396 protein-coding genes, 2 tRNA genes and 3 pseudogenes (2 of these 401 running past the window's edge) are annotated in these 461,373 nt (G+C 49.8%); 217 read left to right on the forward strand and 184 right to left on the reverse strand.

The window, feature by feature from the left end:
* From nuoF to CLV60_RS03785, 11 genes are all read right to left on the reverse strand, one after another.
* Nucleotides 1-1,212, reverse strand: partial view of an NADH-quinone oxidoreductase subunit NuoF gene (nuoF, locus tag CLV60_RS03735; RefSeq protein ID WP_106594068.1) — the 5' portion only. It extends 129 nt beyond the left edge of the window; the window shows 1,212 of its 1,341 coding nt (coding positions 1-1,212); its start codon is at nucleotides 1,210-1,212; its stop codon lies off the left edge, out of view.
* Nucleotides 1,213-1,242: 30 nt separating this feature from the next.
* Nucleotides 1,243-1,740, reverse strand: coding sequence for an NADH-quinone oxidoreductase subunit NuoE (gene nuoE / locus CLV60_RS03740; protein WP_106594069.1), 498 nt, complete (start codon nucleotides 1,738-1,740; stop codon nucleotides 1,243-1,245).
* A 24-nt stretch (nucleotides 1,741-1,764) separates the two neighbouring features.
* Nucleotides 1,765-2,991, reverse strand: a complete 1,227-nt coding sequence (nuoD, locus tag CLV60_RS03745) for an NADH dehydrogenase (quinone) subunit D (protein ID WP_106594070.1) — start codon at nucleotides 2,989-2,991, stop codon at nucleotides 1,765-1,767.
* Nucleotides 2,992-3,008: 17 nt separating this feature from the next.
* Nucleotides 3,009-3,509, reverse strand: a complete 501-nt coding sequence (locus CLV60_RS03750; RefSeq protein ID WP_106594071.1) for an NADH-quinone oxidoreductase subunit C — start codon at nucleotides 3,507-3,509, stop codon at nucleotides 3,009-3,011.
* 6 nt (nucleotides 3,510-3,515) lie between these two features.
* Nucleotides 3,516-4,058, reverse strand: coding sequence for an NADH-quinone oxidoreductase subunit B (locus CLV60_RS03755; RefSeq protein WP_015813533.1), 543 nt, complete (start codon nucleotides 4,056-4,058; stop codon nucleotides 3,516-3,518).
* 27 nt (nucleotides 4,059-4,085) lie between these two features.
* On the reverse strand, nucleotides 4,086-4,460 hold the full coding sequence (locus CLV60_RS03760) for an NADH-quinone oxidoreductase subunit A (protein WP_090375516.1): 375 nt from the start codon (nucleotides 4,458-4,460) through the stop codon (nucleotides 4,086-4,088).
* A 197-nt stretch (nucleotides 4,461-4,657) separates the two neighbouring features.
* Nucleotides 4,658-6,685, reverse strand: a complete 2,028-nt coding sequence (locus CLV60_RS03765) for a T9SS type A sorting domain-containing protein (protein ID WP_229210805.1) — start codon at nucleotides 6,683-6,685, stop codon at nucleotides 4,658-4,660.
* Between the two features lie 388 nt (nucleotides 6,686-7,073).
* Complete coding sequence (locus CLV60_RS03770) at nucleotides 7,074-10,259, reverse strand: T9SS type A sorting domain-containing protein (RefSeq protein WP_106594073.1); 3,186 nt, start codon at nucleotides 10,257-10,259, stop codon at nucleotides 7,074-7,076.
* Nucleotides 10,260-10,334: 75 nt separating this feature from the next.
* Nucleotides 10,335-11,342, reverse strand: coding sequence for a GTPase ObgE (gene obgE, locus CLV60_RS03775; protein ID WP_106594074.1), 1,008 nt, complete (start codon nucleotides 11,340-11,342; stop codon nucleotides 10,335-10,337).
* 25 nt (nucleotides 11,343-11,367) lie between these two features.
* A complete protein-coding gene (locus tag CLV60_RS03780; protein ID WP_106594075.1) occupies nucleotides 11,368-11,940 on the reverse strand; it encodes an adenylate kinase in 573 nt (190 codons plus the stop codon).
* A 158-nt stretch (nucleotides 11,941-12,098) separates the two neighbouring features.
* Nucleotides 12,099-12,938 carry a T9SS type A sorting domain-containing protein gene (locus CLV60_RS03785; RefSeq protein ID WP_229210806.1) on the reverse strand — a complete coding sequence of 280 codons (840 nt, stop codon included), beginning with the start codon at nucleotides 12,936-12,938 and terminating at the stop codon, nucleotides 12,099-12,101.
* A gap of 169 nt (nucleotides 12,939-13,107) precedes the next feature.
* Between CLV60_RS03785 and CLV60_RS03790 the strand changes: the two genes are divergently transcribed.
* The 5 genes from CLV60_RS03790 to CLV60_RS03810 all read left to right on the forward strand — a co-directional run bounded on the left by CLV60_RS03790 (nucleotide 13,108) and on the right by CLV60_RS03810 (nucleotide 21,115).
* On the forward strand, nucleotides 13,108-14,949 hold the full coding sequence (locus tag CLV60_RS03790) for a sensor histidine kinase (protein WP_106594076.1): 1,842 nt from the start codon (nucleotides 13,108-13,110) through the stop codon (nucleotides 14,947-14,949).
* Nucleotides 14,950-15,027: 78 nt separating this feature from the next.
* The gene (locus tag CLV60_RS03795; RefSeq protein ID WP_106594077.1) at nucleotides 15,028-17,670 is read left to right on the forward strand and encodes a valine--tRNA ligase; all 2,643 of its coding nucleotides are present in this window, start codon (nucleotides 15,028-15,030) and stop codon (nucleotides 17,668-17,670) included.
* Nucleotides 17,671-17,935: 265 nt separating this feature from the next.
* Complete coding sequence (fbp, locus tag CLV60_RS03800; protein ID WP_106594078.1) at nucleotides 17,936-18,931, forward strand: class 1 fructose-bisphosphatase; 996 nt, start codon at nucleotides 17,936-17,938, stop codon at nucleotides 18,929-18,931.
* A gap of 37 nt (nucleotides 18,932-18,968) precedes the next feature.
* Nucleotides 18,969-20,306: a DEAD/DEAH box helicase gene (locus CLV60_RS03805; RefSeq protein WP_106594079.1), complete on the forward strand. Its 1,338-nt coding sequence runs from the start codon at nucleotides 18,969-18,971 to the stop codon at nucleotides 20,304-20,306.
* 68 nt (nucleotides 20,307-20,374) lie between these two features.
* Nucleotides 20,375-21,115, forward strand: a complete 741-nt coding sequence (locus CLV60_RS03810) for a tetratricopeptide repeat protein (protein WP_229210807.1) — start codon at nucleotides 20,375-20,377, stop codon at nucleotides 21,113-21,115.
* Nucleotides 21,116-21,193: 78 nt separating this feature from the next.
* Here CLV60_RS03810 and CLV60_RS03815 read toward each other — a convergent pair whose 3' ends face one another.
* A complete protein-coding gene (locus tag CLV60_RS03815) occupies nucleotides 21,194-22,270 on the reverse strand; it encodes a DUF5074 domain-containing protein (protein WP_229210808.1) in 1,077 nt (358 codons plus the stop codon).
* Nucleotides 22,271-22,280: 10 nt separating this feature from the next.
* On the reverse strand, nucleotides 22,281-24,251 hold the full coding sequence (locus CLV60_RS03820; RefSeq protein ID WP_229210809.1) for a TonB-dependent receptor plug domain-containing protein: 1,971 nt from the start codon (nucleotides 24,249-24,251) through the stop codon (nucleotides 22,281-22,283).
* Between the two features lie 70 nt (nucleotides 24,252-24,321).
* Between CLV60_RS03820 and CLV60_RS03825 the strand changes: the two genes are divergently transcribed.
* Nucleotides 24,322-25,242, forward strand: a complete 921-nt coding sequence (locus tag CLV60_RS03825) for a DMT family transporter (protein ID WP_229210810.1) — start codon at nucleotides 24,322-24,324, stop codon at nucleotides 25,240-25,242.
* Here CLV60_RS03825 and CLV60_RS03830 read toward each other — a convergent pair.
* On the reverse strand, nucleotides 25,239-25,601 hold the full coding sequence (locus tag CLV60_RS03830) for a glyoxalase superfamily protein (RefSeq protein ID WP_106594081.1): 363 nt from the start codon (nucleotides 25,599-25,601) through the stop codon (nucleotides 25,239-25,241). The genes CLV60_RS03825 and CLV60_RS03830 overlap by 4 nt on opposite strands.
* Nucleotides 25,602-25,707: 106 nt before the next feature.
* Between CLV60_RS03830 and CLV60_RS03835 the strand changes: the two genes are divergently transcribed.
* From CLV60_RS03835 to CLV60_RS03845, 3 genes are all read left to right on the forward strand, one after another.
* A complete protein-coding gene (locus CLV60_RS03835) occupies nucleotides 25,708-26,274 on the forward strand; it encodes a thioredoxin family protein (RefSeq protein WP_106594082.1) in 567 nt (188 codons plus the stop codon).
* Nucleotides 26,275-26,373: 99 nt separating this feature from the next.
* Nucleotides 26,374-26,571, forward strand: a complete 198-nt coding sequence (locus CLV60_RS03840; protein WP_106594083.1) for a type II toxin-antitoxin system HicA family toxin — start codon at nucleotides 26,374-26,376, stop codon at nucleotides 26,569-26,571.
* Entirely contained in the window at nucleotides 26,568-26,798 is a 231-nt protein-coding gene (locus CLV60_RS03845; RefSeq protein ID WP_106594084.1) for a hypothetical protein, read from the forward strand. The genes CLV60_RS03840 and CLV60_RS03845 overlap by 4 nt, the downstream gene beginning before the upstream one ends.
* A gap of 16 nt (nucleotides 26,799-26,814) precedes the next feature.
* Here the strand turns inward: CLV60_RS03845 and prfA are convergent, their stop codons facing one another.
* The gene (gene prfA / locus CLV60_RS03850; protein WP_106594085.1) at nucleotides 26,815-27,888 is read right to left on the reverse strand and encodes a peptide chain release factor 1; all 1,074 of its coding nucleotides are present in this window, start codon (nucleotides 27,886-27,888) and stop codon (nucleotides 26,815-26,817) included.
* A 132-nt stretch (nucleotides 27,889-28,020) separates the two neighbouring features.
* On the opposite strand from prfA, the gene CLV60_RS03855 reads away from it, so the two are divergent.
* Both CLV60_RS03855 and CLV60_RS03860 read left to right on the forward strand, forming a co-directional pair.
* Nucleotides 28,021-28,605 carry a hypothetical protein gene (locus CLV60_RS03855; RefSeq protein ID WP_106594086.1) on the forward strand — a complete coding sequence of 195 codons (585 nt, stop codon included), beginning with the start codon at nucleotides 28,021-28,023 and terminating at the stop codon, nucleotides 28,603-28,605.
* Between the two features lie 42 nt (nucleotides 28,606-28,647).
* Nucleotides 28,648-29,256 (forward strand): Uma2 family endonuclease, encoded by a 609-nt coding sequence (locus CLV60_RS03860; RefSeq protein WP_106594087.1) that lies wholly within the window; start codon nucleotides 28,648-28,650, stop codon nucleotides 29,254-29,256.
* Nucleotides 29,257-29,321: 65 nt separating this feature from the next.
* On the opposite strand, the gene CLV60_RS03865 is transcribed toward CLV60_RS03860, so the two are convergent.
* Complete coding sequence (locus CLV60_RS03865) at nucleotides 29,322-30,197, reverse strand: aldo/keto reductase (RefSeq protein WP_106594088.1); 876 nt, start codon at nucleotides 30,195-30,197, stop codon at nucleotides 29,322-29,324.
* A gap of 30 nt (nucleotides 30,198-30,227) precedes the next feature.
* Nucleotides 30,228-30,584 carry a DNA gyrase inhibitor YacG gene (locus CLV60_RS03870; protein ID WP_106594481.1) on the reverse strand — a complete coding sequence of 119 codons (357 nt, stop codon included), beginning with the start codon at nucleotides 30,582-30,584 and terminating at the stop codon, nucleotides 30,228-30,230.
* Nucleotides 30,585-30,834: 250 nt separating this feature from the next.
* Here CLV60_RS03870 and CLV60_RS03875 point away from each other — a divergent pair, with 250 nt between their 5' ends.
* Nucleotides 30,835-31,170, forward strand: coding sequence for a single-stranded DNA-binding protein (locus CLV60_RS03875; protein ID WP_106594089.1), 336 nt, complete (start codon nucleotides 30,835-30,837; stop codon nucleotides 31,168-31,170).
* Nucleotides 31,171-31,237: 67 nt separating this feature from the next.
* Here the strand turns inward: CLV60_RS03875 and CLV60_RS03880 are convergent, their stop codons facing one another.
* Entirely contained in the window at nucleotides 31,238-32,725 is a 1,488-nt protein-coding gene (locus CLV60_RS03880; RefSeq protein WP_106594090.1) for a xylulokinase, read from the reverse strand.
* 306 nt (nucleotides 32,726-33,031) lie between these two features.
* Between CLV60_RS03880 and CLV60_RS03885 the strand changes: the two genes are divergently transcribed.
* The 5 genes from CLV60_RS03885 to CLV60_RS03905 all read left to right on the forward strand — a co-directional run bounded on the left by CLV60_RS03885 (nucleotide 33,032) and on the right by CLV60_RS03905 (nucleotide 38,569).
* On the forward strand, nucleotides 33,032-34,495 hold the full coding sequence (locus tag CLV60_RS03885; protein WP_106594091.1) for a M20/M25/M40 family metallo-hydrolase: 1,464 nt from the start codon (nucleotides 33,032-33,034) through the stop codon (nucleotides 34,493-34,495).
* A 24-nt stretch (nucleotides 34,496-34,519) separates the two neighbouring features.
* Complete coding sequence (gene ispE / locus CLV60_RS03890) at nucleotides 34,520-35,329, forward strand: 4-(cytidine 5'-diphospho)-2-C-methyl-D-erythritol kinase (protein WP_106594092.1); 810 nt, start codon at nucleotides 34,520-34,522, stop codon at nucleotides 35,327-35,329.
* A gap of 88 nt (nucleotides 35,330-35,417) precedes the next feature.
* Nucleotides 35,418-36,029 (forward strand): cytochrome c oxidase subunit 3, encoded by a 612-nt coding sequence (locus CLV60_RS03895; protein ID WP_106594093.1) that lies wholly within the window; start codon nucleotides 35,418-35,420, stop codon nucleotides 36,027-36,029.
* A 75-nt stretch (nucleotides 36,030-36,104) separates the two neighbouring features.
* Nucleotides 36,105-37,280, forward strand: coding sequence for a helix-turn-helix domain-containing protein (locus tag CLV60_RS03900; RefSeq protein WP_229210811.1), 1,176 nt, complete (start codon nucleotides 36,105-36,107; stop codon nucleotides 37,278-37,280).
* A gap of 89 nt (nucleotides 37,281-37,369) precedes the next feature.
* Complete coding sequence (locus CLV60_RS03905; protein WP_106594094.1) at nucleotides 37,370-38,569, forward strand: acyltransferase family protein; 1,200 nt, start codon at nucleotides 37,370-37,372, stop codon at nucleotides 38,567-38,569.
* Here the strand turns inward: CLV60_RS03905 and CLV60_RS03910 are convergent.
* The 5 genes from CLV60_RS03910 to ettA form a co-directional block, all read right to left on the reverse strand.
* Nucleotides 38,550-40,130, reverse strand: a complete 1,581-nt coding sequence (locus tag CLV60_RS03910; RefSeq protein ID WP_106594095.1) for an OmpA family protein — start codon at nucleotides 40,128-40,130, stop codon at nucleotides 38,550-38,552. The two genes, CLV60_RS03905 and CLV60_RS03910, sit on opposite strands and share 20 nt — an antisense overlap.
* A gap of 16 nt (nucleotides 40,131-40,146) precedes the next feature.
* Nucleotides 40,147-40,743: an LOG family protein gene (locus tag CLV60_RS03915; RefSeq protein ID WP_106594096.1), complete on the reverse strand. Its 597-nt coding sequence runs from the start codon at nucleotides 40,741-40,743 to the stop codon at nucleotides 40,147-40,149.
* 44 nt (nucleotides 40,744-40,787) lie between these two features.
* A complete protein-coding gene (locus CLV60_RS03920; RefSeq protein WP_106594097.1) occupies nucleotides 40,788-42,170 on the reverse strand; it encodes a UDP-N-acetylmuramate--L-alanine ligase in 1,383 nt (460 codons plus the stop codon).
* 71 nt (nucleotides 42,171-42,241) lie between these two features.
* Nucleotides 42,242-44,509, reverse strand: coding sequence for a T9SS type A sorting domain-containing protein (locus tag CLV60_RS03925; RefSeq protein ID WP_106594098.1), 2,268 nt, complete (start codon nucleotides 44,507-44,509; stop codon nucleotides 42,242-42,244).
* Between the two features lie 366 nt (nucleotides 44,510-44,875).
* Nucleotides 44,876-46,543 carry an energy-dependent translational throttle protein EttA gene (ettA, locus tag CLV60_RS03930; RefSeq protein WP_106594099.1) on the reverse strand — a complete coding sequence of 556 codons (1,668 nt, stop codon included), beginning with the start codon at nucleotides 46,541-46,543 and terminating at the stop codon, nucleotides 44,876-44,878.
* 72 nt (nucleotides 46,544-46,615) lie between these two features.
* Between ettA and CLV60_RS03935 the strand changes: the two genes are divergently transcribed.
* Nucleotides 46,616-47,896, forward strand: a complete 1,281-nt coding sequence (locus CLV60_RS03935; protein WP_106594100.1) for a DUF349 domain-containing protein — start codon at nucleotides 46,616-46,618, stop codon at nucleotides 47,894-47,896.
* An 11-nt stretch (nucleotides 47,897-47,907) separates the two neighbouring features.
* Here the strand turns inward: CLV60_RS03935 and CLV60_RS03940 are convergent, their stop codons facing one another.
* Nucleotides 47,908-48,930 carry a LacI family DNA-binding transcriptional regulator gene (locus CLV60_RS03940; RefSeq protein WP_090156108.1) on the reverse strand — a complete coding sequence of 341 codons (1,023 nt, stop codon included), beginning with the start codon at nucleotides 48,928-48,930 and terminating at the stop codon, nucleotides 47,908-47,910.
* Between the two features lie 281 nt (nucleotides 48,931-49,211).
* Between CLV60_RS03940 and CLV60_RS03945 the strand changes: the two genes are divergently transcribed.
* From CLV60_RS03945 to CLV60_RS03965, 5 genes are all read left to right on the forward strand, one after another.
* On the forward strand, nucleotides 49,212-49,823 hold the full coding sequence (locus CLV60_RS03945) for an RNA polymerase sigma-70 factor (RefSeq protein ID WP_106594101.1): 612 nt from the start codon (nucleotides 49,212-49,214) through the stop codon (nucleotides 49,821-49,823).
* A 137-nt stretch (nucleotides 49,824-49,960) separates the two neighbouring features.
* A complete protein-coding gene (uxuA, locus tag CLV60_RS03950; RefSeq protein WP_106594102.1) occupies nucleotides 49,961-51,148 on the forward strand; it encodes a mannonate dehydratase in 1,188 nt (395 codons plus the stop codon).
* A gap of 17 nt (nucleotides 51,149-51,165) precedes the next feature.
* Nucleotides 51,166-52,593, forward strand: coding sequence for a glucuronate isomerase (uxaC, locus tag CLV60_RS03955; RefSeq protein ID WP_106594103.1), 1,428 nt, complete (start codon nucleotides 51,166-51,168; stop codon nucleotides 52,591-52,593).
* A 153-nt stretch (nucleotides 52,594-52,746) separates the two neighbouring features.
* Nucleotides 52,747-53,742, forward strand: coding sequence for a sugar kinase (locus CLV60_RS03960; RefSeq protein ID WP_106594104.1), 996 nt, complete (start codon nucleotides 52,747-52,749; stop codon nucleotides 53,740-53,742).
* A 17-nt stretch (nucleotides 53,743-53,759) separates the two neighbouring features.
* Nucleotides 53,760-54,425: a bifunctional 4-hydroxy-2-oxoglutarate aldolase/2-dehydro-3-deoxy-phosphogluconate aldolase gene (locus tag CLV60_RS03965; RefSeq protein ID WP_106594105.1), complete on the forward strand. Its 666-nt coding sequence runs from the start codon at nucleotides 53,760-53,762 to the stop codon at nucleotides 54,423-54,425.
* Here the strand turns inward: CLV60_RS03965 and CLV60_RS03970 are convergent, their stop codons facing one another.
* The gene (locus tag CLV60_RS03970) at nucleotides 54,426-55,007 is read right to left on the reverse strand and encodes a Uma2 family endonuclease (RefSeq protein WP_106594106.1); all 582 of its coding nucleotides are present in this window, start codon (nucleotides 55,005-55,007) and stop codon (nucleotides 54,426-54,428) included.
* 102 nt (nucleotides 55,008-55,109) lie between these two features.
* Between CLV60_RS03970 and CLV60_RS03975 the strand changes: the two genes are divergently transcribed.
* On the forward strand, nucleotides 55,110-55,829 hold the full coding sequence (locus tag CLV60_RS03975) for a DUF3784 domain-containing protein (RefSeq protein ID WP_106594483.1): 720 nt from the start codon (nucleotides 55,110-55,112) through the stop codon (nucleotides 55,827-55,829).
* Here CLV60_RS03975 and CLV60_RS03980 read toward each other — a convergent pair.
* The 6 genes from CLV60_RS03980 to CLV60_RS04005 form a co-directional block, all read right to left on the reverse strand.
* Complete coding sequence (locus CLV60_RS03980; protein WP_106594107.1) at nucleotides 55,807-57,297, reverse strand: tagaturonate reductase; 1,491 nt, start codon at nucleotides 57,295-57,297, stop codon at nucleotides 55,807-55,809. The two genes, CLV60_RS03975 and CLV60_RS03980, sit on opposite strands and share 23 nt — an antisense overlap.
* 108 nt (nucleotides 57,298-57,405) lie before the next feature.
* Complete coding sequence (gene lon, locus CLV60_RS03985) at nucleotides 57,406-59,883, reverse strand: endopeptidase La (RefSeq protein ID WP_211302185.1); 2,478 nt, start codon at nucleotides 59,881-59,883, stop codon at nucleotides 57,406-57,408.
* 174 nt (nucleotides 59,884-60,057) lie between these two features.
* A complete protein-coding gene (locus CLV60_RS03990) occupies nucleotides 60,058-60,639 on the reverse strand; it encodes a DUF6702 family protein (RefSeq protein WP_229210812.1) in 582 nt (193 codons plus the stop codon).
* 20 nt (nucleotides 60,640-60,659) lie between these two features.
* Nucleotides 60,660-61,976: an RIP metalloprotease RseP gene (gene rseP, locus CLV60_RS03995; RefSeq protein ID WP_106594484.1), complete on the reverse strand. Its 1,317-nt coding sequence runs from the start codon at nucleotides 61,974-61,976 to the stop codon at nucleotides 60,660-60,662.
* 151 nt (nucleotides 61,977-62,127) lie between these two features.
* Nucleotides 62,128-63,957 carry a MutS-related protein gene (locus CLV60_RS04000; RefSeq protein ID WP_106594110.1) on the reverse strand — a complete coding sequence of 610 codons (1,830 nt, stop codon included), beginning with the start codon at nucleotides 63,955-63,957 and terminating at the stop codon, nucleotides 62,128-62,130.
* Nucleotides 63,954-65,783 (reverse strand): ABC transporter ATP-binding protein, encoded by a 1,830-nt coding sequence (locus tag CLV60_RS04005; RefSeq protein ID WP_106594111.1) that lies wholly within the window; start codon nucleotides 65,781-65,783, stop codon nucleotides 63,954-63,956. The genes CLV60_RS04000 and CLV60_RS04005 overlap by 4 nt, the downstream gene beginning before the upstream one ends.
* 290 nt (nucleotides 65,784-66,073) lie before the next feature.
* Here CLV60_RS04005 and CLV60_RS04010 point away from each other — a divergent pair, with 290 nt between their 5' ends.
* The 5 genes from CLV60_RS04010 to CLV60_RS04030 all read left to right on the forward strand — a co-directional run bounded on the left by CLV60_RS04010 (nucleotide 66,074) and on the right by CLV60_RS04030 (nucleotide 70,244).
* Complete coding sequence (locus tag CLV60_RS04010) at nucleotides 66,074-66,643, forward strand: RNA polymerase sigma factor (protein WP_106594112.1); 570 nt, start codon at nucleotides 66,074-66,076, stop codon at nucleotides 66,641-66,643.
* Entirely contained in the window at nucleotides 66,624-68,204 is a 1,581-nt protein-coding gene (locus CLV60_RS04015; protein ID WP_106594113.1) for a hypothetical protein, read from the forward strand. The genes CLV60_RS04010 and CLV60_RS04015 overlap by 20 nt, the downstream gene beginning before the upstream one ends.
* 76 nt (nucleotides 68,205-68,280) lie before the next feature.
* Nucleotides 68,281-68,772, forward strand: coding sequence for a QcrA and Rieske domain-containing protein (locus CLV60_RS04020; RefSeq protein ID WP_229210813.1), 492 nt, complete (start codon nucleotides 68,281-68,283; stop codon nucleotides 68,770-68,772).
* Between the two features lie 12 nt (nucleotides 68,773-68,784).
* Nucleotides 68,785-69,672 (forward strand): DUF5777 family beta-barrel protein, encoded by an 888-nt coding sequence (locus tag CLV60_RS04025; RefSeq protein WP_106594115.1) that lies wholly within the window; start codon nucleotides 68,785-68,787, stop codon nucleotides 69,670-69,672.
* 8 nt (nucleotides 69,673-69,680) lie between these two features.
* Nucleotides 69,681-70,244, forward strand: a complete 564-nt coding sequence (locus tag CLV60_RS04030; protein ID WP_106594116.1) for a YceI family protein — start codon at nucleotides 69,681-69,683, stop codon at nucleotides 70,242-70,244.
* 113 nt (nucleotides 70,245-70,357) lie between these two features.
* Here CLV60_RS04030 and lacZ read toward each other — a convergent pair whose 3' ends face one another.
* A complete protein-coding gene (lacZ, locus tag CLV60_RS04035) occupies nucleotides 70,358-73,753 on the reverse strand; it encodes a beta-galactosidase, LacZ type (protein WP_106594485.1) in 3,396 nt (1,131 codons plus the stop codon).
* A gap of 177 nt (nucleotides 73,754-73,930) precedes the next feature.
* On the opposite strand from lacZ, the gene CLV60_RS04040 reads away from it, so the two are divergent.
* Nucleotides 73,931-74,698, forward strand: coding sequence for a type III pantothenate kinase (locus CLV60_RS04040; protein WP_106594117.1), 768 nt, complete (start codon nucleotides 73,931-73,933; stop codon nucleotides 74,696-74,698).
* Here the strand turns inward: CLV60_RS04040 and CLV60_RS04045 are convergent.
* Nucleotides 74,688-75,086, reverse strand: coding sequence for a gamma-glutamylcyclotransferase family protein (locus CLV60_RS04045; RefSeq protein WP_106594118.1), 399 nt, complete (start codon nucleotides 75,084-75,086; stop codon nucleotides 74,688-74,690). The genes CLV60_RS04040 and CLV60_RS04045 overlap by 11 nt on opposite strands.
* Before the next feature lie 93 nt (nucleotides 75,087-75,179).
* Here CLV60_RS04045 and CLV60_RS04050 point away from each other — a divergent pair, with 93 nt between their 5' ends.
* From CLV60_RS04050 to CLV60_RS04075, 6 genes and pseudogenes are all read left to right on the forward strand, one after another.
* On the forward strand, nucleotides 75,180-76,640 hold the full coding sequence (locus CLV60_RS04050) for a nicotinate-nucleotide adenylyltransferase (RefSeq protein WP_106594119.1): 1,461 nt from the start codon (nucleotides 75,180-75,182) through the stop codon (nucleotides 76,638-76,640).
* A gap of 52 nt (nucleotides 76,641-76,692) precedes the next feature.
* A complete protein-coding gene (locus tag CLV60_RS04055; protein WP_106594120.1) occupies nucleotides 76,693-78,015 on the forward strand; it encodes an Nramp family divalent metal transporter in 1,323 nt (440 codons plus the stop codon).
* A gap of 133 nt (nucleotides 78,016-78,148) precedes the next feature.
* Nucleotides 78,149-79,456, forward strand: coding sequence for a Gfo/Idh/MocA family protein (locus tag CLV60_RS04060; RefSeq protein ID WP_106594121.1), 1,308 nt, complete (start codon nucleotides 78,149-78,151; stop codon nucleotides 79,454-79,456).
* 79 nt (nucleotides 79,457-79,535) lie between these two features.
* The gene (locus CLV60_RS04065; RefSeq protein WP_106594122.1) at nucleotides 79,536-79,868 is read left to right on the forward strand and encodes a type II toxin-antitoxin system HigB family toxin; all 333 of its coding nucleotides are present in this window, start codon (nucleotides 79,536-79,538) and stop codon (nucleotides 79,866-79,868) included.
* Nucleotide 79,869: 1 nt separating this feature from the next.
* Nucleotides 79,870-80,298, forward strand: coding sequence for a helix-turn-helix domain-containing protein (locus CLV60_RS04070; RefSeq protein WP_106594123.1), 429 nt, complete (start codon nucleotides 79,870-79,872; stop codon nucleotides 80,296-80,298).
* Nucleotides 80,299-80,322: 24 nt separating this feature from the next.
* Nucleotides 80,323-80,694: pseudogene (locus CLV60_RS04075) on the forward strand (DUF5618 family protein).
* A gap of 76 nt (nucleotides 80,695-80,770) precedes the next feature.
* On the opposite strand, the gene accC reads toward CLV60_RS04075, so the two are convergent.
* The 9 genes from accC to CLV60_RS04120 form a co-directional block, all read right to left on the reverse strand.
* The gene (accC, locus tag CLV60_RS04080; protein ID WP_106594124.1) at nucleotides 80,771-82,114 is read right to left on the reverse strand and encodes an acetyl-CoA carboxylase biotin carboxylase subunit; all 1,344 of its coding nucleotides are present in this window, start codon (nucleotides 82,112-82,114) and stop codon (nucleotides 80,771-80,773) included.
* 29 nt (nucleotides 82,115-82,143) lie between these two features.
* A complete protein-coding gene (gene accB, locus CLV60_RS04085; RefSeq protein WP_106594125.1) occupies nucleotides 82,144-82,626 on the reverse strand; it encodes an acetyl-CoA carboxylase biotin carboxyl carrier protein in 483 nt (160 codons plus the stop codon).
* Nucleotides 82,627-82,630: 4 nt separating this feature from the next.
* Nucleotides 82,631-83,197, reverse strand: a complete 567-nt coding sequence (gene efp / locus CLV60_RS04090; protein WP_106594126.1) for an elongation factor P — start codon at nucleotides 83,195-83,197, stop codon at nucleotides 82,631-82,633.
* 48 nt (nucleotides 83,198-83,245) lie between these two features.
* Nucleotides 83,246-84,241 carry a beta-ketoacyl-ACP synthase III gene (locus tag CLV60_RS04095; RefSeq protein ID WP_106594127.1) on the reverse strand — a complete coding sequence of 332 codons (996 nt, stop codon included), beginning with the start codon at nucleotides 84,239-84,241 and terminating at the stop codon, nucleotides 83,246-83,248.
* 89 nt (nucleotides 84,242-84,330) lie between these two features.
* Nucleotides 84,331-85,269 carry a phosphate acyltransferase PlsX gene (gene plsX, locus CLV60_RS04100; RefSeq protein WP_106594128.1) on the reverse strand — a complete coding sequence of 313 codons (939 nt, stop codon included), beginning with the start codon at nucleotides 85,267-85,269 and terminating at the stop codon, nucleotides 84,331-84,333.
* Nucleotides 85,270-85,400: 131 nt separating this feature from the next.
* Nucleotides 85,401-85,595 carry a 50S ribosomal protein L32 gene (gene rpmF, locus CLV60_RS04105; protein ID WP_015813599.1) on the reverse strand — a complete coding sequence of 65 codons (195 nt, stop codon included), beginning with the start codon at nucleotides 85,593-85,595 and terminating at the stop codon, nucleotides 85,401-85,403.
* A 155-nt stretch (nucleotides 85,596-85,750) separates the two neighbouring features.
* The gene (locus CLV60_RS04110) at nucleotides 85,751-86,359 is read right to left on the reverse strand and encodes a YceD family protein (RefSeq protein WP_106594129.1); all 609 of its coding nucleotides are present in this window, start codon (nucleotides 86,357-86,359) and stop codon (nucleotides 85,751-85,753) included.
* Nucleotides 86,360-86,404: 45 nt separating this feature from the next.
* Complete coding sequence (locus CLV60_RS04115) at nucleotides 86,405-87,037, reverse strand: acetyltransferase (RefSeq protein ID WP_106594130.1); 633 nt, start codon at nucleotides 87,035-87,037, stop codon at nucleotides 86,405-86,407.
* 84 nt (nucleotides 87,038-87,121) lie between these two features.
* Nucleotides 87,122-87,787 (reverse strand): hypothetical protein, encoded by a 666-nt coding sequence (locus tag CLV60_RS04120; protein ID WP_106594131.1) that lies wholly within the window; start codon nucleotides 87,785-87,787, stop codon nucleotides 87,122-87,124.
* A 107-nt stretch (nucleotides 87,788-87,894) separates the two neighbouring features.
* On the opposite strand from CLV60_RS04120, the gene CLV60_RS04125 reads away from it, so the two are divergent.
* The gene (locus CLV60_RS04125) at nucleotides 87,895-89,394 is read left to right on the forward strand and encodes a M61 family metallopeptidase (RefSeq protein WP_106594132.1); all 1,500 of its coding nucleotides are present in this window, start codon (nucleotides 87,895-87,897) and stop codon (nucleotides 89,392-89,394) included.
* A 27-nt stretch (nucleotides 89,395-89,421) separates the two neighbouring features.
* Here CLV60_RS04125 and CLV60_RS04130 read toward each other — a convergent pair whose 3' ends face one another.
* Both CLV60_RS04130 and CLV60_RS04135 read right to left on the reverse strand, forming a co-directional pair.
* Entirely contained in the window at nucleotides 89,422-90,333 is a 912-nt protein-coding gene (locus tag CLV60_RS04130; RefSeq protein WP_106594133.1) for a TIGR01777 family oxidoreductase, read from the reverse strand.
* A gap of 29 nt (nucleotides 90,334-90,362) precedes the next feature.
* A complete protein-coding gene (locus CLV60_RS04135) occupies nucleotides 90,363-91,193 on the reverse strand; it encodes a lysophospholipid acyltransferase family protein (protein WP_106594134.1) in 831 nt (276 codons plus the stop codon).
* Between the two features lie 377 nt (nucleotides 91,194-91,570).
* Between CLV60_RS04135 and CLV60_RS04140 the strand changes: the two genes are divergently transcribed.
* The 5 genes from CLV60_RS04140 (at nucleotide 91,571) to CLV60_RS04160 (ending at nucleotide 99,353) form a co-directional block, all read left to right on the forward strand.
* The gene (locus tag CLV60_RS04140) at nucleotides 91,571-93,040 is read left to right on the forward strand and encodes a M48 family metalloprotease (RefSeq protein ID WP_106594135.1); all 1,470 of its coding nucleotides are present in this window, start codon (nucleotides 91,571-91,573) and stop codon (nucleotides 93,038-93,040) included.
* A 157-nt stretch (nucleotides 93,041-93,197) separates the two neighbouring features.
* Nucleotides 93,198-93,665 (forward strand): MarR family winged helix-turn-helix transcriptional regulator, encoded by a 468-nt coding sequence (locus CLV60_RS04145; protein ID WP_106594136.1) that lies wholly within the window; start codon nucleotides 93,198-93,200, stop codon nucleotides 93,663-93,665.
* An 83-nt stretch (nucleotides 93,666-93,748) separates the two neighbouring features.
* The gene (locus CLV60_RS04150; protein WP_106594137.1) at nucleotides 93,749-95,080 is read left to right on the forward strand and encodes a TolC family protein; all 1,332 of its coding nucleotides are present in this window, start codon (nucleotides 93,749-93,751) and stop codon (nucleotides 95,078-95,080) included.
* A 72-nt stretch (nucleotides 95,081-95,152) separates the two neighbouring features.
* On the forward strand, nucleotides 95,153-96,205 hold the full coding sequence (locus tag CLV60_RS04155; protein ID WP_106594138.1) for an efflux RND transporter periplasmic adaptor subunit: 1,053 nt from the start codon (nucleotides 95,153-95,155) through the stop codon (nucleotides 96,203-96,205).
* Nucleotides 96,206-96,230: 25 nt separating this feature from the next.
* On the forward strand, nucleotides 96,231-99,353 hold the full coding sequence (locus CLV60_RS04160) for an efflux RND transporter permease subunit (RefSeq protein ID WP_106594139.1): 3,123 nt from the start codon (nucleotides 96,231-96,233) through the stop codon (nucleotides 99,351-99,353).
* Between the two features lie 91 nt (nucleotides 99,354-99,444).
* Here CLV60_RS04160 and CLV60_RS04165 read toward each other — a convergent pair whose 3' ends face one another.
* Nucleotides 99,445-99,666, reverse strand: coding sequence for a hypothetical protein (locus CLV60_RS04165; protein WP_106594140.1), 222 nt, complete (start codon nucleotides 99,664-99,666; stop codon nucleotides 99,445-99,447).
* 489 nt (nucleotides 99,667-100,155) lie between these two features.
* Between CLV60_RS04165 and CLV60_RS34955 the strand changes: the two genes are divergently transcribed.
* Complete coding sequence (locus CLV60_RS34955) at nucleotides 100,156-100,356, forward strand: DUF2625 family protein (RefSeq protein ID WP_106594142.1); 201 nt, start codon at nucleotides 100,156-100,158, stop codon at nucleotides 100,354-100,356.
* Here the strand turns inward: CLV60_RS34955 and CLV60_RS34200 are convergent.
* The gene (locus CLV60_RS34200; protein ID WP_170118708.1) at nucleotides 100,317-100,463 is read right to left on the reverse strand and encodes a hypothetical protein; all 147 of its coding nucleotides are present in this window, start codon (nucleotides 100,461-100,463) and stop codon (nucleotides 100,317-100,319) included. The genes CLV60_RS34955 and CLV60_RS34200 overlap by 40 nt on opposite strands.
* A 271-nt stretch (nucleotides 100,464-100,734) precedes the next feature.
* Between CLV60_RS34200 and CLV60_RS04180 the strand changes: the two genes are divergently transcribed.
* Nucleotides 100,735-101,514: a hypothetical protein gene (locus CLV60_RS04180; RefSeq protein WP_229210814.1), complete on the forward strand. Its 780-nt coding sequence runs from the start codon at nucleotides 100,735-100,737 to the stop codon at nucleotides 101,512-101,514.
* Between the two features lie 63 nt (nucleotides 101,515-101,577).
* Here CLV60_RS04180 and CLV60_RS04185 read toward each other — a convergent pair whose 3' ends face one another.
* Together CLV60_RS04185 and CLV60_RS04190 are read right to left on the reverse strand one after the other, a co-directional pair.
* On the reverse strand, nucleotides 101,578-104,061 hold the full coding sequence (locus CLV60_RS04185) for a glutaminase family protein (protein ID WP_106594143.1): 2,484 nt from the start codon (nucleotides 104,059-104,061) through the stop codon (nucleotides 101,578-101,580).
* 81 nt (nucleotides 104,062-104,142) lie between these two features.
* Nucleotides 104,143-106,254: a protein-disulfide reductase DsbD family protein gene (locus CLV60_RS04190; RefSeq protein WP_106594144.1), complete on the reverse strand. Its 2,112-nt coding sequence runs from the start codon at nucleotides 106,252-106,254 to the stop codon at nucleotides 104,143-104,145.
* Between the two features lie 195 nt (nucleotides 106,255-106,449).
* Here CLV60_RS04190 and argB point away from each other — a divergent pair, with 195 nt between their 5' ends.
* From argB to CLV60_RS04205, 3 genes are all read left to right on the forward strand, one after another.
* Nucleotides 106,450-107,238, forward strand: coding sequence for an acetylglutamate kinase (argB, locus tag CLV60_RS04195; RefSeq protein WP_106594145.1), 789 nt, complete (start codon nucleotides 106,450-106,452; stop codon nucleotides 107,236-107,238).
* Between the two features lie 694 nt (nucleotides 107,239-107,932).
* Nucleotides 107,933-111,262, forward strand: coding sequence for a SusC/RagA family TonB-linked outer membrane protein (locus CLV60_RS04200; protein WP_106594146.1), 3,330 nt, complete (start codon nucleotides 107,933-107,935; stop codon nucleotides 111,260-111,262).
* Between the two features lie 19 nt (nucleotides 111,263-111,281).
* The gene (locus CLV60_RS04205; RefSeq protein ID WP_310589263.1) at nucleotides 111,282-112,871 is read left to right on the forward strand and encodes a SusD/RagB family nutrient-binding outer membrane lipoprotein; all 1,590 of its coding nucleotides are present in this window, start codon (nucleotides 111,282-111,284) and stop codon (nucleotides 112,869-112,871) included.
* A 98-nt stretch (nucleotides 112,872-112,969) separates the two neighbouring features.
* Here the strand turns inward: CLV60_RS04205 and CLV60_RS04210 are convergent, their stop codons facing one another.
* Together CLV60_RS04210 and argH are read right to left on the reverse strand one after the other, a co-directional pair.
* Nucleotides 112,970-114,523, reverse strand: a complete 1,554-nt coding sequence (locus tag CLV60_RS04210) for an FG-GAP repeat domain-containing protein (protein ID WP_106594148.1) — start codon at nucleotides 114,521-114,523, stop codon at nucleotides 112,970-112,972.
* Nucleotides 114,524-114,533: 10 nt separating this feature from the next.
* Complete coding sequence (gene argH, locus CLV60_RS04215; RefSeq protein ID WP_106594149.1) at nucleotides 114,534-115,868, reverse strand: argininosuccinate lyase; 1,335 nt, start codon at nucleotides 115,866-115,868, stop codon at nucleotides 114,534-114,536.
* 209 nt (nucleotides 115,869-116,077) lie between these two features.
* Between argH and tnpA (CLV60_RS04220) the strand changes: the two genes are divergently transcribed.
* Nucleotides 116,078-116,515: an IS200/IS605 family transposase gene (gene tnpA, locus CLV60_RS04220; protein WP_106594486.1), complete on the forward strand. Its 438-nt coding sequence runs from the start codon at nucleotides 116,078-116,080 to the stop codon at nucleotides 116,513-116,515.
* A 156-nt stretch (nucleotides 116,516-116,671) separates the two neighbouring features.
* Here the strand turns inward: tnpA (CLV60_RS04220) and CLV60_RS04225 are convergent, their stop codons facing one another.
* A complete protein-coding gene (locus CLV60_RS04225; protein ID WP_106594150.1) occupies nucleotides 116,672-117,178 on the reverse strand; it encodes a C40 family peptidase in 507 nt (168 codons plus the stop codon).
* Nucleotides 117,179-117,434: 256 nt separating this feature from the next.
* On the opposite strand from CLV60_RS04225, the gene CLV60_RS04230 reads away from it, so the two are divergent.
* From CLV60_RS04230 to CLV60_RS04255, 6 genes are all read left to right on the forward strand, one after another.
* Nucleotides 117,435-118,601 carry an AIR synthase-related protein gene (locus CLV60_RS04230; RefSeq protein ID WP_106594151.1) on the forward strand — a complete coding sequence of 389 codons (1,167 nt, stop codon included), beginning with the start codon at nucleotides 117,435-117,437 and terminating at the stop codon, nucleotides 118,599-118,601.
* Between the two features lie 157 nt (nucleotides 118,602-118,758).
* Nucleotides 118,759-120,474 carry a PQQ-dependent sugar dehydrogenase gene (locus CLV60_RS04235; RefSeq protein WP_106594152.1) on the forward strand — a complete coding sequence of 572 codons (1,716 nt, stop codon included), beginning with the start codon at nucleotides 118,759-118,761 and terminating at the stop codon, nucleotides 120,472-120,474.
* Nucleotides 120,475-120,754: 280 nt separating this feature from the next.
* A complete protein-coding gene (locus CLV60_RS04240; protein WP_229210815.1) occupies nucleotides 120,755-121,801 on the forward strand; it encodes an SGNH/GDSL hydrolase family protein in 1,047 nt (348 codons plus the stop codon).
* An 85-nt stretch (nucleotides 121,802-121,886) separates the two neighbouring features.
* On the forward strand, nucleotides 121,887-123,545 hold the full coding sequence (locus CLV60_RS04245; RefSeq protein WP_106594154.1) for a hypothetical protein: 1,659 nt from the start codon (nucleotides 121,887-121,889) through the stop codon (nucleotides 123,543-123,545).
* A gap of 12 nt (nucleotides 123,546-123,557) precedes the next feature.
* Nucleotides 123,558-124,325 carry a helix-turn-helix domain-containing protein gene (locus tag CLV60_RS04250; protein WP_211302186.1) on the forward strand — a complete coding sequence of 256 codons (768 nt, stop codon included), beginning with the start codon at nucleotides 123,558-123,560 and terminating at the stop codon, nucleotides 124,323-124,325.
* Between the two features lie 25 nt (nucleotides 124,326-124,350).
* A complete protein-coding gene (locus CLV60_RS04255; RefSeq protein WP_106594155.1) occupies nucleotides 124,351-125,499 on the forward strand; it encodes an FAD-dependent oxidoreductase in 1,149 nt (382 codons plus the stop codon).
* A 4-nt stretch (nucleotides 125,500-125,503) separates the two neighbouring features.
* On the opposite strand, the gene CLV60_RS04260 is transcribed toward CLV60_RS04255, so the two are convergent.
* From CLV60_RS04260 to CLV60_RS04310, 12 genes are all read right to left on the reverse strand, one after another.
* On the reverse strand, nucleotides 125,504-126,145 hold the full coding sequence (locus CLV60_RS04260; RefSeq protein WP_106594156.1) for a response regulator transcription factor: 642 nt from the start codon (nucleotides 126,143-126,145) through the stop codon (nucleotides 125,504-125,506).
* 2 nt (nucleotides 126,146-126,147) lie between these two features.
* Nucleotides 126,148-127,923 carry a sensor histidine kinase gene (locus CLV60_RS04265; protein WP_170118709.1) on the reverse strand — a complete coding sequence of 592 codons (1,776 nt, stop codon included), beginning with the start codon at nucleotides 127,921-127,923 and terminating at the stop codon, nucleotides 126,148-126,150.
* Nucleotides 127,924-128,003: 80 nt separating this feature from the next.
* Nucleotides 128,004-129,305 (reverse strand): glycosyltransferase, encoded by a 1,302-nt coding sequence (locus CLV60_RS04270; protein WP_106594158.1) that lies wholly within the window; start codon nucleotides 129,303-129,305, stop codon nucleotides 128,004-128,006.
* Between the two features lie 75 nt (nucleotides 129,306-129,380).
* The gene (locus CLV60_RS34115) at nucleotides 129,381-129,599 is read right to left on the reverse strand and encodes a hypothetical protein (protein ID WP_146151519.1); all 219 of its coding nucleotides are present in this window, start codon (nucleotides 129,597-129,599) and stop codon (nucleotides 129,381-129,383) included.
* Between the two features lie 202 nt (nucleotides 129,600-129,801).
* On the reverse strand, nucleotides 129,802-130,383 hold the full coding sequence (locus CLV60_RS04275) for a class I SAM-dependent methyltransferase (protein ID WP_106594159.1): 582 nt from the start codon (nucleotides 130,381-130,383) through the stop codon (nucleotides 129,802-129,804).
* A gap of 207 nt (nucleotides 130,384-130,590) precedes the next feature.
* A tRNA-His gene (locus tag CLV60_RS04280) sits at nucleotides 130,591-130,667 on the reverse strand.
* A 127-nt stretch (nucleotides 130,668-130,794) separates the two neighbouring features.
* Entirely contained in the window at nucleotides 130,795-131,403 is a 609-nt protein-coding gene (locus tag CLV60_RS04285) for a superoxide dismutase (RefSeq protein WP_106594160.1), read from the reverse strand.
* Nucleotides 131,404-131,467: 64 nt separating this feature from the next.
* Complete coding sequence (locus CLV60_RS04290) at nucleotides 131,468-131,920, reverse strand: nucleoside deaminase (RefSeq protein ID WP_211302187.1); 453 nt, start codon at nucleotides 131,918-131,920, stop codon at nucleotides 131,468-131,470.
* Nucleotides 131,921-131,991: 71 nt separating this feature from the next.
* Complete coding sequence (locus tag CLV60_RS04295; RefSeq protein WP_106594161.1) at nucleotides 131,992-135,909, reverse strand: Ig-like domain-containing protein; 3,918 nt, start codon at nucleotides 135,907-135,909, stop codon at nucleotides 131,992-131,994.
* A 77-nt stretch (nucleotides 135,910-135,986) separates the two neighbouring features.
* Entirely contained in the window at nucleotides 135,987-139,046 is a 3,060-nt protein-coding gene (locus CLV60_RS04300) for a serine hydrolase domain-containing protein (protein ID WP_106594162.1), read from the reverse strand.
* A 174-nt stretch (nucleotides 139,047-139,220) separates the two neighbouring features.
* Nucleotides 139,221-139,931 carry an ATP-binding cassette domain-containing protein gene (locus CLV60_RS04305; protein ID WP_106594163.1) on the reverse strand — a complete coding sequence of 237 codons (711 nt, stop codon included), beginning with the start codon at nucleotides 139,929-139,931 and terminating at the stop codon, nucleotides 139,221-139,223.
* Nucleotides 139,932-140,096: 165 nt separating this feature from the next.
* Complete coding sequence (locus CLV60_RS04310; protein WP_106594164.1) at nucleotides 140,097-141,212, reverse strand: acyltransferase family protein; 1,116 nt, start codon at nucleotides 141,210-141,212, stop codon at nucleotides 140,097-140,099.
* A gap of 232 nt (nucleotides 141,213-141,444) precedes the next feature.
* Between CLV60_RS04310 and CLV60_RS04315 the strand changes: the two genes are divergently transcribed.
* Together CLV60_RS04315 and CLV60_RS04320 are read left to right on the forward strand one after the other, a co-directional pair.
* Entirely contained in the window at nucleotides 141,445-141,918 is a 474-nt protein-coding gene (locus CLV60_RS04315; protein WP_106594489.1) for a hypothetical protein, read from the forward strand.
* Nucleotides 141,919-142,032: 114 nt separating this feature from the next.
* Nucleotides 142,033-143,166 (forward strand): ATP-binding protein, encoded by a 1,134-nt coding sequence (locus CLV60_RS04320; protein ID WP_106594165.1) that lies wholly within the window; start codon nucleotides 142,033-142,035, stop codon nucleotides 143,164-143,166.
* A 34-nt stretch (nucleotides 143,167-143,200) separates the two neighbouring features.
* On the opposite strand, the gene CLV60_RS04325 is transcribed toward CLV60_RS04320, so the two are convergent.
* The 5 genes from CLV60_RS04325 to asnS all read right to left on the reverse strand — a co-directional run bounded on the left by CLV60_RS04325 (nucleotide 143,201) and on the right by asnS (nucleotide 150,878).
* The gene (locus tag CLV60_RS04325) at nucleotides 143,201-144,868 is read right to left on the reverse strand and encodes a complex I subunit 4 family protein (RefSeq protein WP_106594166.1); all 1,668 of its coding nucleotides are present in this window, start codon (nucleotides 144,866-144,868) and stop codon (nucleotides 143,201-143,203) included.
* Between the two features lie 29 nt (nucleotides 144,869-144,897).
* The gene (nuoL, locus tag CLV60_RS04330) at nucleotides 144,898-146,850 is read right to left on the reverse strand and encodes an NADH-quinone oxidoreductase subunit L (protein WP_106594490.1); all 1,953 of its coding nucleotides are present in this window, start codon (nucleotides 146,848-146,850) and stop codon (nucleotides 144,898-144,900) included.
* Between the two features lie 62 nt (nucleotides 146,851-146,912).
* Nucleotides 146,913-148,124, reverse strand: a complete 1,212-nt coding sequence (locus CLV60_RS04335) for a serine hydrolase domain-containing protein (RefSeq protein WP_106594167.1) — start codon at nucleotides 148,122-148,124, stop codon at nucleotides 146,913-146,915.
* A gap of 96 nt (nucleotides 148,125-148,220) precedes the next feature.
* Nucleotides 148,221-149,354: a T9SS type A sorting domain-containing protein gene (locus tag CLV60_RS04340; RefSeq protein WP_106594168.1), complete on the reverse strand. Its 1,134-nt coding sequence runs from the start codon at nucleotides 149,352-149,354 to the stop codon at nucleotides 148,221-148,223.
* Nucleotides 149,355-149,438: 84 nt separating this feature from the next.
* Nucleotides 149,439-150,878 (reverse strand): asparagine--tRNA ligase, encoded by a 1,440-nt coding sequence (asnS, locus tag CLV60_RS04345; protein ID WP_106594169.1) that lies wholly within the window; start codon nucleotides 150,876-150,878, stop codon nucleotides 149,439-149,441.
* Nucleotides 150,879-151,004: 126 nt separating this feature from the next.
* On the opposite strand from asnS, the gene CLV60_RS04350 reads away from it, so the two are divergent.
* From CLV60_RS04350 to CLV60_RS04370, 5 genes are all read left to right on the forward strand, one after another.
* The gene (locus CLV60_RS04350; RefSeq protein ID WP_106594170.1) at nucleotides 151,005-151,709 is read left to right on the forward strand and encodes a hypothetical protein; all 705 of its coding nucleotides are present in this window, start codon (nucleotides 151,005-151,007) and stop codon (nucleotides 151,707-151,709) included.
* 18 nt (nucleotides 151,710-151,727) lie between these two features.
* Complete coding sequence (locus tag CLV60_RS04355) at nucleotides 151,728-152,507, forward strand: enoyl-CoA hydratase/isomerase family protein (RefSeq protein ID WP_106594171.1); 780 nt, start codon at nucleotides 151,728-151,730, stop codon at nucleotides 152,505-152,507.
* Between the two features lie 89 nt (nucleotides 152,508-152,596).
* Nucleotides 152,597-152,670 (forward strand) — tRNA-Arg (locus CLV60_RS04360).
* A 301-nt stretch (nucleotides 152,671-152,971) separates the two neighbouring features.
* Nucleotides 152,972-153,529, forward strand: coding sequence for a hypothetical protein (locus CLV60_RS04365; protein WP_106594172.1), 558 nt, complete (start codon nucleotides 152,972-152,974; stop codon nucleotides 153,527-153,529).
* Nucleotides 153,530-153,531: 2 nt separating this feature from the next.
* Nucleotides 153,532-153,843 (forward strand): helix-turn-helix transcriptional regulator, encoded by a 312-nt coding sequence (locus CLV60_RS04370; RefSeq protein WP_170118710.1) that lies wholly within the window; start codon nucleotides 153,532-153,534, stop codon nucleotides 153,841-153,843.
* A 22-nt stretch (nucleotides 153,844-153,865) separates the two neighbouring features.
* Here the strand turns inward: CLV60_RS04370 and CLV60_RS04375 are convergent, their stop codons facing one another.
* The 4 genes and pseudogenes from CLV60_RS04375 to CLV60_RS34960 form a co-directional block, all read right to left on the reverse strand.
* Entirely contained in the window at nucleotides 153,866-154,246 is a 381-nt protein-coding gene (locus CLV60_RS04375; RefSeq protein WP_106594174.1) for a transcriptional regulator, read from the reverse strand.
* A 95-nt stretch (nucleotides 154,247-154,341) separates the two neighbouring features.
* Entirely contained in the window at nucleotides 154,342-154,572 is a 231-nt protein-coding gene (locus CLV60_RS35140; protein WP_445438690.1) for an HNH endonuclease, read from the reverse strand.
* Between the two features lie 126 nt (nucleotides 154,573-154,698).
* Nucleotides 154,699-154,887 (reverse strand): annotated as a pseudogene (locus CLV60_RS35145) (group II intron reverse transcriptase/maturase); the annotation flags it as partial.
* Entirely contained in the window at nucleotides 154,803-156,011 is a 1,209-nt protein-coding gene (locus CLV60_RS34960; protein WP_445438691.1) for a reverse transcriptase/maturase family protein, read from the reverse strand. The gene CLV60_RS34960 and the pseudogene CLV60_RS35145, both read right to left, overlap by 85 nt.
* A gap of 957 nt (nucleotides 156,012-156,968) precedes the next feature.
* Here CLV60_RS34960 and CLV60_RS04395 point away from each other — a divergent pair.
* The 8 genes from CLV60_RS04395 (at nucleotide 156,969) to CLV60_RS04430 (ending at nucleotide 163,772) form a co-directional block, all read left to right on the forward strand.
* Nucleotides 156,969-158,120 (forward strand): tail fiber domain-containing protein, encoded by a 1,152-nt coding sequence (locus tag CLV60_RS04395; RefSeq protein ID WP_106594176.1) that lies wholly within the window; start codon nucleotides 156,969-156,971, stop codon nucleotides 158,118-158,120.
* Between the two features lie 195 nt (nucleotides 158,121-158,315).
* Nucleotides 158,316-158,645: an ArsR/SmtB family transcription factor gene (locus tag CLV60_RS04400; protein ID WP_015811411.1), complete on the forward strand. Its 330-nt coding sequence runs from the start codon at nucleotides 158,316-158,318 to the stop codon at nucleotides 158,643-158,645.
* Nucleotides 158,646-158,699: 54 nt separating this feature from the next.
* Entirely contained in the window at nucleotides 158,700-159,281 is a 582-nt protein-coding gene (locus tag CLV60_RS04405; protein ID WP_106594177.1) for a DUF6428 family protein, read from the forward strand.
* A 23-nt stretch (nucleotides 159,282-159,304) separates the two neighbouring features.
* Nucleotides 159,305-159,799: a GNAT family N-acetyltransferase gene (locus tag CLV60_RS04410; RefSeq protein ID WP_106594178.1), complete on the forward strand. Its 495-nt coding sequence runs from the start codon at nucleotides 159,305-159,307 to the stop codon at nucleotides 159,797-159,799.
* A gap of 6 nt (nucleotides 159,800-159,805) precedes the next feature.
* Nucleotides 159,806-160,222, forward strand: coding sequence for an arsenate reductase ArsC (locus CLV60_RS04415; protein ID WP_106594179.1), 417 nt, complete (start codon nucleotides 159,806-159,808; stop codon nucleotides 160,220-160,222).
* Nucleotides 160,222-161,295 carry an ACR3 family arsenite efflux transporter gene (gene arsB / locus CLV60_RS04420; protein WP_106594180.1) on the forward strand — a complete coding sequence of 358 codons (1,074 nt, stop codon included), beginning with the start codon at nucleotides 160,222-160,224 and terminating at the stop codon, nucleotides 161,293-161,295. Before CLV60_RS04415 ends, arsB begins: the two co-directional genes overlap by 1 nt.
* Before the next feature lie 138 nt (nucleotides 161,296-161,433).
* Nucleotides 161,434-162,042: a gluconate 2-dehydrogenase subunit 3 family protein gene (locus tag CLV60_RS04425; RefSeq protein WP_106594181.1), complete on the forward strand. Its 609-nt coding sequence runs from the start codon at nucleotides 161,434-161,436 to the stop codon at nucleotides 162,040-162,042.
* 14 nt (nucleotides 162,043-162,056) lie between these two features.
* Nucleotides 162,057-163,772, forward strand: coding sequence for a GMC oxidoreductase (locus CLV60_RS04430; RefSeq protein WP_106594182.1), 1,716 nt, complete (start codon nucleotides 162,057-162,059; stop codon nucleotides 163,770-163,772).
* 5 nt (nucleotides 163,773-163,777) lie between these two features.
* Here the strand turns inward: CLV60_RS04430 and CLV60_RS04435 are convergent, their stop codons facing one another.
* The 7 genes from CLV60_RS04435 to CLV60_RS04465 form a co-directional block, all read right to left on the reverse strand.
* On the reverse strand, nucleotides 163,778-164,629 hold the full coding sequence (locus CLV60_RS04435; protein WP_106594183.1) for a DMT family transporter: 852 nt from the start codon (nucleotides 164,627-164,629) through the stop codon (nucleotides 163,778-163,780).
* A 5-nt stretch (nucleotides 164,630-164,634) separates the two neighbouring features.
* Entirely contained in the window at nucleotides 164,635-166,800 is a 2,166-nt protein-coding gene (locus tag CLV60_RS04440) for a glycosyltransferase family 39 protein (protein WP_106594184.1), read from the reverse strand.
* A gap of 162 nt (nucleotides 166,801-166,962) precedes the next feature.
* Nucleotides 166,963-167,910 carry a D-2-hydroxyacid dehydrogenase gene (locus CLV60_RS04445; RefSeq protein ID WP_106594185.1) on the reverse strand — a complete coding sequence of 316 codons (948 nt, stop codon included), beginning with the start codon at nucleotides 167,908-167,910 and terminating at the stop codon, nucleotides 166,963-166,965.
* Between the two features lie 11 nt (nucleotides 167,911-167,921).
* A complete protein-coding gene (locus CLV60_RS04450) occupies nucleotides 167,922-169,076 on the reverse strand; it encodes an ATP-binding protein (protein WP_106594186.1) in 1,155 nt (384 codons plus the stop codon).
* A gap of 168 nt (nucleotides 169,077-169,244) precedes the next feature.
* A complete protein-coding gene (locus CLV60_RS04455; protein ID WP_106594187.1) occupies nucleotides 169,245-171,626 on the reverse strand; it encodes a M1 family metallopeptidase in 2,382 nt (793 codons plus the stop codon).
* Nucleotides 171,627-171,651: 25 nt separating this feature from the next.
* Complete coding sequence (locus CLV60_RS04460; RefSeq protein ID WP_106594188.1) at nucleotides 171,652-172,278, reverse strand: HupE/UreJ family protein; 627 nt, start codon at nucleotides 172,276-172,278, stop codon at nucleotides 171,652-171,654.
* Nucleotides 172,279-172,411: 133 nt separating this feature from the next.
* Nucleotides 172,412-173,905 (reverse strand): M14 family zinc carboxypeptidase, encoded by a 1,494-nt coding sequence (locus tag CLV60_RS04465; protein WP_106594189.1) that lies wholly within the window; start codon nucleotides 173,903-173,905, stop codon nucleotides 172,412-172,414.
* Nucleotides 173,906-174,186: 281 nt separating this feature from the next.
* On the opposite strand from CLV60_RS04465, the gene hisH reads away from it, so the two are divergent.
* The 13 genes from hisH (at nucleotide 174,187) to CLV60_RS04530 (ending at nucleotide 186,019) form a co-directional block, all read left to right on the forward strand.
* Nucleotides 174,187-174,774: an imidazole glycerol phosphate synthase subunit HisH gene (gene hisH, locus CLV60_RS04470; protein WP_106594190.1), complete on the forward strand. Its 588-nt coding sequence runs from the start codon at nucleotides 174,187-174,189 to the stop codon at nucleotides 174,772-174,774.
* Between the two features lie 22 nt (nucleotides 174,775-174,796).
* Complete coding sequence (hisA, locus tag CLV60_RS04475) at nucleotides 174,797-175,519, forward strand: 1-(5-phosphoribosyl)-5-[(5-phosphoribosylamino)methylideneamino]imidazole-4-carboxamide isomerase (protein WP_106594191.1); 723 nt, start codon at nucleotides 174,797-174,799, stop codon at nucleotides 175,517-175,519.
* 3 nt (nucleotides 175,520-175,522) lie between these two features.
* Nucleotides 175,523-176,296, forward strand: a complete 774-nt coding sequence (gene hisF, locus CLV60_RS04480; protein ID WP_106594192.1) for an imidazole glycerol phosphate synthase subunit HisF — start codon at nucleotides 175,523-175,525, stop codon at nucleotides 176,294-176,296.
* A gap of 62 nt (nucleotides 176,297-176,358) precedes the next feature.
* On the forward strand, nucleotides 176,359-177,000 hold the full coding sequence (gene hisIE / locus CLV60_RS04485; RefSeq protein ID WP_106594193.1) for a bifunctional phosphoribosyl-AMP cyclohydrolase/phosphoribosyl-ATP diphosphatase HisIE: 642 nt from the start codon (nucleotides 176,359-176,361) through the stop codon (nucleotides 176,998-177,000).
* Between the two features lie 13 nt (nucleotides 177,001-177,013).
* A complete protein-coding gene (locus CLV60_RS04490) occupies nucleotides 177,014-177,349 on the forward strand; it encodes a phage holin family protein (protein ID WP_106594194.1) in 336 nt (111 codons plus the stop codon).
* 60 nt (nucleotides 177,350-177,409) lie between these two features.
* Nucleotides 177,410-177,748 (forward strand): phage holin family protein, encoded by a 339-nt coding sequence (locus CLV60_RS04495; protein WP_106594195.1) that lies wholly within the window; start codon nucleotides 177,410-177,412, stop codon nucleotides 177,746-177,748.
* Nucleotides 177,749-177,845: 97 nt separating this feature from the next.
* Nucleotides 177,846-178,250 (forward strand): hypothetical protein, encoded by a 405-nt coding sequence (locus tag CLV60_RS04500; protein ID WP_106594196.1) that lies wholly within the window; start codon nucleotides 177,846-177,848, stop codon nucleotides 178,248-178,250.
* Nucleotides 178,247-179,020 (forward strand): phosphoglycerol geranylgeranyltransferase, encoded by a 774-nt coding sequence (locus CLV60_RS04505; RefSeq protein ID WP_106594197.1) that lies wholly within the window; start codon nucleotides 178,247-178,249, stop codon nucleotides 179,018-179,020. Before CLV60_RS04500 ends, CLV60_RS04505 begins: the two co-directional genes overlap by 4 nt.
* A 149-nt stretch (nucleotides 179,021-179,169) precedes the next feature.
* Nucleotides 179,170-179,358 carry a PG1828 family lipoprotein gene (locus tag CLV60_RS04510; protein WP_106594198.1) on the forward strand — a complete coding sequence of 63 codons (189 nt, stop codon included), beginning with the start codon at nucleotides 179,170-179,172 and terminating at the stop codon, nucleotides 179,356-179,358.
* 68 nt (nucleotides 179,359-179,426) lie between these two features.
* Nucleotides 179,427-180,041: a hypothetical protein gene (locus CLV60_RS04515; RefSeq protein WP_229210817.1), complete on the forward strand. Its 615-nt coding sequence runs from the start codon at nucleotides 179,427-179,429 to the stop codon at nucleotides 180,039-180,041.
* A gap of 10 nt (nucleotides 180,042-180,051) precedes the next feature.
* Nucleotides 180,052-183,399 carry a type IX secretion system sortase PorU gene (porU, locus tag CLV60_RS04520; protein WP_106594491.1) on the forward strand — a complete coding sequence of 1,116 codons (3,348 nt, stop codon included), beginning with the start codon at nucleotides 180,052-180,054 and terminating at the stop codon, nucleotides 183,397-183,399.
* 103 nt (nucleotides 183,400-183,502) lie between these two features.
* Nucleotides 183,503-184,660, forward strand: a complete 1,158-nt coding sequence (porV, locus tag CLV60_RS04525; protein WP_106594199.1) for a type IX secretion system outer membrane channel protein PorV — start codon at nucleotides 183,503-183,505, stop codon at nucleotides 184,658-184,660.
* Nucleotides 184,661-184,738: 78 nt separating this feature from the next.
* Nucleotides 184,739-186,019, forward strand: coding sequence for a M16 family metallopeptidase (locus CLV60_RS04530; protein WP_106594200.1), 1,281 nt, complete (start codon nucleotides 184,739-184,741; stop codon nucleotides 186,017-186,019).
* Here the strand turns inward: CLV60_RS04530 and CLV60_RS04535 are convergent, their stop codons facing one another.
* Nucleotides 186,020-187,348, reverse strand: coding sequence for a cryptochrome/photolyase family protein (locus tag CLV60_RS04535; RefSeq protein WP_106594201.1), 1,329 nt, complete (start codon nucleotides 187,346-187,348; stop codon nucleotides 186,020-186,022).
* Nucleotides 187,349-187,515: 167 nt separating this feature from the next.
* Between CLV60_RS04535 and CLV60_RS04540 the strand changes: the two genes are divergently transcribed.
* On the forward strand, nucleotides 187,516-188,379 hold the full coding sequence (locus CLV60_RS04540; RefSeq protein WP_106594202.1) for a 3-keto-disaccharide hydrolase: 864 nt from the start codon (nucleotides 187,516-187,518) through the stop codon (nucleotides 188,377-188,379).
* Between the two features lie 68 nt (nucleotides 188,380-188,447).
* Here CLV60_RS04540 and murA read toward each other — a convergent pair whose 3' ends face one another.
* From murA to CLV60_RS04560, 4 genes are all read right to left on the reverse strand, one after another.
* Complete coding sequence (gene murA / locus CLV60_RS04545) at nucleotides 188,448-189,755, reverse strand: UDP-N-acetylglucosamine 1-carboxyvinyltransferase (protein WP_106594203.1); 1,308 nt, start codon at nucleotides 189,753-189,755, stop codon at nucleotides 188,448-188,450.
* A 45-nt stretch (nucleotides 189,756-189,800) separates the two neighbouring features.
* Nucleotides 189,801-190,523, reverse strand: a complete 723-nt coding sequence (locus tag CLV60_RS04550) for a DUF4290 domain-containing protein (protein ID WP_229210818.1) — start codon at nucleotides 190,521-190,523, stop codon at nucleotides 189,801-189,803.
* A 92-nt stretch (nucleotides 190,524-190,615) separates the two neighbouring features.
* A complete protein-coding gene (locus CLV60_RS04555; RefSeq protein ID WP_229210819.1) occupies nucleotides 190,616-193,399 on the reverse strand; it encodes a C25 family cysteine peptidase in 2,784 nt (927 codons plus the stop codon).
* 44 nt (nucleotides 193,400-193,443) lie between these two features.
* A complete protein-coding gene (locus tag CLV60_RS04560; protein ID WP_106594206.1) occupies nucleotides 193,444-193,947 on the reverse strand; it encodes a dihydrofolate reductase in 504 nt (167 codons plus the stop codon).
* Between the two features lie 365 nt (nucleotides 193,948-194,312).
* Between CLV60_RS04560 and CLV60_RS04570 the strand changes: the two genes are divergently transcribed.
* From CLV60_RS04570 to CLV60_RS04610, 9 genes are all read left to right on the forward strand, one after another.
* The gene (locus CLV60_RS04570; protein WP_090151757.1) at nucleotides 194,313-194,687 is read left to right on the forward strand and encodes a PadR family transcriptional regulator; all 375 of its coding nucleotides are present in this window, start codon (nucleotides 194,313-194,315) and stop codon (nucleotides 194,685-194,687) included.
* 29 nt (nucleotides 194,688-194,716) lie between these two features.
* Complete coding sequence (locus CLV60_RS04575) at nucleotides 194,717-197,257, forward strand: PspC domain-containing protein (RefSeq protein WP_106594208.1); 2,541 nt, start codon at nucleotides 194,717-194,719, stop codon at nucleotides 197,255-197,257.
* Between the two features lie 69 nt (nucleotides 197,258-197,326).
* Nucleotides 197,327-198,022, forward strand: a complete 696-nt coding sequence (locus CLV60_RS04580; RefSeq protein WP_106594209.1) for a head GIN domain-containing protein — start codon at nucleotides 197,327-197,329, stop codon at nucleotides 198,020-198,022.
* Between the two features lie 119 nt (nucleotides 198,023-198,141).
* On the forward strand, nucleotides 198,142-198,987 hold the full coding sequence (locus CLV60_RS04585; protein WP_106594210.1) for an outer membrane beta-barrel protein: 846 nt from the start codon (nucleotides 198,142-198,144) through the stop codon (nucleotides 198,985-198,987).
* Between the two features lie 18 nt (nucleotides 198,988-199,005).
* Nucleotides 199,006-199,524, forward strand: a complete 519-nt coding sequence (locus tag CLV60_RS04590) for an acyl-CoA thioesterase (RefSeq protein WP_106594211.1) — start codon at nucleotides 199,006-199,008, stop codon at nucleotides 199,522-199,524.
* 54 nt (nucleotides 199,525-199,578) lie between these two features.
* Nucleotides 199,579-199,947: a Rid family detoxifying hydrolase gene (locus CLV60_RS04595; RefSeq protein WP_106594212.1), complete on the forward strand. Its 369-nt coding sequence runs from the start codon at nucleotides 199,579-199,581 to the stop codon at nucleotides 199,945-199,947.
* Nucleotides 199,948-200,144: 197 nt separating this feature from the next.
* Nucleotides 200,145-201,695, forward strand: a complete 1,551-nt coding sequence (gene gltX / locus CLV60_RS04600; RefSeq protein WP_106594213.1) for a glutamate--tRNA ligase — start codon at nucleotides 200,145-200,147, stop codon at nucleotides 201,693-201,695.
* A gap of 105 nt (nucleotides 201,696-201,800) precedes the next feature.
* Nucleotides 201,801-202,055 carry a hypothetical protein gene (locus CLV60_RS04605; RefSeq protein WP_019941656.1) on the forward strand — a complete coding sequence of 85 codons (255 nt, stop codon included), beginning with the start codon at nucleotides 201,801-201,803 and terminating at the stop codon, nucleotides 202,053-202,055.
* 22 nt (nucleotides 202,056-202,077) lie between these two features.
* A complete protein-coding gene (locus CLV60_RS04610) occupies nucleotides 202,078-202,857 on the forward strand; it encodes a TIGR00266 family protein (protein ID WP_106594214.1) in 780 nt (259 codons plus the stop codon).
* Nucleotides 202,858-202,933: 76 nt separating this feature from the next.
* Here the strand turns inward: CLV60_RS04610 and CLV60_RS04615 are convergent, their stop codons facing one another.
* From CLV60_RS04615 to CLV60_RS04635, 5 genes are all read right to left on the reverse strand, one after another.
* Nucleotides 202,934-203,929: a ligand-binding sensor domain-containing protein gene (locus tag CLV60_RS04615; protein ID WP_106594215.1), complete on the reverse strand. Its 996-nt coding sequence runs from the start codon at nucleotides 203,927-203,929 to the stop codon at nucleotides 202,934-202,936.
* Between the two features lie 103 nt (nucleotides 203,930-204,032).
* Nucleotides 204,033-206,075 carry a sialate O-acetylesterase gene (locus tag CLV60_RS04620; protein ID WP_106594216.1) on the reverse strand — a complete coding sequence of 681 codons (2,043 nt, stop codon included), beginning with the start codon at nucleotides 206,073-206,075 and terminating at the stop codon, nucleotides 204,033-204,035.
* A gap of 132 nt (nucleotides 206,076-206,207) precedes the next feature.
* Nucleotides 206,208-207,776, reverse strand: coding sequence for a RagB/SusD family nutrient uptake outer membrane protein (locus tag CLV60_RS04625; RefSeq protein WP_170118711.1), 1,569 nt, complete (start codon nucleotides 207,774-207,776; stop codon nucleotides 206,208-206,210).
* A gap of 38 nt (nucleotides 207,777-207,814) precedes the next feature.
* Nucleotides 207,815-211,045 carry a SusC/RagA family TonB-linked outer membrane protein gene (locus CLV60_RS04630; protein WP_106594218.1) on the reverse strand — a complete coding sequence of 1,077 codons (3,231 nt, stop codon included), beginning with the start codon at nucleotides 211,043-211,045 and terminating at the stop codon, nucleotides 207,815-207,817.
* Nucleotides 211,046-211,745: 700 nt separating this feature from the next.
* Nucleotides 211,746-212,837: a Gfo/Idh/MocA family protein gene (locus CLV60_RS04635; protein WP_106594219.1), complete on the reverse strand. Its 1,092-nt coding sequence runs from the start codon at nucleotides 212,835-212,837 to the stop codon at nucleotides 211,746-211,748.
* Between the two features lie 215 nt (nucleotides 212,838-213,052).
* Between CLV60_RS04635 and CLV60_RS04640 the strand changes: the two genes are divergently transcribed.
* The 7 genes from CLV60_RS04640 to CLV60_RS04670 all read left to right on the forward strand — a co-directional run bounded on the left by CLV60_RS04640 (nucleotide 213,053) and on the right by CLV60_RS04670 (nucleotide 223,674).
* Nucleotides 213,053-215,092 carry a DUF3858 domain-containing protein gene (locus CLV60_RS04640; protein WP_146151520.1) on the forward strand — a complete coding sequence of 680 codons (2,040 nt, stop codon included), beginning with the start codon at nucleotides 213,053-213,055 and terminating at the stop codon, nucleotides 215,090-215,092.
* 15 nt (nucleotides 215,093-215,107) lie between these two features.
* Nucleotides 215,108-217,042, forward strand: coding sequence for a DUF3857 domain-containing transglutaminase family protein (locus tag CLV60_RS04645; protein ID WP_106594221.1), 1,935 nt, complete (start codon nucleotides 215,108-215,110; stop codon nucleotides 217,040-217,042).
* A 109-nt stretch (nucleotides 217,043-217,151) separates the two neighbouring features.
* Nucleotides 217,152-218,084, forward strand: a complete 933-nt coding sequence (locus CLV60_RS04650) for a dihydrodipicolinate synthase family protein (protein WP_106594222.1) — start codon at nucleotides 217,152-217,154, stop codon at nucleotides 218,082-218,084.
* 239 nt (nucleotides 218,085-218,323) lie between these two features.
* Nucleotides 218,324-219,793, forward strand: coding sequence for an aldehyde dehydrogenase (NADP(+)) (locus CLV60_RS04655; protein ID WP_106594223.1), 1,470 nt, complete (start codon nucleotides 218,324-218,326; stop codon nucleotides 219,791-219,793).
* A gap of 19 nt (nucleotides 219,794-219,812) precedes the next feature.
* Nucleotides 219,813-220,814 carry a 4-hydroxyproline epimerase gene (locus tag CLV60_RS04660; RefSeq protein ID WP_106594224.1) on the forward strand — a complete coding sequence of 334 codons (1,002 nt, stop codon included), beginning with the start codon at nucleotides 219,813-219,815 and terminating at the stop codon, nucleotides 220,812-220,814.
* Between the two features lie 53 nt (nucleotides 220,815-220,867).
* Nucleotides 220,868-222,127 carry an NAD(P)/FAD-dependent oxidoreductase gene (locus CLV60_RS04665; protein WP_106594225.1) on the forward strand — a complete coding sequence of 420 codons (1,260 nt, stop codon included), beginning with the start codon at nucleotides 220,868-220,870 and terminating at the stop codon, nucleotides 222,125-222,127.
* A 122-nt stretch (nucleotides 222,128-222,249) separates the two neighbouring features.
* Nucleotides 222,250-223,674, forward strand: a complete 1,425-nt coding sequence (locus CLV60_RS04670; protein ID WP_106594226.1) for an APC family permease — start codon at nucleotides 222,250-222,252, stop codon at nucleotides 223,672-223,674.
* A gap of 79 nt (nucleotides 223,675-223,753) precedes the next feature.
* Here CLV60_RS04670 and CLV60_RS04675 read toward each other — a convergent pair whose 3' ends face one another.
* Nucleotides 223,754-224,248: an SRPBCC family protein gene (locus CLV60_RS04675; RefSeq protein ID WP_106594227.1), complete on the reverse strand. Its 495-nt coding sequence runs from the start codon at nucleotides 224,246-224,248 to the stop codon at nucleotides 223,754-223,756.
* On the reverse strand, nucleotides 224,238-224,564 hold the full coding sequence (locus CLV60_RS04680; protein ID WP_106594228.1) for an ArsR/SmtB family transcription factor: 327 nt from the start codon (nucleotides 224,562-224,564) through the stop codon (nucleotides 224,238-224,240). The genes CLV60_RS04675 and CLV60_RS04680 overlap by 11 nt, the downstream gene beginning before the upstream one ends.
* A gap of 159 nt (nucleotides 224,565-224,723) precedes the next feature.
* Between CLV60_RS04680 and CLV60_RS04685 the strand changes: the two genes are divergently transcribed.
* On the forward strand, nucleotides 224,724-225,749 hold the full coding sequence (locus CLV60_RS04685) for a hypothetical protein (protein WP_146151521.1): 1,026 nt from the start codon (nucleotides 224,724-224,726) through the stop codon (nucleotides 225,747-225,749).
* A 128-nt stretch (nucleotides 225,750-225,877) separates the two neighbouring features.
* Nucleotides 225,878-227,269: a S8 family peptidase gene (locus tag CLV60_RS04690; protein WP_106594492.1), complete on the forward strand. Its 1,392-nt coding sequence runs from the start codon at nucleotides 225,878-225,880 to the stop codon at nucleotides 227,267-227,269.
* Between the two features lie 274 nt (nucleotides 227,270-227,543).
* On the opposite strand, the gene CLV60_RS04695 is transcribed toward CLV60_RS04690, so the two are convergent.
* A complete protein-coding gene (locus CLV60_RS04695; protein WP_106594230.1) occupies nucleotides 227,544-227,987 on the reverse strand; it encodes a DUF6934 family protein in 444 nt (147 codons plus the stop codon).
* Nucleotides 227,988-228,404: 417 nt separating this feature from the next.
* Between CLV60_RS04695 and CLV60_RS04700 the strand changes: the two genes are divergently transcribed.
* Nucleotides 228,405-228,656 carry a hypothetical protein gene (locus CLV60_RS04700; RefSeq protein ID WP_106594231.1) on the forward strand — a complete coding sequence of 84 codons (252 nt, stop codon included), beginning with the start codon at nucleotides 228,405-228,407 and terminating at the stop codon, nucleotides 228,654-228,656.
* An 8-nt stretch (nucleotides 228,657-228,664) separates the two neighbouring features.
* Here CLV60_RS04700 and CLV60_RS04705 read toward each other — a convergent pair whose 3' ends face one another.
* The 12 genes from CLV60_RS04705 to CLV60_RS04765 form a co-directional block, all read right to left on the reverse strand.
* Nucleotides 228,665-229,501, reverse strand: a complete 837-nt coding sequence (locus tag CLV60_RS04705) for a DUF4062 domain-containing protein (protein WP_106594232.1) — start codon at nucleotides 229,499-229,501, stop codon at nucleotides 228,665-228,667.
* A gap of 107 nt (nucleotides 229,502-229,608) precedes the next feature.
* Entirely contained in the window at nucleotides 229,609-231,189 is a 1,581-nt protein-coding gene (locus CLV60_RS04710; protein ID WP_106594233.1) for a glycoside hydrolase, read from the reverse strand.
* 7 nt (nucleotides 231,190-231,196) lie between these two features.
* Nucleotides 231,197-232,354 (reverse strand): NRAMP family divalent metal transporter, encoded by a 1,158-nt coding sequence (locus CLV60_RS04715; RefSeq protein ID WP_106594234.1) that lies wholly within the window; start codon nucleotides 232,352-232,354, stop codon nucleotides 231,197-231,199.
* Nucleotides 232,355-232,378: 24 nt separating this feature from the next.
* Complete coding sequence (locus CLV60_RS04720) at nucleotides 232,379-236,155, reverse strand: hydantoinase B/oxoprolinase family protein (RefSeq protein ID WP_106594235.1); 3,777 nt, start codon at nucleotides 236,153-236,155, stop codon at nucleotides 232,379-232,381.
* A 116-nt stretch (nucleotides 236,156-236,271) separates the two neighbouring features.
* Nucleotides 236,272-237,144 (reverse strand): AraC family transcriptional regulator, encoded by an 873-nt coding sequence (locus tag CLV60_RS04725; protein ID WP_106594236.1) that lies wholly within the window; start codon nucleotides 237,142-237,144, stop codon nucleotides 236,272-236,274.
* 323 nt (nucleotides 237,145-237,467) lie between these two features.
* Nucleotides 237,468-238,451, reverse strand: coding sequence for an arabinan endo-1,5-alpha-L-arabinosidase (locus tag CLV60_RS04730; protein ID WP_106594237.1), 984 nt, complete (start codon nucleotides 238,449-238,451; stop codon nucleotides 237,468-237,470).
* Nucleotides 238,451-239,140, reverse strand: coding sequence for a DUF3823 domain-containing protein (locus CLV60_RS04735; RefSeq protein ID WP_106594238.1), 690 nt, complete (start codon nucleotides 239,138-239,140; stop codon nucleotides 238,451-238,453). The genes CLV60_RS04730 and CLV60_RS04735 overlap by 1 nt, the downstream gene beginning before the upstream one ends.
* 12 nt (nucleotides 239,141-239,152) lie before the next feature.
* Nucleotides 239,153-241,000 carry a RagB/SusD family nutrient uptake outer membrane protein gene (locus CLV60_RS04740; protein ID WP_106594239.1) on the reverse strand — a complete coding sequence of 616 codons (1,848 nt, stop codon included), beginning with the start codon at nucleotides 240,998-241,000 and terminating at the stop codon, nucleotides 239,153-239,155.
* Between the two features lie 9 nt (nucleotides 241,001-241,009).
* On the reverse strand, nucleotides 241,010-244,201 hold the full coding sequence (locus CLV60_RS04745; RefSeq protein WP_106594240.1) for a SusC/RagA family TonB-linked outer membrane protein: 3,192 nt from the start codon (nucleotides 244,199-244,201) through the stop codon (nucleotides 241,010-241,012).
* A 278-nt stretch (nucleotides 244,202-244,479) separates the two neighbouring features.
* On the reverse strand, nucleotides 244,480-248,226 hold the full coding sequence (locus CLV60_RS04750; RefSeq protein ID WP_106594241.1) for a PVC-type heme-binding CxxCH protein: 3,747 nt from the start codon (nucleotides 248,224-248,226) through the stop codon (nucleotides 244,480-244,482).
* A 46-nt stretch (nucleotides 248,227-248,272) separates the two neighbouring features.
* Complete coding sequence (gene tnpA, locus CLV60_RS04755; protein ID WP_106594242.1) at nucleotides 248,273-248,746, reverse strand: IS200/IS605 family transposase; 474 nt, start codon at nucleotides 248,744-248,746, stop codon at nucleotides 248,273-248,275.
* A 385-nt stretch (nucleotides 248,747-249,131) separates the two neighbouring features.
* Nucleotides 249,132-250,256, reverse strand: a complete 1,125-nt coding sequence (locus CLV60_RS04765; protein ID WP_106594244.1) for a Gfo/Idh/MocA family protein — start codon at nucleotides 250,254-250,256, stop codon at nucleotides 249,132-249,134.
* 302 nt (nucleotides 250,257-250,558) lie between these two features.
* On the opposite strand from CLV60_RS04765, the gene CLV60_RS04770 reads away from it, so the two are divergent.
* The 5 genes and pseudogenes from CLV60_RS04770 to bioB all read left to right on the forward strand — a co-directional run bounded on the left by CLV60_RS04770 (nucleotide 250,559) and on the right by bioB (nucleotide 256,829).
* Nucleotides 250,559-251,110, forward strand: coding sequence for a GNAT family N-acetyltransferase (locus CLV60_RS04770; RefSeq protein WP_106594245.1), 552 nt, complete (start codon nucleotides 250,559-250,561; stop codon nucleotides 251,108-251,110).
* Between the two features lie 27 nt (nucleotides 251,111-251,137).
* Nucleotides 251,138-252,409 carry an acyltransferase family protein gene (locus tag CLV60_RS04775; protein ID WP_106594246.1) on the forward strand — a complete coding sequence of 424 codons (1,272 nt, stop codon included), beginning with the start codon at nucleotides 251,138-251,140 and terminating at the stop codon, nucleotides 252,407-252,409.
* A gap of 124 nt (nucleotides 252,410-252,533) precedes the next feature.
* Entirely contained in the window at nucleotides 252,534-253,964 is a 1,431-nt protein-coding gene (locus tag CLV60_RS04780) for a glycoside hydrolase family 125 protein (protein WP_106594247.1), read from the forward strand.
* Nucleotides 253,965-254,084: 120 nt separating this feature from the next.
* Nucleotides 254,085-255,636 (forward strand): annotated as a pseudogene (locus CLV60_RS04785) (IS1182 family transposase).
* A gap of 221 nt (nucleotides 255,637-255,857) precedes the next feature.
* Nucleotides 255,858-256,829: a biotin synthase BioB gene (gene bioB, locus CLV60_RS04790; protein WP_106594248.1), complete on the forward strand. Its 972-nt coding sequence runs from the start codon at nucleotides 255,858-255,860 to the stop codon at nucleotides 256,827-256,829.
* A gap of 11 nt (nucleotides 256,830-256,840) precedes the next feature.
* Here bioB and CLV60_RS04795 read toward each other — a convergent pair whose 3' ends face one another.
* The 6 genes from CLV60_RS04795 to CLV60_RS04820 all read right to left on the reverse strand — a co-directional run bounded on the left by CLV60_RS04795 (nucleotide 256,841) and on the right by CLV60_RS04820 (nucleotide 263,008).
* A complete protein-coding gene (locus CLV60_RS04795; RefSeq protein WP_106594249.1) occupies nucleotides 256,841-257,224 on the reverse strand; it encodes a helix-turn-helix domain-containing protein in 384 nt (127 codons plus the stop codon).
* Nucleotides 257,221-257,565: a type II toxin-antitoxin system HigB family toxin gene (locus CLV60_RS04800; protein WP_310589268.1), complete on the reverse strand. Its 345-nt coding sequence runs from the start codon at nucleotides 257,563-257,565 to the stop codon at nucleotides 257,221-257,223. Before CLV60_RS04800 ends, CLV60_RS04795 begins: the two co-directional genes overlap by 4 nt.
* Before the next feature lie 61 nt (nucleotides 257,566-257,626).
* Nucleotides 257,627-258,802 carry a PepSY-associated TM helix domain-containing protein gene (locus CLV60_RS04805; RefSeq protein ID WP_106594251.1) on the reverse strand — a complete coding sequence of 392 codons (1,176 nt, stop codon included), beginning with the start codon at nucleotides 258,800-258,802 and terminating at the stop codon, nucleotides 257,627-257,629.
* Between the two features lie 24 nt (nucleotides 258,803-258,826).
* The gene (locus CLV60_RS04810) at nucleotides 258,827-261,301 is read right to left on the reverse strand and encodes a TonB-dependent siderophore receptor (RefSeq protein WP_106594252.1); all 2,475 of its coding nucleotides are present in this window, start codon (nucleotides 261,299-261,301) and stop codon (nucleotides 258,827-258,829) included.
* Nucleotides 261,302-261,503: 202 nt separating this feature from the next.
* Complete coding sequence (locus CLV60_RS04815; protein ID WP_106594253.1) at nucleotides 261,504-262,331, reverse strand: sugar phosphate isomerase/epimerase family protein; 828 nt, start codon at nucleotides 262,329-262,331, stop codon at nucleotides 261,504-261,506.
* A 248-nt stretch (nucleotides 262,332-262,579) separates the two neighbouring features.
* On the reverse strand, nucleotides 262,580-263,008 hold the full coding sequence (locus CLV60_RS04820) for an META domain-containing protein (protein ID WP_106594254.1): 429 nt from the start codon (nucleotides 263,006-263,008) through the stop codon (nucleotides 262,580-262,582).
* 259 nt (nucleotides 263,009-263,267) lie between these two features.
* Here CLV60_RS04820 and CLV60_RS04825 point away from each other — a divergent pair, with 259 nt between their 5' ends.
* Entirely contained in the window at nucleotides 263,268-264,128 is an 861-nt protein-coding gene (locus CLV60_RS04825) for an AraC family transcriptional regulator (protein WP_106594255.1), read from the forward strand.
* Between the two features lie 28 nt (nucleotides 264,129-264,156).
* Here CLV60_RS04825 and CLV60_RS04830 read toward each other — a convergent pair whose 3' ends face one another.
* The 6 genes from CLV60_RS04830 to uxuA (CLV60_RS04855) all read right to left on the reverse strand — a co-directional run bounded on the left by CLV60_RS04830 (nucleotide 264,157) and on the right by uxuA (CLV60_RS04855) (nucleotide 269,298).
* Nucleotides 264,157-264,483 (reverse strand): helix-turn-helix domain-containing protein, encoded by a 327-nt coding sequence (locus CLV60_RS04830; protein ID WP_223401895.1) that lies wholly within the window; start codon nucleotides 264,481-264,483, stop codon nucleotides 264,157-264,159.
* A 2-nt stretch (nucleotides 264,484-264,485) separates the two neighbouring features.
* Entirely contained in the window at nucleotides 264,486-264,827 is a 342-nt protein-coding gene (locus tag CLV60_RS04835; RefSeq protein WP_211302188.1) for a type II toxin-antitoxin system RelE/ParE family toxin, read from the reverse strand.
* 91 nt (nucleotides 264,828-264,918) lie between these two features.
* Entirely contained in the window at nucleotides 264,919-266,352 is a 1,434-nt protein-coding gene (locus tag CLV60_RS04840) for a Gfo/Idh/MocA family protein (protein ID WP_106594256.1), read from the reverse strand.
* 42 nt (nucleotides 266,353-266,394) lie between these two features.
* Nucleotides 266,395-267,252, reverse strand: coding sequence for a ThuA domain-containing protein (locus CLV60_RS04845; protein WP_106594257.1), 858 nt, complete (start codon nucleotides 267,250-267,252; stop codon nucleotides 266,395-266,397).
* Between the two features lie 23 nt (nucleotides 267,253-267,275).
* The gene (locus tag CLV60_RS04850; RefSeq protein WP_106594258.1) at nucleotides 267,276-268,067 is read right to left on the reverse strand and encodes an SDR family NAD(P)-dependent oxidoreductase; all 792 of its coding nucleotides are present in this window, start codon (nucleotides 268,065-268,067) and stop codon (nucleotides 267,276-267,278) included.
* Between the two features lie 25 nt (nucleotides 268,068-268,092).
* Nucleotides 268,093-269,298 (reverse strand): mannonate dehydratase, encoded by a 1,206-nt coding sequence (gene uxuA / locus CLV60_RS04855; RefSeq protein ID WP_106594259.1) that lies wholly within the window; start codon nucleotides 269,296-269,298, stop codon nucleotides 268,093-268,095.
* A 169-nt stretch (nucleotides 269,299-269,467) separates the two neighbouring features.
* Between uxuA (CLV60_RS04855) and CLV60_RS04860 the strand changes: the two genes are divergently transcribed.
* Nucleotides 269,468-270,496: a LacI family DNA-binding transcriptional regulator gene (locus tag CLV60_RS04860; RefSeq protein ID WP_106594260.1), complete on the forward strand. Its 1,029-nt coding sequence runs from the start codon at nucleotides 269,468-269,470 to the stop codon at nucleotides 270,494-270,496.
* 71 nt (nucleotides 270,497-270,567) lie between these two features.
* On the forward strand, nucleotides 270,568-271,137 hold the full coding sequence (locus CLV60_RS04865) for a Uma2 family endonuclease (RefSeq protein ID WP_106594261.1): 570 nt from the start codon (nucleotides 270,568-270,570) through the stop codon (nucleotides 271,135-271,137).
* On the opposite strand, the gene CLV60_RS04870 is transcribed toward CLV60_RS04865, so the two are convergent.
* From CLV60_RS04870 to CLV60_RS04890, 5 genes are read right to left on the reverse strand one after another with little or no spacing between them, the layout of a single operon-like run.
* Nucleotides 271,134-272,510, reverse strand: a complete 1,377-nt coding sequence (locus CLV60_RS04870) for a DUF3748 domain-containing protein (RefSeq protein WP_229210821.1) — start codon at nucleotides 272,508-272,510, stop codon at nucleotides 271,134-271,136. The two genes, CLV60_RS04865 and CLV60_RS04870, sit on opposite strands and share 4 nt — an antisense overlap.
* 8 nt (nucleotides 272,511-272,518) lie before the next feature.
* Nucleotides 272,519-274,738, reverse strand: a complete 2,220-nt coding sequence (locus CLV60_RS04875) for a ligand-binding sensor domain-containing protein (RefSeq protein WP_106594263.1) — start codon at nucleotides 274,736-274,738, stop codon at nucleotides 272,519-272,521.
* Nucleotides 274,739-274,751: 13 nt separating this feature from the next.
* Nucleotides 274,752-275,801 carry a polysaccharide deacetylase family protein gene (locus CLV60_RS04880; protein WP_106594264.1) on the reverse strand — a complete coding sequence of 350 codons (1,050 nt, stop codon included), beginning with the start codon at nucleotides 275,799-275,801 and terminating at the stop codon, nucleotides 274,752-274,754.
* Nucleotides 275,802-275,815: 14 nt separating this feature from the next.
* Nucleotides 275,816-278,059 carry a ligand-binding sensor domain-containing protein gene (locus tag CLV60_RS04885; protein ID WP_106594265.1) on the reverse strand — a complete coding sequence of 748 codons (2,244 nt, stop codon included), beginning with the start codon at nucleotides 278,057-278,059 and terminating at the stop codon, nucleotides 275,816-275,818.
* Nucleotides 278,059-279,984, reverse strand: coding sequence for a PfkB family carbohydrate kinase (locus tag CLV60_RS04890; protein ID WP_106594495.1), 1,926 nt, complete (start codon nucleotides 279,982-279,984; stop codon nucleotides 278,059-278,061). Before CLV60_RS04890 ends, CLV60_RS04885 begins: the two co-directional genes overlap by 1 nt.
* A gap of 572 nt (nucleotides 279,985-280,556) precedes the next feature.
* On the opposite strand from CLV60_RS04890, the gene CLV60_RS04895 reads away from it, so the two are divergent.
* Entirely contained in the window at nucleotides 280,557-281,096 is a 540-nt protein-coding gene (locus tag CLV60_RS04895; RefSeq protein WP_106594266.1) for an RNA polymerase sigma factor, read from the forward strand.
* A gap of 80 nt (nucleotides 281,097-281,176) precedes the next feature.
* Here the strand turns inward: CLV60_RS04895 and CLV60_RS04900 are convergent, their stop codons facing one another.
* Together CLV60_RS04900 and lgt are read right to left on the reverse strand one after the other, a co-directional pair.
* The gene (locus CLV60_RS04900) at nucleotides 281,177-281,791 is read right to left on the reverse strand and encodes a hypothetical protein (RefSeq protein ID WP_106594267.1); all 615 of its coding nucleotides are present in this window, start codon (nucleotides 281,789-281,791) and stop codon (nucleotides 281,177-281,179) included.
* 85 nt (nucleotides 281,792-281,876) lie between these two features.
* Complete coding sequence (lgt, locus tag CLV60_RS04905) at nucleotides 281,877-282,707, reverse strand: prolipoprotein diacylglyceryl transferase (protein WP_106594268.1); 831 nt, start codon at nucleotides 282,705-282,707, stop codon at nucleotides 281,877-281,879.
* Between the two features lie 50 nt (nucleotides 282,708-282,757).
* Here lgt and yidD point away from each other — a divergent pair, with 50 nt between their 5' ends.
* A complete protein-coding gene (gene yidD, locus CLV60_RS04910; RefSeq protein ID WP_106594269.1) occupies nucleotides 282,758-282,967 on the forward strand; it encodes a membrane protein insertion efficiency factor YidD in 210 nt (69 codons plus the stop codon).
* 1 nt (nucleotide 282,968) lies between these two features.
* On the opposite strand, the gene CLV60_RS04915 is transcribed toward yidD, so the two are convergent.
* Entirely contained in the window at nucleotides 282,969-283,922 is a 954-nt protein-coding gene (locus tag CLV60_RS04915; RefSeq protein WP_106594270.1) for an AAA family ATPase, read from the reverse strand.
* 27 nt (nucleotides 283,923-283,949) lie between these two features.
* Entirely contained in the window at nucleotides 283,950-284,810 is an 861-nt protein-coding gene (gene prmC, locus CLV60_RS04920; RefSeq protein ID WP_106594271.1) for a peptide chain release factor N(5)-glutamine methyltransferase, read from the reverse strand.
* 90 nt (nucleotides 284,811-284,900) lie between these two features.
* Between prmC and ribD the strand changes: the two genes are divergently transcribed.
* Complete coding sequence (gene ribD / locus CLV60_RS04925) at nucleotides 284,901-285,965, forward strand: bifunctional diaminohydroxyphosphoribosylaminopyrimidine deaminase/5-amino-6-(5-phosphoribosylamino)uracil reductase RibD (protein WP_106594272.1); 1,065 nt, start codon at nucleotides 284,901-284,903, stop codon at nucleotides 285,963-285,965.
* On the opposite strand, the gene CLV60_RS04930 is transcribed toward ribD, so the two are convergent.
* Nucleotides 285,962-286,735: a shikimate dehydrogenase family protein gene (locus CLV60_RS04930; RefSeq protein WP_106594273.1), complete on the reverse strand. Its 774-nt coding sequence runs from the start codon at nucleotides 286,733-286,735 to the stop codon at nucleotides 285,962-285,964. The two genes, ribD and CLV60_RS04930, sit on opposite strands and share 4 nt — an antisense overlap.
* Nucleotides 286,736-287,022: 287 nt before the next feature.
* On the opposite strand from CLV60_RS04930, the gene CLV60_RS04935 reads away from it, so the two are divergent.
* A complete protein-coding gene (locus tag CLV60_RS04935; RefSeq protein ID WP_229210822.1) occupies nucleotides 287,023-292,380 on the forward strand; it encodes a S8 family serine peptidase in 5,358 nt (1,785 codons plus the stop codon).
* Nucleotides 292,381-292,476: 96 nt separating this feature from the next.
* On the forward strand, nucleotides 292,477-293,451 hold the full coding sequence (locus CLV60_RS04940) for a nucleoside hydrolase (protein WP_106594496.1): 975 nt from the start codon (nucleotides 292,477-292,479) through the stop codon (nucleotides 293,449-293,451).
* Between the two features lie 5 nt (nucleotides 293,452-293,456).
* Here CLV60_RS04940 and CLV60_RS04945 read toward each other — a convergent pair whose 3' ends face one another.
* Genes CLV60_RS04945 through CLV60_RS04955 form a run of 3 tightly spaced genes read right to left on the reverse strand, consistent with a single transcriptional unit; the run spans nucleotide 293,457 to nucleotide 297,823 of the window.
* Nucleotides 293,457-294,284 carry an HpcH/HpaI aldolase family protein gene (locus tag CLV60_RS04945; protein ID WP_106594275.1) on the reverse strand — a complete coding sequence of 276 codons (828 nt, stop codon included), beginning with the start codon at nucleotides 294,282-294,284 and terminating at the stop codon, nucleotides 293,457-293,459.
* A 14-nt stretch (nucleotides 294,285-294,298) separates the two neighbouring features.
* Nucleotides 294,299-296,719: a beta-N-acetylhexosaminidase family protein gene (locus tag CLV60_RS04950; RefSeq protein ID WP_106594276.1), complete on the reverse strand. Its 2,421-nt coding sequence runs from the start codon at nucleotides 296,717-296,719 to the stop codon at nucleotides 294,299-294,301.
* Between the two features lie 3 nt (nucleotides 296,720-296,722).
* Complete coding sequence (locus CLV60_RS04955; RefSeq protein ID WP_106594277.1) at nucleotides 296,723-297,823, reverse strand: acyltransferase family protein; 1,101 nt, start codon at nucleotides 297,821-297,823, stop codon at nucleotides 296,723-296,725.
* Between the two features lie 157 nt (nucleotides 297,824-297,980).
* Between CLV60_RS04955 and CLV60_RS04960 the strand changes: the two genes are divergently transcribed.
* From CLV60_RS04960 to CLV60_RS04975, 4 genes are read left to right on the forward strand one after another with little or no spacing between them, the layout of a single operon-like run.
* Nucleotides 297,981-300,587 (forward strand): family 20 glycosylhydrolase, encoded by a 2,607-nt coding sequence (locus tag CLV60_RS04960; protein ID WP_106594278.1) that lies wholly within the window; start codon nucleotides 297,981-297,983, stop codon nucleotides 300,585-300,587.
* Between the two features lie 47 nt (nucleotides 300,588-300,634).
* Nucleotides 300,635-301,465: an ROK family protein gene (locus tag CLV60_RS04965; RefSeq protein ID WP_106594279.1), complete on the forward strand. Its 831-nt coding sequence runs from the start codon at nucleotides 300,635-300,637 to the stop codon at nucleotides 301,463-301,465.
* 51 nt (nucleotides 301,466-301,516) lie between these two features.
* The gene (locus CLV60_RS04970) at nucleotides 301,517-302,773 is read left to right on the forward strand and encodes an MFS transporter (RefSeq protein ID WP_106594280.1); all 1,257 of its coding nucleotides are present in this window, start codon (nucleotides 301,517-301,519) and stop codon (nucleotides 302,771-302,773) included.
* A gap of 12 nt (nucleotides 302,774-302,785) precedes the next feature.
* Nucleotides 302,786-303,946: an AraC family transcriptional regulator gene (locus tag CLV60_RS04975; protein WP_106594281.1), complete on the forward strand. Its 1,161-nt coding sequence runs from the start codon at nucleotides 302,786-302,788 to the stop codon at nucleotides 303,944-303,946.
* A 112-nt stretch (nucleotides 303,947-304,058) separates the two neighbouring features.
* Here CLV60_RS04975 and CLV60_RS04980 read toward each other — a convergent pair whose 3' ends face one another.
* The 8 genes from CLV60_RS04980 to CLV60_RS05015 all read right to left on the reverse strand — a co-directional run bounded on the left by CLV60_RS04980 (nucleotide 304,059) and on the right by CLV60_RS05015 (nucleotide 314,216).
* A complete protein-coding gene (locus CLV60_RS04980) occupies nucleotides 304,059-306,098 on the reverse strand; it encodes a M13 family metallopeptidase (protein ID WP_106594282.1) in 2,040 nt (679 codons plus the stop codon).
* A gap of 37 nt (nucleotides 306,099-306,135) precedes the next feature.
* Nucleotides 306,136-307,629 carry a peptide MFS transporter gene (locus tag CLV60_RS04985; protein ID WP_106594283.1) on the reverse strand — a complete coding sequence of 498 codons (1,494 nt, stop codon included), beginning with the start codon at nucleotides 307,627-307,629 and terminating at the stop codon, nucleotides 306,136-306,138.
* A 157-nt stretch (nucleotides 307,630-307,786) separates the two neighbouring features.
* Complete coding sequence (locus tag CLV60_RS04990; protein WP_106594284.1) at nucleotides 307,787-308,695, reverse strand: DUF8428 domain-containing protein; 909 nt, start codon at nucleotides 308,693-308,695, stop codon at nucleotides 307,787-307,789.
* Nucleotides 308,696-308,844: 149 nt separating this feature from the next.
* Nucleotides 308,845-309,627 carry a TPM domain-containing protein gene (locus CLV60_RS04995; RefSeq protein ID WP_106594285.1) on the reverse strand — a complete coding sequence of 261 codons (783 nt, stop codon included), beginning with the start codon at nucleotides 309,625-309,627 and terminating at the stop codon, nucleotides 308,845-308,847.
* Between the two features lie 3 nt (nucleotides 309,628-309,630).
* Nucleotides 309,631-310,074 carry a TPM domain-containing protein gene (locus CLV60_RS05000; protein WP_106594497.1) on the reverse strand — a complete coding sequence of 148 codons (444 nt, stop codon included), beginning with the start codon at nucleotides 310,072-310,074 and terminating at the stop codon, nucleotides 309,631-309,633.
* Between the two features lie 69 nt (nucleotides 310,075-310,143).
* Nucleotides 310,144-310,725, reverse strand: coding sequence for a LemA family protein (locus CLV60_RS05005; RefSeq protein WP_090152000.1), 582 nt, complete (start codon nucleotides 310,723-310,725; stop codon nucleotides 310,144-310,146).
* A 147-nt stretch (nucleotides 310,726-310,872) separates the two neighbouring features.
* Nucleotides 310,873-312,063: a deoxyribodipyrimidine photo-lyase gene (locus CLV60_RS05010; RefSeq protein ID WP_106594286.1), complete on the reverse strand. Its 1,191-nt coding sequence runs from the start codon at nucleotides 312,061-312,063 to the stop codon at nucleotides 310,873-310,875.
* 131 nt (nucleotides 312,064-312,194) lie between these two features.
* A complete protein-coding gene (locus tag CLV60_RS05015) occupies nucleotides 312,195-314,216 on the reverse strand; it encodes a CHU_0125 family OmpA-like outer membrane integrity protein (RefSeq protein ID WP_510185970.1) in 2,022 nt (673 codons plus the stop codon).
* A gap of 419 nt (nucleotides 314,217-314,635) precedes the next feature.
* Here CLV60_RS05015 and rpsL point away from each other — a divergent pair, with 419 nt between their 5' ends.
* The 34 genes from rpsL to carA all read left to right on the forward strand — a co-directional run bounded on the left by rpsL (nucleotide 314,636) and on the right by carA (nucleotide 335,089).
* Entirely contained in the window at nucleotides 314,636-315,049 is a 414-nt protein-coding gene (gene rpsL / locus CLV60_RS05020; protein WP_026350530.1) for a 30S ribosomal protein S12, read from the forward strand.
* Between the two features lie 120 nt (nucleotides 315,050-315,169).
* Nucleotides 315,170-315,637: a 30S ribosomal protein S7 gene (rpsG, locus tag CLV60_RS05025; RefSeq protein ID WP_015813785.1), complete on the forward strand. Its 468-nt coding sequence runs from the start codon at nucleotides 315,170-315,172 to the stop codon at nucleotides 315,635-315,637.
* A 228-nt stretch (nucleotides 315,638-315,865) separates the two neighbouring features.
* The gene (gene fusA, locus CLV60_RS05030) at nucleotides 315,866-317,986 is read left to right on the forward strand and encodes an elongation factor G (protein WP_106594288.1); all 2,121 of its coding nucleotides are present in this window, start codon (nucleotides 315,866-315,868) and stop codon (nucleotides 317,984-317,986) included.
* Between the two features lie 135 nt (nucleotides 317,987-318,121).
* Nucleotides 318,122-318,427, forward strand: a complete 306-nt coding sequence (gene rpsJ / locus CLV60_RS05035) for a 30S ribosomal protein S10 (protein ID WP_015813787.1) — start codon at nucleotides 318,122-318,124, stop codon at nucleotides 318,425-318,427.
* A 282-nt stretch (nucleotides 318,428-318,709) separates the two neighbouring features.
* A complete protein-coding gene (gene rplC, locus CLV60_RS05040) occupies nucleotides 318,710-319,330 on the forward strand; it encodes a 50S ribosomal protein L3 (protein ID WP_015813788.1) in 621 nt (206 codons plus the stop codon).
* A gap of 5 nt (nucleotides 319,331-319,335) precedes the next feature.
* The gene (rplD, locus tag CLV60_RS05045) at nucleotides 319,336-319,965 is read left to right on the forward strand and encodes a 50S ribosomal protein L4 (protein WP_106594289.1); all 630 of its coding nucleotides are present in this window, start codon (nucleotides 319,336-319,338) and stop codon (nucleotides 319,963-319,965) included.
* 2 nt (nucleotides 319,966-319,967) lie between these two features.
* A complete protein-coding gene (gene rplW / locus CLV60_RS05050) occupies nucleotides 319,968-320,255 on the forward strand; it encodes a 50S ribosomal protein L23 (RefSeq protein ID WP_015813790.1) in 288 nt (95 codons plus the stop codon).
* 37 nt (nucleotides 320,256-320,292) lie between these two features.
* A complete protein-coding gene (gene rplB / locus CLV60_RS05055; RefSeq protein WP_090152019.1) occupies nucleotides 320,293-321,120 on the forward strand; it encodes a 50S ribosomal protein L2 in 828 nt (275 codons plus the stop codon).
* Nucleotides 321,121-321,127: 7 nt separating this feature from the next.
* Nucleotides 321,128-321,406 (forward strand): 30S ribosomal protein S19, encoded by a 279-nt coding sequence (gene rpsS / locus CLV60_RS05060; protein ID WP_015813792.1) that lies wholly within the window; start codon nucleotides 321,128-321,130, stop codon nucleotides 321,404-321,406.
* 50 nt (nucleotides 321,407-321,456) lie between these two features.
* Nucleotides 321,457-321,831 (forward strand): 50S ribosomal protein L22, encoded by a 375-nt coding sequence (rplV, locus tag CLV60_RS05065; protein WP_033402484.1) that lies wholly within the window; start codon nucleotides 321,457-321,459, stop codon nucleotides 321,829-321,831.
* A gap of 19 nt (nucleotides 321,832-321,850) precedes the next feature.
* Entirely contained in the window at nucleotides 321,851-322,675 is an 825-nt protein-coding gene (rpsC, locus tag CLV60_RS05070) for a 30S ribosomal protein S3 (RefSeq protein WP_019941739.1), read from the forward strand.
* 44 nt (nucleotides 322,676-322,719) lie between these two features.
* Complete coding sequence (gene rplP / locus CLV60_RS05075) at nucleotides 322,720-323,148, forward strand: 50S ribosomal protein L16 (protein ID WP_019941740.1); 429 nt, start codon at nucleotides 322,720-322,722, stop codon at nucleotides 323,146-323,148.
* Between the two features lie 39 nt (nucleotides 323,149-323,187).
* Nucleotides 323,188-323,382, forward strand: a complete 195-nt coding sequence (rpmC, locus tag CLV60_RS05080; protein ID WP_015813796.1) for a 50S ribosomal protein L29 — start codon at nucleotides 323,188-323,190, stop codon at nucleotides 323,380-323,382.
* Between the two features lie 14 nt (nucleotides 323,383-323,396).
* Nucleotides 323,397-323,660: a 30S ribosomal protein S17 gene (gene rpsQ / locus CLV60_RS05085; protein ID WP_090380017.1), complete on the forward strand. Its 264-nt coding sequence runs from the start codon at nucleotides 323,397-323,399 to the stop codon at nucleotides 323,658-323,660.
* A 2-nt stretch (nucleotides 323,661-323,662) separates the two neighbouring features.
* Entirely contained in the window at nucleotides 323,663-324,031 is a 369-nt protein-coding gene (gene rplN, locus CLV60_RS05090; RefSeq protein ID WP_015813798.1) for a 50S ribosomal protein L14, read from the forward strand.
* Between the two features lie 41 nt (nucleotides 324,032-324,072).
* A complete protein-coding gene (gene rplX / locus CLV60_RS05095) occupies nucleotides 324,073-324,414 on the forward strand; it encodes a 50S ribosomal protein L24 (protein ID WP_106594290.1) in 342 nt (113 codons plus the stop codon).
* Nucleotides 324,415-324,488: 74 nt separating this feature from the next.
* Nucleotides 324,489-325,043, forward strand: a complete 555-nt coding sequence (gene rplE / locus CLV60_RS05100; protein ID WP_019941743.1) for a 50S ribosomal protein L5 — start codon at nucleotides 324,489-324,491, stop codon at nucleotides 325,041-325,043.
* 29 nt (nucleotides 325,044-325,072) lie between these two features.
* Nucleotides 325,073-325,342, forward strand: a complete 270-nt coding sequence (rpsN, locus tag CLV60_RS05105) for a 30S ribosomal protein S14 (protein WP_015813801.1) — start codon at nucleotides 325,073-325,075, stop codon at nucleotides 325,340-325,342.
* A gap of 77 nt (nucleotides 325,343-325,419) precedes the next feature.
* Nucleotides 325,420-325,818 (forward strand): 30S ribosomal protein S8, encoded by a 399-nt coding sequence (rpsH, locus tag CLV60_RS05110; RefSeq protein WP_026350532.1) that lies wholly within the window; start codon nucleotides 325,420-325,422, stop codon nucleotides 325,816-325,818.
* A gap of 21 nt (nucleotides 325,819-325,839) precedes the next feature.
* Nucleotides 325,840-326,397 carry a 50S ribosomal protein L6 gene (gene rplF, locus CLV60_RS05115; RefSeq protein WP_106594291.1) on the forward strand — a complete coding sequence of 186 codons (558 nt, stop codon included), beginning with the start codon at nucleotides 325,840-325,842 and terminating at the stop codon, nucleotides 326,395-326,397.
* Between the two features lie 47 nt (nucleotides 326,398-326,444).
* Nucleotides 326,445-326,798 (forward strand): 50S ribosomal protein L18, encoded by a 354-nt coding sequence (gene rplR / locus CLV60_RS05120; RefSeq protein ID WP_106594292.1) that lies wholly within the window; start codon nucleotides 326,445-326,447, stop codon nucleotides 326,796-326,798.
* Between the two features lie 14 nt (nucleotides 326,799-326,812).
* Complete coding sequence (rpsE, locus tag CLV60_RS05125; protein WP_015813805.1) at nucleotides 326,813-327,328, forward strand: 30S ribosomal protein S5; 516 nt, start codon at nucleotides 326,813-326,815, stop codon at nucleotides 327,326-327,328.
* Nucleotides 327,329-327,361: 33 nt separating this feature from the next.
* Nucleotides 327,362-327,541, forward strand: a complete 180-nt coding sequence (gene rpmD / locus CLV60_RS05130; protein ID WP_090152043.1) for a 50S ribosomal protein L30 — start codon at nucleotides 327,362-327,364, stop codon at nucleotides 327,539-327,541.
* A gap of 12 nt (nucleotides 327,542-327,553) precedes the next feature.
* A complete protein-coding gene (rplO, locus tag CLV60_RS05135; protein ID WP_015813807.1) occupies nucleotides 327,554-328,000 on the forward strand; it encodes a 50S ribosomal protein L15 in 447 nt (148 codons plus the stop codon).
* Nucleotides 328,001-328,060: 60 nt separating this feature from the next.
* Nucleotides 328,061-329,374, forward strand: a complete 1,314-nt coding sequence (gene secY, locus CLV60_RS05140) for a preprotein translocase subunit SecY (RefSeq protein WP_106594293.1) — start codon at nucleotides 328,061-328,063, stop codon at nucleotides 329,372-329,374.
* A 1-nt stretch (nucleotide 329,375) separates the two neighbouring features.
* Nucleotides 329,376-330,173, forward strand: a complete 798-nt coding sequence (gene map, locus CLV60_RS05145; protein WP_106594294.1) for a type I methionyl aminopeptidase — start codon at nucleotides 329,376-329,378, stop codon at nucleotides 330,171-330,173.
* A 12-nt stretch (nucleotides 330,174-330,185) separates the two neighbouring features.
* Complete coding sequence (gene infA, locus CLV60_RS05150; protein ID WP_015813810.1) at nucleotides 330,186-330,404, forward strand: translation initiation factor IF-1; 219 nt, start codon at nucleotides 330,186-330,188, stop codon at nucleotides 330,402-330,404.
* 39 nt (nucleotides 330,405-330,443) lie between these two features.
* Nucleotides 330,444-330,560, forward strand: coding sequence for a type B 50S ribosomal protein L36 (ykgO, locus tag CLV60_RS05155; RefSeq protein WP_015813811.1), 117 nt, complete (start codon nucleotides 330,444-330,446; stop codon nucleotides 330,558-330,560).
* 5 nt (nucleotides 330,561-330,565) lie between these two features.
* Nucleotides 330,566-330,943 carry a 30S ribosomal protein S13 gene (gene rpsM, locus CLV60_RS05160; protein ID WP_090152054.1) on the forward strand — a complete coding sequence of 126 codons (378 nt, stop codon included), beginning with the start codon at nucleotides 330,566-330,568 and terminating at the stop codon, nucleotides 330,941-330,943.
* 45 nt (nucleotides 330,944-330,988) lie between these two features.
* A complete protein-coding gene (gene rpsK / locus CLV60_RS05165; RefSeq protein WP_015813813.1) occupies nucleotides 330,989-331,384 on the forward strand; it encodes a 30S ribosomal protein S11 in 396 nt (131 codons plus the stop codon).
* Between the two features lie 90 nt (nucleotides 331,385-331,474).
* Complete coding sequence (gene rpsD, locus CLV60_RS05170; RefSeq protein WP_106594295.1) at nucleotides 331,475-332,080, forward strand: 30S ribosomal protein S4; 606 nt, start codon at nucleotides 331,475-331,477, stop codon at nucleotides 332,078-332,080.
* Between the two features lie 134 nt (nucleotides 332,081-332,214).
* Nucleotides 332,215-333,204, forward strand: coding sequence for a DNA-directed RNA polymerase subunit alpha (locus tag CLV60_RS05175; protein ID WP_019941751.1), 990 nt, complete (start codon nucleotides 332,215-332,217; stop codon nucleotides 333,202-333,204).
* 72 nt (nucleotides 333,205-333,276) lie between these two features.
* A complete protein-coding gene (gene rplQ / locus CLV60_RS05180) occupies nucleotides 333,277-333,828 on the forward strand; it encodes a 50S ribosomal protein L17 (protein WP_015813816.1) in 552 nt (183 codons plus the stop codon).
* A gap of 151 nt (nucleotides 333,829-333,979) precedes the next feature.
* On the forward strand, nucleotides 333,980-335,089 hold the full coding sequence (carA, locus tag CLV60_RS05185; protein WP_106594296.1) for a glutamine-hydrolyzing carbamoyl-phosphate synthase small subunit: 1,110 nt from the start codon (nucleotides 333,980-333,982) through the stop codon (nucleotides 335,087-335,089).
* 73 nt (nucleotides 335,090-335,162) lie between these two features.
* On the opposite strand, the gene CLV60_RS05190 is transcribed toward carA, so the two are convergent.
* The gene (locus CLV60_RS05190; RefSeq protein ID WP_170118712.1) at nucleotides 335,163-335,864 is read right to left on the reverse strand and encodes a rhodanese-like domain-containing protein; all 702 of its coding nucleotides are present in this window, start codon (nucleotides 335,862-335,864) and stop codon (nucleotides 335,163-335,165) included.
* 128 nt (nucleotides 335,865-335,992) lie between these two features.
* Here CLV60_RS05190 and eno point away from each other — a divergent pair, with 128 nt between their 5' ends.
* The 5 genes from eno (at nucleotide 335,993) to CLV60_RS05215 (ending at nucleotide 341,144) form a co-directional block, all read left to right on the forward strand.
* Nucleotides 335,993-337,264: a phosphopyruvate hydratase gene (gene eno, locus CLV60_RS05195; RefSeq protein ID WP_106594298.1), complete on the forward strand. Its 1,272-nt coding sequence runs from the start codon at nucleotides 335,993-335,995 to the stop codon at nucleotides 337,262-337,264.
* Nucleotides 337,265-337,323: 59 nt separating this feature from the next.
* A complete protein-coding gene (locus tag CLV60_RS05200; protein WP_106594299.1) occupies nucleotides 337,324-337,656 on the forward strand; it encodes an FtsB family cell division protein in 333 nt (110 codons plus the stop codon).
* Between the two features lie 40 nt (nucleotides 337,657-337,696).
* Nucleotides 337,697-339,229, forward strand: a complete 1,533-nt coding sequence (gpmI, locus tag CLV60_RS05205; protein ID WP_106594300.1) for a 2,3-bisphosphoglycerate-independent phosphoglycerate mutase — start codon at nucleotides 337,697-337,699, stop codon at nucleotides 339,227-339,229.
* A 77-nt stretch (nucleotides 339,230-339,306) separates the two neighbouring features.
* Entirely contained in the window at nucleotides 339,307-339,882 is a 576-nt protein-coding gene (locus CLV60_RS05210; RefSeq protein ID WP_106594301.1) for a hypothetical protein, read from the forward strand.
* A 308-nt stretch (nucleotides 339,883-340,190) separates the two neighbouring features.
* Entirely contained in the window at nucleotides 340,191-341,144 is a 954-nt protein-coding gene (locus CLV60_RS05215) for a DUF8428 domain-containing protein (RefSeq protein WP_106594302.1), read from the forward strand.
* Nucleotides 341,145-341,207: 63 nt separating this feature from the next.
* Here CLV60_RS05215 and CLV60_RS05220 read toward each other — a convergent pair whose 3' ends face one another.
* The 4 genes from CLV60_RS05220 to CLV60_RS05235 all read right to left on the reverse strand — a co-directional run bounded on the left by CLV60_RS05220 (nucleotide 341,208) and on the right by CLV60_RS05235 (nucleotide 344,834).
* Nucleotides 341,208-342,101 (reverse strand): polyphosphate kinase 2 family protein, encoded by an 894-nt coding sequence (locus CLV60_RS05220; RefSeq protein ID WP_106594303.1) that lies wholly within the window; start codon nucleotides 342,099-342,101, stop codon nucleotides 341,208-341,210.
* A gap of 31 nt (nucleotides 342,102-342,132) precedes the next feature.
* Nucleotides 342,133-342,708: a non-canonical purine NTP diphosphatase gene (locus CLV60_RS05225; protein WP_106594304.1), complete on the reverse strand. Its 576-nt coding sequence runs from the start codon at nucleotides 342,706-342,708 to the stop codon at nucleotides 342,133-342,135.
* A gap of 132 nt (nucleotides 342,709-342,840) precedes the next feature.
* Nucleotides 342,841-343,752 carry an FKBP-type peptidyl-prolyl cis-trans isomerase gene (locus CLV60_RS05230; RefSeq protein WP_106594305.1) on the reverse strand — a complete coding sequence of 304 codons (912 nt, stop codon included), beginning with the start codon at nucleotides 343,750-343,752 and terminating at the stop codon, nucleotides 342,841-342,843.
* Between the two features lie 47 nt (nucleotides 343,753-343,799).
* A complete protein-coding gene (locus CLV60_RS05235; RefSeq protein WP_106594306.1) occupies nucleotides 343,800-344,834 on the reverse strand; it encodes a DHH family phosphoesterase in 1,035 nt (344 codons plus the stop codon).
* A gap of 205 nt (nucleotides 344,835-345,039) precedes the next feature.
* Between CLV60_RS05235 and CLV60_RS05240 the strand changes: the two genes are divergently transcribed.
* Complete coding sequence (locus CLV60_RS05240; RefSeq protein ID WP_106594307.1) at nucleotides 345,040-345,459, forward strand: nucleoside-diphosphate kinase; 420 nt, start codon at nucleotides 345,040-345,042, stop codon at nucleotides 345,457-345,459.
* A 75-nt stretch (nucleotides 345,460-345,534) separates the two neighbouring features.
* On the opposite strand, the gene CLV60_RS05245 is transcribed toward CLV60_RS05240, so the two are convergent.
* Entirely contained in the window at nucleotides 345,535-346,119 is a 585-nt protein-coding gene (locus tag CLV60_RS05245) for a fasciclin domain-containing protein (protein ID WP_229210823.1), read from the reverse strand.
* Between the two features lie 29 nt (nucleotides 346,120-346,148).
* Between CLV60_RS05245 and CLV60_RS05250 the strand changes: the two genes are divergently transcribed.
* The 10 genes from CLV60_RS05250 (at nucleotide 346,149) to CLV60_RS05295 (ending at nucleotide 358,923) form a co-directional block, all read left to right on the forward strand.
* Entirely contained in the window at nucleotides 346,149-346,784 is a 636-nt protein-coding gene (locus CLV60_RS05250; RefSeq protein WP_106594309.1) for a 3-keto-disaccharide hydrolase, read from the forward strand.
* Nucleotides 346,785-346,914: 130 nt separating this feature from the next.
* A complete protein-coding gene (locus CLV60_RS05255) occupies nucleotides 346,915-349,074 on the forward strand; it encodes a TonB-dependent receptor (protein WP_106594310.1) in 2,160 nt (719 codons plus the stop codon).
* Between the two features lie 37 nt (nucleotides 349,075-349,111).
* The gene (locus CLV60_RS05260) at nucleotides 349,112-349,768 is read left to right on the forward strand and encodes a hypothetical protein (protein WP_106594311.1); all 657 of its coding nucleotides are present in this window, start codon (nucleotides 349,112-349,114) and stop codon (nucleotides 349,766-349,768) included.
* 25 nt (nucleotides 349,769-349,793) lie between these two features.
* On the forward strand, nucleotides 349,794-351,242 hold the full coding sequence (locus CLV60_RS05265; protein WP_106594312.1) for a histidine kinase: 1,449 nt from the start codon (nucleotides 349,794-349,796) through the stop codon (nucleotides 351,240-351,242).
* Entirely contained in the window at nucleotides 351,226-352,008 is a 783-nt protein-coding gene (locus CLV60_RS05270; RefSeq protein WP_106594313.1) for a LytR/AlgR family response regulator transcription factor, read from the forward strand. The genes CLV60_RS05265 and CLV60_RS05270 overlap by 17 nt, the downstream gene beginning before the upstream one ends.
* Nucleotides 352,009-352,325: 317 nt before the next feature.
* Entirely contained in the window at nucleotides 352,326-353,078 is a 753-nt protein-coding gene (gene uppS / locus CLV60_RS05275) for an undecaprenyl pyrophosphate synthase (RefSeq protein ID WP_106594314.1), read from the forward strand.
* 6 nt (nucleotides 353,079-353,084) lie between these two features.
* Nucleotides 353,085-355,682: an outer membrane protein assembly factor BamA gene (gene bamA, locus CLV60_RS05280; protein ID WP_106594315.1), complete on the forward strand. Its 2,598-nt coding sequence runs from the start codon at nucleotides 353,085-353,087 to the stop codon at nucleotides 355,680-355,682.
* A gap of 54 nt (nucleotides 355,683-355,736) precedes the next feature.
* The gene (locus CLV60_RS05285) at nucleotides 355,737-356,390 is read left to right on the forward strand and encodes an OmpH/Skp family outer membrane protein (RefSeq protein WP_106594316.1); all 654 of its coding nucleotides are present in this window, start codon (nucleotides 355,737-355,739) and stop codon (nucleotides 356,388-356,390) included.
* Between the two features lie 11 nt (nucleotides 356,391-356,401).
* The gene (locus tag CLV60_RS05290) at nucleotides 356,402-357,046 is read left to right on the forward strand and encodes an OmpH/Skp family outer membrane protein (RefSeq protein WP_106594317.1); all 645 of its coding nucleotides are present in this window, start codon (nucleotides 356,402-356,404) and stop codon (nucleotides 357,044-357,046) included.
* Nucleotides 357,047-357,324: 278 nt separating this feature from the next.
* Nucleotides 357,325-358,923: a hypothetical protein gene (locus tag CLV60_RS05295; protein ID WP_106594318.1), complete on the forward strand. Its 1,599-nt coding sequence runs from the start codon at nucleotides 357,325-357,327 to the stop codon at nucleotides 358,921-358,923.
* Nucleotides 358,924-358,953: 30 nt separating this feature from the next.
* Here the strand turns inward: CLV60_RS05295 and CLV60_RS05300 are convergent, their stop codons facing one another.
* On the reverse strand, nucleotides 358,954-359,679 hold the full coding sequence (locus CLV60_RS05300) for a lipoprotein signal peptidase (RefSeq protein ID WP_106594319.1): 726 nt from the start codon (nucleotides 359,677-359,679) through the stop codon (nucleotides 358,954-358,956).
* Between the two features lie 51 nt (nucleotides 359,680-359,730).
* Complete coding sequence (locus tag CLV60_RS05305; protein WP_106594320.1) at nucleotides 359,731-360,933, reverse strand: proline dehydrogenase family protein; 1,203 nt, start codon at nucleotides 360,931-360,933, stop codon at nucleotides 359,731-359,733.
* A gap of 188 nt (nucleotides 360,934-361,121) precedes the next feature.
* On the opposite strand from CLV60_RS05305, the gene CLV60_RS05310 reads away from it, so the two are divergent.
* On the forward strand, nucleotides 361,122-362,216 hold the full coding sequence (locus CLV60_RS05310; protein ID WP_106594498.1) for a chorismate mutase: 1,095 nt from the start codon (nucleotides 361,122-361,124) through the stop codon (nucleotides 362,214-362,216).
* A gap of 74 nt (nucleotides 362,217-362,290) precedes the next feature.
* Here CLV60_RS05310 and CLV60_RS05315 read toward each other — a convergent pair whose 3' ends face one another.
* Both CLV60_RS05315 and CLV60_RS05320 read right to left on the reverse strand, forming a co-directional pair.
* Nucleotides 362,291-362,932, reverse strand: a complete 642-nt coding sequence (locus CLV60_RS05315) for a GDSL-type esterase/lipase family protein (RefSeq protein WP_106594321.1) — start codon at nucleotides 362,930-362,932, stop codon at nucleotides 362,291-362,293.
* An 8-nt stretch (nucleotides 362,933-362,940) separates the two neighbouring features.
* Entirely contained in the window at nucleotides 362,941-363,528 is a 588-nt protein-coding gene (locus CLV60_RS05320; protein WP_106594322.1) for a thymidine kinase, read from the reverse strand.
* 103 nt (nucleotides 363,529-363,631) lie between these two features.
* On the opposite strand from CLV60_RS05320, the gene CLV60_RS05325 reads away from it, so the two are divergent.
* A complete protein-coding gene (locus CLV60_RS05325; RefSeq protein WP_106594323.1) occupies nucleotides 363,632-364,756 on the forward strand; it encodes a DUF8457 domain-containing protein in 1,125 nt (374 codons plus the stop codon).
* Between the two features lie 55 nt (nucleotides 364,757-364,811).
* On the opposite strand, the gene CLV60_RS05330 is transcribed toward CLV60_RS05325, so the two are convergent.
* Entirely contained in the window at nucleotides 364,812-365,657 is an 846-nt protein-coding gene (locus CLV60_RS05330) for a hydroxymethylglutaryl-CoA lyase (protein WP_106594324.1), read from the reverse strand.
* A gap of 297 nt (nucleotides 365,658-365,954) precedes the next feature.
* Nucleotides 365,955-367,016, reverse strand: a complete 1,062-nt coding sequence (locus CLV60_RS05335) for an NAD-dependent epimerase/dehydratase family protein (RefSeq protein ID WP_106594325.1) — start codon at nucleotides 367,014-367,016, stop codon at nucleotides 365,955-365,957.
* Nucleotides 367,017-367,245: 229 nt separating this feature from the next.
* On the opposite strand from CLV60_RS05335, the gene CLV60_RS05340 reads away from it, so the two are divergent.
* From CLV60_RS05340 to CLV60_RS05360, 5 genes are read left to right on the forward strand one after another with little or no spacing between them, the layout of a single operon-like run.
* The gene (locus tag CLV60_RS05340; RefSeq protein ID WP_106594326.1) at nucleotides 367,246-367,974 is read left to right on the forward strand and encodes a hypothetical protein; all 729 of its coding nucleotides are present in this window, start codon (nucleotides 367,246-367,248) and stop codon (nucleotides 367,972-367,974) included.
* Entirely contained in the window at nucleotides 367,971-370,742 is a 2,772-nt protein-coding gene (locus CLV60_RS05345; RefSeq protein ID WP_106594327.1) for a TonB-dependent receptor, read from the forward strand. Before CLV60_RS05340 ends, CLV60_RS05345 begins: the two co-directional genes overlap by 4 nt.
* A gap of 15 nt (nucleotides 370,743-370,757) precedes the next feature.
* On the forward strand, nucleotides 370,758-371,888 hold the full coding sequence (locus CLV60_RS05350; RefSeq protein WP_106594328.1) for a DUF4249 domain-containing protein: 1,131 nt from the start codon (nucleotides 370,758-370,760) through the stop codon (nucleotides 371,886-371,888).
* On the forward strand, nucleotides 371,888-373,087 hold the full coding sequence (locus tag CLV60_RS05355) for a DUF4249 domain-containing protein (RefSeq protein WP_229210824.1): 1,200 nt from the start codon (nucleotides 371,888-371,890) through the stop codon (nucleotides 373,085-373,087). Before CLV60_RS05350 ends, CLV60_RS05355 begins: the two co-directional genes overlap by 1 nt.
* 25 nt (nucleotides 373,088-373,112) lie before the next feature.
* Nucleotides 373,113-375,515 carry a hypothetical protein gene (locus CLV60_RS05360; protein WP_106594329.1) on the forward strand — a complete coding sequence of 801 codons (2,403 nt, stop codon included), beginning with the start codon at nucleotides 373,113-373,115 and terminating at the stop codon, nucleotides 375,513-375,515.
* Here the strand turns inward: CLV60_RS05360 and CLV60_RS05365 are convergent.
* The gene (locus tag CLV60_RS05365) at nucleotides 375,512-375,973 is read right to left on the reverse strand and encodes an Lrp/AsnC family transcriptional regulator (protein ID WP_106594330.1); all 462 of its coding nucleotides are present in this window, start codon (nucleotides 375,971-375,973) and stop codon (nucleotides 375,512-375,514) included. The two genes, CLV60_RS05360 and CLV60_RS05365, sit on opposite strands and share 4 nt — an antisense overlap.
* A gap of 172 nt (nucleotides 375,974-376,145) precedes the next feature.
* Here CLV60_RS05365 and CLV60_RS05370 point away from each other — a divergent pair, with 172 nt between their 5' ends.
* Nucleotides 376,146-377,096: an NAD-dependent epimerase/dehydratase family protein gene (locus CLV60_RS05370; RefSeq protein ID WP_106594331.1), complete on the forward strand. Its 951-nt coding sequence runs from the start codon at nucleotides 376,146-376,148 to the stop codon at nucleotides 377,094-377,096.
* A 125-nt stretch (nucleotides 377,097-377,221) separates the two neighbouring features.
* On the forward strand, nucleotides 377,222-378,409 hold the full coding sequence (gene kbl / locus CLV60_RS05375; protein WP_106594332.1) for a glycine C-acetyltransferase: 1,188 nt from the start codon (nucleotides 377,222-377,224) through the stop codon (nucleotides 378,407-378,409).
* 174 nt (nucleotides 378,410-378,583) lie between these two features.
* Here the strand turns inward: kbl and CLV60_RS05380 are convergent, their stop codons facing one another.
* Nucleotides 378,584-379,378 (reverse strand): transglutaminase domain-containing protein, encoded by a 795-nt coding sequence (locus CLV60_RS05380; protein ID WP_229210825.1) that lies wholly within the window; start codon nucleotides 379,376-379,378, stop codon nucleotides 378,584-378,586.
* Between the two features lie 189 nt (nucleotides 379,379-379,567).
* Between CLV60_RS05380 and CLV60_RS05385 the strand changes: the two genes are divergently transcribed.
* From CLV60_RS05385 to CLV60_RS05400, 4 genes are all read left to right on the forward strand, one after another.
* Nucleotides 379,568-380,101 carry a YceI family protein gene (locus CLV60_RS05385; RefSeq protein WP_106594334.1) on the forward strand — a complete coding sequence of 178 codons (534 nt, stop codon included), beginning with the start codon at nucleotides 379,568-379,570 and terminating at the stop codon, nucleotides 380,099-380,101.
* A gap of 128 nt (nucleotides 380,102-380,229) precedes the next feature.
* Nucleotides 380,230-381,597 (forward strand): neutral/alkaline non-lysosomal ceramidase N-terminal domain-containing protein, encoded by a 1,368-nt coding sequence (locus CLV60_RS05390; RefSeq protein ID WP_106594335.1) that lies wholly within the window; start codon nucleotides 380,230-380,232, stop codon nucleotides 381,595-381,597.
* A 13-nt stretch (nucleotides 381,598-381,610) separates the two neighbouring features.
* Entirely contained in the window at nucleotides 381,611-382,696 is a 1,086-nt protein-coding gene (locus CLV60_RS05395) for a Gfo/Idh/MocA family protein (RefSeq protein ID WP_106594500.1), read from the forward strand.
* 9 nt (nucleotides 382,697-382,705) lie between these two features.
* Nucleotides 382,706-383,263: an acyl-CoA thioesterase gene (locus CLV60_RS05400; RefSeq protein WP_106594336.1), complete on the forward strand. Its 558-nt coding sequence runs from the start codon at nucleotides 382,706-382,708 to the stop codon at nucleotides 383,261-383,263.
* Nucleotides 383,264-383,338: 75 nt separating this feature from the next.
* Here CLV60_RS05400 and CLV60_RS05405 read toward each other — a convergent pair whose 3' ends face one another.
* On the reverse strand, nucleotides 383,339-384,904 hold the full coding sequence (locus tag CLV60_RS05405; protein WP_106594337.1) for a helicase HerA-like domain-containing protein: 1,566 nt from the start codon (nucleotides 384,902-384,904) through the stop codon (nucleotides 383,339-383,341).
* A gap of 221 nt (nucleotides 384,905-385,125) precedes the next feature.
* Between CLV60_RS05405 and CLV60_RS05410 the strand changes: the two genes are divergently transcribed.
* From CLV60_RS05410 to CLV60_RS05425, 4 genes are all read left to right on the forward strand, one after another.
* Nucleotides 385,126-386,130: an alpha-E domain-containing protein gene (locus CLV60_RS05410; protein WP_106594338.1), complete on the forward strand. Its 1,005-nt coding sequence runs from the start codon at nucleotides 385,126-385,128 to the stop codon at nucleotides 386,128-386,130.
* A gap of 48 nt (nucleotides 386,131-386,178) precedes the next feature.
* A complete protein-coding gene (locus CLV60_RS05415; RefSeq protein ID WP_106594339.1) occupies nucleotides 386,179-386,919 on the forward strand; it encodes a proteasome-type protease in 741 nt (246 codons plus the stop codon).
* A 181-nt stretch (nucleotides 386,920-387,100) separates the two neighbouring features.
* Nucleotides 387,101-388,504, forward strand: a complete 1,404-nt coding sequence (gene glmM, locus CLV60_RS05420; protein WP_106594340.1) for a phosphoglucosamine mutase — start codon at nucleotides 387,101-387,103, stop codon at nucleotides 388,502-388,504.
* 77 nt (nucleotides 388,505-388,581) lie between these two features.
* Nucleotides 388,582-389,730, forward strand: coding sequence for a cysteine desulfurase family protein (locus CLV60_RS05425; RefSeq protein ID WP_106594341.1), 1,149 nt, complete (start codon nucleotides 388,582-388,584; stop codon nucleotides 389,728-389,730).
* A gap of 42 nt (nucleotides 389,731-389,772) precedes the next feature.
* Here the strand turns inward: CLV60_RS05425 and hemH are convergent, their stop codons facing one another.
* From hemH to CLV60_RS05480, 11 genes are all read right to left on the reverse strand, one after another.
* Nucleotides 389,773-390,846, reverse strand: coding sequence for a ferrochelatase (gene hemH, locus CLV60_RS05430; RefSeq protein ID WP_106594342.1), 1,074 nt, complete (start codon nucleotides 390,844-390,846; stop codon nucleotides 389,773-389,775).
* A gap of 78 nt (nucleotides 390,847-390,924) precedes the next feature.
* A complete protein-coding gene (locus CLV60_RS05435; protein ID WP_106594343.1) occupies nucleotides 390,925-391,872 on the reverse strand; it encodes an N-acetylornithine carbamoyltransferase in 948 nt (315 codons plus the stop codon).
* A gap of 70 nt (nucleotides 391,873-391,942) precedes the next feature.
* Nucleotides 391,943-393,079, reverse strand: a complete 1,137-nt coding sequence (locus CLV60_RS05440; RefSeq protein WP_106594344.1) for an aspartate aminotransferase family protein — start codon at nucleotides 393,077-393,079, stop codon at nucleotides 391,943-391,945.
* Between the two features lie 14 nt (nucleotides 393,080-393,093).
* Entirely contained in the window at nucleotides 393,094-393,480 is a 387-nt protein-coding gene (locus CLV60_RS05445) for a type II toxin-antitoxin system VapC family toxin (RefSeq protein ID WP_106594345.1), read from the reverse strand.
* Nucleotides 393,459-393,686 carry a hypothetical protein gene (locus CLV60_RS05450; RefSeq protein ID WP_106594346.1) on the reverse strand — a complete coding sequence of 76 codons (228 nt, stop codon included), beginning with the start codon at nucleotides 393,684-393,686 and terminating at the stop codon, nucleotides 393,459-393,461. The genes CLV60_RS05445 and CLV60_RS05450 overlap by 22 nt, the downstream gene beginning before the upstream one ends.
* A gap of 51 nt (nucleotides 393,687-393,737) precedes the next feature.
* The gene (gene argC, locus CLV60_RS05455; RefSeq protein WP_106594347.1) at nucleotides 393,738-394,721 is read right to left on the reverse strand and encodes an N-acetyl-gamma-glutamyl-phosphate reductase; all 984 of its coding nucleotides are present in this window, start codon (nucleotides 394,719-394,721) and stop codon (nucleotides 393,738-393,740) included.
* Nucleotides 394,722-394,727: 6 nt separating this feature from the next.
* On the reverse strand, nucleotides 394,728-394,931 hold the full coding sequence (locus CLV60_RS05460; RefSeq protein WP_106594348.1) for a DUF2281 domain-containing protein: 204 nt from the start codon (nucleotides 394,929-394,931) through the stop codon (nucleotides 394,728-394,730).
* A gap of 8 nt (nucleotides 394,932-394,939) precedes the next feature.
* Complete coding sequence (gene argG, locus CLV60_RS05465; RefSeq protein ID WP_106594349.1) at nucleotides 394,940-396,142, reverse strand: argininosuccinate synthase; 1,203 nt, start codon at nucleotides 396,140-396,142, stop codon at nucleotides 394,940-394,942.
* A 47-nt stretch (nucleotides 396,143-396,189) separates the two neighbouring features.
* Nucleotides 396,190-396,594, reverse strand: coding sequence for a helix-turn-helix domain-containing protein (locus CLV60_RS05470; RefSeq protein WP_106594350.1), 405 nt, complete (start codon nucleotides 396,592-396,594; stop codon nucleotides 396,190-396,192).
* Nucleotides 396,595-396,607: 13 nt separating this feature from the next.
* Nucleotides 396,608-396,904 carry a type II toxin-antitoxin system HigB family toxin gene (locus CLV60_RS05475; RefSeq protein WP_106594351.1) on the reverse strand — a complete coding sequence of 99 codons (297 nt, stop codon included), beginning with the start codon at nucleotides 396,902-396,904 and terminating at the stop codon, nucleotides 396,608-396,610.
* 167 nt (nucleotides 396,905-397,071) lie between these two features.
* On the reverse strand, nucleotides 397,072-397,803 hold the full coding sequence (locus CLV60_RS05480) for a GNAT family N-acetyltransferase (RefSeq protein WP_106594352.1): 732 nt from the start codon (nucleotides 397,801-397,803) through the stop codon (nucleotides 397,072-397,074).
* Between the two features lie 384 nt (nucleotides 397,804-398,187).
* On the opposite strand from CLV60_RS05480, the gene aat reads away from it, so the two are divergent.
* From aat to CLV60_RS05505, 5 genes are all read left to right on the forward strand, one after another.
* Nucleotides 398,188-398,796, forward strand: coding sequence for a leucyl/phenylalanyl-tRNA--protein transferase (aat, locus tag CLV60_RS05485; protein ID WP_106594353.1), 609 nt, complete (start codon nucleotides 398,188-398,190; stop codon nucleotides 398,794-398,796).
* A 126-nt stretch (nucleotides 398,797-398,922) separates the two neighbouring features.
* Complete coding sequence (gene proB, locus CLV60_RS05490) at nucleotides 398,923-399,954, forward strand: glutamate 5-kinase (RefSeq protein ID WP_106594501.1); 1,032 nt, start codon at nucleotides 398,923-398,925, stop codon at nucleotides 399,952-399,954.
* Complete coding sequence (locus CLV60_RS05495) at nucleotides 399,954-401,204, forward strand: glutamate-5-semialdehyde dehydrogenase (RefSeq protein ID WP_106594354.1); 1,251 nt, start codon at nucleotides 399,954-399,956, stop codon at nucleotides 401,202-401,204. Before proB ends, CLV60_RS05495 begins: the two co-directional genes overlap by 1 nt.
* The gene (locus CLV60_RS05500; RefSeq protein WP_106594355.1) at nucleotides 401,198-402,280 is read left to right on the forward strand and encodes a M20 family metallo-hydrolase; all 1,083 of its coding nucleotides are present in this window, start codon (nucleotides 401,198-401,200) and stop codon (nucleotides 402,278-402,280) included. The genes CLV60_RS05495 and CLV60_RS05500 overlap by 7 nt, the downstream gene beginning before the upstream one ends.
* Before the next feature lie 39 nt (nucleotides 402,281-402,319).
* Nucleotides 402,320-403,147, forward strand: a complete 828-nt coding sequence (locus CLV60_RS05505; protein ID WP_106594356.1) for an enoyl-CoA hydratase-related protein — start codon at nucleotides 402,320-402,322, stop codon at nucleotides 403,145-403,147.
* A 65-nt stretch (nucleotides 403,148-403,212) separates the two neighbouring features.
* Here CLV60_RS05505 and CLV60_RS05510 read toward each other — a convergent pair whose 3' ends face one another.
* The 3 genes from CLV60_RS05510 to CLV60_RS05520 form a co-directional block, all read right to left on the reverse strand.
* Entirely contained in the window at nucleotides 403,213-404,775 is a 1,563-nt protein-coding gene (locus CLV60_RS05510) for an Rne/Rng family ribonuclease (protein ID WP_211302190.1), read from the reverse strand.
* 267 nt (nucleotides 404,776-405,042) lie between these two features.
* A complete protein-coding gene (locus CLV60_RS05515) occupies nucleotides 405,043-405,900 on the reverse strand; it encodes a tetratricopeptide repeat protein (protein WP_106594358.1) in 858 nt (285 codons plus the stop codon).
* 29 nt (nucleotides 405,901-405,929) lie between these two features.
* Nucleotides 405,930-406,235, reverse strand: a complete 306-nt coding sequence (locus tag CLV60_RS05520; RefSeq protein WP_015813879.1) for an HU family DNA-binding protein — start codon at nucleotides 406,233-406,235, stop codon at nucleotides 405,930-405,932.
* Nucleotides 406,236-406,394: 159 nt separating this feature from the next.
* Between CLV60_RS05520 and mutY the strand changes: the two genes are divergently transcribed.
* From mutY to guaB, 6 genes are all read left to right on the forward strand, one after another.
* Complete coding sequence (mutY, locus tag CLV60_RS05525) at nucleotides 406,395-407,477, forward strand: A/G-specific adenine glycosylase (RefSeq protein WP_106594359.1); 1,083 nt, start codon at nucleotides 406,395-406,397, stop codon at nucleotides 407,475-407,477.
* Between the two features lie 106 nt (nucleotides 407,478-407,583).
* Nucleotides 407,584-408,441 carry a phytanoyl-CoA dioxygenase family protein gene (locus CLV60_RS05530; protein WP_106594360.1) on the forward strand — a complete coding sequence of 286 codons (858 nt, stop codon included), beginning with the start codon at nucleotides 407,584-407,586 and terminating at the stop codon, nucleotides 408,439-408,441.
* A gap of 225 nt (nucleotides 408,442-408,666) precedes the next feature.
* Nucleotides 408,667-409,872, forward strand: a complete 1,206-nt coding sequence (locus CLV60_RS05535; RefSeq protein ID WP_106594361.1) for a Gfo/Idh/MocA family protein — start codon at nucleotides 408,667-408,669, stop codon at nucleotides 409,870-409,872.
* Nucleotides 409,873-409,938: 66 nt separating this feature from the next.
* Nucleotides 409,939-410,433 (forward strand): single-stranded DNA-binding protein, encoded by a 495-nt coding sequence (locus CLV60_RS05540; protein ID WP_106594362.1) that lies wholly within the window; start codon nucleotides 409,939-409,941, stop codon nucleotides 410,431-410,433.
* A gap of 127 nt (nucleotides 410,434-410,560) precedes the next feature.
* Complete coding sequence (locus tag CLV60_RS05545) at nucleotides 410,561-411,877, forward strand: transporter associated domain-containing protein (RefSeq protein ID WP_106594363.1); 1,317 nt, start codon at nucleotides 410,561-410,563, stop codon at nucleotides 411,875-411,877.
* Between the two features lie 76 nt (nucleotides 411,878-411,953).
* Complete coding sequence (gene guaB / locus CLV60_RS05550; RefSeq protein ID WP_106594364.1) at nucleotides 411,954-413,426, forward strand: IMP dehydrogenase; 1,473 nt, start codon at nucleotides 411,954-411,956, stop codon at nucleotides 413,424-413,426.
* Between the two features lie 211 nt (nucleotides 413,427-413,637).
* Here guaB and CLV60_RS05555 read toward each other — a convergent pair whose 3' ends face one another.
* Together CLV60_RS05555 and CLV60_RS05560 are read right to left on the reverse strand one after the other, a co-directional pair.
* Complete coding sequence (locus CLV60_RS05555) at nucleotides 413,638-414,294, reverse strand: DedA family protein (protein ID WP_106594365.1); 657 nt, start codon at nucleotides 414,292-414,294, stop codon at nucleotides 413,638-413,640.
* 41 nt (nucleotides 414,295-414,335) lie between these two features.
* Nucleotides 414,336-415,130: a phosphosulfolactate synthase gene (locus CLV60_RS05560; RefSeq protein ID WP_106594502.1), complete on the reverse strand. Its 795-nt coding sequence runs from the start codon at nucleotides 415,128-415,130 to the stop codon at nucleotides 414,336-414,338.
* A 166-nt stretch (nucleotides 415,131-415,296) separates the two neighbouring features.
* On the opposite strand from CLV60_RS05560, the gene CLV60_RS05565 reads away from it, so the two are divergent.
* From CLV60_RS05565 to CLV60_RS05580, 4 genes are all read left to right on the forward strand, one after another.
* A complete protein-coding gene (locus CLV60_RS05565) occupies nucleotides 415,297-415,779 on the forward strand; it encodes a PaaI family thioesterase (protein ID WP_106594366.1) in 483 nt (160 codons plus the stop codon).
* A 24-nt stretch (nucleotides 415,780-415,803) separates the two neighbouring features.
* Nucleotides 415,804-416,637: a nucleoside triphosphate pyrophosphohydrolase gene (gene mazG, locus CLV60_RS05570; protein WP_106594367.1), complete on the forward strand. Its 834-nt coding sequence runs from the start codon at nucleotides 415,804-415,806 to the stop codon at nucleotides 416,635-416,637.
* 107 nt (nucleotides 416,638-416,744) lie between these two features.
* A complete protein-coding gene (locus CLV60_RS05575) occupies nucleotides 416,745-417,509 on the forward strand; it encodes a hypothetical protein (RefSeq protein WP_106594368.1) in 765 nt (254 codons plus the stop codon).
* The gene (locus tag CLV60_RS05580) at nucleotides 417,509-418,174 is read left to right on the forward strand and encodes a thiamine diphosphokinase (protein WP_106594369.1); all 666 of its coding nucleotides are present in this window, start codon (nucleotides 417,509-417,511) and stop codon (nucleotides 418,172-418,174) included. Before CLV60_RS05575 ends, CLV60_RS05580 begins: the two co-directional genes overlap by 1 nt.
* Here CLV60_RS05580 and CLV60_RS05585 read toward each other — a convergent pair.
* The 8 genes from CLV60_RS05585 to CLV60_RS05620 all read right to left on the reverse strand — a co-directional run bounded on the left by CLV60_RS05585 (nucleotide 418,169) and on the right by CLV60_RS05620 (nucleotide 432,402).
* On the reverse strand, nucleotides 418,169-419,812 hold the full coding sequence (locus CLV60_RS05585) for a M1 family metallopeptidase (RefSeq protein ID WP_106594370.1): 1,644 nt from the start codon (nucleotides 419,810-419,812) through the stop codon (nucleotides 418,169-418,171). The two genes, CLV60_RS05580 and CLV60_RS05585, sit on opposite strands and share 6 nt — an antisense overlap.
* A 27-nt stretch (nucleotides 419,813-419,839) precedes the next feature.
* Entirely contained in the window at nucleotides 419,840-420,820 is a 981-nt protein-coding gene (locus tag CLV60_RS05590) for a Kelch repeat-containing protein (protein ID WP_106594371.1), read from the reverse strand.
* A 126-nt stretch (nucleotides 420,821-420,946) separates the two neighbouring features.
* Entirely contained in the window at nucleotides 420,947-422,326 is a 1,380-nt protein-coding gene (locus tag CLV60_RS05595; RefSeq protein WP_106594372.1) for a glucoamylase family protein, read from the reverse strand.
* A gap of 34 nt (nucleotides 422,327-422,360) precedes the next feature.
* The gene (locus CLV60_RS05600; RefSeq protein WP_106594373.1) at nucleotides 422,361-424,031 is read right to left on the reverse strand and encodes a glucoamylase family protein; all 1,671 of its coding nucleotides are present in this window, start codon (nucleotides 424,029-424,031) and stop codon (nucleotides 422,361-422,363) included.
* Complete coding sequence (locus CLV60_RS05605; protein ID WP_106594374.1) at nucleotides 424,031-424,873, reverse strand: LamG domain-containing protein; 843 nt, start codon at nucleotides 424,871-424,873, stop codon at nucleotides 424,031-424,033. The genes CLV60_RS05600 and CLV60_RS05605 overlap by 1 nt, the downstream gene beginning before the upstream one ends.
* Nucleotides 424,874-424,893: 20 nt before the next feature.
* The gene (locus tag CLV60_RS05610; protein ID WP_106594375.1) at nucleotides 424,894-426,387 is read right to left on the reverse strand and encodes a RagB/SusD family nutrient uptake outer membrane protein; all 1,494 of its coding nucleotides are present in this window, start codon (nucleotides 426,385-426,387) and stop codon (nucleotides 424,894-424,896) included.
* 13 nt (nucleotides 426,388-426,400) lie between these two features.
* A complete protein-coding gene (locus CLV60_RS05615; protein WP_106594376.1) occupies nucleotides 426,401-429,433 on the reverse strand; it encodes a SusC/RagA family TonB-linked outer membrane protein in 3,033 nt (1,010 codons plus the stop codon).
* A 167-nt stretch (nucleotides 429,434-429,600) separates the two neighbouring features.
* A complete protein-coding gene (locus CLV60_RS05620) occupies nucleotides 429,601-432,402 on the reverse strand; it encodes a triple tyrosine motif-containing protein (RefSeq protein ID WP_229210826.1) in 2,802 nt (933 codons plus the stop codon).
* Between the two features lie 185 nt (nucleotides 432,403-432,587).
* On the opposite strand from CLV60_RS05620, the gene CLV60_RS05625 reads away from it, so the two are divergent.
* Nucleotides 432,588-433,964, forward strand: coding sequence for a hypothetical protein (locus CLV60_RS05625; protein ID WP_106594377.1), 1,377 nt, complete (start codon nucleotides 432,588-432,590; stop codon nucleotides 433,962-433,964).
* Between the two features lie 50 nt (nucleotides 433,965-434,014).
* Here CLV60_RS05625 and CLV60_RS05630 read toward each other — a convergent pair whose 3' ends face one another.
* Nucleotides 434,015-436,807, reverse strand: a complete 2,793-nt coding sequence (locus CLV60_RS05630) for a TonB-dependent receptor (RefSeq protein WP_106594378.1) — start codon at nucleotides 436,805-436,807, stop codon at nucleotides 434,015-434,017.
* 174 nt (nucleotides 436,808-436,981) lie between these two features.
* Entirely contained in the window at nucleotides 436,982-437,908 is a 927-nt protein-coding gene (gene mdh, locus CLV60_RS05635; protein WP_106594379.1) for a malate dehydrogenase, read from the reverse strand.
* A 208-nt stretch (nucleotides 437,909-438,116) separates the two neighbouring features.
* On the opposite strand from mdh, the gene CLV60_RS05640 reads away from it, so the two are divergent.
* From CLV60_RS05640 to CLV60_RS05705, 14 genes are all read left to right on the forward strand, one after another.
* Entirely contained in the window at nucleotides 438,117-438,533 is a 417-nt protein-coding gene (locus tag CLV60_RS05640) for a YkvA family protein (protein ID WP_106594504.1), read from the forward strand.
* A 70-nt stretch (nucleotides 438,534-438,603) separates the two neighbouring features.
* Nucleotides 438,604-438,804 carry a Sec-independent protein translocase subunit TatA/TatB gene (locus tag CLV60_RS05645; RefSeq protein ID WP_015813903.1) on the forward strand — a complete coding sequence of 67 codons (201 nt, stop codon included), beginning with the start codon at nucleotides 438,604-438,606 and terminating at the stop codon, nucleotides 438,802-438,804.
* Between the two features lie 92 nt (nucleotides 438,805-438,896).
* On the forward strand, nucleotides 438,897-440,339 hold the full coding sequence (gene gatA, locus CLV60_RS05650; protein ID WP_106594380.1) for an Asp-tRNA(Asn)/Glu-tRNA(Gln) amidotransferase subunit GatA: 1,443 nt from the start codon (nucleotides 438,897-438,899) through the stop codon (nucleotides 440,337-440,339).
* A gap of 251 nt (nucleotides 440,340-440,590) precedes the next feature.
* Complete coding sequence (locus tag CLV60_RS05655; RefSeq protein WP_229210827.1) at nucleotides 440,591-442,159, forward strand: lytic transglycosylase domain-containing protein; 1,569 nt, start codon at nucleotides 440,591-440,593, stop codon at nucleotides 442,157-442,159.
* 33 nt (nucleotides 442,160-442,192) lie between these two features.
* Nucleotides 442,193-442,783 (forward strand): Holliday junction branch migration protein RuvA, encoded by a 591-nt coding sequence (gene ruvA, locus CLV60_RS05660; RefSeq protein ID WP_106594381.1) that lies wholly within the window; start codon nucleotides 442,193-442,195, stop codon nucleotides 442,781-442,783.
* A 99-nt stretch (nucleotides 442,784-442,882) separates the two neighbouring features.
* Entirely contained in the window at nucleotides 442,883-450,091 is a 7,209-nt protein-coding gene (gene sov, locus CLV60_RS05665) for a T9SS outer membrane translocon Sov/SprA (RefSeq protein WP_106594382.1), read from the forward strand.
* 76 nt (nucleotides 450,092-450,167) lie between these two features.
* Nucleotides 450,168-450,548: a glycine cleavage system protein GcvH gene (gcvH, locus tag CLV60_RS05670; RefSeq protein WP_106594383.1), complete on the forward strand. Its 381-nt coding sequence runs from the start codon at nucleotides 450,168-450,170 to the stop codon at nucleotides 450,546-450,548.
* 81 nt (nucleotides 450,549-450,629) lie between these two features.
* A complete protein-coding gene (locus CLV60_RS05675; protein ID WP_106594384.1) occupies nucleotides 450,630-451,913 on the forward strand; it encodes a dihydroorotase in 1,284 nt (427 codons plus the stop codon).
* Entirely contained in the window at nucleotides 451,910-452,473 is a 564-nt protein-coding gene (locus tag CLV60_RS05680; protein WP_106594385.1) for a DUF4199 domain-containing protein, read from the forward strand. The genes CLV60_RS05675 and CLV60_RS05680 overlap by 4 nt, the downstream gene beginning before the upstream one ends.
* Nucleotides 452,474-452,479: 6 nt before the next feature.
* Nucleotides 452,480-452,995, forward strand: a complete 516-nt coding sequence (locus CLV60_RS05685; protein WP_106594386.1) for a DUF4199 domain-containing protein — start codon at nucleotides 452,480-452,482, stop codon at nucleotides 452,993-452,995.
* A 36-nt stretch (nucleotides 452,996-453,031) separates the two neighbouring features.
* Nucleotides 453,032-453,760, forward strand: coding sequence for a gliding motility-associated ABC transporter permease subunit GldF (gene gldF, locus CLV60_RS05690; RefSeq protein WP_106594387.1), 729 nt, complete (start codon nucleotides 453,032-453,034; stop codon nucleotides 453,758-453,760).
* 252 nt (nucleotides 453,761-454,012) lie between these two features.
* On the forward strand, nucleotides 454,013-454,558 hold the full coding sequence (locus tag CLV60_RS05695; protein WP_229210828.1) for an RNA polymerase sigma factor: 546 nt from the start codon (nucleotides 454,013-454,015) through the stop codon (nucleotides 454,556-454,558).
* On the forward strand, nucleotides 454,555-455,466 hold the full coding sequence (locus CLV60_RS05700; RefSeq protein ID WP_106594388.1) for an anti-sigma factor: 912 nt from the start codon (nucleotides 454,555-454,557) through the stop codon (nucleotides 455,464-455,466). Before CLV60_RS05695 ends, CLV60_RS05700 begins: the two co-directional genes overlap by 4 nt.
* A gap of 91 nt (nucleotides 455,467-455,557) precedes the next feature.
* The gene (locus CLV60_RS05705) at nucleotides 455,558-457,267 is read left to right on the forward strand and encodes an FAD-dependent oxidoreductase (RefSeq protein ID WP_106594389.1); all 1,710 of its coding nucleotides are present in this window, start codon (nucleotides 455,558-455,560) and stop codon (nucleotides 457,265-457,267) included.
* A 43-nt stretch (nucleotides 457,268-457,310) separates the two neighbouring features.
* Here the strand turns inward: CLV60_RS05705 and CLV60_RS05710 are convergent, their stop codons facing one another.
* From CLV60_RS05710 to CLV60_RS05730, 5 genes are all read right to left on the reverse strand, one after another.
* Nucleotides 457,311-457,895, reverse strand: coding sequence for a Swt1 family HEPN domain-containing protein (locus CLV60_RS05710; RefSeq protein WP_106594390.1), 585 nt, complete (start codon nucleotides 457,893-457,895; stop codon nucleotides 457,311-457,313).
* A 5-nt stretch (nucleotides 457,896-457,900) separates the two neighbouring features.
* On the reverse strand, nucleotides 457,901-458,536 hold the full coding sequence (locus tag CLV60_RS05715; protein ID WP_106594391.1) for a DUF5343 domain-containing protein: 636 nt from the start codon (nucleotides 458,534-458,536) through the stop codon (nucleotides 457,901-457,903).
* A gap of 52 nt (nucleotides 458,537-458,588) precedes the next feature.
* Nucleotides 458,589-459,518 (reverse strand): putative phage abortive infection protein, encoded by a 930-nt coding sequence (locus tag CLV60_RS05720; protein WP_106594392.1) that lies wholly within the window; start codon nucleotides 459,516-459,518, stop codon nucleotides 458,589-458,591.
* A gap of 449 nt (nucleotides 459,519-459,967) precedes the next feature.
* Complete coding sequence (locus tag CLV60_RS34465; RefSeq protein ID WP_211302192.1) at nucleotides 459,968-460,132, reverse strand: hypothetical protein; 165 nt, start codon at nucleotides 460,130-460,132, stop codon at nucleotides 459,968-459,970.
* 150 nt (nucleotides 460,133-460,282) lie between these two features.
* On the reverse strand, nucleotides 460,283-460,699 hold the full coding sequence (locus CLV60_RS05730; RefSeq protein WP_106594393.1) for a helix-turn-helix domain-containing protein: 417 nt from the start codon (nucleotides 460,697-460,699) through the stop codon (nucleotides 460,283-460,285).
* Nucleotides 460,700-460,840: 141 nt separating this feature from the next.
* Between CLV60_RS05730 and CLV60_RS05735 the strand changes: the two genes are divergently transcribed.
* On the forward strand, nucleotides 460,841-461,137 hold the full coding sequence (locus CLV60_RS05735; RefSeq protein ID WP_229210829.1) for a hypothetical protein: 297 nt from the start codon (nucleotides 460,841-460,843) through the stop codon (nucleotides 461,135-461,137).
* A gap of 138 nt (nucleotides 461,138-461,275) precedes the next feature.
* Here CLV60_RS05735 and CLV60_RS05740 read toward each other — a convergent pair whose 3' ends face one another.
* Nucleotides 461,276-461,373, reverse strand: the 3' end of a protein-coding gene (locus CLV60_RS05740) for a Uma2 family endonuclease (RefSeq protein ID WP_106594394.1). 496 nt of this gene lie beyond the right edge of the window; the window shows 98 of its 594 coding nt (coding positions 497-594); its start codon lies beyond the right edge, outside the window; it ends in the stop codon at nucleotides 461,276-461,278.

Raw genomic sequence — 461,373 nt, forward strand, 5'->3', positions numbered from 1 at the left:
GCCGAGCGGACAAATGGTGTTACCTTCTATTTTCTTTGAAATATCTACGAGCAAATCGATGTCGTGCATGCTGCCATGGCCATGCTCGATGCGGTGGAGGACTTTCTCCATCCAGCCTGTTCCTTCGCGGCACGGGCTGCATTGTCCGCAGGATTCGTGGTGGTAAAAACGCGAGAAATTCCAGGTGTTGCGAACGATACAGGCTGTTTCGTCAAAAACGATAAATCCGCCTGAGCCCAGCATGGTACCCGTTGCGAAGCCACCGTCCGACAGCGATTCGTACGTCATCAGACGATCTTCGCCTGCTGCGGTCTTCGTGATGAGGTTGGCAGGAAGAATAGGTACAGACGAACCGCCTGCCACCAATGCTTTCAAATAGTGCCCTTTACGGATACCACCGCAATATTCGTCCGAATTCAAAAACTCATCCACACTCACACCCAGCTCGATTTCGTAAACGCCCGGCTTCTTAATGTGGCCTGATGCGGAAATCAACTTGGTACCGGTACTCCGGCCAATCCCGATTTGTGCATAAGCATCGCCGCCATTGTTGATAATCCATGGCATATTGGAGATCGACTCCACGTTGTTCACCACGGTAGGACTTTGGTAAAGACCTTTCACCGCAGGGAATGGCGGCTTGTTGCGTGGGTTACCTCTTTTTCCTTCGAGTGATTCGAGCAATGCGGTTTCTTCACCGCAAATGTAAGCGCCACCACCCGGCTGCACGACCAATTCAAGGTCGTAACCCGAGCCAAGGATATTTTTACCTAAAAACCCTTGCGCTTTCGCCTCGGCAATCGCTTTTTCCAGAATGCGGATCACGTACATGAGCTCGCCGCGCACGTAGATGAACGACTTGTTGGCGCCCAACGCGAAGCTGGAAATGATCATACCCTCGATCAGCAGGTGAGGAATGCATTTCATCAGATGGTGATCCTTGAAAGTACCCGGCTCCGATTCGTCGGCATTACATACCAGGTAACGGGGAACACCCTCGGGCTTGGCCAGGAAGCCCCATTTCATTCCCATCGGGAAACCAGCGCCACCACGACCGCGCACGCCTGATTTTTTTGCTTCTTCCACCACCTCTTCCGGGGTCATGGTTTTGATAGCTTTTTCAACGGCAGTATAGCCTCCCTGTTTGCGATAAACATCGAAGGTTTCGATACCGGGGACATTAATATGCTCCGTTAAAATTTTTCTAGCCATTTGAGGATAATATTTTCAGCTCCTGAAAGCTTATTTACTTAAATCTTCTATGATTTGGTCGACCTTTTCGTTGGTCAGGTTCATGTAGAACTGCTCGCGGATCTGGAAAACAGGCCCCCAGCCGCATGCGGCGAGGCATTCTACTTCTTTCAATGTAAACTTGCCGTCGGCAGTGGTTTCACCCGCTTCGATACCCAGTTTCTTTTTCAGGTGTCCGTACACATCTTCACCGCCCATTAAGCAGCAAGGTCCTGTACGGCAATATTCGATCACATGCGTGCCAACCGGATCGAGGTGGTACATGGTATAAAAGGTAGCAACCTCGTAAACCTCGACAGGTTTTATATCTAAAATACCGGCTACATAATCCATTACTTCGCTGCTCAGCCAGCCCCATTGTTCCTGGGCCACGTGCAAAACGGGTAAGAGAGCCGATTTTTGGCGGCCCTCCGGATAACGTGCGATAATTTCTTTTACTGTTTCAAGTCGTTCGGGTGTGAACGCAACCAGATTAGGTGATTCGGTCATTTCTAAATAGGTCTTTAACAAACTTTAAGCGTCCAGTTCACCTGCAATTACGTTCAGGCTACTCATCGTCAGGATGGCATCCGACAGTGATGAGCCTTTGCACATTTCAGGGTATGCCTGATAATAAATAAAGCTTGGTCTGCGGAAATGCAGACGGTACGGAGCCCTGCCGCCATCGCTGATCAGGTAGAAGCCCAGCTCGCCGTTTCCTCCTTCCACAGCATGGTAAACTTCGCCTGCCGGTGCGTCTATTTCACCCATTACAATTTTGAAATGGTAAATAAGCGCCTCCATATTACGGTAAACCTCGTTTTTCGGAGGTAAGTAGTATTCGGGGGCATCGGCGTAATAAGGTCCTTCGGGAAGGTTGTTGATGGCCTGCTCCACGATGCGGAGGCTTTGCCACATTTCTTCGTTACGGACCATGTAACGGTCGTAAGTATCACCATTCTGTCCGATAGGGACGTCGAATTCAAAATCCTGGTAAGAGGAGTACGGGTTCATCACGCGCACGTCATAATCCACGCCCGCTGCACGCAGGTTGGGGCCGGTGAAGCCGTATGACAATGCTCTTTCCGCTGAAATAGGGCCTACATTAATCGTCCGGTCCATGAAAATCCGGTTACGGTTAAGCAGCTTTTCGAGCTCCCGGAGTACCGGAGGGAAAGATTTGATGAATTCCTTAATCTTGCGGATAGCCGTGCTCGAAAGGTCACGCTCCATGCCACCGAGGCGGCCCATATTGGTTGTAAGGCGCGCGCCGCAAACTTCCTCGTAGATTTCGTACACTTCTTCGCGCTTCTGCATCACATACAGGAAGCCGGTGAATGCGCCGGTATCCACGCCGAGAATACTGTTACAGATAATATGGTCGGTAATGCGTGCGAGCTCCATCATAAGCACGCGGATGTACTGCGCGCGCTTGGGAACTTCCACCCCCAAAAGCTTCTCGACCGTCATGTGCCATCCCAGGTTGTTGATCGGGGAGGAGCAATAGTTCATGCGGTCGGTCAGCGTGGTGATCTGGTAAAAAGGCCTTCTTTCGGCAATTTTCTCAAATGCCCGGTGGATATAACCGATCGTCTGCTCGCCCGAAACGATCTTTTCGCCATCCATTTTCAGGATGTTCTGGAAAATACCGTGGGTAGCTGGGTGTGTCGGGCCGAGGTTGAGGGTGGTCAGTTCTTCTACGAGTTCAGGCAACTCGCCTTGAGAAGGAACATTATGCGGTAATAATTCAATATCTGCCATATCTTACTCAATATAGATCATCGGCCGAAAAGGGCGTCAATTTTATCTTCACGGGTCGCATCTTCCAGCGGATATTCCTTGCGCATCGGGAAGTAATCCATTTCCTCGATGTTCAGAATACGTTTCAGGTTCGGGTGCCCGTCAAACAAGATACCAAAAAAATCGTAGGTTTCGCGCTCCATCCAGTTGGCGCTGGCGAAAAGGCCGGTCGCTGTCGGAATGTGGATATCGGCAGCCGGAATGGCCACTTTAATGCGGATGCGGAAGTTATGCACGAAGCTGTGCATATGATAAACCACCACGTATTCCTTGCCGGTATTTTCAGGATATTGGATACCTGTAATGTCGGTGAGGAATATGACCTGGTAGTTCTTATGATCTCTCAGGAACTCCATCAATGGAAGAATCTCTTCGCGGGTCGTTGAGAGCGTCAACAAACCATATGGCTCCTCAAAGTCGAAAACCTGATCACCGAATTTTTCCAAAAGCCCTTCGGCTACCTCCTGGTTAGTAAGCATAGGGGGTTACTGAATATTATATGATGCCAATAGTTCCTGGTATTCGTCGGTATTACGACGGCGAAGCTTTTCGTTCTGTGCCAGATACTGGATCTGCATCAGGCCATCGATGATTTGTTCCGGACGCGGCGGGCAGCCGGGTACGTATACATCCACTGGGATAATGCGGTCGATACCCTGCAATACACTGTAAGTATCAAAAATCCCGCCGCTCGACGCGCATGCGCCAACGGCCATTACCCAGCGGGGCTCAGCCATTTGAAGGTAAACCTGCTTCACAACCGGCGCCATCTTCTTGGCGATGGTTCCCATTACCATCAGCAAATCGGCCTGACGTGGCGAGAAGCTCGGGCGTTCGGAACCGAAACGCGAAATATCGTAATGCGCGCCCATGGTGGCCATGAACTCGATTCCGCAGCATGAGGTAGCGAAAGGCAACGGCCAGAGTGAGTAACTGCGTGCCAGACCGATCGCTTCGTCGAATGAAGTTGCAAAAAAACCGGATCCGCTATGTCCCTGCGGAGCCTCCACTATCTTTACTTCTTTCATAATTCTTTGTATTTCAATGTTCGAAGCCTATTCCTCCCAGTTCAGTACGCCCTTGCGGATCACGTAATAGAAACCGGACAGCAAAAGGGCCATGAACAACAACATTTCTACAAATCCGAACATTCCCAGGCCTTTGAAATTAACTGCCCAGGGATACATGAAAATCACCTCCACGTCGAACAAAACAAAGAGAATCGCCACCAGAAAGTACTTCACGGAAATGGGCGTCCTGGCGTCACCAACTGACTCAATACCACATTCGAACGGATCGTCTTTCTTTTTGCTTTTGCGGCTCGGACCGATAAGGTGAGTGACAATCATTGTGCCACCAATGAAGCCGGCGGCGAGCAAAAATTGCACAATGATGGGCAAATAATCGGAAGGGAGATATTCGTTTTTCATTATTATGATCCGGTTACAGAGGGTCAGGAATGCGAAAAAAACTGTTGCCAGCGGGTTACATTCCTCCCCGTCTCTCAAAATTAGGCTTTGCAAATTTATCAATCAAATTCTTTCCTTTTTGTTTTGTCTAATTAGTATCATACTAAATAAGCCCCGTGGTGGCGGGGCTTATTTAGTACTTAATCAAGAAGGAATATTTATCTTATCACAATTTGCTTCGTGAGACTCTGTCCCTGGCCGGTTACACGGAGAATGTATTTGCCCGTCGGTAACAGGCTTACATCGATCTGCATCCGGCCGCTGAGCAGCTGCGGAGAAGTCGTTTTGATTACGTTGCCGCGGATGTCGAAAAGCTCAATCGCCGCATCTTTCACATTGTCCCGTGACTCGATGTAAATGTAGGCGCCTTGGCTTGGATTCGGGTAAATCACCACCTCGTTTTGCTCATTGGTTTTGAACTCTCTGGAAGCGGTGTCGGAGTAACAAACCAGATTGTTGCTGCCGATGGTGTAGGTCACTTTCGCTTTGGTGGTATAAACCCCTGATTTGAGGATTTTAACCAGTGAAGCTGTTGTGTCGGTTTCGGACCCGGGGCGTCTCCACAAGAATACTTCATTCACTTCATTGCCTTCGGGAATGCTCGCCGAGACGCTGAATGGTCCGGACGGCTCGATGGTCGGCTTGGTTATTTTAGCACGGATAATCAGCGAGGAAGCCGAAGAGTTGTCGGAAGTACACCCGAAAATATTCCGGCTTTTGACAAAATAGTTGCCGCTTTCTCCCAATCGGGCAGATGCTCCCGTCGCAATGGCCGTATTGGAGCCTTCTTTGTACCAGCTATATATTTCGCCGCCATTCTGTACGGAGAATTGGAATGTAGAATCCGCACACGCCTGCTGCTGGCCTTGCTGGATAATGCTCGGTTGTACCGGCTTCGCATCGTTTTCCAACACGATGAGCGGCGTCAGGATGGAGTTTCCGGAAGCATCTTTTACGGTTGCGCGGTACGTGCCGGCTTTTGAAACCTTAATCGAGCTGGAAACCTCGCTGGTATTCCATTTGTAAGAAGCGTAACCTGCGGGGAGCGTTAGGGTAACACCATTGTTGTCGGTAACGCAAGCTGCCGTTACAGCAGGCACCTCTACCGGGTTAACCGGTGTGACGGTGGAGAAGAACTTGGCATCCAGTGTTCCGAACCACGCATTCGCCAGGATCGTCAAAGCTCTGATGGTTCCTTCTTTGTCATTCACGCCCTTGCCCACGAAGTGCGTGCCATCGCCGCGGTTAGGTACGAGGGGATCTGTTTCAGGCCCCGGATAAGTAGGGTTGAAATCCGTGTTGAGTACAGCGTTTTGCGCGGCAACGATTTCCGGGTTGATGTCCGATTCAATATTGAATCCAGCGGATGTCCGTGAGGTACGGGCAATTACCCAGGTAAGTCGTTTGCCGGTATCCGCACCGAGGCGGTTCATGATCGACTGAAGGTCACGGCTGTAATTGGCACGTGGCGTCTTATACAATGCGTCGGTTTCGCCCTGCATCCAGAGAATGGCTCTAACCCCATATTGGTTGGCATAGTTGCGTGCAGCAATGCGAAGGTTGGCGTAAGGCATTTCGGGAGCATACACAAAACCGCCGTACATATTTTTGGTGGGCAAGCCTTTTGAACTGCTCGCCCAGTTTTCTATCGATGTGCCTTCCCAGGCAGTGTTGATAAATACGACAGGCACGTTCAGTCTCTGAACGAGGAGGTCACCAAGGATACCCCAGCACCAGGCAGACTGCCCGCGCGGCGACATAATATCGAGGTTCTGATTGATTTTGCTAAACTCAGCCGGAGTAGGATCGGTAAGGTTGTCGACGGAGTCGTTGCTGTAATTGGAAATATACAGTACGCGGTCGTCGTTGGCGGACGGTCCAGGGTAATTCCGGAGACCTTGTGCATTCGACTGCCCTGCGATGAGGAAAACTTCACCTACACCAAAACGGCTTAGAACATCGCGGCCTATGACCTTTCCGTCAGACACGCCCCGAACTTCCAGGGAGTACCAGCCGCCTAGGAGCGTAATCGTTCCGGAGAAAACGCCGCCCTGGGGAGCGACCTGCAAAGGTTCCCAGGGTGTTTCAAGACCCTGCCCCTGAATGACCGGCACCGCCCTCACCTCAATTTTTTCAACAGGCATGGTGAATGTACCTGTCACCTGAATCTCCCTCTGACCAGCCATGTTTCGTTGGTAGACAGACTGAAAAACGGGGGAAGTAATTCTGATGGGGGATTTTTCTTGGGAAAATGCTGCTGATGAAAAAATACAAATTAACAACAACACTTTGGCCATTACCGGAAGAATAAATCTACTACGCATTGGGAATTCTGATACAGGTAAAGTTTCTGAGCTCTAACGAAGTATAATTTTGTTAAAGTGTTCAATTACAAAACGGTCACAAATGTAATGGAATATTTTCGCTAAAATATCACTATTCCGTTTTTTTGATCAATCGGGTGTTTACACGGCGTGTTGCGGTTTGGGGCCCTTACATTTTAAAATACAAAAAAGACGAAGCGTGGGATATGCAACGCTTCGTCCTCCCGGCGCACCCGGGCAGCTCATTTGCCTATTTGGCGATGACCAGCTTTTGCGTCTCACTGAAAGTCCCCGAAATCACGCGGATAATATACACGCCACTCGACAGACCCGTCAGGTTGAAATATTGCGGGCGATCGAACTTTTGCACACGGAAAGTCCGGTGGATGATACCCCGGCTGTCGATGATCTGAACATCGGCATTCACCAGATTAGCAAATGTCTCGACGGTCACTCTTTCGCTGGCATTCGGGTTGGGATAAGCTACAAAACCCGGGTTATTTGTGTCAAGATAAAACAGGAACGGCTCTGAGAAATCGGAATAGCATGTGAGCGTTGCGCTGTACACAATGGTGTTATTGACGACATAATTACCCGCCTTCACGGCCTTAAGGGTCGCGCCGGTTTCCGGTAATTGCTCGTCGTTATATTTCCATACGTGATCACCGGCATTCAGGTTGTTTTCCGCAAATAGGGTGTAAACGCCGGTTTTACGGATTACAGGCACGCTTGGTGTTGGTTTCACATCAATGGCCACCGCTGCGGAATAAGGCGAGTAACACCCGTGATCATCCTGAATGCGGGCGGAATAATCGCCCGTTGCGAAAACTTCAATGCTTTCGCCTTCCAGGCCGTTGTTCCAGAAAAATTGATTGCCGTTGGCAGCCTTCAGCATAATGGTGTCGCCGTCACAGAATGTAGTGGGCTGTAATGCTGTCACCGCCGGCGCTGGTGGTAGTGCCAGCGTTTGAGTCGATATCTGGTTGCTCGGATCTGAATAGCATTGAAACTCATTGATCGTTTGCACGGAGTAAGTTCCGGCAGCGGTTACTTTCAGTGTTTGAGAAGAAACGCCGTTGCTCCATAAATACCCGGCAGCATTCGTTGAAACCAGGTTCACACTCAGATCCGCACAGAATGTGGTCGGACCGTCAGCGGTGATCGCCGGCGTAGGCGGCAATGGATTCATCACTACGACAACGACCGGAGAAACGGGCGAAATACAGCCGTTTTCGTCTTTTGCCGAAATTGTAAAATTGCCTGATGACCGTATTTCGATCTCGCGGTCGGTGGAGCCGTTGCTCCACTGGTAGGAAAACGCTTCACTGCTGCGCAATGTGGTATAGTCGCGTTCGCAGAACGTGGTAGCGCGCAGCGCTGTGACGGTGGGTGTTGCAGGGAGCGGATTAACTTTCACATTCACCTCATCCGAAGTGGATTCGCATCCGTTTCCATCCCTTTGCTTCAGGGTGAATTTCCCGGTAGTGGTTACCGCAATGGATTTCGTAGTAGCATTGGTGCTCCAGATGTTTCCTGAATCGTAGCTGGAAGTCATCGTAACGTTTCCGCCGTCGCAGAATGTCGTTTCTCCGCTCAGGGAAATCGAAGGCTTGGCAGGAAGCGGGTTTACCTTCACAGTTACGGGATCCGACTCAGGAGAGAAGCAGCCGACGTTGTCTAGCGCTCTTACACGGAAGTCGCCCGAGTTGACAACGGTAATAGTGGCATTATTCGCGCCGTTGGACCAGACGCTTTTCACTTTTGAGTCCGAAGTCAGATTCACTTCTCCACCCTGGCAGAAAGTGAGTGCGCCAGAGGCAGAAATCTTCGGTTTGTCCGGCAATGGTGAATTGAGCACCTGCATGGCTACTTTCTGAGAAGTAGACTCACAGCCGTAAATATTTTTGACCGTGACGAAGTACTCGCCTCCTGTGGTGACAGGGAGACGGTCGCCCGTAGCGCCCGTGTTCCAGACTGCATTTGTGGAAGTGCTTGATACCAGCGTAGCCGTATTACCGATACAAACCGGGTTGCTACCTTCGATAGTCACCGTCGGCTGGTTGGGCTGAATTTGCTCATTTACACGGATTTCCGGCGAGAAAATGTAATTGCCTTTATCATCGCGCGCTTTCACATAGTAGGTTCCGTTACCGACCGTTACACTGCTGGAAGATTGTCCGTTGTTCCAGTTGAACGAGTTCAATCCAACCGGATCGGCGTTGATCGTCACATTACCGTTCCCGGCACAATCTACGGTAATTCTGAGCGGTCTTTGAGCCTGGTAGGGCTCGGACTTTGCAAAAAAATCGTCCGTGAGGGAATTGGACCAGGCATCGCCAAGCTGCATTAAGCCGTCACCGGAAAAATGGACGCCATTGGGGGCGCCATCCTCGCGGGGAATCTGGATAACATCGGTGTTAGGCCCTTCGAAAACATTCGGTACATTAAGGATAACCTGCCTTTGTCCATTGGTAACGTTCACATCGACGAGGCGTCCATTGTCATAGGAAGTAAGGGATACCATCCACGATATATTCCGTCCTGATTCGTTGCGGCTCGTTTCAATGACGGTTTTCAGCTCGTTAAAATACCTGTCGGTTGACGTTTCTGCAAAATTGTCGGCCTCGCCTTGAAGCCACAGCACTCCGCGCAGGCCAGTAATTGGAGTATATCGTTGAATGACATTGCGCAGGTTACCATAAGGCATGCCGTCAGGTTTAATCCAAACTGACGCGTAGACCGATTCGGTCGGGCCGCTAATGCTTTCTTTCCAGTTGCGTGAAGCCATCCCAGTCCAGCCCGTGTTGAAAAACAAAATCGGGACATTGAGCCGCGATGCAAGGCGATCACCCAGGCGCCCCCAGCACCATGCGGCAGGTCCCCGGGGAGAAATGCGGCTTTGAGCGTCGATATGATGGAAAGATGGGCGCTCCGGCAATTCAAATGGATAGTCGCCTGTTTCGTAGTTATTGATGGAGTTGACACGATCGTCCTGTGCGCCCTGGTTGTTATATTTGGGGTCTTCAAAACCCTGCGCATTGGATTGCCCGGCGATCAGAAATACTTCGCCTACCCCGACGTGCTCGACGGTTTTCGACCCCACCAGTTGGTCCCCTTTCCAGCCTCTTACTTCCAGGCGGTACCAGCCGCCCTCGGCAGTAATGTAGCCAGAGAAAAAACCTCCTTTAATGCTGGCGTCGCTCAGGCTGGTCCAGTCTTTGTCTTTGCCCTGGTTGGGTGCCAGCGCAGATACTTTGGCTTCGACACGATCGACAGGCTGCGTGTAACTGCCTGCAATGTTGATGTTCGCGTTATTAGCTTTGTCTCGCTGAAGTACGATACGGTCCGAAGGGAAATCAATGCTGATTTGTCCGTATGCGGTAAAGGAAATAATACTAAATACTACCAGATAGAAATACGGTAGATAGTGTCTCATGGTGACTATAAATTCTTTGAAATAACTACTTGGACACACAATTTGCATCGAAAGGTTGCCTCTTTCAAGAAATTATTATTGTACGGGGAACGGTGAATTGATCATTTCCCATACTTTGTCTTTTAATTGTTCAATACCTTCTTGGGTTATTGCAGAAATTAAAAGCGTTGGGATACCGTTTGGTAGATTTTCTTGTAATGTAACCCGTTCTTCCTCAGAGATTACATCCATTTTGGAGATAGCCAGCAGGCGGTTTTTGTCGAGCAGCTGCGGGTTATATAAGCGCAGCTCTTGCACCAGCGTCTGGTATTCGGCCTGGATGTCCTCACTGGTAGCAGGTACGATAAAAAGCAGGATGGAGTTGCGTTCGATGTGCCGCAAGAACCGTAAACCAAGTCCTTTGCCTTGTGAAGCACCTTCGATAATACCCGGAATGTCGGCCATTACGAAAGACTTGTAATCGCGGTAAGGTACTACGCCCAGGTTCGGTACAAGGGTTGTGAAGGGATAATCGGCAATTTCGGGCTTGGCGGCCGAGACGACCGACAGCAATGTGGATTTGCCCGCATTCGGGAAGCCTACCAGACCCACGTCGGCCAGTACTTTCAGTTCAAGAATGAACCACTCTTCTTTGCCGGGCTCACCGGGTTGAGCGTATTGGGGCGTTTGGTTGGTCGCCGATTTGAAATGGTCGTTACCCATTCCGCCACGTCCGCCGCGGAGCAGGATCATTTCCTGCCCGTCTTCGGTGATCTCGAAAAGCTGTTCGCCGGTTTCGGCATTTTTGGCGATCGTGCCCAGCGGTACTTCCAGAATAATATCCTTTCCGATTGCCCCCGTGCGCCGCCCGCCTTCGCCGCCTTTTCCGTCGAACGCTTTTACGTGCTTGGTGTATTTCAAATGCAGCAATGTCCAGAGCTGGGCATTGCCTTTCAATATCACGTGACCTCCGCGTCCGCCGTCACCACCGTCCGGTCCACCTTTCTCGACGTGTTTTTCACGCCTGAAATGCATAGAGCCGGCACCGCCGTTACCGGAGCGCGCATTGATTTTTACGTAGTCTATAAAGTTAGAGGAGGCCATGTGAGTATAGTGAAAAAAATAGAAATCAGGCTGCTTCGATCGCGTTCGAGATTTCCCCGAAGATAAAATCGATTTCACCTATTCCGTTGATAGCGATAAACTTACCTTGTCCCTGGTAATAGTCGGCAACGGGTTTTGTTTTGCTGTTATATTCCTGAATGCGTTTCGCAATCAGTTCTTCGTTCTGGTCGTCGGGACGGCCGGATGTTTTGCCGCGGTTCAAAAGGCGTGCCAGCAGCTCGTCGTCGTCAACAGACAATGCTACCATCACCGAAATGCCTTCGTTGTAGCTTGCCAGCAGATTGTCCAATGCTTCGGCCTGCTTCACCGTTCTCGGGAAACCGTCGAAGATGAAACCTGCCGCGTCGCGGTGCTCTTTCAGCTTGTTGTCGATCATCCCGATCACCACTTCATCCGGCACCAGAATGCCCTGGTCCATCAAAGTTTTGGCTTTCAATCCCAGCTCTGTACCAGCCTGAATTTCCGAGCGTAGCAGATCTCCTGTCGAAAGGTGGATCAAATTGTACTTTGCAATTATTTTTTCACTTTGGGTACCTTTCCCGGCGCCCGGAGGGCCAAACAGTATAAGATTCAGCATAGTTGCTTCAAAAATTGATGTCGCGGTAGATTGGTGAATAAGCGGCAAATTTACAACTCTTACTATGATGTCTGCGAAATTGTTGCATAATTTTTACAAGAAAAATCCCCTTTACCATTTCGGGCAAAGGGGATTCGCTATCGTAAAAGTGGCTCCATTCAGGGAATAACCACCCTTTTCACCGCTCCATCTTCATTCTGAACCACCGTTACGAACAGCGTTCCTTTTGTATTTTTCTTAAGTTCGACCTGGCCTACGTACTCGCCTTCGAACTCGTGAATCTCTTTTTTACCTACTTCTTTGCCTTTGGTGTCGGTGACCGTTACCGTCACATTACCCTTTTGCGGTACGCTGAAACGCAGGTTTAGGACGTCGTCGGCGGGATTGTTGGTATAAGCATTCAATGACCGGATGCTTGCGCTTTTTGCATTGTCATTGTTATCCCAGGCATAATCGAAGCTTTTTCCGAAATTCTTCCCGAAATCCTCCATGTCGCGCATCATCATTTTGGCTTTGGGATGGAAGTTTTTGTCGAAATTTTTCTGAATCGACTTCATGCTTTCGTTGAACTTCTCGGAATCCCAGTCGAGGTCATGTTTGAAATCGCCGTCCCAGTGAAATACCATCGGCTCACGCGGATCGCGGTGGTCGACGATCACTTTTTTGCGCTTTCTGGCAGCTATCACGCCGTCGGCGCCGTCATCAACCGTAATGGAAATGGTTTGCTTACCCTTTTTGTCGACGTTCAATGAATCCAGCACTTTGTCGATGAATTTCTGCCTTTCGTCATCGCTTAACGCACCCACTTTGTAACTCTTCTCGATGTCGCGGGTTTTGCCGTTATCATCCTCGGTTACCCTGATCCGGATGCTGGTCTTTGCGTCGTCGTCGTCCTTTTTAGGTTTTTTGTCGGATTGGGCCTGCGCAACGGATAGCAGAGCGGGTGCCGCCACGAGCAGCAGCGACCATGTCAGTTTTTGAATTGAAACAGTTTTCATAAGCATTGTTTGTTTTGAGTCTGAATGAATTGCAAAACCATGGCTATGTTGCTTGGGGCGTTGTTAAATAATGTTAAAAACACCTTGGGCCGGGGGCGAAACATTAAATTTGTTCTTGGCAAAATGTCGGGCAAAGCACAGCCCGCGTTGCATTTGGGAAGCGGAAATTATGACCAAACGGAAAATACAAATTATCGTAGGGCTGATGTGTCTCGCATTGATCGGGCTCATCGGTTTTCAGTGGTACTGGATCAGGGAGGCGATTGCGATCAGGAACGACCAGTTCAACCAGAAGGTCTCGGAATCGGTACAGCAGGTGGTGCACCGGCTGGAAAAGCAGGAAATGATGTACCTCCTGCAACGCCGTATCGAAGCTGAACAGCAGAAGAGCAAGCTCGATCGCATTGCGCAGCTGCGCGACATGCCCATGAAGCGGACCACTCCGCCGGCCCCCAAAACACCTGCTCATGAAGCGGTACCGCGCGTGCAGCCGCGGATGGAGGTCGCCATCGGCCCGAATGGCGAGGAAATACACTATCAGATCATTACCGAAGCAGCTCCTACCGACGTACTCAGCCCGAATATCAGGGTGATGGTGGATCATCAACAGCGCATTATAGAGGAATTTTTCCAGGCCCAGCAATATGGTATGGCCGGGATCGACGAGTTTATGCGCCGCCGGCTGGACGACGAGCGCCGTTTGGGAAATGCGATGCGCGGCATGGCAGATCCCGAAATCCGTCGGAAAGGAGCCGATTTCCTAAAAAAGGATTCGGTTTCCAGAAATATCGCCAACCGGAAGGTGGCCTTGCCGGACAACGCCAAAGGCAGCAAGCAGAAGTCGCGGGCGATCCTCAGTACCGGGGAACCCGACCGTGCGGAGCTACTGAAAGAGGTGATGAAGGATTTTGTCTACACCCAAAGACCGATCGAACAGCGTGTGAACCGCTTTTTGCTGGATACATTATTGAAAAAACAGCTGATTCAAAATGGCGTCACATTGCCTTACGAGTTTGCCGTGAGGGGTGCCGTGCGCGGGCAATCGCCGGATAGCCTCATTTTCTCGACCGTGAGTATGCGCCGGAGTGAGTGGGAAGAGCGGTCGTACAAAGCGGCGTTGTTCCCGAACGAGACACTGACTGCGCAGAACGCATTATATGTGTATTTCCCGGATCAGCAGCGCTATATTCTCAGTAATATGGGGGTGATGTTTGGTGGCTCGGGCATTCTGATCATCGTAATTATGGCCTGTTTCTACCTGGCCGTTACGACCATTCTGCGTCAGAAAAAGCTTTCCGATATTAAAAATGACTTCATCAACAATATGACTCACGAGTTCAAAACGCCCATTTCCACCATTGCATTGGCGGCGGAAATGGCGCAGGAGAATTCGGCCTCATTATTGGATAGCCCAAAAGGCTCACGGCTCGACCGCTACCTGGGCATTATCCGCGAGGAAAATAAACGGCTCGGAACGCATGTCGAGAAGGTTCTGCAAATGGCGTTGCTGGATAAAGGGCATGTAAAACTCAAAATCACCGAAACGAACATTCACGACCTCATCGGCGCTGCACTGAATGGTCAGAGCGTGCAGATCGAGCAGAAGGAAGGGGAAGTAGACCTGAACTTCGATGCCGAGGAGGATGTAGTGGCGGCGGACGAGGTGCATATCTCCAATATTTTGAATAACCTCATCGACAATGCGATCAAGTATTCACCGGAGAAGCTGTATTTGAATATCAGTACCAAAAATGAAAACGGCGGCATCGCGATTTCCATTGCCGACAGGGGCATAGGCATGAACCGCGACCAACAGCAGCGCGTTTTCGATACTTTCTACCGTGTGCCTACCGGCAATGTGCATGATGTGAAAGGCTTCGGGCTTGGGTTGAGTTATGTCAAAAAGATGGTCGAAGCACACGATGGTACCGTTCGTCTGCTAAGCAAACCGGGTGAGGGGAGCACATTTACGATCTGGCTGCCGGTCCGCAAAGAGGAGCAAATAGTTTAGAAATATCGCCCGTAACCGCTAACTTGCCGTCTTTTTAAGATGACTAACCGACAGTTACGGTAAATTTCTGAACACGCAATGATTTCCAAAACTTATGCCCCTCAGGAGATAGAGGATAAATGGTACTCCTACTGGATCGAGAACAAGTTCTTTCAGTCGAAACCCAATCCTGACAAAGAACCCTACACCATCGTGATCCCGCCGCCGAACGTCACAGGTGTGCTGCACATGGGGCATATGCTCAACAATACCATTCAGGATATTCTGGTCCGCAAGGCGCGGATGGAAGGCAAAGAGGCTTGCTGGGTGCCCGGTACCGACCACGCTTCCATTGCTACCGAGGCCAAAGTAGTGGCGATGCTCAAAGAGCGCGGCATTAACAAGCGTGACCTTACCCGCGACGAATTCCTTGAATATTGCTGGGAATGGACGCACAAATACGGCGGCATTATCCTCAAACAACTTCGTAAGCTGGGCGCTTCCTGCGACTGGGATCGCACGCGCTTCACCATGGAGCCGGATTTGTACGATTCGGTGATCGACGTTTTCATTGACCTGTATAATAAGGGAGAGATCTACCGCGGTCACCGGATGGTGAACTGGGACCCTCAGGCGCGCACGACCGTGTCCGACGAGGAGGTGATCATGAAGGAAGTGAACCAGAAGCTGGTTTATCTGCGCTATCCTTTAGAAGGGGAGAATGGAGGAGGGAGTATGGAGGAAGGGGTTACTATTGCTACTACGCGGCCGGAGACTATTATGGCCGATGTGGCGATCTGCGTGAACCCGGCCGATGAGCGGTACCAGCATTTGATTGGTAAGAAAGTACTCATTCCATTGATCAACCGGGCTATTCCGATTATCGCGGATGATTATGTGGAAATGGAGTTCGGAACGGGCTGCCTGAAAGTGACGCCTGCGCACGATACGAATGACTATGAACTTGGAAAGCGTCATAATCTGCCGATTATTGATTTGTTGAATGAGGATGGTACTCTGAATGAAAAAGCGCAGATCCTGGTAGGCGAGGACCGTTTCATTGCACGCAAGAAGATCATCAAGTTGCTCGAAGAATCGGGTAACCTCGTGAAAGTGGAGGAATACCGGTCGAATGTAGGGCATTCGGAGCGTACCGATTCGGTGATCGAGCCGCGGCTTTCGGAGCAGTGGTTCCTGAAAATGGAACAGATCAGCAAGCCCGCATTCGAGAATGTGATGAACGATACGGTGCAATTGATCCCCGCGAAATTCAAGAATACCTACCGTCACTGGATGGAAAACGTTCGTGATTGGAATATCAGCCGCCAGCTTTGGTGGGGGCACCGCATTCCGGCTTACTACCTGAACGACGGCACGATGATCGTCGCGAAGTCGAAGCGGGAGGCATTGCGCAAGGCGCAGCACGAATACCAGCTTTTTGCATTGACCGAGGAGGATATCAAGCAGGATGAGGACGTGCTCGACACATGGTTCTCGTCGTGGCTTTGGCCGATCTCCGTGTTCAACGGGATTAAAGAGCCGGAAAATGAAGAAGTGAATTACTATTACCCGACCAATGACCTCGTAACGGCCCCTGAAATCCTTTTCTTCTGGGTGGCGCGGATGATCATCGCGGGCTACGAATACCGCGGCCAGTATCCGTTCAAGAATGTATACCTGACCGGTATCGTTCGCGACAAGCAAGGCCGTAAAATGTCGAAATCGCTGGGTAACTCCCCCGATCCGATCGATCTCATCGATAAATATGGTGCTGACAGTATCCGTACCGGTATGCTTTTCAGCTCCCAGGCGGGTAACGATTTGCCTTACGATGAAAAGCTGATTGAGCAGGGCCGGAATTTTGGTAACAAAATCTGGAATGCATTCCGTTTGGTTAAGGGCTGGACTGTGGACAGCGAGCTTCCTGTTCCGGAAGGTTCGAAACTGGCCGTACAGTGGTTTGAAAGCAAATTGAACCAGACATTGGCCGAAGTGCAGGACCACTTCTCTAAATTCCGCATTTCGGATGCATTGGGTTCCGTTTACAGGCTGATCTGGGACGATTTCTGCGCACAATATCTCGAAATGATCAAGCCGGGCTTCGAGCAGCCGATCGACCTGTCGACCTATGACTCGACGCTTGACTTCTTCGATCGCCTGATGCGTTTGCTGCATCCGTTTATGCCTTTCATTTCGGAGGAAATCTGGCAGAACATCATTGAAAGGGGCGAGAAAGAGTCTATTTGCGTCGCGCATTTCCCGCAGGCCGGAGAGTTTGACCAGGCATTGCTGAATGACTTTGATATATTGTTCGAACTCGTTTCGTCGATCCGTAACCTGCGCAATGCAAAAGGCATTAGCCCCAAAACCGCATTGCCGCTTGCGATCCGCGCCGAATCGAACGAACGTTACAACGCATTGACGCCGCTGATTGAAAAGCTGGCGAATGTAGAGGGCATTAGTTACGTGGTCGGAGAAGCGGAAGGAACGTCATTCCGGGTGAAATCGGATGAGTTCTTTGTGAACCTGGCCGACGAGCTGGATGTAGAAGCGGAGCGTGAAAATCTTCAACGTGAATTGGAATACACCAAAGGCTTCCTCGACTCGGTAATGAAAAAGCTTTCGAACGAACGCTTCGTGGCTAATGCAAAAGGTGATATCGTCGAAAAGGAGAGGGCGAAGCAGGCAGATGCCGAAGCTAAGATCGCCACATTGACCGAGGCGCTGGCACGACTCAAATAAGCGTCAGAAATACAACTTTTTTGTAAAGCACAGGGCATTAGCGCCTTGTGCTTTTTTATTATGCAAGAATACGGTTTTATGTCTGTGTGACATTTAAAAAGTGCAACGGGACGACCACGTAAATGGCTCACCCTTAGGATTAATCAATGAATTAATGGAGATAAAATTATATTCATTTTTAAAAAATTTTATTAGTTCAAACTGTTTGGAAATAGGAAAAATCCGGGTGTAAATTTCCCGCCAATCTCATGTAATTCAATTGACTATGGCGACGAAAACAGTACAGGACCTGGTGGTGCCGGTGGGTGTCACCCTCGACCGGTTTATCATGCACAGCCAAAGCGCGTTTCCCTACGCGACGGGCGAGTTGTCGCAGCTGCTCCGTGACATTGCGCTTGCGGGGAAGATTATCAACCGGGAAATTAACCGCGCGGGGCTGATCGACATTGCGGGCGGCAACGGGACGGAAAATGTGCAGGGTGAAGACCAGCAAAAGCTCGATATCGTCGCCAACGTACGGTTCATTCGTGCTTTGAAGAATGGGGGAGAGGTTTGCGCCATTCTTTCGGAAGAGGAGGAAGATATTATCCACACCGGCAACAATCATGGGAAGTACGTCGTGGCTATGGACCCGCTCGATGGTTCGTCCAACATCGATGTGAATGTTTCGATCGGTTCGATTTTCTCTATTTACAGACGAGTGACGCCTATCAACGGCCCGGCATCGATGGAGGATTTCCTGCAAGGCGGCCGGAAGCAAATCGCGGCGGGCTATATTCTCTACGGCTCATCAACAATGCTCGTTTATTCTACCGGGGATGGTGTGAACGGGTTCACCTTTGACCATTCGCTGGGGGAATTCATTTTATCACACAAAAACATGGGTACGCCCGCCGATGGCAGGATTTACTCGGTGAACGAGGGGCATTACCACAGCTATCCGCCATTTGTACAGCAATATATTGCCCAATGTAAAACCAGAAGTTTCAGCGCACGATATATTGGCTCGCTTGTTGGTGATTTTCATCGGAATATGCTCAAAGGCGGCATTTACCTTTATCCATCCACTAAAAAAGACCCGAAAGGCAAATTACGTTTGCTTTATGAATGTTATCCGCTGGCATTCATAGCTGAAAAGTCGGGTGGTAAGGCGAGCGACGGTTTCGGGAGTATTCTCGATATTGTGCCGCAGTCGTTTCACCAGCGTTCGCCGCTCTACATCGGCTCCGCTGGGCTTGTGGACGACGTTGTGAAGGGCTGATTACCGGCTACCGTTTTAGTTTTCGTAACTTTGCGGAATGCAGACTACGCAAAACTCATTCGAGCAGTTTAAGCTCAACCGCCAATTGCTCAACGCGATTGAAGAAGCAGGTTACACTGAACCAACCCCCATTCAGGAGCAGGCGATACCCGTGGCGCTGGCCGGGCAAGACATTTTGGGCATTGCCCAGACAGGCACCGGCAAGACCGCTGCCTATACATTACCCTTGTTGATGCGCATCAAATATGCCCAGGGACAGCATCCCCGGGCATTGATTTTGGCTCCCACGCGCGAGCTCGCGATGCAAATCTCCGAGGCCATTACGCAGCTGGGCAAATACACCGACATCCGTACGGTGGTACTATATGGCGGCGTAGGCCCGAAAACGCAGATCGAAGCATTGCGTAAAGGCGTCGATATTATTGTGGCGACACCGGGCCGGTTCATGGATTTGTATTTCCAGGAAGAGATCGTCGTCAAGCATTTGAATGTAATGGTGCTCGACGAGGCCGATAAAATGATGGATATGGGCTTTATGCCGCAGATCCGCAAGCTGCTGGAAGTGATTCCGCGCAAAAGGCAGAATATGCTTTTCTCGGCCACGTTTTCAGGTAAAGTAGAGAATCTTTCCTACGAATTCCTCGAATTTCCTACGCGCATCGAAGTCACCCCACAGGCTACTGCCGCGGAAATGGTGACGCAGGCCCTTTACGAAGTGCCTAATTTCCGCACGAAAATCAATCTGTTATCCTATTTATTGGAAGACAAAGAGGCCTTCACACGCGTGCTCGTGTTCACGCGCAGCCGCGAGGTGGCCGGGTTGGTGCATCAAAATTTGTTGAACCGGGTAGTCCCCGAGGCAGAACTTCGCGTAATCCATGCGAACAAAGGCCAGAATACGCGCATTAATGCGATGGAGGCGTTCAGGGAGGGGAATATCAGGGTGATGGTTGCGACGGATGTCGTGGCGCGTGGTATCGATATTACCGAAGTAAGCCATGTGATCAATTTCGACGTGCCTTTAATTTACGAAGATTATGTGCACCGGATCGGCCGGACGGGGCGGGCTAACACCGTGGGCAATGCGATCACCTTCATGACCATCGCGGATGAATACCATATCCGCAAAATCGAAGCGATGATACGTATGGAAATTCCGAGAGCGGAGTTTCCGGACGATGTTTACATTGCCGAGACGCCCTTTCAGGAACGGCAGGATATGCTGCGTGAAATCGATAATCAGCGACGCAAGGAAGATCCGACATTCAAAGGAGCATTTCATGAGAAAAAGCATAGTTACCCGCCTGCCAAGAAGAGTTCGGGGAATACCACTAAGGGCCGCAGGGCTGCGGGCGGAAGAAGTAAACGCCGGTAATGCAATACAATTCCAATAAAACCGTTTAACTTGGACAATAGAAAACCTGTCTTCTATTAAAGTCAATTATGAAAGAGTCTGTTGTAATTTGGCTTGCCCTTTTGATTCCTGTGCTGAGCTTTGCTCAAAACACGCATCTGGCAAGCGCGGGTCCAAGCACAGATACAAACGTTGCCCCCAAAAAGCCCCTTGATTTAAAGGAAAGGCGTATTATCCCGCTCTTCGGGGAAGTGAGTAAGACATCGGAGCAGATTGATGAAGAGATCAAATTCCTGAGCGAATGTGACAAATCATTTTCTAGCCGCACAGAGGCCAGCAGTTTTTTTGCGACCCGTGCGTGGGAATATTTGCAGGAAGGTTCTCTGGATACAGCCTGCTATCGTTTCAATCTCGCCCAACTGTTGAACGACAAGAACGTGGAGGCGTATTGGGGACTCGGGGTTGTATCGTACCAGCGCGAAAACTGGGTGGATGCCAAAAGAATGCTGAGTAAGGGCGTAAGCCTGCAAGGCGACAACGTGCCGCTGCTGGTGGATTTATCGACGGTTGAACTCAAACTGTATGCGATTACCAGCCGGAAAGAGGAGTTGGACGAGGCGGGAGAATTGCTGAAACATGCAGTTTCCATTGATTCCACGTACGCACTTGGGCAGTACAATCTGGCATTGCTGCATTATAATCTCAATGAATTGGATAAGTCATGGGAGCATTTGCATAAAGGCCGGACACTGGATTTCAGCCAGCTCAACCTCGACTTTGTGGAACTTTTAAAAGCCAAGATGCCCGATCCGCAAGGATTTTTCAAATAAGGGGCATGGTTCCGAAATTGGAAAGTCTCCCAAGCGGGAGACTTTTTTTGTTTCTGACGCTCAGTGTGACATTCCACATTATTGGAAGAAGAATCCGGACGGTGCGATTCCAACTTTGACGGAGTCGACCAAACTTCCATCAGCGCGATAACGAACCGCGTAACCTGCCTGCTTGTACGACGGGCTCACGCCGGCGTAAAGTAACCCTTGCGACGGATCGACCGCGAGACCGTAGAACGGCCGTGGGATCAAAGGTGTGACCATGGCGATCTGCGTATCGGAAATGGAGAACTTGTAGGTCGCGCCATGTTCCTTGAAAGCGCTATCATACCATGAAAGCACGAAGAAAATGGATTTCAGGTCGTTGCTGAGTGTAAAATTGCCGGCTGTTTTAGTGCCGCCGGTAGCGATTGGGAGCGTTGCTTCGGTCGCGTTGGTTTCCGTATTGATGCGCAGCATCTTATCGCCCACGTTCACCCACAGTTTCCCATTGGCGTCGATACCGACCGGATTGGCAATACCTGGTGTAGCAATAGGCGATGTTGCTTCATCGGAGTTGGTATTGATAATCGCCAGCTTGTTTCCTACACCCCATTGGGTAGTTCCTACGTAAAGTTTTGCATTGGCATAGGTCAGGTTTTCGGGCCCATCGGATACATTAATTTTCTTCGTAACCTTCTTGGTGGTAAGGTCGATAACCGCAATATAACCAGTCGAATATTTGTCGACGTCGGTTCCCCAGCACGAAACATATGCCTTTCTGCCGACGATCACTACTTCGCGGGGGTTCTCGATATCCGGTGCGCCGATGGTACCTTCGTCTTTGAAAGTGTACCGGTGCACAAACTGCACCTTATCCTGGCCAGTCACGGAGTTATCGACGAGAATAATGCCCTGTTCTTCGGACGCAGCATAATCCTGCACTCCACCTTTCAATGCAGTTCCGTTAGCAGCGGCGAAAATATCAGCGTCGGCTGTGGTACTTTCCCGTGCAAAGTATGATATCCCACCATTATTGTCCTGGAAATTACCTTCATTCGATACGAAAACGCCGCTTATGTAATCGCCCTTCGGAGCGGGGTCGCTTTGGTTACAGGACCATATTGCTAGGGTAGAAAAAGCTATTGCTAATGAACTGGCTAACTGTCTTTTCATTTTCATTGATTTATTGAGAATCGTAACTAAAGGTTAAACTTAATGCAAAACTTCTTCCCGGCATCGCATTATTTCTGACATTTAAATAAAACGTGTCCGTGATGTTGCGGACCTGCCCTTGCAAAACGAGCTTGAATTTGTAAAAGGCAAAGGTGTGCTCGGCCAGGAGATTAAGCAGACCGTAGCCGTCCAGAAACTGTGAATTGTCGAACGTTGTATAGCGTTTGCTGGCCGCCTGCAACTGGCCTGTTAGCTTCGTAGATTTGAACTGGACGAATGCATTGGCATTAGCTGTATGTTCAGGCACATACACCAGCTGTTTACCGATAATGTCCTGCGAGTAATTATCGTAAGCTTTCTCCTGGCTGCTTTTGTTGAATGCATAGCCCGCTTCCAGACCTGTTCGCCAAGGCCCGGTTTGGTGCTGATAGTTCAGTTGCAATTCGATTCCCCGTGCCAATACCTGTTGCAGATTCTCGACGCGGTAGTTTCTGGTAGGGTTCCAGTAAGTCCAGTCTTTAATGCGGTTATGGTAGAAAGTTGCCGAGGTTCGTAATGTGCCGCCGAAAGCCGCTTTAAAAGTCTGTTCAAGGCCTATTTCCTTGTTCCAGCCCGTTTCCGGACGGATATCCGGGTTACCGAGATCTTTCCAGTAACGTTCGTTCAAAGTAGGCACCCGATAGCTGCGGCCATAAGAGCCTTTCGCGACTAGGTTGTAAAGCGTTTTTTGAATTAAACCATATTCCAAGCCAACTGATGGGGTGAATGGGGGATTAAAACCGGTAACGAGCCCCTGCCTGAGGTTAAATGAGGTCGTGACCCTTGCTGTCGGTTGCCAGCGGGTCAGCAGGAAAAAATCGGTGCGGTTCTCGCTCACGGGCGAGCGTGCATACCCGGGCACGCGCGAGCGGTAATGCGTCCATTCTCCACCGGTTTTGACGGCGACGGGATTTAAATCTCCTCCAATATTTAGCGTAAAGTCCTTTTCAATTCTCGAAGAGAACTTATCGGTTACCGAATGATCGGGATTAGCGAGGTCGCCTTTGGCGTAATCGATGATATCGCGCACCCACGCGGTGCGTAGCGTGAGCGTCCGCACCTGATAGCGCACCATCGTACGATAGGCAGTGGTGCGGGTCATTTCACGGCCTTGTACATCGTCGGGCGTGAGCGTCAGCTTATTGTCGGTGAGCCAGGCATGTACAGAAATTTCCTGGTCGTTACGAGAGAGCAGGAACAGATCCTGTACGATGCCTTTTTGAAAAGTTTCCGTAGGTAGGAGTGCGTACGTATTCCGGGTCGGTTTCGGATAATCATTGTTCATCCTACCGTTGTAAAGTGCCGTTTTACCCGAGAAAGCCCATTGGTCACTCAATCGCGCCGCATAACGGACGTCTGTTCTGCTCTGATGATTACGGAAGCTTTCCCGTTGTCTGCCGTCAGACACATGAAATGGCGTGGCCGATGCACGGCTTTCAAGCAAAATACTCCCGCCTACGGCATCGGAACCCACGACGCTTGCCGCAGAGCCATATTGAACCGAAAGCTGGTCGAAACCGGCCACGGGAATGGTGGAAAAATCCGTTTGTCCAAGAGTAGGCGCATTGATATTGAGCCCATTCCACAGTACCGCAGTGTGGTTTGCCGATGTGCCGCGGAATGATGCCGTGCTGAGCTGGCCAGGCCCGTAGTTTTTAAATGCAATAGGAGTATATGCCGATAAAACGTCGCCGATATTCTGATAGCGAACTTGCGTGAGCGAAGCAGAATCGATACGCTGGATTTTCAGGCCGCTCATGAATTTTTGAGGGACAAATCCCTTCACGGTTACCGGGTCAAGAGCGATGGAGTCTTTTTGTGCATAGGCAGTTACTGTGAATGCAAAACTTGCCCACAATATCGAATAACGCACAAATCTTAGGATGGTAAACACGCTGAACCGCAGTGAATTGGCGGTGATCTTTCTGTTTTTTGGGTGCAAAGGTAGGTATTTCCCCTGACTTTCCGTTCTGTGCGATAACTGCTATCTTTGTGCCAAATTCTGATTGCTTTTGGCCGCTTCTACTGAAAATTTCCCGACTGCATCTTCCCTGAAAGGTATTTACCTCATGCTGGGGGCCGCATTTTTCTTCTCGCTTACATCCGCAATTTCGAAATGGCTGGGAAAGGAGTTTCATATCGTGCAGCTGGTTTTTTTCAGGAATATTGTCGGGGTGGTTTTTATTGTTAGTAGTATCTGGCAACGACCGTTAAGACAGGAAGGTGGGAAGTTAGGCTTGCTTATTTTCAGGGGTGTGGTAGGGACATTGTCGCTCTACATGCTTTTTTATGCAATCCAGACGCTTGGACTCGGTCGTGCCTCTACCTACCAATATACCTACCCGATTTTTCTGGCGCTTTTTTCCTGGCTGCTCATCGGCGAAACGCTGAATGGAAAGGAGTGGATGGCCATATTTGTCGGATTTACCGGCATCCTGTTTGTATTCCGGCCCGATCTTTCGTCGTCGCTGCGGGATAATGCCTTGGGACTTGGCAATGCATTGCTGACGGCTATTTCCTACCTGTCGATCCGCCAGCTCGGCGTCGTGTATGATACGCGCGCGATCATCCTTTCATTTATGCTAAGCGGGATTGTAATGCCTATTCTGTCGATGCTGGTCGGGACGTATTATCCCATGGAGCATTTGGATTTTCTGATAGGCACATTCAAATGGCCTGAAAATGTTTGGCATTGGTTGGGTTTTCTCGCATTGGGCCTTACGGCGCTTTTAGGTCAAAAAATGCTTACGCAGTCGTTTACCTACGACAAAGCCGGTCGCGTCGCAGCGGTGGGCTATTCCAATATCCTTTTTTCTGTATTGATTGGCTTTTTGATGGGCGAAGCAATTCCAACATTATCCATGCTGACGGGCATGCTGCTGATCATCACCGGAGGTATTCTGGTGTCTTTGGCTAAAACCAAAAATGCTTAAAGCCGCTCGTTGAATGCCAACCGGTTCATGAACGGATCGATGACGGTTACAGAGATGGCGTCCCAAGGTTCGTGTTCAAGTCCGGGGTGATTGTATTTGTACTGTTTGTCATTCAGCTCCTTGTGGAAATCCCGTACGCCAGTGCATTCGATGAAGACTTTGGCCCCGGGTGTGCTATCGCCGTGATGTTCGGAAAGGTGGAGAACCACACCGCCTCGGGAAACCTGCATGTATAACGGCGCGTCGTTGGAAAACCGGTGTTCCCAATCGATCTGGAAGCCGAGCCAGCCGATGTAAAACTCCCGTGCTTTGGTTTCGTCAAAAATGCGTAAAATTGGGATGACTTTGCTGGCTTCCATGTCGATAGCGTTTTGAGGCTTGGTGCCGGGCGCCGCAAGCGGGCGCCGGGTACGGCAATGATTTGTGGCTGAGATTTGTTAAAGAGAAGAAATCTAAAAAATTACCATGAAACGACTCCTGTCATCACTGATAATATTTCCGGCCATGCTGGTGTTCCTTGCCGGTTTCAAGGCTGATACCGGTAAGGAGCGTGAGGCGGCGGAAGGCATTCAATGGCTGACCATTGAAGAAGCATATGCCAAAATTCAGAAAGAACCCCGCAAAATCCTGATTGACGTCTACACCGACTGGTGCGGATGGTGCAAAGTGATGGATCGGGAAACGTTTAAGGACAAGGCCGTTACTGAATATATCAACAAGAAATATTACGCCGTGAAGCTCGATGCAGAGCAAAAAGGGACGATCAAGTTGGGCGACAAGCAGTTCAAATACCTTGAACAAGGCGGGCGTGGCATCAACGAGATCGCACTGGCATTAACCAACAATCAACCAAGCTACCCTACAACGGTTTTTCTGGACGATCATTTCAACATGATCCAGCCCCTGGCCGGTTACCTGAAAGCCAAAGAGTTTCACCAGATCATCACCTTTTTTGGCGAGGATTACCACAAAAAGCAAGACTTCGAAAGTTATAAATCGAAGACTTACGCGCAGTTGTATCCTGCGAGATAGGCATAATTCATTTCACTCGACTTCCTTATAAATAGTCTTTAATCGACAGTAGCAGATTTGATGCTCTCAAAACTGTATTCTGTTATTTAACTAATTTATATGAAGTGTAGTGAGCTCATCAGAATACTAAAAATTGATGGTTGGTTTATTGTCAGGCAAGAAGGCAGTCATGTCATAATGCGGCATCCCACTAAGAAGGGGCAGGTGTCCGTTCCTAATCATGGCTCGAAAGAAGTGAAGAAAGGACTGTTGGTAGCGTTGTTTAAGAAGGCGGAAATAAAAACCAATAAGAGATGAAGAAGCCTAAAATAGTTTTGGAAGTTATCAGGGAAGAGGAAGGTTTTAGCGCCGTTGCCGACATTGCGGACAAATTCATTGGCACGCAGGGCGATAACATGGAGGAATTAAAACAAAACATCCTCGAAGTGGTCAATCTGACCTTCTCCGAGGATGGCTTCACTTATAATATGGATGAGATCGAATTAAGGTTGCCTATTGAAAAGTCTGCAACTTCACTGCATTAGTTAACGGGGAACATTCTTAAACCGCTTCACCCTCCTGCATTCTTTCCGCATTCTCTGCAATGCGCAGTTTTTCGATCAGCTCCGCTATATCTCCTTCCATTACAGCAGGGAGATTGTAAACGGTATAACCGATGCGGTGGTCGGTAATGCGGCTTTGCGGGTAGTTATAAGTCCGGATTTTGTCGGAACGGTCGCCGCTGCCGACCATCGATTTCCGTTGTGAGCTGATCGCGTCGTTGTGCTTTTTCAGCTCGATCTCATACAGGCGCGAGCGCAGTACACTTAATGCACGATCTTTGTTTTTGAGCTGCGAACGTTCGTCCTGGCAGCTTACTACCAATCCGGATGGAATGTGCGTAAGACGCACCGCAGAATAAGTCGTGTTTACCGATTGTCCTCCCGCACCCGAAGATTGGAAAGTATCGACGCGAATGTCGTTCATATTGATCTGCACATCTACTTCCTCGGCCTCGGGAAGTACGGCCACCGACGCGGCCGATGTGTGGATACGGCCTTGCGATTCCGTTTGAGGCACACGCTGCACGCGGTGCACACCCGATTCGAATTTCATTTTACCGTACACATCTTCTCCCTCGACTTTGCAGATAATCTCTTTATAACCGCCATTAGTGCCTTCGGTGTAATCCATTACCGATGATCGCCAGCCCATTTTCTCGAAGAAGCGCTGATACATCCTGAAAAGGTCACCGGCAAAAATAGCAGCTTCGTCGCCGCCGGTACCGCCGCGGATTTCCAGGATGATGTTCCGGCTGTCGTTAGGATCTTTTGGGATAAGCAATTCCTTAATGGTCTGTTCGAGTTCTTCAAGTTTGGGAACCAGTTCGTCGAGCTCCTCTTTGGCCATTTCGCGCAGATCTTCGTCTTTTTCAGTCGCTATAAGTTCTTTGGTGCCGGCAATGTCCTTCTGCAATTTCTGGTAAAGCGCATATTGCTCCACGATCTTGCCGAGGTCCTTGTATTCCTTGCTGATCTTGGAATAACGTGTAGAATCGGAGACCACTTCCGGTTGTATGATTTGTTGAGAAACCTCTTCAAACCGTTCTTTTATAGCTTCTAATTTATCGATCATCTTTATTGAATATCTTTGGCATCTCGCATTCGGGGCACAAAGATACGCATTTTAGCTAAATGAATGGTTTCAAGGAACTGGCTGCATGCTGTAAGAGAAACCGTTTGATGGATTAAACTAATATTTGGAACAATGAAAAGAATCATATGCATTGCCATGTTGGCGGTCGCCTTCACAGGCTGCGATTTTAAAAGCGGCCGCATCGAAAACACGAAGGAGTTAAGCAGGGAAATAAAAGCCTCGCAGATCAAACGGGTTACCAATGTACAATTGATATCATCGGCCGACGAATGGGGGAAGAAGATCGCACAGATCGCCGAGAAATCGCTGAAAGGCGAGCTCGAAAAGAACCCTGATACCGGACTGGCGCATTGCCGCGATTTGAGCGGCATTCCGGTTATTGCCGCATTGGAAAAGGAATATGGCGTTAAAGTCGAATTGTTTGGCATTAACGACGTAAAGCGCGCTGATTTACACGCCAAGGAACGGGAAATACTCGACGCATACGCTTATAGCGCTAAAAGCAACACCCAGGCGGGCGATAATTTGCAGCAGTTGAACGACAGCTTGCTTGTTTACAACGCGCCCGTTGCCGCAGGAAGCGTCATTTGCAAAAAATGTATGGCTAGTCAGGACACCACTTTCGCCGTCTGGCGACTGCTTTTCAACAAAAAGGAGATTATCAGAAAGCTGGACGCCAAGCAGTTGAAAGATTGATTCCCGTGTGATTTTTTGCTTACTTTAAGAAAACAAAGGATCATGATTACTCAGCAGAAAAAGGGCCTCTCTTACCGGGAAAATGTCTCAGATCCCCTCGTTTTGGAGGAATGGGATGGTAAAATCTATTACCGGAAAGGATACCGCGAGGTTTTGAGCGGAGCCAAAACTGTTGAAGAAATCATGGGAAGCAGTAGCTTACAAGCTGAAATTATTTCCTATATCCTGCAAGTTATCCTGCGGTCTGCCGATCTACGTAAGTATCGTGTGCATACGAGCGAGCCAGGGATTCATATATCGAAACAGGCCAATATGGCTGGGGATATCCTGGTCTACGATAAGTCCGTCCTTACTCCGGAGAAAATCTCGCGGAAATATGCGGACGTGCCTCCGAAAATAGTCATAGAAGTTGATATTAGTATTGAAGCAGAAGGAATTACCGAGATGGGTTATGTTTTCCAGAAATCGGAGCGGCTTATCGACTTTGGTTGTGAAAGGGTGATCTGGGTGTTGAGTGAAATACAGAAAGTGGTCATCTTCACGCCCGGGGCCGAAGCGGAAATTCTGAACTGGTACAGCGATATAGCTGTGCTGCATTATATAACCTTCAATATTGGTACTTATCTGGACTCGGAAGGCATCAGCATTTGATCTGGAAGTCGGTATTGTCGTAAAAATGAAGGGACACTGTTACAATTAGCAGTGTCCCTTCATTTTTATTTCCCTACAACCTGGTAAATATCATACCAATCCTCCCGGCTCAGCTTAATATCCGAAGCGCTCGCTCCATTGCGAATGCGTGCTTCGGATAGCGACCCAATGATGGGTAATGTGCCCAGTTTCATGAGCCAGGCAACCGCGGTTTGTTCGATATTGGCATCGTATTTTTTGCCGACTTCATCCAGTTTGGCCCGCAGCCGCACGGCTTTTTCGTCGGTACCATTCAGAATTTTTCCTCCTGCGAGGGGAGCCCAGGCGAGCGGTTTGCTGAAACTTTGTTTGATAAAATCGATACGGCCGTCTTCGATCGCGGTCGTATTCATCAAATTCAGCTCGATATGGTTCGTAACGATCGGAATCCGGAGGTATGACGCGAGTAGCTGATGCTGGAAAACTGTAAAATTGGCGATGCCAATATGTTTTGCTTTCCCTGAGGTTACGATTTCAGCCAACGCCATCGCTGTTTCTTCAGGATCGGCAAGCAAATCGCTTTGGTGCAGCAGAAAGATATCCAGATAGTCGGTCTTGAGCCTTTTGAGCGAGCCGTTAATGCTATTGATGATGTGCTCACGCGAATTATCGTAGTACGTCAGGTATTTATCATCCGACATCCTGATGCCGCATTTACTGAATAGCACAATATCCTCTCGCTTGAAGGATTTGTTGGCGATGATCTTTCCGAAATGCTCTTCAATCGTATGGTCGCCGTAAACATCAGCATGGTCGAACGTATTAATGCCCAGATCGAGGCAGAGGTTGACCGTTTTTTCAATTTGCGTGGTGGTAACGGCACCTTCGTCGGTCCATCTCCAAAAACCATAAATTGCTTCCGAAACCTTCGGGCCGGAATCACTGAGGCTTACTTTTTTCATCGGTGGTAGTTTGAATTCCTGCAAAAGTATCTATTTCTCCAATCGTTTATCCCTTACGATCAGATAAAAATCATTGTCCAGTTCAAGGTAGCCATAGTCGTAAACGAAGCGGTAAATGCTTCCTTTGAGGGTCGGACGGATGTTCGTAATCAGGTTAAAATCAAAGCCTTTCGCCAGTAAAATGTGCTTGGTCGTTTTGGATTTGTCATCGGGACAAAGCTCTTCCAGAATCCGGCGGTTCTTTCGGAGCTGATTGTTGATGTTCCTCACAATGTTGTAAGAATCCGAATTGAGCCGGTTATTGAAGCTGTTCCGGCACATATCGGAACAAAATTTTTTATCGACCCTACCCGTGAGGGGTTTCCCGCATTCCTGGCAATTGATCATATCCTTTTCGTTTCGCCGGACCGCTTGTAATCCGGGCAGTGTGCATAGATTTTCCTGAACTGCAATATAGTAAAATTCATTTGTGAGGGTCGCCAGCCTGTATTTTTCCGTTTGCAAACGGCTGCAAATACTTTCATATGACTATAAGCGGTTAAAAACCGACTACTGTTTTCCGCTCGCTACACCTTTGCATTGCCGGTTCGCATTGTTTAATCCGGCATTCGTATCCATCATCTAAACATTAGTGAAAATGAACTCGGTAAAATTAATCGGAAATGTAGGTCGTGAAATCAATGTAAGGGAATTTGATGGCGGCAAAATGCTTAGCTTTTCACTGGCGACAGACGAAGGCTATGTTAATAAGGATAAGGAAGAAGTCAAGAATACAGTCTGGCACACGGTAGTCGTGTGGCGGGAACTGGCGCAGCGCTGCGAAACATTTCTGACCACTGGTAAAATGGTCTCTATCGAAGGTCGGCTAACTTATCGGCAATATGTTGACAAGGACAATCGTACGGTAAGACGCACGGAGGTAACCGCGCATAAAGTGGAGGAGATCCAGAAGAAGCAGGAGGCGGCGGTGTGATGTTATGCCCGTGGTGCGAGCGATAACAGGCCTCATGCCTGGTTTCGACATGAGGCCTGTTTTGTGCTTATGAAAGACTTTTTTCGAGAGTCGCTTTCCAGTTACTGTATGCGTCGCGTGTTGCCTGTGCGAGATTTGCGTCGGGCTCGATCGTGCGTAGCGCTGTAAGCCCGACGAATGCCTCTTCGCGGTTTTTGTAATAGCCAAGTCCGAAGCCGGCTGCACGGGCTGCTCCCTGTGCGCCATCGGTATTGTAAAGCTCAACAGTGGCACCGGAGACGTTGGCAAAAGTTTCCCTGAAAACAGGGCTGAGGAACATATTGGCTTCCCCGGCGCGGATGTTCTTGAGAGAAACACCTACCGTTTCCATGATTTCCATGCCGTAATACAGTGCGAAGACAATGCCTTCCTGTGAAGCACGCGTGAAATGGCTTAATCCGTGACGGCTGAACTGAAGTCCTTTAAATGTGCTTCCGGGATCCTGGTTTTCGAGCATACGCTCCGCTCCGTTACCGAATGGAAGACAGAACAGGCCGTCGGAACCCACTGGTGCCTGTGCAGCGAGGTTGTTCATTTCAGGATAAGAGATGTTCCCCTGGAAGAGCGCATTGCGGAGCCAGCCATTCAGGCTTCCGGTCCCGTTTACGCATAGCAAAACGCCATAACGGGACGCCGAAGAAATCGGGTTCACGTGCAGGAAGGTATTGACGCGTGATTTCGGATCGAATTTGATTTGATCGCTGACACCGTAGACTACCCCGGAAGTGCCGGCCGTAGCAGCAACTTCCCCCGGTTCGAGGACATTGAGTGAAAAGGCGTTGTTAGGCTGGTCGCCTGCGCGGTAAGTGACGGGGATGCCTGCCCGCAAACCAAGTTCTGCCGCCGCCGCCGCACTTACTTTTCCTTGTTCGGCGAATGTTGGGAGTATCTCTGGAAGAATGCTTTGGTTGAATCCGAAGTGATCAAAGAGGAAATCGGCCGGACGTTGGTTCACGAAGTCCCAGAAGATTCCCTCGGAAAGTCCCGATGGGGTCGTCACCACTTCCCCCGTCATACGGGCAGCGAGGTAGTCGCCGGGAAGCATGAATTTATGCACTTTCGCGTAAACATCGGGCTCGTTCTGTTTTACCCAACCCAGTTTGGATGCCGTGAAATTGCCCGGGGAGTTGAGTAAATGAGGCAGTACATATTCCTCACCAAGTGCTTCCATGGCCTGGTTACCCACTTCCACAGCGCGGCTGTCGCACCAGATAATGGATGGACGAAGCACATTCAGATTTTCATCCACGACTACCAGCCCGTGCATTTGGTACGATATACCTATTGCACCGACCTCGTCAGGGGATACGTTTGCTTTTTTGATAACAGCCTGAGAGGCAAGACATGCATTTTCCCACCACATCTGAGGCTGCTGTTCGGCAAAACCCGGCTTTGGGGCTGCAATGGTCATTTCCCTTTCAGGATAGAATGCGGAGGCGGCAACTGCCCCGGTATCTGCGTGAATCAAACAAGCTTTGACGGACGAACTGCCTAAATCGAATCCAAGGAAATACATTGCGAAATATGATTATTTTGATTTAAAATGCTTCAATGTTTAAATATAAGTGCTAAAAAGTACAAAAATGTTCAAATAACTTTAAGAAAAGAAACATAATAAGTGTAATTTTTACACTTAAATATAAATGTACTGAATACATACGGGAAAGTGATGTCAGAACAGTCAGAAATTGGGTATATTAATGACTTGATGAAACTAAAGGGTTGATTTTAGGGTCTCCTTTGTGTTTATCTTGCAAGAGGTCAAATATCTATGCGATATTTGAGGAAAATTTCCAGTTGCTGACATCCTTTATCGGGAATTATGAAGAAAGTTGTACAAGTCGTTCTCATTGGTGGGCTGTTTTTGTTGTTTTCGGAGTTTCGTACCGTAGATAGAAAATGGGAGAAGCAGTTCTCCCGCCTCGATCGGGAAGTCAGGGAAAATAGCAAAGCCTATGCAACACTGGGGGATGCAACCAAGACCATCGGGCACCGGCTTACCGGAAGTGTCAATGGAGAAAAGGCTGAGGAATATGCATTCAAGCTTTTGAAAAGCTATGGCTTCACCGATGTGGTCTATCAGCCATTTGAAGTGGAAGCCTGGATGCGGGACACAGTGACACTCTCCATCGCCCCTGGAAGCAGCGACAATTTTCGCGATGTTCCCGTTGTGTCCCTGGCGCATTCGCCCGTAGAGGCTATTCTGCAGGGCGAAATTGTGGATGTAGGCAATGGATTGGAAGAGGATTTTCTTGCCTTGAAGGATAAAGTGAAAGGCAAGATTGCGATGGCGAACATCAATCTGGTGGACGCAACAGGCAAAAAGAACCTTCATCGGTCAGAAAAGACGGCATTGGCGATCAAATATGGTGCAAAGGGAGTGATCATGGTCAATGGTGCGCCGGGCAAGATTTTGCTTACCGGGACTGCATCGGTTACAGGAGCCATTATTTCCATTCCCGCGGTGTGTATATCCAACGAAAGCGGCCATGAGATCAGAAAGTGGATTAAGGACGAAGGTCCTTTGGAAGCGCATATAGACATGCACAACATTTCGAAGCCTATCAAAGCGCGGAATGTAATTGCAACGCTCAAGGGGAAATCGGATGAGAAAGTAATTATCGGCGGTCACCTCGATTCATGGGACCTGGCTACCGGTGCGATTGATAATGGAATCGGCTCATTTGCAGTCATTGACGTGGCCAGAGCATTTAAGGCATTGAAGGTGAAACCGGAGCGGACCATTCAATTTGTGTTGTTCATGGGAGAAGAGCAGGGGTTGCTAGGCTCCAAGCATTTTGTGAACGAACTCAAAAAGTCCGGGACGATCGATAAGGTTTCTTACATGATGAATCTCGACATGACCAATGACCCGAATGGTGCGAATACATTCGGACGGGATGAGATGACTGAATTCTTTGCGACGGTAGGGCAAGCCATTCGTTCGGTAGACAGCGACTACAAAAACGAGACGACGAACAGGGCCGGCCTGCACAGCGACCACCAGCCATTTATGCTGGAAGGTGTTCCCATTGCAGGTTTGTCGGGACACCTCGACCCGAATGTTTTGCAATGCTACCATGCGGATTGTGATGATTTCAGCCTGGTGAACAAGGATCAGCTGGAAAATACCGTGCGCATTGCTTCTATGTACCTGTACGCACTATCCAATGCAGAGAATATTGCGGTGAAGAAATTGTCGGACCAGAAAACCCGCGACTACCTGATATCGCAAGGACTGAAAGAAGAATTGATTATCGGCCAGGAGTGGCGCTGGGAACAGTAGCTACCTGCCGCAATAGAAAGTACAATGCTAGTATTTCCGAATGCCAAGATCAATATCGGTTTAAATATCGTCGAAAAGCGCCCGGACGGGTTTCATAACATCGAGTCCTGTTTCTATCCCGTAGGTTGGTCGGATGCTCTGGAAATTACTTTGGCGGAGAAATTTTCGTTTCATTCCGACGGGATCACTATCCCGGGGAATGCTGATGACAACCTTTGCACAAAGGCTTACGAAATGCTCAGGCGTGATTTTGACTTGCCTGCCGTCAAAATACATTTGCTGAAAACGGTGCCTATCGGCGCAGGACTTGGTGGGGGATCGGCAGACGCTGCTTTTACGATCAAAGCATTGAATCAGCTGTTTGATCTAGGGATTTCTATTGAAGGGCAAGAGAAATATGCCAGACTTATTGGCAGCGATTGCGCCTTTTTTATCCGCAACAAACCGGTATACTGCTTCGAAAAAGGCGACCAGTTCGATACAATCGACATTGACATTTCCGGAAAATGGATCGCACTCGTGAATCCCGGGATCCATATCTCCACCGTTGAAGCATATTCCGGCGTGGTCGCGAAACGAAGCACCGAAAATTTACGTAATATACTTCGGGAGCCGATTGCTGAATGGAAAGGCCGTGTTACGAATGATTTTGAAGCAGCTCTTTTTATAAAATACCCCTCTTTGGAGGAAATAAAGGAAAAGTTATATGGCCTTGGGGCGGAGTACGCAGCCATGTCCGGTTCAGGATCTACCCTGTTCGGCATTTTCGGGCAGGAGCAAAATGTAAAAGAGCATTTTCCTGACTTTCGTCTTTGGCAGGGTTTTCTTAAATAAATTTAACCTTCACGTTATGTATTAAGGTGCAAAATAGTCGTTATATTCACTTTGAATTGCGCTTTTCGAAGATATCAATGATTGCGAGATGAGTCCGAAGCACACAACTAAGCAAACCGAAAATCCTTTCACCAAACGTCGTGAGCCGCTTGGCTTTATGCTTTGGTTAGGAGTTGCTGGGAGCTCAGTGCTTTTTACTTCGATCTTCGTCATTTTTCTTCTGCGGGCACACAAAGAGACGGCGCACCTGGTTGCGTTGCCGGATATGTTCTGGCTCAGTACGCTGGTTATCCTTTTCAGCAGTATTACACTTCACGAAGCGAACCTCGCCTTTACAAACGAACGTTTCCTGCATTATCGGGTGTTTTTGGGTGCAACGCTTTTGCTTGGGTTTACCTTTATTGTGCTGCAAACGGGAGGATGGATGGAGATGGTTAATTCCGGCGTTTTTAGCGGTGTCAATACTTCCGAAGGATTTATTTACCTGTTGACGGGCCTTCACCTGCTACACATGATAGGTGGTGTGCTATACCTCAGCTACCTGTTCAGAAAAGCCCTCAAAAACAGGAGCTATGTGGACTCTTTCGTGTATAGCGTCAATCCTCCGAACCGCCTACGCATTAAACTTTTTACCCGCTACTGGCATTTCACAGGGGCGCTCTGGCTTGTGGTATTTATTTTCCTGATCGTGCTTTACTGAGTACCGGGGCGGATAAGGCACCTTCGCCCAATTGCATTCCCGAATTCGTATATTTGGAATCCGAGATGTAACAACATGATCCCCGCTCCGCCGCCGATTCGTACCGACCTTTTTTCATTGTTCATTCTTCTGGGTTGTGTGCAGGGGTTGATACTCTCATACGTTTTCCTGTCGCATGCAAAGGGTAGCAACCGCGCGAATCTCTTCCTCGGAATTCTTATCCTGGCAATGTCGGTTATTATCAGTGACGTCTGGTTGGGATATACCCATTACATGTTCCGCGTGTTGTGGCTGGTTGATTTCAGCGAACCGCTCAATCTCCTGATGGCGCCGACTGCGTTTCTCTACACCCAAACCGGGGTGAACCAGAAAATGCCCAGGCGTGCATGGCTGCATTTTTTACCATCGCTGGTGTACCTGGTGTACATGTGCGTGCTCATATACCCGCAGGACCTGACATTTAAATATAACTCGAACATAGGCTCTTTCCATCCAGAATTGGAGAGGATCGAGGCATTGAGGTACGGCAGCGACTGGATGTTTTATCCGAAATGGCACATCAACGACCTCACGTTCGCCAGCATGATCATTTACAGCATTGCCGGTTTCTGGTTTTTGACGAGAGTATTTCGGCAACGCAGTATTTCCTTCTTTACGGGTGAAAAGAACTCGCTGACCTGGTTCAGGGACATGTCTTTGCAGCTCACATTCCTGATCGTGGTTTTCTTTATCGTCCGCACATCCTTCCCGCACGATCTCGGCGACCATATTATCGCCGCATTCATTTCCCTTATCATCTATATTATCAGCTTCACGGTTCTGAGAAGATCGCTGTTTTTTCACGAACCGATTGAACGGACGACCCGGAAATATGAAAAATCATCATTGACGGAGGAAATACAATCGGCGACGCTGGGTAAGCTGGAAGCAGTAATGCTGGCGGAAAAGCCTTTTCTGGATCCCGGATTTTCTCTGCCGGCACTTTCCAAAAGACTCGGCGTGTCGACCCACCATTTATCACAGATACTCAATGAGGAATTGAAGCAAAGCTTTTTCGACTTTTTGGGCGCATACCGCATTCAGGAGGCGCAGCGGTTGCTAGCCGATCAGGAGAACGCTTACATCAAAATTGAGGAAATAGGACAGATGGTCGGTTACAATTCGAAATCTGCATTCAACACGGCTTTCAGGAAGATAACCGGCACCACTCCCTCCGAATACCGTAAGAAACAGGCGAATCAGAGGTTCTGACTTATCGGGAAGAACATCGAACGTATCAGAACGGTCGTTTTAGCCCTATTACAGGCGCTAGTTTTGGGCATCATTCAAAACTATTCGTCATGGAAACAAAGCCCAACCAATTCAATCCCGCATCATCCCAAATCCGCCGATACGACCTCGACTGGCTCCGTGTAATCGCCTTCGGAATTCTGATCTTCTTCCACGTCGGAATGTTTTTTAACCACTGGGGATGGCACATCAAAAACAATGTGGTTACGGACGCCGTAGAATGGCCGATGCGGTTCAGCAGTCAATGGCGCATGTCACTGCTATTCATGATTTCGGGTGCAGGCGTGTATTTCGCTCTCGGAAGTCGTGGGCCGGCAGCTTTTCTGAAAGAGCGTTTTGTACGAATTTTCATACCACTCGTTTTCGGGATGTTTGTCATAGTACCACCGCAGATATTTTTCGAGCGGCTAACACAAGGGCAAACCTACGGCTACCCGGATTTCTACAAAACCGTATTTCAATTCGTCCCTTATCCGAATGGTAGTTTCAGTTGGCACCATTTATGGTACCTGGTTTACATTTTCTGCTATTCCTTAATAGGACTGCCACTACTGCTTTTGCTGCGTCGCTATACGGGCTTTACGCAGCGTGCGGCGGCATTCTTTGCCAATCCATGGACTTTGATCGCCGTGCCGGTACTCTGGCATGTGGGCGGAAGTATTTTGCTGGAAGAACATTTCCCTACCACTCATAACCTGGTGAAGGATTGGAACGAACATTTTCATGATTTTACACTCTTCGTGACCGGTTTTGTGATTTGCACACAAGCCCGCTTCTGGGATACGCTCCAACAATACCGGCGATTAACACTAGGCATCTGGATTACGCTGACTATCGCACTCTATGCGTATTACTGGACCGTCGACAGGGATATGAACGCGACGCAGTGGCTTGTTTATGATGTGATCAAAACTACGAACGCGTGGTGCATTCTACTTTCGATCTTCGGATATGGTTATACTTACCTGCAATTCACGAATCCATTTTTGAGATACGCTAATGAGGCGGTGTACCCATTTTACATCCTGCATCAGACGGTAATCATCTGTCTGGCATACCCGCTGATCCAATCACCAGTGCATTGGTTTGTGAAGTTTATATACCTGTGCGTCGCTACGTTCGTGATTTGCCTCGGCACGTACCACTTTCTGATCCGGCGAAGCAACCTTCTCAGGATATTGTTTGGAATGAAAGCAATGAAATATCGAAAAAGCAAGGAGCCCGTGGCGGCTATTTCTTCAGTATCTTGAATTCCACACGGCGGTTCTGCTGCTGGCCTTCCGGTGTGTCATTTTTGGCCACCGGTTTGGTCTCGCCGTAGCCTTTGCTGGCAATTCGATCGGGTTCGATACCTTTTCCGATCAGGTATTCGCGCACGGCGTCGGCCCGTTTCTGTGAAAGGTCGATGTTGAATTCGGCGCTACCGGTATTGTCCGTGTGGCCGCCGAGCTCGATAGAAAGCGTCTTGTTCTCTTCCATCGAGATGGCAATGCGGTTCAGCTCGCCAAACGATTCGTCACGCAACGTAGCTTTTCCCGTGGCGAAGAAAATGTTGTTGAGGCGTACAATTTGCCCTTCTTCAATCGGGATCAGTTTCAGCGATTTATTCGCGATTTCCTTGAAACCTTTATTGCCGTTGCTGGTGGAATCAGTAAGGTCGATATTTTCTCCTTCCGCAATAAAATTGGGGGCTACGGCCCGCCAGCTATATTTCTGACCGTATGGAAGTACGAGTTTGTACTCGCCGGTAGTAGGGTTGGTCGTCGCGGTGCCTACTTCTTCACCGGTAGCGAGGTCTTCGTAAATGATGGTTGCCTCGACAGGTTTCCCGGTTTTGGAATCGATTACTTTCCCGCTGATCATCACCACAGGATCCGAAGGCGGCACGACGGCCACGGGAGCTTCGGTGGTCGAATCAGCAGGTGAAGGTTTGGGTTGAAGGTTATAGCGGACAATATCGCCTTTGCCTTCCGTGTCTTTAAAGGATACCATGTAGGCGAAATCGCCCAAAGCGGAAATGGTGTAATAAGCGTCGTAGCCGTCGGTATTAATGGCAGGGCCGAGGTTTACGGGCCTGCTCCATCTTTTCCACGATTTGTCGATCCGCTTGCTATAATAAATGTCGTTGCTGCCCTGCCCGCCTTTCCGGTCGCTCGAAAAATAGAGCGTTACACCATCAGGCGCGAGGAATGGGGTGGTTTCGGTGAAATCCGCGGTGTTGATTTCAGAGCCCAGGTTCAATGGTTTCGACCAGGTACCGTCTTTTTGTTTAAAACTCACATACAAATCGTCGACTTTGCTGTTTTTCTTTTCGCTGAAAGACATGACCAACGTTTTGCCGTCATTGGACAGATAACCGCAGTCGAACTGACCTTTGCTGAGCTTGGTATAACCGGGAATGTCCAGCTTGTTCGGGGCGGACCAGCCCCGGGCTGTTTTTTTACTGGTTGAAAACCCGCGTGTCTCGTAAGTGCCGTTTTTATATGAACCTTTGATTAACAGGGTATTACCGTCGGGTGTAATGCTGTAAAGGCTGTTGTAGTCTTCCTTATTGAGCGGAGAAGGCAGCCTCCTTGCAGGCGTCCATTTATCGCTTTTGAGTTCTGAAAACCAGATATCCTGGCTGCCTTTCGGGCCGTGCGTGTTCTGCGGATGGCTTACCCTTGAAAAATAGATCGTTTTGCCGTCGGGAGAAATGATCGGACTGATTTCATTGTATTCGGTATTGACCGATTTCCCGAGGTTTTCCAGCTGCGCATAGGCAGAGATGGAAGTAACGACCGTAATGGCTAATAGGCAGAAAGCACGCATTGTTCTGACAGGATGGCTAGTTTTTATCTACATACAACGACCCGTCCAACGGCTTATTTTCCGCGTTTTGCAAACGGAAGGCTTCCATTTTTTCAAGGAGCATTGCAGGATCTTCCGCAACCACCAAAAGTGCGCGGTTATCGGGCCTCAAAAAGCCTTCTTCCACCATCTTATCAAGTTGCAGAAGCAAAAGATCGTAAAATCCGTTGACGTTCAAAAGCCCGACGGGCCCGTGGAATATGCGGAGCTGCGCCCAGGTCAGGATCTCGAAAAGCTCATCGAAAGTACCGTAACCGCCCGGTAATGCAATGACACCGTCGGACATCGATACCATTTTGGCTTTGCGCTCGTGCATGGTGTCTACGAAATGCAGCTCCGATAACGTCTTATGCGCCACTTCGAGCTTCGCCAGGAAGTTCGGGATAATGCCCGTAACAAACCCAGCATTGTCCATCGCACCGTCGGCAACGCGGCCCATCAGGCCCATATTGCCGCCGCCGTAAATGAGTTTGATATTCCGCTTTGCCAGTGCTACGCCCAGTTCGTAGGCGGCTTCGGCATACAGCGCTTTCTTTCCCGGATTTGAACCGCAGTATACAACTATGGATTGCATCGGATGAACGGATTTAGTATAACAAGGCAGGATTATGCGGCAGGTTATGCCAGAATATCCGCTGCCAGTTTTTTCAAGTCAATATCGCCGAAGGTGCCGGAGCTCATCAGCAACAGATTGGCGTCTTTCCAGGTCAGCGATTTTAAAAATGTTTCCAGTTCGGCAGAATTGGTGAACACCTTCAGATCATCGCGCTTGAATGCCGCTTTGATATCGTCTTCCGACAGACTTTCCAGGCGTTTATGTTCCAATGTCAGTGGATTGAAATACACGACTGCTACATCGGCCGCTTTTAGTTTGCGGCGATATTGGGATAAAAATCCCTTATTAAGACTGCTGAAAGTGTGAAGTTCGGCACAGGCTACCAGTGTTCTGTTGGGAAACTGCTCTTTCAGGGCATTGGTAGTTGCCTCTACCTTGGAAGGCGCATGGGCGAAGTCACGATAGACGTTCACTGTTGCATTTGTTCCAAGGAGTTCCAGGCGTTTCGAGGCTCCTTTGAATGTGCGGATCGCGTTGTAAAACTGCTCGTCGGTCACGCCCAGCCGTTCGCAGACTTCGCGCGCGCCGCTGATATTTTTCATATTATGGCTCCCGAAAACGAGTACCGGAACTTCGCCTTGCTCGGCAGTGATCAATATCGTCTTGTTGTCCTCGATCCGGTGCGGATGTACGGCATATGGCGTGCTGACCACGTCCGGACGTTCCTTCTGGCCGATCACGTCGAGCATATCGTCCGTTTCGTCGAAGATGATCGCACCGGCTTTGGGTAAAGAATCCGCCAGCAGTTCGAACTGCTTCACATACGATTCCCAGGTCGGGAATACATTGAAATGATCCCAGGCAATACCGCTGATTAATGCGATGTGCGGCTGGTAGTGGATAAATTTCGGAGTGGGATCTATTGGTGAAGTGAAATACTCATCGCCCTCGATCACGATCAGCGGAGCATTCTCGGAAAGCTTCACCATATTATCGAAACCTTCGATTTGTGCGCCGACCAGGTAGTTGAAATTCCTTTTATTGTATTTCAAAACGTGGAGTATCATGGAGGTAATGGTTGTTTTTCCATGGCTGCCCGCGATCACGACGCGTTGTTTGTTCTGGCTTTGTTCAAAAATATACTCGGGATAGGAATATACTTTGATCCCCAGCTCTTTCGCTCTCGCGAGCTCGGGATTGTCCTGTCTGGCGTGCATACCGAGAATCACGGCTTCCAGGTCGGAGGTGATTTTCTCCGGAAACCATCCTGTAACAGGTGGAAGCAGGTCATATTGTGCGAGGCGGCTGGACGATGGCTCATAGATCTCATCATCCGATCCCGTCACAATGAATCCTTTTAAATGTAATTCGATGGCCAGGTTGTGCATGACGCTGCCGCCAATCGAAATGAAATGTATTTTATGCAAAGATGAAGATTGACTCATTGACAATTTTAAAAACTGATTCCGTTCGAAAGTTAGCAAGAATTGGCCTTCGGGCAAATCCCGCCCGTATCCTATTTGCCGGCTTCCTTTACGAACTTGATATTTTCCTGCGTACCGTTGTCGTGCACAAGGCCGATTATGTAGGAGCCCGAAGCGAGGTTCCGTATATCGATCTCGCGCCGCGGCTTGTCGGAACTATAAACTATCTGACCTGAGACGTTGACAATCCTGACGGTTCTCATATCTTCCCAGTCATCCGCAGCGATCGTTATCCTGTCGCTGGCAGGATTAGGATAGGTGCTCGCTACCGAGAACGTTTTGAAATTCAGGTTGACGATCTTGCTGTACGAGAAGGTCTGGTCGCGGTCCACCATTTTCAGTCGGTATAAATTTTCGCCGGCCACCGGGCTAATATCGGTGAAATTATATCGGGTAACGGCATTCAATATGTCACCTCCTGCCGGTAGAGAGACAATGCGCACCCATTTCTTGCCATCGGTGCTCCGCTCCACATCGAACTTTTCGCTATTCACCTCTTCCGACGTCGACCAGGCAAGTTGTGCTTGCTGGCCTTCCTTCACGGCAGTGAAGTCGATCAGCTTCACCGGTAACGCGCGGGCGACCGGGACGATTTTCGCTGCGGATTTGGCAACACACCCACTGCGGGTCGATTTCGCAGAATAATTGTAGTCACCAGGAGAACTGGGGGCATTGATCGTAATGGAGTTGCCTGTCCGGTTATTAGCGCCCTCGCCACTCCATACATAGTTGGCGGTATTGCATTCTGGCCCCTGGCAATTGATGCTGAGCGTAACCGGAGTGCCTACGACAGGCTTGCTCGGCGAATTGTTCACATTCACGGAGTAGGAGCACGGCAGGTAATTGCCGCTATCCCAGACGTTTTCCCAATAGCCCGTGTCCGTCATCCGGATGGATTTTGGTTGAAGGTCTGTTTGTCCGAAATTCTGCCCGCCGATCTGGTTCCAGGTTTCAAAAAGGAAATTTCCGGTGAATACATTCGGGAAAATGTTGACCGTCACAGCCTCTGCACGTGCCGGAGGCTGGTAGGAAGGCTTAAGATATTGCTCGCGGCATAACGCAAGTGTGGGCGCGAGCTGGGCCATTTCAATATCATTAAAATGCATGGCAATATGCACGTAGTCCGCGCCGTGCTTGTAGGCACGGGGAAACCACTCGTACGGAATGCCGCCATTGATCCCCGAGCCTCCGTCGGGTTGGCCGAGGTCGGTTGGGTCGAATTCCAGGCCTGCTATTTTATTGGGATAAGTGCCTTTTATGACGTCGATCCCCATTATTTTTCTCCAAAGGTCCCATTGATGACTGCCGTCGGTATGGTAAATGCCGTCTGAAAGTTCCAATGCGAGGAGGAGCGTGCTGCTGTGCAAATGCCAGTTGTTACCCTGCACAGAACCGAAGTCGGATATGAAATGCAGTACTTTGATGGAAGAATTACGGTTTTTGACGGTTTCATAAAAACCTTTGAAAAGCTTCAACAAACCCCACCCTGCAAAGCGATGCAGGTCACGGCCCATCTCAGAATTGTAATTTCCGTCGGTTGGCTGGGGGGCGGTAGCGATGGGGTAGGAGGTCCGGCCCCAGGTAGCATTGGTTTGGCCCGGAAATCTCATCGGAAGAAACTTGGTACGCCAGGCTTGCAATGCCTTAGCTTCGAACATCCCGGCGTAGTTGACCGAGTTGACGACTTTGTTAGGCATATAAAATTCTTCGGATCCGTTGTTTCCCATCGCGACGTACAAAATCCTCGACGAATAACCCTGCACCTGAGCGAGCGCGTCGTCTACAAATGCCAGAAAGCGGCCGGTGGCATATTCGGAGAAGACAGACGGGACCGTGTGGGAAATGGCCTCGCGCATGAGCGAGCCGTTGGAGAGCTGAGCCACGTCTACCGTCGAAAGAAAGTTGTCGTTCCAGTACCCGGGCCGGAGATAGGAGAAGTGAAGCGCGACCTTGATGTTCGGGTTAATGTCCAGAATGGCCTTGACGGCCTGGGCCATCTTCGCGCGCTGGTAATTACCGAGCGTCGGCTCATAATGTTCCCATTGGATGTGCAGCCTGACAGCCGTTGGACTGGCGTCCTTTCCGTTGTATTTGAGGTTCGCAAATTTCAGGATATACTGCCATTGCTCGGTATTGATACCGTTGGGCGCCGTTCGGTCGAATCCGTAGCCTGTGGTATTGAGGATCAGCTCCCTTTGCGCCAGAAGCGCGGTCGGCCGGCTGGATAACAGGGCCAGAAAAAGTGCGATGGTTAATAAACGTGGGTGGTTGAGCGGCGACGTCAGACGTATGAAGCGCATAAAATTTTAGTTCAGTGGGCGGTTATAGCTTTTTAGGATTCGTTGAGACAGGTTTAATTTTCTCTATAATCGATATAGAAGTTTATGGAGTTACATGCGGCTGCCAGATTGGGACGGTCGTTTGCAAAACCCTGTTGAGTGTCAGGATGGAAATAGAAGAGGAATTTCAGTTTTTAAGCCTGATAGGCTAACAGCTCAATATAATTTGAATTGACAACTTGATAAAGGATGGTATGAATATGATAGAAAGGTAGAATATTAAAACTAGATTTCAAGAGAAATAGTAAATAAATTCTACAAGCGGTCACAAAAAAAGTGCTCACCTGTGTAGGTAAGCACTTATTAAGCGGTAAATCCGGACGGTTACTATGCCAGTTTCTTGTATTTGATACGCGTCGGCGTAGCGTCGGTACCGAGTCTTTTGCGGCGGTTTTCTTCGTATTCGGAGAAGTTACCTTCAAACCAGTAAACCTGTGAATCGCCTTCAAAGGCCAGAATGTGGGTTGCAACGCGGTCGAGGAACCAGCGGTCGTGGGAGATGATCACCGCACAGCCTGCAAAGTTTTCGAGACCTTCTTCCAATGCGCGGAGCGTGTTAACGTCCAGGTCGTTGGTAGGTTCATCGAGCAGGAGCAGGTTCCCGCCCTCTTTCAATGTCATGGCAAGGTGTACGCGGTTACGCTCACCGCCGGAAAGCGTTCCTACTTTCTTCTCCTGGTCGCCGCCGCCGAAGTTGAACCGGCTCACGTAAGCACGCGCGTTCGACTGCTTGCCCCCGAGAATGATCCAGTCGTTGCCGTCCGATACGCTCTGGTATACCGTCTTATTCGGGTCGAGATTGTCGTGTTCCTGGTCTACGTAAGCGAGTTGCACGGTCTCACCTACTTCGAAATGGCCTGTCAGCGGTTTCAGCTGGCCGGTAATGAGTTTGAACAGGGTGGTTTTACCGGCACCGTTTGGCCCGATAATGCCCACAATACCATTTGGCGGCAATGCGAAGCTGAGGTTTTCGTAAAGTAACCTGTCGCCAAAGCCCATCGATACATTATGCGCTTCGATAACCTTGTTCCCCAGCCTAGGGCCTGAAGGGATGAAGATTTCCAATTTTTCTTCCTTCTCCTTGCCTTCCTCGCTGAGCAATCTCTCGTAAGCGCCCAACCTCGCTTTGGATTTGGCCTGGCGAGCCTTTGGTGCCAAACGCACCCATTCCAGCTCACGCTGCAATGTTTTCTGGCGCTTTGATTCGGTTTTTTCTTCTTTTTTCAGGCGCTCCTGCTTTTGTTCCAGCCAGGAAGTGTAGTTGCCTTTCCACGGAATACCTTCGCCGCGGTCGAGTTCGAGGATCCAGCCGGCTACGTTGTCGAGGAAGTAGCGGTCGTGGGTTACGGCGATAACCGTTCCTTTATATTGTCTCAAATGCTCTTCGAGCCACAGGACCGACTCTGCATCGAGGTGGTTGGTAGGTTCATCCAATAAGAGTACATCCGGCTGGCGCAGCAGGAGGCGGCACAACGCAACCCGGCGCTTTTCTCCCCCCGAAAGGGTCGATATCAATGCATCCGACGGCGGGCAGCGGAGGGCATCCATCGCTATTTCGAGGCGGTTGTCAAGATTCCACGCATCGGATGCGTCGAGTTTTTCCTGCACTTCGCCTTGTCTTTCCAGCAATTTGTCGAAATCTGCGTCTTCTGCACCGAAAGCCTCATTGATCTCGTCGAATTCTTTCAATAGATTTACAATTTCTTGTACACCTTCTTCTACAACTTCGCGAACGGTCTTGTTCGGATCGAGTTTCGGTTCCTGTTCTAGCATGCCGACGGAGTAGCCCGGGGAGAAAACTACCTCACCCTGAATGTCTTTGTCGATACCGGCGATGACGCGAAGGAGTGTCGACTTACCGGAACCGTTCAGACCGAGGACGCCTATTTTGGCACCGTAGAAAAAGGATAAATAAATGTTTTTAATAATATGTCTGTTGGGAGGAATGATTTTGTTAACCCCCGACATTGAGAAAATAATGGTTTCGTTACTCATTTTTTGTTTAATTTGTGCGTAACAAATATCGTTATATATCCCTACACTTAGCAGATAAAAAAAATTGAAAGAATGGAAAATGCCACATTGAATGATGAATACGGCTACGTTAAGGACAGCAAAGTATTTTTAAAGGGGTATCTGGATTTCCCCGACCGGCAAATTGGAGAAGTAAAAAGGACTGAGCAGGAAGCGATTGACTATTTCAAGAATCGTTTTAACATTGTCCTGAACAAAGTAGAGCAGCTGGAACGCGAAATTGATGAAGCACTTAATAAGGGCTCCTATCTTACCAAACTGATCCAGTTACAGCGCAAGTTGAAAAGTTTTGATGCATTGGGCGATTTTGTGCCTTTGCTCAGAAGGCTCGAAGAAAAAGAAGAATATCTCAAAAGCCTGATCGAGGTTAACCAGCTCAAAAACCTGGAAATCAAACGCGCACTGATCGAAGACGTGAAAGTTGCCGCCGCTGTTACCGACTATGCCACCGCGACAGACCAGATTCAGGAAATCAAAGCTAAATGGATTCGTACCGGGCCGGTCGACAAGGAATATCAGGAGGAAATCGAAACGACATTCCAGCAAATCCTGGATGATTTCTTCCAGCGCCGTCGTGATTACTTCGACGAGCAGAACAAATTGAACCAGCATCGTATAGAAGAATACGAGAAGCTGATCAAAATCACCAAAACGCTTAGCTACGCCAAAGATCTGGACGAAGCCTACGCCAAAGCGAGAGATGTACGTAATGCGTGGAACAATATAGGAGAGGTTCCGCCGAAGCGTTTTTTCAAAGTCAACAAGGCTTATCGCCACTTCCTCAAACTGTTCTACGATAAATATAATGCGGCCAAAGGCATCGAACCGAAAGTTCGCGTTGACCCGCGTATTGTTGAACAGCAAAAGCTGCTTGCCCAGGCCGAAACATTGCTGAGATCGCCGGATATCATCGAGGCGTCGCAGGAAGCCAAAGTCCTGCTTAGCAAATGGAAGGAGATCAAGATTCCATTCAAGCTGGCAGACAAGGAATTGGCAGAACGCTTCCGGATGGTTTGCGATAAGATATTCGAGTTGAGCTACCTCGCCCGCGTGATTAGCCGCAAATACCCGGCTTTCGACCTGAAAAGCCCTGAAGAGCAGCTTCGTACGAAATACCGCGAGCTCGAATGGCTTACCAAGCGCGAGAAAAGCGACCTGGAATTCGCGCAGCTGGAATTTGACCGTACCGCTACCGGCGATCCCGAGCAGGATAAGCAGGCAGTAGGCCGGATCAACATCCAGAAACGCAAGGTTCAGATGAAAGAGCGTATCCTGATTGAATTCGAAAGAAAACTGAAAGCTATAACCGGTTAATATCGTCCGCGCTAGTGTCGCATAGACGACTTATTGATCACCAAATTAGATTGCAATACCCTGGTCTCAAATTCGGCCGGGGTATTTTTGCTTTCAATGAGGTCCAAAAGCAGTGAAGTCGCCTGCTGCCCCATTTCAAACGACGGCTGGGTGACCGAGCTCACCGGCGGATCGAGGAGAGAGGACATGGCGATGTCACAAAAGCCTACTACCGCTACGTCGTCGGGCATTTTGTAGCCGAGCTGCCGCAATGCCCAGTGAATACCCATGGTAATGCGGTCGCTTGCACCGAAAATAGCGTCGGGACGCTCGCGCAGGGCCATGAGCTGGTAGGTACGCTCGGTACCGCCTGCCTGGGTGATCTCGCTGTGCAGCACCCACTCTTCCTGGAAATCGATTCCGTATTTCCGCAATGCATCCTTATATCCTTCCAAACGAAACCGTGTAATGGACACCGGTTTCGGGCCGGCAATGTGCGCAATGCGCCTGCATCCCCGCTTGATCAAATGCTCCGTGGCATCGAATGCGCCCTTATAGTCGTCCACGCGTACCTTATGGGTGTGCATGGCGTCGCTCACGCGGTCGAAAAACACAACGGGAATGCCCTGTTCCTGTAAAGATGCGAAATGGTCTATATTCTCCGACTGGCTTGAAATGGCCACCACGAGTCCATCCACCCGCCGCGATGCGATATGGCGTGTGGCAGAGCGCTCCCTTTCGAGCAACTCGTGGCTTTGATAGATCATGGTATGATAGCCGCGGCTGTAAGCAATATCCTCCACTCCGCCGATTGCCGAGGAGTAGAACCGGTTGGCAATATCCGGCACAATTACGCCGATCGTTTGCGTGCGGTTTTTGAGCAGGCTGATCGCGATCGGGTTGGGGTAATAGTTGAGCTGCTCGGCCAGATCGATCACCTTTTGCTTGGTTTCTTCACTGATCTCACTGCTGTCGCGCAGCGCCCGAGACACGGTCGATTTGGAAATACCGAGTTGTCTTGCAATCTCTTTAATGGTGATAGAAACCTTTTTCATAGGGCTATATTGAAATAGTACAATCTTACTAAAAATCGGCGAAAATCGCCCGGCGGTCAATGTTGCACAATGTAGCCGGTGTTCGCACAAAGTTCCGGGAAAAATTGCGGGAATGGGAACGGTTCCGGGAACGGTTGCGTAAATTTATTGCTTTTTTTCAAGATTTATTTTTGTGTATCAGCGAATCAGTATTTAAACTAGGTAAATCATCGACGAAGACAAGGGGCTAAATACCACTACAATTCCAGGAAATTTTCTATAATTAACCTAGCTCAGCTAACATGGAGACAAACTCATTTGCCAGTGCATTACCATCAGCCTGTTCCCAGAAAAGTATACTGGAAACCCTGTTTGGCAGAGTGGTGACTAACGGTGATTATAATGCTTTCCGCGAGTTGTTCACGCGCCATTACCGGTCGCTTTGCAACTACGCCATGCGCGTGGTGGTGACGCGGGAGATCGCGGAAGAAGTGGTATCCGATGTATTTGTAAAACTTTGGAAAAATCGTGAGCAGATTGAAGTGCATACTTCGTTTCAGGCTTACATTTACAGAGCTGTGCGCAACCAGGCTTTGGATTACCTGAAACTGCGTATCCATCGTCAGAATGAGCGTGATTCGCTGGAATCGGTGCAGTGGAATATGAACCACGCCGACCATTTTTCACCCGCGGAAGAGCTGTCGTACAACGAATTTTATTCGCATATAGAAGATTGCATCCAGGCGTTGCCGCGCCAGTGCCAGCTCATTTTCCGCCTGAGCCGCGAAGAAGGCCTTCGTTACCGCGACATTGCGGAGCGTTTGGATATTTCCGTCAAAACCGTGGAAACGCAAATGAGCCGCGCATTGAAAGTATTGCGAGAGCGCGTACCGGAGCATCGCCTGGTAGCATAGTATTCGGCGGTCGGCTGTCTATGGTCGGCGGTCAAACATAGTATTTCGGCGGTCGGCTGTCAGCGGTCGGCGGTCAATTTGAATGTTGTTAATAATTAAACCCTGGCCAATGGGAAACCAGAAGCCAAAGTACCTCAATGGCATTAGAACAAACCTGGCGTTGGTTCGGGCCTAACGATCCTGTTTCGTTGCAGGATATCCGTCAGGCCGGAGCAACCGGAATCGTAACCGCATTACATCACATTCCCAACGGCGAAGTTTGGGAAGTATCAGAAATTCAGGCGCGCAAGCAGTTGATCGAAGACGCAGGCCTTACATGGTCGGTCGTGGAAAGCGTGCCCGTGCACGAGTCGATCAAAACACGCTCCGGCGATTTTGAAAAACATATTCTGAATTATCAGCAGTCGCTCCGTAACCTGGGGCAATGCGGTATCGACACCGTGTGCTATAATTTTATGCCCATTCTCGATTGGACGCGCACCGACCTGGACGCGCCGATGAAGGATGGTTCCACGGGCTTGCGGTTCGATGCAACGCAATTCGCGGCATTCGATCTTTACCTGTTGGAAAGGCCGGAGGCAGGAGAGCTGTATACCGACGACCAAAAGCGCGCCGCTAAAATTTGGTTGGATACGTCGTCAGAGGAAGAGAAGCAAAAACTCGTCCGTAACATTATAGCCGGTCTGCCGGGCTCCGAAGAGAGCTTTACGGTGGAGGAATTCAGGAAAGTGCTGAAAACCTACGAGCATATCGGAGACTTTGAGCTGCGTACGCATTTGTACCAGTTCATCCAGGCCATCGGGCCGGTGGCGGAAGAGGCGGGAATCCAATTAGCGATCCACCCGGACGATCCTCCTTATCCGATTCTGGGTCTGCCGCGTGTGGTAAGCACCGAAAATGATGCGGAAATGCTGTTGAAAGCATATGATAAGCAGGCGAACGGCATTTGTTTCTGTACCGGGTCATACGGCGTGAGGCCGGACAATGATTTGGCCGGAATGGTCGACAGGTTGGGCAGCCGCATTCATTTCATCCACCTGCGCGCTACCAAGCGTGAGCACGACGGCAGTTTTTACGAAGCCGATCACCTGGATGGTGACGTGGATATGTACGGTGTGATGCGGGCGTTGGTGTTGGAGCAGAAAAGGCGTGAAAATGAAGGTAGAACCGATTTGAGAATGCCTTTCCGTCCTGATCATGGCCATCGTATGCTCGACGATCTGTCGGCGACGAAGCGTACCAACCCGGGTTATACGGCTATCGGACGCCTGCGCGGGCTTGCGGAGCTGCGCGGCCTCGAATACGGGATTGAAAGAAGTTTGTGATTGTAACAAGAAAGAGAATGGAAACGATTAGCACCGCTGTACAAAAGACCTTCATTTCCGATGATTTCCTCCTCCGTTCGGAAACCGCGCGTATCCTTTACCATGACTATGCAAAGGAAATGCCGATCATCGATTACCACTGTCACCTGCCGCCCGATCAGATCGCGGAAGACAAGCAGTTTGAGAACCTGACGCAAATCTGGCTTTACGGCGACCATTATAAATGGCGGGCCATGCGTGCGAATGGTATCAACGAGCGGTATTGCACCGGCGATGCAAGCGACTGGGAGAAGTTCGAACAATGGGCGGCTACGGTACCGTACACAATGCGTAATCCGCTCTATCACTGGACGCACCTCGAACTGCTCCGCTATTTTGATATTGACATTGTTTTAAATAAACATACAGCCCGCGAGATTTACGATGAGTGCTCGGCGAAGCTGCGCCAGCCCGATTACTCGGTGAAAAGCCTGCTGAACCGCATGAACGTGAAGGTAATCTGCACCACGGATGATCCGACGGACTCGTTGAATTACCACAGCGCGATCAGCGAAAGCGGTTTCGATATCCGCGTATTGCCGACATTCCGGCCGGATAAAGCCATGCTGCTGATTGATTCGCCGGAGGACTTTAAACAATATCTGGCAAAACTGGCGCAATCGGCAGGGACTGGCGAGATTGCTTCTTATGATGCATTGCTGGCCGCATTGCAGAACCGTCATGATTTCTTCGCTTCAATGGGCGGCCGTTTGTCGGATCATGGTTTGGAGCATATTTATGCAGAATTCGACGAGGTTGCGGCACGCGAGGCATTTGCGGCTGCATTCAGAGGCGAGAAACCTTCGGCAAGCCAGGCGCTGGCGTTCAAATCGGTGCTTTTGTATGAAATGGCCAAAATGGACCATGCCAAAGGCTGGACGCAGCAATTCCACCTCGGTGCGTTACGCAACAATAATGAGCGAATGCTCCGGGAACTCGGCCCGGATACCGGCTGGGATTCCATCGGCGATTACAGCCAGGCGCAGGCGCTTTCCAAGTTTTTGAATAAACTCGATTCGACCGACCAACTGGCCAAAACGATTTTGTATAACCTCAATCCGGCCGATAATGAAGTGCTGGCTACGATGACGGGTAACTACAACGACGGTACCGTTGCCGGTAAAATGCAGTTCGGCTCCGGCTGGTGGTTCCTCGACCAGAAGGATGGCATGGAGCGGCAGATGAATGCGCTTTCGAATATGGGCTTGCTAAGCCGTTTCGTGGGAATGCTGACGGATTCACGCAGTTTCCTTTCGTACCCGCGTCATGAATATTTCCGTCGTATTTTGTGTAACCTCATCGGCCAGGATGTCGAGAATGGAGAGTTACCGAACGATATCCAGTGGCTGGGTAAGATGGTGCAGGGTATTTCTTACAACAATGCCAACAAATATTTTGGCTTTTGATTAAAATCCGAATTTAAATACGCTAATAAAAGGAATAGCCCAGACATTTGTTGTGGGCTATTTTAATGTTAATACTTAATTTTGGCGCGTAATCATTTTTCAATGGCCCGTCAGGGAGCTTCATTCTTTGGCAAACGGGCAATAGTTTAAAATATGGCTCAGATAGTATCCTTCGGGGAAGTCCTTATGCGGCTTTCCACTCCTGGTTTTTCCCGTTTTGAACAAGCCCGTCAATTGAATGTAACATATGCTGGTGGCGAAGCGAACGTTTCGACCGCGCTGGCATATTGGGGACACAGCACGGCGCACGTTACCCGTTTCCCTGACTCGCCCATCGGACGTGCGGCGGCTCAGTACCTGCATTTTCATGGCGTCGATACGTCGCATATCCTTTTCGGAGGGCCGAGAATGGCCGTTTACTTCCTTGAAACCGGCGCTGCCATGCGTGGTAGCCAGATCGTATACGACCGGGCCAATTCATCCCTGGCAACGATCGATCCGAAGGAACTGGATTGGGATAATATCCTGAAAGACGCTAAATGGTTTCACTGGGCGGGTATAACCCCTGCATTGTCGCAAGAAGCGGCCGATGCATTGCTGGACGGAATTAAAGCGGCCCGCAAACGCAACATTACCGTGTCGGGTGACATTTTTTACCGCGCCAACTTGTGGAAATATGGTAAAAAACCATCCGATATTCTGCCCGAACTGACTGCCGGAACAGATGTTGTGATTGCCAACAGCATCAATATCAAGGAGATTTTTGACATCGACGGAAACGATTTTGTCGAATCCTGCGTCAATTTACAGAAGGCTTTCCCGCAGGTGAAAACGGTAGTGGATACGAAAAGAACGTCGATCAGCGCGTCGCATAACTTGTTGAGGGCGTTTTTGTGGAATGGCAAGGAACTGCTCGAAACGGAAGACATTGAAATTAACCCGATCATCGACCGCGTAGGCGGCGGCGACGCATTTATCGCGGGTCTTATCCACGGCCTCATTACCTTCGACGACCAGCAAAAAGCACTGGAATTCGGGGTGGCGGCTTCTGCATTGAAGCATACTATCGAAGGCGATGCGTTGATCTCGACGATCGCCGAAGTGGAAGCCATCCGGCAGGGAGAGACCTCAGGAAGAATCAAACGCTAGTAATCTGGCCAACAATCATGGATAAAGAAACAACACTGATATTATTGAACGAAGTGGGCGTATTGCCGCTGTTCTATCATGCAGATATCGAAATCGCCAAAGAGGTGATCAATGCGGCATACCGCGGAGGTGCGCGTGCATTCGAATTCACGAATCGCGGCGACAATGCCTTTAATGTGTTTACGGAGCTTTTGGCTTATGTAAAGGAAAGCCTTCCCGGCCTGTCAATGGGAATCGGGACGATTTATGATGCGGAAACCGCACAAAAATTCATCGATGCCGGTACGGATTTCATCGTGACGCCTTGCCTCAATCCGGCCGTAGGTGAAGCTTGTTTGAAAGCAGGTATTCCCTGGATCCCGGGTATTTCTACCCTGACTGAAATCTACAATGCGCAGCAAGCCGGTGCAGAAGTAGTAAAGCTGTTCCCGGGCGAAGTGGTAGGTTCCGCGTTCGTGCGTGCGATCCGCGGGCCTATGCCGAAGGTGAAAATCATGGTTACGGGCGGCGTACAGCCTACCAAGGAAAGCATCAACGAATGGTTCGGCGCGGGAGCTTACGCTGTTGGTTTAGGCTCAAACCTGTTCCCGAAAGATGTGGTAGCACAAGGTAATTACCCCTGGATCGAACAAAAAGTAGCAGAAAGCATCGCGCTCGTGAAGGAGTTCCGCGCGAATAGCTGATTAGTATTCTAAAATATCGCTCAGGCGGGTGGAGAAATTGAGAAGTACTTCACCGCCTGAAAGCGTTTCTTCAAAATGTACTGCAAGCGGAGGCTTGCCCGGTTCGTAAATGTAGGTTGTCTGGCTTTTCGGACACACAAGCCAGGCAAGCCTCACGCCGTTTTCAATCCACTTCAGCATTTTTCGTTCCAGGTAACGGAGGCTATCTGTTTTGGATTGTAATTCAATCACAAAATCCGGCGCCATGTATGGGAACGAATTCTTTTCATCGTCTGTCAGCGCATTCCAGCGGTCTATTTGTATCCAGGCAACGTCCGGCACCTGCATGGACCTGTCTTGAAGAAAAAAACCTCCATTTGATTCAATTACCCTTCCTCCCTTTTTCTTGCGGTTCCAAATAGCTATTTCGGCGATTAATTCACTGTTGTTAGAACTGCCAAGGAGAAAGGTGGGTGTCATAGTGATGTGTAGTTGACCATTTTCATCCCTTTCCACCATCAATTCGGGATTGGCCACACAGAATGCGACCAACTCGTCGTCGGTGAAATACGGATGTGCAGGTATGTTCAATGGGAGAATCATAATGTGCTTTTTATCAAATATAAGCATTTACCAAAATGAATGCCAATTGACTTTCTCCCGCATAATTTTGTAACTTATAAGGCAATTAGCCGTGACAAAATTATGCTTACCGTTGCCATCATCATTTCGCTGGTCCTGTTTTCGCTCGGGTTTATCGTGACGCCCGGTAATGCGAAGTACCTGTTATCGGGGTACAATACGATGTCCGAGGCCGATCGCGCGAAGATGGACATCGTTTCCTACGTCAAGTTTTTCAATCGGTTCCATATATTTCTGGGTATTAGCGAGTTGGCTGGAGTGCTGATTCTGAACGCTTTTAATCCCAACTGGGCTACGGTGTTCATGGTGATGTACCCGCTGCTGGCGTATGTGTACATGATCGCCGTGGGCAACCGCTATTACACGGGAACGAGCGGTCAGCGTGTGGGAACCTACATCGTTATGGCCATTATCCTTGTGGTGGTGGTAGGCGTAGGTTATCTGATGTTTACAGGAATGAAGAACAGCGAGATATCTATGACTGCCGACGCTTTGGAGATCAAAGGGCTTTCGGGGATCAAAGTAGCACGTGATGAAGTGACGGGTTTCGATGTGACGGACAGTCTGCCCGATATTACGAGTAAAGCAAACGGCTTCGCAGGCGGAGAATTTGCCAAAGGTGCATTCAAGACAGGCGATGGACGCATTGTCAGATTGTATATCAATAAAAAATCCCATCCCTACCTGCTGATCAAGACAGTTGGGGATGAGATCTATTTCAGTTCTGATGAAATCTCGGCTACCGAGCTATACAATCACCTTAAAGCGTGGAAGTCCCGGTAAAGACCGGCTCGGTTATATAACCTTTCACGGCGTCGGCAAAGCCCGGCAGGAGCGTGAGGTCGGTATCCCAAAGTGATGCGTCGCTCAACACCTGTTGCGCCAGATCTACCGGTGATGCGGCATTCTTCCATTTTTCATCGAAATAAGCCGCAGCATCGCAGCGGATCGGGTACGACTGACCGTCGCGTTCGCCGAAATAGGCATTGTCCTTATGCACGACAGGCTTCATAAACCGCAGAAATGCCGCAAATCCTTTGGCAAACAGTGCAGGCACTTCGTCGGACTTCTGGTAATGGCTCAGAAGCGTCGGAATGTTGCGCATTTTCATCTTGGCAGTGTATTGCACGGTAATGTCGATCAGCTGGTGGCGGATGAACGGGTTCCGGAAGCGATCGAGTACCTGGTTGCCGAATTCCTGCGCCTTCGCAGGGTCGACAGCGTACGGGATCGCGGGTGCAAGTTCTTTCAGCATCACATCCGCGATAAATTGTGCAGTTTCGGCATTTTCCATTGCCTCGCGAACTGTGTCCAGGCCGTGCAGGTAAGCAAGCCCAGATGCCAGCGTATGAGTGCCATTCAGTAATCTCAATTTGAGCTCCCGGAACAGGTCTATATCCGGCTCGATGACCACGCCTTTGTCGGCCTTGGCAAAGCTCAGTACGTCGCGCACGTGCTGGTCACCTTCGATGGCCCAGAGGCGGTAAACCTCGGAAACGATCAGCAAATCATCTCGGAAACCATGTTTTTCGGAAAGTGCTGCCACTGTTTCCGCATCGGGCTTGCCGGGAACAATGCGGTCGACCAGCGAGCTGCAAAAGTGGTTATGGTTTTCAAGCCAATAAATAAACGCCCTGTCTAGGTCATGCCGCTGAGCCTGTTCGAGAACGATGGCTTTCAGTTTAGGGCCATTGCCGACGATCAGCTCCGTAGGAACGATTACCATACCCGACTCTGGCGCACCGTTGAATGCTTTGTAGCGTTCCAGCAAATAGGCTGTCAGCTTGCCCGGAAAGGACACCGGCGGATTGGCGAAAATATCGTCGTCGGCCAGTTGAATACCGACTTCAGTTGTATTTGAAATAACAATATTAAGCTCTGAGCTGTGCGCACATTCGAGAATATCGGCCCAGTCACTGGCGGCCGCTAGCGTGCGGCTAATGCTGGTGTTGATGAGGGATTCATCGACTTGGCTGCCGTTTTCAATTCCGCGGATGCTGTGGGAGAAAACATTCTGCTGTTCCGCAAATGCGTCGGTTCCCCCGGTGCTGGTCGATTTCACGACGACGATCCGGCCGTTGAATATGCCCTGGGCATTGGCCTTGTTTACAAAATAGTCGGGCAGGCCGCGCAATAGCACACCCGTACCGAACTGGATGATTTTTTCAGGCAATGCAAGAAGTTTCCGGTGATCGGGAAGAAGTTCCGGCTGCTGGTCGAGCAGTTGGGGAGATAGCTGCGGTAACGACATTTTTTAGTAGATAAAAGGTTTGACAATATGACGCCGTTTGGAAAGCATAACCCCTAAACAAAAAGAGGCACCTTTTCGGTACCTCTTTCGCATATTCTTAAGTCTGGCCTAAACCGTCATGGTAGCAAATCCGCTTTCTTCTTTTTCTTTCTTTTCATCGGGAAAAACGAAGTTCATCGGGTTATTCACTTTTTCGGGAAGCAGCGCGATACCAAGTACCTCATCGACCTGATCCACATAATGGAAGGTCAGGTCCTTGATGTAATTCGCCGGTACTTCCTCCACGTCCTTGCGGTTCTTCACGCAAAGAATGATTTCCCGTACACCCGCGCGACGGGCTGCCAGGATTTTCTCTTTCACGCCACCCACGGGAAGTACTTTTCCGCGCAATGTGATCTCGCCGGTCATCGCGATATATGGTTTCACGCGACGCTGTGTAAATATCGATGCCATCGAAGTGGCCATCGTCACACCCGCGCTAGGGCCGTCCTTGGGCACTGCGCCCGCTGGCACGTGTACGTGGAGATCGTAATGGTTGAAAATGCGGTAATCGATGCCCAGCCTTTCTGCATTGGCTTTGAGATACGATAATGCGGCAACAGCCGATTCTTTCATCACATCGCCCAACTGGCCGGATAGTGTCAGCCCGCCTTTTCCGCGGCTCAGGCTCGTTTCGATGAACAGGATTTCTCCGCCTACCGAGGTCCATGCAAGGCCGGTCACGACACCTGCAAAGTCATTGTCCTGATACAGGTCTTTATCAAAAATTTCTGCACCGAGGTATTTCTCTATTTGGTCGGCTTTAACGGTCTTGGGATAATCCTGCTCCATCGCCACCGATTTTGCAATCTTGCGGACAACTGTGCCTACCTTTTGTTCGAGGTTGCGCACACCCGACTCACGGGTATAGCCTTCGATCACTTTCAGCAATGCCGCGTCGTCCACTTTCACATCCGTCGATTTCAAACCGTGATCCTTACGCTGCTTTGGAACGAGGTAGCGTTTCGCGATCTGCAATTTCTCTTCGATGGTGTAGCCGGTCATTTCGATGATCTCCATCCGATCGCGCAATGCGGGATGAATGGTGTCCAGCGAGTTGGCAGTGGCTACAAAAAGGACTTTCGAAAGGTCGTACTCTACTTCGAGATAGTTGTCGGTAAATGACGAGTTCTGCTCTGGGTCGAGTACTTCCAGCAATGCGGAGGAAGGGTCGCCGCGGTAATCGGAGCTCACCTTATCGATTTCATCGAGGATGAACACCGGATTGGCAGAGCCTGCCTTTTTAATATTCTGAATGATCTTACCCGGCATCGCACCGATGTAAGTTTTGCGGTGGCCGCGGATTTCGGCTTCATCGTGTACGCCGCCGAGCGCCATACGGATATACTCCCGGTTCAATGCCTTTGCAATAGACTTGCCGAGCGAGGTTTTACCCACACCCGGAGGGCCATAAAGGCAAAGAATCGGCGCTTTCAGATTACCTTTTAGCTTCAACACTGCCAGGTATTCAATAATGCGCTCTTTCACCTTTTCGAGTCCGAAATGATCGGCGTCGAGGATTTTTTGCGCCCTTACCAGGTCAAAATTGTCCTTGGTATATTGTCCCCATGGCAAATCCACCAGTGTTTCCAGGTAATTCATCGTTACCGGGTATTCCGGGGCCATCGGATTAACGCGCTGCAACTTGCTGAGCTCTTTTTCGAAATGTGCCTTCACGGGCTCCGACCATTTTTTCTGGCTGGCTTTCAGGCGGATCTCGTCGAGATCGCGCTCCGGGCTGTCCATTCCGAGTTCGTCATGCAAAACTTTGATCTGCTGGCGAAGGAAGTAGTCGCGCTGCTGCTGGTCGATATCCGAGCTCGCTTTGGTCTGGATCTCCCGTTTCAATTCCAGCATTTCGATTTCGCGCATCATGTATTGCAGCAAAAGCGTAGCCTGCTTGTGGCCATTGCGTTCTTCGAGCAATTTCTGCTTATCGGCGATTTCGACATTGATATTCGACGACAGGAAATGGATCAGGAAGATCGGGCTTTCGATGTTGTCCAATGCAATGCGTGCTTCCTGCGGGATTTCCGGGTTCAGGCGCATGATCTTGTGCGCACCATCACGCAGCGATTGCAGTAATGCTTTCGCTTCTTTTTTGGTGGGCCCTACGAATGAATCCTCGATCGGACGCACTTCGGCGGTCAGGTAAGGTTCTTCGTTTACAATGGCTTTGATTTCGAAGCGCTGGCGACCCTGCACGATGATCGTTACGTTGCCATCCGGCAGGGTAATCATTTTCAGGATCTGCGCGACGGTACCAATGTTGTAAAGGTCCTCAGCCGTAGGGTCTTCCTTGTTGGGAATGGCCTGAGTGACGGCACCGAGAATACGCTGATTGATATCGGAGTTGCGGTATATCTTTTTTACAAGCCTGATGGCTTTCTGGCGCACCACTGTCACGGGAATGACCATCCCCGGGAAGAGCACCGTTTGCCTGATCGGAAGTATCGCTAATTCATTGGGAAGTTCAAAGGGCTCGTCAGAGCCGTCGGGGCCACCAAGAGGAACGATTTCAAGGCTATCCATGTCCGAGTCAGACATCAGCAGCCGGCTATATAGATCAGAAGGTTCAAATTTCATAGGCATTCTGTCAAATTGACAGATATTCTTTTCCCAATATATAAATAATGACTTTCAAAAGAAAGGCATTATAAAACAAAATAGCCGTGCCACTACACATTATGTCATGCATTTTTATGAGCGGTCACAAACCTATTACAGCAGGTGAGAAGTCTGTCCTTTCTTAAATAAAAGTGTCTTTTTTTCGGACTGGAACTTAACGTTGGTCATATTGACCTGATCGTCAAAAACTTCCATGAGCGTAACGTTCAAAAGTTTGCAGCCGTTCAAAGCGCCCTGGAAAGGGATTTCGAGATACACCCACGTTGCATCAGCTTCCTGTTCTTTCCCGACATATTTGATAGGGGTATTTTTTTTCTGACTATCTGTCAAAACAAATGATTTGCGAATGTATTCTTCAACGAAACGATCATTTTGATCATTGTCTTTGATCACAAAACGTTGTTTGGAGTGGCTTTGCGACAATGCTTTTTCAAGATCGTCAGTGAATATCCGGATACTTACTTCGAACGATTTGGACGAAGCATTGTATTGCATTTGCGTCACCGAAACGTGGTAGTCGTGTTTCGGGTTGAAGGACGTCAGGAGGAGGAGGAGGGAGGAAAGGAGGAAGGGGAGGAAGGGGAGGAAGGAGGAAGGGGAAAAAGTCAGAAAGTCAGGAAAGTGAAATGACCCTCCTGACCCCCTGACTACTTTCCTTTCTTCCCTTTCCTCCATCCTCCCTTTCCTCCCTTTTCTTAAAATACCGCTTTCCATACGTCGTTGAAAATGGCGAATGCCATCAGGCCTAAAAGCAGTACCATACCAACTTTCTGAGCGTTTTCAAGGAATTTGTCGGAAGGCTTGCGGCCTGAGATAATTTCATAGGAAAGGATCACCGCGTGGCCGCCGTCCAATGCAGGGATAGGCAGTGCATTCATGAATGCGAGCACCATCGATAGCAGGCCGGTGAGTTGCCAGAAACGGCCCCAATCCCAAACGCCACCAAACATACGTGCGATGCCGATTGGACCACTCAGCGCCTTGGAAGCGGATACTTCACCGCGGAATATTTTGCCGAAACCTTTGATATTGTTATACACTACGCCGAAGGCATTCTCTGTGCCAATCGCTACCGCTTCGCCGAAAGTATACTGAACGACCGTCGAATGGAGAAGACTTTCAGGGTAGAACCCGAGCGTTCCGTCTTCGGTTATGGCCGCTTTCAATGATTTTTGTGCGCCACCGCGCTGCACCACCAGGACAGCTTCTTTTCCTTTCAGTTTTTCCAGTTCCGCCTGCAATTCGTGGAAGAAACGGATAGGCGTGCCGTTGATGGAGGTAATCTGGTCGCCCACTTCTACGCCCGCTTTTTCGGCTGGCATTCCCGGGATCAGTTCGGCGATCTTGAAAGGCTCCATCGCACGGATGAAATTCCGTTTCTCGTCGGGGTCAGATAGTTTCTCAATGAAATTGTTGGGAATCTCGATCTGTACATCCTGTCCGTTGCGGTCAACGGTGTAGGAGCTGTTGCTTCCCAGGAAAACCTCTGAGCTGATCACATCACTGAAATCCGTGAAAGGCTTGCCATTCACTCGGACTATTTTGTCGCCTGTTTTCAGGCCGATCTCTTGTGCAAGCTCACCTGCCACGATACCATATTTATTGACTTCGTCGATCGACAGGAATTGTCTGCCGTCGTGATAAGCGATAGCGATGAAAATGATGATACCGACGACCACGTTCACGATAATCCCGCCTAGCATCACGATCAGCCGTTGCCAGGCTGGTTTCGAACGGAATTCCCACGGTTGCGGCTCCTGGTTCATCGCCTCGGTGTCCATCGACTCGTCGATCATCCCGGAAATCTTTACAAACCCGCCCAGCGGGATAGCACCTATTCCATATTCTGTTTCGCCTTTCTGAAAACTGAAAATTTTAGGAGGAAAGCCTATAAAGTATTTTTCAACCCTCATTCCGAACAATTTTGCGGCGGCCATGTGCCCCCACTCATGCAACCCCACCAGGATCGACAGGCCGAGGATAAGCTGCCCTGCCATGATCAATATTTCCAATGCTTTCTGTAATTCCATTCAGGTTTTGTAATCGTTACGGGTTAATTGTTAATCAAAAAAGTTCGATCTCCGCTACCGGATCAGTGTTTTAAACGTAAATGTAAACAGTAAAGTTACGCAAATCCGCAAACAACCGTACAAATGCCCGGTATCAGTGTGCAAGCGGGGTTTTGTCGGGGCCGATAGCAATGCCCATCATCCGCATCAGCTCCGACGCGTTGAAACTTCGGCAAATGCCTTCGTGCAAACGATAATCGAAATGCAGCTGGCCATTCTCCACATCCGACCGGAAATGGAAGTTATGGATGTAGGTTTCGGTCGCGCCCCATTCGCCGAGTTCGAGATCGTGGGTGGATACCATACCGGACGCTTTTTTGGAATGCAGCTGGCGGATCAGCGCCTCCGCGCCCCGGTGGCGGTCGGCGGAGTTAGTGCCTTTCAATATCTCGTCGAGCAGATAGAAAACCGGCGCTTCGGCATTTCCATCCGACAATTCGAGCAGTTTCCGCAGGCGTTTAAGCTCTGCATAAAATGACGACGTGCTTTCTTCCAGCGAGTCTTGCGTACGCATGCTGCTGAACACCCGCACAGGCGAGCAAACGAATGCGCCCGCGCTCACGACCGCGCCCATTTGCGCAAGGACGAGGTTAAGGCCAATCGTTCTCAAAAAGGTACTTTTTCCCGACATATTTGAGCCGGTTACGAGTATCGTCTTTCCTGTTCCCTGCATTGAGAAGTCATTACTGATCCGTTTTGCGGTGGGAATCAGCGGGTGGCCGAGCGAAGTAGCGGCGATTGTAACCTCGGCAGTGTCGTTGACAGCGGGCACAATATATTCCGGGTTAGCAAATGCGTGACCTGCCAGGCTGTTCATTGCCTCGGTATCGGCCAGTACGTCGAGCCAATCGGTGAGATGCTGGTGATGCACGGCTTTCCAGTCTTCGAGGCTGGCGAGGCAATGCATGTCCCAGAGTGTGGGAATGCCGATGAAAATGGCGAAGTAGGGATTGTTGCGGTAGTCCAGCTTTTCGAAGAGGTTACCGACCTTCGCCAATGCTGCCGAAGAGCCGGTGATCTGCGCCTTTCTCACCTGCCACCACGCCGATTGATACGGTGCGTGCTCCGCTTTTTTCAACAAATCGGAATAAGCGGTGAGCGTTTGGCCCATCGAGGTCGTGCGGTTGGCGAGCAATTTCACAAAGTCGGCATAGCGGCCTGATATGAAAAGATGAATCCCAAGGCTGATCAACACAGCAATGCCTGGCACGATACCTGCGAAATACAATACCGCGATCACCAGAGTAAGCAGCGGGTACCAGCGCAGCGGTAACGCGTTTTTCAATGGCATGGGAAATGGCTCCACTACCCATGCCTGGAACTCGCCCACGTGTTTGGCCGCGTGCTCGTGAAGCAATGCGGTCGCTTCCCATTGCTGGATGAGCTCGGGATGTTGGCTGAAATCGGTGGCGGCTGCTTGCCGAAGGCCTACCTCGGTTGCATTAGCCGGGTTTTTGAGCCAGTTCGCCAGTCGGCGGCTTCCTTCTGAGGTGCGGCTGCGGTTGAGAAGTTTGAAAAGAGAAAAGTCGCCGAAAATGTCCAGATCGTCCGAGTAATTATGGTCTTTTTCACGGAATTCGGAACCCGTTTCGGGCCTTTTAAAGCGCAGATCTAGCCGGGCCAGTTCGTCGTCGTTAATGGCTACCAGGTTTCGCTGAAAGTTCCGGTTGGTTCGGGCTTCCTGCTGTTTCCGCATCAGGATAAGGAACACCACAAGGAACACCAATATCCCTATTCCCCAGTAGGCAATGCCGGTTTTGTTCCAGACCACCGCCAGTATCACCATGCCCGCGAATGCAGCCAGGCGCAGCAGAGCTATATTTTTAAACCTTTCATGTTCCCTTTGTTCCGATATGGCCGCTTTGTCTTTTTGTGCCTGAAAAAATGTGCGTGATTCGGACCGGGTTGTTTCAGTATTTTTCATGAAAGGGTTTCAACGTTTTCAAATTGTAGTTTGATAAGGTTGGCGTATAAGCCGTCGGGAATGGTGCTTAATGCCTGGTGTGTTCCCGATTCCGCAATCCGGCCTTCACGCAGGACGTAGATCATATCGACCTTACGAATGGTGGCGAGCCGGTGCGCGATCACGATCGTCGTGCGGTTTTTCATCAGCTCATCCAATGCGACCTGAACGAGCTTTTCGGATTCCGCGTCGAGCGAGCTGGTCGCTTCGTCGAGAATGAGGATTTTAGGGTCTTTTAAAATAGCCCTTGCAATGGCAATGCGCTGCCGCTGGCCGCCGGAGAGCTTAATGCCCCGCTCGCCTACGATAGTCTCAAACCCTTCGGGAAAAGACTCGATAAATTCCAGTGCATGGGCGCGCGCGGCGGCATCGATAATGGCTTCACGAGAGGCCGAAGGTTTTCCGTAAGCAATGTTTTCGTAGATCGTTCCGCCAAAAAGCATCACTTCCTGCGGCACGATCGCGATGTTTTTCCTTAATGCCGAAAGGCCATATTCCCGGACAGGCTTGCTATCGACGAGGATTTCGCCGGATTGATATTCATAGAAACGCATGAGCAGCTGAACGATGGTAGATTTGCCCGCGCCGCTGTATCCTACCAAAGCTATTTTCTCGCCTGCCTGAATATCCAGCGAAACGCCTTTTAAAACCGGCAGATCGGGACGCGATGGATAAGCAAAATGGATATCCTGATAAGTCACACGGCCTTCTACGTGACTTGCCACCGCATTTTGCGCTTCATCCACCGAAACCTCGGGCGTTTCTGCCAAAATTTCGAAAATGCGTTCGGACGCTCCCACCGTGCGGCTGATTTGAGCATACAAATCACCCATTCCGCTGATCGACGCGCCGATGAAAGTGGTGTAAAGGATAAATGTAAACAGATCCGAAAGTCCGAACTCGCCCGCTTGTACCAATGCCGCGCCATACCATACCACGCCTACGATCCCGCCGAATGTAGCGAAAATGATAAACGACACGAATCCGCCCCGGAACCGCGCCGCGTACAACGTCAGGTCAACCACCCGGTCGAGAATTGTCCGGTACCGGTTGATTTCCAGCGGCTCATTGGTAAATGCCTTTACGACATTTACGGATTGCAACGTTTCTTCCACCACCACGTTCGCAGCCGCAAGCTGATCCTGTGCCTTGCGCGAGAGCCTGCGCGTATGCCGTCCGAAGAATACCGAAGCCACGCCCAGAATGGGTACCGTCGCGAGCATGAAGAGCGTCAGTTTCCAGGAAGTATAAAACAAAATGGACATTCCGACGATCAGCGTGGCCAGCTGCCGGAAGAGTTCCGCGAGTGTAAATGACAGCAAACCTTGCAGTTGCGAAACATCGGAAGTAATGCGGCTGGTGAGTTCACCCACGCGACGTTCTTCGAGAAACGGCACGGGCAATGTGATGATCTTGCTGAAAACATCGAGCCTGATGTTATTAACAGCCTTTTCACTGACTTTGGAAAAAAGATAGATCCGAAAGAACGAAAATATGGCCTGGCCCAGCAACACCACGAAAAGCAGTAGGGTGATTTGATTGATCGTGAACCGGGATTTGCCCTCAATGACCTCGATAATGCTTCCAACGAGTTTCGGAAATGCCAGGGACGTACCGGTGGACAATGCCAGGAACAGCATCCCCGCCGCGAACATCATACGATAGGGCCGCAGGTAACGCAGCAGCCGGAGTGTAATTTTCAATCCTTCCCACCTGATTTTTTTTACGGCAAATGGAGAGGGGGTTTCCTTGTCGGGCAAGGACTTGCCAGTTTCATTATTGGCCATTGGATATGAGGTACACCGGGAATCAGCTTAAACCCGGTTTGGATAAACATTCGATAGCTGGTCTGCAAAAGTACGCATTATTTAAAAGTCACCCGGGCAGGGCCTCCCGGTAGGTTTACTTCCGGCAGGGCATTACCACCAAGTTTACGTGCGATTGTCCTTAAAAATTCCTAATTTTTCAATGAACGGACGATGTGTCTTTTTGCCGGTGTAAAAATGTTGTAAAAAACTTTTCAGCCCCAGGCAACCCTGTGCCGGATTCCCTCGTATAGGCTAAAAAAGCAAATAGCATGCCCGAGTATAACTCCGCCGTTCTTCAAGAACTACTCGACGGCTGTTTACAGAAAAACCGCCGCAGTCAGGAGCTGTTGTACAAGCAGTTCTACGGCTATGCTATGAGCATTTGTTTACGCTATACACGCAGCCGGGAAGAGGCGAAAGAAATACTCAACGATGGATTCCTGAAGGTTTTCACGAAGCTCGAAAGTTTCGATGCAAGCCGACCATTCAAAACCTGGTTGAGCAGAATCATGATTAATACAGCCCTCGATCATTACAGACAGGAAGTTCGCAGAGATGTTTTTGACGACGTGGAAGTCGCGGAGCAGGTGTCCGTTGACGAAACGGTTATCAGCAAGCTTTCACACGAAGAGCTGGTCGGACTGATCCAGCGTCTGACACCGGCATACCGGCTGGTATTCAGCTTGTCGGTTATCGATGGCTACACACACGAAGAAATTGCAGAACAACTGAGTATTTCGGTTGGGGCGTCAAAATCCAATTTGTCGCGTGCAAGGGAAAAGTTGAGAGAAATGTTATCCAAGATTAATATTGACGACTATGATAGAGTTGCCAGATGACGAACTGGACAAGCTCTTCAGAAAGTCATCAGAAGAGCTTGATCCGACATACGAACCCGACGATTGGAATGACCTGCGGAAGTTACTCGATAAGCAGGACGGGAAAACTCCGGCCGGATGGTGGCGGAAATGGTGGCCGCTGGGCGTACTGGCGCTGCTGATACCCGTGGGGATTGCGCTTTATTCTCTCGAAGGGGAGAAGGGAGGAAAGGAGGATGGAGGAAAGGGAATTGCTTTGAAAGGTCTTGAAACGGAGGATGGAGGAAGTGAGAGAGGGGTAGTGGAGGATGGAGGCGTGAAGGCTGCTGGCGACGAGTCAGGTGTGGTCAGAGAGTCAGGTATTGTCAATGAGTCGGGCAGTTCGTTGGAAAAGGTTGGGAAGCCGGGTGGTTCAGGAGAAGAAGCCGTAAAATCGGCTGCGAGTGTGGATAAAGGAAATCCTGCTGTGGATAATACAAACGAATTGGTTGCTAAAAGAAATGAGGCTGTTCGGAACGGCAAAATAGCTATTGGTGACAAACTGAAAACCAGTGAAAAAGAGGCTGGTAAATCTTCCTCGAAATCAGAATTGAATAATGCCGCGAGTAACGGCAGAAAACCATTGCCCCGGAGCCAATCTAAGGCAGGCGGAGTGTTCTTAGAGCCTAACCGCTCAAAAGTGGAAGGAGGCGACGGGGCTCTTTCTTTGAAAAACAATGCGAATACGGAAGGCAGGGAGACGTCCTTGCCGCAAGCAGCCAGTCGGCAGGATGGCAATGCTGGTTCAAAAGCGCTGACGGGATCGGAAGGTGAGCCTTTGATAAAAGCCGGTGAGTCGGGCCGTGCATTAATCTCTGCATCTGCACTGGATAGTAAAACATTGAAATGGAGTGTGCTGTCATTGCCCGGGATTTCCGCGCCCGAGCAGGAGATCATGGCAGAGCCTGCGCCCAGGGAATCCTCCATGTCTGCAGATGATCAGCCTTTGATGGCTGTCAGGTTTGGCTATTCACCGGATTTGAGCACGGTGGGGTTGAAGGATTTTTCAAAACCCGGTACGTCTGTGTCGCTATTGGTAGAGTATTCAGTTTTACCAAGATTGTATTTACAAAGTGGGGCGGTTTGGAGCAGGAAAGATTACTCTGCATCGGCGGAGGCATACCAATTGCCCAAGCACAAGTATTACCCCCCGTTGGCATTGAGTGGAATAGACGGCGTGTGTAAAGTGCTGGAAATACCGCTGAATGTGAGATATGATATAGCATCTGGAGAACGTTCTCGCTGGTTTGCAACAGGCGGCTTCTCGTCCTACCATATGAACGGTGAAAAATATAAATACTATTATATCGACCCGAATGATCCCAGTGCGGAAAAGTGGCCGGGCTGGAATGGCAAAACCGGCTGGTACTGGCTAAGTCACGCCAATGTCTCAGCGGGCTACGAATACAGAATTTCCCGTAAACTCTCCCTCCTCGCAGAGCCGTCAATACGGATGCCGCTCAAACGCGTGGGTTACGGAAAAGTGAATCTTATTACTACCGGCCTCTGGCTATCGGTGCGCTACACCCCTGTTTTCAAGTGAGCACTATGCCCACATTATCATTGCATTCTATCTTCTAATTAATTTATTCATTATGAACTCAATTGACCAAGGAAACATGAAAAGAGGCGAGTTCCTGAGAAGCCTCGGGCTCAGCACCTCAACGTTAATGGCATTCTATTGCCTCGGCACCACTATGACCGCTTGCGGATCGAAAGACGATGATCCGAATCCAGATCCGGATCCGAATCCGGGCACTGGTTCAGGCTCCGGAATATCGGGTACAACCACCGGCACAGCGATCAATTTCACGGTTGATTTGACCAATTCGGCCGTTTCCAAGCTGAAAACCAACGGAGAGTCCATCATTACGGGCGATGTACTCGTGGCGAAAACGACTGCCGGCAGCTATGTAGCTTTGACCAGAATCTGTACGCATGAAGGAAATGAAGTCCGATACAGATCGACCTCCAACGATGTTTTCTGCCAAACACACGGTTCCACATTCACCACGGCCGGTGCAGTAACCAATGGTCCTGCCACAACTGCGCTTAAAACGTATAATGTGACCGTTTCTTCGGACGGAAACACTTTGACCGTGAAAGCTTAATCTCAACCAGTCATGAAAGTACTCCGCCTATTCGTGATGTTGATGTGTTCATCAACAGTATTATATGCACAGGACTACTTGCTGAACGAGTTGTCGAAACAGGACAGCGCGCAAACCGTACCGGTTACCGCCACTTTCAAATCGACCCGCGTAGTGAATGGACAGTCGGTGGAAACGATGAAAAAGAAGCACCTTGATTTCCGCATTTCGCACCGTTTCGGGAAGCTGAACTCGGGCGCCTACCAGTTCTTCGGCCTCGACCAGGCTACGATGCGGCTGGGATTCGAATACGGATTGACGGACGATCTGATGATCGGAGTGGGCCGCAGCACGTCGCAGAAGGTGTATGATTTTTTTGGTAAATATAAATTACTGAAACAAAGCACCGGCGCGCGCAATATCCCGGTTTCGGTGACATTGTTTGGTGGAACGGGCGTGGCTACGGTGGATAAGGAGCGTGATTTTCAGGACAAACTGTATTACACCGCGCAGGTACTCGTAGCACGGAAGTTTGGGGAACGCTTGTCGCTTCAACTGTCGCCCACCTATTTGTACCGCACCATGCCGGACGTGACGGGAGATGAAAAAGTACTCTTTGCGGTGGGTATCGGCGGTCGTTTCAAGCTCTCGAAACGTGTTTCGCTCAACGGTGAATACTTTTACACCGCCCGCGAAAAGAACACGGTTACTGCTCCTTACCACGACTCGATGTCGTTCGGCGTCGATATCGAGACCGGCGGGCACGTTTTCCAACTGCACTTTACCAATTCCCTCGGCATGATCGAGAAACAGTTTATCGGTGAAACCACCGGCAGCTGGGGCAAAGGGGATATCCATTACGGGTTCAACATTTCCCGTACATTCAGCTTTGACAAGAAGAACAAGAAGCAGCCAAACTGATCCAGACTATGAAACCGCATTTTTATCGCGTGGCCTGCCTGGCCATGTTCAGTACCGCTTTGCTTTCCGGAACTGCATTTGCCCAAATGTTTGCCACTTCGGGCGGCAATACGCAGTTCTCGGCGTCGACACCTTTGGAGAATATTGAAGCGGAGAATAAAAAATCGCAGGTGATCCTGAACACGGCTAACAACGAGATCGCGATCCGGATGAACATGCGGGACTTTTCCTTCCCCAATAAGCTGATGCAGGAGCATTTTAATGAAAACTACATTGAATCGGTGAAATACCCGACGGCCACGTTCTCGGGCAAGGTCGATAAGGCGCCGGATTATACCAAGGACGGCGACTACGATGTGTCGGCGACCGGCAAATTCACGGTTCACGGCGTTACCAAGGAGCGGACGATCAAAGGGAAGATGAAGATTGCGGGAGGTAAGATCACGATCAGTTCCGATTTCGAGGTAGCGCTGGTGGATCACAATATCGAAGTGCCGAAGGTGGTTTTCGTGAAAATCGCGCAGATCATCAAGGTGAAGGCGCAATATGCATTAGCTCCTTATAAAAAATGATAAAGACCTACGTTCCGCCGGAACGCCGGAACGCCGGAACGTAGGTCTTTATTAAAACTGTGGGGTGTTACAGACTTGGTAAGCCTTTCTTGAACTTGCCAAGTCTTTTTCATTTATCTTCTGCGACGCCGCCGGGCAGGTTTTCTTTTTCGTACCGGCTTTTTCCGCACAGGCGCTTTTTTGACGGTCGTTCTGCGCGTAGGTGTTGCCACAGCCTCTTCTTCTTCCTCGTCTTCGCTTACCGCTTCTTCGGTAGGAGCAGCTGTTTCAGTGATGGCTACGGTTTCATTGGTTTCTTTCTGATCCACATATGGCAAGCGCACGGCTGCAATTTGCTCGATGTTGGACGTGTTTTCGATCGGCCTCAGCCTGAATGAGTAGGAATAGGCTTTCGCGGGTAGCAGATATGCGTCGTGTACGCGTGGGGACCAACTGTCGTCGCCGCCAAGTCCCATTTGCGCGTGGTCGATGTTGACGACGGTTGCAGTACTACGGCTCAACACGGCGGCGTGGCGTTTGGCAGCGAGAAGATCTTTGTCCGTATAATCATGGACGTTGAAATTGAATGCGGTGTCGCTCAGCACCAGCAATCCTGCTCCTTCCGCATTGGTTACCGTAGCCCAGCGGACGCCGGTTTTATTGCCGTTTTCCTGCGGCGTGATGTATGGAAAATGCTGCTCAGCCACAGTACCGGCATAAATGCCTATTCTTCCACTCGTTTTGCGATCGGCATAAGTCTCGTGCGGGCCGTTGCCGTACCATTGTGTTTTGCTGAATGTGGCGGGCATTTTCAGCTGCATTCCTACTTTGGCAAGCGGTGGCCATTCTCCCCGCGGGGTATATGTGTTTTGTACATGAATATCCCCCGAGGCATAAACCATATACACCGATTGCACATCCACTTCGCCTTTGGATTGCTTTAAGGTCTGGTTGAGCGTCACCTTGTAGATCTGGGCGGTCAATCGCTGGGTTTTCATTTCCGAAGACACGCGTTCCAGCGTATCGAGGCCGAAATTACGCCATTGGGTGGCATAGCTTTTCGCAGCGCCGCCTTCGTCGTTATCGGTCGGCACGCGCCAGAAATTGGCATATGGGCCGCTGTCGAGCATTTCTTCCTTTTTGTTTTTGAAAGAAATCATCCGGCCCTCGTTTTTGTCGAAAACTACCGTGAAATCCTGCCCGGAAATCTGCACGCGCGCGGCGGTTACCTGTGCAATTCGGAGCGGGCGCTCGCCGTACAAGCTCAGGTTGGGGCGCGGAGCGGCCGGTTTCACTACCGGTACCTGATGCCAGGCAACTTCATGGCCTTTGGGCGCCCAGCGCGTAGCTTCTTTTAATCTTATGCTGAGATTGAGAAAATACTCGGCATTGGGTTTTGCCGAAGCAGGAAGCTCATAAGGAATGGTAATCTGCTGTTTCTGCCGTGGCAAAGCGGCCAGATTAGCAATGCTTCCGCCTTTGCCCACGGGTTTACCATTTTCCATGAGCGACCACACGAGCTCGTAGCCGTGCAGCGACTGAAAGTCATAGGCATTATGCAATGTGATATTCTTTGCACCGGCTTTCAGGGTGTCCGGCATTTCGAATTTGATGTATTGATACACCTTCTTCACCTCGCTTAGCTCGGGCTGGGGCGTGCGGTCGGGGTTCACGAGACCGTCGCCGGCATTGGCGCCGTCGATGTAGTTGAAATAATCCCAGTACTCTGTGCCGTCAGCACGTTTCAGTTTTAAGCCCTGGTCAACCCAATCCCAAATGAAGCCGCCCTGCATGGTCGGATATTTTTCGATCAGGTCCCAGTAGTCTTTCAGGTTACCAATGCTGTTGCCCATCCCGTGCGCGTACTCGCATACGATGAGCGGGCGGGTCTTGTCCTTTTTGACCAGTTCCGTCATATCCTGTGTGGACGGGTACATCACTGAAACAATGTCGAAACTGCTCAGCGTCGTTGGTTTGTAATCCTTCCGGCCTTCGTAATGAACAGGCCGGGTAGGGTCGGCGAGCTTGATAAAATCACCCATATCCACGAAATTCTGGCCCATTCCCGATTCATTCCCGAGCGACCAGATGATCACCGACGGGTGGTTTTTGTCCCTTTCGACCATCGCATTGCCTCGCGCGAGGAATGCAGCGCGCCATTGTGGATTGTCGGCCAGGATAATGTTTTTGCTCCACAGCTCGTGGCTTTCGATATTCGCTTCGTCCATCACGTACAAGCCATACTGGTCGCAGAGGTCGTACCATTCGGAAGCATTGGGGTAATGCGAGGTTCTCACAGCATTGATATTATGCTGTTTCATGAGCGTAATGTCCCTGATCATCGACTCGCGGCTGATCACCCGGCCAGTTTCGGGATCGAATTCGTGGCGATTTACGCCTTTGATCGTTACCGCTTTGCCATTCACCAACAGCTGCCCGCCTTTGATTTTCACATCCCTGAACCCAACACGCTGGCTCGTCGCTTCGAGGACTTTGCCGTCGGAGTTCATCAGTTGAACCGTCAACGTGTACAGGTTCGGCGTTTCTGCGCTCCATTTGGCAGGGTTAGGCACGGGCATTTCGGCGCGTATGGCCCCTTCTTTACCCATTTCAAGCGTGCCCACCATCTGGCTCACCGGGGTAGTTACTACCGCTTTCGAGGCATCATATAATGTGAAAAGCACCTGGTGCGCGTGAATGGGCTGTTCGCCGTAATTTTTTACATATGCGCTCAGTTTCAGCGTGGCATGCTCGTGGTTGGCATCCAGGATTGTTCTTACAGAATAATCGGTTAATACGACTTTGGGCAGAAGCAGCAGGTCCACATCGCGGAAAATGCCCGAAAGCCGCCAGTAGTCCTGGTCTTCGAGATAGCTGCCGTCCGACCAGTTGATCACTTCCACCGCGAGGTTGTTTACTCCGGCCTTCACATCCTCCGTCACATCGAATTCGAACGGGGTCATGCCATCCTCGTGATACCCGATCGCGACGCCGTTCAGCCATACATAGCAGGCCGATTGCACGCCTCCGAAATGCAGGAATACCTGTTTGTCCTTCAAATCCTGCGAAACTGTGAAAGTTGTGCGGTACATCCCCACGGCATTGGTATCGGCGGTAATGCGGGGCGGTGTGGCTTTGAACGGGTGTTTGATATTGCTGAAAATCGGGCGGTCGTATTTGCGGCCCTCGCGCGCACCTACGACCTGCCAGTTGGACGGTACGGGGATATTGTCCCAGCCCGCATCGGCGATTTTGGGATCATAGAAATTCAGTTGCGCTTTCGAAGGATGCTGCGCCCATTTGAATTTCCAGGTACCATTCAGCGACTGTACGAAAGGCCCTTTTTTGTCCATGGCCAACGCGGCTTTTTCCGTCGCATATGGGAAGAAATCGGCGCGGGGCTTTTCTGTATTGATGCTGATCACCTGCGGGTCCTGCCATTCGGGAATGGCCTGGGCGTGAACCGTGTGGTTCAGAATTTGTATTAAAAAAAGTAGTACCGGAAATCCGCAACGGGTAGAGAATTGCATATTACTTTCTGTGGTGATATTGGTGCGGTGCTTTGTTTGAATGCAGGGCGAGCACGCGTTTTTATTTCGGAGGTTAAAATTAGGTATAATCAAAAAGAAACGGACGCAAAACCGGGGTACCATGAAGTTTTATTTGAAGAATGCCTTTATTTTGCCTCTACATGTAAATTCTCTGTTATGCTGTTAGCCGTCGACCTTGGCAATACCGACACTGTTTTCGGGCTTCATGATTCCGGTAACTGGGAGCACATCTGGCGGATGCGCTCGTTGGTGCAGGAAAACGAAGCGCATTACGAGTCGAAGCTCCGGCTGCATTTCCTGGAAGCCGGGTTGTGGTTTGGGGATGTGGAAACGGTGGTACTGAGCAGCGTCGTGCCTGCATTGACGCCCGTGATACTGAGAATGCTCCGCTCGCTGTTCGGCGACGGTGTGATCGTGGTCGGGCCGGAGATTTATCCTGCATTGTCTATCGAAATCGATCATCCGCATGAAATCGGCGCGGACCTGATCGCCAATGCGGTAGCAGTATCGACACGATATAAGGAAAATTGTGTGGTGGTCGATTTTGGCACTGCATTGACATTCACGACTGTTTCCAAAGACAGCAAGATTCTCGGCGTAGCCATATTACCGGGTCTGGTCACCGCTGTAAAAGCCTTGTTTGCCAACACGGCACAATTACCAGAAGTGCCGCTTCAACTGCCGCCATCGGCCATCGGGAAGAATACCGTGGAAGCTATTCAGGCGGGTATTCTGCTGGGTTATGAAGGGCTGGTCAAATCGCTTTTGGGGCGCATACGCGCAGAGCTTGGAGGCGAATGCATTGCCGTAGCGACGGGAGGCTTGTCGTCTATCATTGATACGCTGCGCGACGAGTTCATCGAAATCGACAGAAAGTTAACATTGGACGGCCTGCGCATTATCGGCGAAAGTCTCAGGGCTTAGTTTTGAAATATCCTTCTTCAATTAAAGGCAAATCGGAAACCGGCTGGTTATATAAATACACCCAACAATCCCTGACCACCTCCTGACTATCCCTGACAGGAACGACTTTTCTAAGATACAAACTGGCCGACTCATCTTCCATAACATCCTCATATTCATCCAGTTCTTTGAGTATTTCGAGGGAATGTAACTGATAAATCTCCCCGTGCACGGGCGTAGGCGCATCGGGCTCGTACAACGCGCCCGGGTACCACTCTACGCGGAACAATTTTCCATTGAAATACCCTTTTCCTATATAGTTTGAAGACAACCGGAGCTTCCGTGCATAGGGGTTGTCAAAAGCCTGCATCAAAGTGCCGTAAGTGAATAAATTATATAACTTTTCCATTCTGCTGGCAGAAGATCAGAAATTCCGCTTAATGCAGAACTGTATTTTTCTTATATTTACATGTAAGCTTCTTCATTATACTAATATACCGTTATGTACGAAAAGAATCTTGGTACAAAACAAAAAGCACTAAGGATCAACCTCGACCGCCGGATCTACGGATCGTTTGCGGAAATCGGGGCGGGTCAGGAAACGGCGGCTTACTTTTTCAAAGCCGGCGGCGCATCCGGAACCATCGCTAAGACGATGTCGGCCTACGACATGACGTTCAGCGACGCGATATACGGGACAGAGGAGGGCGGACGATACGTGGTAGAATCCCGACTGATGAAAATGCTCAACCGCGAGTACAACCTCGTAGAAAAGCGGCTCTCGGAAAAACGCGGTGTCGACAGCACCTTTTTTGCCTTCGCAAACACAGTTGTAGCCCTCAATTTTCAAAAAACAAACGAATCACACGGCTGGATCGGTCTTCAATTCCAGCTCACGCCCATGGGCCCCACGAACTACGTCGTGATCCACGTGCGGATGCGCGATGATGAGAATATCCTGCAACAGCAGGCGCTCGGGATCATCGGTGTAAACCTGATTTACGGTTGCTACTACTATTACAAGTCGCCTGAAATATTGCTCATGTCGCTGATGGACGATCTGACGATCGACCGGATAGAGATCGATATGGTGCGTTTCAGCGGCCCTGATTTTGCCAAAGTGGATAACCGCCTCATGAGCCTGCGGCTGGTGAAGAATGGTTTTACGGATGCGGCATTGTTCGGCAGCGACGGCGGTGTTTTGCAGCCTTCCGAGGCATTGTACAAAAAGCACATCCTCATGATGCGCGGCCGCTTGCGCCCGATCACGAATGTGCATATCGACCTGATCAGCAATGGTCAGCGGCAGTTCCTCGCCGAAGAAGATGTGGATGAGTCGAAAGTGGTGCTCATTTCAGAGCTCACATTGCACAACCTGAAAGCCGGGGACCGCGATATCGACGAAAAGGACTTCCTCGACCGCGTGGATATTCTCTGCTCGCTGGGGCATATGGTAATGATTTCCAACCACCATGAATATTACCGGTTGGTGGCGTACTTGTCGCGATTGACGAAACTGAAATCCGGTTTGTTGCTCGGTAGCCCGAATTTGCAGGATATTTTCGAAGAAAAGCATTACCAGTTCCTGCAAGGCGGCATTCTGGAGTCCTTCGCGACGTTGTTCAGCCGAAAGGTGAAATTGTACATTTACCCTACGTTGCAGCCCGATGGTTCGGTTTACAGCTGTGAGAACTTCCGCGTGCCGGATCACTTACGGCCGTTGTTCCAGTATCTGATTGTAAATGACAAGATCGAGGATATTAAAAACTACAATACCGAGCACATGCACATCACGACCGACCTCGTACTTGAAATGATCAAGCGCGGTGAGCCGGGGTGGGAAAAGCTGGTGCCGGAGAATGTTGCCCAGATGATCAAGGAGAAGTCGCTTTTCGGCTTGCCTAGTGAGAATAATTATGTGGATACCGTGAAGCAGATTCACCAGGCTGTGGGGAATTTGTAGGAACGGCATTAAATATTGATTGATCTTAGCTTTTGGACATAAATTCTCGTTTATGTCCAAAATTTTATCCCCGCCTACCACATTCGTGGGCAGGCTCAAATATCTCGGGCCCGGTTTCATTCTTTCGGCTGCTATCGTAGGTTCGGGCGAACTCATTGCTACCACCGCATTAGGCGCCAAAGCCGGCTTCGTCATGTTCTGGCTCATTATTCTGAGCTGCCTTGTCAAAGTCGCATTGCAGCTGGAATTTGGTAAGAACGCTATTTACACCGGCACATTCATTATGCACAACTTCAACAATCTGCCGGGGCTAAGGCTCGGCAAGGCGCATTGGAGCATTTGGCTGTGGCTTTCTTTGCAGGGGTTGAAACTGTTGCAAGTGGGTGGCATTGTCGGAGGTGTCGCTATCGTGCTGCATATGGCATTCCCGCTCATTTCCGTCAATTTTTGGGCGATCATTTCAGTGCTGATCACTTCTTTCTGGGTTTATAAGGGCAATTATGGCGCGGTTGAAAAAGGCTCACTTGTGATGATCATTCTCTTTACGGCCATCATCCTCATATCCGTCATTTCGCTTCAATGGACTCAATATGCCATCACCTGGCCGCAGTTTGAAAGCGGGTTACAGTTTTCGCTGCCTACCGCGCTGGTCGCGACGGCGTTCGGGGCATTTGGCATTACAGGCGTCGGGGGAGATGAAATTATGTATTACAATTACTGGTGTATCGAAAAAGGCTACGCCGCTTACACCGGCCCGAACGACGGCACAAAAGAATGGTCTGAGCGTGCCAAAGGCTGGTTTCAGGTCATGTACCTTGATGCCGTATTGTCGATGGTGGTCTATACCATTGTAACGGCCGCGTTTTATCTCCTGGGCGCTGCGGTACTGCACACGGGCGGTGCTGTACCGGAGGGTTACCAGATGGTCGATACCCTATCCCGCATTTTCACGGAAACGCTCGGTCCCTGGGCGAAGAACATATTTCTGATCGGTGCATTCTTTGTGCTCTATTCCACATTATTTACTGCCGCTGCGAGTTGGGCGAGGGTTTGGAGTGATGCTTTCGGACAGATCGGCTGGATGAAGTTCGGCTCGGAGCAGGAGCAAAAGCGGAGTATCGGCATTATGTCCTGGGTACTGCCTATTGCCTGGTGTTTGTTGTTCCTGTTTTTCCAGGCGCCGGTGAGAATGGTAATACTCGGAGGCATCGCGACTTCCGTACTGTTACTGCTTGTCGTATATGTCTCGCTCGTATTTCGTTATCGCAACTTGCCGATCGCATTGAAACCCTCGACGATGTACGATGTATTTTTCTGGATTAGTGTGCTTTCGATCCTGTTTGTAAGCGGGTATGGTATTGTTCAAATTATTTAGGAGAGAATAGTACTTAATTTCAAATGAGTAGTACTTTTTGATAGCGAACGAATAAGGGAGTTACTTCTGAATTTCGTCTAACTGATTGCCGGTCAGGTAAAATACATTCTTTCGAAATCCTAAATTCTTTCATATGGACAAACCAAACGAAGTATCGAGAAGAAACTTTATCAAAAACACAACAGGCGCCGCGGTTGCACTTTCCATTCCGGCCATTATTCCTGCGAGTGCATTTGGCGCGAACGACCGCGTACGCGTAGCGGTGCTGGGCGTTAACGGGCGTGGGCAGAGCCATATTTCGGGTTTTAATGCCCTGAGCAATGTGGAAGTAGCCACGCTCTGTGATCCCGATAACAACATTTTGCAAAAGCGGGCACAGGAATTCGAGCAAAAGACCGGCAAGAAGGTCAAAACTGAAAACGATCTCCGCAAAGTTTTTGATGACAAAACCATCGACGCTGTGAGTATCGCCACACCAAATCACTGGCACGCATTGGCGGCAATCTGGGCTTGCCAGGCTGGAAAGGACGTGTATGTCGAGAAGCCTGGCTGCCATAACCTCCACGAAGGCCGCAAGCTGGTCGAAGCGGCTCACAAATATAAAAGAGTAGTGCAGCATGGGGTCCAGCTTCGCAGTTCGGAAGCATTGAAGGAAGCGGTGAAACACCTCCGCGACGGGTTGATTGGAAACGTCTATATGGCCCGCGGTCTGGTATACAAATGGCGCCCGGACATTGGCGATAAAGGTACCGAGCCAATTCCCGCAGGTCTCAATTACGACCTTTGGACAGGCCCCGCGGAAATGAAGCCATTCTCCCGCAACTACGTGCATTACGACTGGCACTGGCATTGGAACTACGGCAATGGCGACATCGGTAACCAGGGTATCCACGAAACCGACATGTGCATGTGGGGCCTCGGCGTGGAATCATTCCCGGACAAGATCACGTCCTCCGGCGGCAAATTCCTCTGGAACGACGCCAAAGAAACGCCCGAAGTACTGAGCTCTTCATTTGTGTATACCAAAGAAAAGAAGATTATCGAGTTTGAAGTACGGCCATGGATGACGAACGACGAAGGCGGGGTAGGTATTGGTAACATCTTTTATGGTTCGGAAGGTTATATGGTGGTGAAAGGATATGACTACTACGAAACCTTCCTGGGCAAAGACAAAAAAGCCGGCCCATCGCGCAAAGCCGGAGGGGATCACTATAAGAATTTCATTGACGCGGTGGTAGCCAAGGATCCAAAGCTGCTTAATGGGCCGGTTGAAACAGCGCATTTATCGTCGGGTCTCGCGCATTTGGGCAACATCGCCTACCGCGTCGGTCGAGCATTAACATTCGACAACAAGACGGAGAAATTTGTGGGAGATGACGAAGCTAACAAGCTGCTGACGAGGAAATACCGCTCGCCTTATGCGCTGCCGCAGGTGGTGTAGGCGAGGCATTGATTTGATTTAATAATTGTTCACGGAAAAGTTCTCTTTATGAGAACTTTTCTTATATTCACACACTTGTATGAAAGTACATTTGATTAGAAAAGAGAGCATTGCAGGATTTGTCGCGGATCATGCTCGAAGTGCGTCATCGTTTGACGAATGGCGCAATAGATTGAAAGGAGCAAATTGGAAAGCTCCGGAGGATATCCGAGTCAATTATCCGACGGTAGATTTTCTCGGCAATGGATGTCCCCGGGTAGTGTTTGATATCGGCGGCAACAATTACCGCATGATTTGTAAATATGTATTTGGAAAAAGTTTTGTGCGCTTATATGTGAGCTGGATTGGCACTCATGCTGAGTATACGCATTTATGTAAACGTGGACTGCAATATTCTATAAATCAATTCTGACATGGGAGAGCTGAAATATAAGGTCATTAAGACCAGGGAACAATACTACGAATATTGTAACGAGTTGGAAAGACTAGATGATTCAGGAGAGTCCGAGGGGAAATATCAGGACGAAGCTGAGCTCTTAATGGTGCTCATCGAACATTACGATGCAGCGCACACTATTTTCAAAGGTGAGTTTGATCCTGTTGAATTGCTCAAATCACTCATGAAGGATCATAAGATGAAAGCTAAGGACATTGCCGAGTTGCTGAATGTCAGCAAAGGTTACGTGTCCGAGATTCTTAACTACAAAAAGGGAATGTCTAAAGATGTCATCCGCAAGCTGGCCACGCGTTTTGCGATGCGGCAGGAGGCATTCAACCGCCCTTACCGATTGGAGGGTGAAAGAATGATGGAGGAAGAGCAGGAAGAAGCTGTTTTGCAGTGAATATTAATTAAAACCACTATATCCATGAATCACTATCAGGAAATCACACGCTATCTCGACAATGCGCGGGAGATTTTGAGTACGAAGGCAAATAAGGAAGGCCAAGTGTACAAAGACGTTAAGTACGTGCAAATGGCGTCAGGAACAGCTTACAATGCTGCACTGATGATTGCGGATGAATATTTAAGGAAGAAAGAGGGGGCGAAGTTCACAAAGCCCAGCAGCATTGACGAATACCGTCTCCGGTTGAATAAACACAACAAAACTTTGATGGCTTAACTGAACCAGGCTTACGACCTGCTGCATTTAGCAGGTTATTATCATGCTACGCCTTCCGTGCGAACGATTAAGCAAGGTATGGAAGCTGCGCAGAAAATGCTGGCATTAATTGCTTAGAATTACATTCAGTGGAAACAAAAAAACGGCCGACAGGTAATTCCTGCCGGCCGTTTGCTATCTATTGCGAGGCTCTTTAGAGCGTCGTAAAATCAAATGATTCCAGATATTTCGTCGTGAAATTGCCGGATTTAAATCCAGGATCATCCATCAGTTTAATGTGGAAAGGGATCGTGGTTTTAATACCTTCAATCACGAATTCCTGCAATGCGCGTTTCATACGGGTAAGCACCTCCTCGCGCGACTGCCCGCTGACGATCAGTTTCGCGATCATCGAGTCGTAGTTTGGCGGAACGGTGTAGCCGCTGTACACGTGGCTGTCGATGCGTACGCCGTGACCGCCGGGGAAATGCAGGTTGGTGATTTTACCCGCCGCCGGACGGAATCCGTTGGAAGGATCTTCCGCGTTGATACGGCACTCCATTGCGTAAAGCTTTGGCGTGTAGTTCTTACCGGAGATTGGTTCACCCGCCGCTACTTTGATTTGCTCCTTAATGAGGTCAAAATCAGTAACTTCTTCGGTGATCGGGTGCTCCACCTGGATACGGGTGTTCATTTCCATGAAGTAGAAATCGCCGTGCTTGTCGACCAGGAACTCGATCGTACCGGCACCTTCGTAACCGATAGCCTGGGCACCTTTGATGGCCGCAGCACCCATTTTCTCACGCAACTCAGGGGTGATAATAGGGGATGGTGTTTCTTCTACCAGCTTCTGGTGACGACGCTGGATCGAGCAGTCGCGTTCCGAAAGGTGGCAAACTTTACCGAATTGGTCGCCGATGATCTGGATTTCGATGTGACGGGGCTCTTCCACGAATTTTTCGAGGTACAAACCATCGTTTCCGAATGCAGCTGCAGATTCCGTACGGGCGTCGTTCCACGCCTTTTCGAATTCTTCCGGCTTGTTGATCACGCGCATCCCGCGTCCGCCGCCACCTGCTGTCGCTTTCACGATCACAGGGTAACCGATGCCTTCTGCGAGTTCTTTGCCTTGCTCCAATGATTCGAGCAAGCCTTCCGAACCCGGTACAACCGGTACTCCGGCCGCGATCATCGTCGCTTTTGCGGTAGCCTTGTCGCCCATACCGTTGATCTGAGCGGCGGTGGCTCCGATGAATTTGATGCCATAATCCGCGCAAATCTGCGAGAATTCAGCGTTTTCCGACAAGAATCCGTAACCCGGGTGGATCGCGTCCGCGCCGGTTACTTCCGCTGCCGAAATGATATTCTGGATGCTCAGGTATGATTGCCTGCTGGGCGGAGGACCGATACAAACGGCCTCGTCGGCAAACCGTACGTGAAGGCTGTCGCGATCGGCTGTCGAGTAAACCGCGACAGTCTTAATGCCCATTTCACGACAGGTCCTGATTACACGCAGGGCGATTTCGCCCCGGTTAGCAATGAGTATCTTTTTAAACATGTAATTCAGTGAGTTTTCGTTCGCTGCAATTATGCAGGTTCAACCAGGAACAATGGCTGGTCGAATTCTACCGGAGTTGCGTTTTCAACCAGGATCTTCACGATTTTACCTGATACTTCGGATTCGATTTCGTTGAACAGTTTCATCGCTTCGATCACGCAAACAACTTTTCCGGGTTTGATCTCATCACCGATGTTAGCGAATGCCGGTGTTTCCGGGCTCGACGCGCGGTAGAATGTACCGATCATCGGGGATTTAATCGTAATGAGGTTCGAAGAAGCTGGTTCTTTGGAAACCGCTGGCTCAGCCGGAGCGGCCGGTGCAGCTGCTGCGGGAGCCGCAGGAGCGATCGCAGGCGCAGGTGCCGCAACAGGTGCCGAAGTGTAGGCTACTACCGGTGCGGTGGCAAAGCGTTTTACCTTGATTTTCAGGTCTGCCGTTTCAATATTCACTTCATCAAGTCCCGACTGGGCAATGAAGTCAATCAGTTTTTGGATTTCTTTGGTTTCCATTTAATTAAGATTTAACCCTTTCTACGTATTCGTATGTGCGTGTGTCAACTTTGATTTTTTCACCTTCGTCGATGAAAAGAGGTACCATAATGCGCGCACCGGTTTCTACTTCGATGGCTTTCTTGGGAGAGTTGGCGGTGTCGCCCTTCAATCCCGGCTCCGAATAAGTTACCACAAGCTCCACGAAAGGAGGAAGTTCGCAGGTCAGCGCTGCATCGTTTTCAGTGTTGATCAGGATCTCAACTTCCTGGCCTTCCTTCATCAGGTCGGCGTTGGTCACCAGCTTTTCGTCGATCAATACCTGGTCGAATGTCTCGGAATTCATGAAGTTGTAACCAACCTCATCTTTATATAGGAACTGGAATTTGTGTCTCTCCACACGCACGGGCGTGATGCCTGCGCCAGATGAGAACGTATTATCCAGTACTTTGCCGCTAGTAAGGCTTTTCAGTTTGGTACGTACGAACGCGTTGCCTTTTCCGGGTTTCACGTGTTGGAATTCAATCACCTGAAAAAGATCATGGTTGAAATGGATCACCAAACCGTTACGCAAATCTGCAGTAGTTGCCATTTTTATGCTAATGAATTGTATGATAATGCTTTATTGAAAATCACATGCCTAAGATTCGATACCCCATTTGAGGTACATAGCGCCCCAGGTAAAGCCTCCGCCGAATGCGGCAAGAATCAGGTTATCGCCTTTTTTAAGTTGTGATTCATAATCCCACAGGCAAAGCGGAATAGTTGCCGCTGTGGTATTTCCGTATTTGTGAATGTTCATCATGACTTTGTCCATTCCCACGCCCATCCGGTTGGCGGTTGCCTCGATGATCCGGCGGTTGGCCTGGTGTGGCACGAGCCATGCTACGTTATCGCTGTTCAAGCCGTTGCGCTCCATGATGTCGGCAGCAATGTCGGCCATATTGGTGACGGCAAATTTGAACACCTGCGCACCATCCTGATAAACGTAATGCAGCCTGTTTTCTACCGTTTCGTGGGTAGGCGGGTAGCGGCTTCCCCCGGCTTTCTGGTTGAGGTAAGGATAACCCGCCCCATCCGACTTGATGATCGAATCCAGGATGCCGTTTCCGGATGTGTCCGGTTCGAGCAACACAGCGCCCGCGCCGTCTCCGAAGAGAATACAGGTCTTGCGGTCGGTGTAGTCGACGATGGCAGACATTTTATCCGCAGCTACGACAATCACCTTTTTATATTTTCCGGTCTCGATAAATTGTGAGCCGAGTGTCAATGCATAAATAAAACCCGAGCAGGCAGCCTGGATGTCGAAGCTTCCGATGTTACGGATGCCGACCATATCGCAGATGAGGTTGGCTGTGCACGGGAAAACAAAATCGGGTGTGGTAGTAGCGCAGATGAGCAGGTCGATTTCTCCGGGACTTGTATTGGTTTTGGCCAGCAAACCCTTTACTGCCTCCGCACCCATATGTGAACTTCCTAAACCTTCGCCTTTAAGAATACGTCTTTCTTTGATGCCTGTGCGGCTAACGATCCATTCGTCGTTCGTCGCAACCATTGTTTCCAACTCTGCATTAGTCAAAACATAATCAGGCACATAACCTTGTATTCCTGTTATAGAGGCTTTAATATGGGTCATGATAAATCAACTATTCAAAATCCGAATAGATTTGGTAAAAAGGGACAGTTTCAGTTTTTTCATAGTCATGTGGTTGTCAGCATCCGTTGTTAGCTCAATGCCTGGGCGATGTGCAGGTACGCTTTGGATTTCACCTGCTTGTAAGCCCAGTCAACCATATTTTTGATAGCCAGAGGTGTCGATACCCCGTGCGCGATCATCACATTTCCATTCACCCCGATAATGGGACTGCCTCCAATGGACTCGTAGTTCGTTTGGTCGATAAAATCGTCCTGGAAACCTCTTTTCTTCGAAATCTCGTACAGAGATTCTCCGAGTTTAAACAAAATATTGCCGGTAAAGCCGTCGGTAACGATCACGTCAGCTTTGTTGGTGAAGAGATCTTTCCCTTCAATATTCCCGATAAAATTGATGCGTTTGTTTTGTTTCAGCAGGGGATAGGTAGCCTGTGAAGTGAGGGAGCCTTTTTGCTCTTCTTCCCCGATATTCATCAACGCAACCCTTGGCTTGTCGATCTGGAAAGTATGCTGGGCGAAAATCGAACCGATTTCACCAAACTGCGAAAGGACCTCCGGCTTGCAATCGGCATTGGCACCGATGTCGAGCATTACGGCGTATCCTCCTCCTACCTGCGGCACGAGGCCTGCGATGGCGGGGCGAAGAATGCCTTCAATAGCTTTAATGCTGAAAAGGGCGCCCACGTGCATGGCACCTGTGTTTCCTGCACTGCAGAATATATCTACCTCTTTTTCTTTCAGAAGCTTGAAACCCACGCCAATGCTGGAATTGGGCTTTTGAGAAAGGGCTTTGGTAGGATGTTCCCCCATCTCGATTACATCTTCTGCGTGAACGACGTCAACATTAGTAGGAGTGAAATTGTGCTGGTTGAAAATCTCCCAGATCACGTTTTCACGGCCAATTAAAACGATTCTCGCCTCGGATGGTAGCTCAGAAGAGGCTTGAATGACCCCTTCAACAATTGCTTGCGGAGCTAAATCTCCCCCCATAGCATCTACCGCAATTTTCATTTACACGCTGTTATTTTGACAAATAAGTTAGAAACCGAAGGTGTAAATTTAGCAGATGTGCCGCAGTAAAAAAGAATTTCGCAACAACTTTTATAGGGCTGCTGCGAAATTGAATTGCTCATCGACTGAAACTAAACCGTTTTAGTATAGTTCTCAACTACAACTTTACCTCTGTAAACCAGATTGCCTTCGTGTACGTGTGCACGGTGCAATTGGTGGATTTCTCCGGTTGTAGCATCAGTTCCCAACTGCTTTCCGGTAAGGAAATCGTGCGCTCTGCGTGAATCGCGACGGGTGCTGGAATGTCTCCGCTTAGGATGTGCCATGATATTTTTGGTCTATTGTTATTTACTTTTTTATAATCTGAGCTGTTGTGCTCTATCTTTTTATCCGTCAGCTGAAGCTGGCGGCAAATTGATTCTTTTTCTGCCCCTTCAATCCTCTACCGTCGGTTTTAACCGACGGATCGAAAGAGAAGGTTTTACTTTTTCAGGTTTTTTAGCGCTTCCCAGCGAGGGTCGATCTTCTCTTCATCCTCCCCTTCTTCCCCTTCCTCCTCTGCTCCCGAGGTATACACCAGCGTTCCCTCTTCCTCGCCATCCTCCAAATCGAAATCATCCTCTTCGGTACGCAGGCTCGGGTGGAGCTTTTTAACCGGTAACGACAGCGCGATGAAATCGAAAATATAACGTGCTACGTTGATCCTGTTGGTGTTACGGCTGATGATCTCGATCTCTTCCGTGAGCTCCTCATTGTGATCGCCGAACTTCAATATGATGCGTTCGTCGGAATCAATCGGTTCTTCGAACGTTTCCAGGCTGCGGTCGCAAGTCAGGGTTACGCTTCCTGTTGTGTGAAAACGAAGCTGGATCATCGTTGCCGATTTGCTTAGGATCACGTGCGTTTTGAAGTGCCCGTGCTCGATCAGATCCTGCTCCATTTCCTCAAAAAAAGCATCGCCAGACTCCATATCATAGTCATACTGTTTGTCTTCCAAACCGTAAATGTCTATGTTGTATTTACTTAGCTCTTTCACTTTTTCTGTCAAAAGGAGTGCAAAGGTAATGTGTTTCAGTTTAATAAAAAACATTGGGCCGGAAAATTGTTGCCCGTCCGCCGCTATTCTTTGGCGTTATCAGATTTTCCGCGCCGGATTCCCGAAATAGGTAGCACCGGCCGGTACATTTTCCACCACCACCGATCCCGCACCGATCCGGGCATTCTTGCCTACCTGAATACCGGCCACGATCACCGCACCTGAACCGATGAATACGCCGTCACCGAGTGTCACACGGTCGTTCACGATCGCGCCCGCACCGATGGTTACGAAATCGCCTACAATGGCCGATGTATCGATGATAGCACCGGTTTGCACCAGGCAATGATGGCCGACTACCGTACGTGCGCCGATGGTCGCGCGGGCCCCAATGAGGTTACCATGCCCGATCGACGCCATGCCCGAAATCACCGCCGTGTCGTGGATCGCGTTTACCGGCATATTCTTGTATTCCTCGTTCAGCGATTCTACGAGGCGTTCGCGCACCGAGCGCTCGCCGATCGCGATGAATGCCTCGCATTTGGAGCCTATAATGTTGAGGTAGCTCGTGTCGTCGGTATTGCCGAGCACGGTCACGTCGCCGAACTCTTTACCGTGCAGCTCCGCGTGGTCGTCGAGGAAACCGTACACGAGTACATTATTTCTTCTGAAAATATCCAGGGCCTGCATTCCGAGGTCGCCGGCGCCGAAGATTAATACGGGGTTTTCCATAATTGATGTTGCTATTGAATAAAAAGTCTTCATCTGAATGGTTAGTTCAAATGAAGACTTAAAAATTAGGTCCAAATATAATGTTTACAGGAATGTTACCCTGAAAACAAACGGGCTGCCGTAGGGCGATAGATTTTGGCCGCTGTATTTATCGATCTGACTGTCGTAACTGAAATTGTACAGCGCCGTCAAATGTACCGCTTTAATAAACTTCCCGCCGATGGGTTGTGAGTAGGATGCTCCCGCCATCGGGGAACCGAGCCATTGCCGCTTTTGATACGAGCCTTCGACATTCAGCGCTTCGTATTCCGCGATGATATTGACGGGCGGAACCACATTATACATCATAAATGCACGGCCACCATAGTAAGCAGTGTTGATATCATAATATTTGTAACGGAAATACATGATGGTGGCACCCACGCCGCCTACAAGCTTTTCGGTAAGTTCATAGCCAGCCATGGGCGAAAGGTTGATATTCGTAACCGTTCCGAGACTCAGCCCGAAGCTGCCTCCGAGGCGCAGTCTTTCGATGAACTTTTTATCTTCAAAATCTGCCAGCTTCTTCTTTTCCGCCAATACGGGTTTGTCGTTTTGTGGTTTTCTTTCAACCGGAGGTATTTCCTTTCTTTCCGGCTGTTCCTTCCGAAGCGAATCGGGGCGGTAGTATTCGTCGTTCTGCGCCATCAGCGAAGGACTGATCAAAACCGCCAGGAGAAACAGGAATGGCAGGAGAATTTTACTTTTCATCTTAAAATCGTTTATTTTATAATGTTGTAACTGGTAACGTAGGACTATCTGATTTTTGTCTACTGAAACTGCGCTTCCGGCTCCTCTTAACACCACGCGTTTCGTCTATGCTTTATCACATTTCGGTTCCTGACCCACAATCCTGTTTTCTTGACATTACCTACACCATCCCCGAAATCCATAGCGAACAGATCGAAATCCAGCTGCCGGCATGGCGCCCGGGGCGGTACGAGCTTCAAAACTTCGCCAAAAATATTCAATTTATCGAAGCGACCTCAACCGCTGGTCACAAACTGCCCCTCCATAAGGTAACCAAAGACCGTTGGCGGGTTGGAACGGCTGGTCAAGACGAGGTACGCATTCACTATACCTATTACGCATCCATTCAAAATGCGGGCAGCAGCTATGTAGACGAAGAATTGTGGTACCTCAACTTCATCAACTTCTGCATGTACACCGAGGGCCGGATCACCGAACCCTATCGTGTGGAACTCGATTTACCTGAAGGTTACCAGATTGCCTGCGGATTACCATCGGCAGGGAAGAATGCATTAGCGGCAAGAGATTTTTACCAATTGGTGGATAGCCCGATGCTCGCCTCCGGAACTTTGCAGAAATGCGAATACGAAGTCCGCGGCATTCAGTTTAAGATATGGATGCATGGCAATCTCAAACCCAACTGGCGGCGCATCGAGCGCGATTTCCGGCGTTTCTCGCGGGAGCAGATTGCCATGATGGAAGAGTTTCCGGAAAAGGATTACCATTTCCTGAACCTGATATTGCCCACGGCATTTTACCATGGCGTAGAGCACCAAAACTCCACGATGATCGTACTCGGCCCCGACGATGAAGGCGAGGGCCTCTATTCCGACCTCCTGGGCGTGAGCTCGCACGAGCTTTTCCATGCCTGGAATATCATCCGCATTCGCCCGGCAGAGCTTTTACCTTATGATTTTACCAAAGAAAACTACTTCCAAACCTGCTTTGTTGCCGAAGGTTGCACGACCTACTATGGCGACCTTTTCCTGAGACGCGCCGGTGTGTTCAACGACGATGCCTACGTCAAGGAATTACAGGTATATATGAAGCGCCATTTCGAAAGCAGCGCCCACGCGGCGCAATCGCTCGCGGAATCGTCGTTCGACCTTTGGCTGGATGGTTATGAAAAGGGCATTCCGAACCGGAAAGTGTCGGTGTATCACAAAGGCGCGTTGGTAGCACTCATTCTGGATCTGTATTTGAGGAAGAAAACCAATCATGCTCAGTCGCTGGACGATGTCATGAAGCTGCTTTGGGTGCGCTTCGGGAAGCCGTTTGTCGGTTATACGCTGGAAGACTACATCAGTATTGTAGAAGAAGTAGCCGGCGAATCACTGGAATGGTATTGGGATGAATGCATTTTCAGCGCTGCCCCACTCGAAGAACGCCTGAACGAAGCACTCGCATTTGTAGGATTACAAATGTCGGTTTTTAGCAATGGTAATGTGCAGCTGAATGTGCTCGATGATTTTAAGGCGCAGGTACAGCGGGAGAAATGGCTCGAAACTGTACAGGTATTGACGGTGGAGGAGGAGGAGTTGGAGGATGGGGATGAGGAGGAAGAGTGACGGCCGTGGATCGTCAGCCGTCGGCGGTCAAGAAAGCTCTTCTCTCAACGCACTTTCCAAATCGCCATACCGATACACAAACCCCGTTTCATCCGCAATTCGCTCATTCACTACGTAATTCCCCCCCAATACTACTGCTGCCATTTCCCCGAAGGCCAGTTTTAAGGCAAATGCAGGGACGTTAGGGAGCCATTGAGGGCGATTTAGGGCTTTGCAAATGGCTTTTGTAAGCGCTTCGTTGGTTACCGGCGGTGCTGCAACGGCATTATAGGCCCCATGCCAGCTTTCATTTTCCAGCGCTTGGATGTATAAGCGGCACATATCGTCGAGGTGGATCCATGACATCCATTGCTTCCCGGAGCCAAGCGGGGCACCTGCGCCGAAGCGGGCAGGCAATGCCATTTTGGGGATAGCACCGCCGTCTTTGCTGATAACAATGCCGGTTCGGAGCTTGACCGTCCGGACGCCCAATGCGGCAATTTCGTTCGCCGCCTTTTCCCATTCGATACTTACATGCGCGAGGAAATCGCGGCCTGCGGGCGTGGTTTCGGTATTTCTGGCATCGCCGGTATCCTGGCCGTAGTAGCTGATGCCCGACGCCGACACGAATGCAGCCGGTTTTATCTGCTTTTCGGCGAGCATACGGGCGATGAGGCGGATCGATTCGGTGCGGCTTTCGAGAATGGATTTTTTTCGTTCTTCCGTCCAGCGACCTTCGCCGACATTGGTACCGGCCAAATGCACCAGGAAATGCAGGTTATCGAGCGCACCTTCTTCGACATAACCCTTTTGAATATCCCACTCAAAAACCTGAACGGACGGGATGTTCGACTTTTCCCTGCTCAGGAATGCCACTTCGTAGCCATTTGTGAGTAACATTTGCGTCAGCCGCTGGCCGATGAGGCCCGTTCCGCCGGTGATCAGTACTTTCTTTCCCATGGTATCAGGTTTGAAAAAAGTATACCAGGTCAGGCTTCCGGTTGCGGCGTGGCGTCGCCCGGCGAACCGTCGCCCGGAGGCTCCTGCTCGATCGCCTGTGTAACGCGTGCAACCATTTCTTCCACCGATTCGTCGGGGTGGAAATGCATGGGCGGTTTGAATTGCACCGTCAGCCGGGTGTTACGTTTTTTGAAACGCAATCCTTTTTTGTCAAAAGCCCTTCTGAAACCATTGATGACGACTGGGATCACGATCGGGTGATGGTCGTTGATCAAATGCGCTGTGCCCTTGCGTACAGGGGCATACGGTTTGGTGGTTCCCTGGGGGAAGCTCACGACCCAGCCATGCTGCAAACCCATGCCGATGCGGTCCTGCGCCGAGGTGTCGAGCTGGCGCTTCACATCCTCGCCATTGGCGCGCCAGGAACGTTCGATAGTAATGGCCCCACCCATACTGAACACTTTGGGTAAAAAACCACCTTTCATGGTTTCGGCGGCTGCCACGTAATACATTCTGGCGCGCGGCGAGAGCAGGTAAAATGGCGGGGACATGGTGTCTTTATAGCCCCATTTGACGGCACAAAAAATATGGAAGAACGCGATGACGTCGGCGAAATAAGTCTGATGGTTCGAAAGGAACAGCACGCCCTGGTCGGGCAGGTCCATCAGGTTTTCGGTGCCAGTAATGCGGATTTTATTGACGGCCGTGTAACGGTAATAGGTAAACCAGCCCAATATAAAAATAAGTAATCTTTTAACAGCCAGGTAGTTGCCAAACGGGTCCTTCTCGAAAAGACCCAGGAAATCCAGTCGGGCGAGCCAGGAGGGAAGCGCGCTATATGTGATCTTTTTAAAACTCATAGTGCAGTAAATGGTGCGTCATGCGATGTGCGATAAGGGCTTTGTGTTAAAAGTTTTGTTCCACCTGAGTCGTGGACGAAGACGTAATTTATAGAATATTTTTCATTGACCGCCGACTACCGACCGCCGAATAGCGTTTGGCTATCGGGCATTGTCATGTGTTGTCATTTATAGTCAGGTATTGTCATTGGTGATTCACTGACTACAAATGACAACAAGTGACTATAAATGACTTTCACGCGCAACCATTCAAAAACATACCATTGATCGTCGGCCGTCGGTGGTCAACCGTCATATTTGGCATGATTCTTTGCATATAATTGGCGAGAACATTTAATTTTGACCATCTCCTTCTAACAAGTCATTTTTCAAGTTTTATGAAAATGAAATACGCATTTCGCATTCTGCCGGCTTTTGTGGTGGCTGGAATGCTCGCAGGTTGTTCCAAAAATCCGGTGACGGGCAAAAAAGAGATCGTCTTCATGTCGCAAGAGAAAGAGATCGCGCTCGGAGCCGAATCGCACCCGTCTATCGTGGCCACTATGGGCATTTACGACGATAAGAACCTGCAATCCTTCATCAACGAAAAGGGTATGGCCATGGCGAAGATCTCGCACCGGCCCGACCTGCCCTACAAGTTCTTCATCGTGGACTCGCCGGTCGTCAACGCATTTGCAGTACCCGGTGGTTACGTATACTTCACAAGGGGAATTATGGCGCATTTTAATAATGAGGCCGAATTCGCCGGCGTTCTCGGGCACGAGATCGGGCACATTACCGCACGCCACTCGGCGCGGCAGCAAACTTCGCAGATCTTTGGCCAGGTGGGTCTGGCAGCAGGGATGATCCTCTCCCCGCAGGTACGTGCGATGGGCGAGCAGGCGCAGCAGGCATTAGGCTTGCTCTTTTTGAGTTACAGCCGCGATCATGAGACAGAGTCTGACAGAATCGGGGTCGATTATTCGAGCAAGATCGGGTACGATGCGAAAGAGATGGCCGATTTCTTTGGTACTCTCAAAAGAATCTCTGAAAAAGCGGGCCAGTCCATTCCTACATTCCAGTCGACACACCCCGATCCGGGCGACAGGATGCAGAAGGTAGGCAAGTTGGCCGCTGACTATCAGACCGCACACCCAGGCAAGTACAATGTGAACCGCGATGTGTACTTGCGCAAGATCGATGGCATCATTTATGGCAATGATCCGCAGCAGGGCTTCGTGGAAAACAACAATTTCTACCATCCTTCCTTGAAATTCCAGTTCCCGGTACCCAGCGGCTGGCAATACGAAAACTCACCCGTACAGTTCCAGATGGCGGCCAAGGATGGCAAATCGATGATGCTGTTCACGCTCGCGCAGGGAAAAACATTGGAGGAAGCGTCGCAGGCGGTGGTGAAGAATTACGGTCTGAAAGTGCTGGACAATGAGAAGGCGACTATCAATGGCAATCCGGCGTTGGTAATGGTGTCGCAGCAGGTGGAGCAGGCGGCAAATGGGCAGGCAGCGGCCGCGACGGCCAATACCATTCAGGTGGGTACCTGGCTGATCCAGTACGGCGGTAACATTTATGCCATTCACGGCGTGGCTTCGGTGGGCAACTACGCGGCCAACGCCAGCCAGTTCCGTTCGGTGGCGCAGGGTTTCAAATCGGTTTCCGACCCGAATATCCTCAACCGCCAGCCGGAACGTATCCGCATTAAAACCGCACAGCGCGAGGCGACATTGCGCGACTTGCTGAAAGACAATAACCAGCCCGACGGCAAGCTCGACGAACTGGCGATCATCAACGGCATGGCGCTTACCGACAAGGTTACGAAGGGTACACTTTTCAAAACCCTCGGGAAGTAAGACGTACTTAGAAAATCATGAGAGCGGCGGCATGATCGATGTCGCCGCTCTTTTTGTTGACCGTTCATCCTGACCATACTACCATTAGTCCTGAGATCAGAAACTTTTCAATTTAAAATTTGGTTGACATATCAACACAATATACCTTTGCATTACCATGAGCACTAACATAGATAGCTGGCAGAACCTTCGGGAAGAATTGAAGAACTCTTTGCAATTCAAATTGGGCGCCGTAACCAAGACGGTTTTCAAGAAAATGAATGCGGAGCTCGTCAACGAGGGTATTCCAGTACTTGCCGAGCAGCTGCCGATTCTGATGGTTGTATATTTCCAGGAACAGGCTCGGACGCAGCAGGACATTGCCAATATTTTACAAAAAGATAAAGCGGGAATTCAGCGCTCTGTGCAGACTTTGCACAAGGATGGGTTCCTGAAAATTGAAAGTGATATTGAGGATAAAAGAAAGAACCTGATATCGCTTACACCGAGTGGAAAGTTTGTCTGCGAGCGCATCCAGTCATTGGCGATCGCATTCAACAACCAGATTATGGAGCATTTTACAGAGCAGGAATGGACGACGTTCCTGGGTTATCTGGATCGCGTCGTCAAGGTAGTAGACAAATAATTTTTTTGAATTAATAGTTGACATATCACCAGTAGAGGTATCAACTATCTATCATTAGCCACAAATAATCAACAACAGGTCCAATGAAAAGTAAATGGATAGCCGCAATCATCGCAGTAGCCGCCTCGGTGGCGCCGGGTTGGGCGCAAACGCGCCTGACGCTTAAAGATTGCATTGCGTACGGAATCAAGAATAACGGAAACGTTAAAATAGCTCAGTATAAGGAGAGTACGGCGGTGCAGCAGGGACGGGAGGCATTAGCAGGCTATCTGCCGCAGGTGGCAGGTAACGCGTCGCTGGATGATAACCTGAAACTGCAATCGACCGTGTTGCCGGGTGCGCTTTTCGGAGGCGAGGACCGCCGCGTGGCGCTGGGTACCAAATACCAGAGCAATGCATCGGCGCAGGTAGACCAGGTGATTTTCGACCAGTCGCTGCTGGTGGGTATTCAAGCCAACAAGCCGAACCAGGAGAATGCGGCCCTGAACTCACGCAAGACGAAAGAGACGATTATTTATAATGTAGCGAACGCCTATTACCAGGTGTTTGTAACCTCGCAGCAGATCGCGCTTTTAAAGGATAACCTCGATAAAACCAGCCAGATTCTGAGCACTTTGAAGCTGCAACTCGATAATGGCGTGATCAAGAAAGTGGATTACGACCGCACGCAGGTGAATCTGAACAATATTAAATCTCAGCTGACACTGGCGGAGAGCAACCTTACGCTGTCCGAAAACCAGTTGAAATTCCAGATGGGTATGCCGCTGAGCGACCAGCTCGCGCTGGCGGATAATCCGCTCGACCAGCCTTTCAAAATCGTGGAGCCTGGCGCATTCGATGCTTCCAATCTGACGGATTTCAAAATACAGAACCTGAACATGGACTTGCAGCAACTGGAAAAGGCGCGGATCAAAGCGGGTTATTTGCCCAAAGTATCGGTTTACGGTCGCTATGGTGTGCAGGCGCTGGGTAATGACCTCGGTACTTCCTGGGGCAACTGGTTCAGCTACGGTGCTATCGGTTTGAAGGTAAGCATCCCGATTTTCGACAGCTTCCGCCGCGACGCGCAATACAAACAGGCTGACTTGAACCTGATGACGCAGAAAGAGCAGTTGAAACTCAATGTACAGAATTACGAGCTCCAAAACAGCAACGCATTGACCCAGATGCAAAAAGCGAAATCGAACCTGGCAAGCGACGAAAATAACGTGACGCTCGCGAAAGAGGTGTATGATGTGACCACATTGCAATACCGCGAGGGCACTGTGCCGCTGACGGATTTGCTCAATGCCGAAACTTCGTACAAAGAGTCGCAAAGCAACTATATCAACTCGATGCTGAGCTACTACCAGGCGAAACTGGGCCTCGAACAGTCGACCGGCAGCCTCAACGAGTTTTACACAGCATTACCATAGCACTTCATCAACAACAAAAATTGACCTATTCGGTCATTCAATCATTCAGTCATTCAACATTGAATCATACCCATGAAAAGAAAACTTATCATCATAGGCTCGATTGCACTCATAGGCGTTCTGATCGGCCTCAGACTGGTAGCCAACAAGGCGAAGATCGACGAGAAGAAGAAAATGCCCGATAATAAAAATGTGACTATTCCGGTGACGGCCGTTGCCGTGCAGGAGGGGAGCGCCGACCAGCAGTTGATCCGTACGGGTAGCCTTATTCCTTTCAAGGAAGCGGAAATTATGGCTACTGCGGCCGGTAAGGTGTTGGCAGTTAAATATGAGCTTGGTACGCACGTAAGCCAGGGCGCGACGATCGTGAAAGTGGATAGCCGTTTGAAAGAGCTTTCATTGGAAGCTACCGAATTGAATATCAATAAACTGAAAAAGGATACCGACCGTTACTCCAAATTGCTGGCAGGTAATGCGGCGACTGAAATTCAGGTGAATGATACCAAATACAACTACGAAAATGCCTTGAACCAGGCGGAGCAGATCAAACAACAGATCACCGACGCATCCATTCAGGCGCCGATCAGCGGCCGCATTGTGAAGAAGAACATCGAGCCGGGCGAATATGTAAATGTGGGGACTTCGCTGGGAACGATCCTGGATGTATCGCGCCTGAAAGTGCAGGTGATGATCAACGAGAATGATGTTTACAAACTCAAAGAAGGTCAGCACGTGCAGGTGAGCACCAGCATTTTCCCCGGTAAGAAGATCGACGGCGTGATTTCCTACATCGCTCCGCAAGGCGACGAATCGCATAACTATCCGGTGGAAATCGTGGTGAAAAATTCTACCGAACTGAAAGCCGGTACATTCGTAACCGTTGAATTCCAGCAGAAAAGTAGCTCGCAATCGCTCCTGATCCCACGCAGCGCACTCGTGGAGAGTGTGCGTAACCCGTACGTGTATGTAGTGGAAGGCGGCGTGGCGAAGCAGCGTAAAATCGAAGTGGGCCGTGAGGTAGGCGACAATGTGGAAGTGTTGGCGGGCCTGAAATCGGGCGAGACGGTGGTTACGACCGGCCAGATCAACCTGAGCGAAGGCGCAGCGGTTACCGTTACAAAATAATCTTCATCAGCAAACTGAAAGAATTATGTCAATTACCGAAGTAGCCGTAAAGAGACCGCTCTTCATAACCGTAGTATTCGTAGTACTGATATTATTCGGTTTGATTAGCTACAACCAGTTGTCTTACAATTTGTTGCCTAAATTTGAGGCCAACGTTGTGAGCGTGATGACGACCTATCGCGGAGCTTCTGCGGATGAGGTCGAAACGAACGTGACGAAGCATATCGAGGACGCGGTATCGGCCATTGAAGGTCTGGATCAGATCAACTCGACTTCGCAGGAAGGCGTGTCGTCTGTAATTATCCAGCTGAAACAAGGCATTAGCGTCGATTTGGCGCAGCAGGAAGCGCAGCGGAAAGTGGAGCAGGTGATTTCGCTCCTGCCGGATGATGCGGATCGCCCTGTGATCAACAAATTCTCGACCGACGAAATCCCGGTTTTGAGAATGGGTGTGACCGCGAACCTTTCGCCGTCGGAGCTTTATGATTTGATCGACGACAAGCTGAAACCACAGCTTTCGAACGTAACCGGTGTAGGCCAGGTGACCATTATCGGTGGTACCGAGCGCCAGATCCAGGTGAATATCAGCCAGGCCAAATTGAAGGCCTACCATTTGTCGATCAGCCAGGTTTCGGCTGCGATCAACAATGCGAATACTTCTTACCCGGCCGGTCAGGTGAAAACCCAGGAAGACCAGTTGTCTATCCGTTTCGACGCGAAGCTAACTACTGTTGCCAACCTGAGAAATGTGATTGTAGGTAAATCCTCGAACGGCGGGCAGATCTTCCTGCGCGACATTGCCGAGGTGTATGATGGCGTGGCAGATGCTACGGCTGTAAACCACATCAATGGCCGTCCATCTGTTGCATTGCAGATTCAGAAACAATCCGATGCGAATGCGGTGGACGTGAGCAAGCTTACCCGCGAACGCCTGACGAGCCTTGAAAAACAATATGAAGCACAAGGTTTGAAGTTCAATATCGCTTCTGACCAATCCATTTACACACTGGCTTCGGCGGATGCGGTCGTATTTGACCTTGGCCTCGCGGTACTGATCGTATCCGTGGTGATGCTCCTCTTCCTGCACAGTTTCCGCAGCTCGATGTTCATTCTAGTGGCATTGCCGTCGTCGATGATCCCGACATTCATATTGATGAGCCTAATGGGCTTCTCGCTGAACCTGATGACGCTGATGGCGCTCTCGCTCGTGGTAGGTATCCTTGTCGATGACTCCATTGTGGTTTTGGAAAACATTAACCGTCACATGGAAATGGGCAAAAGCCGCTGGCAGGCTGCATTGGACGGTCGGGCCGAGATCGGCTTCACCGCACTGGCGATTACCCTCGTGGACGTGGTGGTATTCGTGCCGCTTGCATTGACGCAGGGCCTCATCGGTAACATTCTCCGTGAATTCTCCCTTGTAGTCGTGTTCTCGACATTGATGAGCTTGCTCGTGTCATTTACACTAACCCCATTGCTTGCCTCGCGTTTCGGTAAATTGGAGGTTTTGGATAAAAACAGTCTCTGGGGCCGTTTAAACCTGGGTTTCGAAAGATTCCTGGATAATGTAAAAGAAGAATATGGCCGCATTCTGACCTGGGTACTGGGCCACAAACGCTATATTTTCCTGCTTTCGATTTTCCTGATCGTCGGTTCCATCGCATTGGTGCCGGGTGGGTTCGTAGGAGCGGCGTTCATGCAGCAAAGCGACCGAGGCGAGTTGAATGTGTCGATTGAACTGGCACCGACGGCATCTGTTTACCAAACTAACCAGGTAGCGCAGCGTGTAGAGAAAATCCTTTTGGCAAAACCAGAAGTAACCAAAGTATTTACCAACGTTGGTTACAGCAGCACCGGTTTGGGAACTACTTCCAACAGTAACATTGCTGACCTGACTGTTCAGCTGGTGGATAAAAAGGAGCGGGCTATTTCGTCCGAAGAATTCGGGCAGGGTATTCAAAAGGAAATCCTGCAAATCCCGGGCGTGAAAGTGACCGTCGCACCGACTTCGATTACGGGAAATGCCAACCAGGCGCCGATCCAGGTAGCTGTGAAGGGAACCGATATGGCGGTGATCCGTAAAACTGCCGAGCAAGTGAAAGAGATCGTCTCTTCTGTGCCTGGTACGTCCAACGTAGATTACTCCGTGGATGATCCAAAACCGGAGGTAGGCGTAACGCTCGACCGCGAGAAAATGGCGCAACTCGGTATTAATGCCGCCGAAGTAGGGGCAACCTTGCAAACCGCATTCCGCGGCGACGACCGTTCGAAATTCAAGCAGAATGGCAAGGAGTACGACATTATGGTCAACCTCGACCAGTTCGACCGCTCCAAAGCCGACGATATCCGTCACCTGACATTTGTGAACAGCCAGGGCCAGACCTTCGAGCTCTCACAATTCGCGACCATCCGCGAAGGAATGGGTGAAAGCGTGCTGCAACGTATCGACCGCCTGTCGTCGATCACCATCAACTCGCAGGTAGTAGGCCGCCCGTCCGGTTCCATCGGTGCCGACATTCAGGCCAAAATGGCGAAAGTGAAGCTCCCTGAGGGCATCAGTATCGAATACCGCGGTGACCTGAAAAACCAGGCCGACGCATTCGGCAGCCTTGGAGTGGCATTGTTGCTCGGTATCGTGCTCATCTACCTTATTATGGTGGCGCTTTACGAAAGTACCATTTACCCATTCGTCGTGCTCTTTTCGATCCCCGTCGCATTGGTAGGTGCCCTCACAGCCCTCGCGCTCACGATGGAGAGCTTAACGATCTTCTCGATCGTCGGTATGATCATGCTCCTCGGTCTGGTAGCCAAAAACGCGATCCTGATCGTCGACTTCGCCAACCAGTTGAAAGAAGAAGGATACGCATTGAAGGAAGCCCTCATCGAAGCCGGCAAGGAACGTCTCCGCCCGATTTTGATGACCACCATTGCGATGATCGCGGGTATGCTCCCCATCGCCCTCGCGTCCGGCGACGGTGCCGAGGTGAAGAATGGCATGGCCTGGGTGATTATCGGCGGCCTCACCAGCTCTTTGCTGCTGACCTTGTTCCTGGTTCCTAGTGCTTATTATGTGGTGGATCGGATTAAGGAGCGGTTTACTAAGCGTAAGACGCGGAGAGTAAAGGAGGAAGCGCTTTTGGAGGCTTGATAATGCCTTGAAACAATGCTCTGATGGTTTTTTGAACAAAAGCAACGCCCCGCTGTCGGTTGATAGCGGGGCGTTGTTATTAAAAACTATTCTATTCGAATTTAAGATTTGCAGATAAACGACCACCGTTCTCAGCCCACCATATGCTATGCACTTCGCGTGCGAGTTCCGCAGCTTGCTCCTCCGTGCCGTTATTCTGGGCATTAGATTCAATGAAGCGAAAATAGCTGGTAAGTTTTTGTACTTCTTCCATATTGATGAGAGAAGCGTTGAGCCGTATGACGATGTCCTCGTTTTGTCTTTCGATTTTCATAATCGCGTCGTAGGTTGTAATCACAATTTAACCAAATTCGATGAGATATGGCGCTCCAAATAAGCAGAAGGCTAGCGATCAACTATTAAAAGGGCCAGAAATCGCAACCTCGCGAGTTCTTTTACTTGCCTGCCATAGGCGAGGCATACCGAATCCTCGGATTCGGTTGTGTGTGATGAAGGTGTCATGTTGATAATGTGGTAGGATGAATGAAAATGCCCTGCATTAGGTGTCCTAACGCCATTATCAGCGTCCGGGGGACTTTCGAACCACCCACACCATAGCAGGGCAATACGTTGTTGCTTTTTCACGATAGATAATGTTTAAGAAGGGTATAAGTTGGGGAGCTACTTAGAGAAATGCAAAGCGAATCGCTGGCAATTTTCAAACGGTAAGAATGAGCAAAAATTGGTACTTTTCGGTTTAACCTAAGCTTCCACCAACTTGAAAGCTAAAATTTATCTTACATCATTATTGATCATTACCCTAATGAATGTATTCGGGCAACAAAAGCAGCGGCCAGTCGAATCATTGATTAACAGGGAAGATCCAGGCTGGCCCTTGGTTTTAGAATGGATTGAAAAGGCGACAAATTCAGTTGAGATCTTACCCGCCGATAGCCTTCGTGCGCGGCAAGCAATATATGATATTCAGGTTACAACGTTCAACTTCTCGGCAGCCTGTTTCTGAGTCAGGTTGTTTTCTTCCATGTACGTGTTGAGCAGGTTGAAAACCCGGATCTGCACTTTTGCGAGCCAGTAGCCGATACCTCTCAAAATTTCCTCTCGTTCGGTCATGAGCACTGTTTAGTTAGTTCCGCTTTCCAGAATAACTGCTGGCCAGTTTTTAAGCAGAAGACTCACTTAGCCTCAACATAACGTTGTTTCGAATTCCAACCAGCTTCCGGCATGTTTCGTTGAGCCATCGGCAAATCATCCTTGCAGATTTAACATCGATCGTTAAATTTACTAGGATGGCGAACGCTGACCAGCCAGCCCAAAGATGCACAACACGAGTATGAGTTGCGCGCGAATAAGCAGTAGAATTTACTTTAGGGCATAATCGAATATGAAAACATACTTTTTCTTAGGCCTGATGGCTATTTCTTGCGCTGTCGTCCGCGCGCAACAGGCATCGGACGTAGGTTTGCAAAATCGCTACATTCAGCTCATGAAGGGAAGCGAACAATCGGACTTTCGCAGGATAGAGCTGCGTTCCGATATCGATACCACCTGGTTCCGCTGGAAGGAACGGGGATACAGCTTTGGATTTGTCCCGGGTAAAACGCCTATGTACACGACCGTGGACGGTATTCTGAGTACACCATATATGATCCAGGTCCGGGGTAATGTGGAGGAGCGGAACAAGAAACGCTGGGGTTATCATGTATTCGAGGGGTATGCCAAAGACGATAAATCCCGCATCACCATGCTTGTCAACAAGCATGTGGAGGCCGAGCGACCGGTGGCAGAGCTTTACTATTACTCCACCGTCTATAACCACGACGAAACGGCCTATAACTGGTTTAAAATCGGCTCCGACGTTCGGCAGCACTCATTTATGTTCGGGCGTGATAAGGCGCTGTTCTACGGCTCGCTCAAACTGACCAACGCATTAACGCTCGGCGCTATCGGGAAGGAAGATATTTTGACGACAAAGCCCGCCGGTGACGACGAACAGAATGCGGATAACAACGCCAGGTATGTCAATTATAAAGAGCTGAAAAGCGGCGGAGATGGGACGATCTTTTACGATAAAGACCGCGACATCGTAGTGATCAAAATCAAAGGGAAGTGGATGAAAGTCGCTGTGGAAGCGCTTCCGGATGGAGTTAGTTATGATTTTTGAAGAGGCCAGAAACCGCCAAACCTGACAACTCCTGACCCTTTGACTTATTGACTTTGAAACTCGTTACTTCCAGCGTTCCCCAAGCACCTTCATCCAATACCCCCCAACCACAGACCGTGCACGAAACCCAACGGATTTCCCATTCGTAGTCTCATGCCAGTCCGAAAGCGGAATACGATCGGTAGTACCATTGGCATACTTAAAAACAGGCTGAATCAATGCCTGGAAATCCTCCGGCTTTTCGGCCAGGGTGGCGGTCCAGACAATCCAGTCGGATTTGGAATAGGTTTTGCGGCTGTCCAGTGGCAGGCCGAAAGGCTGTTGTTTGGTGAGGTAATAGGCGATTTCCTTTTGTGCGACGGTTTTGGGAAATACATTTAAGCCGAGCAGTTTGTCCCAAACGAGGTTGTATTTCTGGCTCCACGTGCCTTTTTTATCGAAAGTCAATGCGTAGTGATCGCCATCTGCTGCCATTTGTACCCATTTTTGAGCGAAGTCTTTGGTTAATGCATTTACTTCTGCGACTTCTTTGGTGTCGCCCAGTTGCTCTGCGAGTTTGGCGTAAGAGGCGAGGCCCATGATGGCCTTGATGGACAGGTTGGTGTTGCGTGCCAAATGGCCTGCAAAATCATCGGTACATAGCTGGTTGGCCGGGTCGAAACCTTCTTTTTTCAGGTAGTTGGCCCAAACGCTGAGGGTTTCCCAATGCTTTTTGGCATAGTCGGCGTTGCCTTCGGCTTTGGCTATGGCGTAGGAAAGGATGAGCATGTTGCCGGATTCTTCCACGGGCATATCCTCGCCGTACGTCTGCCCGTTTGCGAGTGGATAGGTGCCTACGTCGTGCGCGGCGAAAGGTTTGGTCCATTTACCGCTCTCGGAATAATGGAAAATGGGTTCCATCATGCCTTTGAGCAATGTCGGGTTGTAGAGCAGGAACAATGGGGCCGATGGATAAGTGATATCAACCGTTCCGATGGAGCCGTTGCTGAAATTCTCTTTGGAAAAAAACAATGGCGTTCCGTCCTGTCCGGCTACGAGCTTGTGGGCGGCAATGGCCTGGCGGTAGGCGAGCACGCAGAGCTCGGCATATTGCTTGCCGCCTGCATTGAACGCGTCGTCGTAAATGGCCTTGTCGGTATCGTCGCAGGTTTGCAGGATTTTGGTAAAATCGGCCTCGGCACTTTTCAGCTCGCCGGCGATGGTTTTGTTGCCGTCTTTGTTCCACCAAGGACGAAGGTTTTGTCCAAAATACTGAACGGAATAGCCATCATCATAAGCCAGCAATGCATGCAGCGATTTGCTTTCAGCCCCCACTTTTCCCGCATTCAATATCAGCCCCATTGACTTGGTATCGGCGAGTGCTGCGCCCGCTTGGTCGACGCTCAGTGAGCCTTTGGAAGCAAATTCCTTAATAATATCCGTGGAAATGCCGACGCCGGAGCCTTTAACCGTGTTTTGCGGAGCAGCGAGATAAGCCTGGCCCCAATCAATGCGGACGTCGTCGCCTTTCCTGGCCAGCAGATTCTGGACAGCATTACCGAGTGATAATGTCGTCAAACCATCCTGATTGGCTTGTTTGCCGACCACCGATTGGCTCGCATCGTTGGTAGCCCAAAGGCCGGACACCGAATTGAGAATGCTCACGTCATGCTGCTTGCCGTCCGCTGATTTGACTTCGTACACAACATAATTCACCGGTCGGGATAACAGCACCAAATCACGCATGATCAAAGGTGCTATAAAGCGGACGGTCAGTTGCACCGGCCCTGCTTCGAAGCGGTAGACCGATTGTGTAGCCTTCATTTCAAAGTTGGTCTGCTTTGCGAGTGCCACCGCTTCGGGACCTTTCGGGGCGATTTCATCCGCGAGGCCAATGTCGATATAACCTGGTCCGGCGCCATTTTTGACATAGGCGGCTAATGTATTTTTCCCTTTTTTTAAAGCCTTCACCGCCGCAGGGCTGATCGGTTTGAACTCGTAATCGCTCGTAAAGCAGGGCGCACAGTCAAACGCAGGCACGCCGTTGATGAACACCTGCACATCGTCGTCGTGGAAGATATTCAAGACCGGTTTTTCAAAATCGACATTGGTGAGATTGAAATCGCGACGGTACCAGAGCTCTTGTGGAAACTCAGTCCCACCTTTCAGCATGGCGTCGTTGCGCTCGTGCGTACCGAATGGCGCCGGGCCCTGTTTCCAGGTGCTGATATTGTAGCCTTCCTTGAACCACCATTTTGGATCGGGCTTGGTGATTGTGAATTTGGCGGTGTAGGCTTGTTGCTTGGCCGTCGGCAGGATGGTTTTCATCTCTGCAGTGGCAGCGCCCATGAAGCGGTAGGCTTTGCCGTCGACACGGATGAGGCCGTCCATCGGATGCGGTTTGCCGGTCCAGTGTTTGGTCACGGAGCCCGCAAGCTCGTCGCCGAACGACCAAACGCTTGTGTAGGAATCGATGGTCACCAGCGGCGTGGCCGGCGGCCGGATGGACTGTGCAAAAATCGTTGAGGAGGTAAGCAGCGTAAGCGCAGCAAGCCAGCGTTTGGGCATAGTTTCAGCAGGTTTTGTGGAAATAGTGTAGGAAATCCCTGTAATGATAGGGGATTAGTTCAATAACGAACAACCTGACACTTATTTCTTCAAAAACGCTGCCTTCCCGCTATCCAGGAACGACGCAAACTTGGCAGGATCCAGATCGTAGTTTTTAGGCGCTACGAGCAGGTTGCCTTCATGATCCACGAGGCAGTAATGCGGCTGTGCATTGTTGTTGTACTTCACGATTTGCAAGTCGGCATTCTGGGCTCCGATGGTTTTCTTCACCTTGTTGTCGTATTTGGAAGTATACCATTGCGCTTCGGGAAGCTCGGTCTTGTCATCGACGTACAATGCGACGATCACGTAGTCATTATTCAAACGTTGCAACACGGCCGGATCGACCCACACACGGGCCTCCATTTCACGGCAATTGACGCAGCCGTGACCGGTGAAATCGATGAAAACAGGTTTGTTTACTTTTTTGGCATAGGCCAATGCTTCCTGGTAATCATAGAAGCCTTCGAGTTCGTGGGGTAAATGGAAGAGGTCGGAGTACTTGCGGGTTTCGCCTGCAATGGCGGATGGCGTTGCAGCTGCCGCGCTTCTTTTATTCAGGTCAAAATCCAGTGTTGATTGCGGAGGTAGGTAGCCGGCCAATGCTTTCAGGGGTGCGCCCCACATACCCGGGATCATGTATACCACGAATGTGAAGGTAACGATCGCCAGCATCAGACGCGGAACGCTTACTTTTTCAATAGGCGAATCGTGCGGCGTGCGGATCTTGCCGAGCAGGTAGAAGCCAAGCAGGGCAAAAATGACGATCCAGAATGCGAGGTATACTTCGCGGTCGAGCAAATGCCAATGATAGACCTGGTCGGCAATGCTGAAAAATTTCAGTGCCAATGCCAGTTCAAGGAAACCAAGCACCACTTTTACGGTATTCAACCAACCGCCGGATTTGGGCAGCGATTTCAGCCATTGCGGAAACAATGCGAATGACGTGAATGGGATCGCAAATGCCGCCGAGAATGCCGCCATACCGACAATAGGCTTCACGACTTCGCCGCCTGCCGATGCTACCAGCAAACTGCCGACGATCGGGCCGGTGCAGGAGAATGAGACGAGGACCAGCGTAAATGCCATAAAGAAAACACCCGCATAGCCACCTTGGTCAGCCTTCTGGTCCATCTTATTTACAAAACCACTCGGCAGCACGATCTCGAAAAGGCCCAGGAACGACAGACCGAATGTGATGAAAATCGCAAAGAACAGCAGGTTAGGCAGCCAGTGCGTGCTCAGGAAGTTCGCAAATGCAGGACCGTTCAGTCGCGAAACGACGGTACCTATTAATGTATAGATCAGAATAATGGATATGCCATATACGAATGCCTTGAATTTGCCCTTCTCCTGGTTCGTGAAAAAGCTTACGGTCATCGGGATGATCGGGAAAACGCAGGGCGTAAGCAATGCGACCAGACCAGAGAGGAATGCCGCGAATGCGAAACCCAATAGGGAGCCGCTGGTCGCAGGCTCGGAAACGGGTTGTTGTGCGGCTTCGATAGTGGCTGTGGCGGTGCCGGAGCTGTCGGTGGTTGCAGGAATGTCTCCGGCCGAAACGGCTATCGCTGTGTCGTTGGACGCGGCAGGGGCAGTGGTTGGTTCAACACTCGGTTTGTCAGCCGGTGTGACAACCCCAACGGTGGGCTGCTCAGTCGTGGAAGTTGCGGCTGAGGCAACTTTCAATCCCTTAAACTCAAAATCTTCGCCTCCTGGAATACACAGCCCGCTTACATGGCTGCAAGTCTGGTACTCGGAAGTTCCTTTGATAACGGGGTTATCAGAGAGGATTTTGACGGTTTGCTTGAAAACACCCTTTCCTTCGAAATAGCGCACATTACCCTGCCACACTTCTTCGAACTTGGTTTTCGGGTTCTGTGGTTTGAGCTTGCCTACCGTTTCGAAGGTATTATTCTTTTCAAAGGTAAATGTGGTCAGCATCGGACCCAAATCGGGATCGAAGTCGGAGGAATACATATACCAATCCTTGTCGATGGTTGCGGTAAAAACCAGGTCGACAGTCTCACCCTTTTTAACTTCCGGTTTGGAAAACGAATAGGTCCAGTGCGCTTTGGCTTTCTGGACTTGTGCCTGCGCGAAGCCGGCTGCAAAAAGGCAAATGGTGAGAATGAGTATTATACCGCGTTTCATGTCGATGTTTGGGGTAATGCTTTGGGCGGGCGATATGGTCAGCAGACCGCCGGACGATAATCTATAATTTTGATAGAGCTTTATTAACCAACGTAATTTTCACAAAAAAATTCATCAATTGAAATTCCCTTTTCAGCGATTCGCGTTTCTGCTACCTTTGTCGCCTCAAATCCAGATAAGTTAACAGTTATTAACATGTCCCAGACCTTATACGTAGTTAAAATCGGCGGTAACGTGATCGATAATCCCGAAGCATGTGTCCGTTTTCTGAAAGCCTTTGCGCAGCTCGATGCACCCAAAATCCTCGTCCACGGCGGCGGGAAGGTGGCGACACAGGTCGCGGCCAAGTTGCAGATCGAAACGCAGATGGTCGATGGCCGCCGCATTACCGACCAGCCGATGCTGGACGTGGTAACGATGGTGTACGGAGGGCTTGTGAACAAAAACCTCGTGGCGCAACTGCAAGCCGCCGGCTGCAATGCGATCGGGCTCACGGGCGCCGATGGCGGGATCATCCGCTCGGTCAAGCGACCTGTGAAAACGATCGACTACGGATTTGTAGGTGATATCGAAGCGGTAAATGGTGACCAAATCAATGCAATCCTGTCCAGCGGCCTGACGCCAATCATCGCGCCGTTAACATACAGTGCCGAAGGGCTGCTGCTCAATACCAATGCCGATACGATGGCCTCCGCAACAGCCGTAGCGATGTCCGAAGCATTTGAAGTAAACCTGATTTATTGCTTCGAGAAAAAGGGCGTGCTTTCCGACCCGGACGACGATGACGCAGTGATCGGTAAACTGGTTCCGGCGACCTATGAAGAGTACAAAGCAACCGGTGCTATTAATAAAGGTATGATTCCCAAACTCGATAATGCATTTGCCGCGCTGCACTCGGGTGTGACGCAGGTGACGATCTGCCACGCGGACGAGCTTGGAAACGCGGTCTCTGGCGGTGCTGGAACTGCAATCGTGCTCGCTTAGCTACCTGCGAACCCCTAAACCGGCGGTGGGCCGGCTTAGGGGTTACTTTTTGATTTAATATTCCCCGCGGATCAGCTTCCCGATTTTTATACGTATATATATAGACGTTTCTGTTTTCTGCCCGACAGGTAGCTGCTGATATCAATATTTGAACAGTTACAGTTAATATTTAGCCAATATTGAGGACGATAAGGGGTACTCAGCTGTTCATGCCCGTTCAGCAAAATTAATTTTATTAAAAGCGGTTACATACAAATAATATATAGCTAAGGCTGCCGCAATACCAAATACTCTATCCTATTTAGGGACTATTTATTAATTTTTTTTAATAAATCTTGCTGAGTTTGTTAATAATATATTTATATTTGACATCCGAATATTACGGTAGTGTGAAGCCCTTTGACGCCGCCGGTACGTCCGGAACAGTAAAGAAGAAAATGACCCGGTTAAACCATCTAAAATTCATTAAGGGACTGTATGACAAAACTAAAAATCTACTATTAATCCTTCTCGAACCCGCCCGACGTCGTATCCGGATGTTTCCATACCCCCGAAGGCAACCAAGTCCAATCGCACAGTTTGCAATCTGTCGAACGTGTATGTATTAGTAAAAAATTTAATTAATACACGATATTATACTAAATAATATTAAAATTGTATCCATTTTAATACCTTAATTAATCTAGCTTAACTCATGGGAAAAAATCTACTAAGACTTATCGTCATGTTGCTGATGGTAAGCGCCCCGGTTCTCGCCCAAACGATCACCGGAAAAGTAACCAGCGGTTCTGACGGCTCCACGCTGCCGGGCGTTTCCGTTCTGGTAAAGGGTTCCACCACCGGTACCACCACTGATGCCGATGGTACTTATAGCGTTGCTGCTTCTGGCAAGGCTACCCTCGTATTTTCTTACATCGGGTACAAAACCCAGGAAGTAGCGGTAGGCAATAGCAACGTATTGAACGTTACGCTGGTCGAAGATGCTTCTGTTTTGCAGGAAGTAACCGTAACAGCGTTGGGTATCCCTAAAGAATCGCGTGCGCTGGGTTATGCGACTACGACGATCAAGAACGATGCGTTGATCAAAACCGCTTCTCCCAACTTTGCAACAGCACTTTACGGTAAAGCGCCGGGTGTAACTATCAATGCTACTCCGGGTGGTGCGACATCCGGTGTGAGTATCAGCGTTCGTGGGTTCAACTCCATCAACGGTAACACTCAGCCATTGATCGTATTGGACGGTATCCCCATTCGTAATGGCGAGTCCCGCAATGGCGACTACTGGGGTGACCAGCGTATTCGTGGTAACGGTCTTCTTGACTTGAACCCGGCTGATATCGAGAATATTACCGTATTGAAAGGTGCTTCGGCGGCTGCATTGTACGGTTCGGAAGCGGTGAACGGGGTATTGCTCGTGACTTCCAAAACCGGTAAAGGAAGAAAAGGAATAGGCGTTGATTTCAGCGCAAGTTACAGCGTTGATAAAATTGCTTACCTGCCACGTTATCAGGATGTAAGAGGTCCTGGTTACCTGAAAAACTATGTAGATGCAGGCCAGGATGCAAACGGCTTCATTTATTATGATACAGATGGAGACGGAACCAAAGAAACCCGCGGCTTGCTGGGAGCGACTGTAAACTTCGGTCCTAAATTCGATGGTCAGCCTGTAATGGCATTCGATGGTAAAATCCGCCCTTACTCTCCATCAGGAAACAGCTACGCAGATTTGTTCCAGAACGCGAACAGCTCCAACATCAACCTTTCGGTGTCGAAAGCTACGGATAACTCTACAGTTCGTTTCTCTTTCACTCGTCAGGACAACGGCATGATCAGCTACGACGCGAAAAACAGCAAGAACATTGCTAACCTGAACGCAAGCTTTAATGCGAACAAGAAGTTGAAAACGGATTTGATGGTGAACTACATCAACCAGAAAACGCACAACCGTCCGTTCAAAGTTGACCGTCTGATCAACAACTTCACCGGTATGATGAACCGTTTCGAAGCTGCTGACTGGTATTTTGATAAATATCAAACCAGCCAGGGCTACAAGTATGTGACGCAGTCATCAGGTAACCCAAGCTTGACACCGGCTGAAAACATCAGGTACAACGGTTTCAAAACTGACCTTGCTGACTACGTTTGGAATACCAGAAAGAACACTGCTGACGAATGGAGCGACCGCGTGATCGCGAGCATTACGCAACACTGGCAAATCACCGACGAATTGAAACTCCGTGGCCGTATCGGTACTGACTTTACTTCGGAGCGTTTGCAAAACAACAATGCTACCGAGAAGCCATTGGCGTTCGGTTACACTGGTAGCTTCAGCATGGCCAACAACATGTACAGAAACGTGTACGGAGAAGCATTGGCGACTTATAACAAAAAGTTGACTGACGATATCTCTGTTGCATTGATGGCAGGTTACAACGCCTACAAGCAGATGGATACCAAAATAAGCAACAGCACCGACGGCGGATTGAGTACTGAGAACTTCTTTGACCTTTCGGCTTCTGTGAATAACATTACCACTTCAAGAGAACGTAACAACTGGACGCGTGACGCGATTATCGGAACGGCACAATTCGACTATAAAGGAATGTTCTTCATTGAAGGTACCATCCGTCGTGACCGTACGTCGACACTTGCTCCCGGAAACAACGCATTCGTTTACCCATCTGTGAACGCATCTTACGTATTCACCGACGGACTGAACCTGCCTGCTTTCTTTAGCTATGGTAAATTGCGCGGATCATGGGGTGAAGTAGGTAACTATCCTCCGACCTACGGCGCGAACGTTGCTTACAAGCAAGGTACATTGAACATTCAGCAAAATGGTGGCCAGTCGGTATTGTATACTTATATGGATGCTGCCTTTGGTAATGATAAAATCCGTCCTGAAAGAAAGCGCGAGTTTGAATTCGGTTTGGAGACTAAATTCTTCAACAACCGTGTAGGCCTCGATGTCGCTTACTATAATGCACAGATCGTAGATCAGATTCTGCCACTTACTATTGCAGCTACAACAGGAGCGCGCTCTATTCTGGCTAACGTAGGTACTTTGAGAAACCAGGGTGTGGAATTGGCATTCAATGTTTCACCGATCCAGGGTAAAACACTGAACGATTTCAACTGGGATCTGACTTTGAACCTTGCGAAAAACGTGAACAAAGTAGAGAAACTGGCTAACAACTCTACCGAGTTGCTTCACTCCGACCTTGATGGTAATGCAGCGCAGATTCGTTCGGTAGTAGGTCAGCCAATGGGTGATATTTATGCGCACGGCATCCTTAAAAACGAAAAAGGTCAGGCTGTTGTAGGTCCAAACGGTCTTTACCAACTGGACGGAGCAAACTGGATTAAAGTAGGTAATGCAATGCCAAAACTGACCGGTGGTTTGATCAACAGCTTCTCATGGAAAGGTTTCACCCTTGATGCGATTACCGACTTCCGTTTCGGCGGTTCTATCATGCCGACTGGTATCAACTGGATGACCTCACGCGGTTTGACCAAAGAAAGCTTGAACTACATGGATGCAGAGCACGGCGGAATGAGCTATTACCTCGATGCAAACGGAAAAGGTATTCCTACAACCGCAGCGACAGGCCCTGCCGGACAGACTGTTTACCACGATGGTATGTTGATGGACGGTGTACTCGCTACCGGCGAAGCCAACACCAACATCGTTTCGCAAGCCGTGTACTACAACGCTACTTACAACTGGGGTGGTCCTCAATACGGTAACGCACGTTACGAACTGTACGTGAAGAAAAACACTTACATCAAAATGCGTGAGATCTCACTTGCATACCGCCTGCCTTCTTTCATCGGAAGCAAGATCGGCGCTTCGAACGTGACCCTCTCGGTATTCGGACGTAACCTGTTCTTCATCTACCGTACTATCAAAGACCTCGATGCAGAACAGACCAACACTTCTACAAGATGGTATGAAAACATCTCCAACGCAGGTGCTAACCCATCGTTCCGTACTGCGGGTGTAATGTTGAGAGCCAGCTTCTAATTTCAATCAGACTATGAAAATGAAAAAGATATCATCAGTTATTTTGGCGGGGCTCATGCTTGTGGCAGCGTCCTGCAAGGAGTCCGATTTCAGCGACATATATCCTGATCCTTCGAAGATCTCTGCAACGACGGTCGAGAAGCAATTCACAGGGTTCCTTCAATCCAATAAGGACTATGTATTGCCGGGCTACACGCATTACTTCACAATGCTCCGCATTACATTGAACCAATACAACCAGTCGATCGGCTGGGTGAACGGTTCAGGTCAGTATGTGCCGGGTTCGGCGGGTGTGGAGAACATTTGGTTCAACTATTACAACCTGCTGGCTCAATACCGCGAGCTGCAAAAGGTTTACAATTCGAAAACTGCCGATGAGCAAGCTGACCGCAAGTTCTTCATGACAGTTGCGAAGATCTATCTCTACGATCAGACGCAAAGAATGGTAGACGTATTCGGTGCAATCCCTTTCACCGAAGCGGGTATGGTAAGTACAAATGGTGGTGACTACAATTCTTCGGCTGCGAAATTCGACGATCCGCAGGTACTTTATACGCTGATGCTTGACGATCTGAAAAGCATTGCTGCCGAGCTGAATGCAACGACTATCAATGCAGGTTATCAGAAATCGTTCCAGACGCAGGACTTTATCAATAAAGGAGACCTGACTGCCTGGAAACGTTACTGCAACTCGCTGCGTCTTCGTATGCTGAACCGTGTTTCGGACGTAGCTGCATTCCAGTCACGCTCTAACTCGGAAATCGCAGAGATTTTGGGCAATGCAACAACATATCCAACTGTTGAAACCAACGACCAGAATATCCAGATCAATGTTTACGATATCAACAGCCCTATCAACTCGAAAGGCTTCCAGGAAGGTATGGGCCCTGGTACATGGTATGGTAACACTGCTGGTAAGAAGTTGATCGACTTCCTGAGCAACAACGCTGACCCACGTTTGCGCATGTTGTTCGAGCCGGGTGCTAATGCTGGCGGAAAGTATATCGGTATTGATCCAATGGCTACTGCTCAGGCACAAACCGAACTTTCTAATGCAGGACAAGTTGCGATTTACAACCGTTACGTAACCAACTACAATCAGTTCTTCCCAGGTATCATCATCAATGCACCCGAGGTAAACCTGATCAAAGCGGAGTATTACCTGAGATCGGGTAACGATGCGTCTGCAAAAACGGCTTACGAAACGGCGATCGGCCAGTCAATGGATTTCTATAACCGTATCAACAACGTGAGCAACGCGGCGCAAGGAGTCAAACCTGCGAACGTAACAACCGCAGAAGCTACGGCGTACATCGCTGGAAACGGCGTAAGCTGGGCAAAAGCAACTACCGCTGCTCAAAAACTGGAACTGATCGCAGGACAGAAATGGGTACACTACAACCTGGTGCAGCCGTACGAGAACTGGGCAGATATCCGTCGTTTGAACATGCCGACATTGAGCTTCTGGGTTGACAACAACAACAACCAGACACTCCCTCCGGTAAGATTGAACTACCCAGGTAACGAGATCACTTACAACCCTGCCAATTACGCGGCGGTTCGTGAAAACGATAAACTCACTACCAAGCTTTTCTGGGACGTGAAATAATAATACCCGGATTGATAATACCAATCAGATTTAGTTAGGAAAGGAAAGAGGCGGTCGTTTGACCTGCCTCTTTTTTTGCTTTAAACCGGAGCGGGACTTTATCTGCGCCTGTTGGTAAGTACGAGTAGCTGTGGAAATGACAACTGGCCGCGGGAGATCAGTTTGGTCATTTCTCCGATGGTATGAAAATAGGAACCCAGTACAATATCCGTGTCGCCGTCCTGGTCAAAATCGGCGGCTTCCATGGTGAGCCATTTGCCGGCCGCGGCCATCGGGGTTGAAAATGCTTTGAAGCTCATTTTGCCCTCATTGGATAAATAGATGAAGCTATGCGCCGGATTAGCGAGGTCTGAGTAAAATGCGGTGGCGGCAATGTCGATATCACCATCGAGGTCGAAATCGCGGGCAACGGCCTTGCTGGCACCATAGAGTGGGAAAAACCAGGCGAGTTTGAAGTTGTCTTTTCCGTCGTTCAGATACAACCGCACGCCGTGGTAGTTTTTGTCGATGGGCGAGAGATCCCAGTTGTCGCCATTGGTGAGCAGAATGTCCTGAAAGCCGTCTTGGTTGAAATCCACCATTTCAAAATAGCTCATGCCATAGGAAGGTGGAAACTGCAAAACGGTTTTCTCTTTGAATTTTCCGTTCCCAAGGTTATAAAATACGGTTACCTGCTCCCATGCCTGAGCCATAAGGGCTATGATGTCCGGCTTTTTATCGCCATTCAAGTCGCGGATTTCGGCTCTTCTGGCACCCGGCAGTTCTTTTAATATATGCTCCTTGTCTTGCTCGAAATTGTCCAGCCAGAACAGTTTACCCGAATGATTGCCAAAGCCGCAGATCAGCGCGTCTTCTTTTCCATCCATATTTAAGTCCCCGGCTGTGAACTGTACAGGGCGGGGAAGATGCTGTATGTTTACAAGCGACGGGTCTGTCGTTTTGGATAGCGGCATGAGCCTGCCCGTACGCTGGTCGGATGGCTTGAAAACACCGATGGAAAGCAAGCGCGGCGGGGCGTTTTTAGGGAAATCAATATCGGTCGGGGCGGAATCGATCCACCAGGTGTCTTTCAATCCGGCCTTCCCGAATACATACAATGCATTCTGATCATCGCCGATGTAGAGCTGCGATGAAGCCGGATCATATTTCAGGAGCGAAGTTTTAGGAACTTCTTTGTCTCCTACGGTCAGGTCGGAGACATGGAAAAGCCGTAGGGAGTCCGTTATGGGCAGTGCTTTTTCCTGCGGAAGCGGTACCTCAGGGGCCGTAGAGCGGTAATAGGCCAGGATCTTTTTCCATTCACTTTCCGAAATGAGTTGTGCTTCGGGATAAACATTCAGCTCCTGCATTACGCGCTTTTCTTCCGGGATCAGGTCCGCGTAAGGATCCTCGCCGTTTGCCCGGATACCCAGCCGCAGCCCCATATTAGGCAGCACGCTGGTTGCCCATGTTTTTTTGTCCAGCAGGGAAGGGTCGGGGAACAAATGGCAGCGCTGGCAATAATCCATCGCCAGTTTTTTTCCTTCCTGGACCGAATCGGCTAGTGGCGTGCGGGCCGATTCAGATCCCGGTATTCCCGCCTGAAAAGAAAGCGAAAGCCCCGCCATTCCGATGGGTACAGAAATGAGCAGGGCCTTTTTCAAAAGTATCATGACGGATCGCTTAACGGATCAGATTATCGAGCGTTTCCAAAACTTTATCGTAACCGAACGCCCCAATCTCCCGCTCCATCCGCGCACGAATGGCCTCCGTTTGCAAATTGCCGATGCTTCCCTCATGGTTATGTTTCAATTCGCGTGGTGCGGTATAGGTGCCGTCGCCGATTTCGGCCCCTACCTGCTTGTAGGCGTCGCGGAAAGGTACGCCGGCGATCACGAGCTCGTTCACGCGCTCGACGCTGAACAACAGGTCGTACTTAGGGTTGTCGAGCAGGTTTTGTTTTACTTTCAAATGTTCCAGCGTGAATGCGGCGATGTCGAGGCAATCGAGGATTTCGTCGAATGCCGGCATCAGGATTTCTTTCAGCAGCTGCATATCACGGTGGTAGCCGGAAGGCAGGTTACTCAGCACCATCGTGACCTCCATCGGCAATGCTTTCATGCGGTTGGTTTTCGCGCGGAGGAGCTCGGCCACGTCCGGGTTCTTCTTGTGCGGCATAATGCTGCTACCGGTCGTGAGGTCGTCGGGTAATACGATGAAGCCGAAGTTTTGGCTATTGTACAGGCAAACGTCCATAGCAAGCCTGGAAACAGTAGCGGCCAGCGACGCAATGGCGCTCAATGCGGCCTGTTCCGTGCGCCCGCGGCTCATTTGCGCGTAAACAACATTATGGTGCATGCCTTCAAAGCCCAGTAATTCGGTAGTGAGCTGGCGGTTCAGCGGGAACGACGAGCCATAGCCTGCACCCGAGCCCAGCGGGTTGCGGTTGGCGAGGCGGTAAGCGGCATTCAGCTGGATAATATCGTCGATGAGCCCCTCGGCGTAAGCGCCAAACCACAGCCCGAACGACGACGGCATGGCAATCTGCAAATGTGTATAACCCGGGAGCAGGTCGTTTTTATGCTCTTCCGATTTGCGCGTCAGCACGTCGAAAAGCTTTTGAGTAGCTTCTACCACCTCGAAAAGCCGTGCACGTGTGTACAACTTCATGTCCACCAACACCTGGTCGTTACGCGAGCGGCCCGAATGGATTTTTTTGCCCGTATCGCCGAGCTTACGGGTAAGCAACAGCTCCACCTGCGAATGCACATCCTCGATACCTTCCTCGATGACGAATTCGCCTTGCTGGATTTGCCCGTAAATGGCTTTGAGTTCGGTTTTCAATGCGGCCAGATCATCAGCCGTGAGCAAGCCGATGGTTTCGAGCATGGTGGCGTGGGCGATATTGCCCAGCACATCAAATTCGGCCAGATGCAAATCCATCTCGCGGTCGCGGCCAACCGTGAAACGTTCTATTTTTTCAGAAGTAACAGTATTTTCCTTTTGCCAGAGTTTCAAAATGCGGGAGTATTAAATTTATCCATTTAAAATTCATCACAAATTTAACATCATTAGCTCATTCCTTGCCTTTTTCCGTCGACTGAAGTCGACGGCCAGGGGGATTTTTTGTGGTGATGGGTTTTATTGTGTTACCAAATGTGGGATTTAGCGTATCAATGAAGACCGCCAGGGGTTTATTGTTGGATGCGTTTAAATCTTCTATTGGTATGAGTTGGAGCCGGATTTGGATTCATGTTGTTTTTTCTACGAAATACCGCGCACCGGTACTGAGGGACGAGATTCGTATGAAGGTATTTATGCATATTAAAGAATATGCCATATCGAAGGGAATCGAGGTGGATGTGGTGAATGGGTATCTTGACCATACACATTGTCTCATATGCCTTGCCCGCGGGCAGACGCTCTCAGATGTAATGAAGATCATCAAAGGAGAGTCGGCATACTGGATAAATAAGAATAAGCTGACGACGACCAAGTTTGTCTGGCAGGACGACTATTGGGGTGTAAGTGTGAGCGAGCGCCATGTGCCCCTTGTGAGGCGGTACATTTTGAAGCAGGAAGAGCACCACAAAGGCAAAACCTTCGAAACAGAAATCAACAGATTCATGCAAAAATATGGCTGGACAAATGCAAACAAAAACTGAGCCATTTTTTATCTCTCTATCTCTTTATAGTCAGTTTAAAGTCAACTGCAAAAGATGGCTGGAACAGTCACCATCAAAGACTGAAAAGCAATCATCCTGCCGTCGACTTAAGTCGACGGATCAGAAGAGAAAGAAAATAATTTGTTGATTTTTAGATCATTCCATCATTCTTTTGATCGCCACAAAGCGCTTGCTATAATATGCTGCATTCAGCAGATCATACCGGATGCCGCCTTTCCAGGCCGAATGGATGAATTTGACATAGCCGGGCGCTACTTCGGTGATAATACCGACGTGTCCGATACGCTTGCTCTTCGTGCTGTTGCCTTTGAAAAAGATGAGATCGCCGGGCTTGGCATCGTCGAGTTCTACGGCTTCACCGTGCTCGGCCTGCGCGGCGCTCGAATGCGGCAACGTAATATTCCATTGATTGAAACAATACCGGACGAAGCCGGAGCAATCAAATCCTCGTTTGGACGAGCCGCCGGAGCGGTAGGGAATATGTAAATGCTGGGTTGCGAAGGTTACCAGCGATTGGATCGGGTTGAGGCTGTCGGCAGCGGCTGTCGGTGTGCCGGGTGCTTTGGCGTAAGACGGGATACTGAGTGTATTGGCTGCAAAAAATAGGATTATTACAACGGCAATGCGAATCGAAAAATGCATGAAATCGAAAGTGGGTTCAGGACTTTAAATGGTCAAACAAGAGATTCTACGGTTTTTGCGGATGCATACCGCACAATTGTAAAGCTAACGACTTTTTTGCATTTGTCTTATTTTAAGAAATCGTTATTTTTTGCAATATTTTGTAAATCACTGATTTGCCAGTTTTAGGACTACTTTCATTAAAGTAAAGGTTTAAGCCCCCATTTTGACTACTTTTGTGGCGGAATCAGGATAGCTTACTAATTAATACGCTCAGATGAAAACTACCGACCGTTATCTCCAGCGCGGTGTATCGGCTTCAAAGGAAGATGTGCATAAGGCCATTGAAAAGATCGACAAAGGGCTTTTTCCAAAGGCTTTTTGTAAAATAGTACCGGATACCCTCGCTGGCGATCCCGAGTATTGCACGATCATGCACGCCGACGGCGCCGGTACCAAAACTTCCCTCGCGTATTTGTATTGGAAAGAAACGGGCGATATCTCTGTCTGGAAAGGCATTGCGCAGGATGCTATCGTGATGAATACCGACGACCTGCTTTGCGTGGGTGCAACCGGCCCGATGCTCTATTCATCGACGATCGACCGTAATAAGAACCGCATTCCCGGCGAGGTAATCGCGGAAGTGATCAACGGGGCGGAGGAAGTGCTGGACATGCTTCGCAGCTACGGCGTCGAGATTTACAGTACCGGCGGCGAAACGGCCGACGTGGGCGACCTCGTACGGACTGTTACTGTGAACAGTACGGTAATCGCTCGCATGAAGCGCTCGGAAGTGGTGGATAATGCCAATATCCAGGCCGGCGATGTGATCGTAGGGCTCGCTTCTTACGGACAAGCCAATTACGAAAGTGAATACAACGGTGGGATGGGCAGCAATGGCCTTACCTCCGCAAGGCATGATATTCTGGGTAAATACCTTTCAAAATATACCGAAAGCTTCGATCCCGAAGTAAGCGAGGACCTCATTTACAGCGGCAGCAAAAAACTGACCGACGAAGTAGCGGGCGCGCCTTTGAATGTAGGTAAGCTAATCCTCTCGCCTACACGTACGTATGCGCCCGTGGCCAAGGCTTTGCTCGACGAGATGCGTCCGCAGATCCATGGCATGGTACATTGCAGTGGCGGGGCTCAGACGAAAATTCTACATTTTGTTGATAACCTTCACATTATCAAAGACAACCTGCTTCCGGTACCTCCCTTATTCAGGCTCATTCAGGAAGAAAGCGGAACGAGCTGGCAGGAGATGTATAAAGTGTTTAATATGGGGCACAGGCTGGAAATTTACCTTCCGGAAGCCCACGCCGCACGCGTGATCGAAATATCGAAATCGTTCGGGATCGATGCGCAGGTGATTGGGCGCGTGGAAGCTGCCGACGAGAAAAAACTGACAATCAGCAGCGAATACGGTACTTTCTATTACTGATCGTTCTTGATTGTTGCAAAATACTGAGCCTCCGGAAGTTAACTTCCGGAGGCTTTTTTGTTTCCCGTATTTCCGGCGGTAAAACTCAGGCACGACAATTGTAGTACAATTTTGTAGTAATAGTAGAAGTAGTGTTGTTTTAATAACCATATTTCATATGAAACATATCAACAACTATCAAATACTGCGGAGCCATGTCCTGGTATTATGCTTCGTTCTCGCCGCCATGCGCATTTCCGCGCAAATTCCGGATATCAAGATTAACGCGACACCCGTTATCAGCGGGTTGACTTCGGGTATGCAGCTCGTACATGCGGGAGACAATTCCAACCGGATTTTCATCGCCGAGCGCTCCGGTGTTATCACAGTACTTAATCCGGGGGCTTTAACGACCCCTATTCAATACCTGAACATGAACAGCGGCGGACAGGTGGTTTCTCAGTCGGGAGAGGGAGGTTTGCTGAGTATTGCCTTCCATCCCAATTTTTCTACCAATGGATTTGTTTACACCTATTATACCGATACAAACGGCGACCTGGTGTTGGCGCGTTACACCTCTGCAAATCCGTCGGGAAACCTGGTTCCTGCGAACACGCGGGTGGAGCTCCTGAAAATCCCGCATCCTGTCAATACCAACCATAATGGAGGGGAACTGCATTTTGGGCCGGAAGATGGCTATTTGTATCTCTCTACCGGTGACGGCGGGGCTAGCTATGATCCCAACATAAACGGGCAGAGCACGACCAGCCTTCTGGGGAAAATACTGAGGCTGAACGTGGACCCTCCGCTGGGTTCCGGGCTTCCTTATGTGATCCCGCCTTCCAATCCGTTCGGGAATGAAATCTTTATCCGTGGATTGCGAAACCCGTTCCGGTGGAGTTTCGACCGTGAAACCTTTGATTTGTGGATTGGTGACGTAGGCCAGGATACCTGGGAAGAGATCAACCACGTAACGGCCGGGAATGCTTCCGGGGCCAATTTCGGTTGGCGGTGCTTTGAAGGAAACGGCTATACGCCGGGGATCGCCATCAACGAATGCCCCGATTCGGCCAGTTTTACCAAGCCGGTTTACATTTATCCTACGCGCACAGCAAGAGGCAATTCCGTGATCGGCGGGGTGGTGTACCGCGGCAATGCCTGGCCGGTGATGAAGGGTTATTACATCGGGATGGATTACGGGTCGGGGGATATTCATAAAATCAATTCGGATGGGTCGGTGAAGGAGTATGAAACCTCGACATTCACAGGCGTGAGGGATATTGGAGAAGACCAGTCGGGCGAGATCTATGCCGTTACAGCCACAGCTGTTTACCGCATTGAGGCTGAGAACCCATTGCCTGTAACGCTGGTCGATTTCTCCGGGGCTCCCAGCGCGGAGGGTGTCCGGCTTACATGGCAGACTTCCATGGAAAAAGACTTCAAATCGTTCGATATCCAGTACAGCCTCGATGCCCGTCAGTTCGACCGTATCGGCTCGATTCAGGGCGCCAATGCGCCGGCGGGTAACCTGTATTCATTTACACATAGTACTCGGGAAGGCGGGGATCTTTACTATCGCCTGAAAATGACGGATATGGATGAGAGTTTCAGGTATTCTAAAATAATCACGGTCAACCGTGGTGCCGAGAGCCCGGGCGACCTGTTTGTGCGGCCTTCGCTGATCAGCACCAGCGAAATGAATTTGTTTGTGGAAGAGCCTTTTCAAACTGTTGAAATTGTGAATGCGGGTGGGCAGGTGGTGCTCACCGAGAAAATCGGGGGCAGGAGCGGGTCTGTAAACATCCCGCTCGGCAATACGGCTTCGGGTATCTATGTGGTGCGCATGGCCGGCGCCGACCGGGTTATCCAGCAAAAGGTTTTGGTATGGAGATGATCCCAAAACAGACATTCCGGAAGCATCGCTTCCGGAATGTGATCATTATACAACCCTAAAACCCAATTTATGTATGGCAATATTGGATGATCAAAGATAGTGGAATTAATCCATATTATTGGATATAATCCAAATTGTTTTGACCGAAATCTTGTAGAAATTTCCCGACGCTAAACAGGACGTCCATGTGCCATTTCTGGAACGATTATTGCGATAATGCTTTGCACGCATAGCTGCGTGTACCCGAAAGCACCTTTACAGCAACGTTCCATCCATGAAAATGAATTCATTCCGACACACTAACCCCTGCCAGAAGGCGGACAGGGGAATGAGCCGCAGACGCTTTTTTCGTCAATCTGGGGCGGCGGCCTTGTCCACAATGCTCCTGACATCCTGCGATAATCTGCTCGACAAAATCATCCCTTCCAAAAAGGACAAACGCGACAAAACACTCGCATTCTTTGGCGATAGCCTCACCATCGGCACCGGCGGCAGCAGGCCCATGGGCGCGTGGGTAGGCGACGTTTTTTCGGAACGGCCGGTGTACAGTGACGGCATCAACGGCCAGGTCGCATTGTCGATTGCGATACGGCAGGGTGGGGTGCCTCTGACCTTGTCCGTGGCCGGCGGCAAATTCAATGGCGCGAAGCCGGTAGCAGTTACAAAAATTAACAACGAGTTCCTCTCGACGCCGCTGAATGGCAACGTTTACACCCGTACGGGTGCGCTCGCGGGCGTGCAATGCACCATTAAGCGACAATTCGTGCCGGACTTAGGAGATCGTTATACCGTAGAGCCGTTGGCGCAAAGCGATACGGAGGCGTCGGCCGAAACGCCGGTCGATGTCGCGGTTCCCGATGATTCGGTTTTTGAGCTGGATGACGCGGTGAAGATGCGGACGGCGACGCAGGTCCTTTGGTACGGGCGGAACGACATCGGCCAGGGGAAACCGCACGAGGGGATCCTCGCCGCAATCAAGAGTTCGATAGATTATATTGCGGAACCTAGGCGGTATCTTGTACTGGGCATATTGCCCGCAATCACCGAAAGCAAAGGAACCCCAGGCTACGCGAGTCTGACCGCATTCAACGATGAGCTCGCGCTGTTGTACCGCGATACGTACGTTCCGATGACTCCGCCCACCGAGTCGGAGATGAACGATATCGGGTTTGCAGCGACCGCCACCGATTTGGAGGACATTCAAAAAGGCATTTTCCCTTCCCGAATGCGCCCGGCCAATAAGTCGGATGAGATCCACCTGAATGACTCCGGTTATCGGATCATAGCGAACAGGGTTGCTCAAAAAATCAGGGATTTGAAGTATTAGACTGAAATTCAAGGGGAGATCAGGTACGAAAAGTATTTTTGGGAGAAGGCGTCTTTTGAAACTAATGGCGACTAAACTAACCCTTATGACAAAATACAGACTCCTGATCTCCTTTTTGTTAGCCTTCCCGTTGGTAACACAAGCTCAGCAAAAAGGCCCGGTTGAAAATGTAACGGTCACCTCCGAAAACACGAAAACCGGCGTGTATACCAACGATAAGGGCGAATTGCAATTGAATGTGGTGCCCGGGGACGTCCGGAAATACAAGGCGGCGGGCGTGGTGCGCTATGGTGATTTTGGTGCACGGGGCGACGGGAAGATGGACGACGTGGACGCGATTGCCGCAACACACGCATTTGCTAACATGCACGGCCTCCCGGTGAAAGCCAACGACGGTGCCACTTACTACATTGGCGGAAAAGAACGCACGGTGGTCATCCAAACTGACACAGATTTTGGAAAAGCGGCATTCATCATCGACGATGGTGAAGTGGAAAACCGGAATGCGTCGGTTTTCACGGTGAGCTCAGGGCTCAAACCTTTTAAACTGGAAAAAATTACTTCATTAAAAAGAAACCAGGAAAAGATAGACGCGTCTTTGCCTGGCCCGTGCCTGGTTACGGTCACCAATTCGAATGTAAAGCAATACATCCGGTTTGGGCTGAACCAAAATAATGGATCTTCGCAAACGGATATTTTTGTGGTAGACAAAAACGGGAAGGTGGATATGAATGCGCCTATTATCTGGGATTTCGACCAGATCACCGACATTACCGCGCTGCCTATCGACGAAAAACCGCTGAAAATAACCGGCGGGCGATTCACCACCATTGCCAATAAGGCCGAATCCAAATACACGTATTATAACCGCAACATCGCGGTCCGGCGATCGAATGTGCTCGTGGAGGGGCTGGAACACCGTATTATGGGTGAAGGAGATCACGGTGCGCCTTACAACGGATTTATCAATATCGGCGACTGCTCCTATGTGACGGTGAAGAATGCGATCCTGACAGGTCATAAGACTTATAATACCATCGGAACGGCGGGTAAGCCTGTTTCAATGGGTACCTACGATCTTTTAGCCAACCGTGCACTCAATGTGTCGTTTATCAATTGCACCCAGACCAACGACATCAACGACAATACCTACTGGGGCATACTGGGATCCAATTTCTGTAAAAACCTGCTTTACGACCATTGTACGCTCTCCCGGTTTGATGCCCATCAGGGCGTCGCCAATGCCACCATCCGAAATTCGACGCTGGGGCATATGGGTATTAACGCAATCGGGAGCGGGCTGCTGCTGATCGAGAACTCGACCATCAGGGGCAGAAGTATCGTCAATCTCCGGCCCGACTATGGCAGCACCTGGCAGGGGGAGGTGGTGATCCGTAACTGCGTATTTGTTCCGATGAACGGTAAATCCGCCAATGCTTCCCTGGTCAGCGGTTCCTATTCGGGGCAGCACGACTTTGGTTACACCTGCTACATGCCTGAAAAGATTACCATTGAAAACCTTCGTATCGATGATGCAGCCCATCCTGAAAATTACCAGGGCCCGGCGATATTCGCGAATTTCAACCCGGAAATGACGGACACGGCTTACCAGGAAAGGTACCCTTATGTTAAAACCAAAAGTGTTTTGCTGAAAAATGTAACCACAGCCAGCGGCAAGGCAGTGAGAGTTAGTGATAATGCATTTATGTTTAAGGATGTAAAAGTGCGTGGTGAGGGGAAGTAACCAGCCTTATTGATGGAACCGCTGCTGTATCAAAAGGACGATATCGATTATTGGTCAATGCCGCCGGCTGAGGAGATCAGCCATTTGGTGGAAAGCTTTTGGATGCTGACTAACAAATCGGCAGCACCTTTGGCGGTAACAGTATTGCCGGATGGCCGGATCGATGCGAGTTTTTCGTTCGGGGACAGGCAGGGTATTGTACTGCTCGGGTTAGAGAGCGGGCCTTCGCGGGCGGAGATTCCGCCGGATTTCACGCTTTTCACCATCAGCTTCCGGCCGCTTGCCGCTACGTATTTATTCAAAGACTTCCTGCCGATCCTGCCCGATACGGCTACTGTGCTGCCCGCCGATTTCTTTGGGGTAACCCTGGGTGGGTTTCAGGATATCGAACTGTTCTGTGCGAAGCTCACTGCGAACATAAAAGGTATGCTAAAAAAGAGTATCGATGAGCGAAAGAGGAAGCTTTTTGACCTGATTTATTCCACCAATGGCTCCATAACCGTAGGCGAATTATCCGAAAAAACTTCCTGGACCAGCCGGCAGATCAACCGCTATTTCCGTGATACCATCGGCGTATCCTTGAAGACCTATTGCAATATCATCCGATTTCGGGCTTCGTTTCAGCACATCCGGGAAGGAAGGCTGTTTCCCGATGAAAACTACGCCGATCAGTCCCATTTCATCCGGGAGATCAAAAAGTATGCGGGAGTTGTCCCCAAAGAACTTGCGCGAAACAAAAACGACCGATTTATCCAATTTTCAACCCTGCCGCCAGCCTAGTTTTGTGTCATAAACAATTGAAATTATGATACATAACGATAAAAGAATAGCGATTGTGGGCGGAGGCCCAGGTGGGCTGACATTGGCAAGACTGCTCCAATTGTCGGGGGCTGAGGTGCACGTGTACGAGCGCGATTTCGGCAAAGACGCGCGCGTACAAGGCGCCACGCTCGACCTGCATGAGGAGTCGGGATTAGAGGCGCTCCGGCGAGCAGGCCTGCTGGATGCGTTTTATGCTAACCACCGTCCCGATGCCGGGCGAATGCGGATTTTAGATAAATATGGCGATATCCATGTAGACGACCACGCGGTCGAAAACGCATTTGCCGAGGATCGGCCGGAGATCGACAGGGCTCCTTTGCGAAAGATTTTGCTCGAATCGTTGCGGGAAGGTACGGTGGTGTGGGACAGCCAGTTTGTTTCAATGGAAAGGCAGGACACCGGCTGGCTGATGCATTTCAAAAACGGGGTGCATGCTTACGCCGATGTCGTCATTGCCGCGGATGGTGCCAATTCCAAAATACGGCCTTACATAACTGCGATACAGCCCGTGTATTCCGGTGTGACGATCGTGGAAGGGAACATTTACAATGCGTCGATCAATGCGCCGCGTCTCTGGGAGTTGGTAAAAGGCGGGAAGATTTTTGCCTTTGGCGACGAGCAGTCGTTGATACTCAGTGCCAAAGGCGAAGGAAGCCTGTCGTTTTACACCGGTTGCAAAGTGGGTGAAAACTGGGTGCAGGAAAGCGGAATAGATTTTAACAAAAAGGATGCGGTATTCGCCTGGTTTAAAGAAGCATTCGGATCTTGGAACGACGTGTGGCAGGAGTTGTTCGCCAGCGACGAAATAGGGCTCATACCCCGGCCCCAGTACCATTTCCCCCTCGACCAGCATTGGGAATCCCTCCCCAACCTCACCATGCTTGGCGATGCCGCGCACAGGATGCCTCCCTACGCCGGTGAAGGCGTAAACATGGCCATGCAAGACGCATTTGAACTGGCAGAATGCCTGACATCGGACGCATTTACCGATATCCACGCTGCGATTGCGGAATATGAGCGCCGGATGTTGAAAAGGGCATCGGAAATTACGCAAATGAGCCTGGAAATGACGGAAATGCTGCATTCGGCTGATCCGATAGCTCAAATGGTAGCGATGATGAGCGGGGAGTAGCCCTTTACCCCCAGTTTTGCTCCAACGCAAACCGCAGCAGACTGTTCTTTCCGGTCAGGTTCAGCTTTTTGGCAATGTTCATCCGGTGATTAGACACCGTTTTTTCACTGATAAAAAGCGCGTCGGCGATTTCCTTACTGGATTTGTATTCCGAGATCAATTTCATAATGTGCGTTTCGGAAGGCGTAAGCAATGCTTTCAGGTCATTTTTCGATTGCCGTTGCAGCGCCGATGTCTTTTTAAGGAGATAGGCGGAGATTTCGGGGCTCAGGTATAGGTCTCCGTCTTTGGCCTTGTAAATGGCATGTACAATGTCCGAAACGGCGTTTTCTTTGAGCACGTAACCCAATGCACCTATTTCCAAGGCTCTCAGGAAGGGAGCCTTTTCCTTATGCATTGTAAGAAAAATGATTGGAAGGGTCGGCTGGATTTGGAGCATTTGCTCGGCAGCTTCGAGCCCGTTCATGCGCGGCATGTCGATATCCAGTACCACAACATCCACATTCTGGGACTGAAATGAATGCAGCGCTTCCAGGCCGTTTTTCGCGCTGACGATCACTTTCAGATCGGCATCCATTTCGATTACCTCTTTGAGCCCTTTCAGAAAAATGGGGTGGTCGTCGGCAATCAGCAGTCTGATTTCCATGGTCAGAAGGGAATTTGAATGTAAATAATGGTACCGGACGGATTGTTTTCCAGGATTTCGATCTGGCCGTTGAGGATGTTGAGCCGTTCCCGGATACCGATCATGCCGAAGCCTCCTTTGCCGGTTGAGGCGGGTCCTATGCCGACACCGTTGTCTTCTATACGTATGGTTATCATTGCATCAGTTTGGTTAATCCGAATGCGCGCCGCCGTCGCCTGCGCGTGTTTGAGAATGTTATTAAAGCACTCCTGTACGATCCTGAAAACATTCATTTCATTGGATTTGGAGAGAATATTATCAAAGTTTTGAATATCGGTTTCCACTTCGATCTGACCAGTTTCCATCACATCTTCCAGCAAGCTATGCAGCGATTGCGTGATCCCCAGCAATTCCAGATGCAGCGGACGCAAGTTGTAGGAAATATTCCGGACTTCCTGAATGGCTTCCGTGACCATTTCTTCGAGATCTCTGAGCTGCTTTTCACGCAATTCAGGCTTTTGAGTGTCTCTTTTGATCATCAGGACCTTGTTTTTGACCATCCCAAGGCTTTGTCCCAGACTATCGTGCAGTTCCGCGGCCACACGCTTGCGCTCGCTTTCCTGCGAACCGATCAGCTGCTGCGAAAAGAGCGTTGCCTGCGCCAGCGCCTCTGCCTGGGTGAGTTCTTTTTCCCTTTTAAATGTATTGAGCTTGTTGGCCAATGCAAAGGAAAGGATAATGGCTTCCAGGCCGGACCCAATCTGATAAGCGCCCTCCGTAAACCAGTTTTCAGGGAAAATGGCCATATCCTTCATCATGAAAATGAAAATGCCTGCCAGTAGTGCGGTAAAGCCCATCAGGTAGTATCTGGCCGGTTTGAATCCCTGTTTCAGTACCGTAAAGCCGACAACGTTGGAGTAAATCAGGAAGAAGCCCACCGTGAGCCAGCTCAATTGAAAACCCTCTAACAAATGCCCGCCCAGTGAAAGTCCAACTACGCCCACGCAGGACACGACGATCAGCCAGCCCAATTTCCTCAGCCGGGGGCAATAATGCCTCGTGTTCAGGAATGAATTGGTGAAAAGCAATGCGAATATAAAAGCGAGGCTACCCGTGTAGTTGGAATGATTGGCCTGTGGGAAATCAGGAACGATAAATTGCAGAAAAAGACCCTTGCTGTAACCAATATTCAATGCGACGAAGAAAATGTAAAACACGTAATACAGATAAGTTCGCTCCCGTATTGAAATGAATACGAACAGGTTATATATGATCAGCGCGGCAATTAACCCGTAATAGAAGCCATGGCCGATGTCGGTCTTCTGGCTGTTTTCATAGATGTGTTGGAGGTTCGATATTTCAAGCGGCACGCGTATGATCGAGTTGCTGCGTACCCGCAGGTAGATCGTCGTAGTGTCCTTCCTCTCCAGATGGAGTGGCAGGATTGTCTGATTGCTGAGGACGGGCCGGTCGTGATAAGACAATGCTGAGCCGACGTTCGTGATATAATTAATCATATTGTCGTAACTGGGCTGCGTTGCTACAAACAGGTCGACCTGTTGCAGGAATGGCGCTTTTACGTGCAGAAACCATTCCCCCGGTGTTTGGCTGACTACCCGCAATTTCAGCCAGAAAGTGGAAGCGCTCGGGCCCACATTCAGTGTTTCCTGGGTCATTGGCCGGAATAACTCCGGCTTGGCCTCCACGTCGCTGTGCTGTAATGCATGGGTGGGGTCTTCCAGTACCAGCATGTTTCGTCCGATGGGATAATTGGACCGCCCGTAGACCAGTTCGATCACAGGCGGTTCTAAGCTTTGACCCATTGCAGTCATGACGGACAGCAAGTATAGCATGAATACGAATCGACCGGCGGGTAACATCAGATCAGTTGAGGTGTTTGGATATCGAGAAGGTCATCAATGTATTGTGTACAAAGCGACTGAGGGTTATAATCTTTGAATTCCCGGCTGAGTTTTTTGACATTGCTTTTGTAAGTACCATCCGCCAGCACCTTTTCCACGCCCGCTTTGATTTGCGCCGGCGTCGGGAATTCCGTTTTAAGGTCGACACCTAATTTGAAATAGCCGATCCTGGCATTGATTTCATTTTTACCTTCATGAATACCTGCGGCAACCAGCGGGAGCTGATTTTGTATACCCAGCATTACACCGCCATAGCCTCCGTTCGTGACGTACACATCACAATGCGGCATGATGTCGTTGAAAGGGATAAAGTCACGGATAAGGATATTCTCCTGCGGGTACCGCGCCTGCAACTCCGGTGTACCCATTCCGCCAGTAGTCGCGATCACCAGCACGGACGTGTCTTTGAAGGCTTCCAATGTAGGGACGAGTATCTTCTCAGGGTCTCTTTCCAATGTACCCTGCGTAACCAGAATCACCGTTTTATATTTTCCGAGCTGTTCCCCGAGATCGATGGCGTGCTTGCTGCCTTTTGAGTAGGGTAACAGCGGTCCTACAAACCGGACTTTCTTACTCAGGTCGGAACGGCTGTATTCGAATCCCGGTGTACCGCTTTGCAAGAGAAGGTCCGTTTTTTTACCCAACACATCGAAAATATTACCCTTTACGGGCACCAGCCCGTGCTCGCGGAAAAGGCTGGCGAAGAGATTGGCGGCTTCACGGAAGATAATCTTGTTGGCGAAAAAGCGAAGCAAGTCCTGCTTTCTGCGCCCGAGAAAGCTGGTCGAAGGCGTCATGGCCAGCCCGGTCGGCGGTAAATCCCGGGAGGTTTCCACAAGCGGGAACACGCCTACCGACACTACTTTTTTGTTCAGCTTTTCTTTTACAAACGGCATCCCTGTGAATGCAACGTCGCTGATTAACAAATCGAAGGACCACGACTCGTTAATCTCCCGAATATCTTCATAGAACTCGGTTGATCTGAGTATGAATGCGGTTTTCAGATCATATTTGAGCTTGCCGATAGTCCCGGGGATTTTGTCGCGCTCGGGAAAGAGGATGTGCACATTATGCTGATTGAAATCCAGGGCATTCTTAAAAGGGTAGTAGGGGATACCCAGCCCCTCGATCTTGTCTTTAAAAATGCTTCCTGAATACCACCTCACGTCGTGGCCGAGTGATTTCAGATGCATGGCAATACTCGTCAGGGGATTGAAGTGACCTTCATAAGGCATGTTGGCAAATAGTATTTTTTTCATGGCTAAATGGGAATTGATGTTATGGGGGATGTTTGTATCTGATTGATTAATAGTGAATTGGTGCGAGCTGGCGAATCAATTTATATTCGTTAGGACGAATGCGATCGCAACGCTTTTTGTCCCGTAAAGTGTGGTAGAAGGAGCTCTCTGCTCACTCGCGAAAGTTCCGTGGCTGATCTGCACGGACTGAGCCGAAGCTGCCCCGGCGGGAGTCACACATTCAGTCCCGGTTTCGCAGGATTGGCTCAGAATAGACAGCGATATACTCAGGAGAAATTTGAAGAATGTTTTCATGGCTGACAGACTTTGTGATTCGGATAAATGTCCTTGTCTTTCGACATCACAAAATTACCAGCCCGACTACCCCCGTAAAATGGAGGCTACCACCCATTTTCATAGGTAGTAATGCTCATATTGGAGAATAGGGTGTTGTTTCTAATGGGAGCGGAACTAGGCTTGAATTGCCTTTCCAGCTCTTGAAAGGCGGTATTGAAGTTTAATGCTTAACTGCATGGTAGTAATGATTTTCCCCTTCGTCCTCAAATTCCTCGACAAGCGAAAGCCCTGCCGCAGTTAACAACGCTTTGTATTTCTCCGCTCCAAGCGATCTCGATGGTACTGCTGTAATGGCATCTTCCCATTCCATTTTCTGAGAAGGAGCCGTAAACAGCAACCTCCCGCCAGGATACAGCGCATGGGCCATTTTTTGAATTACAACTTCCTGCGTTTCGACAGGTAAAAGGAACAGCAGCCCCCAGGCAATGACGGCATCGAACTGCCGGTTGAAAAAGGAGGAATCTTCGGCGGCCTCACACGCGACGGGGCTATCGGGGAAGTTTTGCTTGAAGGTTTCAACCATCGAAGGCGAGGCGTCAATCCCATAAACCGTCAAACCTGCATTGACCAATGCCTTCGAAATCGGGTCGCCCGCGCCACAGCCTACATCCAAAACCGTGGCATTGGGAGGCAGTGACTTTGCCCACTGCCGAACTGATGGCGCACCGACTCCATCGAGACCTTTAGAGCGACAGCGAATGAATGTGGCGGCGTTAGCTTCGTATCCGTTTGATTTGTCCATTGCGGTAGCTTGTTAACCATTGTGAGGCCGTAGCGCTTGGTTGTAGCTACTTTTGGCTGCCTTTCGTTTGTTGAGCTGAGACTCTTGTTAGCTCTTCAATCAATGGCAAAATACGAGGATTTTGGGAGGATGAGAGAAGCATTTTTATTGTAGTTCCACTCCATTCAAGAACACAAAAAAGGTCCTGAATTTTCAGGACCTTTAAACTGGGGAGGGAGACGGGTCTCGAACCCGCGACCTCCAGAACCACAATCTGGCGCTCTAACCAACTGAGCTACAACCTCCATTTTTTGACAATCCCATTGGACTGCCCCGTTTTCGGATTACAAAAGTAGGAAAAGGTTTGCAGCTTGCAAGAAAATTCTGAAAATTTTTTGCGGACTGCAAACCCCTTCGCAAGCCGGAGCTTGATTATTTAGCCGCAGTGTACAGTGCGTCAGCAGCTTTCCAGTCTACAACGTTCCAGTAGGCGTCGATGTAGTCGGGGCGCTTGTTTTGATATTTCAGGTAATATGCGTGCTCCCATACGTCGAGGCCGATCACCGGAGTGCCTTTTACTTCCGCGATGTCCATCAATGGGTTGTCCTGGTTAGGAGTTGAAGTTACAGCGATTTCTCCGCCTTCCTTCACGATCAGCCACGCCCAGCCTGAGCCGAAACGGCCGATTGACGCTTTTTTGAATTCGTCTTTGAATGCCTGGAATGAACCGAATTTCGCAGTGATGGCTTTGCCCAGTTCACCGGTCGGTTCGCCGCCGCCCGTTGACGAGAGTGATTTCCAGAAAAAAGTGTGGTTCCAGTGACCGCCGCCATTGTTGCGTACAGGAGCCGGAGCTTTGCTGATGCCAGCCAAAAGTTCTTCTATGGTTTTGCCTTCCAGCTCAGTGCCCGCTACTGCTGCATTCAGGTTGGTAACATAAGCCTGGTGGTGACGGTCGTGATGTATCTCCATGGTCAATGCGTCGAAGTGGGGCTCCAATGCATTGTTTGCGTAAGGTAAGGGATCCAGTGTAAATGCCATTTTCAGTGTAGTTTAATGATTAATAAAATTGTTTTAACAGATAGGCTAACAGCAGAATGCCGCTTTATGTTCTTAACTCCCTGAAAAATTTGAGGAGTAACTGCTGGGATTCTATTGCCATAATGCCGGTTATGAGCTTGGTTTTCGGGTGTAGAAGGGGCTGGCCGATCCTCGAAAATCCTCGTTTCTCGTCCGTTGCACCTACAACCACGCGCTTCACCTGCGTCCAGTATAGGGCACCCGCGCACATCACGCACGGTTCCAGGGTCACGTAGAGCGTGCAATCGGTGAGGTATTTGGAGCCGAGGTGGTCGGCGGCGGCGGTGATGGCGATCATCTCGGCATGGGCCGTTACGTCGTTGAGCCGCTCGGTCTGGTTATAGCCTCTTCCAATGATCCTGTCTTTGGCGACCACAATGGCTCCCACGGGGATTTCGCCTTCTTCATATGCCTTATGGGCGAGCGCGAGGGCTTCTTCCATAAAGTAGTGGTCCGCAATGTCTGCTTGTATATCCATAGGGCGGTAAAGAAAACGGGACATCCATTGCATTGCAATAAATGTCCCGTAGTATATTATAAAATCAATGATCAGGGCTTCATCACACGTTGGACGGTGGTGAGATTGCCATTCTGGATTCGCAACAGGTAAAGTCCCGAAGGATAGTTAGCGAAATCTACCTCTGTTTTTTGCTGTTTGATAGCCTGGGTCGAACGCGGGCGACCGTTGAGATCAACCACTTCGATTTTCGCTTGCTTTGGCGAAATGGTACCGGTTACTTCCACGGTGCATTTGCCGTTGATCACGGTCGGATAAACTTTCGCCCAATCTGCGGGAGCCGGTGGCTCTACACCCAAAATCGGGTCAACTTGTACTCTCGCTGTGCCTACACCCGTTCCGATGCCGCAACCATTGCTCACCTTGGTGATCGCGTAGGTGGTGGTCGTTTTCGGAGCCAGCTTGAAATTGAAAGGTGTTGCTGTTGCCGTAATCAGCGTATCCTTGGTGCCGTTGTTCAAAGTGATCGTCCACGGTGCTTTTCCGGTGATGTCGGCTTTCAGGTTGGCGGATTCGCCTACGAGAATGGTTTGTGTTCCCGTCAAAGTAGCAACCGGCAGCGGGCTTACATTGATCGTGATCGAGCTCACGCTTCCTTTTACCGTGAAATCGGGATTAGCACCTGAGCTGATTACCCTTACGAAATAGGTCCCGCCTTTGGTGGTGTCGGGGAATGTGGCTGAAATGGAATTCGCTGTCGCCACGGACGCGATCGTATAGAACTTGGCATCCGCATTTTCCTTCGCTACCTGCAATTTAAAGGTATTGCCCGAAGGGAAATCACCCGACTGCTGGAATGGCACTGTAAATGGCTTGCTCGCGCAGATTTCCGAAACGGACGGGCTTCCCGAGTTGATGGTCGGCACTTTTACCGTTACGACCGCCAAACCGTTGATAGTACCTTTACCGCAGGCATTGGAAACTTCGGTAAGGAGGTAGCTCGTAGTGGTGCTTGGCTTAACTTGTACCTGGTGGTCGGCCTGGTCGGTGGTGTCGGTCAATCCGCTAGACAAGATGTAAATCCAAGGCCCGTCGCCGGTGAATTTGATGTTGATGGTAGCAGTCTGTCCGAGATCGATGGTTGGGTTACCCGAAATCGTCGCCGAAGGCAATGACTTGATATGGATCTTGATCTCTTCTTTCGGACTTTCGCAGCCATTAGAGCCCGTTTGCGTCACATAGAAAGAATAATCCTGAACCTTCTCTGTAAACGGCGTAAATGGAATTCCCTGGAAGTCGGTATCATTTGCGCCACGGTACCATTTCAGGATTGAGCCGGTTGCGTCCAGCACCGGAGCTACTTCGTTCTGGCAGTATTCCAAATATGTTTTGGTGGTAGGCTTGGGAGTCGTGTTGATCTTGACATCGATCTTCGCACGATCGCCCGCGCAACCTGCCAGCGTTTGTCCTACATAATAGGAAGTCGTTCCACCCTCAGCGGTCGACGGGGTCGGTGCGTTAGGGCTTGCGGAGCCGCCGGAAGCATTGGTTCCGTACCAGTCCAAAGTCGCATTGGCGGATGGCGTAGCTGTCAGCGGTTTCGCTGCGATAAACTGGCAATATTCGATCAGCGATTGCGAGATACCCGGCAAGCCTGGAAGGGGTTTAACGAGGACTTTCTGCGCCACACGACTGGTGCTTTCGCAGCCTTTGTTGCTCAGTTGGGTTACGTAAAAAGTAGTTTCTTTCGGTTCCTTCAGGTTAATCGAAGGTGTTGCTGTGCTGGCAGTTCCGCCAGTGGTAGCTGTATACCAATTCAGCGTGTTACCTGCTGATGCCTGTGTAGGGAAAGTATAGTTTTTATCCGTGCGCTCCTGGCAGAATTCCTGCGACAATGGGGTTACTCCACCGGGAGTTGCATTGACAGTCACATCCAGCTTCGCGCGTGAGCTTTCGCAGGTAAGGCTTCCATACGTGTTGGATTGCGTAACATAGTAGGAAGTTGTTCCAACGGTCGTGGCAGTAGGTGTCGGAGCTGTGGTTGTTCCTGTTCCGCCGGTTGGCCCCGTATACCATTTGTAAACGGCACCTGAAGGGGTTAGCGCAACCGGTTTCGCGCCAACGCAGTAGTCAAGCGGTGTAACGGTTGGAGCGGCAGGAGTATCTTTAATTACTACATCGATTTTTGCTCGCGGGCCTTCGCACAATCCTGCCGCCGTTTGGCTAACGTAATAGCTGGTAGTGCCCACAGCTGTGGTAACAGGTACAGGGGCGCCAGCCAATGGAGTGCCTCCGCTTTGATTAGTATACCATTTAAGGGCAGTACCTGTCGCAGTCAGAGCTGTTGCGGTAGAGTTCTGGCAGAGGTTTACTGTGGCCGTTACGGTAGGGGCAGTCGATGGATTTTTGACCACAACCGCAACTTCCTTTCTCTGCTGGCTTTCGCAGCCATTTACAGTTTGTGAAACGTAATACCGGGTAGTGCCTGCTGCGGTGGTTACGGGCGTAGGTGTACCGGACAACGCGGTGCCGCCAGAAGGCAACATATACCATTTCAGAGTGCTGCCGGTGGCGGTTAGCGGCGATGCGGTTTCATTTAAACAGTATTCAATCGGCGATGTAGCTGTGGGAGCCGGAGTTTCGTTGATTGTCACTTTGATTTCAGCCCGGGCACTCTCGCATGAACCTACCGTTTGAGATACAAAGTAGCTTTTGATTCCAGCTTCTGAGGTTGACGGGGTCGGAGCGGTGGCAGATCCAGTTCCGCCAGTCGCTTCTGCATACCATTTCAAATTGGTTCCGGTAGCAGTAAGCTTCACCGCTGTGGCGTTAATGCAGTAAGATATGTTGCTCACGCCAGGGGCTGCTGGTGGAGTACATGCCGAAACGATAACATCAATTTTCGCTCTTTCACTTTCACATCCACTGACTGTTTGACTTACGTAATATGAAATAGTTCCGACAGTATTTGTGGAAGGTACGGTAGGAGTTGTTACAGCTGTACCTCCGCTAGCGTTTGGTCCATACCAATTTTGCGTGGCTCCTCCTAGGAAAGTTGCCTGTAAGGCACTTGGTGTGGCGTTCACTACATAATTTACTGGTGTGGTTACCGTTGGTTTTGCCGGTGGTGTACATGCCGAAACGACAACATCAATTTTCGCTCTTTCACTTTCACATCCACTGACTGTTTGACTTACGTAATATGAAATAGTTCCGACAGTATTTGTGGAAGGTACGGTAGGAGTTGTTACAGCTGTACCTCCGCTAGCGTTTGGTCCATACCAATTTTGCGTGGCTCCTCCTAGGAAAGTTGCCTGTAAGGCACTTGGTGTGGCGTTCACTACATAATTTACTGGTGTGGTTACCGTTGGTTTTGCAGGCGGCGCACACGCAGCAACCACAACGTCAATTTTGGCACGCTCGCTTTCGCACCCTGCGGGTTTTTGGGATACATAATAGCTCGTGGTTCCGGCAGCAGCCGTGGATGGCGTTGGCGCAGTCGCAGAGCCAGTTCCACCAGTGGGATCGGTATACCAAAGCAACCCGGTCAAAGGAGTGGCGGATAAAGCCGTCGCAGCATTGCCCTGGGTATAATTTACCGGTGTAACGACGGTCGGTGCAAGAGGAGTTGCATTGATTGGCAACGCAACACTTTCTGAACCGGTAATCTGAATTACTGCCGCGAGTTTGGACACCACGCGAACCTTGTATCCTGCGCCCGCAACGGTACCGGCGGGAATGGTTGCGGCAATCGGTGAAGTAGCGGAAGTGCCGATTTCTACCGGAGTGGCGCTGAACGCACCGGCCGCGTCGGATAGCTGCGCAACAAAGACAACAGCCGGAGCCACAGTGCCCGTAGTGGTGTAGGGAACAGAAATGTCTCCTCCCACGCAAGCAGGTGATGGAGTAATGGTCCCCGTGGTAATCGTAGTTTGTCCGAATGAAGCTGCCAGGCAGAATAGCGTGGCGAAAATGGTAAGGAAACTCTCTTTAATAAATGTTTTTTTCATGTATCTGTCTAAATATCTTTCCGCTAACCTTTTGACTGGTAAAGTTAGAGATATTTTTCAAATACGCTGAAGGTGATTTAAGGAAGCTGGCTTTTCCGTTGAATCAATGAACTGTACACGGCGTCCTGGATTTTTCGGCGTGTACGCTGGGTGGTGATCGCCGTATTTTCGGCGTCGGGATTGACGCGGTTTGATAGAAAAATAAACACGAGGTCTTCCTCCGGATCCACCCACACCATGGTGCCCGTGAAGCCGGTATGGCCAAATGAGTTCACCGAAGCTTGCGGCGAAACGTAGGAACTGTTGCCATCGGCCGGCGCCTTGTCCCAGCCCAGTCCGCGATGATGCGATTCGTCATACATACGCGAGAAGAATGGCACCGTTGCCTGTTCGTAATAGCGTTTTCCGGCGTAATTGCCCTTCCAGAGGTTCATTTGGAGTAAAACAGCCAGGTCGCGGGCGGTACCGAAAAGTCCGGCATGGCCCGAAACGCCACCCATGATGGCGGCCATCTGATCGTGCACGGTTCCTTGCAGCAGTTGCCCGCGGAAACGGTAGTCCTGTTCGGTAGGCGCTATTTGCTTTTCTGGAAAACGGCGCAGCGGGTTGAAGCCGAGGTAAGGCAGTCCAAGCGGCTCGTAAATGTTGGCAGCTACAAAAATATCCAGCGGTTGCGCGGTCACTCTTTCCACGATTTTTTGGAGCGTCAAAAAGCCGAGGTCGCTGTACAAATAGCCGTAGTTACCAGCCCGGTCGCGGCGGTTGTTCATGGGCGATTCCACCACCCATTTCCAGACAGAATCCCGCAATGCGCCTTTGGCAAACAGTTTGGGAGCCACTTGCAGATAGTATGCGGTGTCCTGTTTCGAGCTGTAATATTCAGGCAGTAATCCGCCGGCGCTGGTTTTGGTCCTGTCCCACAGTGATGGGTAGAAAGAGATCAGGCCTGACCGGTGCAGTAGCAGGTCCCGGACGGTGAAGTTCTGTTTGTTGGTCCCTGTCAGCTCCGGGAGGTATTTGGATGCCTTTTCGTCCAGACTGATCTGCTTCCGGTCATAAAGCAGCATCACAGCCTGCAATGTGGCCGAAACCTTTGTGAGCGAAGCCAGGTCATAAATCGTTTCGGGCGTAACGCGGTCATTGGTACGGTAGCTCAGCCCGCCGAATTGTTTTTCATAAATGATCTTGCCCTGTCTGGCCACCAATATCTCACAACCTGGGAAAACATGGTCATTCACCGCCGCCGTAGCGATTTCGTCGATTTTTTTAAGCGAAATACCATCCATCCCCACGCTTTCCGGTGTGCCGAATGCAATGCGGTTGATGGAAGTAGTGCTCACGCCTGCACCCGTTTTGTAAGCCAATACCGACACGGGAAGGCGGCCTTTCGAGCTCAATGCGCCGAAAATAATCTGCGGCACGATCTCCTGCTGATCCTTCCCGTCCTGGCTCGCGCAGATCAGCGCATCGGTGGCGGGGAAGTACTGAATGGCGTAAGGCGTGCCGAAGAGACATAGAATGACTTTCTTGTTCTGCTGTTTGAGCTGGTTCACAAAATCGACCATGCCCGTGGTAACGCCATAGTTACGGCCCGGCTTGGAGCTGATACCGTGAATGTCGACGATAATGGTATTGTAAGGTTCCAGGTAACCCAGCATTTCGGTGATCTGCTCCTGCGACGACGGCCCGTCGTAAAACGAGTAGTTACGCATGGGTTTGTAGGTCGAAAGCATTTTCTGGAACGCCGTGCTGCTGCCTTCTCCAATGCTGACCGACGCGATATTATTGTCGATTACAGAGCCGATCGGGAGCAGGTTATTGTCGTTTTTCACGACGGTCACGGCAGCCTCGCACAACTCGCGGTAGAGTTCCTTGCTCTTTTCGCTATTCAGGTCGGAGTATAGATTGTTAATGTCAATAGGCTGGTATTTGCTCAACCCGGCCCAGTATTTGGCTTGCAAAATACGTTTGACCTTATCATCGATGATCTTCTCGCTGATCTGTTTTGTGTTAATAGCGTCCTTGATGCGCGCCACCGTCTCCGCAATGCTTTCGGGGTAAAGCAACACGTCGTTGCCTGCAACCAGTGCTTTGAGGTTTACATCGGCAGGTTTGCCGTTTTTGAGTACACCACGCATATTCATCGCATCGGTAAATACCAGCCCGCGGAAGCCGAGGTCTTTGCGCAGTAAGCCATTTACGACCTTATCCGAAAGGGAGCTGGCCTGGTTGGGTGTGTTATCCAACGCTGGAATGTACAAATGGGCATTCAGAACGCCCATAAGGCTGTCCGCAATCATCTCCCGGTAAGGGTAGAGGTCGGTGTTATTGAGTTGTTCCAAAGAGTGCGTCAGTACCGGCAATGTGAAATGCGAATCTGCATCCGTATCACCGTGACCGGGGAAATGCTTGGCCGTGGCGATAATGCGGTTGTGCTGCAAGCCCTTCATGTAGGCGATCGACTTCCGTGCGACATTCTCTTTGTCCTCACCGAACGAACGTATACCGATTACCGGATTGGCCGCATTGCTGTTCACATCCGAAACCGGCGCGAAGTTGATCTGAATGCCGAGGCGCTTGCACTGACGTGCGATATCGTCGCCCATGCGGTAAATCAGCTGATCGTCCTGAATCGAGCCGAGCACCATTTGTTTCGGGAAGGAAATCGTGCTATCGAGGCGCATGCCGAGGCCCCATTCGCCGTCGATACCAATGAAAAGCGGGATATTCGAGTGCGATTGGTAGCGGTTGGTAAGCTGCGCTTGTCCGACCGGGCCGCCCTGGAAGAATATCAGGCCGCCGATCTGGTAGTCGTTGATCAGCTTGTCAATGTATTTGTAATGGGATTCGTCACGGTTCGAGAAGGTCGCCACCATGAAGAGCTGGCCGATTTTCTGCTCGATGCTCAGGGATTTGAGGGTGCTGTCTACCCATTGGTTTTCGGGGAGGACAATAACCGGGTCGCGGTGCTTTTTAGGGGCTTTTTGCTTCGGTTCGAAAACGGCAACAGGCACAGGGTTGACAGCCACTGTTTTGACCGTCATCATTTTCCACGCAACAGAGGCCATGGAGGTGAGCACTACCAGCGCCACTACAATCACTACAACACGAAACCGGCCGAACCACCAATTTTTCATACCTGAAAACACTGACTTAACGAGGGAATGTTAGGTTTTACAACTTCAACAACTGATTATCAAAAGTTACAATAATAACAATTTTCCGGCGCTTTGAGTCCTGCAAAATATCGTTTTAATGCAATTCTAATATTTGCCTGGCCGAATATCGTCTTGGTAATTACTGTCGGAACATTAAACTTGCTGCGTAAGCTTTTTGAAAATATCTTCCAGTGAATCGCCCGTTTCACGCAACGCCTGCAATGAGCTGTCACTTACCACTTTTCCCTTATTAATGATGATCACGCGGTCGCACAATGCTTCTACCTCCTGCATAATGTGTGTGGAGAAAAGTACGGTTTTGTCTTTGCCGGCCGTGCGTATTACTTCGCGGATCTCCTGGATTTGATTGGGGTCGAGGCCGGTCGTAGGCTCGTCGAGGATCAGCACATCCGGATTGTGCAAAAACGATTGCGCTAAGCCTACCCGCTGCCGGTAACCTTTCGAAAGCTGCCCGATTTTTTTCTTGCGCTCCGGTTCCAGCCCGCACATCGCAATCAGTTCGTCGACCCGCGCATTCAATGCGGCGCCATGCATTCCGTATAGTTTCCCCGAAAAAAGCAGGAACTCCGTCACGTACATATCCAGGTAGAGCGGGTTATGCTCGGGTAGGTACCCAATGGCCCTGCGTGCCGGCATAGGCTGCTGTATCACATCGAAATCCGAAACTTTGGCCGCGCCCTCGGTAGGTTTGAGGTAACCCGTCAGAATTTTCATAGTAGTCGATTTTCCCGCCCCGTTGGGACCCAGGAAACCTACGATTTCGCCCTTTTTGAGGGTAAATGAAATCCCATCGACCGCGCGCTGCGTTCCGTAAACCTTCGTCAGATTGGTGACTTCGATCATGCTTAATTTTGAATGATTGAATGATTGAATAAAGGAGTCATGAATTGTCATGTATGGTCATGTGTCTTTTTTTTCTGGCATAATAGGCTATTCCTGACTACCACCTGACCATTCTTGATTACCCCTTGACTACAAATGACCATTCCTGACCACTCTTGACATCAATTATACTTTCAAGAATAACTTGTTGCGGTAAAGTAAATACATAAACGCCCATTGTACCGCGATAAATGCAATTACTTCACCCACCATTTCCACCGAATGCGGGAAATAGCTGAGCAGGCCGCCGAACAACGCACGGGCCGTATAGCCGAAGTCGATGAACCGGCCAACCATGTAAATCACAATCGAATTCATGCCTATTACCACGAAAAACAGCGTCCATTTGCGGTAATTGAGCACGTCGACGATCCAGTAAAACAACGCCAGCAGCAAAGTGCTGAACCCGCCTGCGCAGAGCACGAACGAGCTCGTCCAGAGGTTTTTGTTAATCGGGAAAAAGTAATCCCACACGAGGCAGACGAGCAGACTGACGATTCCTGCGAAAACCAGGTAGGTAACTTTACTTTTTTGAGAGATGACTTCACCGCTCGTACGCAGCAGCTCGCCCGCAAAAATGCCCATCAACCCGGTGGCAATGGCCGGAATGGTCGAAACGAGTCCTTCCGGATCGTGGATGGTGAGGTGCAAGCGGCCCGGGATCAACATTTTGTCGATGTAGCTGGCCGGGTTGCAATCGATGGTCAGCATGCCGGCGCCGCAGCCCGGTACGGGGTAGAACATCATGAACAGGTAATAGCCGATCAGCAACCCGCCGAACCAGATCCAGCGTGCGCGGTAGCCGAAATAGAGGTAAATAATCTGTGCGAACATGCCCGCGAGCCCGATGCGTGCGAGTACGCTCGGGTAGCGCATCTGCGACCATTCCGTTTCGAAGAGGCCGTTGTTATAAACGATCCCTAAAATGACGAGGATAATGCCGCGCTGGATCACCTTGCGGATCAGCTGCGACGGCGGTACGCCTTTTTCGAGGCGGCTTCCGAGTGAGAAGGGTGTCGAAACACCTGCCATGAAGAGAAATGTGGGGAAAATGAGGTCGTAAGCCCGGAAACCATTCCAATCGGGGTGGGTAAACTGGTGAGCCAGGAATATCGCCCACGACCAGCCGGTCGCTTTGGCGAGCACATGGAAAATTTCTTCGCCACCCGAAATCCAGAACATATCAAAACCACGCAACGTATCCAGGGACAATAACCTTTGTGAAGGAGCACTATCTTTCATCTGACAAAACAGGGTGTAGGGAAATAAAATTTGGAAAATAGAATGGAGTTTGAAATAAAACCAATAGCAACTACTGTAAAGATTGCAAAAAATACCATCCGTGCTCCTGCACAAAACCATATTTATTTGAATAAGCCTAAAACTCTGGGAGATAATGAAAAAAGAGGAGCATTATATACTACCGCTTCCAAATGCCGTTATAAGCATCGAATTTTTAACCCATTATCACCCCATGAAAAGAATCCTGACGCTGACCTTCGCCCTCGGCCTGTTATTAGGCAGCTTTGTAACTTCCAGCTCATTCGCTCAAAACCGCCGTGGAGACGGTCGCCGTGAAGACGGTCGCCGTGAAGACGGCAAACGATGGAGCGAGGTTCGCCGGGATGACGACGCTTTCCAAAACGACGAGACGGTCACCAACAGCAAGCTCAACAACCGGCGCCTCGAAAAGAACATGGACAAGTACGCGGACCAGCTTCAACTCACAAAGCGTCAGCAGAAACAGCTCAAAAAGATAGACCGCCGTTACGCCAGAATGGAAAGGAAAATGAAGCGCCGCGGCGATAACAAACGCAGCGATCGCCGCCGCCTCGCAGAAGAAAAGCGTCTCGAAATCATTGAAGTACTAACCCCCGACCAGCAGCAGACGCTGGAAGCATTGTCGAAGAAGGGAAGGTTTAGTTTGGATCAGTTGTTCGGGAGGTAGTCCAGAATCTCCGGTCGGATCATAATAATTTAGGATTCAAATCCAGAGTAATCATAATATTTTTGGAATTGAATCCTTAAATATCATAATTTTATTGGAATCAACTCCTGAATTATGATAATAAGAAGTCAACAAGATGCTGCATTAGCTTATCTCTTTAAAGGGAAAGCCCTTATTATCTATGGCCCCAGGCAAGCGGGTAAAACCACATTCTCGGAACAACTGCTTAAAATTGTTGCTAGAAAGACGTTGAGACTCAATGGTGATGACGCAGATATACGGGAAGCGTTTCTCCGGCCGAATGCCACGCTCATCGAAAGGATCATCGGGGACAACGAAATTGTGTTCATCGATGAAGCACAGCGAATCCAGGATGTCGGGCTTGTGATCAAGATTATTGTTGATCGATTTAAGCATGTGCAGGTGATCGCGACGGGCTCTTCGTCATTTGAATTGGCTGGCAATATCAATGAACCACTCACCGGTAGGCGGTACGAAATGCAGTTGCTTCCCATTTCATATGAGGAATTGGTCAAATACACAGATTACCTCACTGAACAACGGCTTTTGGAACAACGGCTGATTTATGGCTCGTACCCGGAAATCGTCACCGATCCCGTGAATGCCGAAAAGCATCTTAAACTAATTGCTAACAGCTATTTGTATAAAGATTTGCTAGTGCTCGAACAGATCAAAAAGCCTGTTTTGCTGGAAAAAATCGTCAAAGCGATTGCATTGCAGGTGGGGAGCGAGGTGAGCGTTACAGAAATCGGGCGGTTGGTCCAGGCAGACAACAAGACCGTGGAAAAGTACATCGATCTGCTAGAAAAGGCATTTGTACTCTTCACCGTTCCCGCATATTCAGGGAATGTGCGGAACGAGATCAAAAAGGGGCGTAAGATTTACTTTTACGACAACGGGATCATCAATGCGGTTATCAATAATTTCAACCCTATACAAAACAGGAACGACGTCGGGGCGCTGTGGGAAAATTATATTATCAGTGAGCGGAAGAAACTTCTCAATTCGAAAGAGCTTGATGCAAGGATCTATTTCTGGCGGACAACCCAGCAGCAGGAAGTTGATTATATTGAAGAGGTTAAAGGTCAAATACGGGCCGTGGAGTTCAAATGGAACCCAGATGCGACGGCACGTGTCCCTGCCACTTTCCTAAACAACTACCCAAACTCGAAGACAGAACTGGTAACCCCGGCAAACAGAGATCAATTCCTGACAAAAACGGACTGACTATACTTGACCACAACTGACCACTCCTGACCATTTACTTCAACCGTTCCAACCAAGCCTCAACGGTCGGACCTGATAGATCGAATAACAACCCCGGTAATATCCCTACCAGGATGGTCAAAATCACCAGTGGTACCAGCATGAGCGTTTCGCGACGGGTGAGGTCGGTAAGTACTTGCGTGGTGGCGTTTTTGTACCAGAATGAACTGAAAAACATCCGCTGGTAGGTCCATAGGAAGTAGCCGGCGGCCAGGACGATGCCAAGCGTGGATACTGCCGGAATCCAGACGGGCAGGGCATCGGACTGGAATGCGCCCATAAGAGTGAACAATTCGCCAACGAAGCCCGAGAAACCCGGAAGGCCGAGCGAGGCGAAGAATGCAATGCCGGTGACGACGGTGTATTGCGGCATGACGGTGATCAGACCGCGGTAATGATCGATGCGGCGGTCGTGGGTGCGGTCGTAGAGTACGCCGGTGAGCAAGAAGAGCATCGCCGACAATATGCCATGGCTAACCATCTGGTAAATGGCGCCATTGAAGCCTTCGGGCGTGAATGCGGCGATCCCGAGTAATACGAAGCCCATGTGCGAAACCGACGAGTAGGCGATCAGCTTTTTCAGATCGCTTTGGCCCAATGCATTGAAACCACCGTAAACGATCGAAATCATCCCCAGAATGGCGAGCGGAATGGCGCTGTACAAGGCTTCGGCCGGGAAGAAACCATCGACGATCCGGATGAAACCATAACCACCGATTTTAAGCAAAATACCTGCGAGCACGACGGATATGGGCGTAGGCGCTTCCACGTGCGCGTCGGGCAGCCACGTGTGCACGGGCACGACGGGCAGTTTTACCGCGAACCCGATAAAGAGGAACCAGAACGCGAGCAGGCGCACCGGAATGTCGGCGATGAAAAACTCCGAAGCAGCGCTCAGGATCGAACCGGGAATGTAGTTGCCGGGGTCGGCCAGGTAGGTGAAACGGAATGTATGGATGAGTTGCTCCGGTGCGATTTTTCCGTCAAAAAGCCATTGCTGTATCTGCGGGATCATATCGGGATGTACCACGTCTTCGGGGCCGATGAGGCCTACCATGCGTGCGGTTTCGACCGGATCGATCACCGAAAGGTAGAGACCGATCATAACGATCAGGATCAGCAAGGAGCCGAGGAATGTGTAAATAAAGAATTTCAATGCAGCATATTCCCGCCGCGGGCCGCCCCAGAGGCCGATGAGGAAGTACATCGGCAGGAGCATAAATTCGAAGAACAGGTAAAACAGGAAGAAATCCTGCGCCAGAAAACAGCCCATTACACTTCCGCTGAGCAGGAGGTAAAGGCCAAAGTATGCCCTCGATTTGTGATTGACATTCCACGAACTGACAACGCCCGCCAGCAATACCACCACAGCCAGCAGCACCAGCGGAAAGCTGATCCCGTCAACAGCCAATGCATAATCAATGGAAACAACACCCAGCGAACCGATCGGCAGGGTAATCCAGTCTCTGACTTCGGAGAGTTGCAGTGCAGCGTTCTGACTATTGAATGACAAATACGATACTGCAACCACCACTACTTCCAGCAGCAATGCTACCAGCGCGATAAGCCGGAAATTGTGCTGGCTATCGACCGGCCAGAATGCGACGGCAGCTGCGCCCAGTAACGGTATGGCAATTAAGAAGGTGAGTATATGATCAATCATCAAGCATTAATTTAACCGGCGGGGCTGCATTACATCGCAACCAGCCACAATATCAACAAAAAGACGCCCATTACCGTCACGATGTAATACGACTGTATCCGACCGCTCTGCATATTCCGCGCGGCCTGGCCGGCTGAGCGGATGGAGAATACGGTGAGGTGTACCGCGCCATCGACAAACATCCTATCGAACCAGGCGATGAAGTGACCGAACACCAGGCTACCTTTGGCAACCAGATCGACAAGGGCGTCGACAATATTTTTTTCGAAGGCTTTGAGATACCTCGCAATCAGTTCGAAGGGAATGAGGAAATAACGCTCATTGGAATAACCGCGCAACCAGTTGAGCGGGCTTTGCACAGGCTCGCCGGCTGGTATCGGGTCATGCACTTTGAATGGATTCTCAGCATTGGATTCGCGGTAAGCCAGGAAAATCGAAACGAACGTAACGGCACTCGCTACGAATGGTACCCAAGTCAAATGCTCGCCATGTTCCTTCCCGATCCAGTGCAGGAACCACCCTTCGGCATTAAATGGATTAATCGAAAACCAGAAGAACAGCGACAACGCCGAAAGCAACGCCATTGGTAACCACATGGCCACCGGCGACTCATGCGGGTGTACGCTCGCGGGGAAGCGTTTCTCTCCAAAAAATACCAGCCAAACCTGACGCGTCATGTAAAATGCGGTTAACCCTGCCGATGCGATGACCAGCACTGGGAATAAGTAGCCCAACGCACCAAATTCCGAAGCCCAGAAGAAACCTTCCGTGATAATGGCATCCTTGGAAAGGAAGCCCGAAAAGAACGGTAAACCCGCCAACGCAGCCGCGCAAATCAGGTAGCAAATAAATGTAATAGGCAATGCCTTGCGCAGACCGCCCATGGCGCGCATATCCTGCGGGTCATAACCAGGCAATTCATTGCCTGGACTCACGGCGTGGATAACCGACCCTGCCGAAAGGAACAAGCCTGCTTTAAAGAATGCGTGCGTTGCCAAATGGAACAATGCCGTTTGCCAGCTTCCGAAACCCACAGCCATGACCATTAAGCCAAGCTGTGACATCGTAGAATAGGCCAGGACTTTCTTGATATCCCAACCCTTTAATGCTTTCACGGCGCCGGTAACCATGGTAATGGCCCCGATGATGAGAATTACCAATCGGGCGTCGATAGTGAGCAAAAAGGATATTCTTGCCAAAAGGAAAATACCAGCAGCCACCATCGTAGCGGCGTGAATCAATGCAGAAACGGGGGTAGGTCCTTCCATTGCATCAGGCAACCACCCCGACAGCGGGAATTGCGCCGATTTGCCCACACAACCGCCGAAAAGGCAAATGCCGATAGCAGTGAGTATGCCCGGCGGAATGGTGCCGATTTCGAGGGAAAGCACTTCAAAGTCCGTAGAACCGATATAGTAGAAGAGCATCAAAATACCCGTCAGAAAGGCGGCATCACCAATGCGGTTGAGCACAAATGCCTTCTGCGCTGCCCACACCGGTCTTTTTTGGGTATACCAAAAACCAATCAGCAGGTAGGACGATAGCCCCACAAGCTCCCAGAAAATGTACATCACCAGCAAACTGCCGGAGAGCACAATGCCGAGCATCGAAAAAAGGAAGAGCTGAATGAATGCAAAATAGCGGTTTACATTCCGGTCGTCGTGCATGTAGGCCGTCGAAAACAGCTGCACGAGCAATGCCACGAAATGCACGATGACGAGCATCATCGCGGACAGCGTATCGAAACGGAAGGAAAGATCAATAGGATGGCTGCCGATGGTAAGCCAGTGAAACCGGATGTAGTGGTTGGCCCCCGGGTCAGCGGAGGTTAAACTGACGAACAGTCCCGCCGCAGTAACCAATACCCCGATCCAGCCTGCGAATTTATTTAGACTTTTTCCACCAATCCACAGCAACAAAAAGCACGAAAACGGCAAGCCCAACAGCAAATAAGCAGGTAAGTGGAATGCGGTGTCGGGCATAAGTGCGGGAATGCGTTTAATTTCGGCAAATATCCTGAATTCGCGGCCGAATTCAAACAATGCTAGATGTCTTTCTCAATATCGTCGATCTTCACAGCGCCGTGGACAACTTCCAGCAGTTCGCGCAGGTCGTACGTGGAGCGGTTATACGTATTGCCGAGGACAATGATCACCGCGTCGTCTTCGGGGCACACCCATAGCATGGTGTTATAGCCCTTCCACCAGCCACCATGGTAAATAAACCGCGGTGTATGATCCTCCTTGATGTGCATCCGGAAACCGTAACCATAATTGCGGATACCATCGCGTTCGAAGCTGCGGGGCTTGAATGCCTCGTCGAGCATTTTCTTTTCGAGGATCAGACCCTTGGTGAGGCCATTGTAGAACCGGTAAATGTCCAGCGTGGTCGAATAAAGGCCTTTGTCTCCAACGACATCATCGTAGTAATCCTTTTCCAGCCTGCGCCCGTACTGGTGTCCGTCGGTGCGGTTTTTTGTAGCGGCAATGGTCGTGTCGGTTACCAGGTAGGTATTTTGCATGCCCAACGGCGTGAAAATCTGGCTGTTCAGGTATTTCCCGAACGAATCTCCCGTCACTTTTTCGACGATTGCGGCCAGGACGCAGTAATTGGTATTGCAATAGTTGAACGAACGGCCCGGGCGATTGTAGGGCGTCGGGGTAGGCACCACTTTGGCATACCAATCCATGATTCTGAGGTTATCCGGATACTTCCGGCCATGGCGAACACTGTCGTTGAATGAATAGATGTAATTCGGCAGTCCGCTGCGGTGGCTGAGCAGCATATCGACTTTCACGCCGTGATAGGGGAAATCGGGGAAAAAGCGCTGCACCGAATCGTCGAGCGCCACACGGCCTTCCTGGATAAGTTTCAAGACCGCTACCGCCGTAAATGGCTTTGAGAGCGACGCCAGCTGAAAACGGGAGTCGGCCGTGAGCGTGTCTTTCGCCTTCATATGCGCGAAGCCGAAGGAATTCCGGTAAAGTATTTTGCCTTTTTGAACGACGAGCACATTGCCGTTGAAGCCGGCGTTGCGCTTGCGCCTGAAAATGTCCTCGATCTTCGCGATTTTCTCCGCTGTTTCGGCATCAGGATTCGTTACCGGTACGGGATCGAGGTTTTTGACAGACTTGCCAGACACGGCCACGTCCGGGGAATCGGCTTTGTTTTTTCTGACTAATCCCCAGGAGATCAACAAAATAACCAGGACGGCAATCGCCATCCACCACACTTTCGGCTGCACTTTTTTCAACATAGGCTTTTGGCCTTTAATAATCGGAACGTTGCCATGCTAACGACGGATCGAAAGCATTTTCTATACTTTACTCTTACAAATTAAGCGCAGAATGCCTTACGGAACCAACACTTTCAAATGTTCTTTTCGACCATCCTTTTCATACATAACAAAATAAATGCCAGAAATGAGCGCACGTATAGGGATAAGATGAATGTATCCGCGGGCGCCGTCTTCGCGCCGGAATGGGACAGGAGTACCCCAGGATGTGAATAAAGCCAGTGCCGCATCACGACTGTCGGGTACTACGAGGGTAATGCGTTGGGAAGTAGCAGGATTAGGGGCGATCCGGATGTCGGCTGTTATCAATGGGTTTAAAACTGAAATTGGTTTGCAGGTAGTGAAGCGCCCGTCCTGATCTACCAGTTTCAACCTGTAATAACTGGTCCTTGCCGGTGGATCAATGTCCATGAAGGAATAGGAGGTTCGCCCGGTGGTTTCGCCGGAGGCGGCTATTGTTCCAACCCCGGTGAAGTTTTTCATATCGCTGCTTCGCTCAATCACAAATTCGCTGCTATGCTTTTCCCATGCAGTTTCCCATTCCAATGCGGTCTGCCCGTTTTCCGAATGGCCTTTAAAATACGTAATGTCAACCGGCAGGATAATAGCCTGTACATCGCCATTCACGGAGATTTCATCAAACCATAATGTGCCGTAAATGTCAATCGAATTGTAGGCGTAAATACGGAGTGTGAAGGTGTTGTTCGAAAGGTTTGTGAAGCTCACCGGGATGTTGTAAGTATTGAATGTCCCGTTGTTGCTGATCACGAATGCATTCAGGTCGGCCGCGAAGCCATCCATACTCGTTCGGACTTTGATGCTGTTGGGGCCGTTATTCGAGCGGCGGAGGCGGAAACCGATGGAGGTAATGTCGTATTTAAATGAGTTGGCCGTAAAAGTGAACTCCATGTACCGCGAATTGGAGAATATTACTGGCCAGGGCCTGATAATGTAGCCAACTACAATGGCGCCGCCGCTGCTGTAAACGGTGGGCAATGTAAATGTGTTGGGCCCGCCGGCGAGCATAGCGTCGGTTGGAGCGAAATTGGCATGGTCCGAAACCCCGGCCTGGGTGTAATCCATCGTCCATTTGACATGGAACGGCTCCTGCGCATTTGCATTCAAAACAAAAAGCAGTACTGCGGCCACGGCCACAATACTGCTCTCAAAGAATGGTATGTTCCTTTTCATGTGCGTGTTGTTTAAAGTAAAACTTACACTTACTGCTTTACTTTTTACGTAAAGCCATGAAAAAGGTAACAGCTTGTAGAATAATTAAAATTCTGCGCTCTTAGGGTAACGAGGGAACGGGATCACGTCGCGGATGTTACCCATGCCGGTTACGAATTGTACGAGGCGTTCGAAGCCCAGACCAAAGCCCGAATGCGGCGCGGTTCCGAACTTGCGGGTTTCGAGATACCACCACAGGTTTTCAGGATCGATACCGATCTCCTTCACGCGGCCGAGCAGTTTCTCATAGCTTTCTTCGCGCTGACTACCGCCGATGATCTCGCCGATGCCGGGGAACAATACGTCCATCGCACGCACGGTTTTACCGTCCTCATCGAGTTTCATGTAGAATGATTTGATCTCGCGCGGGTAGTTGGTGAGGATCACCGGTTTTTTGAAATGCTTCTCCACCAGGTAACGCTCATGCTCGCTCGACAAATCAATGCCCCAGCCAGTCACCGGGAACTGGAATTTGCCTTCTTTTTGCGGCTTCGATTTCAACAAGATCTCGATCGCTTGGGTATAAGTCAGCCTTTCGAACGGGTTATCCACCACAAATGCCAGTTTTTCCAGCAATGGCAGTGAGCGCTCGTTCTGTGGCTTGTTCTTTTCTTCTTCTGTCAGGCGGTTTTGGAGGAAATTCAAATCGTCCTTGCAGTTGATCAATGCATAAGTGATCACTTTTTTGACAAAATCCTCTGCCAGGTCCATGTTGTCTTCCAGCTCGAAAAACGCCATTTCCGGCTCGATCATCCAGAATTCCGCGAGGTGGCGGGTGGTGTTGGAGTTTTCCGCACGGAATGTCGGACCGAAAGTATAAATCTTTGAAAGCGCCATCGCGCCCAGCTCGCCTTCCAGCTGGCCGGAAACGGTCAGGTTAGCCTCACGACCGAAAAAGTCTTCTTTGAAATTGATCGCTCCTTCTTCCGTACGCGGCAGGTTGTTCAGGTCGAGCGTCGTCACGCGGAACATTTCGCCCGCACCTTCGGCATCGGAAGCGGTAATAACCGGCGTGTGCAGGTAGAAAAAGCCTTTTTCATTGAAATACTGGTGCACTGCGAATGCCAATGCGTGGCGGATACGCAGGATCGCGCTGAACGTGTTTGTGCGAGGGCGCAGGTGGGCGATCTCGCGCAGGAATTCCAGTGAATGCTTTTTGGGCTGCAACGGATATTCCTCAGGGTCAGCCGTTCCGTACACCTCGATGTCGGTAATTTTCACCTCCACTGTCTGTCCCGCACCTTGCGACGCGATCAGCTGGCCGGTTACTTTAAGGCATGACCCGGTGGTTACTGTCAGGAGCAGTTCGGCAGAAAACTGACCGGGTTCAGCCACTGCCTGGATATTATTGATGGTCGACCCGTCATTCAACGCGATGAAAATCGCGTTTTTGCTTTCTCTTTTTGTTCTTACCCAGCCCTTTACGACAACCGATTGGTTTTCAGGCGCAGTCTGTAAAATGTCTTTGATTTGCAACGGTCCCATTTTGTTCAATTCAATCTTTAAAATGTCAGCCGGGAATGCCCGGTTTTTTACGAATGAGGCGCAAAATTACAAATTCAGCCTCGAAAACCTATTGTAGCGCTGTAACTTACTTTTCTGTGGAACCCAATGATTGTACAGTCTGGTTTTCAACGTAATTTTGCCCGTATCATCCTGATTAAAGACCCCATTACCTTGAATAACCGATTTGCCATGATATTATCGGTGGTTTTCCACCCGCTGATACTCACCACATACCTGTTTGCATTGCTCTTTTTCCTCGCGCCCGACCTCGTGGGCGTGAGCGCATTCGAGCTGCCCGCGCTGGGGAGCCTGCTGCTTTTGCTTTGGCTGAATACCTTCATTGCGCCGGCTATCATGATGTTCTATTTTAAAAAGATGGGCATGATTACCTCACTATACGTGGAAGATGCCGCCGAGCGTCGCATTCCCTACCTTGCCTGTGTGATCATTTACGGGTTGGCAACTTACCTGTTCGGTTGGCAACTGCAACCGATCGGCGAGATTGCACCTCAGATTTCCGTCATTCTGGCGAGTGTAACGCTTTCGCTCATCCTCGTGGCCATGGTGAGCTATTTCTGGAAAATCAGCGCCCACGCCACCGGGATAGGCGGCGCCATTGGTATGCTTTCGGGGTTGATGATCCGTTTCGATGAAAGCGCATTGCTGTTGCCGTTGCTGCTCACGATACTCATCGGCGGCTGGCTCATGAGCGCGCGGCTGCAACTGAATGCGCACACACCCTCGCAGATCGTTGCCGGTGTATTTTGCGGACTCCTCGTCAGTAGCGCCACTGTGTATTTCTACTTTTGATAGAAAACACTTCATGGCATGTATCAAAACCTCATTTTCGACAACCGCGACGGTGTCGCCCGCATTACGCTCAACCGCCCGGACGTTTTTCACGCCCTGAGCCCGGCACTCATTGCCGAAATCACCAGCGCCATCCAGACGGCGGCCAATGATGATACCGTCCGTGTAGTGCTCCTGACGGCCACCGGCGAAAAGGCATTCTGCTCCGGTGCTGATCTCAAAGAAGCGAATGCGTCCGGCAAAAGTGCGGGTGAAATTCTGAGGGATTATTACGAGCCGATGATCACTGCGATCCGGGACATTCCCAAACCCGTACTATGCCGTATGAACGGCCTCGCCGTTGGCGCTGGGTGCTCGCTTGCATTGGCCTGCGATGTAATTATCGCTGCCGATGACACCTACCTGAGCTTGTTGTTCGTGCAGATAGGCCTTATGCCCGATGCCGGCGCCACATTCATGCTGCCCAGGCTTGTCGGTATGGCCCGCGCTTTCGAACTGGCATCCACCGGCCGTCGCATCCCCGCCGCAGAGGCCCGGCAAATGGGCCTGATCGCCCATTCGGTTGCCCGCGAAGCCCTCGAAGATGAAACCGAAAAGCTCATAGCCTACTACCGCCACGCCCCGACGCAGGCGATCGGTGCGATGAAGCATGCATTCAACCAATCGATGCACTCGAACCTTCCGCAAATGCTGGAAAACGAGCGCGAGAGTCAGGAAATGCTGTTTGGTACGCGCGATGTGCGGGAAGGTATTGCTGCTTTTCTTCAAAAAAGGAAGCCTGATTTCCAGGGTAGTTAGAAGATTTTGCGAAAATTTTCTTTAAATTTATCTGTCAGGATTTGCGACTGTAAAATTCATCTCATACATTTGCAGTCCAATTCGGAAACGGTTGCGTAGCTCAATTGGATAGAGCACCTGACTACGGATCAGGAGGTTTGGGGTTCGAATCCCTACGTGACCACAAGTTAAAGCATCTGAGAACTCTCAGGTGCTTTTTTGTTGTATTGCCCCTGGGTGGCCCGCTACCGCGGTACGGATCAGGAGGTTTGGGCCGGGCCGCCGGGCGGTTCGAATCCCTACGTGACCACAACTAAGGCGCCTTTCGCGAGATTGGCGCTTTTTTGTTTTACCTTAGGCCACGGAAGAGGTGTTTTTATACCTTAAAAATCAGGTTTTAATCTGATTTTAGGAATTTTTATTAGCTTTGAGTTGCAGTATCAGTTAGCTCAGCACACACATTGATTAGACTTAAAATACACACTATGAAGGTTATTGAGCTTATACGCATCATTCCCGAAACGCTTTGGGCGGCGCGGTTTGAAGGGAATGAGGAAAACGAGTTTGATCGCGCGTTCAATTGCTGGAATGATTCAGAATATTTGGATACTTTTTTTACAACGCATGAACAAGATTTGGTCAAAGACTTTTATGGATATTGTTCAGTGAGTCAGGCTATTTCTATTACGCTGTCGGAAGCTGACGAGTTTGAAAGGCAACTGCTGAGCGTGGCGCAAGGACAAGAGTCCGGAAAGAGGTTGGGAGATATTTTTAAACCACTGGATAAAGCCGTGAGGCTCAAAATTGTAAATGAGAAGAGCAAAGCCTACGGAACTGGTGCAAAGTCGTGGCTCAGAATTTATGCCGTCAGACTGAATTACGGCTTTTTTGTGATTTCTGGCAGTGCTATCAAACTGACAAAAACCATGACTGAACGAACACATTTGAAAGAAGAACTTACAAAACTGGATGTGCTCGTGAAATTTTTGAAGGAACTGAATATTGAAACGGTCGAAGATTGGGGATACATTGATTTTGAATGACTATGCAAACAAGAGATGATATATTACAAAAATTAGAGTCGGTCACCGCCGTAGAATCCAGCAAATGGAAAGAACGCGTGGCCCGCAAAGCAGAGAACCCCAAAGTCCTTGAAAAATCTAGGATTATCGCCATTAATATTCTTGCCCATCTGCGAAAACTTGGAATGAGCCAAAAAGATTTGGCGGAGAAATTGCAGGTAACGCCTCAGACTGTGAATTCCTGGGTGAAAGGGGATGCTAATTTTACCATTGAAACTATTGTGCGGATTGAGGAGGTGTTGGGGGTGGAGTTGATTGGGGTAAATGTTGGTTGAATTTTGTTGATATGTAATCTCCCTAATTCGTCACCCTTCCAACCAACCGCTCCAACGCCCTAATCGTCTCATCTTTCGCTTTCAGCAGCTCCGCGTTCAGGCGTTTGTTTTCTTCCAGCGCTTCAAGCCATTTTTCAATCGGATTGATATTATAAGTCGGCTGAAAATTGATACCGCCCGACTGGTCATGAAATTCCTGAAAGGTATTGGCAATAATATTCACAGCCTTCTCCTCGTCAAAATTCCGAATCGCCTCTGCAGGGATTTTAAGAATAGCCGCTACTTGCTCCAAAATCTCGGAATCGATTTTTTCCTTCTGTTCCAACAGGGATACTTTTTGCTGGTTCCAGTCATCGCCGAGCTCGAATGCGATGGCATCCTGTTTGATTCGTAGGCTAAGCACCCGGCGCCTTGTTTACTTTCATAACCAGGTTTCCAAGTGCTCGCCTCCAAACCGTACGTACATCTCTCAATGTATACGGCTTTCCACCATTATCTTCAGTCCAGCGCTCCATTGTGTATCTTCCTGTGGCAAGCATGACAAACGGCCATCGTTTTCCTCTTGCGGGCGATCATCATGATTTCCCATTTCTTTTTTCCTTTCAGCTCGCTCAGCTTGCGGACATGGTGCATTTGCAGGTCGCTTTCCGATTTGCAGATTTCGCAACACCTGGCGCTGAGCCTGTCAATCAGACTGGTCCGGGCCGTGATGTAAGCCGTTTCCGGCATTTTCCCTACTTCCTGGATTTTGCCCTGCAACTTTCGCTTAAAGCTCTGCTTGACAAATATATTCCTTTTTTGCTCTCCTTTGCCGTTGTAGTAGGTTACGGCGAAGTCTTTTTTGTAGCGGTATTTGTGTAGTACCTTCCTTATTGAACACCTGTATTTCCTTCCGAATGTCTTGTACATGCTGTATTCCATAATGTACCGGAAGTTGTGCAGGGATGCGGCGTTGTTGGCTATGGAGTAGTAGTTGGCAAAGCCCCGGACTTCTGCATTGTAGCAGTTGAGGATTTCCAGATCGTCATTATTGAGCAGCCTTGCGCGGCCGGTGGGCTTCCATTTTTCTGCCCCGTAAGTTTGGCAATTTTCATGGCCTTGTAGGCCAGTAAGCGTTTGCGGACTGTGGCCGTTGGCATGGTCAGCACTACCTTTCCATTGTATGCCCGTCTGAGTGCCCCGGTTGCCTTGCTGCGTTTTGTGTCCAAACATTTTCGGACATGGACGTGGTAGCCCAGGAATTTGGCAGGCTTTGCTGCATGGGTGACCAGCGTCTTGGCGGGCGAGAGGGTTAGTTTTAGTTTCTCTGCCAGGAAACGAGCGAGGTCTTCCTTGATGCGCAGGCAGTCGTTTTTGCTGCCTATTACACCGACAAGAAAATCGTCGGCGTAGCGGACGTATTTTATCCTTTTATAGCCGCTGTCCATCCCGTCCGTGTAGGGCAGGGCAAGCTTTGCCGTCTCAATGGTTTTGATCCTTTCCTGCCATGTTTTGCGTATCTGGCTATCTGGCTGCTCTTTAAGCCTGCGCGATAGGTGGATTTTTTCCATCGAAAGCCGGTTGTAGGCTGGGTTAACAACCCGTCTTTTTCCGGTTAGGAACCCTTCTGCATACTCATTGAGGTATTTATCGAATTTGTCCAGATAGATATTGGCCAAAAGCGGGCTGATAATGCCGCCCTGGGGCGTGCCGCTGTAAGTGGGCCGGAAGGTTTGGTTTTCCATGTACCCCGCTTTGAGGAACTTGCCGATCAGGCGAAGAAAACGCTCATCGCTGATGCGCTCGCGGAGCATAGCAATCAGCAGATGGTGGTCGATGTTGTCAAAGAAGCCTTCGATGTCCCCTTCTATAAACCACTTAACACCGGTGAACCGGTTCTGTACCTGTTTGAGGGCAGTATGGCAGCTTTTCCCGGGCCTAAAACCGTGCGAACTGGGTTCGAACTGAGGCTCGAAAATGGCTTCCATGACCATGCGTGCAACCTGCTGGACGAGTTTGTCGTTGAAGGATGGGATGCCTAGCGGACGCGTCTTCCCATTGGCTTTTGGAATGTATATCCTTCGTGAGGGACAGGGCTGGTAAGTCTCATTGCGTAGGCTATCGATAAGACTTCTAATTCGTTGCAGGCTGGTGCCGTCGATGGTTTCCCCATCGGACCCTGGCGTCATATTGCCCGGTTTGGCGTAGATACGCTGGTAGGCCAGATGGAACAAGTCTTCCCGGAAGAGGTTGCGGTACAGCCGGTGGTATTGGTAAGAAGGGTCTGTGCGGCGTTTGGCCAGACTGTTTAGTATTGCTGCCGGATTTCTCAATGTCTCTCACATCTTCCGTCAGCACCTACTAAACGATAATAGCTGCTTCCCTTCGCCATGTACAGGGCTTTCCCCTGCGCGGACTACTACGGAAGCTCCGTTGCCCTGCCGGATATTCAGAAGCCTTTGCTTCATAGCTTTTGTTGCGCATTCCGGTTTAGGCAATCCCCGTTTACTCACTTGATAATAGCTTGACAGATTGTCGGATATGTTTTCTGTCCTTTTCTGCTTATTGCAGTTACGCTGTAACTTATTCCAGCCGCCTGTCCTGCTCGGGTGGACCGACGTTGTTACAGTGCGACGCTTGCAGGTACCTTGCGCCGCAGGTGCGAGGCCCCCCGCTTGGACTAACATTGAATCAGTCTGGATTTTATCCTCATATCTGTCTTTCATCTTGACATTCAGTCGCAGAATGGTACCTTCCTGACTTATGTCTTCTCCGGCATGCTGCACTCCCCTTTGGGTTTCCCCTCAGGATAAGCCGGATGATGACAGGCTCTCGGAATACTTGCCTGGTACTTGCCAAAGTACAATTATCAAATGGCCTTTACGGGCGCACCAAGCATTTCGCGGAAGCGCTTCAAGTTGCGGCCTTCGTGGATCTTCGGGTTGGAGGTAGTATGCGGCATGCGGAGATGTGTTTGTTAAAAAGGCAATTTATAGAATCCGTCGGGAAGTTTCCAGATAATTTATGAGCATAGCGACCTATGATGCTCGATGGTTTTGTAAAAAGGAGTTTACTTACAGCAAGATATGGCATTAGCAGTTGTAGCACTCGTCTATCGCTTTATGTGGTACAACTGCTTTTGAACAATGGAAGTACAGCAACAATCGAATTCATCAAACAATAACCTATTTAAACTCAGTTCAGAAATGGAAAACTTAAATACTGCAAACTTTCAGCTTGGAATGCGTCTCAAATCATTAAATCATCTGGCAGCACTCATCGTGCTGCTCCTTATTTCATTACAGGTCCAGGCCCAGGTGGGGATAGGTTTAACACAACCCAAAGCTTTTTTGAATGTTGCGGCGGGAAAAACAGTACTATTCGGAGCCGATACTGCAGGTGTAAAATCACCGATCCCAAACTCGTCACGGACTATACCCAAAATGATCTGGTATGGTAGCAAGGGTGCCTTTCGGGCCGGCGGGATCTCTAATGACGAAAACAACTACACCCGTTGGGATAATGCGAATACAGGCTGGTATTCCTTCGCCAGCGGTGCGATGACCAAAGCTAGCGGGGACTATTCAACGGCTATGGGATTTGGCCCGCAGGCAAGTGGGGAAAGTTCAACTGCCTTGGGTTATTTTACAACGGCAAGTGGGAATAAATCAACAGCTATGGGTTCTTCTGTCATAGCAAATCACAGAGGGTCATTTGTTATTGGCGATGATAGTAATTGTTTGGGCTGTACCTACAACACCACAGCTATTAACCAGATGATGATGCATTTTGCAGGCGGTTATATGTTGTATACCAGCAGCGCCCGGCAGGAGAATTCCCCGGTCGGAGCACAGCTCTTACCCAATGCCAATGCGTGGTCGGTGATATCCGACTCGACACGCAAAGAAAACTTTCGTACTACCGATGGCGCGCTGTTTCTGAAAAAGATAAGCGGCATGCGGCTGGGAAGCTGGAACTATAAGGGGCAGGACGCGAAGCGATACCGCCACTATGGACCGATGGCACAGGACTTCTTTGCAGCCTTCGGGCACGACGGATTGGGAACAATCGGGGAAGATAAGTCCATTAACCAGGCCGATTTTGACGGCGTAAACCTGATTGCAATCCAGGCTTTAATCAAAGAAGTTGAAGCTTTAAAAGCAGAGAATAAAAGCCTGAAACTTGCAGAGGCGTCCATGAAAGCCGAAACGCAGTCATTGAAGGAGAAAATGGAGCAATTTGAAAAACAACTTTCCACATTAATGACCGCCGGCACCGTTTCGACGATATCGAAATAGGGGGTAAAAATAAATTTGCGAAGGGGCCGGGAGATTCTCGGCCCCTTTTCATTTCTATCGGTCTGGCATTCCGGGAGGGGCCTTTGGTAAGACAATGGATCACAAGTCTATCGTAGATATGATGCTCCCGTAAATTTATTCGGGGAAAATGAATCGTAATATTGCGATGCAATTTTTTTCTCTTATGTTTGCATCATGGGAGTTACGAAAACGGAAATATTTACCGAGCAACAAAACCGGATCGCGGATCTGGCGAAGGCATTTGCACACCCTGCGCGGGTGGCAATTTTGCAGCTGCTCATTGCGCGCAAGGCATGTGTTTGCGGCGACCTGGTGGATGAACTGGACCTTGCCCAGGCAACCGTGTCTCAGCATTTGAAGGAGTTGAAGCGAATAGGCATCATCCAGGGAGAGATTAACCCTCCACGCGTTTGCTATTGCATCAATCCACCGGTGTGGGAAGAGGCAAGACAGGCCTTTGGCTCAATACTGGAATCCTTTGAACAGGTTACCTGCTGCAATTAAGCGGGTATTTTTTTGAGTAAATTAATCGTAATATTACATTATAACAATTGAACTATGGCAAATCAACCAAATCCGGTGACGCGGCGTCCGGTGACGTGGGGCGACTTCAAAAGTATGCTCGAGCAAAATGCTGACCTGCACCTGCAATTTGAATATGAAGCAGGGAAATTCGTAGACAGCTCGTATCATATTACCGAAATCAAGCAGGCGCCGATCGTGTCGGTCGATTGCGGCGGTCAGATGAACAGCTGGACCGAGGTTATCGTGCAGCTTTGGGAGCCGTCGGTGAAAGAAGCTGACCGTTCCATGAAAGTGGGCAAGGCGCTTAAAATCGTCGGGATCGTAGAGAAATCATTGCCTTTGGACCCCAATGCCATAGTGAAGATTGAATTCGGCAATTCGAAGTTCGACACGCGGCAAATGTACCCCGGCGAGTTCGTTACCGAAGGCGAGACATTTACGGTAAATTTGGTTCCCGACTTCACGCAGTGTAAGGCACTTTCGCGCAACCAAAGCTGCGGAACATCGTCGGCCGACGCGTCCTGCTGCGCTCCCGCCGAAAAAAAGGAAGAGCCTAAGTTGGTTGTAGTCGCTGAGGAAGCGTCTTGCTGCACACCGGGAGGGGGTTGTTGCTAATTAACCATCATAACAACATATCGATGACGATCAGAGAACTGTTACCCAGCGATTGGCCTGCGGTCCGGGATATCTACGCCCAGGGCATTGCAACCGGTCAGGCAACGCTCGAAACAAGCCCGCCGGAATGGGCGGTGTGGGATCAGTCCCATGTGGCGAATCTCCGGTACGTTGCCGTTTCCGATCATGGCGAAGTGGCGGGCTGGGCTGCCCTGACACCGGTTTCAGGACGCTGCGTTTATACAGGAGTGGCCGAAGTGAGCATTTATATAGCCGAAGCTTTCAGAGGGCAAAAAATAGGGGATCTGCTTTTGAAGCATTTAATCATCGAAAGCGAGGGCAAGGGTTACTGGACATTACAGGCCGGTATTTTCCCGGAAAATCCTGTAAGCATCAGGCTCCATGAAAGCAATGGTTTCCGTATCATCGGCTACCGTGAGAAAATCGGCAAAATGAAAGGAGTCTGGCGGGATGTTAATCTGCTGGAGCGCAGAAGTAAAACCATAGGAATCAATTAAACAAACATGAAAAAAGTATTAGTGCTATGCACCGGCAACAGCTGCCGGAGCCAGATTGCCGAAGGGTATTTGAGGCATTTTGCCGGAGACAAGGCCATCGTATACAGTGCCGGGGTAGAGACGCACGGCGTGAATCCCAAAGCGGTCGCGATCATGGCGGAAGACGGAATAGATATTTCCAATCATACGTCGAACAACGTGGATGAATATGGCGACATCGATTTTGATTTCGTCATCACCGTTTGTGACAATGCCAAAGAGCGCTGCCCTTATTTCCCCACTAATGCCAAGAAATTCCACTACAACTTCCCTGATCCGGCAAAAGCAACGGGTACTGAGGAGGAGATTCGGAATGCGTTCCGGGCCGTCCGTGAGCAGATCAAAACATACTCTGAAAACTTTGTAAAGGATAATCTGAAGTAATGTCCGCCAACAACTGCGCTCCCGCGGCCAACCGCAAGAAACTCGGATTCCTCGACCGGTACTTGACGTTGTGGATTTTCCTCGCGATGGCCTTTGGGGTCATTCTTGGGAATGTCGCGCCATCAGTACCCGGGTATATCAATCGATTTTCCAGCGGCACTACCAACATCCCTCTGGCCATCGGTTTGATTCTGATGATGTATCCGCCGCTTGCCAAAGTGAAGTACGACAAAATGGGGGAGGTTTTTCGAAACACCCGGGTAATGACTGTTTCCCTTCTGCTGAACTGGATCGTCGGCCCGGTGCTGATGTTCGTGCTTGCGGTGGTCTTTTTGCCCAATCATCCTGATTACATGGTTGGATTGATACTGATCGGCCTCGCGCGCTGTATTGCCATGGTGCTCGTGTGGAATGAACTTGCAGAAGGCAGCCGGGAATATGCAGCGGGGTTGGTCGCGCTGAATAGCGTGTTTCAAGTATTGCTGTATAGTTTCTATGCCTATTTCTTCATTACGGTTTTACCGCCGTTGATCGGTTTGAGAGGACTGGCTGTCGATATTACCGTTACTGAAATTGCAATAAGCGTTGGGATCTACCTTGGCATTCCCTTCGCGGCCGGAATGCTAAGTCGTATCGGACTGACAGCCTTGAAGGGGGAGGAGTGGTACGAGACGAAATTTCTACCCCTCATTTCTCCCATTACTTTAATAGCGCTGCTGGCTACCATTATTTTAATGTTCAGCCTGAAAGGGACGCTGATTGTCCAGTTGCCGGGGGATGTGGCGTTGATAGCGATACCGCTCGTGGTGTATTTTGTAGTGATGTTCCTGATGAGTTTCTTCATTGCAAAATCACGCGGGGCCGATTACGCACAGAACGCGTCCATTGCGTTTACCGCGTCGGGAAACAATTTCGAGCTGGCGATCGCCGTCGCGATCGGTGTGTTTGGCATCAATTCCGGTCAGGCATTTGTGGGCGTAATTGGCCCGTTGGTAGAAGTACCGGCCTTGATAGCGCTGGTTAATGTGGCCTTTTGGCTGAGAGATAGATATTATAAATCAACAATCGCTTAGGCCTTTCGCAAGAATGACGCTTTTTCACCATTTCATTTGACGAAAATGGCGTGGCATAGGTAAAGGCAAATAGCACAGTGCTTTTTAACTCGTCGTACTGACACTTATTATAGCCCGGTCATTTAGCCAAACCAATCCATGAACAGAAGAACTGCCATTACCCATGTTGCGATGATGCTCGGCGGGGCATTGTCTGCTCCGACGCTGCTGGCCATGAAGCGACGGGACGACCGCGCGCCCTCAGAAGGTTTTGCGATTGGATTTAGCCTGACAGAAAGCCAGAAAATGATTGTGGCGGAAGTCGCTGAAATGATTATTCCGAAGACGGCAACGCCCGGAGCAAAGGACGTTGGCGTTCCGGCGTTCATTGGGATGATGTTGCAGGATTGTTATAAAACGCCGGAGCATAAGAGTTTCCTGGCCGGATTGGATAATCTGGAAAAGAAGCAATTCCTGAACTTGAATGCGGAGCAAAAAATGGCGGTGTTGAAGCAGGTCGAAATGGATTCCGTTGAGGAAATGAAGGCATATCAGGTGCAGCAGACCAAAATGGGCGATAATGAAGACCGGGAACAAATGGCGGCCCAGGCAAAAGGGTTGCCATTCTGGCGCCTGATCAAAGAGCTCACAATGCTGGGGTATTTTACTTCCGAAGAAGGCATCAAATCGTCCTTCGAATATGTGCCGATTCCCGGCAAGCTGGAAATGATCAAAATGAAGCCTAATCAGAAATCTTTCGCATACTAATTGCCTATCTCACCATGAACTTGAATTTAAAGTCAGATAAAGCGCATACGTTCGACGCGATTGTGGTCGGATCGGGAATGACCGGCGGTATGGCGGCAAAGGAACTCACCGAAAGAGGCTTGCAGGTACTCATGATCGAGCGCGGACGTGAAGTGAAGCATATTGAGGACTATGACACGGCCATGAAAGGCCCGTGGGAGTTTGAGCACAGAGGAAGGGTCTCGATCCATTCGGCGGAGGAATATTGGGCAAATAACCGTTTTGGCACGCTGGCCAATGAGGAAACGGGACCGTTTTTTACAGATGATAAAAAGAATCCGTACATAGAGAAGCGTCCTTTCGACTGGATCAGAGCCTACCACACCGGCGGGAAATCGATGCATTGGGGTAGGCAGTCGTACCGGATGAATAAAAAGGATTTTGAAGCGAATGCCAGGGAAGGCATTGCAATTGACTGGCCGATCCGCTATGAAGATCTTGAACCGTGGTACACGCATGTCGAAAAATTTGTGGGCATCAGCGGTCAGGCGGAAGGCTGGGAGGTTTTGCCCGACGGCCACTATCTGCCCGCCATGCCGATGAGCGCTCCCGAGCGGTATTTCAGGGAGGCAATGATGAAAAAGCTGAATCGCCCCGTGACGATCGGGCGCGTCGCCAACCTTACCAAGCCGCAGCCATGGCATACGGATCTCGGACGGGCATCGTGCCAATACCGCAGCAAATGCGCGAGAGGATGCCCTTATGGTGGTTATTACAGCTCGTTGTCGGGCTCCATACCGGCCGCGAGGAAGACGAACAAGCTGACTGTCTTACACGATACGATCGCCAGTGAGATTATCTATGACGAAAAAACGCAGAAGGCCAAAGGGGTGCGGGTGATCAACCAGCATACGATGGCTGTGGAAGAGTTTTTTGCAAAAATCGTATTCCTGAATGCGGGGTCGATGAACTCGGCGGCATTGCTGTTGAACTCGAAGTCCAGCCGTTTTCCAACCGGACTGGGTAACGATAGCGATCAGGTAGGGCGGAATATCATGGATCATCACCTGGGCGTGGGCGCGAATGCGACGGTCGAAGGTTTTGAAAATGATTACATTTTTGGTCAAAGGCCTAATGCATTGTACATACCGCGTTTCAGAAACTGGGGATCCGATAAGAAGGACTTCCTGCGCGGATACGGGTACCAGGGAGGTGCAAGTAAATCGGACTGGAAACGCGGGATCACGATGAACGGTTTCGGTGCCAGTTTCAAGGAGGATATGTCGCACCCTGGCACGTGGACAATGGGCTTTGGCGGTTTTGGGGAAATACTGCCGGATCCGTCGAACCGGATGTTTCTGGATAATGACAAGAAAGACAAATGGGGCATTCCGATGATCGTTTTCGATGCCGCTTTTGGGGAGAATGAACTGGCGATGCGAAAAGATATGATGGCTTCGGCGGTAGAAATGCTGGAAGTGGCGGGTTTCAAAAACGTGGCCGGGTTCAACCGGCAGGACACGCACCCGGGCCTGGGCATTCACGACATGGGTACGGCGCGCATGGGTAAAGACCCGAAAAACTCTGTTCTGAATAAATTCAATCAGGTGCACGCCTGCAAGAATGTGTTCGTGACCGATGGGGCGGCTATGGTATCCTCTTCCTGCGTGAACCCGTCCATTACTTACATGGCTATGACGGCAAGAGCGGCTGATCACGCTGTGAACGAATTAAAGAAGCAGAATTTGTAAAGGGATCAGCCCCGTTTTCTTCCCAGGATTACCAGCGCTATGCCTCCCAGGATCGCGACGGATGCAATCACGAGGTTGAAAGTAACGTGTTCGCCTAAAATGAAAACGGCGGCCGTAGAGGCAATCACGGGTACGGTCAGTTGTACGGAGGCAGCCTGCGTAGCTTTGAGCGAAGGCAGAATGCTGTACCAGATCGCGTAGCCGACACCGGAGGAAACGCTGCCGGATATTACTGCGAAGATGGCACCCTGAGCGTCGATGGAGTTGGCTAATGGCAGGAAAAGCAACGAAACCGGCGCTGCTTTGAGGAAGTTACCGGCGGTCGCGGTGAGTGGGTCGCCCTGTTTTCTTCCGAGCAACGAATATACACCCCAGGCCATTCCGGCGATGGCCATAAGCAACGCGCTGAATGGATCGGGCGCGTGAATTCCCGGGGCAACGAGGATTATCAGGCCCCCAAAAGCAGTTAGCAGGCCAGTCCATTGGATGATGCGTAAATGCTCGCCCTGATAGAGGCCGGTGATAATCATGGTGGCCTGTACCGTGCCGAACAGGAGCAAAGCCCCGGTTCCGGTGGGTAAATTCACGTAAGCAAACGAAAATGCAATGGCGTAGGTCAGGAGGCTGAATGCTCCCTGCCAGGTGCCGGCGTTACGTAGCGTACCCTTGCGCAGCAGGATTATCAAACTGAGCGTGACCGCCCCTGCCAGCAGCCGGATAATCGTAAAAGCCGCCGGATCCGTCGAGGTTTGGCTGAGCGCAATTCTGCATAAGAGAGAATTAGCGGCAAATGAAGCCATTGCCAGTGCTACTTGCAGCATAATCCGTACGGTTACCGATCGAGCAGCCTGGGTCATTTTGTTTAAAAAGGATATTTCTCACAACTGACCTTTTTCAACTCCACCAAATGAAGCGCCTCGCTCGAATAAATGCGGGCAATGTTGCCTTTGGGGATGAACGAGTCGATCAGCGTCGGGTCGTCGGAGAGGATGTATTCGTAGCAGAATTTTTTCTTCGCGTTTTTCAATGGGGCCAATTCTTTCATGTAACGGATGTAATCCATCTGGCCCGGGCGCTGCACGTCGTTATCGGTAGCGCTCCAGAAGTGGTAGTAACCCACATTTCTGCGGAACATCACACCTACATTTCGATCCGCCGGGATGTGCGGGCGGAGTTCTTTAAAGCTGAGGTAATTGTCGGGATTGCTCAGAAAATAGGCCCTGTCGCGGTTCATCGACAGGATATTGGAAGTGCGGTCCTGATCGTAATACCCCGCTTTTTCCAGCAATGCAAATACTTTAGTCCTTTCCGCATAATCGGGCCATTTTTTCAACGGGTGGCAGTTGTCTTTGCCTGGAAATTCGTAGTAATCGCTCAGGTATTTTTCATACACTTTTCCTACTTCTGCACTGCTTTCGCAAATGGCAATAGGAATATGCCCCAATGCTTTCCGTGTCACAAAATTGATGGAGACAAGCTCTTTACTGGGGTTGCCGTACACGAATGGCAGGGAAGAAATCAATAGCGGAACGATCAGGTAAATCGCTTTCCACCGGAGTTTCAGCGAGTACACGCAGGCGATCATGATCGCGCCCATCGCGAACAGGGGCATTTGCGTGCGTGTGCTCCAGAGCTGGAATTTCATTAATGTACAAAACAGCAGGAAGCCAAGCGCCGAGCAGGTCCAGAACCACTTAATATCCCGGTTCAAAGGCAGGAATAGCAGGAGAATGCTCATTCCGACGATCAGCCAGAAATGGATCGTGTTCGGGATCATATCCTCATGCACCGAGTATTTGACCGAAAACGGGTCGACGCTCAGATCGGGATCGTCGATGGCTACGCCGATGGTTTCGTGAAATGCCCTGATCTGTTTGTCTACGGCCTGGTTGAAGCTCGTCACGGGCAAACCGATGTTCAATCCCGCGTTTTTGATCACATTCGACAGGGTGTAAACAACGGAATGCTTTTTGGCAGGCAGCTCCTCGGAAGCGAACGGCGTATTTTGCAATGGGCTCATCACATGCCCGAAAAGCGAGTAGTTGCGGTAAAAGAAAGGGGAATAGGTGACAGCCATGAGCGCCAGCGCCACACCGAGGACTTTCATGGCATAGGCAAAACGATATTGCATCAGAATGCGGATACCGAAGTAGACCGCAAATGGTATGGCGAAAATCAGGATCGTATATTTTGAAAACCCGCCGAATGCCAGCGATTGCATCATCGCTACCAGTGCCAGCGTCGATTTTTTTTCCAATAATTCAAACCCGAAATACACGAATGCGATGAAGAAAAAGCACCCGCAGAGGTCGACCTGGGTACTGGTGCTTTCAAAAATCCCGATGGGTATGGTGAGGAAGCAGATCGACGCCAGTAATTGCCCGTCTTTCCCCAGGCCGAATTTTTTGGTGATCAGGCTAATTCCGCAGATCGACCCGATGAATGCACCGAATTGGATCAGTCCGGAGAACTGGTCCGAACCCGAGAGCAGCACGGTATCCAACACAATATATTCTGCAAATACATTGAGATACAACTGCTGCAAATGCATGGTCGGGAAGTGATCGAGGTTACCATTGTAAATCCAGATCAGGATCCGGTTCAAATGGTACATGTGGGAATCAAAGTTGTTCGGGGCAGCATATATCGCGAGGAACAGCAATGGCAGCATGTATAGCAACGCAACGGCAGCGATCACTATTTTGTGGGTTGTGCCCAACCCCGCCAGGCGGAAGGCGGATTTCAACGCGCTCAGTTTTTCCAGATCAATTTTCCCCGAGCGATGGAGGTAGTAAACCAGCCCGGACACTCCCAATGCCTCAATCGCCCAGAAAACCAGCGCCGATGTGGTATTAACTGCGTTGAAGAAAGAGGCTGTTTCGTTGTAGATAAATACAATGCCTGCGTTGGCGATCAGCGACAGGATGAACGACCGGCGTAAGTTGGTATACACGCCCGTTTCGGTGGAGCGCAGGAAAAAGATTGCAAAAATACAGACAAACGAAATCAGGAGTAAACCAATACCCATACAACGAAGTGAAAACGAACTGGAAAATATCAGATTCCGGGCTTTGGCGTAGCCTGTGCATCCCGGATGTGCGATTTTAGCGCTGCAAAGGTACGTGATTATTCCGGCCCGGAACACGATTTGTTAGTGTACGCGCATCTTATGGGCGCTTTTTGTGCCGTTTCAGGAAACTACATTGCGTGGATTTCCCGATTGAAAACTTTCCAGATTGTCCGCAACCATTTGCAGCAAACGCTGGCGTGCCTCGAATGTCGCCCAGGCTACGTGCGGGGTGATTACGCAATTCGGTGCCGATAGCAATGGATTATCGGCTTTTGGGGGTTCTACTGAAAGGACATCCAGCCCGGCTGCCGCGATCACACCATTGCTGAGTGCTTCCGCAAGGTCCTGCTCGTGAATGAGCGGTCCGCGGCCGGTGTTGAGGATAATCGCGCTGGATTGCATCTTTGAAAGGCTCTCCCTGTTGATAATCTCTTTTGTTTCGTCGGTAAGCGGGCAATGGAGACTGATAACATCGCTTTGCCGGAATATTTCATCCAGCGTAACCATTTCCACACCTTCTGTCGGTACCGGATGTTTCCGGTAGGCGATTACCTTCATGCCGAAGGCCGCGGCAATTTTCGCGACCTGCGAGCCGATATCCCCGAGGCCGATCAATCCCATGGTTTTGCCGGCCAGTTCATGAAGGGGCGTTTTCCAGTAACAGAAATCAGCGGAAGCTGCCCAATCGCCGGCAAATACGCTCTGGCTGTGCGTCTCGACGCGGTTCACGATCGCCAAAAGCAATGCGAATGTCTGCTGCGCCACAGACGCCGGACCGTAGGCTTTCACATTGGTGACGGTAATGCCCTGTTTTCTGGCTGCCTCAATGTCGATATTGTTAAAACCTGTGGCCATCACGCCGATATACCTCGCTTTCGGTAGCTGTGCCAGCGTTTCAGCGGAAAGCACGACCTTATTAACCAGTAATATTTCAGCATCCTTGGCCCGCTCCACGATCTCCTCCTTCGCTGAGCGGTCATAAATCGTCACGTTACCCAATTTTTCAATAGGCGCCCAATCCTGGTCTCCGGGGTTCAAAGTATAGCCGTCGAGAATTACGATGTTCATGTAGTTTGTATTTAAATATTTTTCCAACCTTTTACGGTGTACTGTGTTCGCGACTGATTGGTACTACCGCCGTATATTAAAGTCTTTTCTCCGGCATTGTTCTCTGAAATTTCATTGAAATAATTAAGCCCTGCGAAATGCTCGGTCATAATGGTCTGCGTCGATTTGATTTCGAAAATATCATACAGGTTACCGTTTTGGGTTAGTAGGTCGACCTCGTGTCCGTTGGAGTCGCGCCAGAACCAGTAATCCTGGTGCAGGTACTTATGCTCGTTTTGTTTATAGATCTCCGCGATGATGAGATTTTCGAAAATGTTTCCCCGTAACTGATTTTCATTGAAGGTCGTCGTATTCCTGATTCCCAGGAGGTGGCACAAAAGACCCGTATCATAAAAATAGATTTTCGGAGTTTTTACGACTCGCTTGCTGAAATTCCGGTAAAACGGCTGCAATTGAAAAGTGATGTAGCTGCTTTCAAGAATCGACAGCCAGGCTTTTGCGGTTGGCTGTGTTATTCCGCATTCATTTGCGATGGAAGAGAGATTCATCAATTGACCGACGCGCGCAGCACATAAGCTCAGGAAGGTACGGAACTGCCGAAGGTCCCGGATGTTGGCGAGTTCGGTCACATCGCGTTCCACGTAGGTTTGGATATAGTTGGCATAAAATGTGGTTGGCTCGATACCTCTGTCATAAATCGCGGGGTAAAATCCATTGAGGCAAGCTTCCGGGAATGTTTCAGCCAGCAGGTTACCCGATCTCATTTCAGCAAAGTCGAATGGCAGCAGCTTAAAAAGTGCCACGCGGCCGGCGAGGCTTTGCGTGATATTATTGAGCAACTGGAAATTCTGAGAACCTGATAATATGAATTGCCCCATTTGACGCGACTCATCCACAATCGTTTGAATGTAGGAAAAGAGGCCGGGTGCTTGTTGTACCTCATCAAATATGATGTGTTCCGGGTATTCGCGCAAAAAGCCGAGAGGATCGTCGGTAGCGAATGCCCGATTGTCCGGATTTTCGAGGGATACATACCGGTAATCTTCGAAAATATTTTTAAGCATTGTAGTCTTACCCGACTGCCGGGGCCCGGTGATAGCAAGGACAGGATACTTTTCAGTATGCTGTCTGATTACTGCTTCGATATGGCGGGCTACGAATGTCATAAGTGGATCGTTATCAATGCAAAGGTAGCTCTATTTTGGAATTACATGAATTCTATTTTGAAATTGCATAGACTTAATTTTGAAATTACATAGCTTCTATTTTGAATTTGCATAAAAAAGCCCTTCCAAATCAGACTCGGAAGGGCTTTGAAAATTATTGGTATAACGCTAATTCTTGGGATCTGTACTAACCTTTGCCCCGCCGACGCCTTGCATTTGCATTGGGTTTGGCGTTTTTTTCTGCTGTTGCTGCTTGAAGATCTGGAAGCGGGTCGGTTGTGCGATGCGTGGGAACGAGTTGTTTTCCGTATCGATGTCGGCGATCTGCTGGTAGGGATCAAGCGTCCATTGAACGACCTTCTTCTTGGTGGAGATCACCTTGTTGATCTGCACGTCGTTGAAACGCCAGATTTCCGCCGGGAATACAGCCACGGAGTCGGTACCGTCCTCGAAGCCCATTTTGACGATCACCGGCATCGGTACACCGCCCTTGTTTTTGATGGACAATGTATAAAAATTGGTATTCTCCTGGATCAGCTGACGTTCGCCTTCGGTTAAAGTCGCCAGGTATTGCTCGTATTTCTGCTTGTCGGCGTCGGTAACCTTGAACGGATCGTAGCGGTTGTAGAAATCGGCCATGGTCGAATCCTGAGCTACCACGGTTTCACCTTTGGTTTTGGCGTCCTGAATTTTGCTCATCGTTGTTTTCTTGCGCGCATCTTCCTTGCGGGCGATCTCCTTCTCGATAGCCGGGTTTTGCGTGTCGATGCTGAACCAGTCGACGGTTACCAGGTCCTGATCCACAGGCTCGGTGCCGTAGAACCAACCTTTCCAGAACCAGTCGAGGTCCACGCCGGAGGCGTCTTCCATGGTGCGGAAGAAGTCAGCCGGGGTAGGGCTTTTGAAACGCCAGCGGGTGGCATATTCTTTGAATGCGTGGTCGAACAGCTCGCGGCCCATGACGGTTTCGCGGAGGATGTTCAGTGCGGTGGCCGGTTTGCCATATGCATTAGGTCCAAGGCCGATTACGTTTTCCGCCGAAGCCATGATCGGGCTCAGCACCGATTTGTCCGACGACATATATTCGGTGATCTGGTTAGGCTCGCCACGGCGTGTAGGGAAATTGTAATCCCATTCCTTTTCGGCCAGGTATTGGCAGAAGGTATTCAAGCCTTCGTCCATCCATGCCCACTGGCGCTCGTCGGAGTTGACGATCATCGGGAAGAAGTTGTGGCCAACCTCGTGGATGATCACACCGATCATGCCATATTTCGTTGCTTCGGTGTAAGTACCATCTTCTTCGGGACGTCCGCCGTTGAAGCTGATCATCGGATATTCCATCCCGCCGCCTGCTACCGAATGGCAGGAAATAGCCACAGGATAAGGATATTCAAATGTGCGTGCGCCGTAGGATTTCAAAGTATGGGCCACTGCGCGGGTCGAGTATTGCTCCCATAGCGGGTTACCTTCTTTGGGATATATGGACATGCACCAGATCTTGCGGCCGCTTTTGTAAACATCGCTTTGCATAGCATCCCAGATGAATTTGCGGCTGCTGGCAAATGCGAAGTCGCGTACATTATCTGCTTTATAGATCCAGGTTTTCTTGCCCGGGTTCTTGTTTTCACGCTTTTCGGCCTTTTCCGCTTCTGCCTGGGTCACGATCATGACCGGCGTTTTGGAAGTTTCGGCTTGCTTAAGACGTTGTTTCTGAGTGGCGGTAAGTACCTGTGCGTAGTTCTGGCATTCGCCGCTGGCTGCTACCACGTGGTCGGCAGGAACGGTGATAGCCACTTTATAATTACCAAAAATCAATGCGAATTCGCCCTGGCCAAGGAACTGCTTGTGGTTCCAGCCATTCACGTCGTCGTAAGGCGCCAGCCGAGGGAACCAGTGCGCGATGAAGTAATTGGCATTCCCGTCTTTCGGGAAAAACTCATAACCGCTGCGGCCATAGTATTCGGTGATATTGTAATTCCAATCCACGCTGAACACGAATGGCGTACCCGGTTTCATCACGAGAGGAAGGTCGATGCGCATCATCGTTCCGTTGATGGTGAACGGCAACGCCTTGCCTGCCTTGTCCTTTACGGCGGTGATATTGTAGCCATATTCCACCTTCGGGTCCAGCGAAGAGCCGCGGCCGGTGTTCAATGCCGCCAATTGCGCAGTGCTCATTCCTTTTTCATTGACGGTCCCCGTACGCGAGAGCGCCGCGATACCATCTTTTTTGAAAAGGTTCTGGTCGAGCTGCATCCAGATGTATTTCAGGTCATCCGGAGACTGGTTGTAGAATGTAATGGTTTCCGTACCCGTAATGCGGCGGTTGTCGTCGTCGAGTTCGGCTTTAATGTCGTAATCGGCCCGCTGTTGCCAGTATTCCCTGCCTGGCGCACCAGAAGCGGTCCGGTAGGTGTTGGGTGTGGGCAAAGTAGTACCGAGTTGTTCAAAACGGTCGTTGGCCTGGTAATTGGGTGACGTGGGGAGCTGCTGTGCCTTGGTGCATAGCGACACAAGCAGCAATAGTAACGGGAGCAGCGTTTTTTTCATAATTGGTTGGTAGATAGTTGGGTTGTTATGAGTCGACAGGCATGCCTGCCAGTGTGCGGAAAAGTTCGTTGTTCAGGATCAGCGACAGTGCCATTCCGAAAATAATACCGGATAATATCTGTATCCAGCTCAATTTCTGGACTCTCAGGAGCTCGATCATCGCAAACGCGATGACTAATATAATAAAGACGATAATGAGTTGCCCCAATTCGAGGCCGACATTAAAGCCAAGCAGGGGGTTGAAAATGTCGGCTTCCTTGCCCAGCAATGCCCTCAGATAGTTCGAAAAACCCAATCCGTGGATCAAGCCAAAGCCCAATGCAAGCGGGTACCTGAAAGCCGGAGCCTTATCTTTCGGGCCATAGGCATTCTTTGGGGCCCTGTAAAAGAAGTTGAGAAAAGCGGTGATGAGTATGGTGATGGGGATCAGCAGCTCGATCACGTCGGGATTGACATTGACATACCCCATGGTGGATAAGGCCAGTGTAATGGAGTGGCCAACCGTAAATGCGGTCACCAGTACGACTACTTTTTTCCAGTCTACCAGCGTGTAGACCGAGCATATGGCCATGATGAAAAGTATGTGATCATAGCCGTTGGAATCCGTAATATGGTTGAATCCTAATTGAAGGTAAGCCTGAAACTCGGACATTAAACTAGGGTTAGGAATATGTGACGCCAGACAATTTAATTGTCAAGACAAAAATAGATAAACCCGAAGATATTTCTTTCGGGAGTGGAAACCAACAATGTCGTGAAAATGCTACACGGTGCCGGGTACTTACCTATTCTACAATTCCTTGACCTTTTTCGGCATTAAAGTCGTCCAGATCGTGTACGAACCCGTTGATCACGGCATACTTCACTTTTCCAGCCTTTTTCAGGATGAACGTGGCGGTGGCGCCCAGGCCTGGTGTGCCGGTGGGGACTGCTTGCCCACTTCTCAGAATATGCAATGGGGCCGTGGTGAAGTACAGGCCTAATGCGCGGGTGTTGGCGTCGGGCGCGAGACGTACATAGGTGTACCCTTCCCTGAGGAGGTTCAGTGCATTCAGTTTGCTGATCTCACTCACATTTTTGAATGCGGTAGGATAAAGCTTACCCTTTTCAATGGTGAGGCCTGTGGCGTCGACTTCCTGGCTGCCGTATTGTGGATGGAGGTCTCCGAAGTCTTCGATCTTGCTGTAATAGAAGAATTTGGTAGCATTGGCGTAGTTGACTTCGTTCCGGTTAATGCCCAGGTCGGCGGTGAACGACTTGCCCGATTGCCGGACAGTCGCATTGCGCACCACGAGGTCGTATACCCAGCGGCCGTTTTCAGGAATGTTGTAATATTCCTCGCGGTTCTCTTTGGTGAGTGAATTGTCCGAAATTTTGTCGAGCGCGGACAATATGGCCATGAAATTGAGCTGGCGAATGTATTGTTTTTCGGGGTCGCCGACACGCCCGCCCGATTCGATCAATACCAATGTGGTACCCCATTTCTGTACGTTATCCCCGAACCCGCGCGGCTCGTGGTCGTCGGCATAGCGTGCTACCTGGCCCGGGATGTACTTTTGAAGGACCTTGTTCATGCCCACGATGAGCTGCATCGAGCGCTCGCGCACGTCGTTGATCGATAGTTCGTAATCATAAGAAGTCGCGAGGAACGAAATCGTCGCCACTTTCGGGCTGCGGCCTGCCGAGTAGCGTGGGCTCTGGTCGTGGAGGTTGAAGCCGTAATCCGGTTTCAGGCGATCCACAAGGCCTTTGAGGATCTGTGCTTCGGGCGTCTGGCGTGCGGCGGCGTCGCGGTTCATGTCGATACCCTGCATGGTCCGGCGCTGGTAACGTTCGGCACCGTCGGGGTTCAGCATCGGCACGAAATAGAGTGCGGTATTGTCGAGGAGTTTCTTGCGGAGGTCGTCGAAGCCGTCGTTTTTGCCTTCGAGAAAGTTGAAAATATCGAAGCTGGCCATGGTAGCGGTCGGCTCGTCGCCATGCATTTGCGTCCATAGGAGCACTTTCTTCTTGCCGCTCCCGATTTTGATCATCTGAATCGTCCTTCCCTCAAAGGATTCGCCCACCGTTTCGATCTGGTACAAGGCATTGCCCTGCCGTTTGGAAATCAATGGAAGAATGTCTTTTTGCTTGAAACGGCGCTGGGTAAGGGAAGCTTCGCGATAGGTTTCGTGAACTTTGAAAAGACGGTCGGCCAACTGTTGGGATTGTGCCTGGGAATCAACGGTAATCAAGGTAATGAGCAGGAAAAATAGTGGCAGAATGATTGGTTTTGTCATGGTTCAGGGCCATTTGTTAACCGCAAGGTACGAAGTTTTCTCTAAGCAAATTTTAATGTAATATTTACGCCGTTTGTTACCCGCTTATTGTAATTTTTTCTTACATTTGTGGCATGTTAACAGCTGAAACATATCATTTGCATCATAGCCTCTCGGCTTTCGGACGTCTAGGGTGATGTGTTTTTGCAAGTAGTGTTGTAATAAGGTTGAATACATAGTATCCCAGAAGCCCGATTGTTAAGATCGGGCTTTTTTGTTGTCGATTTCAAGCACTGAATGGTATGAAAACCGTCATTATCAAATACAATGCAGGCAACGTGCAGTCGGTCATGTACGCGCTCGACCGCATTGGCGCAAGCTACCTCTATACCGACGATGAAGCCGAGATCCGCTCCGCCGACAAAGTGATTTTTCCCGGCGTAGGCGAGGCCAGCACCACCATGAGCTACCTGCGCAATGTGGGTCTGGATAAGGTGATCCCCTCCTTAAAACAACCCGTATTCGGAACCTGTGTAGGCATGCAGCTCATGTGCCGTTTTTCGGAGGAGAACAATACCGAATGCATGGGCATTTTCGATGTGGATGTGAAGCGTTTTCCGGCGGCTTCGGGCCTGAAAGTGCCGCATATGGGCTGGAACAATATCACTGGTTATCAATCACCGCTTACGGCCGGCATTCCGGACAACGCGTACGTCTATTTTGTACACAGCTACGCGGCACCGATCTGCGATTATACCATTGCCAGCTGCGATTACGCATTGCCATTCAGCGCGATGCTGCACAAGGACAACTTTTACGCGGCCCAGTTCCACTGCGAAATCAGCGGCAATGCCGGCCAGCAAATCCTCGAAAACTTTCTCAAACTCTGATAAACACAGCCTGCCCTAATCCATGATCCAGATTATCCCCGCTATCGACCTGATTGAAGGCAAATGCGTTCGCCTCACCCAGGGCGATTATGGTCAGAAGAAGATTTACAATGAAAACCCGTTGGAAGTAGCGTTGCAATTCCAAGATGCCGGTCTGAAAAGGCTGCATTTGGTGGATCTTGACGGTGCGAAAGCCAAAAAGGTCGTGAACTGGAAAGTACTGGAAACCATCGCTTCCAAAACTTCGCTGCATGTCGATTTCGGCGGGGGCGTACAATCAGATGATGATTTGAAAATCGCATTTGAAAGCGGTGCTAAGCAGGTCACCGGCGGCAGCATTGCCGTGAAACAGCCCGATTTGTTCGAGCATTGGCTCAAAACCTACGGCGGCGAGAAGATCATCCTCGGTGCGGATGCCAAAAACGAGAAGATTGCAGTGAGCGGCTGGGAAGAAGGTACGAGCATTTGGGTGTATGATTTTGTGGAAGAATATGTGGAAAAGGGCGTGAAATACACCATTAGCACGGATGTAGCCAAAGACGGCCTGCTGCAAGGTCCTTCTTTTGATTTATATAAAAACCTCCAGGACAAATGTCCCGACCTGAACATTATCGCCAGCGGCGGCATTGCGGGCATCGAAGACGTGGAGAAACTGGCGGAAATGAATATCTATGGCGTGATCATTGGTAAAGCCATTTACGAAAACCGGATCAGCCTGGCCGATTTACAGCGTTTTTCAGTTTAAAATATGCTTACAAAACGAATCATTCCCTGTCTGGATGTCAAAGACGGCCGGACGGTCAAAGGGGTTAATTTTGTGAACCTGCGTGACGCGGGCGACGCCGTGGAGCTCGGCGCGATGTACGCCGCACAAGGTGCCGACGAACTGGTTTACCTCGACATTACAGCTACCGTCGATGGTCGTTCGACATTTATCGACCTCGTCCGCAGAGTAGCGCAGACCATTAATATACCTTTTACAGTCGGTGGGGGCATTTCCTCGATCGCGGACGTATCGGCGCTCCTGCATGCGGGTGCGGACAAGGTTTCGATCAACTCGGCAGCGGTGCGTAATCCGGACCTGATCAACGAACTTTCGCTCGAATTCGGTAGCCAGTGCATTGTGGTGGCCATCGATACGCGTTACGTGGAAACGGAAAATGGCTTTGAGCACATCGTGCATACGCACGGGGGCCGGAAGGCGACGGAAATCCGCTCCATACCCTGGGCGAAGGAGGTTGAAGAGCGGGGCGCAGGCGAAATTCTGCTGACTTCCATGGATACCGACGGGACGAAGAACGGTTTTGCATTGGAACTGACCGCGACGATCTCAGGCAATGCGAACATTCCGGTAATCGCCTCAGGCGGTGCGGGCAATATGGCGCATTTTTACGATGTTTTCACCGCCGGGAAAGCCGACGCCGGACTGGCTGCAAGCATTTTCCATTTCCGGGAAATCGATATCCCGGATTTGAAAGAATACCTTAAAAACAAAGACCTGCCGATCCGGATGACCCGGTAGTGGCGCGGAGTTTATCAAATTATACCGCCGACAATGCGGAATGTTTTAATTCACAACCAAAAATGAGCGAGACGTTTTCATCCATTGATTTTAATAAATCGGCCGACGGCCTGGTACCGGCTGTTATCCAGGACGTTAATACCGGCAAGGTGCTGATGCTGGGCTACATGAATGCCGAGGCGCTGGACGTTACCAGAAAGCAGGGCACCGTTACGTTTTTCAGCCGCAGCAAACAACGCTTGTGGACGAAAGGTGAAACGTCGGGTAATTTTCTGTTTGTGAATGACATCGCAGCCGATTGCGACGGCGATACATTGCTCATTAAGGCTACACCTGCCGGGCCTGTTTGCCACACGGGCGCGGATACCTGCTTTGGGGAAAAAAATAGCCAGCCGGAAATTGGTGACACACGCACAGGCGAGGCCGCATTTCTGAATTACCTGCAAAAAAGCGTGATTCGCGAAAGAAAGTTGAACCCGTCCGATTCGTCTTATACGACCAGTCTTTTCAAAAAAGGGATCAATAAAATAGCCCAGAAAGTAGGGGAGGAAGCGGTTGAAGTTGTCATCGAATCGAAGGATAACGACGACAATCTTTTCAAGAATGAGGTGTCGGATTTACTGTTCCACCTGCTCGTTTTGCTGGAACAAAAAAACATTGACTTAGATGAGGTAATTGACGTACTTCGTAGCCGTCACCAATAAAAACCAAATCCATATGAAGCTACTCCTGCGTCTTATTATCAGTACTTTGGCGGTAATGGTTGCCGCAAATTTGGTACCCGGGGTTGTAGTAGCCAGCACAGGCACGGCCATTATCGTGGCGATTGTACTGGGTATTCTGAATACATTCCTCAAACCGATCCTCCAAATCCTCGCATTACCCATTACGATCCTGACGCTGGGGTTGTTCTATTTCGTCGTCAACGTTTTCATTATCTACCTGGCTGCGTCGCTGGTCGATGGCTTCCGGGTCGACGGTTTCATTGCCGCATTGCTCTTCGGTTTGGTGATGTCCATTGTATCTGCAATTCTTGGTATGTTTTTGGATTAATGTGAAAAAAGTCTGTTGTTCAGACCTTAAAACGTTTCACATGATTTGAAATATACCGCTATGCTGAGTCAACTGGAAGAAATCAAGGACACCCTTTTTAAATATTTCGAAACCAGGATCGATCTATTTAAAATCGAGACCCGCGACAAGATCGAGCGGGCCGTGGTGATGGGGATATACGCCGCCATATTGTTATGCATTGGCCTTACAATCCTGATTTTACTGGTCATTCTGCTCGGGACATTCCTGAACGAGTGGCTGCATAGCGATTATCTCGGGTTTGTGATATTGCTTGGCGTTTTCGTTATCAAACTGACCGTTACGATAATCTGGCGAGAAACCTGGATCAGGCTGATCCGGAAAATAATCGTTCGTTTTGTCAGCATGAAGGAGGAATAATGCTTTTTGGCTGCTTTATTTGGCAATAAGTTTCCCTGAATTGCTATTTTTGGATTCCTTTTGAAAAATTCTCTGACGCTATTTAAACAGATATGAAATGAGTTCTTCAATAGATTCTTCAGTTAAAATCACTAAGCCGTTTTCATCCGATACGGACAAGGAGAAAGAAGGTTTGTTGCAAGACGCCGATCTGTACCGCGACAAGTTGGAAACGCAATGGAGCGGGCTCAAAAAAGAGGCTACGGAATATGGCAAACAAGCGCTGGTAATCGGCGGCGTAATGGCGACGACTTTCGTGGTCATGAATGCATTGCTGCCAAAAGGAAAAAAGAAAAAGGAAATTTTGGTCGAGCCGGTTGTGCCTGTCGAGAAGAAAGTCACCAAAATCAAAACCCAGTCTGCGGTCGGACAAGCCGTTCAAAGTTTAGCCTGGACATTGGCTGTGGGGTGGGCGCGCCAGAAGCTGAAACATTTTATTGAAGACGAACGAAAAACCGAATGAAAGCAGCGAAACATCAAATCGCAGACCTCCTTTCCGAACGTAAGACCGAAAAAAGGAAATCGTTTGCTGTTCTCCTTGATCCGGATAAAATTAACCTTTCCACATTTCCGAAATTCCTCGAATACGCGGCTGGGCACGGTGTTGACTTCTTTTTTGTAGGCGGCAGCCTCATTACCAACTACGCCATCGATAAGCTCATCGCCGCTATTCACGAATATACCCGCATTCCCGCGATACTTTTTCCCGGAAGCAGTTTGCATATCGAGCCCACTGCCGATGCGATCCTGCTCCTTTCACTGATCTCCGGCCGCAATCCCGAATTGCTGATCGGCCAGCACGTTATCGCAGCACCGTTACTGAAAAGAAGCAACCTCGAAGTATTGCCGACAGGCTACATGCTCATCGAAAGCGGCAAGCTCACGACTGTATCGTACATCAGTAACACCACGCCGCTCCCACGCGACAAGCCGGGTATTGCAGCATGCACTGCACTCGCAGGTGAATACCTGGGCCTCAAAAACATTTTCCTCGATGCCGGTAGCGGCGCCTTGTTCCCCGTTCCAGGCGAAACCATTGCGGCGGTGCGCGCAGCGGTAGACACGCCGATCATCGTCGGCGGAGGCATTGATTCCTACGAAAAAGCCGACGCTGCATTGCACGCAGGTGCTGATGTGATCGTGGTAGGCAACGGCATTGAAGCCAATCAGGAGTTGTTACCGGAAGTGGCTGCCTGTGTGAGGGCTTACAACGAAAAGTTGGAGAGCGTTTAGGGGTAATAGCAGAATTAATAGGACAAATTGAAGTGAATTAAGAATTTTCTAAGGAAATTTTAAGTTCTTGGAAAAATACAAACTCAAAATTTAGGAATATTCAATTCGATCCTATTACCTTTGCATCGAACCTTAATTACACCCAAGAAATGAAAAAATTCTTTGCATTTGCGTTTGTTGCCGGGATGGTAGCTTTCGCTGCTTGTACTAGCAAACCTGCTGACGAATCAGCTGATACAACTGCTGTAACTGTTGAAACTCCTGCTGTTGATACAACTGCTGTTGATACAACTGCTGCTGCTGCTGACACTACTGCTGCTGATACTACTAAGAAGTAATCAGACGTACAAGTCGAAAATCTTGAAAAGCCCTATGAAAGTAGGGCTTTTCTTTTTTTATTCAGGGTATGAAAAACGTGTCTTTGGGTTCGTATGTGCCGGATGGGGCAGCTGAATATTGCCAGGAGTTGTATCGCACCCACCGCTTTGATTTCTTTCTCTCACGCCCGCGCCGCACCCGCCTGGGCGATTTTACCGTAAAGCCCGGTATGGTTCCCCGGATCACGGTCAATGTCAATCTGAATCCTTACAGTTTTCTCATTACCTACCTGCACGAGGTAGCGCATTGCGTTGTCCATGAGAAATATAAGGGCCGCGGCCGCAGGAAAGTAGCGCCGCATGGTGCCGAATGGAAGCACGAGTTCCGTGAACTGCTGGTGCCTGTCATGCACGAAAGTATTTTTCCGAAAGACATTCTCGTCCATTTGCTTCGTTATGCTCAAAACCCCGCCGCGTCTACCGGCGGCGACCAGAAACTTTTTAATGCGCTCAGAAAACACGATGAGCAGGAATTAAATACCGGCAAAGTATCCCTGTTTCAGCTGGACGAAGGAACGAACTTCGTCTTCCAGAACAGGACATTCACCCGCGGCACGCTCCGGCGCACGCGCGTACTTTGTACGGACAAGGCCTCTCAACGTCTCTACACGATCCCTGCTCATGCATTGGTTGAAGCATGCTGACCTCCTGAAAATGGCCTGCCGAACAGTTTTAAGCTGGCTGGCGGTGCTGGTTTCTTTTATTTCCTATGCACAAAAATCGGTATTGTCGGAAGGGCAGTGGTTCAAACTGGCTGTAACGGAATCGGGTATTTACCGTGTAGACGCGGATCTGCTGGTGAAAATGGGCGTCGATGTTGCGGCCGTGCGGCCTGCCGGGATCCGCATTTATGGAAATGGCGGGGACATGTTGCCTCAATCCAATAAATCGGGCTATGTGAATGCGTTGACGGAGAATGCGATTTGGGTAAGTGGTGAGGAGGACGGCCGGTTTGATAAAGGTGATGCCGTTTATTTCTATGCGGAAGGCCCGCACGTCATTCAGTACGATGCTGCAAAAGCAGAGCTCCGGCATCAGCTCAACTACTATTCTGATTCGAGTTACTATTTCATCACATTCACAGAAAACAATGGGTTGAGGGTAAAACCTGCGACCGGACTTTCCGTTGTAGCTTCCAAAACAGTCAACCAGTTTGACGATTACTGGTATCATGAAACGGAATCGTCCAATACGCTGAAATCAGGCCGGGAATGGTGGGGAGAATATTTAGGGAGTTCGTCGGGTTTCAGCATCAATGTCGCCATGCCCGGGGTGGTGCCTTCGTCGGATTATAAACTCAGAACATCGGCAATCGGTGCCGCACAGGTTCCGACGCGTTTCATTTGGCAGGTCAATGGCGGCGAGATAGGGCAGGAGGCAATCGGCACAGTGAGCCCCGGTACCTATGATGTGAAAGCGCTGCAAACCGGAAATACGTATATCGTCAAGAATGCGCCCGCTTCGGGTAATTTTACAATTGGGGTAACCTATAATAAGAATGGGCAGAGCTCCGCAGAAGCATATCTCGATTACATAGGCTTGCAGGTAAAGCGGGACCTAAGGAATTACGAAGGCCAGCAAATCTATTATTTCTTGCCGCAGCCGACGGATACCATTACTTATCAGTTTGCAGGCTCTTCTGACGGTTTTAGCGTCTGGAATATTACAAATCCGTTGGCGCCGCATTCGATAACCCAGAAAGATGCAGCAGGAGCGTTCAAATGGACCGCTGCGGGTGCCAAAAGTCTTCAAAAGTACATTGGTTTCGATCCGGGGGCGGCGTTTCAGCCGATAAACTGGCAGCGTGTTGCCAATCAGAATATCGCCGCATCGTCTGCGCCTGACATGCTCATTGTTACGCCCGCTGCGTGGGCAGCAGAGGCCAACCGCCTTGCCGGGTTCAGAAATACCCGCGACGGGCTGGATGTGCTTGTTGTTACCACCGGGCAGATTTATAATGAATATGCTTCGGGAAGACCGGATATTACCGCAATTCGTGATTTTGCCAGGCAACTTTATCAGAAAGCCCCGGGTAAGCTGAAATATCTTTTATTGTTCGGTGATGCAACGTACGACTATCGAAATCTCGTCAATAATCAATCGCAGGGACAGCGCGCCGCGTGGGTACCCGTGTATGAGAGCAGGGAGTCGCTGAACCCGGTTTATACATACTCTTCCGACGACTATTTCGGCTTTATGGATGCCAATGAGGGCGACTGGAACGAGACTACGGCCGGTGATCATACCGTGGATATTGGCATTGGCAGGTTACCGGTGAAATCGTTGGCAGAGGCGAAAATTGTGGTCGACAAGCTTATGCGCTATGAGTCGTCGTTCGGGATATGGAAGAATAACGTACGGTTTGTGGCCGATGATGGGGATGGAAATATCCATCAGCGTCACGCAGATCAGCTCGCGACGCTGATCCAGGGACGGATGTTTCCGGCCAGGTCGTTCATCGACGAGGTGCCGCAAACTACTACCGACGCGGGCCAGAAAGCACCGGCCATTAACCGGGCCATTCGCGATGCGATCGACAATGGCACATTAATATTGAATTACACCGGTCACGGCGGGACTAGCGGCTGGGCAGAGGAACAGGTACTGACATTGGCAGACATGCTTTCGAGCCGTGGAATGGATAACCTGCCGCTGTTGATCACGGCTACCTGTGATTTTGGCCGGTACGATGATCCGGGTGTTGTATCCGGTGCGGAACTAATGGTTTTGAGCCCGAAAGGTGCGGCGGTAGGGGCGATTAGTACGACACGGCCGGTATATTCCAGTACCAATTTTGCATTGAACAAAGCATTTTATGAAGCATTGCTGAATGCGAAGCCGGGGCAGCGTTTGGGAGATTTTTTTAAATACACGAAAAACAATGCGCTGGCGGGCAGCCTGAACCGCAATTTCACGCTGCTGGCCGACCCATCGATGATATTATCGCCAGGGAAAAAAGGAGTCCGGTGGAGTTCGCTGCCCGACACCTTGCGGGCTTTGCAGAAGGTTTCGCTAGATGTCGAAGTTTTCGATCCGGTTACAGGAAAGGTGGATGCGGATTTTAATGGTACGGCGAGACTGGTGATTTACGACAAGCCGATTGAGTTCCGCACGTTGGGGAACGAGGGGAGTCCGGAAACCTATACCGAGTTCCGCAGCAAGCTTTTCGACGGAAAAGTGACGGTGAGAAGCGGTCGTTTGCAATGCAGCCTGCAAATGCCAAAGGACATCGATTACCGTTTCGGCCTTGGGCGTGCGAGTGTGTATGTAGTGAGCAGTGACAGCACGGAGGATGCCTCGGCACAGCTGGCGTTGGTGATTGGTGGAAGCGCGGTACAGCAGAAAGATACCATTCCTCCCCAATTGGCGGGTTACCTCAATACCCCCGCTTTCAGAGATGGCGATACCGTAGAGCCGTCATCTGTACTGGTGCTGCACATGAGCGATGCGAGCGGGATCAGCATTTCGCGCGCTGGTATTGGACACGATATTACGATGACTTTGAATGACACCCTGACCGTCGTTTTGAATGATTATTATGTAGCGGATTTGGATAATTATCAATCGGGTAGTATCAATTATCCGTTGAATAATCTGCCTGCCGGAAAATATATTGTCCGCGTAAAAGTGTGGGACACGTATACTAACTTTTCTGAAATAGCGTTCGGGTTTCTAGTAGGTCCCGCCAAGGGAATAGCGCTCAACACCTTTAAGATTTACCCTAACCCATTTCAGAAAGACATCGTGTTCGAACTCGGCCACAACCGGGTGAATGAGGACGTAGAATTAATTTTTAATATATTGCTTGTTAATGGGCAACGTTTGGGTACTTATAAAAAGCTTTACTATAACAGCGAATCGGTTATCAGGGAAATGCTGGACGTGACGCAGTGGCTGGGGGCGGTACCGGTGAATCAATCCCTGGTTTATCATTTAGTGATCAGATCGTTAAAAGACAATTCTACCGATCTGAAAGCCGGTAAGTTAATCAGGTCTCCTTAAGATAATAAAACTTATCAAATTTTTAGTAATAACTATCTTTCATTGTATTTTTGACCCTTTAAAGAAGCTGATACAGGCACTTCCTATCGCAAATCCAATTTCTATGAAACTTTTTTTTGTTACATTATCCTCACTATTCTTTTTAACAACAGGTACGCTTTTCGCTCAGCAGGATTCTATCAGAAGAATACCGGCATCACCACTTTCCTTTTTGACATTTGCCCCTGATGCTAGAAGTGCAGCAATGGGAGAAGCCGGTGTAGCACTCAGCCCGGACGCGAATTCAACCTACTGGAACGCAGCGAAGCTTCCCTATAATACCAAGGATTTTGGCGTTTCCGCTTCCTATACACCATGGCTCCGTTACCTGGTTGACGATATGTGGCTCGGGTATCTGACTGCCTACAAGAAATTGGGCGATCGCCAGGCGGTAGCATTGTCTGTAAACTACTTCAATAACGGTGAGCTGGATTTGCGTGATGCGGTAGGTAACAATATCGGATATTTCAATTCACGCGAAGTAGCTATTAACGGAACTTACTCACGTCAGCTGAGCAGAAACTTCTCGATGGGTTTGACCTTGAAATATATCTCTTCCAACCTCGCGGGAAATGCGGTAATCAACAACGTGTCACTGAGCCCTGCACGCGTAGCGGCAGGTGATATCAGCGCGTATTACAGAAAGGAATTCAAGAACGAAGATACCGGTAGCGAACTCGTATGGTCGTTGGGTGGTGTGCTTTCTAACCTGGGCGGTAAGATCAACTACGGTTCCAGTACAGAAACAGAAAACTTTATTCCTACAACACTGAAAATCGGTACCGGTTTGTCCTACACCGGCGACGGAAGAAACCGTTTCAATTTCATTATCGATTTCAGCAAGCTGATGGTGCCTACACCGGATGGCAAAACCAATATCAATACAAAACCATTGCTGAAAGGCGTGTTCGGCTCATTCTCGGATGCTCCGGACGGGTTTAAAGAAGAAATCCAGGAAGTAGCGATCGCGACCGGTCTGGAATACTGGTACAACAATATCTTCGCTCTGAGAGCGGGTTATTTCGGAGAGAACAAAAACAAAGGCGACCGCCGCTTCTTCACTGCCGGTGCAGGTCTTCGTTTCGCAGACAAATGGGGTGCCGACTTCGCCTATATGTTCCCGACAACACAGGGAAGCCCGCTTGCACAAACATTGCGTATCACTTTGTCGCTCCAATTGAACAAAGCTGAAAAGCTGGATGTAGGCGACAACGAAAACTAAGCCTTAACAGAAATTTAATTATTCAGAACGAATGGCGTTATTGCAACGTCATTCGTTTTTTTATACTCACCGCTGCCCATGTCACTGGATCGTACCATTGCCCCTGATTTCAAAATCATTCAAACTGTAAACCTGCCGGAACCTCAAACCTACACCCTCGACAATGGGATCGCACTGCATGTGATCAATATCGGAGAGCAGCCGGTGGTGCGTTTGGAATGTATCTTCGAAGCAGGTAACTGGTATGAGAGCGAAACGGCAGCGTCCTATTTCGCGGTCAAAATGCTGACTGAGGGCGTGGAGGGTATGACCTCGCAGGAAATCAGCGAGGCGTTCGATCGGCTTGGTGCATTCACCGACCTCACACACACATCCGACCGCGTGGGAATCGTGGTGTATTGCCTTTCACGCTTCCTGCCGGAAGTGCTGCCGCTGGTACAAAAGCTGATCCGCAGCGCTACGTTTCCGGAGAAGGAATTTCAGGAGTTGAAAAATATTACGGTTCAGAACCTGAAAGTGAACAGAGAAAAAACAGCTTACCTGGCTACTACGGAATTTAGAGCACGGTTGTTTGGCGCGAGCCATCCCTACGGGCAAAGTCAGAGCACGGAGGAAATCGACGCATTGGGTATGGATGCTGTGCGTGCGCACTATGAGCGGTTTATCCGCGACGGCAAGTTTACTGCTGTGCTCGCCGGCCAGGTCACCGAAGCCGATGTACAGCATGTGAATGCGACTTTGGGACAAAACTTGTTTGACACAACATCCGGTAAAGTATCCTTCATTGCTTCGGAAGCTTACCAGGGTGATGAGGCGATCGTCGAGCGATCGGAAAGCGTACAATCTTCGATCAGGATGGGTCGGGTACTGTTTAACCGCCATCATCCCGATTATTTCAAAATGCTGGTTACAAATGAGATCCTTGGAGGCTATTTCGGGTCGAGGCTGATGAAGAACATCCGCGAGGAAAAAGGCCTTACTTACGGCATTTCCTCACACCTGGTAACCTTGCGTAACGAGGGCTATTTGATGATCGGTACGGATGTGAAAAAGGAATTTACCCAGCAAACGATTGACGAGATCAAGAAGGAAATTCACCGGCTGCAAACCGAGCCGGTGGGAGCCGAGGAATTGCAGACTGTGAAGAGCTTTATGGCCGGAGAGTTTGCCGGATCATTAAATACCGCATTCGAGGTCGCCGACCGTCGTAAGGTATTGCTGCTGGATAGTCTGCCTGCCAATTTCTTCAATCAATACATTGACCGCATTCACGCCACTACTGCTGAAGATGTAATGGCGATGGCGAATAGCTACCTGCGCCCGGAAGATATGGTAACTGTGATAGCAGGCGGCAAATAGCTACTGATTCGACTTATCAAGGGCGGCCTTGTACACTTTCAGACAACGTTCCCGTGCCTCCTTATGGTCGACCATCGGAGCAGGGTAGGCATCGGTACCGAACTCCGGTACCCATTTTTTGATATACGCCATTTTGGGATCGAACTTCTCTGCCTGCGATGTCGGGTTGAATATCCGGAAATAGGGTGCGGCGTCGGTTCCCGAGCCCGCTGCCCATTGCCATCCGCCGTTGTTGGCAGCAAGGTCGTAATCCAGCAATTTTTCGGCAAAGTATGCCTCGCCCCAGCGCCAATCGATGAGCAAATGCTTGGCGAGGAAACTGGCCGTAACCATCCGCACGCGGTTGTGCATAAAACCCGTTGCATTGAGCTGCCGCATACCCGCGTCCACCAGCGGATACCCTGTTTTTCCTTCACACCATTTCTGGAAGTCGGCTTTGTCGTAGCGCCATTTAATGAAATCGTAGGCCTTCCTGAATGCTTCCCCCTTGCCTACATGCGGGAAGTTGGATAGGATTTGCTGGTAGAAGTCCCGCCAGATGAGTTCATTCAAATATACATCGCTGTGCCCGCGAGCCCGCCGCACCAGCTCGCGTATGCTCACGGTACCGAAGCGCAGGTGAATGCCCATCCGGCTGGTGCCTTCTTTCGCCGGAAAGTCGCGGTCTTTGGCATAATTTTTCAACAGCGCATTACCGACCCGGTCCGAAGGAAACTTACACTCGACCTTTTCAAAACCCATATCCTTCAAAGCGGGCAATGCAGCACCATGCCATTTTTGAAAATGGCCGAAGTACTTCTTGGTTGGATAGGATTTGAGGTAAAAATCAGTGAGTTTCTCTTTCCATGCCCGGCTGTAAGGTGTAAAAACAGTGTATGGCGTTCCCTGCCCCGTCAGTATTTCCTGTTTTTCAAAAATGACCTGATCCTTGCAGGTTTTGAAAACAATGCCTTTTTTCTTCAAAACCCTGTAAACTTCCCTGTCGCGGTCGGTGGCGTAGGGTTCATAATCGGTGTTGGTGTATACTTCGGCGATGTCGTATTCATCCACCAGGTTTTCCCAGATCTTAACCGGGAAGCCGTATTCGACCAATATATCCGCGTCTTTTTGCTTTAACTCCTGACGAATATCGGCAATTGCATCGTGTATGAAAGTCAGCCTGGCGTCTTTCTTCTCTTCCAGGTCATCAAGGATGTTCCGGTCGAAAATGAAAAGCGGGACCACCGGATAGTCCGAGCACAAGGCGTAGTAGAGCCCTGCATTGTCGTGCAGCCGAAGGTCGCGGCGAAACCAGAATATCGCGATTTTGTCTTTCGTTTTAAGAGGCATACGATGGTTTTGGTCGTGAATGAAGGAGATTCAGATATAACTTAACTACGAAGTAAGTCCATTTTTGGGTGATAGGGATTTTCAAATCTTATATATTTACTGCCGCGCGGCGCGCCGTTAAAGATCACCCATTGCGTCGCAACACAATCTTAACTTAACCTGTATTCATGAAATTACAACTCACGATCCTGTTCAGTCTCCTGTGCCTTATGGTTTTCGGCCAAAAGAATAATGCCGACAAGCAGGACTGGAAGCAGCTCTTTAATGGAAAAAACCTGGATGGCTGGGATATCAAAATCCGCGGCTATGAACTGAACGACAATTATAACAACACCTTCCGGGTGGAAGATGGTAAAATGGTGGTTCGTTATGATAAATACGACGATTTCGCTCAAAAATACGGGCATATCTTCTACAAAGGCGATTACTCCTATTACCGTATTGCTGTTGAGTATCGTTTCGTAGGCGAGCAGGCGCCGAAAGGCGAAGGCTGGGCATGGCGTAACTCCGGCATCATGGTGCATGGACAGCCTGCTGCGACAATGGGTAAAGACCAGGACTTTCCAGCGTCGATTGAAGTGCAGCTATTGGGTGGAAATGGCAAGACCCGCACGACTTGTAACCTCTGTACGCCCGGTACCAACGTGGTGATCGACGGTAAGCTGGTAACGCAGCATTGCGTTAACTCCAAATCCAAAACTTACGATGGCGACCAGTGGGTACGTGCCGAGGTGCTGGTATTGGGCGATTCATTGATCCAGCATTTCGCAAATGGTGAAATGGTACTCGAATACAACAAGCCGCAACTTGGCGGCGGCAACCTGGGCGGCGCTACCGATCCCGAAGTAAAAATCGCCGGTAAACTGCTTGATCATGGCTCAATATCCCTGCAAAGCGAAAGCCATCCTGTGGAATTCAGAAAAGTGGAAATCCTGGATTTGAAAGGCTGCATGGATCCGAAAGCGACTAATTACAAGTCTTACTATGTGAAGGCGGATAATAGCAAGTGCAGCTACGGCAAGAAGAAATAAGTATTGGTATTAAAACAAAAAAATGCCCGGAGCTCTTCTGAGTTCCGGGCATTTTGCATTTTAATCTTCTATAATCTCACGATTTCCGCACCGATCGCGTTCAGGCGCGTGTCGATGTTCTGGTAACCGCGGTCGATTTGCTCGATATTGTCGATAATGCTCACGCCTTTGGCCGACATCGCTGCGATGAGCAATGCAACCCCGGCGCGGATATCAGGGGAGGTCATACGAATGCCGCGCAGCTGTGTTTCGCGGTTGTGACCGATCACCGTTGCGCGGTGCGGGTCGCAAAGGATAATCTGCGCGCCCATTTCAATCAGTTTATCCACAAAGAACAAACGGCTTTCGAACATTTTCTGATGGATCAGCACGGTTCCCTGCGCCTGTGTGGCCGTCACGAGGACGATACTTAGCAAGTCGGGTGTGAAGCCGGGCCATGGGGCGTCGGCTACTGATAATGTGGAACCGTCGAGGTAATTTTCAATGCGGTAGCGCTCCTGTGCAGGGATGAAAATGTCATCGCCGCGGAACTCCATTTGAATACCCAATCTTTTGAAAACATCGGGGATAATGCCCAGCTCGGGAATCTGGCAATCTTTGATCGTAATTTCGGATTGCGTCATGGCTGCAAGGCCGATGAAGCTACCGATTTCGATCATATCCGGCAGCATGGTGTGCTCGGTACCTTTCAGCTCGCTCACACCTTCGACGATGAGCATATTGGAAGCGATACCCGAGATTTTGGCGCCCATGCGGTTCAGCATTTTACAAAGCTGCTGCAAATAGGGCTCGCAGGCCGCATTGTAAATGGTGGTCGTGCCCTCGGCCATGACAGCTGCCATCAAAACGTTGGCTGTACCGGTTACCGAAGCCTCGTCCAGCAGCATGTAAGTGCCTTTCAGATTGGCAGCGTCGACGCGGTAAAACCCGCCGTCTTCTTCATCATAGCTGAATTCCGCACCCAGTTTCTCAAATCCCAGGAAGTGGGTATCCAGCCTTCTCCGGCCGATCTTGTCGCCGCCGGGGCGGGGAATGCGTCCTTTGCGGAAACGCGCCAGCATCGGGCCGAGCAGCATCACCGAGCCGCGCAATGCAGCAGCTTTCTGACGGAATGAATCCGATTCGAGGTAATCGAGGTTGATATCGTCGGCTTCGAAACGAATAGAAGTTTCGCTCAGCCTTGTGCGGCGCACGCCCAGATCGCCCAACAGGTTGATCAGCTGGTTTACGTCGCGGATATTCGGGATGTTATGGATCGTAACGGGCTCTTTGGTCAGGAGCACCGCACAGATAATCTGCAATGCTTCGTTTTTAGCGCCTTGCGGCACGATTTCACCCTTGAGACGACGATCCCCGGTAATTTTGAATGATGCCATATAAGATTTTGGGCAATTGAGACGGTATAAAATGAAACCTGGATGTTACATTCCAGGTTTTTTGCGGTTGTTATTCCGGTTGTTGTTATTGTTGTTGTTCCGGTTCTGGAACTTGTTGTTCCGGTTACGGTTCTGATTGCCCTGGTTGTTGCCGCCCTGCCTGTCGGAATTATGAGACTGGGCTTTGAAGTTGTTCCCGCCAGTCTGGTTCACGCGGTTGCGCTCCTGGTTGTTGTTACGGTCTTTCGGTGCGGCATCGATCGGTCCCGATTTACGGATATAATCGATTTCTTCCTTCAAACGGCCTTTGCTGAGTTGTTCCAGCTGGGCGAGCAAAACACTGTCTTCGGGGTTGTCCTTGTTCCATGCGTTGAAGAACGAACGCATCAGGCGGAAAATGTAGGAAACAAATGCCAGGCGGTCTTCCGGGTTCTCGGTTTGTGACGCCTTTTCCAGAAGCAGGTCGATATTACGGCCGTAATGGCGGAATTGCAGGTTTTGCTGATTGTAGTCGACGCGGAGCGGTTTCTTACCCAGTGCTTCCTTGGACGGCGGAGGGAAAGGACTGTCGACATCGAGTTCGAAACCGGAAATAATGTACAGGTCGTCCCACAACTTGTTGGTATAGTCCTGGTTATCCCGCATGTTGGGGTGTATCTGACGCATAAGCTCGACCAGGATGTGCGCGTAGAGTGTGCGTTTCGCCTTGTCCTCTATCTTGACGATGTGGTCGGCCAATTTTTGTACGTTACTGCCGTATTCTTTCAATGGGATATCTTTTATATAATGGACAAAAATAATAAGTTTTTGTGGAAACAAAATGAGGTACAGCGGTAAAACAGGCATTCTGCGGCGCTGGCTCAGGGAGCGTAAAGCAAATGTCCCCGCATAGATTCGATGAGGGATGCGGGCTGGTGCCCGGCCTCATGGGGACTAATCGTGTAGTAGTAATGCCCGGGCGGAATTCCGGGAGAATGCTTTGCAGGAGCCCAGAAGTATTCACAGCGACCTGTATTGCAGTATAACAGCTTTCGAAAAACCATCGTTCCCAGCGGATTATAGATGTTTAATTCAAGGGCGGCAGGGACAAGTTTCCGGTTTTGAATCGTAAACCTGAACCAGTGGCCCGACGGGTTGGGTGAGAGGGTCGCCTCTATGGGCCGGGCGTGGTAAGCTACTTCTAAATGAATCTGGTACGGCGACGACGAATGCCCCGCCTGGTCGCGGCATTGGACCGTTAGCAGGTATTTGCCGGGGAGCAATGTGGGTTGAAAGGTGATTTCATAAAAGCTCCTGTCTATGTTTTTCCCAATCGCGGTGCTTAATGGCACGCTGGCATCGGTACATCCCGTGCAAAGCCTTTTCAGCCACACGGCTACCAGGGTCGTATCATCGTCAATGGTCGGAAGGTCTTCGTCGAAAATACGAATCCGGATTACCGGTTTTCCGGAAACCAGCTCTCCGTTTTGGAGTAGCCTTCCGTCGACGAAAACCTCCAACAATGGCGGCAGGTCAGCGGATTGGCTCTCGGCTGCGGTATCCGGAAGGAGGGAAGGGAAAATGCGGATGGCGGGGTCGCCTTGGAGCGTCATTTGTTGCACGGTAATGCTGTCCAGTATGCCCGGGTTGCGTGCAAGGTTCCGCCGGATCGCTTCCCGCTGGATGATACCAAATGGCTTGCTTATGAATGCGGTATCTGCCAGGACCTCGTAGAAAAAGTCGGTATAGCGCTTCAATGCGGTTGACGGGCCGTTGAAAGTATGAGCCAGAAAAAGGATTGCTCCGCTTTTGGGCGCAAAAATCCAGTCACTGCTCAGCGTCTGCGTTGAATAGAAAATGCTGCCCGCAGCGCAGCCGTTCACGATCACTGCCGGATAACGGGGATGGTTCTGGTAATTCCGGGACGGGTCCGTGGCTCGACCAATGTCAATGTCGGTAATGTCGATAGAAGAATGGCCAAACAGGGTAATAAGCCCGGCACCCGCATTAACCTGTTTGTCAATGCTGACCTGCTCTACCGCGTTGTCGGTAAGCTTCGAAATCGTTGTGACATGGCCCGCAAGCGGTGTGTTTACCAGTTTCTTTTCAAATGATCGGATGTAGGATTGGAATACATTCAATTCATCCCTCGACCTTCCGCCGCTTAAATGCAATATCCTTTTCCGCCACGCTGCTGACGGGCGCTCGGCTTCCATAGCCTGTACTTTGCGAAGGTAATCGAGTAGCTGTTGTGAATTTAATGCATTAATGCGGCCGATGGGAACAAGCGGGTCGTGAGAACCCTTCACAGTAGTCAAGGCAATGTCGGAACCCGGCCAACCTGCATTAGGTACCATATCTGTTTGCCACGAATCTTTCATTTTCCGGGCTTTCTGAGGGTCTACGGACCTTCCAGCCAGCAGCACGAATTTTAAATTCCGCTGGTCATACAGCCACCGGATCGCATTGCGGATGCCTTGCGGGCCGGGCTGGCCTGCATTGAACTGGTCGTAGAGATCGTGGCTGTAAACGATTGATGTTTTGTATCTGCCGCCGGCCTCAGAGGTACGGTAATGTGCATATTCTTCGATCGCGTCTATCCCTCCCGCCGGCACGTGCATGAGCGGGTGGGTGATGATGAGGTATTCCGTTTCGGGGTCGATTCGTGCGAACTTCACAATGCGCACAGGTAACGTCGTCATATACGCAGGCGCAATGCGTGGACCTGCCTGTGGGTAGCGTATGCGTGCGTAAGAGATCGACACGTGTCCGCCCGCGCCTACGGGAAGAAGGGTGAGGGGCAGCTCACCGGTTTCATCGAAATCTTCGATGGATGTTTTAAAGTCGAAAACCCTCGTTTCGTGGTCGGTTATATTCAAATCGATCAATTTCCTTTTCAGATTTTTAGCATTACCCAGCCATAATGCCAATGAATGCACGCCCGGAGACCAGCCTGCGAGCAGTATTTTACATTCAATATCGGATCGCGTTTCCTGAAAGAGTTGATTGGTTTTGAATACAATTTCAAATGGCGTATGCTCCGCTATTTGTGGGCCGGTCCAGCCTTCTCCTTTATCATAGGCAGTCAATAATGATCCCGTTTCGTAATTGCTTTCCGGTGGGAAGAACCGGCCGGGCAGGTAATGGGAGGTAAACAGTTGCATTGACTCCTCCCAATGAAATGCCGCGCTGCTGGTAATTGTGCCGGGTGTAGGGAAGGTGGTCCTTAATCCGCGTTTGTTGTTCTGCCAGGTCAGGAAGTAGGCGGTGGTGTCCGAGTAGAGGTTATAGTAAGAATGCGGCATAGCATCAGGCGTTGCGTAAAGGGCGGTATCCGCATAGCCGTTATTCTTTTCTCCCTGAAACAGCATATAGGCACCGCTGTCCAATCTGCCCGATGAATCGCTATGGATCTCAATCGGTACCTCGATGCCGCGTGCGAATAGCTGAATGCCCCAAACCCATATCGAATCGATGCGGATGCCTGCACCGGAGAGTTCGGTGGCAGCGATTCTGTAGATGCCGGTTTCCGTCACCGGTATGCGCAGGTAAGTTTGCCGGTAGTCGATCCATTCGTTGCCGTATTGTTGCTGCGCATTGCATCTGTCGTAGCAGAAAATGCAGCAGAAGATCATTAAGGTGTGTGCGAGTGTCCTTGTCATCATTTTGAATTTTTGATGCACAAGGGCGGTCTGCAGGGTGGTCCCGCCTATTCCGGCTGCTTTCGGATATACAGGTTCATGGAAAACGAATAGCGATGATCGTCATCGGTACCATGAAACTCCGAACTTGCCAATTCCCAGTCTTTCGGATCGAATGCGGGGAAATAGGCATCGCCTGCTACTTGTGCGTGTACAATGGTCAGATACATTCTGTCGGCCAGTGGGAGCATTTGCCGGAAAATACTCGCACCGCCTAATATGAATACGTCTGTTTCATCAGAAAGTAACGCGATGGCTTCGGAAATATCTTTGGCATATTCCACACGCGGTTCCGCCTGCTCAGGAGGATTGGAGGTAATGATCACATTCCGGTATTCCGAATGCAGCGCGTCGGGTGCTTCGAAGCTCTTCCTGCCAATGATAAATGCCTTGCCCGCCGTGACTTTGCGGAAATGCGCCCACTCATCAGGCAAATGCCAAGGCAGGCTGTTGTTCAGCCCAATTACATGATTTTCGCTCATCGCGGCGATGATGTATAATTGCAGTTTCATAGTTTAATGATGATTCTTTTTTTTCTTTATCTCTCTTTTCTTCTCTTTCTCTTCTCTCTCTTTCTTCTCTTTCTCTCTTTTCTCTTTATCTCCGTCGGTTAAAACCGACGGCAGAAGATAGTTTATTACTGTCGGTTTTTGGCGGACGGAGTGTAGGGGGAGGGATGATTTGTGTGCGGCTTTGGGTAGTAAACAAATTTTTAACCGATCGGCCATTTAATTTAACCATTCATCCCAACAGTAACATCTTTTTTGCATGGTACCTTGCATCGCAAAGTACCTGTGTATACCTTTGTATTGTTAGAAGTCTAAATTCTATCTATTAGCCATGAACATATTCATTTAAAATTAACTCATGAAACCACATGAATATTGAAAATGCCCAAGTGCAGATGCGGAAGGGGATTTTGGAATTCTGCATCCTGCACATCATATCCCGGGGCGAAGTGTATGCTTCGGATATGTTGGATGAACTCACGTCCGCTCACATCATGGTGGTGGAAGGAACATTATACCCTCTTCTTACCAGGTTAAAAAACTCGGGCTGGCTGGATTATAAATGGGTGGAGTCGTCTTCGGGCCCTCCAAGGAAATACTATGTTTTGACGGATGAGGGGAAGGTCTTCCTGGACGCGATGCAGGCTACGTGGTTTGAGCTCGCCGACTCGGTGCAAACCGTGATTAAACGCACAGAGGAGTTGAGCAAAACGGCATCAAGCAACCTTCCTGACCCTAACTGATCACTCAAAGACATTCGATTATTTCAATCATGAAAAAGACAATCAGCATAAATATAGGCGGCATAATCTTCCATATCGAGGAAGATGGCTACGAGAAACTGAAAGGGTATCTCGCCTCTATCCAGAAGTACTTTTCTTCGTTCGCGGATAGTAAAGAGATCCTTTCTGACATAGAGGGAAGGATTGCGGAAAGGTTTCTGAACAAACAGAAAGTGGAAAACAAGCAGGTGATCTCGCTGTCGGATGTCGACGAGCTGATCGCCGCCATGGGTACCGTAGCCGATTTCGAGGCGATCGAGGAAGGTGGGGAGTTCATCGCAGATCCACTGGAAACGGCTTCGGCGCAAACCTCGGCTCCCAGGCAGGAAAGCCATTCGACTTACAACGCACCTATTCCGCCTAAAACAGAACCTGCAAAACCCGGCGCACCCCGGAAACTTTACAGGGATCTCCGCCGGAAGCTCCTGGGCGGTGTGGCGGCAGGTTTGGCGCATTACTTCACAGTGGATGCCATCTGGGTGAGGCTCGCGTTTCTGTTCGCAGTAATCGGTTTACCGGCAGGGTCGGGTATGCTCGACATGAATGCCGAGGAAATTTTCGGACCGATCTCCGGCTTTATGGTACTGGTTTACATTGCCATGTGGGTGGCATTTCCGGGCTCTACGACGCTCGAAGAGGATGCCCATATCAAGAAGTTCTACCGCGATCCGGACCGTAAGGTCGTAGGTGGTGTAGCTGCGGGTGTGGCTTCGTACTTCGGAGTTGACCTGGGTGTGGTGCGTTTTCTGTGGGTGCTGTCGATCCTGCTGTTTGGAACAGGCTTCCTGATCTACATCGTGCTGTGGGTAATTGCCCCGAATGCCAATACGCTCACCGAAAAAATGGAAATGCAGGGGGAGCCTATTACCCTCTCCAATATTGAGTCGAACATCAAGCAGAGCCTCAATTTAGAAGAAAGAGGGGGAGAAGAACACATCGTTACCAAGATATTGCTGTTGCCTTTCCGGGCCATCGGGCTGGTTTTCTCGGCGCTGGGGAAGTTGCTTAAAGGTCTCGGGCCTGTCCTGAGGGTGTTGATCGGCGCGTTCCTGATCGGGATGTCGGCCCTGGGATTGCTTGGCATAGTGATTGCAGCGGGCGTGGCACTTGGCCTCACCAGCGCAGGGGTATTCGACAACCTGCCGATCCCAATGCTGATTTACCAGGAATTGCCCGAAATACTGATCCTTTCCGGGATCCTGGTGGCCGCTATTCCTTTGGTAACCTTCCTTTTGCTGGGGCTCACATTGGTTTCTAACAAAAGAATCGTTGGCGGGAGCGTATGGCTTACACTACTGGGTCTTTGGATCGTGGGCGTCGTCGGCGCTACTGTGGGTGGGATTAATTACCAGCGCAATTTTGCGAAAAGAGGTGAAGTGGCCGAAACCACCTATTATGCAGTGCCGCGCGGGACGCTGACTTTGGATTACAATTATATATATGATGAAGAGAATATAGATGTAGATGTACGACTGGCTGGTTTCAATGCAGGCGACAGTATTAAACTGGAAAAAACACTACGTGCAAGAGGCCGCTCCCGCGAGGATGCGGAGAAGAATGCACGCGAGATCAAATATGACCCGCAATTCCGCGACTCGGTATTCGTGCTCACAGAAGGTCCGACGCTTTCAAGCCGCTCGCGGTTCCGCGATCAGGAGATCGATCTGACGGTGAGTGTGCCTTACAATAAGCCTTTCGCCATGAAAAGGGATTTTTACCACCAACTGAACGATTGGGAGAGCAACCAGCAACATCTGAAAAGATACAACCTGCGCGATGCCGACGACGTTACCTGGAATAAGTTGATTTGGGTCATGAAACGCGATTCAGGTCTGATTTGTACCAACATCCCGCTGAAATACATCCGCAGCGAAAACAGTGAAGGCGATCAGGACGGTTATTCTTTTGAATACAACGATAACAGTGACCTCGAACTCGGCGAGCGCGGCAATTACAGCAAGCAGTTCCCGGTTTCGGACTTCAAGAAAGTGGATATCGGCGGCGCGTATTCGATTATCATCCGCCAGGGCACTGAATACAGCGTAACGGCCGATTCGGATAACCAGGAGCATATCGATGATATGAAGGTAGTAGTGGAAGATGGCGTGCTGCGTGTGAAACGTACCCGTGATTTTAACCTCTTCGACCACCAGGAATGGCAGCGTGTAGGTATTGTGATTACCATGCCTACCATCGAAAACCTGTCGCTTTCGGGAGCCAACAAGACATTGGTGACCGAGTTCAAAGATGTGCCGAAGCTGAATGTGGATATTTCGGGTGCTTCGAAAACGGAGCTGAATGTATTCGCGGATCAATTGTCGGTGAATGTCTCGGGCGCTTCGAAGGCAACATTGAGAGGTTCCGCGAAATCGGCCAAGCTGGATGCGCACGGTGCCTGCAAACTGACGGCCACCGAAATGAATATCCAGAATGCGGACGTGAATGCATCGGGCGCTTCGAAAGTGGAGCTGAGCCAGGTGCCCAACCTGAACAAACATGCCAGTGGCGCGAGCAAAATCAATGTGCAGTAAAATTTTGAATGCCGGTGCAACATCGCCGGCATTCTTTTCATCTTTTCGGAAAATCTAACTTATTAAACCATGAAAAGAACGCAACTATTCCTCATTGCAGCCCTTTTGATCACCGCATTATCTTGCCAGGTATCCGCACAAGAGACCCGCAAATTCTCCGTTTCGGGCTTTACCAAGCTATCAATGGGCAGCGCATTCAAAATAGATGTGAAGCAGGGCAGCAGTTTCAGTGTAACGGCGACCGGTCGTTCGGAGGACCTCGACGATATGGAATCGGCGGTGAAAAGCGGCACTCTGCGTTTGGGCTATAAGAACAATGGCTGGAACAAGAACCGCAAGACTGTCGATATCAGCATCACCATGCCGGCGCTTGAAGGTGTTGACTTTTCAGGCGCTTCCAAAGCCAATGTCGCCCGTTTCTCCGGTGTGAAAAACATGGAAATTGAAGTTTCCGGCGCATCGCAGGTGACGATGAGCGTTGCCGCCCCCAAAGTGGCTGTTGACCTTTCGGGTGCATCGTCGCTCACGCTTACAGGTGAAGGCGACGTCCTGACAGGCGATGTTTCGGGAGCTTCGTCACTTAAGGGCCGTGATTTCTCCGCCAAAACCGTGAACATCGATGCCTCCGGTGCCAGCAGTGCTGCCGTACTGGCCAGCAATACCGTCAATGCCGAAGCCAGCGGTGCCAGCAGCATCCGCTATTCAGGCGGAGCGAAGGACATTCATTCCAGCACCTCAGGCGCCAGCTCGGTCAAAAGAGATTGAAGAGAACCATCTAATATTCACCACGAACTACAAAAAAGGCCTGCGACTGCGGGCCTTTTTTGTTTAAATCAGTTTCTTTTACAACTTGCATCACTCAACACGCATTACTGACATCACACATGAGCCGAAAATATTTACTATCCATTGCATTGTGCCTCACATTCTTTCACCAGCTGGCGATGGGGCAAGGGCGCTCCAAATTCGGCGGGCGCTATACCGATCCGTTCGGGATGCTGAGCGTGACAGCGGGAGTAGGCGTGGCCTATTACATGGGTGATCTCAACGACGGTATCCATATGAAGCACCTCGGGCTCGGGCCATCGGTGTCGCTGGGCGCACAATACAGGCTTACCGAGCACGTGAGCGCACGCGGGGAACTGCGTTTTTACCAGGTTTCCGGTGATCAGAAGTATTCCAAAAATTACCAGAATAACCTTTCATTCAAGACATTCAACCCGGATATTAACCTGGGTTTGCAGGCCGATTTGTTTGCCTATAACCGGCAGGCGCCGATCAATCCGTATCTGTTCGGAGGAGTAGGGTTTACATACCTGAGCCCAAAAGCGAAACTGGGGGGCACCTGGTACAGCCTGCCCGAGCTCACAACAGAAGGCGTGAAGTACAAACGAATGCCGCTCGTATTGACTGCGGGTATCGGCGTTTCCGTGAAAACTACTGAAAAACTGAGCCTCGGCCTTGAACTCTGCAATAACTTCGTCAATTCGGATTACCTCGATGACGTAAGCACGGTTTACCCTAATCCCGATCAGCTGCCGAGCGACATTGCCCGTGCACTTTCCGACCGTGCACCCGAAATCGGGGAGCCGCAGCGCCAGCCGGGCTGGAACCGTGGCAGCGCCAAAAGCAAGGACAGTTATTTGTTTTTGCAGGTGCGGGGAACCTACCTGATCGGCAACCGCGCCCAGAACCAGGAGCGGAAAAAGACCCGCTGCCCCAAATTTTAAATACATCATCATACCAACATGCTGAAACCGAAAAAGCCCCATCAATCCGAAGTTACCATGACCGAAATGGTGCTTCCCAACGATACCAATACACTCAATAACCTGATGGGAGGAAGGCTGCTGCACTGGATGGATATTTGTGCGGCGATTTCGGCGCAAAAACACTCCAACCGCATTGTGGTGACGGCTTCTGTGGATAATGTATCATTTACAGAGCCGATCCGGCTTGGGAACATCGTAACCATGCATGCCAAGGTAACCCGCGCTTTCAATTCCTCGATGGAGGTTTTCCTGGAAGTGTGGGCGGAGGATATTCCGGCAGGACAGCGGGTGAGTACCAACCGCGCATTCTACACTTTCGTGGCGGTGGACCAGAACGGCCGGCCTATCGAAGTACCGCCGCTCGAACCGGAGACGGCCGAAGAAAACGAGTTATATCTGAGCGCCCTTCGCCGCCGTCAGTTGCGCCTCGTGCTCGCCGGCCGGTTGAATGCCGCCGAAGCTACTGAGCTGAAAGCGCTTTTTAAGGTGGAATAAGGCGGTATGCACGGCATAATTTGGTAATTTTGCGGCATCAACTCTATGTCACTTATGCCCAAACAAATCATATTTTCGGACAAAGCACCGGCCCCCATTGGTCCTTACAGCCAGGCTGTTAAAGTAGATGGCACTGTTTATGTTTCAGGGCAAATCGCTGCCGAGCTGGCGAAGTCGGGGGATATTAAAGCAGAGACCGGGATGGTCATGCAGAACATCGGGCATATCCTGGGAGCGGCCGGCCTCGGCTTTCAGAATGTGGTGAAAGCCAGCATTTTCCTCCGCGATATGAACGACTTTGCATCGGTCAACGAAATCTACGGCAGCTTTTTCACCAAAGAACCTCCTGCCCGCGAGACGGTACAGGTAGCACGCCTGCCGAAAGACGTTAACGTTGAAATTTCCGTCATCGCCGTCGAGTGACGCCAGTTTTTGTCAGGAATGGTCAGTTATAGTCATGTATGGTCAAGAGTCGTCAATAAGTCAAGTGTTGAAAGGAGAGAAAATTTAATGACAATGCCTGACTATCAATGACAATACTTGACAATGTCTGACAACATTTGACAACACCTGACCACCAATGACCAAAAACCATAGAACAGTAATTAATTTTTGAATAAATGAATAACAAACCTGTCAGGGTGCGTTTTGCGCCTAGTCCAACCGGTCCGCTGCACGCGGGCGGTGTGCGCACGGCCCTGTATAACTACCTGTTTGCACGCCAGCAAGGCGGCCAGATGCTGCTTCGCATCGAAGATACCGACCAGAACCGCTACGTTCCGGGCGCCGAGGCATATATTCTGGAAGCGTTGGAATGGCTGGGGATCGGCATCGACGAAGGCCCGCAGCAAGGCGGCCCGCATGCCCCTTACCGGCAATCGGAGAGAAAAGAAATGTACCGCGAGTATGCGGAAAGGCTCGTTCAGGAAGGGAAGGCGTATTATGCTTTTGATACCCCTGAGCAGCTGGATGATATGCGCAAGCGCCTGGAAGCTGCGAAAGTGGCTGCGGTCCAATACAATGCAATCACTCGTACCGAAATGACCAACTCACTGACGCTGTCGGCGGAGGAAACCAAAGCACGGCTCGAAAGCGGCGATCCTTACGTGATCCGGATGAAGATCATGCCCAAAGAGGATATCCGTTTCAATGACCTGATCCGCGGCTGGGTGGTGGTACACTCGTCGCAGATCGATGATAAAGTGCTTTTGAAGTCGGACGGTATGCCTACTTACCATTTGGCAAACATCGTGGACGACCATCTGATGGGCATCACCCACGTGATCCGTGGGGAAGAATGGCTGCCTTCGGCTCCGTTGCACGTGCTGCTGTACCGCTATCTGGGCTGGGAAAGCACCATGCCGCAGTTTGCGCATTTGCCTTTGCTCCTCAAACCGGACGGTAACGGCAAGCTCTCGAAACGTGACGCAGATCTCGGTGGGTTCCCGATCTTCCCATTGGAATGGACAGATCCTAACACCGGCGAAAAAGCCCGCGGTTTCCGTGAAGAAGGCTATTTGCCCGGCGCTACTGCCAACTTCCTCGCATTACTGGGCTGGAATGCCGGTACCGAGCAGGAGATTTTCAGCATGGACGAGCTCATTGCCTCATTCAGCTTCGAGCGCGTGCATAAGGCGGGTGCGCGATTCGATATTCAGAAGGCCAACTGGTTTAACCAGCAATATTTAAAACAGCTGGACGATGCTGCGATCATCGAAGAACTGAAACCGTTGTACGCAGCGAAAGGCATTACTGTCAACCAGGACCAGCTTGCACAGATCGTGCATTTGCTGAAAGACCGCGTACATTTCATCAAGGAAATCGTTTCGGAATCGCTCTTTTTGTTCGCAGCGCCGGAGGAATATGACCAGGATGTGGTGATCAAGAAATGGAATGAGGAGGCCGTGAATGCTATCGGCGGTTTCAAAGAGGCTTTGGCCGGTTTTGACGGCAACTTCGTAGCACACGATATTAAGGAAGTACTTTCGGCGACGATGGAATCGCTGGGTGTCAAAATGGGTAAGATCATGCAGGCACTGCGCCTGGCGGTAACCGGCGCAGGTGCCGGCCCGGATTTGATGATCATCATGGAGATACTCGGAAAAGACGAGGTCGTGAGAAGGCTTGAAACAGCGCTCAGCCGCTTGTCAGCACAAATAAGGCTGGCGTAAGCTCGCACCGACCGCAGGATCAAATTCCATTGGTACCGCGGGGATCATTGCATATTTTCGTAACAAGTGAAAAACGGGTCTTAGCGGCCCATTGGCATCAAACACATGGCTAAGAAAAAACAGTCGGAAACATCCAAGCCTGCACCGGAAAAACCACGCGTGCACAAGGACCTGGAAGGTTTTGATATCCAGATCAACTCGTTCGGTGAGATCACCACGAGCTTTGATATGGACCGTATCAATGAATTTTTGAATAAAAATGTGGATGATAAAAAACTCCGTGACCGGGAGGATATCCCCGGCCGAAAAACCCGGAAATCGAAGAAAAAGAGTTCCGAGGAAGAAGAAGAGGAAGAATAAACCATAAACCTTTTGCGAAAAAATGATCTCACACGAAATCGATTACAAAATCATCGGCGACGACATTCAGGTCGTTGAAATTGAACTCGACCCGAACGAAACCGTGATCGCCGAAGCGGGTGCTATGCTTTTTATGGAAGACGGCATTCAGTTCGAAACCAAAATGGGCGACGGCTCGGAGGCGAACCAGAGCATTATGGGCAAGATTTTCCAGGCGGGAACGCGCTTGCTGACTGGCGAATCGCTGTTTATGACGCATTTTACCAACCGTGGTGTAGGTAAGAAGAAGGTAGCATTCTCGGCACCTTATCCGGGAACGGTTATGCCGATAGACTTGTCGAAAATCTACGGTAATGAGCTGATCGTACAGAAAGACGGTTTCCTTTGCGCGGCCATGGGCACGAGCATGAAAATCCATTTTAACCAGCGTTTCGGATCGGGCTTGTTCGGTGGGGAAGGTTTTATACTTCAAAAACTGAAAGGCGACGGGATGGCCTTCGTACATGCGGGCGGCGTGGTGATGGAGAAGCAGCTGAATAACGAAACCCTACGGATCGATACCGGTTGCGTGGTGGCATTCGAGCAATCGCTGAGCTTCGATATCCAGCGCTCGGGTGGTTTGAAATCGATGGTGTTCGGTGGAGAAGGAATGTTCCTGGCTACATTGCGTGGTACAGGCCGTTGCTGGATTCAGTCGATGCCGATTTCCAAACTGATCCAGCGGCTTTCGGTATACGGTCCCAACAGCCGGAAAGAAAGCGGTTCGGTGATCGGAGGTTTGGGAAGTTTGTTTGAAGATTAAGATACCAAAGTCACCCTGAGCGGAGTCGAAGGGCATCACGCACGATGCCCTTCGACTCCGCTCAGGGTGACTTTTTTTATTTCAAAATATAGACGCCCCGGCCGGCACCCAGCCATATTTCTCCGGTCGGGCTCTGGCCGATAGTAAATATGCCGCCACTATCTTCGAGGTCTTTTAGTTCCCATTTCCCGTTTCTGAAAACGCCGTATTCTCTATCGCCCCAGAATGCGGCCCATATGCGGTTGTCGCGGTCGGTAAACACGTGTTGGGTCATATAAACCTTTTTATCTTCCTCGGGGAGGTCGATCACCTGGCTCGAATGTCCATTGAACCGGAATATCTGCGGGCGCCCAGGTACCATGGTGCTCGAAAGTCCGTAGTTGATGGAGGCCACCAAGTCATTGTTTTGATCAATTGCGATATTGCCATAATAGTATGGGTTGAAGCCAAGCTCTTTTTCCGTGAAAATGTCCCACTGATCGTTTTTAATGCGGACCATGGAAGTTGCGGTGATTCCGTCGTTGAGCGCGGCCCAAACGGTGTTGTTCCGGTCGATGGCAATGCCTGCTACAAGGTTACCGGGCAGTTGAGAGTTTTCGGGCGTGAAGGTAGTAAAGCGCTCCCCGTCATATTTAACCAGTCCGCCCTGTTTGGAAGCGCCGGCCGAAAACCAGACATTGTCGGCACCATCTACGGTTACCGCGCGTACCGAATTGCGCGGCAGGTTGTACATGCCCGACTCGTACCGCGTGAATTTCGAGCCGTCATATTTGATCAGCGCGTCCGTTCCAAGCCATACATTACCTTTCTTATCGACATCTATATCCCAGATCGCTGCTTTTTTCAAAGTGGAATTAGAAGAATCAAAAACGGCAATGCTCGTGCCGCTATGCCGGATGAGCCCCTGGCCGAGCGTTCCGAGCCATGCGGTACCTGATTTGTCGAATGCGATGGAAATGATGTGGTAATCTTTCAGTTTGGCGTCAGTAATTTCGAGCGGGACGGGACTGTCACCCGATGTGCAGGCATTAACCAGGAATGCGAAGAGCAGAATTGGTAATAGTCTTTTCATCACGTAAAAAATTGCGGTTTGAGGAACGGAACATCATTCCTGTGGACACGCCGGGTTGGGCGATAGTTGGAATCGGTTGATTATTAGCAAGATATAAGTTGTTTCAGTAGAAAACAACGCTTTGACTCCGGGTCTGCCCGGCAGAAGTCACTTGAAGGATATATTTTCCTGCGGGTAGTGCATAACGCGGCCGAACAGAAAGTAGTCCCACTGCTTCCCTTGCCGAGATTTGCACGGGATGTTCGCGACCGGCCGCGTCGAGAAGGCGGCACGTAACATCAGCGAATTGGCCGGAAGGCATAATGTAAAACTGCTGTTGCGTGACCGGGTTTGGGAAAACGGTCCAGGGAGCCGGAGCACCGTCGCGAAACAATGTGACGATGGTCGAATAGGCGATTGCTCCATTGTTGTACCCCATTTTTATTCTGTAAAAGACAGTTCCGCTGCCTGGGTTATTATCTGTAAAACCGAATACACCCGACAAGCCAGGCGCTGGGGCAGGCAAAGTTTCGAGATCATTGTAATGCAGGCCGTCGGTTGTTTTCTGAACGGTCATGGATGCAAGTCCGGGTACTGGTGCAACCGCCCAGGCGACCTGGATGTTGCTGCCAAAGCTGCGCAGACGGATGGTATTCACATATTCGATTGTCTGGAATGCACGCTCCACGTAAACCGGCTGGGAAATGCTGCCGGGAGTAATTGGAGCTAGGCCTGTGAGGCGGATGCGGTATTGTCCGTCAGGCAGCTTGGCTGGCATCCGGATTAGAAGTGGATTGGCATTGCCGGTACCTATCTGAGCAATGAACTGCCCTTGCGCGTCCAGCAGCTCAGCAGCGATTTGCATTGTTGCAGGGGCATTGCCGGTGACCGCAATAGGCAGATCAAATGCCGCGCCCGGATATACGCGTGCGGGCGTTACACCTGTATGTAATGTATACGCAGGCTGCAAAGGCAGGGTACGGGCCATCGCGGTGTCCGCAAGGCTTCTGTTCCATGCTGCGGCAGCGAGGGTGAGGCCCTGGATGCCGCCGGGAACATTTTCAAAATGCGCGGAAACGGGACGCGGGATCTGGATAGTATCGAGGTAAGGGCCCTGGAATGCATTGAAATCCGGCAGCGCAATCAACCGGTTTTGCGCGTTCAGAACGGGCAGGTAAGGATCCTTCAACTGGTTGCTGGCAGAGTTACGGGCAATGTACCAGGGAATATTGTAGCCCGAATCCCTGCGGCTGTTCTGAATGAGCGTCCGGATTCCATCGAAGTATTGCGTCTCGCTGAAACCGAGCTGTGCGTCGTTTTCGCCATGGGCCCAAAGCACCGCCCGGATGCCTGTCAGGGATGTCATGTAGCGCATCGTGTTGACGATATTGCTATAAGGCTGCCGGTTGGGCCAGTATTTTCCTACATATAAATTATAGGCGTCCTTGCCCGATGCGGCGTCGCGGTAATTCTCGGAGTTGGCCGCTGCCCAGGCGGTATTGAAGAACAGCACCGGGGTTTTCCATCTTCGAAACAGCAGGTCGCCCAATTCGCCCCAGTACCACGAAGTCTCGCCATTCGGGAAAATATTGTTACTGGCTTTGAGTGGCTCAAAAGTTGGAACGGGCATCGGGCCGTCGGGGGCCACGGTAATGTTCTCGTTGTTGAGGGTTTTGTTGATCGCATTAAAGGAAACCACGTTTGAAGAAGCGTCTTTCGCACCAAGACCAGGCAGGCCCATCGCATTGGAATTGCCCGCAACGAGGAAAACTTCGCCCACGCCCACACGGGCGACCACCGCCGAATCTATAATACCATTGGCTGCGGTGCCGATCAGTTTGAGACGATACCAGCCGGTGTGGGCGGAGAAGACGGTGTGCAGAAACCCCTGGGCCAGCTGGCTGGTTTCCACCTGCTGTTCCTGTGCGGCATTAGCATTGCCCTCGATGGGGATCAGCGATGCGCTGATGCGGGTATACGGGTAATGCGCGTAAGCAGTGAGGGATAAGGTGGCGATGCCCGATGCATTGCGCTGCATGACCTGGTTTGAAACCGGGCTTGTGACAACCAGCTGTGCATGCGCCCGCATCATACCTGCGATTGTACAAAGCAGGGCAAACAAGCAATATGTAGGGCGTCCGGCAGCAGGGCAAATCCTATTCAACATCTGCAAATCGTTTTGATAAACTTAGGCAATGAATATAAAGCAAAATGGCTTTCGGATTGGGGCGTCGGTATAAGAACGAAAAAAACCGACCCTCAGATGAAGGCCGGCTTTTATAAAACAGATAAGAAAATGCTAGTTGTAGCCCGGGTTCTGAGGTTTCAGGTTCGGATTGTTTCTCATTTCCTGGATACCCAGCGGGAAAAGCAAGTGTTTTTCCTGCAACGCTACGCCGCCGCTCACGTTCAGGTTTTTGTGGCCCACGAAGTTGTCGAACTTCTTGGTTTCCTCATTGAACACTTTACGCAGACGTACCATATCGAACCAGGTAATGCCTTCGTAAGCGAATTCGTGCCAACGCTCCTTCCAAACTGCCTCTTTGAATGAAGCAGGAGTGTAGGTGCCGATAGCCGGCGTAGTCAATTTGGCACGGTCGCGGATTGCTTTCAATGCTGCGTAAGCTTCTGCATCGACAGTACCCAGTTCGGCTTGTGCTTCTGCATACATCAGCAATACGTCCGAGTAGCGCATCTGGTTTACGTTCAGGTTATTGAGACGGGTAGGGGTAATGCCCGGGCCGCCCAATGCTGCGATGTTGAAATATTTAAACACGTACGGAGCGCCCAGTTCGAATTTTGCACCTGTACCATTGGTGTAGTAGGTGGTGTAGAACCAGCCTTCCTGATCTTTGGTACGAAGGTCACCTGTTTCATACGAGTTGTAGAACGAGAGCGTAGGTACGGTGCTACCTGTTCCACCAAGTCCGGCATATGTTACCGCTTTGAAGTTCGGGAAGAAGTCGTTCAGCGGGAAACCAGCCACTGCGGTGTTGTACTGGATCTGGAACAGGTGTTCCATGCGGTTTTTCAGTTTCTCATCGTGTAACTCCTTGTAAGTTGGGAACAAGCCGAGCGTCGAAGGATTTTCCTTGGCGTATTTAATTACTTCCGCCGCTTTGTCGGCCGCGAGCTTGTAATGCGACTGTCCTTTTGAAAGCGGGAAACCAGCCATTGTCAGGTACACTTTTGCCAGGTAAGCCTTTACAGCCATTTTGGACACACGTCCGTTGGTGTTGAAATCGGCAAAACCGGCGGCTTCGGCAGCCAGGAGGTCGTCGACGATCAGTTTGTAAACTTCCTCCTGAGACGCTCTCGAAGCGAGGAAGTCCTCAGACTCGGTCGTTTGCGGCTTGGTGATCAAAGGTACATCGCCCCACAATCTTACTGCATAGAAGTAAGCCCATGCACGGAGGAAGCGAGCTTCGCCCATCAGTCTCACTTTCTGAGCTTCATTGGCCGCCGGGAACTGGATGCCCGGGATTTTTTCGATCGCCAGGTTCGCATTTGCAATCACTTTGTAAACGCCGTTCCACCAGTTGCTGATGTGGCCCGTATTGCCGTCGTAAATGAGGGCGTACAGGTTGTTCAGGTCGGAGTTTTGGCCTGTTTCTGTATTCGCAGTACCGGTAGGGGCTTCCAGCATTTGCCAGTTGGCCGAGAAGATGCCTGCACTTTCACCGAAGAAGCGCGTATCTGCATAAGTGGCTGCGACAGCGGCTTCCGCGTGATCCGGAATGGTGTAAAATACATCTGGCTGAAGGTTCGACGGATCTTGCTCATCGAGGAAGTCGGAGCAGGCTGTCGGGCCCATCAGGATCGCTCCGCAGAGCAAAAGTTGATAGAATTTTTTATTATTAAGTTTCATACTGAATGTCATTTTGAATGATACAACGGTCCCGTCGATTAGAATGCAACCTGAATACCTCCCAGGAATGTGGTTGGCTTAGGATAGCTGTGCCAGATCATACCTTGTGAGAATACGTTGTCGCCATCGCCACCACGGATAGGAGTTTGCTCTGGATCGCCAAACGGATATTTGCTGATGATGAAGAAGTTCTGAGCAGAAACATACAATCTCAGTTTGCTCATTTTCAACTTACTAGCAATTTCCGATGGGAAGTTGTAACCCAGCAACAGGTTGCGGCCACGAATGAAAGAACCGTCGAAGATCCAGCGGGTGTCTACGTTGGTCACGTAACCAGCCTTGGTATCGCGAATTTGTGCGATTGGCGTGTTCTGGTTTTGAGGAGTCCATGCATCAAGAACGGTAGCGTAGCTGTTGGCCAATGCCTGGCGGTCTTCGCTGGCGTGGAGGTTCATGTCCATCAGGTCGTTTCCGTACGAGAATTGCAGGTCGAGGGTCAGGTCGAAGCCGTGGAAACGTACGCTGTTTGAAAGTGATCCCCATCCTTTTGGAGAACCGTTACCAATAATGCCACGGTCAGCGTCGGTGATCGCATTGTCGCCGTTCACGTCTTTGTACTTGATATCGCCTGGCAACATTTTCAGGCTGGCACGGTAACTGGTGAATTTGGCAGCCTGGTCGGCCTCAGCTTCGCTCCAGGTTCCCAGACGGGTCAATCCCCAGAATGCACCCACAGGTTCGCCGACACGGATTACGCTCGTTTGGTTAGTGATGGAAGGACCGCCCACTCCGAAGATGTCAGCAGGGGTTGCCAGCGACAATACTTTGTTTCTGTTGAACGAGATGTTGAAGCTGGTATTCCATGAGAAGTTTTGCTTTTCGATGTTCACCGTATTCAAACCAAATTCGAAACCTTTGTTCTCCATAGAACCGACGTTGCGACGGATGGTCGCGTAGCCGCTTGTACGTGGTACCGGCGCATCGAGGAGCATATCGGTCGTTTTGCGGTAGTAGTAATCCGCTTCGAGAGAGATTCTTCCTTTGAGGAAGCTGATTTCAAGACCTCCGTCGGTTTGAGCGGTTTTTTCCCAGCGCAAATCGTTGTTGGGGAGCCTGTTGATACCGGTTCCGCCGAAACGGGTATCGTTGTAAATCGCAGCGTAGTTAGATCTCAGCAAGCCCAGTGACGAGTAGGGAGGAATCTCCGAGTTACCGGTCAAACCGTAGCTGGTGCGAAGTTTCAAGCTAGAAATAATAGGGTTGCCTTTCAGGAACTCTTCGTCAGACACCTTCCACGCAAGGGCCGCCGACGGGAAGAATGCGAACTTGTGGTCCTTACCGAATTTTGAAGAACCATCCGCACGACCAGTCACTGTCAACAGGTATTTGTCGAGCAAGGTATAGTTCAAACGACCGAAGTATGAGTTAAAAGCAAAACGTGACGCACCTGATACGTAAGGGCTAGAAGAAGGCGCTACCGACCCTGCCGCTAGGTTGTCGAAAGTATAATAGTCAGTCGCGAAGTTCTGAGCACCGACACCGGTTGTGGCAACATTGGTTTCCTGCCATGAAATACCCGCAAGAGCATTGATCGAGTGGATACCGAATGTTTTGTTATAGGTCAGCAAGTTCTCCCATGACCAGAAAGTCTCTTTTCTGGTTTCTTTTCTGGCAGTACCCAGTTCGTTAGGCGTAAGCGTACGCGTTTGCGACTGGTTCACTTCCTGGCTGATCACGTTCACACCCAATACCGAACGGAACTCGAGCCCTTTTGCAAGGGTAATGTTTCCGTAAAGGCTACCGAGCGTAGTTTGAGTATTCAGGTTGTATTTACGACCCATCAAACGGTGTACGGAGCTGAATGAGCCCTCTGCACCCGGATAATCACGGTTGTTGGCATAGGATCCATCCGGCCATTTTACCGGAAGGAAAGGGAAGTCTTCCACCATCTGACGAGGTACGGCATCGCTGATGTCGACCAGGTTCTCAGCCTGGTTGTTGTAGCTCAAAGTACCACCGAGGCGCAACCATTTCTTCACCTGATCGTCGATGCTGAAACGGGTTGAATAGCGTTTCAGGTAGGACGTTTTGATCAAACCCTGGTCGTCGCGGTAGTTAAGTGACAGCGAGTAGGTTGTTCTCTCATTACCGCCGCTGAAGCCCAGCTGGTGGTTTTGAGATACGCGGTGCTGGGTCGATTCTTTGAACCAGTCGGTGTCGTAGTTGGGGGCAAAAGTACCGTCAGGACGTACAGTGAATACGTCAGGGTGGGCAGCTGCCAGCTGTGCACGACGTACCTGCGGATCGTGAGATACATATTTCTTAGCATCCCAGCCCGCCTTGTCGAACTTCTCCATGTTCTTGTAAGCGAGGTCTTCGACGTCCATATATTGCTGGGCGTTCAATACTTTCGCTCTTTTCGGACCGGCTGTCGGCACGCTAAGGTCGAGACCGTAAGTGATCGTGCTTTCACCTGATTTACCTCTTTTGGTGGTAATCATGATTACCCCGTTGGCACCACGCGCACCATAGATGGCCGTCGACGAAGCATCTTTCAATACTTCCACCGACACGATGTCGTTCGGGTTAATGAAGTCGATCGCCTGGCTTTGCTGGTTCTGGTTACCCTGTGGAAGCATTACACCATCCACCACGTATAACGGGTTGTTGGAGGAGTTGATGGAGCTGAAACCACGGATACGCACGTTCGCGCGACCACCCGGGCGACCCGAGTTCACGTTCACCTGCACACCCGAGATTTTACCTTGCAATGCCTGGTTCAATGAAGGAGCAGGGCGCTCTCTCAGTTGTTCTTCTTTCACGGAACCTACCGATCCCGTAAGGTCGGATTTCTTGGCGGTACCGTACCCGATCACGACTACTTCACTAAGCGCCTTGGAATCAGGAGCCAATGAAATGTCGAGAGAAGTGCGGTTGCCAACGGCTACTTCCTGGCTGATGTAGCCCACGAAGCTGAAAACCAGCGTAGCATTGTCAGGTACAGAAAGCGTATAGTTACCTTCTCCGTCGGTGGTAGTACCGCTGCTGGTACCTTTTACAACCACGTTTACACCCGGAAGGCCGTCGCCGGTTTCTTTATCGGTGATTTTTCCTTTGAGTGTTTTATCAGCGCGGATCGTGGTGGTGATACCGGAGTTGGCGAGGGCTGCGTTCACCAGCAATGGGCTTGCGAGCGCGGGCAGAAGCAATAAAGAATTACGGATGCTCCGCATCTGGAGCAACCATGGATTAGTATCGGTAATTTTCATGTAGTAAGGCTTGTTAAACGTTTTTCATGCAGTCTTGGAAAACACGTAGAATTTTAGTCTCAGATCTCTGTTCGTTAGGCTTTTGCGTTTTTTGTTTAATCATAGTTTGCGGTTTACAGTTAAAATGTTTCGGTGAGTAGTTAAATAGTTATAGTTGGTATTCGATAAATCACATTCCTCTTCGGGCGTAACTATCCTTGCCAAGGTTTTTGAATCAAATCATGATCACGAGTCCTGACAGCACTATGTCAAAAGGGGCAAAAAGATAACGTTACGCTTTCTCTGACGGAGGATGGAATGGACGGCGGATGTTCGGGACTGCAACCGGTCACCTGCCTGGTAAATGCTTCAAAAAGTCGGGTGGCGTCAGTTTGGTATTACTAAAAGTCTTTAAGAAAACGCGTTGCAATATTATAATATTTAACAATAGATTTCGAATAAAGCGGAAGGAAAAATGCAGAATTATTTATGCAAACGTTTGCATTGAGATTATAGGAAATTACCCTTTTCTTACGAAAAATCAACCAGTTAGAGGTTAATTTTGGATAAAAACAATGTTAATTTTCACTTCCGGTTGAGGTTGAAATTTTTGCCAAAATCCTATAATAATGAAGTGTAACCGAAGGGTTTTTAGCTAAAATACTATAAAAAAGCCCTGCTCCGACGACTCGAAGCAGGGCTTTGAAAATGAATATGGGGATCAGGCCAGATCTACGGTGCGGCCGGTCTTCACCGACTCGTCGCACGCGAAGGCAATTTGCAAGCTGGTTACAGCATCCTGCAAATGGTCGGTCAGGTCGAGGTCTTCGTTGATCGCCCGCAGGAAATAGCGCTGCTCGCGGTTACAAAGTTCCTGGTGATCCGGCTCGTCTTCGAGGTTAATCCAGGTGTCTTCCTTGGCGAACTCATCAGAGCCGTTCAGGTCGGCATGGTGTACACGTATCGATTCAGTCTTCGTATGTGCTTCTACGGAAGATGATTTTCCAGTACCGCCCGCATCTTTGGCCACGATTGAAGCCGAACCTTTCGGTCCGATTACGTCCTTCACAAAGAAGGCGGTTTCGCTGATCATCGGGCCCCAGCCGGCTTCGTACCAGCCTACGGAACCATCTTCAAACCAGATTTGGAGCTGGCCATAGTTGTAGTTTCCTGCCGGAATGTCTTCAGTAAGGCGGGCTCCGATTGCATTGACGCGGAGCGGCTTCGAGCGGGTCATCTGGCACATCACGTCAATGTAATGCACGCCGCAGTCCACGATCGGGCTAAGGCTCTTCATGAGGTTGCGGTGAACGCCCCACATGTAGCCGTGGCTTTGCTGGTTGAGGTTCATACGCATCACCAGCGGTTTGCCGAGGCCTTGTGCTTCGGTCACGAAACGTTCCCACGATGGGTGCACGCGGAGGATATAACCTACCACTACTTTCTTGTTCGCTTTTTTAGCAGCTTCTACCACCCGCTTAGCACCTTCAACGGTATCAGCAAGCGGTTTTTCGATGAATACGTGGGCGCCGGCTTCGAGTGCTTTGACCGCGAAATTCTCGTGGGTATCAGGGTAAGTAGAGATACAAACAGCATCGGGCTTCGTCTCTTTCAATGCTGTTTCGTAGTCATTGAAAAGGGCATAGCCGCCGCCTAATTTTTCATTGAGAACTTCCTTGCTTTTTCCGGTCGAAACGATCCCGCAGATCTCGAAACCATCCAGAAGCTGGTACGCAAAGGCATGGGAAGCACCCATGTTACCGCAACCGACTACCAGTACGCGGATGGGGCTTTCGTTTTGAAAAGATGACATAGATTAAAGATAAATGTTAAGATTATGGGTTAGCAGGAACAAGAGCATGCAACATTGCAGCCTGGTTTGGGTGTCAAAATTAGGCATTAAAATCCGTATTCGGCCAGTTTCGTTCCAAGTGAAAAAAAATCCCGTTTCGGTGATAAAATTCTCTTTGAAAATCGAAATAAGAGTACGATAATGCATGAATTTTGTTACTCCTCATCTACTTGTTCATGACCAACTTTTTACTTCCTATCAGGCTGTCCGGTCTGTGCCGCAGGAACGTTTTATCCATCCCATTCCTGTTGTTTTGCTTCACTTTTCAGGCTTTCGCGCAAGATGATTTCAAACCCAAACTGGGCCTGATCGATCGTGCCTCGCTCGAAATGACGGCCTACCCCGGCGACAGTACAGCCGATGCCGTTTTCCTTTACGATTACGGCAAGGTCACTTTCCATTACGACAATCTCAAAGGCCTGATGATGACCACCAATATCTGGGTTCGTATCAAGATCCTGAAAGAATCGGCGCTCGACAGGGCCTCGGTGGCCATTCCGCATTACATGGGTTCCAGCTACAAGGAACAGGAATGGATTGATGATCTCCGAGGCTACACATATAACCTCGATAACAACCAGATCGTCCGCACCGAGCTGGAAAAGAAGGCCATCCGTCGCGAGAAAACGTCCGACACCCGGACTACTGTTAAGTTTAACCTTCCCAATGCCAAAAAAGGTTCGATCATCGAATACTCGTACTCGCTCGTTTCGCCGATGAGCGTCAGACATGAGCCGGATATGTGGGCTTTCCAGGGATCGATACCGCGTAAATGGAGCGAATACAATATTACGATTCCGGGTTTCCTGGATTATAAAATGACGATGGGCGGCTATCTCACGCTGGATATTCACAAGCAGGAGCCTGAAAACGTGTCCGTCGGGCATTCCACCTATGACGGACCCGGAATAGCCTACCGGTTTGTCATCAAAGACGTCCCTGCGTTTGTGAATGAGCCTTATATCACTACGGAATCGGACTACATATCCAAAATCAACTTCGAGTTGGCGAGTATCACCATACCGGGCGAGATGAAAAAGAACTTTTCGCAAACCTGGGACAATGTGGAGCGGACCCTCGACGAAGCCACCTGGTTTGGAGGAGAGTTGCGGAAAAGTAGTTTTCTGAAACAAATCCGCGATGAAATTGCCGCGAAAACGACCGATCCGACCGAACGTATGAGTCTGGCTTATAGGCATATACAGGACCATATGAAATGGGATGGTTACTCGGGCCTGTTTTCCGACACCGGTATTAAAAAGGCCTACGACAACCGGAAAGGCAATGCGTGTGATATTAACCTGATGCTCACCGTGCTGCTCCGGGAGCTTGATCTGGAATGCAATCCTTTCCTGCTGAGCACCCGCTCACATGGTTACCTGCACCAGGAGATTCCGATGATCGAGAGCTTCAATTATGTCGTAGCACATGTCAAAGTCGGGGAAAAAGCCTATTTCCTGGATGCGTCAGAGGCCTATGCCAAGCCGGGTATGCTGCCGGAGCGGGCCCTGAATGGCTATGGAAGGCTGATCCCGAAAAAGGGAGCGGGCAAGTTTTTGGAAATCGTTCCGGCCGACTCGCAAAGTAAACTGGAAATGATCACGGCTACCGTCTCGCCCGAGGATGGCATCATGAAAGGTACTTACAGCATTTCGTACGGTGGTTACGAGGCGCTCGACTGGCGGTCAGAATATGCGGCCGGAGCCGACAATGCGTTCCAGGACGCGTTGAAAAAGGAGGTGCCGGAATGGAAGATCCAGCAGGTTAGTGTTAAAAACAAAACGGAAGATCTCAAAGGTACCGTGAACGTCAGCTGCGATTTTGAGGCTGAGGATGAAAACGCATCACCCGGCGTGTTGTACTTCAATCCCATTATGGCGGGCCGCTGGACGAAGAACCCGTTTAAGTCCAAAGAACGCATTTACCCGATCGATCTCGGGACGGGTATCTCAGCGTCATTTATAGGGAACTTCACACTTCCCGAAGGTTATGCCCTGGAAGAAATGCCCAAGGCGGAGATCGTGGTGCTGCCGGATAAGGGAGGAAAATTCTCTTATCAGGTACGGCAGGTAGGCAATGTCATCCAGGTAAACACCATGATTCAGGTCAGCCGAACCCGTTTCATGCCCGAAGAATATCCGGACCTGAAAGAGTTTTTCGAGCGCATTGTGCAGAAGCACGCGCAGCAATTGGTGATCAAGAAAAAGAACATATAATATCCTCCTGTTTTCATGCAAAAATTAAAATTGTCGCTAGGGTACGTGATCACCATGTGCCTGCTGTTTCCGCTGGGTGTTTCGGGACAGTCGGATTTCAGTGTGGATAAAATCAATCCTGCATTGATAAAGGATGCAAATGCTGTGGTGCGGGTGGATGAACTGGTTTGGGAAATCAAGTCCCAGGGGGAGGCCACTCAGAAGATCAGGACGGTGGTCACCGTTTTGAACGAAAGCGGGGAGGAGAAGCACGGGGCACTGTTTGTACGGTACGACAAGTTTACGAAGATCTCCGATATCAGTGGAACCTTGTACGATGCGGGCGGCAAGCAAGTCAGGAAGCTGCGCAACTCCGACATCGAGGACTACGGCTACGGCTCGGGTGGCGACGACATCAGTGACGCCCGTGTGAAGCTCGCAAACTTTGGAAAGAAGAGCTATGCCTATCCCTACACGATCGAGTACGTGTACGAGGTTCGCAAGCGGAACATGATGATGTATCCCTGGTGGACGCCCGTGTCGGACGAGAAATCGGCGGTGGAACTTTCTACTTATAAAATCAAAGCGCCCGCAGGGTTTAAATTCAGGTTTAAGGAATACAACGATGCTCCGGCAATGGTGAAATCGACGGACGCCGACGGCGGCGATCTGTACCAATGGACACTCAAAGACTATCCGGTTAAAAAATCGGATGACTTTTATCCGCTTCCGCAAGAGGATCGTGTGCCGCTCATGATTGTAGCACCTTCCGAATTTGAAGTGCAGGATTACAAAGGCAATTTCAACACCTGGGGAGATTTGGGGAAGTTCTATCATACGCTGAATGCGGGAAGGGATGTGCTGCCGGCCAGTACCCTCGCGGAGATCAGGAATGTGGTGAAGACAGCCAAATCGGACCGGGAGAAGGCGGAGTTGATATATAAATGGATGCAATCGCGCTCCCGGTATGTGAGCATTCAGCTGGGGATCGGCGGCTGGCAGACGATCGACGCTACCACCGTGGCCAATACCGGGTACGGGGATTGCAAAGCGCTGACGAATTTCACCCTTGCGGCATTACGGTCGGTCGGTATCCAGGGTTACACGGCTCTCATTGCAGCCGGAAAAGAGGAACAAATCAAGCCCGATTTTCCCAGCAACCAGTTCAATCACGCCATTGCCTGCGCGTTGGTGGATAAGGATACCTTGTGGCTCGAATGCACGAGCCAGACTACGAAGCCCGATTTCATGGGCTCCTTCACGGGCGGGCGCTATGCGCTGCTGGTGACACCCGATGGCGGCAAGCTCGTGCGGACGCACGACTATAAATCGGGCCAGAATGTACGGAACAGCCGCGCGATGGTGAAGCTCGGGGAGACCGGCGACGGCGTGGTGGACGTGCAGGTATTGTACACCGGGTTGCAGCATGAAAGCCGCGCGAGTGTGATCAACGGCGGGTCCAAGGAAGAGCAGAAAAAATGGCTTTTGAACCATATTAATCTGCCCAGCCTCGATTTGCAGCGCTTTGAGCTGACCCAGGGGCAAGATCCCTCCGTGACGGAAAAGCTGACCCTGAACGTACGCAACTGTGCTACTAAAACCGGCACGCGGCTATTCGTGAAGCCAAGCCTGCTGAGCCGGCCGCTCGAACTCCCTTCGGTAAGCGAGCGGTCGTCGGATTTCTACCTGCCTGTTTCAGATTACAACTTTACCGATCTTGATACAATATCATATGAAGTTCCGGCCAACTACAAATTAGAAACCACGTTGCCTGCATTCCAGATTGCTTCCGCATTCGGCAGTTATGAATTGAAAACTACCTACGAGAACAACAAGCTCATTTGCGCGAGGAAAGTGGTAATGAACGGCGGACGCTACGGATCGAAGGATTTTGCGGCCTGGGTCGATTTCCTGAAAAAGATCAGAAAGGCCGACAGGGCGCAGGTGGTGTTTGTTGAAAACAAGCTTTGATGCGATTTTTGGGACTATGTTAAAATATGTAAGGAATTGATTAAAACATGTGAATATCCGCATGGAAGCATGGATTAATTTTGGACTAAAATTTTAACATAAGCAGGATATGAACAAAGAAGCATGGTCTGGCATTTTCCCAGCGTTGGTGACGCCATTCAAATCAGATGATACGGTTGATTTTGAGCTGTTCGGCAAGAACCTCGAAGCGCAGGTTGAAGCGGGTATTACCGGGGTAATCGTAGGCGGTTCGCTCGGGGAAGCCAGTACGCTCACCCGCGCCGAGAAAATGGAACTGGTGAAATATGCTAAACAGGCACTTCCTGCCGGCCTCCCCGTAGTGCTGGGTATCGCCGAGCAATCTACTGCCGAAGCAATAAGCATTGCGAAAGAAGCCGAAAGCGTTGGCGCCGATGGTTTGATGATCCTGCCGCCGATGCGTTACAAGGCCGATGATGATGAAACTGTAACCTGGTTCAAGACCATCGCCGAAAGCGTTTCACTTTCGATCATGATCTATAACAATCCTTACGACTATAAAATCGAGGTAACGCTGTCGATGTTCGAAGAACTCGCCAAAGTGCCGAACATCCACGCGATCAAGGAATCGACCCGCGACGTGAGCAATGTAACGCGTCTGTTCAACAAATTCGGAGACCGTTTCCGCGTGTTCTGCGGTGTGGATACCCTGATTATGGAAGAAGTAATGCTCGGTGCCGATGGTGTGATCGGCGGCTTGGTGGATGCATTCCCGAAAGAGACCGTTGCGATCTTCAACCTCGTGAAGGCCGGTCAATATAAAGAGGCATTGGCGATCTACCGCTGGTACCTGCCGTTGCTGGAACTGGATATTCATCCCAAACTCGTTCAAAATATCAAACTGGCCGCTGCCAAAATGGGTATCGGTTCGGAATACGTTCGCGCGCCACGCCTGCCGCTTCACGGTGCAGAGCGTGAAAAAGTGCTCGCGATCATCGATCAGGCCATCGCTACGCAGCCTGAATTGCCGGATTATTTGAATCTGGCGGTTGACGTGGCATAATGCGGTAGCATCCTTTCTTCCGGCGCTCTACGCCTTGTGATACGCATAAGGCGCAGAGCGCCGCAATACTTGTAGATGTGGGGTCGGGAATTTTGGGGTGGTAAGGTGCAGCGCACCGTAAGAAAAATATCCCGGATGGTCTCAACCCCGCCAATAACCGTAATATTGACAAAAAATGCGCAGCCTGATCGTTAGATTCTCTGCGCAGGATTGTTCTGTTTTTGTCAAAACCATTCATTATGAAATTGTCCGATCTAGACCTTATTCTTGAAAAAGCCCAGGAAGCATTCGTAGCGATGAACGCCTATGCTTTGCGCCGCAGGGTTGCGTTGATGAACAACATTGCCGACGAGATCGAAGCGCTCGGTCCCGAGCTGGTCCAGACGGCCATGGCGGAGTCGAACCTACCCGAAGCACGCCTTAACGGCGAAAAAGCACGGACGGTATTCCAATGGAGAAGTTATGCCGATGCGGTCGAAAAAGGTTATTCGCTCGACGCGAGCATCGATACGGCGAACCCGCAGCGTGCAGTGCCGAAGCCCGATATCCGCAAAACGAATGTTGGATTAGGCCCGGTGGCCGTGTTCGGGGCTAGTAACTTCCCGTTTGCATTTTCGACGGCGGGCGGCGACACGGCCAGTGCTATTGCAGCAGGCTGTCCGGTAGTAGTGAAAGCGCATCCCGGCCATCCGAAAACTTCCCAGATCATGGCGGATGCCATCAGTCGCGGAGTAGCCAAAAGCGGTTTTCCGGAAGGTACTTTTGCCCATATTTTTACGGACACCATCGAAGAAGCACAGGCATTGGTTGCCCATCCGGTGATCAAGGCAGTCGGTTTCACGGGATCTAACCGTGGCGGGCTGGCATTGGTGGAAGTTGCCAACAAGCGTAAAGAGCCTATTCCGGTGTTTGCGGAAATGGGAAGCATTAACCCGGTATTCCTGCTGCCCGGCAAGCTGGGCACTGCGGGCGCCGAGCTGGCAAAGCAATACGCAGGTTCGCTGACGTTGGGTGTAGGGCAGTTCTGTACCAATCCCGGCCTGCTGATCACCGAAGATAGCGCTGCTGCGGACGGCTTCATCGAAGCATTGAACCAGGAGATTGTGAATATCCTTCCTGCGCCGATGCTGAATGCCGGTATTGCCGTCGCTTACCGCGGAAACCGCGAGAAGGTGATCGGGCAGTCGGGAGTAGAGCTGGTAGCGGTAGCTGCTACGGAAGCTGCCGAAGGCCAGGGGGCTGCTACCGTGGCAACTGTTTCGGGCGTCGATTTTCTGATCAATGACGAACTGCAAACCGAAGTTTTCGGACCATTTGCATTGATCGTGAAATGCCGGAATGCAGATGAAATGCTGGCGGTAACCGAAAAATTGCACGGCCAGCTGACGGCCACCTTGCTCGCATCAAGCGAAGATCTTGCTTCTCACCGTGAGTTGGTAGCTGCGATTCAGAACAAATGCGGCCGCATTATCTTCAACAACTTCCCTACCGGTGTAGAAGTGTGCAAATCGATGCACCATGGAGGGCCATTCCCGTCGTCGAGCAACGCCCAGTTTACCTCGGTAGGCCCGGACGCGATCAAGCGGTTTACCCGCCCGTTGAGCTTCCAGAGCTGGCCCGACGAGTTTTTACCAGACGAATTAAAAAATGCCAACCCGCTCGGAATCTGGCGGACGGTGGATAACGAAATAACCAAAGCGGCGCTGTAACAGCAGCCCGGGAGCCTTTATGCGTAAAACTTTTTTCTGTATCGACGCCCACACCTGCGGCAACCCCGTACGCGTAGTCGCAGGTGGCGGGCCGCTCCTCGAGGGCAACAGCATGATGGAGCGCAGGCTCCATTTTTTGAAGGAATTCGACTGGATCCGCAAGGGCCTGATGTTCGAGCCCCGCGGGCATGACATGATGAGCGGCAGCATTCTCTATCCGCCCATTGATCCCGCCAACGACATTGGCGTACTCTACATCGAAACCAGCGGCTGCCTCCCGATGTGCGGCCACGGAACGATCGGTACCGTCACCATTGCCATTGAAGAAGGGCTGGTAACGCCCAAGGTGCCGGGCAAGTTGCGTCTCGAAACGCCCGCCGGCTTGGTGCTGGTGGAGTATGTGCAGGAAGGCCGGAAAGTGAAGTCGGTCAAACTGATTAATATCAAATCATTCCTGGCAGCCGAAAAGCTGACCGTTGAATGCCCTGATCTGGGCACATTGACTGTCGATGTTTCCTACGGAGGTAACTTCTACGCCATCGTCGACCCGCAGGAGAATTTCAAAGGTATTGAAAACTACACCGCCGATCAGCTCATTAGTTGGAGCCGCGTGTGCCGCCAGCGGATGAACGAACAGTACACATTCGTTCACCCCGAAAACGAGCATATCAAAGGGCTGAGCCACTTCCTATGGACCGGCGCGCCAATAGATCCTACTTCCACCGCGCGTAATGCCGTGTTTTATGGTGATAAGGCCATCGACCGCTCCCCGTGCGGCACGGGTACATCCGCACGTATGGCGCAGTGGCACGCGAAGGGCAAGCTCAAAAAAGGCGACCGTTTCATACACGAAAGCATTATCGGATCCAAATTCATCGGGACTGTGGAGGAAGAGACGACGATCGGCGATAAGCCGGCTATGATTCCGGGAATCGAAGGCTGGGCCGTGATTACCGGACATAATACGATCTTCATCGACGACGAGGAGGATCCTTACGCATTCGGTTTCCAGGTGATTTAAGAGTTTAAAGTTTATAGTTCAAAGTTTAAAGTGGCTGAAAACTCAGCGTTGGGATGACTACAAAAAAAGGCAGCGCCGTCATCATCGGTGGCGGAATTTCGGGTCTGGCTTCGGCCTATTATATGCTTAAAAGCGGATGGAAAGTGACGTTGCTCGACAAGGGCGACTTGTTCGATAACTGCTCCATCGGCAATGCGGGTATGATCGTGCCCAGCCATTTTATCCCGCTCGCTGCTCCGGGCATGGTTTCGAAGGGCATTAAATGGATGTTCAACAGCCGCAGCCCTTTTTATGTAAAACCATCCCTCGATTTTTCGCTGATTTCATGGGGTTTGAAATTCATGAAAGCGGCCACCGAAACCAATGTAGAACGAGCTGCCCCGCATTTACGGGACTATCATTTGTTGAGTAAAAAGCTTTACGAAGACCTCGTTCGCGACGAAAACCTGGATTTTGGACTCGAAGAAAAGGGCATATTGATGCTCTACAAATCCGACAAAACCGGTGAAGAGGAAATTCACGTCGGTAAGCAAGGCCAGCAGCTGGGCCTGGACATTGAGATGCTCAACCGGGAGCAAGTACAGGCATTGGAACCAGGCATTAAATTGGACGTAGCCGGCGCAGTGCATTACCGCTGCGACGCGCATTTGTACCCAACGGCATTGGTGAATGGCTTAATCAAAAGCATTACAACGCTGGGTGCCGAAATTGTCAAAAACACGGAAGTAACCGGTTTTGATATTCAAAGCGGAGAAATCAAAAGAGTTAAAACCGCGGGCAAAACCTACGAAGGGGATTTGGTAGTGATGACAGGCGGCTCGTGGCTGCCGCAATTGGCAAAGCAAGCGGGCCTTTCCATACCGGTAATGCCGGGCAAGGGCTATTCCTTTATGGAACCCAACGACAAGCATCCTATTGTGCACCCCGCATTGCTCCTCGAAGCCCGCGTGGCCGTAACGCCTATGAACGGGCAGGTGCGCTTTGGCGGGACCATGGAGCTCGCGCCGCTGAACAATCAGATCAATATTAACAGAGTGGAGGGGATCGTGAATTCCATTCCGCAATATTACCCTGAACTCGACGTGGCCGTCCCGCAAAAGGACCGTATCTGGTACGGTTTCCGGCCTTGCTCGCCCGACGGCTTGCCCTATTTGGGTTATTCCAAAAAGCTGAGCAACCTGATCGTCGCCGGAGGACACGGCATGATGGGCATTAGCCTCGGACCTGGTACCGGGAAAATCGTGGCCGAGCTGGCCGATCGCGTCAAGCCTTCCGTGGATGTTGCGCTTTACGATCCGGAACGGTACCACTAACATCGCAAGGCGGCATTTGGGGGCCATTTTAGCGAGTGGCGGGGTGGGGATATTGTGAGTCGTCCAAATACTTTGTAGTTTTCACAGATTAACACCTGACTTCATAAAACCTATTACCCTTTATGCCACAAGAAAACACCTCTTTCAAGCCCTCATTAGGTCTTGTTGACGCCACGATGCTCGTTGCCGGCAGTATGATCGGATCGGGCATTTTTATTGTAAGCGCCGACATCATGCGCAATACCGGCAGTGTGGGCTGGCTGATGTTCGTGTGGCTCATCACCGGTTTTATGACGCTCACGGCCGCATTGAGCTACGGCGAGCTCAGCGCGATGTTCCCCAAGGCGGGAGGCCAGTATATTTATCTCAAAGAAGCCTACAATCCCCTGATCGGCTTCCTGTACGGTTGGAGCTTTTTCACTGTCATTCAAACCGCCACTATCGCCGCCGTAGCGGTGGCATTTGCGAAATTCACGGCTTACCTGATCCCGCAATTCAGCGAGGATCTGGTCGCATTGGATCTCGGTTTCCTCAAAATAAGTCCCGCCCAGCTACTGTCCATTGTCGTGATTGTGGTACTGACGTTTACGAATACACGTGGCGTCAACAGCGGGAAAATCATTCAAACCACATTTACGTTAACCAAGCTCCTGAGCCTTCTCGGCCTCATCGTTTTCGGATTGATTTTCATGAAACCCGAAGTGTGGGCAGCCAACTGGGGTGAAGGCATGTGGGATTTGCACAAACTTGCACCGGACGGCAGCATTGAATCTTACACTACTATTGCCGCGTTCGGCGCCATTGCCGCATCCATGGTAGGCTCCATTTTCAGCAGTGATTCGTGGAATAACGTGACGTTCATCGCCGGTGAAATCAAGAATCCGCAGCGTAATATCGGTCTGAGCCTTGCATTGGGGACGATCATCGTAACAGTCATTTACGTACTTACCAACGTGATGTACACGGGCGTGCTCTCCCTGGAAGAAATTGCATCCTCGGATAAAGACCGTGTGGCAGTGACCGCCTCACACGTAATTTTCGGAAACTCCGGCACGATCGTGATCGCCGTGATGATCATGATTTCCACTTTTGGTTGTGACAATGGCCTTATCATGTCCGGTGCGCGCGTGTACTATTCAATGGCAAAAGACGGCCTGTTCTTTCAAAAAGTAGGTCAGCTGAACAAAAACGCAGTACCGGAAATCGGTCTTTGGCTGCAATGTGTGATCGCCTCTTTATGGGCGCTCAGCGGGAAGTATGGCAATTTGCTGGATATGATTTCTTTCGTGGTGGTCGTATTTTATATGCTTACGATCATCGGGATATTCATTCTCCGTAAAAAGCGTCCCGATGCGCCTCGGCCCTACAAAGCATTTGGTTACCCATTCCTGCCCATTATTTACATTATCATGGGTGTGGCATTCTGTGTGCTGCTGATCATCTACAAGCCTGAATACACCTGGCCGGGGCTCATCATTGTGCTATTGGGTATCCCCGTTTATTATATGGTTGCCAAAAAAGAAGTGGCTGCTGTGGAGCAAGATTAATATCAGTTGAAAGAAATAGTATGCCCCCTGACGGAACCGACCGTTCAGGGGGCATTTGTTTGTTGATGAAATGCAATGATTACTTTTCCAGCAACTCGTCCAGATTACCAAGCGCCATTGTGAAGCCCTCTTTGAAGCCCATCTGCATGATCTGCTCGATGTCCTCGTATTTATCATATTGAATTACCACGGAAACTGTCGTCGTGCCGTTGGCGTCGGTGAACGTATTCGTCCAGGTAGAGCGCGCGAAATCCGGGCTCAGATTTCCCTCGGCATCGCAGAATGCGTCGAGCGCCGAGAAGCTCTTTTTCGCATCGATTGTGAGGTAATCGGCCTTCGACCAATGTTCTTCTCCCTCGGGACCTACCATGGCGTAGAGCCAGGTGCCGCCTTCACGGAAATCCATCGATTTGGTGCGGGCTTTCCACGGGCGCGGCGCCCACCACTGGTCGAGCAGCTCTTGTTGCGTCCAGGCGGCCCAAACTTTCCCCACCGGGGCGGCAAATTCCCGTTCCACATTGACACGGTTATTCTCCTTGTCTACCGAAAAATTCATTACGAGGCTAGTTTTCATCTGAATTGGAATTTAGGTTGATTAAAAGTTGATCTAATTGATTGAAACGGTCTTCCCAGTGTTTTTTGAACTGTGTCAACCAGTGGTCGAGCTCTTTCATTTTGACCGGATTGAAGTAATAGTGGATCTCCCTCCCGACTTTGTTCTGCGTGAGCAGCTCGCAATCGGCGAGTACCTTGATATGCTTCGAAACCGCCTGCCTGGAAGTATCAAAATGTTCTGCCAGGGCATTGGGCGTCATGGACTGTGCCGCGATCAGCACGAGAATGGCCCTTCTCGTCGGATCCGCAATGGCTTGAAAAATATCTCCTTTCATACACGATCGAAATATGCAACTTGATGGTTGCAAATATATATGCAACTTTTGGGTTGCGCAAATTTTTTGTAAAAATTTTTGCCGACGACTCGCCGCGCACAAATAAGTGATATCTAAAGTGTAGCTTCGGTAACCGATTATTTATTTACTCACCTCCATATGAAACCTCTATCAAAAATCTTTCTTGCTATTGCCTTTTTGTGCTCAGTAAATATTGCTTTCGGGCAGGAAATCAGTGATGTGCGCTGGGTTTCCAGGGATACTACCGTCGGGACGGTTCAGGTAGTTGCTTATTGGAAAAAGGGTGAGAAGAAGAAGTATCGGGCCTATAAGCTCGATAAACAATATAAGGGTGATAGCCTCACTTCCGAGAAAAAGATCATGGACTGCATTGCCGAGTTTACCGTGACCGATTCGACCGCAGACTCCTACGATCTTACTTTCAAGATCGTGGAAAACAAGCTTGTAAGTACTGCTGCCGGCGATCTTAATATTGCACAGTTGAATATTCGTGACGAAGATTTGACCTTACATTATACCACCGATGCCAATGGCACATTTAAATCCTTTAAAAATCGGGCAGAAGTAGAGGGGAAGCTGGAAGCGCTGATGAATGTAATCAGACAGAAGCAAAAGGCGACTTTTAAAGCAAACAATGAGGCGGAACAAAAAGTATTTACAACAGTGCTGGATATGACTGCAAACGGGAAGATACTGTTTAGCCGCATGTACGAGACGTTCCTTGCCCAATTTCACGGCGTGCACGGGTATCGAACGGGAATTAACGATACGCTGAACTTTCAGGAAGCTATTCCTCACCCGCTTATGAAAAAGCCGATCCAGTTTGATTGTTACCTGTACGTTGCGGCACTCGATACAATGGGGATAGCGCAATTCGATGCAGAAAAATTCGGGAATATGGAGCAATTCGCCAAGGATTATACCGCTTTCCTTAAAAAGACGCGGGAGGATTCCGGATTGCAGGCCGACAAAAAGATGGAGGACCAAATGGCAAATCTCAACATGGAAATGGATACTTACTCCACCATCCTGATGGACCTCGACTCGGGATGGCCGACATATCTGAAACTAACGCGCTCCACCGTTGCTAAGGGGGCCAAAGAAGAAGAAACAATAACGAAGTACGAGATATGGGAGTTGGATAACGATTTGGAGGATCGGTAGGGTGCCTGGTGGTTACCTTATTTTTTGGTAATTTATTTTGAATTGTTTGTACAGGACTCTTTACCGGCAGCTAATTTTTGTGCACCTTGAATACCAATCGCACCTTAAAAATCTGACCTATGAAAAGTATGTACAATTTATTGACACACAGGGTCTTGTTCGCCTCTGCGGTCATGACCTTTGCCATCGCAGGCTGTCGGGAAACTTCCATTGAAAATCAATCGCCTGCACCTTCGGAAACCTCAGGAAGCACGTTGCGAACAAGCGGCGAAAGTGAGTTTGTAGAAGGTGAATTGCTCGTCCAGTTTAAAGAAGGCGCATCAGCTGCTGCCAAACAAAAGGCTTTCGACAAGGTAAAAGGACAGCCCGTAGAGAAAATCCTGACAAAGGCCATGGAACGGGCCGGTAAAAAAGAGGGACTCGCGCTGGTGAAGGTCAATAAAAACGTCCTGGAAGCCATTGCGGAACTCAATGGCGCCGAGGGAGTGGAATTTGCCGAGCCCAATTATGTGTATTACCATACTGCTGCTTCGACAGACACCTATTTCACAAATGGATCGCTTTGGGGCATGTACGGCCCGTCGACAAGCCCCGCCAGTACCTATGGCAGTAATGCGGCCGCAGCCTGGGCAGCGGGTAATACGGGCCTCGCTTCGGTGTACGTGGGCGTGATCGACGAAGGTATTCAACTCACGCACCCGGATCTGGCGGGCCAGGTTTGGGTTAATCCCGCCGACCCGACAGACGGCATCGATAACGACGGCAACGGGCTTGTGGACGATACCAACGGCTGGGATTTCGCCAATAAGGACGGTTCTATCTACGACGGAGGCACCAAAGGCATGCTCGACGACCATGGCACCCACGTATCGGGCACCATCGGAGGCAAGGCTAACGGTCAGGGAGTTGTAGGAGTAAACTGGAATATCAAACTCATTTCAGCGAAATTCCTTGGCCGCCGCGGTGGTACTACGGCCGATGCCGTGAAGGCTGTCGACTACCTCACCAGCTTGAAAAACCGGGGGATCAACATCGTGGCCAGCAACAATTCCTGGGGCGGCGGAGGCTATTCGCAAGCGCTGTATGACGCGATCGCCCGTGCCAACAATGCGGGGATTATGTTTATCGCAGCTGCCGGAAACGCCGGGACGAACAACGATGTCACTGCGAGCTATCCTTCGAACTACAATCTTCCGAATGTGATTGCAGTGGCAGCCATCGATAAAAACGGAGCGCTGGCAAGCTTTTCCCAATATGGCGCTACCACAGTTGATATCGGTGCGCCGGGCGTTGCCATCAACTCTACCACCGCCTATAATACCTATTCATCCTATAACGGCACCTCTATGGCGACCCCGCACGTGACCGGTGCGGTGGCCTTGTACGCATCCACACACCCGGGCGCGTCCGTCGCGCAGATACGTAACGCGATCCTGTCCAGTGCTGTGCCTACGGCTTCGCTGGCTGGCAAGACGGTTACCGGTGGAAGGTTGGATGTGAATGGGGCTTTGAGTAAGTAATTGAACTCACGAAGTTCAGAAGATGGATGCTGGCTTTTGACGAGCTAGAATAGCATTAACCGTAGCGGATATCGTTCCGCTGCGGTTTTTTGTTGGCGGTTTACCAATCTCTACCTATCCTCCGGGCAGCCGGCGATACGCAAAATTTCCCGAGCTTTCTCCATTTTTCTGAGCACAGCTGGGTCATTATGGTATTTCCCATTCAGTTCAGAATTGATTTTGAAGCCCTTGGGAAGCTTTCTGTTGTTCGTCATATTCTTCATAGTATTCAAATTTACAAATTTCTATGCACTAAAAAGGCATCGTATCGGACGTCTTTCTCGAAGGGAAGCCAGACATTCTCGTATAAGCCAAACACCGTAAAGTTTTCTTTGATTATCGACAAGTTGCTGGCAATGTTGATGTGATAAAGTCTGGTTCGAGATAAGGTACTGCCTGTGATGATCACTTTGGCATGCGGATACTGATCTGTAAATGTCAGCAATGTCGATGCGACCGTGGCTAAAATCTTGCCACTGTCACCATTATTAGTGACTATCAAATCGTCAAACTCGCCTGTATCGAGATTTTTGTCTCCAAAGCCGAGGTTGAAATAGTTTTTGAGTTCAAAAGGAGTGTAAAGTACAATCTTTCTCACTTTACCTTTTGGGCCAATGCTATCAAATTCGAAAGTTGTAAAGTCAGTCGAGGTTTCGATATCAGTGTATTTTTCAAGCATTGATAGTGTGTCAATGAATAGTGTGGTATCCCTGGGAGGGATGCCCCCTCGAGTGCGTAGTGACCTTCATGCACCGCAGGCATTTTCAGAGTATGGAATACAAAGTTAATCCTTCCGCGGGCGCCAAGTCAACTTGCTTGATAAGCGAAATCAGCCACTTATTCATTTCTCCTTCAATTGAACGGTTGCGACTTTGTAATTAACGGTAAGCGTTTTAAGTTTACCCCGTCCAATCCAAGAGTAGAGTTACTGCCGAACATTCCGTTAACAGCCATGAACTGGTTGTGAATGGTATTTCTATCAATGAACGGTGCCGTAACTACCGTAATGGACTACATTCCATTGCTCTACTCTTGAGTTGGACAACGGCAAGTGCGGCACCGTTTATTGCTGCATTCCATCATCAACCTCATAGCTATGCACACCGATTTTTATCAACAGCGCCGTGATCAAGCGGCATTCAAGTTGCTCAAAGATTTCCTGAATGACGATGTTGATCTTGTGGAATTAGAACACGTTCTCAACGATATGCTCCTTCACTATCTGCGGCCTGCACACGAATGGAACATCTCGCGAGAGCATGCGCTGTACGCGATTGATAATAGTGAGATTTTGATGCGGTTGTTGCGGAAAATGCGGGAGTTTGGGATGAAGGAGGAGTTGATTTAGCAATGCATTTAGATGTCTGAGTTGTTAATCTTGTCGGCCAAGTTGTAACCTTCGGCTGTTATACGAAATCCAGTCCCTTGGGTACCTATACTGTGGATTAAGCCTAGGCTTTGTAGCTCTTTAATTGCTGATTGGAAATTTGCCAAAGTTCTTGCTGAATTGTCTGTATTGATTTTCTTGTTGTTTGTTTGTAGTTCAAATCCTCCAATATAATTAACCATGTATATTTCACCGTCTTCGTCTAGCGCGCACTCTTTAAGTAACAATTTTGCCGAATCAGACATCAACGGAGTTGGATTAGGTATGGGAAGTTGAACATTAGTAACTATCTCTATGTACTCACTTTCATTTAGTTTCGTAGCTAGTTGCCTTTGGAGTTTGGATTTAAAATCGTCGAGTGAATTGAAAGATTCAGAGAGTCCTCTTGGCTGAAATTCTTGCTTTAAACTTTTAACTCCCGCATGTTGCTGGGCATCGATTGTATCGGGATTGACGGGCTTGTTGGAGAAATATAGAAGAGTGGGCCGATTGGAATTGATGTGATTCTCGATTTCTTCGACTGTGCCGCTAACGGCCTTGCCAGTGGATGTCCCGATTCGAGTCCAAAATATCCCAATCAGTATGTCGGCGTTGGTTAGCAATTGTTTGTTGATAATCTCTTGTGGTCTATCGCCCATCTCTGGTACAGCATTATACTCCCACCCAATGGGCATTAAAACGATTTTTCTACTCTGAGAGTGAACGTTATTCCATTCTAGAATCACTTCTCGTGCGACTTTTCGCTCTTCTGCTACATCGGATGGTGATGCAAGCATTACATTGAAAACTTGTGCAGTGTACGGCATAGTTGAGATCTGTTGTTATTTTGGAGAGGTTGGATTTCCGTATTGCAATTTAGCTAAATAGTAATTTAGCCACAGGTAATAAATTAAGCAATAAGTTATCGCTTCGACTAGTCTTCATTTTTGTAAAAAATCAACGTCGATAAGCTCCTGGGTGGAATTGAAAATAAGCCATTATTGATCCTTTTTACATTTCCCCGCCGCATATCAACCCCCTTCTCCCCGGTAGTCAAATAAACCTCTGCACCTTTCACCTTCAACCCGCCAATCTCCGGCTTTAACATCCGTTCCTCGTTCCCATAGTTAATAGCCACCAACACCACCTGTTTCTCATTGGCATAAGCCGAAACCATCAAATCCTGCGCAATTTGTTCCCTACTTAGCTTGTCGCCCCGATCGATGTTCAGCCGATGCATGCCCGGGCGGATGAAGCGGCTGTAATGCCCTAATGCCCATAAATTCTTGGTGGCCGTGATGGTACCATCCACGTACTCGCGCGAGGAAGGTGCGAGGGCGATGAGGTAATATCGCGTGTCGAAGTCGGGATTGCCGGGTTCCCAGCTGTTCCAGAGCTGCCAGGCGGCGGCGTTGCCGTAGACGAGGTCGTCGTGGATGACTTTGGAGAGGAACAGGGCACAGTCGATGGCCGGGATGCGGCCGGTTTTGCCCTCACGGTAGCCGTCGGCGAGCATGGAATATTCGGTTTGCCAGAAGGTGACGCCGTATTTGGCGGTGGTATCAGCTACGTGTCGGCGGATGGCGATGCGGGAGCTGTCGCCTTTGTCGGTGAAGTAGCTGTGGCCGCCGATGAGGCGCGGAAGGTTACGGAGGCCGGTTAATGCCAGCTTGCTTTTCGGGTTGAAAAAGGCTTGCGTTTGTTGGGTAGCGTTACCGGTTCTGGTGTAGAGAAAATCGAGTTGCGCGGCTTCGGTGATCAGAATTTGGGAGGTCGAACCGGTTGCGGTCAAAGCACTGTCCAGGGATTGGGCGACGTGGGCGATCTCGTCGTTGCGCCACGGGCTTCCTTCCTGCTTGGCCCCTTGCCCCGGAGCGTGGTACCAATCCCATTGCGGCTCGTTAACAGGACTGATGTAATTGAAATGCAAACCTTCGTCTTCGAAGTGCTTTAAAACCGTCGTGAGGAAGCGAGCATAGTCGTCGTAATGCTCCGGTTTGAGATTTGAAATGTAATCTTTATCGGTTTTATAGCCCCGGCCATTCTTCGTAAACTGTACCGGCGGCGTGTTAGAGAAGGCAATCAGGTTTTCGACGCCGTATGCTTTCGCTTTTTTGGTAAACCATATATAACCGGCTTGTTTCGACCAATCGTAGGTTCCATCGGGCCGTAGGAAGCATTCGACACGTTTGCGGAAATCGGTAATGCCGCTGCTGTCGCCCTGCTCGGCTGTACCGCCGCCAATGTTGAACCGCCAGGCCGAGAGGCCGATGCCTTTGGGGTTGCCATGGGCGTCGAATTCCTTGCTGAAAAGCCATTCGGCCATTTGCTCGCGGTTTTGGGTCGGCCAGTTTTTAGCAATGCCCTCGGTAAACCAGGCGCCGGCGGCACCAAAGTTGTCAATCTTTTGTACTTTGTTTTGGGTATTGATTTTGATGACCAGTTCTTTCGGCCGTTGGGCGTAGGAGAGAACGGAGCTAAGTACTGAAAGGGTAGTGATCAGAAGATTTTTCATAGTGCATTTAAAATACATTGAAACCCATTGCGAGCAGAATAAGCACAACGGCCCACCCGGCGGCTTGGAGCAGTACCGGATGTCGATAACTGCCCATTAACCGTTGTTTGCGGCTCGCGACGAGCAAAATGGCGAGGGCAATAGGCAATACAAATCCATTTAAAGTACCTACAAATACCAGCACTTTGACCGGCCGACCTACGACCAGGAAAATGACCGTCGAAATAAGGATAAAAACAATGGTAATGGAGGATTGATACTGCTCGATCAAAGGGTGAAATGACCTCAGAAACGAAATGGAAGTATAGGCCGCGCCGACCACCGACGTAATGGCCGCTGCCCAGATCATTAACCCGAAAAGCTGCTTACCAAAAGAGCCTGCTGCATTTTCGAATACGGAGGCCGATGGATTGTCGGGGTTAATGCTCGCACCGGCGAGGATAATGCCCAGCGTTGCCAGAAAGAGGAGATAGCGTATTAATGCCGTAATGAGTATGCCGGTGGATGCGCCGCGGTTGACTTCCTTCAATGCGGTTTCGCCGCGCATGCCCGAGTCGAGCAGGCGATGCGCCCCTGCGAAGGAGATATACCCGCCCACTGTTCCGCCGACGAGTGTCAGCGTAGCAATAGGGTCGAATTTTTCGGGGAAAAAGGTATGGTGTATGGCGCTGCCCAATGGCGGGTGCGAGGTGAATGCAACGTAGAGAATGAGGGCGATCATCACGAAGCCGAGTAGCTTGGCAAAACTGTCCATGGCCTTGCCTGCTTCTTTGAACAGAAAGATGCCGATCGCAATGGCGGCGCTGAGTATCGCACCGGTTTCCACGCTGACGCCCGTCATGGCCTCCATGCCGAGCCCTGCGCCGGCGACATTGCCGATGTTGAATGCCAATCCACCGGCTACGATCAGGAATGCGAGCAGGTAGCCGAGGCCGGGGAGGAGCTCATTGGCCAGGTCCTGGGCACGTTTGCCGGAGACGGTGATGATCTGCCAGATGTTGAACTGGACGGCGAGGTCGATCAGTATCGACAGCAGAATGACAAACCCGAAGCTGGTCGCCAGCTTTTCGGTGAAGACGGTTGTTTGGGTCAGGAAGCCGGGGCCTACCGCGGAGGTGGCCATCAGGAATGCCGCGCCTAGCAGCGCGTTTTTGTTTTTTGACATATTGTTTTGCCACAAAGGCACGAATTAAGCACCATAACCCCCGCCCCCTGGAGTTTCAATAGTCAAAACATCTCCCGCATTCACTTTCAGACTACAAATTCCGGGTAATTCATTAATTGAACCATTTGATAGCAACGTATGCCGCCCGCAAGTGCCATCGTTGCCTCCTGCCAATCCATAAGGCGCATGCCGCCGGTGCTGGCCAAGCAGCGTAACCTGCAACGAGTTCAGAAATTCCAGTTTGCGCACGATACCATCTCCGCCCCGCCAGCGCCCCGCTCCACCCGAACCATGGCGAATGCCGAATTCCAGCAATCGCACCGGATACTTCCGTTCCAATTGCTCGGGATCGGTAATGCGGGTATTGGTCATGTGCTGATGCACCGCCGAGCGACCATTAAAGCCGTTGCCGGCACCCACGCCGCCACCGATGGTTTCGTAATAACCGAATTGATCATTACCGAATAGGAAGTTGTTCATCGTCCCCTGGCTGCAAGCGGCCAGGCCAAATGCTTTCAGTAACGTATCAACCAATCGCTGGCTTACCTCCGTGTTCCCGCCGACTACCGCAGGACATTGCCAGGGATCGTCGGAGAATTGGGGATGCAGGAAACTGTTTGCAGGGAGTTTGATTTCCACGTCTTGCATCAAGCCGTCATTCAAAGGAATCTCCTTGTTGACCAAAAGTCTCAAAACGTACAGAATGGCGCTGTATAAAATGGAAATATTGGCATTGAGGTTATTCGGATGCACGCCCGAAGTGCCGGTGAAGTCGAAAATCTGCTTATTATCGGTTATGCTGATTTTTACGGCTATCCGATGATTGTTATCCAAAAGCTCGGAAGCCTCAAAAACCTGTCCTTGCAAGGGCTCCAATGCATTCCCAAGCTGCAAAACGGCGGTTTGTTTCAGCATTCCCATGTATTTCCGGACGGTTTCCAGTCCATGGTTTTCCACCAGTTTCAATAGCTGGGAACTGCCTTTTTTCAATGCAGACAATGCCGCAATAATGTCGGCCTCGTTGGAAAGAAACGACCGGGTGGGGTAGGGGCCGCCCGTAAATAATTCCCGCAATGCCTCCCATTGGAATTCGCCCGCCTTTACCAGGTATTGCGGCACAATTACAACGCCCTCTTCCGCCAGGCAAACGGCGTCCGGCGGCATCGAGCCCGGTGTTTTACCACCCACTTCGGCATGGTGCGCGCGGTTGATCACATAGCCTGCACAAGTTTGATCCTCCGTAAATACCCCGGCGATCAACGTAATATCCGGCAAATGCGACCCGCCGTATTGCGGATGGTTGGTAATCACCACATCACCAGGGCCGATTGCGATGGCCTCGCGCACGAGGCGCCCGCATATACCCATGCTGCCCAGGTGTACGGGAATGTGCTGCGCGTTCACAAGGAGCTCGCCGTCGGCGTCGAGCAATGCGCAGGAGAAATCGAGGCGTTCTTTGACATTGACTGAAAACGCCGTGCGCTGCAACTGGACGCCCATTTCGTCGGCAATGGCCTTAAAACGGTTCGTGAAAAGCTGCAATGCTACTTCCTCGCTTTGGGTTTCGGTGCGCGTTTGTGTAGTCTCCGTTTTCCACGCAATGGCATCCAGGCCTTGCTGAACCACCAGTTTCCAGCCTTTCGGCAAATAGGTTGTGGAGGTATTATTGAGCAGTATGGAAGGCCCTTCCAGCTGGTCGCCAGGATGGAGGTTGTCCCATTCGAAAACGGCTGTTTCAGGTAGGTTTATATCATGTAAAAATGGCTTAATGATACTGGTAGGAGGCATTTTTTGCCCATTTTCGATCAGCCGTAATGGAGCGATTCCGGGGCTGCGCTCCTGCATTTTGAGTTTGATACTTTCCAGTTCCACCACTGCATTGGCAGGATAATAACCGAATTGTCCACGATAGGTTTCCTCAAAGACAGCAAGCGTAGTGTCACCGGAATAGGCTATTTCAACCGTGTTCTCCTGACCGGAAAGGCGCAAGTAAACATGGCAGAATACGGTTTCAAAAGCGTCAATACCTTGATTTCTGAGCATTTCGGTTGCCCGCTTTTCTAAAACATCCTGCCACTCAAAGATGCTTTTTTCAGCTTCGGTCCAGGGCAGTAGAATCTGCTTTGAAACAATCGTGCTGATCAGCGCCTCGCCAATGCCCGCTGCGCTGAAAAGTCCGCCGTCATAGGGTAGTAGTACCGTACTCATATCCAGCAATTCGGCCAGCTGGCACGCGTGCAAGCCTCCCGCGCCGCCGAAGGTTACCAGTGCAAACGCGTTGGGATTAATCCCTTTTTCCACGGAGATTTTACGAATGGCATCGGCCATTTTTTCATTGGCGATGCTTTCGAGACCGGTCAGGATTTCCTGGTGGCTGAGCTGGTTGGCGGTTTCGGTTTGAATGCGGGTACGAAGTTCTTCCAGCCTGGCAATGGCTGCTCCTGCATGGATAGGAATGCTGAATTTCGATGTTTCCAGCTTGCCGAGCAGCAGGTTGATATCTGTAACGGTCAATGGCCCGCCGGCACCATAGCAGGCAGGGCCGGGCGAGGCACCAGCGCTTTCCGGACCTACTTGCAGTGAAAAGCCATCAAACCAGCACACAGAACCGCCGCCCGCCGCTACGGTTTCGATAGCCAGGGTAGGGTTATGGAATTCGATACCGTCAATCTCGGTAATGTATTTCAGCTCCGGCTGGCCGTCGATCAGCGCGGTATCCGTGCTGGTACCGCCCATATCGAAGGTTATCGCTTTTGTGAAACCCAGTTTTTGGGCAAAATTGGTGGCTGCCACCATTCCGCCGGCCGGGCCGCTCAGGAGGCTGTCTTTCGCACGAAAACCACCCACTTCGGAAAGGCTGCCGGTGCTGGTCATCACTTGCAGGCTGCCGCTGTGGAGCGCGCCGTTGTTTAGTACCCCACGGATATTAGTCAGGTATTGGTCAAGAATGGGATCGAGGTAGGCATTCACCACGGCGGTTTGGGTTCTTCGCAAATAGTGCGAAAACGGAAACAGATCAGACGACGCGGAGACGTATTTTGCCCCATTGTTCCGGAACCAGCTGCCAAGCTGTGATTCATGTTCCGGATTTTGGTAAGAATGCAATAGAGAAAGGGCAACTGACTTATAATCAGTAAGTCCGTGCGTCGATTTGAAATCAGTCAAATCCAGCGCTTCAATCACATTTCCGTCGGCGTCCAGCCGCTCATCGACTTCCAGCACTTCGCTGTAAAGTAATTTGGGTTCGGGAATATCAAGCTGAAAGAGCGACGGACGCTGCTGATTGCCGATGTAGAGCAGATCTTTAAAGCCCTTTGTCACAACCAGCAGTGTTTTTGCACCTTTCCTTTCGAGCAATGCATTGGTGCCCCTGGTGGTGCCCAGCCGCATGGCAATGGGCGGAAGCGGTTGATCGAGCGGTGTTTGGGTAAGCAGCCGCGCGGCCAGAATGGGAGCTTCTTCGCCGGTCGTTATTTCAAAATCGACGGGTCGGTCGAAAGCAAGATCGTTGGTTAATGTAATGGTGTGCCGCTGCCGGTCGATGCTTGCAATACGGTTATGCGTTTCGCTTCCGTGCAGTTTGAATGTATAGTTTCTGAAAAGGTCGCCGTCGTAGGGCCAGGAGGCTTCGAAACGGAAAGTATTGGGGCTCAATTTATCCGTAATGCGGCCGCGAAGGCAGCTGGAACTAAGTACTTTGATGCGCGTCTTGCTTGCGGCGGGATCAATAGCGAGGCAATCGGTAAAAGTCCCGCCTGTATCGATCCAGATTTGCCAGACGGTTTCGGATGTGGTTTTCAAAAGAACGGTTTATGAGAATAGGTAATCAGTTCCCAATTTAGTCAATTCGTGGCATCCTGACTACTCTTGACTACTTCCTGACTATTCTTGACAATTTCTGACAACCGCATGACGCCCTAAATATCCCTGAAACCCTTCTGGTATTCTCCGGGGGACATGCCGGTCGTCTTTTTGAATACCCGGTTGAAATTCGTCACGTGGTCGAAGCCGGTCTGGTAGCAGATATCCGAAAAGCTGTCGAACTTACCTGAAAGAATAATTTTGCAAGCCTCATTGATGCGTACCTCGTTCAGAAAGCTGACGAAGGTCTTGTCGGTATGTTTCTTGAAGTACCGGCAGAATGCCTGAGGTGTGAGGTTGGCTATTTCGGAGATTTCGGCGAGGGAAATGTGCCGTTTGTAGTTGGTGACGAGGTATTGGAAAATGCGGTCCATGCGGATACCCTCGACTTCGGAAATGACTTGTTCGCTATTGCTCGTCGCGAGCGGTTTCAGGTCGCGGGTGGTGGAAAACTGGTAGAGGAGCTTGATAAATGCCGCTACCCGCTGGCTTTCTTTATGGTGAATGATCTCCGAAATGATCTTCTGCACCGCTTCCCGCGCCTCTTCCGGTATTTGAAAACCATTATGCACGCCGTTTACAAATTTCCGGATGTTGACCATTTCCGGCAGGCTCAGGATATTTTGGGATAAATAATTGGGATCGAAGAAGATGGAAACGGAGTGAATCTGCCTGGGCTCGTCGGGATTGAAGTAGGACTCGTCGTTCTTGAAAATGTGTGATTGGTTGGCCCCGATGATGTAAATGTCGCCCGATTCGAACCGCTGCATGTAATTCCCCGCGACCAGGATTCCCGAACCTTCCACCACCCATTCGATCTGTACTTCGCGGTGGCGGTGCAAATGCGGGTAGTAGTGCGGCAGCTTTTCCTCCTGAACAACAATTGTACTTTCGCGGGAAACGGGTATGGTGAATTGTACGACTTTCATAATATTAAATATACGCAGGAAGGTTGGTTAATGCTTCATGCCGGGTAATGTTTTCATTGATCTTTTGTATTTTTCAGGTATCATCACCGTGAGCGTAATGCGTACGCCGACGTTCTATTTGTTGTTACATGCCTACGGCATTCAATCGTCGTGCCCATGCATCGTTTGCTACCAATGTTTCATGCCTGACGGCATTTTGGCGGAAGGCATGAACGTATGGACTACCCATGTTTTGTGCTGTCGAATCCAAATCGCGTAGCGATGTAATATTGGTAGCAACGAAATCGCCTCCCCGGTGCCAAAATCCCGTTAGGGATGTAACATCAATGCAAACGCAACACAGGCCAATCATCTTTCCAATCCAACTGTTCCACACGCAACTTCGATCGCCCATTGTCTTTCGCATTATACCCGTGGAATACCAGGTAGTCGACACCGTCAAACGTGCAAACTGCATTGTGCCCCACGCCATGCCACTCGTCGTTGCCTTCGAGAAGCAATGTCCCGCCGCCTTGCATCATTGGGACACCACTACGGTCAACGTATGGGCCTGTTAATGATTTAGAACGGCCTATGCGCATTTTGTAGGTACTTTTTGCACCCCGGCAACAATAATCATAGGAGGCAAAGAGGTAGAAATAATCAAACTTTTTGAAAATAAATGGCGCCTCGATGGCCCCGCTACCAGCCGTGGAATCGCCGCCGGGCCTCGTGCGCGGTACGCTCGCGAGGGTAAACCAGGTTTGTGGCTGCGCAACGCTGCGGGCGTCTGCATCGAGTTTGACCAACTTAATACCATTCCAAAATGACCCAAATGCAAGCCAGGGCCGCTTTTGCTCATCGACGATCAGGTTAGGATCGATGGCGTTCCATTCATCACGGCCGGGAACGGATTCGATTACCTGACCATGGTCGGTCCATCGGTAATCGGCGCTGGCGGGGTTTAAGGTTTTGTTGGTGGCAACACCAATGCTCGAACGGTTTTTGCCAAATGTTGAAATTGAATAATAGAGGTAATACATGCCATTGTAGTACGAAATATCCGGAGCCCAGATGTGTCCTTTAAAACCCGGTACCGCTTTCACTGCCCATTCAGGCGGTGCATTGAATACCGGTTTCTCCTTCTTCCAATTCTGCATATCCTTCGATGACCACATGCTGATACCCCTGCCTGTCGCGAAGACATAGTAAACCCCGTCCTGCCGGATTATCACCGGATCGTGAACAGGGATATTCGTTTGCAATGAATCCTGGGCGCGACCAATCTGCGCGCCCAGGATGAGTAGTAAGAAAATGAATGGCCTCATTATTTCAGCATAATCTTCTGCGGCATGCCGAAAAGCATCTCGCCGACACCGGAAGTTTTCACACCTATACGCGCATAAATGTACTCGCGTGATGCAAGGTTAGCCGGAATGTTGGCAGTGAGCGTAATCGGTTTCGACAAGTCGGTGATGTTAGCCGCCACTTCCTGTGCATTACCGACGTTATTGCCGGGGTCGACGATCGTGGTGGTGCCTATGTAAAGGTTCACCCTCTCGAGTGTGCGGCCGGCCGCAACCTGCTGCACATTGAATGTCGCCGAGACCTTGCCTTCGCCTTTGGAATATGCATCATTTTTAATGACGAAATAAGGGTTGACAGGCACATCGATCTCCTTAGAACCGCGCAATTCCACATCGATGGAGTCGGTATTGTCTACCCACGGGCCATTGCCGCGGAGTCTTACGAGTTTGTAATTGCCGTCAAAAAGTGAGGCCGAAAATGTGCCGTCCTGGGCCACCATCACAGGTATTTTGGTGAAAAGCTGGTAGCCGTGCTGCCAAAGTTCGAGCTGGACACCATTGGAGCGTACTCCTACCGGTTGCCCTTCAAAAACTACTTTGCCCTTCAAAACCGATTTCGGCTCGGTGCGGTTATCTTTTTCACATCCCGAAAGGCCGGCCATCAATGCCAGCAGCAGCGCGGGAATGCTTTGTATGATTCTTGATTTCATTGCTTTTTCGGATTAATGGAATGGGTTACGGACAATTTTCGGGTTGTTGTCGATCGCGTTCTGCGGAATGAACGAGTAGTAGTTCGCGATCTGGAAGAACCGCGGGGCACGGAAGCGCGGGGCCACCAGCTTGTCAAACACATACTTGCCGTGAGTAGCATGGCCCGGGCGTACGACGCGGTAGGGGTAGAGCGCGTAAATCATCGCATCGGCATTGGCCGAGTTACCGTTCCACACCTCATGTGCGGTACGCCAGCGCATGAGGTCCCACACGCGGTGGTCTTCGAATGCAAGTTCCACACGACGTTCGTTTTGCAGCTTTTCGAGGTTAATCGTCTTGAGGCTGTTTGCAGGGAAACCGGCACGCTCGCGCAGGGTGTTGGTGTATTTCAATGCGTCGGCGGTTTGCCCGAGTTCAAGGGCGGCTTCGGCCGCATTCAGGTAAATCTCTCCGAGCCGGAACCTTACCCACCACATATCGCTGCGGATACCACGCGTGCTCGACATGGCAGTCTGATCCACGAATTTGCGCAGGTAAAAACCGGTGTTCGAAACCTCCGTTTGCGAGCGTTGCGGACCGGAGGCGCCGGTTAGCAGGCCGCCATCGTCGTAGGTCGAGCCGAGAACGTTGGATTCTACGGTCTTGAATGCATTCGTAGCATTATCCCAAACCTTTACACCGGCCTGAATTTGCACCTCGGTACCCCGGAAGCTGGTGCCGGGATAGATAATCGTCCCGTACAAACGCGCATCCTTGTTCGCGAAAATATCCTGCAACTTGTCGTAATAGACGTAATCGGTATTGCCGGCGTTGCGGTTTTTCAGTTCGCCGGAAGTACCGTCGAGGTATTCGTAATCCTCCACGAGGTTCAGCGACGGGGTGATGGACGACGACGAGAGGTTGTCCTCGCGCACATTCCGGGCGATGTTGTCGTAGGTAAAGCCATGGCGTTTGTCTTTGCTCACCAGGAAGTCCTGTGCCCAGATCACCTCGCGGTTAGCACTCTTTTTAGTGATGGCCTCATAAAAATTCACGCCCTTGTCGGGGTTGGATTTGTAAAGCTCAAAACTGCCGCTATTAATAATCTCGGCCGATGCCGCCAGCGATTTGGCATAATAATCCTTGGCGCGTGCAGCCGGAATACCCACTTCACCACCCGGTGTCGAAATCGGCGAGGCCATCAGGTTATTGTATTTCGCGATGGAAGCGGCATAAAGCATTGCACGGCTTTTGACCGCCAACGCAGTAAACTTCGTCGCGCGGGTATTGCTGGTGCCATTGCCAAGCAAGTCCTTTACCGCATCCAGCTCGGAGGCGATGAAGTCATACACTTCTTCTTCCTTGGCTCGGGCGTTCTGAAGTGGGGATGGGTCGCCGCTGAAATCGTAAATGAGTTGTTTGGTGATCAGCGGCACTCCGCCCATGCGTTTTACGTGCTCGAAATACACATAGGCCCGCAGGAAGCGCAACTCTGCGTTAAACTGGGCCTTCTGCGCATCCGAAAGTTTCACGGCGTGAGTTTCGATGCTTTCCAACGCAAGGTTAATGTCGCGGATCAGGCCATAATCCCATAGTGTCCAGCGGGTAGTCGGGTAGTTGATAATGTTATTGCGCCCGTCGTCGTTGTTGGACCACATGGCTTCGTCGTAGGCCGAAAACTCGGCCCAACCGGTTGTGAGCGATGTGTGCGCGGGCAGGCGATCATAATAATTGGCCAGCAGCCCGGTGATCATTTTCGGATCGTTCCAGACCTGGTCTTCGAGGATGATATTCTGCGGTTTGCGTTCGAGCCAGTCGTTGCAGCCGGCGAAAACGAGCATGGAGGCAGAGACAAATATTTTGAGTGATAGTTTTTTCATAACCGGTTTTTAGAAAGTGAGGTTGAAACCTGCATTGAACAAGCGCTGCTGAGGATACACCAGTGCATTGCCTGATGAAATCTCCGGATCGATCTCGTACTTCTTCACGTTGTCGATCGAGAACAGGTTGGAGGCATTCACGTAAATGCGCAGGGCGGATAGACCCAGTTTTTTCGAGATTTTCTGGTCGAAGGAATAGCCGAGCTCGATATTGCGTAGACGGATGTAACGCACGTTGGTGATCCAGAAATCGCTTCCCCTGAAATTCACGTGGCTGGTATTGTCTTTGCGAATGGCAGGGTAGGTGCCTGGGATCCATTTGCTGTTCGGGTCGAACGGATCTTCGCGGTGCCAACGGTCTTCGAGCATGAAATGCGGCGAGGTACCATTGTTCTGGTAAGGGATCTTCAACTCCCAGTTGCGCTGGAAGCTTTGCAGCGACGCGCCTGCGAAGTCGAAAAACAGAGAGAAGCCTTTGTAAGCCACGCTTCCGTTGAATGCGAAGCTCAGATACGGGTTAGCTCCTTCCGCATAACCGATTGGCCGCATGTCGAGGTTGTTGATAATGCCGTCCCCATTCACATCCTTGTAAATGAAATCGCCGGGCAGGTGCGAGCGGTTGCCTTGGCCGTCGTTGTCGATTTTGTAGCTTTCAATCTCTTCCATCGACTGGAACTGGCCTACCACCTGATAACCCCAGTTGATATTGCCCCAGCGGTCTACAAACGAATCACGGTATTCGTTGAAGGAGTTACCAAAACGGGGTTTATAGAAATCCAGGTCGCGACGGCGCGATAGGGTCGCATTGGCACTCAAAGTATAATCCACTTGTCCTACCGAGCTTTTGTAGGTCAAAACACCTTCCACACCTCGGTGGGTATCGGAGTTCAGGTTCTCATTGGGCAAAGAATAACCTACTTCCGAAGGCAGTAGCACGTCGTAGCGGGCAGCAGGTAACCCCTCCCGTTTTCTTTCGAAAATGTCGAACTGGCCGGTAAGCTTTCCATCCAGCACCCCGAAGTCGAGACCGATGTTGGTGGAAATGTTGGTGATCCATGAAAGTGTCGTGATCGGTAAACCTCTCGGACGGACGCCAATGGTGTAGTTACCATCAAAAATGGCGCTGCCTTGCAGGAAGTTATAGCCCGGCAGATAGCTGAATGGCGCTACTACGAACTCGTTGTTGCTGAGGCGGTCGGCTCCCGTGCGACCATAGGAAGCGCGGAGTTTGAGGTTGCTGAATACATTTTCGAGTTTTCCTTTGAAGAAATTCTCCTCCGAAATGCGCCATCCCGCCGATACGCCCGGGAAGAAACCGTAGCGTTTGCCCGGTGCATACAGGAACGAGCCATCATAGCGGCCCACTGCCTCGATCAGATATTTTTGTTTGTAGTTATAATTAACCCTTCCCACATAACCCGCACGTGCTTCTGTGCTCCATTCATCGATCAGCAAATCCTGGTTCGCGAAAGACATTAGTGGAATATAGTTGTTCGGCGGAACGGTGTGGACGACCAGGTAAGTATTCACATTGTCGGAACGCTCGTAAGCGGCAACGGCCGAAATATCATGGTCGCCGAATGTTTTGGCATAACTCAACTGGAACTGTGCGAACCGGTCGACGATATTGCGTTTCCGGCGTTCGCGCCAGGGGTTCTGGTTACCGCCGCCGGGTACTACATTATAGGTGTCGTTCTTGGCGTCGTAGGTGTAGGCGTCGTAGGTATATTCAAAACCGTCGAAATCGAAGTTGGTGAATGCATACGAGTAAGTTCCTTTTGCTTTCAGGCCGAATTTGAAGTCATATTCGGCATAGAAGTTGCCCTTAACATTCCGCCAGACCTCGTCGATATAGCCGGTCACGTCCTTTTTGTAGGTCGCCGGGTTTACGTTCACATTGTGGGTCTGGTTGATGTATTTCGGATTGTCGTTGGCATAGGGACGCTCCGTGGGCCACATGGTGAAAATACTGAGGAACGGGTTGAAATAGTCGTCCAAACCCGGTACGCCCACTTGGAAGCGGTCTTCAATGCGGCCGCTGATCTGCGTTCCCACTTTCAAACCTTTGGTTAGGCTTGCTTCGATATTAGCCTGGATGTTGGTCCGTTTGAAGTTATAGTCGCGGATCAATGCATCCTGGTTCAGGTGGCTGATCGACAGGAAGTAGTTCATCTTGTCGCTGCCGCCTTGTACACTCGCGTTACCAAAGTATTGGGGCACATTCGGGCGCATCACCATGTCGTAGTAATCGAAGCTCTGGTAACCTTTTTCAGTACCGACGCGCCATTTTTCCAGTTCAGCAGGGGTAATGGACGGCGTGCGACCCTGGTTCACATCCGATTCCACGAGCCCACGCATGTGCTGGTACGCATTGGCGGGCTTGGGGTAGCGCGTGAAGTTTTGCAAACCATAGTAACCCGACAGGCTGATCTTTGTCCCGTCGCCTGCCTTACCTCTTTTGGTTGTGACCAAAACGACCCCGTTCGCTGCCCGCAGACCGTAAATGGCGGCCGAAGCGTCTTTCAGGATCGAAATGCTTTCAATATCGTTTTGTCCAAGGTTGTTGAAGGAGCCCGCGTCGGAAGGCACGCCATCGATTACAAACAGCGGCGTACCCATATTCCGGATTTGAATGGTGGTAGCGGCACCGGGGCGGGCATCGGCCTTACGGGCGGTAATCCCCTGCACGCGGCCTACCAGTGCATCCGAGGTCCCGATGGCGGGGGTGCGGATCAGGTCTTTGGCCTGCACGCTGCTCACCGCGCCGGTAAGCGTGGCCTGGGATTGCGTTCCGTAACCCACGACGACCACTTCCGTGAGCTCTTCGCTGCTGGGTAGCAATGTTACCTGAATGTTCGACTGGTTGCCGATCGCGACTTCCTGCGAGGTGTAGCCGATGAACGAGAAGGAGAGCGTGGTAGCATTGTCGGCTGCATTCAGCGAAAAAGTACCGTCGGCGCCGGTAATGCTTCCGGTGGTGGTGCCTTTCACGACCACGCTTACACCGGGAAGCGGGCTGTTCTTTTCGTCGACCACCTTTCCGGTGATCGTTTTGTCGACCAGTTTCCGGTAAGTAACGGCGGGTTCGAAGCGTAATTTTTCCGCCCAAACCTCCTGGGGCGACAAGCATCCTGCTGCCAAAAGGGCAAAAAGAGGCCTGCGAAGCCCCAGGAAGGGGTTTCGTCTGTTTTGGTTGTTCATTGTTAACCTGGGTTAGATGTGAGTAGTTGTTACAGCATTGTGGTTTTGTTAACCTTTTTGATTATTTATTAATAAAAATTATTGAATAAATACTATTTAAAAAATGGCAAAAAAATAGCCCTCCGGCGGGTTTTGACAACCCGTCGCACGTTTGATGTTTCAAAATCAACCATCCAGATTCGCAGAAGGCACTTTAAATGCCCTGCGAATCTGAACGTTGATAACTATACGCTAAACTTGAATGAGTTTTGAAGCCATAGGCAAAACGCAGTTTAGAATTATAACCCTTTGTCCTTTACAACTTTCATGACCCCGGTCATCAGGCGCCAGTGGCCAGGGAACGTACATACATACGGATAGTCTCCAACCTGATCCGGTACTACAAATTTCAAGCGGTAAGTCTGGCCGGGGTTTACGAGCGGTGTCGCAGCCAAAACCTGAGGGATATTAGGTACATAATTCTTCTCTGCGCCGTCTTTGGCGGTGATCATCTTGTCGGCAGCAGCGCCGATGATCTCGGTAGACTTGGGACGTCCTACCACAATGTTATGCTGCATCGCATCCGGGTTCTCGAACACGATTTCAACAGTTTTGCCTGCCACCGCAGTGAATTCGGTGATGGTGAATTTCATTTCTTCACGAATAGCCTTAATCGTCACGACTTGTACGTTCGGATCAGTTGCCACTTCCTCTTTAATGCCGTAAGATTCCAGCAAAGTAGTGTAACGGCTGCTCAGGTCGTCGGGGATCGTGCTTTTAACACTTGCCAGCAGTTTTTTGCCTTCGTCGTTGGTGTCTTCCTTGCGTTTCGGGTTCCATGCGCCGAGGATACCTTTGATGATCGCATTGCGGCCCTGCGGATCGAGTGATTGCGAGGTCTGAATGAGTTTCAACACATCGTCACCGCTTGCGTAAGATGAATAGCCGCGTACGGTACGTTCCAGCGCGAAGTCGGAAAGGCGGTCGAGGCGACGTACTTCGAACGACTTGCTCATCGTGTTGTTTTTGTTCTCGTCTTTTTCAGGAACCACATTGTCCACGTCCACGGTCGCCGTTACATTCACTTTACCGGCTTCGTCGGAAGTGAAACCGAATGCGGTTTTCCATGGGCCATTGTTACCTTCCACGAGCTTCACCGTTTCGCCCGGCGCGATGCCGTTGGTCAGCTGGCGGCTGATGTAGTTGGTGTTCAAAGAACGGCTGCGGATACCCACATTCACCGTTGGCACCTGCTCTTTGGTAACAGGCACACTACCGATATTGGTAATCTCGATCACCACGCGGGCATACTCACGTACGTATGGCGTTTTCGGCTCGATGGTAATGTTGGTTACGGCAAGGTCAGCAGTGCCTTGTACGGTCACCTTGCTTGCGCCGTGACCTTCGTGGTTCATTGCCGAGTGATCTGCGTGGCTGGCAGCGGCTGTTTGCTGGGTAGCCCCCGCTGAACCAGCTTTCGCAACACGTTGAGCAATGTATTTTGTGCGCAAAGCTCCGTCATGCGAGTTCAGAATTGCGGCAAAAGCATCCGGCATCCAGCGGTCTTCCGCATTGGAATAGGTATCCAGCAATGCCAGTACGGCTGTTTCGATCTGCGGGGTCAATGGGATCTCGGAGAATGCCAGGAGTGTGTTCAGCACTACCAATGGCTCTTTGTCATGCAATGCATCGGCGGTCAGCAATGCTTCGCCGCTCGCTGCGGTGCGTGGAAGCACTTTTACAGCCGTTTTGCGTACATCGTTGGATGGGTTCTTCAATGCTTCTACCACTACCGGCAGTACCTGCGGGTCGGCGATCGCATTCAAGCCTTCCAGCGTCCACAATGCGTGGATTGTAGCGGTATTCAGACCGATTTCATCGACGGATTTGTCTTTAACCAGTTCAACCAGCTTCGATACCACATCTTTGTTGCCGCGTTCCACCAAAAGGCGTTGCGCGTGCTGGCGCCAGAACATATTGCTGTTTTTCAAAGTCGCAACGAGCTCTTCCGGACGTGATTTGCTCAAAGCAATCGGCGTGTATTTTGGCGCATTCTTCCAACCGATGCGGTAGAGGCGGCCGTGGGTGAAATCGCGCAGCGGCGTTTCGTAGGCATTACCTTTTCCGTTTTCGGAGCCTTTCGGAGTCGGGTTGTGCTGGATGATGTAGCTGTACCAGTCGGCTACCCAAACTGCGCCATCCGGACCTACTTCGGCGAATACGGGTGCAACCCATTCGTCGGCACCTGCGAGCAGGTTGAAGCCGAGTTGATCCTCGTAGTCGGTTCCTTTTTTCACCATCACGTTCTGGTGCAGAATGTGGCCGGTAGGCTCGGAAACGAATGCAACTTTATTCCAGTATTGTTTCGGATACGCGCGGGCGGTGTAGAAGTTGTGACCGGCTGCTGCGGTAAATCCACCGAAAACGTCAACCTGGCGAACTTTCGGCGTGATAGGCTGCATATCCTTGTGGGTATCCGTGCTTCGGCTGCCGTTATCGACTTTGCTGGCGCCGAAATAGCGGTTAGGAATGGCGCTGTACCAGCCGTGCGAGTTGTTGGCCGTAGAACCGAACAAGTCACCAGCCTCGTTGAAGCCCAATCCCCAGGTATTGTTGGAGGTTTTAGCTACAATTTCCATATCCGAGCCATCCGGTTTGAAGCGGAACAATGCCTGGCCGAAATCGAGCTGATCGCTGTTGCCTACCTTGCCTTTGAAGCCGGAGTAACCTACCGAGCCGTAAACCCAGTTGTCGAAGCCGTAATGCAGGTTGGAAGGTCCCGCGTGGGTATCGCCTGTACCAAAGCCCGAGAAGAGGATTTTCTTCACATCAGCTTTGTCATCGCCATTGGTGTCTTGCAAAAACAGCATGTGCGGAGCTTGCGAAACCACCAGACCGCCGTTGGCGAATGCCATACCGGTAGGAATGCTCAGATCGTCGGCGAACTTGGTGAACTTGTCGGCTTTGCCGTCGTTGTTGGTATCCTCGCAGATGAGGATGTAGTCGCTACCGCCTGTGTCTTTGCGCTCGTTGGGATAATCTTTCGTGATCAATACGTACAATCTGCCGCGCTCGTCCCACGTCATTGCGATCGGGTGCATGACGTCCGGCTCGTGCGCGAAGACGCTCAGGGTAAAGTCAACCGGGATTTGAATGTGTTTCACCGATTCTTCCGGTGAAAGCGGCAGCTGCTGCAATTGCGGGCCGGGACGCTGCTCGTAGTTAGGGAGCTTCGCCTCGCGGTATTCGAATGGCTTCGGAGCCAATGCCGCCAATGCTTTGCGGGCATCGTCGTTTACAGCCCAGAGAATACCTTTTTCGATCAGATCCGCAAAGCCTTGCGTGCCCCAGGTACGCTCGTCGTGGCCGTACGCAGTGTAAAAAATACGGCCTTTGCCATGGGTTCTCACCCAGGTGTAAGGCTCTTTCTGCTGTCCGGGACGGTCTTTCTCCTGGTCTTTCTGGATCAGGCGCTCGGTGAGTACGATGTTGTCGGGTTGCAGCAACGTGTGCAGGTAAGTTTCATCCACCGTTTTGAATGGCTTCACGCCTGCGATCGCGGGGTGATCAGGCTTGGTCCATACGGGCTGGATCGTATCCCAGGTATGGCGCCAGAACTGTCCGCCGATCAGCTTCACCACCTCTGCATTATTGCGGAAGCAGTAAGAAGCGCAGTGAACCGGGATAAAGCCTTTTCCGCTGGCCACATAGTCGAGCAGCGACTTCGCCTGTTGCGGCGCGATCGAGTCCCAGTTGGCGTACAGCATCAATGCATCGTACTTGCTGAGCGTTTCGGGGTTCAGGTCGTTGAGGTTATCCGTATAGGTAAAGTTGAAGCCTTTGGGACCCAATGCAGCCATGATTTGCGGAACGCGTTCGGCGGGCTTGTGATGGCCCTTGTCGCCCAGAAACAGGATTTCCAGTCGGCGCGCTTTCGCCTCGCCTTTGGAAGAAGCAGTTTTAACCGACGCGTTCTGGGAGTTTTGCTGAGAGGCACATCCCAGCAGGACAATACCTAAGATAAAGGATAACGCTTTGGTTTTCATTGAGGTTAATTGTTTCTTGTTGTATTTAAAACCTAATTAAAATCCGTTAGCTCCATTCCAGAATTTCCTGGAAATCAAACAGATATTCGTTTTTGTATTCAACTTCAAAGTCTCGCAACATTTGAAGGTATTCTTCGCGGAACGTCTTTTTTCTATGATGTTCCTCCTGATGGGCAATGTACCGGATCACTTTGTCGATGCTGCTGCGGCTGTTAGAAAATGCTCCGTAGCCTTTCTGCCAGCTGAACATCGGCACATTGTGATGCTCTTTGATCCACCTGTTGGAGGATGTTTTGATCTCTTCAACCAGGGCCGGTAGTGGCGTTGACGGATTGTAACCAATCAAAATGTGAATGTGATCGGGCATTCCGTTTATCGCCAAAGGCTTCGATTTATGGCTGAGGATGATTCCTCCGATATAGGCATACAAATCGTTTTTCCACTCTTTTCTGATCAGGCTTTCGCGGCCTCTCACCGAAAAAACAATATGTATGTATAGCTGTGTATAGGTATTTGCCATGATATAATGTGTGTTGTTGTTAGAAATGTGGCGTTCGGTAAAATTTGCGTGCGCCGTATTTTAATCTGCAAATCCTGCGGTTTCCACAAATCCTTCGGGTTCTACAAATCCTTCGGTTTCTACAAATCTTTCGGTTTCTACAAATCTTTCGGTGCTCTGCACCTCGGCACTTGTATTGGTCTGCACCGTTTTTTCAAACCTTTCGGTTTCTACAAATCTTGCGGTGCGCTGCACCTTGGCCAATCATCTATCCCCTCGCAATGGTGCAGAGCACCCAAATAATTGTAGGAAATCCAGACGTCACCCCATTTTTCCCAAGGTGCAGCGCACCGTAAGATTTATGATACCGTTTCATCCGACCGTTTATCCCTCCAAACATTTTTTTCTACACATTCTGAAAATCAGGCAGCTTGATAAGCGCGCCGCCTTGCAATGCCGATTCGTGCGCGAGGATACCTACGCTCGTCCAGTTGGCCGATTGCCATGCATTCGGGAAAGGCTCGCGGTCTTCGATCAATGCGCTGATGAATTCGTGCGCCAAATGCGGGTGCGAGCCGCCATGGCCGCCTCCTTGTACGAACGACAAGTGTGCATTGTCATCCAGATTATAAACGCCGTGACCGGTGAAATGACGGATTTCCTCAGGCAGGTAATGCGCGTAATCGGGCGTCGTTACTTTCTCAGGAATTTCGTGCTCAGGCTTTTTCGCGGTGTGGATCACCGGATCTTCACCTTCGATCAATGGCCATTCAAAAGATTTTTTGCTGCCGTAAACTTCGAAGCTCTCGCGGTACTGGCGCGCCACGTCAAACAAAGAGCGGTATACATAAGCCGACAGGTCGCTGTCTTTGAACTTGATATGCGCCGATTCCACCGCGAATGGCGAGTTATGGATCTTGATCAGGTCTTCGGAGATCGTTCCTGAACCGAAGCATGATACATATTCCGCTTCCAGTTTCAGCAAACCGGCTACCGGGCCAACGCAGTGCGTCGCATAATGCATGGGAGGCAATCCAGGCCAGTAATCAGGCCAGCCTTCCATATCCTGCTGGTGGCTCGCTTTGAGGAACTGAACTTTGCCCAGCTCGCCTTTTTCATACAATTCTTTCACAAACAGGAATTCGCGGGCGTATACCACGGTTTCCATCATCATATATTTCTTGCCCGTTTCGCGGGTTGCTTTCACGATCTCGATGCAATCTTCCACGCTCGTCGCCATGGGTACGGTACACGCCACGTGCTTGCCTGCGCGCAGGGCTTTCAATGTCTGCTCCGCGTGGTTAGGGATAGGGGAGTTGATGTGAACGGCGTCGATGTTGGGATCTTTCAGCAATTCGTCATAGTCGGTATAGCGCACTTCAATGCCGTACTGGTCGCCCACTGCATTCAGTTTCGATTCGGTACGCTGGCAAATCGCGTACATATTGGCATTGGGATGTTGCTGGTAAATGGGGATAAACTCGGCGCCGAAGCCTAATCCGATAATGGCAACATTAATTTTCTTAGACATATTGATTAACAGGTTAATGATTCAGTAGATCAGCAGTTTAGCCTAAAACACGGTTTGTTTCGGTTTCAACTGTCCGCCGGATTGGCCGGTGTTTCAAGATGAGTTGGTGTGGATAGTAATCGACAATACAATTTTAAAGCAAAATAGTGCTAAAAACTTTTCAGGTTTTGATTAGTACTGTGCGTATTTTGATCTATTTTTAGATTAATATCGGTTTTAATGCAAAAAATAGCTAGAAAAAGCGCTTGAAAATGTCGATTTTGCGATAATTGAGCCATATTCTTTACCAAAATTCCCACTTTATGATCCGATCCGCCCGCCCCGAAGATGCCGATGCCGTAGCACCGCTGCTGATCCTCGGCATGGGACATATTGCAGGCATTTTCGCCCGCTCGGACAACCACGCCGATGCGATCCCTTTCTTCCGTGAATTTTTCCTGCATCCGGCCAATCAGTACAGCTATGCCCACACACTGGTTTTTGAAACCGGGGAGGGCATTATCGGTTCCATCAACGGCTATGACGGTGCATTGCTGCATACGTTGCGGCAGCCGGTTCTGGATAAGCTGCGGGAAGCGGACCCGGCTTTCGATCCGAACGATGAAACCGGCCCCGGCGAGTTCTACCTCGATTGTATCAATGTGCACGAGGAGCATCAGGGAAAAGGAATCGGGAGTCAGTTGATTCGCGCCCTGTGCGCACGGGCAGGGGCGCTCGGGCACAAACGCGCCGGGCTGATCGTGGATATGGTAAATCCGGCCGCCCGAAAACTATATGAACGGTTGGGCTTTGAAGTGATCGGCGAGAAGGACTTTATGGGTCACCGTTACTTCCATATGGTACGCGATCTTTGAAATGCATTTATCCTAAACCTTATATCAATGAAACAACGGCTCATTTCCCTGGACGTCCTGCGCGGGCTGACCATGATCCTCATGACCATCGTGAATAACCCGGGCGACTGGGGACACGTGTATCCGCCACTACTCCACGCCGAATGGCACGGTTGTACACCTACGGACCTGGTGTTCCCTACATTTCTGCTGATTGTCGGTGTTTCGATTGTGCTGGCTTCGCCGGTAAAGGTTTTGAACGGGCCTGCTTTACAGCGGATCGTCACCCGCACGCTGCGTATATTTTGCCTCGGATTGTTCTCGGGCTTCTTCGTGCGGATCCATTTGTTCGGGTTGGAAGGGAATGCATTGCTTGCGGCCCGACTGGTCGTGACGGCGGTTGTGGTGGTCGCATTGTTTTCAGATTATGACCGGAAGTGGCAGTTCATTACCGCAGCGGGTATTTTCGTTTTGATGATCGTGCTGGCATTCAGTGGTATCGAACCTTTCAATACCGTGCGGATTCCGGGGGTGTTGCAACGCATCGCCGTGGTGTATCTGGTCGCTTCCCTGTTATACCTGAAAACAGGCTGGCGTACGCAGGCTACGGTGGGGGTAGTGTTGTTGCTGGCTTATTGGGGAATTATGACGCTGATTCCGGTACCCGGCGTGGGAGAGGCTAATCTGGAAAAAGGGACCAATCTGGCTGCCTGGCTCGACAACCTTTTATTACCCGGACATTTGTGGGCATCATCAAAAACCTGGGACCCGGAGGGTATTCTGAGCACGTTGCCGGCGATCGGGACTGGTATTGCGGGATTACTGATTGGTACAATGCTGAAATCGGAGGGTTTGGGCAAAGTTGAGAAGGTTAAATACATGCTGACAGGTGGTTTGGCGGGAATCGCAGTGGGGTGGTTGTGGAATCTGGCGTTTCCTCTGAACAAAGCTTTATGGACGAGCTCATTCGTCTTGTACGCCGGAGGCTGGGCGCTGCTGCTGCTTGCTGTGCTGTATTATATGATTGATGTAAAAGGGCATTCCAAATGGACGACTTTTTTTGTGATTTTCGGCGTGAATCCGATGGTAGTCTTCTTTTTTACAGGAATGATTTTCAGGATCCTGAACGCCGTGAAAGTGCCGAACCCATCCGGCGGATCTGAAAAACTGGATTTTGTGCCCTATTTCTACCAATACCATTTGGTACCGGTTTTCAACGATCCGCGTAATGCGTCGTTGGCACAGGCATTGCTGCTGGTTGCACTTTGGTACGTAATCCTGCTGTTCCTGTATCGAAAAAAGCTCATATTTAAGGTTTGATTAAACGGGTCTTGTTAGTTATCAAACGGTTAGGTTAAGGTTGTAAAATTTATCACTCGGCATCTGCAATTTTTGTCTAAATTGCTTTTTTTATTGTACTGAGCATCCCTTATAAACCTACCTCATGTTCTTAAGAAGAGACTTCATCAAAGCAGGGGCGTTGGCGGTGGCTGGCATGGCCTTGCCCAAATGGTCGTTTGCAAAAAGTGCCGACTTTCCGGTAGTGCGCATCCCGGTCGATAAGCGCAATTTCACAAGTCCGGCTGTGGAAGCAACCATAGCCCGCATGAAAAAGGTGATCAAAGATCCCGAGCTGGCGTGGCTTTTTGAAAACTGCTTCCCGAATACGATCGATACCACCGTACATTATAATCCGACAGATGGCAAGCCCGATACCTTCGTGATCACCGGCGACATCGATGCGATGTGGCTTCGTGACAGTACGGCGCAGGTTTGGCCTTACCTGCCTTTGTTGAAAGAGGATCCGAAACTGAAAGACATGGTCGCGGGGCTTATCAACCGGCAGACCAAGTGCATTCTGATCGATCCTTATGCCAATGCATTTTACGATCGCCCGAAAGAGAGCGAGTGGACCAAGGACCAGACCGAGATGAAACCCATGCTCCACGAGCGCAAATGGGAGCTCGATTCACTTTGCTACACCATTCGTTTGGCATATAACTATTGGAAAACCACCGGTGATACCAAGCCATTCGACGCCGACTGGTTGAAGGCGATGGAACTGGTGCTCAAAACCTGCAAGGAGCAACAGCGCAAAGATGGGCCGGGACCTTACAAGTTTGGCCGCGTTACTGCCTGGTCTACCGACACCGTTCCGGGTAATGGCTACGGTAACCCCATTAAGCCGGTTGGGTTGATTGCGAGCACATTCCGGCCGTCGGATGATGCGACTATATTCCCGTTCTTCATACCGTCCAATTTCTTCGCCGTTGTCTCGTTCCGCGAGGTCGCTGAGTTGCTCGAAAAGGCGTCCGCTACCAAAAACGCGAAACTGGCGGCTGATTTCCGGGCGCTGGCTACGGAGGTCGAAGCTGCGTTGAAAAAGCATGCGGTCATTCAGCATACGGAATACGGAAAGATTTATGCATTCGAGGCCGATGGTTTTGGAAACCACGTCATGATGGACGATGCAGGTATCCCGGGGCTTATCAGCCTACCTTACCTGAATGCCGTTTCGGTGAAAGACCCGATTTACATCAATACGCGGAAATATGTGCTGAGCAATACCAATCCGTATTTCTTCAAAGGGAAGGCCGGTGAAGGGTTGGGTAGTCCGCATACGCTGGTGAACCAGATCTGGCCAATGGGGATTATCGCGCGCGCCATTACCTCTACCAGCGACAAGGAGATCGAAGCGCAGCTGAAATTGCTCAAAACGACGCACAACCATACCGGTTTTATGCACGAGTCGTTCGATAAGGATGATGATTCGAAATTCACGCGCAAATGGTTTGCGTGGGTGAACACGCTGTTCGGGGAGCTGATCCTGAAACTTGAAAAAGAACGTCCGCACCTGCTGGCGAAAATATATTAGGCAACTGCATTGATGCCTTTCCCGAATGAGGGTGTCTCAAAAAGACACCCTCTTTTGTGTGTTAAGTCTTTGCCGATTTTTTACGATTGATTATCTTTAGATATAAGCAATCTAGGATCGATGGCCAGACGACAACCTACTTTTAAGCCTTACCATCAGCAGCAATTAATGCTGCTCCCCCCCAGTTTAGATGAGTTGATTCCCAAAGACCATGCTTGCCGCGTGGTCAATGATGTGATCAATAAAATCAGCTTGGAGCCACTTCATGCGGCCTATCACACGATAGGTTCATCGAGTTACCATCCCCAGATGCTTCTAAAAGTGCTTGTTTACGGCTATGTAAGCAATATATATTCGAGCAGGAAGCTGGAAGCAGCCTGCAAAGAGAGCATCTACTTTATGTGGCTGAGCTCGATGAGCTACCCTGATCATAATACAATCAATCGGTTTAGGGGTGTCCGCTTGAAAGATGCATTGCGGAAGATCTTCGAGGAGGTGGTGCTATTACTAGCCCAGGAAGGGCTTTTAAGCATTGAAGAGGTCTACACAGATGGCACCAAGATTGAGGCCAATGCTAATAAGTACACTTTCGTCTGGCGGAAGGCTATTGCGACCAACAAGGAAAAGATCAAGAAACAGTTAGCTCATATCTGGGAATACGCCCAGAGCGTAGCCACAGCCGAAGATGGCCTTCCTGATCCGCCGGACTTTACCACCATTAGTAAAGAAAAGGTCCAAGACACGGTTGATAAACTCAATCAGGTGCTGGGCAAAAAAGAGAGTATTGACAGGAAGATGAAAGCCAAGTTAGGCTATGTGACCAAGCATTATCCAGCTAATATTGCCAGCTATGAGCAGCAGGAGGCAATTTTGGGCAACCGTAACCGCGGCGGCGGACCGCTCTTATAGCAAGACCGATCCGGACGCTACGTTCATGCGTTTAAAGGAGGATCACATGCGTAATGGGCAGTTGAAGCCTGCTTATAATGTGCAGATATCGACATCGAATCAGTTTGTTGTCAATTACAGTATCCATCCTAATCCCACCGATACTAACACGCTGGCCGCACACCTGGATCAATACGAAAAAAGCTTTGGCAGGTCACTAAAATCAATAACGGCTGATGCCGGGTACGGCTCAGAAGAGAATTACACGATGCTGGAAGAAAAGAAAATCGCTGGGTATGTGAAATACGGCCTGTTTGACAACCGGCAGCATCGAAGCTTCAATAGCAAACATCCGTTCAGCGCCGACAAACTCCACTATAATCCCCGTGGAGATCATTACATCTGTCCCATAGGCCAGAAGATGCGCTACATTGGTAACACGATCAACAGGACTGTGACGGGCTTCTTGCAAACCGCCCGCATGTACAAAGCCAGCAACTGTAGTAAATGTCCCTTGAACGGAGCTTGCCATAAATCCAAAGGCGACAGGATTATCCAGGTCAATCTCAATTTGGAAAGACAGAAACGACAGGCCGATGAGTTATTGACGAGCCAGCAGGGCATTCAGAAGCGGAAGAGGCGGTGCTTTGATGTCGAACCTGTCTTTGGTAACATTAAGCATAACCACAAGTTCCGCCGCTTCATGCTTCGTGGCAAGCAAAAGGTTGAAATCGAGTGGGGATTGATTGCACTAGCCCAAAATATCAGGAAGAAGGCCGCCTAAACCAGGCTTACAGGTCGCGCCGGCAGCCGTTATGATCAACTTCACCCATACTTTACCAACTTCACAAACCGAACTTTCTATACCCAATAAAAACAAAAGACCGTCCCAAATTGATTTGAGACGGCCTCATTTTTGTTTGGCCGGACTACGGGGTTTCTGCTAAACCGGACGCAATACTGCGCCGGTCGGCGGGCTACATTTGGTTCGAAAACAATGTCACCATGCAAACCGCAACCATCCGTAACGACTGGACGCTCGACGAGATCGAGACCATTTACAACCTCCCCTTAATGCAACTAATCTACGACGCAGCGACCGTGCACCGTGAATGGCACGACCCGGAGCGCGTTCAGGTATGTACATTGTTATCCATCAAAACCGGAGGTTGCCCCGAGGATTGCGCCTACTGCGGGCAAGCGGCCCGTTACCAGACCGGCATTAATGTAAAAGCATTGATGAAAAAGGATGATGTGGTAGCCATCGCCCGCCGTGCCCGTGAGGGAGGTTCGAGCCGTTTCTGCATGGCCGCCGCATGGCGGGAAGTGAAGAATAACCGCGATTTCGACCGCGTGCTTGAAATGGTAACCGAAGTGGCCGGGCTGGGCCTCGAAGTATGCTGTACCCTCGGCATGCTCACCGAAACCCAGGCCGAAAAACTCAAAGCCGCCGGCCTTTATGCCTACAATCACAACCTGGACTCTTCCTCGGAATACTACGATCAAATCATCACCACACGCACCTACGACGACCGCCTGAACACGGTCGACCACGTGCGCAACGCGGGTATATCCGTGTGCTGCGGGGGCATCATCGGTCTGGGAGAAACCCGCGAAAACCGCATCCAGATGCTCCATACGTTATCCACCATGCCAGAACACCCGGAGTCCGTACCCGTGAACGCCCTCGCCCGCGTACAGGGGACACCGTTGGGTGATATGAAGAAAGTCGATACCTGGGAAATGGTTCGCATGATCGCCACCGCGCGTATTCTCATGCCCAAAGCGATGGTCCGTCTGAGCGCCGGGCGTATGGAAATGAGTGAATATGAGCAGGCGTTCTGCTTCATGGCCGGGGCCAACTCTATTTTTACGAATGAGAATGGGGAGCTGCTCGTGACACCGAATCCGGGAATGGGGCAGGATCGGGAAATGATGGAGGTTTTGGGGTTGAAAGCACTTGTTAAAGAGGATTGAGTTTCGACTGGTTAAGCATGATGCAGGATGAATTCAACAGGAATATCAAGCTTCTCCTTAATCACTTCCAGCAGTGCAGCATTAGGCTTTTTATCTTCCCATAAGATCATTTCAAGCTCTGCTTGCGAGATCCCAAGCGTTTGAGCCAGGTCTTTACCTTCCCGTCTCATATCATACATTCGGCGTTCAAGAAATTCTTCAAATGTGGAAGGTTCGGGAATTGGATAGGCGACCTTCTCATATGCCATCAATGCTTCGGCCATTGCGCGAATATGTAGTTTTTCGTCCGCAGTAACGTTGGCTTCGCCTTTCTTCATCAGTGCTCCAACGACTTCGAGCATTGCCGAATGCTCATCTTCGGTAGTGACAGTGTAAGCTGGTTTTGTGTCTTTCATAGTGATCGAATGTTAATTTCATCGTACTGCTGGTGCGTTCCAATGAATCTGACATAGACGGTGCGGATGTCAAAATGGATCCGGGTTATCAGTCTGTACTTGTTGCCGCGAATGTTAAAAATGTAAAGGTCGTTGCCAACGCAATCAACCGAATTGAAAGCTCTTTTAACATCATGGAATGTGGAAAAGCTTGCTTCTTCCATCGTCTTATGCCAGTCAATTAACGCTTCTTTCGAATGAGGATGTTTTTGGAAGAAATTTCTTAAAGTATTAAAACTCAATATAACCATTAATGTGTGATGAAGTGTTAACAAAAAAATACCCGATAAAATTAAGAGCATCTTAATCTTATCAGGTATCTATTTATCAACGAACCGGAACGGCTTATCCGGCGGGAATTATTTAACTAACGGTCGCTCTTGTGCGGACGGTCGGATGTGACGCAGCAGGGCTTTTCCGAGTCTTCTTCTCCTTCTTCTTAAACTTCCTCCCAACCCAAATCACTACCCCGGTAACCGGCAACGTCGCGGTAATCAGTGCTACAAGCAATGCCAGTGCCTTCGTAGGCCACCCCCAAATGCTCCCGGTATGAATCGGGAATACGAGCCTGCGGACTTTCATACCCGCGGTTTCGTCGTCATAAAGGCGTTTGCTGAGCAAATGGCCGTCGTGCTGGTCGAAGTAGAGGAAATCGACGACGTTGCTGATCGAGGCTTCGTCATTGGTTTTGGAAACGGTGATGGAAAGGCTGTCGGACTCGGGTAATGTGAATTGAATGCGGCCGGGGTGGGGTAGGAGGCGACCTGTTTCCGTGGCGATTTTGGCTAATTTGCCGGTAGCTGCTGCATTTGCGAGGGAGATGTTTGCAGGAGCTTCGCGTTTCTGTTGCGGCTTGCCGTCGAATGTGAGGTAGATCATATTATTGACCCATTTGTAGCTCCAAACGAGGCCGGTTAATGCGATCAGGAATGTGAATGGCAGTACGTAAAAGCCGAAAACGGCGTGCAAATCCCAGTTGAGGCGCTTGAATTTGGCATTCCATTTGATGGTCAGGCGCTGCTTGGTTTGCTTGCGGTTGGGCCACCAAAGGACGAGGCCGGTGATCATAATGACGATGAACATCACACAGGCGACGCCGGTAATGGCTTTGCCGGTGTCTTCCATGCACAAATAGCGGTGCAGTTGGAGCACAATATGGAAGAACGATTCGTTTTCGCGGCGTGTATCGGTGATCTCAGCGGTGTAAGGGTTTACAGCTACCGAAAAGACATTCTTTTCCTTCTTGCCTTTCACCAAACCGAATATGATAGTCCGGTTGGCGTGGGGCTCAATGGCAATCCGGGCAATGCGTTGCTTAGGATAGGCGTTCGCAACGACGGCGCGCAGATTATCGAGGGGTAGTGGCGACGGATCCTTCGGAGCTTCCACGACGTGGAATTTTCGGTAAATCACCGGTTCCAGCTCGTCTTCGAAAACCAGGATACTCCCGGTGAGCGCTACTATAAAAACTACAAGGCCGGAGGAAACCCCCAGCCATAAATGTAGTTGCGATGCGATTTTCTTGAATGTCTTTTTCACCGGTTTTATGAAATAGCACGCATTTTAGAAAGTGTAGGAAATGGTCGCCATGAAGTTGCGAGGTGCGCCCGGGAAGAGGCGGAGGTAATCGTAACCACCTACCCAATAGGTTTTGTTACCCAGGTTATTGAGGTTCACCTGAAACTGGAATTTGTCGATTTTGTAGTAAACAGCCCCATTCAGTAAAGCGTAGCCGGGCAATGTCTGGTTGTTATTCAGAGACAAGTTCCGCTCGGTCACGAAGTTGCCGCCGAGGCCCACGCCGAAACCGTTCAGGAAGTTATCCACGAAGGTATATTTAGTCCAGACGCTCCCCTGGTTTTTCGGAGCATTCGGTTTTTGCAGATTCACCAGCACCTGGTCGGTTGCCTTGGAGCCCGCATCGGTGATCTTCGCGTCGTTGTAGCTGTAAGTCATGATCACGTTCCAGTTCGGAAGGATGTTCCCCGTCACATCGAATTCCACTCCTTTTGCAGTCTCTTTGCCAACCTGGATCATCAGGTCCGGGCGATCGGCTGCATTGGCCGAATACAGGGTGTTGCTCTGCGTGATTTTGTAAACCGAAACATTCGCGGTCAGGCGGCCGTCGAGCCATTCTGTTTTCAAACCAGCTTCCGACAGGCTGCTCCGGATCGGATCGAATGGCCCGCCGGATAATGGGTTGCTCTGTACGGTCGGGTCCTGTGGATTGTAGCCTTTTGTGTAAGTACCGTATACATTAATGTTGTTCGTGAGCGTATATACAGCCCCGATGCGCGGCAGCAATGCGTGCTGCGTTACATTCGACTCGTTGTTAGTGGTGTAGCCCTTTTTATCAATGTAAGTATCATAACGTAAGCCAAGCAGGATCTGCAACTTTTTGATTTTCAGTTGTTCCTGCAAATACAAGCCATGCAATTTGTAAAGCACGGGCGTAGTTGCCGAATTGGCCGTCACGTTGTAAATGTACTTGGAAGGGTCTTCCATGTTGTTGTTCTGCAACGTGAGGTCGTAATGCGAAATGTTCGGCTTCGGAATGCTGTAAGTAACGCCGTTTTCGGTGTAGTTGTAGAACACATATTTTTCAGGCGTTTTGGGATTGTAAGCCGCCGCGCCGCCCGCTTTGAGCAGGTAACCGTTCGCGGTCTGCTGGCCGGAGCCTTTCGGGGTCGACGATTGGATAAAATCATAACCCGCCACCAGCTTATGCTCCGCAATGCCGGTGTTGAAGTTATGGTTGAAGAACAGCGACACATTATCCATGAATGACTTTGTTTTACGGACAAATACTTGCCGCGCTACCAGGTTTTCAATAGCCTTCCCGGCCGAATCGACTCCGTTTACATTACTACTACGGTGTTCCAGCAAATCCTCGGAATAGCCCGTACGCAGGTAGGCGACATTGAACGAGGTGTTTTGGGTAAACTGGTGGTTCAATGAAGTCGTGATCAGATAAGTTTCTTCATTGAGATAATCATTTACTGCATTCAGCGATGTCTTGATCGAGCTCGAATAAAGGTCATTTCCTTTCACCGATTGCCCGCGGTCGAGGCGACTATTGGAACGGTTGAAAACGAGGTCAAAGTTGATACGGGTTTTATTGGTAGGCAGGAAGGATACAGACGGCGCGACAATGATATTTTTGTCAAACTGCATATTCCGGAAATTCTGCGCATTCACATAACCCAGGTTGAGGCGGTACAGCAAAGTTTTGCTTTCGTTCATGGGACCTGTGAAATCGGCCAGGGTACGCAGGGTATTGAAGCTGCCAGTCGTGAAGCTTAACGATTTCCGGGGTGTGTCGAGCGGTTTTTTTGTCACGCGGTTAATGGTACCACCGGGAGAAGTGTTGCCATACAATGCCGAGGCCGCCCCTTTGATCACCTCCACGCGTTCGAGGTAGTTGACCGGCGGCTGTTTCCAGAACCCGGAGAATGTACGCAGGCCGTTCACGAGCTGGGTTGTGCTACCGCCGTTCATCCGGAAACCACGGATCGTCAGGTCATCGTAAAATGTGAACTGGTTTACACCGCTCATATTTTTCACGGCGTCGCCCATCAGGAACACACCCTGATCGCGCATTACTTCCTTGGTAATGTAGGAGATCGCCTGCGGTACTTCCTTAATAGGGGTCGCCGTTTTGCTGGCGATGAAGGAGAGGTCGTTTTTATAGCTGGTACCACGGTTACCGACGATTTCCACAGTTTGCAGTTCCTGGGCGTTCTCCTCGGTCGTGATTTCGAGCTTCGAGGTTTCATCCGCTTTTACGCGCACGTTATGGTTGATGCGCTTGATGCCCACACCCGTGCCTATGAGCACGTAGTTTCCGGGGGCCAATGCGTTGAATTCGAAGTCTCCGTCGGCGTCCGTCAGTGTTCCCTGATCCGTTCCTTTGAGGATCAGGTTGATAGACTCGGCGGGTTGGCCCGCGGCATTTTTAATATTGCCTTTGATCCGGCCTGTTTGCGGGAATGCGGTAAAGCTGCAAAGTGAAAGGATGAGTAAGCAGAATATCCTCATGATATGGGGGTTAAATAAACTAGCTGTTGGCAAAACGGTGTCAAAAGTAGTCTTATTTAGACCAATCCCAAATAATGAATTATATTATTCTCCACTCATTTTTTAATTCGTTCTAATTGTTCAATTTTTTCTGTCAATACTTTTATTGCCCGTTCAGTGTAACTTTTAGCTACATTAAACGGGCAATAAAGACGGGTAAGATTTATCCCAGATTGGATTTGATGAACGCCAGTCCATCACGCATGAGCTGCTCTTCCGAATCGAACATCTTGCGCCAGATGTTGGCTACGGGCAGTTTCGGGCTGAATGCCTCGATGCTGATCCAGCCATCGTATTGGATGTCGCGGATGGATTGGAACACCCCTTCCCAATCCACATTGCCTTTGCCGGGCGTGGAGCGGTCGTTTTCGGAAAGCTGGATGAATGAAATGCGGTCGCCGGCCTTACGGATGGTATCGCCGATATTTTTCTCTTCTATATTCGCGTGGAAAGTGTCGAACATGATCTTGCAGTTCGGGTGATTCACATCATCCACGAAACGGATGATCTCATCGCCGCAACTGGTGAGGTACAACTCGAACCTGTTAAGGTATTCCAAACCGAGGCTAATGTCGAGCGATTCGGCATAATCGGCTACTTCGCGTATTCCCTCGATTCCCCATTGCCATTCCTCCTCAGTAGCCGGTTTCCCTGTGAAAACGCCCAATGCCGAATGGTAAGGGCCCATCAGGCGGCTTGCGCCGAGTACGAGCGAGCAATCCAATGCACGTTTCAAATGATCGATCGTATGACGGCGCATGGCTGGATCGGCGCTGATAAGGTGCTCCGAAGGGCCGCAGATGGTATCGGTCTCACATGCGAGGCCCAGGTTGTCGAGCTTCTGGCGGAACTTGAACCAATGCTCAGGATTGGTATTGAAAATAGGCACCTCGACGCCGTCAAAACCGATCTCTTTGATGAGCTCGAGGGTAGGAAATAGGCTTTCATCAATCTGGTTCCCCCACAAAAGGAGGTTCATGCTGTACTTCATCAAAAATCGAATTTATCTCGCTGGCGAATGGATTAGGCGGGATGCAAATGCCCCTGTCTTTTCAGTATACAATCTTAAAGTAAAAAAGTACTGTTCAATATACACGATTTGACGAGTAGTTAGCTGATATTGATAAGTTGACGTCTGGTTGCATGAATATCGGGGTAAAATAGACTCATTGATCAAACACAAAAGTGGCGGCCCTTTTGGAGAGACCGCCGCTTTATGAAGCTTATGTTCAATACAAATTATTGCACCCGGCTGAAAATGAGCTGGTTGCTGTTTTCGTAATACAGGATCAATCTGTTGGTTTTCAAATCATACAGATTTACACTCGGAAGCGCGTTCACAAACAGGTTGCCCCAGTTGGTCTCCGCTCTTTCGGTGCCGCCTCCACCGATCTGGATCGTATTTTGTTGGGCGGTTTCGTAGAAGCCTGTCAGGATATTGGTGGAAGTTGTGCCTTCCAGCTCACCTTTGTCTTTAAAATTGAGGCCTATGTCCATCACCCCTTTCGTAGTAGCGGGTTTGCTGATGGTATCATCCTCCTGCACGATGCTCTCCAATTGCCATTTGCCGGTCAACTCCACATTGCTGCTTATTGTGGTAGTTTTTCCACAACCCATGAGCAGCGAAAAAAACAGCACGGATGCTGTCGGAATGATTAGGGCTTTCATATGCGTAAATAAATTTCAGAACTACCTATGATTGACATCGTACTCGCAAAAAAGGTTGCAAAAAAGTTGAGCGGCTTTATAAATCTACAAAAAATATGCCAGTCATCCGAACATGGACGGCATAATTTATAACGGTTCCAAGGGCCGATTCTTTTACCGATGACTCAATCTATTTTTTGTGAATAAATTCGATAAATGATCATATTTTGATAGTAATAATGTAATATTGCTAATCTTTTGGGTAAAATCCTGACAGAATATGAAAGCACCGATCCATAAAAATATCGAGAGCCAAGTCCGCACAGTGACGGTCCACGAGCTTAAAGAGCCCCATTTTGATCCTAATTGGCATTTTCATCCGCACTACCAATTATTTACCGTTCTAGAGGGAACTGGCAAACGGCTAATCGGGGATTCTATCCAAACTTTCGGTCCGGGCGATACGGTGTTTCTCGGTCCGGATGTGCCGCACCTTTGGCGGAGCGACCCGGCCTATTTCGAAGCAGGTTCGCCGCTGATGACCCACGGCATCGTGCTTTATTTTCAGGAGGATTTTTTAGGGAAAGATTTTCTCGAGAAGCCTGAAATGCTCGGGCTTCGTCAGCTGTTGGCCGATTCGAAGAGGGGGATTTCCTACAAGGGCGCGCTTTCGGAACATATTCGTGAAGAATTAATCTCGTTAACCAGCGTAGAGGGCTTCAAAGGCATCCTGCAACTCCTGACGCTGCTCGACAAACTTGCGCACGACAATTCCGGTGAGTTCATTTCGAGCTATGGGTATGTCAATAACTTCAAAGTCTCGGAAACTGAGCGAATGCAAAAGGTGCACAACTACGTATTGCAGCATTTCTTCCAGGAAATCCGCCTCAGCGACGTTGCGTCTCTCGCCGGAATGACCGAAGCCGCATTCTGCCGCTACTTCAAAGCCCGCTCGAACAAAACCTTCATTGATTTTGTCAACGAAATCCGCATCGGCCACGCCTGCAAACTACTCCTCGAAGACAAATGGACCATCGCCCAAATCGCCTACGACAGCGGTTTCGATTCGCTATCGAATTTCAACAGGAATTTCAAGAAGTATATCGGGCATACTCCGCGGGAGTATAAAGGGAATTATTGATGATGTCAGATGGTGTTCTGGCTTGCCGTTAGCGAATCTGCAATGCCTGCTGGTCAACGGTAATATTAAATTCGATCTCTGCTTTTAAGGCGCTGAATACTTTCAATATCGTATCAATAGTAGCGCTATTATTGCCGTTTTCGAGCTTGGATATCTGTGCCTTTTGCACGCCGACTAGCTCCCCAAGTTGCTCTTGTGTGAGATTGCGTTCTTTCCGGACGGTTCTGATAGCCCGGCCAAGCAAAGCCATACTTACTTTGTGTTCATGCGCATTTCTAGCAGGAGTGCCGATAGGGCCAATGTACTTATCCTTCATTTCATCCAGTGTGTACACCTTCATTTTTGATTTTCCCATAATTATTTTTGTTCTTCAAAATATCTCGCTCTAATTCTTAATGCCCGCTGAATCTCCTGTGACGGGATTTTCGCGGACTTTTTAATGAAACCATTCGAAGCGACTACCAATGTTTGTTTGGAATCTGATTTGTCCCAAAATGCAAGCAGCCGGATTTCATTGCCACTATACGTTGTTCTGAACTCCCAGATATGTTGATGAATTTTCTTCAGTAGCCTGGGATCGTTTGTTTGTGCTGCCATATCAATGTTAAAAAATATTTTATCGATTGCTTGTTGAGGCAGGGTAGCAAGAAACCGATTGGCTTCATCTAACATCAGTATGTTGAAGTAGTGTGCAGGCATATTAGAGATAATGTGTGTATCCAAATTTGGAAACTTCTAAATTATAAAAATATCCTGGCCGATCAATGCCGAGCCAGGATATTTTAGAGGATTACCCTTTCACATTATTAGTCCCATACTTCCCGCGTTGCGGCCGGGAGAGCATGGCCGTGGCTTCCTTATCATTAAGGAATTGTTCCTTTTTCGGGTCCCATTTCACCTTGCGGCCGAGTTTCATCGCCGTGTGCGCGAGGAGGCACGCGGTGCATGAGCGGTGCGCGATTTCGGCGTGGCTGATGGTCTGCTTGCCGCTCTGAATACTTTCGATCCAGTTCTGGTGCTGCTCGGGGCTTTCGTACAAATGGATTTCATTTTCTCCGATCACCGAGCCAAGGATTTTTGGATCGCTGGCGTAGAATGCCTTGTTTTCTTTCGCATTCTGAGCTGCCACGGGGTCAGAAGCAGTAACACCCACATTACCGCGCGAAACGAAAATCCACCCGTCGGTACCTTCGAATTTCACGCCATTAGGGTTGGTGCCGCCGATCTCCATTACCACACCGTTTTCGTACAATGCATTCACGAGGAAATCGCCATGCACATCCCAAAGACCGGAGCCTTTTGCAGGGAACGTAGCCTTGCCCTCGATTTCGATCGGGCCGGTGAGCTCGGTGTCCATTCCCCAATGCGCGATATCGATGTGGTGCGAACCCCAACCCGTGATCATACCGGCCCCGAACTGTTCGAGACGAAGCCAGCCCGGACGGTCGTTGATGTCGGTTTGTGAATGCACGCGGTCTAATGTATAGTAAATTTCGGGCGTCGATCCGAGCCACATATCGTAGTTCAGGTTCGATGGAATAGGCATTTCCGTCGTATTTCCACCTGCGGGATCACCCGGAAGCCCTACATATACTTTTTTCAATTTTCCAATACGGCCATTGCGTACCAGCTCACAGGTACGTTTGAACTGCGGCCAGGGGTTGACCGAACGCTGCTGGCTGCCCAATTGGAAAATGACTCCCTTCTTCTTGATCATATCGGCCATCTGGCGACCTTCGCGGATCGTCAGGGAAGTCGGCTTTTGCATATAAATATGCTTACCCGCAACGGCAGCCTCCATGGCTGGCTGGGCATGCCAGTGGTCGGGTGTACTGATGATGACCGCGTCGATATCTTTGCGGCCCAGAATTTCATGGTAGTCGTCGTAAGTTTTTACTTCCAGGTATTTCTCTTTTCCTGTACGTTCGACGTATTTACGTTCAATCCATTCCTTGCCCTTTGCCAGGCGGTTTTTATCCAAATCAGCCACAGCAATCACGTGCGCCGCTTCATTTTTGATCACTTCCGGCAAGTCGTGTGTGGACCCAATACGACCAAAGCCGATCTGTCCGATGTTGATCTTGTTGCTCGGCGCATTCTTGCCGAACACAGTCGATGGTACGATGGTAGGGAACATCGATGCCGCGATAATGCCCGCTGTGCCTTTTGCAGTGGCTTTCAGGAATGACCTTCTGTCCTGATTTTGCTCCTTCTGATCTTTCATTTTGTATGCAGATTTAGGATTTAATGACTGATGTGTTCTTGACTATTTGGATAAGGCCGGAATTGAATTTCGCACCGGGTCCTGCGGGCTCGTTGCGTAAGCCTTGCTGTAATTTCTGGGTTTCTGCGGTCCGATCGCCCATTCAATGGCTCCCAGGATGTGCTTGCGCAGATCTTCCTTTTCATAATCCTCTTTCTGATGCCCGAGAGAGGAGTAGAACGAGCGTCCGCCGTCATACTCATGCCACCACACAGACGGGAATACATTCCCAAAGGTATCCAGTGCTTTTCCGGCAGGTTTTTGAATAGTTGAATGGTCGTTTACGGCCAGTACATTCAGATTTACACCGAGTTCTTTGATGAAATAGAATTCGTCGGTTTGCCGCGGCCATTCTTTGCCAAGGTGTGCGAGCGACGGGTTCTTCGGGTCCAGAATTTTCACTGAAAAGCTTTGCCCTGGTTCATGCCAGAAGAAAGTCCCGCCCAAGAGATCCTTGAACCACCGCCACTTGCGCTCCGTGCCCGATGCTGAATGCAGCCCCACAAAGTTGCCGCCGGCCTGAATGTAACGCATGAGTGCCACACGCTGTGCATCTGTGTCAAACACGTCGTTGTTGGTATTCGAGAAAACCAGGCAATCGTATTGTTTAAGGTTTTCATCCGTAAACTTGGACGGATCGGACGTCGTGTCAACAGCAAAACCATGCTGTTTGCCCAAGGCGAGGATTGCTACTTTGGAATTGGCAATGTTGTCATGCACATAGCCTTTCCCGTTTTTGGTATAAACCAGAATCTTGACCTTGTTCCATTTGATTTTCTGTGCGTGTGTGCTTACGAGCCCTCCCAGCCCGAGGAATAGCAGGCAAAGCAGGCATACTGTCAGGATGTTTTGTTTTTTCATTGATACTTAAAGAAAAGGTTGAACTAAAATCCAATTGAATTGCCGCCGTCCACGGGCAGCGTAACACCGGTAATGAATTTTGCGGCTTCCGAGGCTAGGAATACGGCAGCCCATCCGATGTCGTCAGGCTTGCCCCAGGTGCCCATGGGCGTGCGGTCCATCGCTTTATCACGTCGTGAAGGATCACCATTCATGGCGGTGAGCATCATCGGCGTTTCAATGAAACCGGGCGCGATAGCGTTTACACGCACATTATAGGGCGAAAATTCGGTAGTCAATGCCTTTACCATCCCCCCCACGGCGGATTTTGATGCCGTGTAAGCTACTACGCGGTCGATACCATACAATGCGGCCATGGAAGTGATCATCAGGATCGATCCTCGCTTGCGTGCCACCATACGTTTGCCGCATTCGCGGGTGATCGAGAATACAGCGTGGAGGTTGGTCTGGATAACGCGGTCGAAATCCTCGTCGGAGACTTCCACAGCATGTTTTTTCATATTAATACCCGCATTGTTGACCAGAATGTCGATTTCCCCCACTTCCGTTTCGATAGTCTCGATCAATGCTGGCAGCGATTTCAGATCGGTAATGTCATTCACAAAATAGCGTGCACTCGTGCCAAGCTTTGGTAATGCTTCTTTTAAAACATCCTCGCGCCTGCCTGTGATCACGAGCTGCGCGCCCGCCTGCGCGAGGCATTGGGCGATGTAAAAGCCGATGCCGCTCCCTCCGCCGGTTACGAGTGCGATTTTGCCTTCCAGGGAGAAGGCATTCAGTGATGGTACTGTTTCGATTTGATTTGGAATGGACATTATTTTAAAATCTATAAAACCTTGATTAAAACTCCCGGACTGACCGTGCAATGCTCATTTCGAGCCCCCGCAGCTCAGCCAGCGCTTTGAGCCGACCGATCATGGAATAGCCGGGATACGTCTTTTTGTGCAGATCGTCCAGCATTTGAAATCCGTGGTCGGGGCGCATAGGCAACAGACTGTCGGTATAATGCGCTGCTTCGCGGCGCAATTCCTCCTGATGCAATGCCTTAACGACCTCGTACATATCCACATCGCCATCCAGATGCGGCGCTTCGTGGAAATTACGGTTATCGTCGGCCTCCCTTTTGGTTGTTCTGAGATGGACGAAATGGATGCGGTCACCTAGTCTTCGGATGATGCCCGGAAGGTCATTGTCTGGCCTTACACCTAACGAACCGGTGCAGAAAGTGATGCCGTTGGCGCGTATATCACACGCATTCATCAGTTGCATGAAATCGGCTTCCGTACTCACAACCCGAGGCAGGCCAAGCAATGGACGCGGCGGGTCGTCGGGATGGATGCAGAGATTAATACCCAATTCCTGAGCAACCGGTGCCACCTGGCGGATAAAGTAATAAAGGTTCTCGCGCAACTCCTGATCTCCGATGGTTGCATACGCATTGAGCAGCTCCTGGAAATTGGCGAGTTCGAATGCCTCTTCCGAGCCCGGCAGGCCTAATAAAACGGTGTTTGTCAATCCCTGAATATCGGCGGACGGCATGCTTTGCAATTTGAGCCTTGCCGATTCACGCACTTGCTCGTCGTAATCCGCCTCTGCGCCCGGGCGTTGGAGGATGTAGAGGTCGAATAGCGCAAAGTCCTCCCATACGAACCGCAGCGTTTTATGGCCTTCGGGGAAGGTGTAAGTAAGGTCGGTCCGCGACCAGTCGAGTACCGGCATGAAATTGTAGCACACCGTCCGGATTCCCTCCGTGGCCAGATTGCGCAACGACTCTTTGTAGTTTTCGATGTATTGCTCGCGCGATGGCAGTCCTTTCTTAATATGCTCGTGTACCGGAAGGCTCTCTACTACCAGCCATTTCAGGGTTGAATACCGTTCATTGCCGGCTTCAACCAGCGAGATCCTTTCCCGGATCGCGTCTTTTGTCCAGACATCACCAACCGGTATTTGATGCAGCGCAGTGACGACGCCCGTGCATCCGGCCTGACGGATATCCATCAGCGAAACCGGGTCATTCGGGCCGAACCAGCGCATTGTTTGAATCATAGCCAATTGAAATTTTTATAAAAATATAAATATTATCTTGTATTGTAACCGATTGCATTAACTTGCCGTAAATTTTGGCAGCAGGGATTCCTGTCCAAAAAAGCCGTTAAGTTTAAAGCATACACAACAGACGGTTAATGCCCCTGTGATCCCCTACAAGAAAAGAATAATGGAAAAGGAAATTACCATTTACGACCTCGCAAAAATACTCGCATTGTCGCCGGCAACCGTGAGCCGGGCATTAAACGACCATCCTGCGATTAACGCGAAAACCAAGGTGCTCATTGCGGAGAAGGCCGCCGAACTCGGGTATCGTTCCAACACATTTGCGAGCCACCTGCGGACGCGCAAAACCAATACGCTTGGAGTAATTGTGCCAAGGCTGAATAGTAATTTCATGTCGACCGTGCTGGCCGGAATGGAGGAGGTTGCCAATAATTTCGGCTATAACTTGTTGATAAATCAGTCATTAGAGTCTGAGTTGAAGGAGCGGTCTAATGCTAAAACTATGTTTAACAGCCGTGTGGACGGTCTGCTGGTTTCCGTCGCCTACGATACCGATTCGTTTGAACATTTCTCCACGTTCATCACCCGCAATATTCCAGTGCTGTTCTTCGACCGCATTATGAGCCATCCACAATGCGGCGCGGTGATCATTGATAACGAGCAGGCCGGTTACGATGCAACACGCCATTTGCTGGATCAGGGCTGCCGCAGGATCATGCACGTCACAGGCGACCTGCGGAGAAATGTGTATGCCGACCGACTGGAAGGTTTTAAGCGAGCGATAGCTGGACAAAATCTGCCGTTGGATAATCGCCTGATTTTGTCGACTGATCTCAGCCAGGAAGCGGGAAGGATAATTGCCGACCAAATAGATCAAATGGTAGAAAAGCCCGATGGCCTATTCATTGCCAATGACCTCTGTGCGGCGATCTGCATGCAAGCTTTGAAGGACAAGGGATACGCAATACCGGAAGATATTGCGATTGTGGGTTTCAATAATGACCCGGTTTCGCAAGTAGTATCGCCTCAGCTCACCACCGTTTTTTATCCGGGTTATCAGATGGGAAAGACGGCGATGACTACGATGATCGGCCAACTAAATGGAACGAAACTGATAGACAATTCAGAACCAATTATCCTACGCTCGGAACTGATTATCCGAAGGTCGTCGATTCGATTGGAGAAGTCGTAAATTGCATTACATTCAACGTTTGCCAATCGCATTCTACTGTAATTCACTATTTTTGAAAACAAAGCAGAAATATGGAAGCTGTGGCTGAAAGACTCTATTCCCTGGAAGAATACTTCGCCTTTTGTGAAACTCACGAAGGCCGGTTTGAATTCGTCAACGGAGAAATCGTCGAGATGGCAGGAGAAACAACTACTTCCAATAGGATTGCTGGGAATATTCATCGTTATCTTTCAAAAATTTTGGAAGATGGCCCATACGAGTTCTATCAAAACGCTGTGAAATTGCGTGTCGCGGAAAAGACTTTTCGCATTCCCGATTTCTTAATTTGTGAAGAAAAGGGTGACGCCATAAAGTACACGGCCCTTCCCCTTTTGATCGTTGAAGTCTTGTCGGAAAGCACTGCCAAAGTTGATCACGGTGAAAAACTCTGGGAGTATTCACTTATCCCATCGCTTCAATACTATCTTATTGTCGAGCAAGCCAGATGTAACGTGGTAGTTTATATCCGCGAAGGCGAACGCTGGTATGTAGAGGCTTACGGTAAATTGGAAGATGTAATCAAACTCGGCTATTTAAATGCCGAGCTTCCGCTTTCAGCTGTCTATAAAAAGGTCGTTTTCTCGGATGCGACTTCGTCTTAGTGTTTTTCGAAATTTAGCACAAACACCTGCTGAACACCCTTTCCGGCATCATTCTTCATCAGGCGGTTAAATGCAAGCACCTTACCATCCGTCGACCAGACCAGGTTACTCGCAGCAGATTGCGATGGCTCGGTCAATAGCTGGATCCTCTCTTTAAAAGGCGCGTTGCCTACCTCGCAAAGCACGATACTCCCTTCATAAACATAAGTAACATGCTTCCCATCCGGATGCCAGCGAAGGTTGCCGGCGATGTCGGAAGTATACTCGGTGATTTGGCGTGCTTTACCGCCATTGGGAGAAATAGTGAAAATCTGGCTGACGCCGTTCGCATCTTTGGCCAGAAATGCGAGTTGACTGCCGTCCGACGAAGAACGGACGATGCCGGAGCAGCCGGGATGGCTACTGTCGGCGGTAAAAGTCAAACGACGCTGAACGGCTCCCTTCGGAGGCATCGGAAAATCCGTATTAGTTCCTTCCAATGGCCCTAGCGGCCCGGGTTGGGTAATGTCTTCGGGAATATCTACGATGAAAACTTCGGGTACATCGTGGCCGTTTTTGTCTTTCACAGTGCCAAGAAATACCCGTGCAATCTGGCGTGTGCCATTCTGTGCGGTATATCCATTCGTACCCACCCAGCTGTCGCTGGCGGCATGGCTGATTTCATCACTTCCCGGAGCAGGATTTGGGACAACCCGCACTACCAATGCACTGAACCATTCTCCGGAGACATTCTCATCATTTTTATCGACTCTGACGGCTCTTCCTTTTTTAGAAACACCGATGGTCCGCAGATTACGTTTCTCGCCAGTTGAGTCTTCCAAAGCTTTCAGGATGGCATCGTTATAGGTGAATCCGATCCACTGACCGTCACTGCTCCACTCGTGCCGGTGCGTGCCCCCGCGTAGCGCGCCGGGCGTGAACGGGGGCGTTACGTCACGCGCATCCATGTATACGGGCACGTTCGGACGGTCGTCGTGGATGATTACGCCCGTGCGGCGCCATTGCTGGTAGGGGTTCTCTTTGGTGCTGGTAGAAAGGCCGTGAATAAATACAACGGCGTTTTCTTTGGAGCTGTAACTCACAGCGCCGGCACCCGGGCCCCAGGCAGCATTGCCTTTTATGTCAAAAAGGACTTGTTTCTCTCCCGTTTCAATGTTCACACGCTCAATCCGTGCTGATTCCGCGATACCGCCGTCATCGGTTCTGGTATCATATACGAGCCATTTTCCATCGGGTGAAAAGTTGTCGTTATTATCCAGGTCGTGGTGGTAGGTCAGGTCGTGCGTGATCTGTTTTTCTGCGGTATCTGTCTGGCAGGATTGCATGCTCAAAAATGTTAGGAACGTTAAAACCGGGATAGAAACAAGTCTCATGGGTAAATCTACTTTTGGGGGCCGGTAATAATGCCGAGGTAACGGCCCATCCAGTAGGGAAGGAGCCAGATATCGCCCGCGCTATGCTCGCCCGAACCATTGCCGCCGCTCCGGTCGAGGCTGAACATATTGCCATTATGCCGTTGAATAGGGCGTTCATCAGGCGGCAATACCTCCTTCGTGGTCTGTTTGCGGAAATTCGGTTCCAGCTTTTCGATGTCCTTGCGGTGGCTGTTCTTGATCACCCAGTCGATCAGGTCCATCGGATGCTCCTGCAAATACCATACAGATTCATTCAAGTCAAAATCTTTGGTACCTGTTATTGCTGTAAAGATATTCCAGGCGCCCTCCTTCTCCGGGCGCTCCGCTTGCCAGTGGTCGATGATCTGCTTCTTGTAGCTGGCTTTAAGCGTATCGTTGAAAGCATAGCGGTAAAGTCCCCAATAGCCGAGGAAATACATTTCATCGTCGGAGTGGTTCCAGCCATCGGACATGTGTTTCGCGTGTTCGTCGGCATCCGCAGGGGCCATCCCGATTATGCTCATAGACCGCATCATATTCTCGTAATAGCCGTGTTTGTTCATCAACTCGAATGCTTTTGCCTTGTATTTCTCCTTTTTGGTGAAATGGTAGGCGGTTTGCAGCATGGCTATAATGTTGGAGGAGTTCAGCTTGCGGTCGCCGACATTAGTAGGGAAAGCATTCACATAGTCAGGATGCCATTTGCCCCACATAGTAGGTTTGCCGTCGAAATCGATGAGGTACATATTGTTTTTGACAATATGCGACATGAGCGTATCGATGAGCATAATGGCCTGTTTCTTGATTTTCGGGTCATCGATCAACTCTGCTGCCGCGCCGAATGCGAAAATATGGCCGATCACTTCGTCGCTGCTGGTTGTCGATTTCCAATCCCATTCCTTTTCAGGAGAATGCTGCCAGCGTTCAACATCGTGCAACTCATTGATATGACCCGCACGTTCATAGGAGCGAGCCGGAAATCCTGCCACGGGGTTCACTGTGTACAAGCGCTCCATGGCATCCATCGATTCGCGGCAGTTTTGCAATGCATCGGGATCTTTGGTGGCCGCATACCGGAAAATCTGGCCGCCGAGGTACATCGATGTCCAAAGTCCGTCATTATCTGAATCTTCGGTATAGCCGGTTGACAAATCGCCGTGATTCAGTCCGGTCAGCTGCGAATTAAAACCATTGCGGATGTGGCGCAGCCGCACTTGTTGGTCAAACAGTTTAGCCTTTTCTTCCAAGGTCATGGATTTGAACTGGATTTGTCCCAAACCTTTTGTAGTCAAAACCAGTACCGAATTTTTAGGCCCTTTTTCAATATCCAAAACAGTGTTGCCGGGGAGCCAGCGTTCTCCGAAATAATAGTCAAACTTGCCATCGGCACGCAATGCAAATGCGCCCATATCGGAGCCGAACCATACTTTGCCATCTACCTCTTTTACAGCGGTGATATTGGATGCAGGTAGTTTGCGCTGAATGTCGAAGAGCGTTTTTCCACTCGTAATATCCACCACAAGATAACCGTCATTGGTGCCGATATAAATTTTTGTTTCTTTCGAAGCCAGGCTGAATGCTGTAAAATTGGATCCGGTAAGCACTTTCGTCAGCTTTTTGTCCTGAACACCCAGTTTATAAAGCGATTTGCTCCCCAGAATCCAGAACTGGTTTGCATTACCCTGAAACGCTAATCCAATCACAGCATCGTCGGCCAACTTGCCATTCCAGAGGCTTTTCGAGTCTTTGATCAATTCGAGCGAGGCGCCATCGGAAACGAGGAAGGTAAAATCCTTGCCGCCTGCGAGCAAGCTGGCCTTTGGAAGGTTATGTTTTGAAAACAGCGTTCCGGCCCAGGCATTGCTGAATACCACCTGGTCGGTGAGGTACACGAGCTGATTTTCGTAAGAAACGAGATTACTGATGTTCTTGTCCTTCATGTACCGGTAATTCCGGTCGGGAACTACTTTGCCAGGGTACAGAAACTGTCCGGCAGCAGTGTGCCGAAGCCCTTCTTTGGCGAGCATCTGGATAATGCCGTTGCGGTCGGCCGCCACCTGTTGGAGGGAACTCTGGGTGGTATCCGCGTAATATTTGATACTTAAATCCTGCAAATAGGGCTTGTCCTTGTGCACAGGTTGTACCTGCGCACGCGGGGAAGTCACGCCCGTGAGTAATAGGAGGGATAATAAAAAGTGCTTTTGCATTGTATTGAGTTGGTTATTTAACTTTTTTCCTTCTTTCCATCATCTCTCTCCAGGTGGTGAGGATAATGCCTTCCGACTGGATGAACTTTTTCAGGTCGGGATCGAGCATCGAGCGCATATCGGCATACCGCGAACCGCCCGAGGCGCTGATGTATTTGAAATCGTCGGTGATGTCGCTGCTGTGGACGATCATCATCGCCACGCCGGGTTGCATTTTGCGAATCGTTTCGATGAACATTTGGGCTTTGTATTTACCCCATTGTTCGGGAGTCACATCGCTGCCCTCCGGTTTCCAGTCGCCGCTGATCGTGTGCAGGTCGTCGAGTATTGGCAAACCCGCTGCCCATATTTTCTGCCCGAATTCTGCCGAGCGTTTCGTGATCTCGGGTTCGGGAAGCTGCATTCCTTCTTTCCATTTGCCCTCGGCTTTCAGCTTTTTGACCAATGGATTGTTCAGGCATTCTTTCAAAAGCTGGTTATTCCCGCCGGGGAACATCACCGGAATGCCAAATTCTGCCCCGACTTTAATGTATCGTTCCAGGTAGGGAATATGCGCGAACAGCGTACCCATATGCGAATCCATATGGGTGGGTTTCAATCCTAGTTTCAATGCCCGGCTCAGTTGTGCGCGTATTTCCTGCTCCACCACGTCCGGGCTGGCGTGTTTGATCACGTCTTCCACTTCGTGCCACATGCAGCCCTCATCATCCACGAGCCCATCCGAATGCAGAATGCCGTTCAGCGGTGGCCAGCGGTAGTCCTGCCATTCCGAAGTGAGAGTTAAATGCAGGCCCGCATCCATGCCGGGGTTCGCAGCGGCGAATTTGGCAAAACTGGCCGCCCACGGGCAAGGCATCATAATGCTGCACGAGGTAGCAATACCGTTTTGTATGGACTTCTTAGCTCCTTCATTCGAGTAATGCGACATTCCCGCGTCGTCGACGTGGAAGATGATGACCTTCGCGCCTTTCGGCCAGCCGAGCTTTTCGGCGTAGGTCTGTTGTGCTGTTGCTTCTTGCATGACCAGTAATAGCAGGTTGATAAGCAAAAGATAGGTCTTCATATCGAATGTTGTTGCTATTTTGAAATCATTCCCAAATACCGGCCCATCCAATAGGGCAGCAGCCAGAAAACCGGCTCGCGCTCTACCTGCGGATCACCGCCAGTTAATGTCCAGGGGTTTTTGTCCCAACGGACGGTGAGCCGTATGCTGGCGGGCTGCAATGCACTTACCTGTTCGTCTTCCAAAACCGGCGTGCGTACTACCTGAATATCTTCCCTTTTCCGGTGGTCGATCGGCCAGTCCACCAGATCCAGCGGGGTGTCGATCAGGAAATCCACGGAGTTTTTTAGCTCCGCTTTTTTACCCAGGCTTTCGTTGTAAATGAAATTGACCAGCGGGTTGTGGTCTCCTTTTCGCATTACGAACCATTCTTCCAGGTGGTTTTTATAAAATTTCAACCGCTCGGGATCGCGCTCGCAATGGATCAGTATCGGGTAGAGGTATGCTTGTAATACCACATCGAAATAGATGAACCAGGCCGGATTTTGCTTCGTCACCTCTTTCATATTGTCGAGGTAATGCTCTTTTTCGATCAGCCGGAGGTATTCGTTCTGGTATTTGGCATTACCTGTCATGAAATGCGCCAGTTTCAGAAATGCGAGCATTTCCATCGAGTTCTGGTTGCGGTCCGGCAGCCATTCAGGGTCGCGGTTCAGCTGGTCCGGCGACCACACCGACCAGCGCGTTGCCTTGCCGTCCACATCGGCGAAATTCAGGTTATGCTGCATCAGGTAATCGACGATCATGCCTACATGCGCTGCGATCACCTTCTTTTCTGCAGCGTCGGCCACGAGTGTATAGTAATGGTAATAGCCAAACATATGCCCGCACATTTCATCACTGCTCGTATCGCCTTTCCAAAGCCACCTTTTATCGCCCGACAAATGCCAGCGCGTTTCCACGGGTTTGAACCGCGGCTCTTTCACGAGCTCGTCCGCGCGCTCGCGTTCCGTGTATGTGCGGTTGCCGTCGTGCATGTGCGTCCAGGAGGCGGGTATGATCGTGCGCGCGAAGAAGCCGTGGGTGCCTGTTACTTCCTGTAACATTTTCAGGAACCCGAATGCTTTTTTTGCATTCTCCTTCGCCACCGGATCTTTTGTTGCAGCATAGCGAAAGCTTTCCATCGCCAGATAGTTGCCGGTAAATTCGCCGTCGTTGTCGTCATCTTCGGGCTCCCAGGTGGTCGTATCGCCCGGTACGCGCAAATGCGCCTGTCCCGCGATCCACGGCGCGCGAATATGCCGCTTCATCAATACATCATAAAAGAACACGCTTTTGGAGGCCAGCGTCATATCCCGCTTTTTAATAGCGCTTACGCCTTTCGGAGTCGCTATCCATGCATTGCCTTCTTTGTCGAATGCAATATCATTGACCTGATCGTCCACAAGCCACCGTCTTGAAAACAGCAGCGAACGACTCCCGTCCTTCCGAAAACGCACCACGCCTGTCTGGGTACCCACCCACATCGAGCTGTCGGGTGCAAGACGCACCGCCGTGACGTATGTAGACGGGATCCCGTCGGTTGTCCGCAATTCCGACTCCTTTTGACCATTATTTTGAATGGTAACCCCACCCAGGCCGCCAATCCAAAGCTTGCCGTCATGGTTATATGCTAGACCTTTGGCGTAAGCGGCAATCAATGCGTCGGGCTTATAAGTGTGCTCCAAATACGAGGGAGTCCAATGGTAAAGACCCACATCGGAGGCTATCCACAGTCCGTCTTTTCCGTCGCTGATCACATCGCGGACTGATCTGGCGATGGCGGCTTTTTGTGATGTAAATCCACCTGCGTTACCGGCCCAGAAGCCATTCGGGCCGATGGCGTAAACATTGCCGGCTCGGGTACAAATTGCCGAAATGGGGCCAACGGGGCCATTCGCTTTTGCAACGGTGCCGTTTTTGTACTGGTAAAGTCCATTCCAGTTGCCTAGCCAGACGGTACCAGCAGAGTCCTGCGCCAGGGCGAACGACGGTCCGTTTATCTCTCCTTCGAGCATTGGGCCCCAATTGGAATAACCCTTCAATTTTCGAAAAACACCTTTTGCCGTGGCGGCCCACACATTCCCGTCGCGATCGGGGAGGACTGCTCTTACGTCGTTGTCCTCCAACGGATAGGCTTCATGATATTCCTGAATAAATACCGCGTCCTGGTAAAAGGGCGGGTCGTTATCGACAGTTTTATCATTCCGGCAGCACCAGAGCAACGGCACGAAGCCGCCAAGTAGCCAGGCAATGAGCTGTTTTTCAAAACGTCGCATCAGGCCTCGGCGTAGTTTTCGCTCTCCTGGAACAGCAGACTTATCAGTTTTTTATGCTGTGAGAAATCGGGGATCAGCAGTTGCGCGCCTGCACGTACGAGTCGCGGGCGCTTGGCGGGGTTATGTCCGAAACGCTGCACCTCATTGCTGGTAATACCCACCGAAATACCTCCCGCACGGCGTCCTTCCCGGATCTCATCAGGGCCGTCGCCGAATACCGCTAGTTCTTTTCCTTGTAAATTGTTATCGCGGATGATCTTTTCGATCACCATTTTCTTTGAAAACTTGGTGTAATCGCGCAATGCGCCATAAATACCACCATCGAACAAATCAGCGTAACCCAGCATGCGGGCTTCGTTTTTCACATCTTCGGCGTCGGTACCGCTTGCGAGATACATCGTTACACCCCGCTCTTTGAGCTGTTTCAGGAATTCAACGGCACCTTTCAGGGTATAATCTTCCTGACCCAGCTCTCCGTTGGCCAGCTTTTCCATGCGCTTGTTCACCATTTCCATCAGGCCGTCGTTGTAAATCTCCTTATACTGGAATTTGTCGAGGATCTGATCTTCGGGTACAAACCCGAATTCCCGCACCAGGTTTACCAGCCCTTCCATTTGATAGATGGTCTGAATACCCGTGGTTTTGTGGATGAATGCTTTGCATTCCGCCTGTACTTTATGAAATGTACCGGCGTCGATCGTGTCATACTGCTCACCCAGAATGGACTTCATCATCACAGGTTCCATAATCTCCTCCCATCCCTGCCGGAGTGAGCTGATCGTGCCGTCGTGATCGAAAACGGCATAGCGTATATGTCCCAGCTTGTCGAGGATCTCCGGTACGCATATTTCGAATTCCGTTTCGGGATAGTACACGGCGGCCCGCTCGTTTTCGGCGAGGTCGGCATTGTAAATGTAATCGGGATCATTGGCTACCACCGCGATTTCCTCGCCGGTGGCCGTTCCGGTCGTAAATAGCTTTTGTACCGTCACCGCCGCAGCAAAGTTGCCGAACAATGCTGCCTCGGCCGGAGACAACCCTGCTGCCAGGCAAAGCGTAATAGCGCTGATCGCCGTATCGCCGGCGCCGACGGTATCTAGCTTGCCTTTCAACTGAATGCCCGGTACCTCGTGATAACCCTCATTGTCAAATGCGATAATGCCGCGCTCTCCACAGGTGACGAAGACCGGCTTGTGGTAGCGCCGGAATACCTCGGCGCCGTAGCCCTTCACGTCGCTTACCGGCACATTTTCTTCCGGCGAAACTTCGAGTCCGTTCAAACAGGCTATCTCGCGATCGTTGCATTTCAAATAGGTGTTCCGGAAGCTGTCGTTGAAATGCCGTGAGTCCAGCATCACAATTTTGTCCGGATACTTATTAAAGAGTGCATTGACGTCGTCGATAAACGACGCATTGGTAATGCTCCCGGTCACCTGCTGGTTAAAAATCAATGCGTCGCATTCCAGCAATGCCTTTTCAAGCGCGGCTACGAGTTGCCGGTCGGTGTCGGCGCTCCTTTCATTATATACACCAAAATCAATGCGGGGCTCTTCTTGGCCGTCTACCAGCCGTTTGAGATAACTATATGTATTGAAATGTTCTTTCTGAATAATGAATGCGCTCGTGTCCGCACCGAGTTGTTGCAGTTGCGCCGTGAGTTCCCGTCCCTGCATGTCGTCGCCCACGGCACCGATCACCCGGATACCCGCCGGTTTCAGTGCGGCAAGGTTGGCCACTACATTCCCCGCGCCTCCCGGCGTATAGTAATGCCGGGCAACGGCCTGAGCCTGCAAGCCGGTTTCAATGGAAACTTCTGAAGTGCGGTCGTCCATGACCCAGTAGGAGTCGAGACAGAAGTCGCCATACACAGCGACCCGGGCGGCGGAGATTTTCTCCAATATCTGATTGATGCGGCTTTGATCCATGAGCAAAGGTTGGTCTGGATTTAGGATAAAATGGATATGGATATTGAGGTGTTTTTTGGGTAATACGGTCGATGCCGGAAGGAGGGCTATCGTCAGGTGCGCGATTTGCGGCAAATGTTATAAAATTGTTAAAAGCGGCAGTTCGGAAACGGGGGCAAATCTGCCGGTTGTTTCCAAGTATTTTTCGCTAAGAACTGACTGGAAATGAGGAAATATGTAATAAATGATAAGTTACTATTATGTTATGATTAAATCGTACAATGGTGCGCAAAATGAAGATATTTTTACGCAGTTTGCGATTCAAATTTTAAATTGGGGAGCGTAGATTTATCAGACAATTGCAAATACGCCGCTCAATACAAAGCATCGCCGATTGTTTCGAAGGCAGAATTTTCCGCTGCCAGGGTGATGTTGGAAACAACTTTATTTTAATACCTGACTGATTACCTATTAATAATAAAGCAAATTTGATGCCGGCTGATAAATAGGATCAAACCAAGAATAAAAGTTTTTTAATTAATACCAGAATCTTTTTATCTAGTCCCCTTTTCTATAAGCTAAACTGTACGACTGTGGCCTATCCCGACGAAAATACCCTGATCAGAGTGACGCAAGGCGACGAAGCGGCCTTTGCAGAATTGTATAACCATTACAAAACACCTGCACTGCGGTTTACGGTTTCCCTGCTCAAAGACGAGGAAGAAGCTGAAAACATGGTTCAGGACGTGTTTATCAAGATTTGGGTGAGACGGACCCAGATCAAGCCGGACTATAATTTCAATTCCTACCTGTTTACCTGCCTGCGCAATATGGCGTTCGACCATTTTAAGAAACTGGAAAAGAGCGAGCAGCTGCGTAAGCATTATATGGAAGCGATCCGTACTGCGGGCGAGGAAGAACGGGAAGAGGCCGAGAGAAGGCTGACCGTCGTGCAGGCGGCTGTTGAATCATTATCGATCAAGCGCCGGCAGATTTTGAAACTGAATATTGAAGAAGGGAAATCCTATCAGGAAATTGCGGAATTTTTGAGAATATCCAAAAATACAGTGAAGAACCAATTGGTGAAAGCAAAACAGATCCTGCGTGAAAAAGTGGATCTGGCAACGATATAGCACCCGGGTTAGTCCAGCATTACATATTCCTAAAACCTTGAAAAGCAGAAGCACCCACGCTTCTGCTTTCCTTTTTAAGTTTATTTCATATCGTTCAGCTTGCCGAGATCGATCGCTTTTAGCGCATCTTTCAGTTGGTCGACGCTGAGATTATTGCCTTCCACATTCACGACGTAGCGGTCCGCGACCAGCACGTTGATTTCGCCGGATTTGCTTTCGTTATTATATTTTTCAAAAGCCTTGTAACCTTCGATCGTCGTGGTTTTTTCGTAGCCGGTGGTGGTTTCCTTATCTATTTCGGCAATGGACCACGCTGCAAGCGCCATGGTCGACACGCCGGCGATGCCTCCCGTGTCCACGATTTCGACATCCAGCGATTCGTCTGAGCTTCCTTTATATTTGGCCTCGGCTGTCGAAACGGTAAAGCCCATTGCGCCGGTTTTCTCGCCGGTGGCTTCCGTACGGCTCATTCCGGCCAGGGTTTCGGGTAAAAGGTCTTTCAGCTTGCGGAAATCCACCGGGTCGACGGCCTTGCGGTCGCCCATTTCCTTGGCTTTATCGGCAATGGCCTGAAGAGCATCGGCCGGGCTGTCGGCGGCGGCTTTCTCTTCGGCTTCTTTTTCTTCCTGTTTGCTTCCGCAACCGGTCAAGAGCAGGGCGCATGAAAGAAATGCGGCAATAAAGGATGTTTTCATCTGACAATTGTTAGAGTTGGTTCAAACTGATTACAATGTAGTGAAAACGGCGTACCGATGCACGCCTACTCTTCCTGAGCGGGGATCATCTTGCAACCTCCATAGGATTCTGCCGGGAGCGTATGATGAAATACAGGCCGAGCAGCACAGCAGGAATACTCAGGATTTGTCCCATGTTTAATGCGTAGTTCGCTTCAAATGCTTCCTGGTTTTCTTTCAGGAACTCATACAGGAACCGAAGCGTAAATACCCATACAAGGAACACCCCGACCATCAGTCCGCGCGGCGTGGCAGCCTTGTACTTGTTCCAGATCGCGAAGAGGACGAATGTGAGGATGAAACAGCTAATGGATTCGTAGAGCTGCGCCGGATGACGAGGGATTTGGGAAAATTCGGTGTTCTGGCGGAAAATGAAGGCCCAGGGAGCATCCAGTTCCTTGCCGACGATCTCGGAGTTCATCAGGTTACCGAAACGTATGAACGAACCACCCAATGCAAAAGTGATGGTAAGGCGGTCGGTTACCCAGAAGAACGTTTGGCCTGTACCCCGGCGTGAGCGTGCATACAGCCAGAGCCCGGTCACTGTTCCTATCACCGCGCCGTGGCTGGCAAGCCCGGCGTAAGGAGGTAATATCACTTCCAGGGGATTTTTGAACAGCACTTCGGGTTCATAGAAAAGAAAGTGGCCTACGCGGGCGCCGATGACGATAGAAAGCACCATATAAAGCGTGAGCGAGTCGATATCTTCCAGCGTCTTTCCTTCTTTCTTGAAAATATAGATCATAATTTGCTGGCCGATCAGGAACCCGGCTGCGAAAAGAAGACCATACCAACGGACAGGGAAGGGGCCAAAACCGGCGATTTCCGGAATGGTGAATATTTCGGGACTGACGTCCCACATGATATATGAAAGCATGCGTTTGTGATGTTAATGGTCAAATATACTAATATGAGACAAGACGCGAAATGAAATTTTTACTCATAGCCCTCGTGCGGTTTTATCAGGCGGCGCTTTCCCCCTATTTACCCAATTCGTGCCGTTATACGCCTACTTGCTCGCAATACATGATCGAGGCCGTGCAGAAACATGGCCCTTTCAGAGGCGGATGGATGGGGCTGAAACGCATTGCGCGCTGCCATCCCTGGGGCGGGCATGGCCACGACCCCGTACCTTGAATTATCCAATGGCAACTTTGCGCAGTATGGAATCGATGATGGTCATCGTGCGCACGCCGTCGGCTTCGGCCTCGTAGTTCAGCAGGATGCGGTGATTCATAATGTCGGGGGCGAGCTCCTTGATGTCCTCCGGCAATACATAGTCACGGCCTTCGAGGTAAGCCAGTGCTTTGGCGGCACGGTTGAGGTAGATGGTAGCCCTTGGCGACGCTCCGAACTGGATGTAACGCGCCTCATCGCGCAACCCGTAATCGAGCGGGCGGCGGGTGGCGAATACCAGTTCAATAATGTAGCGTTCGAGCGTATCGGAGATATTAACCTTGTTCACTTCGTCGCGAATCGCGAAAATCTCTTCCTTATTTAATATCGGCCGGATTTTGTATTCGTAATTAATGTCCGACATCCGGCGCATTACTTCCAGCTCCTTCATCTTGTCGAGGTAATCGACGTAGACTTTCATCATAAACCGGTCGATCTGCGCTTCGGGTAACGGGTAGGTACCTTCTTGTTCCACCGGGTTTTGTGTGGCGAGTACTACAAAGGGGCGGTCGAGGAGGAATGTTTCATCGCCGATCGTCACCTGTCTTTCCTGCATTGCTTCGAGCAATGCCGACTGCACTTTCGCCGGGGAGCGGTTCACTTCGTCGGCCAGGATGAGGTTGGAGAAAATAGGCCCTTTTTTGACTTCGTAGTCGCCTATTTTGGGTTTATAGATCATCGTCCCGATCAAATCCGCGGGGAGCAGGTCGGGCGTGAACTGAATGCGTTTGAATTCCAGGTGGAGTACTTTGGCCATGACGTTGATGGTCAAAGTTTTGGCCAGTCCCGGAACGCCTTCGAGGAGGATATGGCCGCCGGTAAAGAGGCCTATCAGTAGTCGGTTCAGCAGTTTGTCCTGCCCCACGACCACCTTGCCCATTTCGTCCAGAACCTCCCTGATTTTTTCTACGTACATGAAAATGAGGTCAAAATTTTAAATGGATCAGGCCCAGATAGCTCTTACGAAGCGGTCCTTACCATTGATATCACGAAGGATTTCCACGTTTTTGTAATTCCTTTCTTCGAAAACCTTTTTGGTTTCGGTACCAAAATGCTCGTTGATCTCGACATAGCATTTGCCGTGCTGTTTCAAATGGTGTACCCCAAAATCCGCGATGGCTTTGTAGAACAGCAGCGGATCGTTGTCTTCTACAAACAATGCCTCGTGCGGCTCGAAACGGAGCACATTCGGGCGCATGCTTTCGGCTTCGGAATAGGTCACGTACGGTGGGTTGCTCACCAGGCAGTCGAATTGAACGATATTGCCGGGGAGTGGGAATGTTACATTAAGCATATCCTGCTTCGCGAACGTGACGTCGGCAATGAGCTGGCGGGCATTCTCCTTGGCCACTTCCAAAGCTTCGTCCGACACATCCCATGCATGCACGCTCACATGCGGGAGGAAGCGCGCGAGCACGATGGCGATACAGCCGCTGCCTGTTCCGATGTCGAGAATGGAGATATTCTTATCCGGCTCTGCGTAATCGCGCGTTACCATTTGCACGAGCTCTTCGGTTTCCGGGCGCGGAATGAGCACCGCCGAAGAAACGCGGAATTCGAGGCCGCAAAACTCGGTGGAGCCGATGATATGCTGAACGGGTTCGTTGTTGTTCAGGCGTTTGATGATGTTATCCCAATCGGGCTGAGCGGTGTTTTCGGGTATCGGGCGATCCACCAGCACGTCGATATTGCGGAGGCGCATATAATGCTCCAACAGCATGAACGAGATTGCCTGAGCCTCTTTTTCCGGATAAACTGTGATGTTTTTTACTATATATAAATAAAGCTGGCGTGCGGAAGTCATTTTCACTGATTTTGATCCAATGTCGGAAAGTTAGCAAATTATGGGAACTCCCGAAAGTTGAGTTTAAAAGGTCATTTGTATTTTTGCCACATGGAGACGCACAATCAATGGATGGAACGGGCCTTGCAGCTCGCTGAATACGGCCGCGGTGCCGTGAGCCCGAACCCGATGGTCGGCTGTGTGATCGTCCATGAAGGCCGGATTATCGGCGAAGGCTGGCATCGTGCCTACGGTGGCCCGCACGCGGAAGTGCGCGCGATCGAGGATGCCGACGCCAAAGGCAATTCGCATTTGCTGCCACAAGCAATTGCGTACGTGACGCTCGAACCCTGCTCTCATACCGGTAAAACACCTCCCTGCGCAGACCTCCTTGTGAGCCGCCAGTTGAAAAAAGTGGTTATTTGCAATGATGACCCCAATCCGCTGGTTTCCGGAAGGGGCATTCGCCGAATGCGTGACGCCGGGATCGAGGTGGAATGCCATGTGCTGGAAACACGTGGGTTGGAGCTGAACAAGCGGTTTTTTACGGCGATGACGCTCAAAAGGCCTTACGTAATCCTCAAATGGGCCGAAACCGCTGATGGATTTCTGGGTTATGAAACCGGTAACCCCGTGCAGATCAGCGGACCATTGTCGAGCATGCGGGTGCACCAATGGCGTACTGAGGAGGATGCCATTATGGTGGGTTATAAAACAGCATTGATGGACAATCCGCGGCTGAATGCGCGGCATTGGGCGGGAACTAATCCGGTCAGGATCGTCACCGACAGACGCTTGCAGTTGCCTTCACAACTTCACTTGCTCGATCATTCGCAAAGTACAATCGTCGTCAACTATGACCGTGAAACGGAAATCCCTTCAGAGCCGGAACGCTACGCATTACCCACAACAGCCTATTTGAAAATAGACAAGGAGCAAGGTGAAATAGCGCAGCTATTGGAAGGCCTGCACCGGCGTAAGATACAATCCGTTCTGGTAGAAGGAGGTGCAGCGGTGATCAACGCGTTCCTGGAAAGCGGTTTATGGGACGAGATCCGGCGTTGCCAGGGTACACTCACCATCGGCAAAGGCGTCGCTGCCCCGGTTCCCGGAGGCTTGTTCAAAGGTTCGGAACAAATCGGCGATGATTTGTGGACCTACTATAATCGGATTTAGATACTCCAGAGATTTTCCTCGGTCGTCCAGATTTCCCAGGCTTTTTCTGCCTGCAATTCCAGCATTTTCAGCCCATTCATGGTAGTTGCACCTTGTTCGGCACCCTTTTTCAGGAACAGGGTTTCGGCCGGGTTGTACACGAGGTCGTACAGGTAATGGCTTCTTGTTACCCACTGGTAAGGGATCATCGGGCATTCTTCGGTATTGGGGAAAGTTCCCAATGGGGTGGTATTGATGATTAACCGATGATTTTCGATTACTTCCTGGGTGAGGCCTTCGTACGAAACGCAGTCGTCGCTTTTCTGGCGGGAAACGAGTGTGTACTCCATTTCCAAATCTTTCAATGCCACCTGCACAGCCTTGGCCGCACCGCCGTTGCCGAATACCAGCGCCTTGATGTACTTGCACGATTCACCCCGTTTATCGAACCATTCCACGAGCGATTGCTGGAAACCGTAGTAATCGGTATTGAAGCCCTTCGTGCTGCCGTCGGCGTAGATTTTGATCGTATTCACTGCTCCGATACGTTCGGCTGACGCATCGTCGAGATCATCCAGGAAGGCGATTACATCCTTTTTGTAGGGGATCGTCACGTTCAAACCGCGCAGGTCGTGCTTCTTTTTCAGCAATTCGGGCAGTTCTTCCAATGATTTCATCTCAAAAAGCTCATAGCTGCTCTCTTTGATTTTCTCTCTGAGGAATTTGTCCGTGAAGTATCGCTTTGAAAAAGAGTGGGTAAGCGGGTATCCGATCAGGCCGTATAAGTTCATAAGGATGCGTGCAGCGACGATAAAAATTTGGGCTGCTAAGTTATACCAGCCACCAGCTAATTACAAATGCGTGCAGAATTAGGGCCTGGGTAATTTCACGTATACGATTGACGGTTCGCACGCGGATACGGCTGCATCCGGCTGTGTCTCAACGAGTTTCCTGTACAGGTTAATTTATATTAGACAATGGCAGAATTAATTTGCATTATTATGCTAAATGAAGTAGAATTACCTATCCTTTATCTGTACCAAAAATTATGAAGTGGAAAAATCTTTACTACACACTATTGTTAACTAGCCTAATCATAGGGCAGGTCAATGGGCAGAAGCGCCAGGACTATCAAATCCTCCTTAAAAGTGGTTCGATTCTGCCGGAGCGGAATATTTCATCTGCGTCTGGCCGCTCGAATGCGGCATTCAGGCTGTCTAATGCCGGGCAGAAGTCCCTGGTAGTGATCCAGTTTGATGACATTCCTACCGAAAAAGAGCGACAAGAATTGAAGCGTGAGGGTATCGAACTTCTTGAATATATACCAAATTACGCCTACACAGCAACGATGGCTCCGGGTAGTAATCCGGGGGCTTTGGCAAGAACCCGAGGAAGGGCTATAATCGAACTTGGCGCGGAGCAAAAAATGCAGCAAGGGCTTGCCAATGGTAACATTCCATCTCACGCATTTACAGGACCTTCCACGGTCGATCTGTGGATCAGCTATCCTAAGTCTTTCACTTACGAAGAGGTACAAGCCGCATTGCAAAGCCGGCAATACGAAGTCGTTTCCGATCAATACAAAAATTACCAGATACTGACGGTCAGGGTGCCTTTGAAAGAGCTGAAAACGCTTGCCGGGCAACCATTTGTGCAATATGTGCAGGCGATACCGCAGGCCGACCGCCAGCTGAATAATAAAAGTACTGTAAACGGCCGGGCCAATGTCCTGAAATCGGCCTTGCCCGGGAACAGAAACCTGTCGGGGGCCGGTGTGGTTGTGGGGATCGGCGATGAGTCCAATCCCCTGCGGCATATCGATTTTAATTCCCGCATCATCAACAGGGCGCCAATCGAAGCCGGTTCGCATGGCCTTCACGTGATGGGCACGATGGCAGGCGCGGGTATTATGGACGAGCGCTACGCGGGCTACGCGCCCAGGGCAACCGTTGTAGCCCAAAGTTATTCGTCGATTCTGGCCTATTCGCCGCAATATGTGCAGGACTTTGGCATGGTGATCACCAATAACTCTTACGGATCGGATGTGATTACCTGCGAAACGAATGGGGCTTATGACCTTTACTCGTATATTCTGGACCAGCAAGCGTTCGAAATGCCTTATCTGCAACACGTTTTCGCGGCTGGAAATAGTGGTAGTACTACTTGTGCACCATTTGGGGTAGGTTTTGGAACAGTTATGGGGGGATATCAGACCGCGAAGAACGTCATCACGGTAGGGGCGACCGGCGAGACCGGCGGGATTATAGCGAATTCCAGCCGGGGGCCCGTTAAGGATGGCAGGCTGAAACCAGAGATTACGGCGCACGGGAATGGCATTATGTCTACGATTCCGGTTAACCTGTATGGAAACGGAAGCGGTACGAGTATGGCGACACCGGCTGTGTCGGGTGGGCTTGCGATGCTGTATGAGCGGTACCGGCAGCTAAATGGCAACCAGAATCCCAAGAATGGCCTGATGAAGGCATTGCTGGTAAACGGAGCCGTTGACAAAGGCAACGAAGGCCCCGACTACCGTTATGGATTTGGCTGGCTGAACCTCCTTCGCTCGGTTAAAATGCTCGAATCGCAGAGTTATACCACAGGCCAGGTTGCGAATCAGGGAACTAACAACTTTTCTATTAATGTCCCGGCCAATACGGCGCAAGTGAAGATCATGCTTTACTGGAACGACCCGGCAGGCAGTACACTCGCATCCCAGAACCTGGTTCATAATCTCGATCTTCAGGTAACCAACCCCGCGTCGAGCGTGATCCTGCCCAGAATACTGGATCCCTCCGCAGCAAATGTCAATAATGTTGCGACCACCGGCGTGGATAACCGCAATAATATGGAGCAGGTAGTGATCAACAGTCCAGCAGAAGGGAATTACACGATTTCTGTCAAGGGTACCACCGTTGGTCAGTCGCCTTCCCAGGAGTATTTTGTGGTTTACGACATTATTCCTAATTCCATCACTCTTACCAATCCGGTGGGAGGAGAGCGCCTTAAGGATGGCGACGGGATTTATATTTCCTGGGATGCCTTCGGAAATAGTGCCAGTACCTTTACACTGCAATACAGTGGTAATAACGGTGGGACCTGGACGAACATTTCTACAACCATAGCAGCTGGAACCAGCCAATATGCGTGGGCAATCCCCGGTTTGCGGTCCGATAAGGTGAGGGTAAGGTTAATCCAAAACAGCACAGGTGCTCAAAGCATTTCTGAGCCCTTTGTGGTGATCGGCGTTCCAACGGTTACGCTATCGGCCCTGCAATGCGAGGGGTATATTTCGCTGGACTGGACGGCCGTAACAGGCGCTGCGGATTACGAAGTGATGATGCTGAAAGGAAAGGATATGGTTCCCGTAGCAACTACCGCTGCCACGACCTATTCGCTGGGAGGGTTATTAAAGGATTCGACCTATTATGTTTCTGTCCGCGCCCGCGTGAACGGGCAACCCGGACGTAGGGCGCTTGCCATTTCACGCAAACCGGATACCGGAACTTGCGCCGGCAGTATTTCGGACAACGACCTCAAAATAGAATCGATCGTTACGCCGGCTTCGTCGGGCAGGAAAAATACATCTACGGAGCTGAGCGGGGCGGTTTTTGTTAAAATGCGGATCAAAAATCTCGACGATGTAGATTTCAACGGCTCGCTGGATGTGGGATATGAGCTCAACGGGGTAGCAGTACCAGTCGAAACGATTACACCTTTCATTGAAAAAGGTAAAACTTACGACCACACTTTTGCGGTAGGAGCCAATTTGGCTAACCCCGGTGATTACAATATCAAGGTGTATATGCATAGTAATGCGGATGTCGTTACGGCCAACGATACACTGGCCAAGCTTTTCAGACAGCTACCCAACGACCAGCTGACATTGCCGTTTAATGATAATATGGAAAACCTCCCCGTGCAGAACGTCACAGTCGCGCAAATGGGGCTTACAGGGGATGGGCGTTACGATTTCAGCGCCGACACCGACGCGGGAAGGATACGCACTTTCATTAATACGGGCTTTGCGGCATCCGGCCAGAAGGCGTTGACCCTGGACGCCAACCGGGCTTATTCGGCGGGTAACACGAGCTACCTGACGGGGACTTTCAACCTGGCGGGTTACAACATCAATACCGACGATTTACGGTTGGTATTTTCCTATAAAAACCACGGGCAGAAAACGAATGGTAACAACAAAGTATGGATAAGGGGTAAGGATACCGACACCTGGATCGAGGCTTATGATCTTTTTGCAAACCAGAACCTCACAACCCAGGGCTACAAGACAACCGCTCCTCTTGAAATAAGTGCACTGCTTTCGGCGAATGCGAAAAATTTCTCATCAAGTTTCCAGGTTCGCTGGGGGCAATGGGGAAAGATGATCACTTCCGATTACAGCAACGGGGCGGGCTATTCTTTTGATGATATCCGCATAGTGTCGGTGATCGACGATATTCAAATGCTGGCATTGCTCGCACCGCCTACGGAAAGCTGCGGGCTGAGCAATGCGGAAACGATCGCTATCCGTATCCGAAACAGCTCCGCAAGGGATATTGCCAACCTGCCGATTGCACTGTCGCTGCCGAATGGGACCATACTCCGCGATACGATTACATCACTTGCCAAGCGCACAACCATCGATTTTACGTTTGGTCCGAAGGCGGATCTCTCGGCAATCGGGGCGTTAAACCTCAAAGCATGGTCGGAATTGGCGACTGACAGCTTCCATGATAATGATACGCTGGCGGTCAAGGTTTTCAACGCGCCGGTGCTGAGCTCATTCCCTTATCTTGAAAATTTTGAAAATGGAGATGGGTTCTGGAGTGCCAAGGGAACGAATAGCTCCTGGAAATGGGGTACTCCCACTTCCACTGCCTTGAACAAAGCGGCCAGCGGAACAAAAGTGTGGAAGACCAATCTTGCCGGAGGGTATAATGACAAAGAAGAGTCGTATTTGTACTCGCCTTGCTTCAATGTGAGCAGCCTGACTGCCCCTACGCTGAGTTTTAGCGCGGCTATTGACCTGGAAGTGTGTGAGCCTACCCCTTGCGACTACGTCTATATCGAATATTCCGGAAACGGTGGCCCGTGGACGCGCCTGGGCGCGGTGGGTCAGGGGACCAACTGGTATAACAAAACCTACTCGGGTAACGGTGCCTGGGCTATGCAGGACTACCTGCGCTGGCACGTGGCGAGCATGGCCCTGCCTACCGGGTTTGTGAACCTCAAATTACGTTTTGTAATGATCTCCGACGGCTTCACGCACCGCGAAGGAATTGCGCTCGACGATATCCATATTTTCGACAGGGTCGCTCCGATACTCGACAATGCCGGTGGCGTGGCTACCCAGCAGGTATCCGGCACGGGTTGGGTGAATTTTACGAATAACGGGAAGCTGATCGCGGCCATTAATCCCAACGGACAGAATATGGGTAGCACTGTGGTACAGTCATACCTGAACACGGTAGGAGTCAGAAATGGCAATGGCCAGTATTATCTCGACAGAAATTTTACCGTGAAACCAGCTAATAGCGAACTCGCTGACCTGGCAACTGTCCGGTTCTATTTCCTCGAAACAGAGAGTGAAGCGCTGATCAATGCAGTAGGCTGCGGCACTTGCGGCAAACCCGTGAACCCGTTTGAACTCGGTATTTCCAAATACCGAAATACGACAAATCAAGCCAAGGAAGATGGCAACCTATCCAACAGTACCGAGGGCGGTTGGTCGTTTCACCCGGCGGGCGAAGTCGCGATCGTGCCTTACGACAAGGGGTATTATGTTGAAATGAAATTGAAGTCTTTTTCGGAATTCTGGCTTTCGAAAGCGTTTGTCGGAAACCCGGGTGCATTGCCTGTCGAACTGGTGAGTTTCAATGCCAGGAAAAAGCAGGGCGACCTGCAATCGAAAGACGTGATCCTGGAATGGGAGACTGCCTCCGAAGAGAATTTTGATCATTTCGATATTGAGGTGGCTAACGGCGACGAGGCATACCGGCAAGGAAAATTCGTGCGACTGGCACAGGTGTTCGGAGAGGGTAATTTAAAAAGCGGCCGAAAATACGAATATATAGATCAACTACCGGGCAAATGGGGGAACTTGTATTACAGGCTGAAAATGGTGGATATCGATAGCACGTATCAATACTCCCGCACGCGTACGGTCGCCTTCGAGGCGCAATCTGAATGGTCGGTTTATCCTAATCCTTCGAAGGGCGTCTTCTACCTCGGCGACGAGGTTCCGGCAAATAGCTCGGTGTCCGTGAATGTGTATGATCTGCACGGCAGAATTTTGAAGCAACTCGATGGCGAGGCGTTGAATCCGGCGAATAAACGTAAGGTTGATCTCTCAGGACGCGAGTTTGTGGAGGGAATATATGTACTGGAAGTAGTGAATGGGGAAACAAAACAAGCATTTCAGGTGTTGAAAAACTGATGTAACCTCTGCTATCGTTTAAAAAATCCTTCTGATGCAGCATATTGGCAGGTAAAAGCGAATAGCTTTACAACAGACCGCATTTTTATGAATGTCATGAACAAAGTTTTACTGCTCCTTTGCCTCTTCACACTCTCTAACGCTTACGCTCAAACCGGAAGATCGGTCAATTCGCTGATTCTTGATACGGATATCGGTCCGGATTACGACGATGTGGGGGCGATGGCGGTCATGCACGCATTGGCCGACAAAGGAGAGGTAAAACCGCTGGCGGTGATTTCTTCTAATAAAAATGAGCTGGTAGTACCCACTATCGAAATCCTCAATAACTATTTTGGCCGTCCCGAATTGCCTACCGGCGCTCCCAGAGGCAAGGGGGCGAGTTTTGGGGCTACACAAAAATGGCCGGAAATGCTGGTAGAGAAATATCCGCACAAAATCACCAAAACGTCGGATGCACCGGATGCGGTGGAAACCTATCGGAAGATCCTCGCTAAGCAGCCCGATCAGAGTGTCACGATTGTCACGATTGGCTTCCTGACGAACCTCGCGGATTTGCTGGACTCCGGCCCGGATGCCAATTCACAGCTGACAGGTAGCAACCTTGTTCGTAAAAAGGTAAAACAACTTGTGTCGATGGCTGGCGGGTTTCCGAAAGGTCGTGAATACAATGTGCTGGTAGATTCGGTGGCGTCCGCCAAAGTCTTTGCCGAGTGGCCTACCGAGATCCTTTTCAGCGGTTTTGAAATTGGGAAAGAAATTAAAACCGGCAAGCGGGTAATCGCTAATGAAAGTCTGAAAAGCCCGGTGAAGGATGTTTTTGCGATGGCCATGCCGTTGTCTAAAGGCGATGTGGATGGCCGGATGAGCTGGGACCAGACGGCCGTGTTGGTAGGCGTCCGGGGTATTCAACCCTATTTTGGTGTAAAACGCGGAAGAATCATCGTGGACGGTGGCAATAACAGCTGGCAGGACGATCCCATGGGGCCGCATGCATACCTCACGCCCAACATGCCCTTCGAACAGCTTACCGCGCTGATAGAAGGACTGATGATGTGGCAGGGGAAATAAAGGGGCTATACTATTAATGAATGGTCATTCGAAGCGGTCGGGACATCGCCGGCCGCCGGATCGCCGGCCGCCCTTTTTATTTTGTCAAAATCTGCATTCAGTTTCTGAACAAAAAGCGCCACGTCGAAGCTGTGCACGACGATATTCGCGCCTTCTTTCATCCATTGAATCTGCCTTTCGGGTTCCAGCGAGAAGTGAATACCAATGGCCAATCCCTTGGCACGCGTGGTGCGGATAATGTAGGAAACGGCTTTTTCAAACTCGGGATGGTCATATTGCTCGGGCAATCCCAGGCTCACCGACAAATCGTGCGGACCGATGAAAACCGCGTCCAGCCCCGGCACAGACAGCAATGCGTCCAGATTATCCATCGCTGGTACGCTTTCAATGTTGGCAATGCAGATATTTCCCGCATTGTATTTCGCTACATATTCCTGCATATTTTCAGGTATCCGAACAGCCCCGCTCAGGTAATTCTGCAAAATCTTGCCTTTCAGCGGGCGGTATTTGGTAGCACCCACCAGCTCCGTAACCTGTGCTACGGATTCCAGGTAGGGGGCCACAATGCCTTTTGCGCCTGCATCGATGGCCTGACAGGCAAGGTAAGGGTCAGGGCACGGAATGCGGACGATAGGGGTAATGCCCAAATGCCGGAATTGCTGACATAGTACAGCCATTTCCGTTCTCCCGATCGGAATGTGCTCGGTATCGATGAACACGAAGTCGACACCCGTTTTCTTCACGGCCGAGGGCCACATCGGGCCGGTGGAGGTAATGCAGGTGCCGTATACATTGCCGCCGTTTTTCAGTTTTTCGAGTAATGTGGATTCCATTGTGAGATCTTCTTTTATTGTTTCATCAACCATATCTCCGTCACCTGTGAGCCGCGCTCCCCTTCGCCGCAAGTCCACTCAAAAATGACTTTGCCGTCGGCAGTGGCAGCTTTGGGTACGTTGAATTCGAATGTGGGCTGCTCGCCGGTCTGGATAAAATCATGGATGGTCTGGCCATCGTCGGTGGTCATGCGCATGCGCGAGCGGAAGCGTCCGGTGTAGGAAATGCGGATACGGTAGGTAGCGTCCGGATCGAGATTGTCGTAGCGGATTTGCAATGGCTGGTCGTAGAGGGTTTTGGCCTGCTTCATCCAGGCACGAGGCGTCACTTGCCCTTTAAACCCGGTTGCCTGGATTTCATCCACCCATTCTTCACCTACCAAACCAACGCCAAAGCCGATCCGGGGCGACTGCAGACTTCCCGGATCTTCTTCCCAGGATAAGGCGGGTACTACGCGGTACCAGCTTTCCGGATCGCCGAAATGGTCGTAAAACCCACCCGGGCCGGGGTCAGTGCGGTGCAACAGTTGATCTATTTCCCGCAGCATTTCCGCCTCGCTGGTCAGCTTTTCTATTCTCTTGAATTGGTCCAGCAAATAGGGGACATCGTTCAGCGGCATGTTGATCAGGTCCACGAAATTACCGCGGCCCGACATCGCGCCATGTTTCTTCATGGTTAACTGCGCGCCGATGCTTTTGAATAGTGAATCGGCCAGATCGAAGCATTTTTGCTGATGGTCCGGGAGAATGCGTTCTTTCCAGGCCTTTTCCAGCAGACTTTCCGCATTGCGCAAGGCTTTCACCGCTCCGGACTGGTCGGCCGATGCCAGTGCGCGCCGCGCTTGCTGTTCCAATTCGAGTTCGTAAATCAGCCGCTGGCGTGTGTAGTCGTCAAAATACGCACGGATAAGCCCCATCTGGAACCTCGGGTTTTGCAGTAGTTTTAAAGGCGCACTCTTTTCTATCGATTGCCACTGGCGGAGCGTAATACCGATCCCGTCATTGTCGACGACCTCGCCGTGCCAGTTCTTTTCGAGATCGACGATCGCCTGTGCACCGGCTTCTTTGTATTCAGTACCAAAGAACAATCTGGCATAATCACGCAAGGTCTCGATGACCGGCATCTCAGGATCCCAATCCTGATCGCTCCAAACAAACTTGTTTACATCATCATTGGTACCTTCCGAGTAGCTCACGCTGCCGATGCCATACTGATCCAATGCATTGTGAATGGCTTTTTCATCAAACGGACGCGGGTTGATGCTCTCGCGCCCGAGCGTCATTGCCCACGCAAGGTCCCAGTGCGGTACCGGATATTGCGCCGAATAGTTGTGGGTGATGTCGGGATAATGCCGGATCGGGATCGAGGGTTTGAGCATCTCCCTGATCTTCTGTACCGGAATCTTCACCCATGGCCCGAATACCACTCCGCTGAACCAGGGATATTCCTTATTGGCATGACTGAAAAATGCATCGAACCATTTTTGAGTAGGGCGGAAGACCTGGGGCGAAACCCAGATTTTAGCTTTGGGATGGTATTTCTGTAATAATGTCGCTTCTTTTTCAAGCCATGCGAAAAGTACATCCGGTTCCAATTCGCCCGGGTCGCCTGCTGGCACAAACAGGCCGTCGAGTTTTGGCAAGCTTGCGAATACCTGATCGCGCTCGGCGAGCTCTTTTGCAATGGAATCGGGGTGGGTATAGTTTTTACCCATATTCGGATACCAGATCGATACATCGAGGCCATAGGACTTACAAATCCGGGACTGCTCGACGATCATTTGCGCGGCGGATATTTTCATATGGCGGCTGGTAGCGTCGTCGTCGGTACGCGGGGGGAGGATTTCGATGGTGTTGGCTCCAAATAGCGCCAGTTCACGGATGTACTGGTCGAAACCCGCGACGGTGAATGCGTCATACGCATTCGTTTTGGGGCGGTAACCGAGCTGGTGGCCGCGCATGGGGTACCGCGGGCTGGTGCTGACCGCCAGCCGGGCATTGAGTTGCAACTTACCTTGGGTCATTTCCGCTTTCCGAAGGAATCGCCCGACACCGTACAATATTCCCCGCGCATCTTTTCCTGTTATGATAATGGTATTCGAAGGGCCGGAGACTAATTTAAAGCCCTCGTTTTTTAATTCAGGCAATGCGGAAACGACATTTTGGAATGGTGCCGGCAATTTACTCAGGTCGCCCTCCGAGACGATCAGGATCATATTTCCGTTTTTCGGAAGCTTTTTGGCGACTGGGAGTTTGATTCCAGTCCGCTTTTCAATCTCATTTTGCAAAACTTCAATGCTTCGGAGCAATGTAGCCTTGTCGCTCGGGCTGAAAATCTGGCTTTTGGACAAATCAAGGGGTTGCGAGAAGGCCAAGCCGCTTCGCAGGATAACGATCAGAGGGATAAGAAACCGGAGAGATGTTCGGTAAGGCATGGGTTAGAGCTTAATGAAAATCCGTTTTTTATAAAGAAGGAAGGCGGGGATGAAATTGATACACACAAAAAAAAGCGCATAAAGCATACTGGCAAGGCGCGGATCCATTCCTGATTGGGATAGCGCGGCCACAGCGTGGTGGTTCAAAGTGTCTGCGCCGACGGGCATGATGTAAAATAGCAATGCAAGAATATCGGCCAGCACGTAAGCGGCGATCGCATTGGCCCCGAAAATAACACCGAGTGTAATGCCCTTCCTGCCCCCGCGAATGTCGATCAGGAAATACAATGCGCCGAGGAGCATGGAAGCGAAGCCCGAAGTTACCAGCACAAAAGAGCTCGTCCAGAGGTTTTCGTTGGTAGGGAAGATCAGGTTCCAGAAATAACCCAAAGCGGCAATGGCAAAGCCGGCGGTGAGCAGGTAATTGCTTTTTTCGTTGGGAGATAACGGTAGCAGCATGAGTTGGCCTGCGAGCATGCCGGTAATGGTGGTCGCGATGGACGGGAATGTGCTCAGAATCCCCTCCGGATCCCAGGTACCCTGCCACATTTTGCCGGGTAAATATTGCTGATCGACCCATGCGGCCAGGTTTACGCCCGGTTCGAGCATTACTTTACCAATACCGGGCGTCGGGATGGTGGTCAATGCGAGCCAGTAAAGCAGGAGAATGGTAACGGCCAGGCCGAACTGTTGCTTCCAGTTCGTATTCAAGAAAAGGATCGCGCACACCAGAAACACGATCGCAATCCGGTGAAGTGTGCCGGTATAGCGCAGGTTGGAGAAGTTGAAATCGGGCAGCATGTTGAGGAACATGCCGACGGCAAATATTTTCAACGAGCGGATGATGATCTTGCGATACAGCGCGCCCTTTGGCGCATCGCGTTTTTTGGAATAAGCCAATGCAATGGAAACACCGACGATAAAAAGGAAAGTAGGTGCGATGAGGTCCGTAAATGTGAGCCCGTTCCATTGGGTATGGCGGAGTGTGGGGAACACATAATCCTCGTGTCCCGGGAAATTCACCATGATCATCGCTGCAATGGTAAAACCACGCATTGCATCCAGCGAAAGTAATCGGGACAAAGCGCCCGAGGGGTTTTCCATAGCAGCCGTTTTATACGGTTATGTACGGAGGCGGCGTACAAAAGGGCTATTCCCGACGCTTTTTGCACCCTTCACTAGTATATTTTGCGCAATTGTCAGTAATTAGGAAGTTGTATTCCTAACACCGGAAAAATCATCCCCCAGCCTTTTTGACCCTATGAAGAAACTACTCCCGCTTTCGCTTGCCTTGTTTGGTATGCTGCTGTTTGCGAGCTGCAACAAATCGGGCAATGTATCCAAAGAACAGGCCGAGAAAATCGCGGTTTCGTGGAAGCTTGTCAGCAATTTTATCGAACCGCAGGGAAGGTTTGAGGCGCAGTTTACGATTAAAAACGGCAGCGATTTTGCGTTGGACGCCTCCAACTGGAAGCTATTCTGGAATATGTCGCCCAGGCCGATCCAGTCGAACAAAACACCGGAGCCTGCTATCGTAGAGCATATCAATGGCGACTGGTACCAAATGGTGGCTGCGAAGGATTTCAAACTCGCGCCGGGGGATTCGGTGGTGATCAAATACACGGGTACCGAGGGGGTAGTGAAGGAGACGGATGCCCCGCTGGGCTTGTATTTCGTGTTTTATGACAATGAAGGAAAAGAGCAGGATATCGTCGAAGTGGTGGACTATACGATCGAGCCATTCACGACGAAGGAGCAGATTCTGCGCGGTAAAATGGATTTGAAAGAGGTTCCGACCGCTGAAACGCGTTACAAGGCCAATACTGCATTTACCAAACTGGGCGAGGAGCAGCTTTTGAAAATCATACCTAGCCCGGTGAAACTCGTTCCGGCCGCTGGCACATTCACATTGACTGGTAAAACCAATGTGTATTATCAGGAAGGGCTTGAAAATGAGGCAAAATATCTGATCAGTAAATTAAAGACATTAACGGGTACCGATCTGCCGATTCAGGCCGGACTTCCTAATAAACCTTCTTCTGAGGAAGCCGCTATTGTTCTCAAAATGGGTAAAGTGGCAGTGAACGGCGTTTCCAGCGAAGCATATAACCTCAATATCGGTCAGACGGGCATCACGATCGAAGGTAGCGATGCCGCGGGCGTGTTCTACGGCGTTCAAAGCCTTTTGCAGCTCGCACCGACGGACGCTTACCAGAAGCCTGTCGCTTCGGTGGGTTTCGGGTTTGTGCAGGTGCAGGACGCGCCGCGGTTCCAATTCCGCAGTTTGCACCTGGATGTGGCGCGTAACTTCCAGACGAAGGAATCAGTGAAGCGCATTATCGATCTGCTCTCTTCCTATAAGGTCAACCATTTATTACTCTACACTACCGAGGACGAAGGCTGGCGGATCGAGATCGACGGCTTGCCGGAACTTACGCAGGTAGGCGCGCAGCGCCAGCACACGTCGGGCATGAATGCGAACGCATTGCACCCGGGCTACGGGTCGGGACCGGTAGCCAATGAGAAAGGCAAGCACGGCAGCGGCTACTATACCAAAGCCGATTTCATTGAAATACTCAAATTTGCCCACGAGCGGCACATTAAGATCATTCCGGAGCTGAACTTCCCAGGCCACGCCCTGGCGGCGATCAAGTCGATGGAGGCGCGGTATGAGCGGTTGATGAAGGAAGGTAAAGAGAAAGAGGCGAACGAGTACCGTTTGATAGATCCGGACGACAAGTCGGTTTACATTTCGGCACAAGGCTACAAGAACAACGTCGTGAGCCCCGCCCGGGAATCGACCTACAACTTCTTTGTGAAAGTGGTGGATGAAATCGCGAAACTGTACGAACAGGCGGGTTTGAAAATGGATACTTTCCATACTGGCGGAGATGAGGTGGCCGATGGCGTGTGGACGAAATCGCCCATGGCCGCCAAGCTGTTGCAGGAGCATCCCGAGGTGAAAGGGCCGCGCTATCTGCAAACTTACTTTTTCAGAAAACTCCTGCCTATGCTCGAAAAGCGCAACCTGAAAGTGCATGGCTGGGAAGAAGTGGCATTGAATAAAACGGAAACCGGCGCTTACCTCGCTAACCCGGAGTTTGTAGGGCGCCAGGTGTATCCCTACGTTTGGAACAATGTATATGATGTCGACCTGGGTAATCGCCTGGCTAATGCGGGTTATCCGGTGGTGCTCTGCAATGTGACCAACTTCTATTTCGATATGTCGTACAACAACGATCCCAAGGAGCCGGGCCTGTACTGGGGCGGATTTGTGGACACGCGCGACAACTGGGCATTTGCGCCATTCAATATGTTCCGCACCACAGAGGAAACCGCCATGGGCAAGCCGATGAAGGAGGAATTTGTGGGTAAGCAGCAGATGAAGCCGGAGGCGCGCAAGAATGTGTATGGTATCGAGGCGCAGCTTTGGAGCGAGACGATCAAAGGCCGCGATATGATGGAGTATTCGATCCTGCCTAAGCTTTTGGGCTTCTCCGAAAGCGCCTGGGCGGCCGAACGGAAGTGGGAAAACGTAGCCGACGATGCCGCCAGAAAGGCCATGATGGCAGAGGGCTGGAATATTTTTGCAAACTCGATAGCCCAAAAGCATCTCCCGAGACTAAAGTATATCAACGGGGGCTATCATTACCGCCTGCCTCAACCAGGCGCGATCATAGAAAACGGAATGCTGAAAGCGAATGTGGAGCTGCCGGGCCTGGCAATCCGCTACACGACCGACGGCTCCGAGCCTACCGAAACTTCACAGCTTTATGAAAACCCTGTGAAAGTTTCGGGTACTGTTACGCTGAAAAGCTTCGATCTGGCCGGACGATCGAGCCGCAGCAGTGTAGTGACAGCCCGTTGACCGAACTGATCGTTTAACGCAGCTTACAGCTCAACTCCTCACCGTCGATGAACATTGGTGTAGATCTCGGCGGCACGAACATTCGTGCCGGCATCGAGTCGGGTGGCCATATTACCCGGCAAAATCAGACATTACTGGCCAACAAGCATTCACTGTCGGCAACGCTCGACCAGCTGATGGACGTAATCCGCCCGCTGACGGCCTACCCCGTGAAAGGGATAGGCATAGGGGTACCTTCGGTTGTGGATGTGAACAAAGGCATTGTTTATAATGTCATGAATATCCCTTCATGGGAAGAGGTGGCATTGCGCGATATTGTGGAAAAGGAGTTCAATCTGCCGGTTTCGGTGAATAATGATGTGAATTGCTTCATACTTGGCGAACATCGGTTCGGACTGGCGCGGAAATTCCGGTCGGTGATCGGGATGGCCATCGGTACCGGGCTGGGTTCGGGTATTATCATCGATAATCATTTGTATGCGGGAAAGAACTGCGGCGCAGGGGAGATCGGGATGCTGCCTTACAAGGATTCGATATTGGAAAACTATGTATGCAGCCGCTTTTTCGAAGACTCCCTGGGTATCGACGCATTTGCGGCACACGAGGCAGCATTGAAAGGGAGCAAAGAAGCGATTGAAGTTTGGGAAGAATTCGGGGTGCATTTGGGCGCGGTGATCAAAGCGATCATGTATACCTACGACCCCGAGGCGATTGTCATGGGCGGCTCCATTGCCAAAGCCAACCGGTTTTTTCAGGATAGCATGTTGGAAAGTATTCAGGATTTTGCTTATCCCGAGTCGTTGAAAAAGCTGACCTTACTACTTTCCGAAAACGAGAATATTGCATTGCTGGGTGCCGCGGCACTGCTCGACGATTGATGTAATGCAGTTTTAAATTTAAATTAGGCTACCAAACCACGCGCAGCCCTCATGCAAAGGAACATTTTCATCGTAGTACTGATCTTCCTGATCTTTTTCGTCATCTCCTTCCTGACCAACATCCTCGGTCCGATCATCCCCGATATCGTCAAAAGTTTCGATCTCAGCATTGGTCTGGCGGGTTTCCTGCCGTTTGCATTTTTTGTTGCTTACGGGGTGATGTCGATTCCGGCGGGGCTGATGGTGGAGAAGTTCGGTGAGAAAGTAATGCTGATCGTGGCGTTTCTGTTGGCATTCGCCGGGGCATTGCTCTTTGCATTAATCCCCAGCTTTTTCGTAGCGCTGTTTTCGCTGTTTCTGATTGGTGTTGGGATGGCTATTTTGCAGGTAGTCATTAACCCGCTGCTGAGGGTTTCGGGCGGCGAGGAGAAGTTTGCATTTTACTCGGTATTAGCGCAGTTGTTTTTCGGAGCGGCGTCGTTTCTGAGCCCATTGCTTTATAGTTACCTGGTGTTGAATGTTCATTCCGGCAATTCCGGTTTTTTGATTGATATATTGAATGGCCTGGTGCCTGAAAACCTGAAATGGGTTTCGTTGTACTGGGTTTTCGCAGTCATCGCGCTGGCGATGGTGGCGGTGATAGCCGTTGTGAAATTCCCGAAGGTGGAACTGCTGGAAGACGAGCGGATCGATGTGGGCAAGTCGTTCGGGGAACTGGCGGCGAATAAGCTGGTATGGCTGTTCTTCCTGGGCATATTTGCCTATGTAGGGACCGAGCAGGGCATTGCCAACTGGATTTCTCAGTTCCTGCAAACCTACCATGAAGTGGATCCGGCCACGACCGGCGCTTCGGTTATTTCCTATTTCTGGGGCCTGCTCACCATCGGCTGTTTCCTGGGATTGATATTGCTGAAAATATTCGATAGCCGGAAAGTGCTGATATTCTTCACCTGCGGTGGCATTGCGTCGTTGCTGATGGCCTTATTCGGGTCAAAGGAAATGGCTTTGATTGGCTTTCCGATGGCGGGTTTCTTCGCTTCGGTGATGTACTCGGTGATATTTTCGCTGGCATTAAACTCGGTTCCGAAACATCACGGGACGTTCTCCGGCATCCTGTGCGCGGGTATTGCGGGCGGCGCGGTAGTTCCGTTGATCGTCGGTGGGTTAGGGGAGCTCGTGGGGCTGCGTTTCGCGATGCTTTTTCTGCTAATTCCGCTGGGATATATTTTGAGTATTGGAATGTGGGCCAAACCACTGGTCAACAATGAAACGGTATCGAGCGTGAAGGAGCTGTTCAAGCTCGGTTGAAAGGGTATTTATATGTACAAAATTATTCTCCTGCTCGATTTTGCCGAAGAGTACAGCAAGAGCCTGATGAAGGGGATCAATGCGTATTCCAAAGAGTTCGGGCCGTGGATCTTCTGCCGGATGCCGCTTTTCCATCGCGAGACGATCGGGATAGACGGCATTCTGAAATGGGCGTTGGAGTGGGGAGCGGATGGTATCGTAGGACAATTGTATAATAAGGAGATCGACAAGATCGTCCGGGCCGGGATTCCGGTCATCGCGCAGGATTTCAAGGAGCGTTTCACCGAAATCCCCAACATTACCGGCGCCTACCACGAAGCCGGTCAAATGGGTGCCGATTACTTTCTCAAAAAAGGCTTTACCAACTTTGCATTTTACGGTTTCAACGACATCGTGTGGTCACGCGAGCGCGCGGAAGGCTTTGAAGAACATTTGCGGAAGAAAGGGCACAAAGTGCATTACTTCGAGCACAAAAAGTCACGTTCGACGGAGCTTTGGTATTATAAACCCAGCTCGCTGAGCCGTTGGCTGAAATCGCTGCCGAAGCCGATCGGCCTGATGACTTGCGACGATAACCAGGGCCAGCACATCACGGAGGCGTGCAGGCACGTGGGCATACGCATACCCGAGGAAGTGGCCGTGCTGGGAGTGGATAATGATGAAATGATCTGCGACTTGTCCGATCCACCATTGTCGAGCATTGCACTCGACGTGGAAAAAGGGGGCTATGATGCTGCCAAACTGCTCGATCATATGATCAAACACGGCACCAGGGATTATTACGACGTGGTAGTACGCCCTACCCAGGTCATTACCCGGCATTCGACGGATATTTACGCGACCGGCGATGACCATATTGCTTCATCATTGAAATACATCCACCAAAACATCGACAAAAACCTGCATGTGGATGAGGTCGTGAAGCAGGTGCCGCTATCACGCCGGGCCTTGGAAAAGCGTTTTCTGGAAATTACCGGTTACCCGATTTACAAATATATTTTTAACCTGCGGATCGAGAAGTTCACACAGAAACTGCTCGATACCGATATGTCAGTATTTGAGATTGCGCTGGACATGGGGCTGGGGGATAGCAAAAATATAGCCCGCCAATTCAGGCAGGCTAAGGGATGCAGTCCAAGTGCTTATCGGAACAAATATCTGGCAGGGAAGTAAAAAATAGACAGTGTCAAATATGATTAAGCTGTCAGCCTGAGCGGAGTCGAAGGCCGGTACAGCACCGGCCTTCGACTCCGCTCAGGCTGACAATCTAATGCGATAAACTCGACTACCAAATCACAATCCGGGAGGAATCGGGCAGTATCATCTTGCTTCCGGCACCACAGCTCCATGCCGCCTGGAATTCCTTCAAATGCGGCAGCGGGCCGTTGATGCGGTCGCGGGCTGGGGAGTGCGGGTCGGTTTGTACCTGGTTGCGCAATGCCTCGTCGGTGGTGTTCATGTGCCATACCTGCGCCCAGCCGAGGAAGAAACGCTGCTTCCAGTTGAATCCGTCGATCGGAGCCGGCTCTTTGCCGTTGAATGACTTTTCCAAAGCATAATAGGCCAATGTAAGGCCGCCCAAGTCGGCCACATTCTCGCCGATGGTCAGCGCACCGTTGATCTTAAAGCCGGGCAATGCTTCGATGCCGCTGAAATAGTCGATGTAACGCTTGGTCAGCTTGTCGAAATTGGCGCGGTCGGCGGCGGTCCACCAGTTTTTGAGGTTGCCTTCATCGTCGAACTGCGAACCCTGGTCGTCGAAACCGTGGGTAAACTCGTGACCGATCACGGCGATAATGCCTCCGTAGTTGATCGCATCGTCGGCATTGCGGTTATAAAATGGCGGTTGCAGGATACCGGCCGGGAACACCACCTCGTTGTTCAGCGGGTTGTAATAGGCATTCACCGTCTGCGGCGTCATGAGCCATTCTTTCTTATCCACTTCCTTGCCGATCTTTTCCACATTCTCCTTGTGCGCGAACAGCGACGCTGAAATCACGTTTTCAAACAGCTTGTCGGGCGCGATTTCGATTGAGGAATAATCCTTCCATTTGTCGGGATAGCCGATTTTGTAGGTAAATGCTTTCAGTTTCTTATGTGCTTTGGCCTTTGTGGAATCGCTCATCCAGGTCAGCTTGTCGATGCGCTCGCCGTACACCGTGCGCACGTTCTCGATCATTTCGGATACCTTCTTTTTGTCTTCCTCCGGGAAGTATTTCTTCACGAACAGCTTACCCAGCGGCATGCCCAGCAAACCATCGGTCGAACGAATAGCGCGTTCCACACGGCCTTTCTGCTGCTTGGTACCGCGCATTACAGTAGCGAAGAAACGGAAATCCTCTTGATCGTATTTCTTAGGTAAGAAGCCCGCGAACGTCGAGAGTAATTGCCATTTGGAATACAATTTCAATGTGGCGATCGGTGTCGCTTTCAGGAGTTTGTTCAGATTTTGCAAATAGGGTTTGTTCTGAACAATTACAGTGTCTGTCTTGATATCCTGTTTGTCCGCAAATGTTTTTTGGTCGAAATCCGGGATGAGTTTCTCGAAATCGGCGAAGGCCATTTTGTTGTAGGTCTTCACCGGGTCGCGCAGCTCCACATTCGTCAGTTGCAGCTTTGCGAGTTTCGTTTCGAAATCGAGGATGGTTTGGCCGGGGTTAGCTTCGGTGAAGCCCGCCATCGAGAACATTTTGTCGACATGCTTCACAAACTCGCCGCGCACTTTCACCGTGCTGGAATCGGTGCGGTCGTAATAGCTGCGCTCTCCGAGGCTGAGGCCGTCCTGGCCCTGGTAAAGGATATTGACCTTGCTGTTTCTCAAATCACCTTCTACTCCAAAACCCGTTACGGTTTCCACACCTACTTTCTGCATCTCGCCGGCTACCGCTGCGAGGTCTTTCAGCGAAGCCACCGCATTGATTTTGTCGAGATAAGGTTTCAGGGGTTCCAGTGCACGTTTCTCAACCGTTGCGGTATCGAGGAACGATTGGTAGTAATCGGCGATCTGCTGCTCTTCGGTACCTTTCTTGCGGTCCTGAACTTTGGTAATCTCTTCGATAATGCCTTTCAGGCGGACCTCCTTGTTTTCCTTATCCAGGATGCCGAATGCGCCCCAGCGGCTTTCGGTACCGGGGATCGGGTTTTTCTTTTTCCAACCGCCGTTGGCATAGGAATCAAAATCATCGCATGCTTTGGCTGTCGAGTCGAGCGAGCTCACATCGAAGCCGGGTACTTTGGTGGTGTCGGTTTCTTCCTTTTCTTTTTTACATCCTGCCAGGCTCACCACAAGGGCCAGAGCGGCAGCACGGAATGCGGCTGATTTCATTTTTTGATGTATTTGTTTTTGAAGTATATAAAAAGACTCAGTGAATGCCACCCATCCAGCCTTTGATCGGCTTCCAGAATACGAGCAGGATCAGACCGAAAATGGTGGTAATAATGGCCACCTGGTTGAACAACGCCGGCATTTGCAGAATATTCGATTCGTCGAAACCGCCCGCAAAGAGTCCGGCGATCAGGTTACCGAGCGACGCACCCACAAACCAGATACCCATCAGCTGGCTCACGTAACGCTTTGGTGCCAGTTTAGTGTAAGAACTCAAACCAACAGGGCTCACGCAAAGCTCGCCTATGGTATGGAGGAAGTAGGTAAATGTGAGGAAAAACGGCGAAGCAAGTTCACCTTTGACCGCGATATTGGAGGCAGCCACCATGACGAAGAAGCTCAGGCCCAGCAATATCAAACCCATCGCGAATTTGACAGGAATGGAAGGGTTGCGGTTTTTGGAAGAAAGCGATATCCAAAGGCTCGCGAGTACCGGCGCGAAAATCAATACGAATGTAGGCTGGAAGTTCTGAAACCAGCTGGATGGCACTTCCCATCCGCCGATCATGCGCTGAGTATGGCGTTCGGCAAAGATTTGCAATGAAGTACCCGCCTGCTCATAACCCGCCCAGAACAATGCAATGGCCAGGAAGAGAATAATGAGTACGCCGACGCGGTACTTCTCCACGCGGGTAAGTCCGCCCGCGATGAGGATAAACAGGAAGTAAGCAGCCGAAATGGATACGATAATGATACCGGCACCTTGCGCAAGGCCCTGCGCGGTAGTCATATTTATCGTACCTGTGGATTGCAGCACGACCAGGAACACAACCAGCAGTGCGATGAGCCCGTACCCCAGCATTTTGCTGCTGCCCGACACCGGTGCCACTGCTTCTTCGCTGGCTTCCCTCGCCGATGGTACTTCACCGAGCCCTTTCAGGTGCGTAGCGCTTCCATACCGGAACACGATCAATCCAAGTAACATGCCTATTGCCGCCGCGCCAAAGCCCATATGCCAGTTGACCTTTTCACCCAGGTAACCCACAATGGCAATCCCCAGGAAAGATCCTAGGTTAATACCCATATAAAAGATAGAGAATGCCGCATCGCGCCGCGCGCCGCCTTCCGGGTAAAGTTCACCCACAATGGAGCTGATATTCGGTTTCAAAAGCCCGGTACCGACGGCAACGGTACTCAGTCCTAGGAAGAATATGGCTGATCCGGCTGGTACAGCCAGGATAATGTGCCCCAGCATAATGACGATGCCTCCGTACCAGATGGCTTTTTTCTGGCCCAGAATATTGTCGGCCAACCAGCCACCGGGTAGTGTGAGTAAGTAAACGGAAGCGGTATAAAGCCCGTAAATGGCCGTTCCTTCGGCTGCACTCATTCCCATTCCGCCTTTGATATTATCGAGGAGAAAAAGCAGAAGAATGGCCCGCATGCCATAATAGCTGAAACGTTCCCACATTTCGGCAAAGAACAAGACATACAGCCCTTTGGGGTGTTTTTGGGAAATCTGTGAAGACATAGAGAGAGAAGTGTTTTATTTGGTTTTTGGGGTTGTAAACAGATGTTTTTATCGTGCAAGATAGGAATTATGGGTAAATATCAATCAATCATAAAAATAAAAGCGGTAGCAGTTTGTAATGACTGCTACCGCTGTGAATAAACGTTTTACGACCGGCTTACTTAACGGAGAACGATCCTTCGCCGATTGAAAATCCTTCCGAATAGAGCTCGATGGTGTACTTGCCCGACGTGAATGGGGCGTCGCGGTCGTACATGATACTTACGTCCTGGTTGTTGTTGGAATAGGTAATGTCCTTGCTGATCGTGTAGCCTTGTTCCTGGCCATTATACTGGAAAACGCCGGAGCCGGTTTTGGTATCCGAAATCGTGGCACCGGTCGGATCGATAATACGCAGGTAGATGGTCTTGTCGTCGGTTGCGGTCAGCGGGTTCTTTTCGAGGATGAAGTCCACACGTACTTTGTCCACTCTTTTAGACTTCACATTTTCGCCCTCGCGCACTTTGCCTTTGGACGACACCGCGTACACCTTCACGTTACGTGCGCGCAAGGCAGCGGCCATGGTTACTTTCGATTCGAGCTCGGTGTTCTTCGCCTGAACGCCGCTCAGCGAATCCCGTACTGCCTGGCGGCTCGTCTGTAATTCATTTTTTTCTTGTGTAAGGCCCTCGTTCTGGCTGATCAGCTGCTGGTTCTCCTCACGAAGCTGAGCAATCTCGGTGTCCTTTTTGGTGAGAAATTCCTCATACTCCTTGATTTTCCGGCCCATGTTCGCATTGCCTTTGCGTAATGCCGCGCGATCGCTTTCGAGAGAGGCCTTTACTTTTTGCAGCTCGGCAATGTCGCCGCCGAGGTTCTGTACTTCGAGAATGCGCGCGTCGAGCTGTTTGGAGATCGAATCCAGCTTGATTTCGGAGGCTGCCAGTTCCTGAACCCGGGCTGTAAGGTCAGTTTCCTGCTTTCGGGTAATGTTGTGCTCTTTATAATAAAGGTATCCGAACACTGCTGCCAGGATGGTCATCAGGATCAATCCGACTACCAAACCGGTATTGCTTTTCCTTTCCATAAAACTTTGTTTAGGTTTTGGTGATATAGTTTATGGAATATGTACAAAAAAGCATGCCACTAGTATACGTCGCGCCAGGATGGTAAAACAAAAGCGGGTAGAAGACCGATGCTTCTACCCGCTTTCCTATTATAGATTGGTTTGGAACACTAGTAATCACCACCTGCGCCGCCGCCTCCGAAACTACCCCCTCCAAAACCGCCGAACCCTCCGCCATCACCTCCTCCGAAGCCGCCGCCCCAGTTGCCGGAACTACTACCACGGCCTGAATGCGTGGTGTAAGGAAAGAAAATAGGAGGGATGCCGATATCGCGATAGCCGCGGTTACCGCCACCTCCACCCCGGTTACGGAATATAATGATGAGAATAATAATGAATATGATCACGACAATCAGAATAGGAGGGAAGCCGTCCCCTTCGCCGCTGTCCTGTTTCGGATCCGCCTTATACTCGCCCGAAGCATATTTGAATATCATATCGACGCCGTCGTTGAGGCCCTGGTAAAATTGCCCGGCCTTGAACTGCGGCGTGATCACCTGCGAAACGATGCGTTTGGCGATCGCATCGGGAACTGCGCCTTCGAGACCATAGCCCGTTGCGATAAACACTTTTCGTTCTTTCGGAGCCCAGAGCAACACGATACCGTTGTTTTTGCCTTTCTGGCCTACACCCCATTCGGTACCGAGCTTGAATGCGTAGTCGGCAATGGGGTAATCGCCCAATGTCGGTACGGTTACGATCACGATCTGAGAGGATGTGGAGTCGTTATAGGCCACGAGTTTCTGTTCCAGCATTTGCCTTTCGTTGGGGCTAAGCTGGTTGGCAAGGTCATTTACGAGCCTTGGAGGATCGGGCTTGGGCGGAATATCCTGCGCCTGCACGCCGGCGAAGGCCGCGATGACAAGCAATAGGTAAATGATGAATTGCTTCATAGTTTATTGGCCGAACGAAATATCGTCCGGAAGTTCATTGATGTCGCCGGACTGGTAGGGGAAGTGTTTTTTCAGTTGCAAGCCGGCTTCCAGGATGCCGTGCCGAAGCCCTTCCTTATACTCTCCTGCTTTGAAGTGGTTCCGGAGGAGCTCTTTGGTACTGTCCCAGAAGTTGGCAGTGACTTTTTCATCTATTCCCTTATCGCCAAGTACCGCAAATTTCCGGTCTTCGTAAGCTAGGTAAAACAATACCCCGTTGCGTTCTGCGGTTTCGTGCAGGTGCAAGAAGAGGAATACTTCCTTGGCCCGTTCCATGACGTCGGGAGTAGGGCATTTCTTTTCGATATGCACTTTCACTTCGCCGGAAGTCTGTTTTTCTGCTTCCTGAATAGCCTCAATGATGTACTGCTGCTCTTCGTCGGTGAAAAATAGGGATTCGGTTGCCATGGGGCCGGATTGGTACGGATGGATGAAAAACATTGCGCCGGGCTTTTTGAAATGGCCCGGCGCTGAAAGTTAGAATTGTACGGTAGGCGCTTTTTCGGAACCCGGAGCGGCCGTGAAGTAGCCTTTCTGGGAGAAACCGAACACCCCGGCGAAGAGGTTGGTCGGGAAGGTGCGCACTTCCTGGTTATAATCCTTCACTACCGTATTGAACTTGCCGCGTTCTACGGTAATGCGGTTTTCGGTGCCTTCGAGCTGAGCTTGCAGTTCGAGGAAGTTCTGGTTGGCTTTCAGTTGCGGATATTGTTCTACCGATACCAGCAGGCGTGACAACGAACCGCTCAACTGATCCTGCGCTGCCTGGAATTTGGCAATGTTTTCAGGGGTAAGCTGGTCGGCATTGATCGTGGTTTGCGTGGCTTTACTGCGTGCCTCGATCACGGCTGTCAATGTGCTTTTTTCAAAATCGGCAGCACCCTTCACGGTGTTTACCAGGTTGGGGATAAGGTCCGCGCGGCGCTGATACTGGCTTTCCACTCCGGCCCAAGCCTCTTTTACGACCTCATCTTTTTGTACGAGGCCATTATATTTACCGCAGCCAACAAATCCGAGAATCAGAACAACGACGATAACTGCAATGAGTCCTTTTGACATTTTAATATTCAGTTTAGAGTTATTGAATGTGGTTCAAAGTTGACCAAAGCTAGCAAAATCTTTAAGAAAAACTACACAACCGGTTCCCAGAGGCAATATGGGCCTGCTAGCGTCGGATGGCGGGTTTTGAAGTAAAAATTAGGTAAATTAATCTTCCCCCACACCGGCGATGTTATTCCAGCGGCCCCAGTTTACGGATGCTTCATAATCCAGGAGCAGGCTTTCAAAATACATCGCGCCCCAGGTCCAGTTAATGTCCAGGTCGTCGACGAGATATTGAGCCGCGGATTCGCGCTCGGCAGCGGTAATGAAACCGGTGATAGCCAGCTTTTGGATAATAGCATTTATTGCCTGACTTTCGGTTTGTCCGTTTATCCATTTTTCAAATGCGGCATTGTCATTCTTCCAGCGACGGTTGAAATGATGTTTCACCCCACTCGGCTTGAACATCCGCGGACCAAACCGGAGCAACGTCCAATGCAGGAATTCCCGTTTCAGCAGGTTGGTAATGATAGGATCTTCCGTTACGGCATGCGACTGGGCAGTTTTGACACTCCGATAGATGTAAGATGCCGAAATACAGCCCAGCGATAACCAATCGGAAAGCCGTGTGTCGGTAAGGGGCTCTGCCGATGCGTAGGCAATGTCCTTTTTTACATATTGCGCTACATACTCCTTCAAAACTGCCAATGCGTGGGTTTCTCCGCCTGTGGATGCACCGGAGATTTCTCCCGGCAGCTCTTTCGGATCAATGCCCAGTTCCGGTAATCCGGGAATGGCGCCGGCTTCGAAATCGGCTGGCAATGTAATTGCTTCCGGCGTAGGGAACTGGTCCTTAATTTTAAGATCGTTGCTTAGCAGGCGTTCGAATTCCGAAAAGCCGGACGGCAGCTTCGACACCGGGAATGGGAGATCAAATGCACTGATCATCGTGTCCATCCAGAACAGTTTGATATCGACGTTCGCCGTTTTGAGGTTTTTACTCAATGAAGACTCGATGCGGGTTTCCTGTGGGGCTATTTCCTTACTCGTGTAAACATAGTCGGCATTGTAATCTTCGGCCAGTTTAGCCACAATCTCTTCCGGCTTACCGGTGCGGATGAGCAAGTCGCCGCCCTTTTGCCGGATATTTTTGCGAAGCTCGGCAACGGATTCGATCAGGAAGCGTGCGCGTAATGCGCCGGTTCTGCGAAAGCCGAGTTTGGTTTTCTCAAATTGACGGGGATCAAAAACATATACGGGTATGATCTCGCTGGCGGAACCAACGGCAGCGGAAAGCGCCTGGTTATCCTTTAACCTCAAATCATTCCTGAACCAATAGATTATGCGTCGGGCCATTTATTACTAACTGATAATTATTCTTCGGGATATATTGTAAATGCAAGTATACGAAAAATGAACCGGGCGTATAAGAAAAAGCCCGCTGCGAAATCGATCGGTTCACAGCGGGCTTTCTATCGTCGGGTAAATCAATAACTCAGGATCGTGAATTCGGTACGACGGTTGCGCTGGTGCTCTTCCTCTGTTTTGGCATTGGGGATAATGAGTTCCCTTTCACCGTAACCTTTGGCTTCCATCCTGTCGGCTTCGATACCCTTTGAATTCAGGTAAGCCACGGCCGACTCGGCACGGTTTTGCGAGAGCGTCATGTTGTAGGCGTCGGTTGCACGTGCATCCGTATGCGAACTGAGCTCGATCGTCATCGTCGGGTTATCTTTCAGGATCTGAACGAGCTTGTCCAGCTCCACGGCGGCGTCCGGGCGGATATTGTATTTGTTCAAATCGTAGTAGATGTTTTCCAGAACGAAAGTTTTGTTCAGTTCCAGTTTGTCGAGCTTGACGATCACATTGAATGTGGTGTCCGTCAGTTCTTTGGTCAGGAATATCGGCGGAATGTTACGGCCCGACATCGAGAATGGCTCGCGCTTGCTGATATAGCCTTTACGTTGAACGAGGAGTTGGTATGACTTACCTTCTTCTACCGGCTGTCTGCCAAACTTGCCGTCCTTGGCAGTTGGGAACTCGGCGACCTGCGTATCCGACGTGTCCGGCAGAATGTGCACCACGGCCGAATCGATCGGGGTAGGGGTTTCTCCATTATCGAGCACGGTTCCGGCCAGGAAGTAGCGCACCACTTTCCGTTTGCCATTAATATAGTTCGGGTTGTTCGGGTTAAGCGGATCGTTCGGGTCGTTGTGTTTCGCGATTTTGGTCGTGTCCTCTTCTTCCGGTCCGGAGAAATAGTAAATGTCGTCGTCACCCTTGCCGCCATCGCGGTTGGATGCGAAGAAGCCCTTGGTCAGATTTTGGTAAAATACCAGTCCGAAATCGTCCTGCGGGCTGTTGAATGGGAGTCCCATGTTTTCGATCGTAATCACACCCTGTGTTCTGGTTGCTGAAAACAAATCGAGCTTGCCGAGACCCGGGTGGCCATCGGAAGCGAAATAGAGTTTTCCACCCTCGGCTACGTAGGGGAACATGTCGTCGCCAGGGGTATTAATGTCGCGACCCATGTTCACCGGACGGCTGAACCGGCCTGATGCGTCCATATTGGTCCGGTAGATGTCGATGCCGCCTATACCGCCTGCGCGGTTGGAAGCGAAGTACAGTGTTTTGCCGTCACGCGAGAATGCGGGCGAGCCGTCCCATGCGAGGGAATCGTTGATAGGCAGAATTGCGGGTGGCGTCCATTGCCCATTGATGTTACGGCTCATGTAAAGATCCACATCCACGCCGCCGTTCTTTTTGCCGGTATTACCTCTTGCAAAAACGAGTGTTTTACCGTCCGGAGAGAATGCGGGTGAGCCTTCATTGGCATCAGGAGAGAAAATTTCCTGACTAAACACCACCGGGTTTCCTTGTGTGTTACCCGCGTCCGATGCGATATTGATTTTATAGAGTCCCAGCATCGGCTGGCCGTTGTTCTTATAGATTTTTTCTTTTTTGGAAGAAGAGAAAACCAGCTCATTACCGACCACGGTAGGTGAAAACTCAGAACCTGCCGTATTGAGGGGAAGCGATTTCAGCGTGACCTCCATTTTAGTGGTTTTCAACCGATCGGCGATTTTCAGGATCTCGACTTCGCGCAATGCACGTTCCTGCAAGTTCTGCGGTACGTTCTGGCCTTTGGCGAACTCAGCGAACTGGGCGGAAGCGTCGGCATAGTCCCCGGTTGTTTTCAATGCATAGGCATACTGAAAACGGGCATCGGGATTGGTAATGCCTCCGTCGAGCGCTTTTTTGTAATAGGGGACAGCCTCTTTGAAGCGGTTGGAGAGGCGGTAGGATTCGGCGATCAGGTAGCTCGTCTGTGCCGGTTCAATATTGGCTTCGGCGGCTTTCTGGAAACCCTTGATGGCAAGGTCGTATTCTCCGTTCGCAAATTTCTTTTGGCCGTCTTTGTATGCCTGCATCGCCGAGTTGCAGCCGGACAAGTATAAACACGAAGCAAAACAAACTATGAGAGTAAAGTAACTCCGGAAAAGTTTCATAATGTAGAGTATAAAATCAAACGATTCGACGCGCACTGGGTTTCTGAAAAACAATACTAATAAACAACGATTGGAAATAAAATTCGGGATACTATATAGGAAGAATTTTATTCGAAAAATGAGCTTTTCATGAATTTCTGCTGCATTTATCCGCCGGAACCCACCATTCTTTCCAAATCCAACGGTTACATATCGATCATTTCCTGACTACTGCCTGACAACCTCCTGACCACAACATGACTATTTCCTGACCACTACCTGACAACTCCTGACAGAGAATGGTGGGGAGCGGGCGAAAAAAAGTTGTTAACGGTTTGTAAATCAAGGATGGTTTATTACTTTTGCAGTCCGATTTTTCGGGAAAAGTGTTTATATAACAAACGGCCGATTAGTTAATCGTGTCAAAATCAAATTGTTAAATGCCTACTATTTCACAATTAGTCCGTAAAGGTAGAGAGACCATTACATGGAAATCCAAGTCTCCGGCTTTGGATTCATGCCCTCAGCGTCGGGGCGTGTGCACCCGGGTGTACACTACTACGCCTAAGAAGCCAAACTCGGCGCTTCGTAAAGTAGCCCGTGTTCGTCTGTCGAACAACAAGGAGGTGAACGCCTACATCCCAGGTGAAGGCCACAACCTGCAAGAGCACTCGATCGTATTGATCCGTGGTGGACGTGTAAAGGATTTGCCAGGTGTTCGTTACCACATCATCCGCGGTGCATTGGATACTGCAGGTGTTAACGGCCGTAAGCAACGTCGTTCTAAATACGGTGCTAAGCGCCCGAAACCAGGACAAGCTCCGGCAGCACCAGTAAAAGGTAAGAAAAAATAAAAAGTAACTCTCTCTGCTTTTATTAAGTAATTCAAATCTTATAAAAGGGAAGTAATCCTGATCATTACCTCAGGGTGAATAAGTTGCAAAACGAAACCTCGTTAAAAAAATTAAGACAAAATGAGAAAGTCGAAACCTAAGAAAAGATATATCCTTCCTGATCCTAAGTTCAGGGACGTACAGGTTACCAAATTCGTTAACAACCTGATGTACGAAGGAAAGAAGAGCATTGCCTTCACTATTTTCTACGATGCATTGGAACTGGTTGAGAAAAAAACCAGCGAAAATGGTCTGGAAACATGGAGAAAAGCATTGAACAATGTTACTCCTTCTGTGGAAGTGAAGAGCCGTCGTGTAGGTGGTGCTACTTTCCAGGTTCCTACCGAAGTTCGTCCTGAGCGCAAGCAGTCGTTGGGCATGAAATGGTTGATCAACTATTCCCGCAAGCGTGGCGAAAAGACAATGGTTGACCGTCTGGCTGGCGAAATCATCGCTGCTGCGAAAGGTGAAGGTGCTGCTGTGAAGAAGAAAGACGATACGCACCGTATGGCAGATGCCAACAAGGCGTTCTCGCACTTCCGTTTCTAATCAGGAGCGCAGACATAGATTATGGTCGGGAGCCCGGTTTGTCCGGGTTCCCGATTTTTATTTTAGTGGTTTTGAGAAAAATAACTTTTCCTTAATTGTTTTTATAATCAACAATTTATACTTTTGCGCTCTGAATTTTCAAAACCAGCACTTTACGCTAAGAGGAAAGTTCGAACAGCTTCGCATTGAATTGCACTTTGAATATAAAAAAACACATCACCATCTGTCATGGCACGTGATTTAAGATTAACAAGAAACATAGGTATTGCTGCGCACATCGATGCCGGTAAAACAACGACAACGGAGCGTATCCTTTACTACGCAGGGGTTAGCCACAAAATCGGAGAGGTGCACGATGGTGCTGCTACGATGGACTGGATGGAGCAGGAGCAGGAGCGTGGTATCACTATTACTTCCGCTGCTACGACTGTTAACTGGAACTACCGCAACGAGAAATACCACATCAACATCATCGATACTCCGGGACACGTTGACTTCACCGTTGAAGTAAACCGTTCTCTTCGTGTATTGGATGGTCTTGTGTTCCTTTTCAGTGCAGTAGATGGTGTTGAGCCTCAGTCAGAAACTAACTGGCGTCTGGCTAACAACTATAATGTTGCCCGTATCGGTTTCGTAAACAAAATGGACCGTTCAGGTGCTGACTTCCTGAAAGTTTGTACGCAGGTGAAAGAAATGCTGGGCAGCTACGCTGTACCTCTTCAATTGCCTATCGGCGCAGAAGATACTTTCCGTGGTGTGGTTGACCTCGTTAACTTCCGCGGTATCGAGTGGAACGAAGCTGATAAAGGTATGACTTTCACTGAGGTGCCTATTCCTGACGATATGCTGGAAGAAGCTACCGAATGGAGAGAGAAATTGCTCGAAGCGGTTGCTGAGTTCGACGACACTTTGATGGAGAAATATTTTGAAGATCCTAACTCGATCTCGGAAGACGAAATCCTTGCTGCATTGCGCGCTGCGACTATCAGCATGAAGATCGTTCCGATGGTGTGCGGTTCTTCTTTCAAAAACAAAGGCGTTCAAACTATGCTGGATTACGTGATGGCTATCCTGCCTTCACCACTGGATCGCGAGAACATCGTTGGTACAGATCCACGCACTGGTGCTGAAATCAGCCGTAAGCCGTCTGAAACAGATCCTTTCTGTGCATTGGCATTCAAAATTGCAACGGACCCTTACGTAGGTCGCCTTTGCTTCATCCGTTCTTACTCGGGTGTACTAGAATCAGGTTCTTATGTATTGAACAACCGTTCAGGAAACAAAGAGCGTATCTCCCGTATTTTCCAAATGCACGCCAACAAGCAAAATCAGATCGACAAGCTTGAAGCAGGTGATATTGGTGCGGTAGTAGGTTTTAAAGATATCAAAACAGGAGATACCCTTTCAGAAGAGAAATCGCCTATCATCCTCGAATCAATGGTGTTCCCAGAGCCGGTAATCGGTTATGCGATCGAGCCTAAGAAAGCGGCTGACAGCGATAACTTCTCGAAAGCGATCACCAAACTGATCGAAGAAGATCCGACTCTTCAGGTTGAATCTAACGAGGAGACTGGTCAAACGATCATCAAAGGTATGGGTGAGCTTCACCTTGAAATCATCATCGACCGTATGCGTCGTGAGTTCAAAGTGGAAGTAAACCAGGGTGCTCCTCAGGTTGCTTACAAAGAGATCCTTACCAAGAACTTCGAACACCGCGAGGTTTACAAGAAACAAACGGGTGGTCGTGGTAAATTCGCTGATATCGTATTCGAAATCGGGCCACGTGACGATAACGAGGAAGGTAAAGAGCCGAAACAAGGCTTGCAGTTTGTGAACGAAGTTGTGGGTGGTGCTATCCCTCGCGAATTCATCGCTCCTGTACAGAAAGGTTTCGAAGCTGCGATGATCAACGGTGCATTGGCAGGGTTCCCATTGGATTCCATGAAAGTGCGTTTGTTCCACGGTTCATTCCACGATGTCGATTCAGATTCACTCTCTTTCGAATTGGCTGCCAAGCTTGGTTTCAAAGAAGCTGCGCGTAACGCCGGATCGAAATTGCTGGAACCGATCATGCACGTAGAAGTTCTGACTCCGGACGAGTATACTGGTCCTATCACAGGTGACTTGAACCGTCGTCGTGGTATCATGCGCGGTATGGACACCCGTAACGGTGCGCAGGTGATTAAGGCTGATGTACCTTTGTCAGAATTGTTCGGTTACGTAACTGACCTTCGTACGATGTCATCAGGCCGTGCTACTGCATCCTTGACATTCGCTTACTACGAAATCGTACCGAATAACATCGCTGAGGGTGTTATCGAGAAGGCGAAAGGTCTCGTTAAAGCTTAATACATTTAAAGCGTTGCAGGAGCAATTTCTGCAACGCTTTCTTTATGATATAGCCTGTGAAGTAAATGGTTCTTTTGCAGGTGTAATTGTCAGGTAACCTGGCGAGATTTTCTGAACCGGAAACAAACCAATACAATGAATCAAAAGATCCGTATCAAACTTCGGTCATTCGACCACAACTTGGTTGACAAATCAGCTGAGAAAATCGTTAAGGCAGTAAAGGCAACAGGCGCGGTAGTAAGCGGTCCTATTCCTTTGCCTACAAAGACAGAGAAATTCACTGTTCTTCGTTCGCCGCACGTTAACAAGAAATCAAGAGAGCAGTTCCAGCTTTGTACTTACAAGCGTTTGGTGGATATCTTCTCTACAAGTGCAAAAACAGTAGACGCCCTGATGAAGCTCGAATTGCCAAGCGGTGTTGATGTAGAGATCAAGGTTTAGTAATACCGACTTATTCATTAAGTCATCACATAAATTGGATGAAGGTCCGGGTTCCTCTGGAAACCACATCTGAGCTCAGAAAAGCCTGACAGGCAAAGGGTTAACCCCAAAATCAGTCGGCTTATCGAAAAAAGAGGTCAGATGTTCGTTCATCTGACCTTTTTTGCTGATTATCAGCGAGAAATATTTTTAGGCTGCTAGGATATAAAATTCGTTTTTTCTACCTTTGCAGTCCGTTTTAAAGAATAAGGGGTTTTTACCTGCTAAATTTAAATTTCAAACATGTCTGGTTTAATTGGTAAAAAAATCGGAATGACTAGTTTGTACAATGCTGACGGGCAGGCTCTGGCATGTACTGTGATCCAAGCTGGTCCTTGTGTTGTAACACAAGTTAGGTCCGAAGAAAAGGATGGCTATAAGGCTATCCAGTTAGGTTTTGGTGAGAAGAAAGAAAAGAACACCTCCCAGCCTCTGATTGGCCACTTCAAGAAAGCCAACACGACTCCCAAGCAAAAATTGGTTGAGTTCAAGGAATTCGAAGTGGAACATGAACTTGGAACTTCATTGTCCGTACAGGACATCTTTGAAGAAGGCGAGTTTGTTGACGTAGTAGGATCTGCCAAAGGTCGTGGTTTCCAAGGTGTTGTAAAACGTCACGGATTCGGCGGGGTAGGTGGTCAGACGCACGGTCAGCACAACAGGGCCCGTCACCCAGGTTCGATTGGTGCTTGTTCATTCCCATCACGCGTATTCAAAGGTATCCGTATGGGTGGACGCATGGGTAACAATCGTGTAAAGATTCAGAATTTGCGTATTCTGAAAGTGATACCTGAGCAAAACATTCTCGTTGTGAGTGGCTCGGTACCTGGTTCAAAGAATTCATTTCTAATCATTGAGAAGTAGTACCAATGGAACTGTCCGTATTAAATATAAAAGGAGAAGATACCGGCAAGAAGGTAAACGTGTCCGAGGAAGTATTCGGCATCGAACCTAATACGCACGCTATCTATCTCGATGTAAAGCTTTACCTGGCCAACCAGCGTCAGGGAACGCACAAATCAAAGGAGCGTGCAGAGGTTAGTCTCTCAACACGCAAGCTGAAACGCCAAAAAGGAACCGGCGGTGCTCGTGCAGGTAGCATGAAGTCACCCGTGTTCGTAGGTGGTGGTCGTATTTTCGGTCCACGCCCACGTACTTACGGTTTCAAGCTGAACAAGAAAGTAAAAGCGCTGGCGCGCAAATCTGCGCTTTCAGTTAAAGCTGCTTCTTCCGCTATCTCTGTTTTGGAAGCCTTCACTTTTGATGCTCCTAAAACAAAGTCTTACCTGAATGTTTTGAATTCCCTTTCACTGGTGAACACCAAGACATTATTGATCCTTCCTGAGATCGATAACAATGTGTACCTGTCAAGCCGTAACATTCCAAAAGCGAAAGTTACTACTGTTGATTCGGTAAATACATATGACCTGATGAATGCAGACCGTCTTCTGATAAGTGAATCTGCGATTTCTATTTTGGAAACCCAATTGAACAAATAACAATGAGTGTACTGAAACGTCCGATTATTACTGAAAAGGTAACGGCTCAGGGTGGTCAAGGTAAATACGCTTTCGAAGTCTCCCTTACTGCAAACAAGGTAGAGATCAAGAAGGCTGTTGAGAAACTGTTCGGGGTTACCGTAGAAAGCGTTCACACCATGCGTAGCATTGGTAAAAGCAAATCCCGCACATCGGGAGGTAAGTTTGTCACTGGAAAAACGTCAACTATCAAAAAGGCGATCATTACAGTAGCCGAAGGCGAAGCCATCGATATCTACGGTGAAGCCTAGTTGAACGATTTTAAATCATTAGACGAGTTAATAGCAAATGGCAGTTAAAAAATTAAAACCTACAAGTGCTGGTCAGCGTTTCCGCTCGGCTCCTACATTCGAGGAGATCACCGCGTCGAAGCCTGAGAAGAGTCTTCTGGAACCCATCAAAAGAACAGGTGGTCGTAACAGCCAGGGACATCGTACCATGCGATATATTGGTGGCGGTCACAAGAAAAAATACCGCGTTATCGACTTCAAAAGAAATCGTTTCGACGCTCCCGCTACTGTCCTTACGATCGAATACGATCCAAACCGCTCAGCGCGTATCGCCCTGATCCAGTTTGAGGACCAAGAAAAACGTTACATCATCGCTCCGAACGGCCTGAAAGTTGGACAAGTTATCGTGTCTGGCAATTCAGTAGCTCCTGAGGTTGGAAATGCCCTTCCATTGGGATCTATGCCTGTCGGTACGATCGTACACAATATCGAATTGACTCCTGGTAAAGGTGGTCAGTTTGCAAGAAGCGCCGGCGCTTACGCGCAGCTGGTAGCGAGAGAAGGTGGTAAATATGCCGTATTGAAAATGCCATCAGGCGAAATGCGTATGGTATTGGCTACTTGTATCGCAACAGTTGGTGTAGTTTCGAATGCTAGCCACATGAACGTTTCGCTTGGAAAAGCAGGACGCAGAAGATGGTTGGGACGTCGTCCACGCGTACGTGGTGTTGCTATGAACCCTGTTGATCACCCGATGGGTGGTGGTGAAGGCCGTTCGTCAGGAGGTCAGCCTCGTTCTAGAAATGGTCAGTTCGCGAAGGGTCTTAAGACACGTAACCGCAACAAGCATTCTGAGAAATTGATTATCAGCCGTCGTAAAAAATAAGTAGAACATGGCACGCTCATTAAAAAAAGGACCATATATCGACTTTCGTCTCGAAGCCAAAGTTGAAACGATGAACAACTCGTCGCGTAAATCTGTCATCAAGACCTGGTCGCGACGCTCAATGATTTCGCCTGATTTTATCGGGCACACATTTGCAGTTCACAACGGAAACAAATTCATTCCGGTTTACGTGACTGAAAACATGGTAGGACACAAACTGGGCGAGTTCTCTCCAACCCGTAACTTCCGTGGCCACACCGCAAAAAAAGATAAAGGAAGAAAATAATTTGTCGACGTAGCTGGTCCTAACGGACGAGCCGATATCTGAAAAGAAACATGGAAGCAAGAGCTATATTAAAAGACGTGCCTACCTCTCCTCGCAAGATGAGATTGGTGGCCGACATGATTCGCGGACAGAAGGTCAGCAAAGCGTTGGCACTTTTGAAATTCCAACCGAGAGCTTCATCGCCGGTTTTGCACAAAGTTCTTCTTTCAGCAGTTGCCAACTGGCAGCAACTGAACGAAGGATCAAAACTGGAAGACGCTGACCTGATCGTTAAAACCGTTTTCATCGACGGTGGACGTATGTTGAAGCGTTTGCGCCCTGCACCTCAGGGAAGAGCACACAGAATCCGTAAGCGTTCTAACCACATCACGATCGTGGTTGACGACGCGTCGGTGTCAGTAAATGAAGCAGTAATCGAATCATAAGTAAAACGATCTATTTCGAATGGGACAAAAGGTTAATCCGATAGGTCTAAGACTAGGAATTGTTAGAGGATGGGAATCTAGCTGGTACGGAGGAAAGGACTTCTCTGACAAACTGGTTGAAGACGAGAAAATCCGTAACTACATCAAAGCACGTATCCCGAAAGGATCGATTTCAAAAGTAGTTATTGAACGTACATTGAAGCGCATCACGTTGACGATCCACACTGCCCGTCCGGGTATCGTGATCGGAAAAGGTGGTAGCGAAGTTGATAAAATCAAAGAAGAGCTTAAAAAGATTACAGGCAAAGATGTTCAGATCAACATCTACGAAATCAAACGTCCTGAAATCGATGCGAAACTGGTAGGCGAAGCTATCGCTCAGCAATTGCAGGCTCGTATTTCTTACCGTCGTGCGATGAAGCAATCGATCGCTTCTGCAATGCGTGTAGGAACACAAGGAATCAAAATTCGTTTGGCAGGTCGTCTGGGTGGTGCTGAAATGGCCCGTACAGAAGAATACAAAGAAGGACGTATTCCTTTGCATACATTGAGAGCGGACATCGATTACGCTATCTCCGAAGCACAAACTATCTACGGTAAGATCGGTATTAAAGTATGGATCTTCAAAGGTGAATTGTACGGAAAGCGTGACCTGACTCCAAGCGCAGCTACTGCGGCATCCGACAGAGCTGAAAGAAGCGCACAAGGCGGCGAGCGTGGTAACGATCGCGGCGGACGTGGCGACAGAAGAGGCGGTCGTGACAGAAACGACGGTGCTCCACGTGGCGAAGGAGGAGGCGGTGATGCAGATCGTCGCAAACGCAACAAGAACAAGAAGAAGTAATCAGATACTTTCCGGTATCAAACCGGTTCAAATAGATTAGAATCATGTTACAGCCGAAAAGGACAAAATTTCGCAAACAACAAAAGAACAAAGGTTCGCACAACGGTCTCGCGACCCGCGGACATGAGATCGCTTTTGGATCGTTTGCAATAAAGGCACTGGAACCAGGTTGGTTGACTGCTCGTCAGATCGAAGCAGCTCGTATCTCGGTAACACGTGCGATGAAACGCGAAGGTCAGGTTTGGATCCGTGTATTCCCTGACAAGCCGATTACCAAAAAACCTGCAGAGGTTCGTATGGGTAAAGGTAAAGGTGCTCCTGAGTATTGGGTAGCTCCTGTTAAGCCTGGAACTATCATTTTCGAAGCGACTGGTGTAGCGCTGGATACTGCAAACGAAGCATTGCGTTTGGCTGCACAAAAGTTGCCAATTAAGACAAGGTTCGTCGTACGCCGGGATTATCAGGAATCATAGTAGTCCGAACGTATTTAGAACCGCTAATTATCAAAAGCAATGACTAGTAAAGAAATAAAGAATCTGTCGCAGGATCAGCTTAAAGAGCAGATCGCCCAAGAGAGAGAGCGCTTACTCCGGTTGAAATTTGCGCATGCTATTTCTCCAATTGAGAACCCTTTGCGTATTCGCGCCTCACGTAAGGAAATTGCAAGACTCTTAACCGAGCTGTCGGCTAAATCTAACCAACAGTAAACAGTTTAGAAATTATGGAGGCAACAGAAAGAAATTTACGTAAAGAGAGAATTGGCAAGGTAGTGAGCAACAAAATGGAGAAATCCTGTGTGATCACTGTCGTGCGTAAAGTGAAACACGCCAAGTATGGTAAGTTTATGACTAAAACTACCAAGCTGATGGTTCACGACGAAACAAACCAGGTTGGTATCGGTGATACTATCCGTGTAATGGAAACTCGTCCGCTTAGCAAAAACAAGCGTTGGAGATTAGTAGAAATCCTTGAAAGAGCGAAGTAATCATGGTACAACAAGAATCAAGACTGTCAGTAGCCGATAACAGTGGCGCGAAAGAAGTACTCGTAATCCGGGTATTGGGCGGAACTGGAAAGCGTTACGCTTCGGTGGGCGATAAGATCGTCGTGACAGTGAAATCCGCTCTGTCTTCGAGCAACATGAAAAAGGGAACGGTTTCCAAAGCCGTGGTTGTACGTACTAAAAAAGAGGTACGTCGCAAAGATGGAACTTACATCCGGTTTGAAGATAATGCGGCAGTTTTATTGAACAACAATGACGAACCACGTGGTTCACGTATTTTCGGACCGGTTGCCCGCGAGTTGCGCGAGAAGCAGTTCATGAAAATCGTATCACTGGCACCAGAAGTGTTGTAAGAAACATCAGTATTTCTTTAAACTGTTAAGAGAATACCTCAATGGAAAGTACAAATAAAAAAGCACCGGCAAAATTGCACGTTCGCAAAGGTGATACCGTGAAAGTGATTTCAGGTAACGCAAAAGGCGAAACAGGCGTAATCACCAAGGTGCTTGTAGAAAAACAGAGAGCTACTGTGGAAGGTGTGAACATGATCACCAAGCACGTTAAGCCAAACGCGCAAAACCCACAAGGAAGCATCGAAAAACGCGAAGGCGCTATTCACATCAGCAACCTGATGGTAGTGGATCCTAAAACAGGTGAAGCTTCAAGAACTGGCCGTAAAGCGAACGAAAAAGGAAAACTCCAACGCTATTCGAAAAAATCCGGAAACTTATTGTAATCCGGATTTGCCGAAAGCAGTTGATTTTTATAACCAAGCGCGTGGGTCGGCAATCCACATAATCACTTTCAAACATGGCGACGCCTAGATTAAAAGAGAAATACGTTAGCGAAATCGTTTCGCAATTGAAGGGGAAATTCCAGTACAAATCAAGCATGCAGGTTCCCCGCTTGACAAAGATTGTTATCAACAAGGGTATCGGAGCTGCTGTCGCAGACAAGAAGCTTGTTGACACCGGTGTGGAAGAGTTGAGCCTGATCACAGGACAGAAAGCAATAGCTACTATCTCCAAAAAGGCTGTTTCTAACTTTAAGTTGCGTGAAAACATGCCTATCGGAGCGAAAGTAACGCTTCGTGGTGACAAGATGTACGAATTCCTTGACCGCCTTACTACCATTGCAATGCCACGTGTACGTGATTTCAAAGGTATCAGCGATAAAGGATTTGATGGACGTGGAAATTATACGTTCGGTGTGAAAGAGCAGATCATTTTCCCTGAAATCAGCATCGAAAAAGTGGCGAAAATCACTGGTATGGATATCACATTCGTGACCTCTACCAACTCTGATGAAGAGAGCTACGAACTGCTGAAAGCATTGGGAATGCCTTTCACCAACGCGAACAAATAAGATAAAATTACAAAGATTATTTACCGACAATGGCAAAAGAATCAGTAAAAGCACGGGAGAGAAAAAGACAAGCGCTAGTAGAGCGTTACGCTGAAAAACGTAGCAAGTTGAAAGCTGCCGGTGACTGGGTTGGTCTTGACAAGTTACCACGTAACTCTTCTCCTGTACGCCTGCACAACCGGTGCAAAATCACCGGAAGACCTCGCGGTTATATGCGTAAATTCGGAATTTCCCGGGTACTCTTCCGCGATATGGCGTCAGATGGAAAAATTCCAGGAGTTACAAAATCAAGTTGGTAAGAATACTTTCAATTCTGATTTCAATTACTTAACTTTGCACTCCCGTTCAAAAGGGGGTGTTTAAACTTGGCATAAACATGTTAACGGATCCCATAGCAGACTATCTGACGAGACTCAGAAACGCTATCAAAGCGAAGCACCGGGTTGTTGAGATACCTGCATCCAACATAAAAAAAGAGATTACAAAGGTACTTTTTGACAAGGGGTACATTCAAAGCTATAAATTCGACGAGGTTGGTCCTCAGGGAGTTATCAAGATCGCTTTGAAATACAATCCTGTTACAAAGCAATCTGCAATTGTAAAATTGGAGAGGGTTAGTAAGCCTGGACTACGTAAATATTCAGGTTCATCAACACTGCCACGCGTATTGGGCGGCTTAGGAACAGTGATTATCTCTACATCGAAAGGTGTAATGACAGATAAAGAAGCTAAGACACTGAATGTGGGTGGTGAAGTGTTATGTTTCGTGTATTAATATTTAAAAGTTATTCAGGAAATGTCACGAATAGGAAATAAAGTTATCATTTTGCCAGCGGGAGTGTCCGTTTCGGTTGCAGAAGATAACGTAGTATCTGTAAAAGGGCCAAAAGGAACCCTTACCCAGGCGGTTGATAGCGATATCACTGTAGAGGTTGAGGGAAGCGAACTGAAAGTTACGCGCCCCACAGAGCAGAAGCGTCACAAAGCGCTGCACGGCCTTTATCGCTCACTGATCAACAATATGGTAATCGGTGTAGGCGAAGGTTACAAGCGTGAGCTTGAAATTATCGGGGTAGGTTACAAAGCGAGCTCGGCGAACAATGTTCTCGAACTTCAATTGGGTTACTCACACAACATCTTCATGGCGATCCCGGAGGAAATTAAGGTTGTTACGACCTCAGAAAAAGGTCAGAACCCTAAGGTAATCCTCGAAGGTATCGACAAAGAGCTGATTGGTGCAGTAGCAGCAAAAATCAAATCCCTTCGCAAAGTTGAGCCTTACAAAGGAAAAGGTATCCGTTTTGTTGGTGAAGTGGTCCGTCGTAAGGCAGGTAAGTCTGCTTCTAAGAAATAGTGCGTAGCCACCGATCAATGTTATAAACAAGTAAGATAAGATTTAAGATGGCTAACGCAAAAGCAGATAGAAGAACACGCCTTAAACTTCACATCCGTAAGCGGGTGAAGGGAAGCGCAGAACGCCCGAGATTATCAGTCTTCCGTTCGAACACAAGCATATACGCTCAGATTATCGATGATATCAAAGGGATTACCCTTGCAAGTGCATCATCGGTAGAACTGGGAGGCAGAAAAGAAAACGCAAACGTTGAAGTTGCTGCCCAAGTAGGTAAAAAGATCGCTGAGAAAGCGCAGGAAGCAGGTATCCAGGCAGTAGTTTTCGACCGTAACGGATATTTGTACCACGGTAAGGTAAAAGCATTGGCCGACGGAGCTCGTGAGGGTGGCCTGAAATTCTAAGTATAACAAAGACTATGTCTACAAATACAAGACCTTCAAAGGTTAACGAATCAGACCTGAAAGAGCGCGTTGTAGCGATCAACCGGGTAGCAAAAGTAGTAAAAGGTGGTCGTCGTTTCTCCTTCTCTGCCATCGTGGTAGTTGGAGACGGAAACGGAGTTGTAGGTTACGGATTGGGCAAAGCCAATGAAGTAACTGACGCGATCGCCAAAGGAATTGACGATGCTAAGAAAAACCTGATCCAAATTCCTATGCTTAAACATACCGTTCCTCACGAAATGGAAGGTAAGTTCAGCGGTGGTTTCGTTCTGATCAAGCCGGCTGCTCCTGGTACAGGAGTACTGGCAGGTGGCCCGATGCGCGCAGTATTGGAAAGTGCAGGTATCAAAGACGTACTTGCGAAATCCAAAGGTTCTTCGAACCCGCACAACGTAATCAAGGCTACAATTGACGCTCTTTTGAAAATGAGAGCTCCGCATCAGGTTGCTTTCCAACGCAGCGTTAAATTGGAAAAAGTATTCAACGGATAATCCTTCGGGATTATCCTCAATCTGAGAGTAATCATGTCAAAAGTACGTATTACACAAGTTAAGAGCACAATTGACCGCCCTGAGAATCAAAAACTGACGATCAAAGCGTTGGGCCTTGGTAAACTGAACCGGTCTGTTGAGAAAGAAAACAGCGATGCCATTGCAGGAATGATCCGCAAGGTAAGCCACTTGGTTAAAGTTGAAGAAATTTAATATACGAATAGTATGAATTTAAGTTCATTAAAACCGGCTGCTGGTTCCGTTAAGGTAGGAAAGCGGGTTGGACGTGGCCAGGGTTCCGGAAAAGGAGGCACTGCTGCACGTGGACACAAAGGAGCGCAGTCGCGTTCAGGTTACAGCCGCAAGCTGGGCTTCGAAGGTGGTCAGATGCCTCTTCAAAGACGTTTGCCGAAATTCGGTTTCAACAACATCAACCGCGTTGAATACAAAGCGTTGAACCTGGATGCAATCCAGGCATTGGTTGAAAAAACCGGAGCTGCGGTAGTAACTTTGGATCTGATTCGTGAAAATGGTCTCAGCGCAAAGAATGACCTGGTTAAGATCCTTAACCGTGGTGAAATCACTTCTGCGGTTGAAGTTCAGGCTCATGGGTTTTCTGCATCGGCTATCGAGTCAATCGAGAAGGCGGGAGGTAAAGCAGTTAAATTGTAATTTAGCTGCGATACCCGACAGAATTTGTTTACTTTGAACAGAGCGTTGTAAGCCCAGAAGATGAAACGATTTTTAGAGACTATAAAACACATATTTGCGATTGAGGAGTTGAGAACACGTATTCTCAACACTCTTTTGTTTATAACGATCTTCCGGTTGGGGTCTTACGTTGCGTTGCCAGGTGTTGAACCTGATCAAATGAATGTATCCTCTCAGGGATTGTTGGGGTTGCTGGATACTTTCTTAGGTGGCGCTTTTAGCAAAGCGTCCATTTTTGCGTTGGGTATCATGCCTTACATCTCCGCTTCCATTGCAATCCAGCTTTTGACTATGGCTCTGCCATATTTCCAGAAGATGCAGAAGGAAGGGGAATCAGGACGTAAAAAGCTGAACCAAATTACCCGGGTTCTGACTATCGTTGTTACACTTGTTCAAGGTACTGCTTATTTGAATACCACTGTACCTGACGAGGCTCTTCTGGTTTCCAGAAGCATGTTCACCATTTCGTCGGTATTCGTACTGACAGCGGGTACAATGTTCTGTATGTGGCTCGGTGAAAGAATCACAGACAAGGGTATCGGTAACGGTATTTCGATGCTGATCATGATCGGTATCGTTTCGCGTTTCCCTGGTGCGATCTATAAGGAGTTCGTATCGAGAGGTAGCGGCCAGGTCCTTGTTTTTGTATTGGAGATCGTTGCCCTTTATTTCGTGATTATGGGTGCGGTAATGTTGACCCAGGCTGTTCGTCGTATTCCTATCCAGTATGCTAAGCAGGTGGTAGGGAATCGCGTAATGGGTGGCCAGCGTCAATATCTTCCGTTAAAATTGAATGCAGCAGGTGTAATGCCTATCATCTTTGCTCAGGCTTTGATGTTCATCCCTTCACTGGGTGCATCTTACTTCGCTGAGAAAAGTGATTTCGCCAGCAACGTAGCGACGATTTTCGCCAACTACACAACCTGGCAGTACAATCTCCTGTTCGCAGTATTGATTATTGTATTTACGTTCTTCTATACCGCGATTTCGGTAAACCCTCAGCAGATTGCTGATGATATGAAGCGTGGAGGCGGGTTCATCCCGGGTGTTAAACCAGGTCAGCAGACGTCGGAGTACATCAGTTCTGTCCTTGACCGTATCACCTTTCCAGGTGCATTGATGCTGGCAGTAGTTGCTACTTTGCCTGCATTTGCAAGCCTTCTGGGAATCTCGACTGACTTTGCTCACTTCTTCGGAGGAACTTCATTGCTGATCATGGTAGGTGTGGTTCTGGATACCTTGCAACAGGTTGAAAGCTACTTGCTGATGCGTCGCTACGAAGGTTTGATGAAGTCGGGACGTGTAAAAGGACGCACCGAGAGCGTAGCAATCTGAAATGATTTATCTTAAAACAGAAGAGGAAATCAACCTGATAAAGGTTAGTGCTCAAGTGCTCGGCAAAGCACACGCGGAAGTGGCTACCTGGGTAAAGCCGGGTGTTACAACCGGAAAGCTGGATGCGGTTGCCGAGGAGTATATCAGAGATAACGGTGGAATCCCTTCATTCAAGGGATTCAACAAGTTTCCGGCCTCTCTTTGTATATCGGTTAATGAAGTTGTAGTCCACGGGATTCCCGGGGGCTATGTGCTAAAAGAGGGTGACATCGTTTCGATAGACTGCGGTGTTAAACTGAACGGATACCACAGCGACAGCGCCTACACTTATCCGGTTGGAGAAGTTTCCAAGGAGGTGATGAATCTCCTGACCGCAACCAAGAAATCCTTATATAAGGGAATCGAGCAAGCGGTGGATGGCCTTCGGATTGGTGATATCGGCCACGCGGTTCAGAGTTATGTTGAAGACCGTGGCTATACAGTGGTGAGAGAATTAGTAGGACACGGAGTAGGCAGGAATCTGCACGAAGCCCCGGAAGTACCAAACTACGGAAAACGAGGCAAAGGAATACGGTTGAGAGAAGGTATGGTTATTGCTATTGAGCCGATGATCAACCTGGGAGGAAAAGGAGTTGTGCAAGAGCGCGACGGCTGGACGATCCGGACCAACGACAGAAAGTATTCCGCGCATTTCGAACATACCGTGGTTGTGAGAAAAGGAAAGGCTGAAATTCTGACAACATTCGACTACATTGAAAAAGTGACGGCCAACACCAGCCTAATGGTTGAAGTACAGTAACAAACGCTACGAATGGCAAAACAAGCATCAATCGAACAAGACGGAGTAATTCTCGAAGCATTGTCAAACGCAATGTTTCGTGTTGTATTAGAGAATAAGCATGAAGTGATAGCGCACATCTCAGGTAAAATGAGAATGCACTATATCAAAATATTGCCGGGTGACAGAGTAAAGCTGGAAATGTCTCCTTACGACCTATCGAAAGCCCGGATTACATATCGGTACAAGTAAGGGGATCGATTACCTTAAATTAACACTTAGTTTAATCAGATGAAAGTCAAAGCATCAGTAAAGAAACGCAGCGAGGACTGCAAGGTTATCCGCCGGAAGGGTAAAGTGTACGTTATTAACAAGAAGAACCCACGGTATAAACAAAGACAAGGATAATAATTATGGCACGTATTGCAGGAGTAGACATTCCAGATCGCAAAAGAGGCGAAATCTCATTGACTTATATTTTCGGGATCGGCCGTAGCTCGGCTAAGAAAATCCTCGAAAAGGCAGGTGTTGATTTGAACAAAAAAGTGATCGACTGGACCGACGAAGAGTCTGGTGCGATCCGTGGGGTTATTGCTGGGGAATTTAAAGTAGAAGGCGCTCTTAAGTCTGAAGTTCAGTTGAGCATTAAGCGTCTTATGGATATCGCTTGTTATCGTGGTCTCCGTCACCGTAAAGGATTGCCTTTGCGTGGTCAGAGAACGAAAAACAACTCACGTACTCGTAAGGGTAAACGCAAAACTATCGCGAACAAGAAAAAGGCTACTAAATAATAAAGTGAGCGGTGGAGCAATCCACAACTTATTATTCCAACAGCAATGGCACAGAATAAAAGAAAAGATAAAGCAAAAAAGAGAGTGGTTGTTGTGGAGCCTGTTGGTCAGGTTCACATCAAAGCTTCTTTCAATAATATCATCATCTCGATTACCAACAGCAACGGACAAGTTATCTCTTGGGGTTCTGCCGGTAAAATGGGATTCCGTGGTTCTAAAAAGAACACGCCATACGCAGCTCAGACTGCTGCACAGAGCGCTGCGCAAGTTGCGTTCGACCTCGGAATGCGTAAAGCAGAGGTTTTCGTTAAAGGACCAGGATCAGGCCGTGAGTCTGCTATCCGTACCATCCAGAATGCTGGTATCGAAGTGACCACTATCCGTGACATCACTCCACTTCCGCACAACGGATGCCGTCCTCCAAAACGTCGTAGAGTATAGTAATTAGTTAGTACCGAAAGGTACCCATTCGTAATTTGGACACTGGGGTTACAGAATGGTTTTTATCAATTTAGTAAACAAATAGTTTTAATGGCACGTTATACAGGTCCCAAAACCAAAGTCGCAAGACGTTACGGAGAGCCCATCATGGGCCCAAGCAAAGCGCTTGCAAAGAAGAATTACCCTCCCGGAATGCACGGAAAGGGTCGTCGGTCAAAGAAGTCGGAGTACGCTCTGCAATTGGCTGAGAAACAAAAAGTGAAATTCATCTACGGTATCCTCGAGAGACAATTCCGTAGCTTGTTTGAGAAGGCTTCTGTTAAAGCAGGTCTTACAGGTGAAAACCTTTTGAGATATTGCGAAGCTCGTCTGGATAACACAGTTTACCGTTTGGGTATTGCTCCAACGCGCCGTGCTGCTCGTCAGCTCGTTTCGCACAAGCACATCCTTGTTGACGGTGAGATCGTAAACATCCCTTCTTACTCATTGCGTCCAGGACAGGTTGTTACGGTTCGTGAGAAATCTAAATCTCTCGAAGCAGTAACTGATAGCCTTGCAGGACATAGCGCAAAAGGTTTCAACTGGCTGGAATGGGACGCTCAGCAACTGTCTGGCAAGTTCGTTACATTCCCCGACCGTGAGTCAATTCCAGAAAACATCAACGAACAGCTGATCGTTGAGTTGTATTCTAAATAATAATCTTCATATTACATGCACTCCCCGAAATTTCGGGGTAGTGCTTTTTTTGCTGGCAACAGCACAATTTTGCGATCGCAAAGGTAAGGTAGCGTGATCAACTATCATTTACTACTATAAAAGGAGCAAGGACTATGTCAATATTAGCTTTCCAAATGCCTGATAAGGTCGTCATGGAGAAAGCAGACGACTTTCACGGGTTGTTTGAGTTTAAGCCTTTAGAGAAAGGATACGGCGTAACCATTGGTAATGCGTTGCGTAGAATTCTCCTTTCGTCTTTGGAAGGTTACGCCATTACGAGTGTGAAGTTCCCAGGCGTGCTTCACGAATTTTCTTCTATCGAAGGTATAGTTGAGGATGTTACGGAAATCATCCTGAACCTGAAAATGGTTCGTTTTAAAAAAGTTTCTGACCTGAGTGAGAGCAGGATCGTTGTAAACCTTAAAAATGTATCGGTAATCACTGCCGGCGACATCGGGAAGTTTACAAGCGCATTTGAGGTTCTGAATCCGGATCTGGTCATTTGCCATATAGATGATCAAAAGGAGTTCGAAATGGAACTTCTCTTGGATAAAGGTAGAGGTTACGTACCGGCAGACGAGCCACGGGCTAATGAGCTTCCGTTCGGCTACATCGCGGTAGACTCCATTTATACGCCTATCAAAAATGTGAAATACAGCGTTGAAAACACGCGTGTTGAACAGCGTACCGACTACGAACGTCTTTTGATCGACATCCAGACTGATGGATCTATCCACCCTGAGGATGCATTGAAAGGCGCTGCCAATATTCTGATCCAACACTTCATGCTGTTCTCTGACCAAACAATGACGTTTGAGAAGCAGAAAGCAGAAGAAGACAATCAGGTTGATGAGGAAATGCTGCGTATGAGAAAACTGTTGAAGACTTCATTGTCTGAACTGGATCTTTCAGTACGCGCTTACAACTGTTTGAAATCTGCGGATGTAAAAACTTTGGGTGACCTGGTAAGGCTCGAAATTTCTGACATGATGAAATTCCGGAACTTCGGTAAGAAATCACTCACTGAGTTGGAACAACTCGTAGCCGACAAGCAGCTCACATTTGGAATGGACGTGTCGAAGTACCGTCTGGACGAGGATTAATTAAATTCCATCATAAGTATGTATTCTGTAGCGCGCTAACCGCGCCGCTCGAAGCAACTAAACAACAAAACAATGAGACACGGTAAAAAGGACAATCACTTAGGAAGAACCGCATCACACCGCAAGGCGATGCTTTCAAACATGGCTTCCTCTTTGATCCTTCACAAAAGAATTGAAACAACCCTGGCTAAGGCAAAAGAACTTCGCAAGTTCGTTGAGCCTCTGCTGACTCGTGCGAAAGAAGATACTACCCACAACAGAAGGGTGGCATTCTCTTACCTGAACGACAAAGAATCTACGAAAGAACTTTTCGGTGTCGTTTCAGACAAAATCGCATCTCGTCCGGGTGGTTACACTCGCATCATCAAACTGGGTAACCGTTTGGGTGACGCGGCTGAAACTGCTTTGATCGAGCTGGTTGATTTCAACGATGCACTGTTGCTTGCTAACGCCGACAAACCTGCTAAGACTCGTCGCAGCAGAAGAGGTGGCAAGAAAGAAGGAGCTGTTGAAGCTGCTCCTGTAAAGAAAGAAGATCATCCGATCGTAGCCGAAACTGAGGCTCCTGCCGAAGAAGAAGCTCCGAAAACAGAAGAAACACCAGGCGAAACTGAAAAAGAATAGTTTGGAAATCGGAAATTGAAATATAGGAAAAGGGTTGAACGGTTTCGTTTAACCCTTTTTTTTGAGTAAAAAGTCGTATTTTTGCACCAAAATTGAGCCGGCCGCCTGAAAATGGCCCAGAATAGGCCGGGAAATAGATTTAAACCATAATATGAATCAGAAAAAGGAAGCTCTGTTGTTGCTAGAAGACGGAACAGCATACAAAGGACTCGCTTTGGGTAAAAGTGGAACCACCGGTGGCGAAATTTGCTTTAACACGGGCATGACCGGCTACCAGGAAATCTACACAGACCCTTCCTATTACGGTCAGGTTATCGTCAATACCAATGCGCACATCGGTAACTACGGTGTTCAGTTGGAGGACGAAGAAGAATCTGGCTCGGTTAAGATCCGCGGGATGGTTTGTAACACATTCTCACAGATCTATTCACGCGACACCGCTGATTTCTCTCTGCAAGAGTATTTCGAAAGGGCAAACATCGTTGGTATCAGCAACGTGGACACACGTCACCTGGTACGTCACGTACGCGAGAAAGGTGTGATGAACGCCATTATCTCTTCCGAGATTCTCGACGAAGTAGAACTGATGAAAGAATTGAAGAAAATCCCTTCCATGGACGGGTTGGAGCTTTCTTCGGAAGTAACCACGGAGGAGCCTTACTTCATGGGCGACGAGGCTACTGCCAAGTTCCGCGTTGCGGTGATGGATTATGGTATCAAGAAGAGCATTCTGCTGAACCTGACTTCAAGAGGCTGCTACTGCAAGGTTTTCCCTGCAAAAACATCCTACGAAGAAGTGCTGCAATGGAACCCCGATGGTTTCTTCATCTCGAATGGCCCCGGCGATCCTTCGGCAATGCCATACGCGGTTGAAAACGTATCCCAAATGGTAGAAACGGCTAAGCCAATTTTCGGTATCTGCCTTGGACACCAGTTGCTGGCGCTTTCAAGCGGTATTACCACTTATAAAATGCATCATGGCCACCGCGGTTTGAACCACCCGGTGAAAAACCTGATCACAGGTCTTTGCGAGATTACTTCGCAAAACCACGGTTTCGCAGTGAAGCCGGATGAGATCGAAAGCCACCCGGATATCGAGGTTACGCACATCAACCTGAACGATAAAACCATCGAAGGTATCCGCAGAAAGGATTACCCGGCATTCTCGGTGCAGTACCACCCGGAAGCATCGCCAGGTCCGCACGATTCGCGTTATTTGTTCGACGAGTTTATCAAGCTGCTCGAAGCAAGCAAAGCATAAAACAGAAAGGTCCCTCAGCGCACTGGCAGAGGGACCTTTTCATTTGTATTAATTGCAATGCATTAATATTGACTTACAGCTGAGCATCCAGCAACGCCCGGAATTCCTTTTCTTCCATAAAGCCATTCTTGCGCGTAACGAGCTTTCCGTTTTTGTAAAGCAGGAACGCAGGGATTTCTTCAACGCCGAGTTCTTTCACCAATGCTTTATTGGGATCATACGCGATCGTTTCGATCCTGGCTTTACCGGCGTACTCCTTTTGCAGCTTCGTAACGGTAGGCAGCATTTTCACGCAAGGTGGGCACCATTTGGCGTGAACGTCGATCAGGACGACTTTTTCGGAGTTTATGATTTTGTTAAATTCCGTACTGCTCATACCTTTCACACCGGCTTTGTTGGCGCCTTCCACGGCTTTGCCTGATGTGTTCCATTTCAGATAACCCCCTTTCATATCATAAACTTCCTTGAAACCACTCTCGTGCAATGCAGTGGCTGCCGCGGCGCTCCTTCCGCCAGAGAGGCAGTACACATAAACGGGCTTGTTCTTGTCCAGTTTTGCAATTTTCTCTCTAAAATCAGGACTTTTATAATCGACGTTTGCGGCTTTCGCCAAATGGCCTTCGCCATACTCGTCGGGCGTGCGTACATCCAGGAGCTGCGCATCGCCGGATTTGGCCAGTTGTTTTTCGAATTCTTCCGTAGTGAGCTGTTTCTGAGCTTGTAATGCGAGGGGTAAGGTAAGTAATGCGGTGGTTAGAATGTGGGTTAATTTCATAGTAAATGGCATGGTTGACTAGCCTGTAAATTTAGCCTAAAATGAATTCGAGTTTATGGATAACGATTTTTTTGCGTTATTTTGTACCGTTAACCATATTCCAAATTTAATTAAACCACAAGCTGCAAATGAGTACGATTCAGTCAGTACATGCAAGACAAATTCTGGATTCAAGAGGAAACCCCACAATAGAAGTTGATATTCGTACCGAGAATGGTTATCTGGGCCGCGCTGCTGTTCCTTCCGGAGCTTCTACCGGTAAGCACGAGGCAGTTGAGCTTCGCGACGACGACAAGAGCGTTTATGTTGGAAAAGGAGTTTTGAAAGCGGTTGAGAATGTAAACGACATCATTTTCCCTGAACTGATCGGCTGCTCCGTATTCGAGCAGAACCTTGTTGATAAAATCATGCTGGAACTGGATGGTACGCCTAACAAAGCGAAGTTGGGTGCTAATGCTATCCTGGGTGTTTCTCTGGCCGTTGCGAAAGCTGCTGCACAGGAGGCAAACCTTCCATTGTACCGTTACGTAGGTGGTACCAACGCAAATACATTGCCGGTGCCGATGATGAACATCCTGAACGGAGGTAGCCACGCGGATAACTCTATCGATTTCCAGGAGTTCATGATCATGCCTGCCAAAGCTGATACATTCTCGCAAGCATTGCGCATGGGTGTTGAGGTTTTCCATACTTTGAAAACCGTTTTGAAAAGCAAAGGCTACTCTACCAACGTAGGTGACGAAGGTGGTTTTGCTCCAAACATCAAATCGAACGAAGAGGCTATCGAGGTAGTTCTTCAGGCGATCGAAAAAGCAGGTTACAAGCCAGGTGAAGAAATCTTCATCGCTATGGATGCTGCTGTTTCTGAATTCTATGAAAACGGTCTGTACCACTTCAAAAAATCAGACGGCCGCAAGCTGACTTCCGATGAAATGGCTGACTACTGGACTCAGTGGGTGGCTAAATACCCTATCATCTCAATCGAAGATGGTATGGACGAAGACGACTGGGCTGGTTGGAAGACATTGACTGACTCTATCGGCAAAAAATGCCAGCTGGTAGGTGATGACTTGTTCGTAACCAACGTAAACCGTCTGCAACAAGGTATCGAATCACAAATCGCTAACGCGGTATTGGTGAAAGTAAACCAGATCGGTTCTTTGACTGAAACTATCGATACTGTAAACCTTGCGAAACGCAACAGCTATAAGAGCATTATGTCGCACCGTTCAGGTGAAACAGAAGATGCAACGATCGCTGACCTTGCGGTTGCATTGAACACAGGCCAGATCAAAACCGGTTCGGCTTCACGTTCTGACCGTATGGCGAAATACAACCAGCTTCTCCGTATCGAAGAAGAACTGGGCGAAAGCGCATACTTCCCAGGATTGAAATTCTAATTCAAACCATTTAAGAGCCGGAGCCCAGTGCTCCGGTTCTTGTTTAAGGGTATTTCAACATGAAAAACCACTCATTCTGGTCTCTGCACACATTAAAGAACTTCTATATCGCCACGTTCGTCGTGTGGCTGATATGGATATTGTTCCTCGACAATAACAATATCCGGATCGTGATGTCGAACCGGATGAAAATGAAGGATCTCGAAAAGGAAAAAGCGATTCTTGAAACGAAGATCAAAGAGGTCAAAAAGGAGCGGAATGAGGTTTTCGGAAATCCCAGAATGCTTGAAAAATGGGCACGCGAGAAATTCATGATGCGCCGGCCCAACGAAGAAGTATATGTGATTGTGGACGAAAACAATCAGCCTGTCGAAAGCAAAAAGGAAGAGTAGGCTGTTACTCTTTTAAATATCATCTTAATTTCAGAATACATTGAGCAAGAAAGTCATCCTCATTATCATGGACGGCTGGGGGATCGCCAAAGTAGGCGAAGAAAACCGTTCCGCTATCCTGGCGGCAAATACCCCATTCTACGATTCCATTCTTCAAAAATATCCGCATAGCAAACTCGAAGCGAGTGGCCTGGCAGTGGGTTTGCCCGACGGACAAATGGGTAACTCCGAAGTAGGCCATACCAACCTCGGGGCTGGCCGCGTGGTTTATCAGGATCTGGTAAAAATCAACCTCGCGGTATCCGAGGGCACACTCGCACAGGAGCCCGCGCTTGCGCAGGCCCTCGACTACGCGAAAGCCGAAGGTAAGAAGGTTCATTTCATTGGTCTGGTTTCAGATGGCGGAGTGCATTCGCACATCGATCACCTGAAAGGCCTTTGCAAAATCGCCGCAGACCGTGGTTTGAGCGACGTATTCGTTCACGCATTCACCGATGGCCGTGATACGGATCCGAAAAGCGGATTGGGCTTCCTGACCGAACTGACCGAATCGATGGCACAAAGTACGGGACGTATCGCCAGCATTACCGGCCGTTACTACGCAATGGACCGCGATAAGCGCTGGGAGCGCGTGAAACTGGCTTACGACGCCATGGTTCACGGCGAAGGCAAGCACGTGCCGGCGGGAGACGTTTTGAAAGCCGTACAAGCTTCCTACGAGGAAGGTGTTACCGACGAGTTTATCACACCGATCATCGCGACCAATGCCGACGGTTCTCCGCTTGCATTGATCCAGGACGGCGATGTGGTACTCTGTTTCAACTTCCGCACCGACCGCGGCCGCGAAATCACACAAGTGCTTACGCAGCAGGATTTCCACGAGCAGAATATGCACAAGCTCAATTTGAAATACGTCACCATGACCAACTATGATGATACTTTCAAGGGCGTGGATGTGATTTTTGATAAAGACAACCTGAACAATACCCTCGGTGAAGTGCTCGAATCGGCTGGCAAAAAGCAGATCCGCATTGCTGAAACCGAGAAATACCCACACGTTACATTCTTCTTCTCGGGAGGCCGCGAAAAGCCTTTCGAAGGTGAAAGCCGCCTGCTTTGCCCTTCTCCGAAAGTGGCGACCTACGATTTGCAGCCCGAAATGTCGGCATTCGACATTCGCGATGCGATCGTTCCTGAGCTGGTGAAGGAAGAAGTGGATTTCGTATGCCTCAACTTCGCTAACCCTGATATGGTAGGCCATACCGGCGTTTTCGAAGCGGCTGTGAAGGCTTGTGAGACGGTGGATCAATGCGTGCAGGCTGTTGTAACAACCGGTTTGGAGCATGGTTACTCGTCGATTATCATTGCTGACCACGGTAACTCGGATTACATGTCGAATGACGACGGTTCACCCAACACCGCGCATTCATTGAACCTGGTGCCATGCATTCTGGTGGATAATGAATACCAAAAGCCAATCCATAATGGAAAACTGGCCGACATCGCGCCGACCATTCTTGAATTGATGGGAATCGCTAAACCCGCAGAAATGACGGGAACTAGCATTCTCTAAAACTTTCAGACATCGATTGATGTTAACCAGCAGAGAGTCCGTCGGGCTCTCTGTTTTTTTAGCTACATCTTAAATCCATGCATTACCGCTTCTTTACCATTGTTGCAGCCGCTCTGCTTTTTTCATTGGTTTCCTGTCGCCAGGAAGAAACCCGCGACGATGCCCCCAAGGCCTACTACGATTTGAAAGGTTTCATTGAAAATCAGATCGTGTATTTGAATGAAAAGAAGCCGGAAGTGAGCAAGACAGCGACTTTGGGAAGCAAACGCGAAAGTTCAAAAACGCGCGAAGTAGATTGGAAGAAGGAGCTGGAACTGTTTGTACAGGCTGATATTAACAAACCATCTTACCGCCAGAGTTACGAAGTGATCCAAAATGGCCCGCTGCATTACGAGTACCGCGTTAAACCGGGCAACGACCTGCCCGTGGCGTATCTGAAAATTGATTCGGATTCTGTTTTAAAACAGCCGCTACGCGTCGAAGCTTTGATGCGCGCGTCAAATAAGGTGTACAATTCCGAAAAGAGAGTGGTGCTGAACGCAGTGAAACGGAATAACCTTATGGAAGTAAACGCCTATGATGTAACCGGTTACCAAAAGCTGATCTTCGTAGAGAAGAAGTCATTTAGCATTCATGGGGAAATAGGACTTTAACAGGGTAGTTGCATTATTTTCTATGTACCTCCACACCATATTTTGTGGTAACATTACCCAATTTTCCAGCTGTAAATTTGAGATAGCCAGCGGTTTGTAGGAATTTTCTTAATTGAAAAATATCGTTTTAAAAGAGCCAAATTCATGATAATGAGGCTCTTTTTTGCATTTCAGCAGGGCAGGAACGCAGCCGTCGGCATTGAGCGGCACAGAATTGTTTGATGTGAAGGCAGAACAGCATGTAGACCCGGATTCAATTTTTAACCTGTCTCATGAGAAACTAAATCACACAAGTAAACTTAATATCAATGCAACAAGAACAGAAAAATAAGCAGAGCATCGCCTGGGCAATGGTAGTTGTCCTTGGGCTTGCAACAGCCATGTTCGGCTACTTGTTCACAACTCAGAAACAAGAGTTGACCCAGCAAGAATCAATGGTAGTCGAAAAGGCAAGAGAGTTGGCTGTAACCAAAACTAAACTGGATTCTATTTCCACCGTATTGGATGCAAAAATTGCGGAAGTTGAGAAATTGGGAGGTGACGTTACAGAGCTGACCAAAATGAAGGAGAAACTCGAAGCTGACAAGGTAGCATTCAGCCGCAGCAGAAGAGTGGAAACCAACAAATACCTCACTAAAATTAAGGAATACGAAAAGTTCCTGACAGAAAAAGACGAGATGATCGCGCAGCTTAAAGCTGAAAATGAGCAACTCGTAGCAAGTAACGACTCCCTGCACACACACGTGGGAACGCTTACAAGCGAGCGCGAGAAACTGGTACAACGCCAGGCTGAACTGACAGACTCTGTGACTACTTTCACTGCGCAAAACAAAGAGTTGAGTGCGAAAGTAAGCAAAGCTGCTGCTTTGAAAGCACAAAACCTGAAAGTGTTGACTGTTAACTCACGTGGTAAAACCAAAGAACGCGACGAGTATAAGGCGAGCCGTGTTGACAAGTTGAAACTGGTTTTCAACCTTCCGGAAAACGAGTTGACTGCTCAGGAGCCAAAAGATATTTATGTGCGTGTGTTGGATCCTGATGGAGCGGTTGTAGCTGATGATGCTACCGGCTCAGGCGAGTTTGAAGTCGATGGCGCACCATCCAAATTTACAACCCGTGAGTCTATCGCTTATCAGAACAACAACCAGAAAGTGGAGATGTTGTACGATAACGCCAACAAGTTCCGCCCTGGAAAGTATAATGTGGAGCTGTATGCGGAAGGATATAAAATTGGTGGCGGTAATTTCACCATCAAGAAGTAAGATATAACTTCACACCATGCATAGCTATAAGGCCGTTGATCATCGATCAACGGCCTTCCTTTTTTAGGGCTGTTTCGTCTGGGCGTTGATAATGTCGATGAAATGGCGAAGCTCCTCGGTGCGCGCCGGTCCGGATTCGGGGTATGACATTTTCATCTTCTTCAATTCTTCCGTAACAATCTTAGCGACGATCAGACGCAGATTCTTTTTATCATCGGCCGGCACTACATACCAGGGTGCCTTTTTGGAAGCAGTTTCATTGATACAATCCTGATAAGCCTGCATATATTCGGCCCATTTGTCGCGTACTTTCACGTCCTGTTCCTCAAATTTCCAGTTTTTGGAAGGGTCTTCAATGCGTTCAATCAGTCGTTCGGCCTGTTCTTCTTTTGACACATTCAGAAAAAACTTGATTACCCGGATACCGTTGCGGTAAAGGTATTTTTCAAGATTGCGAATGTCTGAATAGCGATGTTTCCAAAGTTTCTCCAAATCCTCTGTCAGCTCTTCCGGCAGGCGCTGAGATTGGGTCAGGATTTCGGGCTGTACTTTCACGACCAGCACTTCTTCATAATAGCTGCGGTTGAAGATCGTGATCGTGCCGCGCTGAGGTAATACGAGGTTGGTCCGCCAAAGAAAATCGTGTCCCAATTCAGTTTCGGTAGGTCGTTTGAAAGAGTGGATCTTAACACCAATCGGATTTACGCCCGAAAGTACATGCTTGATGGTCCCGTCTTTCCCGGCGGCGTCCATGGCCTGGAAAATCACCAGCAGTCCGTAGCGGTTGTGCGCGTACATCATGCTCTGCAATTCATCCAGCTCCTTCGCCGATTCTTCCTGCATCGCTTCGTATTCAGCCTTGTCGGCATAAATATCCTTGAATCGTGTTTTGGCCTTACCGATGTCAAATTTTTTGCTACCGTCGTAGCGATAATCATCCGAATTGAAGTCCGACATGTCCGTACGATTTAAATAATGGATAAAAATATCATTGTGCTTTCAGGAAAGCGACCAGCTTCGCGAATGCGCGTGCACGGTGGCTCAGCTGCGATTTTTCCTGCATGGTCATTTCAGCAAATGTGCGTGAATGCCCCTCCGGAACGAACACCGGATCATAACCAAAGCCGTTGGTACCACGTTTCTCGTCTATAATGGCACCTTCCACAGTTCCTTCAAACTGGTGGTATTGGCCATTCAGCGATAATGTAATGACTGTCAGAAAGCGTGCTGCCTTGTTTGGCTTGTCTGCGAGGTTTTGGAGAAGCAGGCCGATATTGTCGTTGGAATCGCGCTGTTCGCCGGCGTAGCGTGCGGATTTGACGCCTGGTTCGCCATTCAATGCGTCGACGACCAAGCCGGTGTCGTCGGCAAAGCAATCGATGCGGAAATTGTCCTGGACGAACCGGGCTTTTTCATGGGAATTTTCGGCGATGGTGTCGAATGGCTCAGGGATATCGGTGTCGCAGCCGATGTCGGCTAACGTAACCAGCTCGAACTGGTCGCCGAGCAATGCCTGTATTTCTTCGAGTTTATGCCGGTTGTTGGTAGCGAAGCAAAGTTTCATGCGTAAAATGATGGTGAAAGGAGGTGCATTTTACGCAAAAAATGGGAAGGGTTAAATGCCACGAAGGCACGAATATTCACGAAACCATTCGTGTCAATTCGTGCCTTCGTGGCATTTAACAGTCGAGAAGCTTTACTTAGCCGGAGCAGGTGCCGGAAGGGCCGGAGCAGCAGCAGGTTTAGCGCCTTTTGTAAAGTCAACCAGTTCCATTTCGAACTGCAATACCGAGTTGCCCGGGATTGGTCCGTAAGTTTCAGGTCCGTAAGCAAGGCCCGAAGGGATCAGCAACAAGCCTTTTTCACCTTTTTTCATCAAAGTAAGACCTTCGTCCCAGCCCTGGATCACCATGCCGGCGCCTACTTGCAGGTCAAGTGGCTTGCCCTGGTTTTTGGAGCTGTCGAATTCTTTGCCGTCCAGGAATTTACCGGTGTAATGTACTTTCACATTGTCGCCGGCAGCAGGGCTGGCGCCTGTTCCTTCTGTTTGTACTACATACACAAGGCCGGAAGCAGTTTTTCTGGCTTTTGCTTTCAGATTATTTTTAACCAGATAGTCTTCAATGGTTTTGGCATCGATATCTTTTTGCTTTTTACCGGCCTCAGCTTGTTGCTTCTGGAATTCTTCTGAGCTGAGGACACTTACTACTTTCACGGTAAAGCTCAGTTCCGATCCTTTTTTGATCATCGGCGGCATAGGCTGACCGATTTTCGCGAACAAAGTGTCCGCATTAACCAAAAACTTCGCGCTGTCGCCGGTAGCAAGCATGGTAAGGCCTTCTTCAAAGCTGCCTTTGTAAGGAGGTGCCTGCAATACCATTTTCACGGGGTTGTTCTCTTTATATGTATCGCGGAGCGTAGAGTCGGTACCATTCTTCAACACCAGGTGGAATGTCATGATATCCCCCAGTTTGGACTTTCTTGCATCGTCATCGTGATCGAAAAGCGTGTATTTAAGGCCGCTTTCGGTAACCTGCTGGCGATGTTGATTGCAAGCGGCTGCGAGAATAGTTATGCCCATCGCATAACCGATTGTTTTTAAATTCATTGGGACGTGTTAATTAGAAGATATTTTGGTGAATGTGGAATTTAAGTTTAGTCAACGCTTAAAAGTTCTTCCTGGTATGAAGGAAGTATGCTTAAAAATCTTGTAACTGTTTCATTTACTGATTGTTCGGATCTGCCTCCTGACGCATTCTTATGCCCGCCACCGCTGAAATGCGTGCTGGCAAGGTCGCGTACCGAGAACGAGCCCACCGAGCGGAACGAGATCTTAACCTCGCCTTTACGTTCGATAAACATCGCCGACATCACGACGTTTTCAACCTGTAAACCGTAGTTTACGATTCCCTCCGTTTCACCGGATGCGGAATTGAATTTTTGCAATTCCGCTTCGGTAAGAACCATATAGGCCGTGCGGTATTCGGGAAGCACCGTGAGTTTGTTGCAGAGCACATAACCCAGGAATTGCAGGCGTGAAAGCGGCGCATTGTCGTAGATCAGCCGGTGCACACGGCTCGAATCGAAACCGGTACGCATCAGATCGGCTACTGCGAGGTGCACAGCGGGCGTGACATTGCCGTGCCGGAACGAGCCGGTGTCGGTCATAATGCCCGCGTAGAGGCATTCGGCCATGGGAATGTCGAAAATCTGGTCGGCAGGCAATCCACCTTCCATTTCCTTCACCAGTTCATACACGAGCTGGGCCGTAGCGGCTGCTGTGGTATCCCAAACCATCCATTTCGCAAAATGCTCCGGTTCGAGGTGGTGGTCGATCATCATCTTCGGTGCCGCAGCGTCCTGCACTACTTTACCGAGGTCTTTCAATCGCGACAATGCCGAGAAATCGAGACAGCAAATCAGCGTTGCCTGCTCGATTTTCTTCTTGCATTTACCTTGGTCGGAAGCCTTCTCGTAGACAAGCACATGCTCCATGCCCGAAAGCCAGCGGAGGTTCGCGGCGTAGTCGGTGGGGCTGATCACCGTCACTTCGTGTCCTTTTTTGAGCAAATAACTGGCCCAGCCCAGAGATGAACCCAATGCATCCGCATCCGGGTCGCGGTGCGTTGTGATAACAATTTTTTGGGGTTGGGATAAAAAAGAGCGAAGCTCTTCAATGATTTGATTCACAGTGACTTAGTTCAAAAGAGGTATTTCCTGTTTGCTTAGAGCCCACAAAATTAACAAAACTGTTGGGATTTGCTTCATGAAACGCGGTAAAGGCTGGCAATCAGGCATTGATTTAATATTAGGAGGGCGTTTGAGGACGAAAGGTTCGGTATTTTAAAACGAAATATAGTAGCTTGCAGTCAGTATCAATAATAGCCAAGTACGTATGCCAACGAATAAGACATTTACCATGATCAAGCCTGACGCTGTGAAGGATGGTCATTCGGGTTCAATCATCAAGATGATCGAAGCAGCAGGATTCCGGATTGTGGCCCTGAAAAAAACGCAACTTACCTCCGAGCGTGCCGGTGAATTTTATGCCGTGCACAAGGAGCGTCCCTTCTACAATGATCTTTGCCAGTATATGTCGTCCGGAGCGATCATCCCGATGATCCTCGAAAAGGAGAATGCAGTGGCAGATTTTCGTACGCTCATTGGTGCTACCAACCCGGCAAATGCCGAGGATGGTACTATCCGCAAATTGTTTGCGATTTCGATGGAGAAGAACGCGATCCACGGATCGGATTCAGACGAAAATGCGGCTATCGAAGGGAATTTCTTCTTCTCGCATGTAGATCAGTTCTGAGAAGGTTAGCATATTAAAATAGAAAACCCCGAGGCGTGATGCTTCGGGGTTTTCTATTGGATATATCTGTATGCTTTACTTTGAGATCTTTACGTACACGCTATCGATCACCTGGATAATCGCATTTGCAGCAATTACGTCCGTTTTAGCAATTTTGGCGCCATTGACCGTGAATGCAGTGTCTTTTTTGGCGATGACAAGGCTACGTTTGCTATCGAGTGATTCATAAGTGCCGGTCTTGAGGTCGGCATATTTTACAACGCCTTTCAAAACGTGCGCATTGAGGAAATTCTCAATATCAGTGTTGGACATGCTCGTGATTGTCGAAGCGCTGGAAATCTTAGCCTTTGCGAAAGCCGCATTCGTTGGCAAAAAAATAGTCGCATTCTGTGTCCTGAGCGCGTCGCTCTTACCTATGTGTACGACAATTTCTTTCAGCATGCTGAACTCCGGATTTTCATAAATGATGTCCGTGACAGCTTTGTTTTTCACAACATCATCGGCATTCTCCTTACAAGCAATCAAAATCGTTGAAAATAGCCCTGCTGCCAAAAAAAATGTTGCCCAACGCCCCCCAAAACGGTTTTTTTTCATAGCTTTCCAAGTGGTTAATTTTCGTAAAACTAATGCAAAATGTAGTTTGATAGAATTTGTAACCATAAATTTTTAATCCTAATCCTATAACCACCATGTTAAAATTGAGACGATTGATCGTCGCCGGAGCAGCTGTTTTGATGCTCAATTCGGCGTTTTTTGCGCTGAAAGGGCCCTCCGCCGATCCGTTGAAAAAGCCTGTTAAGTTATTCAACGGAAAAGACCTCAAAGGCTGGACTGTCCATGGTACCGAAAAATGGTACGTGGATGGCGGGGAGCTCATCTGCGAAAGCGGGCCCGACAAGCAGTACGGCTACCTCACCACCGACAAGTTTTACAAGAACTTCGACCTGACCCTGAAATTCAAACAAGAGGCCAATGGTAATAGCGGGGTATTCTTCCGTTCGACGGTGACCGGTACCAAAGTTTCGGGCTGGCAGGTAGAAGTGGCGCCGCCAAACCACGACACCGGTGGTATTTACGAATCGTATGGCCGTAACTGGCTGGTGCAGATCCCGGAAGAGAAAGAAGGCTTCCTGAAAATGGGTGAATGGAATACGCTTCGCATCCGCGCACAAGGCGACCGCACGCAAACCTGGCTCAACGGCCGCGAAATGGTAGACCTTACCGACGCTAAAATCGGTGCGGGTGAAGGCTCGATCGCATTGCAGATCCACGACGGCGGCGGCATCAAAGTTCGTTGGAAGGACATTCTGCTGGAAGAGCTCTAAAACCGGCGGTTTTTCATTCCGTCACCGGGCAAATTCATCCGCCTGAAACCGGCACTTCGTCGGAAATTACTTACTAAACGGCTTCATGGCCAATAGATTTGTGTCAGCAGTTACACATAATCTATTAGCCATGAAGCTTTTTTATTGTCTGTTGCTATTCGTTTCGCCGGCCGTTTTTGCCCAAAAGAACATACAGGGCAAGGTGACCGATCACAAAGGAAATGCACTGCCCGGCGCGAATGTATTCCTGAAAGGTACCTACGACGGCGGTACCACCGACGCGAACGGCGTTTTCGCATTTCAGACCTCGGAGTCCGACACCGCAACGTTGGCAGCGAGTTATGTAGGATTTGAGGTTTTTGAAAAGAAGGTTAATCTGAAAGAAGGTATTCCGGCAATGACGATCAAGCTTGAAGAACTAGCCAACGAACTGAATACCGTGGTGATTACCGCAGGGGCATTCGAGGCGTCGGATGAAAAGCGGATGGCCATGCTGAAACCGCTGGATATTGTGACTACGGCGGGCGCGGCGGCGGATATTACCGGGGCAATGCAATTCCTCCCGGGTGCGCAGCGGGTAGGGGAGCAGGAGGGGCTATTTGTAAGAGGTGGCTCCGGGCAGGAAACCAAGATCGTCATTGACGGGATGATCGTTCAGAACCCGTTTTTCAGCTCGCTGCCCGATGTGCAGTCGCGGGGGCGGTTCAATCCATTTATGTTTAAAGGCACTTCATTCAGCACGGGCGGTTATTCGGCGCAGTACGGGCAGGCATTGTCGTCGGTATTGCTGCTGAATACGACCGATAAAATCAGTAATAATGGATTGGGGATCAGTCTCAACCTCGCAAACGCGGGTTTGAATTATGATTACTCCAACAAAAACCAGTCGGTGTCGGCGGTTGTGTATTATGGCAATTTGCGGCCGCTGTTCAAGCTGGTAAAGCAGAATGTGGAATGGATTCACGCGCCGGAATTCAAAGGCTCTTCGCTGACTTACCGCTGGAAACCGACAAAAAATGGCGTGCTGAAAGTCTACGGCATGTACTCCGACAGCCATTTGAGCATGAATAGCAAAGATCCATCGTCGGATACTGGCAAAATGCGGTTAGTTTTGAAAAACAACAATGCATTTACCACCAGCACCTACACCGATTCCTGGGCCGACGGTCGCTGGACTTTGAACTCGGGCCTTTCACACAGCCGCAACAAGGACAATATGACCTGGGACGGCGTCAACTTCGACCGCTTCGACGAGCGTACGCAGGCGCGCATCGTACTCACACGCCTGCTCACGGGGAACAATACCATCCTTTTCGGTGCCGAGGCACATGCAATCAATATCGGCAACGGCGTGGATGGTACATTATATAAGCTGAAAGACCGCTATGCCGCCGGGTTTGTGGAGTCGGAAATTTACATTACCCGGGCACTGGCAGGACGGGTCGGCGTGCGAAGCGAGTATTCGTCCGTGATCAGCCGTGCTAATGTTGCTCCCAGATTGTCGTTTGCTTACAAAACCGGACGTTACAGCCAGATTTCCCTCGCAGCAGGGCAGTTTTACCAAAACCCGGATTACAGGTATTTGTATTTAAATAAATCCCTCAAATACGAGCGGGCCGATCATTTGATCCTCAATTACCAGATCATTAAAAACCAGCGCACATTCCGCGTCGAGACATTCTATAAAAATTACGCGCAGCTCGTCCGCGAATTCACCGGCCAGCCCTACGACGCCGATCCCTACCGCTTTCCATGGGGCACAACCAACAACGGCGGCGACGGTTACGCCCGCGGTTTCGACTTTTTCTGGCGCGATCAGAAATCCATTAAAAACCTCGATTACTGGGTTACTTACAGTTTTGTGGATTCGAAACGACTTTTCCAGCAATATCAGCAATCGGCTACACCGACATTCATTTCAAACCATAATATCAGCCTGATTACCAAAAAGTGGTTTGAAAAAGCCAAAACCAACCTCAGTGCAACCTACGCATTCACGAGCGGCCGGCCTTACTATAACCCCAACAATGACGAATTCCTGAAAGACCGCACACCCGCCGTGCATAATGTGAGCATTCAGGCGAGCAAGCTGCAAAGCATTAAAGGTAACCTCGTGATATTTTACGCCACGGTCGATAATATCCTCAATACCCGCAATGTATTTACCTACCGCTATACACCCGACGGCAAAACACGCTACGCCGTGGGGCCGCAGAGTTATCGCAGCTTTTTTGTAGGCATGCAGATCATGCTTTCGAAAAAGGCCAAAGTGGAGAAAGACGATTTTTAAACCATTCCATATTCAGCATTTTAAAACAAACAAAACAATGAAAAAGCTATTGACAATCGCTCTGATGTTCGTGTTCGCAACCGGCATTGCATGGGCGCAGAACGAAAAGTATACCCAGGCCATGGGAGATGGTATCAAAGCATTATTGGCCATCGACCGCTCCAAGCCGGACCCGAAAAGCCTGGTCGATATCGCCAACCGCTTCGAACGCATTGCCGCGGCAGAGCCGAAAGAGTGGTTGCCGAAATACTATGCGGCCTATGCCAATGTGTTGCTGGGCTTTGTAGCGCCAACCCTGACGGAAAAAGATCAGTATCTGGATAAAGCAAATGCCTTATTGAAAGACGCGGAAGGGATTGCAGGAAAACCGAACGATGAAATTGAGATTTTGAAAGCATATCAATCCCAAATACATCTGGCCGCCGATCCGATGAACCGCTGGCAGGCGGATGGGGAGAAGTTTCAGGGCTTCCTGCAATCGGCGAAGTCGATCAATGCCGAGAACCCGCGGATTTATTACCTGGAAGGTTCGAGTCTGTTTTTTACACCCGAGGAATATGGCGGCGGGAAAAAGGTGGCGAAGCCGATGCTCGAAAAAGCACAACAGAAATTCAGCGCCTTTAAACCGGAAACTGCTATTCACCCGGATTGGGGCAAAATGGAAACCGAATGGATGCTTTCTCAGACAAACTGATATTAACGTTTAGGGTTTAAGTAGCATGGACGACAACAAGACGAAGCCGTTGCGCATGACAGCCTCATCGCTGGACGGAAGGGATTTCAGTAACATGGATCTGGAAAATGCAGATTTCAGCTTTTCGAGTTTGAAGGATATTAACTTCGACGGGGCTAATCTGCGCAATGCAAAACTTCGTTTCTCGGCCCTCGACCGGACGACTTTCCGAAACGCCGATCTGCGCAATGCGGATCTGAGTTTCAGCAGTTTGTCGGACGTGGATTTGAGCGGGGCAAAGGTAGAGGGGGCTAATTTCAGTTTTACTTCACAGGAAAGATCATTCAACTGGCAGGATTTCAGCCTGATCGCCATTATCCAGAACCAGGGTTGGGTAGGTACGCTCGTGGCGGCTATTCTCGGCGCGGTGATATTGTATGGGTTTAATGCGATCGCATATTTCACTGCCGAGTTGTCATTCACCGAAGAGCCTATCCGGCTGGCTTTCTATAAATACCTGGTGATTCTCAACATCGCTACGGGCGTATGCACGATCCTCGTCACACAGGGGCTTACTACCTGGCTGGACATGATCATCAAAAGCCTGCTGGCCAAGCATATTATCCTGTCGATCATCATCTTTTTGTTCGACAGCATGCTGGCAGTAGCAGTGCATTACTTTTTTGCTGCTGACATCGTGAACCAATACGTCGCGCGTTACCCGTCCGAGCCTTCGCAGAATGCGCCCTGGTACTGGTACGCGTGGGCGCCCGTGGCGATCGCGAACGTGTTTTACTTCCTGAGCCGTGAGGGCAGGCAGATTTCACGGAAGATTTCGGATCAGGAATATCAATTGCTGAATCTTGAAAAACTGAAAACCCGGGCTGAGCTGGACGCATTGCAGGCCCGCATTAACCCGCATTTTTTATATAACTCCCTCAACAGCATTGCCAGCCTCGTGCACGAGAATCCTGACAAAGCCGAGGAAATGACGCTGCTGCTTTCCAAACTGTTCCGCTACACCACGGGCAGGAAGACGAGCGATTACTTTGATACCATCGAAAACGAGCTGGAAATGGTGGAAACCTACCTGCAAGTAGAGAAGGTGCGGTTCGGCGACCGGTTGAGGTTTACGGTGGAAGTAGAGGAGGAATCCCTCAAAAATCTGCAAGTACCTAAATTCATTTTGCAGCCGATCGTCGAGAATGCGATTAAGCACGGCGTCTCGCGTATGGCCGACCTGGGAAATATCGTCGTGAAGATCTATGAAAAAGACCAGTGGCTGCATTTGTGTGTGCATGACAATGGTCCGGCATTTTCCGACACGCTTGGCGCCGGGTATGGCATGCGCAGCATTCAGGATAAACTGAAACTGCTTTACGGTGACAATGCCCGTTTGGAATTGCTCAACCAACCGCACAAATCGGTTAATATTGCCATCCAGAAATCTGCTATTGAAAACCATCAACAATCCAATCATGCTTTTTCCGCTTAAAACGATCCTGATCGACGACGAACAGCTTGCATTGAGCCGCCTCAGAAGGCTGCTCGAAAAGCATCCCGACACTTTCGACATCGTGTCGGAAGCGAAAAACGGCGCCGAAGGATTGGTTGAAATAGACAAACATCATCCCGACGTTATTTTCCTGGACATCGAAATGCCGCTGCTGAATGGCTTCGAAATGCTTTCCAAACTCACCAAAATGCCTTTGGTGGTGTTTTCGACGGCTTACGACCAATATGCGATCCGCGCATTTGAAGAAAACTCTGTGGATTACCTGCTGAAACCGGTGGAAAACGACCGGTTGATGAAGACTATCGAAAAGATTAAGAATATTACCCAGGCCGGGAACGGCCATTCGGGGAATTTCAATCCCTATTCCGAAAACCTGCTCAGGCTTTTGGAAGAAATGAAGCCGAAGAAGGAAATATTTTCATTGTCGGTGAAATCCGGCGATCGCATTCTGCTGATCCCGATGACGGAGATCACCCATTTCGAGGCGGAAGAGAAATACGTTTTCCTTAATACGCTCGACGGGCAGAAATACCTGCTCAACTACACGCTGACTTCGCTCGAAGAAAAGCTCCCCAAGCATTACCTGCGCGTGAGCCGCGCGGGGATTGTCAACTCCCACCATATCAAAGAAATCCAGAAACACTTCAACGGCAAGTACGTGATCGTGATGCGCGATCGCAAGGCTTCGCAAGTCACCAGCGGGAGTACGTACGGTGACGCGATCCGCCATCTTCTTGATAATTAATCGAATTACACCCTGATTGTACCGGAATATTCATTTTGTAGACCTGATTCTTATTCCTAAATTGCGCCCTCGTTTAAATTTCCATTGCTATTTTGGAAGTTAATGCATTGTCCATCAGGGTTTTCTGATAGGCTGGCGATGGGCGCTGGAAGGAATTGTGCAGTTTTTCGGCACACATTGACAGGTTGCTGCGTATTGGTTTACTGGCAAAGTGATTCCTGAAATAACCCGGAGCGGCTGAAAATCATTCCCGATGGCCAGCTCTTCGTTCGTATTGTTTTTGTTTTGTTAAAAAAGGTTAAAAGGAGTCAGGAGTAATGAAGGAGCTCATTGATACGGGCAATCTGCCAAAACACATAGCCGTTATCATGGACGGTAACGGAAGATGGGCCCAAAACCAGGGAGCAGCGCGTGTGTTTGGTCACCGTAATGCGATCAAGGCGGTGAGGGAAGTGACGGAAGGATGTGCGGAGCTCGGGGTTTCTTGTCTGACGTTGTATGCTTTTTCAACCGAAAACTGGGCTCGCCCGGAGTTTGAAGTAAGAGCGCTGATGGAACTGCTCGTGCAATCGATCGGCAACGAGCTGCCCACGATGATGAAAAACAATGTGAAGCTCGATACGATCGGAGATACGGCAAGCCTTCCTAAGAGTTGCCAAAACCAGTTGGGAAAAGCCATCGAGGCGACACGCAACAATACGGGCCTGAATCTCATCTTGGCATTGGGTTACAGTGGCAAGTGGGACATTACCCAGGCAGCACGCAAAATCGCCGAGGATGTTCGTAACGGCGTTTTGCTACCCGAAGAAATCAATGAAGAAGTAGTAGCAGGTAATTTGTCGACGGGCAGCCGCCCCGAGGTGGACCTGATGCTGCGGACAGGCGGTGACCACAGGATCAGCAACTTCCTGCTTTGGCAACTGGCATATTCTGAACTGTATTTTTATGAGGATCTTTTCTGGCCCGACTTCCGCCGGGAGCATTTGTACGAGGCGATACTTTCGTATCAGAACCGTGAAAGGCGCTTCGGCAAAACGGGAGAACAAATTAAAGCGAATGGTGCTAAGTAGAATTATATGAACCCAGTGAAAAATTTGAATAAATCATTAGCACACCTCAAAGGCCTTTCCGCATTACTCCTTTTGTGCTGCTGCATTTCTGTACAGGCACAGCGTGTAGGCCTCGGCGGCGCTAAACCAACGGCGGCCCCGACGAACCTCGGCATTGATCCGGCCAATCCCAAAGAATACACCATCGCAGAAGTGACCGTTTCGGGTACCCAGTTCCTCGACCCGAATTCGATGATCTCCATTTCCGGTTTGAAGCCGGGCGATAAAATCCGCATTCCAGGGCCTGCAGTGACTTCATCCATCAAAAAAATGATGGATTTCGGTACGCTGGATGATGTGGAAATCATGGCGACCAAGATCGAAGGCGAGAAGGTTTGGTTGAATATCCACATTAAAGAGCGTCCGAGACTTTACAAAGTGTCTTTCTCGGGTATTCGGAAAGGCGAGCGCGAGACGCTGAATGACAAGGTGAAGCTGATTAAAGGCCGTGTGATCACGCCGACGATCATTAAAAACACCCAGCTGGTTATCAAGAAGTATTATATGGATAAGGGTTTTTACTATACCAAAGTAAAAGTCCTCCAAATCCCCGATTCAACCCGCGGTCAGGCTACTTTGAACTTCGCGATCACGAAGGGGAAGAAGGTTAAGATCCAGAAAATCAATATTGAAGGTAATACGGCTATCAGCGATCAGACGCTGAAACGTAAAATGAAAGGCACCAAGCAGCGCCGTATCGGCCGCCTTTTCAACCCATCGAAATACATTCCTAAAAAATACGACGAGGATAAGGAAAAGCTGATCTCGTACTACCGTAAAAACGGTTACCGCGATGCGACCATCCAGTTCGATACGATTATCAACGGTGATCAGACCATCAGCATCGATATGAAGATCGATGAGGGGCAGAAGTATTATTACCGGAATATCTCCTGGTCGGGTAACTACCTGTATACCTCGGCGTACCTGAGCGAGCGCCTGGGCGTGAAGAAAGGGGATGTGTACAATCCTGAGGAACTGGATAAGAAGATCAATGGTATTCCAGGATCTGACGTCAGCTCGATTTACATGGACGACGGTTACCTCTACTTCCACATCGAACCTACCGAAAGAGCCGTCGAAGGCGACTCGATCGACGTGGAACTTCGCATGTTTGAAGGTAAGCAAGCGACCATCAACCGCATTCTCCTGAACGGTAACACCAAAACCAGCGACCGCGTGGTATTGCGCGAGCTATTTACGCTGCCAGGTCAGAAATTCAGTAAAACGGAGATCATCAACACCCAGCGCCAGTTGTCGCAAATGGGTTATTTTGACCCCGAGAAAATTCAGATCAACCCGATCCCGAACCAGGCCGATGGTACGGTGGATATCGAGTACACCGTGGAAGAAAAGCCATCTGACCAGATCGAGCTTTCCGGTGGTTGGGGAGGTTACATCGGTTTCGTAGGAACATTGGGTTTGGTTTTCAATAACTTCTCCATTAAAAACATTCCGAACCGTGAAACATGGCGTCCATTGCCTTCCGGTGACGGACAAAAGCTTTCATTGCGCTTCCAGGCGAATGGTAAGCAATACCAGACCTACTCGCTGTCGTTCAGCGAACCATGGTTGGGCGGTAAGAAGCCGATCAACTTCGGGGTTTCATTCCAGCGTACAGTTTACCGTATGACCGACCTTAGCTCATATTATGGCTACAACACGAGTGGTGGTGGCGGAAGAGTAAGCTACCGCGGAGGGTACTATAATAATGGTATTACCTTGTCTCTCGGTCGCCGTCTGAAAGAGCCGGACCGCAACCTTGTAATGACACACTCGCTGTCATACCAGCGCTACCGTCTCGACAGCCTTGACATTTTCCGGATCGGTTACAGCAAGGGTGTTTCAAACAACATTTCATTTAATACCACCATTTCGCGGAATACTTTGAGTGATTTCCAATTCCCGAGAAGTGGTAGCAATATCTCTTTGAGCGCGACTTTCACACCGCCTTACTCGGTGTTCAGGAAGAAAGCATTCTCTGACAAAACCGATACTTACCGCTGGGTTGAATACCACAAATGGATGTTCGATGCGAGCTATTATGCGACTATCGTAGGTAAGCTCGTCATGAGCACCCGCGCGCACATGGGTTTCCTGGGCGCGTACGGAAACAAGGTTGGTTACAGCCCGTTCGGCCGCTTCATTCTGGGTGGTTCGGGTCTGGCCGGTCAGGGTACATTCTCGCTCGCGGATCAGGATATTATCGGTCTTCGCGGTTACCAGGATCAGAAAGTTGGGCCATTGGCTGCTAACGGTTATCCTGCGTCAGGTGGAGGTATTGTTTATAACAAATATGTAATGGAACTTCGCTACCCTGTTTCGCTTAACCCGCAGGCGACGATTTTCGTACTCGGTTTTGCAGAAGGCGGTAACAACTGGGGTAGTTACAGCGAGTTCAATCCTTTCGACTTGAAACGTTCAGCTGGTATTGGTGCGCGGATTTTCATGCCGGCATTCGGTTTGCTCGGTATCGACTGGGGTTATGGATTCGACAAAATCCAGGGACAGACCACCCGGAGCGGGCCACAGTTCCACTTTACAATCGGGCAGCAGATCAGATAATAATCTGACGGGGGGATTCGTTAAGAGGTTTGCAAATTATATTAGCAGCTTGGCATGAAGAAGATTTTTATTTTACTAGTTTTGTCAATTCTATGCAGTTCAGCACTATATGCCCAGAAGATCGGGTATACGGACATGGAATTCATAACCAGTAAAATGCCCGAATACCAGGCTGCGCAGACAGAGATGAAGAAATTCTCTGATAAGTGGGCGAAGGAAATCCAGGATAAGTTTGCCGAAATTGATCGCATGCAGCGTGCGTATATGGCGGAAGAAATTTTGCTGACGGACGAGTTGAAACGGAAGAGGCAGAGTGAAATAAAGGAAAAGGAGCTCGAAGCAGGAGAGTACAATAGCAAGATATTCGGTGTGGAAGGCCTGATGTTCCAGAAGAAAAAGGAACTGATGAAGCCCGTACTTGAAAAGGTACAACGCGCCGTGACCAAAGTTTGCAGCCAGCGCAGGCTCGATTTTATGTTTGATAAATCCAGCGATATTGGCATGCTCTACACCAATCCGAAACATGACTATTCGGATTACGTGATGGAGGAGTTGGGGATTGATCCGAAGGCTAACAAAGCAGGAAATAATGATAAGACCGGTAGTAATGACAAAACTGCCAAACCGGAAGAACCGGCTCAACAGCAGCCAGCCGCACCTTCGAAGAACTCACCAAAGCAAAAAAGTACAAACAGTAAACTTAAATAAGTAACAAAGCAATGAAACAAAAATTGATGGCAATTCTGGTCGTGATGACCATAATCACCACCCCTCTCTTAGCCCAGACTACCCCGGCAGGCGGGCCTACTAAAATAGGTTACACGAATGTCGACTATATAATCAGCAAATTGCCGGAAGCGAAAGTGATGCAGAACCAGCTGGAAGTAACCAAAGCGCAGTTGGACAAAGCGATCGGCGAGACTTACAAAGAGGCTCAGGAGAAATACGAAGCATATCAGAAAAATGGCGCGAACATGACCGACGTTATCCGCGCTGATAAGGAGAAAGAGTTGCAAAACCTTTCTACCCGCATTGAAGAAATGCGCAACAACGCGCAAACTTCCCTGCAAACAAAACAGCAGCAGTTGCTCGAACCGATCCTGACGAAAGTAAACAACGCGATCCAGGAAGTAGGTAAAGAAGCTGGTTTCCTTTACATCCTGAACATGGATGCCGGCGCCGGTACAACGCCTATCATCCTTTTCGCAGCGTCGGAAGAAAACAATGCGACTAACCTGATTCTTCGCAAACTGGGTGTTGATCCAGACAAAGTAGAAGCAGCGACGCCAGCAGCAACAACCCCTGCGGCTAAGCCAGCTACAACGCCTGCTACCACTCCGGCAACAGCCCCAAAGAAAAAATAATAAGGTAGATATTGAACTTTAAAAACCGGAGCGCAGTCTTAAAAAGGATTGCGCTCCGGTTTTTGTTTTGGGTATTTGAGCGTACCGGACTTGCTTTAATTATAATCCTCCTCGAAAGGCCTTATTTGAAAAGTACAAACAGATTTCTCGCGTGGACCCGTGCTTTCGCGCGTTTCAATTTTACAACTAATCACAGGGCATTCTATACAGGATTTACTAGTTTTGCGTTAAATTTTAAGTGCTCTCTCACCCATGGAATTAATTATATTTTTGATGTCATGCTAACAAGAAAAATTCATAAAATACTGATCCTTTTGATACCCGTTTTTGTAGTACTGAGGGCGCAGGGGCAGGATAATATGAAGAACACCTCGACGGGCCCGTTACAGCTCGTGTTCCCGACGGAAGCGGAGTGGAACGTACTTTATGAGGGAAAAGAGATCAATTTTCATTTGCAGGTCAAAGGGGGGAAGAGTGATTCGGTGCGGTATTCGGTGGCTAGCGGCCTGGTGAAGGATATGAAATTTGATTCTACCGGGCATTTCGTATGGACACCCGGGTTTGATATCGCCGACCGCATTAATACCACTAAATCGTTTCCGGTTGTGTTCGAAGCATTGAATACCGCCGGCGAAAGCGTCTCGCGTGAGATCGTTTTCAAAGTAAACCACGTGAACCGCCCCCCGCAGGTCGACGAGCTGCAACCGTTTTATGTGCAATACAAAACGCAGAATGTTTACAAGATAGACATGGGAGCCGTTCGGGACCCTGACGGCGATCCGATCGTGTTCGTACCCATTTTGGAAGAAATGCCGGAGGCGATGAAATTGTCGGCTGCGGGCGAGATAACCTGGGAGCCATCGAGCGTCCAATTCGGCATTTTGAAAAAGGGACCGCGGTATATGGAGTTTTGGGTAGAGGACCAGCCGTCGAAAGCACGTACCAAAGGTCGTCTGAAACTGGATGTGACCCAAATGGACCTGGCGCCCGACTTCACCATCATTCCGCAGCAGTCGGTGATCCGCAGTGCGGAGAACAACCGCATCAACCTGCGATTTACGCTGTCGGACCCGAATGGAGAGGAAGATATCACAACATTCAATTTTATCTCCGAAAACAAGAAGGTTCCGCAAAGCGCATTGGTGAAAAATACCGCCACCAGCTATGAGTTCATCTGGGAGCCTGGTTATGACTTCGTAAAGGATCCATTCGATACACTGGCATTCAATATCATATTCTACGTGCTGGATAAGGCTCAGAACAAGAAGGAGCGTACAGTGAAGTTTGTGATTAAGAACACCATCGACGAAAGCCTGCGCGACACGTATGTGTACAACCTGTATAGGGGCGCGCTCGTGAATGCATGGGGACTTATCGAACAGATGACGGAGAAGGAGCAAGAGCTCAAAAAGGCTTATACCCGCGCCAAGAAGGGTAAGCGAAGCAGGTCGTTGCTGAATGCTTCACTGGGGGCCACGACAGGTCTTGCGCCGGTGATCGCCACGGACAATCAAAAAACCCGCGGTTACATCACTACGATCGGCGGTACCACGGTTGCGACGGTGGGAACGCTGGAGGCAACGGAAGTAATCGGGAAATCAGTGAACGGCTTGCTCGACAGGTTCAACTATGTAATGCAGAAGAAAAACGAATTGCAGAATAAGGGCGACGTCTTTGCACGGGAATGGGGCCAGAAATCGGCCCGCCGCCAGCCTGACTTCATTAGGAAGCTCGACGAATTTAAAGCGCTGATGAACCTAAGCGGGCTTGTAGCTCTGGAACTCGACGCCAACTGGGAGAACAAGAAAGAGGCGACAGACGTAGCGATTAAGAAGACATTCAAGGATTTTGTTCCCTACACCAAGGACGAGAACTGATTTGAAAAGTATACCCACAAAAAAAGAGAGCTAGATGCTCTCTTTTTTATTTTCATCTTCTTCCTCTGTGGAAGTAGGTGTCGGAATATCATTTCGGGGATCTGCTTCGGATGCTCCTTCCTCCTTTTCTCCTTCCTCCCTTTCCTCCTTCTCTTCCTCTTCTGGCTCCGGCCCATGCGAATGGAAACTTCCCTGGAATATCAGAATGCTGCAAACGCCTAGGAAAATGCAGGAATCGGCGATGTTGAAGATCGGTGTCGAGTAGTACTGCCCGCCCCATACCGGAACCCAATCGGGAATGAAACCTTCCCAAAAGTCGACGAAGATCATATCGATCACTTGTCCGTGGAACCACGGGGTAGGAGATCCGTAAGGCGCATTGCCCAGGAGCACGCCATAGAAAGTGCTGTCGATCACGTTACCGACCGCTCCGGCGAGGATCATCGCCAATGCCCAAAGCAGCCCCTTTGAGGCGCCCGCGCGCGCGAGGTGGATCATATAGCCACCAATGGCGACCATTGCCACGAGACGGAACAATGTCAGGAATAATTTACCATATTCATGCCCGAGCTGCATGCCGAAGGCCATGCCGGGGTTCAGTACATAATGCAGTTTCAACCAGTCCCCGATCAGCGCGATCTGTCCTGAAAAGCCGGGTTGCATGTATTGATGAACCAGCAGTTTGGAAGCCTGATCAATCCCGATAAGGAGTACGCTGAAGAGTAGGTAAGGGGCTGGATTTCTGGATTGGTTCATTCGGTTTTTAATACAATTGACAAATTTTGGAATGCGAAAGTAATAACTTACTTATAAAGAACCGATTCCTCTTCTCTTCAATTCACTTTTAACTAGCAAAAACTCGCGGCTGCTCTGGCCTGCAATGGACGTGTTTTCCTCGGCGCGACGGATCAGATACGGCAATACCGCATCGATAGGGCCGTAAGGGACATATTTGGCCACATTATAGCCTGCCTTGGCCAGATTGAAGGAGATATTATCACTCATGCCAAGCAACTGGGCAAACCAGATACGATCGTCGTTGCGCTCAATGCCCAGCTTCTGCATTTTGAGGGCGCAATACTGCGAGCTGTATTCATTATGCGTTCCAAGGCAGATTGAGATATGTTCGAGGCGGTCGAGGCAGAAATCGATGGCCAGATTGTAATCCGTATCGGTAGCTTCCTTCGAAGTGTGAATAGGGTTGAAATACTCCTGCTCACGCGCACGCAACCTTTCCTTTTCCATGTAAGCGCCGCGCACGAGCTTGCCGCCAATGTAATAGCCCTTTTGACGTGCAACGAGAAAGGCCGTTTTCAGCGCTTCGAGGGTTTCGTGGCGGTAAAGCTGGTAAGTATTATAAACGATTGGCCGCTCGCGGTTGAATAGCTGCATCATTTCATAAGCCAGGTCGTCGATTACGCCCTGGATCCAGCTTTCTTCGGCGTCGATGAAAATCCGTACGTTATGTTCGTGTGCGTGTGCACACAGGCGTTGCACGCGCTGGCGTGCCCGCTCGAAGGCTGCTTTTTCTTCTTCCGAGAGCGAATCTTTCTTTTGCACCTTTTCGAGCAGGTCCGATGAGGCAACTCCGGTGACTTTAAATACCGAAAAAGGAATGGTATCGGAGCCCGTCGCTTTGTCGATGGTTTTGAGGATTTCGGCCGCAGTAGTGTCGAAACTGGCTTCTTCATCTTCTCCTTCAACGGAATAATCCAGTATCGTTCCTATGCCCGACTGGCGCAGGGAGGCGATGGTTGCATCGCAGTCGTTAATCGTCTCACCGCCACAGAATTGTTCAAAAATCGTGACCCGAATGAGATTTTTTATAGGTAAGTTAAGTTTTAGCGCGAGCTTTATAAAAAAAGTGCCTAAATTTACGACTCGAGCCTGATTCATAAGGCTGAATAACCAGTATGTCTTCCTTAGTTTAGCGTCTGATTTGGATGCAAAGGCAACGGAAGTATCTTCAAAAAATACAGGTATTTGGTCGTTTGGTGACGGATATGCCATTTTTGATGTACGTTTTTCCTGAGTAACTGTTTAACAATTCATTATCTAACCACAGGAAGAAAGTAATACGCATTAAGAAGTTGATTGACTTTTATGGGGTCAAATGTACGGGCATTCGAAGAAATACGCATAATGCCGGATCAAAATATTACAATTATCAATTTTTTATTAAGGACAAGTTTTTGAGTATGAATGCTTCTTTAGATATCCTACCGCTTAGCAGTTGGATCAATACCGAAGGAAAGCCTTTGGTAATCGCCGGGCCTTGCAGCGCAGAGACCGAGGAACAAATGTTAGAAACCGCAACCCAGATCAAAGAGGAAGGATTTGCGCACGTGATCCGTGCAGGGGTGTGGAAACCGAGAACTCGTCCAGGCAGCTTTGAAGGCATGGGAGAGGCAGCTTTGCCATGGTTGCAAGTGGTGAAACAGCAAACAGGCCTGCCTGTGGCTGTGGAAGTTGCTACGCCTCAGCATATCGAACTGGCATTGAAATACGGCGTTGATATCCTTTGGGTTGGTGCACGTACAACCGTGAACCCGTTCAACGTACAGGAACTTGCTGATGCCCTGAAAGGAATTGATGTACCTGTATTGGTTAAAAACCCTGTAAACCCTGACCTGCAATTGTGGGTTGGAGCCCTGGAACGTCTGAACCAGGCTGGCGTGAAAAAACTCGGTGCAATCCACCGCGGTTTCTCGAACGCACAGGAGCATAAGTTCCGTAACTCCCCGATGTGGAATATCGCGATCGAATTGAAAACGATTTTCCCTCAGCTGCCGGTAATCGGTGACCCTAGCCACATGGCTGGAAAGCGTGCTTACCTGTACGAAATCGCTCAGCGCGCGCTTGACTTGCACTACGACGGTCTGATCATCGAATCGCACCGCGATCCGGACAAAGCATGGTCTGACGCTGCACAACAGCTGACACCAGCTGCATTAGGACAAATGCTGCACGACCTGCACGTTCGTAAAGAATCATATGGCAGCGACTACGCGTCACAACTGGAAATTATCCGTGGCAAAATCGATAACCTCGACCGCGAATTGCTCGAAACTTTGGCAAACCGTATGGCTTTGGTTGAGAAACTGGCGGAATACAAACGTGATAACAACGTTGCCGCTTACCAGGTGGATCGTTTCCGCGAAGTGTTGGAAACCCGCGCTGGTTGGGGCCGCAGCCTGAATCTGTATCCAAACCTGGTGGACGAATTGTTCAAACTCGTTCACATGGAGTCTATCCGCAAGCAAACCGAGGTGATGAACCAAGTGAATGCCTAAGACCAGGATTGATCATAAATATGGAAAGCCGCTCAGCAATGGGCGGCTTTTCTGTTTTAAGCTAAATGCGTTTTTTAAATACCCTTCTCCTTTAAAACCCGGCTGATTTCCCCCGCCCATATTTCATACGCTTTGGTATTCAAATGGATTTTATCAGCGGCATACTCAGCGCGGAGACCGGTGGAATCGGAAATGAAGCGATTGAGGTCGATGTAAGTGATATTGTTTTGGGTGCAAAAGGAAACCAGAAAGGCATTCAGTGCTTCGACTTCCTTTTTGCTCGGCGGGTCATGCTGCTTGTAAACCGTGAGTGTTACCACGGGTGTAATGCCGTTTTGCATGAGCATTTCGAGCATTGTTTGGAAGTTGGCCTGGATTTGTTCCTGCCTGACACCGAGTGTAATATCATTAATACCTCCTTTAATGAAGCAAACTTTGGGATGCAGGTTAATGACGTGCGTCTCGATCAGATTCAGGAAATGGAAGGTAGCCTGCCCGGGCAATGCATTGTTCATGACATCGGTCCTGCCCAACAGCTCCACCCATTTCCCTTGCGCAGTAATAGAGTTACCATACATAACGATCGCCGGATTTCCTTTAATGCGCACAAAGCGTTGTGCGATTTTGTCGCGATAGACGTAAGCGAATGTAAGAAAGGCGGCGATCAGGACGGCATTGAGCGCCAGCGAGAGGATCAGCAGCTTCCGGTTCTTCATAGACACTATCAGGCTTTATCGCCCAGATTGAAGCATCTGCGGCAACGAGCTTCGTACAAATCCGTTTCGCCGAGAAGCACACGCTCGTCGGAGGGGGAAAGCCGGTAGGAATGCGATGCCACTTCCCCGCAAACCATGCATACAGCATGCACTTTGGTGACATATTCCGCAATAGCCATGAGCTGGGGCATGCAGCCGAAGGGTTTGCCTTTGTAATCCATATCGAGGCCTGCGATGATCACGCGCTTGCCGTTATTGGCCAGCTGGTCGCATACATCCACAATTCCTTCGTCGAAAAACTGGGCTTCGTCGATACCCACCACCTCGCAATTTTGCGCCAGGTCTGATATTTGCTGGGCCGATTGTACGGGTATCGAGGGGATCGAATTGTCATTATGGGAAACAATGTTCTCTTCGTGGTATCGTTTATCAAGCGCAGGTTTGAAAATCTGAATCTTTTGCCGGGCAAGTTTGGCGCGGTTGAGCAAGCGAATCAGTTCTTCGGTTTTGCCCGAAAACATCGATCCGCAAATCACTTCGATCCAACCGGTGCGGGGATTTTGAAATTCTCTTCTGTGGGATGGTTCTACAAACATATTTTGGTGCCCGACCGACCATTTGAAAGGTCGATTTTTATTTTATATTTACAAATCAAACATATTTTTCCCAACACTACGTTACCAAAATTGCTTATTCGTTATGCCGGATAATCTGAATTCAATCGCACTCAACCAGTACTCCGCACGGTTCACAACAACAGTTTTGAACGAAGTGTACAGGTCGCAGGACGTCATTACCGGTGCCGGATTATTAAAACTGACACCCGTAAGACAGGTCAACCTGGGTATTCTCAACCGCCTGTTCGAAGAATGGAAAAACAACGCCGAAGCCTTCCGCAGCCCTTATTTTGATTTTTCCAATGAAGAAGTAAAAAGTGCACTGGAAGAATTCATGAACACGGCTTCGCAGCACATCGCCGTGAAACGCGCCGACCTCGAACCGCTATTGTCCGATTCGGTGAAGGAATCGCTGAAACTCCTCCTGACACCCGCAAATTACTTTGAAGACAAAATCAGGGCTGTCGCCGACGCTGAGTTTACCCACCCGAAGGCCGAGCAGCTCGTTAAATATACGCACATCCACCGCGGCGTCGCCGAAGCATTGCTCGGCCGCCTGACCGATAGTGGATCCGATTCGGTGTACCAGACGCAGGCTGTGAGCTGGTTGTACGAGTTCAAGGATAATGCCGATCTGATCGACAATACCGAGGAGCACCTGATCCAATTCGCAGAGATCTTCCCGATCAATATCAGCGAGCTGCAAATTCAGGAAGCCGGTAAACCTGCCGCTGCCTCGCAGGCGCAGCCCCACAAGCACGAATCGTTTTTCGATTCGGCTTTCAGCCAGTTGGAGCCTAGTACTGCCCGCCCGGTAGCACCGCGTGCAGAACCAGCTTCTGCGGTGATCGGCGAGATCGTAGCGAAGGCCAATACCGTGCAAAGCCCGGAAAGGGACTCTTTGAATAACCGTTTCAAAGTTGAGATCCCCAAGCCTACGGAAGATAAATCGTACGGTACTGTACCTTTGAAAGTAGAGAACATCGCAGGCAGCATTCCGCTGGGTCAGCGTTTTATGTTTGTAAACCAGCTTTTCGATCGCAACAGTGAGCATTTCGACAAAGCCATTTACGAGCTCGACCGCGTGAAGAGCTTCGAGGAAGCCGAAAACCTGATCTGGCATCGCTACGCTTCCAAATATGCATGGGATGTGAACGGGGAGGCCGTTACCGCGTTACTCGCGATCGTGAAAAGGAAATTTGCTTAAAAACATTTAAATATCGAATCCAATGCGCCGGGAGGAAACTTCCGGCGCATTTTGTTTATCCGACGATCTGCTGGAACATCGAGCGTGCTTTTGCCAGCTCATTGGAGTCGAGGCAAAGGAGTTCTTTTTGCTCTTTGGCAAAATCCACCAGCCGTTCGGTAGGCATGTTGCCCACAAGGTCATCCTGGGCCATCGGGCAGCCGCCATAACCGAGCAATGCACCATCAAAACGACGACAGCCGGCATCGTAGGCTGCCTGTACTTTCGTGCGCCAGTCGTCCGGGCGCGTGTGGAAATGCGCGCCGAATTCCAGTTCGGGATAATAGGGGATCAATGCCGTGAAAAGCCAGCCGATATCATTCACCTGTGCAACGCCGACAGTATCCGCGAGAGAAAAGGTATTGGCGCCCAGTTTTGAAAGTTTTTCCACCCATTCCATCACAATCTCAGGTGCCCAGGCATCACCATAAGGATTCCCGAAACCCATTGAAATGTAGATCACCAGTTCCTTTTTGTGTTTCACGCACAAATCAGCAATGCGTTTCACCCGGTCAAACGACTCTGCAATGGTCGCCTGCGTGTTCCGCATCTGAAATGTTTCCGAAATGGAGAACGGGTAACCCAGGTAACCAATCTGCTCGAATGCACACGCATCGGTTGCGCCGCGTTCGTTGGCGACGATGGCTAGCAAGCTGGTATTGCTGCCTGAAAGATCGAGCCGATCGGCAATCCAGGCCGTGTCCTGCATTTGAGGGATAGCTTTGGATGACACAAAGCTGCCGAAATCGATCGTATCAAAACCGACCCGGATGAGCTGGTTCAGATATTCCAGCTTGATCTCCGAGGGGATGAAGGGATGAAAGCCTTGCCAGGCATCGCGGGGGCATTCGATGAACTTCATTTTCTAATGAGTGAATGAGTGAATGACTGAATGTGACCGGGGCGGACCTAAAAAACAAAGACTGCAATCAGGTAGTTCTTGGAAGCTACATGATTGCAGTCAGTATTGCATTATTATTTCTGTTGTTGCATCCCTGACGGGATTTGGCGTCGTCGTTGAGGCTAGGTGGCTACCAATATCACATCGCTACGCGATTTGATATGCCGCTAGGCATATAACATTGGTAGCGAAGTAGTCTGAGAACTTGGTTCCCAAATGCCGTCAGGCATGTAACAACAATGCATCGCAACTAGCTTGTCATTTCAAAATAGGCGCCAGATCGGCCTCATTTTCGCCCAGCCAGGCGGTGATCTCCTCAACAATCTGACGAATACCAATCTTAGGTTCCCAGCCCGTCAACGCAGTGACTTTGGTGTTATCGGTCACATAAAGACGAATATCTGCTGTCCGGTTTTCGGGAACGACTTTAATTGGAATCGTTTTGCCGGTCACTTCCTGGCAGATTTTCGTCAGTTCCTGCAATGAAGCGCTGCTTTGCAAGCCGCCGCCGGCATTGAGGATTTCGCCATTCACTTTATCCAGGTTGTGCAGCTGCCAGTCGATCAGGTTGTACAGGTCGGCCACGTGCAGCATATCGCGGATTTGCTTACCCGTGCCGCCGTAACCGAAGTAACCGAGCTGCTGTTCGAAATAATGCTTCGCGATCCAGAGCACCATCACACCCTGGTCTACCTTGCCCATTTGCCATGGACCAGTGATTACGCCGCAGCGGTTGATTACCGTTTTCAGATTATAAAACTCATTGTATTCCTGAATGATCAGCTCGGAAGCCAATTTGGTCGTTCCGTATAAAGAGCGTGCCCCGTTCAGCGGGAAATCCTCGCCGATACCTTTGGAAGAAACGCCCGGTACAGGTTGCTCGTCGGACAATGCGAAACGGGTTTCCTCTTCCACGAAATTCAATGTCTCGATCGTCTTGATCGGATACACACGGCTGGTCGAAAGGAAAATGAACCCGGCTTTGTGTTTCAATGCATAGTTGAGGCAGTTGACAGTTCCGACGAGGTTGGTATTGATGAGGTAATCCGGCGTGCCGTCCAATCCGGCCAGTACCGACGGCTCTGCAGAAGCTTCGATTACGGTGTCGACCGCCGGAATAGCGTCGAAATCCTCTTTGTTGCGGATGTCGCCGTGAACGAATTCTACGCCCGCCTTTTTGAGGCGGGAAATATTCAGTTCAGACCCTCTTCTTTTGAGGTTATCGAGCGCGTAAACCTGATATTCAGGGTAATTTGTTTTCAAGGCTATGGCCAGCGAAGAGCCAACAAAACCGGCCCCACCGGTGATCAGAATTTTCATAGAAGGTAAGTGGAATGTGTGGTACTTATAAAAGGTCAAAGTTAGGGGATTAAGGGGATGCATTAGATAAATAGCATTTGATTCTTTTGTGATTAGATTTAATTAATCGAATAAAATATTTAATTTACATTTGAAGTATGTAACTTATGTTCACTTCATAAAGTGCAAGCCCCGGCACTGCAACATATCGATAGCCTTTGAACGTACTGCTTTAAAATCAACTGCGTAGATGCGTATTTTTACCACTGCATTATTTCTGTGTGCCCTGTTTTCGGGGAAAACCTATGCCCAGGGGACGCTTGCCGAAGCTTCTTCTGCCCGGGAAGTTGCGGCCTACCCCGTATCCCTTTACAAGAATGCTACATCCATTTCCCAGAATCTTTATAACGGGCGCCAGTACTATGTGTACGACGCAAGGATGGAAGAACATCAGTTTTACCAGCAGCGCCGCTGGCTCAATGGGATGGTGCTTTACGACGGCCAGCAGTTCGATAGTATCCCGATGCTCTACGATATTTTCCACGATGAGCTGGTGATCCGGCATTTCAATGGCGACCATGTGCTGTTGCAGACCGTGAAGGTGGATTCATTTATCGTCGATAATCACCACTTTGCGCGGCTCGAAGCCGGGAAGGACATTAACCCGCAAATGCGAACCGGTTTTTACGACATCGTTTACGGTGGCAAGTCGCGCACGCTCGTACGCAGGACCAAGTCGCGGCAGGAGAAAATCGTCGATAAAAGAGTGATCGCCTACTATCCCGAAAAGAACTTTTATTATGTGTTCAAAGACGGCCGTTACCATTCGGTCCATACGAAGAAATCGACGCTCGAACTGTTCCCGGACCACAAGCGGGAGTTACGCAGGGTACTGCGGGAGAATAAAATCAAATTCCGTAAGAACCGTGAAATGGCCATTGTGAAGATGGTAGAAACCTACGATAACCTAGCCAGATGAAAATATTTTTACCTCTAACCCTTATCTTCTGCTGCATTTTTACCACTCATTTTTCCTACGGCCAGAATGTGCCGGAGAAAAAGATCACGATGAAACTGGATTCGGCGCGGTTCGATCAGTTTGTGAAACAGGTGGAGGCGCAGACAGGCTATTACTTCTACTACGACGCAACCCGCTTCGATAGCCTCACCCTCGATTTGAATGTGAGCAATCTCTCGCTCCGGGAGGCCCTCGACCAGGTTTTCAAAGGCTCCGAATTCGAATATGCCATCGACGGGCAAAAGCGCATTTACATTACCCACGGACAGAAGATCATTACCCAGCTCACCCCCGGACTGTTTAACCCGGAACGCGCCGGCGAAAGCGATTCCATTGCTTATGCAGGCCCTGAGAGCGATATCAAGGAAAAACTGCTGTCGACAGCCGAAAGTAAGGTCCACGAAATTGGGATTCGAAAGCACAGGATCACGCCTGGTAATTCGACAATCACCGGGTATGTCAGGAATGCGGTGACGGGCGAGCCGGTGATCGGTGCGGCGGTGTTTATCACCTCGCCTTCGATTGGTGTCACTACGGACGCGCTCGGACAATACGCGCTCACTATCCCGCGCGGGAAGCAGATTGTGCGGATCAAAAGCACGGGTATGCGCGAGACACAGCGGCAGGTAGTGCTGTACTCCGATGGTAAACTCGATATTGAAATGCGTGAGAGTGTGATCGCGTTGAAAGAGGTGTCGGTGAAGGCCGGTATGGACAAGAATGTAGTGGGTACACAAATGGGTACCGTGAAATTGACCATCAAGAACCTGAAACAAGTTCCTACGGTATTCGGTGAAACGGATTTGTTGCGGACGGTACTTACATTGCCGGGGATCAAGTCGGTAGGGGAGAACAGCACCGGTCTGAACGTTCGCGGGGGCTCGGTGGACCAGAACCTGATCCAATACGACGACGCGGTGATTTACAATCCATCCCACCTTTTCGGGTTTTTCTCGGCATTTAATCCGGATGTTTTGAAGGAGGTGGAGCTATACAAAAGCACAATTCCTTCCCGATTTGGGGGAAGGCTGGCATCGGTGCTCGATATTGCCAGCCGCGATGGCAACAAGAAGAAATTCGTGGCGTCGGGTGGGATCGGACTCGTTACCGGACGGGTTACGCTGGAAGGGCCGTTGGTGAAAGACAAAGCGTCGTTCATTCTCGGCGGTCGCTCTACGTATTCCAACTGGGTGATCAGGGCATTGGACAATGAAACCTATAACAGGAGTTCGGCCAATTTCTATGACGTGAACCTGCATTTCAATTATGAAATCAATGAAAAGAACAGCGTTTCGTTGACCGGTTACACCAGCAATGACAAGTTCCGGCTCTACGGCGATACATTGTACTCCTACCGGAATCAGCTGGGCTCCATTAAATGGAAGCACACTTTCAATTCGCGTCTATACGGTGTGCTCACGGCTTCGCACAGCAAGTACCAGTACGCGATGGAAGCGGAAGGCCTTCCACTCAACTCTTTCGACCTGAAATTCGATATTAACCAATCCAACTTCAAGGCGGATTTCAGCTATGCGCTCAATCCGAAGCATACACTTGAATTCGGAGGGAGCACCATTTACTACAAACTGCACCCGGGGTCATTCAAACCGCGCGGCACCGAATCGCTCATTGTGCCCGACGAGCTGGAAGCCGAGCAGGCTACGGAAAGTGCACTGTATCTGGAAGACAAATGGGAGGTCAGTCCCAGATTATCGATTTCCGGTGGTCTGCGGTGGTCGTTCTTCCAGTACCTGGGCCCCAAGTCGGTCAACACCTATTTGCCCGGTTTCCCGATCGACTACATTTATCAGGAAGGTGTGCAGGAATACAAATCGGGCAAGAAAATCAAGTCGTATGGCGGCCCCGAGTACCGGGCTTCGGTGCGGTACAGCATCCTGGATAACCTGTCGCTTAAAGCCAGCTACAATACGCTGCGGCAGTATATCCATTTGCTGACAAACACCATGACGGTTTCCCCGACCGACATCTGGAAACTGAGCGATCCGTATATCAAACCGCAGATCGGCGATCAGCTTTCGATTGGGTTGTACCGGAATTTCAGAGGTAACAAAATCGAGGTTTCACTGGAAGGTTATTATAAGAACATCCGCAACTTCCTCGATTACAAAGGCGGCGATTCGCTTTTCATGAACCACAACATCGAAGCGGCGGTGATCAATACCAAAGCGAAAGCATATGGTGTTGAATTCATGATCAAGAAAATGACCGGGAAGCTGAATGGCTGGGTCGGCTACACGTATGCGCGGACGCTCCTGCGTGCGGTAGACCGTGACTCGCCCGATGCACCAAACAACGGTAATTTCTACCCGAGCAACTACGATAAGCCGCACGATTTTACCCTGATCTCGAACTACCGCTTCTCGCACCGTTTCAGCTTGTCGTTCAACTTTACTTACAGCACCGGCCGGCCGTACACGCCGCCGATCGGCAAGTATATTATTGAAGGTTCGCAACGGGTATATTATGCCGACCGCAACCAGTTCCGCATTCCTGACTATTACAGGATGGATTTAGCCATGAATATCGAGGGTAATCACCGGATCAAAAAGCTGGCGCACAGCTCCTGGACGCTCGCGGTGTACAACGTACTGGGCAGGAAAAACCCGACCTCGGTTTATTTCCAAACTGTCGCCGGAAGGGTGAATGGCTACCAGCTGTCGATTTTCGGACAGCCGATCCCGACTGTTACCTACAATTTCAGATTCTAAAACGGGCAGCAGGCTATGAGATATTGGTTTTTAAAAATAGGCTTTTTTGTATTGCTGCTGATCGTCGACAGCTGTGTGGAACCGTTTTCGCCACCCGAAGTTAACTCCGATGAGAACTACCTGGTGATCGACGGCTTTCTGAACGTGAACGGTACCGATTCGACGCGGATCGAGCTGCGTCGAACGCAGAATGTCAATGCAACGGCATCTCCAACGATCGAAAGAGGCGCCCAACTGACTGTGGAGGAAGAAAACGGCGAAACGCTGCCTATGAAAGAGACCGGTACAGGTGTGTACACCTTGCCGCCGCGGCAGTACAATCGGTCGGGTAAATACAGGCTGCGGATCAAGACGAAAGACAATCAGGAGTATCTGTCCGACTTCGTAGGGGTGAATATTACCCCGGTAATCGATAGCGTAACCTATAAAGTAGACCCGGTGCTGAATGCCGCGATATTCTACGTGAACACGCACGATGCACAGAACAAGACGCAGTTTTACCGCTGGAAATTTGATGAGACCTGGGAATATGAGGCTACCTATTATTCCGCTTTGATCGTCAGAAACGATTCCGTGGTCTTACGGCCCGATAATATCAATAAATGCTGGGGGAAATTGAAATCGGGAAGCATTTTGCTGGGCAGTACTGTAAAGCTGAGCAGCGACGTGATCAAGGACCTGCCGCTGAACCGGGTACCGATTCCTACCAACAAGCTGTACATCAAATACAGTATTCTGGTGAAGCAATACGGCCTTTCGCGCGATGCATTTGAATATTGGACGGCTTTGTCCAAAACAACACAAGGTACCGGCAGTCTTTTCGACGTATTGCCGTCGCAGGTGACGGGTAACATCCGCCATACTTCGAATTCGCGTTTGCTGGCATTTGGCTATTTCAGCGCGGCTACGGAAGAAACCCGCCGGCTCACCGTCACGCCCAGGCTGGGTATGTTCCCGCGTTGCACCGAACCCGATACGATCCCGATCCGGTGTTCGTCGCGGGATGCCGATGAATGTGCCACAAATACAGCCAAGCTGCTGCTCACCTATTGGGGGCCGCGTTCCGACTCCGTTTTGGTAGCGCCCCATTCGTGCACCGATTGCCGCCTGCAAGGTGGTACTACTGAAAGACCCTCGTATTGGTAATGATTTTACAAGGAATGACTGTGAAAGGAATAGCGTTCATCAAAAAACTGAAAGAGGCCAGCGGGGCCGGGAAGTGGCGTTCGGGACAATGGGTGTCGTGGGGAATGCTGGCGGCCGCCGGCTTGGTGATCAACAGCTGCATTGAGCCGTTTTCGCCGCCGGAAGTGACCAACCCCGATACTTACCTGGTGGTAGATGGTTTTCTGAATGTCAGCGGCGATACCAGCAGGATCGTTTTGAGCCATACACAGGCTGTAAATGACGATAATGTATTTGAAACGGAATCCGGAGCAACGATTATGGCAGATGCGGAAAATGGGGAAAGCTATGTGTTTCAGGATATGGGCAATGGTTCATATAAGCTGCCGCCGACAAATTTTAACCGCGATGTCAAATACCGGCTGAGAATCAAACGATTCAACGGCAGAGAATACGAATCCGATTACGTGGTTGTAAGCAAAACACCGCCGATTGACAGCGTCACCTATCGCGTTGACCCCAGGAGGAATGCGATGGTGATCTATGTGAATACACATGACGCGAGCAACCAGACTCGGTTTTATCGCTGGAATTTTGAAGAAACTTATGAGTACCGGATGGCTTACTATTCGAGCCTGACGCGCGACTACACGACAAAACAGATCATTCCGCGAAGTGATAATATCAACGTGTGCTGGCGGACATTGTCATCCAGGGACATCAAGCTCGGATCGACGATTAAGCTGAGCCAGGACATTATTCGCGATGTGCCCGTCAATATTGTAGACATTAATACAAATAAACTGTATTTCGGATACTCGATCCTGGTGAAACAATACGGACTTACGCGGGAGGCATTCGAATACTGGACCGACCTGGCCAAGACAACGCAGGGAACCGGCAGCCTTTTTGATCCGCAGCCATCGCAGGTAACAGGTAACATCCATTCGAAAGCCAATGCCAAGGAATTGGTATTCGGTTATTTCAGCGCGGCGCAGGAACAAAGGCAGCGGATTTTTATCCGGGAAGCATTAGGGGCATACCCGCGCTGCACGCCACCGGATACGCTCAATTTCGAGGATGCATTTAACGGCTCAGCGGTGCTGCTTTACTATTATATGGGTGAACCCAAGAGCGGTTACCTCGGAACTTCGGAATCGTGTGCGGATTGCCGGTCGCAGGGTGGTACTACCACGAAGCCATCTTTTTGGTATCAATGATTATTCTATTGTCTGAAAATATACAATGAAACTCAGGACATTTATTTGCGGTTTGCTGGCGCTGGCATTTTACCATACTTCGTTCGCGCAGGACGACGCCATGCTCGCTTCCATTCGGCAGCGGTTCGGCCTCTATACCGAGCGGGCTGTGCAGGAAAAGCTGTTTGTGCATATCGACAGGCCGTTTTACCTCGTCGGGGAGACGATGTGGTTCAAAGCCTACAACCTTAACGGTGCAACGCACCGGTTTCTCGACCTGAGTAAAGTAGCCTATCTGGAAGTGCTGGACAGTGAGAACAACGCCGTATTCCAAACCAAGTTCGCCATGGTCGATGGCCGGGGCAATGGCTCGGCGCTCGTTCCTTCCACGCTTGTGAGCGGCAAATACAAGCTGCGGTGCTATACCAACTGGATGAAGAATTTCTCCGCCGAAAGCTACTTCGAAACCTCGGTCGCCATTCTGAACCCGTTTGTCCGCTTCGATCCTGACAGGGCCTCGAAGGAAGAAACCCATTACGACGTGCAGTTTTTCCCGGAAGGGGGGCATTTGGTAAGCGGGATTGAAAGCAAAGTCGCATTTCGTGCAGTGGGCGTCGATGGGAAGGGTATTAAATTTAAAGGTGCGATCCTCAATGAGCAGAATGAAACCGTCCGCGAATTTGAACCGGAACTGAACGGTATCGGCTACTTTAAGCTGAAACCCGAAGAAAATGCAGTTTATAAAGCGACCATTACCGATGGCAAGGGAAAACGTTTCGAATATCAATTTCCGAAAGTCGAGCCGCAGGGATATGTGATGGAGGTAAGAGACTCGACGTCGGCGCTGGTGAAAGTGACCGTAACCGGAAAGCTTGCAAGCGAGGATCCCGCGACCATATACCTGCTCGCGCACACGCGGCAGGCGAATGCGGTGTTTGGCAAAAAAGGATTAGGCAAAGGCCCGGCGGTTTTTGTGCTCGAAAAAGCGAAGCTGGGGGAAGGTATTTCGCAGATTACGATCTTCAACGAAAAATTGAAACCGGTTTGCGAACGATTGTATTTCAAACGTCCTGAAAAGCAGTTGACCATCGATGCGCAGCTAGGCAAAAGCTTCATCGGGCGTGAGAAGGTGGCGATGAACATATCGGCTGCCGCAGGCCAGGCACTACCGGCTTGGAGCAATTTGTCGGTGGCGGTATACCTCGACGATTCGATTCAATATCAGCCACAGCACGATATGCACAGCTATTTGTGGCTCACCGCCGATTTGAAAGGTGATATTGAAAACCCGGGCTATTATTTTCAGAATGTCAGCCAGGATACCGACAGGCAGCTCGATAACCTGATGCTCACCCACGGCTGGCGGAGGTTGAAATGGGACAAGGTGTTCGGAGGTCAGCTGGTTAGTTTCGAACATTTACCTGAATACGACGGCCATTTCATCCACGCCCGCGTGCTGAACCGCGCCGATGGAAAGCCCGCGGTGAACAAAGACGCATACCTGGCTTCGCTCGACGTCCCTGCGCGCTTGTATGTGGACAGAAGCGATAACGAGGGTCGGGTGAAATTTGAGGTACGGCAGTTCACAGGTCCGAAGGAAATTACATTGCAAACCGACCTGGCTTACGACTCGACCTATCGCGTCGAAGTGGCGACGCAGTTTTCCAAGCAGTTTTCAACGACCAGTGTCCCATCTTTTTTCTTTGACAAAACCCTGGAAAGCCAGTTGCTGACGCGGTCCGTGAATATGCAAACCGGCAATGCATTCCTTCCAAGGGTCTACACCGAGAAAAAGGCCGTACTGACCGACTCGCTGCCATTCTTCGGGGTGCCCGACGAGAAGTACTTCCTCGACGATTTCACCCGATTCCCGACCATGGAGGAAGTTTTGAGGGAATATGTAAAGGGCATCCTCGTCCGCAGACGGCAAAAGGAATTCCATTTGCGAATGATCGACAAGCTGCTTCCCAATACCTATTATACCACCGATCCGCTCATGCTCCTGGACGGTATCCCGGTTTTCGATGCCGACAAGATCATCGAAATGGATCCGTTGAAAGTGAAAAAAATCGAGCTCATCAGCTCCCGCTACTTCCTGGGGCCGATGACTTTTACAGGTATTGTCAGTTTCTCAACCTACCGCGGCGATCTGGGCGGGTTTGAGCTCGATCCGAAAGTACTGGTCATGCCGTATGAGGGCGTGCAGGCGCAAAGGGAGTTCTATGCACCCAAGTACGACAGCAATAATGCCAACAGCCGTATCGCCGACTTCCGGAACCTCCTGCATTGGGCACCCAACGTCACGACGGGCAAAGACGGCAAAGCGACGGTCGAGTTTTACACCTCCGACCAGACCGGTCGTTACAAGGTCGTGATCCAGGGCATTACCCCGGATGGCACGGCGGGTAGTAAAACCGTTTCTTTCGACGTCAAGAAACGAAGCCTTTAAATGTAAAACTCCGAGGTGTGCTTGATCTCCTTCAACACGAAGGTGCTGTTGAGCACGCCTATGTTGTCGATCTTCGACAGCTTATATTTCACGAAGTCGTGGTACTCGTCGAGGCTGGCGACGTTGATTTTTAGCAGAAAATCAACCTGCCCGGCCATATGGTAGCATTCCTGCACCTCATGGAGGTTTTGTATCTCCTGTTCGAACTTCTCGATAAATGCCTCATTGTGGTAGCGCATGGATACCTGGCAGATGGTCGTAACCTGTCTGTTAATGAGTTTTTTATCTAAAATTGCTACATATTGCTTGATGTAGCCCAGGCTCTCCAATCTCCTGATCCGCTCGTACACGGGCGAGACGGTGAGGTTAAGCATCGTCGCGATTTCCTTGGTCGTTTTTTTTGCATCTTTTTGAAGAATGCGGAGGATTTTGGTATCGATTTTGTCCAACTGTTCCATGGGGCAATAATATTTACTGGTACGGGTTTCGAATTGAATCTCAAAAAGTAAATTTTACTTCAAAAATCAAATAGTGTGGTAATGTTTCCTGAGAAACTGGCTGTTTGTTGAAAATAATTTTCACAAATGGGAAATTGCAAGTGATTTATGCTTTACCCAAAAGTTGTTTTTTATGAAAACGGACTGCGTTTTAGTAATAGGAGCAAACGGACAGATCGGATCTGTCCTGGTGGAATATCTGAGGGAAATTTACGGATTGGGAAAAGTGGTGGCTACGGACATCCGCATGCCCGAATTCCCGACCGGTATCTTTGAGCAACTCGACGCGACCAATGCCGCCGAAATGGCTGCACTCGTGCGCAAATACGGCGTTACGCAAATCTATCACCTGGCCGCTATCCTTTCTGCAAAAGGCGAACAAGACCCGCTCCGAACGTGGCAGATTAATATGCAAACGTATTTCAATGTGCTCGAAGTAGCGCGTGAAAACGGGGTAAACAAAGTTTTCTACCCAAGTTCCATAGCCGTTTTCGGTGACCGTGTGGATACGCTGGCTGAGCAATGGTCGTACCTTGACCCCGCAACCGTTTACGGGATCAGCAAGGCGGCAGGTGAGAACTGGTCCAACTACTATTTCAAACGTTACGGTGTAGACATCCGCTCGCTGCGTTACCCGGGCATTGTTGGCTATCAATCAATGCCGGGCGGCGGTACAACGGATTACGCCGTCGATATTTATCACAAGGCAGTGAAAGGAGAGGCATTCGAATGCTTTCTGAAACCGGAAACTACGTTGCCGATGATCTACATCAGCGACGCCATGGACGCGACTGTCCGCCTGATGGAAGCGCCTGCCGAAAAGATTTCGGTAAGAACGTCTTATAACCTTGCGGGAATGAGTTTTTCCCCGAAAGAAATAGCGGAAAGCATCCAAAAGATTATCCCCGGATTTGCAATCACTTACAAACCCGACTTCCGCCAGGCCATCGCAGACTCATGGCCGCAGGAAATCGACGACGCGCAAGCCCGGAAAGACTGGGGCTGGCGACCAAGCTACTCACTCGATAAGATGACGGAGGAGATGATCAGCGAGTTGCGGAAGAAGTATCATTTGGTTAGTTAATGAGTCATCAAGTCAGGTGTTGTCATTTATTGTCAGGTATTGTCATGTATTGTAAATCATTGACAACACATGACTTTCTGACCTAATGACTTTTAATAGCGTTCAGTCATTCAACCACTACAATCATGTACGGTAACATCCAAGAACAACTCGTTGGCGAACTGGAAGCGATCCGGTCGGCGGGTTTATATAAAAAAGAGCGCGTGATTACCACGCCGCAATCGGCACACATTGCTACTACCGATGGCGCCGATGTGCTCAACTTTTGTGCCAATAATTACCTGGGCCTTTCTTCACATCCCGATGTGATCCAGGCCGGTATCGACGCCATTCATTCGCATGGTTTCGGTATGTCATCGGTGCGGTTTATCTGCGGTACGCAGGATATTCACAAGGAGCTCGAACGTAAAACGGCCGAATTTCTCGGTACGGAAGATTGCATTCTCTACGCCGCGGCATTCGATGCGAACGGCGGGATCTTCGAGCCATTGCTGAACGAGCAGGACGCCATTATCTCCGACGAACTGAACCACGCTTCGATCATAGACGGCGTAAGGTTATGCAAGGCCAAGCGTTTCCGCTACAAGCATAACGATATGGCTGATCTCGAAAAGCAACTCCAGGATGCGCAAGGCAGCCGGCGCATTCTGGTCGTGACGGATGGTGTGTTCTCCATGGACGGTACCATCGCCCGCCTCGATCAAATATGCGACCTGGCCGAGCAATATCACGCCATGGTGATGATCGACGAATGCCATGCCACCGGCTTTATGGGTAAAACCGGCCGCGGCACGCACGAGTATCGTAATGTCATGGGCCGTATCGACATCATCACCGGTACTTACGGCAAGGCATTGGGCGGCGCATCGGGCGGCTTTACAGCTGCCAAGAAGGAGATCGTGGAGATCCTCCGCCAGCGTTCACGTCCCTATTTGTTTTCAAATACATTGGCGCCATCCATTGTGGGAGCGTCCATTAAAGTACTCGACCTACTCACCTCGTCCACCGCATTGCGTGACAAGCTGGAACGGAATACCCAATACTTCCGCAAGGCCATGACCGAAGCTGGGTTTGACATCCTTCCCGGCGAGCACCCCATCGTGCCGATCATGCTCTACGAGGCGAAACTGGCACAGGAGTTTGCCGCCAAACTGCTCGACGAAGGCATTTACGTGATCGGATTTTTCTATCCCGTGGTTCCGCAAGGCAAAGCGCGCATCCGCGTGCAGATTTCGGCCGGGCATGAGCAAGGCGATCTCGAAAAGGCGGTAGCGGCATTTACCAAAGTAGGAAAGGAACTGGGTGTAATTTAGTCAAGTGTAGTCATTAAAGTCATGTGTTGTCAGGACTGGACAGACACAATACCTGACTAACTCTGACCACACATGACTACATCTGACCATACTTGACCACAAAAAAAGCAACGTTTAACAACTAAGACCAAATAAGGCGAAGCCGATACTGGATTTCCGGTACCGGCTTTTTGTTTATTGTTCCCCTTCCAGCAGCTCGACCTCGACATGCAGCGATTGCAGCGTTGCATTGCCGTACTGGGTAACCATCGCCACATCTGCGGCGTCGCGGCCGTGGGCGATTTCGATGCGGTATCCTTCCGTTTTTTCCTGCACGGCATCGAAGGTGTACCATTCGCCGCCAATGAACACCTCAAACCAGGCGTGCAAATCCATATCCTTCAATTTATCGAGGTAGCCGACAGTCATGCGGGTTGGGATGCAGAGGTTACGGCATAATGCAATGGCCAGGTGCGTGAAGTCGCGGCACACGCCTACGCGGGCGCGGGCGGTGTCGACTGCGGTGGTGGCGGCATTGGAAAATCCGTACTGATAGCGCACATTGTGGTGAATCCACGAGCGGATGGCTTCCACCTGCTCGTACCCCGGGGTGAGGTTGCCCGCTATTTCCAGGGCCAGCATATTGATTTCGTGTAAATCCGACTGACAATAGCGGCTCGGCAGGATATAATGCATGACCTCATCGGGCAGGTCCCCTACAAGCATATACGCAGGCGGCGGGTTCGGGATTGGCTTCGTGTCGCTCACCTGGGCTTGTACTTCGGTCGTGATTGTCACCCGGCCTACGGGCAGGATTGTGCGCTGGCAGGGGTTGCCGTAGAGGTCGGTGTATTCCGAAAACGGCACGGGCGGCTCTATGTTAAAACCTTCCTGAATAATCGATTGGCCTTCCTGCCGGCGGGGGCGTAACATGGTCGTTACGGTGGTGGGGGCATACACGTCGTACGTGAATATGCTTCTGCCCTTCATTTTCATTTATGGGTCGAGTTAGTATTTGTACTAAATGTAATGATGCTTAGTTACTTAAAAATTACGTGCCATTTATTTTATTGTGAACACCCGCGTCAACCAGAATTAAATCGTTTTAATCGACGTTTGTACATCAGGAATGTTAATTTTAGAGCGAGTAGTATTTAGTGAAATTTAAATAATACACCTATGGCAGTTACAAAATGGATCGTAGACCCGGCGCATTCTGAAGTGCAGTTCAAAATCAAACACCTGGTCATTTCGACGATCACAGGTTCCTTCAACAACTTTGAAGGCGGGGCGACTTCGGACCTCAATAATTTTGAAAACGCGGAAATTCACTTCTCACTCGATGTGAGCAGTATCGATACCAACGTGGAAATGCGCGATGCCCATTTGCGGTCCGCAGATTTCTTCGATGCCGATCAATTCCCGCACATTACTTTTCAATCCAACTATTTCCATAAAGTAAAGGGCGACAATTATAAGCTCTCCGGCCTTCTGACCCTGAAAGGAATTACCAAGCCTATCGAGCTCGATGCCGAGTATGGCGGGGCGGAAAAGGACGGAGAGGGGAACGTACGCATTGGTTTCGAAGTGGAAGGCCGTTTGAGCCGTCAGGAATTCGGCCTGAACTACATGCAGCTGACCGACTCGGGCGGCTTAGTAATTGGTGAGGACGTGAAGCTGATAGCTAATATCCAGCTTGTAAAGCAAGGATAATCAGTGGTTTAACTATTTTCATAAACTTTTAATACCCGGCATGGACCTGAAAACTGGTTTGCCGGGTATTTTTGATTTCAATAGAAAAAGCGGGTTGCCGTCTTTTCCTCAAACCTAACTCGCAATCCATGAAAGTGCTGCGCATTATATTCAAAGTCATCGGGATATTCCTCCTGTTGCTCGTACTCGCCATTGCCACGATGATCACCACCATGGACGACACGCCGTACCAGGAAATGGCCTATTACAAGGAGTGGAAGAGCCTCATTGGCAGCGCGAAGGCCGTAGGCGGTCCCGCCGATACTGCGAGCGCTTCCGGCGCATTGCAAGCAGGCTGGGCGAAGGTCAATATCACACCGGCATCGCCAACGCCCACCGCAGGTTACGGCAATCGCCGCGGGCGCCCGTACACGGCCGTGCACGACTCCGTGTATGTACGCGCGATGGTGATCGACAACGGGCATACCAAGGCGGCGATCATCGCTGCCGACCTGCTGATCATCCCGCCGACGGTAATCGAGTCCTTTAAGGCAAAACTAAAACCGGGCGATATCCCGTTCGACCAGATCTATTTCGGCGCTACGCATAGCCATAACAGTGTAGGCGGTTGGGGAACTGGCATTTCTTCCCTTTTCTTTTCGGGTAAATTCGATCCCGCCATTGTAGAGAACCTTGCCAATGCATTCCACAAAGCCATTACCGATGCGCAAAACAAAGTGGAGCCTGTGCAGCTGACCTACATGGAGTCGCTCGATTCGGTTGATATCCGCAACCGGCTGGTAGGCGAGGAGGGAGGTATCGATCCGGAGATCCGTTCGGCGGCATTCGTTACCAAAAGCGGGCAGAAGGCTATTCTGAGCTCTTTTGCAGCGCATTCCACAGTTTTGAATTCTAAAAACATCGTTCTGTCGCGCGACTACCCGGGCGCGCTCGTGGATTCGCTCGAAAAAGGGCGTTACAATTTTGCGATGTACATAGCTGGCGCGGTAGGCAGCATGGGACCGATCGAGCAGGGTACAGATGATTTCGATGAAGTGAAAAACCAGGCATTTGGTGTTCAGAATGCATTGTTGTCGCCTAATACTCTCAGAGAAGAATCGAAAGGTGCATTGATTGAAACCCTCACTTTACCGCTGCCGCTCCGCGATCCTTCGCCGAGGCTTACGATGAATATTGTGCTGCGCTCGTGGGCTTTCAAAAAGGCATTCGGCGAATATCCTGTGTTTGTGAAAGCATTGCGGGTCGGCAATATTCTCATGGTGGGGATGCCGTGCGACTTCTCCGGCGAATTGACTGCCCCGCTGGACGCTTATGCCAAATCCAAGGGTCTGAACCTGATGGTTACCAGCTTCAACGGCGGCTATATCGGCTACATTACCCACGACAAGTACTTCAACCGCGATTTGTACGAGACCAAAACCATGAGCTGGTATGGGCCGTACAATGGTGCTTATTTGCAGGAAGTGATCAAAGATATTATTGATAAGTTAACCTAAACCGTAACGAATGATGAGAGCACTTGTAATCCTTTTTCTGGCATTCCTCAGCGTTTCTTCGATGGCCCAGAAACCCGTCCGTGTGGCGGTAGCGGGACTTAGCCACGGGCACGTCGGCTGGATTTTCAACCGGAAGGACAAAACCGATATTCAGCTGGTAGGTATCTGGGAAACGAATCCCGATCTGGTGAAACAGTTTACCGAACGCTACAAGCTCGACCCGAAGCTATTTTATTCCGACCTGAACAAAATGCTCGACGAAACCAAGCCGGAAGCCGTTTCGGCATTTGGGGCGATTAATGAGCACGTGGTCGTGATACGGGCATGCGCGCCAAGGAAGGTTAATGTGATGGTGGAAAAGCCGCTTTCTACCACATTTGCCGACGCGAAAGAGATCCAGAAACTCGCGACTCAGCATAACATCCACGTTCTGACGAATTACGAAACCTCCTGGTATGCGAGCAACCAGCACGTGAACCAGCTGATTCAGGATGGTAAACTGGGCGATATTCGCAAGGTAATGGTCAACGACGGTCACCAGGGCCCCAAGGAAATTGGGGTTAGCAAAGAGTTTTTCGCTATTTTGACGGATCCGGTGAAGAATGGGGCCGGCGCATTGGTTGATTTCGGGTGCTATGGCGCGAACCTGATGACCTGGCTCATGAAAGGTGAGCGGCCGATTTCAGTAACCGCCGTGACACACCAGAATAAGCCGGATATCTACAAGAATGTCGACGATGAGGCGTCCATTATCCTGCAATATCCGAAGGCGCAATGCATTATCCAGGGCTCGTGGAACTGGTCTTTTGCGAGAAAGGACATGGAAGTATATGGTAACAAAGGCTACGCCGTGGCTGTGAATGCCACCACCGTGCGCCAGCGTTTGCAGGAAAAAGCACCGGAAGAAACATTGAAGCTCGAACCACGCCCGGCACCCTATACCGATCCGTTCTCGGTACTGGCCGACGTCGTACAGGGGCGTTTGAAACTCGATCAGAACGACTTGTACGGGTTGCCCGTGAATGTGACCGTCGTCGAGATATTGGAAACGGCCAAGGAGGCCGCCCAAACCGGTAAGACCATCTTTTTGAAAAAATAAACAACGCCTATGCAGCCCAGGCCCGTCAGCTTTTCCCAGACTACCCTCACCGAGTTAATGATCCCTTCCTATGCCAATTTCGGCGGGAAAATCCACGGGGGCATATTGCTTTCATTAATCGACAAAGTCGCGTATGCGTGCGCGTCGCGACATGCGGGAACGTATTGCGTGACGGTTTCGGTGGACGCGGTGGATTTCCTCGAACCTGTGGAGGTTGGCGATCTGGTATCGCTGCATGCGTCGGTGAATTATGTCGGAAGGACTTCGCTGGTAGTGGGGATTAGGGTGGTGGCCGAGAATGTGAGAAACCGCACGGTACGGCATACGAATACTTCTTACGTAACAATGGTTGCCAAAGACGACAATAACAAGCCTACCGTGGTTCCTGAATTGGTCCTGGAAAATGAGGAAGATGCGCGCCGGTTCCTGGAAGCGATCAAGCGACGCGAACTGAAAGAGAAATACCGTTACGCATTCGACAATGCCAAAACGCGCCTCGATGTGCAGGATAATCTCGATAAGTTAGCTGATCAGCGCTGCGTGATCGGCTATGATGCGGATGTTTGAGTAAATTGTCAGGCTGAGCGTAGTCGAAGCCGCAGTACCGTATCACGGCTTCGACTACGCTCAGCCTGACAGTCTTTAAAACCCAAACAAACCTCCGCTGCTTTTCCGCGAGGTCGTTTTTTTGCCAAACAGCATTCCAAAAACACCGCGTACTACCTCGCGGCCTATTTGCTTCGCCAGCGGTGAGTTGAGCGCGTCGGAGATCATGCTCGATTGCTCTTTCTCCTTCTTCGCCTCGACTTTCGCTTGTACTTCTGCTTCTTTCGCTTCGGTTTCCTTCCGTGCCTGCTCTTCCATGCGCTTGGTCAGGATTTCGTAGGCACTTTCCGGGTCGATAGGATCTTTGTATTTGGCATACACATCCGATTGCTGCACGTGCTTGTCGTAATCGGCCTGTACCATGGGTCCCATAATGGAAGCGGGAGGCATCAGGTGCGTCGCTGCTACTTCGGTAGGGATACCTTTTTCATTCAAAACGGTAATTAATGCCTGGCCGATACCGAGTGTGGTCAGCACCTGATCGATCGAATAGTAATCCGATTTTGGGTATGTTTTGACGGTTTGCTTCAATGCCTCGGCATCCTGCGGTGTAAATGCGCGGAGTACGTGCTGCACACGGTTACCCAGCTGCCCGAGTACCGATACCGGTACGTCCTGCGCCATTTGGGTACAGAAGAAGATACCCACACCTTTGGAACGGATCAGGCGGACAACCTGCTCAATCTGTTCGAGGAATGCTTTCGGAGCGTCTTTGAACAGCAAATGCGCTTCGTCGAGGAAGAAAACCAGCTTGGGTTTGTCGAGGTCGCCGGCTTCCGGCAGTTTATGGTATAGTTCGGCCAGCAGGCTCAGCATGAATGTCGAGAACAATGCGGGCTTATCCTGCACGTCGGAAACGTTCAACAGGCTGATCACGCCTTGCCCGTCGACCTTGTTGATCAGATCGTCGATATCGAATGATTTTTCCCCGAAAATCGTGCCCACGCCCTGCTGCTCCAATGCGACGATCTTGCGCAGGATCGTTCCGGCTGTGGATGCGGAAATAGTACCGTAATCGGCTTTGATTTCAGCTGCGCCCGGACCTTCTGCCAGGTAGTTGAGGACTTTTTTCAAGTCGTTCAGGTCCACCATCGGCAGGTCCTTGTCGTCGGCATATTTAAACAGGATAGCGAGTACGCCGGCCTGGGTTTCGTTCAGTTCGAAGATTTTGGAAAGCAATATCGGCCCGAATTCCAGCACCGTAGCACGCATTTGTGCGCCTTTGTTGCCGCTCAGTGAATATAGCTCGACCGGAAATCCTTTCGGTTCGAAAACGGTACCGAGTATCTGGGCGCGTTCTTCGAGGGCCGCATTGGTCTTGCCCGGCTGTGCGATCCCCGAAAGGTCGCCTTTGATGTCGGACATGAAAACGGGTACGCCAGCTGCCGAAAGCTGCTCGGCGAACACCTGTAATGTCCGCGTCTTACCCGATCCCGTAGCTCCTGCCACGAGCCCGTGGCGGTTCATCATGCGCAAGGGAAGGTTTACGCGGGCCTCGCCGATGATCTCGCCGTCGAGAATGGCCGATCCCAAATGAATTACAGGTTTGTCAGTTTGATAAGATTTCTGAATTGCTGCAATAAATTGTTCTTTCTTTGACACAGAAAATACGGGTTATGGTTTGATGAAAGGTTAAGTTACAAATTTTAAAGGTTTCGGGAAGATTCCAAGGCGGGGAGGTGAATTATTGTAGAATAATAATTTGTGAGGAAATAATATAACTTTTTGCATATGCTTGTATTTGCAAAATATTATTAGGTATTTTGGTTTGATCGCATTAGAATTATTCTGAGTTGTATTTTTAGAGACATTACTTTCCACTTATGTTGAGCCGCGTTGCGAATTCTATTTACTGGATGAATCGTTACATGGAACGGGTCGAGAATTACGCCCGTTTCGTGGGAGTTAATTTTAACCTGGCCCTGGATCTTCCGCCTGATGTGGACGAACAATGGGAGCCGTTACTGATCGCAACGGCCGACCACTTTCTGTTCTATAAGTATTACGATAAGCCTACGAAGGAGGACGTCATCCATTTCATGACGTTCGATAAACGAAACCCGAACTCGATCATCAGCTGCCTGTACGAAGCCCGCGAGAATGCGCGTACGATCCGCGAGACGATCTCGAAAGAAATGTGGGAGAGTATCAACACGTTCTATCTGGCTATCAAAGGCACCTCGCCCGACGATTTCCGGAATATGGACCATATGCAGTCGTATTTCACCGACATCCGCAAAAACTGCCAGCTTTTCCACGGAGTAGTCGATTCGTCGATCACGCGCAATGAGGCCTGGCATTTCGGACGGCTCGGGCGGCACATTGAGCGCGCAGATAAATGCTCGCGCTTCCTGGACGTGAAGTATTTCACATTGTTGCAGGATTCGGGGACTTCGGGTTCTACTTTGGATTTAATGCTCTGGACTGCCGTGCTGAAATCGGTGAGTGCTTATAACATGTACCGTCAGACGCACCGGGCGCTCACGCCGATGAATATCGTCGCATTTTTGATCCTCGATAAGCTCTTCCCGCGTTCTATTGCTTATTGCGTGCGCCAGGCGGAACTGTCGTTGTATGCCATTGCCGGCTCCATTCCCGAGCGCGGTTATACCAACCCGGCCGAGCGGGCATTGAGCAAGATCCGGAGTGAACTTGAATTCACCGACGTGGAGGATGTTTTCAAAATGGGCCTGCACGATTACCTCGATAAGTTCCAGATCAAGAACAACGAAGTGGATAACAAAATCTTCGATATGTACTTCGGATTGGAGACCGGGCAGTCGCAAAGCCAGAGCCAGGGGCATTTCAAAAGCCAGTGGATGAACTGATCAAAACTTTCCTATCTTAGCGACTCTATCATTTTGAGCCGCTAAGACATGACATATTGCCTGGGTATCAAAGTCGCTTCGGGCCTGGTGGCCATAGCCGACACGCGCCTTACATCCGGAACCGAAGTTTCGACGAACAAGAAAGTTTCTGTTTACCAATCTGATAAGCATTCTATTTTTGTGATGACCTCGGGTCTGAGGTCGGTGCGGGACAAGGCCATTACCTATTTCAAGGAAGTCCTGGAAGAGCGGGACACTTCATTCGACAAGCTTTACAAGGCTGTCAATGCATTGGGGCAGCAAGTGCGGCGGGTGGCCGACGAGGACCGTTATGCGCTGAACAATGCGGGACTGGTATTCAACCTGTTTGCGATAGTAGGCGGGCAGCTCGAACACGATTCCGAACACAAGCTTTTTCTGTTGTATCCCGAAGGCAACTGGGTGGAAGTGGGCGACGGCTCACCGTTTATCATCATCGGTAACTCGGGTTACGGGAAGCCGCTGCTTTACCGGAGCCTCAAATTCGATTCGTCGATGCAGGATGCTTTGAAGATCGGCTTCTTGTCGTTTGATTCTACCAGGGTGAGCTCCAATGACGTGGATTACCCGATAGATGTCGTCATGTATGAAAAGGACTCTTTCCAGCTCGTGGAGCACCGTTTTGAGAAGGACGACCTCGACTACGTGGGCAAGCAGTGGAGCGCGCTGCTCAGCAATTCCGTACAAAAATTGTCGTTGGAATGGATGGACCCGGTATTCGGCAAAATGGGAGAAACTACAAAGGCATAACCGCTTGTTTTGACCTGAAAACGTATATAATGGCTGGTTTTCCGCGGAATCATTTATAGCGTGAACAAAAGGAATATAAGAGTCCAGAAACTCAATTGTAGTTTTTTGTTTGTAGAAAAATCTAATTGCGGAGAGGGAATTTAGTATTTTTGCAACCAAACATAAAGAGGAATTCTAGATCGTGACGTTAATTAAATCTATCTCAGGAATCAGGGGAATAGTGGGAGGAAAATCGGGTGAGGCGCTGACTCCGATTGATGTTGTTAAGTTTGCTGCTGCATACGGGACATGGGTGAGGCGTACAAATCCACAGAATCTGAAGGTGGTAATCGGCAGGGATGCAAGGCTTTCCGGTGAAATGGTAAGCCGCCTGGTAGCCGGTACTTTGCAGGGTGTAGGGCTGAATGTGCTCGACCTTGGCCTGTCCACTACTCCGACTGTCGAGATAGCCGTAAAAGCGGAAGGCGCGGCGGGAGGTATCATCCTTACAGCAAGCCACAACCCGATCCAGTGGAACGCCCTTAAGCTGCTCAACAACGAAGGAGAATTCATTTCGGAAGCCGAAGGCGCCGAAGTGCTGCGCATTGCCGACGAGGAAGATTTCCTTTTCCCGGATGTAAAAAAACTGGGGAGCTACGCCTCGGACAATACCTACCTCCAAAAGCATATCGACCACGTTTTGTCGCTGGCGCTTGTGGATGTGGAGGCGATTAAAAATGCGAATTTCAAGATCGTCGTCGATGCGGTGAACTCGACCGGGGGCATAGCGGTACCGCTTTTGCTCGAAGCATTGGGCGTTGATTCCAAGAATGTTAAAAAACTGAACTGCGACCCGACGGGTAATTTCGCGCACAACCCCGAGCCGCTGCCGGAGCATTTGCACGATATCAGCAAGGAACTCAATAATGGCTCTTACCACCTCGGTATCGTTGTCGATCCGGATGTGGACAGGCTTGCACTCATGTGCGAGGACGGTACTCCGTTCGGAGAAGAATATACATTGGTTGCCGTCGCGGACTATGTTTTGAAAAACACACCCGGCAATACGGTTTCCAACCTTTCATCTACTGCCGCATTGCGCGACGTTACCGTGAAAGCTGGAGGCCAATATTTCGCATCGGCGGTAGGTGAGGTAAATGTGGTGAATGCGATGAAAGCCAACAATGCGGTGATCGGTGGAGAAGGCAACGGAGGGGTCATTTACCCTGAAAGCCACTATGGCCGTGATGCATTAGTAGGCATTGCATTGTTTCTGACGCATTTGGCCAAATCGGGCAAGAAGGCTTCGGTTTTGAGAAGATCGTATCCGAACTATTATATTTCGAAGAACAAGATCGAGCTTACACCGGAAATCAACGTCGATAACATCCTCGACCGCATCCAGACACGCTATTCGAAGCAGCCCGTGAACACGATCGACGGTGTCCGCATCGAATTCGATCGCGAATGGGTGCATTTGCGCCGGTCGAATACGGAGCCGATCATCCGCATTTACTCGGAATCGGAGACGCTGACTACCGCTACCAGTCTTGCCAATAAAATCATTTCCGATATCAAGGAAATTATTTCGGAACCGAAGAAATAATAAAGCTGTTGCTAAGCTAATTTGGGTCACTTGTTGTCTGAACTGACAATGAGTGATCTTTCTAATTTTATATCCCAATGAAAGTCTATCTGGACAATGCGGCTACGACGCAGCTGGACCCCGAGGTCCTGGAAGCCATGCTGCCGCTGATGACCGAGCAATTCGGCAATCCCTCTTCCATACATTCCTACGGTCGCGCCGTACGTTCGTCCATCGAGCGGGCCAGAAAGAATATCGCAGCAATTCTGAATGCGGCGCCTGCCGAGATATTTTTCACATCGGGCGGCACCGAAGCTGATAATACTGCCATCCGTTCGAGCATCGAGACATTCGGCCTGCAACACGCCATTACCTCACGCATCGAGCACCACGCGGTGTTGCATACCCTGGAACATCTCAAAAAGCTGGGCGCTATCGAGCTGAGTTTTGTGAATTTGAATGCAAAAGGGGAGGTCGATCTGGAACATCTGGAAGCATTGCTGGCCTCAAAGCCGCGTTCATTGGTGTCCTTAATGCATGGTAACAACGAAATCGGTAACCTGCTCGACCTGGAAGCCGCAGGTGATATTTGCGAGAAGTACGACGCTATTTTTCATTGCGACACCGTGCAGACCATGGGCCATTACCGCCACGATCTGCAAAAACTGAAAACGAATTTCATCGTCGGTGCGGCGCATAAGTTCAATGGCCCGAAAGGCATCGGGTTCCTGTACGTTCGTCCGGGCATAAAAATCAATCCTTTCGTACACGGGGGGGCGCAGGAGCGTAACATGCGCGGGGGTACTGAGAATATTTACGGGATCGTAGGTCTGGCAAAAGCATTGGAAATCGCCTACCGCGATATGGATGCGCACCGTACCCACATTGAAGGTCTGAAAAGCCGTATGATCGGCAAATTGAAGGACGGTATTGAAGGTGTGGCTTTCAATGGTAATTCAGCCGATTTGAGCAAAAGCCTTTACACAGTTCTGAATGTTAGCCTGCCGCCTTCGGACATCAGCGATATGCTGCTGTTCAACCTCGATATCGCAGGAATCGCCGTTTCCGGCGGCAGCGCGTGTTCGAGCGGGACCGACATTGGCTCACACGTTTTGAATGAGCTCAGAATCGATGAAAACCGTGCTAACGTGCGTTTCTCATTCGGGAAGTACAATACGGAGGCCGAAATCGATTATGCAGCTGAGACGCTGATCGGCCTTTACAAGAAGGAAAGTGTGAGCCTTTAACAAAAGCATTAACCTATAAAAAGCCAAAACCCGGCCCCTGAATCAGGCGGCCGGGTTTTTAATAATATCTTCAAGGCATTCCACCCAAATATCGCTGTCGTTGAGACTTTCGACGAGCTGCCAGTGCTGGCCGCCTTCTTTCTCGAACATTTCTTTATATTCTTCTCCTACTTCAATCGTCGTTTCCAGACAATCGGCTACGAATGCCGGGGAGAATGCTAAGGCGCTTTTCACGCCTTTTTTGGTCAACTCAGGGATTACCTCGTCGGTGTACGGCTTGATCCACGGGTTTTTGCCTAACCTCGACTGGAAGCAAGTAGTGTATTTGCCTTCCGGAATGCCTAAACCTTTCACGAGCAAACGGGTTGTTTCGAAGCATTGGGCACGGTAGCAATGCTGGTTACGGTGGTCGAGCTTATCGCAGCAGCTGCCGAACTGGCAAAAATGGCCGGTAACATCGCCTTTGGTGATCTGCCGCTCGGGCAAGCCGTGGTAGCTGAACACGAAATGGTCGTAATCGTGCTGCGCCATGTATTTTTTGCCCAAATCCACAAAACCCTGAATGAACTTCGGATGTTCGAGGAAGCGGTTTACAAAACGGATCTCCGGTAATACTTCCCAGTCTTTCACGACACGCATTACTTCCTTATATACCGAACCGGTAGAAGCCGAAGCATACTGCGGGAAGAATGGCACGACGATGATTTCGGTGAGGCATTCCTTACGCAATGCAGTAAGCGCCTTCTCAATACTCGGGTTCTGGTAACGCATCGCCAGCTCAACGACGTACTCTTCACCCAGCACCTTTTGCAGCTTATCCTTTACCGAGTAACCATAAGTTTTCAGCGGAGAGCCGTCGGGCCGCCAAAGTTGCTTGTAAACCTTTGCCGACTTGGGCGCGCGGAAGGGCGCTATGATAAGGTTGATCAGGAACCAGCGGTTCAGGTACGGAATGTCGATCACGCGCTCGTCCATCAGGAACTGGCGGAGGTATTTGCGTACGTCAGGTACGGACGGGCTATCCGGCGTGCCGAGGTTCACGATCAGTACGCCTGTTTTGCGGACTTCGTTCAGCGTGGTAGTATCGAAGGGTTGAGCCAATGTGGTTGTACTCATTTCATTAACAGTTTCATGATGAGGAGCCGTCGGCGTGCCGACAGCTCCCTTTGTATTTCAGTCTTGCAAAAATAAGTATTACAATCCTAACAAGACTTCTTTCAATGCCGCCTGCGCCGACCACTCACGGTTGGCAGCCTGCTCGATCACCAGCGAACGCGGGCCGTCGAGTACTTCGTCGGCTACTTTCATATTACGGCGCACGGGCAGACAGTGCATGAATTTGCCATTGTCGGTCAATGCCATTTTGGCTTCTGTGATCATCCAGGAAGGATCTGTATTGAGAACCTTTCCGTAGCTGTCATAGGACGACCAGTTTTTGCCATAAACAAAATCTGCGCCTTCCAATGCCTTATCCTGGTCGTAAATCACCTGGCCTCTGCCTACAAAGTCGGGAGAAAGGTCGTAGCCTTCCGGGTGCGTGATCACGAGGTCCACGTCCATCGGGTTCATCCATTCGCAAAACGAGTTGGCTACTGCTTGCGGCAATGCCTTGAAATGCGGTAACCAGGTAAGCACCACCTTCGGGCGTTTTTTGAGCTTGAATTCTTCGATCGTAATGCAGTCGGCCAGCGATTGCAGCGGGTGCCGCGTCGCCGATTCGAGGTTTACGATCGGTGCATTCGCATATTTTTTGAATTGCTGGAAGACGATTTCGGAGTAGTCCTTTTCGCGATCCTGTAACCCTGCGAACGAGCGGATACCAATGATATCGCAATAGCTGCCGATAACAGCCGCCGCCTCTTTCACATGCTCCGCCTTGTCACCATTCATGATCACACCTTCTTCCATTTCCAGTCCCCAACCATCCTGGCCGACATTCATCGTAATCACGTTCAAGCCAAGGTTCTGGGCAGCTTTCTGGGTGCTGATCCTCGTCCTTAAACTCGAATTGAAAAACAACAGGCCTATGGTTTTGTTTTTCCCAAGCCCCTGGTCTGCGAACGGATCCTTTTTGGCTGCGATACCGCTGCTAATGAGCTGGGGGAGGTCGGTGACGTCTTTAATGGAAAGAAAGTGTTTCATTCAGGTTAAAATTTCGGAGATAGGTGTTCCTATTCTCAACTAGGACAAGGATGGTATTAGTTCAAAAAAATCAAACAGCCGCGACAGATACTTCTTTTTTCAGTGCTTCCAGGAACAGATCTGCCTCCGCTTTGCCCAATGCGAGCGATGGCAGCAGGCGGATCGTATTTGCACCGGCAACGCCTGTGAACATTTTGTGTTCAAACAAAAGCTTATTGCGCAGGTCCTTTACCGGGAAATCGTACTCGATCCCGATCATCAGCCCGCGACCTCTCAATTCTTTATAGCCGCCAATCGCCTTAATGCCCTCGAACAGGTATTCACCGATCTGAGCCGCATTGGCAATCAGGTTTTCTTCTTTCATGATGTCGAGCACCGCCACTCCAGCCGCGCAAGCCAGGTGGTTACCGCCGAATGTCGTTCCCAGCAAACCATAGCTTGCCTTGAACTTCGGAGAGATCAATATTCCGCCGATCGGGAAGCCATTGCCCATTCCTTTCGCCATCGACATAATGTCGGGCGTAATGCCGCTGAACTGGTGCGAGAAGAACTTGCCCGTCCGTCCGTAGCCGCATTGTACGCTGTCGAGGATCAGGATCGCGCCGGTTTCGTCGCATTTGCGTCTGAGTGTTTGTAAAAACTCATCGGTACACACATTAATACCGCCTACACCCTGAATGCCTTCCACGATCACCGCGCAAACTTCGTCGGTAATGCCTTCTTCGGCCGCAGCGGCATCGTTGAATGGCAGGAAAGTAACGTGCTCCTTGTAGTTCACAGGCGCGACGATCGACGGGTTATCCGTAGCTGCCACGGCACCGGCCGTACGGCCATGGAATGATTTTGTGAAAGAAATCACCTTCGTTCTCCCGTTGTGGAACGAGGCCAGTTTCAATGCATTCTCGTTCGCTTCCGCGCCGGAGTTGCAGAGGAATAATTTGTAGTCAGGATAACCCGAAAGCTCGCCCAACTTCTCTGCTAACTCTTCCTGAATGGAGATTTTGACAGAATTGGAATAAAAGCTGATCGCATTCAGTTGCTTCGTCAGCTTATCCACATAATAGGGATGGCAATGCCCGACCGAAATCACCGCATGGCCGCCGTAAAGGTCGAGGTACTTGGTGCCGTTCTGGTCCCAGAGGTAGCTACCTTCGGCTTTCACCGGTTCTATATCGTAAATGGGGTAGACGTCAAAAAGGTGTGACATTTTTTTGTGGTTTATCAGGCTAATTCCAAAGCTTCGATTCTTTGAAAATGATCCTTGTTCAGTGTTTTGATTGGTAATTGAAAAATGATTGCTGTGGCAGCAATGAATATGTCGCGAAATTCTATCATCAGGTTCCGCCTTCGGAGACTGTGATATATTTCAGCTGCTTTCACCGATACTTCCTCGTCGAAAGGTAGCACAGACACTCCTTCAAGAAGAATCTCAACATCCTTCTTCTTTTGATCATTGGTTGCTCCCATCATCAATTCATAAACTGTTACAGCCGAAACAAAAAGCGACGCGTCGTTCGGTAATGACGCCAGGATTGTTTTTGACTTTTCCGGTTTCCGTAAGTATTCTATGAATATCCCGGTATCAATTACCAATCCTGTACTCTCCATTCATTCAAATGTTTTGAGTTCTGTTCGAGCGCCCTGATATCTTCCTCAGTCCAAGTAGAAACTTTGGTGATTTTATCTTTCCAATCAGTCAAATTTCCCGTCGACTGCTTAGTTCTTTGTTTGAGCAGGAGCAAATTGGCAAAGGCAACGAGTTGCTTTTGCTGCGTTTCGCTCAACTGATTATATGTTTGAATCAAATCGTTCATAGCTGTCGTATCATTTACAATCCAAACTCAAACAACTCTCAACTACATCATTTAAAACGCCGGCGCCTTCAATCGCAATCCTGCATCTTCCGGCAAGCCGAACAGCAGGTTCATATTCTGCACCGCCTGGCCCGACGCACCTTTGGTCAGGTTGTCGATAATACTTGTGATCAGCAGTTGGCCGTCGTGCACTTCCAGGTGAACGAAGCATTTGTTGGTATTCACGATTTGCTTCAGATCAATCGGCGTATCGCTTACGTGCGTGAATGGGTGCGACGCGTAAAAGTCCTTGTAGATGGCTTTTGCTTCTTCCAGAGTCCCTTCGTAGCGCGTGTACACATTCGCGATGATGCCGCGTGTGTAATCGCCGCGGTAAGGCACGAAGTTTACCGGCTTATCAAAATCCGCCTGCAACTTGCCGAAAGTCATTTTGATCTCCGTCAAATGTTGGTGCGAGAATGCCTTGTAAATCGACATGTTGTTGTTCCGCCACGTGAAATGCGTGGTAGCGCTCAATGCCTGGCCGGCACCCGTGCTACCCGTCACTGCGCTTACGTGGATGTCGTCTTTGATCAAACCTGCATTAGCGAGCGGTAGGACAGCCAGTTCGATGCTGGTTGCAAAACAGCCGGGGTTCGCGATTTTGGTCGCGCCCTTGATCTGCTCACGTTGCAGCTCGGGCAGGCCGTATACAAAACCATTCGATTCGTTCCGGAAATCCGTGCTGAGGTCGATCACTTTCACTGTTTCCGGCAGTTGGTATTCGCCCAGAAACTTCTTCGACTCGCCGTGACCGGAGCAGAGGAAAATTGCGTTCAAGCCTTCCTGATTCAGCAGAGGCTGAATATCGTCGCCGGAGAATACCAGCTCAGTGTCCCCGAGCAAATCGGTATGCGTCGCATACACCGGCTTGCCTGCCTGGCTTTTGCTATGCGCGAATGCGATGGTGACATTCGGGTGGTTTATCAGGATTCGCAGCAATTCTCCGCCGGTGTATCCTGCTGCGCCTATAATGCCTATATTAATGTTACTCATAGTGATTCAATTTCGAATTGCCGTTATTTCAAAATCATCGGAAAAACAGGCAATGCCGTTCCACCATTCCAGCAATCCGTCTTTTAGCTCGGACTGCTGTTTTCTTTTTTCCAAAATAGCTTCCAGATAGTCATAAAGCTCCTGAAGAACATCGGCAGGTAATCCCTGGACCTTCCTTTGGATTTGGCTTTGGAGTTCTATTTTGGTCATATTTTCAATTACTGATTTACCGAATCACTAACCTTTCCATAAATCATCACCTGGTTCGAAGCTACTTTCGAGAAGCCGCGTACATCGTCGCCGGTCCAGGCGTTGTTCATTTCGCCGTAGCTGCCGAATTTCGATGACATCAGGTCGTATGGCGACTCGATACCTTCTACATGGAAGCGATGCGGTGCCAGGTACACATGCACTTTACCCGTCACGTGTGATTGCGTGTCGCCCAGGAATGTTTCGATGTTACGCATGACCGGCTCTACAAACTGCCCTTTATGCAGCAAGCTGCCGTACCAGTTGGCGAGCTGTTCTTTCCAATACAATTGTTGCTCTGTCAAAACATGCTTTTCAAGCGTATGGTGCGCTTTGATGATGATCAGCGGAGCAGCAGCTTCGAAACCTACGCGACCTTTGATACCGATAATGGTGTCACCCACGTGAATATCACGACCGATTCCAAATGGCTGCGCGATTTCTGCCAGCTTTTGAATCGCGGTTACTGAGTTTTCAAATATTTCTCCGGCAACGCCTTTCAATTCACCATTAACAAACTCCAATGTAATGCGCTCGGGCTCAGTTTTGGTGATTTGCGTAGGCCATGCTGATTCGGGCAGATACTGATCGGAAGTCAATGTTTCCTTGCCACCTACCGATGTTCCCCAGAGACCTTTGTTGATGCTGTAAGCAGCTTTGGTCCAGTCGCGGGAAACGCCTTTCGCAGTCAAATATTCAATCTCGGCTTCGCGGGAAAGTTTCAGGTCGCGGATCGGTGTGATGATTTCTGCATCCGGAACGATGATACGGAATGCCATATCGAAACGCACCTGGTCGTTACCCGCGCCGGTGCTTCCGTGCGCGATCGCGCTCGCACCGATTTCTTTCGCATATTCAGCCACTGCAACGGCTTGGAAAATACGTTCAGCACTTACAGAAAGAGGGTAAGTGTTGTTTTTGAGAATGTTACCAAAGATGAGGTATTTGATACAATCATTGTAATACTCTTTGGTTTTGGAAATTGTAGCATGTTGCTTCACGCCCAAAGCATAGGCATTCGCTTCGATTGTTTTCAGCTCTTCGTCCGAAAAACCACCGGTGTCCACCAAGACCGAGTATACTTCATAACCTCTGTCTTCGGCTAAATATTTTACACAAAAGGAGGTATCAAGTCCCCCGCTAAACGCTAATACTACTTTGGGCTGTGACATTATATTAATGGTATGGATACTGATTCTAAAACTGATTTTTATATAATTTAACTCGCGGCAAGGAGCGTTTCCGCCGGAATGCCAAGGTTCTTGCTGATCTCCCGGATCATCTTAATGGTCAGGTTCCGCTTTTTATTCAATACTTCCGAAACCCGGTTTTCCCCTCCGAAATAAGGAGCGACATCCTTCCTGCTCAAATGCAATTGTTCCATTCGTTCCTTAATCGCCTCGATAGGGTCGGGTTTTGGTATTGGATGGTGTTTTTTCTCGTAATCGATGGCCAGTACAGTAATTGCTTCCAGAATATCGAGTGCCCTTTTGCGCTCAGCTTCATCTTCGAGCAGATCCGCGTCCACCAGTGCATTAATCACCTTGCCGGCTTCCTCGAAGTCGGCCTGAGTGGTGATCGGCTTGATGGTGATCTCATTTAAATTGATTGCTAATGCGCTCATTATCTGCGATCTGCTAGATGTTCTTAATGTCTTCTATTTTGTCGTAATCCTTGTGGGTTCCGATGAACCGTACAAATACCAACTGTCTTTCGTACTCAAATTTAGCGACGAGCCGGTATTTGTTATGTGTTACGTTGAACACGATCCTGCCATTTCCAACGGTGTCAGCGTTTTTAAAAAAGCTGATTACTTCGTTGGGGTTTTGGAACCTGTTTTTCTCAACTGCGTCGTACCAGAATTCCAGTGCTGGCCGGGCGTCCGGTTGCTGATCCCAAAATGCTCGTAGTGTGCCTCGCGTGAAAATTCTCATACTGGCTGCAAAAGTACGCAAGTTTGGGGGAATCATGTTCCCAAACCGGGAAAAGCTGCTGGCCGCGTGCTTGTTGACAGTAACAAAAATACCCCGCTTCGGACCTTTTCGGTTGCCGGGCGGGGTATTAAAAATGAGATACTAAAATCTATCAAGTGTGCGATACATTAGTGTACCAGCACGGCCCCGGCGTTTTTCTTTTTGGCACGTTCTTCCCTTCGCAGCAAAATGCGTTGCTTGATGCGCATCCAGCGTTCATAAAGGCTTGATTCCTTCAAGAAATCCCAGGTATGGCTTTCTGTTGCCGTTTCGCCTCCATTCGTAGGCGTCGCGGCAGGTTTCTTATCTTCCGGATCGTACATCATACCCGTGCAAAGACAGTGTTTTCTGTTGGTCCGGGTGAGTACGTCGTAATTCACACAGCTCGCGCAGCCTTTCCAGAATGCGTCGTCTGCGGGCAATTCGCTGAACGTTACTGGCTCGTAGCCCAAATCCGAGTTGATTTTCATCACCGGAAGGCTCGTAGTGATACCGATAATTTTGGCATCAGGATATTTTTGACGCGACAGTTCGAAAGCTTTCATTTTAATAGCTTTCGCCATGCCGCTGTTGCGGAAATCAGGATGTACGATCAACCCTGAATTCGCCACGAATTTTCCATGCTCCCAGGTTTCGATGTAACAAAACCCTACCCATTCTCCTGTATCTGTTGTAGCAATGATGGCTTTTCCTTCCACCATTTTCTCCATAATATACACAGGGGAACGTTTGGCTATACCGGTACCACGCTTTTTGGCGCTCTCCTCCATTTCCGCGCAGATTTGTTCGGCGTAATGGAGATGATTTTCATTGGCAGTCTGTACGATAAACTTACTGCCCACTACTTCGGTATTTTTCATTGATGACTATGCTGACAAAATGTTCAAGACAATAATTAACTAACCCAGAGAAAAACGATGGGACGTCTAGAAATTGTAAGAAAGTTGCGGGTATTAGATATTTACCACGTAGGTAAAAGGAGATTATACGGTCCGTGGGGACCTGAATCGGAAAGGCGTAGTATGCAGAACTGTATGTATGCCGTTGTGATTCATTGACTTGCTTGTGCGTCTAAGAGGCTGCAAATTTTCAAAAAAAAAATCTTACAGCAAAGAAACAGAAGATATATTTTTATGGTTCGTTTTGCATTATTAAAGTTTTAAGACCGAATTTGCAGGCACGCCCGTTTTCGTGCAATTCACACTTCGATCAGCAATATTATTACCCTAAATTCAGTGGCTTTCATGTCTGCAATCAGTACCGACGACCTCCTGAACGGCTATATCAATGGTATTTTTCCAATGGCCGAGGCGGACGGTACTATTTACTGGTACTCGCCCAATCCCCGGGCGGTAATTCCCATTGATACTTACAAGCCGTCAAAATCACTTCGGCCGGTGCTCAACAAAAAGCATTTCGAGATCCGGATCGATACCGATTTCGAGGGTGTCATGCGCGGGTGTGCGCTTCCACGAGCGAGCGAGCCCGGGACATGGATTTCCGAGGAAATCATCGCTTCCTATACTGCGTTGCACGAGATTGGCTATGCGCACAGTGTAGAAGCCTGGCGCGAAGACCGGCTGGTAGGAGGGTTGTACGGCGTTTCTATCAATGGGGTGTTTTTTGGGGAATCGATGTTTACGATCGAGAGTAACGCATCGAAAGTGGCGTTCCACTACTTGATCCAGCTTTTAAAACTGAACCGCTTCGCATTGCTGGACACCCAATTTATCAATGACAATGTGCTCCGTTACGGCGCCATCGAAATCCCTCGGGATGAATACCTCGATCAGCTCCACAAAGCATTAAAACTCAGAAGGCAGTTCAATGGGGCGGTTTTAAGCGAATTATAATGTGCCAAATGCTCCGTCGGTTCTGGTAAGGCATCCGTTTTCGTTTGAAAAGCAGTATTTTTGCGCCCAGATTGATTACCGGGCATCGGCAGCAGTTGTAACGATGCCGCTTATTTGAATACCAAAGTGTCAAAACCTATTCTCGTCATAAAGTTCGGGACGGCCTCTATCACGCTTCCTTCGGGTGAACCTGATGTCAGGATCATCTCGGAAATAGCCCGGCAGGTTTCGGAAATCCATTCACAGTACCGCATTATCATTGTATCGTCGGGTGCGGTGGGTGCAGGTAAGGCTTATGTTAATGATTACAAGGGTACAATGACCCAGCGAAAGGCAGCCGCGTCGGTTGGTAACCCGTTACTGGTTGGCTTGTATGCGTCCTATTTCGCCCCGAATAAAATTTACATTGCCCAGAGCCTTTGCGAGCGGCAGCATTTCGCGAACCGCAATAAATTCCTGCAACTCAAAGAGACTTTCGAAGAACTTTGGTCGAATGGCATTATCCCGATCGTCAATGAAAACGACGTAGTAAGCGACCGCGAGCTGAAATTTTCGGATAACGACGAGCTGGCGACGTTACTGGCTGTTGGATTTGGGGCCGAATCCCTGATGTTCTGCACGTCGGTTGGAGGCTTGCTCGACGAGGAGGGCAAAATCCTTCGGAACGTATCGAATGTGAACGAGGTTTTTAAGTTTGTCAGGACCGATAAATCGTTCCTCGGACTCGGCGGAATGGCATCTAAACTGACTTTCGCCAAGCTGGCATCCAGAATGGCGATCCGGGTGGTGATTTTTGGAATGAACCAGCCGAACGAGTTGCTCAATGCATTGAAGGGTGAAGCGGGAACGTTGATAACACCTGGAAAAAGCACGCTGTCGGCACGTAACCGCTGGCTGGGTAGCGGCGGCCTGGTATCCGGCACATTACGTGTAGATGAAGGGGCGTCGAAAGCATTATTGAAGCGAAAAAGCTTGCTCGCAGTAGGCGTCACCGAAGTGACGGGCGATTTTGAAGCAGGCGAGATCATCGAAATATATTCTTCGGAGGATGAAATGATTGCGGTCGCACGGGCACGTGAGACGTCGTCGGCGATCCGCACGAACCTGAAAACAGTGAATTTTGAAGTGGCGCATGCCAATGATATAGTTTTGTTATAATGGAATCGATAGTACCTCAATTAAAGGAAGCGCGGGAGGCATCAGCTGCCGTTCGCCGGCTGACAGACAGGCAAAGGGCTGATCTGCTGATCAATCTTTCGGCCAGAGTACTGGCCAATGCCGAAAACATCATCGCCGAAAACCGGAAAGATCTGGATTTGATGGATGATGCCGACCCGAAAAAGGACCGCCTGCTCCTGAACCAGAAGCGGATCAACGAACTAGCGCAAAGCCTGATTGAGGTAGCCGAGCTCCCGGATCCGACGGGAGAAGTTTTTGTAGAGAAGACTATTCAGCAAGGGCTTTCCCTGAAAAAAATCGCCGTGCCGCTGGGTGTGGTGGGTGTTATTTACGAATCGCGCCCAAATGTGACGATCGACGTGGCTTCCCTGTGCCTGCGCTCCGCGAATGCATGCGTGCTCAAAGGCGGTAAGGAAGCGCAGCATTCCAATAATTACCTGGTGAGCCTTATTCATGAGTCACTGGCGGAGTTTGGTGTGCCTGCGGCGGCTGTGACTTTGCTGCCGACCGGTCGCGAGTTTGTGGGTGAGTTGCTGACGGCCATTCAGTATGTAGATATTATCATTCCGCGTGGTTCTGAGGGGCTGATCAAATTCGTGCGTCAGAATTCACTGGTACCTACGATTGAAACCGGTGCAGGTGTTTGCCATACTTATGTTGAAAAGACCGGTGACCTCGATAAAGGTGCCCAAATTGTAGTGAATGCGAAGGTTTCGAAACCTGCGGCTTGCAATGCATTAGATACTGTTCTGGTGGATCGGGCGGTAGCAGGTGAGTTTTTACCAAAACTCCGCGAAGATTTTATCAAATGGAACGTGGAGGTATTTGCCGACGAGGAATCTTATGATATTCTCCAAAAAGCAGATTATCCCTACTTGCAACATGCCACCGAAGATGATTTCGGGAAAGAATTCCTGGATTTCAAATGCTCGGTGAAAGTCGTGGATGGTTTGGATGATGCTTTGAAGCAGATCGAAAACTATTCGTCGAGACATTCGGAGGCTATTATTTCTACGAATGAAGAAGCCATCGAAACCTTCCTGAAAGAGGTAGATGCGGCTTCGGTTTATGCTAATGCTTCTACCCGCTTTACAGACGGCGGCGTATTCGCATTAGGTGCTGAAATCGGTATTTCGACCCAAAAATTGCACGCCAGGGGGCCATTTGCATTGGAAAAACTGGTGACTGAAAAATGGATTGTTAAAGGTGACGGACAGGTAAGATGGTAAATACTTTGGAAAACATTCAAACGCTCTCCAAGGAGGCTATCGAGCTGTTAAAAAATCTCATCGAAACGCCCTCGTTCAGCAAAGAGGAAGAGCATACAGCCAAACTTCTCGCGGATTTTTTCGAGAAAAAGAATATCCCGTTTCATACTAAAAAGAACAACCTCTGGGCTTACAACAAGCATTTCGATCCGAGCAAGCCTACGATGCTGCTCAACTCGCACCATGATACGGTGAAGCCCAACAAATCCTGGACGCTGGATCCGTTCAAAGCGATTGAGCAGGATGGAAAGTTGTATGGTTTGGGGAGCAATGACGCCGGCGGTTGCCTGGTTTCGCTCATCGCCACTTTCTGTTATTTCTACGAAAGAAAGGATCTGACCTACAACGTTGCGATTGCTACCACAGCTGAGGAGGAGATTTCCGGTAAAGAAGGGCTCGAAATAGTGGCGCCCGAACTCCCGGAAATTGCATTTGCCATTGTAGGCGAGCCTACTGAAATGCATTTGGCCGTGGCTGAAAAAGGCTTGCTGGTGTTGGATTGCACCGCGAAGGGTATATCCGGTCATGCAGCGCGTGAGGAAGGCGACAATGCGATTTACAAAGCATTGAAGGACATCCAATGGATCACGGAATACAAGTTTCCAAAAGTTTCACCCACGCTCGGCCCGATCAAAATGTCGGTGACGATCATTAACGCGGGCACGCAGCATAACGTGGTACCCGATGCGTGTACCTTCACCATCGACGTGCGGGTGACGGAGCAATATACTTTGGAAGAGGTTATATCTGAAATTAAAGCCAACATTCAATCCGAAGTCGTTCCGCGTTCGATTCGTTTGCGGCCTTCGAGCATTCCGATGGAACATCCGATTGTTATGGAAGGTTTGAAACTGGGCCGCACTGCTTACGGCTCGCCTACCACTTCTGATCAGGCATTGCTCGACTGCCCGTCGTTGAAAATGGGCCCGGGGCATTCCGCACGCTCGCATAGCGCGGATGAGTTTATTTACCTGCATGAAATAGAGGAAGGCATCGCGCAGTATATTAAAATGGTGGAGGGCGTGGTAACCCGATAATTTGCTATACTTGCCAAAGCGAACTAACCGTGTTTTGGCATGCGATTCTACACCGAAGAAGATATTAGAGCTTTCGATAACGTCCGGTTTTTGCACATCAAAACTGCAAAGGCCGGACATCTTTTTACCATCACGTTAGCCCGGCCTGAAAAGCGCAACGCATTCACGCCGACCATGGCCGAGGAAATCATTTTCGCGCTCGCATGCGCCCATTACGAGGCTGATATCCGATGTGTAGTTTTAAAAGCGGAAGGACCAGTTTTCTGCGCCGGAGCCGATTTGAATGCATTTCACGACGCATCTGCCAACACAATAAATCCAACCTTACCCGCGATCGGTGAAGAAGCCAGGCTGGGCGACGCATTCAATGAGTTGCTAAAACCCTGCATTGCCCAAATCGAAGGCCCGGTATTGGCTGGCGGATTTCTGATGATATGCGGCTGTACTTTTGTTTTCAGTGTTCGAGAGGCAACTTTTAGTCTGCCGGAGGTAAAGCGGGGGATCTGGCCGATGCAGGTAATGGCCTCGCTATTACCCGTTTTGCCTCAAAGAAAGATTCTGGAAATGTCCGTCACAGGAAAGGCATATTCAGGGCAGGAGGCGTTGGAAATGAGCTTGATTACCCATTTAGTTGATAAAGATGCGATCAGCCAAGAGGTAGATAAATTGGCTTCGCAGATTTGTAACAGCGCGCCATTGGCGATACAATGCGGAATGCGGGGCTTGCAAAAAATACAGAACCTGCCTCAAAGCGAGCAGCATGCATTCCTAAAAAGCGAGCTGGATAAGCTCCTCCAAACAGAAGATGCCAAAGAAGGTGCATTAGCCTTCAAAGAAAAGCGGGAGCCGATCTGGAAAGGAAAATAACAGTTTGGTTACAACACCTGACTACAAATGACAACACCTGACCACAAATGACCAGACCTGACTAGTCAGTTCGTCGGCACAATCTCAATCTCCTCCCCATACCGGTTATGGAATTTAAAATCAACCACGCCCAGCGACGAGTCTTTGATCAGTTTCACCCAGGTTTTGTAATGGAAGAACCATTTTACCTGCTCGGAAATCAGTCCTTTGGTAAAATACGAATGCAGGAACGGGTGGAGCGAAATCGTAATGCCGCGCTCGTTCTGCTTGGTGAGAATGTAATCGAGGTTGTTGGCGATTACGTCGGATACGAGAATGCTCGCCTGGATCGTGCCCGTACCGCCGCAAGTAGGACATGTTTCGCGGGTAACGATGTTCATTTCCGGTCTTACACGCTGACGCGTGATTTGCAGCAGACCGAATTTGGATAGCGGAAGAACGGTATATTTCGACCGGTCACCCTTCATTTCATCACGCATGACATCGAACAGCGTACGCTTGTTCTCCGCCTTTTTCATGTCGATGAAGTCGACCACGATAATACCACCCATATCGCGCAGGCGCAGCTGGCGGGCAATTTCCTTCGCCGCTTCGAGGTTCACGCTCAATGCCGTCGCTTCCTGGTCTTCCTCCGAATTGGATTTATTGCCGCTATTGACATCGATTACGTGCAAGGCTTCCGTATGCTCGATGATCAGGTAACCGCCATTAGGAAGGCTTACCGAGCGGCCGAACAACGATTTGATCTGTTTTTCCAGACCGAATTGTTCGAACAGCTTGTTTTTGCCGTTGTGCAGGCGTAGAATGTTCTCTTTCTCCGGTGCGATGTTATGGATGTATGCTTTGATATCATCGTAAACATCCTTGGAATCGACGGTAATGCTATCGAACGATTCGTTGAGCATGTCGCGGATAATCGAAGAAGCGCGGTTCATTTCACCGATCACGCGGTCGCGCGGCTTGGCGTCGCGCAGCGCTTTGATACCGTTTTCCCATTTATCCAGACAGTCCTGCAAATCCTTATTGAGTTCATCCACATCCTTGCCGGTAGCCACCGTGCGGATGATCACCCCGAAATTCTGAGGTTTGATGGACGACATCAGCCGTTGCAAACGGTTTCGCTCCTGCTTGTCGGTGATCTTTTTAGAAAGGTTGACTGAATTCGAGAATGGGACAAGTACAATATACCGCCCGGCGATCGAAATGTCGCATGAAAGTCTCGGGCCTTTTGTAGAAATAGGCTCCTTGACAATCTGAACCAGGATAGGCTGGTTTTTGGAAAGAACTTTATCGATTTTACCAAGCTTCTCAATTTCGGGCTCCATCTTGAAATTTTTCAAGTTGCCCGTGTGCGTCCGCTTGGCAATAACGTCCTTGGTGAGCTTGTTCAGCGAGTTGATATTGGGCCCCAAATCGAGGTAATGCAGGAACGCATCTTTTTCAAAACCGACGTCTACAAAGGCAGCATTGAGCCCTGCCACCAGCTTCCGCACAGTACCGAGGTAAATGTCGCCTACGGTAAAGCTCTGGTCTGGTGTTTCTACGTGATATTCTAAAAGACGTTTATCCTGCAAAAGGGCTATACGCTCTCCCTTTTGAGTAGAATTGATTAGTAATTCGTTACTCAATGTTCAACCAACTGAATGGCTCGATAATGTTGATACTTAACTCCCCGCATATCAGACTGTTAGCGGGATACAAACGTGGGGAATAAGGATGACCGGATCTTAATACTAAAACCCGGTCATAACCAATTATTTCTTCTTATGTCTGTTTTTTCTGAGTCTTTTCTTTCTCTTGTGAGTGGAGATCTTATGTCTTTTTCTCTTTTTTCCGCAAGGCATGATTATGTCGTTTTATAAAATAAGTAATGTATTTCCTTGATGATCTGATGATCAGTTGCCCAGACGGCCCTCCAACTCGCCGATGGCTTGCTGGATTACCGGGTCTTTCTCCTCTTTTTTAACCTCCGACAGAACTTTGCTTGCTTGTTCTTTGTCACCCAATTCCACGAGAGAAAGGCCAAGATAGAACTTAGCTTTCGTATTCTTAGGATTGTTGGTTAAAATCTGTCTGAACCTGTCAGCAGCTTTTGAATATTGGTTAGATCTCATGGACAGGATCCCCAGATTGAACAATGCCAATTCGTTGGTAGGATCCGCGTCAATCACCTCGCGCAGCATCAGGATACCCTGCATCGGGTTCTCTGTGTTCACGTAAGTCATCGCCATGTTGGCTTTGGCAGTCAACAGGCCAGGATTCTGGTCAATTGCTTTTTGGTAATATTCGCGGGTTTTGATTCCCAGGTTTTTTGCTTTCTGCTCGTCCACCGCGAATCCATACGCCTCATAATAACGGTCGCCCGCCCGCATGAGGTTTTCGATGGCAGGGGAGAGCAGGGCTACTTTTTCTGCGTAGAATGCAGCGCTGTCAAATTTTTGAAGCTTTGCAAACTCGTCTGAAAGCTTGATGCCCGCAGCAACCTTGTCTTTATCACCCGCTTGATTGAAGCCGCTTTTGAGCTGATCTACAACTTTCTGCTGATCAGGAGTTAAAGCGGCTCCATCATGCGATTTGGAAGAGGACGCAGCAGCATCGGCAGCCGCGGCAGGAGCCGTTGCGGTTGCAGCGGACTGGCCCTTCTCCTTGTCCACCTCTTTGCCCTTGTTGTTTACGACTACCTTGGGAAGGCTGAAAAGCGTTCCTACCAGTGCTACCGCAAGCACGCAAGAAAGTAAAATGGACTTTTTCATAATCTTATAACCCAACCTTTTCAGGTAAATTACTTTTCAGCGACTGCTTTCAGTTTGTCACTTTCTTTTACCTGCTCAACAAAAACTTTTGCAGGCTTGAAGCTTGGTACAAAGTGCTCGTCAATAATCATGGAAGTTCCCTTTGAAATATTGCGGGCCACTTTGCGCGCACGTTTTTTGTTGATGAAACTACCGAAACCTCTAACATAAAGGTTCTCACCATCAGAAAGTGAGTCCTTTACCACGGTAAAAAACGATTCTAGCGTTTGCTGAACGTCGCCCTTGTCTACGCCTGTTTTCTCGGAAATCTGTGCGATTACGTCTGCCTTAGTCACTTTGATTGTTTACTTTAAGTGGATATTATTTCATTAATTTACTTACTCCTGTAAATTTTGGGAACACAAAGGTACGGTAATTTTAATAAAACTTAAAAGGATGATCTTCCCCTTTTTTATATAATTCATTAAAAAACAGTGCACATAAGTGAAAATAATATGATACCGGACGATTTGGAGGTGATTGATTTTAACAGAAGACTGAAATCCTGGTATCTCGAAAACCACCGTCCTTTACCCTGGCGTGAAACCAAAGATCCATATAAAATTTGGTTGTCGGAGGTGATCCTGCAACAAACCCGCGTGGCTCAGGGAATGCCTTACTATGAGCGATTTGTCGAACAATACCCGACGGTATTCGACCTGGCAGCTGCCGATGAGCGCGATGTGCTGCGGCTATGGCAGGGCCTGGGCTATTACTCCCGTGCGCGTAACATGCATTTCACTGCGAGGCAGGTTGCAAATGACCACAATGGAAGGTTTCCCGAAACATCTGAGAAGCTTTTGAAACTTAAAGGGCTTGGGCAATATACCGCCGCGGCCATCGCTTCTTTCGCATTCGACGAGCCTGTACCGGCGATCGACGGGAATGTGTACCGGGTGATGGCACGCATCTTCGGTATTGAATCGGATATGCTGAGTAATGAGGGGAAGAAGGAGTTTGCAGCAGTGGCGAGGCAACTGGTTTCGAAGGACGATCCCGCTACCTATAACCAGGCGATGATCGAGTTTGGTGCATTGCAATGCGTACCGGCGTCACCGAATTGCATGGCTTGTATATTTAAGGACTCTTGTTTCGCGTACGAGCACCAAATGCAGGGCCAATTGCCCGTTAAAATTAAGAAGCTGACTATTAAGCACCGGTTTCTGAATTATATCATCATTCGGCAGGGTGACAGACTTGTCATGCATGAGCGACGCGGACGCGACATCTGGAAAGGACTTTACGATTTCCTGCTCATAGAATCCAAAGCTCCCGCTACAAATCCTGACTCCCTGACAATACTTGACCCGAATTTTCAAAACTTCCTGAAAAAAGGGCGCCTGACCGAAGTCCCCAAAGTGTATTCGCATATCCTCACACACCAGCGCCTGCAGGTACGGTTCTGGTGGCTCGAAATTCCTGAAACCGAAAGGATAGATTTGCCCCACGGAATGGCTTTTTATAATCACGAGGAAGTGGAAGAGCTTCCAAAACCGATTCTGATCGACACGGTTTTGCGGGAAGAAAATTACCTCTGACCGCCTGATCATTGCTGCTGATAATGGTTGTAGTAGCATTGCGTGAAAACGGAATTATGGTTTAAGCAATATAATTTTGAACTAAACACTTAACCGAGCGACAGTCATGGGAAGTTTCAGCTTGAATGCCAGCCAGATCGCCGACTATAACCGGGATGGCTATATTGTGGTCAAAAACTTGTTTTCTACCGAAGAAGTGGAAAAGCTGTATCATACCGCGGTGGAAAATTCGGTAATGCAGAAGAATGCGATGGATTTGAACGACCAGTCGGGGAAGAAAACGAAGCTGTCGCTCTGGTTTACGCCGGGCGATGATGTGTTCGGGTACCTGATCCGCAGCGAAAGAATGGTCAATTCGGTGTGGCAGCTGTTGCAGGAGGAAAGCCAGGTGTGCCATTTTCATACTAAACTCATGCAAAAAGAGCCTAAGGTAGGTGGTGCATGGGAGTGGCATCAGGACTACGGGTATTGGTATAAAAATCAATTCATTTTTCCGGATCAGTTGATGAGCGTGATGATTGCGCTGACACCCGCTAACAAGGAGAATGGCTGTTTGCAAGTGATAAAAGGTTCGCATAAGATGGGCCGCGTAAATCACGGCTTCGCGGGTGAGCAGGTGGGTGCGGACATGGAAATGGTGAACCACGCGTTGAAGACTATGGATCTGATTTATTGCGAACTCGAGCCAGGCGATGCCTTGTTTTTTCACAGCAACCTTATGCACCGGTCGGAGGCGAACTTGTCTGACCACCCGCGATGGTCGCTGATTTCCTGCTATAATTCCCAATCCAATATTGCCTATGCCGAAACCTCGACGTCGTGGCGGGTGCCGGTTTCCATTGTTCCCGATCATGCATTGCTGGAATGGAATGCGACTTCATTTGAGAACGCTGATTTTCTGAAAAAGGAGAACGACCCGGCGTTGAAATCCACTGGCTGGGAGAATGAAGTGAAGACGACGTAATTTTTAATTTGTTGTCATGAATAGTCATGAATAGTCATGAATAGTCATGAATAGTTAGGGGTAGTCATGGATTGTCATTTGTTGAAAAACAATTTCTGTCTACACCTGACTATTCTTGACCACACGTGACAATTCTTGACCACACCTGACAATTTCTGACCATACCTGACTACACCTGACAATAAATACCCGACCTGTTCCTAAAACTTTTAACTGATTGTTGATATGCAGAAAATTGCAATGCTGGGCTCCGGCTTTATCGGACGTTTTTATGCGGAATCCATTCATGGGCAGCGTAGCCGCGACCGCGTGGTGGCCATTTATGCGCGGCGGGAAGAAAGCGCCAAAAAATTTGCCGACGATTATGGCTGCGACTTCTGGTCTTCGAATATGGAAGAGGTGATCGCACATCCCGATGTGAATATGGTTTGCATTGCATTGCCCAATAATGTCCACGAGGAAGCGGTGCTGCTTTGCGCCAAACATAAAAAGGCCGTGGTATCGACCAAGCCCCTGGGGCGCAACGGCGCAGAGGCATTACGGATGCTGAAAGCCGTCGAGGAGGCTGGAATATTCGCGGGTTACCTGGAAGATCTTTGCTACACCCCGAAATTTTTGAAATCGCTGGAAAGTGTTAAAAATGGCTCGCTAGGTCGCATTATCTGGGCCAAATCGCGCGAGGCGCACCCGGGCCCGCATAGCGAGTGGTTTTGGGATATTGAGCAAGCAGGCGGCGGTTGCATTCTGGATTTGGGCTGCCATTGCATCGAGATTTCACGGAATTTTATTGGGAAGGATATCAAGCCCGTGGAGGTAATGTGCTGGGCGGATACGCAGGTGAAGCCCATCGATGCCGAAGATCATGCGATTGCATTGGTTAAATATGAAAATGGCGCTATCGGGCAATTCGAGGTGAGCTGGACGTTCCGTGGAGGGATGGATTTGCGCGATGAGGTAATGGGGACCGAGGGTACGATCTGGATCAATAACTTTTTGAGAACGGGTTTTGAAATGTTTACGACCGGGCAGAATCCGGATGGTGCAGGTGAGGAATATGTGGCTGAAAAGGCCGAAAGTAATACCGGCTGGCTGTTCCCGGTAGGCGACGAGGTGAACGACCTGGGGTATAACCACATGTTCACGGATATGTTCAATTCTGCTGAAAAAGGTAATGAGCCCGCTGAGACGTTTTATGATGGCTACATTGTGAATGCGGTGATCGATGCGGCTTATAAATCGGCAAAATCGAAGCTTTGGGAAAAGGTTGAACTTCCGGTCTGGCGCGGGCGCGAGGGCGTAGAGAAACCTTCCAACTATGTTTCGTACAATGAAACACATTACCTGATCAAGCAGGAAGTAACGCACGACGGACGCAACAAACTGATCCTGAAAGACAAGGTTACAGGCAAGATCACCGAGCAGGATATTTAACGGGCGTTTCTCATGAAATATGCCTATATTTAAGGTTGCAACAAACATTAACCGCGTTAAAAAATCATGGCAGGAAGTGTTAATAAAGTAATTCTGATCGGTAATCTGGGGAGTGACCCGGAGGTCCGGTACCTCGAAAGCGGCTCGGCGGTAGCGAAGTTCAACATCGCGACTACCGAGAGCTACACGAACAAAAACGGCGAGCGCGTCGATAATACCGAATGGCACCGCATTGAGCTTTGGGAAGGATTGGCTAAGGTAGCCGAGAAGTACCTCAAAAAAGGAAACCAGGTGTATATCGAAGGCCGTATCCGTACCGACACCTGGACGGATAAGGAAGGCCAGCAGCGTACCGGCGTTACCATTCGTGCCAATAGCATGACGTTGTTGGGCGGACCTTCGGGCGGCGGTAACTCTGGTGGGGATTATAACCAGGGTGCTCAGCAGGGCGGTTACCAGCAATCGGGCAACGCGCCGCGCGGCAATGCGCCGCGGCCGTCGGACCCGATACCACCATCTATGGCGGCAGGTAGTAACGATGACGACGACCTGCCGTTCTGATGTATTCTACGAGATAATGACGAGTCCCGCTTAGAAATGTATTTATTCCGAAATAGATACAGTTATTAAGCGGGATTCGCTACATTTATCTGATTGAATAGCTATTTTGAACATTCTCTGACATTTCGTGAAAGAAACCGAAGACAGTGACGACCCGCTTGCCCGAACGCGTACGGGGATTTATTTTCCCCAGAAAAGTACGCAAACCACTCTGGCAGGGGTGCTCATACCCGTTGATTTCCTGGCTCCCTACGACTTCTTCCTTGTTATTTTTCTACTGACAATATCCCTGTTTCTGTCGGGAATCCGGGCGGCTTATGCGGCTTCCGGAGCGATGGAAAATCCCTGGGAGCGCAAAGCAGAAGGCGATAATCAATTACCTACACGCATTCAACAGCTGGCGCTTTCACTCGTACAGCGGGGTATTACGCTGTTTGCATTGCTTTTGGCAGCTCGCCTGGCGTGGCTGCATATGCAGGCAGGAAGCGTGGAGATGGTCCGTTGGGCTGTACTGGCGTTCCTGGTGATCTGGATTTGGCTGGATGCGCTGGTGCGGTATAACAGTGCACGTAAGGCGCAGGAGTTTATACCCAGGATATCAGGCCTCACGCAGTTTTTGATCAAAATATGCAAGCCGCTCACGCAGCCTATCATGAAGCTCGGGTACTCTTTCGGCGTGCTTACTCCGCAGGGCGCGGAGATTACCACCGAAATGCTCGAAGCGAAGGCAGAGAGTGAGGAAGAAACGGATTTGCTGCGCGGGTTGGCCAACTTCCGGCAAACCAATGCGAGGAAGGCCATGCAGGCGAGGGTTCAAATCACGGCATTTGACATCGAGCTTGACTTTCACGAATTAATGGACCGCATTAATAAATCGGGTTACTCGCGGGTACCGGTTTATCGGGATGACCTTGACCACGTGGAAGGTATTTTAAATGTGAAAGACCTGCTTCCGCATATTCATCTGGATGAGCATTTCAATTGGCAGAAACTGTTGCGCCCGGTTTATTTCATCCCGGAAAGCAAGCGTCTCGACGACCTGATGAAGGATTTCCAGAACCGCCGCGTGCACATGGCGATCGTAGTAGATGAATATGGCGGTACCAGCGGATTGATCACCCTGGAAGATATTATTGAGGAAATTTTCGGGGATATTAATGATGAATATGACGAAGACGAGGAGGTGAATTACACCCAGGTCGACGAGCATACCTATGTGTTCGAAGGGAAGGTGCTGATCAACGACCTTTGCCGCATTTTGAATCTCGAAACCGATTATTTTGATGAAGTTAGGGGCAATAGCGAATCCTTGGCGGGCCTTTTGCTTGAACTGTTTTCACGGCTTCCAAGGACAGGCGAAATTGCCACGCACCGGGAAGTCACCTTCAAGGTACAGTCGGCCGACAAGAAGCGCATTAAAAAAGTGAGAGTGCTGGTATCATAAAAAAAATACAATTCGATTTTATTTACTCAGAACTTCTTCTTAATTTTGCCCGGCAAATAACAATAGTTTATTTGCTATGAACACAGACCCATCCAAAGTCCTCTTCGAGGCGCTCACCTACGACGACGTTCTGTTAATCCCCGGTTATTCAGAAGTCCTGCCTCGTAACACATCAACAAAAACCAAGCTTACCCGCAACATTGAGTTGAACATTCCTATTGTTTCAGCTGCTATGGATACGGTGACGGAATTTGAACTGGCCATCGCTATGGCTCAGGAAGGTGGTATTGGAATAATCCATAAAAATATGTCCCTGGAAGCGCAAGCTGAGCAGGTGAGAAAGGTAAAACGTTCTGAAAGCGGTATGATCCTCGACCCGATCACGCTGCTCGACACTGCGACTCTTGGTGACGCGCACCAGATCATGCGCGAGTTCAAGATCGGAGGTATCCCCGTAATCAACAAAGACCACAAACTGGTAGGTATCCTGACCAACCGCGACCTTCGTTTCGAACGTGAAATGAGTAAGCCGGTGACCGAGATCATGACGAAGGACAACCTCGTTACGGCTTCGGAAGGTCTCTCGCTCGACGACGCGGAGAAAATCCTGCAGGAGTACAAAATCGAAAAGCTTCCGATTGTAGATTCAGAGTATCGTCTGACAGGTTTGATTACCTACAAAGACATCCTGAAGCGCAAATCACACCCGAATGCATGTAAGGACGAATACGGCCGCCTGCGCGTAGGTGCAGCCATCGGCGTTACACCCGACGTGCTGAAACGTGTGGAAGCGTTGGTGAAAGCAGGTGTTGACGTTGTAAGTCTCGATACCGCGCATGGACATTCCAAGGGTGTAATCGACGCACTGAAATCCATCAAAGCTGCATTCCCGAAACTCGATGTAATTGCTGGTAACGTGGCAACCGGCGAGGCAGCCAAAGCATTGGCCGAGGCTGGTGCCGACGCGGTGAAAGTAGGTGTAGGCCCTGGTAGTATCTGTACAACCCGTATCATTGCCGGTATCGGTGTCCCTCAGCTGACTGCGGTAATGTGGGCAGCGGAAGGTCTGAAAGGCACAGGAGTACCGGTAATCGCCGACGGCGGTATCCGCTTCTCGGGTGATATGACCAAAGCATTGGCCGGCGGTGCCAGCACGATCATGATCGGATCGATGCTCGCCGGTAGCGACGAAGCTCCGGGTGAGGTTGTAATTTACGAAGGACGTAAATTCAAGGCATACCGCGGAATGGGCTCGGTGGAAGCCATGGAAGATGGTTCCAAAGACCGTTACTTCCAGGATGCGGAGGACGATGTGAAGAAACTGGTTCCGGAAGGTATCGTGGGTCGCGTACCATTCAAAGGTAAAGTTTCCGAAATCATTTATCAGATGGTAGGAGGTTTGAAAGCGGGTATGGGCTACTGCGGCGCGGGAGATATCGAATCGTTGCAGAATGCGCAATTCGTGAAAATTACTTCGGCAGGTGTGAAAGAAAGTCACCCGCACGATATCATGATCCAGAAAGAGGCTCCGAACTATTCGAGATCGTAGTTGCGGTTTGGTGGTCGGTAGTCGTTCTGACCGCCGACCGCCGACCATGGACCGCCGATGCGCGTGTTCTTGTGGCTGCCGATTAGAGGTTATACAAAACAGAAAAGCGTCGTAGGGAAACCCTAGACGCTTTTCTGTTTTGTACTAATATATTATTTCAAACTCAGTAACACTAATCGGCGGTCAGCGGTCGGCCGTCGGCGGTCAAAAATTACGCCGCGCTAGGCTTTGCAAACCGGCTTTTCAGATAAGAGAAAATCATTGGGAGAATGGAGATTCCGATGATACCGAAAATTACCAACTCGAAGTTCTTCTTAACAATCTCCATATTTCCGAAGAAGTAGCCGAGCAACGTGAGGGTAGGAACCCAAAGCAATGCACCGACTATACAGAAGACGATGTAGCGTGAATAGTTCATGCTGCCCGCGCCGGCAACGAATGGCGCTACCGTACGGACGATCGGAATGAAACGGGCCATGATAACCGTGCTTCCACCATGCTTTTCGTAGAATGCTTCGGTTTTTTCGAGGTATTCTCTTTTAAGGAACAATATCTTCTCGCGTTTCTTGATTTGGCCCCCGAAGGTTTTTCCCATAAAATAGTTGACGTTGTCACCCAGCAAGGCCGCAATAATGAGGATGATGATGATCAACCACACATTCAGGCCGGTAGTTTCGTTGGCGGCAATGGCACCCGCGGCAAAAAGGAGCGAGTCGCCGGGAAGCAGCGGCATGATTACCAGGCCGGTTTCGGTGAAGACAATTAAAAACAGAATGACGTAAGTGAGTGTACCATATTCTTCCACGATGTTAAACAAATGCTTGTCGAGGTGGAGGAAGAAATCAATGAACTGGGTTAAAAATTCCATAGCTATACGTTAAGTTGACAATCTGTTTTATGAGTCCTGACTTATTTGGAATCGATTTTCCACTTCTGCTTCGTTTTGGTATTCAGGAAGTGGTTGAAAGTATCTCCGCGAAGACCTAGGCGGATCGTTTCGAGCGGAATCAGTTCGCTTGGAGCGATGTTGCCCAGGTTAACATTGGCGCCGAGCAGTTTCACAAACCATACTTGTTGTGATTTCTGGGGAGCTTCCCAGATCATATCTTCAAATGCAATTTCTGTAAGGATTTCTTCTACAAGCCCCTGGCGCACTTCGCCACTCGCGCGGAACAAGCCCACATTACCTGATTCACGGGCCTCACCGATCACCTTCCAGGCTCCCGCCTGCAATTCAGATTTGATCAGCTGGATCCATTTGTAGGGAGGGATGATCTTGTTTTCATCTTTAGAGCCTACTTCTGAAAGAACGGTGACCTGCTGCGCAAGTTTCGAAATATACTCGCATTTAACATCCTGCGGCATTTCAATGGAGCCGTCGGAAACCTCTGCGTGAGACAGTTGGTATCTATCGAGTAACTTCCGGTAATCATCAAACTGGTTTCTAACCACAAACGCTTCGAACAGCGTTCCCCCGAAGTACACCGGAATATTGGCATTTTTATAAACGGCCAGCTTCTCGTTCAGGTTCGGACTTACGAACGAAGTGGCCCAACCCAGTTTTACGATATCAATATAAGGCGATGCGGTGGACAGCATATCTTCTGTTTCCCTGACACTCAGCCCTTTGTCCATCACCATGGTAAGTCCTTTTGTTCTGGGTTTCTGGGAACGCTCGGGAACCTGCGATAACGTAAAATTCATATATGAGTAAGCATTTATCTCTGGCAAAAAACTCCGGCAAAGGTAGTAATAACCTTCGATACGTAACAATAAAATCCATAGCATTGACTCGTAACCATCAATTTTTCTACGATAATTACTATTTTTAAAAATCGCATTCATACCTATTCAAATCATTGTGACACCTATGAACACACACGCACAGATTGATCCGCAGACAGAAAACGAGCGTCTGTCTTTCCTCCGGCAATTCATCGGCAGACCGATGGACCAGCATTTTTCACCCGTCGCCAAATGGCTTAATGGCGTTCTGCTTTTGATCGATGAGGGCGCAATGGAGGTTGAATACCATGTAAGGGAGGATATGTGCAACCCGATGGGCACATTGCACGGAGGCATAGCGGCGACCATTCTCGACGATATTGTAGGAACGATGGTTTACGCGCTGGGACGCGAGTTTGGCTTCACGTCGGTCAACCTGAACTGCGATTTTCTCAATCCAGCGGTGGTGGGCGATGTGCTTGTGGCAAAATCCGAGGTGATCCGGGCAGGGAAGAATATCGTGCATGTAGAAGGACGGCTCATGAATGTCCATGGCCGGATCGTTGCCAAATGTACGAGCAACCTCATCCAAACAGGCTTTAAATTACCGCTGGTGCCGGGGCAGTAACCGGTTTCGCCGTATCTTTGCGATATGGAAAAACAATTCAGTGACCTGCCCGAGAACCGCCAGCAACAGCTTATGGCTTTCGACCGTTTGTTGACGATCATGGACGAACTCCGGGAGCAATGCCCGTGGGACAGAAAGCAGACCATGGATAGCCTGCGCCACCTGACGATCGAAGAAACCTACGAACTTTCCGATGCTATATTGAACAATGACTTGCCCGAAATCCAGAAGGAACTCGGGGACGTTTTGCTGCACATTGTTTTTTATGCCAAAATCGGTTCGGAGAAGGCAGAAGACAAAACTTACAATTTCGATATTAAGGATGTGCTGCACGGCATTTGCGATAAGTTGGTTGCCCGTCACCCCCATATTTACGGCGATTTTGTGGCCGATACCGAAGAAGCTGTCAAGCAGAATTGGGAAAAGCTGAAATTGAAAGAAGGCAATAAATCGGTGCTCTCGGGGGTGCCTGCGTCCCTGCCCGCGCTCGTGAAGGCGATGCGTATTCAGGAGAAAGCAAGAGGCGTTGGGTTTGACTGGGATGAAAAGCAGCAGGTATGGGCCAAGGTGGAAGAGGAGCTGCATGAATTTAAGGAAAACTTCAACATTGAATCGGCTGATGTGATCGATCAGAAGGAAGCCGAAGGCGAATTTGGTGACTTGCTGTTTTCATTGGTCAATTATTCAAGATTTGTAGATATCAACCCTGAAACGGCTCTCGAAAGAACCAACAAGAAGTTCATTAACCGCTTTCAGTATCTGGAAGAAGCCTCAAAGGCCGACGGCAAATCGCTGTCCGATATGACACTGGAAGAAATGGATATTTACTGGAACCGGGCGAAGGCGCTCGGGGTTTAAAAATTTTGTTCTGAATGATGTTACCAAATGTTGAATGTAGCGTATAAATAGATGTCCGGGTCGCGTCCGGTCTGAAATTCATTCTATACACTATAAACACATTAAGCATGTATCTGGAACAACGTGTCGAGCAACTTGAAAATGTTACTGTTGAACATGGAAAGCAGATAGAGATGATAGCAGCAGGATTAGCTACTTTGACTACGACGGTCAACAACGGTTTCAACGAAATGCGGGCTGAGTTTCGGCTCGTGAAATCAGACATTACCGAACTTAAAACAGACGTTGCTGGGCTGAAGACCGACGTTTCAGTTCTTAAATCGGATGTTGCTGAACTGAAGACCGACGTTTCATTTCTTAAAGCGGATGTTGCTGACCTGAAAACCGACGTTTCAGTTCTTAAATCGGATGTTGCTGAACTGAAGACCGACGTTTCATTTCTTAAATCGGATGTTGCTGACCTTAAAACCGATGTTTCATTTCTTAAAGCGGATGTTACCGGTCTTAAAACCGACGTTGCTGAACTGAAAACAGATGTTACCGGTCTTAAAACCGACGTTGCTGAATTGAGAACAGATGTTACCGAACTTAAAACCGACGTTGCTGAACTGAAAACAGATGTTGCTGACCTTAAAACCGATGTTTCATTTCTTAAAGCGGATGTTACCGAACTTAAAACCGACGTTGCTGAACTGAAAACAGATGTTACCGGTCTTAAAACCGACGTTGCTGAACTGAAAACAGATGTTACCGGTCTTAAATCCGACGTCGCTCAGGTCAAAACAGAGGTTGTCGAAATCAAGGGCCGCCTCGATAGGCTGACTGTTGGCGTAGAGAGCCTCGTGGAGTTGATAAAAACCAGAATAATTTAATGTCATCACACCATATCGTTCGGGAGAAGCAGGAGCCTGCTTTGATTATTGCTAACGGGGAAGCCTGCTCTCCGGAATTACTAGGCCAGTTGCTGGAATGGAGCCCGTTTATCGTGGTGCTCGATCATGCTATTTACCGGGTGCTTGACCTGGGTATTAAAGTGGATGCCTGGCTGGGCGACTTTGATGTTGCACACGATTTTGAAGCGGTCCGGGAGCGGCAGCATCCACTGGAAATCGTGAATACGCCCGATCAGGAGAAGACTGATTTGAATAAAGCCATTGAATTTTTGATAGAAAGAGGTTTCCCAGCGGCTAATATTGTTTGGGCGACGGGACGCCGGGCAGACCATGCGATTACCAACATTACGGACCTCGTTCGCTATAAGGACAAGATCAAGTTAGTGCTGCTGGATGATTACTCCAAAATATTCCCGCTCACAGGTACTTTCGAAAAATGGTATGCTGCCGGGACACCCATTTCGTTGATTCCGGTAGGAGCGGTTGATGGCATCGAGACCTCCGGTTTGAAATACAACTTAAATAATGAAACCCTGACGATGGGACACAGAACCGGGAGCAGTAATGTCACCGAGGCTGATGGCATGGTCAGGGTTTCCGCGCAGAAGGGCGACCTTCTGATTATGGAATGCTGGGACTTATAAGGACGCCTGTTTGGATTCTTTGGCTTCCACGTAGAAGTTCCGGTCTACGGTCAACGACTTGTCGCCTTTTACTTTCAACGTTTTCCAATCGTTTGTAGGATAGAGAAATTCCTCTTTCCCGCCTGCCAGCTTCACTTTGACTGGCATATCAAAGTTCTCAACCGTGTTGATCCACCGGTATTGAAGACCTTTTCCTGTAAATGCATATTCCAGAACAGGTATGCGCACATCGCGCAGGTATTGGTCGAAAACCTTTGAAAGATTCCTGCCCGCATGCTCGCTGATGTAGTTTTCGATCTGCGAGCCGTCAACGGTCTGATGGTAGAATGTCTTGTTCAACCCGCGCAGGATCTGGCGCCATTTTTCATCGTCATTCACGATCTGGCGAATGGTGTGGAGCATGTTTCCGCCTTTGTAGTACATGTCCTTCGATCCTTCCTGATTAACTCCGTAGACTCCAATAATAGGAATATCGTTTGCAATGAGTTCACGCGTCCCGATCACATAATCTTCCCCGGCCTTTTTTCCGAAGTAATATTCGGTGTAAAGGTTTTCGGAATAGTTGGTGAAGCTTTCGTGCACCCACATATCGGCCACATCCTTGTAGGTGATGTTATTGGCAAACCATTCATGCCCGCTCTCGTGGATAATGATAAAGTCCCATTTCAGGCCCCAGCCGGTATTCGAAAGATCCTTACCCCGATAGCCCATTTTGTAGTCATTGCCATACGTAACCGAACTCTGGTGTTCCATACCGAGGTAAGGCACTTCCACGAGCTTATAACCGTCTTCATAAAAAGGGTAAGGGCCAAACCAATGCTCGAATGCTTTCAGCATTTTCGGAGCTTGTTTGAATTGCTCTTTCGCTTTTTCCAGGTTTTGAGGCAAAACGTAGTAGCTAAGCTGCAAATCACCTTTTTCGCCTTTGAATGTCTCTTTCCAGCTTACATAGTTGGCTACATTCATATTCACCCCATAGTTGTTAATCGGATTTTTGACCACCCAATTGAACGTGTGTGAATTGTCGTTATTCTCGACTACCGACCGAAGGTTGCCGTTCGATACGTCCATTACGCTTTTAGGAACAGTCATGCTGATAAGCATGCTGTCGGGCTCGTCGTACATATGGTCCTTACAAGGCCACCACACGCTCGCACCCAATCCCTGGCAAGAGGTGGAAATAATGGTGTTGCCTTTCCCGTCGGGTACCCATTGTACACCTCCGTCCCAAGGCGGCCGTTTTGCCAGCCGGGGCTTTCCTGAATAGAAAACCTCAACCGACTCGGTTTTGCCGGTGTCCTGCTTTTTTTTGAGTGTTATAAAAAATGCATTGCCATCCCGACGATAGGCAAGCGTTTCACCATCCTGAACCACTTTGGTAATCTGCAACGGCTCCTGCAAATCCACCTGCATGGTCTGGTAAGGTTTGAGCACCTTATATCTGATTACCGTGCTGCCGCTAAGCGTACTGTCATTCGCATTAGGCCTAACACTGAGATGGTAGTAGTTCAGATCCCACCATTCCCGTTCAGGTGTAATGGAGCCTCGTAGTGTGTCGGCGTGGGTAAATGTCTTCTGCTGCGCGAACGAAGAAATTGAAACGAACAGTAAACAGACACCGGCGAGTTTTTTGAGCATTTGAGTTGGGGTTAGTAATGAAGTGTATTATTTATCGAGTATTTCCATATCGTTCAGCTCCGGGCCACCGCCACGGTTGGCCGAGCCCGCGGCAATATAAATTTTCTTGTTAAGCGCCACCGCCTGTGTGCCGTGGCGCCCCTGGTGCAGGGAAGGCAAACGTTCCCATTTCTGGGTTTGCGGATTAAATGCCTCCACCTCGTTATGTGCCTCCTGGTGTGCGTCGCTTTCGCCGCCGATTACGAGTATTTTATTGTTATAAACGACGGTAGTATTGCCTGCCCGAAGGGTAGGGAGGTTGTTGGACGCATCCAGTGTCGTCCATTTGCCTGTTTTGAAATCATAAACATCCACTTCCTTGATAACGGTATTCAAAACCTGGTTGATACGTGCGGTCGACAGACGCCCGCCTGCTACGTAAAGTTTGTTGTCCAGCACTGCCACCTGCACGTGATCGCGCGGGCGGGGAGCGTCGGCGAGCGTTTTCCAGGTGCCGGTTGCCGGATCGAACTCGTCGAACCAGGTGACCTGGCCATCCCAGTGACCGTCCTGGATGCCGCAAACAAGATAGATCTTGTCATTCAATGTAAATGCGCCTGCCGCACCGCGCTTCCGGTTTTCGGGGATAGCTGCCCCCTTTCGCCATTCATTTTTGGCAGGATTGAAAATATAGATATCCGGAATCGGCACTTCGTGCGGGTAACTGCCTGTGAAGGCACCGAGTACATAAATTTCGTTCTTATAGCTGACCGCCTGGAAATGGCTCATTTCGAGCGGTGACGGTGCCAGGCTTTTCCAGGAGTCCTTTTTGAAATCATATTCATCAACCGGCTTGATGCCGCGCCCGCCCAGCAGGTACAACTTCCCGTTAGCCGTGGCCATCGCGTTTTCGTGCCGCTTCTCAGGCAGGTTTTCCGGTTCGGAAACCGTCCATATCTGTGCCGATCCCTGCAACGCGAATGTCGTCAGTGCGATCAGCAGTGCAGCTTTGTGGTAGAGTGGTTTCATAGCGATTTGCGTTTAGATTAGCCCTTCTTTTGCTTTTCAAAAACGGTATCAAGGTACAATTATATTCTATAAAACAGAAAGACCAGCTTGCGGCCGGTCTTCCTGTGAATATTAGCTAAAAAGCGGTTAATTTCTGCTGGATAGGCCCAGTGCGGGACTTTCAAACCCGAGTTTTTTCAAGCCTGCCTGCACCTCCGGATCCTTCATAAACAGCTTCCAGAGCAATCCCGTCCGGTAGTTTTCGATCATCACGATAATCGGCCCCTGGTCGATGGCCAGGTGGGACTTGGCATACCAGTTCTGCGTTTCGTTGAATGCGTCGGTGAAGCCGTATTCCGACCAGATTTTATCGCCCAGATCATCGTAAAAATGGCGCAGTGCCTTCATCGACTGCTCCGGTGTGTATGGGAACGACGACAATGCCGCGGTAGGGGTGATAGTCCCAAAGTCGTTTGTGGGTGAATGCGCATTGTAGCCGTTGTAAGTATCGCTCGCGGTCAGTCCCCAGCTGTTTTCACCATATCCCTTGAACTTGCCCGGATTGGCAACGCAATGTTTGTAGTTGATCAGTGAATGGTTCACATTCTGCTCCCAGTAATTGGCGTACTGATCTTTCAAATGGCGCGGATCGAGGCCCAGGAACGAGTAATGCGTGAAAAACAATGGGCCACCATAGTCGAACCCAAGCGGCAGTTTTACGCCATAATATTCCTTTCCGTTGCGGAAATGATCGCTTTGCGCCCAGCATTTATCATAAACCTGGCGGGTAATGGGGTAACGCGGAGAAGCCGCTCCCATAATGTAGGTGATCAACGTCTCATTATATCCGCGCAGCTCGAAGTTCATTGCCCAGCCATTGTTGGGGCTCCAATGCCAGTAGAGCTGGTTGGGGTTTCCACGGGTGTACCAATCCCATTCGGCTTCGTTCCATATCCAGGTAATGCGGCTGCGGAGTTCTCTTTCGAGGTCGGTGTCGCGGTCGAAGTATTGTCTTACAGCCAGCAATCCCTGGAACAGGAAGGATGATTCCACCAGGTCGCCGCCATCGTCTTTCCGGCCGAACGGGATGATTTTGCCTGTCGCGCCATTGAGCCAGTGCGGGAAAATGCCGTGGTAGTGATCCGCTTTCGAGAGGAATTTGACCATTTTCAACAATCGGGCTGCCACTGAATCGCGGGGTTGCCATTGACGTTCCGCTGCTACTACCATAGCCATTACGCCGAAACCGGTACCACCGATTGTACATACTTCATCTCCATAATCGAAAGCGATGTTGCTCCGCTCGCGAGCCAGGCCGCTGACCGGATGCCCGAATTCCCAGAAGTACCGGAATGTCTGTTTCTGAACCAATTCCAGCAATGCGGTATCGGAAAGGTTTTTAGGCCGGTCGGCCGGATTGAACGCTGCGGGTTTCGCAGCAGATGATTTTTTCTTTTGAGCCCAGCTATCCACCTGCGAACCGGCGATTAGCGTGAGGCATAATAGTAATTGGAAGTATAGCTTCATAGTCGAGTAATGTTTAATGGCGGGATTAGTTTTGTTAAAGCGCCGGACTGGTGAATCCGAGCTTCGTAAGGCCTGTTTTGACCTCCGGACTGCTCATAAAGAGCTTCCATGGCAATGCTGTGCGATGGTTTTCGATCATAACCACAATCGGCCCCTGGTCGATGGCCAGGTAGGAATCGGCGAACCACAGCTGATCCAGCGAGAATGCGTCATGGAAACCGTATTCTCCCCAGAGCTTGTCGCCCATTTTGTAATAGAAGAACTTCAATGCTTTCATCGACTCCGCGGGCGTGTACGGGAATGCAGATAATGCGGCCGTCGGCGTGATTACCCCCTTGTCATTGCTTGGCGAGTTGGCGTTGTATCCATTTGGAATGTCGCTAGCGGTAAGTCCCCAGCATTGGTCGCTGTATCCGTAATATTGCTGCGGATTTGTTTTACAATAGTTATAGTTGATGAGGGTATGGGCCTTGTTTTGGGTAAAATAATTGGCAAAACGGTCGGTAAGCCCCGTTGGGTTTAATCCTAAAAAGGAATAATGTGAGAAGAACAACGGGCCGCCCAATGGCTCTCCCAGCGGCAAAGTGATACCGTAATATTCTTTTCCGTTGGTAAATGTGCTGTTACCTGCCCAGCCATTGTCATAAACCGCTTTACTGATACTATGCGTAGGCGAAGAAGCCGCCAGGGCGTAGGTGATCAGGCATTCGTTCCAGCCTTTGATCTGGTGGTTCATTTCCCAGCCATAATCGGCGCTCCAATGCCAGTACAGCACATTTTCGTTGCCTTTCCGGAACCAATCCCATTCCACGGCTTCCCAGATCGCATTGATATCCGTGCGCAAAGCGGTTTCTGCAACATTCATTTCACTGAAATACTGCCGGGCCGTTAGCAAGCCCTGGACAAGGAAAGAGGTTTCTACCAAATCGGCGCCATTGTCTTTGGTACTGAATGGAACCGCTACACCGGTCGCGCCATTCAGCCAATGCGGAAAAGCGCCGTGGAATGTCTGCGCCTGTTTCAGGAAACCGACGATCTTTTGCATTCTTTCCAAACCCTGCGCCCGTGTGATGAACTTGCGCTCGATGGCAATAGGGATGGTCATAATGCCGAAACCGCTTCCGCCCGAGGTAACCACATCACCGGAAGTGTTGCGCTCGCGGGCAAGCCCGCTTACCGGGTGAGCGAAGTCCCAGAAATATTTGAATGTTTGCTGCTGCACGAGGGTTAGCAACGCTTCGTCGCTGATGACCGGAAATTTATCTGTAGAGTCCAGCGCGGTAATCAATTCAACTTTTACCTCATTCAGGAGCATTCCGCCGGCTTTGGATTTCAATGCCTTGGTAGCGGTAACCGAGTAGCTGGTGAGGTATTTTAAATCGGCCGAGGGAGTGATCACCACCGAACTGTCGCCGCCTTCCAGGGTGGATGTAAACGGAACGGTTTCGCCGGCCGCGGACCGGAAAGTAACCCCGCTCGCGATGGTCGCATTGCTGAGCGGGGCGGAAAATGTAAACCTGATTTTGGGTTTCAGGTTTACATCATTGTATTTGAATCCGGAATAGGCTCCATTCACTTGCAGGCTGTTGAACCCGAACGACGTTGGTATTCCCGGATTGGATGGCCCGGGGTCTTCTTTTTCTGATTTACAGGAAACCCCGAGCCAGATAATTAAACCAAGAAGGAAAAGGTTTTTAAAAGGCATTATTTCCCTCTTGATTCCAGTTTAACCAGTGCATCTACTTCGGCATCTTTCAAAGCAACGTTATAAATCCGCACTTCGTCGAGCAGGCCTGTCAGGTAGCTTGCCCAATCTTGTGCCGCAGCACCCGAGGTAAGGCTTGGCTTGGTCTGAAATTGCACGGTACCAAACACCATTTTACCCGGTTTCGCCCATTTCAGATCACCAAAGTTCGCCACGGTGCTCGTTGCCGTTTTGGAACCGTTCACATATATATTGAAAGTTGATGAAGTGGCGTCGTAAGACAGTGCGATATGCGTCCAGGAGTTGTAAAGGTTAACAATGCCTTCCTTCGCAATCCAGGTATCCTTCTTGTCATTCTGGATGTGAGCCTTGAAAATCCCGTCGGTTTCCGTGCCGCCGTTTTCAAAGAAAGTCTCGATGTTTCCCCAGAAGCCGTCTGTTTGGGACAAGCCTACAAGTCCGATGATACCACCCGCAGATTTGGTCGACGGGCTGTTAACCCAATAGGTCATGGTGAAGCTTTTCAGTCCAAGGATACTCGCCGTCGGATCGAAAAGGACGTAGCCGTTTTTGGCACCTTTCATGGCCTGGCCTTTCAAACCATTCGCAAATGTGGTACCGGTATTAGTCCCGGCGGTATTGGAAACCACATCGGAATAATTGCCGTCAAAAGGGAAATGCGCCACCAGGTTGGCCTTCGCGATTTCGTCGGAGCTGGTAAAGCCCCCGATCGTCACGCTTGGCGCGTAACTTTCGGGATCGAACTTTTCGTAGCAAGAGGTCACCCCGAGCACCGTCATTGCACACAATGCCACGGTCAGTTTATTCTTAAAAGTTTTCATCGATGGATCGTGGTTTGGGATTAATAACCTGGGTTCTGGGTCAGCACGCCTGCGCTGAGATCGATTTCGTTCTGAGGGATCGGCCATACTTCGTTTTTGCCGGCCTTCCAGCCTTTGGGTCCGAAGATTGCAGTGCCGCGTCCCTGACGGATCACGTCGAAATAGCGGTCAAATTCCATAGCGAGCTCTGAGCGACGTTCATTCCAGATCGCGGTGCGTAATGCGGTTTTATCGGTGGTGGTAACTTTCGGCAGAATGGTTTTGCTGGCACCCCTCGCACGGGCACGCACCAGTTCCAGCGAAGCGAGCGCCGTGGTGCTATTACCGATTTCGTTAGCAGCTTCTGCATTCATCAAAAGCACTTCCGCATACCGGATCACACGTACATTTTGCTGCGAACCTTCATTAAACCCGGTTACGTACAGCTTGAACGGCACATACGATTTCTGGTTGTACATCGGGTTGTCACCGGTTGCAGGGATTGCGTCGCCAGCCGGGGTTGTCTCGCCGCGGTAAATGATGGTCGCATCACGGCGTGGATCGCCGGCTTCAAAGGATTTTGAAAGCGCTTCGGTAGGAACATTGAAGCCCCAGCCGCCGCCTGTTACGCCACGTACGCCTTGTACTTGGGAGTATTGTGAGTTGGAAGCATCTTTATTAGAAGGAATCAGCTCGTTCTGGATTTCGAAAATCGATTCGGTCGAGTTTTCGTTAGCTACCCGGAACAATGCCTCGTAGTCGGCGAAGAGCGAATACTGACCCGAGTTGATAACCTGGGTTGTCAGATCGAAAACCTGCTGCCATTTGGCCTGGTACATCGAAACTTTGGCGTGCAGCGACTGTGCGGCTCCTTTTGTTACGCGGCCGAGGTCGGCGGCGCCATAGTTCAGCGGTAATACCGCCGCTGCTTCGCTCAGGTCTTTCTCAATGGCTGCGTACACGTCCGCCTTGGGTGTGCGCGGGAGGTTGTATTCCGAAGCATCCTTGGGAAGACTCAACCGCAAAGGCACATCCCCAAATGCTCTTACAAGTCGGAAATACGAGTAAGCGCGTACAAATTTGGCTTCCGCCAGATATCTCGCTTTAAGGTTTTCGTCCATGCTGATCGCCGGGATATTGGTGATCACCTGGTTGGCATAGTTGATATTCTGGTATTGTCCTTCCCAAAAACCGCCGAGCTGGCCGTCTGTGGAACCTACTGTGAAAGTGTCATACAGGTTAAAGAAAGTCGCATCCGAGGGGGTACTACCTTTTTCTGCATCGTCGGAGCCCATGCTTTCCAATGCAATGGGGCCGAAGGCGGTATTGTTCCAGCTTCTGAGATTGGCATACATCGCATTCACGGCTTTGGTTGCATCGGCTTCATTCACCCAGAACACGGCGCCGGCCTGTTTTCCCTGCGGATCAACGTCGAGGAAGCTGTCGCTGCAAGAGGAAGGGACGATCAGGAGCGCTGCAAGCCCTAGATATAGCCCTTTCTGCTTCAAATTGGTTTTAAAATTTATATTTTTCATATCGCTTGTGATCTTAGAAAGTGACATTAATACCAAAGTTGTAGGTCGCTGAAAGCGGGTACACGTTGGCGTCGATACCGGCTTGGGTCGGTTTGTTTTCGTTCGCTCTTACCTCTGGCGACAAGCCTTTGTATTTAAAGAAGTTCAGCGGGTTCTGCGCATTCGCGTACAGGCGCAACTTGCGGATTTTCAGCCTTTCGTTGAATGCCTGCGGGAATGTGTAACCGATTTGCGCATTTCTAACCCGGAAATAGCTGCCGCTTTGTACGAAGAATGTATTAGGCAGATAGTTCTGGCCGCCGCCGATGTTGGCAGATGGATAGGTGTTTGAAGTACCTTCGCCATGCCATCTGTTATCGTAGAAGTCCTTGGTGAAGTTCTCGTTACCATATCGCCAGCCCATGTTGGCATTATAAATATCTACTTTCGCAACGCCCTGGAAATCGAGCATCAGGTCGACGTTTTTGTAGTTCCAACTGGTGTTGATACCGTAGGTGAATTTCGGGTTCGGGTTACCGATTACCTGGCGGTCGAGGCCGGAGATGTTTCCGTCAGGCACGCCATTGGTTCCGCTGATGTCGCGGTATCTGAAATCACCTGGTTTTGCATTGGGCTGTGCCGAGTTTTTGATCTCTTCTTCATTCTGGAAAATACCGTCTACCACATAGCCGTAGAATGAACCGATCGGGTCGCCTACGCGGGTACGTGTAGCGAGCGCGCCGCTGGTGAGACCTACACCGCCATCATAAATCGGGTTGGCACCGGACGATACCGAAAGCACTTTGTTGTTGTTCACCGCGCCGTTGAAACCAATGCTGTAAGAAAGATCCTTACCGATTTCATCACGCCAGTTCAAGGCAAATTCAAAACCTTTGTTCTGGAAATCGGCCTGGTTACCTACAATACGGCCTGAGCTCGTACCAATGGAAGTCAGTACCGGAATGTCGAAGATCGCACGCTCGGTTTTCTTGATATAGTAATCCAATTCAACGGTCAATCTCGATTTGAGGAAGGAAGCCTCGATACCTGCGTCGGTACCTACACCGCGCTCCCAGTAAGTAGTAGGAGGGATGATGGAGTTGATGCTCGCACCGGTATTCAGCTGACCGCCGAAGATCGCTGCCAGGCCACCGCCGGTCGCCACGGTGAGCGTCGACAAGTTGGATGGAACGGACGCATTACCGATTTTACCCCAGCTACCGCGGATTTTCAGGTTATCGAAAATCGTCTGGTCTTTCATGAAGTTTTCGTTGCTGATTACCCAGCCTGCACCCACCGATGGGAAATAACCCCAGGCATTACCGCCCTGGAAGAATTTGGAAGAACCATCCGCACGGAGGGAGGCATTCAGCATATAACGCTCGCCGAAAGAGTAGTTCACACGACCGAAGTAGGATGCATACGTTCCGAGATCGCCTTCGTCTTTCACGTTACGGCCATCCGCACTACCCAGTGCCAGGTAAAGGTCGCCTTCGCTCGAAAAAGGTACATTCAGTGCGTTGGCAGTCAGTTTGTACGATTGATCACGTTGAGCAGATTGACCCAAAAGGGCTGTAATGCTGTGATTGCCGAAATCTTTGGTGTAAGTCAATGTATTTTCAAAGATCCAGTAGCGTGTCTGCGGGCGTACGAATTCGAGGAAGCTGGTGGTGTTGCGTTGTTTGAATGTGGCAACATATTGCGGCACGTAAGTACGGGTTTCGTCTTGTCCGTAACGTCCACCAAGGCTGGTGCGGAATGTCAAGCCTTTCAGTATGTTGAGTTCTGCATACGCATTACCGGTAAGAAGCGTCTTTTTGGTATTCTGGTTGTAGAAATCAATCGTAACCTGCGGATTGAAGTTGTTACCATCGCCCAGGTTGTAGTCGGTAGGATCGCCATAGGTACCATCTGCATAATAAACCGGCACCACAGGCCCAGCTGCATATAGCTGGCGGAAAATGCCGCCCGCCTCATCTCTTGATTTGCTGAAAGAACCGGTGGCAGAGTAACCCACTTTCAGGTTTTTCAGAACCTGGAAATCGTTTTGCAAACGGGCAGTGTAGCGTTTGAAATTGTTCTTTTCAACAATACCATCCTGATCCAGGTAGCCCAGCGAGAAGTTGTAAGTTGATTTTTCACCGCCGCCGCTGATCGAAAGCTGGTGGTTGGTCACAAATGCATTGCGGAGGATCTGGTGGTACCAGTCGGTGCCCTCGCCAAATTGCGAAGGATCGAGGATATCTGATTTTCCGTTAATGCGGCTCAGTTCGTTGATCATCGTGGCATATTCATTCGCATTGGCCATTTTGATCTGGTTGGTCACTTTCTGGTAACCTACGAAGCCGTTGTAATCAATGATCGGTGCTCCTGATTTTCCTTTTTTGGTAGTGATCAAAACTACCCCGTTGGCTGCGCGCACACCGTAGATTGACTGGCTTGACGCGTCTTTCAGGATGTTCATGCTTTCGATATCGCCCGAGTTGAGGAAGCTGATGTCGTCGAACCAAACCCCGTCGACTACGTACAACGGATTGGCGCTACCGTAGGCCGTTCCGACACCGCGGATACGGATCTGCGGCGCCTCGCCGGGCTTACCCGAGTTGTTGATCTGCACCCCGGCAACCTTACCCTGCAAACCGCTGACAGCGTTCATAGACGGCTGCTTCGATATCTCCGTACCTTTAATCTGTGCGACAGAACCGGTAACGTCGAGTTTTTTCTGAGAACCGTAACCCATGATCACCACTTCGTTCAGCGCCTTGGCGTCTTCCTGCATGGCAACATTGAGTGTTGTCTGGTTGCCCACTGTGATTTCCTGGGTAGTCATCCCGATCATGGAGAAGACAAGGACGGATTGGGGAGACGGAACTTTTATAGCGTAGTTACCATCGGCATCGGTAGGAACACCGGTAGTAGTGCCTTTGATGAGCACGCTGGCGCCCGGCAGCGCCGAATTGTCGGCACTCGAAGTGACTTTCCCAGTCACATTTATTTCCTGTGCATAGGAGAAACTTCCTAACGCCAGGAAAACGAGCATGTACAGTAATCGTACAATAGTTTTCATCAGTTTCAAATTGGTGATTGAATTATTATAAGAATTTATTGACTTCAAAATTAAGTTCCAAGCAGGGGAGGAATCAAATAAAGCACTACATCACCACTACATCAATGAGAATAATGCAAGGTTTACTGGTACAATAAGGGGTAGGGTACAGGATAAGTGCAATTGCCTCAAATGTCCATCATAAATTGGGCCAGATTGGCATCGTTGTCCAATCCAAGCTTTTTACGAAGCCGGTAGCGCTTGATTTCCACACCGCGGACAGAAATCCCCAGGACGGGGGCCATTTCTTTGGTAGAAAGATTCATGCGAAGGCATGCCGCGAGCCGGAGCTCGGAAGGGGAAGTGGTAGGGTATATCTGGCGCAGCCTTTTGAAGAACTGTTCGTGGACCTCATCGAAGTTTTGTTCAAACAAGACCCAGTCGTCCTTGCCGGCGACATTCCGTTCGATACTGTGGAGGAGTTTCTGATAATGGATATTGGGGAGCTGTTGCCCCATCTCCGCTTTCACCTGTTTCAGCTCATCGCGGATCTCTTCCAGGATCTCGTTTTTCTTCACCACGTTGATCGCCACATTGCTCAACTGCTGACTTTTGCTCTGGATTTCGCTTTGCAGTTTTTCATTCTGGATCTGCATGATCTTTCTCTCGCTGGAAAGACGTTGTTGTCGTAGCTTTTCTTCCTGCTCTTCGATCAGCTTCCGGCGGTGGCGCGCGAGCCGTTTTTCCTGATAGAGGATCAATGCCGCCAAAGCCAATGCGACCAGCACAGCGAAGAGTATTTTCGCAAATAATGTTTCACGCCAGTAGGGCTTCACACTGAAATGGTAGGTGCCTATGGTATCGTTGAGGCTGCTCCTTATTTCAAAAATGTAGTCCGTCGATTCCAGGTTTGTAAATTCCACGAAGCTCTGGTCTGTCCACTCCGACCACTGATCGGTCAGGCCTTTGAGACGGTATTTGTATTGCACGTTCTGGCCATACACCGGTAAAGCAAATGCAATGCGCAGCGAGCGCACTTCGGCCGGGAGTGACGGGCCGCCTGAAATCGCGAAGGTCTCATTGAGGTTCCGAAGGTTGGCTACCTTGCGGACCACCGGCGGGCCGGCGGCCTCGTTTGGCTCATCGGGCGATTTGCGGTTGTACAATGCGTAACCGTTGTCGAGGCAAAAGAAATAGTAATCTTCGGAAAGTGGTACCACCGTCTCGCTGTTGCGGACTAGCGTGAGCGGGAGGTTTCGGGTCTCTTTGCCTGGTTGATAGAATGCCACGCGGTTCATGAAAACTTTGAACCAGTCGCCATGGAGGCCGGTCCGTACCTTGTAATTTTCCTCTTCCCTGGAAAAATCTGAACTGGGGATGAGCTTGCCGGACGGGTCGGGCTGGAAAAAGGCATTACCCGATCGCACGCGAACCTGTCCGTTCAGCCATTGAACGACTTCGATGGAAAATTCGCTGGGCAATTCCTGCGGAGCTTTAAATTCCTTCCACGACATGGCGGAATCCAATGCCGGCGTCAGTTTGGCCTGAAATAAACCTTTGTAGGCATGCCCGAGCCAGAATGTACCCGAATTGTCGTGTGCAATCTGCCGGATCGGGATGGGTGGTAACTTTTTGACGGGGTAGGCGTACGTCCAGGTACCCTTTGCGTCCTTTTTGTATACATGCAGGCCCACGTACGCGCCTTGAAGCAGCAGCGTATCCTTCCCATTTCGCATCGGCACGAATACCCAGCCGCCGTTGATGCCGGAAATTTTAGTGACGCCACTTTCTGAAATGCGGTAGGTCGCGTCGTTGTGGCCGCAAAGCAGCTGGTCGTCGATTACTTTGAGGGCCCAGGTTTGTCCTTCAAGTCCCCATACCGGCCGGAACGGCTCCGGAGAAAGCCATTTTTTGACAAATACTCCTTTATTGGACCCTACATAAAGGTTTCCATGCCAGATCGCGGCTGCATAGGTTGAACCCAGCGGATTATCATTGGTTTGATAAGCAATAATGGGCGACGACATCTTCACCATATCGATGCCCTGATCCAGCCCGATCCAGAGTTGTCGTTGCGTATCTTCCTCCAATGCCAATACGGTGTTATTCTGTAAGCCGGTCTCCTTGTTGAACTGGTACTTTAATGCGCCGTTTTTGGTAATGACGTAAACGCCATTCTGGATTGTACCGAAAACGACGCTGCTGTCCCGCGCCATGACGATCGCGCGGTTGATGATATTCCTTTTCAACTCGCCGGAAATAGCAATGTTCCACGGAGTAAGTACCCCGTTTTGCCAAATGTACAGTCCGTGTTTGGTGGTTGTGATAAGGATACCGCCGTTTGAAAAAGGCAAAATGGAGGAAACGGTAGCAGGGGAAAGGCTTTCAGTTCCCGGCAATGGTTCGAACCGCTCTCCTTTTAACTCATAAATGCCGCGGCCGATCGACTGCACCAGTACCCGGTTTTGTACAAAACGCATGAACATGATGTTGCCAGGGCCTTTGATTTCTTTCAGATTTTTGCCGTCGTACCGGTAAATGTTCGAGAAAGACTGGAAATAGATGTATTTGGGAGTTTTAAGGATATGCCAAATCTCCTCCGTACGCAGGCTTGCGAAGCCCGCCTTTTTACTGAGCGAATAGTATTTCAGCTGGCCGTCTGCTTCTTTTTTCCAATAGCCGAACTCCGAAAAGCCACCCACGTAAATGCGTTGTTCGGGTTGTGTCGTCCGATTCAGGACTTTTCCACCGATTGGTTCTGTTGATTGCTCGTCGTAAAGTACCGTCCGGACGATCTGGCCGTCGGGCAAGGGGTATAGCTTCCAGGATGCTCCGTCGTGTTCCAACAGGCCGTCGGAATTGGCGGAATAGATGAGTCCGTCTGCGCTTTGGCAGATGTCCCAGTTCTGGTTATGGGCCTTGTAAAGTGAGGCCGGATAGTTGATCAGCGGTGGTGTTTCCTGGGCCAGGGCAGGGAGGAAGATTGTCACCCAAAAGAGTATGGCAGTAGCGCAACCCGCCTTATATTTGAAGGCCCGGCTTGGGAAATGACTTTTTACAAGTCGTTTTGCTACCGTGTTCAATATTATTTTCAATTAACTATTAATGTCGTTTATAGCACTTTCAGAAGGGTTTTTAACGATGTTAGTGTGTATGTAACTCAATAGTACTCTTCATGAAAAAATTCCTTTCCCTCATGCTCCTCGGCACTGCTGCCGCGGCGCCGCCCGCTATGTCCCAGGACGAGAACAAGCGAAATGATATTCGTTACAATCTTAACGAATCCGGTTCACATTATGTAAAATTCACCTTCACGAATCAGGTATGGCTGAGGCTGAATGACAACAATCCCGGGACTACCGTTTTGAGCGATCCGAAAACCAGTACTTTCGATATTGGTCTCCGCCGTACCCGCATGCAGCTGTTCGGCCAGCTCACCGACAGGATATTCTTCTACACGCAGTTCGGGATGAATAATTTCAACAAGGTGAGCGCATTTCCTGCTTACAATACCGCCGGGACACCGAGCCAGCGCAAGATCGCGGCGTTTTTCCATGACGCCGTCGGCGAATATGAAGTGCAGCGGAAAGGCAGCAATTTCATCCGCTTCGGTGGGGGGCTGACGATCGTAAGCGGTTTCTCCCGCTTTTCGCAGCCCAGCATAGGCACCATTATGACCATGGATGTGCCCGTTTTCGCACAGGCTACCGTTGACCAGACCGATCAGTTTTCCAGAAAGTTGACCGTTTACAGCCGTGGGCAGATTGGCAAGCTCAACTACCGCGTCGCCGTGGCCGACCCGTTCCCGGTTGAAACCAGTGGCTCCACACCGGCTGCACTGAACCAGAACTCTGTTTTCGCCCAACGCAAAAACAGTAAACAATTCCAGGGATTATTCATTTACAATATTTTCGATACGGAGGACAACACCACACCGGGCTACATGACTGGCACTTACCTCGGCAAACGCAAAGTTTTAAATGTGGAAGCCGGCATTACTTCCCAAAAAAATGCGACCTGGCGTAAGGAGGCGGTGGATACGCTTTACAGCAATATGACGCTCTGGTCGGTGGCGGCTTACCTGGACATGCCGCTGAATACGGAAAAGGGAACCGCATTGTCGGCCTATCTCGGGTATTTCGGAACGGACTATGGTAAAGGCTATCTCCGCTACAACGGCATTATGAACCCTGCTACCGGTACTACGCAGCCCATTGCTGGCGTGAGCGGCACGCACGGGAACGCATACCCGATGTTCGGGACGGGCAATGTGATTTACGCGCAAGCAGGTTATAAATTGAAAGACGGTTTGCTGGGGAGTCAGGGTACATTAATGCCCTATGTCTCTTTACAGCGTGGCGACTACGACCGTTTGCAGGACGCGGCCAATATTTACAATGCGGGTGTCAACTGGCTGATCAAAGGGCATAATGGCAAGCTGTCGCTTAATTACGAGAACCGGCCGGTTTACAAATCGGCATCGACGGCGAATGAGTTAGTGAAAGATGGCCGCAAAGGCAGCTGGACACTGCAATATCAGATATCCATCTAAAAACGGCCAATCCGGGTCGGAAACGGCCCGGATTAGCACAATGGAATATCCTAGAAACTAAAACTGACCCTCGCGAACAGGTATCGGCCGTTGAAACCCATTTGCTGCACACGGCGGGAGTATACGAATCGGCCCGAGCTCACATTCCCCGAATGCGTATGTTTGTCCTGATAAACATCCAGCACATTGTTCGCGCCGATCGTCAGGCCGATGCCTTTCACGACATCATAGCTCAATGCAAGGTCAGTAACCACCTTGGCGCCGAAAGTCTGATCGAGCGTTTCCTTCTGCCCGGTTAATGCATTGACAGGCCATGCGTCCGGTTTGTCGGGATCGATGGTCGGGTCCCAATAAGTTGCCTCGCCGAACCGCACGCCACGGAGCATTGCGCCAAATTTTCCTGCTTTATAGTTGATGGTCAGGCTCTGCTTGTTCCGCGGGCTTGCGATCTCAAACCTGCTCAAATCTTCCCGGTTGAAATAGGTGTTGACCTGCTTGGTCTGTACCAGAATATCCGATGCATGGATAATAGGTTTTCCGTCCGCACCTTTTTTGACCTTGTTTTGGATAAATGTCCCCGCCAGTACTGCCCGCAGTGATTGGTTGCGTCCAAACCTGGTATTGTAGGAAAGCACGCCTTCGATCCCGCGCGAACGCGTGTCGACCGCATTGGAAAAGAAATTGGCTGTCGTCGCATTCGCCGCGGCCAGCTGGGCTTTGAGGTTGGCATTACCGCCATCGTTGAAGTTGTTTGTTAACACAATGCGGTCGTCAATGTCGATCTGGTAGGCATCGACGGTCAGTTCAAATGCATTGCTGATCTGGATCGTCGTCCCGACGGTGAAGCTTTGGGAGGTTTCCTGTTTGAGCTTCGGTATGCCGAGGATTTCAGCCGGTTTACTGTCGTTGGTGAATGTGCCGCTTTCTTGCGCTACTTGCTGGCCGTTCTGGGTTACGAAAAGCGTATTCGTTTTGGCATAGTACCGTTGCTGCAACGACGGCGCGCGGAACCCGCTGCTGGCCGAAGCCCGCAGTGCAATGCCGTCGGTGATTTTGTAGCGGGTCGCAACTTTGTAATTAAGGGTATTCCCGAAGTCGGAATAGTTTTCAAAGCGGAGCGCCGCGCTGAGGACCCATGATTTGGTAATATCCTGTTCGAGATCCAGGTAGCCCGCCACGCTATGCCTGGAATGCGATCCTGCATTCTGTGGAAAGAAGCCCGAAAATACCTGTGCGCCGGCGGGCACGCCTGCTGCGACATCATAGTTTTTATAGGAGGCCTCCTCACCAGCGGTGATCGTGTATTTCTCGCTTCGCTGCTCGGCTCCGAGCGCGACGTTCAGGCCGTGCAGCACATCGAACTTCCTGCCGAAATCCAGGTTAATGGTATTTTGGGAAAATCCGTTGCCTCCGGCATTGAACTCCCGCTGAAAGTTGGCGATGGAAACCGCCTGGGTATAGTTCACGGAGTTGGTAATGCGGTAGTCGAAGTCGTTTTTACCGAATGTGTTGCTCAAATCGAACCGCCATTCACCCAGCTTTCCGCGGATACCTGCCGCCGCCGAAATGTCCGTCACGTCGCTGTTGATCTCCGGTAAAAAGCCATTGGGATACACCGCGAATACATTCGTGCGCACGGCTGCGGGTACGCCATTGGGATACCTGTAAAAGCCAGCCGCATTTCCTTTCTTTTTATTGTACTGGCCAAATGCATATACATCCAGCTGCTCATTGAGCGGAATGTCGGCATTGACCACCACACCGCCGCCTTTCACTTCCGAGTTACCGATGCGCATGTCGAAGTCGTTCCGTGTCAGGCCTCTTTGCGCGAGCACCTCATCATCGACTACCTTACCGTCCACCGCCGGGAACAACTGACCTGTGTAGGTGCCGGTACGGTTGGTCGCTCCGCGTTTCACATATTCGCCGGTGATATTCACGAAACCTTTCTGGCCCACTTTCAGCCCGTAATTGAGGCCTACCTGCGCGGTACCACCGTCCGAGACGTTCACGGAAGCATCCTTATTGTTGTTGATAATGTAGTTCTTGTCATAGCTCGTGACATTCTCTCCATAGGACACATTACCACTCAACCCTGTGCGGCTTTTCAATATGATGTTGATCACGCCTGCAATGGCATCCGAACCATATTGCGCGGTGGCGCCGTCGCGCAGGATTTCGATTTTCTCCACTGCCGTGGCTGGGATCGCATTCAAATCGGTTCCCACCGTGCCTCGATTCACCGTACCATTTACATTCACCAGCGACGATTGGTGCCGCCTTTTGCCGTTCACGAGTACAAGTACCTGGTCGGGCCCCAGGCCGCGGAGCTGTGCGGGATCGATGTGGTCGGTGCCATCGGAGATCGTTTGCCGGGATGATTGGAACGAAGGTGCGACGTAGGTAAGGATCTGATTGATATCCACTTGTCCGACGCTATTGGTGATCTGAGATACCGGGATAATATCAACCGGAACAGGGGAGTCAATACGCGAGCGTCCGCCGCTGCGCGAGCCCGTTACGACAATCTCTCCGAGTACTTCCGACGATTCGGCTAATGCGATATTCAACGGAGCCGACTGCCCCGCCGAAACGACTGCGGGGACGATCTTAGGCGTATAGCCGATGAAGGAAATCACGATGTTGTACGTACCATCGGCCATATTCAGTGAGAAATTTCCATCTGCATCGGTGACGGTTCCGGTGTTGGTGCCCTGTACCAGGATCGATACGCCGGGCAGCGGCGCTCCATTCTTTTCGTCGGAAATTCTCCCTTTTACGGACTGCGCCAAAGCATGAAATGAAGCGGAAATGAGAAGCAGAAGTAATAGCTTTTTTTTCATAGACTGTGTGTTTAAGTGATCAAGTGTTTGTTGATAAATAGTATTAAATTATCAAATTACTATACTATTTATACAAAAGTTAAACAAGCTGGCTGCCAAAACCAAATATCCGGGCAAAGAAAAAGCCGGCCCGGAAATCCGGACCGGCCTGTATTTTAGCTATTTAACTTTCGCTTACAAGTTCAAAGCCGCATTCATTGACCGAACGGCCTCCGCTGACTTTTCAAACGCCGCTTTTTCGGCATCGGCCAGGCGCAGGTTGATGATCTTTTCCCAGCCTCCGCGACCCAATACGACCGGCACGCCCATGCAAATGTCTTTCTGGCCGTATTCGCCGTTCAGGTAAACGCTGCAAGGCACAATGCGTTTCTGATTGCGGACGATACTTTCCACGAGCATCATCGTAGCAGCACCCGGTGCATACCATGCTGAGGTGCCGATGAGTTTGGTGAGTGTCGCGCCGCCTACCATCGTGTCGGCAGCCACTTTTTCGAGCTGGTCGGCCGAAAGGAAGCGGCTTACAGGAATACCGTTGTAGGTGGCCAGGCGAGTCAATGGAATCATGGTCGTATCACCGTGTCCGCCGATTACCATACCGTGAATATCCAGCGGCGAAACGTCCATCGCCAATGCGAGATAGGTTTTGAAGCGTGCACTATCCAATGCACCGCCCATACCGATCAGACGTTTCTTGGGAATACCCGATTCTTTCAAAGCCAGGTACGTCATGGTATCCATCGGGTTGGACACTACGATCACGATCGCTTTCGGTGAATATTTCAGAAGGTTTTCGGTCACTCCCTTTACGATTCCTGCATTGATGCCGATCAGCTCTTCACGGGTCATACCCGGCTTACGAGGCAGCCCCGAAGTGATCACCACCACATCCGAGCCTTTGGTTTTCTCGTAATCATTGGTCGAGCCGATGGGCTTGGTGTTGAATCCCAGCAAGGCTGCTGTCTGGTACATATCCAGTGACTTACCTTCGCTGACACCCTCTTTGATATCCAGCAACACCACTTCTTCTGCCAGCTCACGACGAATGATATTATCGGCAGTGGTTGCGCCTACTGCACCCGCACCTACAACAGTAATCTTCATAGGGAAATATGGTTAATTGTATAGAAATTGATGCTTTTTATATTTTTTCCTAAAAGTATGATACATAATTTGTTTAAACCAAGCGGAAATTGATTTTTTGCCGCAAAACCTCCGGCTGCCATCCGGAACGCAATTTTTTCTGTAAGTTGATAGTTATAATGGCTTTATAAACCACTTTTCCCTGCTTTGTACCATGAAGGATGAGTCAATGATTTCGCGGATTTTACAGTCTATATTTTTTAAGAATGCCAAAGGGAAAGCAGGACGTTACGCCAGAAATTCTACCCGGTTGTTTGAACTTGCCAAAGAGGTGCTGGGAAAGCTCCAGACGGTGGGTTTCAAAGGAAACCTCTCCGAATTCCAGTCGAGTGTGCAGCTGCTGCTCCGCATGGTGAAGGCTTACGCCTCCGGCGAATATAAGGAGCTTCCATGGAAAAGTCTGGTGTCGATAGTCGCTGTGCTCATTTATTTCGTATCTCCCATAGACCTTATTCCTGACTTCCTGCCGGTTATCGGTATCACCGATGACGTGGCCCTGGTGGTGTGGCTCATCAAGACGCTGGGTGAAGATATCCGGAAATTTGCCGATTGGGAGAAGGTGACCAAGACAATTAATATCGGATAAAAGTCACGGCAGGTCTGGTTGTTATTAAAAAGAATAGTTATTTTTGTAAACATTAATAAAAGAAACAGATATGGAATCAATAACCGTTTTAGGAATTATGGGGTTGGGCGGACAGGAGATCTTCCTGGTTGCTCTGTTCGTGTTGCTTTTCTTCGGAGCAAAGAAAATCCCAGAACTTATGCGCGGTTTGGGGCAGGGTATCAATGAGTTCAAGAACGCTACTAAAGACGTTAAGGAAAATATTGAAAAAAGCATGGAAGACCCCAAATAACGCTTCCATCTTATCGAAGGTTTGATCCAGAGCCATTAAGCTACCACTTAACGGCTCTGATTCTTTATTTACAACCCCACAAAAAAATTACCTTGAAAGAGTATCTGACGCTGGCCGAAATTCAGAGAGATCTACGTGAAGAAGGTTTGACGTGCGTCAAGTTGGTTGACCACTATTTGGAAAAAATAGAGGCTAACAAGCATCTCAATGCTTTCGTTGAAGTTTATACAGAGGAAGCAAAAAAGGCCGCTCTGGCCGTAGATGCGAAGATCGCCAATGGTACTGCCGGAAAACTGGCAGGGATGGTGATCGGTCTTAAAGATGTACTTTCGCTCACTGGCCACGGCTTGCAGGCCGGAAGCCAGATTCTTCAAAATTATACAGCACCCTATACCGCAACCGCCGTGCAGCGGCTTATCGATGAGGACGCGATCATCATCGGGCGGCAAAACTGCGACGAGTTTGCGATGGGTTCTTCGAATGAAAATTCCTCGTTCGGGCCGGTGCTGAATGCCGTTAACAATGCCAAAGTTCCGGGAGGGTCGTCGGGTGGTTCGGCAGTAGCCGTCCAGGCCGGGCTTTGCCATGCTTCGCTGGGAAGCGATACCGGAGGTTCGGTGCGGCAGCCGGCCGCATTCTGCGGTGTGATCGGTGTGAAGCCTTCCTATGGACGTGTATCACGCTACGGGCTCATTGCCTATGCTTCGTCTTTCGACTGCATTGGCCCGATTACCAAAAGTGTCGCGGACTCGGCATTGCTTCTCGAAGTGATGTCCGGTGCCGATGATTTCGACAGCACGGTTTCGGAACGTCCGGTGCCCGCTTACACGGCCAATCTGGAATGGAAAGGCAAAGCGAAAATCGGGTATGTTCGGAGCGCGGTAGAGAATGAAGCGATAGCGCCGGAAATCCGCCGGCAAACATCCGAAGTACTCGATCGCCTGCGGGCGGAAGGGCATGAGGTGACCGGTATCGATATGCCTTTGCTGGATTCACTTTTGCCAACCTATTATATTCTGACGACCGCCGAGGCAAGCTCGAACCTGTCTCGTTTCGATGGTGTGCGGTACGGTTACCGCAGCCCCGAATCCGTGGATTTGGAGAGCATGTATAAGAAGACCCGTACAGAAGGTTTTGGCGATGAGGTAAGGAGAAGAATACTATTGGGTACTTTCGTATTAAGTGCAAATTATTACGATGCATACTATACCAAGGCGCAACGCGTTAGAAGATTGGTGCGGGAGGAAACGGGCCGGTTTTTCGAGCAGTTCGATTTCCTGATTTCACCGGTAACACCTACCACAGCTTTTACGATTGGTGAAAAGACGGAAGATCCGTTACAAATGTATCTGGCCGATATTTTCACTGTGCAGGCGAATGTCGTGGGCAATCCTGCGGTATCCATTCCCAACGGGCTGGACGACCAGGGAATGCCGATCGGGATTCAAATCATGGCCCCTTATTTCGGCGAGGAAAAAATGCTGGCATTTGCCAACTACCTTACCGGATTGAATAAGGAAGTGACCGTAGCGTAGAATCAGTATACTAGGTGAACGCTGTGCTGATCACCAGTGTTTTAAGGAAAATTATCATGCCAGAATGACGGGCAAATAGGTTACGTTGTTCTGAAAGAAGATGTTGCGAATATTTAAAAATGTATTAGAGATTATTCTGATTCATCTGGCTAATTCAAACCCCAAAGGACTCGTCTATCTGTAAGTGAATCATCAACAGGTACAAGCCATTGAAAACCGTGAATTGATTAACCTTCAAAAAACATTTATTAATGAGGATTTCGAAAAGAGTATTGTGGCTCGGAGCCATGTGTGCAGGGTTCTGGAATGCGCCTGTCGGGGCGATGGTTCCACAGGTGAGTTTGACGTCCGGGCAGGATACGGTTGAGACTATTGCTCAGGAAGAAGATGATTTGATGCCATCACTCCCGGAAGTCGAGGAAATCGGAGCCAATCCGGCGGTGCCTCAGGAGCTTTTGAAAGAGCGGTTTGCGAAGCTTGAAAAATCGATTCCGCTTACCTACCACAAATCTTCGCACGAATTTGTAGAATACTTCATCTACAAAAAAGCAAAATTCACGCAGACGATGATGGAGCGCATGCCGCTCTATTTTCCGCTGTTCGAAAAGGCATTGGCCAAACACGGGTTGCCTACCGAACTGAAATACCTTTCGATGATCGAATCGGGACTCAACCCGACAGTAATTTCCCACGCACATGCAGGAGGCCTTTGGCAGTTCATGCCGGCAACGGGACGGGAATTCGGTCTTTACCAGGATAAATACATTGATGAACGCTTCGAGCCGGCCAAGGCGACGGAAGCAGCTTGTCTTTATCTCAAACAGCTTTATAACATCTTCGGCGACTGGGAGCTTGCGTTGGCTTCGTATAACACAGGACCGGGCAATGTAAAACGCGCCATGCGCCGGTCACGCGGGACTACCTTCTGGACGATCTACAACGTCCTTCCCCGCGAAACCCGCTCTTACGTACCACAGTATGTAGCGATGAACTACATGATGAATTACGGGTACGATCACGGCATTTTTCCTGAAAATACTGAGTTTCAGATCCCTAATGACACGATTCATATCAACGGCTATATCGACCTTGCAACGTTTTGCAACAACGCTAGCATCGATTTCGAAGTCCTCAAAAAGCTGAATCCGCAGATCACAAAGACGATACTTCCGGACCAGACGCGCGACTTTGTATTGAAAGTGCCAAGCGTACGCTTCACTTACCTGACGAGCAACCGGGCATCGATTATGGACTCCTGTACCCGGAAATATCTTCGCTCCGGTGTGATGGTGGCGAAAGCCGACAGCACTAAAACGGATTCGCTGGGTGGTAGTGGATCTTTCCCTTACGTACTCGCATCGAACGTGCAGAATGTATCGGACGATGAAGATTATGAAGAAGACGGTGAGGTAGAAACGATCCAGCGCAGCCGTACCAAACGCGTATCGTATACCGTCCGCCGCGGCGACAATGTAGCCGGCATCGCGCGGAAATACGGCGTGTCGGTAGCGGCAGTCCGCAAATGGAACCACATCCGTCGCAATAATATCCGTCGGGGACAGCGCCTCGTGATCTACAAAGAGGTGAAGGAAACTGTACCAGCAACCCGTATCGCAGCCAAAGCAAGGCCACAGCTGGATGAAGAGCAAGTGGCAAAGCAGCAGCGTCATACCCGGAAACGTTATCATACCGTACAAAAAGGAGATACATTATGGATTATTTCGCAGCGATACGGTCTGGAAATCGGTCAGTTGAAAAAGCGGAACAAGATCAGGGGCAACTCGATCAAGCCTGGTCAAAAACTGATCATTTCTACCTAGAAATTAACGCTTCAACATACACATACTATTTTTATGATTGCCTACGTTAACGGGATTGTAACTTATAAAGACCCAGCGTACGCTATCATCGATGTCAACGGAGTAGGTTACGAGGTCAGGATCTCATTACAGACCTACACTTCGCTCCCCGACATTGGTGCCCGGTGCAAGCTGGTAACGTTTCTCAATATACGGGAAGATGCCCACGTCCTTTACGGTTTTTGGGGAAATGATGAGAAGAAACTGTTCCTGGATCTGACAAGCATTTCAGGAATCGGGCCGTCAACAGCGCTCGTAATGCTCTCCTCGCTTTCCTCTTCGGAAATCCGTCAGGGAATCATTGATGAAGACCTGCGCCTGATCCAGTCGATCAAGGGTATAGGGTCCAAGACTGCTCAACGCGTAATCCTCGAACTAAGAGACAAAATTCGAAAGGAAGAACTCGTTTCAACAGGTGCCAAGTCTGCTGAACCGTCGTCAAGCACTCTCCGGAGTGAAGCGTTGGCTGCGCTCGTTACTTTGGGTATTCCAAAGCCAACGGCGGAGAAAAGTCTGGATGCCATCATCAAGCGTGAGGGACAATCCATTAGTGTTGAAAATCTGATCAAACTGGCGTTACGTTAACCGGAACTGCAATGATATTTGGTGAAAAATTTTACAAGTGTAAAATCGTGTTGATGGATTTGTTTGTAAATACAACCTTCTCTAAATAAGTATATTACCTTGTCATCAACGATTTACTCATTTCTTTTTAAGGTATTAAGCATTTCGGCCGGCGCAGCGTTACTCGTAAACGTTTCCGGCGGCAAGGACGAACCATATTCGGAGCAGGCACAGGAATGGGCCCTACTTGCCGACACGCTTAAAGAAGATACCACCAAGAAAAACATCGACAGATCGGGCTCCCAGCTCATCATGCGATGGAAGGATTACTATTCCAACCGGATCACAGAACCGCGGCCGCGTTCGCCATTCTATCTGCGGGAGCCGAGCAATATCTCGACAACCATTACGCTCGACAGTGCAGGGAAAGTTGCGGTGACTGAAAAAATTCAGACTCCGGGTACCGCCGCACCCGGTGGTCCTACGCCAGGCATTGCTATGCCGGGAGGTACATTGAACTATCGCTACCCAGAGCGCATGGATCTCGAAACGTACGACAAGATCCAGGAAGATCGTGCATTCAAAAGCCTCCTGCGCGAGTACGCGGGCAGGCAAGACGGCAACAGCGCCATGGGCGCGCGCGGCCTGCTGCCCAAGCTGGATCTGCCGCCGGGCCTTACCAAATTGCTCGGGGATGATTTCGTGAATTTCAAACCCACCGGTTTCGTGTCGCTGGACCTCGGGTTGATGCACCAGTTCCTCGATAACCCCGCCATTCCGATTCGTCAGCGCAAGAATACCCAGTTTATTTTCAATGAGCAGATCAACATCAACTTTGATGCCAAGCTTGGTGATCAGCTAGGGTTTCAGACCAACTTCGACACCAAAGCCAACTTCAACTTCGAGAATGCGATCAAGCTGAACTATAAGAATCCGGAAGAAAGCTTTATCCGGAAAATTGAGGCGGGTAACATCAACTGGGCCATTAACAGTCAGCTGATCCCGGGTGTTCAGAACCTGTTTGGTTTGAAGACCGAATTCCAGTTCGGACGGTTGAATGCAACATTTGTTGCGTCTCAACAGAAATCCAGTAAAGAACGGATCACATTACGTGGTGGTGCGCAAAGCCGGGATTTCGAGTTACGCGCCGATACTTACGATGAGAACCGTAACTTCTTCCTTTCTCAGTATTTCCGGAATATTTACGAAAGCTCGCTGCAAAACACGCCCACGATTACTTCCGGCGTGACCGTGACACGTCTTGAAGTTTATGTGACCAACCGGACAACCACTACCGAGTCGCTGCGGAACATTGTCGGTTTTGCTGATTTAGGCGAGCCTGCCCCGTACCGTGCCGGTAACCCCAACTTGCAGCCCGTGCGTTCAACGTCGCCGGCGAGCAACGACGCCAACGGACTTTACAAGAAACTATCGGACAACACCGCTTTCCGCCAGGTCGACAATACCAATTCGGCAATTGCTGGTTTAGGCCTTGAAAAAACCATCGATTATGAATTGCTGCGCGGCGCGAAGCGACTGATCCTCGATCGTGATTATACTTTCCACCCGCAGCTGGGTTATATCTCGCTGACGAACGCGCTCCGCAACGACGAAGTCCTTGCGGTTTCTTATGAGTATACCCTGAATGGGCGTGCATTCAAGGTGGGAGAGCTTACCGAGGATTACCAGGCCAGGCAGGACAATGAAGTAATCGCGCTGAAATTGCTGAAATCATCGACAATCCGCAACAACACCAAGTTGCCGATGTGGGATCTGATGATGAAAAACATCTATTCGCTCGGTACCAGCCAGATCGACAAGCAGGGCTTCCAGTTGAGGGTGATTTATAAAGATGACCAGACCGGTATCGACAACCCTAACTTGCAGGAAAGTAGCATTGCAAACATCCCGTTGATCCGCCTCTCCGGCCTCGATCGCCTGAACCCGGTTAATGACTTGCAACCCGACGGTAACTTCGACTTTGTGGACGGTATTACTATGGACAGCAAAACCGGGCGTATCATATTCCCAGTTTTGGAGCCATTTGGTAGCAACCTTTCCAAAAAATTCGGCCCCGGCGAGGACGTTTATCGCAACAAATATGTGTTCAACGAACTGTATCGCACGACGATGATCGACGCGCAGCAGGTTTCGGAGCGCAACAAGTTTTTCATCAAAGGTGCTTACCAATCGAGTGGGGGAGCCGAGGTGCAGCTGCCATTCGGTGTGCTGGAAACTTCGGTAACCGTGACTTCCGGCGGTGTCCCGCTTTCTCCGGGCTCCGATTACATCGTGGAAGCGCAGATCGGTCGTGTGCGGATTTTGAATTCCAGCGTCCTGGCTTCCGGACGCGAGATCGTGATCGAGTACGAGCGCCCGGACATGTTCCAGAACCAGATCAGGACTTTGGTTGGTACACGTCTCGACTATCTGGTTAACCGCAATCTGAGTGTCGGTCTGACGGCCATGAAATACAAAGAGCGTACCGCGGGCTTCCTTTCGAGGGTATCCATCGGGAACGAGCCTGTGAACAATACGATGCTTGGCTTCGATGTGAATTTCCGCAAGGATGCGCCGTTCCTCACCAAGTGGCTGGACGCATTACCGCTGATACAAACGAAGGAAATGTCGTCGATCCAGTTCAAGGGGGAATTTGCCAAATTACTTCCAGGTGTTTCCAAGGATGTGAACAACCGCTCGCTGGTGGACGATTTCGAAGCCGCTCGTACGGTGTACGATTTGGCTCGCCAGCCTCAAAAATGGCGCCTGGCGGCAGTACCTACCAAATTCAGGGATGGATTTACAGGTAAGGATCTGAACTACGGCTACAAACGTGCCAAGATTTCGGCCTATACCGTCGATAATATCTTCGGCGGAGCGCAGGGGCTCGGTGGAGGATATCAGCCACCTACCAACTTCACTGACGACGACAGGAAGTTCTATTACGAGAGGCTCTACCTGCCTAATCAGATCTTCCCGAACCGAGCTATTGCCGGGTTGGTGACGTATCCGCAGCAAGTGCTGGATATTGCCTACTATCCAAGCGAGCGCGGAATGTATAACTATAACACCGATCTCAACTCGGATGGTCGCATGAAAACCCCCAGAAACAATTTCGGGGCATTGAGCCGTGCGATTACTTCCGACAACGATTTTGATAATGCCAACATCGAAAGCATCGAGTTCTGGATGCTCGATCCATTTATCAATGACCCCAAAGGTGCTATCAGGGACGGTTTTGCCAATCAGCCTAATACCACCGGCGGAAAGCTGGTATTTAACCTCGGGGATATTTCGGAAGATGTAATTCCTGATGAGCGCTACAACTTTGAAAATGGGCTGCCGCTTGTACCCAAGCAGGTGGGAGTGAATGTCGACTCGACGGCATGGGGCTATGCTACCAAATCACAGTACCTGATCAATGCATTCAGCAATGAGGATGGTGCGCGCCAGAAGCAGGACGTCGGTCTGGATGGATTAACGAACGAGGAAGAACGTGCTTTCTTCAAGACCTTCATCGACCGTCTTCCCGCAAACCTGACCGCCGAAGCACGGGCCAAAATCCTGGCAGACCCTTCGGGCGACGATTTCCAGTTCTTCCTGGGCGCAGATCTTGACGCTGCCGAAATGAAAGTTCTGGAGCGTTACAAGAATTACATCGGGATGGAGAACAACTCGCCCGAAAGCCAGGGGAGATCAGTGGATGTGACACCGGCATCGACCAACATCCCCGATGGCGAGGATATGAACGTCGACAACACGATCAACGACAATGAATCCTATTACGAATATGAGATAGACCTGAAACCGGGACAGCTTGCTGTGGGTAATGGGTATATTGTTGATAAAACGGTGAATACCGACGACGGCCAGAGCTGGTACCTTTTCCGCGTTCCTATTAAGGAGTTTTCGGGAATGGTAGGAAGCATGAATGGTTTCAAGTCGATCCGCTTCATGCGTATGTATCTGACCGACTTCCAACAGCCGGTGGTACTGCGTTTTGCACAGCTCCAAATGGTAGGTCAGCAATACCGCAAATACACCTACAACCTCGATTCGCCTGGTTTGCAGGAAGTGCCGGAGCCGTATGACGCGAAATTTACGGTCGGTACCGTGAGTATTGAGGAAAATGGCCAGGCCAATGGAGCCACGAATAAGTATGTATACAAAATTCCTCCTACCTGGAAACGGGATCAGGACAACACCCAGCGCCCGCCGTTGTTGCTCAATGAGCAGTCGATGAGCCTTTGTGTGACGGGCCTTCGTGACGGGGACTCACGGGCAGTGTTCAAAAATGTGAACCTCGACTTGCTTTTCCGCAAGCGCCTGCGCATGTACGTACACATGCAGAACGAGCAGGACGAAGACAACATGGTAGGTGCATTTATGAGAATCGGTACCGACCTCACCCAAAACTATTACGAAATTGACCTTTCGGCCCTGAAAGCTACCAGGCCGGGAGACCGCCCCGATTCAGAAGTATGGCCGGAGAGCAACGAGGTCAACATTGCATTGGCGGATCTGATCGATGCCAAGGCGCAACGCAACCGGCAAATCGACAAAAACCTGAGTGTGCCTTTCACAGTGTTTAGCTCCGACAGGAGGTACAAACTGACCGTGGTGGGTAACCCGGATTTGAGCGCCGTGAAAGTGATGATGATCGGTATGCGCAATCCGAAGTCGGTCGATGAGCGCGCGAAGACGTTTTGTATCTGGGTGGATGAAATGCACGTAGAAGGTTTCGACGATACCGGCGGTATGGCGGCCATCGCTCAGCTGAATGCGAAACTGGCCGACTTTGCGACATTAACCGCATCCGGACGGATCGAGACGTTCGGTTTCGGGACCGTGCAGCAGCGCATCGGTGAGCGGACCCGTAATTTCACCTCGGAATATGGGTTTTCTTCCAATATTGCATTGGATAAATTATTGCCCGCCAACTGGGGCTTCCAGATACCGCTATTTGTGAGTTATGACCGGCGAAATGTGAAACCGCATTTCGACCCGCTCGATCCGGATACGCCGTTGAGTACCTCGCTGGATAACCTCCGAACGGACGAAGAACGCGACGGGTACAGGCGAATGGTGGAAGAAAATGCCGTCAAGCGAGGGTTTAACTTCTCGAACGTCCGAAAGATCAAGACCAAACCAGGGGCGAAAAACCATTTCTTTGATTTCGAGAACTTCGCATTCAGTTATGCATTCAGTGATGATAAGCGAAGGAATATCCTGACGCAGGAATACAATCAGCGTGCTTACCGGGCCGGTATTTCGTACATGTATGCCAGCCAGCCGAAGGCTATCGAGCCATTCAAAAAATGGAAAGCGACCGGCCGTTGGGCAGAGTTTATCAAGGAATTCAATGTAACACTCCTACCGAATATGGTGTCGTTGCGTACCGACGTGGATCGCCGCTTCCTGAAAACGCAGCTACGCAATGCGGACCTGACTACCGACGGTATTCAGCCATTGTATGAAAAGTATTTCTGGTTCAACCGCTATTACGATTTCGGCTGGAACCTGACGCGTAACATGACGCTGACCTATGCCGCTACCGCCAACTCGATTATCGACGAGCCGGAGGGGGATATCAACACCGGCGCGAAGAAAGACTCGCTTTGGAGTAATTTCAAAAAGCTGGGGCGTATCAAGAATTTTGACCAGAAAATTGACCTGACATACCGTCTGCCGCTCGACAAAATTCCGGTTCTGGACTGGATGTCGGCAGATTACAAGCATTCCATTGGCTATAATTACCAGGCCAATGCATTGAACCTGAAAGATACGACGGGGCTGCCGTTTGGGGACATTATCCGTAACAGCCGCGAGCGGGGCGTTACCGGGAAAGTGGATTTTGTGTTGCTTTATAACAAGCTGCGCTACCTCAAATTCGCGAACACACCATCTGCTGCGAGAAAGAATTTTGCACGTAGCCCGGGGGATATTGAGGACATCGATATGCGCACGACCGACATTGTGAAGAGCCTTACAAGGGCCTTAATGACCGTTCGCGGTATCAACGTCAGCTATTCGGTTTTGGAAACAACCGCGTTGCCGGGCTATCTGAGAGCGCCTAAATACTTCGGTCTCGATAATGCCAATGCGCCGGGATTAGGCTTCGTATTAGGCCAGCAGGACAGGAATTTCCAAATGAAAGCGGCGGAAAAAGGCTGGATTACCAAAAGCAAGCAGCAGAATATGCCGTTCCAGCAAACCATCGCGAAGAACTTCTCGGCTAATACCACATTGGAGCCGTTCAAGGATTTCAGGCTGATCATCGAGGCGCGGTTGACGCGGCAGGATGCTTACCAGGAATTCTACCGGCCCGATTCATCCGGGAATTTTGCATCGCAAAGCCCGCTGCGGAATGGTCAGTTCAGCATGTCGTTCATGTCGTTCAGGACGGCATTTGCCAAAATGCGGAGAGACAACTCTTCGCCGGTGTTCGATAAGTTCCGTGCTTACCGGGCTATCCTGCGCGACCGTCTGAATGCGGAGAACAACAGCGGCGGCGAATACAACGAAACATCACAAGACGTATTGATTTCGGCATTCTTCGCGGCCTATACCGGTAAGGACCCGAAAACGGTGCGCACGAACCCGTTCCTGAAATTCCCGATGCCTAACTGGGATTTGAGCTATACCGGCCTTTCGTCGATCCCGGCGTTCAAGCGGTTGTTCAGCTCGTTTACGTTGCGGCATAAGTATATGTCCAATTACAGTGTCGGTAACTTCACGTCGTCGCTCGACTATGAGGCGCTTTATGTGAACCTGGCCGTGACGGGTTATCCGCTGTCGTCGAGGCTGAATGACCTTGGACAGTACATTCCGGTGTTTGCGATGAGCACCATTACGCTTTCGGAGAAATTCCAGCCGCTCGTGGGCGTGGAGATGCGCACACAGAGCCGGGTAACCGCGCGCGTGGAATACAACCGCGACCGCACCATCGCATTGAACCTCTCGAACTCGCAGGTGGCTGAGCTCTTCAACCAGGACATTACGGTTAACATTGGCTTTACCAAAAACAATGTGCCGCTGCCGTTCAAGATCAATGGCGTGAAGAAGAAGCTGAAAAACGATATGACAATGCAGCTAGCGATGACGTTCCGTGATACCCGCTCGATCCAGCGGAAGTTCGACGGCGAGAATATCCCGATCGCCGGAAACATCAACTTCCAGCTGCGTCCGACGGTAAATTACATGGTCAACAACCGTTTAAGCGTACAATTCTATTTCGATCGCACGTTCAACGACCCGCTGGTTTCCAACTCATTCTACCGCGCCAGTACGGCCGGTGGCGTGCAGCTGAAGTTCAATTTGGCTGAATAACATTTTGATTTGGAAAATACAGCTTACATCATGTAATTTGCGCTCCAAAGATGTTCACTACTTACCTGATTTTATCATGAATTTTCCATCAGAACTGAAATACACAGAAGATCACGAATGGATTCGTATTGAAGGGGATACGGCAACTATTGGCATTACCGAACATGCCCAGAATGAATTAGGTGACATTGTGTATGTGGACATTAACACCGTAGGAGAAGCGTTGGGCAAAGGGGATGTTTTTGGTTCGGTTGAAGCTGTGAAAACGGTATCCGACCTTTTTATCCCGGTTGCAGGTACGGTGCTTGAAGTAAACCCCGACCTCGACGGCGAGCCTGAACTTGTAAACTCTGATCCTTACGGCAGCGGATGGATGGTGAAAATCAGTCTGGCGAATCCCGGCGATGAAGACGGGCTGCTTTCCGCAGAGCAGTATAAAGAATTTATAGGTGCCTGATATTAGGTTTGAAGCTCCATTCGGAGCTTTTTTTTTGAAACCGGTTCGATGTTGCATTCCGGTGTTTAGTTTGAAATAAATATGAAATTGTTAGTTAGCTCGGTTCGGGTAATTGATAAGCAATCTCCCTTCAATGGTCAGGTGAAAGACATCCTGATCGAGGACGGGAAGATTAAACAAATTGGTGACAACCTTGGTGCAGGCAATGCGCAGGTGGTGGACGGCACCGGCCTTTGCGTATCCGCAGGCTGGGTCGATATGCGCGTGCAAGGGCGCGACCCCGGTTTCGAGCATAAGGAAGATTTGCATTCGGTGCGCGAAGCTGCGGCACATGGCGGGTTTACGGAAGTTGTATTGCTGCCGAATACGCAGCCGGTGGTCGATACGAAGGACACGCTCAATTACATTCGGCACAGCAGCTTCGGCGGACTGGTAACGCTGCACCCTGCGGCGGCAGTAACGAAGAAAGCCGACGGCGTCGATTTTACCGAAATGATGGATTTGCACAAGGCAGGGGCCATTGCATTTACAGACGGTGAAAGCCCGGTCCAGAATGCGGATTTGCTCCTGAAAACCATCCTGTACCTGCGTCCGTTGAATGCATTGCTCATCAACCGTCCGGAGGATCGCGAGCTCACGCTTTACGGGCAGATGCACGAGGGCGTGACGAGTACGCTCGTAGGCATGAAAGGAATGCCGGCACTGGCAGAAGAGATGATGCTTATCCGCGACCTGAAACTGCTCGAATACGCATTAGAGAAAAATACTTATGACACCACTGCTCCGGTACTGCATGTGTCGCTGCTGTCGACCGTGCGTGGTGTAGAACTGATCCGTGAAGCGAAGGCAAAAGGATTACCCGTTTCGGTAGATATCGCAGCGCACCAGTTGGCATTTGAAGATAAGGACCTCATTGGGTTTGATACCAACCTGAAAGTGAACCCGCCATTCCGCTCGCCGGAAGACAACGCGGCATTGCGCCAGGGTTTGGCGGACGGTACCATCGACGCCATCGTGTCAGACCATAACCCGCACGACGAGGAAAGCAAGAACCTAGAATTCGATCATGCCGATTTTGGTATTACCGCTTTGGAAACGGCATTTGCATTGTCCGTAATGCATAGCGGCCTGGTGGTGGACGATATCGTAGAAAAACTGACCGCACAGCCGCGTCGTATTCTGCGCCTGCCGGAGGTGAACGTAGCGGAAGGCGCTGCGGCCAATCTCACCTTCTTCGATCCGAATGCGGAGTGGCTATTCGGCAGAAGTTACTCCAAATCCAAGAATACACCGTTCCTGGGACAGACTTTGAGAGGGAAAGTAAGAGGGGTGATCAACAACGGTAAACAGGAGTGGTTCCAATGAATTCGATTATAGCCTATTTTAATAAACCTATTTTAAAACTGTCGCTCCTGTTCGGGCTGGCGCTGGGCATATTGGTCTTTGCGTTTTTCCTGGGCTTGTACGCGATGGGCATTGTGCCGCTGGGGAATAACAAAGTGATGGATATCGGTATCCATATTATCCTCATTGCGGGCGCTTGCTGGTACTACCGTAAGAAAGTCGGAAACGGCTTTTTGCATTTGTGGGAAGCATTAACCATCGGTTACGTTGTAAATACCGTTGGTGCATTGATCGCCGGCTGGCTGATCTATTTTTTTGTAACTTACGTTGACCCTGCTGTTTTTACCGCATATATTGCCCAGATGAAGGACCTGATGCTGCAAGGCAAAGCCGAGCTCGTCAAGAATATCGGGGAGGCCGAGTTTCAGAAGATGTACAATGGTGTGGGAGATATGGCTACCTCGGAAATCATCACCGATGAAGTAGGAAAGAAAACAGTCATGGCGATTATCCCGATCCTGGTGATTTCATTGATTTTGAGAAAACAGGATTACAGCATCATGCAAAACAACAAATCTTAAACCTTCATGGAAGAAAAAACCTCTACCGCTCGCGTTGCCCTGAAATATGGCCTGTTAGCCGCCGTTGTGACGATGGTGTATTCGACGGTCCTGTATGTGGCCGGACTCGGGTCGAACAGATTACTGGCGTCCGTAACGTACGCTTTCATGATCATCGCGATCGTTTTGGCGATGAAGGATTTTCGCGAGAAGAATGGAGGTTTTATCAGCTATGGCGAAGGGCTGGGATTGGGTTCGCTTACTTCCGGAGTGCTGGGCCTGCTGAGTTCGGCATTTACGATTTTCTATATCCAGTTTATCGACTCGAATATGCTCACGCAGAGCCTCGACCAGATGCGCGAAGAGCTGGAAGGAAAGGGAATGGACGACGCGCAGATCGAACAGGCGCTGGAAATGTCCCAGAAATTCATGTCGCCCGGTATCATGTTCGTGACGGTCATTTTCGGATACCTGATCATGGGCTTCATTTTCTCGCTGATCATCGCCGCCATCATGCGGAAGGAAAAGCCGGTTTTCGAGTAACCGATTCCTGAAAAGACTCTTTAAAATTCCCGAATAGTGTTAGCAATCTTCCGAAAAGAGGTAGCCAGTTTTTTCAACTCATTGATCGCCTACATCGTGATGGCGGTCTTCCTGACGGCCATCGGCCTGATAGTATGGGTTTTCCCGGATTCCAATATCCTGGATTATGGTTATGCCGACCTCGGCTCGTTTTTCGGTCTGGCGCCTTATGTGCTGATATTCCTCATTCCGGCTATTACCATGCGTTCGCTGGCCGAGGAATCGCGCAATGGCACACTCGAATTGCTCCTGACCAAGCCTATTCGTAATATCGATCTGGTTCTCGGGAAGTTCTTTGCGAACTGGGTGCTGGTAGTGCTCACCTTACTGCCGACGCTCATTTACTATTACAGTGTTTACAAACTAGGCAACCCTGTCGGCGACGTCGATTCCGCTGCGGTGGCCGGATCGTACCTCGGCCTGCTGCTGCTTAGCGGCGTGCTGGTAGCGATGGGGATCTGGGCTTCTTCGTTGAACGATAATCAGATCGTCGCATTCATCCTCGGCGTCTTCCTCGCATTCATCTGGTATGTGGGTTTCGGGGCCGTTTCGGGCATGTTCGGCGATGGTTTCGCGGCTAATCTCCTTTCCGGTATAGCCCTGGACGTTCAGTACCAGGCGTTGGGGAAAGGGCTCATCGATTCGCGCAATGTGATCTACCTCCTCAGCCTGATTATGTTCTTTATCTTCCTCACACTCTGGCGTGTAGAAAGCCTCCGCAAGTGAGGCACGTATTTTGTATAAGTAGCTGGGCTGTCGATCCATCGGGGAGTGCTGTTCGTATATTTCGTATATGAAGAAAAGCACACTACGATGGTGAACTTAGACAGACAACCGCGAATGCAGGCAATCTACCCCTCTTTGGTAATTTCCTACTTGAATGGCGCTGAGGCAATAATTTGGTATGGCCCGTCCAGGCGTGTAGGAAAATTTACTAGATTGCCAGTAAGTAATTTACAATTAAATGTTAAGCGACTCTTGGCGACCAGCAAGGTAAAATACTCGGAAGAGGAATTGGTGTCAGCTCTTAAAAGAAACGAGCGAAGCGCCTTCGAATTCCTGTACGATCATTACTCAGGAGCTTTGTTTAATATCATTTCAAAAACGTTGAAGGATGAGGAGAAAGCCGCGGATGTATTGCAGGAATGCTTTCTGAAGATATGGAAGAATATCGCTTCCTATGACCCCGAGAAAGGACGATTGTTTACATGGATTATGAATATCGCGCGCAATGGTGCGATAGACGCAGTCAGGGCGGAGGGCCGGAAGCCGGCAATGGATGATATTGAAAACACGGTGGTCCTGAATGAGAAGGATACGTACGAAGATTCACAAACAATCAGTTCGGACATGAAGGCGATCGTCGACATGCTCCGGCCCGAGCGGAAGATACTCATCGATATGGCCTATTTCCAGGGTTACACGCATGAGGAGATTTCCGAAGAACTGAGCATACCGTTGGGCACCGTGAAATCGCGGATCCGCACCGCTTTACAAGAGTTAAAACATTACTTTGCAGTATGAATATCCAAGCCTATATAGAGTCCGGTATATTGGAGGAATATGTATTGGGCACTGTTACTCCCCAGGAGAAACAGGAGGTGGAGTGTATGTCGCATATTTACCCTGAAATCAAGGAAGAGCTGTTGCGTACCGAAAGTGCATTGGAAGAATATGCACTGAAACACCAGGCAACACCTCCGCCCGCTTTGAAAGAGTCGATTTTTGCGCAAATGAATTTCGAAACGCCGGCCGAGGAGGAATCCCGGGCCGCGGATATAGCCGAAGACAAAACCGTTGCGTTATCGGACGCCGCCACAGGCGCGCAGGCAACGCCGGTTACGCCCGCACAACCGGAGGCACGCGTGATCGACCATGCATTCGACCGCGTCGAAACACAGGTAGTAACGCCTGGCTGGGCAAAACTGGCCGTGGCAGCCGCGGTATTACTCGCCCTTTTTGCGGGGTGGTCGGCCATGCAGATGACCGACATGAAAAATGCCAGCAACGCGGCGGTAGCGAAAGTGGAAAGTATGCAGGCCGATATGGCGGCAATGAAAGCGCAGACTGAATACAACGAGGCCGTGGCCGCATTGTTCCGCAACCCGACCTACAAACACGTGCATTTAGCAGGATTGCAGAAGTCGCCCGAAAGCGCCGTTTCCGCATTCTGGAACACGCAGACCAACGAAGTGCTGATCGACGTGCAAAACCTGCCCGCCGCGCCCCAGGGTAAGCAATACCAGCTTTGGAGCATCGTGGATGGTAAGCCTGTCGACATTGGTATGCTCGACAATGCATTCACAGGCAAAGTCCTTAAAATGAAAAACACCAAAGCCGGTTCCGCCGCATTTGCCATTACCCTGGAAAAAGAAGGCGGCAACCCAACCCCAACGATGGAGGAAATGTATGTGATGGGGAAAGTGGTATAGTTAATACTATTGTCATGCTGAGCGGAGTCGAAGCATCTTGCAAGATGCTTCGACTCCGCTCAGCATGACATCACACAAGAAACCAATTTATATGAAGCGTAGCAGTTTTTTAAAAAGCATCGCACTCGGCGGTGCATTAGTTACCAATATCGACAAAGGTCCGGCAGCACAGTCCGGACCTTTGTCGCAAGAAAATAAGCCCAAAGCCACATTGTCCGCCGACCTCGTGATCGCGGGCGGCGGCCTGGGCGGATGCGCGGCCGCATTGGCCGCATTGCGCAATGGTCTGTCCGTAATCCTCACCGAAGAAACCGACTGGATTGGCGGGCAAATTTCGCAGCAGGGCGTCCCGCCCGACGAGCATCCGTGGATCGAAACGCATGGCGCCACGAAGGCTTACCGCGATTTCCGCACCGCCGTACGCGAGTATTACCAGAAAAACTACCCGCTCACCGCCGAGGCCAAAAGCCGCAAAAACCTCAACCCCGGCGACGGGTCCGTATCCAAGCTCTGCCACGAACCGCGTGTAGCCGTAGCCGTGCTCACCGACATGCTGAACCCGTACCTCAGCACCGGCAAGCTGACATTGCTTTTGGAACACAAAATTGTATCTGCGGACGTAAAAGGCAACAAAGTACAATCGCTCACCGCCCTCAATCGCCGCAGCAAAACCCAGGTAACCCTCGCCGCGCCCTATTTTGCGGATGCTACCGAACTCGGTGACCTGCTGCCCATGACCGGCACCGAGTTCGTCACCGGCGCCGAATCCAAGGCCGAAACCGGCGAATTCCATGCCCCCGAAAAAGCCGACCCGAACAACGTGCAGGCATTTACCGTCTGCTTCGCTATCGACTACCGCCCGGGCGAAAACCACGTGATCGAAAAGCCGCGCGAATACGATTTCTGGAAGAACTACGTGCCCAAAATGGCCAAACCCTGGTCGGGCAGGCTGCTGGACCTCTCATATTCCAACCCCAAAACGCTCGAACCGAAGCAGCTCGGCTTCCACCCGGAAGGCATCCCGACCGGCAATAACCTCAACCTCTGGCTCTACCGCCGCATTATCAACAAGGCCAACTTCGCCCCCGGCACCTACGCCGGCGACATTACCATCGTCAACTGGCCGCAAAACGACTACACCCTCGGCAACCTCATCGGCGCCAGCGAAAAGGACTTTGACAAGCATTTCGAACGCGGCAAGCAGCTCAGCCTCTCGCTCCTGTACTGGCTCCAAACCGAGGCCCCACGCCCCGACGGCGGCAAAGGCTGGCCTGGCATCCGCCTCCGCAAAGACGTCATGGGCACCGAAGACGGCCTCGCCAAATACCCCTACGTCCGCGAATCGCGGCGCATTAAGGCACTATTTACCATCAAGGAGGAACACGTAGGCGCTGAGCAGCGGGCTGCTGTCACCGGGCAATCTGCGGGCGTGAAGGCTGCTGCTTTTGAGGATAGCGTTGGGATTGGCTACTACCATATTGACTTGCATCCCAGCACCGGCGGGGATAATTACATTGATTTCGGGTCGTTGCCGTTTCAGATTCCTTTGGGCGCGCTGCTGCCGGTGCGGATGGAGAATATTTTGCCTGCTAATAAGAATATTGGCACTACGCATATTACGAATGGGTGTTACCGGCTGCATCCGGTGGAGTGGAGTATTGGGGAGGCTGTGGGGTTGTTGGTGGGGTATGCTTCTTCGAAGAATGTGCTTCCGAGGGGTGTTAGGGAGGATAAGGGGTTGTTGGCGGGGTTTCAGGAGTTTGTGAAAGGGGAGGGGGTTGAGACGGAGTGGAAGGGATGAACAGTATCGTTTCTGAATACTACGTACATAATGAATATGAAAGTCATCCAACCTGATTTACCCAATCTCGAATGAACATTCCTATCCGTTCTATATCTTGGTTAACTAGCTCTCCGCTGTGCATGATAACGTTTCGCGAACGTTCGAGGGTCTTAATTATTTGATCGGCCCATTCAACAGAATGAATGTGCGGCTCGAAGAACTGCCAATTATCAACATTTCGGATGATGGATAGCAGATCCCCAAATTCAGTATAGTTAATAATACTATCGCCTCTGGGTGTGTGCCATCGAATCTTATTTTCTTCCTCTCTTCTAGATTCTGCTCTTGACCTGATCTTCTCCGAAACGCATTCTAACCACCAATTTTCACCTTTATTTTCGAGGAGCTTTTTTGATACAAATTGCCTTACCATGTTCTCAAATGCGCATATGGCTGTATAAACTATTGCCATTTTTTGCGCTTTCAGAACGAGTTCTTGATCAAGTTCCTCAATTCCTAATGTGTCGTAAATTTTCTTAAATTCTTCGTTGTTGAATCTTGACTTTTTGAGCCTTCCTGTCTTATCTAAGGCTTCTTCTGTCAATATTCCTTTGAAAACGAAAGAGTACAATGGATCTCTATTCATTGGATTTATAGTAAATGCTCTTTTAGGCTTTTGAATATTGCATCATATACCGTGATGTCTCTTGTCTCTGGTAAGTGGATCTGTATATTATAATGCATTTCAGTATTAATATTTTTGCTTATGAGTTCCCTAGTTAACGGTGGAGAATTTTTTTCAAAATGAATCTCTTCTACTCTTGGATCTTCTTTGCTCACATTTATCAAGTTGTTATCAATCCTTGTGAAATCTGCATATTTACAGAGAGCAGTAAAAGTGTTCGCCATCCAGCTAATTACTTTTTCGGACTTAGATCCCTGAGTGAGAGTCTTCATTTTATTCTTAACCTCGTTCGCCGTCATTTCATTCGCTTTTTTATTAACTGCGAAAAGATCATCATAAGCAGTTCTAATTGCTTCTGCCAACACTTGTCGCGACTGTGTCTGATCCAAAAATTGAAAATATCTTTCTTGGGGTGCTCCATTGCTATCAATGAAGTTGAGGAGCTTTAAAACACCTATAAGCAATCGATCATTCGTGCTCTTAAATTCGAGTTGTTCTAAAAATTTAATCGTGAACTTAGATGGAGCCTTTGCATTCAAAAGAGAATTGAAAAACACGTCTAAGTTTTTCGTAGTTAGCAAATACTGCTCTGGTAAAGCCATGAATCTATTGGTTTAAATTAGAACTATTGTCAATCTATAAAAAGTTTGATAGTTAGTTGTCATTTTCAAACATTTTCCCTTTCCTGAACTTTGTCTCTTTGTTGCGTAAGATGTTTATATTGCTATTAATAAATGCGTCTATGAATAGATCATTAAACCATAAATTGCGGATCATGCAATACTCAGTAAATAATGAATTTTTACTATTTTCCCATTCCGATCCAAACTCACTCAGCCAATTATAATACAGAAGTATTTGCTCATGAACAGATAATTGTGCTCGCAGCATTCGGAAGTATTTCATTTTTTCTTCGTATTCTGAAATAATTTCAGTTGTAGCGATAGTTTTTGCGGTCAAGTATAGATGTCTAAAATAATGGCTAAGCCTGGACGCATGTCCAGAAAATGGTTTATAATTAAAATACAGAGATGTGTCATCGGAATATATTTTTCTATCTTTATTGCTTTTTATTATTTCTAAATCAGGCTCTTCATGCTTTTTTCTCGCATTTGATAGTAATTCTATAAGTTTAGTCTCGTTCGGGTAGTTTCGCTTGAATTGATCAAGACCGAAAAAAAATATGTTATAGCATACCTTGAATCCCTCTTTATCTATATTTCTTACGTCCTTATAGATTCTTAGTATACAATGGAACTCGGTTTTCATCACGACAAATAATTTTCTGCCTCTTGTCGCTGCATTGTATCTTTCAAGTCCTTCTTTCTTTTCCCAATAGTTATACCCGGTAATAATCATTTCATTAATATTTTCTCGGTGAAGACGGAGTAGTTCGTAAAATTGTGAGTCAAATTGTTGTAGACGATATTGAGAACTCTGACTGTTTATTTGTTCTTGAAGCTGCTTGTTATTTAGCTCCTGCTCTTTGTAGAATAATTCTCTTTGCTGAGCATTGGCTTTGTACTGAATGTAGAAGGCTAACCCCGTTACAATTACTCCTGAAATTGCGATGAACGGATTCATAATCCCTCCAAGAGTGTCTCCAATTTGTCCTGTGTCGCTAAAATCAAAATCTGAGGTGATAGCTGGCCCGGTTAAGACTACGGGTGCGATAAATGCTATTATTATTGAAGAAGCGCAAGCCCTAGTAGGATAAACATTACAGATTTAGATTGTTTAGATCTATCGTCCGTGAATTTGTTCAATGAAAGATTGTTAAGTTGATCAACTAATTGAAAATGTTGATAAAGTAGATACGATGATGCTGCAAGTAAAGCGAGCAGAATCAAGGAGACTATTAATACGTAAAATGTCATAATTGAATCAAAGGAGCTTGAAGGTTTACGGTTATGGCTTATTTTTAGTTAAAGTACAAAAAATAATGCTCATAATTCAATTGCATACATATTTTCCCGGTGGAGGTAGTTCAATTGACTATGAAAGATGAAAGTTACATGGATGCACGGCGGGGCTTAGATTTCAGTCGAGTATACAAGTTGCTTCTTGCATCCAATATTTTTCTTCAAATGTGGATTTCGGATGCCCCTTTCTTCCAACAGGTCAAACTGCCGCCCAAGCAAGTCCTGCAAAGCAAATTTGAGGTCAAAATAATGATCTGCGTAGTCTTCAACTTCCATATCAAGGAAGTCGACTATTAAATGGATGTCGCTTTCATCGGTGAAGTTTTGCGGTCAGAATAGACCCAAATGCATATAGTGCCCTTACTTTGTAGGTACTACAAAGCGTTTCGATGTCGGCTTGATACTTTCGCAGCCATTTCACATAATTTACCTATTCCCTATCAACTTCTCCAACCGCTCCATCATCTCATCCTTCTCCTTCAACATCCGCTCGTACAAAGCAATCTTCTCCTCATGAAGCTGCATGAGTTTATCGATAGGATGGAAGGTCGGGTTGTTGTTAAAAACGGCTGCATTGTCGTTGAAGGTGCTTGAAATCACATTCACCGCCTTTTCCTCATCAAAATTCCGAATCGCTTCCACCGGTATTTTCAGTATCGCTGCTACTTGTTCTAAAATGTCGGAATCGATTTTTTCGCGCTGTTCGAGCGTGGAGATTCTTTGCTGGTTCCAATCGCTGCCGAGCTCGAAGGCGAGCATGTCCTGTTTGATTCCGAGCATTTCGCGGAACCGTTTCACGTTGCGGCCTTCGTGGATCTTCGGGTTGGAGGTAGTATGTGTCATACCGGGGCTATTTCGTTGAAAAGGCAATTTATATAAATCCATCGGGAAGTGTTCCGGTAATTTACAGGTATTTCGGCGTAAGTTACGCGGCCCGCGGGTTGGGTACGGGTTGCAGGAATGCGTGCTTTACGGAAAACGTAAATGCACGATTTACACCACACTTCCGACACCGATCCCATGCACACACAAACACACCCTATCGAACCCACGGATGAGGCCTTGCTGGCGTATGGCCGCGAGGTAGGCAAGCTCCTGAGCAGCAGCAGCGCCGAAAGCTGGCGCGACGAACTCTGGACGATCTTCACCGGCTACATCATCTCCCTCAAAGAACAAGGCCCCGCGCCGGAGCTTTGCGATACTTACTTTTCGTTTAAGGAGCTGATTGCGTTTTTTGAGAATGTGGAGCGGATTGGGAGAGGGGAGTGCGTGAATGCCTGATGCAAAATGTCAGTCTGAGCGCAGTCGAAGACAGGCCTTGCCGAGGTATGTAAATTGACATCGCGCATGTGCTTCGACCGCCGGGCGGCCCCGTTTGCTCAGCATGACAATTGAGTGAACAGTAGTGTTATAACAATATCAGACATCAAAAATATCCCTCACCAACAGCTGAAACGACCCCAGCGATTGGGAAGTGAGCGTTTCCGATTCTGTGAAAGGCTTCAAACCAATGTATT

Origin of the sequence: Dyadobacter jiangsuensis, assembly GCF_003014695.1 — a bacterium.
Classification (GTDB): domain Bacteria; phylum Bacteroidota; class Bacteroidia; order Cytophagales; family Spirosomataceae; genus Dyadobacter; species Dyadobacter jiangsuensis.

What these genes read in the sequence shown, in the direction of transcription:
- CLV60_RS04025 (WP_106594115.1), top strand. Translation starts at nt 68,785, where the DNA reads ATGAAAGTACTCCGCCTATTCGTGATGTTGATGTGTTCATCAACAGTA.
- CLV60_RS04975 (WP_106594281.1), top strand. Translation starts at nt 302,786, where the DNA reads ATGTACAAAATTATTCTCCTGCTCGATTTTGCCGAAGAGTACAGCAAG.
- rplR (WP_106594292.1), top strand. Translation starts at nt 326,445, where the DNA reads ATGGCTAACGCAAAAGCAGATAGAAGAACACGCCTTAAACTTCACATC.
- CLV60_RS04095 (WP_106594127.1), bottom strand. Translation starts at nt 84,241, where the DNA reads ATGACCCATATTAAAGCCTCTATAACAGGAATACAAGGTTATGTGCCT.
- CLV60_RS04715 (WP_106594234.1), bottom strand. Translation starts at nt 232,354, where the DNA reads ATGTCAAAAAACAAAAACGCGCTGCTAGGCGCGGCATTCCTGATGGCC.
- CLV60_RS05215 (WP_106594302.1), top strand. Translation starts at nt 340,191, where the DNA reads ATGCAACAAGAACAGAAAAATAAGCAGAGCATCGCCTGGGCAATGGTA.
- CLV60_RS05700 (WP_106594388.1), top strand. Translation starts at nt 454,555, where the DNA reads ATGAATATCCAAGCCTATATAGAGTCCGGTATATTGGAGGAATATGTA.
- CLV60_RS03830 (WP_106594081.1), bottom strand. Translation starts at nt 25,601, where the DNA reads ATGGAAGCCAGCAAAGTCATCCCAATTTTACGCATTTTTGACGAAACC.
- CLV60_RS04350 (WP_106594170.1), top strand. Translation starts at nt 151,005, where the DNA reads ATGATTGTACAGTCTGGTTTTCAACGTAATTTTGCCCGTATCATCCTG.
- CLV60_RS05260 (WP_106594311.1), top strand. Translation starts at nt 349,112, where the DNA reads ATGAAAAAGCTATTGACAATCGCTCTGATGTTCGTGTTCGCAACCGGC.
- CLV60_RS04810 (WP_106594252.1), bottom strand. Translation starts at nt 261,301, where the DNA reads ATGAGGATATTCTGCTTACTCATCCTTTCACTTTGCAGCTTTACCGCA.
- CLV60_RS04955 (WP_106594277.1), bottom strand. Translation starts at nt 297,823, where the DNA reads ATGGAAAACCCCTCGGGCGCTTTGTCCCGATTACTTTCGCTGGATGCA.
- CLV60_RS34955 (WP_106594142.1), top strand. Translation starts at nt 100,156, where the DNA reads ATGAATGTATTCGGGCAACAAAAGCAGCGGCCAGTCGAATCATTGATT.
- CLV60_RS04110 (WP_106594129.1), bottom strand. Translation starts at nt 86,359, where the DNA reads ATGTTTTTTATTAAACTGAAACACATTACCTTTGCACTCCTTTTGACA.
- CLV60_RS04835 (WP_211302188.1), bottom strand. Translation starts at nt 264,827, where the DNA reads ATGCCTGCACACTACTTCAACATACTGATGTTAGATGAAGCCAATCGG.
- CLV60_RS05600 (WP_106594373.1), bottom strand. Translation starts at nt 424,031, where the DNA reads ATGCCTTTTAAAAACCTTTTCCTTCTTGGTTTAATTATCTGGCTCGGG.
- CLV60_RS03885 (WP_106594091.1), top strand. Translation starts at nt 33,032, where the DNA reads ATGAAGAAAGTTGTACAAGTCGTTCTCATTGGTGGGCTGTTTTTGTTG.
- rpsQ (WP_090380017.1), top strand. Translation starts at nt 323,397, where the DNA reads ATGGAGGCAACAGAAAGAAATTTACGTAAAGAGAGAATTGGCAAGGTA.
- CLV60_RS04410 (WP_106594178.1), top strand. Translation starts at nt 159,305, where the DNA reads ATGACGATCAGAGAACTGTTACCCAGCGATTGGCCTGCGGTCCGGGAT.
- ribD (WP_106594272.1), top strand. Translation starts at nt 284,901, where the DNA reads ATGGAGACGCACAATCAATGGATGGAACGGGCCTTGCAGCTCGCTGAA.
- lon (WP_211302185.1), bottom strand. Translation starts at nt 59,883, where the DNA reads ATGTCTGACTCGGACATGGATAGCCTTGAAATCGTTCCTCTTGGTGGC.
- CLV60_RS05390 (WP_106594335.1), top strand. Translation starts at nt 380,230, where the DNA reads ATGAAAGTGCTGCGCATTATATTCAAAGTCATCGGGATATTCCTCCTG.
- bioB (WP_106594248.1), top strand. Translation starts at nt 255,858, where the DNA reads ATGCAAACCGCAACCATCCGTAACGACTGGACGCTCGACGAGATCGAG.
- CLV60_RS03835 (WP_106594082.1), top strand. Translation starts at nt 25,708, where the DNA reads ATGAAACGACTCCTGTCATCACTGATAATATTTCCGGCCATGCTGGTG.
- CLV60_RS05345 (WP_106594327.1), top strand. Translation starts at nt 367,971, where the DNA reads ATGAAAATATTTTTACCTCTAACCCTTATCTTCTGCTGCATTTTTACC.
- CLV60_RS03990 (WP_229210812.1), bottom strand. Translation starts at nt 60,639, where the DNA reads ATGGAGGAAAGGGAAGAAAGGAAAGTAGTCAGGGGGTCAGGAGGGTCA.
- CLV60_RS04770 (WP_106594245.1), top strand. Translation starts at nt 250,559, where the DNA reads ATGATCCGATCCGCCCGCCCCGAAGATGCCGATGCCGTAGCACCGCTG.
- CLV60_RS05285 (WP_106594316.1), top strand. Translation starts at nt 355,737, where the DNA reads ATGAAGAAGATTTTTATTTTACTAGTTTTGTCAATTCTATGCAGTTCA.
- gltX (WP_106594213.1), top strand. Translation starts at nt 200,145, where the DNA reads ATGAATAACAAACCTGTCAGGGTGCGTTTTGCGCCTAGTCCAACCGGT.
- CLV60_RS05310 (WP_106594498.1), top strand. Translation starts at nt 361,122, where the DNA reads ATGAATGCTTCTTTAGATATCCTACCGCTTAGCAGTTGGATCAATACC.
- CLV60_RS05380 (WP_229210825.1), bottom strand. Translation starts at nt 379,378, where the DNA reads ATGAAGGGCAGAAGCATATTCACGTACGACGTGTATGCCCCCACCACC.
- CLV60_RS34960 (WP_445438691.1), bottom strand. Translation starts at nt 156,011, where the DNA reads ATGACGCCAGGGTCCGATGGGGAAACCATCGACGGCACCAGCCTGCAA.
- hisF (WP_106594192.1), top strand. Translation starts at nt 175,523, where the DNA reads ATGCTTACAAAACGAATCATTCCCTGTCTGGATGTCAAAGACGGCCGG.
- CLV60_RS04445 (WP_106594185.1), bottom strand. Translation starts at nt 167,910, where the DNA reads ATGAACATCGTAATTCTCGACGGCTATACTTTGAACCCCGGAGACCAG.
- CLV60_RS04995 (WP_106594285.1), bottom strand. Translation starts at nt 309,627, where the DNA reads ATGAAGCAATTCATCATTTACCTATTGCTTGTCATCGCGGCCTTCGCC.
- CLV60_RS04585 (WP_106594210.1), top strand. Translation starts at nt 198,142, where the DNA reads ATGAGCCGAAAATATTTACTATCCATTGCATTGTGCCTCACATTCTTT.
- CLV60_RS03805 (WP_106594079.1), top strand. Translation starts at nt 18,969, where the DNA reads ATGCAGACTACGCAAAACTCATTCGAGCAGTTTAAGCTCAACCGCCAA.
- CLV60_RS04205 (WP_310589263.1), top strand. Translation starts at nt 111,282, where the DNA reads ATGAAAAAGATATCATCAGTTATTTTGGCGGGGCTCATGCTTGTGGCA.
- nuoL (WP_106594490.1), bottom strand. Translation starts at nt 146,850, where the DNA reads ATGCCCGACACCGCATTCCACTTACCTGCTTATTTGCTGTTGGGCTTG.
- CLV60_RS05675 (WP_106594384.1), top strand. Translation starts at nt 450,630, where the DNA reads ATGAAATTGTTAGTTAGCTCGGTTCGGGTAATTGATAAGCAATCTCCC.
- CLV60_RS04000 (WP_106594110.1), bottom strand. Translation starts at nt 63,957, where the DNA reads ATGAAAAATACTGAAACAACCCGGTCCGAATCACGCACATTTTTTCAG.
- nuoE (WP_106594069.1), bottom strand. Translation starts at nt 1,740, where the DNA reads ATGACCGAATCACCTAATCTGGTTGCGTTCACACCCGAACGACTTGAA.
- CLV60_RS05245 (WP_229210823.1), bottom strand. Translation starts at nt 346,119, where the DNA reads ATGGTTACAAATTCTATCAAACTACATTTTGCATTAGTTTTACGAAAA.
- CLV60_RS04685 (WP_146151521.1), top strand. Translation starts at nt 224,724, where the DNA reads ATGAAACCTCTATCAAAAATCTTTCTTGCTATTGCCTTTTTGTGCTCA.
- mutY (WP_106594359.1), top strand. Translation starts at nt 406,395, where the DNA reads ATGATACCGGACGATTTGGAGGTGATTGATTTTAACAGAAGACTGAAA.
- CLV60_RS03975 (WP_106594483.1), top strand. Translation starts at nt 55,110, where the DNA reads ATGCTTACCGTTGCCATCATCATTTCGCTGGTCCTGTTTTCGCTCGGG.
- CLV60_RS03945 (WP_106594101.1), top strand. Translation starts at nt 49,212, where the DNA reads ATGGAGACAAACTCATTTGCCAGTGCATTACCATCAGCCTGTTCCCAG.
- CLV60_RS04650 (WP_106594222.1), top strand. Translation starts at nt 217,152, where the DNA reads ATGAACAAAGAAGCATGGTCTGGCATTTTCCCAGCGTTGGTGACGCCA.
- CLV60_RS05605 (WP_106594374.1), bottom strand. Translation starts at nt 424,873, where the DNA reads ATGAAAACTTTTAAGAATAAACTGACCGTGGCATTGTGTGCAATGACG.
- rplC (WP_015813788.1), top strand. Translation starts at nt 318,710, where the DNA reads ATGTCTGGTTTAATTGGTAAAAAAATCGGAATGACTAGTTTGTACAAT.
- CLV60_RS04680 (WP_106594228.1), bottom strand. Translation starts at nt 224,564, where the DNA reads ATGAAAGGAGATATTTTTCAAGCCATTGCGGATCCGACGAGAAGGGCC.
- CLV60_RS04660 (WP_106594224.1), top strand. Translation starts at nt 219,813, where the DNA reads ATGCGTAAAACTTTTTTCTGTATCGACGCCCACACCTGCGGCAACCCC.
- CLV60_RS04530 (WP_106594200.1), top strand. Translation starts at nt 184,739, where the DNA reads ATGTCACTGGATCGTACCATTGCCCCTGATTTCAAAATCATTCAAACT.
- CLV60_RS03875 (WP_106594089.1), top strand. Translation starts at nt 30,835, where the DNA reads ATGAACTCGGTAAAATTAATCGGAAATGTAGGTCGTGAAATCAATGTA.
- CLV60_RS04940 (WP_106594496.1), top strand. Translation starts at nt 292,477, where the DNA reads ATGAACAAAGTTTTACTGCTCCTTTGCCTCTTCACACTCTCTAACGCT.
- CLV60_RS05590 (WP_106594371.1), bottom strand. Translation starts at nt 420,820, where the DNA reads ATGAAACCACTCTACCACAAAGCTGCACTGCTGATCGCACTGACGACA.
- CLV60_RS04270 (WP_106594158.1), bottom strand. Translation starts at nt 129,305, where the DNA reads ATGAAAAAAATACTATTTGCCAACATGCCTTATGAAGGTCACTTCAAT.
- efp (WP_106594126.1), bottom strand. Translation starts at nt 83,197, where the DNA reads ATGGCAACTACTGCAGATTTGCGTAACGGTTTGGTGATCCATTTCAAC.
- CLV60_RS04495 (WP_106594195.1), top strand. Translation starts at nt 177,410, where the DNA reads ATGCTGAGTCAACTGGAAGAAATCAAGGACACCCTTTTTAAATATTTC.
- CLV60_RS04275 (WP_106594159.1), bottom strand. Translation starts at nt 130,383, where the DNA reads ATGGACAAATCAAACGGATACGAAGCTAACGCCGCCACATTCATTCGC.
- rpsJ (WP_015813787.1), top strand. Translation starts at nt 318,122, where the DNA reads ATGAATCAAAAGATCCGTATCAAACTTCGGTCATTCGACCACAACTTG.
- CLV60_RS03910 (WP_106594095.1), bottom strand. Translation starts at nt 40,130, where the DNA reads ATGCGTGCTTTCTGCCTATTAGCCATTACGGTCGTTACTTCCATCTCT.
- CLV60_RS03895 (WP_106594093.1), top strand. Translation starts at nt 35,418, where the DNA reads ATGAGTCCGAAGCACACAACTAAGCAAACCGAAAATCCTTTCACCAAA.
- CLV60_RS04625 (WP_170118711.1), bottom strand. Translation starts at nt 207,776, where the DNA reads ATGAAACTTAATAATAAAAAATTCTATCAACTTTTGCTCTGCGGAGCG.
- CLV60_RS05685 (WP_106594386.1), top strand. Translation starts at nt 452,480, where the DNA reads ATGGAAGAAAAAACCTCTACCGCTCGCGTTGCCCTGAAATATGGCCTG.
- CLV60_RS04880 (WP_106594264.1), bottom strand. Translation starts at nt 275,801, where the DNA reads ATGAAGACCTATCTTTTGCTTATCAACCTGCTATTACTGGTCATGCAA.
- CLV60_RS04430 (WP_106594182.1), top strand. Translation starts at nt 162,057, where the DNA reads ATGAACTTGAATTTAAAGTCAGATAAAGCGCATACGTTCGACGCGATT.
- CLV60_RS04355 (WP_106594171.1), top strand. Translation starts at nt 151,728, where the DNA reads ATGTATCAAAACCTCATTTTCGACAACCGCGACGGTGTCGCCCGCATT.
- CLV60_RS05365 (WP_106594330.1), bottom strand. Translation starts at nt 375,973, where the DNA reads ATGGAACAGTTGGACAAAATCGATACCAAAATCCTCCGCATTCTTCAA.
- rpsM (WP_090152054.1), top strand. Translation starts at nt 330,566, where the DNA reads ATGGCACGTATTGCAGGAGTAGACATTCCAGATCGCAAAAGAGGCGAA.
- CLV60_RS04250 (WP_211302186.1), top strand. Translation starts at nt 123,558, where the DNA reads ATGGAACCGCTGCTGTATCAAAAGGACGATATCGATTATTGGTCAATG.
- CLV60_RS04165 (WP_106594140.1), bottom strand. Translation starts at nt 99,666, where the DNA reads ATGAAAATCGAAAGACAAAACGAGGACATCGTCATACGGCTCAACGCT.
- CLV60_RS04365 (WP_106594172.1), top strand. Translation starts at nt 152,972, where the DNA reads ATGAAGGTTATTGAGCTTATACGCATCATTCCCGAAACGCTTTGGGCG.
- CLV60_RS04115 (WP_106594130.1), bottom strand. Translation starts at nt 87,037, where the DNA reads ATGGAAAACCCCGTATTAATCTTCGGCGCCGGCGACCTCGGAATGCAG.
- kbl (WP_106594332.1), top strand. Translation starts at nt 377,222, where the DNA reads ATGTACGGTAACATCCAAGAACAACTCGTTGGCGAACTGGAAGCGATC.
- CLV60_RS05200 (WP_106594299.1), top strand. Translation starts at nt 337,324, where the DNA reads ATGAAAAACCACTCATTCTGGTCTCTGCACACATTAAAGAACTTCTAT.
- CLV60_RS03960 (WP_106594104.1), top strand. Translation starts at nt 52,747, where the DNA reads ATGGCTCAGATAGTATCCTTCGGGGAAGTCCTTATGCGGCTTTCCACT.
- CLV60_RS05305 (WP_106594320.1), bottom strand. Translation starts at nt 360,933, where the DNA reads ATGGCATATCCGTCACCAAACGACCAAATACCTGTATTTTTTGAAGAT.
- CLV60_RS04965 (WP_106594279.1), top strand. Translation starts at nt 300,635, where the DNA reads ATGAACATTGGTGTAGATCTCGGCGGCACGAACATTCGTGCCGGCATC.
- CLV60_RS05010 (WP_106594286.1), bottom strand. Translation starts at nt 312,063, where the DNA reads ATGGCCCGACGCATAATCTATTGGTTCAGGAATGATTTGAGGTTAAAG.
- CLV60_RS04675 (WP_106594227.1), bottom strand. Translation starts at nt 224,248, where the DNA reads ATGAAAACTAGCCTCGTAATGAATTTTTCGGTAGACAAGGAGAATAAC.
- CLV60_RS04040 (WP_106594117.1), top strand. Translation starts at nt 73,931, where the DNA reads ATGCTGTTAGCCGTCGACCTTGGCAATACCGACACTGTTTTCGGGCTT.
- CLV60_RS04815 (WP_106594253.1), bottom strand. Translation starts at nt 262,331, where the DNA reads ATGAAGTACAGCATGAACCTCCTTTTGTGGGGGAACCAGATTGATGAA.
- rpmC (WP_015813796.1), top strand. Translation starts at nt 323,188, where the DNA reads ATGACTAGTAAAGAAATAAAGAATCTGTCGCAGGATCAGCTTAAAGAG.
- CLV60_RS05355 (WP_229210824.1), top strand. Translation starts at nt 371,888, where the DNA reads ATGATTTTACAAGGAATGACTGTGAAAGGAATAGCGTTCATCAAAAAA.
- CLV60_RS04665 (WP_106594225.1), top strand. Translation starts at nt 220,868, where the DNA reads ATGACTACAAAAAAAGGCAGCGCCGTCATCATCGGTGGCGGAATTTCG.
- CLV60_RS04850 (WP_106594258.1), bottom strand. Translation starts at nt 268,067, where the DNA reads ATGTCCATTCCAAATCAAATCGAAACAGTACCATCACTGAATGCCTTC.
- map (WP_106594294.1), top strand. Translation starts at nt 329,376, where the DNA reads ATGATTTATCTTAAAACAGAAGAGGAAATCAACCTGATAAAGGTTAGT.
- CLV60_RS04615 (WP_106594215.1), bottom strand. Translation starts at nt 203,929, where the DNA reads ATGAAAAGACTATTACCAATTCTGCTCTTCGCATTCCTGGTTAATGCC.
- CLV60_RS04455 (WP_106594187.1), bottom strand. Translation starts at nt 171,626, where the DNA reads ATGAAAAAAACGCTGCTCCCGTTACTATTGCTGCTTGTGTCGCTATGC.
- ettA (WP_106594099.1), bottom strand. Translation starts at nt 46,543, where the DNA reads ATGAGTAACGAAACCATTATTTTCTCAATGTCGGGGGTTAACAAAATC.
- CLV60_RS04065 (WP_106594122.1), top strand. Translation starts at nt 79,536, where the DNA reads ATGAAAGTACATTTGATTAGAAAAGAGAGCATTGCAGGATTTGTCGCG.
- CLV60_RS04765 (WP_106594244.1), bottom strand. Translation starts at nt 250,256, where the DNA reads ATGTCTAAGAAAATTAATGTTGCCATTATCGGATTAGGCTTCGGCGCC.
- CLV60_RS05450 (WP_106594346.1), bottom strand. Translation starts at nt 393,686, where the DNA reads ATGAACGATTTGATTCAAACATATAATCAGTTGAGCGAAACGCAGCAA.
- argC (WP_106594347.1), bottom strand. Translation starts at nt 394,721, where the DNA reads ATGAGTAACATTAATATAGGCATTATAGGCGCAGCAGGATACACCGGC.
- CLV60_RS03840 (WP_106594083.1), top strand. Translation starts at nt 26,374, where the DNA reads ATGAAGTGTAGTGAGCTCATCAGAATACTAAAAATTGATGGTTGGTTT.
- CLV60_RS04915 (WP_106594270.1), bottom strand. Translation starts at nt 283,922, where the DNA reads ATGTACGTAGAAAAAATCAGGGAGGTTCTGGACGAAATGGGCAAGGTG.
- CLV60_RS04605 (WP_019941656.1), top strand. Translation starts at nt 201,801, where the DNA reads ATGGCTAAGAAAAAACAGTCGGAAACATCCAAGCCTGCACCGGAAAAA.
- CLV60_RS05680 (WP_106594385.1), top strand. Translation starts at nt 451,910, where the DNA reads ATGAATTCGATTATAGCCTATTTTAATAAACCTATTTTAAAACTGTCG.
- prfA (WP_106594085.1), bottom strand. Translation starts at nt 27,888, where the DNA reads ATGATCGATAAATTAGAAGCTATAAAAGAACGGTTTGAAGAGGTTTCT.
- CLV60_RS05210 (WP_106594301.1), top strand. Translation starts at nt 339,307, where the DNA reads ATGCATTACCGCTTCTTTACCATTGTTGCAGCCGCTCTGCTTTTTTCA.
- CLV60_RS04980 (WP_106594282.1), bottom strand. Translation starts at nt 306,098, where the DNA reads ATGAAATCAGCCGCATTCCGTGCTGCCGCTCTGGCCCTTGTGGTGAGC.
- CLV60_RS05480 (WP_106594352.1), bottom strand. Translation starts at nt 397,803, where the DNA reads ATGAAAAATACCGAAGTAGTGGGCAGTAAGTTTATCGTACAGACTGCC.
- CLV60_RS05460 (WP_106594348.1), bottom strand. Translation starts at nt 394,931, where the DNA reads ATGACCAAAATAGAACTCCAAAGCCAAATCCAAAGGAAGGTCCAGGGA.
- CLV60_RS04890 (WP_106594495.1), bottom strand. Translation starts at nt 279,984, where the DNA reads ATGGATCAAAGCCGCATCAATCAGATATTGGAGAAAATCTCCGCCGCC.
- argG (WP_106594349.1), bottom strand. Translation starts at nt 396,142, where the DNA reads ATGTCACAGCCCAAAGTAGTATTAGCGTTTAGCGGGGGACTTGATACC.
- CLV60_RS04020 (WP_229210813.1), top strand. Translation starts at nt 68,281, where the DNA reads ATGAAAAGAGGCGAGTTCCTGAGAAGCCTCGGGCTCAGCACCTCAACG.
- CLV60_RS04200 (WP_106594146.1), top strand. Translation starts at nt 107,933, where the DNA reads ATGGGAAAAAATCTACTAAGACTTATCGTCATGTTGCTGATGGTAAGC.
- CLV60_RS03870 (WP_106594481.1), bottom strand. Translation starts at nt 30,584, where the DNA reads ATGATCAATTGCCAGGAATGCGGGAAACCCCTCACGGGTAGGGTCGAT.
- CLV60_RS04300 (WP_106594162.1), bottom strand. Translation starts at nt 139,046, where the DNA reads ATGAAAAATTGGTGGTTCGGCCGGTTTCGTGTTGTAGTGATTGTAGTG.
- CLV60_RS05425 (WP_106594341.1), top strand. Translation starts at nt 388,582, where the DNA reads ATGAAAGTCTATCTGGACAATGCGGCTACGACGCAGCTGGACCCCGAG.
- CLV60_RS04580 (WP_106594209.1), top strand. Translation starts at nt 197,327, where the DNA reads ATGAAAAGAACGCAACTATTCCTCATTGCAGCCCTTTTGATCACCGCA.
- CLV60_RS05270 (WP_106594313.1), top strand. Translation starts at nt 351,226, where the DNA reads ATGCTTTTTCCGCTTAAAACGATCCTGATCGACGACGAACAGCTTGCA.
- asnS (WP_106594169.1), bottom strand. Translation starts at nt 150,878, where the DNA reads ATGGGACCGTTGCAAATCAAAGACATTTTACAGACTGCGCCTGAAAAC.
- CLV60_RS03915 (WP_106594096.1), bottom strand. Translation starts at nt 40,743, where the DNA reads ATGCAATCCATAGTTGTATACTGCGGTTCAAATCCGGGAAAGAAAGCG.
- CLV60_RS04070 (WP_106594123.1), top strand. Translation starts at nt 79,870, where the DNA reads ATGGGAGAGCTGAAATATAAGGTCATTAAGACCAGGGAACAATACTAC.
- CLV60_RS04540 (WP_106594202.1), top strand. Translation starts at nt 187,516, where the DNA reads ATGAAATTACAACTCACGATCCTGTTCAGTCTCCTGTGCCTTATGGTT.
- CLV60_RS04595 (WP_106594212.1), top strand. Translation starts at nt 199,579, where the DNA reads ATGCCCAAACAAATCATATTTTCGGACAAAGCACCGGCCCCCATTGGT.
- CLV60_RS04260 (WP_106594156.1), bottom strand. Translation starts at nt 126,145, where the DNA reads ATGGAAATCAGACTGCTGATTGCCGACGACCACCCCATTTTTCTGAAA.
- CLV60_RS05335 (WP_106594325.1), bottom strand. Translation starts at nt 367,016, where the DNA reads ATGAAAATTCTGATCACCGGTGGGGCCGGTTTTGTTGGCTCTTCGCTG.
- CLV60_RS05710 (WP_106594390.1), bottom strand. Translation starts at nt 457,895, where the DNA reads ATGAATAGAGATCCATTGTACTCTTTCGTTTTCAAAGGAATATTGACA.
- CLV60_RS04560 (WP_106594206.1), bottom strand. Translation starts at nt 193,947, where the DNA reads ATGAAACTGCAATTATACATCATCGCCGCGATGAGCGAAAATCATGTA.
- uxuA (WP_106594259.1), bottom strand. Translation starts at nt 269,298, where the DNA reads ATGATTCAAACAATGCGCTGGTTCGGCCCGAATGACCCGGTTTCGCTG.
- fbp (WP_106594078.1), top strand. Translation starts at nt 17,936, where the DNA reads ATGGCGACGAAAACAGTACAGGACCTGGTGGTGCCGGTGGGTGTCACC.
- CLV60_RS04235 (WP_106594152.1), top strand. Translation starts at nt 118,759, where the DNA reads ATGAAACATATCAACAACTATCAAATACTGCGGAGCCATGTCCTGGTA.
- CLV60_RS04120 (WP_106594131.1), bottom strand. Translation starts at nt 87,787, where the DNA reads ATGAAAAGTAAAATTCTCCTGCCATTCCTGTTTCTCCTGGCGGTTTTG.
- CLV60_RS03795 (WP_106594077.1), top strand. Translation starts at nt 15,028, where the DNA reads ATGATTTCCAAAACTTATGCCCCTCAGGAGATAGAGGATAAATGGTAC.
- CLV60_RS04655 (WP_106594223.1), top strand. Translation starts at nt 218,324, where the DNA reads ATGAAATTGTCCGATCTAGACCTTATTCTTGAAAAAGCCCAGGAAGCA.
- CLV60_RS04055 (WP_106594120.1), top strand. Translation starts at nt 76,693, where the DNA reads ATGTCCAAAATTTTATCCCCGCCTACCACATTCGTGGGCAGGCTCAAA.
- CLV60_RS04875 (WP_106594263.1), bottom strand. Translation starts at nt 274,738, where the DNA reads ATGCAAAAGCACTTTTTATTATCCCTCCTATTACTCACGGGCGTGACT.
- CLV60_RS04945 (WP_106594275.1), bottom strand. Translation starts at nt 294,284, where the DNA reads ATGGAATCCACATTACTCGAAAAACTGAAAAACGGCGGCAATGTATAC.
- CLV60_RS04450 (WP_106594186.1), bottom strand. Translation starts at nt 169,076, where the DNA reads ATGACATTCGTAGCCCGCCATATCGAAGCAGTAATCAGACAGCATACT.
- CLV60_RS04405 (WP_106594177.1), top strand. Translation starts at nt 158,700, where the DNA reads ATGGCAAATCAACCAAATCCGGTGACGCGGCGTCCGGTGACGTGGGGC.
- CLV60_RS04620 (WP_106594216.1), bottom strand. Translation starts at nt 206,075, where the DNA reads ATGTTGAATAGGATTTGCCCTGCTGCCGGACGCCCTACATATTGCTTG.
- porV (WP_106594199.1), top strand. Translation starts at nt 183,503, where the DNA reads ATGAAACTTTTTTTTGTTACATTATCCTCACTATTCTTTTTAACAACA.
- CLV60_RS05735 (WP_229210829.1), top strand. Translation starts at nt 460,841, where the DNA reads ATGCACGATTTACACCACACTTCCGACACCGATCCCATGCACACACAA.
- CLV60_RS04460 (WP_106594188.1), bottom strand. Translation starts at nt 172,278, where the DNA reads ATGTCCGAGTTTCAGGCTTACCTTCAATTAGGATTCAACCATATTACG.
- aat (WP_106594353.1), top strand. Translation starts at nt 398,188, where the DNA reads ATGTCTGCAATCAGTACCGACGACCTCCTGAACGGCTATATCAATGGT.
- CLV60_RS05730 (WP_106594393.1), bottom strand. Translation starts at nt 460,699, where the DNA reads ATGACACATACTACCTCCAACCCGAAGATCCACGAAGGCCGCAACGTG.
- CLV60_RS04135 (WP_106594134.1), bottom strand. Translation starts at nt 91,193, where the DNA reads ATGAGTTTTAAAAAGATCACATATAGCGCGCTTCCCTCCTGGCTCGCC.
- bamA (WP_106594315.1), top strand. Translation starts at nt 353,085, where the DNA reads ATGAACCCAGTGAAAAATTTGAATAAATCATTAGCACACCTCAAAGGC.
- rplF (WP_106594291.1), top strand. Translation starts at nt 325,840, where the DNA reads ATGTCACGAATAGGAAATAAAGTTATCATTTTGCCAGCGGGAGTGTCC.
- CLV60_RS04610 (WP_106594214.1), top strand. Translation starts at nt 202,078, where the DNA reads ATGATCTCACACGAAATCGATTACAAAATCATCGGCGACGACATTCAG.
- CLV60_RS03900 (WP_229210811.1), top strand. Translation starts at nt 36,105, where the DNA reads ATGATCCCCGCTCCGCCGCCGATTCGTACCGACCTTTTTTCATTGTTC.
- CLV60_RS05715 (WP_106594391.1), bottom strand. Translation starts at nt 458,536, where the DNA reads ATGGCTTTACCAGAGCAGTATTTGCTAACTACGAAAAACTTAGACGTG.
- CLV60_RS03760 (WP_090375516.1), bottom strand. Translation starts at nt 4,460, where the DNA reads ATGAAAAACGAATATCTCCCTTCCGATTATTTGCCCATCATTGTGCAA.
- CLV60_RS04555 (WP_229210819.1), bottom strand. Translation starts at nt 193,399, where the DNA reads ATGATGACAAGGACACTCGCACACACCTTAATGATCTTCTGCTGCATT.
- uppS (WP_106594314.1), top strand. Translation starts at nt 352,326, where the DNA reads ATGAAGGAGCTCATTGATACGGGCAATCTGCCAAAACACATAGCCGTT.
- accC (WP_106594124.1), bottom strand. Translation starts at nt 82,114, where the DNA reads ATGTTTAAAAAGATACTCATTGCTAACCGGGGCGAAATCGCCCTGCGT.
- nuoD (WP_106594070.1), bottom strand. Translation starts at nt 2,991, where the DNA reads ATGGCAGATATTGAATTATTACCGCATAATGTTCCTTCTCAAGGCGAG.
- CLV60_RS03965 (WP_106594105.1), top strand. Translation starts at nt 53,760, where the DNA reads ATGGATAAAGAAACAACACTGATATTATTGAACGAAGTGGGCGTATTG.
- CLV60_RS04015 (WP_106594113.1), top strand. Translation starts at nt 66,624, where the DNA reads ATGATAGAGTTGCCAGATGACGAACTGGACAAGCTCTTCAGAAAGTCA.
- CLV60_RS05625 (WP_106594377.1), top strand. Translation starts at nt 432,588, where the DNA reads ATGAAAAAATTCCTTTCCCTCATGCTCCTCGGCACTGCTGCCGCGGCG.
- rpsC (WP_019941739.1), top strand. Translation starts at nt 321,851, where the DNA reads ATGGGACAAAAGGTTAATCCGATAGGTCTAAGACTAGGAATTGTTAGA.
- CLV60_RS04845 (WP_106594257.1), bottom strand. Translation starts at nt 267,252, where the DNA reads ATGAAAAAACAAAACATCCTGACAGTATGCCTGCTTTGCCTGCTATTC.
- CLV60_RS04800 (WP_310589268.1), bottom strand. Translation starts at nt 257,565, where the DNA reads ATGCTCTTAATTTTATCGGGTATTTTTTTGTTAACACTTCATCACACA.
- CLV60_RS05595 (WP_106594372.1), bottom strand. Translation starts at nt 422,326, where the DNA reads ATGAAGCTATACTTCCAATTACTATTATGCCTCACGCTAATCGCCGGT.
- CLV60_RS04840 (WP_106594256.1), bottom strand. Translation starts at nt 266,352, where the DNA reads ATGAAAGATCAGAAGGAGCAAAATCAGGACAGAAGGTCATTCCTGAAA.
- CLV60_RS05470 (WP_106594350.1), bottom strand. Translation starts at nt 396,594, where the DNA reads ATGAGCGCATTAGCAATCAATTTAAATGAGATCACCATCAAGCCGATC.
- lgt (WP_106594268.1), bottom strand. Translation starts at nt 282,707, where the DNA reads ATGCTTTCATATATCATGTGGGACGTCAGTCCCGAAATATTCACCATT.
- CLV60_RS04315 (WP_106594489.1), top strand. Translation starts at nt 141,445, where the DNA reads ATGAAAAGAATCCTGACGCTGACCTTCGCCCTCGGCCTGTTATTAGGC.
- CLV60_RS05645 (WP_015813903.1), top strand. Translation starts at nt 438,604, where the DNA reads ATGGAATCAATAACCGTTTTAGGAATTATGGGGTTGGGCGGACAGGAG.
- CLV60_RS04990 (WP_106594284.1), bottom strand. Translation starts at nt 308,695, where the DNA reads ATGGAAAGGAAAAGCAATACCGGTTTGGTAGTCGGATTGATCCTGATG.
- CLV60_RS03905 (WP_106594094.1), top strand. Translation starts at nt 37,370, where the DNA reads ATGGAAACAAAGCCCAACCAATTCAATCCCGCATCATCCCAAATCCGC.
- CLV60_RS04290 (WP_211302187.1), bottom strand. Translation starts at nt 131,920, where the DNA reads ATGGATATACAAGCAGACATTGCGGACCACTACTTTATGGAAGAAGCC.
- rpsS (WP_015813792.1), top strand. Translation starts at nt 321,128, where the DNA reads ATGGCACGCTCATTAAAAAAAGGACCATATATCGACTTTCGTCTCGAA.
- CLV60_RS03780 (WP_106594075.1), bottom strand. Translation starts at nt 11,940, where the DNA reads ATGCTGAATCTTATACTGTTTGGCCCTCCGGGCGCCGGGAAAGGTACC.
- CLV60_RS04230 (WP_106594151.1), top strand. Translation starts at nt 117,435, where the DNA reads ATGAAAACTACCGACCGTTATCTCCAGCGCGGTGTATCGGCTTCAAAG.
- CLV60_RS05565 (WP_106594366.1), top strand. Translation starts at nt 415,297, where the DNA reads ATGAACACACACGCACAGATTGATCCGCAGACAGAAAACGAGCGTCTG.
- CLV60_RS04645 (WP_106594221.1), top strand. Translation starts at nt 215,108, where the DNA reads ATGCAAAAATTAAAATTGTCGCTAGGGTACGTGATCACCATGTGCCTG.
- CLV60_RS04010 (WP_106594112.1), top strand. Translation starts at nt 66,074, where the DNA reads ATGCCCGAGTATAACTCCGCCGTTCTTCAAGAACTACTCGACGGCTGT.
- argB (WP_106594145.1), top strand. Translation starts at nt 106,450, where the DNA reads ATGTCCCAGACCTTATACGTAGTTAAAATCGGCGGTAACGTGATCGAT.
- CLV60_RS04710 (WP_106594233.1), bottom strand. Translation starts at nt 231,189, where the DNA reads ATGAAAAATCTTCTGATCACTACCCTTTCAGTACTTAGCTCCGTTCTC.
- CLV60_RS05350 (WP_106594328.1), top strand. Translation starts at nt 370,758, where the DNA reads ATGAGATATTGGTTTTTAAAAATAGGCTTTTTTGTATTGCTGCTGATC.
- CLV60_RS05495 (WP_106594354.1), top strand. Translation starts at nt 399,954, where the DNA reads ATGGAATCGATAGTACCTCAATTAAAGGAAGCGCGGGAGGCATCAGCT.
- CLV60_RS05220 (WP_106594303.1), bottom strand. Translation starts at nt 342,101, where the DNA reads ATGTCGGACTTCAATTCGGATGATTATCGCTACGACGGTAGCAAAAAA.
- infA (WP_015813810.1), top strand. Translation starts at nt 330,186, where the DNA reads ATGGCAAAACAAGCATCAATCGAACAAGACGGAGTAATTCTCGAAGCA.
- CLV60_RS04795 (WP_106594249.1), bottom strand. Translation starts at nt 257,224, where the DNA reads ATGAAAGACACAAAACCAGCTTACACTGTCACTACCGAAGATGAGCAT.
- CLV60_RS03865 (WP_106594088.1), bottom strand. Translation starts at nt 30,197, where the DNA reads ATGAAAAAAGTAAGCCTCAGTGATTCCGGCCCGAAGGTTTCGGAAGCA.
- CLV60_RS03810 (WP_229210807.1), top strand. Translation starts at nt 20,375, where the DNA reads ATGAAAGAGTCTGTTGTAATTTGGCTTGCCCTTTTGATTCCTGTGCTG.
- CLV60_RS04045 (WP_106594118.1), bottom strand. Translation starts at nt 75,086, where the DNA reads ATGGAAAAGTTATATAATTTATTCACTTACGGCACTTTGATGCAGGCT.
- rpsE (WP_015813805.1), top strand. Translation starts at nt 326,813, where the DNA reads ATGTCTACAAATACAAGACCTTCAAAGGTTAACGAATCAGACCTGAAA.
- CLV60_RS05585 (WP_106594370.1), bottom strand. Translation starts at nt 419,812, where the DNA reads ATGCTCAAAAAACTCGCCGGTGTCTGTTTACTGTTCGTTTCAATTTCT.
- uxaC (WP_106594103.1), top strand. Translation starts at nt 51,166, where the DNA reads ATGGAAACGATTAGCACCGCTGTACAAAAGACCTTCATTTCCGATGAT.
- CLV60_RS03940 (WP_090156108.1), bottom strand. Translation starts at nt 48,930, where the DNA reads ATGAAAAAGGTTTCTATCACCATTAAAGAGATTGCAAGACAACTCGGT.
- CLV60_RS03925 (WP_106594098.1), bottom strand. Translation starts at nt 44,509, where the DNA reads ATGCGCTTCATACGTCTGACGTCGCCGCTCAACCACCCACGTTTATTA.
- CLV60_RS04190 (WP_106594144.1), bottom strand. Translation starts at nt 106,254, where the DNA reads ATGAAACGCGGTATAATACTCATTCTCACCATTTGCCTTTTTGCAGCC.
- rplO (WP_015813807.1), top strand. Translation starts at nt 327,554, where the DNA reads ATGAATTTAAGTTCATTAAAACCGGCTGCTGGTTCCGTTAAGGTAGGA.
- CLV60_RS04145 (WP_106594136.1), top strand. Translation starts at nt 93,198, where the DNA reads ATGAGCACTAACATAGATAGCTGGCAGAACCTTCGGGAAGAATTGAAG.
- rplW (WP_015813790.1), top strand. Translation starts at nt 319,968, where the DNA reads ATGAGTGTACTGAAACGTCCGATTATTACTGAAAAGGTAACGGCTCAG.
- CLV60_RS03880 (WP_106594090.1), bottom strand. Translation starts at nt 32,725, where the DNA reads ATGTATTTCCTTGGATTCGATTTAGGCAGTTCGTCCGTCAAAGCTTGT.
- CLV60_RS05410 (WP_106594338.1), top strand. Translation starts at nt 385,126, where the DNA reads ATGTTGAGCCGCGTTGCGAATTCTATTTACTGGATGAATCGTTACATG.
- yidD (WP_106594269.1), top strand. Translation starts at nt 282,758, where the DNA reads ATGAAATTTTTACTCATAGCCCTCGTGCGGTTTTATCAGGCGGCGCTT.
- CLV60_RS03790 (WP_106594076.1), top strand. Translation starts at nt 13,108, where the DNA reads ATGACCAAACGGAAAATACAAATTATCGTAGGGCTGATGTGTCTCGCA.
- CLV60_RS04285 (WP_106594160.1), bottom strand. Translation starts at nt 131,403, where the DNA reads ATGGCATTTACACTGGATCCCTTACCTTACGCAAACAATGCATTGGAG.
- CLV60_RS04775 (WP_106594246.1), top strand. Translation starts at nt 251,138, where the DNA reads ATGAAACAACGGCTCATTTCCCTGGACGTCCTGCGCGGGCTGACCATG.
- CLV60_RS04225 (WP_106594150.1), bottom strand. Translation starts at nt 117,178, where the DNA reads ATGCATTTTTCGATTCGCATTGCCGTTGTAATAATCCTATTTTTTGCA.
- plsX (WP_106594128.1), bottom strand. Translation starts at nt 85,269, where the DNA reads ATGAAAATTGCGGTAGATGCTATGGGGGGAGATTTAGCTCCGCAAGCA.
- CLV60_RS03860 (WP_106594087.1), top strand. Translation starts at nt 28,648, where the DNA reads ATGATTACTCAGCAGAAAAAGGGCCTCTCTTACCGGGAAAATGTCTCA.
- CLV60_RS05580 (WP_106594369.1), top strand. Translation starts at nt 417,509, where the DNA reads ATGTCATCACACCATATCGTTCGGGAGAAGCAGGAGCCTGCTTTGATT.
- CLV60_RS04825 (WP_106594255.1), top strand. Translation starts at nt 263,268, where the DNA reads ATGAAAGCACCGATCCATAAAAATATCGAGAGCCAAGTCCGCACAGTG.
- mazG (WP_106594367.1), top strand. Translation starts at nt 415,804, where the DNA reads ATGGAAAAACAATTCAGTGACCTGCCCGAGAACCGCCAGCAACAGCTT.
- CLV60_RS04395 (WP_106594176.1), top strand. Translation starts at nt 156,969, where the DNA reads ATGGAAGTACAGCAACAATCGAATTCATCAAACAATAACCTATTTAAA.
- CLV60_RS04780 (WP_106594247.1), top strand. Translation starts at nt 252,534, where the DNA reads ATGTTCTTAAGAAGAGACTTCATCAAAGCAGGGGCGTTGGCGGTGGCT.
- ruvA (WP_106594381.1), top strand. Translation starts at nt 442,193, where the DNA reads ATGATTGCCTACGTTAACGGGATTGTAACTTATAAAGACCCAGCGTAC.
- rpmF (WP_015813599.1), bottom strand. Translation starts at nt 85,595, where the DNA reads ATGGCACATCCTAAGCGGAGACATTCCAGCACCCGTCGCGATTCACGC.
- CLV60_RS05175 (WP_019941751.1), top strand. Translation starts at nt 332,215, where the DNA reads ATGTCAATATTAGCTTTCCAAATGCCTGATAAGGTCGTCATGGAGAAA.
- CLV60_RS04155 (WP_106594138.1), top strand. Translation starts at nt 95,153, where the DNA reads ATGAAAAGAAAACTTATCATCATAGGCTCGATTGCACTCATAGGCGTT.
- CLV60_RS05005 (WP_090152000.1), bottom strand. Translation starts at nt 310,725, where the DNA reads ATGTCAAAAGGACTCATTGCAGTTATCGTCGTTGTTCTGATTCTCGGA.
- hisH (WP_106594190.1), top strand. Translation starts at nt 174,187, where the DNA reads ATGAAAACCGTCATTATCAAATACAATGCAGGCAACGTGCAGTCGGTC.
- CLV60_RS05655 (WP_229210827.1), top strand. Translation starts at nt 440,591, where the DNA reads ATGAGGATTTCGAAAAGAGTATTGTGGCTCGGAGCCATGTGTGCAGGG.
- CLV60_RS34200 (WP_170118708.1), bottom strand. Translation starts at nt 100,463, where the DNA reads ATGACCGAACGAGAGGAAATTTTGAGAGGTATCGGCTACTGGCTCGCA.
- CLV60_RS04725 (WP_106594236.1), bottom strand. Translation starts at nt 237,144, where the DNA reads ATGAAAGTCGTACAATTCACCATACCCGTTTCCCGCGAAAGTACAATT.
- CLV60_RS34115 (WP_146151519.1), bottom strand. Translation starts at nt 129,599, where the DNA reads ATGAAAACATTCTTCAAATTTCTCCTGAGTATATCGCTGTCTATTCTG.
- CLV60_RS05290 (WP_106594317.1), top strand. Translation starts at nt 356,402, where the DNA reads ATGAAACAAAAATTGATGGCAATTCTGGTCGTGATGACCATAATCACC.
- CLV60_RS05330 (WP_106594324.1), bottom strand. Translation starts at nt 365,657, where the DNA reads ATGAAGTTCATCGAATGCCCCCGCGATGCCTGGCAAGGCTTTCATCCC.
- CLV60_RS04750 (WP_106594241.1), bottom strand. Translation starts at nt 248,226, where the DNA reads ATGAAAACCAAAGCGTTATCCTTTATCTTAGGTATTGTCCTGCTGGGA.
- rpsL (WP_026350530.1), top strand. Translation starts at nt 314,636, where the DNA reads ATGCCTACTATTTCACAATTAGTCCGTAAAGGTAGAGAGACCATTACA.
- CLV60_RS04295 (WP_106594161.1), bottom strand. Translation starts at nt 135,909, where the DNA reads ATGAAAAAAACATTTATTAAAGAGAGTTTCCTTACCATTTTCGCCACG.
- CLV60_RS05400 (WP_106594336.1), top strand. Translation starts at nt 382,706, where the DNA reads ATGCAGCCCAGGCCCGTCAGCTTTTCCCAGACTACCCTCACCGAGTTA.
- CLV60_RS05360 (WP_106594329.1), top strand. Translation starts at nt 373,113, where the DNA reads ATGAAACTCAGGACATTTATTTGCGGTTTGCTGGCGCTGGCATTTTAC.
- CLV60_RS04435 (WP_106594183.1), bottom strand. Translation starts at nt 164,629, where the DNA reads ATGACCCAGGCTGCTCGATCGGTAACCGTACGGATTATGCTGCAAGTA.
- rplQ (WP_015813816.1), top strand. Translation starts at nt 333,277, where the DNA reads ATGAGACACGGTAAAAAGGACAATCACTTAGGAAGAACCGCATCACAC.
- CLV60_RS04820 (WP_106594254.1), bottom strand. Translation starts at nt 263,008, where the DNA reads ATGAAAGCCCTAATCATTCCGACAGCATCCGTGCTGTTTTTTTCGCTG.
- CLV60_RS04515 (WP_229210817.1), top strand. Translation starts at nt 179,427, where the DNA reads ATGAAAAACGTGTCTTTGGGTTCGTATGTGCCGGATGGGGCAGCTGAA.
- ykgO (WP_015813811.1), top strand. Translation starts at nt 330,444, where the DNA reads ATGAAAGTCAAAGCATCAGTAAAGAAACGCAGCGAGGACTGCAAGGTT.
- CLV60_RS04180 (WP_229210814.1), top strand. Translation starts at nt 100,735, where the DNA reads ATGAAAACATACTTTTTCTTAGGCCTGATGGCTATTTCTTGCGCTGTC.
- CLV60_RS04415 (WP_106594179.1), top strand. Translation starts at nt 159,806, where the DNA reads ATGAAAAAAGTATTAGTGCTATGCACCGGCAACAGCTGCCGGAGCCAG.
- CLV60_RS04865 (WP_106594261.1), top strand. Translation starts at nt 270,568, where the DNA reads ATGGAAGCTGTGGCTGAAAGACTCTATTCCCTGGAAGAATACTTCGCC.
- CLV60_RS04510 (WP_106594198.1), top strand. Translation starts at nt 179,170, where the DNA reads ATGAAAAAATTCTTTGCATTTGCGTTTGTTGCCGGGATGGTAGCTTTC.
- CLV60_RS05255 (WP_106594310.1), top strand. Translation starts at nt 346,915, where the DNA reads ATGAAGCTTTTTTATTGTCTGTTGCTATTCGTTTCGCCGGCCGTTTTT.
- CLV60_RS05320 (WP_106594322.1), bottom strand. Translation starts at nt 363,528, where the DNA reads ATGTTTGTAGAACCATCCCACAGAAGAGAATTTCAAAATCCCCGCACC.
- CLV60_RS05640 (WP_106594504.1), top strand. Translation starts at nt 438,117, where the DNA reads ATGATTTCGCGGATTTTACAGTCTATATTTTTTAAGAATGCCAAAGGG.
- CLV60_RS03815 (WP_229210808.1), bottom strand. Translation starts at nt 22,270, where the DNA reads ATGAAAAGACAGTTAGCCAGTTCATTAGCAATAGCTTTTTCTACCCTA.
- CLV60_RS04140 (WP_106594135.1), top strand. Translation starts at nt 91,571, where the DNA reads ATGAAAATGAAATACGCATTTCGCATTCTGCCGGCTTTTGTGGTGGCT.
- hisIE (WP_106594193.1), top strand. Translation starts at nt 176,359, where the DNA reads ATGAGCGAGACGTTTTCATCCATTGATTTTAATAAATCGGCCGACGGC.
- CLV60_RS05300 (WP_106594319.1), bottom strand. Translation starts at nt 359,679, where the DNA reads ATGAACCAATCCAGAAATCCAGCCCCTTACCTACTCTTCAGCGTACTC.
- CLV60_RS04700 (WP_106594231.1), top strand. Translation starts at nt 228,405, where the DNA reads ATGCACACCGATTTTTATCAACAGCGCCGTGATCAAGCGGCATTCAAG.
- CLV60_RS05250 (WP_106594309.1), top strand. Translation starts at nt 346,149, where the DNA reads ATGTTAAAATTGAGACGATTGATCGTCGCCGGAGCAGCTGTTTTGATG.
- CLV60_RS04465 (WP_106594189.1), bottom strand. Translation starts at nt 173,905, where the DNA reads ATGACAAAACCAATCATTCTGCCACTATTTTTCCTGCTCATTACCTTG.
- rplE (WP_019941743.1), top strand. Translation starts at nt 324,489, where the DNA reads ATGGCGACGCCTAGATTAAAAGAGAAATACGTTAGCGAAATCGTTTCG.
- CLV60_RS04570 (WP_090151757.1), top strand. Translation starts at nt 194,313, where the DNA reads ATGAATATTGAAAATGCCCAAGTGCAGATGCGGAAGGGGATTTTGGAA.
- CLV60_RS04335 (WP_106594167.1), bottom strand. Translation starts at nt 148,124, where the DNA reads ATGTTGAAAAAAGTGCAGCCGAAAGTGTGGTGGATGGCGATTGCCGTC.
- CLV60_RS05225 (WP_106594304.1), bottom strand. Translation starts at nt 342,708, where the DNA reads ATGAAACTTTGCTTCGCTACCAACAACCGGCATAAACTCGAAGAAATA.
- CLV60_RS04670 (WP_106594226.1), top strand. Translation starts at nt 222,250, where the DNA reads ATGCCACAAGAAAACACCTCTTTCAAGCCCTCATTAGGTCTTGTTGAC.
- CLV60_RS03970 (WP_106594106.1), bottom strand. Translation starts at nt 55,007, where the DNA reads ATGATTCTCCCATTGAACATACCTGCACATCCGTATTTCACCGACGAC.
- CLV60_RS05560 (WP_106594502.1), bottom strand. Translation starts at nt 415,130, where the DNA reads ATGAATTTTACGTTATCGCAGGTTCCCGAGCGTTCCCAGAAACCCAGA.
- rplB (WP_090152019.1), top strand. Translation starts at nt 320,293, where the DNA reads ATGGCAGTTAAAAAATTAAAACCTACAAGTGCTGGTCAGCGTTTCCGC.
- rpsD (WP_106594295.1), top strand. Translation starts at nt 331,475, where the DNA reads ATGGCACGTTATACAGGTCCCAAAACCAAAGTCGCAAGACGTTACGGA.
- CLV60_RS05370 (WP_106594331.1), top strand. Translation starts at nt 376,146, where the DNA reads ATGAAAACGGACTGCGTTTTAGTAATAGGAGCAAACGGACAGATCGGA.
- CLV60_RS04150 (WP_106594137.1), top strand. Translation starts at nt 93,749, where the DNA reads ATGAAAAGTAAATGGATAGCCGCAATCATCGCAGTAGCCGCCTCGGTG.
- CLV60_RS03765 (WP_229210805.1), bottom strand. Translation starts at nt 6,685, where the DNA reads ATGGCTGGTCAGAGGGAGATTCAGGTGACAGGTACATTCACCATGCCT.
- rplD (WP_106594289.1), top strand. Translation starts at nt 319,336, where the DNA reads ATGGAACTGTCCGTATTAAATATAAAAGGAGAAGATACCGGCAAGAAG.
- rpsN (WP_015813801.1), top strand. Translation starts at nt 325,073, where the DNA reads ATGGCAAAAGAATCAGTAAAAGCACGGGAGAGAAAAAGACAAGCGCTA.
- CLV60_RS05230 (WP_106594305.1), bottom strand. Translation starts at nt 343,752, where the DNA reads ATGAATTTAAAAACAATCGGTTATGCGATGGGCATAACTATTCTCGCA.
- CLV60_RS05540 (WP_106594362.1), top strand. Translation starts at nt 409,939, where the DNA reads ATGGCAGGAAGTGTTAATAAAGTAATTCTGATCGGTAATCTGGGGAGT.
- uxuA (WP_106594102.1), top strand. Translation starts at nt 49,961, where the DNA reads ATGGCATTAGAACAAACCTGGCGTTGGTTCGGGCCTAACGATCCTGTT.
- CLV60_RS04425 (WP_106594181.1), top strand. Translation starts at nt 161,434, where the DNA reads ATGAACAGAAGAACTGCCATTACCCATGTTGCGATGATGCTCGGCGGG.
- CLV60_RS04695 (WP_106594230.1), bottom strand. Translation starts at nt 227,987, where the DNA reads ATGCTTGAAAAATACACTGATATCGAAACCTCGACTGACTTTACAACT.
- CLV60_RS05610 (WP_106594375.1), bottom strand. Translation starts at nt 426,387, where the DNA reads ATGAAAAATATAAATTTTAAAACCAATTTGAAGCAGAAAGGGCTATAT.
- CLV60_RS04305 (WP_106594163.1), bottom strand. Translation starts at nt 139,931, where the DNA reads ATGATCGAAGTCACCAATCTGACGAAGGTTTACGGAACGCAGCGCGCG.
- CLV60_RS05015 (WP_510185970.1), bottom strand. Translation starts at nt 314,216, where the DNA reads ATGAAACTTTTCCGGAGTTACTTTACTCTCATAGTTTGTTTTGCTTCG.
- CLV60_RS05475 (WP_106594351.1), bottom strand. Translation starts at nt 396,904, where the DNA reads ATGAGAATTTTCACGCGAGGCACACTACGAGCATTTTGGGATCAGCAA.
- CLV60_RS03980 (WP_106594107.1), bottom strand. Translation starts at nt 57,297, where the DNA reads ATGTCGTTACCGCAGCTATCTCCCCAACTGCTCGACCAGCAGCCGGAA.
- CLV60_RS04130 (WP_106594133.1), bottom strand. Translation starts at nt 90,333, where the DNA reads ATGGGAAAGAAAGTACTGATCACCGGCGGAACGGGCCTCATCGGCCAG.
- CLV60_RS05530 (WP_106594360.1), top strand. Translation starts at nt 407,584, where the DNA reads ATGGGAAGTTTCAGCTTGAATGCCAGCCAGATCGCCGACTATAACCGG.
- CLV60_RS04125 (WP_106594132.1), top strand. Translation starts at nt 87,895, where the DNA reads ATGCTTTATCACATTTCGGTTCCTGACCCACAATCCTGTTTTCTTGAC.
- CLV60_RS05385 (WP_106594334.1), top strand. Translation starts at nt 379,568, where the DNA reads ATGGCAGTTACAAAATGGATCGTAGACCCGGCGCATTCTGAAGTGCAG.
- CLV60_RS04500 (WP_106594196.1), top strand. Translation starts at nt 177,846, where the DNA reads ATGAGTTCTTCAATAGATTCTTCAGTTAAAATCACTAAGCCGTTTTCA.
- CLV60_RS05615 (WP_106594376.1), bottom strand. Translation starts at nt 429,433, where the DNA reads ATGAAAACTATTGTACGATTACTGTACATGCTCGTTTTCCTGGCGTTA.
- CLV60_RS04900 (WP_106594267.1), bottom strand. Translation starts at nt 281,791, where the DNA reads ATGAAAACATCCTTTATTGCCGCATTTCTTTCATGCGCCCTGCTCTTG.
- CLV60_RS05575 (WP_106594368.1), top strand. Translation starts at nt 416,745, where the DNA reads ATGTATCTGGAACAACGTGTCGAGCAACTTGAAAATGTTACTGTTGAA.
- CLV60_RS05515 (WP_106594358.1), bottom strand. Translation starts at nt 405,900, where the DNA reads ATGAAAAAGTCCATTTTACTTTCTTGCGTGCTTGCGGTAGCACTGGTA.
- CLV60_RS03855 (WP_106594086.1), top strand. Translation starts at nt 28,021, where the DNA reads ATGAAAAGAATCATATGCATTGCCATGTTGGCGGTCGCCTTCACAGGC.
- CLV60_RS04885 (WP_106594265.1), bottom strand. Translation starts at nt 278,059, where the DNA reads ATGCGACGTTTTGAAAAACAGCTCATTGCCTGGCTACTTGGCGGCTTC.
- obgE (WP_106594074.1), bottom strand. Translation starts at nt 11,342, where the DNA reads ATGGCCTCCTCTAACTTTATAGACTACGTAAAAATCAATGCGCGCTCC.
- CLV60_RS03845 (WP_106594084.1), top strand. Translation starts at nt 26,568, where the DNA reads ATGAAGAAGCCTAAAATAGTTTTGGAAGTTATCAGGGAAGAGGAAGGT.
- CLV60_RS05630 (WP_106594378.1), bottom strand. Translation starts at nt 436,807, where the DNA reads ATGAAAAAAAAGCTATTACTTCTGCTTCTCATTTCCGCTTCATTTCAT.
- CLV60_RS04930 (WP_106594273.1), bottom strand. Translation starts at nt 286,735, where the DNA reads ATGAACTTATACGGCCTGATCGGATACCCGCTTACCCACTCTTTTTCA.
- CLV60_RS04640 (WP_146151520.1), top strand. Translation starts at nt 213,053, where the DNA reads ATGACCAACTTTTTACTTCCTATCAGGCTGTCCGGTCTGTGCCGCAGG.
- CLV60_RS04340 (WP_106594168.1), bottom strand. Translation starts at nt 149,354, where the DNA reads ATGAAAAGGAACATACCATTCTTTGAGAGCAGTATTGTGGCCGTGGCC.
- CLV60_RS04690 (WP_106594492.1), top strand. Translation starts at nt 225,878, where the DNA reads ATGTACAATTTATTGACACACAGGGTCTTGTTCGCCTCTGCGGTCATG.
- CLV60_RS04185 (WP_106594143.1), bottom strand. Translation starts at nt 104,061, where the DNA reads ATGCCCAAACGCTGGCTTGCTGCGCTTACGCTGCTTACCTCCTCAACG.
- CLV60_RS05705 (WP_106594389.1), top strand. Translation starts at nt 455,558, where the DNA reads ATGAAGCGTAGCAGTTTTTTAAAAAGCATCGCACTCGGCGGTGCATTA.
- CLV60_RS04210 (WP_106594148.1), bottom strand. Translation starts at nt 114,523, where the DNA reads ATGATACTTTTGAAAAAGGCCCTGCTCATTTCTGTACCCATCGGAATG.
- CLV60_RS04320 (WP_106594165.1), top strand. Translation starts at nt 142,033, where the DNA reads ATGATAATAAGAAGTCAACAAGATGCTGCATTAGCTTATCTCTTTAAA.
- guaB (WP_106594364.1), top strand. Translation starts at nt 411,954, where the DNA reads ATGAACACAGACCCATCCAAAGTCCTCTTCGAGGCGCTCACCTACGAC.
- fusA (WP_106594288.1), top strand. Translation starts at nt 315,866, where the DNA reads ATGGCACGTGATTTAAGATTAACAAGAAACATAGGTATTGCTGCGCAC.
- CLV60_RS04635 (WP_106594219.1), bottom strand. Translation starts at nt 212,837, where the DNA reads ATGTCATCTTTTCAAAACGAAAGCCCCATCCGCGTACTGGTAGTCGGT.
- gcvH (WP_106594383.1), top strand. Translation starts at nt 450,168, where the DNA reads ATGAATTTTCCATCAGAACTGAAATACACAGAAGATCACGAATGGATT.
- accB (WP_106594125.1), bottom strand. Translation starts at nt 82,626, where the DNA reads ATGGAAACCAAAGAAATCCAAAAACTGATTGACTTCATTGCCCAGTCG.
- CLV60_RS03935 (WP_106594100.1), top strand. Translation starts at nt 46,616, where the DNA reads ATGGAAAATGCCACATTGAATGATGAATACGGCTACGTTAAGGACAGC.
- rpsH (WP_026350532.1), top strand. Translation starts at nt 325,420, where the DNA reads ATGTTAACGGATCCCATAGCAGACTATCTGACGAGACTCAGAAACGCT.
- CLV60_RS35140 (WP_445438690.1), bottom strand. Translation starts at nt 154,572, where the DNA reads ATGCCGGAAACGGCTTACATCACGGCCCGGACCAGTCTGATTGACAGG.
- CLV60_RS04325 (WP_106594166.1), bottom strand. Translation starts at nt 144,868, where the DNA reads ATGATTGATCATATACTCACCTTCTTAATTGCCATACCGTTACTGGGC.
- CLV60_RS05240 (WP_106594307.1), top strand. Translation starts at nt 345,040, where the DNA reads ATGCCAACGAATAAGACATTTACCATGATCAAGCCTGACGCTGTGAAG.
- CLV60_RS04860 (WP_106594260.1), top strand. Translation starts at nt 269,468, where the DNA reads ATGGAAAAGGAAATTACCATTTACGACCTCGCAAAAATACTCGCATTG.
- CLV60_RS05315 (WP_106594321.1), bottom strand. Translation starts at nt 362,932, where the DNA reads ATGAAGAACCGGAAGCTGCTGATCCTCTCGCTGGCGCTCAATGCCGTC.
- CLV60_RS05415 (WP_106594339.1), top strand. Translation starts at nt 386,179, where the DNA reads ATGACATATTGCCTGGGTATCAAAGTCGCTTCGGGCCTGGTGGCCATA.
- CLV60_RS03755 (WP_015813533.1), bottom strand. Translation starts at nt 4,058, where the DNA reads ATGAAAGAAGTAAAGATAGTGGAGGCTCCGCAGGGACATAGCGGATCC.
- CLV60_RS04440 (WP_106594184.1), bottom strand. Translation starts at nt 166,800, where the DNA reads ATGGGTATTGGTTTACTCCTGATTTCGTTTGTCTGTATTTTTGCAATC.
- rpsK (WP_015813813.1), top strand. Translation starts at nt 330,989, where the DNA reads ATGGCACAGAATAAAAGAAAAGATAAAGCAAAAAAGAGAGTGGTTGTT.
- lacZ (WP_106594485.1), bottom strand. Translation starts at nt 73,753, where the DNA reads ATGCAATTCTCTACCCGTTGCGGATTTCCGGTACTACTTTTTTTAATA.
- rplV (WP_033402484.1), top strand. Translation starts at nt 321,457, where the DNA reads ATGGAAGCAAGAGCTATATTAAAAGACGTGCCTACCTCTCCTCGCAAG.
- CLV60_RS05445 (WP_106594345.1), bottom strand. Translation starts at nt 393,480, where the DNA reads ATGGAGAGTACAGGATTGGTAATTGATACCGGGATATTCATAGAATAC.
- CLV60_RS05535 (WP_106594361.1), top strand. Translation starts at nt 408,667, where the DNA reads ATGCAGAAAATTGCAATGCTGGGCTCCGGCTTTATCGGACGTTTTTAT.
- rplP (WP_019941740.1), top strand. Translation starts at nt 322,720, where the DNA reads ATGTTACAGCCGAAAAGGACAAAATTTCGCAAACAACAAAAGAACAAA.
- arsB (WP_106594180.1), top strand. Translation starts at nt 160,222, where the DNA reads ATGTCCGCCAACAACTGCGCTCCCGCGGCCAACCGCAAGAAACTCGGA.
- CLV60_RS04370 (WP_170118710.1), top strand. Translation starts at nt 153,532, where the DNA reads ATGCAAACAAGAGATGATATATTACAAAAATTAGAGTCGGTCACCGCC.
- carA (WP_106594296.1), top strand. Translation starts at nt 333,980, where the DNA reads ATGAATCAGAAAAAGGAAGCTCTGTTGTTGCTAGAAGACGGAACAGCA.
- CLV60_RS04745 (WP_106594240.1), bottom strand. Translation starts at nt 244,201, where the DNA reads ATGAACAACCAAAACAGACGAAACCCCTTCCTGGGGCTTCGCAGGCCT.
- CLV60_RS05505 (WP_106594356.1), top strand. Translation starts at nt 402,320, where the DNA reads ATGCGATTCTACACCGAAGAAGATATTAGAGCTTTCGATAACGTCCGG.
- murA (WP_106594203.1), bottom strand. Translation starts at nt 189,755, where the DNA reads ATGGCATCATTCAAAATTACCGGGGATCGTCGTCTCAAGGGTGAAATC.
- tnpA (WP_106594486.1), top strand. Translation starts at nt 116,078, where the DNA reads ATGAGTTGGAGCCGGATTTGGATTCATGTTGTTTTTTCTACGAAATAC.
- CLV60_RS04400 (WP_015811411.1), top strand. Translation starts at nt 158,316, where the DNA reads ATGGGAGTTACGAAAACGGAAATATTTACCGAGCAACAAAACCGGATC.
- prmC (WP_106594271.1), bottom strand. Translation starts at nt 284,810, where the DNA reads ATGACTTCCGCACGCCAGCTTTATTTATATATAGTAAAAAACATCACA.
- CLV60_RS04310 (WP_106594164.1), bottom strand. Translation starts at nt 141,212, where the DNA reads ATGAAAGATAGTGCTCCTTCACAAAGGTTATTGTCCCTGGATACGTTG.
- CLV60_RS05190 (WP_170118712.1), bottom strand. Translation starts at nt 335,864, where the DNA reads ATGAAATTAACCCACATTCTAACCACCGCATTACTTACCTTACCCCTC.
- CLV60_RS04740 (WP_106594239.1), bottom strand. Translation starts at nt 241,000, where the DNA reads ATGAAAAAACTATCACTCAAAATATTTGTCTCTGCCTCCATGCTCGTT.
- CLV60_RS04005 (WP_106594111.1), bottom strand. Translation starts at nt 65,783, where the DNA reads ATGGCCAATAATGAAACTGGCAAGTCCTTGCCCGACAAGGAAACCCCC.
- CLV60_RS04735 (WP_106594238.1), bottom strand. Translation starts at nt 239,140, where the DNA reads ATGAAATCAAGAATCATACAAAGCATTCCCGCGCTGCTGCTGGCATTG.
- rplN (WP_015813798.1), top strand. Translation starts at nt 323,663, where the DNA reads ATGGTACAACAAGAATCAAGACTGTCAGTAGCCGATAACAGTGGCGCG.
- CLV60_RS04245 (WP_106594154.1), top strand. Translation starts at nt 121,887, where the DNA reads ATGACAAAATACAGACTCCTGATCTCCTTTTTGTTAGCCTTCCCGTTG.
- CLV60_RS05435 (WP_106594343.1), bottom strand. Translation starts at nt 391,872, where the DNA reads ATGAAACACTTTCTTTCCATTAAAGACGTCACCGACCTCCCCCAGCTC.
- CLV60_RS05325 (WP_106594323.1), top strand. Translation starts at nt 363,632, where the DNA reads ATGCCGGATAATCTGAATTCAATCGCACTCAACCAGTACTCCGCACGG.
- rplX (WP_106594290.1), top strand. Translation starts at nt 324,073, where the DNA reads ATGGAAAGTACAAATAAAAAAGCACCGGCAAAATTGCACGTTCGCAAA.
- CLV60_RS05555 (WP_106594365.1), bottom strand. Translation starts at nt 414,294, where the DNA reads ATGGAATTTTTAACCCAGTTCATTGATTTCTTCCTCCACCTCGACAAG.
- CLV60_RS03750 (WP_106594071.1), bottom strand. Translation starts at nt 3,509, where the DNA reads ATGCTTACTAACCAGGAGGTAGCCGAAGGGCTTTTGGAAAAATTCGGT.
- rpmD (WP_090152043.1), top strand. Translation starts at nt 327,362, where the DNA reads ATGTCAAAAGTACGTATTACACAAGTTAAGAGCACAATTGACCGCCCT.
- CLV60_RS04030 (WP_106594116.1), top strand. Translation starts at nt 69,681, where the DNA reads ATGAAACCGCATTTTTATCGCGTGGCCTGCCTGGCCATGTTCAGTACC.
- CLV60_RS04505 (WP_106594197.1), top strand. Translation starts at nt 178,247, where the DNA reads ATGAAAGCAGCGAAACATCAAATCGCAGACCTCCTTTCCGAACGTAAG.
- hemH (WP_106594342.1), bottom strand. Translation starts at nt 390,846, where the DNA reads ATGAGTACAACCACATTGGCTCAACCCTTCGATACTACCACGCTGAAC.
- CLV60_RS05340 (WP_106594326.1), top strand. Translation starts at nt 367,246, where the DNA reads ATGCGTATTTTTACCACTGCATTATTTCTGTGTGCCCTGTTTTCGGGG.
- CLV60_RS04535 (WP_106594201.1), bottom strand. Translation starts at nt 187,348, where the DNA reads ATGCCTCTTAAAACGAAAGACAAAATCGCGATATTCTGGTTTCGCCGC.
- secY (WP_106594293.1), top strand. Translation starts at nt 328,061, where the DNA reads ATGAAACGATTTTTAGAGACTATAAAACACATATTTGCGATTGAGGAG.
- CLV60_RS04050 (WP_106594119.1), top strand. Translation starts at nt 75,180, where the DNA reads ATGTACGAAAAGAATCTTGGTACAAAACAAAAAGCACTAAGGATCAAC.
- CLV60_RS05265 (WP_106594312.1), top strand. Translation starts at nt 349,794, where the DNA reads ATGGACGACAACAAGACGAAGCCGTTGCGCATGACAGCCTCATCGCTG.
- CLV60_RS05000 (WP_106594497.1), bottom strand. Translation starts at nt 310,074, where the DNA reads ATGGCAACCGAATCCCTATTTTTCACCGACGAAGAGCAGCAGTACATC.
- CLV60_RS04950 (WP_106594276.1), bottom strand. Translation starts at nt 296,719, where the DNA reads ATGCCTTACCGAACATCTCTCCGGTTTCTTATCCCTCTGATCGTTATC.
- CLV60_RS04870 (WP_229210821.1), bottom strand. Translation starts at nt 272,510, where the DNA reads ATGAGACTTGTTTCTATCCCGGTTTTAACGTTCCTAACATTTTTGAGC.
- CLV60_RS05395 (WP_106594500.1), top strand. Translation starts at nt 381,611, where the DNA reads ATGAGAGCACTTGTAATCCTTTTTCTGGCATTCCTCAGCGTTTCTTCG.
- CLV60_RS04575 (WP_106594208.1), top strand. Translation starts at nt 194,717, where the DNA reads ATGAAAAAGACAATCAGCATAAATATAGGCGGCATAATCTTCCATATC.
- CLV60_RS03770 (WP_106594073.1), bottom strand. Translation starts at nt 10,259, where the DNA reads ATGAGACACTATCTACCGTATTTCTATCTGGTAGTATTTAGTATTATT.
- CLV60_RS04160 (WP_106594139.1), top strand. Translation starts at nt 96,231, where the DNA reads ATGTCAATTACCGAAGTAGCCGTAAAGAGACCGCTCTTCATAACCGTA.
- CLV60_RS04985 (WP_106594283.1), bottom strand. Translation starts at nt 307,629, where the DNA reads ATGTCTTCACAGATTTCCCAAAAACACCCCAAAGGGCTGTATGTCTTG.
- rpsG (WP_015813785.1), top strand. Translation starts at nt 315,170, where the DNA reads ATGAGAAAGTCGAAACCTAAGAAAAGATATATCCTTCCTGATCCTAAG.
- CLV60_RS04240 (WP_229210815.1), top strand. Translation starts at nt 120,755, where the DNA reads ATGAATTCATTCCGACACACTAACCCCTGCCAGAAGGCGGACAGGGGA.
- CLV60_RS04060 (WP_106594121.1), top strand. Translation starts at nt 78,149, where the DNA reads ATGGACAAACCAAACGAAGTATCGAGAAGAAACTTTATCAAAAACACA.
- CLV60_RS05720 (WP_106594392.1), bottom strand. Translation starts at nt 459,518, where the DNA reads ATGAATCCGTTCATCGCAATTTCAGGAGTAATTGTAACGGGGTTAGCC.
- CLV60_RS04705 (WP_106594232.1), bottom strand. Translation starts at nt 229,501, where the DNA reads ATGCCGTACACTGCACAAGTTTTCAATGTAATGCTTGCATCACCATCC.
- CLV60_RS05500 (WP_106594355.1), top strand. Translation starts at nt 401,198, where the DNA reads ATGGTAAATACTTTGGAAAACATTCAAACGCTCTCCAAGGAGGCTATC.
- CLV60_RS04960 (WP_106594278.1), top strand. Translation starts at nt 297,981, where the DNA reads ATGAAGAAACTACTCCCGCTTTCGCTTGCCTTGTTTGGTATGCTGCTG.
- eno (WP_106594298.1), top strand. Translation starts at nt 335,993, where the DNA reads ATGAGTACGATTCAGTCAGTACATGCAAGACAAATTCTGGATTCAAGA.
- CLV60_RS04490 (WP_106594194.1), top strand. Translation starts at nt 177,014, where the DNA reads ATGAAGCTACTCCTGCGTCTTATTATCAGTACTTTGGCGGTAATGGTT.
- ispE (WP_106594092.1), top strand. Translation starts at nt 34,520, where the DNA reads ATGCTAGTATTTCCGAATGCCAAGATCAATATCGGTTTAAATATCGTC.
- CLV60_RS05440 (WP_106594344.1), bottom strand. Translation starts at nt 393,079, where the DNA reads ATGTCACACCTTTTTGACGTCTACCCCATTTACGATATAGAACCGGTG.
- mdh (WP_106594379.1), bottom strand. Translation starts at nt 437,908, where the DNA reads ATGAAGATTACTGTTGTAGGTGCGGGTGCAGTAGGCGCAACCACTGCC.
- CLV60_RS05295 (WP_106594318.1), top strand. Translation starts at nt 357,325, where the DNA reads ATGCTAACAAGAAAAATTCATAAAATACTGATCCTTTTGATACCCGTT.
- CLV60_RS03785 (WP_229210806.1), bottom strand. Translation starts at nt 12,938, where the DNA reads ATGAAAACTGTTTCAATTCAAAAACTGACATGGTCGCTGCTGCTCGTG.
- CLV60_RS04590 (WP_106594211.1), top strand. Translation starts at nt 199,006, where the DNA reads ATGCTGAAACCGAAAAAGCCCCATCAATCCGAAGTTACCATGACCGAA.
- hisA (WP_106594191.1), top strand. Translation starts at nt 174,797, where the DNA reads ATGATCCAGATTATCCCCGCTATCGACCTGATTGAAGGCAAATGCGTT.
- CLV60_RS04630 (WP_106594218.1), bottom strand. Translation starts at nt 211,045, where the DNA reads ATGAAAATTACCGATACTAATCCATGGTTGCTCCAGATGCGGAGCATC.
- CLV60_RS34465 (WP_211302192.1), bottom strand. Translation starts at nt 460,132, where the DNA reads ATGGAAGTTGAAGACTACGCAGATCATTATTTTGACCTCAAATTTGCT.
- tnpA (WP_106594242.1), bottom strand. Translation starts at nt 248,746, where the DNA reads ATGGCAAATACCTATACACAGCTATACATACATATTGTTTTTTCGGTG.
- CLV60_RS03920 (WP_106594097.1), bottom strand. Translation starts at nt 42,170, where the DNA reads ATGAGTCAATCTTCATCTTTGCATAAAATACATTTCATTTCGATTGGC.
- CLV60_RS04730 (WP_106594237.1), bottom strand. Translation starts at nt 238,451, where the DNA reads ATGAGGCCATTCATTTTCTTACTACTCATCCTGGGCGCGCAGATTGGT.
- CLV60_RS04970 (WP_106594280.1), top strand. Translation starts at nt 301,517, where the DNA reads ATGCAAAGGAACATTTTCATCGTAGTACTGATCTTCCTGATCTTTTTC.
- porU (WP_106594491.1), top strand. Translation starts at nt 180,052, where the DNA reads ATGGCCTGCCGAACAGTTTTAAGCTGGCTGGCGGTGCTGGTTTCTTTT.
- CLV60_RS04255 (WP_106594155.1), top strand. Translation starts at nt 124,351, where the DNA reads ATGATACATAACGATAAAAGAATAGCGATTGTGGGCGGAGGCCCAGGT.
- CLV60_RS04830 (WP_223401895.1), bottom strand. Translation starts at nt 264,483, where the DNA reads ATGGGAAAATCAAAAATGAAGGTGTACACACTGGATGAAATGAAGGAT.